Here is a 461,373-nt window from a genome sequence, read left to right as displayed (position 1 = left end):
AGCCCGCCGCGGCGCAGGAAGCGCGCGCCGCCGCCCCCGAGCTGCGCCTGCTGGACCGCAGGGCGTTCGTGGGCTTCCCGGCATTGGAAGTGCTGCCGGGCCTGCGCATCTCCGACTTCGCGCTGCAGATTCCGGACGTCAGCTTCCCGTTCAACGTCAGCGCCGGCGCCACGCGCTACCAGCGCAAGAAGCTGCTCTTCGGCTTCCTGGAGCTGTCCGTCGACGCGGACCTGGTGACGCGCCGGGTGGCGGAGCTGGCCGGACGGCTCGCCGGAATCGAAGAGCTGCGGCTGCACTTCCGCCCCGGCTACCTCGAGGGCCAGGGCCGCCTGCCCGCGCCGGAGCGCACGCCCTTCACCTTCAAGGTGGCGTTCGACGCGGACGGGGAGAAGCTCGGCGTCTACCTCTACGACGTGCGGCTGTATGGCTTCTCGTCCACGCCGTCGGTGCAGGTGCCGGGGATTCTGGCCACCGCCGTGGGCGCGCTGGGGCTGGTGCCGGACGTGGAGGTGCGCGGCGCCACCGGCTTCTCCACGCGCGTGCTGCCCGCGCTGTGCCAGCTGGCGGCGGTGAGCCGTGGCTACAAGATGCCCGCGCTGGACACCGCGCGCCTGTCCGCCGCGGAAGTGTCGAGCACCGGCCTGCGCCTGCGCTTCGCCGCCGGAGGCCTGCCGCCGCCCGCCGCGCCGGACGAGGAGCTGATGCTCTCGCTGGAGGGCGCTCGCGCCTTCTCGGACGCGGAAGGACTCATCGCCCAGGGACGGCTGGCCGAGGCACGCCAGGCGTACCTCCAGGCCGGCGACGCGCAGGACGCGCACCCCTTCGCCGCCGAGCGGCTCCTGTCGCTGATGGTGGCGGACCCGCAGGCGCACGACCTGGCGCTGGATGTCGCCGCCACGCTGCAGCGGCGCAGGGACCGCAGCCCCGCCGCCCTCTGGGGCGAGGCCGTGGTGCGCGAGCGCCGGGGCGAAGGGGCCCGCGCCGCCGAGCGCTACCTGGCCCTCTGCGCGCTGGCCCGCCGCACGTCGGAGGAGGCCGCGGCCTTCTTCGCCGCCGAGGCCGCCGCCCGCTGCTCGCGCGACACCGCGCCGCAGGTGGCGGTGAAGGCGCTGCACGAGCTGCTGGGCCTCAAGCCGGACCACCTGCCTTCGCTCAAGGCGCTGGCGCGTGCCTCCGACCAGGCCCGCGACAGGGCCGGGGCGGTGCGGGCCTACCGCCGGCTGGCGGCGCTCGCCAGGGACCCGGCCGAGGCCGCCGATGCGCACGTCCACCTGGCGCGGCTGTGCGCGCAGACCGAGGACGACGTCGCCGGGGCCCGGCTGCACTGCGAGGCCGCGCTGCGGCTGGCGCCGGACCATCCGGACGCGCTGCTGCTGCTGGGTGAGCTGTGCCACCGGGGCGGTGAGCACCTGCGCGCGCTGAAGGCGCTGGACCGGCTGCGCGAAGTGGCCATGGCCCGGCACGAGCTGGACCGCGTGGGCCATGCGGACCTGCTCGCCGGCCGCGTGTGGGACGAGGGACTGAAGCAGCCGGACAACGCGCTGCTGCGCTTCCGCGAGGCGGTGTCGCTGCTGCCCGGCGAGCCGGAGCCGCTGTTCGCCGCCGCGCGCGTCGCGGAGGGGCTGGGACGTCTGCAGGAGGCGCTCTCCGGTTACCAGCAGGCGCTGGAGCTGGCGGGGCCGGCGCCGCGCTCGGAAGGGGTGCGCCATGCCGCGCACGCCAGCCACCACGCACTGGCGCGGCTGTACCGCACGCGGCTGGGAGACCCGGCGCGCTCGCGCGAGCACCTGGAGTCCGCGCTGTCGCTGGACCCGCGCGACGCGGTGGCGCTCGAGGAGCTGATTCCGTACTTCCGCGCCACCGGCCGCTCGCAGGAGCTGGCAGAGGCGGTGGAGAAGGCCGCCGCGCTCCAGGAGGAGCCCGGCAAGCGCGCCGCGCTGTGGGCCGAGGCCGGTGAGCTGTACCGCGGCAAGCTCCAGCAGCCGGAGAAGGCCGAGCGCCTGTTGTTGCTGGCGCTCGAAGCGGATGGAGACCACCGGGCCGCGCTGGAGTCGCTGCTGGCGCTGGCCGAGGCGCGGCGTGACGGCGCGCTGCTGACGCGGTGCCTGTCCTCGCTGGCGCGGCTGGCCACGGACCTGAAGGACCGCGCGCAGAAGTACCGCCGCCTCGCGGTGGCCGCGCGCGACCTGGCCTTCGACCTGGACCTCGCGGTGCACGCCCTCCAGGAGGTGCTGCGCGCGGAGCCCGATGACCTGCCCGCGCTGGGCGAGCTGTGCGCCCTGCAGCGCAAGCGCGCGGACATGGCGGGGCTGGCCTCGGCGCTGGAGGTGCGCGCGCGCGTGGCGGAGACGCAGGGCGACAAGCGGCTCGCCGCCGCCGCGCTGCGTGAGCTGGCCGGTGTGCTGGAGGCCCGCCTGGGCCGCGTGGGCGACGCGCTGGTGGCGCTGGAGAAGGCCGCGCGCCTGGCGCCGGACGCCGCCGTGCTGCTGGACCTCGCGGACCTGTCGCTGCGCTGCGAGCGGCCCGAGCACGCCCGCCGCGCGCTGGAGACGCTGCTGTCCACGCTGCCCCGCACGGCGGCGCCGGAGAAGCTGGCGGACGTGCGCGCCCGGCTGGGCCGCGCGTGCGAGATGCTGGGCGACCGCGACGGCGCCATCGCCGCCTACGCGCAGGCCTTCCCGCTGCGCCGCCTGGACGACGCGCTGGCCGCGCGCCTGGAGTCCCTCTACACGGAGGCAGGCGAGACGCAGGCCCTGGCCGAGCTGTGGGCCAGCCGCGCCCAGGCGCTGATGGGCGCCGACCGCGCGGAAGAAGCCGCGCCCCTCTTCCTCCAGAGTGCCCGCGCATTGCTGGAGCGCGGAGAGAAGGCCGCCGCGCTGCTGCGCCTCACCGCCGCGCTGGAAGCGAGCCCGCAGGGGCCGCTGGCCGCCGAAGTCCTGGAGTCGCTGGCCGAGCTGGAGCTGGAGCGCGGCGAGAAGCTGGAGGCCGCCCGCCTGTACGCGCGCCGCGCGGCGCTGGTGCCGGACGCGCGCGCCGGGGCGAAGCTGCTCTTCCGCGCCTCGCTGCTCGCCGCGGGCACCAGCCGCGAGGAGGCCTTCCTCGCCGAGGCGCTGGAGCGCGATGCCTCCTTCGCCCCCGCCCGTCAGCGCCGGGGCGAGCTGCGCCTGCCCACGGACGCTCGCGCCGCGCTGGAGGACTTCGAGGCCGTGCTGGCGCTGCCGCCGGTGGACGCCGACGCCCCGCGCGAGGCGGAGCGTGTCGCCCTCACGCGCAGGGCCGCCACCGCGGCGGTGCGCGCGGGCCGCACGGATGCCGCGCGCCGCCTGCTGGCCGAGTACTGCGCCCGCGCGCCCGAAGACCTGGATGCCCGCACGGAGCTGGCCGCGCTGCACCGCAAGGCCGGCGCCCGCGAGGCGCTGGCGGACCTGCTGGTGGAGCTGTGGCCGCGTCTGTCCGGCGAGTCCCGCCGCGCCGCCCGCCGCGAGCTGGCGGAGCTGTCGCTGGGCCTGGGCCGCGCCAATGCTGCGGTGGACTCGCTGCGCAGCCTGCGGCTGGAGGAGCCCCACGACACGTGGGCCGCGCAGGCCCTGCTGGATTTGCTGCCCCCGCCGGGCACGGGCACGACGGAGGAGGAGGCCGAGCGGCTGGAGCTGCTGGGCACCCTCGTGGCCGCCGCGTCGGGCGAGGCCCGGGCGGAGCTGCTCGCCCGCCGCGCCGTGCTCCACCGCGCCGCGGGCCGCATGGCCTTCGCGCGCGACGACTTCTCCGAGGCCGCGAAGCTGTCCCGCCGTCCCGCGCCGCTGCTGCTCGCGCTGGCCGAGCTGGCGCGCGAGTCGGGCGACGAGTCCGCCGAGCTGGAGGTGTGGCGCAGCGCCGTCGCCGCCGACGCGAGCCTCGCCACGCGCGCCCGGGAGCGCCTGCTGGCCCTGGCCGCCGTGCTGGTGGAGAAGGACGCGCGCGTGCCCGCCCGCGACGCCCTTCGCGCCGCGATTGCGCTGGAGCCGTCCTCCGCCGAGCGCTGTGACGCCTTCTTCTCCCTGGCCGAGCTGGCCCACCGCGACGGGCAGCCGGACGACGAGGCCGCCGCGCTCGCCGAGGCCGCGCGCCAGGGGCCGACGCCCCGCCGCGTGGAGGCGCTGCTCGCGCGCGCCGCGCTGCTCGAGGCTCGCGGACATATAAAGGATGCGGGGCAGAGCCTGGAGGCCGCGCTCACCCTGGCGCCGCGCCACGCGCAGGCCACCGCCGCCCTCCAGCGCGTGCTGCGCGCCCGGGAGGACTGGGCCTCCCTGGCCGAGCTGCTCGCCGCCGAGGCGCCGCACACTCCGCCCGCCGAGGCCACCGCGATGTACGCGGAGCTGGCGGACCTCTACCTGGACCGCCTGGGCCAGCCCGTCCCGGCCGAGGCCGCGCTGCGCCAGGCCCTGCGCCTGTCTCCCGCCGACGCCGCCGTGCGCCGCCGGCTGGTGTCACTGGTGGCGGGCCGGGGAGAGCTGCGTGAAGCCGCCGCGCTGCTGGAGACGGCCGCCGAGAGCGCCTCCGCCGCCGAGGCCGCCGTGCTGCTGCGCGAGGGCGCGGGCCATGCCCGGAGCGCTCAGGATTTGGACCGCGCGCTGAAGCTGGCGCGCAAGGCGCACGCGCTGGTGCCCGCGCAGGGCGCGGAGCTGGCCTCGCTGGCGGAGCTGCTCTACCTGCGCGGCGCGGTGCTGGAAGCGCTGCCCTTGCAGGACACGCTCGCCACGGGCGCGGACTTCCGCGCGGCCCCCGAGGCCGCCGAGTCCACGTGGCTGCGGCTGGGCGAGCTGGCCGAGCAGGCCGGAGAGACGAAGCGCGCGGTGGCCGCGTACCGGAAGCTGCTCGTCGAGCGGCCCCTGTGCGAGCCCGCGGTGCAGCGGCTCGCCGCGCTGCTGGAGAAGGAGGACCCGCGCGGCGCCTTCGACGTGCTCGTCACGCATGCTCGCGCCCTGGCGCCCTCCGAGGACACGGTGCGGCGGCTCGTCGCGCTGGCGGAGCGGGCGCGCGCGGCGCTGGCGGACGCGGGGGTCGCCGCGTCGCTGCTGTCTCGCGCGGCGGAGCTGTCGAAGGAGCCGCTGCCGCTGCGGCGCCAGCTCGCCAACCTCTACCGCGAGACGGGACGCTCGCTGGAGCTGCTCACCGAGCTGCGCCAGGTGGCGACGCTCAGCCTCCAGGCCGGAGACACGGCCGAGGCGCTGTCCGCGTACACGGAGGAGGCCCGGCTCGCCGAGGACACCGGCCGCGCGGACGACGCGCTGCGGGCGCTGGCGGATGCGCGCGACGTGCTGGAGTCGGAGGGGCAGGCCGCCGAGGCCGCCGCCTGCGAGCGCCGGCGCGCGGAGCTGCTGCGCGACGTGAAGCTGGACCCGGCCGCCGCCGAGGCCGCGCTGGAGCGCGCCTTCGCGCTGGCGGAGGACCTGGGCACGGCGCGGCTGGGCGCGGCGCTGGCCGAGCGGCGGGACGACTCGGAGGCGGAAGGCCGCTGGCTGGAGCGCGCGCTTCCGCTGCTGAAGGACGCGCGCGAGGCGGCGACGCTGCGGCTGCGCCTGGCGCGGCTGCACCTGGGCGTGCTGTCGGACGTGGAGAAGGCGGAAGGCTTCCTGCGCGAGGCGCTGCGCGCGGACCGCTCGCTGGCCGAGGCCGAGGCGCTGCTCGCGAAGCTCCTGGAGAGCGACGGGCGCCTGGCGGAGCTGGCCGCCTGGTACGAGGAGTGCGCCGAGAGCGAGGCGGATGCGGAGCGCCGCGCGGACCTGCTCCAGCGCGCCGCCGTGCTGTACCGCGACAGGGCAGGGCGCCCGGATGCCGCCGCCGCCGCGTTCATCGCCGCGCGCGCCGCGCGTCCGGACGACCTGGAGCTGACGGCCCAGGCCGCGGAGCTGCTGCACGAGGTGAAGCGCCACGCGGACGCCGCCGAGTTCGACGCGGTGCTGCTGGAGGCGGACCCGTTCCGCGAGCCCATCTTCACCCGTCACCTCGCCTTCCTGGAGGAGGCGGAGGACCACCAGGCGCTCGCCGAGCTGATGCTGCGCCGGGCCCAGCGCCAGCAGGCCGCCGACGCCGCCCAGAGCTACCTCGCCGCCGCCCGCGCCTTCCGCGCGGAAGGGGCCCGGGAGCGGGCGCTGCTGTGCGAGGACCAGGCCTTCGAGCTGAGCCCCGCCAGTGACGAGGCCTTCGCGCACGTGCGCGAGCGCGCGGCCGGAGACGTGCGCCGGCTGGCGGAGTTGCTGGCCCAGCGCGCCGCGGCCCTGCCCGCGCCCCAGGCCCTGCCGCTGCTGCGTGAGCGCGCCAACAACCTGCTGGAGGCGGGCGAGGCGCTGCTGGCCGCCGAGGCCTTCGACGAGTACCTCTCCCGCGCCGGTGATGACGTGGAGGCGCTGTCCGCGCGCGCCGAGCTGGCCGCGAAGGGCGGCGGGCCCATCGCCGCGCGGCCGTATGACCGCCGCCTGCTGTCCGCGGGCGGTGACGCGCTGCCGGTGCCGGTGCGTGCTCGCACGTGGCTGCGGCTGGGGCACGCCTCGCTGGGCGCGGGCGCGTACCACGACGCGGCGGACGCCTTCGAGTCCGTGGTGACGCTGGAGCCGGAGGGCGAGCGCGGCCGCGAGGCGCTGTCGCTGCTGGCCGAGGTCCACTCGCGCACGGGCAACGGGCCGGGCCTCTACCGGGCCTCGCTCCAGCTCGCGCGCCGCGCGGACGACACGGCCACGGCCGAGGTGCTCTACCGCCGCGCGGCGGACCTCTTCGACGACCCGAAGGACGCCATCGACGCGCTGCTGCCCCTGGCGCGGCTGCGGCCCGCCGACGCGGCCGTCATCGACCGGGCGGTGGCGGGCCTGAGCGCCCTGGGCCGCCACGGGGACTTGCTGGAGGTCTACGCGTCCGGCGCCGAGGCCGCGGGCGGCAAGCGCGCCGCCGAGCTGCTGCTGGCCGCCGCCTCCGTCGCCACCGAGTCGCTCGCGGACGAGGACGCGGCCTGGGCCCTCACCCAGCGCGCCGCCGAGGCCGCTCCCGAGGACCTGACGGCGCTGCGCGCGCTGGTGGAAGGGCTGCGCAAGCGCGGGGAGTCCGCGCGCCTGCTGGAGGCGCTGGAGCGGTGGGTGCCGCGCGTGGAGGACGCGGACGAGGCGTCCGTGCTCCGCCTGGAGCTGGCCTCGCTCGCCCGCGCCGCCGCCCGTGAGGACGCGGCCCGCGACGCGCTGGAGGCGGTGGTGTCGCGCGGTGCCTCGGGCGCCGGCTACGCGGACGCGCTGGAGTCGCTGGAGAAGCTGCTGGGCGAGGTGCCCGCGCGCCGGGCCGAGGTGCAGGTGGCTCGCGCGGAGCTGGTGTCCGGCCGTGAGCGCCAGGTGCTGCTGATGGCGGCGGCGCGGGCCTTCGAGTCCGCCGGCCGGCTGCCGGACGCGCTGAAGGCGGCGAAGGCCGCGGCGGCGGTGGAGCCGGACGTGGATGCGGCCCTGCGCGTGGCCCACCTGCACCGTGCGTCCGGAGACGCGCCTGGCGCGGCGCGCGCGCTGATGCAGGCCGCCCGGCTCGCGGCGCCGGAGGAGCGCCCGCCGCTGCTGCTGGAGGCGGTGGGGCTGTGGGAGAAGGCCGACGAGCACGCCGAGGCGCTGGAGGTCATCGAGCGCATCGCCACCGAGGCGCCGGACATGCTGCCGCCGTCGGAGCTGGCGGAGCGCTTCGGGCGCCTGGGCGCCTTCGCGCGCGCCCTGGACGTGGGCTTCGCGCCCGCCATGGCCGCGGGCGACTACACGGACGCGCTGGCCATGGCCGCGCAGGCCGGCGACGCGGCCCGCACGCGCGACGCGCTGTGGGCCCTGGCCGGGCTTCCGGACGCGGACCCCGCGCATGCCGCCGCCCTGGCGGAAGCGCTGCGCGCCGAGGGCGAGACGGAAGGACTGCTGGAGCTGGCGGGGGTGTCCTCCGCCCGTGACGCGGCCTTCGCGGTGGGCTTGCGCGAGGAGGTGCTCCGCTCGGCGGAGGCGCCCGTGCGGGCCCGGCTGCGCGCGCTGGAGGAGCTGTCCTCCGACGCCAGCTTCGCGGCCCGCCTCACGCTGCTGCTGCCCACGCTGGAGAAGCTGCCGGAGGCCCTGGCTGAGGCGGTGCTCGCCCGGGTGCGCGCGCAGCCCGAGCACGCCCGCGTGGAAGCGCTGGCCATGGCGGCGGACGGCTGGCCCTCCCGGCGCAAGGCGCTGCTGCGCGAGCGTCATGGCCTGGAGTTCGAGCTGGGCCGCTTCGACTCCGCGGCGCAGACGCTGGCGCGGCTCATCGACGCCGAGGAGGACGCACACGCCCGCGCCGCCCTGCACCAGGAGCGCGGCGAGCTGCTCTTGAGCCCGCTGGACAGGCCGGCCGAGGCGCGCGAGGCCTTCGAGAAGGCCCTGGCCGACGACGGCTCGCACCGCCCCGCGCTGCGCAACCTGCTGGCCCTGGTGGACGTGGCCGCCGAGCCCTCCGTCTTCGTCTCGCTGGCGGAGCGCCTGTCCGTGGAGGAGGGCCCCGACGCGAGCGCGCCGTACCGCGAGCGGCTGGCGGACGCCTACGAGGCGCTGGGCATGGTGGCGGACGCCGCCGCGCAGCTGGAGGCCCTTCCGGAGACGGAGGAGCGGCTGGCCCGCCGGGCGCGGCTGGCGGAGGAGCGCGGCCTCGTCGGCGAGGCGCTGCGCCTGCGCGAGCGGCTCACCGACGAGCCCGCGGTGCTGGAGTCCATCCTCCGCGGCTACCTGGACGCGCAGCTGGTGTCGCCCGCGGCCCGGCTGGCCGAGCGCCTCTTCGAGTCGGGCGTGCTGTCCCCGGAAGTCACCCGCATGTCGGCGGAGCGGCTCTCCACCGCGCCCGAGGGCGCGACGCTCGCGGCCCGCATCTGGCCGGAGCTCTTGCGCGCGCAGCCGATGGACGTGGACGGGTGGACGCTCTACGCGGAGGCCCTGCGCGGGCTGGGCCGCGTGGAGGCCGCGGAGCGGGCGGACGGCATCGGCGCGGCGCTGGACTCCAGCAGCGCGGCGGCGCGCATGGCGCCCATCACCGTGCTGCCGCCGCCCTCCGGCTTCCAGCACCCGGTGCCGCCCAACGCGGTGCCGGTGACGTCCGAGCGCTTCCCCCGCCTGGCCGCCGCGCTGCGCCCGCTGCTGTCCTCGCTGGGCGCGGGCGGGCTGCGCGTGGTGGTGGACCCGGTGGGCGGCGTGGAGGCGTACCTCGCCAGCGCCGAGGAGCTGGTGCTGGGCGCGGGCGCGCTGTCCTGCTTCGGCGCCACGGAGCTGGGCTACCTGTGCGCGCTGGCGCTGGCGCTGGGAGAGTCCGGCGTGAAGCTGGCGCGGCCCGGCGAGGTGCCCGGCCTGACGGAGGCGGCGGTGGCGGCCTTCCGCGCGATGCCGGCCTCGCTGGCGGCGGGGCGGGTGCTGGCACGGCTCGACTCCGAGGTGCGCGGAACGGATCCATCGAAGGTGGAGGTGGGCCTGGTGCTCGCTCGGGGCACGCTCTTCCGGGCGGTGGCCCTTTCCGTGCTCGAAGGCGCATAGCCGTGTAGCCTTCGCGGCGCATGCACCTGAAGCGCCTCGCCCTCGCCGTCCTCCCCGCCGTGGCCGTCGTCACGGCCATGGCCTGTTATTCGGACCCGGTGTACCCGGGCAACCAGGTGCTCGGCACCTTCCGCTTCGAGGCGAGGTTGGACCCCGCGCGGACCACGTGCGACGCGTCCGTGCGCGACTTCGCGCAGCTCGACGACGCGGGCGTGTTCCGCTTCGAGGGCACCTTCTCGCGCGACACCGACGCGGGCACCGGCTACTTCACCGTGCAGGGCTTCTCGCGCGATGCCGGCTACGCCGACCAGCTGGCCACCTCCACGCTGCGGGCCAACGCGCCGCGGGCCACGTGTGGCACGGGCTGCGAGGACTCGGCGATTGAGGAGACGCTGAAGGTGACGCTCTTCAGCGACAGCCAGGCGCGCACGCTCAACCGCGACTGCAAGCGGCACGACGGCGGCATTCCCGAGGGCACCGCGCCGGGCCCGACGGAGAACGGCTATGACGTGTCGCTGGCGTGCGGCACGCTGACGGACCTGTTCCTGCCGGGCACGCGCAACTGCAACTGCCAGCCGGCCACCTGCACCACGGCGTACACCGTCCAGGGCGAGCGGAGGGACTGATGGCACCGCGCGCGGTGGTGTTGATTTCGGGCGGGCTGGACTCGACGACGTGTGTGGCCATGGCGAAGGCGAAGGGCTTCGAGCCCGTGTGCCTCGCGGTGGCCTACGGCCAGCGGCACTCGGTGGAACTGGAGCAGGCGCGCAAGGTGGCCTCGGCCATGGGCGTGAAGGACTTCCGCATCGTCAGCATCGACCTGCGGCAGGTCGGCGGCTCGGCGCTCACCGCGGACATCGACGTGCCCAAGGACCGGCCCGCGGACGAGATGAGCCATGGGATTCCGGTGACGTACGTGCCGGCGCGCAACGCGCTGTTCCTCTCGCTGGCGCTGGGGCTGGCGGAGGTGGTGGGCTCCACGGACATCTACATCGGCGTCAACGCGGTGGACTACAGCGGCTATCCGGACTGCCGGCCGGAGTTCATCCGCTCGTTCGAGGCGATGGCGAACCTGGCCACCAAGGCCGGCGCGGAGGGCGCGCGCTTCACGGTGCATGCGCCGCTGTCCGGGCTGACGAAGGCGGACATCATCCGCGAGGGCGTGAAGCTGGGTGTGGACTACGGGCTGACGCACTCCTGCTATGACCCGGACCCTCAGGGCCGCGCGTGCGGACGCTGCGACAGCTGCGTGCTGCGCAGGAAGGGCTTCGAGGAAGCCGGCGTACCGGACCCGACTCGCTACGTGGAGGGGGCATGACGATGCGGACCTGGATGGTGGTGGCAGCGGGGCTCACGGTGAGCGGCCCGGGGCTCGCGCAGGATGCCGGCACGCCGACGCCTGCTGCGAAGGCGAAGCCCGTGAAGGCTTCGAGGGACGCGGGCAAGCTGGTGACGGCCACCACGGTGGTGACGGACCTGGTGGAGGACCTGCGCTACGCGACGGCGGACAACTTCCTGAAGAAGAAGGTGTACCCGGACTCGGCGCGGTGCCTGCTGCTGCCGGAGTCGGCGGAGCGGCTGAAGAAGGCGGCGGACGTGCTGCGGCCGAAGGGCTACCGGCTGAAGGTGTACGACTGCTACCGGCCGCGCGCGGTGCAGTACGAGATGTGGAAGATCATGCCCGTGCCCGGCTACGTGGCGGACCCGGTGAAGGGCTCCAACCACAACCGGGGCGGGGCGGTGGACCTGACGCTGGTGACGCTGGACGGGAAGGACGTGGAGATGCCCACGCCCTTCGACTCCTTCACCCCCGCCGCGCACCACGGCTACGCGGGCGGCACCGAGGCGTCGCGCCAGCACCGCGAAATCCTGCGCGAGGCGATGGAGGGCGCGGGCTTCTCTCCCAACCGCATGGAGTGGTGGCACTACGACTTGCCGGACGCGAAGACGCGGCCCGTGCTGGACGTGCCGTTCGAAGCGCCCAAGGCGCAATGATGGAACCATGATGGAGAACGGAGGCTCGCGTGCGACGGGACGCGGGCCGGCCGGGGAACATGGCGGCACCATGAACCCACTCCTTCGCAGTGCCCTGCTCGCCGCGCTCCTGCTGTCCACCGTCGCCACCGCCGAAGAGGCCGCTCCCGCTCCGGCGGGTGAGATACAGACGGAGTACATCAAGCGGATTGTCGTGCACCGGCACCACCCCCCGTCGCGAACCCGCGCCTCGCATGCCGCCGACATCCGGAGCTCTCCCGCCAGGACTCCCTCGTGGATGCTCTCCCGGATGTCCGTGCTCGTTCCGGACGGCACGCCGCAGCTCGTCTACCGGGCGCCCTCCGCGGCGCGAGGCAGCCCGGACTTCGGCGGTTGAGCGACCCGCTTGCCGGGCAGGCGTCCGCCGGAAAACCCCGTGCCATGATGAAACCGTGATGATTGGCCACCCCGCCCGAGGCACGCTGCGGGGCCCTCTTGAGGACCGTCGCACCGCGCTGGCCACCCCATGAAGCCCGCCCTCTTCAAAGCCCTGTGTGGCGCCCTCCTGCTCCTCGCCGCGCCCGCGCTGGCGCAGAGCGGTATGTTCCACGGCACCGTGGTCGCCCGCGTGGACCTGCGGCCCCTCGCGGACGTGCGCGTCACCGCCTCCTCGCCCGCGCTGAAGACGGAGCAGGTGGCGGTGACGGACGCCCAGGGCAACTACCGGCTCCCCCAGCTCCCGCCCGGCGTCTACACGCTCCGCTTCGAGAAGGAGGCCTTCCTCCCTGTCACTCGCAAGGACCTCCGACTGAAGCCCGGTGGCACCGTGCGCCTGAACCTGGAGCTGACCTCCGCCGCGCATCCGGAAGAGCCCCGGGCCCTCAACCCCTTCCCGAGCGTCGCCAGGCCCGAGCCGCCCATCCTCCAGGCGCCGGACCGGGACATCTCCGTCGAGCGCCCCGGCAACCCGCAGGACCCGGCCCGCGCCTTCCAGTCCGTGGCCCCGCTGGCCCCGCCGCTGCGCACGGAAGCCGAGGGCGTGGCCCGCTACCTGCCCCCCTACGTCGGCTCGGGCGCCCGCGAGGAGACCCCCGCCTGGGCGATGCAGCATCTGACCCCGCTGCCGGACGGCGCCACCCAGTACCTCTACCGGGACTCGGACGACTCCGCGCGCAGCCGCTCCAGCCCGGGGAGCAACGGGGTGAACCCCACCATCGACACGGAGGAGGACCGCTTCTCCGTCTTCTTCGTCGGCGTGGACACGAGCCCCTACGCCGTGGCGCGCGACTACCTGCAGCGCGACGTCCTGCCCGACGAGCGCAACGTCTGGGCGGAGGCCTTCATCAACGCCTTCGACTACGGCGGCGCGGGCGACATCAACGGCCCCTTCGTCATCGACGCGGAGGGCTTCCCGTCGCCCGGCCGCAAGGGCTACCACGTGGTGCGTATCACCCTGACGGCGCGCGAGACGCTGCCCGACGTGGACGTGCAGGTGGAGTTCGACCGGCAGGCGGTGGCCCGCTACCGCCTCGTCGGCTACGAGCGCGCCGTTCCCGCCCCCGAGTCGCTCGACGAGGACGACGAGCCGAAGACGTCGCTCGCCGCCGGCCGGGCCGTCACCGCCATCTACGAGGTGAAGCTGCGCGGCCCCGCCATCGCCTTCGGCACGCTGCGCGTCCACTACGACGTCACGGGCGGCGGCTGGCGCCGCGTGCAGAAGCTCCTGCCCTCCAGCCTCCTGCGCGCGTCCTACTCCCGCGCCGCGCCCGCCACGCGCCTGGCCTACGTGGCCTCCGCCTTCGCGGAGAAGCTGCGGGGCTCCTACTGGACGCGCACGCTCGACTGGGCGCGCCTGGCCGCCCTCTGTGACGACGTGGGCGAGCCGCTGCACGGCCGGCCGGACGTGGTGGAGCTGGGCGCGCTCATCCGCAAGGCGCAGGCGCTGGACACGCGCAAGGACCGCTTCGAGCGCGTCGCGCCGCTGAGCACCATGGACTACGACCGCGCCCCGGACACGGGAGACTAGTCCCCGACGATGCTCCGCCGCCTGCTGCCCACCCTCGTCGCCCTCGTGCTCGGCCTTGTCGGGCTCGGCTGGGGTCTGGGCTACCTCCAGCGCATCTTCGCCACCGAGCGCGACGACGCCCAGGCCTCGCTCGACTCGCGGCGCAAGGCGCTGGAGCAGTACGCCCGCGCCTCGCTGGCGCAGTCGCTGCAAGACAGGCTGGAGGCCGCGCGCCCCGCGCTGGAGGCCGCGGCGGTGGACCCGCTGGTGTCCGCCACCGGCCTCTACCTGCGCGAGCGCGGGGACCAGCTCTTGCCGCGCATGGCCCTCCACGACACCGGCGACGACGCGCCCGCGAAGGAGCGCTACGCCCGGCTGCGCGCGGGCACCGAGCGCGCCGACGAGGAAGAAGACCCGTGGGCGGAGCGGCTCGCGCTGGTGCGCGCGGTGGAGGGCGCCCTGGCCCGGGGAGACCGGCGCGCCTCCACCCTGGCGCTGATGGCGCTGCTCCAGCACCGCGCCCAGTACGTGCTCGCCTCCACGCGCGACGTGCCGGGCCTGCTGGTGGTGCTCGAATCGCTGTCGGAGCGCGGAGACCCGGTACCCCAGCTCATGCACGCGCTGGTGCGCGACGGACTGGCGGACGGCCGGGGCGGGCGGCTCGAAGGGCTCCAGCGGCTGCTGCTCCTGCGCCGCTCGCGCTTCACGCCGTCGGACTTCGCCTTCTTGCGCGAGCGCGTGGCCGCCCTCTCCGCGAAGGTGGGCGCCCCGGTGGAGGACTTCGAATCGCGCGCGGGCGAGCTGGCCACCGAGCCGCTCCCGCTGCCCCGCACGCTCCCCGGCCCGGCGCTGGTGCGCGCCGGCTGGTACCTGGAGCCGCGCGGCGGCAGCCAGGTGCGCGGCGTGGCGGTGCACCTGGGCACGCTGCTGGAGTCCCTCACCCGGGAGATGCGCGAGCGCGGGCTGCTCGAGTCGGACGGGCAGGTGCGCCTCTTGGGAGACGCGGAGGTGCTGTCGCTGGACGCGCTGCCCCTGTCGGTGGACACGCCCGAGTGGGCGCGCGCGCAGGGGGCGCTGGAGCGGCGCTACCGGCTGAAGACGGGCATGGTGGCGCTGTGCGGCGTGCTGGCGGTGGCCATCTTCGCGCTGGCCTTCGTGGCGCAGCAGCGCAAGTTCCGCTTCCTGGAGCTGAAGAGCGACTTCGTGGCCACCGTGTCGCACGAGCTGCGCACGCCGCTGGCCTCCATCCGCCTGCTGGCGGAGACGCTGGAGTGGCGGCTCGCGGAGGGCACGGACGCGCGCGACTACCCCGCGCGCATCGTCCGCGAGGCGGACGGGCTGGGCTTCCTCGTGGAGAACCTCCTGTCCTTCAACCGCATCGACAAGGGCCGCTGGGTGCCGAGGCTGGAGCCCGTGCGCCTGGACGAGCTCGTCTCCCTGCTGCGCCGCGATTTGGAGGCCTGGTCGAAGGTGCCGGTGGAGCTGGAGGCGCACGTCGGCGAGATGGCCTTCCGCGCGGACGCGCAGCTCGTCCGCCTGCTGCTGTCCAACCTGGCGCGCAACGCCTGTGCGTACAACACGCGCAGCCCGGTGCGCCTGCGCGTGGAGGCGCTCCCGGGCGGCCGGGTGCGCTTCTCGGACAACGGCATCGGCATCCCCCAGGCCCAGTGGGAAACCGTCTTCGAGGAGTTCGTCCGCCTGCCGGGCCAGGGGCGGGACGTTCCCGGCAGCGGCCTGGGTCTGGCACTCTGCCGCCGCATCATGCGCCTGCATGGGGGGAGCCTGCGCGTCGCGGCCTCCAGCCCCGAGGGCACCACCTTCGAGCTCACGTTTCCCCCCACGGTGACGACATGACCTCTTCCCAACCCGCCATCCTCGTCGTGGAGGACGACACCAACCTGCGGCTCGCGCTGCGAGACAACCTGGAGAACCAGGGCGGCTACGCGGTGGAGGAGGCCACCAACGTGCGCGAGGCGCGCGAGCACCTCGCGAAGCGCTCCTTCCAGCTCGTCCTCCTGGACGTGATGCTGCCGGACGGCGACGGCTACACGCTGTGCCGCGCGCTGCGGGACGAGGGCGTGGCGACGCCGGTGCTGATGCTCACCGCGCGCACGCTGGAGGACGACGTGGTGCGCGGCTTCGAGGCGGGCGCGCAGGACTACCTGGGCAAGCCCTACCGGCTGCGCGAGCTGCTGGCCCGCGTGGGCGCGCTGGTGAAGCGCTCCGGCGGCGCGCCGACGAAGCAGGTGCGCTTCGCGGGCTACAAGATGGACCTGGACCGCCGCAAGCTGGAGTCGCCAGACGGCGCGGCGGTGGAGCTGACGCGCACGGAGTTCGACCTGCTGGCCTTCCTCGTGCGCGAGAAGGAGCGGGTGCTGCGCCGCGACGACATCCTGGACGCGGTGTGGGGCCGCGACGTCGTCGTGGACCCGCACACCGTGGACAACTTCGTCTCCAGCCTGAAGAAGAAGCTCGGCTGGAACAGCGCCTCGCGCTTCGCGATTCAGACGGTGCGCGGCGTGGGCTACCGCATGGAAATCGAGGCGCCCTGAAGGACTTTCAGCGCAGCGGGTTGTGCCGCAGCCGCTCGGCCAGGGCGTCCAGAGCGGCCCGCTCCGGCGCCTGTGCGTGGAGCCGGGCCTCGTCGATGAGCGAGGCCGTCTCCGGCGCGTCCACCCGCAGCACGGCGTTGGACAGGGCCCGCCGCACGTCCCCCGTGTAGTGCGGGTACGCGCGCACCAGCGCCTCCGCCGCCACGCGCCGCACGGCGCCTTCCTCGGAGCGGGCGCTCGGCCCGGACGTCGCCCACGCCCAGGCGGAGCCGACGTCTCCGAGCGAGCGCGCCAGCCGCCGCGCCTGCTCGGGCTCGGGCCGGGCCGCCAGCGCGTCGGCGAGCGCGCGCGCCGCCACCAGCCGGCGGGACTCACCCAGCTTCTCCTGCGCGGCCTCGCCCCGGGGGCCGCCCTGGAGCGAGAGGGTGATGAGCGTCTGGGTCGCCTCCAGCGTCTCCATCCGCGCCAGCGCGCCCGCCGCCGCGCGCAGCACGGGCGCCCGCGTGTCCGCGCCCGTCTCCAGAATCTCCGTCCACAGCGGCACCACGCGCGCGTCGCGCAGCTCGCCCGCCGCCTCCATCAGCCCCACCTTCAGCGCGAGCCGCGCCGAGTCCTGCTCCAGCCCCTGCGCCTGTGCCTGCGCGGACGGGAAGGCGAGTCGCTCCACCATGGGCCACAGCGCCTCCGGGCCCAGCCCCCGGAACAGGTGCGCGGTGGGGGCCAGTGTGCCCCGCTTCCTCGCGTCCAGCAGCCGCACCTGCGACACGGCCGAGTCCATCCGCGTGAAGGCCGCGGGCGTCTGCTTCCGGGCGCGGGCCACCTGCTCCAGCAGCACCGCCCGCCAGTCGCCCACGAGCGCCGCCGTGCCCTGCGCTTCCTCCGCGCCGGCCGTCAGCGCGAGGAGCAGGAGGGCAGCCCCCAGGCCCCGGTACACGTCACGCCTCATCGTCCGCCCTCCCACCACTTCGTCGCCGGGGTTGCGCGCGCGCTGTTGGTGGCGCAGTGCACCTGGCCACCGCCGATGTGGTACGGGCTCCAGACGTCGCTCCAGTGCACGCGGATGCCGTACGCGGCGAGTGACTCCTCCAGGTGCGCCTTGAAGGGGTCCTTCCCGTCGATGAGCGGCCCGTGAGGCTCCGGGGCAATCACCTGCGTGGAGGACACGGCCAGCAGGTTGAGCTGCGCGGGCTGGAGCGCGCCCAGGCCCCCCGTCATCCTCTGGAAGAGGAAGGGCACGCGGATGATTTCCGCGTCGGTGAGGCCCGTCTCCTCCTGGAGGATGGCGCGCTGCGTGTCGATTTCCAGCGAGGCCAGCGCGCTGGCGTCCATGACGCCGGTGTTGTCGAGCACCTGGGAGACGGTCAGCTCCGCGGGCCTGTCGAAGCCCCACGTCAGCCCGGTGAAGAGCTTCGCGTCCCCGTGCCCCCGCGCCCGCAGGTCCAGGAGCATCCGCCGCGCGAGGGCCGGGTCGGCCATCAGCACCACCCACCCGCGCGGCGTGTTCGCGGGCAGGAAGCTGAACGTCTCGTCCACGTGGCTCACGTTGAGCCACGAGGTGTCCACGTACACGGCGGGCTGCACGCCCTGCGCGTCCAGCAGGCGCGTGAAGCTGGGGTCCGGCTGGAAGTCCGGCCGCGTGTCCGGGCCCCGGCCGCGGAAGAGCCGGCCCAGCGGATACGTCACCCCGTCCTTCTCGTAGGGAGGGATGACCTCGGTGTTGCCGAACGAGTTGAGCGTCTGCGACTCCTCCGACATGCCCGGCTGGTACTGCTGCACGGCGGCCTGGTTGTGGCCCCGCATCCCGAAGGCCATGCGGCCCGCGGCGCGCAGCGCGGCGTTCTTCTCCGGGGCGATGACGAAGGGCGCGCGGTAGTTCACCTGGATGACGTGCTGCGTGCCGCCGGGGCGGGGCATCGACATGTAGGCCGGCTCGAGGAAGTCCTGCGCCCAGGGGTCGTCCACCTCGAGCTCGACCAGCGACACGGGCTGCTCTGCGCCCGCCAGGGTGGCGCGCAGGTCCTTGCGGAACCGCGCCGCGTCCAGGTCCCCTTCGAGGCGGGAGACGATGACGCTCTCGGCGGGCGTCAGGTGGTGGAACATCACCACCGGCGCCACGCGCAGGCGGACGGTGTCCTGGAACTGGGTGTCGGTGATGGGGCCGCGGCTGACGGTGAGCCGCACGTCCGCGAAGCCGTCCCACTTGCTGGTGTCCCTGACGATGTCATTGGCCTCGATGGCCAGCTCCATGCCCCGGCGCAGCTGCGCCGCGGTGAGCAGGATGCGGGAGGGGTTGAGCTGCGAGGCGTAGGCGTTGCCGAACTTCTCGAACAGCCGCACCCGGCTCGCCGCCGGCCCCAGGACGGTGACGTAGCCGACGACGTAGTCGGGCGCCTCCGGCCACGGCGCGATGCGCAGGCGCGCGAGGTCCTCCAGGTCCTCCTCGCCATTCACCTCCGCGTCCCAGGAGTCATTGCACCCGGGCAGCTGGTCGTCGCCCAGCGTCCGGGGGGACGGGGAGAAGAGGCATGCGCCCTCGTCGTCGTCGATGTTGGCGAGGAAGATGGCGCCCCGCTCGGCGGTCCAGGTGTCCTCGCCCTCGTCGTCCGCCGGGTCCGTCAGGTCCACCACCCCGTCGCGATTCACGTCCGCGCGCAGGTCCACCACGGGGGTGAAGGGGCCCGTGAGGCGCTCGGGCCGGGGCAGGGGGATGCCCTCGGGCTCATGGACGGGCTCACAGCCGCCGGCCAGCAGCAGGGGAAGCAGCAGGAAGGTGAGGAGGCGTGCGCGTACACGCGGGGTTGCCCACATGAGGAAGGCGCTCTCGGAGTACGGACGACCGGCCCGGCGCCGGAGGGCGCCCGTCCATCTGCTTGGGGCGCATAGGAATGACAGCCCGGGGCCGGGGTCAAGTGACGAAGCGTGGAGCCCGCCTTCACCTCCAGGCGGAAACCACTTTTTGACAAGACAGGTAGGGTTGAGTCGGTGGTGGGGGGCTCGTTATGCAGGCGAGCCATGACGGACACGGTTCGCTACGCCCTGGAAGCCACGGTGCTCTCGCAGAAGTCCCCGGCCGAGGCCGCGCCAGCGCCCGCCGCCACGACGCGCCGTAACACGGTGCTGCCGCGGGTGGAGTGGAAGGGAGACCGGGCGGACCTCGTCCCACCCCAGCGCGAGCGCTTCGAGGAGATGCGCCCGCTGGGGCAGGGCGGCATGGGCGAGGTGGTGCTGCTGAAGGACCACGACATCGAGCGGCTGGTGGCGCTCAAGCGGCTGCCGGAGGGCGCGGACCTGGACCGGGTGCTGCGCTTCGTGGAGGAGATTCGCACCGTCGGGCAGTTGGACCATCCGAACATCGTCCCGGTGCACGACGTGGGCATCGACGAGCGCGGCCGGTACTTCTTCGTGATGAAGCACCTGCACGGCGACACGCTGGAGTCCATCATCGCGAAGCTGCGGCGCGGGGACAAAGCCACGCACGAGCGCTTCGGCTTCCGGGCGCGGGTGCAAATCTGTCTCGGGGTGCTCAACGCCGTCGCGTATGCGCACCGCAAGGGCATCATCCACCGCGACTTGAAGCCCGCGAACATCATGGTGGGGCCCTTCGGCGAGGTGACGGTGATGGACTGGGGCCTGGCCCGGCCGGTGCGGACGCCGGCGCCGACGCCGACGCCGGACAGCCAGGGCGTCGCGATGCGCATCCACCCGGTGCCCGCGGTGAGCGCGCGGGAGGCCGTCTCGCTGCGCACGCAGGTGGGCTCCGTCATCGGCACGCCGCTCTACATGTCCCCGGAGCAGGCGCGCGGCGAGGACTCGCTGGACGCGCGCAGCGACGTGTACAGCCTCGCCGTGCTGTTCCACGAGCTGCTCTTCCTGCGGCACTACCTGGAGGGGCGCGAGTCGCTCGCGGACATCCTGGACGGGGTGCAGCGGGTGAAGCCCGTGGTGGACGCGCTGCAGTCGAACCCGCACCAGTCGCACGTGCCCGCGGAGCTGTCGTGGTTCGTGTCGAAGGGCGCCCAGAAGGACGCGGCGAAGCGCTACCAGTCGGTGGAGGAGATGATTGAAGCGCTCCAGTCCCTGATGGAGGGCCACATCGTGGTGCAGTGCCAGCGCACCATGCTCAAGCGCGGCCTCCACGAGGTGCTGCGCTTCGTGGACCGCAACCCGGTGGCCGTCATCCTCGGGAGCACCCTCGGCACGCTGGCCGTGCTGGGCTCCATGGCCTACACGCTGATGTCCCTGCTGGGCTGAGCGCGCGCGGCGGCCGGGCAGGCGAGCTGCGCGTTCCGCGGGCGACAAAGTGTCCCGGACCTTCCGACGTCGTCCCGACAATCCGGCAGGGCGGCCGTCCCGTGGCCCCACGGAGCACGCCCGCGGGCCTGTCGGCACGTGCATTGCTCCGCACGTGGCGGGTCAGACAAGGAGGCCCGCATGCAGCTCGCAGCCATCATCCGTCGCGCCCGGGAGCAGGGGGCCAGTGACGTCCACCTGGAGGGCGGCATGCCCATGGCGCTGCGCGTGCGAGGCGCGCTGCGACTGGTGGGCGAGCCACTGTCCGCTTCCAACCTCACCGTCCTGGCCCGTGAGGTGGTGGGTGAGGACGGCTGGCCCGAGTTCCTGGAGCGCTGCTCGTACGACGTGTCGCGCACGATGGAGGGGCAGCGCATCCGCATCAACGTGCTGCGCAGCGCGCGGGGGGTGGGCTTCGCCATCCGGCTGTTGTCCACGTCCCAGGCGACGCTGAAGCGCTTGAATCTGCACCCGGACCTGCGCCGGCTCGTGGAGCCCACGCATGGGCTGGTGCTGGTGAGCGGGCCCACGGGCTCGGGCAAGACGTCCACGCTGGCGGCGCTGCTCCAGGAGCTGAACCTGGGCGAGTCGCGCCACATCATCACCGTGGAGAGCCCCATCGAATACGCGCTGGTGCCCCGGCTGTCCTTCATCCGCCAGCGCGAGGTGGGGAGGGACACGCCGTCCTTCGAGCAGGCGCTCATCGACGCGATGCGGGAGGACCCGGACGTGCTGATGGTGGGGGAGATGCGCGAGCCGGAGGTGATGCGTCTGACGCTGAACGCGGCGGAGACGGGGCACCTGGTGCTGGCCACGGTGCACTCGGCGAGCGCGGGCGAGGCGCTCTCTCGGGTGGTGTCGGCGTTCCCCTCGGAGATGCAGGCGGCGGTGTGCGCGCAGCTGGCGGACTGCCTCGTGGGCGTGGTGTGCCAGCGGCTGCGCTACCGGCCCGAGGTGGGCCTGCGCGTGCCCGAGTGCGAGGTGCTCATGGGCAGCACGCCGGTGAAGAGCATCGTGAGACAGGGGCACTTCTACAAGATTCCCTCGGCCATCGAGACTGGCGCCGCAGATGGCTGCTGGTCCTTCCCGCGCTACGCGGAGTGGCTGGCGCGCAAGACGGACTGGAGCCAGCCCTCCACTGTTTCCGAGGAGGCTCCCGTGGCCGCACCCGAGCCCGAGCCCGCGTCCGCGCAAGAGACGCTCCTTCCCTCCGCCCGGCTTCGGCCCGTCGCCGTCACGCGGCTGCCCGCGAGGACGCGGCGGAGTGTGGCCCCATCGAAGGCCACGGAGTCCCGTGCCGCGGAAGAAGGCGTCTTCGTCATCCCGGGAGAGCAGGACGACCTGGTGTCCATCATCCGCGAGCTGGAAGAGGACGGAGGTTGAGGGATGCGGCCGCGTCATCACGGGAGCCAGGACGAGGGGGGGCGCATCATCCGCGAGCTGGAAGAGGACGGAAGTTGAGGGCGGCGACCGCGTCAGTCTGGGAGAGCAGGACGACCTGGTGTCCATCATCCGCGAGCTGGAAGAGGACGGAGGTTGAGGGAGGCGGCTGCGTCATCTCGGGAGCCAGGATGACGGGGTGTGCATCCTCCTCGGGCTGGAAGGAGGCGGGGCTGAGCGGTGGGGGCTTTCGCTCGCGCGGGTGCTGGTCGATTCTTGCGCTCATCTGCCTGGAGTCACCGGATGACAACCCCGAACGCACAGCCTCGAATCGAGTCCCTGAAGGTCCCCACGTCCCGCCTCCGGGAGCAGCACCTGCTGGCGAGCGGCGCACCGGGCGGGGTGCCGGTGGTCTTCATCCACGGCAACGTGTCCTCCTGTCGTTTCTATGAGGACACGCTCGCGGCGATGCCCTCGTCCTTCCGGTGTCTCGCGCCGGACCTGCGGGGCTTCGGTGAGACGGAGCGCGCGCCCATCGACGCGACGCGCGGCATGGGCGACTTCGCCGATGACCTGCACGCACTGCTGGCACTGCCGGACGTGGTGCCCGAGGGCAGGAAGGTGCACCTGGTGGGCTGGTCGGCGGGCGCGGGTGTGGTGATGCGCTTCGCCCTGGACCATCCGGAGCGGGTGGCCTCGCTGGTGCTGCTCGCGCCCATCTCTCCGGCGGGATACGGCGGTATGAAGGGCGACGCGTCGGTAACTCCGTGCTGGCCGGACTTCGCGGGCTCGGGCGGCGGCACGGTGAACCCGGAGTTCATCCGGCGCCTCGTCGCGAAGGACTCGACGGACGAGAACGACGCCTCGCCGCGTACGGTGATGAACCGGTACTACTTCAAGCCGCCCTTCCGGCTGGAGCGCTCGCGCGAGGACGCCCTCGTTGCCGAGATGCTGAAGATGGCCGTGGGCGATGACTTCTACCCGGGCGACCGTGTGCCGTCCCCGAACTGGCCGGGCGTGGCCCCGGGAACGCGAGGCATGAACAACGCCATCTCCGGCAGGCACTTCGACGTGCGCGGCTTCCCGTCCATCCCGACGCGTCCTCCGGTGCTGTGGGTGCGCGGCGCGGATGACCAGATTGTCTCGGACACGTCGCTGTTCGACTTCGGCTTCCTGGGGCAGCTCGGTGTGGTGCCGGGCTGGCCGGGCGCCACGGTGCACCCGCCGCAGCCGATGGTGAAGCAGATGCGGGCCATGCTCGACGAGTACCGGAGCCGGGGCGGCCACGCGCGCGAGGAGGTATTGCCGGGCGTCGGGCACTCGCCGCACCTGGAGGCGCCGGAGGTCTTCCACAAGTTGCTCCTCGGCTTCCTCGCGGAAGGACGCTGATTCGAGACGCGAATGGGGGCTGCAGGATAGGAGCGCGCCTGCGCGAGAGCTCGGAGGAAGGAACCCTCCACTTCCGCTGATGTGTACTTGCGCTCGTCGAGGGGACAGGGCCCGCGAAGGCCATGCAATCGGGGTGAGCAGCATCAGTGCGAGCGCTCAAGCCCACGAAGGTGTCCCCGTCCAGCCAAGGGACACCGCGCCACGGACCGCCCTCGCGAGGCGTGCAGGCGCGGAACGATTCAGTCCTGGGCGCATGGCGAAGCGGGGCGCGCGGGCCCGAGCATCGGCGGCCGAGGTCCCAGCCACAGTTGCGAAGCGTGAGAGGTAGGGCCCAGCCATGGGGGCCTACCCGCAGGGATGGCAGGTGCTCCCTACCCGTCATGTCAGCCCCCTCCGGTAGAAGGGAATGGTGGAAGGAACATTCCTTCCACGGAACAGCCCGCCCGGAAGGGGGCAGGAGGGGGTAGGGGATGGGGTTCGCGGAGCATTACCTGTCGGGGATGATGCAGAGCTCGGCGGAGGTGCTGGGCCGGCATGGCTACGAGCACGTGAAGGCCGAGGAACTGGCCCGGGCCGTGGGGATGTCGGTGGGCAGTTTGTACCGGCGCTACGGCAGCAAGCAGCACTTCGCCCATACGGTGCGGACCTTCCACGAGAACACCTTCTGCCAGGAGGTGGACTGGGCCTTCTTCTGCAAGCACGGGGCGGACGGCGTCACCTTCCGCGAGGCCTTCTTCACCTTCTGGAATTCGCTGACGCACTGGGCGCTGGGGTTGCCCGGCCCTTTCGTCTTCGCCTTCCTGCACCGGCACCCGGACGTCGCCGGGCAGCCTGCGCCCGGCAGTGCGGCGCGGGCCCTGGTGCGCGAAGTGCTCCTCAAGGGAGAGCAGGACGGGGCGCTGGTGCCAGGCTGTGCCAGGGTGGGCGAAGCCCTGGTGTGGGGCACGCTGGCCGAGTGGGTGCGCGCGATGGCGGAGAGGAACGAGGAGGTGTCCCGGGAGGACGTCCTCGAGTCGGCCGAAGCGCTCTGGCGCGCCCTGGCGAAGGCCGAAGACTCCGGCGGTCCCCGCAGGGGTGGCACTCCTCCGGGTGCCGCTCAGCCAGCGTCACCGACGACGGAGGACGAGCCAGGTGATGGCGGCATCTCTTCTGGTGTCGAGCCGCAAGAGCCGCAGGCGCCAGTAGACGACTCCAACGGACTTGGTGGGAGCGGTACTGCGCGTGGCGTCGCACCTCTAGAGCCACGGACGGCGGTGGAGTGTTCCTCCGTCCACCTCGAGGGCAGCACGCCTCTTCCGGGCGCACCCGGTCCGAGCCCTCGGTGCCGCCAACGCGTCCGCAGACCCCAGCTTCGTGCCGTGGGAATCGCCAGCAACCGTCGGACCCGGCATCCGAGTTCACGGAAGCCCGAGCACCAGCGCGCAGCCTGGATGGCGATGGGCCAGCCGAGGCGAACCCTTCCTCCACCAGCGGGCGGGCCACGGCAGGCGCCTCGGCTGCAGGGGCCTGGACGGGGTGCAATGGGCGTGGTCTTTCGGAAGGCGCGACGTAACTTCCGACCGCCTCCCGGGTTGAACCCTCTGCCATGCGTCTTCTGCCCCTCTGGTCCGTGGTGGCCGTCCTGCTCTCGTGTGCGAGCAGTTCCCACCTGCCAGTCACGCCTCCCTCCGCGCCGCCGTTCGACGAGGCGCGTGCGGTACATGTCCTCCGCCGCCTGGCCTTCGGACCTTCCGCCAGGGACCTGGGTGAGGTGCGGCGGTTGGGCGTGGAGGGCTGGGTGGAGGCGCAGCTCACCCGCTCGGACGGGAAGCCACCGCCGGAGCTGGAGGCGAAGCTCCAGGCGCTCCCCACGCTGACGATGTCGATGGCCGACCTCGCGCGAGACTTCCCGGCGAAGAAGCAGCGGGAGCAGGCGCTGCTGGACGGGCGCGAGCTGCAGCGTCCCGCGCTCATCATCCACGACCTGTCCGCGGCCAAGGTGCTGCGCGCGGTGGAGAGCCCAGCCCAGCTCGAAGAGGTGCTGGTGGATTTCTGGTTCAACCACTTCAACGTGTCGGCGGAGAAGGGCGCGACGCGGTGGATGGTGACGTCCTATGAGCGCGACGCCATCCGCCCGCACGTCTTCGGCCGCTTCAGGGAGCTGCTCGGAGCAACGGCCCGCCACCCGGCGATGCTCTTCTACCTGGACAACTGGCGGAGCACCCGCGACGGCATGCCGAGGCTCATGCGCCGGGACGCGCAGCCCGCGATGGAGGACGCGGGCATGTCCGGGGACGATGAGCCGGATGAGGAGGCGCCCCGGCCCGGCCTCAACGAGAACTACGCGCGCGAGCTGCTCGAGCTGCACACGCTGGGCGTGGATGGCGGCTACACGCAGCAGGACGTCCGCGAGGTGGCGCGCTGCTTCACCGGCTGGAGCATCCGCCGGCCGCGCAGTGAGCCCGAGTTCATCTTCCGCCGCAGGGCGCATGACCCGGACGAGAAGCACGTGCTCGGGCAGCGCATCGCGGCGGGAGGAAGGCTGGAGGACGGCGAGCGGGTGTTGGATCTGCTCGCTCGGCACCCCGCCACCGCGCGGCACCTCGCGACGAAGTTGGCGCGACGGTTCGTCTCCGACACGCCGCCGCCCGCGCTGGTGGAGCGGGTAGCGAAGGCGTTCCTCGATTCGGATGGAGACCTGCGCACGGTGTACCGCGCGCTCTTCCAGTCGTCGGAGTTCTGGGCGTCCGAGGCACGAGGGGCCAAGGTGAAGACGCCCTTCGAGTTCGTGGTGTCGGCGCTGCGGGCCACGGGGGCGGAGGTGACGGTGCGGCCGAGGCTCGTGCAGTCCCTGGCACGGATGGGCGAGCCGCTCTACCGCGCGCCCGCGCCCACGGGCTTCCCGGAAGTCTCGGCGCCCTGGGTGAACAGCGGCGCGCTGGTGGCCCGGCTCAACTTCAGCCTGGAGCTGGTCTCCGGACGGCTGCCGGGGACTCGCGTGGCGCTGGGGGCACTGGCCACGCCGGCCACCCGCACGGTGGAAGACACGGTGGACGCGCTTGGCCACGCACTGCTGGGAGCACCGCCCTCGGCGGAGACGCGGGCCACCATCCTCGCCGCGCTGTCGAAGCGGGCCGAGGCTGCCAGTGCCGAGGGCGAGCCGGGCCCCGTGGACGTTCCCCTCATCGCCGGGCTGCTGCTCGGCTCGCCGGAGTTCCAGAAGCAATGAGCGCGCGACTTCTGCTGGTGGCTGCCCCGCTGGCCAGGGCTTCAGAAGCAATGAGGGCGCGACTTCTGCTGGTGGCGGCCCCGCTGGCCAGAGCTTCAGAAACAATGAGGGCGCGACTTCTGCTGGCGGCTGCCCAGCTGGCCAGGGCTTCAGAAGCAATGAAGGCGAGACGCTCCTCCCGGTCCTTCGCCGGGCTGCTGCTCCGCATTCCAGAGGTCACGAACCCATGAGCTCCTCACTCTCCCGCCGCCACCTGCTGCGTGCCCTGGGACTCTCGGGAGCGGGTCTCGTCCTCGCTCCTGGCTTCCTGGGCCGTGCGCTGGCCGCCAGTGCGAACGTGCCCGCGCGCCGCGCGCTGGTGACAGTCTTCCTTCGCGGCGGAGTGGATGGACTGTCCCTGGTGCCACCGGTGGAGGACGCGGCGTACCACCGCGCGCGCCCCACGCTGGCGCTGAAGCAGCCGGGCAGCGGCCCGGACGCCGCGCTGAAGCTGGACGAGCGCTTCGGCCTGCACCCGAAGCTGGCTCCACTGCTCCCGTTGTGGAGCGAGGGCCGGTTGGCGGTGCTGCACGGGGTGGGGCTGCCGGAGCCGGTGCGCTCGCACTTCGATGCGCAGGACTTCGTGGAGTCCGGCACGCCGGGGCGCAAGTCCACGTCGGACGGGTGGCTCAACCGCGCACTGGAGGATGCGGAGGGAAGCGCCGTGCTGCGAGCGGTGGCACTCCAGCCCACGCTGCCCCGGGCGCTGTTCGGAAGCTCGGGCGCGCTGGCGATGGGACGTCTGGAGGAGTTCCGGCTCCGAGGAGGACGGCGCGGCGAGGAGGCCGCCGGTGGCTTCAGCGCGCTCTACGCGGGCGCGGTGGATGAAGCCCTGCGCACCACGGGGCAGGGCGCCTTCGAGGCGCTGTCGCGGCTGGACGAGGAGCGCCTGTCCCGGCTGGCCCCGGCCTCGACGGTGGAGTACCCCAAAGGCCCGCTGGGACAGCGACTGCGGGACATCGCGCGGCTGCTCCGGGGCGACGTGGGGGTGGAGGTCGCCGCCACGGAGATGGGCGGCTGGGACACGCACGCGGCGCAGGGCGCGGCGGCGGGCGTCTTCGCCAACCGGTGCCAGGAGCTGGCGGGCGCGCTGTCGGCCTTCGCGGCGGACCTGGGGCCGAAGCTGGAGCAGGTGACGGTGGTGGTGCTCACGGAGTTCGGCCGCACGGTGCGGGAGAACGGCAGCCGGGGCACGGACCACGGCGTGGGCAGCGCCATGCTGGTGCTCGGCGGAGGCGTGCGGGGCGGAAAGGTGTACGGCCGCTTCGGCTCGCTGGCGCCGGAGCACCTGCAGGACGGGCGCGACGTGCCCTCGTGGACGGACGTGCGCTCGCCGCTCGCGGAGGCGCTGCGCGCGTGCCGTCCTGGCGTGGACCTGGCGAAGGTCTTCCCCGGCTTCACTCCACCCGCGCCGCTGGGGCTGTTTGCGTAGCCCGGTCCTCCTGGCGCGAAGATGAGGCAGACTGGGGCCTTCATGCTCCGGCTCCGCCGCATGCTCACCCTCCTGCTCTCCCTCGTCGCGATTCTCTACCTGGTGCTGTGCGTGGCCGCCTTCGCGCTCCAGCGCTCCATGCTCTTCCCCGCGCCCAGGGCGGCCATCGCGCTCCCGAAGAGCGAGGGGTTCGGCCGCCTGCCACTGAGCGGCGACCTGTACGTGGACACGTACCACCTGCCCGCGCCTCCCGGAGCGCCGACGGTGGTGCACTTCCATGGCAACGGCGAGCAGCTCCTGGACCAGCAGGAGCTCGGCGCCAGGATGCACGCGTGGGGCCTGGGCTTCCTCGCCGTCGAGTACCCCGGCTACGGCGCCTCGCCCGGCAGCCCCACCGAGGACGGCATCTACGCCGCCGCGGACGCGGCGCTCGCCTGGCTGCGGGCCCAGGGCGTGCCGCCGGAGCGCACGGTGCTCAGCGGACGCAGCATCGGCACCGGCGTGGCGGTGGAGATGGCGCGACGCGGACACGGCTCGCGGGTGATGCTCGTGTCGCCCTACACCTCCATCACCGACCTGGCGGGCCTGAGCTTCCCCTTCCTACCCACCCGGCTGTTGGTGAGGGACCGCTTCGACACCGCGTCCAAGGCGTCAGCGGTGAAGCTGCCGGTGCTCATCATCCACGGCGAGGAGGACACGCTCATCCCGGTGACGATGGGGCGCGAGCTCGGGACGCGCTTCCCCCAGGCCACCGTGGAGACGGTGGCGGGGGCCGGGCACAACGATGTCCTGGAGCGCTCCGGCCCGGCGCTCGTGGACCGCATGGCCGCCTTCGCCCTCGGCGGCCCGTGAGCGGCCCGGCCGGCTCGCGGGGGCCAGGCGCCCCTCGCGAGTCCGGGCCCCGGCGTCTTCAGTGCAGCATCGACGGCGTGCTCGTGTGCGAGGAGACCTCACGCACCAGCTCGGCGGTGTCCTCGGCCTGCATGTACCGGGCGAGGTCCGCCTGGGACACCATGCCGCAGACGGTGCCGTCATCGTCGATGACGACCATCCGGCGCACCTGATTCTCCTCCATCAAGTCCCGGCAGTCCTCCAGGCTCGTGTCCCTGTAGACGGTGGCGGTGGAGTGCGTCATCGCGTCGTCCACGTGCAGGGCGTAGGGGTCCCTGCCCTGCGCGATGATGCGGCAGGTGATGTCCCTGTCGGTGATGACGCCCAGCGGCTTGTTGTCGATGTCGACGACGGGCAGGGCGCCACAGTCACCATCGACCATCCAGCGGGCCGCCTGCTGGATGCCCGTGTCCGGCATGCAGGTGACCGGGTTCTCGGTCATGACCTCTTCGACCTTCATGGGCCTTCTCCGGAAGTGAGGGGTTTTCCCATCCAAGGTGGGGCGCCCGCCTGAAGACGGCAGAGGCCGTCCCGGGGGGCCGCCACCCGGGCGCCCCGGCGCTCACGGACGCGGAGGCCCGCTCGGATGCCAGGGGCACCGGAGGCTCGCACGACGGGGGCCCGGCCGGGCGTGAAGGCGCCTTTCGAGCGGAAGGCACCGGTGGCCATGGCGGCTCAGCGCGACAGCCGCCACGAGCCGAGCATCCGGTCGAGCGTCCTGTTGTCCTCCCACGTCGCAGTGCCCACCAGCCCTCCGTCGCCGGACATCACGGCCTCGTAGCGCACCTCGCGCGGGATGTTTCCGCTGAAGGGCGCGGTGAAGCGCAGCGTCCCTTCCGGGGAGCGCTCCGCTCGCACGTCGAAGGGGCCCTCGGCGCGTCCGTCCGCGAAGGTGATGCGCAGCACGCCGTCATACCGCTCGCCGTCGGGTGACAGCTCCAGCCGCATCGTCGCGGGGGACTGGCCCGCCTCCTCGGGGTAGAGGCGCAGCTCGCCCTTCCAGACGCCGGGGAGCGTGTCCCAGCGCATGCTCGCGGCCGGTGGGAGCGACGGACGCGTCCTGGGAGGGAGCGGCTCGATGGCGTCGACCCGGGCCTTCAGCGCTTCGACGCTGCGCCAGGCGGCCTGCTGCAGCAGCCTCGCGGTGGGCTCGGGAAGGGACACGAGGGTGGTCTCTCCTCCGCGCGGCTCCCCGTCGGGCGTGGGGACTCCGCGCACGGTGGCGGTCAGTCCCTCCGGGGTGCGTCCGAACAGCGCCGCATACAGTGTGCACGCCGCCAGGTAGGTGCCGGCGGGAGCGGGGTGGCTGCCGTCGGCGACGTACAGGGCCAGGTCGGGATGCTGCTCGCGCACGTCCAGCCACGCGGGGCCCATGGGGACGACGGTGGCCTTCAACTCGCGGCCCAGCGAGAGGAACGCGTGGTTCAGCAGGGCCTGGGCCGCCGGGGCCCGCCGTCGGGACCACGTGAGCGACAGGACGGTCCGCGCGCCCCGCTTCTCCGCCTCTGCGTGGAACCTGCGCGCGTAGGGGAAGAAGATGCGCTCGGGGTCATTGATGTCGATTCTCCCGTCCACCATCAGCCCGCCCAGCGTGCTCTGCTCCTGGAGGACGACGTAGTCCCAGCCGCCCTCGCGGAGGGCCTCCACCGCGTCCTCGTCGTCCCAGTGGGTCTTCAGCCGCGCGCCCCCCTCCGTCACCGCGCGCGTCTCCAGCGGGATGGGCGGGGACGCGGAGGCGGCCAGCGCCTCCAGCACCCGGGGCAGGTTGTTGTAGTACGTGTAGCTGTTGCCAATGAAGAGCACGCGCGTCGCACGCGGCCCCGCCGGTGCGTCGCCGCGAGGCTTGCACGAGGCGAGCACCGCGAGGCTGGCGGTCAGCGCGAGGAGCACCGCGCGCCGGGTGGGAGGACTGGACATGAGGCTCACGTTCCCTGCGTACTTCAGAGTGGCGATTGACCGCGAGATGGGTACACCCGCGTGCCGCGGTTTTCGTGGGCCCGGCTGACATCCTGGTGGAGGTGGAACGCGAAGTTGAACACGTCCCAGTCGGGAAAGCTCCAGGCCAGCGGGCCATGGGGACTGACGAAGCGCACCTCGTGGAACGGCTCGCCGCGCTCGAGGAAGCGAATCCAGCTCTCCTCCCCGTCGATGCCGCACTCGTACTCCACGGTGATGTGCGCGGTGACTTCGAGGAGGTGCTGAGGCAGGGCGAGGAAGTTCGTCCCTGCGTTGCTGAAGAAGGCGTACAGCGCGCCGTGAAGCACCGCGAACCGGCCGTCGACCGGGTAGCGGTAGGCGTCCCGCGTGTCGAGCTGCTTCTCCTCGAGCGGAACCAGTCGGCCCTCGCTCACGTCGAAGCGGACGTGTCGGCCGGGGACGTCGAAGTCGGAGAGCCAGACGGAGGCCATGGGCGCGGAGGATAGCTCCGAGGGGCGATGTACTGCATGGCGATGAAGACGCGGCCCTCGACGTGGCCGACCTCGTATACGCGGACGCGGCTCACGCGCTCGCGGCTCACCCTGGCCTGGGCGCGCGCCTCGGGGATGAAGCGGCGGGTGAGCTCCGGCTCGTCGCCGCGCACGAACCTGAGGGCCACCTGTCGGCGCAGCCTCGGGTCCTGGGCGAGGAACACCAGGCCCATGCCGCCCTTTCCGAGGAAGCGCACGTACGGGTAGCGCTCCCACCCGGGGATGGGGAAGGCCGGGCCGCTTGCGTCCGGCGCGGGCCCCGTGTCGATGGGAACGGCCACCCCGCGTCCGGGCCCCAGGATGTGGGTCTCGTCCGGGTCGGCCTCGCGCGGAGGGGCGGGCACCTTCTGGAGCGAGGCCAGCGTCTCCTCGGAGATGCGGCCGCGCTCACGGAGCGGCACGAGGGGGCTGCGACCAACCTGCGGCCTCTTCCTGGAGGGCCTTCCGCTTCGCTCCGGGGCAGGAGCCCCACGTCGACGGCGAGCCCGATTTCCGTTTCGTCTTGGCCGTGCATGCCTTCCCCACCCACGGGCAGTGTACCTGCCCGGTAGGATATCCACGCGTCGTGAGTTCCCGGGGCCTCGCCTACTCCGGGCGCCTCGCTTGCGCGGGGTGGGGCCCGGCCCATACGCTCCGGCTCCTCGGAAACCTCCCCCCGCTCCCGTCTCCCGGGGAGCCCCCAAGAGAGTACGGATGAGTGCCCCGGCAGTCGCTTCCACCCCCACCTCCACCACGCTGGCGGATGCCGCGCGGGAAATCGTCGAGGTGGGCCGCTTCCTCAGCGTCCGTAACTTCGTCCCCGCCACCAGCGGCAACTTCTCGCGCCGGCTGGACGCCCGCACCGCCGCCGTCACGCGCTCGGGCGTGGACAAGGGCGAGCTGACCGAGGCCGACATCTGGGCGCTGGACATCCACGCCCCGCCGCCGCCCGGCTCCTCCGCGGAGACGCACCTGCACCTGCACCTCTACCGGGACCGCCCGCACGTGCAGGCCGTGCTGCACACGCACTCCATGGTCTCCGCGCTGCTGTCCAACCTGCGCAAGGCCGAGGGCGAATTGCCGCTGAGCGACTACGAGCTGCTCAAGGCGCTGGGCGACACCCGCACCCACGAGACGACGGTCTCCATCCCCATCTTCCCCAACGACCAGGACGTGCCCCGGCTCGCCGCGCGCGCGTCGGAGACGCTGGCGAAGCGCCCGGAGTGCGTGGCCTACCTCATCGCCGGCCACGGCCTCTACACCTGGGGCCGCTCCATGGCGGAGGCCCGCCGCCACACGGTGGCCCTGGAACACCTGCTGCAGTACGAGCTCGAAACGATGAAGGTGCGACGATGAGCCAGCTGACCATCTACCCCGACGCCCACCCCGAGTCCCCCGTGGGCACGTACACCGAAGCCGCCGACATCCGCCGCGAGCTCAACGCCATCGGCGTGCGCTTCGAGCGCGTGGACGCCTCCATCCCCCTGCCTGATGGCGCCGGGCAGGACGACGTGCTCGCCGCGTACAAGCACGTGGTGGACGCGGAGAAGGCGAAGCACGGCTACAACACCGTGGACGTGGCGCGAATCAAGCCGGACGCCCCCAACGCCGCGCAGGCCCGCCAGAAGTTCCTCTCCGAGCACACCCACACCGAGGACGAGTCCCGCATCATGGTGGAGGGCAGCGGCTGCTTCTACCTGCGCACGCAGGGCCGCGTGTACCAGATTGTCTGCACGCGCGGAGACCTCATCAGCGTGCCCGAGGGCATGCGCCACTGGTTCGACATGGGCCCCCGCCCCGAGTTCGCCGCCATCCGCTTCTTCATCCGTCCGGACGGCTGGGTGGGCAACTTCACCGGTGACGCCATCGCCGACAGCTTCCCCCGCTACGAGACATGAGCAGCGTCCGCGCCATCGTCACCGACATCGAGGGCACCACCAGCTCCATCTCCTTCGTGAAGGACGTGCTGTTCCCCTTCGCGAAGCGCAACCTGGAGGCCTTCGTCACCGCCCACGCGCACGAGCCCCAGGTGCGCGAGTGCCTGGACGGCGCGCGCTCGCTCGCGGGCACGCCAGCCCTGTCCGACGCGGACACCGTGAAGCTGCTGCGCCAGTGGATTGACGAGGACAAGAAGGCCACGCCCCTCAAGTCGCTCCAGGGCCTCATCTGGGAGCGCGGCTACAAGAGCGGCGAGCTGCAGGGCCACGTGTACCCCGACGCGGTGGACGGCCTGCGCGCCTGGCATGCACGGGGCTTTCGCCTGTACGTCTACTCGTCGGGCTCCATCGCGGCGCAGAAGCTCATCTTCGGCCACACGGCCCGGGGTGATTTGACGCCGCTGTTCTCCGGCTACTTCGACACCACCACCGGCCCGAAGATGGAGAGCCCTTCCTACGCGCGCATTGTCGGGGAGGTCGGCCTGCCTCCCGGCGAGGTGCTCTTCCTGTCGGACAGCGTGGCGGAATTGAATGCCGCCCGCTCGGCCGGCCTGCGCACGGCCTGCCTGGACCGGGGGGAAGCCGTCATCCCCGCCGGGCATGGCCACCCCACGTTTCACGGTTTCGCCACGCTGGACCCGTCCGCCCTCTAAACCCCCGAGCCGGGAGTCCCCACCATGTCCACCCCCACCACGCCCGTCATCGGCATCCTCGGCGGCAGCGGCCTGTACCAGATTGACGGTCTGAAGGACGTCACCTGGAAGAAGGTGTCGTCGCCCTTCGGCGAGCCCTCCGACGAGCTGTGCTTCGGCACGCTCGAAGGGGTCCGCGTCGTCTTCCTCCCGCGCCACGGCCGGGGCCACCGCGTGTCGCCCAGCGAAATCAACTACCGGGCGAACATCGACGCGCTCAAGCGCAGCGGCGTCACCGATTTGCTCTCGCTGTCCGCCGTGGGCAGCCTGCGCGAGGATTTACCCCCCGGCACCTTCGTGGTGACGGACCAGTTCATCGACCGCACCTTCGCGCGCGAGAAGTCCTTCTTCACCACCGGCATGGTGGCCCACGTGTCCATGGCGAAGCCCGTCTGCGGGCGCCTGGGTGACGCGCTGGTGGCCGCGTGCGAGGGCCTGGGCGTCAACGTGAAGCGCGGCGGCACGTACCTCGTCATGGAGGGGCCGCAGTTCTCCTCGCTCGCGGAGAGCCGCATGTACCGGAGCTGGGGCTGCGACGTCATCGGCATGACCAACATGCCGGAGGCCAAGCTCGCCCGTGAGGCGGAGATTTGCTACGCGACGGTGGCCATGGTGACGGACTTCGACTGCTGGCACCCGGACCATGACGCCGTCACCGTGGACCAGGTCATCGCGCACCTCCTGGGCAACGCCGGCAAGGCGCGCGGGCTGGTGAAGAACGTGGTGCCGCTGCTCGGCTCGCACACGGGCCCGTGCAACAAGGGCTGCCAGAACGCGCTGGACCATGCGCTCATCACCTCGCCGGAAGCCCGAGACCCGGCGCTGCTGGAGAAGCTGTCCGCCGTGGCCGGCCGGGTGCTGCGCAAATGAAGGTCCACGGCAAGCCGATGCGCTCCATCTGGGTCGAGCCCGACGGCACCGCCGCCGGTGTCATCGACCAGACGCGCCTGCCGCACACCTTCGTCACGGTGCGGCTGTCCACGCTCGACGAGGCGGCGCACGCCATCCGCAGCATGCTGGTGCGCGGCGCTCCGCTCATCGGTGCCACCGCGGCGTACGGCGTGTGGCTGGCCCTGCGCGCGGACGCGTCCGACGGGGCGCTGGAGAAGGCCCTCACGGTGCTGCGCGGCACGCGGCCCACGGCCGTCAACCTGCACTGGGCGCTGGATGAGATGCGCCGCGCCCTGGCCCCGCTGCCTCCGGGCCAGCGCGTGGCCGCCGCCCTGCGCCGCGCGGGCGAAATCTGCGACGAGGACGTGGCCATCAACCGCTCCATCGGCGAGCACGCGCTGAAGCTCTTCGAGGCGGCGTGGGACAAGAAGGGCCGCAAGGGGCGGCTCAACGTCCTCACGCACTGCAACGCGGGCTGGCTGGCCACGGTGGATTGGGGCACGGCGCTGGCGCCCATGTACCTGGCGCACGACGCGGGCCTGCCCATCCACGTCTGGGTGGACGAGACGCGTCCTCGCAACCAGGGCGCGGTGCTGACGGCGTGGGAGTTGGGACAGCACGGCGTCCCGCACACCGTCATCGCCGACAACGTGGGCGGCCACCTCATGCAGCACGGCGAGGTGGACCTGTGCATTGTCGGCACGGACCGCACCACGTCGCACGGGGACGTGGCGAACAAGATTGGCACGTACCTCAAGGCGCTGGCCGCGAAGGACAACGGCGTGCCGTTCTACGTGGCGCTGCCTTCGCCCACCATCGACTGGACGCTGAAGGACGGGGTGAAGGAAATCCCCATTGAACAGCGCGAGGGCACGGAGCTGAGCGACGTCACCGGGCGCCTGCGCTCGGGGGAAATCGCCACGGTGCGGATTACGCCCGACGGCAGCCCCGCGGCCAACTACGCCTTCGACGTGACGCCGGCGCGGCTGGTGACGGCGCTCGTCACGGAGCGCGGCGTGTGCCCGGCCACCGAGGAGGGCCTCCTGTCCCTCTTCCCCGAGCGGCGGGGGAAGGCGGCGTGAGCGTGGAGCACCGGGCGGTGCGCGAGGCGATGATTGCCACCGCCCGGAAGATGAACACGGCGGGGCTCAACCAGGGCACCTCCGGCAACCTGAGCGTCCGGGTGGAGGGCGGCTTCCTGCTGACTCCCACCGGCATGGAGTACGACGCGCTGGTGCCGGAGGACCTGGTCCTCATGCGCTTCGACGGGAGCCATGAGGGACGGCGCCGGCCGTCGTCGGAGTGGCAGCTCCACCGCGACATCCTGGCAGCGCGGCCGGAGGCGGGGGCGGTGCTGCACGCGCACTCCATGTTCTGCACCACGCTGGCGTGCCTGCGCCGGGGCATCCCGGCCTTCCACTACATGATTTCGGCGGCGGGGGGCTCGGACGTGCGCTGCGCGCCCTACGCCACCTTCGGCACGCCGGAGCTGGCGCGCAGTGCGCTGGACGCGCTGGAGGGGCGCAAGGCGTGCCTGCTGGCCAACCACGGCATGCTGGCGCTGGGGAGGGATTTGGCGGGCGCCTTCAAGCTGGCGGTGGAGGTGGAGACGCTCGCGGCCATGTACTGGCGCGCGCTCCAGGTGGGAGAGCCCGTGCTCCTCGACGGCGCGGAGATGGAGCGCGTCATCGAGAAGTTCAAGACGTACGGGCAGCAGCCCGGCCCTGGCGACGAGCGGCGGTAGGGCTCACGGAAGGGGCCTGCCCGCCGCGCCCCGGCGGCTGGCGGACGTAGAAGAAACGTTCATTCCACCTGAGCCGGCCGCCCGGGGGCGCGGAAGGAACGTTCATTCCTCCTGCGCCGGCCGCCCGCCAGGGTGGAGAGTGGAAGGAACGTTCATTCCACCTGAGCCGGCCGCCCGGAAGGGGGCGAGGTGCGGCGTCTTCTCGCGCCGCGAGGTCAGGCTGCTCGCAGGGTGAGAATCGTCACCTCGGTGGGCACGCCCAGGCGGAAGGGCATCCAGTGTCCGGTGCCGCCGGACACGTACAGCTGGTGGTCACCCTGCCGGTAGCGGCCGAGCATGTACTTGAAGGCGAACCAGAAGGCCGGCACCCCGAGGAAGGCCACCTGTCCGCCGTGCGTGTGCCCCGCCAGCGTGAGCCGCGCGCCGCGCTCCGCCGCGTGCGGGAAGAAGTCCGGGTGGTGGGTGAGGCACAGCAGCACCTCGTCCGCCGAGGCGTCGCGGAAGGACTGCTCCGCGGACTGCAACATGCGCTCGGCCTTCACGCGGTGGCTGCGGCCGGACATGGGGTAGTCCACGCCCACCACGCGCACGCGCTGCCCCTCGTGCTCGAAGCCGTGCGACGCGTCCACCAGCAGGCGCACCGGGCCGCCGCGCGCCTCCAGGTCCGCGTAGGCGCGGCGGATGGCGTTGAGCCCCCGCCAGTGCTCGTGGTTGCCGAGCACCGCCAGCATGCCGTGGCGGGCCTTGCACGCGGACAGCGCGGCCATGGTGCCGTCGAGCTGCTCCAGGTCGTCGATGAGGTCGCCCGTCATCACCTGGAGGTCCACCTGCGCGTCGTTCATCGCCTGCACCGCGGCGTGCAGGTATTCGGTGTCGATGAAGGTGCCCACGTGGACGTCGGTAATCTGGCCGATGCGGAAGCCGTCCAGCGCCTTGGGCAGGCCGGGCAGCCGCACCTCCACGGGGCGCACCGTGAAGCCGGACACGCCGCTGGCCATGCCCACCGAGCTCGTCGTCGCCGCCAGCACCGGCACCGCGCGGCCCACGTTGGTCAGGAGGCTGCGGCGGCTCAGGTTCACCCCCTGCACGGGGGCGCTCGGGGCGGCGGCGCGTCTGGCGCTCCGGCGCTCCACCCACGCGCGGACGAGCGCGACGGGAGTGCCGAAGACGACCACCATGACGGCCGTGAGCGACCAGCCCATGGCGAAGACGCGCGAGAGGGCGTGGTCCACGGGCAGCCCGCCATCCCGAAGGCCCGCCAGCGCCGCGAAGGCCAGGATGACGAGCGACAGCACCGCCCCCGCGACGAAGACGCCCAGCCGCCACTTCCGGAGCAGACCGGGCCAGAGCGCGCGCAGCACGGCCCAGGCGGCCACGTTGACCCCGAGGAGAAGCAGCAGCCTGACCATCTACGACGCTCCCTTGCGGTTGGAGGGAGCACTCATAGCGGGCCGGGACGGCCGGTGCCGTACGAATGCAGTGAGTGGGCGCCCCGGAGCGGTGAACGGGCGGAAGCAGCCAGCAGTCGGCGGGCCAGGCCCTCGTCTGGCCGTGGGCCTTCCCTACACGCAGGAGGGGCGCATTTCCCAGCCGTCAGCCGCGGCCGGGGGAGGCCATGCGCAGATGTGCGTGCAGCGTCTCCGTGCGGAGGTAGAGGAACTGCGCGTCGCCGAAGGACAGCGCGTCGCCGTCGTTGAGCATGCGCTCCTGCTCCGGCCCCAGGGCCTGGGCGTTGATCCACGTGCCATTCATGGAGCCCGCGTCACGGACGGAGCAGTCATGGGCCTCCGTGTGCCAGCGCAGCGTCGCGTGGTGCTTGGACACGGACGGGTCCGGCACCACCAGCGTGCAGCCCTCGATGCGGCCCACGGTGAAGGACTGGCCGTCGGCCTCGGGCCGGAGGAAGTGCACCTCCAGGGCGTCGAAGCCGCGCAGCATGACGAGGAGCCGGTCCACCAGCCGGGTGCGGTGGGCCATGCCCACGGTGCGGGCCTCTCCCAGGCGCATGGCCACCTGCTGGAAGACGGGCTCGGGGGGCTGCTGGACGAGGACCACCGGGCCGGAGGCTTCGAGAAAGGCCTCCAGCGTTGCCAGGGCGAACGGGCGAAGTTGCTTCACGGACGGCATGGTGGGGTGAGGCTACCCCGGGGCCCGCGGTTCTTGCCCCTCGAGGTGGCCGGGCCGTAAGGAAGTCGTCATGTCCCTGACTCCCACGCCCCTGCCGACGTATGCGACCCATGAGACGGGCTGGCGCCACGTCCAGGCGCTGCTGCCTCAAGCCCTCCGGCTCGGCGGAGCCCAGGCGCCCATGCCGGAGGAGGAGTGGCTCGACGTGGGCGCCTTCCGCGTCCACCTGGACTGCTGGCGCGGGGCGGATGCGCCTGCCACGGTGGTGCTGGTGCATGGCGGTGGAGGCAACGGACGGTTGCTCTCGCCCTTCGGGGCGATGCTCGCCGGGCTCGGGTACGAAGTCGTGGCTCCGGACCTGCCGGGCTATGGGCTGACGCGGGTGGAGGACAAGCGCGCGCTCGTCTACGAGGACTGGCGGGACACCCTGGCCGCCGTGGTGGAGGCGGAGGCCGGCCGCTCGCGGCGACCGCTCGTCATGTTCGGCGCGAGCATGGGCGGCATGCTCGCGTACGACGTGACGGCGCGCACGCGCCTTCCCGCCGGACTGGTGACGACGTGCTTCCTGGCGCCGAGAGAGCCGGAGGTGCGCCGCCGCATGGTGCGCTGGCCGTGGATGGCGGGGCTCGCGGGGCCGATGCTGACGGCGCTGCCCTTCCTCACGGACCCGCTGCCGGTGCCCATGCGGCTGGCGGGCAACATGATGGCCATCGCCAACTCCGCCGAGCTGTCACGCGCCATCGCCAGGGACCCGCTGGCGGGAGGCACGTGGATGCCCGGGCGGTTCCTGCGCACGTTCCTCGAGTCCGAGCCCGGGGTGCCGCCGGAGTCCTTCGACGTGTGCCCCGTGCTGATGGCCCACCCGGCCGAGGACCGGTGGACGCACGTCTCCGTGTCCCAGCCGTTCTTCGACCGCCTGCGTGTGCCGAAGCGGCGGGTGATGCTGGAGAACGCTGGCCACTTCCCGGTGGAGGAGCCCGGCGTGTCGCAGTTGCGCCAGGCGGTGCACGACTTCCTGCGCGAGCGCGCCGCGCCTCCCCGGTGAGGGCGGCCGCGGCACCTAGCGAGGCGCCGGTGTGCCTCCACCCGAGTGGCTGACGCGGTAGAGGACGCCGCCGGTGTCGTCGCTGAAGAGCAGCGCGCCGTCGGGCATCACGGCGAGGCCCACGGGGCGGCCGAACTGCGCGTGCTTCCCGTCCTGCTGCGTGAGGAACCCGGTGATGAAGGGCTCGATGGCGGTGGGCCTGCCGTCCTGGAAGCGGATGCGGACCAGCTCGTAGCCGCTGGGCGGCTTGCGGTTCCAAGAGCCGCGCATGGTGGCGAAGGCGTCCTGGCGGTACTCCTCGGGGAACTGCTGCCCCTTGTAGAAGGCGAGCTGCATGGGCGCGCTGTGGGCGGTGTACGTCAGCACCGGGGCGCGCTGCTTCGCCGCGAGCTGCTCCATGGTAGTGCCCTCGGGCGGGTCGTCCTGCGGGTTGAACTTGCCGTCCTCGTAGATGTACGGCCACCCGTAGTCCCGGCCCTGCTCCAGGAGGTTGAGCTCCTCCTTCTGCTCGTCATCGCCGAGCCAGTCGATGCCGTGGTCCAGCCCGTACAGCTTGCCGGTGCGAGGCTCCCACGCGAAGCCGATGGTGTTGCGCAGCCCGCGCGCGAACACCTGGACGCCCGAGCCATCCGGCTTCGAGCGCAGCAGCGTGGCGCTCTTCTCCGTGGTCTCCTTGCACGCGTTGCAGGTGCTGCCCACGGAGACGTAGAGCATGCCGTCCGGGCCCACCGCGAGGGTGCGGTTGGCATGCTGCCCGCCCGCGGGCAGGCCGGTCATGATGCGGCGGAGCGTGCCGAAGGTGCCGTCCTTCTTGCGGTCCGCGGTGAAGACGTCCTCCACGGTGACGAACCAGGCCTTGTTCCCCTTGAGGGCGATGCCGTGGAGCTGGGGCTTCTGGACGATGACCTTCTGCGTGTCCGCCACGCCGTCGCCGTTGGTGTCGCGGAGCATCAGCACGTCGCCGGGCTCGCGGCGGGTGACGTAGACGGTGCCGTCATCGGCCACTGCAATCATGCGGGGCTTGCCGAGCCCCTCGGCGAACTTCTGGATGCGGAAGCCGGAGGGAAGCTTGAGGGAGCGGAGGCGCTCCTCGGTGGGCTCGAGCTTCTGGGGCTCGTAGATGTGCGCGTTGAGCGTCACGTCCGCGGCCTTCGGGTCCTTGAGCTGCGGGGACGCGGCGCTTCCGGGGGCCGCGCCCTGGGCTCCCGCGTCGCTGGATTGGGCCAGGGCCAGGGCCGGCAGCAGGGCCAGGCACAGGCCCGGCAGTCTCCACATCGCTCGTCGCATGCGTCGTTCTCCTCACGGGTGCGGGCCCTGCGTAGCGCGGGAGGACGTCGCGTCACGGGGAAGGTGCGGAGTGATGCGTGGCAGTGGACAGCGCGGAGCCGGGAGGCCGCTGGGCCCGTTCAAGGGAGAACGCGTGGCGCCTGTCACTGCGTGGCGCGACGCGTCGCGAGCGAGGCCCCGTGCCGGTGCTTCCCCTCTCCGAGCGCGTCCGGTTACATCCGTGTCACGCGAGTGACTCCGGGGCCCGAGGGAGCCGGACGGAGCGTCGCGAGGCCCCGGGGGGCCGGGTGGGTGTCACGAGGTCCTGCGTCCGGGGGGAGGCATCAGGAGCGCCCGCCGCCGTGCTGACACAGGAGCGAGCGACAACATGAGTGAGCAGAGGCGGAAGTACAGCGCGCTGGCGCTGGTGGCGATGCTGCTGGTGGTGCCCGCGTGCTCGGACGACCCGGAGGTCGAGCCCCGGCAGGACGCGGGTGCCCAGGTGCCGGACGCGGGAGATTCGGGCACCGACGACGGAGGCACTCCGGACGCGGGTGACGACGCGGGCACGTCCGGGGAGGACTCGGGCACGCCGGACGCGGGCGACGACGCGGGCACGCCGGACGCGGGTGGCGACGCGGGCACGCAGCTGCCTCCGCTGGAGGTGACGCAGGGCTGCAACCCGATTGCGGCGGAGCACGACTGCCTCCTGCCGTTCCCCTCGGACTACTTCCTCTCGGACGACGCGACGCTGCCCTCGGGCCACCGCGTGCGGCTCACCGAGGCGGCGAAGCTGAAGATGACGGACGGTGGCTCGTTCGACTTCACGGACCTCCACCCGGCGGATGGCTGGTCTCACGGCACGCAGGTGCTCGCGCTCTTCCCGGGCGGCGTGGAGGCCACGGACCTCCCGCCGCTGGCCAGCCCCACGGCGGCGACCACGGGGAGCACGGTGCTGCTCGACGCGGAGCGGGGCGAGGGCGTGCTCCACTTCGCGGAGCTGGACCCGCGCGCTGCGAGCGACGCCCGCCGCGCGCTGTTCGTGAGGCCGCTGGTCCGGCTGCGCAACGGAGCCCGCTACATCGTCGCGCTGCGCGGGCTGAAGGCGAAGGACGGCACCCCGGTGCCGGTGCCGGAAGGCTTCCGCCGCATCCGCGACGGGCAGACGGCGGGAGACCCGCTCCTGGCCCCGATGGCCGCGCGGTACGAGGACGAAATCTTCCCGGCGCTGGTGGCGGCGGGGGTGCCGCGCGCGGAGCTGCAGCTCGCGTGGGACTTCACCACCGGGTCGGAGGAGAACGTCACCCGCGACATGCTCGACGTGCGGCGCCTGGCCATGGAGGCGCTGGAGGCCACCCCGCCCGCCGTCACGGTGACGGAGGTGAGGGACGACGTGGATGCGAATGTCGCCCGCCGCATCAAGGGCACGCTTCGCGTCCCCCTCTTCATGGAGAGCACCCAGCCGGGAGCGCTGCTGGCCCGGGACACGCAGGGCCGCGTGCGGCGCAACGGCGAGGCGGAGGTGCCCTTCACGCTGCAGATTCCCCGGAGCGTCTGGGGACAGGGCGTGGCGCCGGTGCGCTTCATCCAGTACGGACACGGCTTCTTCGGGAGCCAGTCCGAGGCGGATGGCTCGTTCGTGCGGCCCTTCATCCAGGCGACCCGGTCGGTGGTGATGACGGTGGACTGGTGGGGCATGTCCAACGTGGACGCCCCGGGCGTGCTGCAGGCGATGGGCAGCAACCCCACCCAGACGCTGCGCTTCACCGACCGCGTGCACCAGGGCATGGCGAACCAGCTCGCCGTCACCTACGCGGCGCGCACCACGCTCGAGGAGGTGGCGGAGCTGCAGGACAAGGGCGTGCTCGTCTATGACCCGGAGCAGACGTACTTCTACGGCATCAGCCAGGGGCACATCCTGGGAGGCACCTACGTGGCGCTCTCGCCGCACGTCTCGCGGGCGGTGTTCAGCGTGGGCGGGGCGGACTTCTCGCTGATGATGTTCCGGGCGCGGCCCTTCAGCCCCTTCCTCAACACCATCGCCCAGACGGTGCCGGACGCGCTGGACCAGCAGAAGTTCGCGGCGCTGACGCAGACGGGCTTCGACCGCATCGACCCGATGACGTACGCGCCGCACGTGCTGACGGACCTGTACCCGGGAGCGCCAGCGTCGCGCCGCGTGCTGGCGCAGTACGGCCTGGGAGATGCGTCGGTGCCCAACGTGGCCACGGAGCTGCACGCGCGGGCCATGGGGCTGACGCAGCAGCTCCCGGCGACGTGGCGGGTGCCACAGCTCGCCGCGCAGGAGGGGGCGATTGATGGCTCCGCGCTGGTGCAGTTCGACTTCGGGCTGCCCGCGCCGCTGCCGGGGACGGAGGCGAACCTGCCGGCGGCGGACAACGCCGTGCACGAGGGCGTGCGCCGGGACGACGAGGGCCGCGAGCAGGTGGACCGCTTCCTGAGGCCGGGCGGCCAGGTGGAAGTCACGTGCTCCGGCATCTGCCGGGGCGGCAACTGAGGGCGGGGTAGGGGGATGACGTTGCGTGCTGGAAGTCTCGGGCACGCAACGTCACCCGGGCTCGCGGGTCCTTGCTATACGAGGGACCCGCACAGCCATGATTGATTACAACCCCAAGGACTGGTTCACCTTCATCTTCCGGTTCCATCAGGCGGACACCGTCCGGAAGCTGTTTCCGATGATTGTCGCCATCAGCGTGTATTCGCTGCTGGTGGCGTGGCTGGAGGCCGCGGTCTGGAAGCTGCCGGACGACAGCCGCGTGAAGAACATCTCCATGCTGCACAGCCTGCTGGGGTTCGTCCTCTCCCTGCTCCTCGCCTTCCGCTCCAACAGCGCCTACGACCGGTGGTGGGAGGGACGGAAGCTGTGGGGCTCGCTGGTGAATAACAGCCGGAACCTCGCCCTGAGGATGAATGCCCTCCTGCCCGAGACGGACGAGGAGAGCCGGCGGCTGTTCCGGGTGCTGATTCCCAACTACGCCTTCGCCCTGAAGAATCACCTCCAGGGGAAACACCGCCCGGAGGAGCTCGTGGCCGGGGGCGGCTTCGAGCTCTATCACCTGGACCCGGCGAAGCACGTGCCCAACCAGCTGGCGTCCTTGCTGATGCGGAAGACGTACGCGCTGCAGAAGCAGGGCGTGCTGACGGGGGAGCAGCTGCTGTCGGTGAACGCCGAGCTCCAGTCGTTCACGGACATCTGCGGGGCGTGTGAGCGCATCCTCAACACGCCGGTTCCGTTCTCGTACACGGTGTTCCTGAAGAAGTTCATCTTCTTCTATGTGATGACGCTGCCGTTCGGCCTGGCCTTCAGCCTGGGCTACTTCGTCGTCCCGGCGGTGGCCTTCACGTTCTACGTCCTCGCCTCCATGGAGCTCATCGCGGAGGAAATCGAGAACCCGTTTGGCACGGATGCCAATGACCTGCCCACCGAGCGCATCAGCACGAACATCCGCCGGCACGTCGGGGAAATCCTCTGAGCGTTCACCTGTCCTCCGGTGTCAGGAAGCCGGAGCCGCAGCGCGTCCGCGTCGCCGGGATGGGCCAGCGCTGCTTCGCGCTCGGGCCAGGGCCCATGGAGGGATGACCATGGCGGTGCCGGAGTTCGACAGGGTGGAGAGTCAGAGGCTCGTGCTGCGGCGGCTGCGCGCGGAAGATTTGGACGCGCTGGTGGCCTACAGGAGTGACGCCGAGGTGGCGCGCTACCAGAGCTGGAGCGACTACGACGCGGAGCGGGGCCGCAAGCTCATCGAGTCGATGCAGGGGCGCCAGCCCGGTGATCCCGGCTGGTTCCAGTTCGCGATGGCCCTGAAGGACACGGACGCCCTGATTGGCGACTGCGCGCTGCGGACGGATGAGTACGACACGCGCCTGGGCGAGATTGGCTTCACGCTGTCCCGACAGCACCAGGGGCGGGGACTGGGCACGGAGGCGGTGAGGGCGCTGCTGGGCTACGCGTTCGGCACATTGAGCCTGCACCGGGTCATCGCCGTGACGGACGCGAAGAACACCGCCGCCGCCACCGTGCTGGAGCGCGTGGGCATGCGCCGGGAAGGGCACTTCCTGGAGAACACCTTCTTCAAGGGCGCCTGGGGCGACGAGTTCCTGTTCGCGATGCTCGGGCGTGAGTGGGCGCGACGCTGAACCCGACTGTCGCGTAGTCCACCGTGGCTCATCCGCACATCTCGGAAGGTTTCAGGTCTGGCGGTGCCGGGCCTGTGAGGCCGTATCGCTACTGAGATGCTGTAACAACTGACCACACAACCTCATAGCCACAATCCACGAAGTGGCTCTCCACGATAGCGACGGGGCCGCGAATGGCTGCACATAGGCGGCGGAGTCCGACCGGTGGGCTCCATCACCCAGGAGAACAACATGAAGACGCTATCGTTGGTCGTGGCGGCGGGGCTGGCGCTGGGGCTGCTCGCGGGTTGCGGTCCGGAGGATGCGCAGCCGGTTGAAGCGGAGGCCACGCAGGGGCCCCGCTATGTCGCCACCCGTGCGGACGGCAGCCTCGTGACGATTCGGGACGCCACGGGAGAGAACCTGGCGAGCGCCCAGGACATCGACGGAGAGCGGACCGTCAACGCCCAGGGCTGCTGGGTGACGCTCCAGTGGTGCTCGGAGCCGGGCACCGGAGATGCCGTCTGCACCCAGAACGGCCAGTGTACGCTCCAGCAGTTCGTCGACGCGTGCCTGTCGCTGATTGACGACATCTGCGGGTAGTCGTCGCGAAGCGCGCAATGTGCACCATCGCCAGATAGGTGGCGGCGCGCTCTTCGTGGCGCCGTCACTCCGCGGTTCTGCTTTGGCACGTGGTCCCTGCTAAAGAACCCGCTGATGGATTGGCCCCTTGTCCTCGAGTTCATCCAGCAGCGCGACCCGGCGTTCCTGGCCCGAGTGGAGGGGGCGCCGGCCGCCACTGTCGCGACCCTGGCTGCCAGCCGCGGCGTCACGCTGCCTGCCTCCTATGTGGAGTTCTTGCGGCGCATGGGAGTCAGCAGCAATGGCTATACCCCGTTTGGTCCCACGCAGGACCACGGCATTGCCGCCATCACCGAGTGCCTCGATGACGAAGACGATGCGCCGTCCGGTCGCTTCTTCCCGGTGGCCATCGAAACCGACCCATCGCTGGTGGCGTTGTATGACCACTGCCTCGACCTGAGGCCCGGTGATGACGATGACGCGCCGCTCGTGATGCTGGAACAGGACGTTGCACTCGAATGGCAGACGCCGATCGAAATTCGCGAAACCTTCAGCGAACGCATCACCGCCAGCGTGTTCAACCACTTCGAACTGCGCCGCCGTGCCGGACGCGACGTGGTCTCCGTGGGCGGCGGCACGCTGCAGGCAGGCGAAGGCCGTGCCGCGTTGCAGCGGGCCCTGGCGCTGCTGCAACGCGCCGGGTTCGCGCCTGTCCTGCCGCTATCGGGCCGCGTGGCCTGTCTGCAGGCGGGGCCGCTCAGCGTGTATGCCCGGGTCAACGAGAACTTCGAGTTGCTGACGCTGCGGCTCGGCGGCGACGACCCTCGGGCCGTGAAGGAGTTGGCCGAGCAGTTGCTCGCCGATCTCCCCGGCACGCGGCGACCGGCCGGCCCGCGCAACCAGGACTAAACTCGTCGCGTCGGGCAGGCGGGGAAGCGCGGGGCCGGATTCGGGGTGGAGCATCGTCCGAGAAGGCCGCTCCGCTGCCACTCCAGGCCCTGGGCTCCGCCCATTGCGGCCTGCACTACTCAGGAGGCTTGCGATGTGACCATGGTGCCCGAGAACCTCGCGGGTCGCATCCTCGCAGAGGTGCGTCATGGGCACGTAGCTCTTTCCAGCTACTGCGGTGGGGGCCCCGGGATAGCGCCTGAGGCGTCCTGTTCGGGAATGTCGGGGGTTTTTTGGGAGGGGCGCTCGCAAATGTCCCGACATTTCCGAACAGGACGGTGCGGGGAGTGTCCGGCCCGCTCATGCCGTCAGTGAGTACCGACTGGCAGCCGGTCTTCAGGTCTGTCCCGCTACCAGGACTGCACGCCGGACCAGCCCGCGAAACCACTGTGCCGCTGGGTCGGTATGGGTGCGCTCGTGCCAGCACAGCGAAATCTTCACGGTGTGCGCGGGTGACGGAGCGTTGACCGCGCGCACTCCCATGCGCGTGCCCTGGGCGACGACGAGCGACTCCGGCAGCGTCGCGACGAGGTCGGTCTCGGCCACGACCGCGGCGGCGGTCGTGAACGAGGGCACCGTCATCGCGACCTCGCGGCGGATGCCCGCGCGCGCGTACGCGGCACCGACGAGGTCACGGATGCCCTTGCCCGGCACCATCTCCACGCCGACGTGCCTGAGCTCACCGAGCGCGCGCGCCGACAGTCGCTTTCCGAGAGCAGGGTGGCCTTCGCGAGCCACGAGAACGGTGCGCTCGACCAACAGCGGCTCGATGTGCAGGCCCGCGCCCTTCCCGGCGAGGCCGATGTGCAGATCGATGTGGGACGAGGCCAGGTCTCCGAGCGAGACGAGCGAGGCGATGCCGACCACGGAGAGGCGCGCGTTCGGCATCTCCTCGGCCATCAAGGCGGCAATCCGCGGCACCCAGGTGAGCTGACCCGCATCCGCGACGGCGAGGGTGAAGGCACGCGTGCAGCGCGTCGGGTCGAACGGGGCCTCGTGAATCGCAAGTTCCAGCTCACGCAGGGCGCGCGCGATGGCGGGCGCGAGCGCACTCGCCCGCGGCGTGGGGACGATGCCACGGCCGTTGCGCGTCACCAGCGGGTCTCCGAGCGCGGAGCGGAGGCGTGCGAGGCCGTTGCTGATGGCGGACGGCGTGACGTGGAGCCGCTCCGCCGCGCGCGCCACGCTCCGCTCGGAGAGGACGGTGTGGAGCATCAGGAGGAGGTTGAGGTCGAGGGCCGCAATCGAAATGCTCACGGTTGGTGAGCTTACGCCTCACGAATCATCACTACCAGAGAGGACCCCGCGGACGCATTCTGCCGGGCATGCACAGATTGCTCGGCTGCCTCATCGCGGGCGCGCTCGTCGCGTGCCACGCACCCACTCCTCTTCGCCCCCAGAGCACTCCCATGGCCACGGCTCATCACGTCCAGGTCCTCGACTCGTTCATCTCGTACCGCGAGGCAGGGACGGGCTCGCCCATCGTGTTCCTGCATGGCAACCCCACGTCCTCGCACGTGTGGCGCAACGTCATCCCCCAACTCGCCGACCGCGGCCGATGCCTCGCGCCCGACCTCATCGGGATGGGGAGCTCGGGGAAGCCCGACATTGCCTATCGATTCGCGGACCACGCGCGGTATCTCGATGCGTGGTTCGAAGCGCTCGACCTGCGCGACGTCGTGCTCGTCGGCTACGACTGGGGAGGGGTGCTCGCGCTGGACTGGGCGCGGAGGCATCCGGACCGCGTGCGCGGCGTGGTCGTGTTCGAGACCTTCCTCCGGCCGATGCACTGGAGCGACTGGCCTCCGCAGGGCGAGCAACTGTTCCGAGCCCTGCGCACGCCGGGAGTTGGTGAGAAGCTGGTGCTCGAGCAGAACGAGTTCCTCGCCAGGTCGTTCGCGAACGGCATCAAGCGCGGGCTCTCGGAGAGCGACCGCGCTGACTATTACGCCCCGTACCCCGATGCCGCGTCGCGACGCCCGGTGCTGCAGTGGACTCGTGAAATTCCCATCGACGGCGAGCCAGCGGACGTCGCCGCCGTCATCGAGCGCTACGACGCGTGGCTCGCGCGCCCGCCCGCGAAGCCGGCGCTCCTGCTGACGTTCGGGGACACCGGACTCAGTGCGCCGAAGATTGTCGAGTGGGCGCGAAGCACGCTCACGGCGCTCGAAATCGTCCCGCTCGGCCGCGCGGGACACCATGCGCCCGAGGACGCGCCGGAGGAGATTGCGCAGGCCATCCGGAGCTGGCTCGACCGCCACGCGTTGTGAGCGCCTGGCGCGGCCAGTCCGGATACATGAAGGGCGGTGTCTCCTCCTGCTTCAGGGCCGCCCTCCGACTCCTTCAGCGGCTCTACCCCGCCGAGCTCACACCCGTGTTCTTCAGCAGGTGGTCGCCGAACTCCTCGCGCAGCTTCGTCTTGAGGAACTTGCCCGTCGAGGTGCGCGGAATCTGCTCGATGAACAGGTAGTCATCCGGCATCCAGAACTTCGCGAACTGCTTCTCCAGGTGCGCGGCCAGCTCCTGCTTCGTCGCCGTCTGTCCCGGCTTCAGCACCACCGCCGCCAGCGGCCGCTCGTCCCACTTCGCGTGCCTGCCGGCGAACACCGCCGCCTCCAGCACCGCCGGGTGCGCCATCAGCGCGTTCTCCAGCGACACCGACGAAATCCACTCGCCACCGGACTTGATGACGTCCTTCGCCCGGTCGCAGATGCGCACGTAGCCGTCCTTGTCGAGGGTCACCACGTCCCCCGTCTTGAACCAGCCGTCCGCCGTCCAGCGGTCCTTCCCCTCGTCCCCGAAGTACGAGCTCGCCACCCAGGGCCCCCGCACCTCCAGCTCGCCCATCGTCTCCCCGTCCCACGGGAGCTGCTTCCCGTCGTCGCTCACCACCCGCGTCTCCACGAAGGGCAGCGCGAAGCCCTGCGACGCCCTCGCCGCCAGCTGCGCCTCCTGCGCCGCGTCCCGCAAGTCTCCCTTCAGCTTCGCCATGGTGCCCACGGGGCTCAGCTCCGTCATGCCCCACGCGTGGACGACCTCGAGCCCGTGCCGCTGCTTGAAGCCGTCAATCAGCGACGGCGGCGCCGCCGAGCCGCCAATCAACATGGAACGCACCGTGCTCAAGTCCCACTTCTTCGGCGTCGCATCCAGCAGCGCCAGGATTCCCAGCCAGATGGTGGGAACGCCGCCCGCCATGGTGACTTTGGTCTCCGTCATCAAATCCAGCAGCGACTGCGGGTCCAGGTGCGGCCCGGGGAACACCAGCGTCGCCCCGGTGAAGATGGCGTCGAACGCAAGCCCCCACGCGGCCGCGTGGAACATGGGCACCACCGGCAGCACCCGGTCCGCCTCACGCATGCCCGTGACGTCCGTCATGCAGCACGCCAGGGTGTGCAGGACGATGGAGCGGTGGCTGTAGAGCACGCCCTTCGGGTTGCCCGTCGTGCCCGACGTGTAGCAGAGCATCGCCGCCGTGTTCTCCTCCAGCTTCGGGAAGTCGAACGTGTCGGACTCCGCCGCGAGCAGCTGCTCGTAGTCCAGCTTCCCCTCCGGCGCCGGCCCGGCGTCCGGCACGACGATGACGTGGCGGAAGCTCGGCACCTGCGCGGAGAACTTGTCGAACAGCGGCAGGAGCGAGCGGTCCACCACCAGCACCGAGTCCTCCGCGTGCCGCGCGATGTAGCCCAGGTCGTTCGGGTGCAGTCTCAGGTTGAGCGTGTGCACCACCGCGCCCATGGCCGGCACGGCGTAGTACGCCTCCAGGTGCCGGTAGTGGTTCCAGCTCAGCGTGGCGACCCTGTCACCGGGCTTCACGCCCAGGCGCGTCAGCGCGTTCGCCAGCCTGCACGTGCGCTTGTAGAAGTCCGCGAAGGTGTAGCGGTGCAGCGACTTGTCGGGATTGCGGCTGATGACTTCCGAGCGCGGATAGTACGTGCGCGCGCGCTCCAGGAAGTGGGTCAGCGTGAGCGGGAAGTCCATCATCCGTCCGGCGAGCATCGGCACCATCCCTTGTCCGTGAGGAGTGAAGGTGCCGATGCTACCGGAACCCCGGGCCCTCGTTTCAGGGCCGCCGGGGGATGTTGCGTTGCGTCAGCCGAAGAACACCTGGGCCACCTCGAAGAACTCCTTGGGCACCTTCTTCAGCTCGCGGGTGGCGTCCGCCAGGTCCACGGTGATGATGTCGTTGCCCTTGAGCGCGGCCATCTTCCCGAACTCGCCGCGGGCCACCATGTCGCAGGCGTGGACGCCGTAGCGCGTGGCCAGCACGCGGTCATGCGGGGTGGGCGCGCCGCCGCGCTGGATGTGGCCCAGCACCGACACGCGCGTCTCGAAGCCGGTGCGCCGCTCGATTTCCGCCCCGACGATGTTGCCCACGCCGCCCAGGCGCGGCCGGCCGGCTTCGTCCAGGGCGCCCGTGGTGACCAGGTGCTCGTTCTGGTCCTGGGACGTCTTGATGCGCGTGCCTTCCGCCACCACGACGATGGAGAACGTGCGCCCGCCCGCGTGGCGGCGCTGGATGTGCTCGGCCACCCGGGTCAAATCCGCCGGGACTTCCGGCACCAGGATGACGTCCGCGCCGCCGGCGATGCCCGCGTACGTCGCAATCCACCCCACGTGCCGTCCCATGACCTCGCAGACGATGACGCGCTTGTGGGACTCGGCGGTGGAGTGCAGCCGGTCGATGGCCTCGGTGGCAATCTGCACCGCGGTGTCGAAGCCGAAGGTGAAGTCGGTGGCGTTGATGTCGTTGTCGATGGTTTTCGGGACACCGACGATGCGCAGCCCTTCCTGCGACATGCGCGTGGCGGCGGACAGCGTGCCCTCGCCGCCGATGGCGATGATGGCGTGGATGCCGTTGCGCTCCACGGCGCGCTTCACGCGCTCCAGCCCGTTCTCCACCTTGAACGGGTTGACGCGCGAGGTGCCGAGGATGGTGCCTCCGCGGTGGAGGATGCCCGAGGTGGTTTCACGCGTGAGGCGGAAGTGGTTGTCCTCCAACAACCCCTTCCAGCCATCCCGCAGACCCATCATCTCGAAGCCGTGCTCGGCGGCGCGGCGGACCACTGCGCGGATGACGGCGTTGAGGCCGGGGCAGTCACCCCCGCCAGTGAGGACAGCGACTTTCATATGGGAATGTTCTATCTCGACCGGCGCCGGACGGAACCCCTCAATTGCGCCCGAGCGCTCACCGTGGGACTTTCCGCCCGGCCGAATACCGCCGGAAGGCGGTGCGTGCACGGGTGGGCGGGCTCCAGCGGGGCGGCCAGCCGGAAGAGGGTGGCCTCGCCCCCGAAGCGGCCGATGGCCCGCACGCCCACGAGCCGTCCGGGCTCCAGTGCCGCGGCACGCTCCTGGCCGGGCCGCCCGTCATGTTCGCCAGCGGGCAGTAGGGCGTGAAGGCGGCGGCCCGGAGGCCGGCTGTCCGTCATGGACACCCCCGCCATGTCGCGCCGCATTGAAGTGAACGGGGCGGGCACTTCCACACTCGCGCGGGGGCAGGGGCTCCCTATGGTCCGCATCCGTGAAACTCCGCGTCTTCGACTCCGAGCAGCACGCCGCCTCCGCCTGCGCGGCCCACGTCGCCGAGGCGGTGCGCGCGCGGCCCTCCCTGGTGCTGGGACTGCCCACGGGCCGCACGCCGCTCAACGTCTACCGCGAGCTGGTGGCCCTGTCCGCGCGCGGGGCGCTGGACGTGTCGCACGCCAGCACCTTCAACCTGGACGAGTTCTTCGGCCTCCCACCCGAGGACGCGGGCAGCTTCCGCGCGTACATGGAGCGGCACTTCTTCCAGCACGTCAACCTGCCGCGCGAGCGCATCCACTTCCTCGACGGGAGCGCGCCGGACGCGGAGGCGGAGTGCGCCCGGTACGACGCGGAGCTGGCCGCGGCGGGAGGGCTGGACCTGGTGCTGCTGGGCATTGGCGGCAACGGACACATCGCCTTCAACGAGCCCGGGGACAGCCTGCTGGCGCCGTGTCACCGGGTGAAGCTGGGGCGCGAGACGCGGCTGGCCAACGCCGGGCTCTTCGGGGATGACCCGACGCGCGTGCCCCTGGAGGCGCTCACGCTGGGCATGGGCGCCATCCTCCAGGCGCGGCGCGTGGTGCTGCTCGCGTTCGGCGAGGGCAAGGCGGAGGCGGTGGCGCAGATGGTGGAAGGCCCGGTGACGCCGCGCTGCCCCGCGTCCTTCCTCCAGCTGCACCGCGACGCGGAGGTATGGGTGGACCCCGAGGCCGGCCGGCGCGTGTCCGCGCGGGCCCGGCCGTAGCGTCAGGGGCCTGCGGCGAGAAGGAGGGTGGCGACGCGAAGGCTCCGGAGCATGCGGACTCCTGGAAGGAAGTGACACGGCCAGCTTCGCCGTTCAGTACTTCCTGGCGGCCTCGGCCCAGTTGTACCGGGGCAGTATCGCGCGCACGCGGCGCAGCAGCGAGAGGAACTCCTCGCGGTCCTCCTGGCCGTCCAGCGCAGCCTCCACGAGCGACTCCGCCGTCTCGAGGCTCATGCCCGAGGCCTGGCGCGCTCCACGCAGCAGGTCCGCCGTGCCCGCCACCGCCGCGGCGAAGCGCAGGTCCGACGACGCCTCCTCCAGCGAGGCGTGGACCTGGGGGCGCTCCAGCGTGAAGCGCTGCTCGGCCGCTTCCTCGCCGCCCGGACGCTTCGCCCGGACGCGCACGGTGGCCAGGCGCGTGCCCTCACCCGTGAGCTCCACTTCGTACAGCGCGGTGACGGAGTGGCCCGCGCCAATCTCGCCCCCGTCCACCGTGTCGTCGCGGAAGTCCTTGTCCGCCACGGCGCGATTCTCGTAGCCCACCAGCCGGTAGCCGCGCACCGCGTCCGGATCGAAGTCCACCTGCACCTTCACGTCCTGGGCAATCACCTCCAGCGTGCCGGCCAGCTGCTCCTGGAAGACCTTGCGGGCCTCGCGCTCCGAGTCGATGTAGTAGGAGTTGCCGTTGCCCTTGTTCGCCAGCCGCTCCATCAGGTCGTCGCGGTAGTTGCCCATGCCGAAGCCGATGGTGGACAGCGTCACGCCCTGGCTGACGTAGCGGGCCACGCTCTCCAGCATCGCGTCCGCGGTGAGGTTCTTCCCGAGGTTGGTGTCCCCATCCGTGAGCACCACCACGCGCGACACGGTGTCCGCACCCGCTCCGCGCGCCGCCTGCCGGTAGGCCAGCTCCAGGCCGTCACCCATGGCCGTGCCGCCGCCCGTGCAGAGCGAGTCGATGGCCGCCGCGATGTGGCCACGCTCCGACGCCGGCGTGGGCTCCAGCACGGTGCGCACGTCGCCCGCGTAGGTGGTGATGGCCACCGTGTCCGTCTCGTTGAGCCCGCCCACCGCCAGCTTCATCGCCGTCTTCGCCAGCTCCAGCCGGTCCTCTCCGGACATGGAGCCGCTGGTGTCCACCAGGAACACCAGGTGCGTGGGCTTGCGCTGGCTCTTCGCCACCCGCCGTCCCTGGAGCCCCACCTTCAGCAGGTGGCGGTCCATCGTGAAGGGCGACGGCGCCGCCTCCAGGTCCACCTGGAAGGCCCCTTCGCCGGGCCGCGGCTCCGGCAGGTGGTAGCGGAAGGCGTTCACCCACTCCTCCACCCGCACCGAGTCCGGGTGCGGCAGCCCGTTCTCCTCCCGCACTGTGCGGCGGAATAGCGCATAGGACGCGGTGTCCACGTCCACCGCGAAGGTGGAGAGGCGGTCTTCCCGGGTATGGGTGAAGGCGTTGGGCTCGTGCCGCGTGTGCGTATTGGACGCGGAGGACGCCTCCGGTGCGGGCGCCCGCGGCGCTCCACGTGCCGCCACGGGCAGCGCGTCCGGGGACTGCATGCCGAAGGAGCGCAGCGTCTTTCGCGGGTGGGCGCCGCCCACGTCGGGCGAGCCGGCCAAGGACGAGGCGGAGGCGCCGAACAGCTTGCGGATGTTGTCCCCATACAGTGTCACCCCTCCGACAATCCCAAGGACGGTCAGCAGGGCGATGCAGCCGCGGATGAAGGTTCTGCTCATGGACGCCTCGGGGGAGTGGCAAGAAAGAACGTGGGTGAGGCGCCCTTGTTTCACGGGCCATGGAGGCCGCGCGTCCGTCATCCGCCCGAGGTCGGTCAATGGGAGGAGGTCGGTCAATGGGAGGATGGCGCGGACCGTGTTACGCAGGGGCCGCGGGCGGCGAGGGCGTCCCGTGGCGCGCGATGCTCCAGGGATTCGGGCGGCGGTGCACGCGCCGGGGTGGCCGGATGCGGTGCTTCGGAATCTGATGAGGCGTCACATGGAATGGAACGACACCACGACAGGGCATCAGGGCACGGTGGACCGGGTCCGGGACCTGGAGGAGCGGCTGGCGCTCGCGACGCCGGACAAGACGTGCCGGGGCATGTTCCTCAAGGGCGTGCTCCAGGTGGTGGGCTCGTACGGGGACGAGGCCGTGGTGCAGCGGTGCCTCGAGGCCGGCGGGCAGACGCGCATCAACGACTTCTCCAACTACCCCATGGCCGCGCGGCTGCGGATGACCTGGGTCGCCGCGGAATTCATTGCACCGAAGGTGGGAGGCTTTGACACGGCGCTGCGACTGCTCGGGCGGCAGGCGACGGCGGACTTCATGGCCTCGCTGGCGGGCCGGACGATTCTGGCGCTGACGGCGCGGGACATCGTGAAGATGGTGAACAGCCTGCCCACCGCCTACGGCGCCTCCATCAACTACGGGAAGTACACGGTGGAGTGGACGGGCCCCAGGAGCGGCCGCTTCTTCCTCGACGGCGACCTCATGCCCGAGCCCACCAACACCGGCATCATGGAAGCCGTCCTCGCGGCGGGGAACGTGAAGGGCGGGAGGGTGCTGGGACGCCAGCTCGCGCTGACGCAGTGCGAGCACCTCTTCTCCTGGGAGTGAGGCCCGGACGGCTTCGCGTCGCCGGGGCGCGCGCGCGCCCGGAGGGCGGGTGCGGTGTGTCCCGTGGGTGAGAGGGACGCTCCGGCTCAGCCGCGCCGCGCGCTCACGGTGACGCCCGGCTTCACCCGGTCGTCCGCGGAGGCTGGCGCCTTCGTGGGGGGCTTCGTCCGGGCGGCGGGCTTCGTCCGGGCCGCGGGCGCGGGCTTCGCCGACGGCGCGGGCTTCAGCGCGGCCTGTGCCGCCGGCCTCGTGACGGGCGCGGGCTTCACGGTGGGGCGGGCACTCGCGCGCGCCGTCGTGGGTGCGGGCGCCCTCGGTGTCGTCCGCGCCGCGACGGCGGGCGCGGCCGGCCGCGTGTGCTTCCAGGCCGCGAGCACCTTGGGCACGTAGTACTCCGTCTCCCCGTTGCGAGGCACGCGGCCATGCACCGCGCCGGGGCCCGCGTTGTACGCGGCCACCGCGAGCCGCACGTCCCCGAAGCGCCGCAGCTGCTCGGCCAGGTAGCGCGCGCTCGCGTCGATGGCGGACGCCGGGTCGAACGGGTCCTCCACGCCCAGCATGGACGCCGTCGTCGGCATGAGCTGCCCGGGCCCCATGGCGCCCGCCGGAGAAATCCGGTGCACGCGCGTCTCCGACTCCACCTGCACCAGCGCCCGCAGCAGTCCCGCGGGCAGCCGGTGCCGGCGCTCGGCCGCGTCGATGAGGGGCTCGAGCTCCGGGTGTCCCTCCAGCAGGCACGAGGGCCGGTGCTCCGCGTACGCGCGCAGCGCCCCGGCCTTGGACTGCAGGAAGGAGAACGACAGCGGGGACACCGTCGTTTCGCCCAGCCAGGCGATGCCCACGTTGAGCAGCACCACCGGCACGAGCGCGCACGGCACCAGCCATGCCCACCCGGGGATGTTGAACCCGCCGCCGCCGCTCCTGGCCCGCTTGCCTGCCACACTCCACCCTTAAGGGCGCTTGGGGCCTCCGTCCAGCTTCCGGCGCCCGGGCTTGTTGACTCCGGGAGGCAGCCGCAGCCCGTCCAGCACCAGCGCCGTCAGCGCGTCCGGCAGCTCCAGCAGGTTGCCGATGTCCTCCTCGCTCAGCACCGCCAGCAGCAGCCGCTCCACCGCGCCCACCACCGCGAGCCCGCTCACCGCCGGGCGGATGGGCCTGAGCAGCCCGTGCGTGTGCGCCTTCTGCGTGATGTCCACCGCGTGCCGGGCCACCAGTCGGGACAGCTCGGCCACCTGGGCGCGCGCGCCCACCGCGGGGCCCCGGCTCTCCTGGAGGTACAGCCGCACCACGCCCGGGTACTGGAGGAGCGCGCCGACGATGACGGCCGCCACCGCGCGGTAGGCGTCGAACATGGCCTCCACGTCGCGCGCCTGCGCGAGGGAGCGGCCGCACGCCTCCATCCCCGCGAGCAGCTCGCCGCGCACCGGCGCCAGCAGCGCGTCCACCAGGGCGGCCTTGTCGTCGAAGTACCGGTAGAACGTCCCCTTGGCCACCCCGGCCGCCTGGGTGATGTCGTCGATGGTGACGGCGTCCAGCCCCCGCTCCACGAAGAGCTTCAGCGCCGCGTCCTCCAGCTCCTTCGTCCGCTCGCGCCGGTGGGCCTCCCGCCGCCCGCCCGGCCGCCCGGGCCTGCGTCCCGGCCCCGCGGAGGTGTCCGCTCCCGCGCTCCGGGGACTCTCTTTCGTCGCCATAAGCGTGCACTCCGACTTCTTGCGTTGTAGAAAAAGAGTGACCAAATAGTCATTATTCGCAGCGTGGCGTCGGCCGGGCGCCCGCCGGAGAGAGAGCAACCATGATCGGCATTCCACTCGGCTGGGCGTACTCCAATTTCGGGGAATGGGTGCTGCACCGGTACGTGCTGCACGGCTTGGGGAAGCACCGGGGGAGCCTCTGGAGCTTCCACTGGCACGAGCACCACCAGAAGTCGCGGCGGCACGACATGGTGGATGACCAGTACCTGCGCTCCTTGTGGACCTGGTCGGCGAAGACGAAGGAGCTGCTGGCCCTGGCGGCGCTCGCGGTGGCGCACGCGCCGCTGTTCCCCGTGGCGCCCTTCTTCGTGGGCACGGTGTGGGCCTGCGCGGTGAACTACTACCGGGTGCACCGGCGCGCGCACCTGGACCCGGCGTGGGCCCGCGAGCACGTGCCGTGGCACTACGACCACCACATGGGCCGCAACCAGAACGCCAATTGGTGCGTGACGCACCCGTTCTTCGACATCGTGATGGGCACGCGCAGCGAGCACCTCGGCATCCAGCCGCCCGCGCCGGTGGCGGCCGGCGTGCCCGTGGAGGCCAGGGAGCACGCGGTTGGCGTGTCCCCTGGCCTGTGCTGAGCGAAGCGGGCTGCGGGCCTCAGAAGATGAGGTCGAAGTAGCTCGCCTTGGCGCGGATGCCGGCGCACGCCTTGAGGGAGGCCGTCCACGACTCGGTGGGCAGCGAGCCCCGGGCGACGAAGATGAACTCCAGCTCGTCCTGGCGGGCCAGGTCCAGGAGGTCCACGGCGCCGCTGCCAGACAGGCTCAGCGTCTGCGTGGGGGTGGAGCTGGTGCGGCGGAACTCGCCGATGAGGATGGTGTCCTCGCTGCCCGGCTTGCGCACGGACACGCTGGCGCGCTCGATTCCGCTGATGTCCGTGTCGGCCGTCACCTCGAAGACCTTGAGGCGCAGCTCGGTGTCGATGTCGGCATCCTCGGGCAGCGGGGTGGACAGGTCGCCCAGAGGGAAGGTGAGGCTCTGCTGGACGTTCGCGGTGCCGGGGAAGGCGGCGGGGAAGGAGAGGTCCGGCTCCGTCTTGCAGATCTCCTCGGCCTCCGCCTCGATGAAGAACAGCGAGTCACAGCCGGTGGCGAAGAGCGCCGTGGAGCACAGCAGCAGGGCGCGGAAGGAAGTCTTTCGCATGGTGGATGGGCTCCGGCTCTAGAAGAAGTACAGGAGGAACCCCACCTTGACGGAGGGGATGGTGGCGCGGATGGAGAGGTTGCGGGCGGTGACGCTGGGGTCTTCCGTGGCGTCCTGGATGATGGCGCTCGCGTCGTCCACCTTGAGGGCCACGTAGCTCAGGCCCAGGTGGAGGAAGAAGTTGAAGCGGCTGGCCGAGCCGATTTCCAGGCCGACGCTGCCGCTGACGTAGTCGTAGGTGACGTCCTCGACGCCGGCGACGCGGCGCGGGGTGGCGCCCAGCCAGTCGACGACGTCGTTGTAGTCGGAGCCGAAGTAGTGGCCCGCCTCGGCGTTGAGGGAGGGGGCGATGAAGGTCTGCAGGGGCAGGAGGCTGACGCCGCCGCGCAGGCCGAAGCTGAGCGTGTTGGTGGTGGGGCCCGCCTGGAGCCGCAGCCAGGGCAGCGGCCGCAGCACCGCGGACACGCCGATGCCATGGGGCGCGCCCGCGTCCAGCAGCGCGCCGAAGCGGCGCAGCTGCGGCTCACCGGCGCCGTCCTGCGCCAGGGCCGGGGATGCGGCCAGGAGCGCCAGGAGGCAGGCCCAGGCGGCGGCGTGCTGTCTTGGGGGGAGTGCCGTGCGTCTTCTCGTCGAGGATGTCGCCATCGTCATAGGGATGTTCCAGCGTGGGTCCGGCCCGGCGGCCATCATTCGCGCGACCGGGCGGAAACGGAAGTCACGTCGAGGGAAATGACCCGCGAGTGGGGGAGGGCGGACAGGGTGGGCCTGCCTGGGGGTCTGGGGACCACGTTTTCCGGGGCTGTCGTGTAGCGTGGAGCTTGATGCGCCTGGGGTGGAGCGCCAGTCAGACGCCAGGAGCAGGCCGCAGCATGATTGAAGCGTACTCCGCAGGCGCGTACTGGCCCGGCCGGGTCGAAACGCTCGACGCCTATGCTCGGCGCGCCGAGGTCTTCTTCCGCCTGCTCGCCGCCGCTGACGAGAGCTTTGCCCGGTGGCTCGAGAAGGCGGATTCCCGCTCGGCGGCACTCGAGCTCCAGTTCAGGCCGGATGCCGAAACGTTGCGCGGCCTGTTCGAGAAGAAGAAGTACCGGCGTGACGAGGCCGGCATCGCCTTCTCTGCCTGGAACGGAGCGCCAGATGGAGCCAGCAGTGGGGTCAGGCTCGCCTGTGGCTCCGTCTCTCCGCTCCTGGGAGACCTCTGCACGCTGAGCCTTCCCACGGAGGGGATATCCAGGGCGCGTGTCCTGTCGGCCGACGTGCTCGCGCAGGTCTTGCGCGCCATGGCGCTGGCCTGGGAGCCGGCGTGGGGTACCGCCACGTCCCAGGTTCACAGGGATGTGGTCCTGAAGCGCTCCAAGGCCGGGACGTTCGTCGGCTGGGTCATGTACTTCGCACACAGCCGGGGGACGCTGCCCCGGTTGCCCGACCCTGTTCGCACCGAGCCCGTGGGCGACAAGGGCACTCTCGTCATCCTCACTCCCGAGCGCTTCACGGCCAGCAACCCGGAGCATGTCGCGCTGGCAGCGCGTGTTCAGGAACTGCTGGAGCAAGCGGGAGTGCTGGGGCCGCTCGGTCCATCGCTGGCTTCTATTACGGCTCGCAGTTGAATGAGGTTGGATGCGCAATGAGCCGCGAGTTCTTCAGGCTGGATGATGATGTCTATGTTCAGGGGCGTTGGCACCTGGCGAATCCCGCGGATGGCAAGGGCCACGAGTTGGCAGAGCCTTGGCGATTCACGGATGGAACGGCAGTCCAGCTTTCAGAGCGATTGCAGGTGCCCGTCAAGCTCCAGGGAAAGGCCTTGGACTTCACAATGGCCGGTCTGGGAGTCCCGGTGGCGCACGTCAGGGTGGCCTCCATTTTCACCGAGTTGGCACCTGACGACGTGCAGTTGATTCCAGTGGAGGTGGCTGGCCGTCCGGACCAATACCTGATTCTCGTGGCGACAAAGCTCATTCGCTGCATCGACGAGCAGGCTTCCACGATTCAGCTCTGGAGGCCGGAAGACGGGCTTCCAGACAAGGTGGGGCAGTACTACTCGGTGGACGAAATGCGAATCGACCGGTCCAGGGTGGGGGCCGCAAAGGTGTTCCGCCCATGGGGATGGGAGGTTGCCTTGATTGTTTCGGGAGAGATCAAGTCCGCCATCGAGCGTATTGGCGCGACCGGCGCGAAGTTCACGAAGGTGTGAGCCAGTAGGCAGGAGCGCGCGACGCTCTGTCCTTACCATAAGGGTTGCCACCATTTCAGACAACCCAGTAGGTTGACCGACATGGGTGACTTCTTCCAGAACATCGTGGCCCGGGACGTCTCCGCTGAGGACGCCCCGCGCCTCGCGGCGAAGGTTCGGGACTGGCTCATCGCACGGCGCATCATCGAGCCCGAGCTCTCCGACTGCACGTTGGGTGACCCGGGTCATCGTCCCGGGCCCGAGTACGCGCTCGCCCAGGAGACGCCCAACTCCGATGTCCTGCACCTGGCGACGAATGGCCTGCGAATCGAAGTCGGCCGGACGGTCTTCTACAACCTGCAACCCGAACTGACCTGCCGCGCCTGCGGTGCCCGCTTCGAGCCCGGCGATGACTACCAGGATGCCGTAAGCTTCTGGTTCGAGGGCAACGACGCTGTCACCTTCGCCTGCCCTCAATGCCACACACCCGAGCGCCTCACCCAGTGGGACGGTGACTCCCCATGGGGCCTGAGCCACCTGGGCTTCACGTTCTGGAACTGGTCGCTCCTGTCCGAGCGCTTCATCCGCGAGGTCTCCGAGCAGCTCGGCCACCGCACGCTCGTGGTGCGCGACAAGCTCTAATCAACGCACCCACTCTCCCCATCCCCTGTTGAAGTCCCGACGTCCCTCCACCCCGCGGGTCACTACCTGCACCCAGGTGGCGGGTGACACCTTGCCCTCCCGGAAATCACGGGCGGCGAGGCGCTGCCCGTGAGCTCCGGCCCAGGACCCTGGGGGGGACCGGATGATCGACGAAGTCGATCAACGCATGAAGGCGTGGGTGGGCCGCATCGCCGGTGACGTCCCCGTGTTCCTCGGGGTGCCGGACCGCGAGTCCCTCGAGCGCGGCGTGTGCCTGTACCTGCTCGAGCTCGGCCCCGCCCCGCCCGCGCGCGGCGGCGGCCGGCCGCCCCTGCAAATCTCCGTCTGCTACCTCGTCACCGCCGGCGGCGAGTCCCCCGAGCGCGCCCACCGCCTCCTTGGCGAGCTCGTCTTCGCCGCCATGGAGGAGACCGACTTCGACGTGGAGCTCACCCCCGTCCCCACCACCGTGTGGGCCGGCCTCCGTGCCGCACCGCGACCCGGCTTCCGTCTGCGCGTCCCCGTGCGCCGCGAGCGTCCCCAGCCCGTGGTCCACCGCGTGCGCTTCCCCGTCGTCACCACGGCCATTCCGGCCGAGGCGCTGCTCGGCTGCGTGGTGGGGCCCGGTGACGTGCCCATTCCGGGCGCGCTGGTGGAGCTGCCGTCGCTGCGGCTCACCACGCGCACCGACGCGAAGGGCTGCTTTCGTTTTCCCCGCGTGCCGCCAGTGGCCACGCTGGGGCGGCTGGAGGTGCGGGCGAAGGGGGAGGTGCTCGCGCTGGGACCGGAGGCGCTCGCCGCCGAGCCACAGCCGCTGCTCATCCGCCTGCCGCTGAAGGAGGAGTGACGTGCCGAATTACCTGACACCCGGCGTCTACGTGGAGGAGGTCCCCAGCGGGGCACGCTCCATCCAGGGCGTGGGCACCACCACCGCCGCCTTCATCGGCCGCGCACCCGCCGCGGACGCCCGCGTCCACCAGGCCGTGGCCGTGAATGGCTGGGCCCAGTTCGTGAAGGAGTTCGCCCCACCCGGCACGCCGAGCACCCCGCTCGCGCAGGCCGTGTACGGCTACTTCGCCAACGGCGGCCGGCGCTGCTTCATCGTCAACATCGGCGACAGCGAGAGCCTGGTGGGCGACGCGCGCCGGCGCCAGGGCGTGGCCGTGCTGGAGGAGGTCAGCGAGGTGGCCATGGTCGCCGCCCCCGGCTTCGCCAACGCCGCTGCCTGGGACGCGCTGCTCACCCACTGCGAGAAGATGAGGGACCGCGTCGCCATCCTCGACGCTCCCGAGGACGTGGACGACGTGGGCCGCCTCACCAAGGTGGCCACCGGCGACGCGGGCGGCGGCCTGCGCCCCCGCACGTCCGACCAGGGCTACGGCGCCTTCTACTACCCGTGGTTCTCCACGCCGGACCCGCTGGGGGACGGCAAGACGCTGGTGAATGTGCCGCCGTCCGGCCACATGGCGGGCATCTACGCGCGCACGGACATCACCCGCGGCGTGCACAAGGCCCCGGCCAACGAAGTCGTGCGTGGGGCCCTGCGGCTGGTGCGCGACGTGACGCCGGAGGAGCAGGGCGAGCTCAACCAGGTGGGCGTCAACTGCATCCGGTACTTCCCGCGCGGCGGCATCCGCGTGTGGGGTGCGCGCACCGTGGCGGGTGACGACAGCGAGTGGCGCTACATCAACGTGCGCCGGCTCTTCAACTTCGTGGAGGAGTCCATCGCCCTGGGCACCAACTGGTCGGTGTTCGAGCCGAACGACTCCAAGCTGTGGAAGTCCCTCGCGCGCGACGCGCACGCCTTCCTGCTGCGGCTGTGGCGGGACGGGGCGCTGATGGGGCGCACCCCGGAGGAGGCGTTCTTCGTGCAGTGCGACGAGCAGACGAACACGCAGGAGACCATCGACGCCGGGCAGGTCTTCGCCGTCATCGGCCTGGCGCCGGTGAAGCCCGCGGAGTTCATCGTCTTCCGAATCGGCCAGCACGCGGGCGGCGCGGAAGTGGAGGAGGTGACCAATGGCTGAGGCCAAGGCTCCCGAAGCGCCGCCGCCGGAGCAACCCGCGGGCGCGCAGCCCGGTGGGCAGGTGGAGCTGTTCCGGGGTTACAACTTCAACCTCCTCATCGACGGCGTCAACGCCGGGCACTTCCTGTTCTGCTCCGAGCTGCAGGTGAAGGTGGCCGCGCTACGCTACCGCGAGGCCGGCGCCGGGCCGGTGGTGCGCAGGCTGCCGGGCCCCGTCTCCCATGCGGACGTGACGCTGCGCTGCGGCTTCACCCAGTCGCCGGAGCTGTGGACCTGGTTCCTCGCGTCGATGAGCGGCCTGCCGCAGCGCAAGAACGTCTCCATCCTCATGCTCGACATCGACGGAGTGACCGAGCGGCTGCGGTGGAACCTCAACGAGTGCTGGCCGTCCGAGTGGAAGGTGCACCCGCTGGATGCGCTCGGGCAGGAGATTGCCATCGCCTCGCTCACGATGGTCTACGAGTCGCTCACCCGTGGCTGAGACGTCCCAGACACCCTGGCGCGCCGCCTGGGTGCGCGCCGTGGCCCGGCGGATGAAGGCGTGGGCGGAGGCCGTGCTCGCCGAGGAGCCGGCTCCCGCGTCGACGCCCGGGACGGCTCCGCGCCCGGAGTCCGCCGTCGCGGGCCCACGAGGCCCGGACGGCGCCGCGCCTCCTTCGCCCGCGCCGCCGGCGCCGGAGCCCGCGTTCGAGGACCTGGAGGCGCGCTGGCTCCGGGACCTCGAGGCGCGGCGGAGCGTCCCACTGGGTGACTGGGTGGCGCGCGTGCGCCGGGGCGCGCCCCGGTTCCTGGAGGAGGTGCAGCGCGACGGGCTCGTGCCCGCTCCGCCTCGTGGGGCTGGACGGCCGGGTATCACCGCGCACGGGCCACCGCCGCCCGCGTGGACGGCGCCGGACGCGCCTCCTCCCGCTCCGCCGCCCGCGTCTCCTCCCACCGTCCCGGCGGAGGGCAGGGAGGCGCACACACGCAGGGAGCCCCCTCCGGCCATCCACACCTCCAGCGCTTCGAGACCGTCACCCCCACCGGCAGTCCCGTTCTGGACGGCGCCGCCCCGGCCGGAAGCCGAAGTCTCGCGGAGCGCTCCATCCTCTCCCCCGAGGCCCGAGCCGCGCGCCGCCCCCCGCGCGCCATCGACTCCGGAGCGCCCTCCCGTCGGCGCCGAGCCCTGGCCCGTCCCCGCTCCCGCGCCCCGTGCGCTGCCCTCGCACGAGGCAGGCGCTTCGGTGCGCCGCTCACCCTGGGACGACTTCCCACCCTTCGCGAGCGAGGGGCGCACCACACGGACTCCCACCCGCGTGCCGCCTCCCATGCCCGCACCCGCCGAGGAGGAACTGCCCGCGCCCACGGGACACGTGAAGGCGCTGCCGAGGCCGGCTCCTCCCAGGGCCTACGCTCCCTGGGGGGAAGAGGACTCCGCTCCCCGCTTCGCGCCTCGCGAGCCCCCGCGCAATCAGGTGTCCTCCCCAGCGGACGAAGGCGCCTGGGACGGCGCCCGCTCCCCGTCCACGTGGAGGCCCCGCCTGGTGGAGGCACCTCCGCCCACGGAAGCCGAGTCCTCCACCGCGCGGGATGAGCCGGCGGCGGGCGCCGCGAGTCCCTGGCCCGAGCTTCCGCCCGTGCCGGTTCCGGAGAGCACGGAGACGGTGGTGGAGCTGCGTCAGTGGGAGCGGCGCCGGCGGCTGGACCGTGAACAGCGAGGCGAGTGATGGAGCGCGTGGCCTTCCTCATCGAGCCCGGCGGCGAGCGCATCGGGTGCCTGCTCAACCCGGAGACGCTCGTCATCCGTCGCGTGGCCGGCCTGCAGCCGAGGCGCGCGCTGGGCGGCTCGCTGCCGTGGGGCGGGCCCGGGGACGACCCGCTCCTCTTCACCGGCGGGGGCAGCACGGAGCTGACGCTGGACCTGCTCTTCGACGTCTCGCTGTCCGACTCCACGCTCCAGACGGAGGACGTGCGCGAGCTGACCGACCCGCTGTGGCGGCTGGCGGAGAACGGCCTGCGGGAGGACGGCAGCATGCGGCCGTCGCTGGCGCGGCTCGTGTGGGGCAAGTGGCTCAACTACCTTGGCGTGGTGGCCGCGGTGGCCGAGCGCCTGGAGCAGTTCACCTCCACGGGCGCGCCCCGCCGCTCGTGGCTGCGGATGCGCCTGCTGCGCGTGGAGGACGAGGCGGGCCCGCAGGAGCCCGTGCTCGCCAGCGAGCCGCCCGACGCGGACGCGGTGGCGGCGGCGCTGGGCCCGGAGGACTACGAGGCGCACACGGTGCTCGGCGCGAGCGAGGAGGAGGGCGCTCCCGGCGGGCAGCGGCTGGATGAAATCGCGTACCAGCGCTATGGCGACCCGTCGCTGTGGCGGCTCGTCGCCGCGCTCAACGGCGTGGCGGACCCCAACAACCTCCCGGCGGGACAGGTGCTGCGGCTGCCCACCGCCGAGGCGCTCCGGAGGGTGATGTGAGCCGCATGCGCGGACTGCCCGAGCTGCGCATCGAGGCCGGAGGCTCGCCCCTGTCGGTGGCGGACCTGCGCAGCCTCTCGTCCGTGCGCGTGCAGCAGCGACTGGCGGCCCCCGCGCAGTGCGAGCTGACCTTCACGGACCCGCGCGGCACCCTGGCCTCCTCGGGCCTTCCGCCGGGGACGTCGCTGCGCGTGGCGGCCGGCGCGGGCACGGAAGACCTCTTCACCGGCGAGGTGACGGCCGTCGAGTTCGCCCATGCCACGGGCGGCGCGCGCGAGGTGCGGGTGCGCGGCTATGACGTGCTCCACCGCCTGCGCAAGCGCCAGCCGGTGCGCGCGCACGTGCAGGTGACGCTGGAGGACCTGGCGCGCGAGCTGGCGTCGGGGCTGGGCCTCTCCGTCGACGCGGCGGCGCCCGGGCCGCTGTGGCGCCACCTCATCCAGCATGGCCAGTCCGACCTCGACTTCCTCGTGGAGCGCGCGGACCGCTGCGGCCTCTACCCCGTGCTGCACGGGGACACGCTGAAGCTGGTGACGCTGGAGGGCGAGGGCACCCCGGTGCCGCTGCTGCTGGGCGAGACGTTGCTGGAAGCCACCCTCGAGGTGAACGGCGACGCCTCCTGCCGCGAGGTGTCCGCGGAGGGCTGGGACGCCCTGCGCGCGGAGTCACACGCCGGCCATGCCGAGTCGCCGCGCGTGGGGCGCCGCGTGGACGCGGAGGTTTCCCCGGGCAGCGTGGGCGGCGAGGACCGGCGCGCGCTGGTGGACGAGGCGACGGAGGGCATTCCCCACGCCGACGCCGCGGCCCAGGCGGAGCTGGACCACCGCTCCGCACGCGAGGTGGTGCTCACCGCCGCGGCCGAGGGTGACGCGCGGCTGCGGCCGGGGGCCCGGGTGGAAGTGAGCGGGGTGGCCGCCGCCGTGGCGGGCCGCTACGTGCTCACCGCCGTCACCCACCGCGTGGACGCGCGCCACGGCTTCATCTCCGAGCTGTCCTCCATGCCTCCACCCCGGCGTGCACGGGCCCGGGCCTCGGCGGTGACGCTGGGCGTGGTCAGCCGCGTGGACGACCCGGACGGCAAGGGCCGCGTGCGCGCCACGCTGCCGGCCTACGGCGGCGTGGAGACGGACTGGATGCAGGTGCTCGCGGCGGGCGGCGGCTCCGGCAAGGGGCTGATGCTGCTGCCGGACGTGGGGGACACGGTGCTGCTCGCGCTGGGCGGCGAGGACCCCGCGCGCGGCGTGGTGGTGGGCGGCCTGTACGGCGGCGGCGGGTATCCGGACGCGGGCGTGGAGGGCGGCGCGGTGCGGCGCTACACGCTGCTGACGGCGGGCGGGCACAAGCTGCGGCTGGACGACGAGGGCCGCACGCTGCGGCTGGAGGACACCACGGGCAGCTACCTGGAGCTGACGCCCAGGGGCGTGCGCCTGCACTCGGAGGTGTCGCTCGACATCGAAGCGCCCGGCCAGGACGTGGTCATCCGCGGGCGCTCCATCGACTTCCGGAGAGGGTGATGCGGGTCCTGACGGTGGATGCGCTGGTGGTGTGCGCCCATGAGCTGGGCCGGGTGGGGCTCGTCCACTCGCAGTCCTTCGTGACGGTGGAAGGCCGGCCCGTGCTCGTGCGCGCGGACCCGGAGGGACGTCCCATCGGCGGGTGTCCCAACATCGGCCCCACCATCAAACCCTGTACCGCCACGCTCGCGGTGCAGAAGGGCTACTCCCCGTTCGTGACGATTGACGGCAAGCCCGTGTGTCTCGACTCGCTGACGGGGCTGACCGACGGCACCCCGCCCGGCACGGTGAAGTACAAGGTCAACGCCCCCGGGCAGACGCTGGTGACGGAGGCCGGATGAGCGCACCCCGCTACCGCACCTGGCGCTTCGCGCATCCCGACTTCGAGATGGCGGAGCAGTCCGGCCTGCGCCTCGCCCCCACGGGCCGGGCGGAGATGGTGGAGGAGCACGCCTCCATCCGCCAGGCCGTGCTGCTCCTGCTCACCACCACGCCCGGAGAGCGCGTCATGCGTCCGGACTATGGCTGCGAGCTGCACCGGCTGCTGTTCGCCAGCAACGACGACACCACCGCCGGCCTCGCCATCCACTACGTGCGCCGCGCGCTGGAGCGCTGGGAGCCGCGAATCGTGGTGCTCCACCTGGACGCCACGCGCAGCCCGGACGAGCCGCACCGGCTGGACATCTCCCTGGAGTACCGCGTGCGCGCCACCGGACGCACCGAGCGGCTCGCCTATCCCTTCTCGCTCACGGGAGGCCCGACATGACCTCGCTCCCGTCGCCGCGCCTGGATGACCGGAGCTTCGCCCAGCTCGTGGAGCAGGCGCGCGCCCGCGTCCAGGCGTCGTGCCCGGACTGGACCGACCTCACCCCGCATGACCCGGGCATGGTGCTGCTGGAGGTGTTCTCCCACCTCACGGAGACCATGCTGTACCGGCTCAACCGGCTGCCGGAGAAGGCGTACGTGGAGTTCCTGCGCCTGCTGGGCGTGCGCCTCCAGCCGCCCGCCGCCGCGTCGGTGCGCCTGCGCTTCACGCTGGCGCGCCCGGCCGAGCGGCCCGTGGAGGTGCCGCGCAACACCCCCGTCACCCTGGCCCGCGCAGGCGCCGGCGCGGAGCCCGTCGTCTTCCACACCGCGGACTCGGTGACGATTCCGGTGGGGAGCACGGAGGTGGAGGTGCTCGCCTACCACTGCGAGCAGGTGGACGCGGAAGCCGCGGGGCAGGGCACCGGCCAGCCGGGCCTCACCGTGCAGGCGAAGCGGCCGCCCATCGTGGCGCCCACCGGCGACTCGCTGGACCTGGTGGTGGGCGTGGAGGCGGCGCCCGGCGAGCTGGACGCACGCGCTCCAGCCCGACGCCATGACGGCCGCACCTACCGCATCTGGCGCGAGGTGGAGAACTTCGCCGCGCTGGCGCCGGACGAGCCCGCCTACGTCGTGGACCGGATGACGGGCGCGATTACCTTCGCCCCCTCCGCGCGGCTGGCGAACGAGGCCGGCGAGCTGGGCGCGCCGCGCGCGCTGGCCGGGATTCCCCGTGACGGAAGCAGGATTCTCCTCTGGTACCGGCGCGGCGGAGGCGACCGGGGCAACGTGCCCGCGGGCACGCTGGAGCTGCTCAAGGTGCCGATTCCGGGCGTGAAGGTGACCAACCCCCGCCCCGCCACCGGCGGCCGGCCCGCGGAGACGCTGGACAACGCGCTCCTGCGCGGGCCGCAGGAGCTGCACTCGCTGCGGCGGGCCGTGACGGCGGGCGACTTCGAGCTGCTGGCGCTGCGCAGCTCCGGCGCCGTGGCGCGCGCGAAGGCCGTCACCCTGGCGCAGCTGTGGGCGCACGCGCCCGCGGGCACGGTAGAGGTGCTGCTGGTGCCCCACCTGCCACCGGACGTGCAGGGCCCCGCGGGCGAGGGCATCACCGAGGCCACGCTGCGCACCCACGAGACGGAAGAGGCGCGCGCCCGCATCCTCGCGGAGCTGGACGTGCGCCGGCCGCTGGGCACCGCGTGCCACGTGGAGTGGGCGCGCTACAAGACGGTGCGCGTGCAGGCGCGCGTGGTGGCGCACCGCGAGGAGGACGCCGCCGCGCTGCGCACGCGCCTCATCGAGCGGCTCCACCGCACCCTCACGCCGCTGCCCTCGCCGCTGCAGCCGGAGGGCTGGCGCTTCGGCCAGGCGCTGCGGGCCTCGCACGTGTACGACGCGCTGCTGGCCGAGCCGGGCGTCAGCTACCTCGACAAGGTGCGCCTCATGGTGGACGAGGTGCCGCGCGAGGTGCGCACCCTGGCGGCGGACACCTTCCAGCCGGGCACCTTCTACGCGGGCGGCGGCGAGACGCTGTTCCGCACCGTGAATGACGCGGACGGCTGGGAGAAGGCGGGCCTGTTCCCCGGCGAGGACGTGGACGCGGTGGAGGCGCACCCCCAGCGCGCGGGCTACGTGGCCGTGTCCGCGCGGCTGGCCAGCGACGCGAAGCGCTCGCGCATCCACGTGTCCTTCGACTGCGGCGAGACGTGGGAGTCCTCCACGCACACCCTGGACGCGGTGGAGGACCTGGCATGGGCGGAGCGGGACGGGGTGCCCGTGCTGCTGCTCGCCACCCGCGTGGGCCTCTTCGAGCTGATGGTCCGCCCGGGCGCCACGCCCATCCAGGTGCTGGTGGACCCGGCGAGCCAGGATTTGGGCTTCTTCGCGGTGGCGGCCACCACGGACGCGCGCGGCGCCGTCAACGTGGCGGTGGCGGCCATGGGCACGCGCGGCGTCTTCCTCTCCGCCGGAGGAGGGCGCAGCGGCACCTTCCGGCCCATTGGCCCGCGCGGCGCGGACGTGCGCGTGCTGGAGGTCCAGAAGGACGGGCCGCGCTCCTTCCTCTGGGCGGGGCTGGCCGCCGCCAGCGGCGCCGACCCGGGCCGGGGCTGCCTGTGCTGGGAGCTCATGGGCAGCGCGGACCCGCCGGACGGGTGGCGGCCCTTCGACAAGGGGTGGGACGGCGGCAGCTGTCTCACGCTCGCCTTCAGCGGCTCCACCGTGTACGCGGGCAGCCACCGCGTGGGCGTGCTGTGGCTGGACGCCAGCCGTCCGGGCGCGACGTGGAAGCGGCCCGAGGTGGGCAGCGGCCTCCCGCTGCGCGAGGCCGAGCGCCTCTTCCAGCCCGTGTACGCGCTGGCCACGTCACCCAAGGGCGCGCCGCTGCTGGCCGGCGGCCCGGACGGCGTCTTCCGCAGGCCCTCGGGCAGCGAGCGCTACGAGCCCGTGTCCACGCGCGAGTTCACCGAGAAGGTGACGCTGCCGCCCACCTGGCTCCTCTGCTCCGGCGCCCACGTGCTGGAGGTGGTGACGGACAATGCGGAGCCCTGAGATTGAGCGCCTGCTGCCGGGCGTCTTCCAGCGCACCGTGCAGCCCGAGTCCCCCCTGGCCGCGCTGCTGGAGGTGATGGAGGCGCTGCACGCGCCCAGCGAGGAGGTGCTGTCCCACCTGGAGTCGCACTTCGACCCGCGCCGGGCGCCGGACCGCTTCGTGCCCTTCCTCGCCCGCTGGGTGGGCATGGACCTGCCGGTGACGACGGGCCTGGGGCGCCTGCGCGAGTTGGTGGCCGCGGCGGTGGAGATTTCACGGTGGCGCGGCACGGCGCGCGGCCTGCTCCTGTTCCTGACCACCGCCACCGGGCGCACGGACTTCGCGGTGGACGAGCAGGTGCCCGGGCCGGACGGCCGGCCCCGTCCCTTCCACGTGCGGGTGCGCGCGCCCGCGGAGGTGGCCTCCCACCGGCTGCTGCTGGAGCGAATCATCGAGCGGGAGAAGCCCGCCTACGTCACCTACGAGCTGCACTTCGCGCAGCCGCCCAAAGGAGCAGGTTGATGCCACGCGCCTTCGACATCACCGCCGTGACGGACTCCATCCGTCTGAACGCGGCGGGACAGGGGGAGGTGGCCTTCACGGTCTCCAACGCGCTGCGCGCGCCCGTGCGCGCCCGTGTCTCCGTGGTGCCCGGCCCCGGCGCGAAGGCCGAGTGGTTCAGCATCGACGGGGAGGCGGAGCGGGACTTCCTCCCGGACGGCACGCGGCAGCTCTCCGTGAAGATTCGCGTGCCGCCGGGCACGCCGCCGGGGCGGCTCACCTTCCACGTGCTGGTGGTGGACGTCGTCAACCCGGACGAGAGCTACGCGGAGGGGCCCTCCACCGCCTTCGAGGTGGTGGCGGCGGCGATTCCGAAGAAGCCCTTCCCGTGGATATGGGTGGCCCTGGCGGCGGGCATCGTCCTCATCCTGGGGACGGTGATTGGCATCATCGCCTCGCGCGGGGGCGCGCCGGAGCTGAAGGAGCCGTGTCCGGAGGGCGAGTGCGACAAGGGCCTGGCCTGCACCGGCCAGGACGGCGGCGTGTGCCTGCTGGCGGCGGGGCAGCCGTGTGACGGCGGCGCCATCTGCTACACCGGCTTCTGCAACCGGAGCGGCGCGTGCGAGCTGCCGCTGGGCGAGGCGTGCACGACCGAGACGAGCTGCACGGGCCCGCTGAAGTGCACCCAGGTGCTGGGCAACCGCATCTGCATGCTGAAGCCGGATGCGCCCTGCGAGCGGGACAGCGACTGCTCCAGCTTCTTCTGCCGGCCGGACAACAAGTGCAACCGGGACGACGGGCGCTGTGAGAGCAACGCGGAGTGCCGGTCACCCTCCACGTGCAGCCCCACCCGGCTCTGCCAGCTTCCCAATGGGGAGCAGTGCACGCGCAACGAGACGTGCCTGTCCGGCTTCTGCTCGGGCACCTGCCAGCCCGCGCCCTCCGGCTCCCTGTGCCCCGCCGGGTGCCCGCCCTTCTCGGCGTGCAGCTTCGGAAGGTGCATCCCGGTGGCGGGGCAGACCCTCAACCAGGACCTCCTGATGGGTGCCCCGAGGACGCGCGAGAGCATCCAGCAGCTCCAGATTCAGCAGAACCCCCAGCAGTAGCCACGCGCCATGCCCGAGCTGAAGCCCATCCACGCGGTGCTCATCCTCGCCATCATCGCGATTGTCGCGCTGTACGTGCTCGGCGTGGGGTTGGGCGCGACGAGCGACTCACCGCGCGCGGTGGACCCGGCGGCGTCGGCGGAGCGGCTGAAGGAGCGCTTCCTGAAGCCCCGCCCGGTGACGGCGGAGGAGCTGGCCACGACGTGCCCCTTCGAGGACGGTGCGCTGGCGGTGATTCGCGGGCCGCCGTGCACCGTGGACGTGAAGGCGTCGGACGCACGCTCCCGTTCCTTGAAGCTGATTCCCCGCTCACCGTCCTCGATGAAGGTGGAGTGGGTGCCGCGCGGGAAGCCGTCGGTGCCGGCGACCTTCAACACGCTCGACGAGGCGAAGGAGCTGGACGTGACGAAGGAGGGGGCGGACCTGAGGGTGACGTGCCTCGTGCCCGCGTCATCGATTCCCTTCTGCGAGCTGCGCCTGCTCCCCTCGGCGTCCGCGCGGGCGGATGCGGGCCGCCCGGAGTGAGCCTTGGGGGGCCCGTGACGCTCAGGGCAGCAGCGCCTGGGCGACGTCCATCAGGCGCCGTATCTGCTCGTCGGACATCTTCAGGTGTTGGGCCGCGCCCGCCAGGTCCTCCGGAGGGAGGGCCCGCATGGCCCGCGGGGTGAACCAGTTGAAGAGGGTGACGATGCCGCGCACCATGGTGGAGCGCGTGAGGACGACCGTGGGCGGAATGACCTCGCCCTTCGCGCCCCGGCCCCGGTTGAGCGACTGCTGGCGCTGGGTGGCATCCGGCCCGGGCCCTTCCGCCAGCACGAACTGCGCGCTCATCGTGGGCAGGTACCTGGAGATGAGGTCGCAGTAGCGCACCCACTCCTCCTGGGCTGGAGGCTGCGCGTCGTGCGCAATCACCAGCACGTCACCCACCATGGCCACGCCCAGGGTGCGGCCCTTGAACACGTCCCGCACGTCCGGTGCGTCGAGCTTCCCCTGCGCCGCCGAAAGACCCGCTTGTCCGGAAACTCCGCTCATACCGGGATGCTCCCCGCAAGCCGCGGGCGCTGCAACCTCCCACCTCGAGCAGGCGCCCCCGAGCGAGGTCGGGGACGCCCCACGTCACGGGCAATGACTCAGCTCACCGCTACTGGCAGGTGATGCCGGGCAGGCCCCGGTACGCGCCCTGCGAGGTCCACCGCGTGTACGGCGTGCCGCAGGAGCCCGCATACGGGTCATCCGTGCCGTAGCCCGGCACCCAGTACTCGAAGTGCAGGTGCGGTCCGGTGGAGGCACCGGACGAGCCCACCCGCGCAATCCAATAGGCGCAGGCGAGCGACGTGCCGCGGGCGAACTGCTGCGTGTAGGCCTTCAGGTGCCAGTACTTGGTCTGGGTGTTATCCGGGTGCCGCATGATGATGTAGTTGGCCGTGTAGAGGCCGCAGGCGGCGTACGGGTTGGCCTGGTCCCAGTAGTTGCACCGGTCGAAGTACCCGTCCACGTTGGCTTCGATGTAGCCGCGCGCGGCGTTCATCGCCCAGACGCCGTAGTCCATCTTGCTGAACCCGCCGACCAGCGCGTAGTCCGTGCCCGTGTGGCCGCTGTAGCGCACGCCACCGCAGGCGTAGTCCCGTCCGCCGTAGTCCTTGTACGCGCTCACCACGCAGCCGCCGTTGCCGCACTGGTCCGTGAGCTGCGAGGCGGGGAAGCGGAACATCGTCTGCGCCGAGGAGAGGGCCGGAAGGGCCAGCAGCGCGAAGGCCAGCGCCGCGGTGAGCTGCTTCAGGTGCGTGCGCATCACTTCTCACCTCCCAGGTCCGGAGCCGCGTCACCCGTCCGCACATTCAGCTTCCAGAACTCACCGCCGCCCGCGTTGTAGCGGAGCACGTCGTCGCTCACCCACTCCATGTGGTGGCTGGAGACGGGCGGGGGCACGAAGCCCTTCGGAGGGCCACCGAACAGCAGCGTGCTGTCCATCCCGACGTTGGTGAGCTGCCGGGGCTCCCCGCCGTCCACCGTCGTCACGTAGAACGACGCCACGGTGGTGCGGCCGGACACGAAGACCACCGTCCGGCCATCCGGAGAGATGCTGGGCGTCGCGTCCACGCCGGGGCCGTCCGCCAGCACCTTCACGCGGCCCTTCATGTCGATGAAGCCCACGGACGTCTCGTGCGCATGCTGGCCGTCCATGATGAGCGTGGCCACCAGCGCGTCACCCTTCGCGGTGGGGAACAGGTCTCCGCCCACGCCCCTGGCCAGCAGCCGCTCCCGGCCGTTGGCTTCGCGCAGGCGCAGGTTGCCCTCGCCATCCAGCAGCGCCACGTCGCGTCCCACCGTGCGCGCCTCGCGATACTTGAACTCACGGTCCACCACGCGCACCGCGCCGCTCGCCTCGTCGTACTGGACGATGGCCAGCAGCGGCAGCTCGTCCGTGCCCAGCGGCTCGGCTGGAATCTCCGCGACCACGCCGGCCAGCATTCCCTTGCCCTGGCCGAAGAGGTGGACGAACCGGGCCTTGGGCCCGAACTCCTTCGCGACGGCGGGGACCAGGTGCTCTCGCGCCTTCGACACCCGGCGCAGGTCCGCCGGATTCATGCGGTCCGCCGCCACGGCGCTCGTCGCCGCCAGCGTCACCACGGTGAGTGCCAGGAATTGTTTCTTCATTTCGCTCCAGGGGTTGGGGGGAAAACCCATGCGGGCTTTGTGACGAGAAGGGTTTTCTCACCGGGCTGGAGCGAGTTGCTTGGAAATTGATTATTCCTTGGAAGCGACAAAGTTGAAGGCCGGGTGTGCGCACGGCCTTCGCCGTCCGGCTGTCATCAATAAATCGACTGGCACACGGACTTGCCGGCGTCGCGGGTGTCCCAGTCGCTGACGACGCAGGTGTTGCCGTAGCGGTCTCGCTGGATGGAGCCGCCTCTGGAGAGCCGCGCGAGGTCGTTCGCTCCGAGCAGCGGGCAGATTTCACCCACCCGTTGCCGGGCGTCATCGGGCGACACGAGCGCCTGCCACGGCGCGCAGGGCCAGTCACCGGCTTCGCGCTCGAAGGCGAGCTGCGTGGGTTTGCAGAGCGACCAGCCCATGACGGCCGGGTCCTGGTCCTGGATGGTGCAGTAGGTGCTGTAGCCCTTGCCGGTGATGGAGCCGCCTCCCGAGAGGCGGACGTGGTCCCACCGGCCGATGGAGTTGCAGAGATTCTGTCCGCCGTTGCGCGCCTCCTGGGGGCTCATGAGCTCGGAGCCCTGCGGGCAGGACCCGTCGCCCTTCTGCTCGAACCAGGGCACGGGCGGCGGCATGCACAGACTGCCCAGCCGCTTGCTGTCGGTGGTGTCGTAGATGATGCAGTCGGTGACGGTCCGCTGCATCGCACCGCCTCCCTCCAGCCGGACGATGTCTCCCGGGGCGAGGCGGTAGCAGACGGGCTTCAGGTTGTCGCGGGCCACCGAGACGGGCATCAGGTAGGTGCCCGGCGCGCACGTCGAGTCGCCAGCGACCACCTCGAGCTGCCCGGCGAGGGGCGCCTGGCTCCGGGCTGTTTCCTCCGTGGGCGGCTGGGGGGCTTCGGTGCTTTCTCCGCAGCCGGGCGCGGCCAGCAATGACAGGCAGACGAACAGGTGCTTCCTCATGTGTGGCTCCAGGGCAGTGCCGCGAGCGCGTGGGCGGCTCGCGGCATGACGGGAGGGCACATGAGCAAGGGCGGGACCAGGGCGTCTGGAGCCGGCCCCGCACACGGAAATCGAGGGGTTGGCGCGGGAAGTCCGGCCACCCACGCGGCGGCGCGAGCGCAAACGTGCCAGTCCTGGCACGCGCCCGGCGTCCTCTCGCGGACGGGGATGTCAGGCGCCTCGAAGAGCCGTGAGGCTGAAGGGGGCGCCCCCGCATGAGCGCGGGGGCGCCACACCTGGGGACGGTTACTGCCGGACGACGCGCTTGAGCCTGAAGGGCGAGGGGCTCTCGCTCATCGTGAAGTAGCTCGCGCCGTTGGCCTCGTACTCGATGGCCTCGCCCTGGCCCTCCACGGTGTCCGTCAGCGTCACCGGCGTGGCCGCGAAGGCCGCCTCGATGCCGCTGCCCGCGGGCGCGCGGAACTCATAGACGACGCGGTAGGTGCGCAGCAGGAAGCGGTTGGCGCACGGGTGGATGGCGCCGGACGTCGCGTAGGAGAAGTTCACGTCCGTCGTGGTGGGCAGCTGGAGGTTGGACACGAAGACGAGCGTGGACATGGTGCCCGGCGCCGGCAGCGGCTGCGGGAACTTGTAGACCTTGCTCGCCCCCGTGCCCGACTTGGTGATGACGTAGATGTCGCCCGTGGTGGGGTGCACCATGATGGTCTCGGCGTCCTTCGGCGAGTCCGGGTACTGGAAGGGGAACTTCTCCGCCGTCAGGCTGCCGCTCGTCTGGCCGGCGCCGATGTTGGGCTCCGGAATCCGGTACACGGCGAAGGTGGACGGAGGCGTGGGGAAGTTGGCGCTCGAGCGGCCGATGTCGCCCATGTAGATGCACTGGCCGGCGGGGCAGGGGCCGGTGGCGACGTCCTCCCAGTCGGCCGGCGTCACGCCGGCGACGTTGAAGGTGCCCAGCGTGCTCGCGTTGGCGGTGCTGATGGCGACCACGGCGGTGGTGTCCTCGTTGTGCACGTAGAGCACGCCCGGCGTGAGGCGGCTGGCGGCGAGGCCCGACGGCTCGACGATGGCGGTGGACGCCACGGTGCCCACCGTCGTGTACGTGCTGGCGTACGTGTCACCCACGGTGCACGCGGGCGCGCCCGCCGCCCGCAGCGCGACGACCTGCGCGATGTTCGTCTCCGCGTACGGAGAGCTGCCGTTGAACGCCGGCTGCGCCCCCGCGGCGCCCAGGGCCAGGTACGCCGCGTCGTAGATGAGCCCCGTGGACGAGGACACGAGGCACGTCTCGAACGCCTCGGTGAAGCCCGTGGGCGGGACGATGGGGCTTGCCGGGCAGGCCGCGCCAATCCAGATTTGTGAGCCGAACCACACCGCCAGGCCGTTGGCCGACGTGGTGGTGATGGCCGGGGTGTTGAAGCTGGCGGTGAGCCCGTTCTTCTGGCCGCTCTGCGCGTCGATGGGGTTGGCGGTGTCGACACCGGAGAACGCGGAGAGGCTGCCCGCCATGTAGCTCGCCAGGTCGATGGTGAAGGTGTAGCTCGCGGGCTCGGCGGCGCCGGCGACCTTGTAGAGGACCCAGGCCTTGATTTGAGACGCGCTCTGGTCCGAGCGCAGCACCGTCCAGCCCGCGGGCGGCGTCAGCACGGCGGCGACGTTGTTGCGGTTGATGATGCGCGCGAGCAGCACGTCCCCCTGCGTCGTCCCGGCCGGCTTGTTGATGGCGAGCGAGGTGATGCCCTTCCCGCTGGCGGTGGCGCTGCTCCGGTAGCCGATGGTCGTCAGCGCCTGGGCCTGGGACGGGGAGTCGGACTCGAGGGGGGCCTGCTGCGTGTCCACCGGCCCGCAGCCCAGCAGGGCGAGGAGCGGGAGCGCGCAGGCGAGGCGTGTGGCGTTCAGCCTGAAGACCTTCAATGTCATTACAATCTCCGAGGGGGCTGCCCCGCGGATTCGCTGGGCATTGCGTCTGTGTTACATGAGCAATGCCTTCATGTATATGTATCGCTGACGGCGGCGCTGTGGCTCACGCCGCGGCCATGCGCTTGATGCGCAGCACCTTGACGATGGAGACCAGCGCGCCCACCAGCAGCAGCACGGCCCAGATGAGCCCGAGGATGGCGACGATGATGGCGCCCACCGCGTCGGTGATGCTCACCAGGATGCCGGGCACGAGGCCGTGGAGGAAGGACACCACGGCGTTGGCCAGCAGCGAGGTGAGGTAGAGCAGCACCAGCCCCTTGTTCTGCAGGAAGCGCTGGTGCGCGAGCACGAGGCACACGCCCGCCGCCAGCTTGAAGGTCATCAACAGCCCCAGCGTGCCGGCCGCGCCGCCCCGGTTGAAGAAGCCCCACACGGCCAGGTACGCGAGGGTGCCGAAGGGCGCCGCGCACAGCAGGCTCACCATGGTGATGAGCAGGGCGATGGCCGCGATGAGCAGGCCAATGCCCGCGAGCAGCGCCACCACCGCGCCAATCAGCGTGGCCAGCCCCTGCACGCGCCCGTGGACGCGCTCGGGGATGATGAGGCTGGCCCCCATCAGCGCGAGGGTGAGCAGCAGGAGCCCGTCCACCAGCGCGAGGTAGGGGATGCCCATTCCGGGCGTGGGCGGGTTCTCCTGCTGCGTGCGCAGCACGTCGTCCGGATTCACGCCCTCGCCCTCGCACACGGACTTGTGCAGGGGCAGGCACGCCTCGGGGAGGGTGGCGGGCGGAGGCGCGCACGGCTTCGTGCCCTTGAGCGCCGAGCAGTCCGCCGGCTTCTGCGGCAGCAGCACGGGAGAGCCCACCTCCACGAGCACCGACAGCGCCAGCAGCACCAGCGCGGCGATGAAGAATGGTCTGCGCAAGCCACCCATGCGGCGTCCCCCGGCCGGCGCGCGTTGTGGTCGCGCGCGGGGAGGATAGGCATGGCGCCAGCGGGCTCCCCGGCGGGGTGGCGCGGACTGTCCTGCGGCGCACCGGGCCTCCTCCCGGAGGGCAGCGCCGTGCCGGTATGCTGCGGAAGCAATGTCCGAACGCGCACGCGCCAGCAAAGAGGTCCGGGCGGAGCTCCTCGCCACGGACGGGGACACGCGCCGCAAGCTGGAGGGGCGCGTCGAGCTGCTGGAGGCCGGCCTGCAGCGCTACCGGTGGCTCGACGACGCGCTGAGGGACGACGACTGGGAGGGCAAGCTGCGGGCGGAACCGGCGCTCATTCAAGAGGTGCTGGCGCGGGACGCGGCGTGTGTGGAAGCGGTGGAGCGCGTGGGGAAGCGCGCGGAGGTGGAGGGCTGGCGTGAGGACGCGCCGGTGCTCGGGCTCGCCCGCGAGGTGACGGCGAGCCGGGCGCGGCTGGAGGCGCGGGTGCGCAAGCGGCTGGACTCGGTGAAAACGGTGCGCGGCGCGCTCTCGCTGGAGGAGGCGCTGCGCCGGCTGGAGGCCGTCGTCCGCGTCCCGGTGTCCCTGGTGCGCGAGCCGGGGGAGTCCTTCTCGCTGGCCTGCGGGACGCTGGATGCGTGGAAGCAGAACCTGGCGGCGGTCCTCTACGTCCTGTCGCTGGTGGGCCTCCTGGCCGCGTTCGTGGTGACGCTGGCGGCGGATGTGCAGGCCCTGGCGTGGCTGCTGTGCCCCGCGCCGTTCCTCGTGACGGGAGGCGCCATCCTGGCCTTCCGCGGGCTGCGCCCGGGCGTCCTCTGGCTCACGCCTCGGCGCCTGGTGTGGGCGCCCGCCCGGAGCGAGCCCGTCGAGCTGCGCCTGGACTCCATCCCGGAAGGGGGCGTCGCGCTGACGCGGAGCGGTCTCCGCGTGGAGGGAGGCCGGCTGATGGACCTGCGCGGGCTCGGAGAGACTTCCACGAAGAAGCTGCGGCTGTGGTTGGAGCTGCTGGTCCGGCAGCCGGAGCTGCGGGAGCGGAGCGCGCTCGTGGAGCGACCGGTGGACGTGGTCTGCTTTCCGGCGCTCCTCCGCCGCAACAAGCTGTGGGAGCCGGGGCAGGCGGTGCTGCTGCGGCGCATGCTCTTCTTCCTCCCCGGTGAGGATGCCGGCGCGACCCTGGTGCGTGCCGCGACGGGGCGGACGCTGGACTTCCACGCCGAGCCGTCATGGGTGCTGGGCCTGCTCCGCTGGCAGCCCGAGTCGGACCTCGACGCGTACCTCCTCCGGGCCGTCAGGGCGAGCCGGGGTGTCGCGTGGCCCTCGGACCTGGCCCGCCACTCCCGGGACGTCCCGCTGGAGCAGCAGATCCACTTCACCTACGAGGCCGAGGTGCTCGTGGGGCGGGCTCCGGGGAGGGACCTGTCCGCCATCGCGCGCATCCTCGAATCCTGGACGGAAGGGGCCGGGACGGTTTCTCCGCTCCGGCGCGACGTTTAAGCTCTCCACCCGCACATGGCCGAACGCACCCGCACCGGCGGCGCCACGGGCGCTGGACTCTCCACCGAGGACATCCACCGCCGCCTGGAGGGACGGGCGGAAGTCCTCGAGGCCGCGCGCGCGCGGCAGGCCACGCTGGAGTCGGTGCTGGGCGCTCGGCGGTGGAGGCACCAGCTTCGCGCCCGGCCGGAGCTGATTCCGGAGTGGCTGACGCACGCGCCCGCCGTCACCGAGGCGCTGGAGCGCACGCGCCGCCGCGCGGAGCTGGAGGGCTGGCCCGAGGACACGCCGGTGCTGGTGGCCGTGCGGGAGCTCGGGGACGGCGGGAAGCGGCTGTCGGCGCTGGCGCGAAGCCGGCTGGCTGTGCTCGCGCCCGTGTCCGGAGCTCCGTCGCTCCAGGAGGACCTGCGCCGGCTGGACGCGCTGGTGCGCAAGAAGACGGCGCTCACGCTGGAGTCGGGAGAGGTGCTCGTCTTCGAGAGCCAGCAGAAGTGGCAGGCCTCGCCCCACATCTCGCCGCTGGTGGCGATGCTCCTGCTCGGCACCGGGGCGCTCATCGTCTCCGCCATCCTGGTGGACAAGCTGTTCGACATGGGCGGGGTGGCCCTGCTGCTGATGATGGCCACCGTCGTGCCGTGGATGGTGGTGGCGATGCGCTCCGGGCGGGTGTGGCTGACCAGCGAGCGGCTGCTGTGGCAGCCGGTGCTCGGAGAGCCGGTGTCCGTGCCGCTGGCGTCCATTCCCACGGGCGGCGTCCACGTGGACCCGGGGATGCTCAACGTCCGGGTGGAGGGGGAGCGCCGGGCAGACGTGCGCCATCTCCAGGACGCCCACCAGCTCGGCGTGCTCGTGGAGTTGCACCGCCAGCCTCCGCTGCGCGGCGTGGCACGGGCCGGGGTGAAGCTGGCGGACGTGGCCATCTACCCCGCCGCGCTGCGCGGCGAGGCCACCGGGCCGCGGAAGGGCCACGCCGTGCTGCGCCCGGACGGGGTGTCCTTCATCCCCGAGGGTGCCGGGCTTACGGCCCTGCGCGCGGTGACGGGGAGCGCGGCGGACCTGCCGGTGGAGACGGAGTGGGTGCTGGAGCAGCTGCGCTGGCTGCCGGACACGGAGTTCGATGCGTACGTCGCGCGCGTGGTGAAGGCCACGGGGGGCCAGCGCTGGTCGGCCTGGGACGCGAGCTACCGCCCGGGGGCGCCCGTCTGGCAGGAGGTGCGCATCACCCGGGGCTCCGCGGTGCTGACGGGCGGGGTGGACTGGTCCCGGCAGGGCGCCACCGAGCGCATCCTCCGCTCGTGGCCCCAGCCCACCTCGGGGGAGCCTCGCTGACCCGCTTCAGCGGTGAGGCGGCTTCTTGGCGTGGTCATCGGAGTGGTCATCCGACCTCTCTTCCGAGCGCTCTCCTCCGACCTGCCTGACGTGGGTCAGGGCGACAGGATGAGCTCCACGAGCAGGTCCTCGTCCTCGTCTTCCTGGACGGCCGCGTCCGCGTCGTCCACGTCGTACCCCTTGAACGAGAAGCCCGCCGGCATCCCCTGGCCGAGGCACGGAATGCTTCGTGGCGGCGCGCCCACGCCGTCCCCGTCCTCGTCCCGGTAGACGACGGCCCAGCGGAAGAGGTCCGCCGCCGCGTCATCGCAGTCGTTGCCCGTCGCCTCCGTGAAGTAGGGCGCCGACAGGGCGGCACCCACGCACTGCTGTCCCCGCTCGGGCATGGTGTGGCCGTCCGCGTCCCGGTCCACGTGGAAGTAGGTGCGCGTCTGCCAGCGTGTGCCGTCCTCGGCGGCGCAGTCCGTCCCGGTGATGGACCAGGGCGCGCGCACCACGCCATCCGTGCACAGCATCGTCGCGGTGCCCGCGCCCACGCCGTCCGCGTCCGTGTCCTCCCAGGCCTGCAGGCGCAGGTACACGGTGAGGTCCGCGTCGTCGCAGTCGAAGCCATTGGACGCGGTGTGGTAGCCGGGCGGCAGCGCGGCTCCAGAGCACCACAGGCCCGACTCCGGCACGGTGTAGCTGTCTCCGTCCACGTCCCGGTGCAGGTAGGACAGCACCTGCCACGCGGTGGCGTTCGTGGCCGCGCAGTCGGTGTCCACGAAGGAGTAGCCCTGGGGCTGCTGGGGACCGGCGCACAGCGTCTCCTGGGCCCCCGAGCCCACGCCGTCCCCGTCGGTGTCCGGGTACAGGCTCCAGCTCACCCGGACGTCGCGGTTGCCGTCATCGCAGTCGTCGCCGAGCGGCCATTCGTGATGGCCCTCCGGCAGCGTCCCCGAGGTGCACAGCACGCCGCTCTCCGGCACCGTGGCCCCGTCGCCGTCGTGGTCCCGGTGCGAATAGGAGCGCCACTGCCAGAGGGCGCGGTCCTCGGGGGCGCAGTCCTCTCCCTGCCACGCGTAGCCCGGGTCCGGCGTGGCGCCCATGCACCGCGGCACGGATGCTCCGACGCCGAAGCCGTCCCCGTCCGTGTCCACGTACGTGCCGCGCAGGGCCCACCGCGTGCGGTCCGTGTCGTTGCAGTCGAGGCCGCTCTCCAGGTTGGTGTAGCCGATGGGCAGCCACGCGGCGCACAGGGTGCCCGACTCGGGCACGGTGGCGCCGTCCACATCCCTGTCCCGGTACCGATAGGAGAGCCACTCCGAGCTCGTGGAGTCATCGGGCGCGCAGTCGCCGTCGCCCGCGGCGTAGCCCGGAGGAGGGCGCGCGCCCAGGCAGTAGGACACGCTCTCTCCGCTGCCGACGCCGTCCCCGTCCGAGTCGAGCCAGCCCAGGGTCGACTGCTGGAAGCGGGGCGCGGCGTCATCGCAGTCCGGAGCGCCGGGCGCCTCCTCGTAGCCCGTCAGGGTGTTGCCCACACACGCCGTCACCGGCCCCGCCGCCGTCGCGCCGTCTCCGTCCAGGTCGGGGTAGAGGCCCTCCACCTGTCTCCACCGGGTGGAGTCGGTGTCGTCGCAGTCGCCCGCTTCGGGGACCCAGCCGTCGGGCAGCGTCCCATCCGTGCACCGCGTCGCCTGGGGCCCCGCGCCCAGGCCGTCTCCGTCCAGGTCGCGGTAGCCCGGCAGCGGCCGCCAGACCTGCGCGGAGCGGGCGGCGCAGTCCTCGGCATCTGCCACGCCGTCACCATCCGAGTCCAGCCCGGTGCCCGCGCCGTCGCTGCTGGAGCACGCGGACTGCAACCCCAGCAGGGCCAGCGTCAGGGCCAGCCATGTGCTTCGCCTCGTACCCATGAGAGGACTCCGTCTTCCCGACCCGACGAGGGGCCGGAGAGCGGCTAGCGGCGCGTCAGCTGGCAGGTGGAGGCCATCCAGGTCTCTGGCGCCTGCACCATCGTGAAGAGGTAGAGGCCCGGCTTGCTCATGGAGAGCAGCGCCATCCGGTCGCACCGCGAGAACAGCGCGCCGGCGGACGTGCTGACGGTGCCGCGGAAGACGAAGGTCCGCGGGGCGCCCTCGCCCTGGAGGATGCCGGTGACCTCGACCCGGTTGTCGTCGACGATGAGGTAGCTGTCCACCGTCTCGAAGACGTAGGGCTTGCTCGACTGGGGCTTCTCCGCCGCCAGGGCGGAGGGGGCCAGCCCCGGGAAAACGGCCAGCAGCGCGGCGAGACGCAAGGAGCGGTTCTTCAACATCGTGGAATTCCTCGTGGGGGACGGCGGCGGAGCCGGGGCCTGGAGGCGCCGCCTCGTATACGGAGCGAGCGGGCTTTCCTGACCATTTCCAGCCTTTTTCGGCGTCCTTCCGACGCAAGCCGCGTCCCGGGGCCCTGCTGCGCCTTGTCACGGCGAGGCCCCTGCAATACGCCTGAGGCATGTCCTCCCCCGTGCTGCCCGCCGACTTCCTCCGCGCCATCGCCGAGGGCTTCCCCCCGGACTTCCTCACCCGGGAGCCGGCCGAATTGCAGGAGTTCGGCCGCGACTGGACGCGCGTCTACACGCCGGCCCCCAGCGCGGTGGCCCTGCCCCGGAGCACGGACGAGGTGGCCCGGCTGCTGGCGCTGTGCCACCAGCACCGCGTGGCGGTGGTGCCCTCCGGGGGCCGCACGGGCCTGGCGGGCGGTGCGGTGGCGGCCCGGGGGGAGGTGGTGCTGTCGCTCCAGCGCATGGCCCGCATGGGTCCGGTGGACCTGCTCGGCAACACGGTGCGCGTGCAGGCGGGCGCGGTGACGGAGGCCGTGCACCACCACTGCGCCGGGCACGGCCTCACCTGGCCGGTGGACTTCGCCTCCAAGGGCTCCAGCACCGTGGGCGGCAACATCGCCACCAACGCGGGCGGGGTGAAGGTCATCAAGTACGGCCTCACCCGCCAGTGGGTGCTGGGCCTTCAGGTCGTCACGGCCCAGGGCCAGGTGCTGGAGCTCAACGGCGCGCTGGAGAAGAACAACACCGGCACCGACTTGCGGCAGCTCTTCATCGGCAGCGAGGGCACCCTGGGCGTCATCACCGAGGCCACCCTCAAGCTCACGCAACTGCCCGGCAAGCTGGACGTGTTCCTCTTCGCCGTGCCGGACGTGGCCGCCGTGCTGCGGCTGTTCCGCGACGCGCGCCAGCAGACGGCCTTCGGCATCTCCGCGTACGAGTTCTTCACCGACAGGTGCCTGGCGCGCCTGCAGCGCCACCGCAAGCTGCGCTCACCCTTCGACGCGTCCAGCGGCTGCTACGTGCTCTTGGAGGCGGAGCCCCGAGACGCGGCGGCGGTGGAGGCGTGGCTGGGCTCGCTGTTCGAGCGCGGGCTGGTGACGGACGGCACCCAGGCGCAGGGCGCGTCGCAGGCGGCGGAGCTGTGGGCGCTGCGCGAGGGCATCAGCGAGAGCCTCTCCGCCACCGGCCTGCCGCACAAGAACGACATCTCCCTGCCCGTGGCGGGGCTGGAGGGCTTCTGCGCGGAGCTGGAGTCCGTCTTCGCCGCGCGCTACCCGGGCTGGGAAATCTGCCTCTTCGGCCACATCGGCGACGGCAACCTGCACGTCAACGCCATGAAGCCGGACGACATGGAGAAGGCCGAGTTCCTCACCCGCACGAAGCAGGCGGACCCCACCATGTTCGAGCTGGTGAAGAAGCACGGCGGCAGCATCTCCGCCGAGCACGGCATCGGCCTCTTGAAGAAGGACTACCTCGGCTACTCGCGCTCCCCGGCGGAGCTGGAGCTGCTGCGCGCGCTCAAGCGGGCCATGGACCCCCAGGGCATCCTCAACCCCGGGAAGGTCATCGACGTGTGAGGCGCACCGGACGTCAGGACACGATGCGCGTCTTGATGTCCGTCTGCAGCCCGGCGATGGCGTTGCAGACGGGCTGCGACACGTCCTGGTCCAGGTCCATGACGAGGTAGCCGATGTTGGCGTCCGTGCTGAGCACCTGGGCGTGGATGTTGGCGTTGAGGTCCGAGACGATGCGGTTGATGTCGCGGAGCACGCCGGGCGTGTTGCGGTGCACGTTGAGGATGCGGTGTGTGCCGGGGATGAGCGGCGCCTCCACGTTGGGGAAGTTCACCGCGCCCGTCGTCGCGCCCGCCCTGTAGAACTTGAGCAGGCTGGTGGCCACCTCCTTGCCGATGGCCGCCTGCGCCTCCTCCGTGGAGCCGCCGATGTGCGGCGTGAGCACCACGTTGGGCAGCCCCTGCAGCTCGGTGACGAAGCCGTCCGAGTTGCTCTCCGGCTCCTCCGGGTAGACGTCCACCGCCGCGCCGCCCAGGTGCTTGGAGGTGAGCGCCCGCGCCAGCGCGGGGATGTCCACCACCGTGCCGCGGCTGGCGTTGATGAGGCACGCGCCCTTCTTCATCCGCGCCAGCTGCTCCGCGCCCATCATCATGTGCGTGGACGCCAGCGCCGGCACGTGCAGGGTGACGAAGTCCGACACCGCCAGCAGCTCGTCCAGCGTCGTAGCCGACTGCGCGTTGCCCAACGGCAGCTTCGTCATCACGTCGTGGTACAGCACCCGCATGCCCAGGGACTCGGCCAGCACGCCCAGCTGCGAGCCGATGTGGCCATAGCCGATGATGCCCAGCGTCTTGCCGCGCACCTCGCGGCTGCCGGTGGCCACCTTGCGCCACTGGCCGGCGTGCACCTCGCGGCTGCGGTCGAAGAGCTGGCGCGTCAGCACGATGACCTCCGCCAGCACCATCTCCGCCACGCTGCGCGTGTTGCTGAACGGGGCGTTGAACACGGGGACGCCGTGCGTGTTGGCCGCCGTCAGCTCCACCTGGTTGGTGCCGATGCAGAAGGCGCCAATGGCCAGCAATTCCTCCGCGTGCACCAGCGCGGAGGCCGGCACCGTCGTCTTGCTGCGGATGCCCAGCAGGTGCACGCCCTTCAGGCGCTCCGCCAGCTCGTCCGGCTTGAGGGCGGCAGCGGTCCGCTCCACCTGGAAGCCCTCGGCGGCCAGCATCTCCTCCGCGGACGGGTGGATGTTCTCCAGCAGCAGGGCGCGGAAGGGGCCCGTGTTGCTGATGGGACGCGTGGGCGAGGGGAACCGGGCAGTGTTCATGGCGCTTTGCGTTAGACCTCGGCTCCGGGGCTGTCAAGCGTGGGGTGAGGGAGCCGCCGCCCGGGTGGCAGCGGGAGCGTGAAAGTGAATGTGCTGCCGGCGCCGGGGACGCTCTCCACCCACAGCCGGCCGCCGTGGGCCTCCACCAGCCCCCGGGCGATGTAGAGGCCCAGGCCGCTGCCCCGGTGCGCGGTGTCCCGGGACTGCCAGTGGCGCTCGAAGATGCGCGGTTGCTCGTCCTCGGGGATGCCCGGGCCGGTGTCCCGCACGGCCACGCGCACCTCGCCGGCCTCGGCGCGGACGTCCACCGTCACCGCGCCACCCGCCGGGGTGAACTTCACCGCGTTGCCCAGCAGGTTGGCCAGCACCTGGAGGATGCGCTCGCGGTCGCACAGAACCATCAGCCCCGGGGGCAGGTGCTGCTCCAGCCGCAGCCCCCCGCGCAGGGCCTGGGGCTCCATCAGCGCGAGCGCCTCGCCGACGAGCTCCCCCACCGGCTCCGGCCGGGGCTCCACCGCCAGCGGCTGGCCCGCGTCCAGGCGGGCCGCGTCCAGCAGCGCGGTGATGAGGCCGAGCATGTGCACCGCGGCCCGGTCCATGGCGGCCACCCGGCCCACCAGCCCCTCGCCGCCGGGCAGCCGCAACAGCTTCTGCTGGAGCGCCGCGGCGCTCAGCCGCACCGTGGCCAGCGGGTTCTTCAAGTCGTGCGAGACGATGGCCAGCACGTCCTCCAGCTCGCGCGCCGCGGCCTCGGCGGCCCGGGCCAGCCGGGCATTCTCCATGGCCAGCCGGCGCTGCTGCTCCGCCTCCTCGCCCGCCTGCTTCCACGCGCGGACCTGCTCCTGGTGCAGGCGGTTGCTCTCATTCGCCGCCCGCCAGACCACCACCGTCAGGGCCAGCATCATCGCCATCGCGAAGAGGGGCCACGCCAGCCGCGCCTCCACGAAGCCCCGCCGCGCGCCCAGGTCCACCAGCACGCCCACCACCAGCGGCAGCAGGCCCGCGAAGAGCAGCCGGCGCGCCATGACGCCGCCTGCCGCGACCGACGTCACCGCCGCCACGGGCCCCTGGTCCGGCCGGAGGAAGAGGATGCCCAGCGCCAGCAGCAGCTGCGCCGCCGCGTTGTGGGGGGCGGCGCCAATGCCGCCGCCGAGGTGGTAGATGCGGTGCTCCCCGAAGGCATAGCCCAGCAGCACCGTCAGGGGGATGAGCATGGCGGCCAGCGCGAGCAGCTGGGAGCGGGCCGTGCCCCACCGTCCCCTGCGGTCCACGGTGAGCAGCGACAGCCCGAGCAGCGTCAGCGCCGATGCCGTGTGCGGCGACATGCGCTGCCCGGAGAGCAGGCCGGGCAGCTCCACGCCCACCGGGCGCCAGACGTACGACAGGAGCGTGAGGAGTCCCGCTGCCGTCACCAGCAACGCGGCGATTGCCGCCAGCCAGTGACGGGTGGGGCTGCCCCTCAGCAGCCAGGTCGTGGCCATCGCCGTGAGCATCAGACACGCGGCGGAGGCGGGCACCATGACGGGCATGCCGGGGCGGGAGAGCACGTCCTCACCCTGGAGCACCCAGCCGGCCAGCACCGCGGTGCACACGGGCAGCACCAGGGCCGCGGCGACTCGAGGCAGCATTCCCGACCTGCGCCAGAGCTGCAGTTGTCGTGTCTCGTCCACGCCCCGCCCCCCGGCTTCGGCCCTTCAACCTATGAATCACCCTGGCGGGCCGCCCGAGCGGGGGAGCGGGCCCTGTCCGGGCCGGTGGCCCGGGCCTGGCTGGAAGGTCACCGGACGTGGGAGGGCGTTTTCTTCCAAGCCGCATCGGAGCCACCCCGGCACTATTTTCTGCTAAGCCCGGCCCCAAGCTGGACGCAGGGGCTCGCCCACCCGCTCCCGACCGGGTGCGTCCCATTCCCCCTCTCGTACTCGACCGCTCGCCCGGCTTCTGGGTAGCCTCCTCCCCCTCTCGTGAGCACGCCCGTTCACCGCCCAGGACCCGAGGCCGCCACCTCTGTCGCGGCAGGTCCCCCACGAGTCTGGATGGTGGACGACAGCCCCGCGCAGCTGGAGCGGGCCTGCGAGCTCCTCGCGAAGCGCTACACGGTCGAGACCTTTCGCAACGCGGAGGAGATGCTGGAGCGGCTCGCCGGCTCGCCGCCAGACGCGCTGCTGCTGGACTGGCAGCTGCCGGGCGTCTCCGGTCTGGACGCGTGCCGCTTCGTGCGTGAGCACTACGATGACGTCACGCTCCCCATCCTGATGCTGTCCTCGCGCGGGGCCCACCAGGACTTCACGGAGGGGCTCCAGGCGGGGGCCAATGACTACGTCGCCAAGCCGTACGACGAAGCGGAGCTGCTCGCCCGGGTGGCCAGCCTCCTGCGCATCCGGGCCCAGGGACAGCGGCTGCGCGAGCGCGAGGCGTACCTGTCCACGACGCTCTCCAGCATCGGCGATGCCGTCATCACCACGGACCCGGCCGGGCGCATCACCTTCCTCAACCCCGTGGCCGAGAGAATCACCGGCTGGAGTGACGCCGATGCCCGGCAGCGGCCCCTGACCGAGGTCGTCCGCCTCATCGATGCCGCCTCGCGCGCGCCGGTGGAGAACCCCGTCAGCCGGGCACTCGCGCTCGGCACCGCCCAGGGGCTCACCCACCCGACGCTGCTCATCCGCAAGGACGGCTCGGAGGTCCCCGTCGACGACCGCGCGGCCCCCATCCGCGCTGGAGCGGGCGCGCTCATCGGCGCCGTGCTCGTCTTCCGCGACGTCGCCGAGCAGACCCGGGCCCGCGTGCAGCGCGATGAGCTCACGGCCAGGATTCGCGCCAGCGAGGACGAGCTGCGCGTCCTGCTCGACGCCATCCCCGTCCTCGTGTCGTTCGTCACCGCGGACGAGCGCTACGGCCGGGTCAACAAGGCGTACGAGGACTGGTTCGGGATATCGCAAGAGGACCTCCGGGGCCGCAAGGTCCGGGAGGTCATCGGAGAGGCGGCGTACGCCGTGCTCGGCCCCTACGTCCGGCGGGGGTTGAGTGGAGAGAGCTTCTCGTTCGAGCAGTACGGTGTGCCCTACCGTCTGGGCGGCACCCGCGACGTGAGGGTGACCTTCATCGCGCAACAGGAGCCGGGCGGGCCGGTGATGGGCTACGTCGCGCTCCTCCAGGACATCACGCTCCAGCGGACGCTGGAGCAGGAGCGCGAGCAGCACCTCCAGCAGCAGCGGCAGCAGGCGGAGTTCGAGCAGCAGCTCATCGGCATCGTCAGCCATGACCTGCGCAGCCCCCTGAGCGCCATCCTGCTGGGGGCCGGCCGGCTGAATCAGCGGGAGAAACTGGACCCGAGCGCCCACAGGGTCGTGTCGCGCATCGAGTCGTCCGCCTCACGGGCGGTGCGGCTGGTGAGTGACTTGCTGGACTTCACCCAGGCACGGCTCGGCGGCGGCATCCGCATCGTGCGTGCCCCCGTGGACCTCCACGCGCTCAGCCGGGCCGTGGCGGAGGAGGTGGAGGCGGCCCAGCCTTCCGTCCAGCTGGAGGTCCGGGCGAGCGGCAACGCACAGGGCCTGTGGGACGCGGACCGGCTGTCCCAGGTGATTCAGAACCTGGTGACGAACGCCGTGAAGTACGGCGAGCCGGGAAGGCCCGTGCAGGTCTCCACCGAGGGTGACGGCACCCAGGCGACGCTCCGCGTGCACAACGAGGGCACGCCCATCCCGCCCGAGCAGTTCGCGACGCTCTTCCAGCCCCTCCAGCGGGGCACCGACGTGGTGGACCGGGTGGGCCGCAGCGTGGGGCTCGGCCTCTTCATCGTGAGGTCCATTGTCGAGGCGCACCAGGGCCACGTCCAGGTGGAGTCCGCTCCCGGGAAGGGCACCACCTTCATCGTGACGCTGCCGCAGCAGCCGGTGGAGCCTTCGGCGCCCCACTGACGGAGCCGGGCTTCCACGCCGGCCTGCTCCATTTCGCGGCCCCCCCTTTCCGGCGCTCGCGAGGGGGCCTCACCCGCCCTTCAGGCCATGGGCAGGGTGAACAGGAACGTGGTGCCCCGGCCGAGCTCGCTCACCACCCGGAGCGAGCCGCCGTGTGCCTCGACGATGCCGCGGGTGATGGAGAGCCCCAGCCCCACGCCGCTGCCGGGCGTGCGCGCGGGGGGCCGCTGGACGCGGTCGAACAGGACGGGCAGCACGTCCGGAGCGATGCCCATGCCGGTGTCCGACACGCTCAGCTCCACCTGGTTCTCCCGGAGGGTGGCCGCGAGCTGGATGAGGCCTCCGGCGGGGGTGAAGCGGACCGCGTTGCCCACCAGGTTGGAGAACACCTGGTGGATGCGGTCCGGGTCGCACCGCACGGCGATGTCCCGTTCGAGCGGCCGCAGCTCCAGGTTGATGCCGCGCTCATGGGCCAGCGGCCCCAGCTCCGAGGCCTGCTCCATCAGCGTGGTGACGGTCAGCGGCACGGGCGCCAGCCGGAAGGCCCCGGCTTCGATGGCCGCGAAGTCCAGCAGGTCATGGATGAGCCGGTCCATGCGCAGCGCCGAGCGGTTGATGGTGTCCAGGTGGTTGCGCGCGCGCCCGTTGAGGGAGACCAGCAGCGGGGCCAGCAGGGACGTCGTCATGGTGATGACGCCCAGCGGGTTGCGCAAATCGTGGGACACCATGGCCAGCAATTCCTTGCGCAGCCGCGTCTCGGCCTCCGCCGCCTGGCGCGCGGCGCGCTCCGCCGCGTAGAGCCGTCCGTTCTCCACGGCGACCGCGGCGGAGTCCGCCAGCGCCTGCAGCAGCGCGACCTGGCGCGTGCGGGGCGTGGTGTGCTCCGCCCAGTACGCGCCAATGGCCCCGATGGGGTCCGCGCGGCGGATGGGCACCATGGCCAGGCTCTTCACGAAGGTGGCACGGTACGCCTCGATGGGGATGCGCTCGTCGGCGTAGATGTCCTCGATGATGGCCGGCGTGCGGTTCATCACCACCCAGCCGGAGATGCAGGCTTCGATGGGGAAGCGGCGCCCCTTCCACAGCGGGGCGATGGCCTCCTCGTCCGCGTAGTGGACGTGGTCGCCCTCGCGCAGCACGAAGGTGACGCCGTCCGCGCCACTCAGCTGGCGGGCGGCACGACGCACCAGCGCCATGATGTCGTCGAGCTCCCGTAGGTGGGCGAGCTCACGGACGACCTCCAGCAGCACGAGCGCGTCGTCGTGTGACAATTCCTCGAACGGAAGCGGGTCCTGGAACCGGCGCAAGGAGCTCCTCCTCGGTTGGATGGACTCAACCAACATGCTTGGGAGGCACTACGTTCATTCGCTCGGCGTGGAGGGCCGGAGGCACACCGGGGAGATGAAGGCTTGCTTGCATGCCCGGCCATATAGGAATGGCCGAAAACAGACGCAAGCCCGTGCCCCGGGGCACGGCGTCAGCTACCTGACAGGCGCCCGGAGGGGCCGGAAGCACCCTCCGCTCCGGCTCCCTGCCGCGGCCCACGCCGCCTGACGAGGGCGCCCGGGATGCCCCCAGGGGCCGGACATGAAGACGGCGGAAGTCCGGGCCCGAAGGACCGGCCTCCCGCCGTCAGGTGGGCCCGCGGTGGGCGTCCCCGGCTACTGGATGACCCAGGCCACCGTGCCGCCGCAGCTCGTGCTGCCGTAGCAGCCGGCGCGCAGCTGGTACGTGCCCCCCGCGCCCGGAGGCACGGTGTAGGTGGCGTATGACAGCGTGCCGCAGCTGTCGTCATTGCTCGCCACCTGCTGGCCGGCGGCGTTGAACAGGCGCAGGTACGTGTCCCCGGTGCCGGAGGCGCCCGCGACGGTGCAGGTGCCGAAGGAGATGCCCTGGCCGGCGGTGAGGGGGATGTCGCGGTTGGCGGTGTTCTGCTGGGCGTTGTTGGTGTTGGTGGCGTTGAACACGAGCGAGCCGCTGCCGGCCGGCGGGGGGCCCGCCTCGAGCGTCCACGCCACCGTGCCGCCGCAGCTGCCGGTGGAGTAGCAGCCCGCGCGGATTTCGTAGTCGCCGGCGGTGGCGGCGGTGAACGTCAGGTTGGAGCCCGTCCCGCCGCAGGCGTCGTCGTTGGCGCTCACCTGGGTGCCGGCCGGTCCGTACAGGCGCAGGAACGTGTCCCCGGTGAAGCTGGAGCCCGTCACGCCGCAGGTGCCCAGGGTGATTTTCTGCCCCGCGCTCAGGGCCACCACCTTGTTGGTGGTGCCGACGGAGGCGCCGTTGGTGTTGCTGGCCGTGTACGTGAAGCTGTTGCCCGCCGGAGGCGGCGTGCTGGAGCACAGCCGGGCGCTGGTGGACGCCGCGCAGAAGGCGTCCACGGCGGGCCGCACGTAGGTGATGTCCTCGCCGCGGCAGCCCGTCTCCGTGCACACGTTGACGATGTTGCAGCCCCCGCTGGCCCTGTAGTCCGTCTCGCCGCGCACCAGGATGCCGGCCACCGTGTAGTCGCTGTTCTCGTACACGCCCGAGCCGGAGTTGCCGCCGAAGGTGTCCGTGTTGGCGACGAAGTAGTCCAGCGTGCTGGCGCGCGCGTCGCGCACCGAGCCGCCCGAGTCAATCTTGAAGGGGATGCCGCTGCCCGAGCCAATCACCGTTACGTGGGTGCCCACCGCCAGCGCGCTGTTGCCCGCGCGGATGGGGGCCGGCGTGAAGCGCGGGGTGGCCGCGCGGTCCAGCTTGAGGATGGCGTAGTCCAGGTTGCGCCCGTTCACCGTGGCCTGCTGGCGCACGACGATGGACTGGCAGGAGAAGATGTCCGCCGTCGTCACCGTCTGCATGGCGTTGGCGGCCGTGCGGTAGAAGTTGAAGACCAGCCGCGTGCTGGTGCAGGCCGAGGCGCTGGTGACGCAGTGGCCCGCGGTGAGCACCAGGTCATCGTCGATGAGCGTGCCCGAGCAGAACGCCGGCGTCAGGTCCGTCAGGAAGCGCTCGGTGCCGCACAGGCCGTACGCGCTCTGCAGCGTGGCCGCGTTGAAGGCGACGTTGTCGGGGCTGGACGCGTCGATGGCCGACGGGCGCATCAGCGCCACGGTGGCCTGCTGGGCGCGGGCGCGCAGGGTGGCATTCGCGTGCGCGTACACGTCCGTGCGGTTGTCCGTGCCGTAGACGACGGGCTGCTGCTCCGTGCCCGTGGGCGCGCCAGCCGCCGGCTCGGCCTCCGGGGTCGGCCCGCAGGCCGCCACGGAGAGGGTGCACAACAGCGCGCCGAGCAGCTTCCTGCGGGCGTCGGTCCAGGAGAGGTACATGGAACGGCTACTCCTACGAGCGGGGAAGAGGCAGCCTGCCCGGAGGCAGGTGGGCCCCACTATAGGTGAAAAGTTGGAGTGCCGTCAGAAAGCCGGGCTCAGTCGGCCTCGGGGTTCTTCAGCCACGCCAGCGCCTCGCCGCGCGTCTCGAAGGTGCGCGTGGGGATGGTGAGCATGGCCCGCTTCGTCATGCGCCAGGCCTGGAGGCCGGAGGGCGGGTCGATGACCACGCGCGCCGAGCGATTCATGCCCTTCAACTGGGCGTAGGCGTTGAGGCTGGCCATGGCGCTCACCACGTCGCCGGGCATCACCCGCAGCTGCGACTGGTCCACCAGCGCGGACCACTCCCCGTCGAAGGAGGCCATGGCCTTCTTCACCTCGGCCAGGTACTCGGCTAGGTCCTCCGCCGTGACTTGCGGGGGATAGACGACCTCGAGGATGCGGTCCTGCGCGTGGACGGTGATCTGGAAGGGCATATGCGGTGACGGCTCCGGACGGGCGCGCCATCCTAGCCGCAGCCGGTGACAAACCGATACCCGACGAAACGCCACCCTCCCCGCGGGGTGGGTCGCCTGCCCTGTCCGGGAGTACGGGGAATGTCAGACCCGGGTGGTACCTACGTCCTTCCGGCTGCCCCGGTAACGCCGCGCGAAAGGGGCGCGGCGGCGGAGGCAGGCCGGCAAGGGGGTCTCATGTACACGAAGCTCTACGTCCTGGGTGCGGTGCTGGGTACCGCTCCGGGGCTGCCGCCGGAGGCGCTGTCGGCCCCGGTGGCTCCACCGCAGGAGTCGCGCCCCGACTCGCGCGGGGCTTCGCGCAAGAGCCGCGGAGGCCGCGCGACGGGCGCGACGACGCGCAACGCGAGCGACGCGGAGGTGCCGCGTCACCCGTGCGAGCTCATCACCATCATGCAGGTGCCCTGCGACGCGTCGAAGGCCACCTGCGAGTACACGTACTGGAAGTGCCCGGAGGTCGTCAGCCCGCTCCGGTCCTGAGCCACGGATGAGCGCGCGGGCGGCCGGTTCCGCCCGCGCCACGAAGTGACTGGCGCGGTGGGTGGGCCCCTGAAGTCTCGAGGGGCGCCGCCCACCGCGCCGGTGTTTCGGGCCGGGGCGTCAGTTCGTCGCGCTGGCCTTCTTGAGGTACTGGTCCAGGAAGGCGCGCGTGCGCGAGTAGGCCTCAATCTCGTTCTTCTTCTTGGTGAAGCCGTGGCCCTCGTCGGGGAAGACGACGTACTCGACGGGGACCTTGTTCTTCTTCACGGCCTGGACGATTTCGTCCGACTCCACCTTCAGCACGCGCGGGTCATTGGCGCCCTGGATGACGAGCAGCGGCTTGCGAATCTTGTCCGCGTGGAAGAGCGGCGACGCGGCGCGCAGCATCTCCTCCTGCGTCTCCGGGTTGCCCATCTCCTGGTAGAGCGCCTCGCGGAAGGACTCCCAGTAGGGCGGGACGTTCTTCAGCGTGCGCAGCCAGTTGGACACGCCGAAGATGTCCACGCCCACGTTGAAGCTGTCCGGGTGGAAGGCCAGCGCCGCCAGCGTCATGTAGCCGCCGTAGCTGCCGCCGATGATGCCGATGCGCGAGCCGTCCACGTACGGCAGGCTGGCCAGGTACTTCTTCGCCTCCAGGCAGTCCTGGAGCGGCTCCTTGCCGTGCTTCTGGTCGTCCGCCGTGAAGAACGTCTTGCCGTACCCGGAGCTGCCGCGGTTGTTGATGCCCAGCACCACGTAGCCATGGTTGACGAGGTACTGGAAGAGCGGGTTGTAGCCCTTGCGCGTCTGGCCTCCCGGCCCGCCGTGCACATAGACGAGCGCGGGCAGCTTGTTGTCCGGCGTGGCCTGGTGGGGCTTGTAGAGGACGTTGGGAATCTCCATCCCGTCGAAGGACTTGAAGCGCACCCCCTGCGAGTCCACCAAATCCCTCGGGTCGATTTCGGGGTTGAGCGAGTCCGTCAGCCGCGTGAGCTTCTTCGTGCCGAAGTCGTAGACGTACAGGTCCGTGGGCGCGCGGTCGCCCTTCACGAAGAAGGCCATGCGCTTCTCGCTGCGGGCCACCACCACGCCGTTGAGGTCACCCTCGGGCAGCTGCGGCAGGGCGAGCGGCTTGCCGGCCTTCACGTCGTGGATGCGGATGACGGTGCGGGCATCCTCGTTGATGCCGGTGACGCGCCACGCGCCGTTGCGCGAGAAGGACGTGTACATGATGTCCCAGTCCGCCTTCTCCACCTCCTCCATCTTCCCGGTGGCCAGCACGTAGCGGACGATGCGGGCGAACTCCGAGCCCTCGTCGGTGTGCAGGTACAGCGCGGAGGAGTCCGGGGTGAAGGTGGCCGTCCTCCAGGCCGCGGCGCCCTTGTGCGGCGTCAGGTGCTTCAGCTCCTTCGTGGTGACGTTGTAGAGGTAGACGTCGCTGTCGGACGTGGTGTTGGACTTGTCGAGCGCCACCCACTTCTCGTCCGGGGACACGTCGGCGGGGTCATTGCCGTCGTTGTTCTGGTAGAACAGGGTGCGCGCGTACGTCTTCGCGTCGTAGCGGTACAGGTCCATGAAGCGCGCGTCGCGCTCGTTGCTGAGCACGTAGAAGGCGGAGTCGTCATGGCTCCAGCCGAAGAAGTCGGCGCGGTGCTTGTCGCCCGGCGTCAGGTCCTTCTCCTTGCCGTCCGGCGTGCGGACGTAGACGTGGGACAGCTCGTTGCCGCCCTGGTCCCGCGTGAAGAGGATGCGCTCGTCCTTCGGGAAGTAGCCCACGGCCCAGGTGCTGTCCGTGGAGCGCGTGAGCTGCGTGGGCTTGCCGCCCGCCACCGGCATGGAGAAGACGTTGTAGATGCCCGTCTGGTTGGAGGAGAAGAGCAGCCGCTTCTCGTCCGGGGAGAAGGACGCGCCCCGCACGCTGGTCGTCTTCATGAACTGCTCGACGGTGTACTGCTTCGACGGGCGCGAGGTGACGCGGGCGGCCGGGGCCTTCGTGGGCGGCGGGGCCGGCGGCTGCGGCGTGGCCAGCGCCAGGGTGGGGACGAGCGCCACGGCTGCGAGCGCTCGGGACAGGGTGGACCAGCAGGGTGACATGGGACGCTCCGGGTGGAGGTGGGGGACGGCTCAGTTCGCCGGCCGGGCCGGCGCGGGGGACTGCTTGAGGTAGGTGTCCAGGAAGGTGCGGATGCGGGTGGAGCTCTCCAACTCGCTCTTCTTGCTGCTGAAGCCGTGGCCTTCGTCCGGGAGGACCATGTATTCGACGGGGACGTTGTTCTTCTTCACGGCCTCGACCACCTGGTCCGACTGCGCCTTGAGCACCTTCGGGTCATTGGCGCCCTGGATGACGAGCAGCGGCTTGCGAATGTTGTACGCATGGAAGGCGGGGGAGATTGCACGCAGCGCTTCCGCTTCCGTGTCCGGGTTGCCCAGCTCCTGGTACATCGCCTGGCGGAAGGACTCCCAGTACGGGGGGATGTTCTTCAGCATGCTCACCCAGTCGGACGGGCCGAAGACGTCCACGCCCACGTCGAAGGTGTCCGGGTGGAAGGCCAGCGCGGCCAGCGCCATGTAGCCGCCATAGCTCGCGCCGAGCACGCCCACGCGGGAGCCGTCCACGTACGGCAGGCCGGTGAGGTACTTCTTCGCCTCCACGACGTCCCGGAGCGGCTCCTTGCCGTGCTTTTTGTCATCCGCCGTGACGAACGCCTTGCCGTAGCCGGAGCTGCCGCGGTTGTTGGGCGCGAGCACCACGTAGCCGGCGTTGACGAGGTACTGGATGAAGCCGATGTAGCCCCGGTACGCCTGGTCACCGGGGCCGCCGTGCACCCAGACCACCGCGGGCAGCTTGTTCCGGGGCGAGGCCTGGAGCGGCTTGTAGAGGATGCTCGGAATCTCCAGCCCGTCGAAGGACGCGTAGCGGACCACCTCGGCGACCACGAGGTCCTTCGCGTCGATGGAGGGGCTGAGCGTGTCCGTCAGCCGCATGGTCTTCTTCGTGCCGAAGTCATGGACGTAGAGGTTGTTGGGGGCGCGGTCATCCGTCAGGTGGAAGGCCATGCGCTTGCCGCTCCGGGCCAGCTCCACGTCGGAGATGCTGCCCTCGGGAAGCTTCAGGGCGAGCGGCTTGCCGGCTTTGACGTCGTGGACCCGGAGCAGGGCACGGCCGTGCTCGTTGATGCCGGTGACGCGCCACGCGCCGTTGCGCGAGAAGGCCATGGAGGTGATGTCCCAGTCCGCCCTCTCCACCTCCTCCCGCTTCCCGGTGGCCAGCACGTAGCGGACGACGCGGGTGAACTCCGAGCCCTCGTTGGTGAGCAGGTACAGCGCGGAGGAGTCCGGTGCGAAGCAGGCCGTCTTCCAGCTGGCGTCGCCCGTGTGCGCGGTGAGGTGCTTCACCTCCTTCGTGCCGAAGTCATACAGGTGCACGTCGCTGTCGGAGAGCGAGCGGGACTTCTCCAGGGAGAGCTGCTTGCCGTCCGGGGACACCCTGCCCAGGTCGTAGCCGCCGTCGTTCTGGAAGACGAGGGTGGGCGCGTACGTCTTCGCGTCGTGGCGGTACAGGTCCATGAAGCGCTCGTCGCGCGCGTTGCTGGAGACGTAGAAGGCGTCGCCGTCCCCGCTCCAGCCCTGGAAGACGGCGCGCACCTTGTCGCCGGGGGTGAGGTCCACCTCCCTGCCGTCCAGCGTCCGGACGTAGAGGTGCGTCAGCCCGTTGCCCGCCTGGTCCCGCGTGAAGAGGATGCGCTCGTCCTTCGGGAAGTAGCCCACGGCGAAGGTGGCGTCCGTGGTGGAGCGGGTGAGCTGCGTGGGCTTGCCGCCCGTCACCGGCACGGAGAAGACGTTGAAGACGCCCGTCGGGTTGGACGTGAAGAGCACCCGCTTCTCGTCGGGGGAGAAGGACGCGCCGAACACGTCCGTCGTCTCCATGAACTGCTCGATGGTGTACTGCCTCGACGGGCGCGTGACGGGGGGCGCGGCCAGCACCAGGGTGGGGACGAGCGCCAGGGTGATGAGCGCGCGGGACACGGCCTGCCAGGACGGCATGGGCTCTCCGGAGGTGGGAGGAGGGAGGCCGCGAATCTGGCGCAACGTCTCACGCAAGGCGAGGTTCTCGACACTCCCCGTCACGCCGGGCCGGCCGGGCTGTCATTCCGAAAGCCTCCCGGTGGAAAAGGTTTCACCCGCGCTGTGTACGCCCGGTGCAAGCGCGCGGAAGCACTGGGCCACCTCGTGGCACGGCGTACGCACGTCCCACCGCGTGAAGCATGCCGTGGGGGTGGGTCGTGCGGCGCATGCGTTTGGGCGAGCTGCTGCTTCACCTGGGACTGGTGACGCGGGAGCAATTGGAAGCGGCGCTGGCGTACCACACGCGGTGGCACTGCCGGCTGGGTGAGGCGCTGGTGCACCTGCGACTGCTCACGCCGGAGCAGGTGCAGCAAGCGCTGTCCCGTCAGCTCGCGGTGCCCTTCGTCCGGGGCGAGCAGATGGCGAAGGTGCCGGCCGCGGTGGTGAGGAGCGTCCCGGCGGACGTGCTGACGCGGCTGAGGATGTGCCCGCTGCGCATGGAACGCCAGGGCTCGCGTGGCATCCTGTACGTGGCCACCGACCAGCCGGAGAACCTGCCCGCCCTGGATGCGCTGGCCTTCATCACCGGCTTCACCGTGCGCCCGGTGCTCGCCCTGCCGGACGACATCGAGCGGACGCTGCGCCACCACGGCCTGGGCTGCCCGCGGGGCATCGTCCCCCTGGAGCTGGCGCCCGACGACGGGCCCGCCCTGGAAATCACGCGGGGAGGTGCGCTGTAGCCCCCGCCTGAGCCGGTCATCCTGGAGTGAGCCACCAGGGCCGCGCCCGTCCGGTCGCCTGAAATGCGGGGCGGGCGAGGGCTGTCTCCGGAGGAAGTGAAAGCCATCCCCTTCCGCGTTGTGTTGGCGATGCACGATTCCCAGACGACTCCCACCAACGCCTTCCCGAACCTGCTCACCGGCCAGCGCAACCAGCTGGTCGTCCCGTTGCCCGAGGACTCGTTCCGGAAAGCCTTCGAGGAGGCGAGGGAGTGGCTCGACAGCGTCCACGAGCGGATGCTGGGAGGCCCGGACGAGGTGCTGCGGCAGAACATGCACTCGCTGCACCTGGGCCTCATCACCCTGCGGCGGCGGTGGAGCCCGGAGATGTGGCGGCGCTTCTGCAAGGAGACGGCGAAGAAGCACCCGCTGCGGGCCTTCCTGCACCAGTGCCCCTTCACGCGCCGCGCGTACGAGCGCCCCCGCGGGTACGCCGGGGATGCGGTCCTCATCGACTACCTCTACATGGACCGGGCGGCGGACGAGCTGCACGCGGGGCGTGAAATCTACCGGTACATGCACCAGCAGCCCAGCTCGCTCAGCGTCCGCGAGCGGAAGCTGCTGCTGGCGCGGACCATCGACGAGACGGCCGAGCGCGTCCCCGCCGGCGCGCGCATCCTCTCCGTGGCGTGCGGCCACCTGCGCGAGGCCGAGGCCTCGCGCGCGGTGGCCGAGCACCGCGTGGGCGAGCTCATCGCCTTCGACCAGGACCCGCTGAGCCTGGCGGAGATTTCCCACCACAACCCGCTCGACGTGGTGAAGCCGGTGGCCGGCTCGGTGCGCGCGCTCCTGTCGGGCAAGACGAAGTTCCAGGACATGGACTTCGTCTACTCGGCGGGGCTCTACGACTACCTCTCGGACTCCGTGGCCACGCGCCTCACCGGGCTGTTGTTCGGCATGCTGCGCTCGGGCGGGAGGATGCTGGTGGCCAACTTCGCCATGTACCCGCCGGAGACGGGCTACATGGAGGCCTTCATGGACTGGTGGCTCATCTACCGCGACGAGGACGGCATGCGCGCGCTGCTGGGCGAGGTGCCCCTGGAGCAGCTCGCCTCCGTGCGCCTGTACCGGGACAGCCAGGACAACGTCATCTACCTGGAGCTGACGCGTCACTGACGCGCCGTGCCCGGTGCCTCAGTGCACCGGCCCCGAGCGGGGCAGGGTGACGGTGAAGGTGGAGCCCTGGCCCGGGGTGCTCTCCACGTCGATGCCGCCGCCCAGGGCCTGCACGATTTCGCGCACAATCCACAGGCCCAGGCCGAAGCCGCCGTAGTGGCGCACGGACACCGCGCGCTCGAAGCGCTCGAAGATGCGCTCGCGGTCCTCCTCCGCGATGCCGATGCCCCTGTCCCGCACCTTCAGCCGGACGACTCCGTCGTTCTCCTCCATGTCGACTTCAATGGGCTTGCCCGCGCCGTACTTCATGGCGTTGGCCAGCAGGTTGCCCACCACCTGCTCCAGCCGCATGGCGTCCCAGCGGCCCACCATGGCGGGCGCGGAGGTGTGCAGGCGCGCGGGGCACTCGGCGCGGGTGAGCGCCTCGCGGCTGCGCTCCAGCTGGCCCTTCACCAGGGCCACCAGGTCCACGTCCTCCAGCTTGATGTGGAGCTGGCCCTGGGCGATGCGGGAGATGTCCAGCAAGTCGTTCACCAGCCGCCCCAGCCGCTGCGTCTGCGAGTAGGCGGACTCCAGCTTGGCGCCGAGCTTCTCCGGGGCCAGCGGCTTCTGCGCGCCCGCGCGCACCTGGGACTGGAGCCCCTGGATGTGGAGCTGCAGGGAGGTGAGCGGCGTCTTCAGCTCGTGCGCGGCGATGGAGAGGAAGTCGTCGCGGCGGCGCACCGCCTCCTGCTCGGCGCGGTACAGGCGGCCCTGCTCCTCGGAGAGGGCGGCGATGCGGGCGAAGTTCTCCGCGTTCTCCAGGGCGGCGCCGGCCAGCACGGTGACGAACTCCGCCAGCCGCTCCTCGTCCTCGCCGAACAGCGCGCCCACCTGCCGGTGGCTCGCCACCACGCACGCCACCGTCTTGCCGCGCACCTGGATGGGCGCGCACAGGAGCGAGCGCACCCCGAGCAGCTCCATGCTCTCGCTCACCCCGCCGGGCAGTCCCTGGCCCATGACGGCGATGCGGCCCGTCTCCAGCGTGCGGGCCAGCGCGGTGCGGCTGACGCCGTGGGCCTGCAGCTCCTCGTCGGGGAGCAGGTCCTGGGGGTCCAGCACCACGCAGTGCTCGGCGCGCAGGAGCTCCAGCATGGACTGACGCACGGCCTCGATGACGGCCTCTCGTGACAGGGCGGAGGCCAGGCGGCGGCCGGCCTCCAGCACGCGCGGGAAGCGGTCCACCAGCGACAGCGTGCCCACGCCGCCGTTGTCGCGCTCGGCCTCGGGGGCGATGCCCTCCTCCATGGCCTCCAGCTCGCGGCTGGCCTCCGCCAGGTCCTCCACGGCGCCGGCCCAGTCCAGCGCCCGCCCCAGCTCTCCGCGCGCCTTCATCGTCAGCGCGCGCTCCTCGCGCATCTCCTGCGCCTCGGCCACGCGCAGCGACTGCTCCAGGAAGCGGCGCGCGCGCCGGGGGTGGCCGCGCATGGCGGCCAGCAGGCCCCGCTCGCGCAGCGCGTGGGGGAGGTTGTTGTGGTAGGTGCGCGCCACCTGGTGGGCCCGCTCCGCCACCGCGTCCGCGCGCTCCAGCAGCGCGTTGCGGCGGGCGGGGTGCAGGCCGGAGGTGGCCTCGGCGAGCTGGCGCAGCGCGGTGGCGAGCCAGGGGGCAATCGGGGCCACGTACTCCTGTCGCAGGTGGGCCTCGTCGACGAGCCGCTCGGCGCGCTCCAGCACCTCCACCGCGCCCGCGGCGTCGCCCATGCGCAGCAGGCGGATGGCCTCGGCCTGGAGGACGCCCGCGTAGCTCTGCGGGTCCGGCTGGTCCGGGTTGGCCAGCTCGGCCTCCAGGAGCGAGCCGGGGATGCGGCCTCCGGCGGCCTTGGCCCAGGCCTCCAGGGCCAGCCGCTGCGCGTAGCGGTCCCCCAGCGCCGTCGCGGCCGCGTGCAGCCGCTGGCTGGTCTCCAGCGCCTCCTTGAGGCGGCCCAGCCGGTAGAGGGACATCGCAATCTGGAAGGTGGCGTTGTTCACCTCCCACGGGTCGCCGGTGCGCTCCAGCAGGCGCACCGCCTCGCGGCACTTCTCGATGCACTCGCGGAAGCGCGACGAGGCGTAGAAGGCCAGCCCGTAGAAGTGCAGCGACTGGCCCTGGCCCCACACGTCCCCCTGCTGCCGGCGCAGCGCGAGCGACTTCTCCGCGTACGCGTACGCGCGGCTGAACCAGGGCAGGGTGGTGAGCGCGGGCGAGTGCGCCGAGTACGCCTGCGCCAGCTCCGGCGTGGGCGGGTAGCGCTCGGCGAGGTTCAAGTCTCGCAGGTGGGCCCACAGCACGGCCATGCGCCCGCGCTGGTACCAGTAGCCGTAGGCGAGGCGGCTGTAGAGCTGGATGGCCAGCATGTCCTTCTCGCCCCGCTCCAGCGGGCGGCGCGCGAGGAACAGTCGCGGGGCCACGGTGTGGCCCGCCTGCGAGAGGATTTCCCACAGCGAGCTGGCGCCGGTGAGCAGGCCGCGCGGAGGCACCCAGCGCCCCAGCAGCTTGAGGCTCTGCTCCAGGTACGTGTTGGCCTGGCCGACGTCGCCCCGCTTGAAGGCCAGCTCTCCCAACTGGCCGAGGATGCGGGCCTGCTCCGGCCTGTCATGGGCGAGCCCCTGGGCGCGCTCGAGCTGCTGGCGCGACTCCTCGTAGCGGCCGCGCAGCATGAGGACGTTGCCCAGGCCCGCGGCGATGCGGAAGCGGGTGCCCGCGTCGGCGCCGGGCGCGCCGCGCTCGGCGATGCGGTAGTTCAGCTCCGCCGTCTCCAGGGCGAAGCGCACGCGGGCCTGCTCGGCGGCCGCCAGCGCGTAGGGCAGCGCCTGCTGGTACTCGCCCGCGGCGTCGAAGTGGTACGCCAGCTCGAAGGAGTCCTGCGGCACGCTCTTCGCCGCGGCCCGCGCCGCCAGCCGGTGCAGCTCCCGGCGCTCCTGCGGCGTGAGCATGTCCAGCAGCACCTCGCGCAGCTTGTCGTGGACGAAGGTGTAGCGCGAGCCGTCCGCCCACAGCATGTGCCGGCGGCGCGGCTCGTCCAGCTCGCGCACCACGTCCGCGGGCGTGTTGCCGGCCAGGGCCGCCATGCGCCCCAAATCGAAGGCCTTGCCCAGGATGGCGCCCACGGACATGAGGCGCAGCGCGTCCGGGGGCAGCAGGCGCAGGCGCCGCACGAGGAAGGTGGCCGCCTGGCGCGAGGAGCGCGCGTGCGCCATGGCCTCCGGCTGCACCTGCCAGCCGTCGGGGCCGGGCACCAGCACGCCGTCCTCGACGAGGCCGTGCAGCACGGCACTGGCCATGAAGGGGTTGCCCTCGGACAGGCGCGTGACGAGGTCGGTGGCCTCGTGCGGGAGCGCGCCGGCCATGGACTCCGCCAGCCGCGTCACGTCCGCGAGGCCGAAGGCGGACAGTCGCAGGTGCGCGGTGGGTGCCAGCCGCCGCAGCACGTGCGTGGAGGCGATGTCCTCGCTGCGGAAGGAGACGACGACGAGCACGCGGCCCCGCGCCTGGCGCCGCGCGAGCGACCAGCCCTCCAGCGCGCGCAGCGTCAGCTCGTCCGCCCACTGGCAGTCATCCAGCACCACCACGGCGGGCTCGTCCTCCGTGCCCAGCGCGCCCAGGAGCGCGGTGAGCGCCCAGATGCTGCGGCTCTCGCCCAGCGACTCCGGCCCCAGGCCCTGCGCCGTGCCCTGGGGCACGGGGCACAGCGCGGGCTCCAGCTGCGGCAGCACCGTGCACAGCCCCGCCTCCTGGCCCGCCAGCCGCTCGCGGAGCAGCTGCGCCAGCGCGGGCCGCTCCTTCATGGCGGCGGTGATGCCCGAGGCCACGCCGGCGAAGAGCTGGAAGGGCCGCTGCGCGGCCTGGTCCAGCGCCTGGCCCTGGAGCACCCACGCGCGGTGCTGCAGGGCGCGCGCGGAGAACTCCTCCAGCAGGCGGCTCTTGCCGCCCCCGGACTCACCCTCCACCACGACGAGCCGGCCCGGGTCCGCGCGGGTGCGCTCCAGCTCGCGCTCCAGCGTCGCCACCTCCTCGTGGCGGCCGACGAAGGAGGGCTCGGTGAGGCTGCGGCGCTGGTCGTGCGCGCCGGTGACGAGCTCCGGCTCCGCCTGCCCGTGCGCCAGCGCCTCCTCGATGTCGCGCAGGTCCGCCAGCGCGGACTCGGCGGACTGGTAGCGGTCCGGCGGGTCCGTCTGGAGCAGGCGCGAGATGAGCTCTTCCAGCGCGCGTGGCACCTCCACGCCCACCGCGCGCAGCCGGGGCCGCGTCGCCAGGTGCTGGCGCAGGACTTCCCCCACGGAGGTGCCGTCGAAGGCGGGCCGGCCGGAGAGCGCCTCGAAGAGGACGATGCCCACCGAGTACAGGTCCGACGTGGCCTCCACCGGCCGGTTGAGCAGCCCCGCCTGCTCCGGCGACAGGTAGCGCGCGGTGCCCACGGGCAAGTCCCTCAGGGACGGGTCCAGCCGCTCGCTGCGGGACAGGCCGAAGTCCACCAGGACGGCCCGGGAGAGGGGCTCGCCGGAGACGAGGAGGTTGGAGGGCTTCACGTCGCGGTGGAGCACGCCGTGGCGGTGGGCCTCCGCCAGCGCGGTGAGCACGCTGCGGCCCAGGGTGAGCGCCTCGGGCACGGAGAGGGGCCCCTCGGACAGGCGCTCCTCCAGGGGCTCTCCCTCCAGCCAGGGCGTCACGAGGTAGAGCAGCTCGCCGGAGGTGCCCAGGTGGCGCACGGGGACGATGGCGGGCGAGTCCAGGCGGGACAGGACGGCCGCCTCGTGCTCCAGCCGGTGCCTCGCCGCGGGCGCGAGCGCCGTGGCGGAGGTCAGCTTGATGACGACGCGTTCGCCGGTGCGCAGGTCGTTGCCCACCCACGTGGAGATGCCGCGGCCGGTCTTCAGGCGCTGGAGCAGCTCGAAGCGGTTCCCCAGACGCCTGCCTGGCTGCGGCTCTCCGGGAGCGGCGCCGGCATATTGGAAGCCCTCAGCCATTCAGTGCCCTCGCCCCCAAGCGAATCGCTCCGCGCGATACGGTCGGCCGTGCGTCCCTCCAACAACCTTGGGTGCCGGAATGGACGGTGCCAAGGGGGAGGCAGGCGCATGCCTTCCGTGCACCGCCTGGGACTTCAACAGTCGTATACGCTCCGCTTCCCACCGGCATGGCAGGCCGGGTGGCGGTGGCTCGGAGCCCGGGCGGGGAAGCGGCGGCCCGGCGGGCCCGGCTGCTTCCGGACCGTGGGGTGCCCTGGAGTCGGGGAGGAGTGTCCGGAGGATGACCCCGCGTAGGGGGGACGTCCCCGCGGCATCGCGGCGACGTCGAGCAGGCGAGCGTGCTACGAGGGCGCGGGGCCAGGGCGCGCGGCGATGCCTGCCCGGAGTCGGCCGCGCGCTCCACCCATCCACCGGGCGACACCACGAGGACACATCCCATGAAGCTCTTGAACACGCTCGCCGCGGCGCTTGCGCTCGCGCTGCTCTCGAACTCCCCCCAGGCCGAGGCCTCCGACTATCCGCCGGACTACCCGGTCTGCAACGTGAATGACTCGAAGGTGACGGGGCCGTTCGAGGTCATCCGCCACACGTCGAAGCTGCCGGGCCGCTTCGCGACGCTGACGGTGTCCTACCGCGGCTACCTGCGCACGAAGTACCGGGACGACCAGATCAGCATCTTCGTGAAGCTCAACAACCAGTACGCGACGCTGCGGGCCAGCGCGGGCACGAATGCCGACGCGTACATCTACCTGAACGCGGGCCCGCGCAACTGCGGCAAGTGCATGCGCTACATGAACACGCCGCTGTGCAACGCGCACTTCGCCGCGGGCGGCCAGGAGGGCGTGTGGGTCTGCGAGCAGCCCACCGCCACGGAGAACCACGTCTTCCTGTACGGGTGGGACCAATACGGCAACCAGAACGCCTGGGACATCTACGTGGCCGCGACGGCCAACGGCGAGTGGGACAGCAACTCGGGCGCGAACTTCTACGCGCGCCTGCCGGCGCGCACGTCCTGCTGGTAACCCCTTAGGACCTCCTGCCGGTAATCCCTTAGATGGGGTGTCGGGCGAATCGTCACGCTTGACACCCCCGGCCCCCCGGCGGAAAAGCCGGGCCACAGATGGCGGCCCCGCCGTTCCCCCCATGGGCCGCCGGGGAGCCCGGGATTGAAGCTCGCGACGCTCAAGGACGGAACCCGTGACGGCCGGCTCATCGTCGTCAAGCGGGACAACACGGCCTACGCGCTGGCCACCAACGTGGCCCTGACGCTGCAAGCCGCGCTGGACGACTGGGACACGAAGGAGCCGCAGCTGCGCGCGCTGGCCGCGCAGCTGGAGGCGGGCACGGTGCAGAGCCGCCCGCTGGACGTGCGCGCCCTCCACGCCCCGCTGCCCCGCGCCTACGAGTGGATTGACGGCAGCGCCTACCTCAACCACGTCCTGCTGGTGCGCAAGGCCCGCAACGCCGAGCCGCCGCCCACGCTGAAGACGGACCCGCTCGTCTACCAGGGCGGCTCCGGCGACTTCCTCGCGCCCACGGCCGACATCCCCCTGGCCGACGAGGCGTGGGGCCTGGACTTCGAGGGCGAGGTCTGCGCCATCCTCGGAGACACGCCGCAGGGCACGAAGGCCGCCGACGCGGAGAAGCACGTCAAGCTGCTCTTGCTGGCCAACGACGTCTCCCTGCGCAACCTCATCCCCGACGAGCTGGCCAAGGGCTTCGGCTTCTTCCAGAGCAAGCCCGCCACCGCCTTCAGCCCCTTCGCGGTGACGCCGGACGAGCTGGGCGCCGCGTGGCACGACGGCCGCATCCACCTGCGCCTGCAGTCGGTGCTCAACGGCGTGCAGGTGGGTGACACGGACGCCGGGCCGGAGATGCACTTCTCCTTCTTCGACCTCATCCAGCACCTGTGCAAGACGCGCAGCTACACCGCCGGCACCATCCTCGGCAGCGGCACCGTGTCCAACGCGGACCGCGCGCGCGGCATCTCCTGCCTCGCCGAGCGGCGGATGATTGAGACGATTGAGGAGGGCAAGCCGAAGACGCCCTTCATGAAGCCGGGCGACACCATCGACCTCGAGATGCTCGACGCGGAGGGCCACAGCGTCTTCGGCCGCATCTCCCAGACGGTGAGGAAGATTCCATGATGCGCCTGCGCCTCCACAGCTACTGGCGCTCGTCCGCGTCGTGGCGCGTGCGCCTGGGCCTGGCGCTCAAGGGGCTGAAGTACGAGTACGTGGCGGTGCACATCCTGAAGGACGGCGGGCAGCAGCACTCGGAGGCCTACCGGGCGCTCAACCCCATGCGCACCGTGCCCACGCTGGAGTGGACCGAGGACGACGGCACCGCGCGCCGGCTGTCCCAGTCGCTCCCCATCCTGGAGTACGTGGAGGCGCGCCACCCCGCGCCCTCTTTCTTCCCGAAGGACGCCTACCTCCAGGCCCGCGCCCGCATGCTGGCGGAGATGGTGAACTCCGGCATTCAGCCCCTGCAGAACCTGGGCGTGCTGCAACGCATCAAGAACGAGCTGCACGCGGACGACAAGGCGTGGGCGGCGTACTGGAATGCGCGCGGGCTTGAAGCGTTGGAGGCGGCGGTGCAGCCCACGGCGGGCCGTTATTGTGTGGGGGACGAGGTGTCGCTGGCGGACATCTGCCTCGTGCCCCAACTCTATGGGGCCCGGCGTTTCGCGGTAGACCTGACGCCGTACCCCACGCTGCTCCGCATCGAAGCGGCGTGTAACGAGCTTGCCGCCTTCCAGGCGGCCCACCCGGACCGGCAGCCCGACGCGGCGCCGGCCTGACACCCGCGGCACCGTGAAGGAGTCACGACATGGCCAGACCGGAATCCCTGGGCATCAAGACGCTGGAGAGCGTCCACTGGTACGTGCATGACCTGGAGCGGAGCCGCAACTTCTACACGAAGGGGTTGGACTTCGCGGAGCTGGGCGTGTCGTCGCCGGACCTGGACACGAAGGGCCGGCAGAAGTCGGCGGTGTTCCAGGCGGGCGACGTCGTCCTGATGGTGAGCCAGCCGGTGGGCGAGGGGGGCCGCGCGGCCCGCTGGCTGCGCAAGCACCCGGACGGGGTGGGCACCCTCAACTTCGAGGTGGAGGACGCGGAGAAGGCCTTCCGCCTGCTGGACCAGCGGGGGGCCACCTTCATCACCGACGTGCTGCGCTTCACGGACGCGCGGGGCGGCAAGCTGGCGATGTTCTCCATCACCACGCCCTTCGGTGACACCACCTTCCGCTTCGTCCAGCGCGACGGCTACAGCGACCTGTACCCGGGCTACATCCGCCACGCGACGCCCCTGGGCGGGAGGAACAAGTACGGCTTCGGCCGCATCGACCACGTCACGTCCAACTTCCAGACGATGCGCCCCATGCTCCTGTGGATGGAGCACGTCATGGGCTTCGAGAAGTTCTGGCACATCGAGTTCCACACCGAAGACGTGGCCGCGAAGGAGAAGCGCGCGCACGGCAGCGGCCTGAAGTCCGAGGTGATGTGGGACCCGAAGAGCGGCGTGAAGTTCGCCAACAACGAGCCCTACCGGCCCTTCTTCAAGTCCTCGCAAATCAACATCTTCAACGAGGACCACCGGGGCGACGGCGTGCAGCACCTGGCGCTCACGGTGAAGGACATCCTCACCTCGGTGACGGACATGCGGAAGAGCGCGGGCATCGAGTTCATGCCCACGCCGGGCACGTACTACGACGCGCTGCCCGAGCGCATCCAGAAGCTGGGCATCAAGAAGATTGACGAGGACATCCAGACGCTGCGCGACCTGGAAATCCTCATCGACGGGGACAAGGAGCACAGCTACCTGCTCCAGATTTTCATGAAGGACGCGGCCAGCCTCTACAAGGAGCCGTCGGCGGGCCCGTTCTTCTACGAAATCATCCAGCGCAAGGGCGACCAGGGCTTCGGCGGCGGCAACTTCCGCGCGCTGTTCGAGAGCATCGAGCGCCAGCAGCAGTCCGAGGGGCGCATCTAGCGTCGCCGCGTCGTTGCACGCCATGCGGGCCCGTGCCGGGTAGGGTACGGGCCATGGCGTCTTCGCAGCCCTCCCAGCCCGAGCCCACCGCGTTGAAGGAGCTGGCGCTCCTGTTCCTCCGGCTGGGCACCACCGCCTTCGGCGGCCCGGCGGCCCACATCGCGATGATGGAGGACGAGGTGGTGCGGCGCCGCAAGTGGCTCACGCGCGACGAGTTCGTGGACCTGCTCGGCGCCACCAACCTCATCCCCGGCCCCAACTCCACCGAACTCGCCATCCACATCGGTCACCGGCGCGGAGGCTGGCCCGGGCTGGTGGTGGCGGGTGTCTGCTTCATCCTCCCGGCCTTCCTCATCGTCGGCACCATCGCCTGGGCGTACGCGCGCTTCGGCAGCCTGCCGCGCGTGGACGCGCTGCTGTACGGCGTGAAGGCCGTCATCATCGCGGTGGTGCTCCAGGCGCTGTGGGGCCTGCTGCGCAGCGTGGTGAAGACGCGGCTCGCCGCCGTGGTGGGCGTGGCGGCGGTGGTGGCGGCCTTCCTGGGCGTGCACGAGCTGCTCCTGTTGCTGCTGGCCGGGCTCGCCGTGCTGCTGTGGCGCGCGGGTGAGCGGCGGCGGGGACCGCCGCCCGGGCCGCCTCCGAGGCCAGAGCGGGCGGCGACTCCTGGGGCTCCCGCGGGGCAGGCTGGGGCGGAGACTCCGGAGGCCTCTCCAGCGCGGGGCCCGGCGCAGGCGTTGACTCCCGAGTCCCCTGCGGCACAGGACTGGGGGCAGGCAGGGGCGGCGACTCCTGCGGCCGCCGAGGCTCCACCCCAGGGGAGGGGCTCCATCAGCTCCGCGGTGCTTCCCCTGTGGCCCGTGTCGGTGACGGGCGCCCTCGCCACCGCCGTGCCCTTCTCGCTGTCCGGCCTCTTCCTCTTCTTCCTCAAGGTGGGCTCGGTGCTGTACGGCAGCGGCTACGTGCTGCTGGCCTTCCTGCGCTCGGACCTGGTGGAGCGCTACGGCTGGCTCACGGAGGCGCAATTGCTGGACGCGGTGGCGGTGGGGCAGGTGACGCCGGGCCCCGTCTTCACCACGGCGACCTTCATCGGCTACGTGCTGGGCGGTGCGTCCGGCGCGGTGCTGGCCACGGTGGGCATCTTCCTGCCCGCGTTCGTCTTCGTCGCACTCAGCGGGCCGCTGGTGCCGCGCCTGCGCCAGTCGTGGGTGGCGGGGGCCTTCCTGGACGGCGTCAACGTGGCGTCGCTGGCGCTGATGGCGGTGGTGACGTGGCAGCTCGGACGCGCGGCGCTGGTGGACGCGTGGACGGTGGGGCTCGCCGCCGTGTCCGCGGTGCTGCTCATCCGCTTCCGCGTCAACTCCGCGTGGCTCGTGCTGGGCGGTGGCGCGGCGGGGATGCTGCTGGCGGGGGGCCTCGGCTTGCGCTGAGTCACCGCGCGTACGCGGCGCGCTTCCTCCGGGCGGCGGAGATGGCCAGCCCCAGCACCGCCAGCGGCACGCCGATGACGACGGGCCACAGCCACAGCGGCTCGCCGCCGTGCACCACCGCGCGGAACTCGCGTCCCTCCGCGGGCGCGTCCACCAGCTCCGCCAGGGGCACCTTCCACTCCACGGTGTCCTTCTTCTCGTTCACCGTGCCGTTCGTCTCGCCAATGCCCGGCCCGTGGATGCGCAGGGTGACGTGGTTGTTCGCGAAGAGGGCCTTCGCCATCCCCTTCGCGATTTCCTTCGTCGCCAGCACGGCCACGTCCTCGCTGGCCTTCCCGGCGGTCGCCGCCTTGTCCGGGACGAAGCGCTGGGTGAAGACGTAGTCGCCGCCGTTGCGCTCGATTCGGAAGTCCCAGTTGCCCGTGCCGCCCTGGCGCTCGCGGACCGCGTCGTCCGCGAGCCGCCGGTACAGCTCCGGCAGCTTCGTCGCGTCGTGCACCGTCAGGTCCTGCACGAGGTGGACCTTGTCGCCCTCCTCGTAGCTGCGCTGCTCCAGCTTCGCGATGTTGGGGTCCTCGCCCACCTTCTTCCAGGCGGCCTCCTGCTCCTCGCGGACCTGGTCCAGGAGGCTCTTGCCGCCCCGCGTCTCCCCGAGCGCCATCAGCCCCTTGGGAATGGCGAGGTCAATCACCACGCGCGCGGAGCCGTCCGGGTTGATCCACACCTCCTGGAGGAGGTCGAAGCAGCCGGTCAGCGTGAGCAGCGCCAGCGTGGCGAGCAGCCACGGAGGGCGGGGCGTGGTGCGCGGGGCCATGGAGTCCGTTCCAATCTCGCCGGCACACGGGCCCGGCGACCGCGTCCTACTGTGCCCGAGTGGACGCGCTCCGCGCCACTCCCGCTCAGGCGCCCGTGAAGGGCAGGGCGGCCACCTTCGCGGTGGCGGGGCCCCCCGCCAGCGTCAGCTCCGTGCCCGGCTCCAGCGAGTCGCGGTGCACGTAGCCCAGCGCCACCCGCTGGCCCTTCACCGGCGAGCGCACCACGCTGGTGAGCCAGCCCACCTTCTTCTCCCCGCGCCGCAGCTCCGTGCCCGGTGCCACGTCCGCGTCACCCAGCAGCAGGCCCGTCAGCTTCCGGTTCATGTGCCCGCGGAAGGTGGCGCGGGCGATGACCTCCTGCCCGATGTAGCACCCCTTGTTGTAGGAGATGGCGCCCGCGAGGTTCGCCTCCAGCGGAATGGTGGTGTCCACCATGTCCTGCCCGTACCGGGGCACCCCGGCCTCCACGCGCAGCAGCTCCAGCACCTCGAAGCCCAGGGGCTCGAGCCCCTGCGCGGCGCCGGCCTCCGTCAGGGCCCGCCACACCGGCTCCAGTCCGGCGCGCGGCACCCACACGTCCACGCCATGGGGCTCCATGGCCGTGTTGCCCACGAGCACGACTTCCTGCCCGGCGAGCGAGGCCGTCCGGGTGGCATGGTGGGCGAGCAGCTCGAAGGGGCCGCCCAGGGCGGCGGCCAGCACCCCGGCCGAGCGGGGGCCGAGCAAGCGCAGGAGGCCGTACTCCCCCGTCGCCTCGTGCAGCTCGGCGTCCTCGGAGATGAGGTATTTGTCCAGGAACTCCCGGACCTTGGTGCCGGTGCCGGGCTCCAGCTCCAGCAGCAGGTCCGCCTCCCGCTTGAGGATGCGGGCGTCCGCCACCATGGCCCCCTTGGCGTTCACCATGGCGGCGTAGGCCGCCGAGCCCACGGGCAGGTTCTTCACCTCCTGGGTCACCATGCCGTGGAGGAAGGAGGCGCGGTCCTCCCCCGTTATCCGGAGGATTTCGCGGTAGGAGGCGTCGTGGAGGGCGACGGCCTCGTGTGCCGCCCGGTACTCTCCCTCCCCGTCCCCATACCCGGCCACGGCCTCACGGCCGCCCACGTCCATGAAGCGGGCGCCCGTCGCCTCGTGAAGAAAATGCAGAGACAGCGGTTCCATGTCCGTCGCTATATAGAGGCGAAGGAGCGAATGCCACGATGGATGTGAAGCACCTGTCCACCTTCCAGGGTTTCTCCCCGGAGAAGCTCCAGAAGCACAACCTCTTCCAGTCCGAGCGCTTCTTCCTCGACGTGTACTGCGTCGCGCCCGGGCAGGCCCAGAAGCCGCACCGCCATGCCACGTCCGACAAGGTGTACGTCGTCCTGGAAGGGCGCTGCCGCTTCCGCGTCGGCGCCGAGGAGCAAGTGCATGGCCCTGGCGCCTCCATCTTCGCCCCCGCGGGCTCCGAGCACGGCGTCGTCAACGACGGCCCGGAGCCCGCCCGCCTCCTTGTCCTGATGACCCCGCCCCCGGAGCACGCATGAGCCCGAAGTCCTCCTCCAAGGCCCCCTCTCCCACGGCTCCCGTCCGCGGCGCACTGGCGTTGCTGGTGCTGGGCCTCGCCGAGAGCGGCCTCGCCATCTTCCAGTGGATGCAGCTCGTCACGATGCGTGGCGGCGGCGCCACCGTGTGCGGCATCTCCGAGACGGTGAACTGCGAGACGGTGTGGAACTCGCCCTTCGCCAGCCGCGTCCATGAAGTGCTCGGCATCCCCGTCGCCGGCCTGGGCGTGTTGTGGGGCCTGGTCGCGGTGGGCCTGTCCGCGCTGTACCTCGCGTGGGCCCGCGCGGGCCGCTCCGTGCGCCCCGCCGCCAATGGCCTGCGGCTGGTGGCGCTGGTGGGCGCGGTGTCCGTGCTCGTCTTCGGCATGGCCAGCTTCAGCTCGGGCGCCGTCTGTCCGACGTGCCTGGGCACCTACGCGCTGGTGCTGGCCTTCGCGGGCGTGGCCTGGCGCGGGCTGCCCGGCCCGGTGGCGCCGGCCTCCGGTGAGTGGGGCTCCACGCTGCAGTGGACGGTGGGCATCACCGTCGCGGCCTTCCTCGCGCTGCTGCTCCCCGGGCGCGCCACACCGAAGGCCACGGACAACATCAGCGCGCTGCTGCCGCCGCCCGCCGCCAGCCAGGGCGGTGAGAGCTCGGGGCAGGCCGCGAGCAAGCCGCCCGCGTCGCTGGAGGAGTTCCTCGGCGGCCTGAGCGCGGAGCAGAAGCAGTTCATCGCGGACGGGCTCGCGCAGTACCGCGCCAGCACGCCGCTGCCCGCCGTGGCTCCCGCGCGCAAGCTCTACGGGCCGCCGGACGCGCCGGTGAAGATTGTCGAGTGGACGGACAGCAAGTGCCCCCACTGCAAGTCGCTGGTGGAGGAGCTGGCGGTGCTGAAGAAGCGCGTGCCCGAGGGGAAGATGTCGCTGGAGGCCCGCCAGTTCCCGCTGGACGGCGCGTGCAACCCGGCCATTCCGCGCCGCGGCCCGGATGCGCCCAGCGTGCGCTGCAGCGCGGCCCGGGCTCAGGTCTGCCTGGAGGGCGCGCCGGACTACTGGGAGCTGCGCGAGAAGCTCTTCGCCGCGCAGGCCATCCTCGACACGGAGCGCGTGCTGGAGATTGCCTCCTCCGGCTCGATGTCGCGCATGCAGCTGGACGCGTGCATGTCGAGCGCGGCGACGGCGGCGAAGCTCCAGGAGGACTCCACCTACGCCATGAAGCACCGCATCAGCGGCACACCGCTGGTGGTGGTCAACGGCCGCCAGACGATTCCGTCCGCGCCGCTGCTCTACGCGCTGGTGATGGCGGGCGGCAACCCGAGCGCCCCCGCCTTCAACGTGCTGCCGCCGCCGCGCCCCATGCCGGCCGGGGGCCATGACGACCACGCGGGCCACAACCACTGACGGGCCACGCCATGGGCAAGCGCGACAAGAAGGCCGAGGCGCCCGCCGCCCCGGCCGCCCCGTTCAACAACCCGTTCGCCGCGCTGTCCTCCAAGCGCGAGGAATTGCCCCAGGCGCCCGCGGCACCCGTGAAGCCTCCGCCCGCGAAGCCCGAGCCGAAGGGCCCCGCGCGCGCCGTGGTGCGCATGGAGCGCAAGGGCCGCGGCGGCAAGGAAGTCACGGTGGTGGAGCACCTGGAGCTGCCCGCGCCCCAGCGCGAGGTGTGGCTCAAGGCGCTGAAGAACTCGCTGGGCTGCGGGGGCGTGGTGGAGGACGACGCCCTCGTGCTCCAGGGAGACCAGCGCGAGCGGCTGCCCGCGCTGCTGGAGGCGCGCGGCGTGCGCAAGGTGACGGTGGGCTGAAAACGCAGCGGGCCGGGCCGCTCAGCGCGACGGTGGGCTGAAACGCCGCGGGCCCGGGCCTCTCGAAGCAGGCCGGGCCCATGGGCCGCTCAGCGCGACAGTGGGCTGAAATGCAGCGGGCCCGGGCCGCTCGAAGCGCCCCGGGCCCGTGTGCGCCAACTCACCGTGCCGTCTACAGCGCGGCGATGATGGCGTCGGTGAACTCGCGGGTGGTGGCGCCGCCACCGAGGTCGCCGGTGCGCACCGTGCCGCCGCTGTACACCTTGTGGATGGCGTTCTCCATGCGGCGGGCTTCCTCGCGCATGTCGAGCCAGTCCAGCATCATCACCGCGGACATCATCAGCGCGGTGGGGTTGGCAATGCCCTTGCCCGCGATGTCCGGGGCGGTGCCGTGCACGGCCTCGAAGACGGCGGTGCGCTCGCCGATGTTGGCGCCGGGCACCACGCCCAGGCCGCCCACCAGGCCCGCGCACAGGTCGCTGACGATGTCGCCGTAGAGGTTCTCCGTCACCAGCATGTCGAAGCGCGTCGGGTCCTTGACGAGCTGCATGCAGAGGTTGTCGACGATGACCTCCTCGTAGGTGATGTCGGAGTACTCGCGGCCCACCTTGCGGCAGCAGTCCAGGAAGAGGCCGTCCGACAGCTTCATGATGTTGGCCTTGTGGACGGCCGACACCTTCTTGCGCCCGTGCCGCTTGGCGTACTCGAAGGCGAAGCGGGCAATGCGGGTGGACGCCTTCTCGGTGATGATTTTGAGGGACTCCACCACGCCCGGGACGATGATGTGCTCCAGGCCGGCGTAGAGGTCCTCGGTGTTCTCCCGCACCACGATGAGGTCCACGTTCTCGTAGCGCGTCTTCACGCTGGGCACGCTCTTCACGGGCCGCAGCGAGGAGTACAGGTCCAGCCGCTTGCGCAGGCCGACGTTGGCCGACGGCAGGCCGCCGCCCACCACGGTGCCGGTGGGGCCCTTGAGCGCGACGCCGCTGCGCAGCACCGCCTCCACCGTCTCGTGGGGGAGGTTGGTGCCGTACTTGGCCACCACCTCGGTGCCGGCGTCCTTGTGCTCGAACTCGAGAGGCACCTTGAGCGCCTCGAGGACGCGCACGGTGGCCGCCATCACCTCGGGGCCGATGCCATCGCCATTGATGATCGTGACAGTACGGGTGTTCGCCATGGGTGCGGATTCACAGCACAAAACCCCAGGGCCCGAAAGGACGAAAACCACCGCTTTTCAGCGGGGGGCATGGCGGCCATGAGTCCGAAAAGCCTGGGCGCGGCCCGCCCGGCCCCTCTCCGGGCGGGAGGGCCTGCCTGCCGCTCAGTGCTCGGCGGACGAGGTCGGGCGCGGCGGGGGGCGGCGGGTGGGCCGGCGGCGCTTGTGGATGGCGTAGGGCCGGTAGAACGACTCCCAGAGGGCGGCGCGGCGGCCCCGGGGGCGTGTGCGCAGCTCACCCATGGGGGCGCGGATGAAGAAGGAGGAGATGAACAGGTAGGTGGCGCCCACGGTGAGGAAGACGAGCAGGGCCATCACCACCGGGCCTGGAATCCACGCCACGTGGGCGCGGTACAGGAACTCCGCGAAGTCCTCCGGTGGCTTCGGGTGGCTGTAGACCTTCACGAACCACGTGGCCATCAGGACCATCAGGATGGGCCCGTAGGCGCGGTTGAGCCGCGTGGAGATGGCGGAGAAGAGCGACAGCTGGATTTGCGGGCGGGACATCTCCACCGCCAGCTCGCGCATGGCGTCCGGGTCCAACGGCTCACGCCGGAGCATGGGCGCCCACCAACCGTCTTCCAGCAGACGGACGCGGCGGTTCCACAAGTCGTAGTACCGGTAGCGCCGCGCCTCGATGAGGAGGAACGACACCACCATCCAGATGCCCACGAGGAAGGTGACGTGCGAGCTCTGCGGCGTGGCGAAGCCGAAGGAGATGACGGCCGCTGTCGTGGTGAGCGCCCAGTTGGTGGTGGTGTCCAGGCGCGTGCGCCACGTGTCGGAGCGGCTCAGCTCCCCACGGAAGAGCTGTGCCATGGCCTGCTGCGAGAGCCAGGGCGGCTCCATCAAGTCGTTCTTGTTGCGCTCGGTGCCTGCCATCCGTCCCTGCAAGGTGGGCCGGCGCACCATCAGATGCAATGTGAGGCGACTGCTCACGCGCTGAAGTGCACAGGCGCGGAGCAGCGAGCAGCCAGGCAGGCGCCGGGTGGCCATGGCGGGCGGGCGTGCACACCTTGGCGTCTTGAACGTGTCTGCCGCGAACCCCATCCAGGCCCTCTCGGAGTTGCTCCAGGAGGAGCGCGAGCGTGTGGCGCGCCTCTGGGCGAAGCGCCTGCGCGCCGAGACGTACGAGGTGGACGTCCCGGGACGGGACTTGCGCGCCCCGCTGCGCCGGCTGCTGGACGAGCTCGCCCGGCTGCTCAGGGACCGGGGGGATGATGCGGTGCGCCTGTGGCCCGAGGTGGTGCGCTCACACGGCGCCTTTCGCTACAGCCAGAACTTCGAGCCCGAGGACCTGACGCGCGAGTTCAAGTCCCTGGAAGAGGTGCTGCTGTACGTCTACGGGCGGCGCAACGGGAACTCCATCGAGCCCGAGGTGGCGGAGCTCATCGCCGAGCTGGTGTGGGAGGCGCACGCGGCGGCGCAGGCGTCCTACGCGCGCGTGCTGAAGACGGAGGAGGTGCGCTTCCGCGAGGCGGCGGTGATGGAGTCGGTGCTCAACCAGGTGGACGTGGGCATCCTCCTGGCGGAGGTGGACGGCACCGTGTCGTTCGTCACGCCGCCGGTGAGCCGGCTGATGGGGCTGCCCATGCGCGCGGTGCTGGGGGCGCGCGCGTCGAACACGCTCAGCCCGGTGCTGTCGCAGGTGAACGCGCGCCACCTGACGGGCGAGCCGTTCAAGGTGACGGACATGCCCTTTCTGCGCGCGCTCAAGGAGAAGGGGCCGGTGCGCGGGGTGATGATGGTGGTGGAGCGCCCCAGCGGCGGCGAGGCCACGCTGGAGCTGAGCGCCACCCCCGTGTGGGAGGAGGAGGGCGAGCTGGCCGGCGCCATCCAGACCTTCACCGACCGCACCGAGGCGGTGAACAAGACGAAGGCGCTGCAGAGCGCGCACGGCGAGCTGCGCCGCCTGCAGGGGCGCCTGTTGCAGCGCACCCGCCAGCAGGCGCTGGGGCAGCTGGCCAGCGGCGCGGCGCACGCGCTCAACAACTTCCTCAACGTGCTGCGGCTGCGAATCACGCTGCTCCAGCGCGAGTTCAAGCCCGAGCACCTGGAGGCGCTCGACAAGACGGTGGGGCAGATTGGCGAGCTGGTGGCGCGGCTGCAGGAGTTCAACGTGCAGCGCACCCAGGAGCAGCCCACCGACGTGCCGGTGGACCAGACGGTGCGCGAGGCGCTGGAGCTGGCGCGCGGGGAGCTGGAGCAGCGCGAGCACCCGGTGCACGTGGACCTGGACCTGGGCGGCTCGGGGCAGGTGCGGGCGGACGCGGGCTTCTTCCGCGAGCTCATCGTCAACCTGCTGCTCTCCGCGAGAGACCGCATGGAGAGCGGCGGCCGGCTGCGCGTCACCACCCGCGCGAATGGCGAGCCGTGGCTGACGCTGCGCATCGAGGACGAGGGCCCGCCGTACGCGGTGGAGGAGCTGTCGCAGCTGTTCGACCCGCTGCGCAGGGACACGGGGGCGCCGCAGCTGTCGCTGTACCTGGCGGTGGCGCGCGCGCAGGTGCAGCGCTGGGGCGGCGAGCTGACGGCGGAGAACAGCACCTCGGGGCATGGCGCGGCCTTCGTGGTGCGGCTGCCGCGCGTGCATGAGGGGGCGGTGCAGGCGCCCCGCGGGGAGGCCTCGCGCGCGGAGGTGACGCGGCCTGAGGCGCCCCGGCGCTTCCAGAAGACGCGCCGCGTGCTGGTGGTGGATGACGACCTGGACAACGCGCGGATGATGGCGGAGGTGCTGGGCGAGGAGGGCTACGAGGTGCAGGTGGCCCACAGCCCGGAGGTGGCGCTGGGGATGTGGGACCGGCGCCGCTTCGATGCCGCGCTGCTGGACGCCGTCATGCCGGAGATGAGCGGGTGGGAGCTGGCGCGCGAGCTGCGCCAGCGCTCGCCGCAGACGCTGCTCGCCATCGTCACCGGCATGGACGTGCGCGGGCAGAACCGCGCCAACCTGGCGCTGGTGGACGCGGTGTTCCGCAAGCCCATCGACGTGGGCGCGCTGGACGACTTCCTCGGACAGTCGGAGCACGGCGGGGGCGGGGGCGAGTCCGCCGGGGACGAGGGCCCGGAGGCACCGGACCTGGGTCCCTCGGGGGCTCAGCACTGAGCGCGCCGCTCGGGAAGGCCGCGCCGTCGCACCGGCCGGGCTGCCGTGCCTCATTCCCGCAGGCGTGAGCGGGCCCCGGGCGACAGCCGGAGCACCTCGGGCGCGGACTTGAGGCGGCGCTTCAACTCCGGCTCGACGCGCGCGCTCCACGCCCGCGAGGCCGTGAGCCGTGACAGGCGCTCCTGGAGCGCCTCGGGGGTGGGCGCGCCTGAGAACCAGACGAAGACGTGCTCGCCCTCCCGGACGGGCAGCGCGGTGAAGGTGTTGGGGCTGTCGTCCGTCTGGAAGTACGCGGAGACGGGCAGGCCGGCCGCGGTCAGCGCGGGCTTCAATTCCTGCTCGAAGAAGCGGACGAAGTCCTCGTCCACCGGCGCGTCGAATGCGTACACCGTGGCGAGGACCACGCTCGGAGGAATGGTGGTGGCACCCACGGGGGGACGCACCGCGAGGTGGCGGCCGAAGCCGGAGTCGGGACGGGAGGGCTTGAGGAGGAGGACGTTGGACGCGTCCAGCATGGTGCCGTTCGCCGTCTCGCGGTGCGCCTTCCAGACGGGGCCGCCGTAGAAGGTGGTGAGCCCCTGGTGCCGCGAGGCCATGTCGGAGAAGCCCCGGAGCCAGACGAAGCGCTCGGGCCGGTCGAAATCTCGGAACTCCCCCGGGATGGCCATGCCGACGGCCTCCTGGCTTTCGAGGAACTCGCGCTCGAAGAGGTCCACCAGCGTGTCCCGCTGGCCGGGCTTCAGGGTGTACTGGCGGAGCTCGACAATGGCGCAGCAGGAGTCTGTGGGCATGGAGGGCGCGTCCGTGGCGGGCCGGGAGCCCGCGCAGGCCAGCGAGAGCAGGAGGAGCGCGGGAGCGAGGTGGCGAGGCCGTGGCATGGGGCGCAATGTCCACGCTGGAGTGGCCATCCTCAATGACCGCTTTGGCCGGCTCTCGTATGGCCATTATCCTGAGGCCATGAAGCGAGCCCCGTCGGGCATCGTCCCCATCATCGCGGTGGACCGCCGCTCGTCCGTGCCGCTGTACCGGCAGATATACGAGGGCTATCGCGAGGCCATCGTCGACCGGCGGCTGCGCGCGGGGGAGCGGCTGCCCTCGACGCGGAGCCTGGCCACGGAGCTGGGCATCTCCCGCATCCCCATCCTGGGCGCCTTCGAGCAGCTGCTCGCCGAGGGCTACTTCGAGAGCCGCGTGGGCGCCGGCACGTTCGTCGCCCGCTCGCTTCCCGACGAGGCGCCCCCGGCCGATGCGCACGCCCCGGCGCGAGGCACGCCGGGCCGGCGCGTGCTCTCCCGGGGAAGCGCGGTCCTCGGCGAGGGGCTCACGCCCGAGCCCTGGCACGGGGGCTGGGGCGCGTTTCGAGTGAGCCAGCCCGCGGTGGACCACTTCCCGTTCCAGGTCTGGTCGGCGCTGCTCGCGCGGCACTCGCGCAACCCCACCCGGAGCCTGCTGACCTACGGCGACCCCATGGGGTACCGGCCGTTTCGCGAGGCGCTCGCCGCGTACCTGCGCACGTCGCGCGCGGTGCGGTGCGAGGCGGACCACATCATGGTGGTGAGCGGCTCGCAGCAGGCGCTGGAGCTGTCGGCGCGGGTGCTGTTGGACGCGCACAGCCCTGTCTGGATGGAGGAGCCGGGCTATCCGGGGGCGAAGGACGTGCTCACCATGGCGGGCGCCCGGATGGTGCCGGTGCCCGTGGACGAGGAGGGGCTGGACGTGAGCGCGGGCATCGAGCGCTGTGCGAATGCGCGGGCCGCGTACGTCACGCCCTCTCACCAGTATCCGCTCGGGGTGACGCTGAGCGCGTCGCGCCGGCTGCAGCTGTTGGACTGGGCGCAGCGCAGCGGCGCGTGGATTCTGGAGGACGACTACGACAGCGAGTACCGCTACGAGAGCCTCCCGGTGTCCGCGCTGCAGGGGTTGGACAGGGATTCGCGCGTCATCTACATCGGGACGTTCAGCAAGGTGCTCTTCCCGGCGCTGCGCGTGGGGTACATGGTGCTCCCGCCCGACCTGGTGCCGCGCTTCACGCGCGTGCGCGATGCGATGGACATCTTCCCGCCCACGCTCTTCCAGGCGGCGCTGACGGACTTCCTCACCGAGGGCCACTTCGCGCGCCACCTGCGGAAGATGCGGCAGCTGTATCGCGAGCGGCGCACGGTGCTCGTGGAGTCGCTCACCCGGGAGCTGGGCGACACGGTGGAGGTCCTCGGAGCGCAGGCGGGCATGCACCTGGTGGCGGCGCTGCCGAAGCGCTTCAAGGACCGACAGCTTTCCGAGCGTGCCGCGAAGGAGGGCATCTGGGCCATGCCGCTGTCGTCCTGTCACCTGGAGAAGGTGTCCCGTCCGGGGCTCGTACTGGGCTATGGCGGCACGGACGCCGGGCGGATTCCGGAGGCGGTGCGACGGCTCCGGAAGGCCATTCGCGCCGGCTGATTCGAGGAGCGGAGGCGGCGGTCCGGACTGTCCCGGCACCGTGCTGTTCGGAAATGTCGGGACATTGCGCGCCTCAAAACCCCCGACATTTCCGAACAGTACGGCCTCAGGCCTCGCCCAGGGGCTCACCGCAATCAGCGGGAGCCACGCCGCAGCCTGAGTCCCGACTTGGGGGGATGACCCCTGACAGGACGTGCTCCGGCTGGCTTAGAGTCGCGCGGGTGAGCGCCCCACAAGACCTGGAGCGCGTCCGCCGGAAGGTGGAGGCGGGCGAGCTTCTCAGTGACACGGAGCTGGACCTGCTGCGCGCGGAGGCCCGGCGCACGCCCGGCCCGACGCTGAGGCTCGCGGTGGCCCATGCGCTCATCAACGCCGGCGCCGAGCGCGAGGCCCTGCCGCTCCTGGAGTCCCTGCGGCGCGACTTCCCCCGGGACGTGCCGGTGCGACTGGGGCTCGCCCGGGCGCTGCTGGGCCTGGAGCGCCACGGCGACGCGGAGGCGCTGCTGCGCGACGTCCAGGCGCAGGAGCCGGACGACCCCGAAGTCCTCAAGGTGCTCGCGGTGCTCGGGCTGCGGCGCGGTGAGGCCGACAAGGCCCGCGCGTATATAAAGGATGCGCTCGCAAGAGACCCCTTCGACGCCGAGGCCCGACTGCTGAAGGAGGAGCTGGAGGCCGCCGACCTGCCGCCTTCGCCCGCGCCCCAGGAGCAGGTGCTGCGCCCGGAGTTCACCACGGCCCTGGCCGCCGCGCTGGGCCGGGCCCGGGTGGCCTTCCGGCGTCAGGGCAGGGACCTGCTGGTGAAGCTCGCCTCGGGGGGCGTGGGGCGCGTGGACGTGGGCTCGCTGTACGCGGCCTGGAGTGAGTCTCCGGGCACGGAGGGGCTCACCGCGCACGTGGACGCGCTGGCGGCGCGGCTGGGAGGCCTCTCCTCGGGCCTGAGCGCGGAGGGCGCCGCGCTGGAGTCCCGGCTGCGGCCGGTGTTCCGGTCGGCGGACTTCGCCGCGCGGGCGGTGGGCGCGCTGCACCGGCCGGGCCCCGCGGGCCTGGAGGTCTTCTACGTGCTGGAGGACACCGACTTCGTGCGCTACCTGCCGGAGTCCGCGCTGGCCCCGGTGGGGCTCACGGCCGGGGCGGTGGACGCGGCGGCCTGGCGCAACCTGGAGGCGAGCCCCGCGCCGGTGCGGCCCGTCCTCATCGACCAGGGGGAGGTGCGGCTCGCCGAGGCCTTCTCCGGACTGTGGGCCGTGGCCGCGGGAGACGGGCACGACGGGGCGCGCCTGCTCACCGCGTCGCAGCGGGAGCGGCTGGCCCAGGAGACGGGCGAGGAACCGCTGCGGGTGTCGCTGGGCCGACGGGAGCTGGCCCTCGTCTGCCGCGAGTCGGACGCCGCCGCGCGCGAAGCGCTGGAGCGGCTGGTGCCGTCGCCGGATGGGATTCCCGGCGTCTTCACCCTCACCGCCGCGGGGCTCTCCGCCGAGTGAAGGTCAGCCCGCGGTGGCCGTGGGCAGATTCTGTACGAAGAGCACCTCGCGGTAGCCCAGCGTGAGCAGCAGCGCGCGCAGGGAGCGCTCCGCGGAGTCCCGGGCGCGCTGGCGCAGGCGTGAATCGGCGCGCACCTCCTGCTCGAAGGCCACGCGCGCCTTCTCCAACAACTGCGCCGTCTGCGCGCTGTCCAGGTTGGAGTCGATGACCTCCGTCTCCCCGGGGCGCAGCTCCACCTTCACCTCCAGCGGCGGCAGCACCACGTAGACGCGGGTGCCGGCCACCTGGAGGTGGGACGAGTCGAAGCGCTGGAAGTCGAAGCCCAGCCGCGCATCCGCGAAGACGATGGCGCGGCCATGCTGATTGCGCAGCGTGTAGGCGGCCCAGCTCAGCACGTCCTTCCACAGCGCGTCGGTGGCCTCGGGCTGGGGAGTGAAGGACACCTTCTTGTAGAGGGAGACGTCCAGCGTCTCCAGCCGGGCCACGTCGCGCATCTGCTGCACGACGGACGGCGTGTCCGGCAGGGAGGTGGGCGGCGGGCGGAGGAGCAGCCAGGCGCCCAGCGCGCCGAGCGTGGCACCCAGGAGGACGGTGAGGACTCGCGAGAGGTGCGCCATGGGGGCAGTGTACCTCCTTCCCTGGAGGGGGCGTCTGGGGCACGGTGTGCGCACGGGAGCGACGTGTCGCGTGGAGGAAGCCGGGTGGAGCTGACGGACGAGGAGGTCGAAGCGCTGGGTACGCGCGGATATTTCATCCGGCCCGCGTTCCTGGGCGAGGCGCAAGCGCACGCGGCGCGGGACGAGGCCCTGGGCCGGGTGGACTCCGGCGGCCTGCGGCCCGCGGCCATCCGGCGCGGCGCGGACCGCACGCGCGACACGGCCGTGCGCGGAGACCTCATCGACTGGGTGCTGCCGGAGCCGGGCACACCGCTCGGCGTGTTGTGGGAGTCCTTCCGACAGCTGGGCGAGGCCCTGTCCTCCGGCGCGTACCTGGGGCTCGGGCGCTTCGACTTGCAGCTCGCCTGCTACCCGGGCGGAGGGGCCCACTACGCGCGTCACCGCGACGCGTTCCCCGGCCAGTCCAACCGGCGGGCCACGGCCATCTGGTACGCCAACGCGGGCTGGACGCCGGCACACGGCGGCGTGCTGCGGCTGTACCCGGAGGACTCCGCGCCCGTGGACGTGGAGCCGTCGCTGGACAGGCTGGTGGTGTTCCTGAGCGAGCGCATCGAGCACGAGGTGCTGCCCGCCTTCGCCCCGCGCCTCGCCCTCACTGCCTGGTACTACGGGCGCGACGCGGGCTGAGCCGCCCGGCTCACACCGCCGGCGCCAGCAGGACGACGGAGTAGCCCACGGCCGTCTTCGTCCCCGGGTTCTCGTAGGAGTGCTTCTGGTCGCCCCGGAAGACGACGACGTCGCCGGGCTGGAGGTGGAAGCGCTCGCCGCTGGCGATGAGCAGCAATTCGCCGGCCTCACAGGCGAGGTACTCGCGGGTGCCGGGGGTGTGGGGCACGCCGGTGATGCGCACCTGGGGCGGCAGCTCCATCCGGTCGAACTCCATGCCGGGCAGCGGGTCGGGCAGCAGCTTGCGCAGCATGCCCGCGCCGCGCATGCGGACGGGGAGGCTGGCGCGAGGGTAGTGCCGGGCGCTCGCCCGCGGCTTCGCGATGAGCTCCTCCAGGGACACCTGCAACGCGCCCGCGACCCGGTGCAGCACGGCCAGCGTGGGGTTGGCGGCCCCGGACTCGAGGTTCGCCCAGGTGGCCCGGGGCACGCCCGCCAGCTTCGCGAGCTGCGCCTGCGTGGCCCCCCGCGTCTCGCGGAGGGTCCGGATGTTGCGTGCCAGCCTGTCCGGCAGGTTCTCGTCGTTCATGGATTGGCAATCTGCCAAGGCATTGGCCGCCGCACCAATCCTTTGGCGGAAGCCGTGTATCCCTCCAGGCATGGAGGACACACGCATGAAGCTGGTCGGAAAGGCCGTACTGGTGACGGGGGCGAGCCGGGGGCTGGGCCAAGCGCTGATGGCGACGTTCGCCCGCCGGGGCGCCCGGGTGGTGGGCGTGGCGCGCCACGCCGGAGAGATGGAGGCCGCCGCCGCGGCCCTGCGCGTGGAGGGACTGGAGGTCCACGCGCTCGCATATGACATGGGGGACAAGGAGGCGATTCACCCGTTGGTGGGCGCGGCCACGGCGCTGGTGGGCCCTATCGACGTGTTGGTGCACAACGCGAGCACGCTGGGCCCCACGCCGCTGCCGCTGCTGCTGGACACCGCGTGCGAGGACCTGCAGCGCGTGCTGGAGGTCAACGTGGTGGGCCCCTTCCGCCTCACCAAGGCGGTGGCGGGCAGCATGGTGGTGCGGGGGCAGGGGCTGGTGCTGAACCTCACCTCGGACGCGGCGGTGTCCGCCTACCCGCGGTGGGGCGCGTACAGCGTGTCGAAGGTGGCGCTGGAGCACCTGGGTCGCATCTGGGCCGCGGAGCTGGAGGGCACCGGCGTGGGCTTCCTCAACGTGGACCCGGGGGAGATGGACACGCGGATGTACCGCGACGCGGTGCCGGACGCGGACTACTCGAAGCTCGCCCGGCCGGAGTCGGTGGCGGCGCGCCTCGTCGCGTGGGTGGAGCAGCGGGCGGAGTCGCTGCCCTCGGGCACCCGCCTGGAGGCGGCGAAGCTGGAGGCCGCATGAAGCCCGCGCGCTGGCCCAACGAGCGCCCGGAGACGGGGCGCCTGCTGCACGTGGAGCCCCGCGCGGGCCGCTTCTCCGACGCGCACGTGGCGGACCTGCCGTCGCTGCTGCGCGCCGGGGACTTGCTGGTGCTCAATGACGCCGCCACGCTGCCCGCCTCCCTGGCCGGACGCACCGAGGCGGGAGAGCGCATCGAGCTGCGGCTGATGTCGCGCGAGCCGGACGGCACCTGGACGGCGGTGCTCTTCGGCACGGGGGACTGGCGCAAGCGCACCGAGGACCGGCCGCCGCCGCCGGTGCTGCCGGTGGGCACGCGCTTCGTCGCGGGCGGGCTGCACACGCGGGTGGTGGAGGTGCTGCCGCCCTCGCCGAGGCTCCTGCGCGTGGCCTTCGCGGAAGCGGGCGCGGCGCTGTGGGCGGCGCTGTACCGGGGCGGGCGTCCGGTGCAGTACGCGTACACCGGCGGGCCGCTGGCGCTGTGGCACGTGCAGACGGTGTACGGCGCGCGCCCGTGGGCCGTGGAGGCTCCATCCGCGGGCCTGCCCCTCACCGGGAGCCTGCTCCTGGCGCTGCGACGGCGCGGCGTGCAGCTTGCGACGCTGACACACGCCGCGGGCCTGTCCTCCACGGGGGACGACGTGCTGGACGCGGCGCTGCCCCGGCCCGAGCGCTCGGACCTTCCCGCCGCCACGGTGGAGGCGGTGGAGCGCACCCGGGCTCAGGGCGGACGCGTGGTGGCGGTGGGCACCACCGTGGTGCGGGCCCTGGAGGGCCGCGCGGCGCAGCACGGCGGGAAGCTGGTGGCGGGCGAGGGCACGACGGACCTGCTGCTGGGCCCGGGCTACGTCCCGCGTGTGGTGCACGGGCTGCTCACGGGCGTGCACGAGCCGGGGAGCAGCCACCATGCGCTGCTCCAGTCCTTCGCGCCGCTGCCGCTCTTGAAGGAGGCGGCCGCCCACGCGGAGGCGAGCGGCTACCTGGGGCACGAGTTCGGCGACTCGTGCCTCCTGCTGGATGCGTGAAGGCCCCGAGGCTCGGAGGCTCGGACGCCGTCACTGAATCTGCGACGGCTCCAGCTCCACCTTCACCCAGCCCGGCTTGCGCAAATCGAAGTTGCGGTACGCGTCGATGGCGCTGCCCATGGGCTCCACGTGGGACAGGATGGACGTGGGGTCCACCACGCCGGTGCGCACCAGCTCCAGCAGCTTGGGGATGTACTTGCGGTGGTTGCAGTTGCCCATCTTCAGCGTGAGGTTCTTGTTCATCGCCATGCCGATGGGGAACGTGCGCATCTGCTGCGGGTAGACGCCGATGATGGACAGCGTGCCTGCCTTCGCCAGCGCGTCCACCGCCCACAGCAGCGCCTGCGCGGGGGCATCGCCCGGCACCCAGTTGTCACCATCCGGGTTCGTCTTGGGGGCGGCCTCCTTCACCTCGCGCTTGAATTCGGCCTTCTCCGCCTTGGCGGCCTTCTCCGCCGGGCCGTGGTGGGCATGCATGGAGTCCACGCCCACCGCGTCGATGGCGCGGTCCACGCCGATGCCGTTGGTGAGGCGCTTGAGCGTCTCGACGGGGTCTTCCTGGTCGAAGTTGATGACCTCGGCGCCCTGCGAGCGGGCCAGGTCCAGGCGGTCCTCGTGGCAGTCGATGGCGAAGACGCGGCCGGCGCCCATCAGCTTCGCGCTGGCGATGGCGAACAGGCCCACCGGCCCGCAGCCGAACACCGCCACGGTGTCGCCGGTCTTGATTTCCGCCAGCTCCGCGCCGAAGTAGCCGGTGGGGAAGATGTCGGAGACGAGGATGGCCTGCTCGTCGGTGACGCCCTCGGGCACCTTCACCATGCCCACGTGCGCGAAGGGCACGCGGACCTTCTCCGCCTGCATGCCGTGGAAGGGGCCCGTCATCGCCGGGCCGCCGAAGAAGGCGGTGCCCGCGGCGGGCCCGTTGGGATTCGCGTCGTTGCACTGGGAATGGTAGCCGGTGCGGCAGTAGACGCAGTTGCCGCAGGCGATGGTGGAGCAGATGACGACCCGGTCCCCGACGTTGAAGTTGCGCACGTCGTCACCGAGCGACTCGATGTAGCCCACGCCCTCGTGGCCGAGGATGGTGCCCGGCTTCATGCCAGGCATGGTGCCGCGAATCATGTGGAGGTCCGTGCCGCAGATGGCGCTCGCGCTCAGGCGGACGACGGCGTCCGTCGGCTTCTCGATGTTCGGCTCCTCCACCTCGTCGAGCCGGATGTCCCCAATCCCATGGAAAACGACAGCCTTCATCGCGCGCGCTCCTGCCCCTCGTGGGGCCCTGTTCACAAGGCGGACGGGCCCGTCGTGAGGGCGGACCCGTGCGCCTTGGAGGCTGGGCATCCCCCGGGGTGGGGGCAAAGCGAGCGCCGCCTCCTCTTCCGGACAGCGGCCGGGCGGGCGGGCGCTACCGGGCGCCGGTGTGGTGGACGTGGAACGACAGCCGCTTGCCGAAGACGCGGCGGAAGTTCAGCACCTCGTGCTCCACGTTCCACAGCTCCAGGTCCACGGGCTGGCGCGTGTGCAGGTGCAGCGCGACGCCGTCCTTGCCGTTGGTCACCTTGAAGTCCTTGATGGGCTGGTGGTGGCTCAAGTCCAGCGAGTTGGCCACGCGGAGCAGGGTGGCCAGCTTGCGCACGGTGCGGGCCTCGGTCGGGTTGAGGCCGTCCATGCCGGAGTGCGCCAGCTCCGGCGGGCTGCGCCGGTGGTAGCGGGCGACGCGGGCCACCAGCTCGCGCTCGCGGTCGGCGAGCCCGGGGATGTCCGCGTTCCGGATGAGGTAGTACGTGTGCTTGTGGTGGCGCTCGTAGCTGACGGCGTGGCCGACGTCGTGCAGCAGCGCGGCGACCTCCAGGTAGGGGCGCACGGACAGCGGGAGCTGGTGGAGGGCGGCGAGCCCGTCGAAGAGGGCGAGGGAGAGGCGGGAGACCTGGCGCGCGTGCTTCTCGTCGAAGAAGAAGCGCTGGCCCATGGCGATGGCGGCGTCGGCGAGGCTGTGGTCCTCGCGGTCCTCGTCCTGGCGGTAGAGCAGGTCCACGAGGATGCCGTCGCGCAGGCCGCGGTTGACGACGCTGACGGACTCCACGCCCAGGTGGCGGGCGACGGCCTCGAGGATGACGGCGCCGGAGACGATGATGTCCGCGCGCTTGGGGTCGAAGCGCTTGCGCCGGCGCTCGGGGGGCATGTCCGCGAGCGTGTCCACGGCCTGGGTGAGCTGGCGCACGGTGGCGTTGCCGCTGCTCTCGCTGGAGGCGAAGGCCACCACGGCGTTGATGGTGCCGGACGAGCCGAGCGCCACGCGGGGCAGGTTGGGCAGGTGCTCGGGGAGCGTCTTGCGCAGGGCCTCGTAGACGAAGCTGCGCATGAGGCGCAGCTGCTTGGCCGTCACGGTGCCGGAGGCCTCGAAGACCTCGGTGAGGCGCACGGAGCCGAGCGAGAGGCTCCAGAGGTTGTCGGGCTTCTCGCCCACGGCGGTGGCGACCTCGGTGCTGCCGCCGCCGATGTCGATGAGGAGGGAGCGGGTGCCGGGGGGCTTGCGGTGGAGGACGCCGAGGCAGATGAGGCGGGCCTCCTCCTTGCCGCTGACGACTTCGAGGGTGAGGCCGGCCTCCTCGCGGACGCGGCGGACGATGTCGCTGCTGTTGCGGGCCTCGCGCAGGGCGCTGGTGGCGACGGCGCGCACGTGGGCCTTGTGGCGGCGGCAGAGGGCGGCGTAGCGGCGCAGCGTGGACAGGAGCCGCTCGGCGGTCTCTTCCGGCATGGCGCCGGTGGCGAAGACGCCCTCGCCGGGGCGGATGGGGTCTCGCTCCTGGTGGAGTGTCTCGAGCGAGCCGTCGGCGTCCGGGCGCGCCAGCTCCAGGCGCACGGCATTGGTGCCCACGTCGATGGCGGCGAGGACGGGCTGGAGGGGAGGAGTGGGCATGGCGTGCCGCCAAGTGTAGGGCGCGACGGCACGGGGGCGCAGCGGGAACCGCACGCAACCGTCGTGTGACGGCCGTGTGGCGAGCAGGGCCTCAGTCGAGGAAGCGGCGCTCCCAGCGGCGGGCTTCGTCCGGGTCCAGGCCAAGCTGGTACGCACCCTCGCCCCAGAGGGTCCACGGCTCCAGGATACGGGCCAGTTCGCGGTAGGCGGGCAACTCCTTGCCCTGCCCGGTGTCTCCAGCTTCGGGCCAGAGTCCGAGGGTGATGACGGCCCGGTCGCCCTCCATCTCCTGCACGGTGGTCCCTGGAGTTTGGAGCCGGGAGCGCAGGCCCGAGGGTCCACCGAGCTCACCAAGCACGGGCTGTCCCAGGAAGGTCAGCCAGGATGGGCCTTGGACGCGTGTGCCAATGCGCGTCGAAATCGAGCTCGGATGGAGCACGTCCATCCCGGGATGGCGGAAGCAGTACTTGTGGACCTCGTGTGCGACACCTGCCAGGTCCAGCCGGCAGTTGAATGCGAGCCCCGCGTTTCCAGAGGAAAAGGGCAGGGGGGCGGCCAGCGCCAGTATCAACTCTCGCACCCACGAGGGACCACGTTCCTCGAGTATTTCGGTAGGCAGCCAATACGAGACTGCGCAGACCTCGTCCGGGTCGCTGTGGATGGACGGGTCATTGATTGCTCGCCCGCTATAGGTGAAGCGATAACGCACTTCGCCACTCGCGGAGTCAACCAGGTGGACGTTGGCGTAGCGCGGATTGAGAAGCTCACGACGGGTGCGTTCCCAGCCGGCTTCGTCAAGCTGCTGCCACTCGCCTTCGTCGTCCGCGTAGGAGTCGAGCGCCGAGGAGCCCAGGGTTTGAAGGAATATCTCCAGCGAGCGCACGACTGACAGCGCGACTTCGGAGTGCAGGCGCTTCATGAAGAAGCAAAGGCTCAGACCCTCACGAACAAGCATGTATCCGCTCTGCGCTCGTAGCCGAATCCTTGGAAAATGTTCGCTCATCGGATGGCCCCAAACCTGGGCTGGATGCGTAGAGGAGAGTACGAACCGGACCCTCCCCACCAGAATCAGGGGAACCCGCAACCGCGCGCTGCTACCTCCTCCGCCGCCGCCCGATGAAGCTCGCGAACCGCTCCGCGAATCGCGCCACCACCAGCCCCACCACATCCAGCAGCCACTGCTGCAACGGCGACCGTCCGCACTCCTCCAGGAACACGCGCCGCGACACCGCCATGTGCTTCTCCAGCCACAGCGACGCCTGCGCCGACACGCGCGGCTCCTCCACCTCCACCAGCGTCTCCAGATTCACGAGCGACAGCGGGTCCAGGTTGAAGCTGCCCACCAGCAGCTTCTCCCCATCCACCACCGCCGCCTTCGCGTGCAGCGTGGTCGCCGTCCACTCGTAGATGCCCACGCCCGCGCGCAGGAAGTCGCGGTACAGCCGCATCGTCGCCGCCCGGGCGAACACCACGTCGCTGCGCCCGGCCAGCAGCAGGGACACCTTCACCCCCCGCCGCGCCGCCCGCTTCAGCGCCCGCACGAAGCCCATGTCCGGAAGGAAGTACGCGTGCGCCAGCACCACCTCGCGCTTCGCCCCATCAATCGCGGACAGGTAGCGCTTGCGCAGCCGGTGCCCACCGCCGAGGCCCGACAGGAACAGGCTCACCGGCCCCGACACCAGCGCGGACGCGCCCGCGTGCAGCTTCGCGCCCAGCTGCCGGCAGATGTCCCCGCGCAGCTCCAGCGCCAGGTCCGCCCACCCCGGCTCGTCACCGTGCGCCGCATACGCATCCCCGATGTTGATGCCACCCAGGAACGCCACCGCGTCATCCACCAGGAGAATCTTGCGGTGGTTGCGCCACGAGCGGCCGGTACACAGCGAGGTGAGCGGGTTGTACACGCGCACCTTCGCGCCCGCGGCCCTCAGCGTCTCGGTGAGGTGGCTGCTGGCCTTGATGCTGCCCCAGCCGTCCACCACCACCTTCACCGTCACACCCCGCCGCGCCGCCTCCACCAGCGCGTCGAGGAAGCGCGCGCCCACACCTTCACGCTCGAAGGTGTACACCTCCAGGTGCACCCGGTTCTTCGCGGAGGCGATGGCCTCCAGCATTCGCGGGTACGCCTCCGTCCCGCCATCCAGCAGGGTGATGCGCTCCGCATCCTCCTCCCGGGGGGACGGCAGGGGAGGGACGGGCAGCGGGGACAGGGCGGCTTCGGTGCGCATGGACGCCCGTACCCTACCGCTCCAGGAGCGGAAGCGGGACGGCCTCCGGGTGACACCGGGGCCGTCCCACACGTCACCCGCTCAGTCGTCGTGCTTGCGAGCGCCGTGGCCCTTGCCCTTGTGACGGCACTGGTCGCCGTCCCAGTACTGGCTCGGGTGGCACTGCTTGCTGCTGGACTTGGACTTCTTCGACTTGGACGGAGAGGACTGCGCCTCTTTGAGGCCGCGGTGGTAGATGCAACCCTGAAGGGTGAAGAGGGCGAGGACGGGGACGAGGAAGCGGAGATTCTTCATGGGGGCACGCAGGGTAGCGGACTCCGCCGTGGAGTCATCTCCCCCCGGACCCGCCCGCCCGGTGGGTGGCCACACGGCCCATCGACGGTGCGCGTAGGGTCCGCTACCCTCCGCGCCGTGCCCCCCGCAGAGAAAGCCACCCGTCATCGGAAGATTGGCGCCTACCGCGTACTCGGAGAGCTGGGTCGCGGCGGCATGGCCGTCGTGTATCGCGGCCTGCATGAGATGTTGCAGCGCGAGGTCGCCATCAAGGAGTTGCTCCCGGGGGGACAGCGCGACAAGGAGACGCTGTCGCGCTTCCGCCGCGAGTCGCTCGCGCTGGCCGCCTTCCGCCACCAGAACATCGTCACGCTCTACGACCTGGTGGAGAAGAACGACAGCCTCTTCATGATTCTGGAGCTGGTGGACGGGCCCACCCTCCACACGCTCATCCGCGAGGGGCCGCTGCCGCCCGACGTCACCGGCGTCATCGCCGCGCGCATCGCCAGCGCGCTGGACCACGCGCACTTCCGCCACATCATCCACCGCGACCTCAAGCCCGCCAACGTCATGCTCACCAAGTCCGGTGAGGTGAAGCTGATGGACTTCGGCATCGCCAAGGACGTGGGCATGGAGGCGCTCACCCAGCAGGGCATGGCCGTGGGCACGCCCTCGTACATGTCACCGGAGCAGGTGACGGGCGCGCCGCTCGACGGGCGCACCGACATCTTCTCGCTCGGCGTGCTCCTCTACGAAGCCCTCTCCGGCGCCCGGCCCTTCCACGGCAAGACGGCCGGCGAGGTCTTCGCCAAGATTCGCGACGGCAAGTACACGCCGCTCTCCAAGGTGGCGCCCAACGTGCCCGCGGCGCTGTCCCGCATCATCCAGCGCGCCATGGAGGTGAAGCCGGAGGACCGCTTCCCGGACGCCGCCGCCATGCGGCGCGAGCTGGACGTGTTCCTCGCGCAGGAGGTGCAGATTTCCCACGCGGCGCTGCTCGTCGCCTTCCTGCGCCACCGCAACAAGCTCACGGAGACGGAGGCCCAGCAGCTGCTCCGCCCGCAGGAGCTGGACGCCGCGGTGGAGGTGTTCGACATGCCTCGCGGCGGCTCGGGTGGCGGCCTCAAGTGGGTGCTGGCCGCCGCCGCCGCCGTCATCACCGCCGCGGGCGCGGGGCTCTACCTGAGCCAGTCCCAGTGGGCGCCGTTGATAGAGCAGCTCTTCCGCTGACAAGAGGCAGGAGGCATCCCATGGGACGCATCGTCACCTTCGTGTTGGGCATCAGCATCGTCGCCGGGGCGGTCTGGTACGTCCTGTACCGGCCCGCGCGGACGGACCCCGAGGCGGCTGCCGCGCGCGGGCTGGAGAACGCGCGCAAGGCCGCGGACCGCATCGAGGGGGACATGCAGAAGCGGGCCGACGACCTGCTCCAGCAGCGGCAGGAGCAGGAGTAGGCCCGAGCGGGGCTTTCAGCCCTTCTTCTTCTCGTGCGTGACGGTGACGATGGTGCCGATGCCGCCGCGCACGAAGAAGTCGCCCACCACGGTGAGCTTGCGCGGCTGGATGGCCTTGATGATGTCGTCCGCGATGGTGTTGGTGACCTTCTCGTGGAAGGCCCCCTCGTTGCGGTACGCCCACATGTAGAGCTTGAGGCTCTTGAGCTCCACGCAGAGCTGGTCGGGCACGTACGTGATTTTGAAGCGGGCGAAGTCCGGCTGGCCCGTCAGGGGGCACAGGCAGGTGAACTCCGGACAGTCGAAGGCAATCTCGTAGTCGCGATCGGCTGCGGGGTTGGGGAAGGTCTGGATGTCCTTGGTCGGCTGCGAGGGCATGGCGATGTCGTCTACCACACCGACGCCGAGTGTCATCCGTCGCGTGGATGTCGGCTTGCCGCCTGCCCCTGGGGGCATCTGTCGGCCCCCCAACGTGCCCGGCGTCCACCAGCGGGGAATCCGGGGGGAGGGTCGGTTGCCAGCCCGGAGAGGCGCTCATAATCCCCAGTGGGTCTCTCCCCCCGCCCTGAGCACATGCCGCTTCCTTCCGACGTCGAAGATGCTTTTTCGTGCCTCCCGCTCGCACTGATACGCGTCGGGCCGGACCTGCGCGTCCAGTGGTGCGAGGACGGCTTTGCCCACAAGACGGGCGTGGAATTGCGCGCGGGCGGCGACCTGCTGGATGCGCTCGAGCGCGGTCGCAGCCTGGACGCGGTGGAGCGCGCCATCCGCGAGGGCCGGGCCCACACCGGCCACGTCATCACCCGCGCGCTCCGGCAGGTGCGCGTGCAGGTGCGGCCCGCGAAGGCGGGCGAGAAGCCGGGCGCCTGGCTGGTCGTCGAGCCCTCCGGTGTGGACGACGAGGGGGCCTTCTCCCAGGCGGTGCAGGAGATTGCCCGCGCGGTGGGGGAGACCTTCGAGGTGGACAGCGTCTGCGCGGCGGCCGTGGTGGCGCTGGTGCGCTGCGCCCAGGTGCGGCGCGCCGAGGTCTTCCTCTGCGAGGAGGGCAAGGAGCTGCGCCGGGCCGCGGTGTCGGACCTGGCGGGCTCGGACTCGCCGGAGGACACCTTCGACGTGGAGGAGGACCCGTTCCGGCAGGCGCTGGCCTCGCGCCAGCCGCAGCTCGGCATCCAGCGCGGCTACGGGGATGCCATGGGCTCCATCTTCGCCGCGGTGCCGCTGTGCGCGCCGCGCCGCACGGTGGGCCTGCTCCTGCTCTACAAGGAGCAGGGGACGTCCTTCTCCGTGCGCGAATTGGAGCTGTGGAGCGCGGCGGCCAACCAGCTCGCGGTGGCGGTGGAGAACGCGCGCCTGTTGCGCGAGGCGAAGGCGGCGCTCCAGGTGCGCGAGGAGTTCATGTCCATCGCCAGCCACGAGCTGAAGACGCCGCTCACCCCGCTGAAGCTGGGCCTGTACACCATGGAGCGGCGCATCTCCGCGGGGCAGCCGGTGGAGCTGGCCTCGGTGCTCAAGTCCAAGCGCCAGGTGGACCGGCTGGCGGGGCTGGTGGATGACCTCTTGGACGCGTCGCGGCTGGATGCGGGAAAGCTGGCGCTCAACCTGGCCGCGCTGGAGGTGGGGCAGCTGGTGGCGGAGGTGGTGGACCACTTCCGCGCCGCCTTCGAGCGGCCCTTCACCGTCGAGGTGCCGCGCGAGCGCGTCTGGGTGCAGGGAGACCGGGACAGGCTGGAGCAGGTGCTCGTCAACCTGCTGGAGAACGCGCACAAGTACAGCCCCGCGGGCGAGCCCATCTCCGTCACGGTGGAGAAGCTGCACGGCGAGGCGCGCATCCACGTGAAGGACCACGGCATCGGAATCCCTGGCGCGGACCAGTCGCAGGTGTTCCAGCGCTTCTACCGGGCGCGCAACGTGTCGCACCGCAACTTCGGCGGGCTGGGGCTGGGCCTGTTCATCAGCCACTCCATCGCCAAGCTGCACCGGGGCTCGCTCTCCCTGGCCAGCTCGGAGGGCCACGGCAGCACCTTCACGATGAGCCTGCCGAGCATGGCCTCGCACGAGGTGAAGCGGCTGCCGCGCCGGGTGCTGCTCCTGGACGAGGACCGCGCGCAGGAGTCGGTGGCGGAGCGCGTGCTGCTGGCGGAGGGCTTCGAGGTGCTCACCGCGCGCGACGGCGCGGAGGCCCTGCGCCGGGCCACGCACCTGCCGGTGGACCTCATCGTCCTGTCCACCAGCGCCACGCACGGGCAGGCGGGCGTCTTCCTGGAGACCTTCGCCACGCTGCCCCGCGCACGGCCCGTGCCCATCCTGCTGGCCGGCGACGAGCGGCCCTGGTGGGCGCAGGAGAACACCTCGCTGTGCACCCGGCCGTACCTCCCCGACGAGCTGGTGGCGCGGGTGCGCAACGTGCTGTCGGTGGAGCGGCGCCGGCCCACGGAGCTGGCCGCGCCCGAGGCGCCGCTCGCGGGGCTCAGCCCCCGGGTGTGAGGACGCGGAAGTCCGCCGGGACGACGCCGGCCTTCGCCAGCACCTCGCGGGCCCGCGGGTGGAGGAACGTCTCCAGCTCCACCTCGCGCTGGGCGGCGTAGCCGCTCTTCAGCGTCTCCGGCCGGTAACCCGGGTGGCACATCAGCTCGATGACGCCGTCCGCGGGCAGCGAGGCCAGGTGCTGCTCGAAGCGCTCCAGCGTCCAGTACGCGTCCGTGCCCGCGTCACCGATGAAGTGCGCGTTGGTGGCCACGCCATGGGACTCCAGCGCGCGCCGCATGCCCGCGTCGATGGAGCGCACAGGCACTCCGGCCGCGCGGGCGGCGCGGGCCAGACCCTCCAGCACGTGCGGGTGGCGGTGCAGGTGCTTGTGCACGTCCACGTGGGTGGCGGGCCGGCCGAGCAGCCCCGTGAGCCGGGCGAGCTGCGCGAAGACCTCCGCCTCCACCACGTCCGGGGGCAGGGTGGCGGCGCGGGCCTCCACGAAGCCGCCGTCCTCGCCGAGCAGCGCGCGGGGGAAGCCGCTCCACACGGGCGTGCCCCGGGCGAGGTTGAGGTGCAGGCCGATGGACAGCCCCCGGGCCTCGCGCGCGGCACTCTCGGAGAAGGGGGTGTTCACCATGAAGGTGGCCGAGGAGACGACGCCCTCGCGCATGGAGCGGAGGATGCCTCGGGTGACGGCCGGGTCATAACCCAGGTCGTCGGCGTTGATGATGAGGGCGCGGGCGCTCATGGACGGGCTCTCTCCTTGAAGAAGCGCCACGCCTCACGCGTGGCGTCCAGGTTCAGCGTGCCGTTGTTGAAGTTGGGGTATCCCGGCCACGCGTGCCTGCCTCCCTGCACGGTGCACAGCGAGGCGGTGGCGCTCGAAGGTGTGCACCCGGTGTACGTGGTGCAGGTGCTGTCTCCCTGCTGGTACGTCTGCACGGCGGTATCGCCGCAGCCGTTGCGCTTCGCCCAGCGCCGCACCGTCTCCTCGGCGCCGGGGTAGACCTCCCCGTAGCGGCCGAGGTTGTCGCCGCCCGCGTAGCGGATGAGGTCGTCGGCGGTGCCGTGGAAGTGCAGCACAGGTACTGGGCGCGACGGCGTGCAGGAGCTGACATTCTCCGGACCGGACACGGGGGCGACGGCGGCGAAGCGGCTGGCGCGCTCGCAGGCCAGCCGGTAGGTGAAGTAGCCGCCGTTGGAGAAGCCCATGGCGTAGGTGCGGCGGGTGTCCACGCACAGGCGCGTGTCCAGGTCCGCCAGCAGCGCGTCCACGAAGCCCACGTCGTCCACGACGCCCCGGGCCGGGGCGCAGCACCCGCCGCCGTTCCAGCTCCGGGGCGAGTCCTGGGTGCCGGTGCCGCGGATTTCCGCCGGGCTGAGCGCGCGTGGGTACACGGCGAGGAAGCCCTCCGTGTCGGCCAGCGTGGACAGGCCCGTCAGGGCCTCCATGTTACGCTCGTTGGAGCCGAAGCCGTGGAAGGCGAGCACGGTGGGCGTGGGGCGGGCGGCGTCGTAGCCGGGCGGGACGTGGACGCGGTAGGTGCGCGTGCGGCCCTCGTGCTTCACCGCCCAGTCGTAGGTGCCGGGCCCCACGGTGAAGCCGGTGCAGGCGGTGCGCTCCGGGACGGGTGGCTCCGCGGAGGGGCCCACGCCGGGTGAGCCGTTCCGGAGCGCCTCGGTGGACGAGGAGCACGCGGCGGCGCCGACGAGCAGGGCGGTGAGCGCGGGCGTGAGGCGGAAGGGGTGCATGGCGGGGAAGGTAGCGCGCCTGCCGGACCCTGGCTTCACTTCCCCGTCGAGCACTCCGTCGCGAGGACACTCGCGCGGTCCGGGAAGCGCTTCGCCAGTGCGCGCTTCACCTCGTCCACCGCGGCCGCGTTGCCCGTGTGGGCGTGGAGCTGGCAGCGGGCGGTGAGGGCGCGCGGGTCCTCCGGGGCGAGCTTGTCCGCCTCCTGGTAGGCGCGCTCGGCGCCCGAGGTGTCCCCCTGACGGAAGAGGACGGCGCCCAGGTAGTAGTGCGCCACGGACAGCCGCGCGTCCTTGCGGAGCGCGCGCTTGAGAAGGCTGGCGGCCTCGTCCACGCGCTGCTGGCGGAAGCGCACGAAGCCCAGCTCCGCGAGGCACCGCGCGTCGTCGTCATTCTCGCGCGTCCACGCGGCCAGCACGGTGGCGGCCTCGTCCAGCCGTCCGCTCTGGGAGAGCAGGCGCCCATAGCGCGGCGTCACCTCGGCGGAGCGCGGCTTCAGCGCGTACGCCTTCGCCAGCGCGGCCAGCGCGCCCGGCACGTCGCCCTGTCGCTCGCGCAGCTCCGCCAGCGCCAGCAGGGGCCGGAGGTCCTTGGGCGCCAGCGCGGTGGCATTGTCGAGGGCGCGCTCGGCCCGCTTGCCCAGGAGCAGCTCCGTGGCGGCGCGCGCTTCGAGCAGGTGCGCCTCCACGTCCTTCGGGAAGCGGGAGGTGTAGGCCTCCGCAAGCTCCAGCGCCTTCGCATGGGCGCCCGCCGCCATCAGCAGGGCGCCGGCCCGGGCCAGCTCCGCGGACGTCGCGCGCGCGTCGGCGCCCAGCCCCTCCAGCGCGGACACCTTCGCGTCGGGAGTGGGCGCGGCCTCGGCCTTCGCCAGCCGCTCGGCGGGAGGCACTGTCGGGCGCATGCGGTACCACGCCGCGCCGCCGCCAAGCGCGCCCAGCACCAGCACCGCCGCGAGGATGGCGCCGAGCCGTGAGGGCTTCCGGCCGGTGGAGGCGCCCTCCGTCACCTGGGAGTCGGGCGCCGCACCCGACGCCCCCGCAGTCTGCACGCTGGAGGTCGCGACGGCATTCGTGCCGGGCGTGCCCGCCCGCGAGGGAAGCGATGCGGCGGTGCCCGGCTGCGACAGGGAGCGCGGGCTCGCGGCGGCATTCAGGCCCGGCGTGCCCTGCTGCGGCATCTCACCCGACCACCCCCGTGCACCAGGCGCTCCGGAGGTGCCCGTCCCGCCGTCCTCGTGGCCGCGCGCGGGCTCCGGTGCGGTCTCCGCGCCTCCCTGGCGGACGTGGGCCGGAGGCGTGCCCCCATGCGACGGGTCCGCGAGCCGCGCCCGGCGCAGGGTCTGCCGCTTCGAGTCGCTGTCGGGCGGGAAGAGGGTGTCCACGTACGCGGCGAGCTGCTCGTGCGTGGCCACCTCCGCCGCGCCGCCGATGGCCTCCATCGCGTCGATGAAGGACTCGAGGCTGTCGAAGCGCGCGGCCGGGTCCCTCGCCAGCGCGGTGAGGCACACCAGCTCCAGCGCCGCGGGCACGGACGGGTCGAAGGCGGTGGGCGGCTTCGGGCGCCCTTCCGCGATGCGTCCCAGCACCTCCTCCGCCGTCAGGCCCGTGAAGGGGCGCCGGCCGCAGAGCTGCTCGTAGAGCATGACGCCCGCGGCGAACAGGTCCGCGCGGTGGTCCACCTGCCTGCCGGCAATCATCTCCGGCGACATGTAGAAGAACTTCCCCTTCAGCACGCCGGGCTCGGTGCCGCTGCCGAGCGCGTCCGCCTTGGCGATGCCGAAGTCGATGACCTTCACCGCGCCATTGACGCCCACGTGGATGTTGTCCGGCGTGAAGTCGCGGTGGACGATGCGCAGCGGCCGGCCCGCCTCGTCCACGGCGCGGTGCGCGGCGTCCAGCCCGCGGCACGCATCCACCAGCACGCGCAACGTGATTCCCAGCGGCACGCGCTGGCCGTGCTCCGCGGCCTCCTGGCGCAGCTCCGCGAAGGAGCGCCCCTCCAGCAGCTCCATGGCGATGAAGGGCTCGGTGCCCTCCATCCCCAGCTCCAGAATCGTGACGACGTTGGGGTGGCGCACCTGCGCGGTGATGCGCGCCTCGTTGAGGAACATCTGCACGACGCGCCGGTCCGAGGCCAGGTGCGGCATCAGCCGCTTCACCGCCACCGCCGGCCCGCGCGTCCCGTCCGCGTCGATGCGCCTTCCGAGATACACCTCCGCCATGCCGCCTGTCGCGATGCGCGCGGACAGTCGGTAGCGGCCCACCCAGTAGGGGTTCTGCTCCAGCTCCAAGATGGCGGCAGTCTACGTGTAGGAGCCCACCCGCGTCCTGCTCCTGTCGCCTGCCCTGGTCGCTCGCCCGGCCTTCACGACGCTTCCGCACGGGGGAACTTGCACCGTTCCGTCGCGAAGCCCACGCTGCGAGGCCGGGTGCCGTGGAGAGGAGGCGGGCATGGACAGGCTGCTGTGGCTCGTACACGCGGCGTCCACCCTCTTCATGGTGGGCGTCATCGCCGTCATCCAGGTCGTGCACTATCCGCTCTTCGCCCGGGTGGGAGCCGCCAGCTTCCCTACCTATGCCGTAGAGCACGCCCGGCGAATCACCTGGGTGGTGGGTGGCCCCATGCTCGTCGAGCTGGCGACCGCCGTGTGGCTCGTCTTCGGCCCCCTGCCGCCCGGTGTGCCCGCGTGGATGGCGTGGGCCGGGCTGGGGGCCGTCCTTGCCATCTGGGCGTCCACCTTCCTCCTCCAGGTGCCCCGGCACGACGCGCTCCGGGGCGGCTTCGACCCGGAAGCGCACCGCCGGCTGGTCTCCTCCAACTGGCTGCGCACAGTGTTGTGGTCGTTACGTGGGGTGTGGGTGCTGTACCTGCTGGCTCGCGCAATCTGATTGGAGTGCTAACCTCCGGAGCCGTTTCCTGGGCCCACGGGAGGAGGGCCCCTGACACGCACACGCTGCGAACGGAGGGATGTTGGGCACCGTCCTCAAGGGTGGTTACGTCGTCGAGCTGGAACCCGCGCTCGTGGAGCGCGTGGACTTGCGAATCGAAGGAGAGCGCATCGTCGCTCGCGGGCCGGACCTCACCCCCGCCCCTGACGACGAAGTCGTCGCCCTCTCCGGCAAGCTCGTCTTTCCGGGGCTCGTCAGCGCGCACCACCGCCTGCACGCGGTGCTTGGCCGCGGCATGCCACACCCCCCGCTGGAGACGTACCAGGACAGCCTGGAGAAGGTGCTCTGGCCCTACGAGAGCGCGCTCGATTTGGACGCGGTGCAGGTGGCCGGTACCGCGGGCGGGCTGGAGGCCCTCCAGTGCGGCACCACCACCGTCTGTGACTCGCACTCCTCCCCCAAGGCCGTGTCGGGCTCGCTGGTGCGGCTGGCGCGCGGGCTCCACGAGGTGGGCGTGCGCGGCGTGCTGTCCTACGCGGTGTCGGACCGGCTGGGCGCGGTGGTCCGCGAGGAGGGCCTGGAGGAGACGGTCTCCTTCGCGAAGAAGGCCAAGGGCCGCTTCCGCGGGCAGGTGGGCGCGGGGCCCTGCTTCACGCTGGGGCCGGACGGCCTGCAGGGCATTGTCGAGGCGCTGAAGTCGCTGGGCAATGCCGGGCTGCACCTGCCGCTCGCCGAGGACCCGCTGGACGAGCGCCTCTCCACGGAGCGCTACGGCGCCTCGCCCGTGGCCCGGCTGCTGGAGGCGGGCCTGTTGTCCCCCAAGAGCCAACTGGCGCACGTGGGCCACCTGGAGTGGGCGGACCTGGCCCAGGTGATTGCCACCGGCGCGTGGATTGTCCACACGCCGCGCTCCAACCAGGGGCTGGAGGTGGGCTACGCGCCCGCGCTGAAGTTCGGCCACCGCGCCACGCTCGGCGTGGACGCCGTGTCCGCGGACCTCTTCGCGGAGGCCCAGGCGGCGTACCTGCGCTCGCGCGAGGCGGGGCAGCCCATCGACGTGCTGCGCTACCTCGCCAACGGCCACCGGCTGGTGTCACAGCTCTTCGAGACGCCCGTGGGCCCCATGCGCGAGGGCGCGCTGGCGGACCTGCTCATCCTCGACTACCTGCCGGCCACGCCGCTCACCGCGGAGAACCTGGCGTGGCACGTGGTGTTCGGCCTGGGCAGCCGCCACGTGGAGGCCGTCATGGTGGACGGCGTCTGGCGCATGTGGGCGCGCCGGCCGCTGTCGGTGAATCCCACGGTGGTGGCGGAGCAGGCCCGCGAGGCCGCTGCGGCGGTGTGGGCACGCCTGGCCGAAGCGAAGTAGAGTCTCCGCCATGCTCATTCCAGTGCTCGTCGCGGGCCTCTTCAGTGGGGCCATTCCGCAGGCGGGTGACACGGCGCCGGACTTCACCGTGAAGGACACGGCCGGCAACGTGTACACCCTGTCGGAGATGGTGAAGCAGGGGCCCGTCATCGTGGCCTTCTTCCCCAAAGCCTTCACAGGTGGTTGAACCCGCGAGCTCTCGGCGTACCGGGACAGGTACTCGGACATCGAGAAGCTCCACGGCCAGGTCCTGGCCGTCAGTATGGATGACGCGGAGACGCTCGCGCGCTTCAAGGCCGAGCTGAAAGCACCGTTCCCCTTCATTCCCGACCCGAAAGGAGAGGTCGTCGCGGCGTATGACGTGAAGATGCCGCTGCTCTCCGTGCCCAAGCGGTACACGTTCGTCATCGGTGAGGGACGGAAGATTCTGAAGGTGGAGACCGGCAGCGACGCCATCGACCCGAATGGGGCGATTGTGTCGTGCCCCCTGCGCAAGCCCTCGGCGGCGCCGGACGCCGGGACGAAGTAAGGCCTTCAGGCCTGGCGAGTGGTGGAAGCCCGCCACTCGCGCAGCACCCAGAGCTGCGCGCCCACCATGGCCGCGGTGACGAGGAACATCACCCACGTCATCGCGGACGCGTACCCGATGCGCAGGTACTCGAAGCCGTTCTCGTAGATGTAGAGCGGCAGGAAGGTGGTCGCGTAGCGCGGCCCGCCCTGGGTGATGACGAGCGCCGGGACGAAGGTCGTCTGCAGGCTCACCACCACGTCGCGCGCGGCGAGCAGCGCCAGCGTGGGCGCCAGCAGCGGCAGCGTCACCCTGCGGAAGACGGTGAGCGCGTTGCCGCCCTCCAGCTCGCACAGCTCGTACAGCTCCTCCGGTAGCTCGCGCCGCGCGGCCAGCAGCACCACGAACACTTCGCCGAGCTGGAAGACGGTGAGCGCCACCAACGCGCCGCGCGCGCCCCACGGCGTGAGCAGCCACCCGCCGCTCGTCACGCCGGCCGCCTTCAGCGCCAGCGCGAGCGGGCCGTACAGCGGGTTGAGCAGCCACAGCCACAGCAGCGCATACGCGATGTCCGGCACCACCGTGGGGAGGAACACCGCCGCCCGCGCCAGCCGTCCGCCCCGGTGCAGCAGCAGCGCCAGCCCCAGCGCCACCGCGAGCCGCAGGGGCACCGCCATGCCGGCGAAGAGCAGCGAGTTGCCCAGCGCCGTCCAGAAGAGCGGGTCGCCCCACATCCGGACGAAGTGCGCCACGCCCACGAAGCGCGGGGGGCTCAGCGCGTCGTACTCGGTGAAGGCGAAGCCCAGCGCGAGCAGCGCGGGCACGCCCACCAGCAGCGCCGCCGCCGCGAGGAACGGCGCCGCCAGCCAGAGCATGGCTTCCTTCCCGCGCGGGGCGCGTCCTGTCATGGCGCTCCCTTCAAGGGGCTCCGGCATCCGGCCGCGGCGCCGAGTCGAGGATGCCCTGCACGGCCTCGTTCAGCTCCTGGCCGAGCGTGTTCACCTCGTCGCGCTGGCGCAGCAGCCGCTTCATGGAGCCACCGGCCTCCTGCGCGGGGCGCACCTCGGTGGAGTCCGCCTGCGTCAGCTTCGTGCCCCCGGGGGGCACCGTGTAGAACCACTCCTCGACGATGACGTCCGCGCGCGCCTCCACCTCGTTCCACACCGGAGCGTTGGGCAGCCGGCGCATGATGGGCAGGGAGTCCAGGAAGACGCGGGCCGAGGCGGGACGCTGGCTCGCGTCCAGGAACGCGGGCCCTTCCGCCACGGCGCGCAGCGAAGGCACCGTGCGCCCGCTGCGCGCCAGCAGCTCCGCGCCCGTCGTGCCCAGGGCGAACTCCACGAAGCGGAAGGCAGCGTCCTTCACCTTCGACGCGCGTGACATGCAGAAGCCGTCCGAGTGCAGCACGGTGGCCTTCTGCTTGTGCCGGGGCAGCGGCGCCACGTCCCAGTCCAGGGCCGTCACCTCACGCAGCGTGGGCACCAGCCGGCGGCTGTTGAGGTGCATGCCCAGCCGCCCGGCCGCGAAGCGCGCCTCGGCGTTCTCCGACTTCGCCTCCTCCAGCGTGGGCGTCACCTTGAAGACGCGCTGCAGGCGCAGCACGTAGCGCAGCGCCTCCTGCGCGGGCGGCGTGAGCAGCTCCAGCTGCCGCGGGTCCTTGATGTCATTGACCACCTCGCCGCCGGCCTGCCAGATGAACGGCGCCAGGCGGGACAGGTTCGGGTCGAAGGCGAGCCCGTGGACGTCGGCGCGCCCGTCACCGTCCTCGTCGCGGGTGAGGGCCTGGGCCGTCTTGCGGAAGTCGTCCCAGCTCCAGTCCGGCTTCGGCGGCGGCACGCCCAGCTTCTCGAAGAGGCCGCGGTTCCAGTAGACGACGAGGCTGGAGACATTCTGCGGGATGCACTCCAGCGTGCCCTCGAAACGGAAGGCCTCCATGGCCTGCGGGTAGAAGTCCTGCTCCTTGAGGGTGGCGCTCTTCTGCATGCGAGGGCCCAGCGGCTCCAGCACGTCCTTGGCGGCGAACTGGCCGAAGCGCCGGTAGTTGAGGAGGAAGAGGTCGGGCGGGGTGCCACCGGAGAAGGCGGTGGTGAGCTTAGCCATGTGGTCCTTCTGCTTGCCGATGGGGACCAGGCGCACCTTCACGTCCGGGTTCTTCGCCTCGAAGGCGGTGATGAGCTGGCGGTAGCCCTCCACCTCCGCCGGGTCTCCGAAGAGCTGGAGTGTCACCTCGGTGGCCTGCGTGGCGGGGGCGCCCGCGTCTACGGCCTCCGGGGCCTTCGCCGTCGGTTCCTCGCGCTTGCAGCCGCTCAGCGACGTCATGCCCGCCAGCGCGAGCGCCGCGGTCCACCTCATCGTCCGAGCCATCCGCTTCCCCTCTCCTCGCCGAGGAACATGCGCTGCGCGCCCAGGAAGGCGAGGACGGCGGGCAGCGTGACGACCACGGCACCGGCGAGCAGCACGGGCCACTGCGTGGAGCCGAGCAGCTCCAGCGCGTGCAGGGCGAGGGGCGCGGTGAGCGCGTCCTCTCCACTGAGGTACAGCAGCGGGTCGATGAAGTTGCGCCACGACAGCGCGAAGGCCAGCAGCGCCACCGCGGCGGTGGTGGGCCGCACCAGCGGCAGGGCGATGGAGCGCCACAGCCGCACGGGGCCGGCGCCCTCCAGCCGCGCGGCCTCGAACAGCTCCGGGGGCAGGCGCCGGAAGGCCACCGCGTAGAGGAGCACGAAGAGGGGGCTGCCACCCATGAGCGCCGGGGCCACCAGCGGCACGGGCGTCCCGGTGAGGCCCAGCACCTTGAAGACGGCGAAGCGCGCCAGCCACACGGCGGTGCCGGGCACCATCTCCAGGAGGAGCACCGTGCCGGCCAGCGTCCGCCAGCGCCACCCGGTGGACTGCGCCAGGGCCAGCCCCGCCCAGGACGCGGTGATGACGCTCAGTGGCACCATGAATGCCGCAATCAGCAGGGAGTTGAGGAGCGCGCGGCCGAAGGGCACCAACGTGAAGGTGGCGAAGTACGCGGCCAGCCCGGCGCCTTGTGGAATCAACTCCACCCCGCGTGGGGGCGGCAGGCCCGGAGGGCGCAGTGAGCCGGTGAACATCACCACCAGCGGCGCGAGGAACACCGCCACCAGCACCCCGATGAGGAGCGCTCGGGACGACGAGCGGAGGAGGCGGGCGGGGGGCGGCATCGCGGGGGCCCCATTCGCGCGCACGGGTGCCGCGCCGTCAAGCCGGACATTCGGGGCGTGTCACGGGAACTGTAGGGTGTCCGGAGCGCGCAATCAGGGCTTCGCGCCCTGCGTAGGTACTCCAGGAGGTGTGATGCCGCTGTCGAAGCTGTCCCGGTCGCTGTGTCTCCTGGTGTCGGTGGTGCTCGTGGGTGTCCAGGCCTCGGCGGCCAGCCTGGAGGAGTCCCTCTCCCGCTTCGTCGCGGACACCGACTTCAACGGTGTCATCCTGGTGGCGCGAAACGGCGAGGTCCTCCACCACCGCGCCTACGGCCACGCGGACCTCGAGGCCGGCACGCCCACGGCGCTCACGACGCGCTACCAACTGGGCTCCATCTCCAAGTTCGTCGCGTCGCTGGTGGTGCTGAAGCTCGTGGACGAGAAGAAGCTGTCCCTGACCCGCCCCATCTCCGACTACCTGCCGGCGTACCGCAAGGACGTCGGCGGCCAGGTGACGCTGCACCACCTGCTGTCGCACACCAGCGGCGTTCCGAACGGCCTCATCGCCGCGTTCAAGGCGGACCGGAAGGTGGCGGAGGTGGAGTTGCCCCTCACCACGGCGGTGGAGCGCTACGCGAGCGGCGCGCTCCAGTTCGAGCCCGGCGCCCGGTTCGACTACTCCCACTCCAACTGGATTCTCGTGAAGGCCATCATCGAGAGCGCCTCGGGCCGCTCCTACGCGGAGAACGTCCAGCGCCTCCTCGGGCCGCTGAAGCTGAAGGACACCGGCATCTTCGCGGGGGACTTCACGAAGGTCTCCGGGAGCGCCGTGGGCTACACGGAGGTGCGGCCCGCGCCGAAGCGCTACCTCGTGCCGAATCCCGCCTTCATCGCCTGCACCGGAGGGGCGTTCAGCACCGCCTCGGACCTGCTCACGCTGACGCGCGCCCTCTATGAGGGGCGGCTCATCTCCAAGGGCGCCCTCCAGAAGCTCTCCACCCCGTACGTCGCGGACGAGGGCTATGCCTACGGAGGCCGGGTGAAGACGCTGAAGCTGGGGGGCCGGGACGAGGTCGTCTCGTGGCAGAGCGGCTCGAATGGCCCCTTCAAGTCCCGGGTGAGCCGCGTGCTGTCGAACGGCCTGACGGTCATCCTCCTGAGCAACACCGGCGCCAACCTGGACAAGCTGGCGGCGTTGACCGAAGAGGTCCTCCAGACACTTTCCGCGCCACGAACCGCGCGCTGACGAGGACTCCCGGATGCCGAGCAAGCCGAAGGCGAAGACCGCGAAGAAGGCCCCCGCCGCCCGCAAGCCTCGCGAGGCGTCCCGGAGTGCGCCGAGCAAGCCGAAGGCGAAGACCGCGAAGAAGGCCCCCGCCAGCCGCAAGCCTCGCGAGGTGGCTGGAAGCCGCGCCGCCGCCGTGGAAACGGGCGGCTCCCGGACGGACCCCGCCGTCATCGCCTTCCTGCGCGACCTGGAGCATCCGCTGAAGAAGGAGCTGGAGGCCTTGCGGCGGCTCATCCTCGACGTCAGCCCCGAGATTCGCGAAGGCCTCAAGTGGAACGCGCCGAGCTTCTACACGACGGACCACTTCGCGACCTTCAACCTGCGCACCCCGGACCGCATCCGCCTCATCCTTCACACGGGGGCGAAGACGAAGGAAACGGCGAAGACGGGCGTGAAGGTGGAAGACCCGGCCGGCCTGCTGGAGTGGCTCGCGAAGGACCGCTGCCTCGTGACGTTCAGCGACGGCAAGGACCTGAAGGCCCGGGGCCCCGCGCTGCAATCCATTCTGCGCGAGTGGATGAAGTCGGTCTGACGCCCGAGGCGTGCAGGGGGGCCGCGCTGGCGGTGGACGCCAGCGCGGCCCGGCCTCCGCACCTACAGGATGACGGAGAGGACCGCGGGCGCCGTGCCGTACAGCGTCTGCGCTCCGAAGTAGTCCAGGTCGGACTGCCGGTAGCCCCCCGTGCCGCTCGGCCGGCACTGCGGGTAGTGCATGATGGAGTTCGCGTCATAGGCCGTGACCAGACGCGCATTCGTGGCCTCCTCCGTGGTGCAGGGGTTCGCCAGCCAGATGTGCTCGTGCCGCATGCCGATGGTGTGGCCCAGCTCATGGCTGAGGATGCCGAGCAAGTCACGCCCGCCCGCCGTCGTGGTGAAGGAGACGGGGTCGATGAGCAGCTCGCGCGCCGACCGGCCTTCGTTCGGGAAGAACGCGGAGGCATTGGGGCCGCCGAGCGACGTCTGCCGGATGTTGAAGACCACCCCGCTCGTGGCGTTGTTGCACGTCGCCGTCACCACGCGCCGGAACGACACCCCGACGCGGCGGGACCACGAGTAGGTGGCCTGCTCGAGCGTGTCCAGGAACAGGTTCGCGTTCGCCCCGAAGCTGGCGGTGTCCACGCAGTAGGTGAGCTCCATGCGCTGGGGATGGGTCCACACGGTGTCCACGCCGCCGGACTGGTTCACCGTCAGCGGCTGGCCGACGGAGCCGAGCTCGCCTTGCGAGCGTGCCGCCTGGCTCTGGCGGGACCAGGTCATCTCCTGCTCGTAGAAGGCACGGGCGGAGGCCTCGTTCTCCACGAGGATGTCCTGGTCGATGATGAGCCGGCCGTCCTCGAGCACCTGGGCCTGGGCCAGGAACTGCTCGAACGTCTGCGGCTGCACTTCTTCAGAGGGCGCCGCCTGGGCGGCCGCGCCCTCCATGGGCTCGCAGCCGGGGGCGGCGAGGGTGGCGAGCCCCAGGAGCAACACGCGGGCGGCGCAGGGGGCCGCCCGGGGGAGTCGGGTTCGAGTCATGGCGTCACCCTTCACTAGAAGGTGATGGAGACGGCCTTGACGTAGCAGACGCCCGCGGTGGGCTCGTAGGCCACCCACACCGGCCGGCCCGCGAGCCCCGCCGCGTGGAGCGTCTCCACAATCTCCTGGAAGTTCGTCCGCGCCCGGGCCAGCCGGAGCGTGGCGTTGCCACCGCAGAGGTCCGTGCCCCCCGAGTTCGGCCACACCGTGCGGATGTTGCCGTCCGAGTTCTTGAACCTCACGTACACGTCGTTGTCGCCGCCCTGCTGCAGGTCGGCCACCTTCAGGCCGCCGATGGACCAGGGGAAGCCGCCATCCGTTGGCCCGGCGTGGGCCACGGCGGCTCCCAGCAGACCGGAGACCACGAGCGCGGAGGCAACAGCCGACACCTTGAAGCGGTTCATCGTTTCTTCCTTTTTTGAGTACTGCGTTGAGCCTGCGTTGCTTGCGAGCAGGTGCCAGTTGCCTGTGCAACCGCACGGCCAGCAAAAACCGATGTCGTGTCCGGGGGTTGGCCGGCTGTCCCGGTGGTGTCCCGCCCGCGAGGGCCGCTGTCCCATTCCGGGTGGGACGCTGCCGCTCACTGCCGCGCCGCCTCGACGTCGAGGCCCAGCCGCTCCGCCCAGCGGTAGACCTGGCGCCGGTCCTTCCCGAAGAAGAGCGCGGCGCGGGCGACGTTGCCCTGCTCGCGGACGAGCACCTGCCACAGCTCCTCGCGCGAGGGGACGGTGTCCCTGCCGACGGCAAGCTCCAGCAGCGGTGGGGGCGTCGGTATGTCATCGGGGTCCGGGGGGAACTCGCGGTCCCTCAGGCGCTCCGCGATGGACGCGGGAAGGTGGCGCCGCCGCAGCATGCCGCCGTGGGCCCGGGCCGCGGCGGCGCCCAGGCACTGCTCCACCTCGCGGACGTTGAGGGGCCAGTCGTGGAGCAGCAGCGCCTCCGCTGCATTCGCACTCATCAGCGGCGGGGAGCCGGCCCGCTCGAGCGCGAGGCGCGCGAAGGGAAGCACGTCCTCCCTGCGGCGCCGCAGCGGGGGCAGCTCCATCGTCCACCCGGAGAGCCGGGCCAGGAGGTCCGCGCGGAACAGCCCCCGCTCGACGGCGAGGCTGAGGTGGTGGTTCGTGGCCGCGATGACGCGCACGTCGACGGTGCTGGCCTCGGCGGAGCCCACCGCGCGCACCTCGCCCTTGCTGAGCGCGCGCAGGAGCTTGGGCTGGAGCGCCAGCGGCATGTCGCCCACCTCGTCCAGGAAGAGCGTGCCCCGGTGGGCGGCGCGGAAGACGCCCTCGGAGGAGCGCACCGCGCCGGTGAACGAGCCGGCCACGTGGCCGAACAGCTCGCTCTCCGCGAGCTCGGCGGAGATGGCGCTGCAGTTGACTGGAATGAAGCGTCCCGTGCGCCCGCTCTGCCGGTGCAGCTCCTCCGCCACGCGCTCCTTCCCCGTTCCCGTCTCACCCAGCACCAGCACCGAGAGGGGCCGGGGCGCCACGAGCGCGATGTCGCCCCGGATGCGCTGCATCTGGAGGCTCGGGCCGCGCACCCCGGCGCTCTCCGCGAGCAGCGTCGTGTAGGGCGGCAGCTGCAGTCGCTCGAAGAGCAGGAGCGAGCTTCCGACGCGGAGCACGTCTCCGTCGTGCAGGCTCACCCGGTCGACGCGCGCCCCGTTGACGAACGTGCCGTTCCGGCTGCCCAGGTCCGTGAGGGTGCATCGCCCGTCCCCCGGCTCACATTGGAGCAGGGCGTGGCGCCGGGACGCGTGGTCGTCCTGGAGGGCGATGCCTCCCGCGTCGTTTCCCTCCCGGCCCAGCTCGTACCGCGCGTTGCCCAGGGAGATGACCGCCCCGCGCCTGCGCCCGTGGACGACCACGAGCCTGCAGACGGCGTGCTCCTTCTGGAAGGACTGGCTGCTGCCGTCGAGCGTCTCCCGCATGGCGCCGTGGGGGGACCACCCGGCCTCGAGCTGCATCCCGCCGTCGCTCGCCGCCGTCTGGACATCCGGCGTGGAGGCGGGGGGCTCGCAGGCGGCCAGCACGGTGAGTGCGGGCCAGGACACAGGCACGAGGGGTGTTTTCACGGTGTCCTGCCAACGAGCGACGGGCAGGATCTTCCCGCGGGCCCGGCGCGCTCACTCTCGCCGGGGACGGGCGAGCTGCTCCAGCGCCTGGAGCAGCGCGTCCCCCGACTCGAAGCGCGGGTGGTGCTGCCTGGCCAGGCACTGCTGCACGAGCGCGGCGAAGCGCGGGTCGATGCCCGGCACCCGCTCCGAGAGCACGGGCGCCTCCTCGACCTGGACGTTTCTGGGGAGCGTCTCGAAGGGCAGGTGTGCGAACGGCGCCGCCCCGGTGCACAGCTCGAACACGAGCGCCCCGAAGCCATAGACATCCGTGCGCTGCGTGGCGGGCTCGCCGCGCCAGAGCTCCGGCGCCATGTAGAGCGGCGTGCCCGCGATGGCCGGCGCCGGCGCGGAGCGGTCGCCCCTGGAGTCGTCGCGTCCCGGGCGGGGCGGCAGCAGCCGGTGCGAGTCCGCCAGCGTGGCTGCGCCCCGCGCCTCGCCCTCGGGGAGCGCGGGCAGGACGGGCCAGGGGGGTGGTGGCTCGTCCGCGCGTCCCGTGTCCGTGGGCCCCTCGGCGTCCGCGAGCTGCGCGAGCCCGAAGTCGATGAGCTTGATGGTGCCGTCCTCGGTGAGGAAGACATTGGCGGGCTTGAGGTCCCGGTGGAGGACGCCCTGGCGGTGCGCCGCGGCCAACCCGCGCGCGAGCCCTACCGCCACCTCCAGGGCAGCCTCCCAGCGCAGCGGCAGCGGCAGCCGGTCCAGCGACTGCCCGCGCAGGTACTCCGAGACGAGGAACGGGCGGCCGGAGACCTCACCGGTGCGGAAGACGGAGACGACGTTCGGGTGCTGCACCCGGGCAATCGCCCGGGCCTCCTGCTGGAACCACTCGCGCCGGAGCGGCGAAGGCGGGTGGCGCTCGTGCGAGATGAACTTGATGGCGACCGGGCGCTCCAGGCGCGTGTCATGGGCCAGGTAGACTTCCCCCATGGCCCCGCGTCCCAGCAGTCGGACGAGGCGGTACTCCTCGAAGGCGGCGGGCAGGTCCGCGGGAACGAGCGTCGCATCGGACGCGCCTGGAAGAGCGGACCTGGACGACATCTCTCGGCCTCTCCGTGGGGACAGGAAACGTCCCTGCCCGCGACGAGCCCCGGCTCATGCTCGCGCCACCCTGGAACGTACGGGGCGGCCGAGCGTGCCCGCAAGGGGCCCTGCTCCAAGGAGGCCGCGAGTCCTTCAGCCGCGGCGCTCCCGCTCCTCGTGGCGCGTCGGCTGGCGCGCGGAGTCCGCACGTGGCACCGGTGCCCGGGGCGTCATCACCTTGCGGAACCAGGCGAACGTCTCCACCAGTCCTTCCTCCAGGGACACCCGTGGCTCCCAGCCCAGCAGCGTGCGGGCGCGGCTGATGTCGGGCTTGCGCTGCCGGGGGTCGTCGCGGGGCAGGGGCTTGAAGACGATGCGCCCGTCGCCGCCGTGCACGTTCCTCACGGCCTCGGCGACGCGCAGGATGGACAGCTCGCGCGGGTTGCCCAGGTTCACCGGCTCGGTGACGTCCGAGAGGGCCAGGCGCACCAGCCCATCGATGAGGTCCTTCGCGTAGCAGAGCGAGCGCGTCTGCGTGCCGTCACCGAAGAGGGTGAAGTCCTCGCCGCGCAGCGCCTGGCCCACGAAGGTGGGCACCAGGCGGCCGTCGTCCAGCCGCATCCTCGGGCCGTACGTATTGAAGATGCGGGCAATCCGCGTCTGCATTCCGTGCATGCGCGCATACGCGGTGACGAGCGCCTCGCCGTAGCGCTTGGCCTCGTCGTACGCGGAGCGGGGGCCCACGGGATTCACGTTGCCCCAGTAGTCCTCCCGCTGCGGGTGGACGAGCGGGTCGCCGTAGATTTCGGAGGTGGACGCCTGGAGGAACACGGCTCCCTTCTCGCGGGCCAGCCGCAGTCCGTTCTCCGTGCCGACGGAGCCCACCCGCAGCGTCTCGATGGGGAGCTGCGCGAAGTCGCTGGGCGAGGCGGGCGACGCGAGGTTGAAGACGCAGTCCACCGGGCCGTCCACGCGCAGGGGCTCGGTGATGTCGTGCACCACCACGCGCAGGTTGCCCAGCGGGGCCACGTCCACGAGGTTGCGCTCGTTGCCGGTGATGAGGTTGTCGAGGCTGATGACCTCGCCGGCCCCGTCGCGCAGGAGCCGCTCACAGAGATGGGAGCCGAGGAATCCCGAGCCCCCGAGGACGACCACTCGCCTGCCCTTGAAGTCATTCATGGGCGCCAAGGTTCCGCACGTGCGAAAGCAGGGATACCCGTTCCGCGGGGCAGGGTGGGGGGCACGGTCGGCTCCCGGACGCATGCGCCACGGTCGCATCCGTTGCCCGGCACTCTCCGCGTTCAGCACCACACGGCGGGCCGCGCTGGAGCGTGTCTACCGGCCCTGGGCGCGGGCGGGCGGGCGACGGTTGTCGAAGACCTGGGCCGGCGAGCCGTCCACCCGCGTGTCCTCGAAGGCGCCGTCGGTGTACTCGGCGATGACGCTCCGCCAGAAGGCGATGGCGGAGCGGTTGCCGGGGAGCTGCGAGACTTCCCACACGCCGCGGAAGCGGTCGAAGATGGCGCGGGCGGCGAGCCGGCCGAGTCCCCGCCGTCGCTCGCCCCGGAGGATGAAGAACTCGCTCATCCGGAAGTCGCGCCCCGGTGTCATGTACGGGAAGGGCGTCTCCCCCACGAAGGCGAAGCCCACCGTGCGCTCCTCGTGGCGCAGCAGCAGCGGGTGGACGTCGGGCGAGCGGCTCAGCCAGGTGGGCAGGCAGTCCGGCTGCCAGCGTCCCTGCTCGTCCAGCCGGTACTCCACGCCGAACTCGCTCAAGTCGTGCAGGTAGAGCGGGTACAGGTTGTGGAGCAGCGGGTGCTCGGCGGGGCCTGCTCGGAGAATGTCCATGGAGCACCTCCCGGGCCCGCAGCATGACCGGGCGGCCTGCTCCCGGCCAGGACGCTCTGGTGTGGGTGTTGGGGGCGGGCACACACACGGGCTCGACGCGGACCGCCACTCCCCGTCCCCCGAGTCGGGGGCGCGTGTCGAGTCACGCCCGCGTCCCCGGTACGGGAAGGGTGTCACGTGGTGGTAGCGCGAGCGTGCCTCGCGGGGCGCGACGTGGCTTCACCGTGATGCGCGGGCAGGACGGTGACGCGGCACGACACTCCCCGCCCGATTTGCCGCGACCTACGTTGCCCGCGCGAGCCGGGGGCTCGGGTCGCCCGGCCGAGCTACGACCCGGGTACGAGGCATCTGGGGGGCGGCCTCCGAAGGTTCTGACGGTGTCGGCGGGGGCGGGGCAATGAAGAGCAGGCAGGTTCTCATCACCTGCATCCAGGGCGCGGCGCGGGCGGAGGCGGGGGGGGCTCACCGGATGACACGGAACAGGATTCGGAGCGGCGCGGGGCTTCGCACCTCGCGGGTGGGGCTGGTGCGGGACTTCACCCCAGGCGACCACGCCTCGGTGGAGACGGCGCTGGCGGACCTCGAGGTGCTGGGCGTGCGTGAGCTGCGCACGCGGGTGTCCGGGGCCCATGCGGCGACGCCGGAGGGGGCCCGCTGGTACCGCTGGCTGATGCGGCGGCTGTCCCATGACGTGTGCGTGCTGCCCTGCCTGGTGGGCACGCCCGAGGGCCTGGTGGGCGGAGGCCGGGAGAGCGCACCGCCCGGTGAGCCGCGGGCCTACGGTGACTTCGTGGAGCGGTTCCTCTCCGAGCACGGGCGCTTCGTGGAGTGGGTGGAGCTGTGGGACGAGCCGCGCAGCCTGTCCTCCTATGACTGGCGGCTGGACCCGGCGTGGGAGACCTTCACCGCCATGGTGGCCGAGGGCGCGAAGCGTGCGCACGCGGCCGGCAAGCGCGTGGTGCTGGGCGGCATGAGCCCCGTGGACCCGCCGTGGCTGGACGGGCTGCTGGAGCGGCTGGGCCCGGACGCGCTCGACGCCGTGGGCGTGCACGGCTGGCCGGACACGCATGACACGCCGTGGACGGGCTGGCGCGCGTGGCTGGAGCCGGTGGAGGACGTGCTCGCGCGGCGCGGCTCGCGCGCGGAGGTGTGGATTACGTCCGCCGGCTACTCCACGTGGCGTCACGGAGAGCGGCGGCAGGTGGCGGAGTTCCTCGACGCGGCCGCGGCGCCGGTGCCGCGCATGTACTGGGACGGCCTGTGCGACGCGGCCTCGGTGGAGGACACGCCCCGGGAGGGCACCGACGAGCGGGATGGGTACCTGGGCCTGAAGCGCGCGGACGGGAGCCCGAAGCTCCTCTACCGGCTGTGGGCGGAGTGTGGCCTCGCGGGACTGGCGGAGGGCTTCCGGCGGCTCGGCCCCTCGCGCGGCGCGCGCGCGGAGCGGCAGGTGGTCATCTTCGGCGGCGCGGGCTTCATCGGCTGCAACGTCGCCGACGCGTACCTGGAGGAGGGCCGCCGCGTCCTCGTCTACGACAACCTCGGTCGGCCGGGCGTGGAGCGGAACCTGCGCTGGCTGAAGGAGCGTCACGGCGCGCGGCTGGACGTGGAGGTGGCCGACGTCCGCGACGCCGCCTCGGTGCGCGGCGCCGTGCGCCACGCGAGCGAGGTCTTCCACCTCGGCGCACAGGTGGCCGTCACCACCAGCCTGGAGGCGCCCGCGCACGACTTCGAGGTCAACGCGCGCGGCACCTTCAACGTGCTGGAGGCGCTGCGCGCCATGGACACGCCGGCGCCGCTGCTCTTCACGTCCACGAACAAGGTGTATGGCGGCCTTCCCGGCCTGCGCTTCGTGGCCGGGGCGCGGCGCTACGAGCCGCTGGACCCGGACATCCGCGCCAATGGCATCAGCGAGTGCCGCACGCTGGACTTCGAGAGTCCCTACGGCTGCTCCAAGGGCACCGCGGACCAGTACGTGCTGGACTGGGCACGCGGCTACGGCCTGCGCGCCACGGTGTTCCGCATGAGCTGCGTCTACGGCCCGCGCCAGTTCGGCACCGAGGACCAGGGGTGGGTGGCCCACTTCCTCATCCGCGCGCTGAAGGGCCAGCCGCTGACCCTCTACGGCGACGGCATGCAGGTGAGAGACCTCCTCTTCGTCGACGACCTCGTGCGCGCCTTCCGGCTCGCCCTGGCGAACCTGGACACCGTCTCCGGCCAGGCCTTCAACCTCGGCGGCGGCCCCACGCGGACGGCGAGCCTGCTGGAGCTGTTGGACCTCCTCGAGGAGCTGGTGGGCCACCGGCCCGACGTGCGCCACGAGGACTGGCGCGCGGGAGACCAGCGCTACTACGTGTCCGACACGCGGAAGTTCCAGGCCGCCACCGGCTGGGCGCCGCGGGTGGGCGTGCGCGAGGGCCTCACCCGCCTGCGGGACTGGCTGGAGGAGCTGGTGGGGGGCCGCCCCTTCCCGCCGGCGAAGGGGGCCGGCGGCGCTCGGCAGCCTTCTCCGGAGAGGCCATCGCCATGAGAGTCGTCCTCTTCTGTCACTCCCTGCTGTCCGACTGGAACCATGGCAACGCGCACTTCCTGCGCGGCATCGTCACCGAGCTGGCCGAGCGCGGCCACGAGGTGCGCGTCTGGGAGCCGAAGGACGCCTGGAGCCTCCAGCACCTCCTGGCCGAGCCCCGGGGACAGGAGGCGCTCGAGGCGGTGCGCGCCATCTACCCGCGCGTGCGGCCGCACCCGTACGAGCCGGGCACGCTGGACCTGGACCTCGCGCTGGACGGCGCGGACGTGGTGCTGGTCCACGAGTGGAGCCCCCCGGAGCTGGTGCGGCGCGTGGGCGAGCAGCGCGCCCGGGGCGGACGCTTCCGGCTGCTCTTCCACGACACGGACCACCACAGCGTCACCGCGCCCCTGGAGCTGGCCCGTCGAGACCTGTCGCACTACGACGGCGTGCTGGCCTTCGGCGACGTCATCCGCCGTCTCTACCTGGCCCGGGGCTGGTGCCGCCGGGCCTGGACGTGGCACGAGGCCGCCGACACGCGCGTCTTCCGCCCGCTGCCCACGGTGGCGCAGGAGGAGGACCTCTGCTGGGTGGGCAACTGGGGCGACGACGAGCGCACCGCGGAGCTGCACGCGTTTCTGCTCGGCCCGGTGAAGTCGCTCGGGCTGAAGGCCCGCGTCCACGGCGTGCGCTACCCCGACGCGGCGAAGCGCGCGCTGGCCGACGCGGGCATCCAGTACGGCGGCTGGCTGCCCAACCCCGAGGCCCCGCGGGCCTTCGCCCGCGCACGCCTGACGGTGCACGTGCCGCGCGGGCCGTATGCCTCCGCGCTGCCGGGCATCCCCACCATCCGCGTCTTCGAGGCGCTCGCCTGCGGCATCCCCCTGGTGAGCGCGCCGTGGGAGGACGCCGAGGGCCTCTTCACCCCGGGCCGGGACTTCCTCTTCGCGCGCGACGGGGCGGAGATGGAGCGCCACCTGCGCATGCTGCTGGCGGACGAGGACGCGCGCCACGCGCTGGCCGCCCATGGCCGGCGCACCGTGCTGGCCCGCCACACCTGCGCGCACCGCGTGGACGAGCTGTTGAGCATCTGCCGCGAGCTGGGCGTCGACACCCACGCGGCGCCGCCGCGGGCGCTGGAGGGAGTGGCGTGATGGAGCCCCGGTGCATGCGCATCGTCATCCTCGGCCTGTCCATCACCTCGTCCCGGGGCAACGGGCACGCGGCCACGTTCCGCGGCCTGGTGCGCGAGCTGGTGCGCCGAGGGCACGACGTCCTCTTCCTGGAGCGGGACGTGTCCTGGTACGCGGCCCACCGGGACCTGCCCCGCCCGCCCTGGGGACGCACGGAGCTGTACGCCGACCTGGCGGAGCTGCGTGAGTGCTTCGCCGCGGACGTGCGCGACGCGGACCTCGTGGTGGTGGGCTCCTCCGTCCCACAGGGCGTGGAGGTGGGGCGCTGGGTGCAGGCCACCGCGCGGGGCATCCCGGCCTTCTATGACTTCGACACGCCGGTGACGCTCGCGAAGCTGGCGCGCGGGGACTTCGAGTACCTCTCGCCGGACCTCGTCCCCGGCTACCGGCTGTATCTGTCCTTCACCGGCGGCCCAATGCTGCGGCGCCTCGAGCGCGAGCTGGGCTCGCCCGCGGCGCGCCCGCTCTACCGCGGCGTGGACCCGGAGCTGTTCCTGCCCCGGCCCCGCGCGCCCGACTGGGATTTGGGCTACCTGGGCACCTACAGCACGCACCGGCAGCCCACGCTGGCGCGGCTGCTGCTGGACGCCGCGTTCCAGTGGCGGGCGGGGCGCTTCGTCGTCGCCGGCCCGCAGTACCCGGCGGTGGTGCGGTGGCCCTCCAACGTGGAGCGGGTGGCGCACCTGCCGCCGTCCGCGCACGCGGACTTCTACTGCGCCCAGCGCTTCACGCTGCACGTCACGCGCGCGGACATGGTGCTGGCGGGGTACTCGCCCGGCGTGCGCCTCTTCGAGGCCGCCGCCTGCGGGGTGCCCCTCATCAGCGACGTGTGGAACGGGCTGGAGAGCGTCTTCGTGCCCGGGGAGGAAATCCTCCTGGCACGCACGGCGAAGGACGTGCTCGGCCACCTCCGGGAGCTGTCGGAGGCGGACCGGCGTGCGTTGGGGGAGAAGGCCCGGGCGCGGGTGCTGGCCGAGCACACGGTGGCCCACCGCGCCCTGGCCCTGGAGGAGTACGCCCGGGAGGTCAGCCGTGCCTCCGCCGCGGGGACACCCGCGGAAGGGCTCATCGTGCAGCGCTGAGCTGGAAATGAAGGACGGGGGGAGTCATGAAGATTGCGGTGGTGGGTACGGGGTACGTGGGGCTCGTGGCGGGGACGTGCTTCGCCGAGTCGGGGAACGAGGTCACCTGCGTGGACGTGGACGCGCGCAAGGTCCAGGCCCTGCAGGAGGGACGGGTCCCCATCTACGAGCCGGGGCTGGAGGAGTTGCTGCGCCGCAACGCCGCCGCGCAGCGGCTCCACTTCACCACCGACCTGGCCAGGGCGGTGACGCCCGCGCAGGTGGTCTTCATCGCCGTGGGGACGCCGGAAGGGGAGAGCGGTGACGCCGACCTCCGGTACGTCCTCGCCGCCGCCGAGGGCATCGGCAAGGCGATGAAGCAGTACACGGTGGTGGTGGACAAGAGCACCGTGCCGGTGGGCACCGCGGACAGGGTGCGGGAGACCATCCGTGCGGTGACGGACGTGGAGTTCGACGTCGTCTCCAATCCCGAGTTCCTCAAGGAGGGCGCCGCGCTGGAGGACTTCCTGAAGCCGGACCGCGTCGTCATCGGCACCACGTCCGAGCGGGCGCGCAAGGTGATGGGCCAGCTCTACGGGCCCTTCGTCCGCACGGAGAACCCCATCCTCTACATGGACACGCGCTCGGCGGAGCTGACGAAGTACGCCGCCAACGCGATGCTGGCCACGCGCATCTCCTTCATGAACGACGTCGCCGCGCTCTGCGAGAAGGTGGGCGCGGACGTGGAATACGTGCGCAAGGGCCTGGGCTCGGATCGGCGCATCGGCTACCCCTTCCTCCACCCGGGCTGCGGCTACGGCGGCTCCTGCTTCCCCAAGGACGTGAAGGCGCTGGTGGCCACCGCGCGTGAGTTCGGCCTGGAGCTGGATTTGCTGCGCGCCGTGGAGCGCACCAATGCGCGGCAGAAGCGCACGCTGATGGCCAAGGCCCTGAGGCACTACGGGGAGCTGGCGGACCGGACCTTCGGGGTGTGGGGCCTGGCCTTCAAGCCGAAGACGGACGACATGCGCGAGGCCCCCGCCGTGGAGCTCATCGAGGGACTGCTGGGCAAGGGCGCCCGGGTGCAGGTGCATGACCCGGTGGCGGCGAAGGTGGCGGAGCGCTACTTCGGCAACCGGGTGCTGTACGCGCCGTCAGGCTACGCGGCGGCGGAAGGGGCGGAGGGCCTCTTCCTCGTCACCGAGTGGAACGAGTTCCGCCGGCCGGATTTGCGCAAGCTCAAGAGCCTGATGAAGGGCCCCGTCATCTTCGACGGCCGCAACATCTTCGACCCGGTGCAGGTGCGCGAGGAGGGCTTCACGTACTACGGCATCGGCCGCGCGTGACGGCTCCACCGCGCGGGCAGGTTCGCGGAAGGAACGTTCCTTCCCCCGTACTCCGTCCGCCCTGACGGGCGGCGGGCTGGCGGAAGGAACGTTCCTTCCGATGCTGCCGGCGGTGGGGCGGTACGGGCACGTCATTCCGTGCGGCCCGCCCCGCGTCCTGAATCAGGCGGGCTTCGCCACCATCTCCCGGGGCGGAAACACCACCTGCGCGGCGCCGGAGACCAGCGGAGCGTCATCCGCCTGGAGTCGGGCCAGCCGCGCCAGCCGCTCCGGCGTCCACCCGCGTCCGGGCGCCGCGTCCTGCACCAGGCACCACACGGCCACCCGCCGCGCCTCCGCGCTCGGGCTCGCGGTGAGCCGCGCCTCCACGGCCTCCAGCTCACCCACGGGCAGCGCGCCCACCACGCCCCGGCACGCCTCCAGCGCATCCGCGTGCAGGTGACCCGCCTCACCCATGTGCGCCACCCGCGCGGCCCACTCCACCGGAGCCAGGGCCGCGCCCGCGCACCGCACCCGCAGCGGCGCCAGGCGCGCGTCCTTCGACAGGACGCGCTCCGCCGCCAGCGCCGCCTGCATGTAGCTGGCGCGGGACTTCACCGGCAGGGCCAATAGCTGGTTCAGCGCCACGCTCAGCGCGCGCCGGTCCGCCGCCACCGCGTCCAGCATCCCCTCCAGGCGCTCCAGGTCGCGCTCGTCGGAGCGGTGGAGGATGGCGCGCATGGCCGCGACGCCCTCGTCGTCATACGGCGAGCCCAGCCGCGCGCCGCAGGCAGACAGGAAGGTGCGCTCGGTGTCCCTCACGGCGAGGTACGCCGCGCGGTTGAGCAGGTCGATGCGGGCCTCCGGCTCCGGCCGGCGCAGCACGCGCCCGAGCAGCTCGGACAGCTTCCGGTCCGACTCCACGGTGAGCCGGTCCGCGGGGATGTCGCCCAGGCGCGAGGCCATCACCCAGTCGGTGCCGTCCACCGCGCGGGCGAAGACGCCCCACGTCGGCTCGCGGTCCAGGTGGTCCCACAGGGCGCGCAGCATGGCGATGCGCACGTCCCGGTGCAGCGTCAGGCCGTCCAGCTCCAGCAGCCGCGCGTAGGCGGCGTCCGAGCGCAGCTCGCCCAGCAGGCGCACCACCTCCTTGGCCACGGTGACCTTCGTCAGGGGCACGGAGGACAGCAGCGACACCACGCGCGAGGGCGGCATGCCCTTGAGGGCCCGGCGCAGGCCGTAGATGGCGATGCGGGCGCGCGCGTCCTCCAGGCACCGCAGCAGCGTGGGCACGCCCTGGCCCTGGTCGCACCGCCCCATGACGCGCAGGGCCTTCTCCTGCACGGCCGGCCGCGTGTCGTCCGCCAGCGCGCACAGCCTGTCCATGGGCGCCCAGTCGATGGCCGCCAGCAGCGCGGTGGCCCACAGCAGCGTGGGCGTGTCGCGCTCGCGGTCCTCGAGCATCCGCCCCACGGAGTGCGAGTAGGCGGCGCTCTGCTCCGGCGTCCACCGGAAGAAGCCGTCGCCGAAGGACAGCAGCCAGCCCGTCTTCCCCGTCGCGAAGCGGCCGTGGATGACGGGGGCGCCCAGGTAGGGGGTGAGCAGGTCCTGCCGGCGGCGGTGCAGGTAGGTGTGGACCACCGGGAAGCAGATGACGCTGGCGTCGGCCTTCAGCAGCGCGGGCAGCAGCCGGTCGAAGGCGCGCCAGTCCTGCTGCAAGAGCACGTTGAGCGCGGAGGACGCCTCCTTGCCCAGCCGCAGCGCCACGCGCTCCAGACCGGAGACGAGCTCGACGTGCAGGGGCTCTCCCTCCTTCCTCGGCTCCTGCGTCGAGGCCAGGGCGATGATTTCCGACAGCCAGCCCCGGTCGTACCAGCGCCGCACGGTGGTGCCCAGCGTCGCCTCGAAGCGCGCGCGGCCGTGCTCGGACAGCCACTGGCTGATGCCCAGCGCCATCCAGGCCCAGCCCGTCTCGTCGCGGATGCCCACGAGCAGGTCCTCCAGGCCCGGCACCAGGCCCACGCGCTCGCCCAGGCTCTGCACCAGCAGCAGCAGCGGGCCCCCGCGCTCGCGCTGCGCCCAGGCCTTCGCGATGTCGAAGAGCTGGGGCGCGGCGGCGCGCACCTCGTCGTCGCTGAGCTGCTCGCCCAGCCGGGGGTTGTGGAGGACGCCACGCTCCTTGATGAGCGTGGCCAGCCACGTCGCGCCCCAGGCGGCGTCCCGTGCGAAGACGCGCAGCACCAGCGTCTCCGCCAGCTGCGCCGTCCCGTGGGACAGGTCCGCCGCGTCGAGCGCGTCGCGCACCATGCGGCCCACCGCCTCGGTGTGCTCGCGGCGCCACACGCGGCGGGGCCACCACACGAGCGCGCCCAGCATCGCCGCGCGCACCGGGTCCTGCTCGTTCTTTCGCGCCAGCACCAGGGGCAGGGCCCGGTCCACCAGGGTGGTGTCGTCGGGACGCAGGCCGGGGATGGCCAGCAGCGTCGTCAGCGCCGCGCCGCGCGTGTCCCCCTCGGGGTGGCCCAGGTAGGACTGGAGGGCGGACTGCGCCTCGTCCCAGGGCAGCAGGCGCGCGTACTCCATGCGCTGCCGCGGGCGGGTGCCCAGGGCCACCACCTCGTTCAGGTGGCGGCGGGCCTCGCGCTCGCGCAGGTCGAGGGGAAGGAGGCTCAGCACGTCCAGGGAGATGACGCCGTCCTTGTCGCGCGAGGCGACGCTCCAGCGCGAGTACACGTGCTCGCGCACCTGCGCGTCGGAGATGGAGCGCAAGAGCTCCGTGCCCCAGGCCGGCGCCACGTCCACGGCGGCGCACCACGCGTCGACGACGGCGCGGCGCGCGGGCTCGGAGAGCAGGGGCAGCAGCGTCTTCACGTTCCCCAGCGAGCCCGGCGCCTCGCGCACGAGCCACGCCAGGGACTCCGTGCTCAGCCGGGGGGCCGCGTGCGCGAACGTCTGCCAGAAGACGGTGGCGTGCGCGTGGCGCTGCAGCAGCGCCAGCGCGGCCTCGGGCCGGTGCCGCGCGAGCCAGCTCCAGGCCGAGCCATCCGGAAGGATGTGCCGGGCGAGCAGCAGCTCGAACAGCTCCAGCGCCGCGTCGGGCACCTGGTCCGCGATGCGGGGCAGGTAGGCGAGGATTTGCCACCGCGTCACCGGGTCGGGCTCACCGGGCACGGCCCGAAGGCGCGCGGCGAGCACCTCCGCGAGGATGTCCGGGGCGAAGCGCGACAGCCGGTTCCAGAAGCGCAGGCTCGGCTTCTCCAGCGCGCGGGCGAGGTGCCGGCGGATGGCGCCGGGCGTGCCCAGGGGCACCGCGTCCGCGAAGTCCGGCACGCCCGTGCGGGCGGCGAGCCAGTCGAGGTACGCGTCGATGACGCCCTGGCGCTCCTTGCGCACGAGGCCCCTCAGGATGGCGCCCTCGCGGCGCATGGCGTAGGCCATCTTCAGGGCCTCCAGCGCCTGGGCGTCGTCACAGGCCAGGGGCACCAGCCGGAAGGCGAGGGCGCGGATGCGGCTGGACGCGTCGGACGTGGCGTGGAGCACGTGGGCGCCGTCGCGCCGGGTGAACTGGGCGGCGAGGGCCAGCCGCCGCTCGTACGCGTCTCCCCGGGCCAGCCCCTCCAGCGCGGTGCTGGCGTCCGGGTCCGTCGGCGCGCGGCGGCCCAGCTCCACCATGCGGCGGATGCGGGCGTCGTGGTGGGTGGCGGACAGCTCGGCGCGCAGCTCGGGCAGGCGGGTCTCGGACATGGCGCGAAGGATGCCCGGGCCCCCCTGTTCCTGACAAACCCCCGTCAGGAGAGGCGCCAGGAGCGGAGCCTCAGCGCGACACCTCGGTGGGGCTGACCGGGTAGCTCCCGTGCGAGTGGGCGTAGGCGTGCTGGGCGGAGAGGAACCGCCGCACGGCGCCGCGGGTGAGCAGCCCGCAGGTGGGGCTGCCCGGCGGGGTGGTGACGGGCAGTGCGTCCACGTCCTCCTGGTCCATGACGCGCAGCGCGTGGGCCAGGTCCTGGTCGGGCGACAGCAGGGGCAGCTTGCGCGCCAGGTCGCTGGCCACCAGCAGCGGGTACATGGCCTCGTCGCGCCACACCTCGCGCAGTTGCTCCACCTGCACGGTGCCGTAGACCTGTCCGTCGGAGTCGAGCACCGGCAGGGCGCCCGCCTCGGAGGTGAGCAGCAAGTCGGTCAGCGGGCGCAGCGGCGTCCCCGCGGGCACGGGGGCCAGGTGCGCCATCACCGTGCGCACGGGCGTGCCCTCCAGCAGGTCCGTGTCGCTCTGCACCTTCGGCGCCTTGCGCTCGATGAGGTAGTGGCAGAGCGCGGAGGCGATGGTGCACGTCACCATCAGCGGGAGGATGATGTCGTGGTTCCCGCTCAGCTCGTACAGCATCATCATGCCGGTGAGCGGGCCGCGGTTGAGCGCCGCCACCGCGCCGCCCATGCCCACCAGGGCGTACGCGCCGCTGGGCCCGGTGCTGGCGGGGAAGACGTAGTGCACCAGCGTGCCGAAGGCGCCGCCCGCCATGGCGCCGATGACGGCCGCGGGGAAGAAGGTGCCGCCCGAGCCGCCCGAGCCGATGGTGAGCGCGGTGGCCACCAGCTTCAGCACGCACGCGGTGACGAGGAAGAGGAGGGGCAGCCGGCCGATGGCGGCCAGGTTGATGAAGTCGTGCCCGCTGCCCCACACCGGGGGGCTGATGAAGGCCAGCAGGCCCACGCACAGCCCGCCCAGGCCCGCGCGGTAGTGCAGCGGCCTGCGGGCGAGCCAGGGCGACAGCCGGCCCCCGCCGCGCCCCTGGAAGAAGTGCTCCACCCCGTGCAGCAGCCGCACGAAGGCGAAGGCCAAGAGCCCGCAGCCGATGCCCAGCCCCGCGTACGCCACCACCTCGCCGCCGCTGACCAGCTCGTAGGGGACGCGGCGGAGCATGGGCGCCTCGCCCAGGACGCCCTGGCTCACCAGGGTGCCCGCCACGCTGGCGAGGATGATGGGCGAGAAGACGCGCAGCTCGAACTCGCGCAGGATGATTTCCATCGCGAACACCGCGCCGGCGATGGGGGCGTTGAAGGACGCGGAGATGCCCGCCCCCGCGCCGCACGCCAGGAGGATGGACAGCTCCCTGCGGCTGAAGCCCAGTACGCGGCCCACGGTGGATGCGAACGCCGCGCCGCCGTAGACGATGGGGCCCTCGCGTCCGGCGGAGCCGCCGCTGCCAATCGTTATCGCGGAGGCCACCAGCTTCAGCAGCCCGCGGTCCGCCGGCACCACGTTGGCGCCGCTCTTCACCGCCCGCACCACCTCCGGCACGCCGTGGCCGTGGGTCTCCGGCCTGTCGCGCAGGAGCCGGCCCACCACGATGCCGCCCAGCGTGGGCGCCAGCAGCATGAGCCACCAGGGCAGGTCCGCCAGCGTCTCGGGCAGGTTGTGCGAGTGGCCGAACACGCTGTTGAGCGCGGCCAGCGCCACCAGCGGGTAGTAGAGCGACAGCGCGCCCAGCGTCAGCAGCGCCAGCAGCTTCAGCCGGCGCTTCACCTCGTCGCGCGGGCCGCCGGGCTGGATGAAGCGGCCCACCAGCAGCGCGCCCAGCGCCAGCGGTGCGCCGATGATGGCGTACTCGAAGTGCCAGTGCGCGGTGGAGAACGCCTCCATCAGCGTCTTGAGCTGGCCCCGGCGCAGCGTGTGCGTCAGCTCGGCGGCGCCGAAGGTGAGCCCGGTCATCAGGCCGATGAGGTTGGCGAAGATGCCCGCGGCCAGCCCGCTGTAGAGCCCCACCACCGCGCCCGCCACCGGCAGCACCGAGGGCCCCGGAAGCCGCAGCCGGTTGGAGGCCTGGAGGAGCTCGTGAATCAGGCGGCTCAACGCCGCGCGAAGACGGCCCATGAGCGCGCGCCGTTGCGCCGCGTCGGGGATGGGTCCTGCGCCTTTCATTTGGGGTCCCACTAAGCAGGTGTAGACGGGCGCTTCAAGTGCCGCGAGTGGGTTGTCGGGCTGCTGGCACTCCGCCCCGGCCGTGGGTCGCGCGCCCGTCAGGGGGGCAGTCGGCCATGCTACGTACACGGGGCCGGAGGTTGGACGAGGACACCGGCGTGGCGGGACTTCCGGCACCGCCGCGCGAGGGGCTTTCGCATGCTCGAGCCAGGAGACGTGGCACCGGACTTCACCGTCAGGGACCACACCGGCCGGACGCACCGGCTGGCGGACTACCAGGGGAAGAACGTGGTGCTGTGGTTCTACCCGAAGGCGGACACCCCGGGTTGAACGGCCCAGGGTTGCGGGTTCCGCGACCAGAAGACGCAATATGAAGAGAAGAACGCGGTGATTCTGGGAGTCAGCTTCGACACGTTGGAGGAGAACAAGGCGTTCGCCGAGAAGTTCGGGTTCAACTTCCCGCTGCTGAGTGACACGGACCGCAAGCTGGGGCTCGCCTATGGCGCCTGCGACGACGTGAAGTCGCCGAACGCGCGCCGGGTGGGCGTCATCATCGGCCCGGACGGGAAGGTGAAGGCGTGGTACCCGAAGGTGGATGCCCGCGCCTTCCCGCAGGAGGCGCTGAAGCAGCTGTGACGCCGTACACGCCGCCCCCGTGACACGGGGGCGCGTCCGGCTTCACCTCCGGGCGCGCCCTCCTTGCAACGGTGTCTACGACTTCGGAGCGAGCGCCACCGCCGCCGCGCCGCGCACCGGGCCGCGTGACTCCTGGGCCACCGCCACCGCGCGCAGGGACGCGCGCTTCCAGCCCGAGGCCAGCGGCACGCGCACCTCGGACACGAAGCCGCCCGCCGGGTCCGCCCTGGGCGCGGGCAGCGTCACCTGGGCGCGCACCACCGCCGCGTGCTCCAGCGTGCGGCCGGCATTCTCGCCCCGAGTCACCCGGCTGGACAGGCCGTCCTCGGTGAGCGCGGCCCACAACTCGGTACCCGCCGGGGGCGCCGCGTCGAGCCGCACGGTGAGCACCGCCGCGTCCCCCTCCACCCGCGCGCCGACGCGCAGGGCCACCTTGGCCCGCTTCGCCGCGGAGGCCGCCTGCTCGCGCGCCTTCGCCTCGTCGCCCACGAAGCTGCGCTCCCCGTCCACCACCATCTGCGGCGTGTAGACGCGGTTGTCGTCCCCGTTGAGGGCGTAGCGCCGCTGGCGCGCGCTGAATGCGGGCGAGGCGTAGGGGTCCTTCCACCCGAGGTCGTCCCAGTAGTCCACGTGGAAGCCCAGGGGGATGAGCTCCACGCCCTCCACCGGCTGGGCCCGGGCGAGCCGCGCCAGGGCGGCGTCGGCGGACGGGCAGCTCGAGCAGCCCTCGGAGGTGTACAGCTCCACCACGACGGGCGTGCGGGAGACGGGCGCGGCGGTGAGCAGCACCAGCGGCAGGGCGAGGAGCGCGGAAGTCATGTCCCCACTACGCCCCCGTGAGGGCCCGGGTTACACCGCGCGCCCGCCTGCCCGCCCTCGAAGGCGACAGCGGCCCCCCTCTCGCAGGGAACCCTCGGGTGCGAGCGCCCGGGTCCCGCCGCGCCCCTTCCGCGGCGCTCAGGGGGCGTAGGCGCGGGTGGGCAGGCGCGAGCGCACGAGCACCGCCACGCCCGCCAGCACCAGCCACGGCAGGACGTGCGCGGACATCAGGTGGCTCACCGTCCCGTCCGGGCAGTGCAGGTGGAGGACGAGGAGGCTCACCCCGGCGGCGGACAGGCCCGCGGCCAGCGCGCGCACGGGCTGGAAGGCGGAGCGGCACAGCAGCACGAGCGCGACGGCCAGCGGCAGCACGGACAGCACCACCTCTGAACCCATGCACCCCAGCATGCCCCGCATGGGCGGCCGTATCTGGAGCCCGGAGCCGCCCAGCACCTGCACCGCCGCCACGCCCACCGCGGCCAGGGCCACCAGCCCCCACGGCAGCCGCCGCCGCGAAGGTGCCAGCGCCAGGAAGGCACCGCCGCCCACCAGCACCAGCGTGAGCAGCGCCACCGCGGCCACCACCATCGGCGGGGCCCGGTTGCCCACCAGCCCGTCCCGGCTGAACCAGGCCAGTCCCCCGCCCAGCACGGCCGCGTAGACGGCGAGCAGCACCAGCAGCTCGCGCCACCAGGGCGTGGGCCTGGGGTGCGCGGCCAGCTCCTTCAGGGCGAGCTGGTGCGCGGCGTCCAGCTTCGGGACGGGGGCCGCGGCGGGCGGGGCCCCCGGCATGCCGCCCAGCGCGTCGAAGCCGCCCACCAGGGCCCGGCAGTCCCCACACGTGGCCACGTGCGACGTCAGCTCCGCGGGCAGCGGTCCTCCCAGCGAGTCCATCACCCGCGAGCACTCCGGCTTCATTCCGTGGTCTCCTGGTGCAGGGCGGCGAGCAGCTCGCGCAGGCGCTCATAGCCGCGGTGGGCGCGGACCTTCACCGCGCTCTCGGTGAGGCCCATCGCATCGGCGACCTCCGCGAAGCTCATCCCCTCGAAGCGGTGCAGGAGGATGGGGACGCGCTGCCCCTCCGGCAGCTGGGCCAGGGCCCGCTGCACCGCCTGCTCGAGCCCGCTGTCGCGGGGGCCCGGGGTGTCGGCGGGGACGCTCGCGGGCAGCTCGCCCTCGGGGGTCAGCTCCTCCGGGCGCCGGCCCCGGCGCTGCGAGTCGCGCGCCGCGTTGGTGGCGATGGCGTAGAGCCACGGCTTGAAGCGCGAGCCGGGCTGGAAGCGCCCGCGGGCGCGCACCAGCGACAGGAAGGTGAGCTGGACCAGGTCATCGGCCGTGGACGGGCTGCCCGTCAGCCGCGAGAGGTAGCCGTGCACGGGCCGGGCGTAGCGCTGGAAGAGCGCGTCGAACGCCGTGGAGTCCCCCTCGCAGAACCGCGCCATCAACACCTCGTCGGACCGGTCGGCGACGGGCTCGCGTGCCGGCATTTCTCCGGTACGCGCGGGCGTGGCTTCGGGTTTCAGCGAGGAGGGCGGCAGGGGCACGCGCGCGGGACTCTACCCCGGGACGGCGTCGCCCGGGGTATTCCGGTATGGCCCGCTCAGCGGCGCTTGAGCAGGGCCTGCGGGGACGGCGCGGAGGTGGGCAGGTGGTCCGCGGCGGCGGCAATCGCCTCTCGCACCTTGTCGCCTGCCACCTTGGCCGCGTCTCCGGCCGCCTTGGCCGCGTCCCCGGCCGCCGCGCGCGCCGCGACGAGCTGGGCCCGGGCGCCGGTGGCGCCCCAGAAGCGGGTGGGGGCGGCCAGCTCCGCGCGCTCCGCGTCCGTGTACTTGCGGAAGGCGTACTTCGTGGCCTCGGACGGGGTGCGAAGTCCCTCCACCACACCCACCCAGGACAGCGCCTTGAGCGAGTAGTAGCTCAGGTCCACCTCCCACCAGAACCAGCCCTGGTTGGCGGTGTTCTGGTGGTAGTGGTGGTTGTTGTGCCAGCCCTCGCCCAGGGTGATGAGCGCCAGCAGCCAGTTGTTCCGGCTGGTGTCCGTCGTCTTGTAGCGGCGCTTGCCGAAGATGTGGCTGAGCGAGTTGATGGTGAAGGTGCCGTGCCACAGCAGGGTGGTGCTGACGAAGAAGCCCCACACCAGCATGGAGAAGCCGCCGATGAAGTAGAGCGCCACGGCCAGCATCACCGGCGGCACCAGGTGGAAGCGGTTGAGCAGCACCAGCTCCGGGAAGCGTGCGAAGTCCTTGATGGCCTCCATGCGCGTCTCCCCGTACTTGTCACACAGAATCCAGTTCATGTGGCTCCACCAGAAGCCACGCTGAATGGGCGAGTGGATGTCCTCCGCCTGGTCGGAGTAGCGGTGGTGGTGCCGGTGGTTCGCCGCCCACCACAGCACGCCCTTCTGCGTGGAGGTGCTGCCCACGAAGGCGAGGATGAACTGGAAGACGCGGCCCGTCTTGAAGGCCCGGTGTGAGAAGTACCGGTGGTACCCCACGGTGATGCCCCACATCCGGATGATGTACAGCCCCACACACACCGCCACGTCCACCGGCTTCGCGCCCACCCAGATGATGGCGAAGCACATCAGGTGCACGGCGAAGTAGGGGATGGAGGACAGCCAGTTGAGACGCTCGTTGTCCGCGGACAGGGCAGGAGAGGGTGTCTGCAAGGGAGCCTCGTGAGAGCAGGACTGGGACGGAGCGCAACCTGCTCAGTCCCACCCTGCATCAACACCCCCTCCTGTCATGGCTCTGTCAGGAGGCGGCGGATTGCCGCAGCTCCGTCAGCCAGGCCTCGAAGGCCGGGTTGCCATGCAGGGGCGCCAGGTCCGCGTCCGAGGCGGCGTAGGCCCCGTCGGTGAACCCCAGCTCCGTGGCGCGGCGCAGCATCCGCAGGGCCTCCGGCGCATTGCGCGCGCGGGCATGGGCGCACGCCGCGTCATAGGCGATGGTGGCGCTCGGCGTATGACGGAGCGCGGCCTCGCCCACGGCGGCCGCCTCGGAGAAGGCGCCCCGGATGAAGAGCACGCGCTCCGCGCAGGTGTAGGCCGCCGCCGGGTCCAACCCCGGCAGCCGCAGCGCGTCCTGCTCGCGGCCCAGGCGGATGAGCGTGCCGGCGTACTCGTGCATCACCGTGCGGTCCGACGACGTCTGCCACGCCTGCTTCCACCACTCCACCGCGCGCGCGTCGTCGCCCACCAGCGAGAAGGCCGCCGCCACCGCGTGCGGCTCCACCGCGACGCCGCCCTGCACCTGGGAGAAGTGGTCCAGCGCGGGCCGGCCGTGGCCCTCCTTCAGCGCCACCCACCCCAGCAGGTGGTGCGCGTGGCTGGCCAGCTGCGGCGTGAGCCCCTCTTCCGTCTCCAGCACCCCGGCGCCCAGCCGCCGCGCCTCGTCCAACTGGCCCGCCTTGAGCGCCGCCTGCGCCTCGCGCAGCTTCTCCGCCAGCGGCCCCCGCAGCTTCGCGGCGTCCACGCCCTTGTCGGTGCTGCGCAGCACGTCCGTCACCAGGCGGAAGGCCTGCACGCCGTACATGGCGAAGATGAGGGTGAAGATCATCAACCCCGTCTTCAGCCCGAACACCACCGCGCCCACGCACACCAGCAGGGCCAGCCCCTGCGCCAGGAGGATTCCGCGCCGGGCGCCGAACACCCGGGTCGCCAGCGTGGTGGTGATGTGGCCACCGTCCAGCGGCAGCACCGGCATCATGTTGAGCACCGCCCAGAAGAGGTTGGCCAGCGCGAAGGTGCCCAGGAAGAAGTCGAGCGCGGGCGTGCGGCCCTTGAGCAGCGCATAACCCGCCCAGCACCCCAGCCCCAGCATCAACCCGAAGAAGGGCCCGGCCGCGGTGATGAGCAGGTTGCGCTTCCAGGGCAGGGGGCCGGGCTGGTCATTGGGCAGCGTGTGGCCCCCCATCCAGGCGAGCGCGATGCTCGGCCGGTAGCCGAACAGCCGGCTGGCCAGGGCATGCCCCAGCTCGTGGACGAGCACGGACACGAAGACGATGAACATCCAGGACAGGACGTAGAGGACCATCGCGCTGGCGTGGCCGAGCGCGGGCGCCCCCGCCACCTGGCGGAAGGGCCAGCCACCCTGGGCCCCTTCAATGGAGGTCCAGGCAATCATGCCGGACACGAGCAGGTGGCTCGGTTGGACTTCGACGGGAATGCTCCCGAGACGAAAGCGGAACATGGGGACGGACCTTAACCGTTAGGTGCGGGCCGCGCAGGCTCATGAGCAGGGCCTGCAAGCTCCTGGATGTTCCGCTAGGTTCCCCGCCCTTCATGCCGCAGCTCGGTCCCTACTCCCTGCCGAACCCCTACATCCTCGCCCCCATGGCCGGGGTGAGCGAGATGCCCTTCCGGGTCATCGCCTTCCGCCTGGGCGCCGCCCTCTGCCCCACCGAGCTCGTCAGCTCCCAGGGGTTGATGCGGGCCAACCAGCGAACCCTCAAGTACCTGCGCTACGACGCCGAGGTGGAGCGGCCGTACTCGCTGCAAATCTACGGCGGCGAGCCGGAGGCCATGGCCCGCGCCGCGGTGGTGGGCCGCGAGTCCGGCGCGCAAATCATCGACATCAACATGGGCTGCCCGGTGAAGAAGGTGACGAAGAACGGCGCCGGCAGCGCCCTGCTGTGCGACGTGCCCCGGGCCGCGGACATCGTCCGCGAGATTCGCGCCGCCACCGGGCTGCCCGTCACCTGCAAGATTCGCTCGGGCTGGGACGCGAAGAATCGCAACTACCTCCAGATGGCCGCCGCGCTGCAGGAGGCCGGCTGCGCGGCGCTGGCCATCCACCCCCGCACCCGCGAGCAGGGCTACTCGGGCCAGGCGGACTGGAGCGTCATCGCCGACCTGAAGCGCCACTTCCCCGAGCTGCCCCTCATGGGCAACGGGGACGTGAAGACGCCCCAGGACGCGCGGCGCATGCTGGAGACCACCGGCTGCGACTTCGTGATGATTGGCCGCGCGGCGCTGGGCAACCCGTGGATATTCCGCGAGCTTTCGGGCGGCCCGCCCGCCACGCCGGCGGAGCGCTGCGCCCTGGTGCTGGAGCACCTGCGCGCGCACCTGGACTTCATGGGCGACCCGCTGGGCGCCGTGCGCTCCTTCCGCAAGCAGCTGGCGTGGTACGCCCACGGCCTGCACGGCGCCGCCGCCTTCCGCGCGGAGGTGAACACGCTGGACATGCCCCAGGCCGTGGAGGCCTGCGTGCGCCGCTTCTTCGCCGCCGCCGACGCGGACCTCGACGGCCCCGGCGAGGAGCAGGACGTGGACTACCGCGCCGCCCTGGGCTGAAGGAAGCGGCGGGAAAAGAGAAGGCGCGGCCCCTCGGGTGGAGGGTGCCGCGCCTTCGCGCTTCAGACGGCTTGCGGCCGTGTCCGGCCTAGAGGCTCGGGCGGTACGTGGAGGCGGCCCACGCCATGCGCGTCACCTGGCCCGCGGTGAACGTGTTCATGCAGGAGTCGTCGGTGTAGTCCATGAAGTTGTAGATGGGGTCCGCGCCGGACGAGGAGCAGGTGTCGCGGCCCGCCGGGCAGCCGTAGGCCGCGGAGGCCTCGGCCGGCGTGTCATCCACGGAGTCGCCCGGGGCGTTACAACCGCCCTGGAACGTGTGGTACAGGCCCAGGTAGTGGCCGACCTCGTGCGTGGCCGTGTCACCCAGGTTGTACGGCGCCGCGCTGCCACCGGGCAGCGAGCTGTGCAGGAGCACCACACCGGCCTGGGGGCTGGTCTGCGCGTAGGACCACGGGAAGGTGGCCCAGCCCAGCAGGCCCTGGCCCGGGGCCGCCGTGTAGATGTTCAGCGTGGTGGCGGGGCTCTTCGCCAGCGCCGTCTTCGCGTTCGTCTCGTTCCGCGAGCCCGGCGCCATCGTGTACCACTTGGAGTTGCTGGTCCGGTCGATGGAGACCGTCTGGAACTGGAAGCCCTTGCCGAGGTAGGCCGCGTTCAGCACCGCCATCTGCTGGGCAATCTGCGCGTCCGTCACGTTGCCGGCCGTGCCGTTGGTGATGACGTGCCACGCGACGTTGACCATGTTGTCGGCGAAGGCGCGCTTCTCGAACGCGGCGGCCTCCTCCGGCGTCGGGGCGCGGCGGGCCTCGGTGGGACCGAAGTCCACCGTGGCGCAGGCACCATGCTTGTTCTCGGCGAAGAACGCCTCGTCGATGACCTGACCGCCGATGAGCTGGAAGTCGGACGCCTCGGCGGCGGGCTTCGGCTCCTCGCTCTGGCAGGCGGTGAAGCTCAGGGCGGTAGCGACGGCAACGACACTCGACCACATCTTCTTCATGAAGGGGCTGCTCCTGGTGTGTGAGTGGCCGACCCCGGGCTTCCTCATGGCAACGAGAAGCCCGTCCGGTTGGTCCCGCATCAGGCAGCGTATCGGTTGGTCAAGTCAAGGTGGTGAGAGTGGAATTCTTGTGGTGTGGCTGATTTTTGCTGCGGGAGCGGTAGAAATCCGTCCTCGTTCAAGTCACTTGCGACCTTGTTTCAGTCGGTGACCCGGGTCGCTGTCCCAGCTTCGGACAGCGTCAGCCGCCCGTCGGGGCCACGAGCCGGCGGCTGGTGGCCACGCTCCGGAAGTAGTCGCAGGCGGGGGTGGGGCGGCGCTGCAGCGTGTCGAAGTCCACGTGGTAGAGGCCGAAGCGCGGGCCCCAGCCCTCCAGCCACTCGAAGTTGTCGAGCAGGCTCCAATAGAGGTAGCCGCGCACGTCCACGCCGAGCCGCCGCGCGGCGAGCACCTGGGCCAGGTGCGTATGGAGGTAGTGGGGCCGGCGCGCGCCGCCGCGGTCATCGATGCCGTTCTCGGTAATCCACACCGGCCGCCCGTAGCGCTTCACCTCGCGCAGGCTCTGCAGGAAGCCCTCGGGCCAGTCCTCCCAGCCGATGTCGGTGAGGCCCCGGCCGCGCGTGTCGCGGTACTTGAACTCGATGAAGGGTGGGCGCGGCACGAAGCGCAGGTGCGCGCGCGTGTAGTAGTTGACGCCGATGAACTCCACCGAGTCGCGCGCCGCGGGGATGTCCACGCGCGTGGAGGCCACGCCCGGCATGGTGACGCGCAGCTTCCCGGTGGCCAGCGCCTCGTGGAAGGCATGGTTGTAGGCCTGCGCCCCCAGCCGCACCAGGGCGCGGTCCATCGGGTGCCACCACCGGTCCGGCGCGAAGGCGAGCGTGTTCTGGGAGATGCCCAGCTCCACGCGGCCCAGGCGCGCCAGCAGCTCCTCGCGCGCGGCCGCGTGGGCGCGCACCAGGTTCTCCATGGCCCGCATGGTGCTCGCGCCGTCGGCGACGCCCGGCGGAATGGCGCCCTGCAGGTAGCCGCCCAGCAGCAGCACCATGGGCTCATTGAAGGAGATGACCAGCGCGTCCAGTCCCTCCAGCAGCGCCGCGCACTGGCGCGCGTACTGGCGGAAGGCGTCCACGCTGGCCGGCTGGTGCCACGGCGTCTCGCGGTGGAACCACGTCGGGTGGGTGAAGTGGTGGAGCGTCACCACCGGCCTCAAGCCCGCCGCCTTCATCTTGAGCAGCCGCTCCCGGTACGCCTCCAGCGCTACACCGTCGTAGCGCCCGCGCTCCGGCTCGATTCGCGCCCACTCCAGGGAGATGCGGAACGCGGTGGCGCCCACCGCGCGCGCCAGGGCGTAGTCCTCCTCGTAGCGGTGCCAGTGGTCCACCGCGAGGCCGCAGCGCGCGTGGGGCTCCTTCAGCTTTCCGGCGCGCTCCCACTCGGCCCAGTCGTTCTCGATGCCGCCCTCCACCTGGTACGCCGAGGTGGCGACGCCGAAGGTGAAGTCCGCGGGGAAGGTCAGCGCGTCGGTGCTCATGGTGGGGGCGCAACGTAGACCCCGCCTCCCAACGCGGAAAGCGCCGCGTGCCTGGTCGCTCAGGTGCCGCGAAGCCCCGCTCGGCGGCGGCGCGAAAGTCGCTCCGACGCGTCCGGAGCCGGAAATTCGGCCTCGCGCGCGACGCCCGCATGCGCCTCGGAGTGTCCGCGAGGCACCGTTTCGGGCCTCCAAACCCGCCCGATGCCGAAAAATCGGCCTTGAAGCGCGTTGCAATACATCACCATGCGTTGACACACGCGCATGGCGCCCGTACTCTTCACTTCAAGCACTCACTCCCATCAAGAAGAGTGCAGGGTCCTGGTTGACGGGGCCAAATTCACCGAACCTGGAGGTTCTGATGGCTGCCAAGAAGAAGACTGCCAAGAAGGCCGCGGCGAAGAAGACCACCACCCGCAAGACCGCGGGCAAGACCGCCACCAAGAAGGCGGCGGCCAAGAAGGGTGGCGCTCGCAAGGCCGCTCGCAAGGCGCCTGCCCGCAAGCGCGCGAGCAAGACGACTGCGGCCCCGGCGACCCCGGAGTCCTGAGCAGTACGCAGTCATGAGCGGACGTGAGTTGACGTCCGGTGAACGGCTCGGCGAAACCCGCCGGGCCGTTTTCATTTTCTGCGCTGGAGGGCCTCGTGTCGCTGCGTCCCGTGGAGCTGGAGCAGGTGGTGGCGGAGGTGGGAGCACGCCTCACCGGAGCCGTGGCGCAGAAGTCCTGGTGCCCGCTCCCCCGGCTGGCCTACGTCGAGCTGCGAGTGCCCGGCCGCTCGGTGGTGCTGTGCCTGTGCGCGGAGGGCGACCTGGCCCGCGTGTCGGTGGCCGAGGAGCGCTTCCCCACCCCGGGTGAGCCCGCCCCCTTCCAGCGGTGGCTGCGCCACGAGCTGACCGGCTTCAAGCTGCACGGCGCCCGCTGGCGCGAGGCCGAGCGCGTGGTGGAGCTGGACTTCGAGCGCGAGGACGTGCGCCGCCGCCTCGTCATGGAGCTGGGCGCTCCCGGGGGCCTGCTGCTGCTCAGCGACAACGGCCGCGTGCTGATGCACTCCGGAGAGGGCTTCGCACAGCGCCGCAACCTCTACCCGGGCGCGGCGTGGACGCCCCCGGAGCCGCTGCCGCCCGACGCGCTGGCGAAGGGCCGCAGCGCGCCCTCGCGCCTCGTCCCCGTGGAGGGCGATGACCTCCCGTACGCCCGGGCCGCGGAGCGCCTGCTGGGCGCGCGGGACAAGACGAGCCGCGCGGAGAGCATCCGCCGCCGGCTGGCGCAGCCGTACCGCGCGCGCCTCAAGCGCTCGTCCCGCACGCTGGAGAAGGTCCGCGCCGAGGCCTCGCGCGGGCCGGACGCGGAGAAGCACCGCGGGCTGGGCGAGCTGCTGGCGCAGAACCTCTACCGCCTCAAGCGCGGCGCCACCGAGGTGACGCTCACCGCGTACACGGAGGAGGGGGCGCGGGAGGTCAAGGTGACGCTGGACCCGAAGCGCACGCCGAAGGAGGAGGCGGACTGGCACTTCCACCAGTACCGTCGGCTCTTGCGCGGCGTGGAGCAGGCGCGCCACCGCGAGGCGGAGCTGGCCCGCGAGGTGTCGCTGGCGGAGGGCGCGCTCGCCCAGATTGAGAAGCTGGACGAGGCCGCGCTGCTGGCGCAGGTCGAGGTGCTCCACCTCGCCACGGGCGGCGAGGGCACGCAGGAGGGGCGCCCCTTCAAGGAGTACCTGGGCCATGCCGGGGCGCGCATCTGGGTGGGCCGGGGCTCGGAGGACAACGACACGCTCACCTTCAAGGTGGCGCGGCCGTGGCACCTGTGGCTGCACGCGCGCGGCGTGCCGGGCAGCCACGTGGTGCTGCCGCTCGAGAAGGGCCAGGAGGTGGCGCAGGAAGTCCTCCTGGACGCGGCGCACCTGGCGCTGCACCACTCCTCCGCGAAGGGCGAGCCGCGCGGCGAGGTGAGCTACGTGCCGGTGAAGTTCGTGCGCAAGGTGAAGGGCGGGGCGCACGGACAGGTGACCTTCACCCGCGAGAAGACCTTCGTCGTGCGCATGGAGCCGGAGCGGCTGGAGCGGCTGCTCAAGTCGCGCCACGCGGAGGCGCCCCCGTCCACGTCCTGAAGTCACTCCGCGAGTGCCCTGGCGGGCGGGCTTGCCACGCGCACAGGCCGCACGCCGGGATGTGAGTCCATCGGAATCCCGGGACGTTGACTTCTGACGCGGTTGACGGGCTGACGGAGGGGAGGCAGGCGGCTGCCGCCGGCCTTGAGTCCCCAGGGTTGGCGGGTACGATGGGCGGCCGAGTGACCCCCGAGCACCTCCGCCAGCAGATGTCCTTCTTCCCGCGCGGCATGTCCGCGGCCAACCGCGCCGCGACGGCCGCCGAGCCGGAGCCTCGGGACGCGCCGCCCGCTCCCGCGCCGCCGCAGCCCCGCCCCCCTCCGCCGCGCAACCGCGTGGCGGAGGAAGCCCCGCGGATGCTCGACCTCACGCCCACGCGCGAGGAGCTGTGGTCTCGCGCCGAGTCGCTCGCCTGGCGGCTGAGCGCGGAGCTGGGCATGCCCGTGCGGCTGTCGGTGACGGACAACCGCTCCACCATGGTGTCCTTCCGCCGGGGCGCCAACGTGCTGCAGCTGCGCCTGCACCACATGTTCCTGGACGCGCCGGAGCCGGTGGTGCGCGCGGTGGCGGACTACGCCGGCCGGGGCCACCGCAGCGCGGGCGGCGTGCTCGACGAGTACATCCGCGGCCAGCAGCCGCGCATCCGCCAGGTGCGCCGCGAAACCGACGCCGACCTCAACCCGCGCGGCCGCTGTTTCGACCTGAAGGCGCTTTACGACGGCGTCAACGACGCCCATTTTCAAGGCCTCATCCAGGCCCGCATCGGCTGGGGCCGCATGCCGCCCCGCCGCCGCCGCAAGTCCATCCGCCTGGGCGTCTATGACCACCAGACGCGCGAGATTCGCATCCATCCGGCCCTGGACAGGCCGGAGGTGCCGGCCTTCTTCGTGGAGTTCATCGTCTTCCACGAGATGCTCCACCAGCTCTTCCCGAGCAACGCGCGAGGCGGCCGCCGCGTCCACCACCCGCGTGCCTTCCGGGAGCGCGAGCGGACGTACCCCCACTACGCCGCCGCGCTGCGTTGGGAGCGGGAGAACCTCGGCGTCCTGTTGCGTGGCTGACGCGTCCAACGCTCCGCTGCTCGCTGGCTCATTTACCGTTTTACCGAGCGAAACCACCCGTGGAGCGTGCTTGACGCGTCCATGAGGTCCACCCATTCTCGCGAGCCCTATGCGAAGAGCGAAGATTGTCTGCACCCTCGGTCCCGCCAGTCAGAGCCAGGAGATGCTCGAAGCGCTCCTGGAGAACGGCATGGACGTGGCCCGCCTCAACTTCTCCCACGGCAGCCATGAGAACCACGCGGAGAACATCGCCAAGCTGCGCGCCGCCTCGCTGAAGGTGCGCAAGGCGGTGGGCATCCTCGGGGACTTGCAGGGCCCCAAGATTCGCACCGGCCGCTTCGTGAAGGGCAGCACCGAATTGAAGGAGGGCGGCACCTTCCACATCACCACCGATGAAACGGTGCCGGGCACGGACGACATCGTGTCCACCACGTACCCCTTCCTCGCGGCGGACGTGAATCCGGGAGACCGCATCCTGCTGGATGACGGCCTGCTGGAGCTGAAGGTGCTGGAGACGGACAAGCAGAAGCTCATCAAGACGCAGGTCATCCACGGCGGCACGCTGAAGAACAACAAGGGCATCAACCTGCCCGGCGTCGCCGTTCGCGCGGAGGCCCTGACGCCCAAGGACCGCGAGGACCTGGTCTTCGGCCTCAAGGCCGGCGTGGACTTCATCGCCCTGTCCTTCGTGCGCCAGCCGTCGGACCTGGACACCGCGCGCCAGGCCATGGCCGAGGTGGGCCGCACGGTGCCCATCATCTCCAAGCTGGAGAAGCCGGAGGCGATTGCGCGCCTGGACGCCATCCTCGACAAGACGGACGGCGTCATGGTGGCGCGCGGCGATTTGGGCGTGGAGATTCCCCCCGAGGAGGTGCCGGCCGTCCAGAAGGACATCATCCGGCGCTCCAACCTGCGCGGCCTGCCCGTCATCGTGGCCACGCAGATGCTCAACTCGATGATTGACAACCCGCGCCCCACGCGCGCCGAGGCGAGCGACGTGGCCAACGCCGTGTACGACGGCGCGGACGCGGTGATGCTCTCGGGCGAGACGGCGAGCGGCAAGTTCCCCATCGAGTCCGTGCAGATGATGGAGCGCATCATCCTCGCGGCGGAGTCGTCCGCGCGGGTGCAGAGCCCGCCGCGCTTCATCGAGGCGCCACTGGGGCTGCCCCAGCACTTCCCGGACGTGATTGCCCGCGTGGCGTGCGAGGCGGCCAAGGCGAGCGGCGCGACGCTGATTGCGGCCTTCACCCTGTCGGGCGTGACGGCGCGGCTGCTGGCGCACTACCGGCCGCCGGTGCCCATTGTGGCCTTCAGCCCCAACCAGGAGGTGCGCCGTCGGCTGGCGCTCCTGTGGGGCGTGGTGCCGCGCGTGCTGGAGCCCATCCAGGAGACGGAGGCCATGGTGCGGCGCGTGGAGGAGGAGCTCATCGCGCGCGGCCTGGGCCGCAAGGGCGACCGCATCGTCATCGTCTTCGGCGCGCCCGTGGGCCAGCCGGGGAAGATCAACAGCCTCCGCCTGCACACCATCGGCTGAGGCGCGGAAGCGCTGGGTAGAGAAAAGGGGCCGGCGGGATGTCTTCCGCGGGCCCCTTCTTCATGGCGTCAGGCGTGTGTCAGGCCTGCTTCTTGTCGTGGAGGGCGCGGCGGGGAATCTCCGCCTCGACGAAGACGGTGAACAGCGCCTTGTCGAGCTGGCCGGAGTCCGCCTCGCGCTTGAGGATGTCGAGCGCGAGCGTGTGGGGCACGGCCTTCTTGTAGGGCCTGTCGCTGGCGGTGAGCGCGTCGTAGATGTCGGAGATGGACATCATCCGGGACTGGAGGGGGATGGCCTTCTCGGCGCGCGGGTAGCCGGTGCCGTCCAGCTTCTCGTGGTGGGCGTAGGCGATTTCCGGCACGCGGCGCAGGGTGCGCGTCCACGGAATCTGGGAGAGGAAGCGGTAGGTGTGCTCGACGTGGCTCTCGATTTCGCGGCGCTCCTCGGGAGAGAGCGTGCCGCGGGTGATGGAGAGCGACTGGATTTCACGGGGCAGCAGCAGGGGCTGGGCCTGCCCGTTGGCGTCGTCGAAGCGCAGCTGGCCCAGCTCGTGGAGGCGCTCGAAGCCGCCCTGGGCGAGCACGGTGGGGCGGTTGCAGGTGAGGATGAACTCGAACACCTCGTCGAGCTTCTTCAGCTCGGTGGTGAGCCGCTCCTGCTCCTCGCCCTCGATTTCGGGCAGGTGCTTGTCGCCGCGGACCTTCACGGCCTCCAGCCGGCGGCGGTAGCTCTGCAGCTGCAAGTCCTTGCGGGCGAGCTGGAAGCGGGCGCGCAGCCCCTCCAGCTCGTGCGGGTAGAGCTTCTCCGCCTTGACGAGGACGGGCTCGCGCACGCCCACCTTGCCGAAGTCGTGCAGGAGCGACGCGTAGCGCAGCTCCTGCAGCTCCACGGGGGAGAAGCGCACGTGGGCGTGGGGGCCGGTGGACAGGTGCTCGAGCGCCTGGGCCAGCGACACCGTGAGGTCGGCCACGCGGCCGGAGTGGCCGGCGGTGGTCGGGTCTCTGGCTTCGATGGCGACGACGGAGGCGGAGACGAAGCCCTCGAAGAGGCGGTTGATTTCCTCGTGGAGGAGGGCGTTCTCGATTGCGCCGGCGGCCTGGGCGCCCAGGGCGAGCAGGAGCTCCTCGTCCTCGGCGTTGAAGCTGCCGCCGTCGAGCTTGTTGAGGGCCTGGATGACGCCCGTCACCTCGCCGTTGGCGTCGCGCATGGGGACGCAGAGGATGGTCTTCGTCTGGTAGCCGCTGGAGACGTCGAACGAGCGGTTGAAGCGCGGGTCCGAGTAGGCGTCGGGGATGTTGATGACGGCGCCCGTCTGGGCGACCTGGCCGGAGATGCCGCTGCCCAGCGGGAGGCGGATTTCGTTCTTGGAGCCCTGGGCCACCTTGCTCCACAGCTCGTTGCGCTCGCGGTCCAGGATGAAGAGCGAGCAGCGGTCCGCCTCCACCACCTTGGTGGCCTCGAAGAGGATGAGGGGCAGGAGCAGGTCGAGGTCGCGCTCGGCGCTCATCGCCTTGGCGACATCCAGGATGGAGGTGAGCTTCGCCAGGCGGCGGCTCAGGTCAGGGGTTTGAGGCTGGGCGGGCTGGGAAAGCACCGGGGCGGCTCCGGGTGAAGAGCGGCCAGCGGCCGCGAGGGCTTCAGGGTTGTAGCACGGGCGACAGGTCGGCCGCCCGGGGGCCCCACCTGCTCGGTCACCTGCTCTCCGGTGGACGCTGGCGGCCACGTTCCCCACACCCGGCGCGCCCGAAGCGGGTATGAAGCGCCGCATGCGCCGCCCCGTCCGCATCTCCCCCTCTGTGTTGTCCGCTGACTTCGGCCGCCTCGCCGAAGAGGTCCGTGCCGTGGAGGCCGCCGGTGCCGACCTCATTCACGTGGATGTCATGGATGGCAGGTTCGTCCCGAACATCACGCTTGGCCCGGTCGTGGTGGAGGCCATCAAGCGGGCGACGACGAAGCCGCTGGACGTGCACCTGATGATTGCGGAGCCGGAGCGCTACGTGGAGGCGTTCGCGAAGGCGGGGGCGGACGTGCTGACGGTGCACGTGGAGGCGAGCGTGCACCTGCACCGGACGCTTCAGCAGATTCGCGCCGCGGGGGCGAAGCCGTCGGTGGTGCTCAACCCGAGCACGCCGCTGTCGGCGGTGGAAGAGGTGCTGGGCGACGTGGACATGGTGCTCTTGATGAGCGTGAACCCGGGCTTTGGGGGGCAGGGCTTCATCGAGTCGACGGTGGACAAGGTGCGCCGGCTGCGGGCGATGTTCGACGCGCGCGGGCTGGACACGGACATCGAGGTGGACGGCGGCATCAACGCCGACACGGCGAAGCGGGTGGTGGCGGCGGGCGCCACGGTGCTGGTGGCGGGCAGCTACGTCTTCGGCTCGAAGGACTACGCGCAGGCCATCCGCTCGCTGCGGCCCTGAGGCGCGCGAGGGCGCGCGCGCCGTTTGGGGCATTCCGTCAGGCGCGGGTGCGGGCGACGGAGGTGGCGAGGCGGGCGACGCGGGTCATGAAGGTGGGGTCGAAGGGCTTCACCTCGTAGTCGTCGGCGCCGAGTTCGAAGCAGACGTGGCGGGTGAACTGGTCCTCGACGCCGCTGAGGATGATGACCTTGCACTCGCGGGTGGCGGGGTCCTGCTTGAGCCTGGCGAGCAGGTCGCGTCCGTCGTGGTGCTGGTTGATGTCCAGGATGATGACGGCGGGCCGGTGCTGCCGGGCCAGCTCCAGGACGCGCTCCGAGGTGGTGTCCGAGATACACGTCAGCCCGGACCGCTTCGCCTCACGGGCGAGGGCCGAAACGATGAGGGCATCGTCATCGGAGATGAGGACGACGGGGGGCGTCATGGAGTCGTGCTGCTGCAATGCAGTGTAACCTTTTCAGCGGGGCAGGAGGGGCTGCATTCCGGGAGTACCGGAATGTCAGGGAGTTGGGAAGGGGGAGATGGGGTCAGGGGGGACTGCGGGGGAGGGTGGGACGGGGTGCAGGGAGGCGGGGAGGGGGAGGAAGAAAAGGTGATCCGAGGCCGTTGACTCAGCCGGGCGGCTCGGGTACTACCGGCCGCACTTCGCCGGTCCCGAGAGGCAACCACCGGCGGACGGACATATCGGGGAGTGGCTCAGCCTGGTAGAGCACTTGGTTCGGGACCAAGGGGTCGCAGGTTCAAATCCTGTCTCCCCGACCACGTCATGAAGCGGGCTGGAGATCGCAAGGTCTCCAGCCCGTTTTCATTTTGGGCCTCCTGCTTCGGCCCACCAGCGTCCGGCTGACCGCCGACCTGGCTGCCGGGCGCAGGCGCATGGACCGCTGGGGAGAGGTTCTGGTGCCCGGCCAGCTCCTGGATGGCCTTCGCCGGGGCTCCGACCATCGCCAACCGGGAGCAGAAGGTGTGGCGAAGGATGTTGATGCCCCCGTCACCTTCAGCCCGGCCAGCCGCTGGATGCGGCGCATCCACTTGTTCAGCAGCACCTGGGTCACCTTCGGATGGCCATCGGCCCGCCAGAGGACGCGCTCGCCCCGGAGGTGCTGCTGCTTGCGGAGGGCGTCCGCCTGAGCGCGCCCCCGCCTCGGTGGACAGGTTGACTACGCTACCTGCCGCTGCACCTCAGCCGCACGCTCGTACTCGGCTGGGCTGACGTAGCCGAGTGAGGAGTGACGGCGCTTCCGGTTGTAGAACACCTCGATGTACTCGAACAGCGCCAGCCTCGCCTCCTCGCGCGTCCGGAAGCTGCGCGTGTGGACCAGCTCCATCTTCAGGCTGCTGAAGAAACTCTCGACCACCGCGTTGTCCCAACAATTGCCCTTGCGGCTCATCGGGCAGGTGATGCCGTGCTCGGCCAGCCGCTCCCGGTAGTCCTCGCTGGCGTACTGCCTACATTCAAGGGGTCGTCGCAACGCCACCTCGTTGGAGTGCGCATAGATGAGCGTCGAGAGCCTCGGCGGGCGTTTTTCCATCCAAGAGTCTTGCGAGGCCGGTTGTTGAGGGCAGCTGCAACAGTGGCGAGCTCCTCGCGGGAGTGGCTGGACAGGTCTGTCCCTTTCGGGAAGTACTGGCGAAGCAGACCGTTGGTGTTCTCGATCGTGCCTCGTTGCCATGGGCTGTGAGGGTCACAGAGGCGGGCCCTGCACGCGGTGACGCTCCAGAAGCTCAAGCGCGAAGAACCCGCCGGCGATGCAGCGGCCACTTTCGCTATCAGCGCCTGCTCACGGAGTGCCGCCGCCAGCCCGGCACTGCTTCTTGCCCTTCGCATTGGCGTCGCATTGCTGATGGCATGCTCCAAGGCACATTCCGAAGGCCAGGCCGCAGTCCGTTCCCATGCGGCGCTTGTTGCAGTACCTGGCGCACGCTTCGCGCTCTTTCTTGCACTCGGCATTGCAAGCCGGGCTCGCTGGAGCCGCTGGGCTCCTGGCAAGCGCGCTTCCACCCCACAACGCCGAGATTCCCAGCAAGACCGTGCAGCCGATACGACGCGTGCGTTTCATGCGCTTCTCCCGAGCTCTGACCTGCCTGCTCTGTCTTCTTCAGAGCCCCGGAGCCGCGGAACGATGCAGCTTTTGGGAGAGGCGGCGAGGAGGTGGTGATGGCCCGGCGCGGCCTCCCCTGAGACGCGGGCATACGCGCACCAGGGACAGTCCGCTACCGTGGAGAGAACGAAGCACAGACGCGCAGGCCGGTCCTGGCGTCACGCGCCGTCGGGTCACCAGGGGAGAAGCCCGCGATGTTCGCTCCGGTCGCGTCGAAGTACCAGGAGCCTCCCCGGAGAACGACACTCCCCAGCTCAGGCGTCTCGGACCGCGTGAGCTCGTAGGCGTTGCCGGCCATGTCGTCCAACCCGAAGGGGCTCACCGAGGCGGGGTGGGCACCCACCATGTCGGGCCCGAAGGCCGTGGGGAGCCGGTCGTAGGTCTCGTCGATGTTGGCGTCGTCGGGCTTTAGCTCGTCACCATGGGGGTAGTTGCGGCCGTCCGCGCCTCGGGCGGCGTACTCCCACTCGTGCTGGCTGCACAGGCGCGCTCCCGGCAGACGCTTCGTCTGGTGGAGCCAGGAGAAGTAGCCCTCCAGATCCTGGGCCGAGACGCCAGACAGCGGAAACCGCCTCCAGTCGGCGGTGTTCCTCCGCGTCCTTCCCGCGTACACGAAAGCCTCGCCCACCTTCACCGTACTGAACTCCTCGGGCGAATGCTGGAAGGAGAAGAGCCACCCATCGCTCGGGTGCCGCCGCAACGAGACCGCCCCACCGTCGATGAAGCGCGGCTGCTCGAGAATCCTCCTCGCGGGCGCATCCGGGGGCAGGTCGTCGAGGTAGGTCAGCCAGTCGCCGAACGTCACCTCCTGCTTGCCGATGAGGAAGCCCTCGGTGAGGCAGAACCGGTGAAGCGGCGAGCTGTACATGAACTTCCGCACCTCCTCCGAGCCGGAGCGTCCCATGAGGAAACAGCCTCGGGGGACATAGGCATAGCCGTCGGGCACCGCCGTGGGGAGTTCGAGGTGGACCGTCTCGCGAGCACCGTGCGTGAGGAGCAGCGGCAGCTCCACCGGCGCATGCCCCGGCTGCGTGACGCGGACGAGATAGGAGCCCTCGGGAAGCAGGAGGCGGGTGATGGGGGTAGGGCCCAGGTCGCCGGCCTCCGGAACGGGCTCACGGCGGAACGTGCCCTTCCCCCGGGTGTAGCGCTCGAACTCGACGTGTGCGCCAGGAGGGGTGGTCACCAGCTCGAGCTCGGCCGGAGCTTGAAGCCGTCGCAGCCACTCCGCGCCTTCCTTCGCGGCGCCCACCTCCTCCTCCAGGAGCCGCACCCACTCGTTACGCTCGCGGCGCTGGTGAAAGAGCTCGGCGAGGAGGACGCGTTCATAGGTGACCTCCGCGATGAGCCGGCGCGTGTCCACGTGGCGGCGATCTCGATCGAGGACTCTCTCGAGGCTCCGGCGGACGCCGGTGTAGGCCACCTCGGACTGTTCGCGCAGGTCCAGCGCCTCGGCCCATCTCCGCTCGGCGGCGGTCCTGAGGCCCGAGGGGCCCGGCGGGATCTCGAGGCCCGCATCCGGAGGCACGCGTCCATCGAACAGCGCCAGCGCCGTCTCGCGGCTCTCACGGGCCCTCTGGGCAAGGGCGCGGCCCCTGGCGAGCACCTCCCGCGCCGCGCCGAGCTCCGCGGCGATGAAGCGCGAGTCCTCGAGGTGCTCCTGCAGGCGAAGACCGCCATAGGCGGCCAGGACGGCGAGCGCGAGGAAGAGCACCGCGAGCCGGCGCCCCCAGCGCTCCCGTGTCACGGCGCGGCGGGAGGCGAGGAGAAAGGCACGCTCGCGCGAGCCCAGGGTGGAGGGCTCGAGCGGCCGGGCCTCGTCGAGCTGCCGCTGCCCCCAGAGGGCCTCGCGGGCGCGCAGGAGGCGCTCCCACTCGGCGCTGGCCACCTCGACCCGCTTGCGCAGGACGCGATGGCCGATGTCGCCATCGAGCCAGTCACGGAGCGTGCCCCAGCTCTCGATGAGCGACTCGTGGGCAATCTCACAGCGCGGCTGGCCGCCCACGGTGCGCGTGTGCACGAGGCGGCCTTCGACGAGCGCGCGAAGTGCGGCGCGCGAATCCCCCTCCGAGTCCTCGACGAGCGCGTCCTCGGCGCGCTCGATGCGGGTGCCCTCGGCCGTCACGAGCTGGAGCAACAGGCGCCGTGCCGCCGCGTACTCCGTGGGGCTCAGTCGCGCGAGCACCGCGTCCGCATGCCGGGACAGCGCTCCGGCCACACCGCCCATCTGCTCGAGCGCCTCCCGGGTGATGCGGCCCTGCGCCGGGGAGCGCCGCTCCCATAGCTCGGCGAGCGCGAACTGGAGGAGCGGCAGGCTGCCCACGCCGTGCGCCGTGGAGGCGATGAGCGTCTGGAGGAGCTCACCGGATTCGAAGGACACACCCCGGCTGCGCGCGGGACCGACGATGGCCTCGCGCACCCCCTCGGGCGACAGGGGGCGCAGGATGTAGAGCGCGCGCTCCGCTGCGTCGCCCAGGCCGGGAAGCGCGCACAGGCGCGTCAGGAAATCGCCGCGCGCCGCCATCAGCACGTGCACCCCCGCCGACGGCAGGGTGAGCTCCCCCAGGAGGCGGGCGAAGTGCGCTGCCTGGACCGGCTCGGAGAGGGTGAGGAGCTCCTCGAGCTGATCGACGAAGAGCAGCAGGCCCCGCCCCCGCGAGTGCGCCTCGCGCAGCTTCTTCCCGAGCCAGTCCGGCCTGTCCGCGAGCGCGGTGACGAGCTCCGCCTCCTTCCAGCCGAGCAGGGGCGCGAGCGCGGCGGCCAGCGCCTCCAGCGGGCGGTGACCGGGCCACAGCGTGAGGATGACCTGCTCACGGCCCTCGTCCAGGGCGCCCGTGGCCACCTGGGGCAACACGCCGGCGCGGCACAGTGAGGACTTGCCCGTCCCCGAGTCCCCGGCGACGAGGACCATGGGCTGGGCGCGGAGGCGCTCGAGCACGGCGCGAATGTCGGCCTCGCGCCCGAAGAAGAGCGACCGGTGCTCGGCCTCGAAGGGAGCCAGGCCGCGGTAGGGATTGCCGGCGGCCAGTGGCTCGGGTGCGCAGATGCGCGCGAGCCGCTCCAGGGCCGCGCAGAGGAGCTCGGCCGAGTCGAAGCGCTCGTCGGGATTGGTCGCGAGGCACCGGGTGATGAGCGCGGCGAAGTCCGGGTCGACGTCCGGCCCCAGCGCGGCGCGAGGGGGGACCTCGCCGCCCCTTCGGGGCGCGCGACGCGGCACCTCGCCCGTGCACAGCTCATGGAGGATGAGGCCCAAGGCATAGATATCGCTCTGGAACGTCGCGGGAGCACCGGCAAGCAGCTCGGGCGCCATGTAGGGCAGCGTGCCGCCAATGACAGGCGAGTTGGACGCAGGGGCCGCCCCCGCCTCGACGCGTTCGGCCAGGCCGAAGTCGAGCAGCTTCACCTCGCCTTCCCGGGTGACCAGGGCGTTGGCGGGCTTGAGGTCGCGGTGGAGCACGCCCTGGCGATGCGCTGCCGCGAGCCCCCGGGCGAGGCCTACGCCCAGGGTGAGCACCCGGCGCCACGGCACCGGCCGGGAAAGCTCCGCGAGGCTCTCGCCGACGACGTACTCGGAGACGATGTACGGGCGTCCGCCCACCTCACCAACGCTGAAGACATTGACGATGTTGGCGTGCTGCACGCTCGCGAGCGCCTGGGCCTCGGTCTCGAAGTTCTCACGGACCCAGGCGTCGGGCTGATTCGCGGCGATGAACTTCACCGCCACGCGCCGTTTCAGCACGCGGTCATGCGCCAGGAAGACGACGCCCATGCCACCACGGCCAATCGGGCCTTCGAGGCGGAACTGATCGAACGCCTTGGGGGGCACCCAGGAGAGGCCCGGCTCCGTCGAGATGTCATCCGGCGCGGGGGCCCCGGGGGCCTCTTTCCCGGAGTGCTGGATGCCAGGAGTCAAGGTGGCCAGCAGGGCCCGGCACGCGCCGCACCCGGCGGCGTGCTCATGGACACGGGCCAGTTCATCGTCCGGCAGCTTTCCCTCCAGGAGGGCCACCAGGACCTCGTCCGTCAGGCAACTAGAATTGGGAGGACGCATGGGGTCGGGGGGACTCATGGTTGACCATCCAGTCGTTGCCATTCAATGGCATGCCTTGGAGTTCCAGGTAAAAATAGTTATGTTTGACTACGCATGGAAAAGGGGCCCGAGCTGGTCGAGACGTTTCTCGCACACACCCAGGTGCGCTTCATCCCTCCCACGGCCGCGGAGGCGGAGGCACTCGACGCGCTGCTGCTTCGCGCCTGGGAGGAGGCCCGCGTGCAATGGCCGAAGGTGACGCTCTCCGCGGAGCTGTTCGTGATTCACGTCGCCGAGCGGCTGCCCACGGTGGGCCCCGACAGCCCCGTTACGCCACTCCTCACCGGCCTGTCCCTGACAGAGCTCTATCTCACGTGTGCGTGTCTTCAGGGCATCACCCCCGCCTACGAGGCCTTCGAGCGAAGCTATCTTTCCCTGCTGCCGGGAAAGCTCCGCCATCTCAAGCTGCCCGATGCCATGATTGACGACGTCTGCCAGATAACGGCAGCGAAGCTCCTGGTCGCCACGCCCGAGAGCGCCCCGAAGATTGGAGAGTACACGGGGCGCGGCGCGCTGATGAGCTGGGTCGTCGTCACCGCCGGGCGCGTTGCCAACAAGCTGCGGGACGCCGAGAAGCCCGCGCCCGAGGATGACGCAGAGGAGATCTTCAAGGCGCTGCCGGGGCAGGGAATCGACCCCGCGCTCAATGTCATGCGGCGCCACCACCAGGCCGACTTCCGCAAGGCCGTGTACGAAGCCGCCGCCACGCTTTCCGCTGACGAGCGCCACCTGCTCCGCCTCCACTTCGCCGATCGGCTCTCGACGTACGAGATGGGCCTGCTCTTCCGTGTCAATCAATCGACCATCTCTCGCTGGTTGAAGAGCATCCGAACCCGGCTCTACGAGGAGACCCGGCGTCTCCTGAACGAGCGACTGAACTTGTCCAGTTCAGGCTTCAAGAGCTTCCTGGCCCTGGTCCGCAGCCAGTTCGACCTGAGCATCAGCCAGCTCCTGGTGGACAATCCCGTGCCGCCTCCCCAGAAAGGCCCACCCAAGAAGCATTAAGGGCTCTTGTTCGCGGAGGCGTGGCCTTTCGGGGCGCCATACGAGCGGTTCCGTAGCAGCGCGGCCCCGGGGTTCACGTCCGCCCGGCGCACCGTGCAGCGCTCTCCCTCGTCCAGCTCGACCGCCGCACCTGTCTGGAACCGGTTGGGACACTCCTTGAGGACGAGCTCCAGCGCACGGTCGTCACGGGTGCGTGCCAGGCAGGTCGCACCGTCGGGCGCCCACGCCGCCTCGAAGGAGGCCCTCTCGGGGTCCCACTCCCTCGTGGCCACTGTCGTCCGCTTGCTCATGCCAAGCCAATCGTAGACGTCGATGATGGTGTCCTGGCTCGTGTGGCTTCGGCCGTCGCCGCAATAGTCCGCGCGCACCAGTCGGGTGCAGGCCTGATGGACGTCGGCCAGTGGCTGCCCATCATGGCTGGCCCAGGGCTTGTACCCCCAGAGGACGCACTTGGTGATGGCACCATTCTCACAGGCGAAGGTGAGCTTGCCCGGGGTGTCGTGGTGGGCCCCGCTGGCATCCCAGACGCCGCCCACCGCGAGGGCGCGGGGAGCGGGCGCACGGTCCACGGCGACGCAGGGGTTCTCCCACTCCTGGGCCAGCGGGTTCCAGGCCTCGATGCGGTAGAAGACCATGCCGGGGTCCTCGCGAGAGGGCTCGGCGCCGCAGATGGCCACCTCCACGGGTGTGCCGTCGCTGGCGGTGCCCTGGAGCACGGTGCCGACGACGCCGTGGGTGGCCGCCCCTGCCTCCGGGGCAGCAGAGGCCACCAGGTGCCCGCCCTCGAGCCGCAGGGGCGCGAGGTCGGCCGAGACGAGCACGCTGCTTCGCGCCTCCGTCTGCTTCTCGGTGTTCCAGTCCCGCTTGGTGCCCCACAGCATCGTCCCCTGGGGCCAGACCTTGCGGTAGTCGGACTGGGACTGGCACCGGCGCGCATGGCGCTCGGCGTCGGACACCGGCCCCTTGGGAGTGGAGGGCGCGAGCTTCGCGGGGGCCGGAGCGCTGGCGAGGGCCGGAGCGAGGGCGGGGGCCGGAGCGCTGGCGCAGGCCAGCGCGAAGACATGAAGGAGCAGGCAGGCAAACAGCTGGTTCTTCATCGCGTTCTCTCCGTTGAGCCAGTGGGCTGAAGTGGTGGCCCGTAACCGTAGAGAGCCCGTGACCTGGAGAATCATGCACAAAAATCACCGGGAGCCTCCAGGGCCAATTCCTGGCGGCCTCCGCGTGACATTGTCGCGGAACCGAGGAGCAATCGCTCACGCTGAGGGAGGTCGTGTTCGCGCTGTGGCAATCCAGGGCTGGGTGGGCCTCACCCTCCCTCCGTGGCTGGCCGGCCGCTTTGATTCCGCTATGCTTCTCCCGGCAGGATGCGCACCTGGGGAACCCGTGCTGAACATGCTACGCAGGTCTCAACGAGCAACGATGACGTACGGGGTGGCCCTGGCTGCCGCACTGCTCTTGACCGGTTGTGTGAGCGCCCCCCGGTTCACCGTCGGCGTCCCCAGGCAACGAGCGCTCAAGCTCAACGACGTCTATGTGTATTCCTTTCTGGATGTCCGGGACGATGTCTTCAGCAAGGCGTCCCTACAGCGCTTCAGGTCGCAGCTGGCGGTGGCCCTGACTCTCCACGGCGTGAGAAACACGCAGATGGTGTTCCACGATGTCCGCTCCGGCCAGGGAACTCCGGTTCTTTCCATGGATGAATCGTCACTCAATGTATCGGTGGGCGTCATCATCGCGCGGAACCAGCTGAGGGAGGAGGCGTTTGGCGCGAAGTACCGGCTGCTGATCTTCCCCACCGAGGCGAGCATCCTTGTGCCTGGATACACGTTTCTCTGGCGCCTGATGGATGCAACCACGGATGAAGTCATCTGGTCCGCTACGTCGTGGATCGGCGCTCTCGGAGACGGGGCACAGCAAGCACGTCTCGTTGATGGTTTCATCGATCAGTTGTGGAGTCAGGGACTCATCAAGGCGATGCACTACCCAGCCCGCGCAGCGGAGCGTCCTGGCCCAGGACAATGAAGGGAGCCCAGTAGTGGGGATGGGGCCGGGTGGCCCGCAGCCAGAGCATGGCCTCGCGCAGCGCGCTGGCGCGGCCCTGACCGGCGAGCAGCTTCTGGTAGTAGGCCTCCATCAACTGGCGGGTGGTGTCGTCATTCACCTGCCAGAGGCTCGTCACCACTGTCTCGGCACCAGCCACCACGAGGGCTCGGCGAAGGCCGTGGACACCCTGGCCCAGCTTGACGTCGCCTCGGCCGGTGTCGCAGGCGGACAGGACCACCAATTGGGTGCCCCAGAGATTGAGGGAGGACAGCTCCAGGGCGGTCGCCAGCGCGTTGTCGGGCGGGGGCTGGGGGGCACGAGAGCCTGAGGGGGCCAGGGGGCGCGCGCCCGCGAAGACGAGACCGGAGCGCAGCAGAGGGTCCGGCACCTGTGCCGCGAGAGGGGCCTCTCCCAGCGCACAGCAGTTGCCAACGGCGCGGGACTGCATGGGCGCTGGGGCGTTCCCCAGAAAGAAGCCATGGGTGGCCAGGTGGAGGATGCCGGGAGCAGGCAGGTGCCACAGCCGCTCCTTGGTGGCCTCAAGTCCGAGGAAGAGCTGGGCGTGGGGCAGCAGCCTCCGGATGGTCTGGGCCTCCCGGCGGCTGCCGGGAAGTGGGACGAGGTTCCAGTCGCGGCGCGCCAGCTCCTCGCGTCGGGTGGAGCTGAAGCGCTCGAGGGAGGTGGAGCGCTCGGCTGACACCAGCGCCTCTGTCAGGGAGGGGGCGGGTGGTGGAAGCGGAGCGCTGAAGTCCGGGTCTGCCAGGACGACGACGGTGGAAGCGGGGGCTGGCTGCTGGGGGCGAGGCAGCAGGTCCTTGCCGGAGGTGAGATAGGTGAAGTCGAAGGTGTCGACGAGGAAGTGGTGGCCGTCGTGAAGGGCGGCGAAGGGCACCAGGGACAGCTCTCCATCCGGCGAGAGGAAGAGGCGGCGGGCCTTCCCCAGCAGCGGGAGCAGAGGTTGAAAGGCAAGCTGGTAGAGGGCCTGGGCATTCGCCTGGAAAGAAGCATCGCGGTTGGCCAGGGCATCTCGCAGGCGGGAGGCGGCGGAGTCGATGGGGGCCGCGGGGCCCAGGTCGAGGGTGAGAATGCGGGTGTCCGGCAGGAGCACCAGCGCCAGGTAGCGGAGATGGGGCTCGGGGCGGCCTGGCTCGGGCAGGAGCGGGCGGTTCTCGTAGGCGATGAGCTCGATGAGGGCTCCGTCCCCCGGCAGCGCCTTGGCGACCCGGTCGACGATGTCGGCGGGAGCCGGAGGGACGGCCAGCATCGCGCGCAGGGGCGCGGAGTGCCTGGCGAGGGTGGCTTCGAGGGCATCGCCCTGGCTGGCGAGCTCTTTGAGCTGCTGCTGGTAGGCCGGCGGAGGAAGGGAACCCGGGCCCTGGAGCGAGAGGTGGGCCTGCTGGGTGCGGAGGCCTCGCAAGCGCTCGAAGGTTTCGCGAATGCCCGCGCCCAGCAGGCTCCGGTAGACAGTCCCGGAGTTGCTGGTGAAGGTCACGCGCCCGTCGGAACCCACGCTCCGGTAGACCGCCTGGGAGATACTGGCTGTCTCCTCGGCAGAGCGGCCCTTGAGGAGCAGAGCAGCGCTCAGGGCCAGGCGCCTGACGCTGGCGAGGTCGGGATGCTCACGCAGCAAGGCATAGAGGCGTTCTTCGTCGGAGCGCAGGAGCTGGAGAAAGCTGGCCAGGCGCGCCTCGGAGAAGTCGAGCGCCTCCTGGCGCAGGCGTTGTTCGGAGATGGCGAAGGCGCGCGAGAAAAGCGGCACGGCTGCGTCGGGGCGATGCTGGGCCAGCCTGAGCAAGGCGAGGCTGTTGAGCGACGAGGCGAGGTCGGGATGGTTCTTGCCGAGGGTCGCTTCCCGAATGGCGAAGGCGCGCTGGTGGAGTGGCTCGGCCCGGTCGTACAACCCCTGCGCCTGGTAGAGGAGGGCGAGGTTGTAGAGCGACGAGGCGACTTCGGGATGGTTCTTGCCGAGGGTGGCTTCCCGAATCGTGAGGGCCCGTTGAAGCAGTGGCTCGACCTGACCGTACAGCCCCTGCGCCTGGTAGAGGAGGGCGAGGTTGTGGAGCGAATCGGCGACGATGGGATGGCTCTTGCCGAGGGTGGCTTCCCGAATCGTGAGGGCCCGTTGAAGCAGTGGCTCGACCCGACCGTACGACCCCTGCGCCTGATAGAGGAGGGCGAGGTCGTGGACCGACGAGGCGGTGTCGGGATGACTCTCGCCGAGGGTGGCTTCCCGAATGTCGAGGGCGCGCCGGTGGAGCGGCTCGGCCCGGTCGTACAACCCCTGCGTCTGGTAGAGGCTGGCGAGGTTGCTGAGCGATGAGGCGACTTCGGGATGGTTCTTGCCGAGGGCGGCTTCCCGAATGGCGAGGGCACGCTGGTGGAGCGGCTCGACCCGGCCGTACAGCCCCTGCGCCTGGTAGACGCTGGCGAGGCTGTTGAGCGAATCGGCGACGGTGGGATGGCTCTTGCCGAAGGCCGCTTCCCGAATGGCGAGGGCGCGCTGGTGAAGCGGCTCGGCCCGGTTGTACAGCCCCTGCGCCTGGTAGACGCTGGCGAGGTCGTGGAGCGATGAGGCCAGGTCGGGATGATTCCTGCCGATGGCCGCTTCCCGAATGGCATGGACGCGCTCGTCAAGCGGCGCGGCCTGGCCGTACAACTTCCGCTGCCGGGAGAGGCGGGCGAAGGCGTTGAGCGAATCGGCGACTTCGGGATGGTTCCTGGCGATGTCCGCTCGCCGATCGGCGAGGTAACGCTGATAGGTATGGTCGGAGAAGTCCGCTTGCAAAAAACCGAGGGGGATACCGAGGGGAATACCGGGGGGGATACTGAGGGGGACATTGACGTAGCTATAGTTGGGTAGGGAGGCCCTTCCTCGCGACTGATAGACGCTGGCGAGGTTGCGAAGCGATGAGGCGGCTTCGGGAGGGTTGCTACCGATGGTCATTTGCCGAATGGCGAGGGCGTCCTGGTAGAGCGGCTCGGCCCGGTCGTACAACCCCTGAGCCTGATAGAGGCTGGCGAGGTTGCTGAGCGACGAGGCGATGTCGAGAGGGTTCCAACCGAAGGCCCTTCGCCGAATGGCGAGGGCGCGCTGGTGGAGCGGCTCGGCCCGGTCGTACAACCCCTGAGCCTGATAGTGGAGGGCGAGGCGGTGGAGTGAATCGGCGACTTGGGGATGGTCCTTGCCGAAGGCCTCCTCCCGAATGGCGAGGGCGCGTTCGTCGAGCGGCCCGGCCCGGTCATACAATCCCTGCTGTCGGTGGAGGAAGGCGAGGTCGTGGAGCGCTTTGGCGACCTGGGGATGGTTCCTACCGAAGGCCGCTTCCCGAATCGTGAGGGCCCGCTGAAGCAGTGGCTCGGCCTGGTCAAAGCCTCTTTGAAGCCGGTGGATATCACCGAGCAGCGTCAGGCAGGTGGCGACTCCGGGATGCCGGGCCCCGAGCACGGCCTCCGCTCGCATCAGCGCATATTCTCCTTGCGCCACGGCCTCGCCGTACTTGCCCGCGTCGTAGAGCGCAAGCGCCTGGGAATGCGCCGTCTGCGCCTCCTGCAGCCACGCAGCCGGTGGCTCCTCTCCGGCCAGTGCCGTGGCTGCGCCGCCCAGGATCCCCATGGCCAGCAACATGAGCACCTGCCGCATGTCTCCCCCCTGGCCTCAGCGCGGCCATTGAACGTTCAACGTCCCTCTCTTGAGAGACAGCGACCCGGAAAATGATGCAGGCGCGTCCGCCTGCCTTTTCGGCGATTTCTGTCAGAACTGGTCGGGCCTCGCGACGCTGCCCTCCACCTGGTCTGACACCTGCGGCTACCCGGGTAGCGATATGTCTGCCTACGCCGGCAACTGATCCCCCGCTCAGCCCAGCGGTGCCTGTCCCGCCGGGTGCGTACGCTGGAGGTCCTGCAGGTCCTTGATCTCGAAGATCTGGAACACGGTCATGAGAGGGACGATGGCCGCCAGGCCCGCGAACAGGATGGAGAAGAAATTCACGTCACTCGCGAAGAAGGAGACCACCACCAGCGACTCGATCACGACGCCGATCCAGGCCATGGTGATCGACCGGGTCAATCCGCTGAGGAGCGCCACCACGAGGATCGGCGTGCCGAAGGTGCAGCCGGCCGCAGGGATCGCGCTCGTCACCTCTGGAGGTGCGTGCCCTATCTCCACCAGGCCTACCAGGATGAACACCAGGCAGATCCCCAGGCCCATGATCAGGGGCAGGACCCAGAGCTCCCGATACGCTTGCCGGAGCTTATCGGGGGCCTCGCACACGGCCAGGACGGTATTGCAGCTCGGACACAGCACGCGCCTGGCGTTTCCTGGGAGGCAGCGAGCGCAGTAGCTCGCACTGCACTGACGGCAGCTGCTGGCAGGGACGAAGGGGTGCTGCGGACACGTCGGAGCAGCCTCGGGTCCTACAGGAGGGCTGGCCACCGCTGCGGGGGGAGGACTCATGGCCTCGGGGGCCATGGGCCTGGGGGCCGCTGGCACAACGGTCTGCTCAGGGACCGGCGTGCGTGGCGCCACCTGCCCGAGGCACTGGGGGCAGCCCTTCGCTCTGGGGGGCATGCTCTTGCTACATGCGGGACAGTTCATGGTGAAGCCTCGAATCCAGACACGAGGCGTCCGCCTCGCTCCCATGAGCGAGCCGCTCCCCCCGTATGTGAATGAGCCCGCGAGGCGGAAAATGATGCGGAAAAGCGGGTGGCCTACCGGGAGGAGCGGACGTGGGGAGGCCGGAGTCCCTGGTGGCACTGTTCCTGCCCAGGCCTGAGGCCCCTGCACACCGGGTGCTGCGCGAGGAGGGGCCGCTGGCCTATCGCGGCCCCGTGAGGCCTCTCCCCTCTGGCCTCATGGTCCCCGCGTCACTGCCCGGCGCGCGGTTTCAACCCCTGGCACGCGAACTCGGCTTCGCGCGCTACCCTCTGCTCAAGGTCAGCGCCGATTCGGTCAACTACGAGGACCTGTTCGGCGGCCTTGAGGTCGACTTCGTGGTCCACGAGGGCATGCTCACGCTGAGCGGACCTACCTACGTACACAATGAGGGCCTGCGGGTGTGCGTAATCAATGGGTCACGCTGTGAATCAGGGCCGACCCTCGGTGGTGTCGGGCCCCAGCTCGCGCAGCGGGGCGTCTCGGCCCAGCGCGATGAAGGGCGCCCAGTAGTGCGGCGTATAGGCGGGAGAGAGACCATGTTGAGGGGGAGGGCTGGCGCGGAGGTGCCGAGGAGGGCCGCTGACGGTTGCCGCCGAGCTGTGCGCCAGGCTGAGGAAGAGGCCGTGCAGCCTCCTTGGGGCACACCCCGGCCCAGGCGGTCCCTCCAGCATGGGGGCAGCAGGGGCATGAGCTTCTGGAGCAGCGCGACTGCTTGAGCCTCCACACCACGCCAACTGCGCTGGCCCCCGTGCTGGGGCCAGCTTCGCAGGCCCAGCGGGCAGTCCCAGGTGCTCCAGAATGGCGCTCACACCACAGGGAGCTGTCAGGTACGCCAGCGAGGACTACCGGGAGCGGCTGGCCGAGCACGGCATCACCTGCCCGATGAGCCGCAAGGGCAATTGTTGGGACAACGCGGTGGTCGAGAGCTTCTTCAGCAGCCTGAAGATGGAGCTGGTCCACACGCGCAGCTTCCGGACGCGCGAGGAGGCGAGGCTGGCGCTGTTCGAGTACATCGAGGTGTTCTACAACCGGAAGCGCCGTCACTCCTCACTCGGCTACATCAGCCCAGCCGAGTACGAGCGTGCGGCTGAGGTGCAGCGACAGGCAGCGTAGTCAACCTGTCCACCGAAGCGGGTGACGCTCACTCCTCCTCCAGTCCCGGCTCCGACCCCGCTCGTAGGCGCAGGTCCACGCCTATACCTGTGTCGGGCGTGAGGCGTTCCCGACGCTGGCGCGTACCTCGAGCAGCCCCTCGCGCATCTCGGCGGCGCGAACTGGCGAGGCGGTTTGTCGACGAATGACCCGCTCGGCCACGGCGACGTTGATGACCCAGCCGGCGCCCAACAGCAGCGCTCTGGCGAGCTCGCCCGGCGTGCCGACGATGAGGAACCAGGGCACGGAGACGAGCACCTGCGTGCCCGCGCCCAGACCGATTGCGTAGCCTCGAATCATCCAGGCCCGGTGGCCGCCGACGTCCCGCCGCAGGATCGCGGCCAGCCCCAGGACGAGGGACAGGACCATCGCCGAGCCGAACAGGAGCCGCAGGCCGTCGAGGAGCTCACCGTCGCCTTCGGCGCGGGGATAGAACAGCGTCATCCACAAGCCCGAGAGCCCGGCCACGAGGCCGCACGCGACCAGGAGCTGCCCGGCGACGCGGTGCCAGCCGGGCCGCCGGCGGCGAAAGTCCGGGGCGAATTGGAAGGCACCCAGGACGCAATACACGCTGGCGCTGAGGACGTGCAGCACCACCGGTAGGGGCGATGCGAAGAACCGCGCGTTGTGCGGCGTGAGCTCGGCGCCGCCTGCCAGCTCGGCCAGACGGGCGGCGCCGGCAAGGATGGGCACGAGCGCGAGCGCGACCAGCGCAGCGGACACGCGCCGCTCGGCCTTGGTGGTGGAGGTCATGGAGGCTCTTCTCCTGTCGGTGTCGGAACGATGGGCAACGCGCGTGACGACGGCGACGCCTCGTCCCGTGTGAACAGATAGCCCTCCGCGACCACCAACGGAATTGACTGAGTTCCTTCACCTGATATGCGAAAATGCATGGACTGGCGGGCGGTCAAATTCGATTGGAATCGGGCGCGGGCCTTTCTGGTCACCGCGGAAGAGGGCTCGCTCACGGCGGCGGCGCGTGCGCTCGGCATGGCGCAGCCGACACTCGGGCGTCAGGTGAGCGCGCTCGAGGAGGAGCTGGGCGTGGTGCTGTTCGAGCGCGTGGGGCGGGGCCTCACGCTGACGCCGAGCGGGCGCGAGCTGCTCGACCACGTTCGAGCCATGGGCGACGCCGCGGGGCGTGTCTCGCTTGCGGCCGGCGGACAGTCGCAGAGCGTCACCGGGCTGGTCCGCATCACGGCCAACGAAATCTACTCGGCCTTCCTGCTGCCGCCCCTCGTGGAGAAGCTTCGGCGCGAGGCGCCGGGCATCGACATCGAGCTCATCGCAACCAACACCGCGGTCGATCTGCGCCGGCGGGAGGCGGATATCGCGATTCGCAACTTCCGCCCCACCCAGCCCGACCTCATCGCCACCAAGGTCAGGGACGACCCGATGCGGCTGTATGCGGCGACCCGCTACCTTGCGCGCATCGGCAACCCCCGTACGCCGAAGGCACTGAGCCGCGCCGACTTCATCGGGATTGGTGGGACGGATGCCATGCTCAGCGGGCTGAAGGGGCTGGGCTTGAGCCTGACGCGACGGAACTTCCCGGTGCTGACGGGGAACCACCTCGTGCTCTGGGAGATGGTCAAGCAGGGCATCGGCGTGGGCGTTGCTCCCGAGCGCGTGGGAGACGCCGAGCCGCTGGTCCGGCGTGCCCTCCCCAGCCTCGCCCCGTTGTTCCTTCCCATCTGGCTGACGACCCACCGCGAGCTGAACACCAGCAAGCGAATCCGACTGGTGTTCGACCTGCTCGCGACCGAGCTCGGGCGGTGAGTGACGGCGCGCTCCTCAGGCCACCGCCGCATGCCCCCTCATCCTCACCGTCTCACCGAGTGTAAAATTCAAGTGACTCGCGGTCTGTCCCACGGGCACTGGGGCCGGTGGCGGATCAAATTCTAAGAAACTCCGAGCCCGCACCGCCGACAATCAGGTCAGACACCTTCGGTTTCAGGAGTACCCCGAATGATGACGTCCAAGGTCCGGTCCGGAGACACGCTGAGTGGAGTCGCTGCCAGGCACAGCGCCGGGGAGAAGCCGGCCACCAGGAAGTACGTGGACTACACCGTGAAGAGCGGTGACACGTTTTCGGGCATCGCGGCGAAACACGAGCTCTCGCTGGCCGCATTGAAGAAGCTGAACCCACAGGTCGACAACATCAACGTCATCCACCCGGGCCAGAAGCTGCACGTGAAGGTCGTGAACACGCCTGCGGCTGAGCCGAAGCCAGCGCCGAAGCCAGCGCCGAAGCCGCAGCCTGGCAAGAGCACCAGCGTGCTCCCCAAGGGCATCCCGAACACCGAGGGCATGTCTCAGGCGAAGGAGTACGCGCTCTACTCGAAGTACGTGGACAAGTACGGCGACGCCAAGGCGAAGCAGGACCTCGCGGCCGGCAAGCGCGTCATCGTCGGCCTGAGGGTGAACACGCCATTCACCAAGGACCGCCCCTCTGGCGGCACCTACGACGATCGGCTCGTCGTCATGTGGAAGGACAGCAGCGGCAAGCCGCACGTCCAGGAGTTCAAGGCCAACACCGAGCCCAACCGCCGCTGGGCCGATGACCCGAGCCAGAGCACCAAGCCGGTCGGCCGCCTCGTCGGCAACAAGACCTACCACTACCGGAAGAGCTTCAACGGCAACTTCGGTGGCAACATCCTCGCGCCGGACCTGCGCTACGGGAACCCGACCGTGCGGCGCGACACCAACCGCGATCACCGGATCAACTCGAAGGACGATGTGTTCAGCGGCGACTGGGGCGGACAGGGCTACTACTTCCATCGCGGCGGAACGTCCGACACGTACTCCGCCGGCTGCCAGACGATGGACCAGGGCCGCTTCAACAACTTCTGGGCCGCGCTCGGCTCTCAGGGCGAGTTCAGCTACGTCCTGGCCCAGGTCGGCTGACGTGGCGTAGCGCATGGGGCGGTCGGCCAGTTTGCTGCGGTGGCCGCCCTGCATGAGGCATGAGGTCCTTGCTCGCGGGCACCTACAGCGGGCCGAAGTCCGGCCCCTGGTCCTCCTCGGGGGCGGGCGGATGGGGTGCCGGGCAGCGCCTCGCGTCGCCGGTCAAGTCCCGAGTCGTGTGTAGGAGGGGGAGCGGGGGAGTGCCTCGGCGTACATCACGCAGTCTGCTGAATGGGCTGCGCTTGGGTGGGACTCCCTGGGCCGCGTGGAGCGGTGGAACGGCTGGGACGTGCTCGCCGAGCCGGGGCGTCTGCTCTCCGCCAAGGCCTCGCACCTGCGCGAGCCCGGCGCCTTCCCGCACCTGACGCTCACTTGATTGCAGCTGCGCCGTGATTTCCGGCGTGCCCGATATGCGCGTGCGCGACGCGCATTGAAGCGGCGCCCCCGAGGTCCCCCGGTGCATCGCATGATGAAGACCCCAAGCTCGGCCTGGCTGCTGTTGCTGTCCCTGCTGATGCAGGCGTGCGGTGACGCCTCCCTTCCAGAGCCCGCCGTCCCGGAGATACCGCGGCAGTCCACGGCCCCGCTGGAGACCCCGGCGGAGCTGGACGACCTCCTCGCCCGGTTGCAGTCCATTCCCGGGCTCACCGTCATCTCCGAGCGGTCCTCTCCCATTCCAGGCACGCGCTGGTTCCTGTTGAGCCTGTACCTGCCCGTGGACCATGCGCGCCCGCAGGGAGAGCACTTCCCGCTCCGGCTGCTGCTGATGCACCGCTCGGTGGACGCGCCCATGGTGCTCGCCAGCGAGGGCTACATGCTGACCGGCCTCTTCGAGGCCGAGCCCTCCGCGCTGCTCGGCGCCAACCAGCTCCTCTTGGAGCACCGCTTCATGGGCGCCTCGCGGCCGGCGTCCAATGACCTTGGGCTGCTCACCCTCCAGCAGGCCGCGGGCGACTACCACCGCGTCATCGAGGCCTTCAGGCCGCTGTACTCCGGGCACTGGCTGACGACGGGAGGCAGCAAGGGCGGCCTGGCCGCCGTGTTCCATCGCTACTTCTACCCGGACGACGTGGACGCCACCGTGGCCTACGTCGCGCCTGCCAGCCACGGGCTGCGCGACGTGCGCTACGTGCACTTCGTCGAGCAGGTGGGAGACGCGGACTGCCGCGCGAAGCTGGATGCCTTCCAGCAGGACGTGCTGCGGCGCCGCGAGGAATTGCGGCCCCTCGTGGAGGCGCTGGGCGCGACGCTGGGCACCGGCTTCACCGTGGTGGGCGGTGCGGACCGGGCACTGGAGTTCTCCGCCGTCGAGGCGTCCTTCTACTTCTGGCAGTACGGCCCGCCGTCCGGCTGCGCGGGCATTCCCGCGCCCGGCGCGCCGGCGGAAGAGACCTTCGCCTTCCTGGACGCTGTCGTGGGCGTGGCCTTCACGTATGGAGACCGCTTCGTCGCCCCCTTCGCCCCCGCCTACTACCAGGCGGCGACGCAGCTGGGCTGGCCTCGCTTCCCCACGCGGCACCTGCGCGGGCTCTTGCGCTACCCGGGGGAGAACACGCCGGACGTGTACCTGGACTTTCCGGTGACGGAGCCGTTCGACCAGGACGCCATGCTCCGCGTGGAGCATTGGGTGCGCACCCGCGGCGAGCGGATGCTCTTCATCTACGGAGGGAACGACCCGTGGTCCGCCGCGGCCTTCTCCATTCGCGAGCGCAATGACGCGTTCCGCTTCTTCGTCCCGGGCGGCAACCACGGGGCCAACATCCTCGGCCTGCCCGAGCCCGAGCGGAGCCGCGCCCTCGAGCGCCTCTTCACGTGGATGGGACGGAGCGCCCCGTCCGCGGCCGCCAGCGCGCGGGCCCTGGAGCGCGCCGCCGAGGCGGAGGCCGCGAAGCCCCCGCCGCCGCGCTTCCGGCGGTAGTGATTGAAAGACACGAGGACACCGCCTCCACCCGGTGGAGACGGTGTCGCCGCGTGTCCTTCGAGCTTGTCGACGACCTCGTTGCCCCGTTGCGCCATCATGAGCTCGTCGCCGAAGCGCCCGGTGCGTGGATGCCCTGGACCTACCGCCACGCGCTGGAGAAGCTCGGCGCCACGTCGGCCGGCTGAACGAGCCGCGCCTCCCGTGCGCTCCAGTCCCGCGAGCACGCATCCAACGGGGCTCGCCTGTCGAGACCGCCCACCGCTCCGTATCGGTTTTCTTCCGTCACCTCGCGCCGTGTACTCACTTCGTCCGCGTTCACGGCCCGCTGAGCGGGTGGTGTGGTTCAGCTCAACTCGTCCCCCCAATTGCCCAAGAAGTCGCCCATGGTGAGTCGCACGCCTTGGTTGCGCAAGATGCCGTAGGCGGTGGTCACGTGATAGAAGAAGTGGGGGATCGCGAATGCGATAAGAAACTGGCGGCCACTGGAGCGCATCGAGCCACGGCGGTGCTCGATCACGATGGCTCGATCGAGTCCGGCTTCGAGGTCGCCTGGCGCGATCCCTCGGAGATACGCGATTGTCGCATCGAGCCGCTGGTGCAGGTCCGCAAAGCTCTTTGCATCGTTCGCGGCCGGCACCCGTGGCGCACCCAGCAACTGCGCGATTGCCAACCTGGCTCCCTCCGCGGCCCAGTGGACTTGAGCGGCGAGCGTGTACATGTGCAGGTCCGCTGGCGCGTCACTCGCAACGCCGCGCATGCGCCCTTCCGCGGCGAGTTGCGCGTCCAGCAACGCCGCTTCACCGCTGCCACTGGCAGCGGCGTGGTCCTCGGCCTTCGTCAACTGTGTTTTCAAGTTGGTCAGTCCGCGGACGAACACGCCAGCAGATAGAGCGTAGGCATTCAAAGACATGGCGCATCCTTCATCGCGTCATGCGCCAGTGCCAACCGCTCCCGACCGGCGCGTATGGATGAAACGCGATGATTACTGCACCTTGTCCCTCGCAGCCAGCGGGGCGTACGTCCAAACTGGTGTCTCAACAATCCGGTGCGGTACATGAGCGAGCGCACCGAAAGCAGACCTCAGGCTCGAGCAGCGCCCCGCCCGGCGAAATGCCGTATGTGTTCGCCGTGCTCCGTCCCGACGCCACGCTGACGCGGCGGGGTTACTCGGCCTCTGGGGCGTAGAACTCCGCCGGGCCGGCAAGCCACACGGTAGTGCCCGCCGTGCGCTCCAGCAGTTCCTCAGCCAGCCTGGCCCAGTCATCGTAAAGGCCCACGACTTTCAGGCTGGAGGGGATGTAGCCCAGGAACTGCCGGGGGCCCACGGCAACGACTGTCGCGGCCGGTGCGCTGTACTTGCCCTCCGCATGGGCGCCATAGATGGCCCAGGTCCTCCAGGAGCGGCTCAGCGCGTTGTAGCGCAGCGGCGCACAGCTCGTCTGGGCGATTTCCCTGGCGTCCTGCTCGCTCTCACCCGAGCAGACCTGGAGGCTGTCACCGAGCTTCACGTCCTGGAGCGGACAGGAGACCTGAAGGGAGTGGTGGCAGTGGCCGATGGGGTGGGGCACGCCGCGCTCGCTCCAGTAGACCTGCACGAACGCCGCCGACCCCTGCGGGTCCTCCCACTGGATGGACTCGCCCATGCCCACCAGGAAGACCCAGGGCACGGTGGTGGCCTCCACGAGCGCCGCGGCCAGCCCCTCCTTCTCCGTGGCGTACCCGATGGGCTCCTCGCTGAACGGGACGAACCCCACGTAGCCCCCCGACTCCAGGGCCGCCAGGGTGCCGGCGCCCTCGAGCGAGACGCGGCCCTTCGTCGAGCCCCCCGGACGCCCCACGGTACCGCCGTTGCCCTTGTCAGTCCCCGGAACGTCCCTGGCCGCGTCCGCACAGAGCTGGGTGCAGGAGTTCTTCGCGTCCAGGTCGGCCCAATCCTGGCTCGTGTTGGAGCAGCCCATGGTTGCGTTGAAGGCGGGTACGGCGGGTGGCAGGCAGGTGCAAGGCTTGTAGACCGCCGTGAACTGGCACGCCGCCTCGACCCACGGCGGCGGGCCTTGATGGTCGTAATACCCGACGCCGATGATGCCCCCGGGCGTACGCGCCTGGGCCGGCGTGCTCCAGGTGACGGCGCTCAGGGCGGCCAGGAACGCGAGCAGGGAAATCCTCGACATGAAACGAATCAGGCGCGATTGCGGGAACATGTGACCTCCATCAAGAATCCGGACGAAATCCCAGACAGTCCACCGGCCGCGGCTGGGCAAACATCGCGCGCCCCTCTGGACGGGCGCATGCTGATTCCCAGACTGGAAATGACTCCCGCGGCGACCCGGAAATATCGGGCATGCAGCTCCCAGTCCCGTGGGGCCAGGAAGTAGCTCGCGGAACGTACGGGAGCCTGTTGGGAGATGGCATCACCCATAGGGGTGATGCCATCCGGGAGTCCGGGGTGAGGGGAGCTGTCGTTGCCGTGCATGGTACAAACACCTCGGACGTGTGCCGACGCTTGAATCCATCCGTGGAGGAAAGTCATGCGCGTGAAGGGTCAGCAGAGCTCCATGCAGCGCGAGCAGGTGCTCCTGGAGGTGATGACAGCGCTGACCAGCTCGCTCGACCTGAAGGAAGTCTTCTCGGAGTCCCACAGGATCCTGTCACGCGTGCTGACCGCGGACTTTGGAGGGCTTTGCGTGTCCAGGCCAGGGGAGCCCGGTCAATATGACTGGCCCATGGTCCAGGGCATGCCCCAGGTCTTCTTTGACCGCTATCCGGAGATTTCACACGAGTGCTTCGTGAGCTCCGCGGTGATTCAGCGGCCCAACATCGTGCTGCGGGACACCGAAATGCTGTCTCACCAGCAGCTGCGGAACAGCGCCATGTATGCGCACTGCCGGGAGATGCACATGGTGGTGGAGCGCGTGCTGTCCGTGTCGCTGGACATGGGACTTGGCTGGCACAGCGGCTTCACCCTGTACCGGTCTGGCCGGAAGGCCTTCTCGGAGCAGCAGCGGGCCTTTCTTCAGCGCCTGACGCCCATCCTGGCAAGAACGGTTCGCAACTGCCTCATGCTAGGAGACATGGCCCGCCAGGGGGACCTCCTGGAGCAGCTCTTCCGCCATACAGGGCTCGAGAGCATCGTGCTGAGCCCTCCCAACACCGAGCTGATGCGCACCCCCCTCTCCACGGCGCTGCTCCATCGCTGGTTCCCCGATGCGCCCTGTGGCCGTTTCGGTCTGCCACAGGTACTCCTGCATGCGCTGGAGGGGCTCAGTCGCTCCGGACAGCGAATGCTCTCCGGGCAGGATGTCCTGACGTTCCGGCGACCAGGGCAAAGCTTGAAGGTGACCTTCCTTCGGTTGCCAGGCCATCCCGGGAGAACGCCATGGGCACTGTTGTTCCAGGAGGTGTCTCACGGGACGCATGCCCCCACCGAGTGGCGCAAGCGCCTCACGCCTCGCGAGATGGACGTGGTGGAGCGTGTCTTGAATGGGTGGGACAACCAAACCATCGCGGAAGATATGGGGAGCTCGCTGAACACGTTGAAGACGCACCTGAAGCGGGTCTTCGTCAAGCTGGCCGTGCCCAGCCGGGCCAAGCTGATCCTCCTCGCGCAAGAGCGAAGCGCCGAGGCGGAGAGGTGAGCTGCTCAGAATGCGTTCGTGGCCGACTTCCACTCCCGGAGGCGCTGCGCGATGAGCTGCGCGCGCTCCTCCTCGCTCCCGCTCTCCAGCACCTGGAGGTCCGCGGGGTTGGCTCGAAGGTAGACGCCGGCGGTTCGGGCATTCAGCCCGGGGTCGCGATCCGACCGTGTCGTCCAGTACCCGGTGGCGCGGTCGGCGGTTTGCAATGTGATTTCGCCGGCACCCTCGAGCTGCGGAGCATTCGCGTGCCGAGGCCGCTCGCCCTTCCAGAAGTAGAGGATGCCGGCCGGCTCCCTGCGCTCCTTCGTGGCCTCGCTCCAGTAGCGGGTCGACAGGGTGCCGTCCTCCTGCCATGCCCGGCCGGTCACGGTCAGGTCGCCGTCGCGGTCCCGCGAGATGCGCAGGAGGCTCACCGCCGACGGTTCCTCCACGCTCCGTACCGTTAGCGAGAGCTGCCACCACAGCCCCTCGACCGGGCCGCGGCGGCCCTCGGTCTCGATTGCCTTGCGGAGCTTCTGGTTCATCGCGCGAACCTCCGCCGGGCTCGTGGCCGGGTCGTAGCGGACGGAGGTCAGCCCGAGCAGGTCGCTCGGGAGCTTCGAACCATTCGCGTGGAGGATGAACGTGCGCCGGATGCCGAGCGCGCCGCCGAACAGCCCGGCCTCGAACACCACGTTGTCGCGCGGCGATGCCTGACCGGAGTGGGACGCATCCGTCGCCGTCCAGTCGTCCTGGGCGAACACGAACGCGGCGAAATCGACCTCCTGGGAGAGCTCGACGAGACGGTCGAGGGTGGACCGCCCCGGGTTGAAGGTGGTCGTCCAGGGCTCGACGTCGGCGACGTCCTCGAGCCCGCGCGTGATGGCCTGGAGCAGCTTGGCCTGCTTGCCCGACGACCCGAGGAAGATGCGCGGCTTGTTCATGCGCGAGTCACCGTTTTCGGTTGAGAGGCGGGGCAGCGTACTCGAACCGCTCCCGTAGACCACGCCGATGGCAGTCGCATGCGCCAGTGTGCGGGAATGTCCGCCGACCCGTCGCCACCGTCTCGTCGATGCCAGGGGGGGAATGCCAATCACCACCGGCCACAGCCACAGCGGCTCGCCCACCGTGCACCACGGCGCGGAGCCCGCGGCCCTCCCTGGGCACGTCCGGCAGCTCCGCCAGGCGGAGCTGCCACTCCACGGTGTCCTTCTTCTCCTTCACCGTGCCGTTCGGCTCTCGCCGATGCCGGGCCCGTGCACGCGCAGGACGGCGTGGTGGTTCGCGAAGAGGGGCTTCGTCAGCCCCTTGGCGATGTCCCGCGCCGCCTGCTCCGTCAGGTCCTCACGGCCTCCCGTGGAGGTACCGGCCGCCGCGGCACTCAGTCCTCGTCGTGCTCGCCGTCGCTGTCGCTATCGCCGCCGTTGCGCTTCCACGGCTTCAGTCCGATGACCATGCCCTCGCGACGCAGATCGGCCCCGCCGTAGCTTCGCCCGGTCCGCAGGTCGGTCACGACGCCCTGCACCGAGCCGATCGTCAACGTGCATGCATTCGTACCGGCGGGCCCGAAGACGAGATGCCCGCGCGCGCGCAATTCATCCTGCGTCGCGACGCTGAACTTCGGCTGGATGAAGGCGTCGGCACCGTCGCAGGACATCGAACCGAGCGGGGTCACCACCGACAGGCGCGGCGCGTTGATTGCCTGCTGGATGGACATGCCGTGGTCGATGAGGTTCAGCGTCACGTTGAACACGGAGTTGATGATGGTCGAGCCGCCCGGCGCGCCGTAGGCTGCGACCGGCTCCCGGCCCTTGAAGACGAGCGTCGGCGCCATCGAGCTGCGCGGGCGCTTGCCCGCCGCGACGTCGTTCGCACCCGGGTTGCCCGTCGCCGGGTCCCGGGTCGGGTCCAGATTGAAGTCGGTCAGCTCGTTGTTGAGCAGGAAGCCGTACCCGGGCACGGTGATGCCGGTGCCCCAGGTCGCCTCGATGGTCGTCGTGTAGCTGACCACGTTGCCCCAGCGGTCGACGACCGTGAAATGCGTCGTGTGCGACGGCTTCTCCTCTTCCTCCGGAATCACCGGCAGGTGCACCTGCGTGTCTCCGGTCATGTTCGGGTCGTACGGCAGCGGGTTGCCCGCCGCGGGGGTGGCCATTCGAACGGTGGGATGAATCATCGCGGAGCGCGTCGCGACGTAATCCGGATTGAGCAGCCCCACCTTCGGGACCTGCACGAAGTCCTCGTCGCCCATCCACACGGCGCGGTCGGCGAAACCGAGCCGCATCGCCTCGGTCATTACGTGCAGCGTGTTCGTGCTGCCGAAGCCATACCCGCGCGTCGCATCGCCGAGCGGGAAGCGCTCGACCAGCTTGAGCATCTGCGCGACGGTCAGCCCCCCGGACGAGGGCGGCCCCATCGACGTGACCGTCCATCCGCGGTAGTCGACCTGGACCGGCTGGCGGATTGCGACCCGATAGTTGGCGAGGTCCTGCAGCGTCATGCGGCCCGAACCTTCAGCGGCGACCGGCGTACGGCTGCGGGTCTGCGCCGCGACGAGCGCCTGCGCAATCTCCCCGCGGTAGAAGACTTCCGGGCCATGGCGGGCGATGAGGCGGAACGTCTTCCCCAGGTCACGCTGGACGAGCAGCTCGCCCTCCTTGAGCGGCACCCCGTTGGGCCGGAACACCGCGGCCGTTTCCGGCTGCATCGACGTCCGGCCGCCGTCTTGCGCGATGTTCGCCGCGAGGAACCGGTTGACCGGAACGCCCTGCTCGGCGGCCCGGATCGCCGGCGCAAGCGCCTCGGCGAGAGAGAGGGTGCCGAAGTGGCGCAACGCGGTGTCGACGGCCGCGACGGTTCCGGGCACGCCGACAGACAGGCCGCTGGTCGACGCGAGCGTGAAGCGCTGCGCGGGCGTGACGCCGGTGAACACGAACTGGTTGGGCGTCGCCGCCGCCGGCGCCGTCTCACGCGCGTCGATGGCGAACGTGCGATTGCCGCGCGCCAGGTGAACCATCATGAAGCCGCCGCCGCCGATTCCCGAGTACTGCGGCTCGACCACGTTGAGCATGAACTGGATGGCCGCGGCCGCGTCGATGGCGTTGCCGCCGCGCGCGAGCACGTCGGCGCCGGCACGGGCAGCGAGCGGATGCGACACCGAAACGACTCCGCGCTTGAAGGCGACCCCGTCCCACGAAGGCGGCGGCGGCACGGTCTCGGTGGTCGGCGGCAGCGTGATGCCGGGCGGCGTGCCAATCGTGTGTGGCCGAGGGTCGGTGCTCGCGGGCAAGGCGAACAGGACGGCGAACACCGCGGCGGCGATGTTCAGGCCGGTGCGGCGACAGGCAGGGGATGAGAATGGATTCATCGCGGCAGGCTCCAGGACGTTAGACGAGCGCGGTGCGTGGCTTGCGGCGGACTCGGCATGCTGCGGCGACGAGGACGTCGGCAGAAGAGCCCGAGTCGAACGCCGCTCACGACCGCGATGAGGTTAGGCGGGGCCCGATATCAAACGCAACGCATGATGGGATGGCGTATGCGTATAGGCGGGACGGAAGCCCTGTTGAGAATGAGGCTGGAGCCGGGGAGCCCGGAGCGCCTTCGGCCAGGCCCGCGGCATCGACACGCTGCTGCCGCGCGCGGCGGTCCTGCTCTTCATGGACGCGGTGCTCGGCCCCGGGACTCCCACGGTGGCCGTCGTCCGCTGGGACCTGATGGAAGGCGGCGCCTCAGGAGTTCCAGGCGCGGAAGCCGCGGCCATTGGTTCCGAGGACGGGGCCGCCACCCTCCACGATGGGAGTGAAGGTCGGGTAGGCCCGCGCGCTCGTGTCGACGCTCACGCAACACGTGCGTGAGAACAGGCCCGTGGAGTTGGGGGTCTCGTGCGACACGGGGGCGGCGGGGTTTCAGGCTGTCAGGCTGCTTCCATCAACCCCGGGGGACTTCCATGAGCACGACCCTGATGGGTTGCGTGGCACTGGGGTGCCCGGCGGACCGCCCGCTCGGGCTCGCTTCCCCGCCTCGTGGACTGCCTGTGAGCCGCGGAGGGCTCCTCCTCCGTCAATGCGGGGCGTGCCGCTCGACGTCGATGCCCTGCTCCGGCCTCGACGGGTCCACGAACCCGGGACGCAGGCGGTAGCGGGCCTGGAAGCCGTCCATCAGGTCCAGGTACTGCTCCAGGTAGCGGGTCATCAGGAAGTTCTGCCGCACCTTCTCTCGCGCGGCCTCGCCCATGCGGCGGCGCAGCCCCTCATCGGAGAGCAGGCGCACCAGGCGGTCCGCGGCCTCGTCCACCGAGGACACCAGGAAGCCATTCTCCCCGTCGTCAATCTGGTAGCGGATGCCGCCCACGTTGCCGCCGATGACGGGCGTCCGCTTCCACATGGCCTCGCTGACCGTCAGGCCGAAGCCCTCGCGCAGGGACTTCTGCATCACCACGGCGGCGCGGCGCTGGAGGGCATTCACGAACGACGTGTCCTCGCCGCTCATGATGAGGATGCGGTCCTCCTTCGCTCCCAGGAGCGACTCATAGACCTGCGGCCCCTCGGGGTCATCCGTGGCCACGTTGCCCACGAGCACCAGCGTGCAGTCCACCTTGCGCCGCGCCATCTGGAAGGCTTCGATGACGCCATGCGGGTCCTTCCAGCGGTCGAACCGGGAGACCTGGACTATCAGCGGCAGGTCCGTGGGGACGCCGTAGTGGCGCAGGCGCCGCTCCACCTCTCCTTCCGGCAGCTCGCGGTTGAGGATGCTGAACGGGTCGATGGCCGGCTGGAAGACGAACTGCGGCACGCTCCAGGGCTGGTGGTACTCCGTCGCGCTGCTGATGACCGCGTCGTACTTCTCGATGTACCCGGTGAGGTACTCGAAGATTTCCTGGCTGGGATTGGCCATGTCGACATGGCAGCGCCAGACCCACGGTCCGCGCTTGCGCGAGAACTCCACCAGCGGGAGCGGCTGCGGGTCGTGCACCACGACGTAGTCATGGTCGAACCGGTTGCGAAGCGCGTTCTGGAACGCGACGTCCTCGTAGATTTCCTTCTTGATGTCGGTGAGGCGGATGGGGGCGCCCTGGAGCGCGTTGTGCATCTTCTTGGTGATTCCGAAGAAGTCCGGCGGGCCCTGGATGGCCCGCCACTCGGCGTCGAGCCCCAGTGCGCGCATCAGCAGCGTCATCGAGGCGAGGATTTCCGCCACGCCGCCGCCGAAGTACGTCGAGTTCACATGGCAGACGCTGCGTCCGGCGAGCTGCCGGCCCTTGACGAGAATCCGCTCCACCGCCTGCGGGCCGATGAAGGGCTCGTAGTCTTCCACGGTGGAAATCACATGTCGGCTCTGCATGCCGTCCTCCCTCGGGTTCAAATGGGCCCAGGCGCCTTGGGTCTCGCGGGCAGGCTGGCCATGCCCCAAAGCTGGGGACCTCTGTTCGCGGCTTCAAGCTCACCCTTCGCCGCCCGCCCGCGCGCGGCCGGTCGGCCAGCCGGTCGGCTCGGTGCTGACTGCGGAATGCGGTGGGATGACGCGTGCCGTGCGATGCGGATTCGGGGGGCTTGAGTTCCCGGAACGCGCGCTCCAAGGTGGGCGCTTCCACCGAAGGGAGCCCTCATGAAGAAGCATCTCCGAAGCCTGTCCGCCGCCCTGTTCCTGCTCCTGCCCGCCGTGGCCGTCGCGGAGACGACGTGGGTCATCAACGCGAGCGTGCCCGTGGTGGGCGCGGGAGGGGGCTACGTCTTCCATCAATTCGAGCTCAACACCGGGGTGTGGCCGGTGGCGCCCGGGCACACCGTGGGTGTCGTCTACACCTGGGACCACTGGCAGACCGTCCAGTGGGGCACGCTCTCCTGGCAGACCAACCAGTCCAACGCCTATGGCAGCCAGGACGAGGTGTGGCGGGGCGCCTTCAACATCCCTCCCAACCTCACCTTCACCACCCTCGAGTACGCCATCTACGTGGATGACGCCGCCGGCCACCGCACCTGGAACAACAACAACGGGCAGAACTTCACCGTCGCCAAGGCGAACTAGGGGCGAGGCGCCCGCTGGTGCGGGCGCTGTCCGCCACGTCCATGGGGGCATGAGGGCCACGCAGGGGCGTGGCCTGGACGGGCACGGCACACGCGGACTCCCTCGCGGCGGCATAGGCGAGCACGGCGACGTCCCAGTCGCCGGTGGCGCCTTCCCATCGCGGGGAGGTGCCGCTGCTTGCGGAGGACGTCTGTCAGCCGGGCGGTCATGTTCGCCTGCCAGACACGTCCACCCGCGGGCAAAGGTCCCAATCTCGCGCAATCGCTACTACAGATGCAATCGAGATTCAGTTCCGGCTCCTGGCCGGAAAGCATCTTTTGGACCGACGTCTCCCGCTCTCAGATGATGCCGGCCTTCACCCACCGGCCGTGAGCGCGGCCGGTCTTCACGCGAGGTGGCCATGGCCTGGAGCGCGAGAGCGGTATCGAGGACAGCGGGAGTCTGTCTGGTGATGGGGCTGGGCGCCCCTGCGCTGGCCCAGGAGGACCTCGCGGAGCGACGCGGGAGCGAGCCCGTCGTCTGGGGCCCGTGCCCGGAGTCCTACGAGGGCGCGGAGTGCGCGACGGTAGCGATGCCACTGGACCACCAGCGCCCCCGCGGAGAGGTCCTCCCCATCTTCGTCGCACGCAAGCTGTCCGGCGTTCCCAACGCGCCCCAGCTGTGGATTCTCGACGGAGGCCCGGGCGGCTCCGGGGAGGGGCTGTACCTCGGACAGGCGGAGCGGCTCGCGGCGGTCCTGCCCGGAGTGGACCTCTATTTCCCCGCCCACCGTGGCACCGGGAACTCGGTCGGGCTCACCTGCGCGGGCGAGGAGCTGGAGAGCCCGAATGGCAGCGAGCTGTCGCCGGAGGAGTGGCCGGACTGCCTCGCCGAGGTGCGAGCGCGCTGGGGCCACAAGCTCGCCCACTTCAACGTGAGCCAGGCGGCTATGGACCTCGGCACGCTCATCGAGCGCGTTCGGGGGTGCAACCAGCGCGTCTTCCTCTACGGCCTGTCCTATGGAACCTACTGGGCGTGGCGCTATCTGGAGTTCTTTCCCCGGCAGGCGGACGGCGTCATCCAGGACTCCGTGGTGTCTCCGGGAGAGATTTTCGTGTCACGGACGGACCTCGGGTTCGACCCCGCCGCCCGGGGCTACGCGGCGCTGTGCGCCCAGGACTCAGGCTGCCGTGCGCGGCTGGGACCGGACCCGTGGGCGCGCATCCAGGCCATCTCCGACAGGGTGGCGCAGGGCCATTGCGCCGAGTCGGGCTTCACGCGCCCGCTGCTGCGCAAGTCGCTCGCGGGGATGTTCATGACCTGGCGTCTGCGCGTCCTGTCGCTGGCCATCCCCTACCGGCTGGAGCGCTGCGCGCCCGCCGACGTCCAGGCGCTGCGATACTTCCTCAACCTCTACTTCGAGCCCTTCGAGCTCCATGGCTTCTCCCAGGTGCTGGAGGCCAACATCAGCTTCTCCGAGCTCTGGGAGTCACCCGCCCCGAGCCCCGCCACCCTGCGCCAGCGCGCCGAGTCCGCCACCTTCAGCCTGGACTGGGGCGTGGACCGGGCCGACATCTCGGTGCGGTGGCCGAAGTACTCCAGCCACTACGCGACGCGGTGGCCCCGGGTGAAGGTGCCACTGCTGATGATGAACGGCACCCTGGACCCGATGACGAGCCACGAGTCGGCGCTCGTCGCGGCGCGGCGCTACCGGGCGCCGAACCAGACCTTCGTCACCTTCACCCACGTGGGGCACAGCGTCGGCTTCAACTCGCCCACCACGCTGCCGGGTAACCCCAGCTGCGGACACCTGGTCACGGCGAGCTTCATCCAGAACCCGCATGCGCCGCCGGACACCTCCTGCCTCGTGGCGATGTCGCCGGTGCCCTTCGATGACCGCGGCGCGGCGCGCATCTACTTCGGCGCCGCCTTCACCAGTATCTGGGACAACCCCGCGACGCCCTGAGGACTCCGGACTCCGCCACGCCGAGCCGCTCGGCTGCTTCCGCGAGGCCTGGAATCAGCAGTCATTCGACAGCGGCGAGGTGATTCGCGACTGCGGCGGCGGAAGGTGACGCAGGCGCGGGGCACGCCCGACGAGTGCGTGAAGTGGCCTCCAGCTTCCCCGGTAAGTGGCCCTTCCCGCCTCACCGCGCCGCGCGCAATCTGGCCCCACGAGCAACGCCAATCCCTCGCAGCACGGAGCAAGCCGATGCTACAAGACCCCCATCGCCGCCGGATTCTGCAGCTGTCGCTGCTCGCCACCGCTTCCAGCCTGATGCCGTTCGACACCGTGAGCGCCGCCGGTCCGAGCGTCGGCGACGGCAGGGCCGAGGGCGCGAGCGGCCCCGGTGACTTCGATTTCTTCCTGGGCACCTGGACGGTCAGGCATCGACGCCTGAAGCAGCGACTGGCCAATAACAACGAGTGGCAGGAGTTCGACGGCACCTGCCGCGTCTGGCCGTTGCTCGGAGGCGTCGCCAACATCAACGAGCGTGTGGTGAACCGGCCGGACGGCGTCCATCGCGGGCTGGGGCTGCGCGCCTTCGATGCGAAGACGAAGACCTGGGCCGACTGGAACCTGGATGCGCGCCATCCGCACAAGCTCGACGTGCCCATCATCGGCACCTTCGCGAACGGTGTGGGGACCTTCCTGTCCGACGATACGTTCGAAGGCAGGCCCATCAAGGTGCGCGGCATCTTCTCGAAAATCACTCCCACGTCCGCGCAATGGGAACAGGCGTTTTCACCTGACGGCGGCAGGACCTGGGAGACGAACTGGGTGATGCGCTACGCGCGTACGGCGTGAGCCGTGACGCACCAGGCCCTCCGCTCAGTGCTGGAGGCTTGCACCGGAGCCCCCTTCACATGGGCTCGCGCCCATCCCTCGCCATGATATGCACGCTGGGAGGGCCACGAGCGTGCCACACGCGGAACTCCACAACGAAACGCCCCTTGCCTTCGAGCAGGTGTACGTCGCGGACGAGGACGGCCAGCCGCTGCTCGTACTCGTGGTGAAGGCCACCTACGACCTCCGCGAGGACGGGCTCCACCTGTCGGAGAAGCAGGTCCCGGTCGACCTCGGTGGCAAGCACTGGGGCGCGCCCGGCGAGTCCAGCTACAAGCTCGAGCCGGAGGGGGCCTTCTTCAAGCCGGCCACGGACGTGGCGCTCGTCGGCCACGCGTACCCTCCCGAGAAGGGCGCCAGGGAAGCCCTGGTGGCGCTGCAGGTGGGCCCCCTGAAGAAGGCCATCCGGGTGCTGGGGGAGCGCACCTGGTTCCGGAGCATGGGCCACATCGCCGCGACGAAGCCGCTGCCCTTCGACAAGCTGCCCCTCACCTGGGAGCGCGCCTTCGGAGGGTGGGACAGGACGGACGCGGCCCGGCCCGCCTTCGAGCCGCGCAACCCCGTGGGGGTCGGCTTCCGCGCCAGCCCGCGCCACTTCGAGGAGGGACTGAAGCTGCCCAACCTGGAGGACCCGGCGGAGCCGCTGCGCGAATTCGGACAGCGGGTCACCCCCGTGGGCGTCGGCTTCACCGCGCCCCACTGGCAGCCGCGCGCGAAGTTCGCGGGGACGTATGACGAAGCGTGGAACAAGGCGCGCAAGCCGCTGCTGCCCGGCGACTTCGACCGGCGCTTCTTCAACGCCGCCGCGCCGGGCCTCGTCGCTCCGGGCTACCTCAAGGGAGACGAGGCCGTCGTCCTGGTGAACGCCTCGCCCCGGGGACGGCTCGCCTTCACGCTCCCCGGCCAGGCGCCTCCGGCCGTCACCGTCCGCCTGGGCGGGGCCATCTCCCCGGAGATGCACCTGGACACGGTCATCCTGGACATGGAGACCCACCAGGTGAGGCTCCTCTGGCGGGGGCACGTCCCGCTGGACAGGGGGCCCCATGACGTCCGGAGCATCGACATCCGGATGGTGTAGACTGGGCGTTCCACGCCCACCCGAGGCCGACCATGGCGAACACCGTCGGTGTCAACAAGCTCTCCGTGGTGACGAAGGACAGCAACGGCGTCACCATGGCCTTCCCGGACGTCTGCAAGACGCCCAGTCCGGCTGGCCCCATTCCCATCCCCTATCCCAACGTCGCGAAGTCCTCGGACTCCGACAAGACGGCCGACTCCGTCACGGTGGCGGGCAAGCCCCTGTGCGTGAAGGACTCGAACTTCAGCACCAGCACGGGGGACGAGGCCGGCACCGCGGGCGGCGGGGTGGCATCCAGCAAGACCAAGGGCAAGGCCGAGTTCGTCAACTTCTCCTTCGACGTGAAGGCGGAGGGCAAGAACGTCGCGCGCGCGCTGGACCTGATGCTGCACAACGACAAGAACACTCCGCCCTTTCCCGTGGTGCAGCCCCCCGTGGTGGCGCTCCCCGGCAGCGAGGAGAAACCCAAGTGCCCCTGCTGCGGGAAGCCTCGTAAATGAGCGCCAACTGCTTGTTCCTCGCGCTGCCCCAGAATGACTGGGAGCAGCTCCGGAGCGAGCCGGAGACCGGGCTCGACGTCCCCACCTCCCCGGTCCTCTACGAGGAGGACGCGGAAGGGGGCCAGGCCTTCCGCGGGCTGACGCTCCAGGAGGACGTCGTGGACGCGCTCCGCTTCCTCCTGGGCGCCATGGAGGAGGCGGCGGAGCCCGGCGTGCCCTTCGTGGCCATCCAGGCCTCGGCCCGTCCCATCGACGAGGCGGTGGGCCAGCCGACGCCGCTCGACGGCCAGGCCTGGTATCTGTCCCCCGACGACGTCCGCCGGGCCGCGGCGGAGCTGGCGAAGGTGACGGCCCTGGAGCTCGCCTCCCGGTTCGACGCCGAGCAGATGGAGGACTCCGGCTTCGCGAAGCTCGCCGAGGAGCTCGACCACCTGGAGCCGTGGACGGAGCAGGACCTTCCGTCGCTCCAGGAGTCCTACGCGGCGCTGGTGGAGTACTTCCAGCAGGCCGCCGAGCGGCGCGAGGGCATGCTGGTGCTGCTGGAAGACGGCCCGGTCTCCGCGCTCGACCTGGCCATGGAGTGAGGCGGCCATGGCGTACCCGGAGGTCACTCCCCACTGGGAGCTGTACGAGGTCCATCTCGACGAGGCGGAGTACGTCGCCGCCCAATGGGAGGGCGCGCTCACGGCACCGGACCGGTATCTCTCCCACGTGGCGCAGCGCGAGGCGCGGCTGCTGGCGCACGTGGACGCGCTGGCGCTCGGCGGAGGCGAGGTGTCCCGGCGCTACCTGCTGCCCGCCCTCGCGGGCTCCGCGCCCCTGCGCGTCAGCGCCGCCGCGCTCGCCCTGCTCCAGCAGGAGGGCACCGCCGGGCGTGACGCCGTCCTGGCCGCGCTGACGGAAGGGCCGCCGGAGTCGCTGCCCGGCCTCCAGCGGGCGCTGGAGCTCTGCGGGCGCGAGGACGTGCTCCCGGGGCTGGTGGCGCTGCTCACGCCAGACACCGCCCCGGCCGTGGCCGCCGTGGCGTTGGAGGTGCTCGCGGCGCACGGACGCGTGCCTTCCGTGGCGCTCGAGCCCTGGCTGGAGCACCCGGAGCCCGCCGTGGTGGCCGCGGCGTGCCGCGTGCTGCCCTTCACGGGGGCCGCGCTCGCCGCCCCCGTGCTGCGCCGTTGGGCCCAGGCGCTGGAGTCGTCCGAGCCGCTCGTCCGTGACGCGGCCCTGGCGTCCGGGGCGGTGCTCGGGCTGCGCGCCGCGTGGATTGGCTGCCGGCAGCGGGTGGAGGCCGGGGGCGAGCCGGGCCGCCTGCCGCTGCTGCTGCTGGCGCAGGGGGGGAACATGCAGGAGCAGGCGCTGCTCATGGAGCTGCTGGGCGAGCCCCTCGCGCGCGCGGACGCCGTCTGGGCGCTGGGCCATGGTGGCCGGTCCGAGGCCGCGGAGGCCTGTCTGCCGCTGCTGGAGGGCGACGACGCCGGCGTGGCGCGGCTGGCCACCGAGGCCTTCAACGCCATCACCGGGTTCCCCCTGGTGGACGCCCACCTGCTCTCGGAGGAGGAGCCTCCGCCGGACGAGTCCCCCGACGCGCCCCTCCTGCCGGAGGTGGAGCAGACGCTGCCGCGAGCGGTCCCCGAGGTCGCGCGTGCCTGGTGGGCCCGGCAGCGCGAGCAGCGGCGCTTCGCACCCGGAACGCGCCACCTGGCGGGCGTCCCCTTCTCCGCGACGGCGCTGCTCCAGTCCTTCGCCACGGCGCCCGCGCGGCGCTGGTCCGCCCTGGCGCTGGAGCTGGCCATCCGGAGCCGTGGCCGCCACATCGTCTCCGCGCGCGACTTCAGCTTCCGGCGCCACCGGCGGCTGGCGGTGGTCCAGGGCTTCGCTCCGCGTGGGGAGCAGCCCTACTCGTCCCTGCTGGACTCGTGAGCGAGCGCACCGCCATGCCCCCCACCCCGAATGCCGCCGAGCCCGCCGTCACCCAGCGCGTCCACGCCTTCGTCGAGGCCGTGGGCATGGGCTCGCCCCTGGGGCCCTTCGTCCAGGCCTGCGCGGCGTTCCGCACGGGGCTGGACCGCTTCGAGGGCGCGCGGGACTTCCACTACTTCGCGGGCGAGGAGAACACGCGGCTGGAGCTGAAGACCTCCGCCCTGCCGTCGGCCACGTTCGGCTTCGCCGCGGCCGGAAGGCTGGTGGCCATCGCCTGCGAGACGTTCCAGGACCTGCGCGCCCGGCTGCCGGAAGGGGCCCTCACGCGCGACACCCCCCTGTTCCTGGCCCTGCCGGACCCATTGGAGCTGGGGATGGCGGTGTCCCCGGAGCTGGAGCGCAACGCCGCCAGGCGGCTGGAGTCCCTGGGGCGGCGGGTGCTGTCCATCACCTTCGAGAACCTGGGCTGGCCCTGGCCCGGAGGCCCCTGGCACTTCTTCGGCGGCGGACACGTGGGGTTTGCCCGGGCGCTCCAGGCCGCCGGCGCCTGGATGGCCGGCAGCGCCAGCCGGGGCTGCGTGGTGGCGTCCGTGGACAGCCTGCTGGACGCGGGGCTGCTGGAGACGCTCCTGCTCCAGGCGCGGTTGAAGACCGAGGAGCAGCCGGTGGGCTTCACTCCGGGCGAGGCGGGCGTGGCACTGCTGTTGCGCGTCCCCGGCCGCACCCCGGCCGACCTGCCCCGGGGCCGTCCCCTGGTGGAGGCGGTGAGCCTGGGGCAGGGGCCCGCGGAAGCCCCGGGTGACGCCCGGGCGCTGGCCTCGTGCGTGCGCGCGCTGAGGCCGTTCCTGCCCGGCGAGGCCGGCGAGCCCTTCTGGGTGAGCGACCACAACGGCGAGGAGCTCCGGGCCATGGAGTGGGGCACGCTCCAGACGCTGCTCCGGGCGGATCCGCCCCATTGGGAGTCCTTCGACGTCTGGTACACCGCCGCGGGCTTCGGGGAGACCGGGGTGGCCTCCGGGGCGCTGGGAGTCGCGCTGGGAGTCCGGGCCCTGGAGCGCGGGTACGCGCCAACCCGAGCGGGTATCATCCTGTCCACCGACGAGAGCGGCGAGCGCGCCGCCGTGCTGCTGGCGTCCACGGTCACCTGAGCGGGTGGCGGGGTACACGAGTCATGAGCAAGGCGAAGAAGAGCGACAACTTCACCAAGCAGCCACTGGGCACGGGTGAGAGCGCCATCTTCAACCAGGACCTGTCCGTCAAGCCGGGGCTGTTTCCCGAGCTGGACGACGTGGACTACCCGGCGAAGCTCATGGAGGAGCTGAAGAAGGACAAGCAGGAGGGGGAGAAGCAGGCCGAAGACTGCCCTCCCGACATCGCCCACCGGCGGCGGCTGCGCGGCTTCCACAAGTACCGGACGGCGGCCTACACCCATGACCAGGGCAAGCTGAGCAAGAACGGGCGAGACCACTACGCGAAGCGGCCGGACTACGGGAAGGAAGTGCTGGACGGCGCGCTGGCCTCGGGCCTCATCAGCCAGAAGTCGTACGACACGCTGAGCGACGAGAAGAAGTGGAAGGATGCGATGGCGTTTCCCCGTGAGGGCTCGCCGTCGAAGTACAACAAGGACGCCAAACGCTTCGTGCTCAGCAACGTCAACCAGCACAAGACGGAGAAGGACAACTTCTACCTGACGGGCTCCTGGTATCCCTACCAGTGGACGGCCCACCACCTCATCCCGCACGAGCTGCTCTCGGAGAAGAGTCTCGGGGACATGGAGTACCAGCTGCTCCAGAAGTCGGGCTACGACGTCAACAACGGCCACAATGGCATCGTCGCGCCGGCCTGCTCCTGGGCCGTGCCCATGCACCAGTTGGTCCAGCATAAAGGCAACCACGGCGCGTATACCGAGTTCGTGGAACGGCAGATCGAGTCGGTGATGAGTTCCCTCAAAGACCTGGCCGACCAGGTCAAGCAGCAGACGCCCCCCAAGGACCACAAGACGGTGCTCGCGGACGTCCTGAACGAGCTGACCAAGAAGGAGCAGCTGCTCTTCGAACGTATCTTGGAGATCAGCGCAGCGGTCGTCTCGGTAGCCCTTCGGGGGAATCAGACCGCGAGGCCCTTCGTCTCCTTCGCGCGGGGCAAGTCCCTCTTTCCGTTTGGAGTGCTGAGCTGATGGCAGACAATGACTACTGGGTCCTGAAGACCGACTACACCAGCGCCGTCATCAAGAAGCTGCCGCCAGAGGGGCCGGAGGCCTACGTCCTGGACCGCGGCGAGCCCGCGGCGGCGCTGTTCCCGCCCGGGGCTACCGTGCGCTTCTCGGAGGACTACCCCAAGCGGCGCAAGGTCTGCGACTTCATGTCCACCATCTTCAGCTCCCTCATCGTGTCCGCCAAGGTGAAGCACATCCTGGAGGCGCAGGGCGCGAAGAACTGCGAGTTCATCCCGCTGACCCTCCTCGACCACAAGGGCAAGGTGGCCAGCAAGGAGCACTTCCTGCTCCAGGTGCTGGGCCATGTGGAGGCCGTGGACATGGAGCGCTCCCAGGTGGTGATGAACTCCATCCTGAAGGACCGCGTCGGCAACTTCAAACTCATGGTACTCGACCGGAAGGCCATCCCGCCCGACGCGGTCATCTTCCGGCTGTCGCGCAAGCGCGACGAGTTCCTCGTCAACCAGGCCACGTACGAGGCCCTGACGAAGGAGGGCGTCACGGGCCTCAAGTGCTTCAAGGCGGACGGCTGGAACGGGATGGATATCTACTAGCGCATGGAGCTGGACTTTCGCGGCCTCCGGGGCGCTGGGAGTCCGGGCCCTGGAGCGCGGGTACGCGCCAGCCCGAGCGGGTATCATCCTGTCCACCGACGAGAGCGGCGAGCGCGCGGCGGTGCTGCTGGCGTCCACGGCCACCTGAGCGGGTGGCGGGGTACACGAGTCATGAGCAAGGCGAAGAAGAGCGACAACTTCACCAAGCAGCCGCTGGGCACGGGTGAGAGCGCCATCTTCAACCAGGACTTGTCCGTCAAGCCGGGGCTGTTTCCCGAGCTGGACGACGTGGACTACCCGGCGAAGCTCATGGAGGAGCTGAAGAAGGACAAGCAGGAGGGGGAGAAGCAGGCCGAGGACTGCCCTCCCGACATCGCCCACCGGCGGCGGCTGCGCGGCTTCCACAAGTACCGGACGGCGGCCTACACCCATGACCAGGGCAAGCTGAGCAAGAACGGGCGAGACCACTACGCGAAGCGGCCGGACTACGGGAAGGAAGTGCTGGACGGCGCGCTGGCCTCGGGCCTCATCAGCCAGAAGTCGTACGACACGCTGAGCGACGAGAAGAAGTGGAAGGATGCGATGGCGTTTCCCCGTGAGGGCTCGCCGTCGAAGTACAACAAGGACGCCAGGCGCTTCGTGCTCAGCAACGTCAACCAGCACAAGACGGAGAAGGACAACTTCTACCTGACGGGTTCCTGGTATCCCTACCAGTGGACGGCCCACCACCTCATCCCGCACGAGCTGCTCTCGGAGAAGAGTCTCGGGGACATGGAGTACCAGCTGCTCCAGAAGTCGGGTTACGACGTCAACAACGGGCACAATGGCATCGTCGCCCCAGCCTGCTCCTGGGCCGTGCCCATGCACCAGCTGGTCCAGCATAAAGGCAACCACGCCGCGTATACCCAGGTCGTGAAGAAGGAGCTCGCCTCGGTGATGAAAGCCCTCAAAAGGCTGGCGGACCAGGTCAAGAAGGCTCAGCCCCCCAAGGACCACAAGACGGTGCTCGCGGACGTCCTCGGGCAGTTGACGGACACGGAGCAGCTGCTCTTCGAGCGCATCCTGGAGATCAGCGCGGCGGTCGTCCCGGAAGCCCTGAAGGGGACCCAGACCGCGAGGCCCTTCGTCTCCTTCGCGCGGGGCAAGTCCCTCTTTCCCTTTGGAGTGCTGAGCTGATGGCAGACACCGACTACTGGGTGCTGAAGACCGACTACACCAGCGCCGTCATCGAGAAGCTGCCGCCGGATGGGCCGGAGGCCCACATCCTGGACGAGGCAGAGCCCGTGGCGGCGCTGTTCCCGCCCGAGTCCACCGTGCGCTTCTCGGAGGACTTCCCCAAGCTGCGCAAGGTCCTCGACTTCATGGCCAATACCTTTGGCTCCAACATCGTGTCCGCCAAGGTGAAGCGCATCCTGGAGGCGCAGGGCGCGAAGAACTGCGAGTTCATCCCGCTGACCCTCCTCGACCACAAGGGCAAGGTGGCCAGCAAGGAGCACTTCCTGCTCCAGGTGCTGGGCCACGTGGAGGCCGTGGACATGGAGCGCTCCAAGGTCGTGATGAACCGCATCCTCAAGGACGAGATCAGCAACATCAAGCACCTGGTGCTCGACCGGAAGGCCATCCCGCCCGACGCGGTCATCTTCCGGCTGTCGCGCAAGCGCGACGAGTTCCTCGTCAACCAGGCCACGTACGAGGCCCTGACGAAGGAGGGCGTCACGGGCCTCAAGTGCTTCAAGGCAGACGGCTGGAACGGGATGGATATCTACTAGCGCATGGAGTTGGACTTTCGCGGCCTCCGGGGCGCTGGGAGTCCGGGCCCTGGAGCGCGGGTACGCGCCAGCCCGAGCGGGTATCATCCTGTCCACCGACGAGAGCGGCGAGCGCGCGGCGGTGCTGCTGGCGTCCACGGCCACCTGAGCGGGTGGCGGGGTACACGAGTCATGAGCAAGGCGAAGAAGAGCGACAACTTCACCAAGCAGCCGCTGGGCACGGGTGAGAGCGCCATCTTCAACCAGGACTTGTCCGTCAAGCCGGGGCTGTTTCCCGAGCTGGACGACGTGGACTACCCGGCGAAGCTCATGGAGGAGCTGAAGAAGGACAAGCAGGAGGGGGAGAAGCAGGCCGAGGACTGCCCTCCCGACATCGCCCACCGGCGGCGGCTGCGCGGCTTCCACAAGTACCGGACGGCGGCCTACACCCATGACCAGGGCAAGCTGAGCAAGAACGGGCGAGACCACTACGCGAAGCGGCCGGACTACGGGAAGGAAGTGCTGGACGGCGCGCTGGCCTCGGGCCTCATCAGCCAGAAGTCGTACGACACGCTGAGCGACGAGAAGAAGTGGAAGGATGCGATGGCGTTTCCCCGTGAGGGCTCGCCGTCGAAGTACAACAAGGACGCCAGGCGCTTCGTGCTCAGCAACGTCAACCAGCACAAGACGGAGAAGGACAACTTCTACCTGACGGGCTCCTGGTATCCCTACCAGTGGACGGCCCACCACCTCATCCCGCACGAGCTGCTCACGGAGAAGAGTCTGGGGGACATGGAGTACCAGCTGCTCCAGAAGTCGGGCTACGACGTCAACAACGGGCACAATGGCATCGTCGCCCCGGCCTGCTCCTGGGCCGTGCCCATGCACCAACTCGTCCAGCACAAGGGCAACCACGCTGCGTACACCGAGGTCGTGAAGATGGAGATCGCCTCGGTGGTGAGTTCCCTCAAGGCGCTGGCCAAACAGGTCAAGAAGGCGCAGCCCCCCAAGGACCACAAGACGGTGCTCGCGGACGTCCTGAACGAACTGACCAAGAAGGAGCAGCTGCTCTTCAACCGCATTCTGAAGATCAGCGCAGCGGTCGTCCCGGAAGCCCTGAAGGGGACCCAGACCGCGAGGCCGTTCGTCTCCTTCGCGAGGGGCAAGTCCCTCTTTCCCTTTGGAGTGCTGAGCTGATGGCAGACACCGACTACTGGGTCTTGAAGACCGACTACACCAGCGCCGTCATCGAGAAGCTGCCGCCGGACGGGCCCGAGGCTTTCGAGCTGGACGAGGCAGAGCCCGCGGCAGCGCTGTTCCCGTCCGAGTCCACCGTGCGCTTCTCGGAGGACTTCCCCAAGCGGCGCAAGGTCCTCGACTTCATGTCCAACACCTTCGGCTGCCACATCGTGTCCGCCAAGGTGAAGCGCATCCTGGAGGCGCAGGGCGCGAAGAACTGCGAGTTCATCCCGCTGACCATCCTCGACCACAAGGGCAAGGTGGCCAGCAAGGAGCACTTCCTGCTCCAGGTGCTGGGCCACGTGGAGGCCGTGGACCTGGAGCGCTCCAAGGTGGTGATGAACTCCATCCTCAAGGACCGCATCGGCAACTTCGAGCACCTAGTGCTGGACAGGAAGGCCATCCCGCCCGACGCGGTCATCTTCCGGTTGTCGCGCAAGCGTGACGTGTTCCTCGTCAACCAGGCCACGTACGAGGTCCTGACGAAGGAGGGCGTCACGGGCCTCAAGTGCTTCAAGGCGGACGGCTGGGACGGAATGGATATCTACTAGCGCATGGAGCTGGACTTCCGCGGCCTGCGCCAGGACTCGGCCCTGGCACTCGAGCTCCTGCTGGGGCGCATCCATCCGGATGCCTCCCGCGAGGAGCTCGTGCGCGACGTGATGTCCGCCTGCGTGGGCTTCCACACGCTGGGCGTGGCCAGCCTGCTGGTGGACGGCTATTCGAAGGACTTCTTCCTCAACCTGGGACGCGCGGGAGAGAGCTGGCGCCGGTTGCTCGCGCTGCTGCGCTCGCGCGGTGAGTGCCCCCCGCCCGCCACCTGGCAGGAGCCGCTGCTGGGCGCGGTGGCCGCCGGGCACTGGGAGCTCGCCCGGCGCATCGCCCGGGACTCGGCCACGGAGCGGCAGCCGGAGGCCGACGAGTACGAGGACGACTTCGACTGGGCGGTGCTGCTGCGCGAGCTCATCGCCCCACGTGAGGAAGGGCCGGAGCGGACGGACGCGTTGGTGGCGGCGCTGAAGCGCTCCGGGGAGAAGACCTACGCGGAGAGACTGGAGTTGGTGGATGCCCTGCGGCAGCGGGACGCCCATGCCTTTTTCAAGGCCTTCGAGGCCACCCGGCTGGCGCACGGGCAGCAGACGGAGAAGCTCGCCAACAGCTTCACCACGGACGTGGAGCGCTTCGCGCCCTACCGCTACATCTGGTTCGAGGGCCTGGCGCTGCTGCGCCTCGGGGAGCGCGCCGGGCTCCAGAGCCACGACCGCTACCTCTACTGCCCACCGCTGGCTCGCGTGCGCATGGCCGTCCCCATCGACGAGGATTGGCTCGTCCGCCTGCCAGCTTGAGCGGCTCCCATCGCGAGGGGGCCCCGGAGGCGGTAGACTCCAGGGTCTGGACGGGTCCACGCGGGCCCGTCGCGGGAGCACGCTCATGAGCACACCGTCAGACGCCCCGGAGCCCGGTCAGGGTCCCCGCCCGCTGGAGCCCCTGCTGGGCAGCCGAGAGGGCTGGGTCGCCGGTCTCGACGCGCAGGGCCGGTTGCTCGTGGACTTCGAGGACAACCCCCTCGGACAGCCCGTGCCCGCGAAGCTCGCGGTGGCGCTCGACGCAAAGGCCCGGCAGGACGCCGTCGCGTCCCGCCAGCGGGTGGTGCTGCTCTTCGAGAAGGGCGACCCGCGCCGGCCCTTCCTCATGGCCCTGCTGCATGAGCCCAGCGAGACGCCGCTGCTGGATGCACTGCTGGAGCCGGAGCCCGTCCCCCCACGTCTTCCAGCCGAGGCCCGCGTCGATGGACGGCGGGTCGTCCTGGAGGGGCAGGACGAGGTCGTCCTCCAGTGCGGCGAAGCCAGCATCACCCTGCGGCGCAACGGGAAGGTCGTCATCCAGGGCGTCACCGTCGAGACGCGGGCTCGGGGCGCCCACCGCATCAAGGCCGGCACGGTTGACATCAACTGAGCTGTACCCGCCGGGCTCACGCCCTGCTCTCTGTGATAGCCTTCCGCCTCCATCCCGGGCACTGGCGGTAGCACGACGCGGGTGAAGGGAAAGTCATGTCTCGACAGAATTCACCTGCGTTCTCCGTCCAGGTCGGCTCGTTCGGCCCCGATGACCTGAGTGTCTCCGGCATCTCGGGCACGGAGGGCGTCAGCCGGCTGTACGATTTCCGTGTCGACTTCTTCACCCGGGACGGCGAGCCGCTGGTGGTCTCGGACCTGGTGGGCAAGGACGCGCTGGTGACGCTGGCGGTGCGCGACGGTGACTCGCGCTACGTGCACGGCGTGGTGCGCGAGGTGGAGTCGCTGGGGATGAAGACGGGCCGTCGGCGCTACCGGGCCCACGTGGTACCCAGGCTGTGGCGCCTGTCCCAGGTGCACAAGAGCCGCATCTTCCAGAACAAGAGCGTGCCGGACATCCTCAAGGCGGTGCTGGGCGAGGGCGGGGTGGAGGTGAAGCTGGCGCTCAGTGGCAGCTACGCGCCGCGCGAGTACTGCGTGCAGTACCGCGAGAGTGACTTCGCCTTCGTCAGCCGGCTGATGGAGTGGGAGGGCATCTTCTACTTCTTCGAGCACACGGACGCCGGGCACACGCTGGTGCTGGGGGACAAGCCGTCCGCGCACGCGCCGCTGCCGCAGGGAGGGACGCTGCCGCTGCGCCCGCGCATGGGCAAGGAGGCGGTGGACGGGGAGTTCGTCTACGCGCTGGAGGTGGTGCACCGGCTGCGGCCCGGCGCGGTGCACCTGAAGGACTTCGACTTCGAGAAGCCGGCGATGGACATCTCCGGCAAGGGCAAGGCCACCGACGGCGTGGCGGCGCTCGAAATCTACGACTACCCGGCCGGCTACGTGGCGCCGGGGGTGGGCAAGGCGGCGGCGAGCGTGCGCGCGGAGGCCGTGGGCGTCGGTGGCCGCACGTTGACGGGCGAGGCGATTGCGCCGCGGCTGACGCCCGGCTACCTGCTGGAGTTGGAGGCGCCGGAGGACGGCACCTTCGCGGGCGAGTACCTCATCACCGAGGTGGTGCACTCAGGGGTGCAGCCGGACGTGTCGGGCGGCAGCGAGTCGTTGCAGGGGCTCTACCGCAACCAGTTCCACCTGTTGCCCAAGGCGGTGCCCTTTCGGCCGAGGCGGCTGACGGCGCAGCCGCAGATTGCCGGCCCGCAGACGGCGACGGTGACGGGCCCCGCGGGCGAGGAAATCCACACCGACGCGCACGGGCGCATCAAGGTGCAGTTCCACTGGGACCGGGAGGGGAAGAGGGACGACAAGTCGTCGTGCTGGGTGCGGGTGGGCCAGCCGTGGGGAGGCCCTGCGTGGGGTGACGTGTGGCTGCCGCGAATCGGCCAGGAAGTGATTGTGCGTTTCCTGGAGGGAGACCCGGACCGGCCGCTGGTGGCGGGGGCTGTCTACAACGGCGCCAACGCGGTGCCGTACGCGCTGCCGGACGAGAAGACGAAGTCGACGCGCAAGAGCGCCTCCAGCCTGGGCAGCAATGGCTTCAACGAGGTGCGCATCGAGGACGTCGCCGGGGAGGAGGAGGTCTTCACCCACGCCCAGAAGGACGAGGACCTGCTCACCGAGAACGACAAGGACCAGGCGGTGCACGGCTTCGAGGACCTCCTGGTGAAGAAGGACCGCAAGCGCACCGTGGAGGGCAACCAGGAGCTGCTCGTCAAGCAGAGCGATGTGAGCGTCATCGAGGGCAACCAGTCCCTGCTGGTGCAGCAGAACCGCGACACCCTCAGCCGCAGCAAGCATGAGGAAGCCGTCAAGGGCGACCAGTCGATGACGGTGGGCAAGACGCTCACCGTGATGGCGGACCAGGCCGTCATGGAGACCGTGATGGCGGCGAAGGCCACCACCATTGGCGGCGGCTACAGCGTCAACGTGGGGCTGGCCTACAACGAGGCGACGGGCGCGTTGCGCTCGATGGAAATCGGCGCCGCGCACACGGAGTACATCGTCGGCAGCCGCGAGGAGACCATTGGCAAGGACAAGCAGTCCAAGGTCTCCGGCGACTACCAGGTGGAGGTGACCGGGCAGGTCTCCCTCATCGTGGGCACGGACTCCACGGAGAAGGTCGGCGCGAAGTTCCACCTGGAAGCGAAGGAGCCGGTGGACTGGGTGGCCAAGAGCTTCGAGCTGAAGGCCGACAAGCTCCTGCTCATCGTCAATGGCAAGCAGGTCCTCGCCGTCGAGAAGTCGGGCAACGTCACGCTCTCCGCCAAGACGCTGACCCTGGACGGCTCGGACATCAAGCTCAAGGGCTCCAAGGTCAAGCTGGACGCGGCGAAGTCCCCTGCCTCCACGCAGATTCAGGCGCTGAAGCTGGCGGCCGTCGCGGGCGTCCCGTTCTGCCAGCATTGCGAGAAGGACCTGTAGGAGACCTGGAAATGTCCTCGCAGGAGAAGGTGCTCGCGGCCATTCGCGCGGAGAGCGAGCCGCTCTTCGCGGTGCTCGATGCGGCCCGGGAGAAGCGGGTCCTGAAGCTCCTCCAGGAGTCGGGCCAGTCGTACGCGTCCCTCTACGAGGGCCCCGAGGGCCTGGAGTTGGCGGAGGTGGCACCGTACCTCGTGCACCTGCCCGGGGACTCGGAGCTGCTCGGGACGCTGGTGCGCGAGGGGTGGGGGAAGAGCTGGGGCGTCTTCCTCACGTCCCGGCTGCCGTTCAAGGAGACGCGGCGCCACCTGCGCAAGTTCCTCACGGTCCTCGATGAGAGCTCGGGCGAGCAGCTCTACTTCCGGTTCTATGACCCGCGCGTGCTGCGGGCCTTCCTGCCGACGTGCACGCCCGCGGAGCGGGCTGAGTTCACCGGCCCGCTGGGCGGCTTCCTGCTGGAGGGCCGGAAGGGAGAGCTGCTGCGGTTCAAGGCGGCTGCGCCTACCGGGTGATGATCCACCTGCCGCCCGACTTGCGGTAGATGATGTCGAAGGCCTCCGAGCCGCTGTCGTCCGCGAAGTTGAAGCCAATCATCGGCATCCCGTCCCAGCGGGTCAGCTTCGCGAGGCGGCCGTTGCCGAACACCACCAGCTCCGAGTCCTCGGGCTCGAGCGGGAAGAGCGACATGTCGGGGTCCACCGCGGTCTTCTCCAGCCGGGAGAGCTTCCGCGCCATCTCCGCCTCGGTGGTGTTGAAGGCGATGGCCAGCTCCTGATTCCTCTCGGCGAACAGGGGCAGGACCTGGGACACCTTCTTCCCGTTCACCGCATTCCAGATGCGCTGGTACTCGGCGATGAGCTCCTGGCGCGTTTCGCTGTTGGCGGGGATGAGGTCGCTCTGCAACCAGTTCCACCGCGGCAGCGCCACGGGCAGGGTGATGCCCCGGCGCAGCACCGCGCCGCGCCCCTTCTGGGGCGGCGTCGCGAGCACCTCTCCGACGAACACCGTGCCCTCCTCCTTGTCGGCGGGGAACCCCGCCCGGTCGGCGAAGCGGCCGGCGGGTGAGCTCTCCTGGATGCCCTCGGCGGGCTCCTGGAGCTTGCCGGAGAAGCGCAGGCTGGCAATGGGCTGGGCCGTCTTGGCGGGGGCGCCGCTCCGGTGCACCTTCAGCGTGGCGCCGCACCGCGGGGCCACGCCTTCCGCTGCGCCCTGGGGCAGCGGCTTGAGCTCCATCGACAGGATGTTCTCTCCCGCCCGGGCCCAGTGGTTGACCGGGATGTCCGCCACGACGGGCAGCCCCCGCTCGTCGCTCACCAGCGGGACGTCGTTCAACCGGACGTCATAGGCGCATCCCGACATGTTCACTTCGACCACCAGGTAGGGCTTGTCCTTGAGCATGCTCGGGGTTCCTGTGTCCTTGGCTCGCGAGGGAGGCTTGCCGGCATGGGCCTGCGGCGCCAGGAGGCACAGCAGCAGTAGCAGCCCGGCCGCCCTCACGCGCTGCCATCCTTCAGGGGGACGGGCTTGTTCTCGCTCGGCCACTTCGCCGGCTCCACCACGACGTATTCCTTCGTCGTCGAGTCCTTGAAGTTGCTCTTGGGCTTGGAGCGGAACTTCGAGTTCGATGTCGAGGAGACCCCGGCCTGGTAATAGTAGGCGTAGTAGCAGGTGATGCCGGAGAAGAAGAGCTGTCCCTTCATGCTCGGGCCCTTGTCGGACGATTCGGCGGAGAGCTTGCCCCCGACTTCCGTCTTGGCGCCGATGTTGGCGCCGGCCCCGGCGCTGAATATCCAGATGGTCCCTTCGGCCGAGGCCTCTCCCTTGATTTCGAAGGCGAGCTTGGCCACGACCTCGCCCGACGGACTCCAGTTCCCCTTCCCGTCGCTCTTCCACTCCAGCGCGCCTTCGACCTTCCCCGCGACGGTGAGCAGGATGGAGACGTCGGCCTTCGCGCTGACGAGGTCCCCTTCGTACCCCTCGGCGGCGCGCCTCTTTATCTTGACCAGGAGCGTGCCGAAGCCGCCGGCCGCGTCGCCGGCAATGCGGATCAGCCAGTTCAGGATGTCGGTCTCTCCCGACGCGCCGATGAGCGGGGCGAAGGCGACCTTGACGTTGCCTTCGGTGAGGACCCTGAAGTCCTTCTCCTTGTTGGTGACGCCGCCGCTCAACTCCAGCTTCGGCCAGAGAATCTTGATCTTGCCGTAGTCGGAGTTGATGTCTCCCAGCATGGGAGCCACCTTGTTCAGGAAGGCCTGCGCCTTGCCGAACAGCTGCCGGGTCAGCGCATTGTTCTTCTGGTGCCCGCCCTGGGGCGTGGCCGAAGCGCCCAGGGTCCACGTGCGCTTGTCGTACTTGACCTCGATTTCACCGTCCAAGCCCCACTCACCGTCCACCTTCAGCTTCTTCCACTCCTGGTTCTGGACGAAGTTGCTGCGCTTGTACGTGTTGTAGGAATAGCCGACGGAAACCTTCCCGCTCCAGGAGCTCTCCGGAAACGCCTGGACGATGACCTGGGTGCCCGCCTTGTGCGAACAGGTGCGCGTGCTGACGGCGTACACCTCGGGGTACGAGTTGGGCACCAGCACCCGCTTGAAGAAGTCGATGAAGTCCTCGTCGCAGGGGTCCGTGCGCGACGAGTAGATGTTCACCTTGGCGGGGCTCGGCTGGTCCACCTGGACACTCGAGCCGGTGACGAACACGGTGGGGCAGGCGCCCTGCGAGTTCGGACGGACGTCCACCTCGCACTTCGCGGACTGGCCAGACTTCGAGGGCTTGCCGTTCTTGCACTTGCCCTTCACGTCGAAGATCAGCGTGTCGGCCTTGTAGCTGCTGGCAATCACCTGCAGGACGTGGGGCCCGTGGCCAATCTGGGCGTGCTTCACCAGGTCCACGGTGATTTTCTTGTTGGTGTTCTCGGTGTCGGAGCTCTGGATGCTCAGCTCCTCGGCCTTGCAGTACGGGCAGGGCTGCGTGGTGGCGCCGACCGCCGTCTTGCCGAGCTTCTTCGGAGGCAGGGCGAGCTTGTCCCCCGGGTTGATGCGGTAGGGGGGCTTGCGGGCCTTGAGGTACGTGTTCTTCGCCTTCAGCTCGTTGAAGGAGACCTCCTTCTTCTTGGCGATGTTGTAGAGGTTGTCGCCCTTCTGGACGGTGTATTGCTCAGGCATGGCGTTCCTCGTTCTCCGCGGCCGGGCCGCCGAGCTGCGCGGCCTGGTACTCCTCAAGGGCATCCATCTTCGCCACGCCGTCCAGACTGTCGTCCTCGAGAATGGCGCGGGCCCAGGCGCACTCGGGCGCGCGGTCGAAGTTCCAACCGTAGAGGACGGCGCACTCGAGGTAGCGCTGGACGTCGCCTTCGAGCACCACTCCGTACTTCGAGGCGCGCTCCGCCGCCTCGGTGACGTGCTTCAGCAGGCTCTCTTCGCTCCAGGGCTGGGTCTCCTCGGGGAAGACCTCGCGCAGGTGCGTGGCCATCTGCTCCATGAACTGCTCGGCCATGAGTTGGCGCATCGCCTGCAACTGCTCTGCTCGAACCTTGAACATGCGCTTCGTTCCCTGCGGCCAGGTCGCGTCCTGGGGCAGCCAGGGTAGCACACTCCCCTCTGTGCCAGAGCCAGCCCCGGAGCGAGGGAGCGGCCGGGCCGGACGCCCTCGCCGCTGCCGCCACGCCCTCTTTCCCGTGCCCGGAAAGAGCACCGGAAATCCGCGTAAATAATCGATTTACGGAAATTCACCTTTGGACATTAGCATCCGCGCGCGGGCGATGGGCGTGCCGGCAAACCCTTGCGTGAGAAACCATGGCTTCCACACATCTGCAGCGCTGTCGTTGTCTGTCGAGAGTCCTCATCGCCGCCGTGTTGCTGACCGGCGCCGCAGCCACGGCCACCCCGGCGGCAGCGCCGTTCACCCTCTTCGAGAGCGGGCAGGTCCGGCCGCTCGCGCTGTCTCCGGATGGCAAGCTCCTGTTCGCCGTCAACACGCCGGACAACCGCCTGGAGCTCTTCCAGGTCAACAACAGCGTCCTCATCCACCGGGCCTCGGTGCCGGTGGGCCTGGAGCCGGTGTCGGTCGCCGTGCGGAGTCAGGAGGAGGTCTGGGTGGTCAACCACCTCTCCGACAGCGTGAGCGTCGTGCGCATCGACCCGAACCGGAAGGGGGGCACCGTGGTGCGCACGCTGCTCGTCGGTGATGAGCCCCGCGACATCGTCTTCGCCGGGCCGGGCCGCACGCGCGCCTTCATCACCGCCGCCCACCGCGGCCAGAACGCCCCGTTCGACCCGCAGCTCACCACGCCGGGCATCGGCCGGGCCGACGTCTGGGTCTTCGACGCCGACAACCTGGGCGCCTCGCTCGGCGGCACCCCGCTCACCATCATCTCGCTGTTCGCCGACACGCCGCGCGCGCTCGCGGTGTCGCCGGATGGCTCGCACGTGTACGCGGCGGCGTTCCACTCCGGCAACCGCACCACCGTCCTCCACGAGGCCCTGGTGCGTGACGGCGGCGAGGCGGCCGGCGGCGGCCCCGGGCCCAACATCAACTTCGAGGGCATTCCGGCCCCCGAGGTCTCCCTCATCGTCAAGCACAACGGCCAGAACTGGGTGGACGTGCTCAACCGCTCCTGGACCTCCCGGATTCGGTTCTCCCTGCCGGACAAGGACGTCTTCACCATCTCCGCCAACGCCAACCCGCCGGCGCAGCTGCCGGGCGCCGAGGGCTTCCACTCCGGCGTCGGCACCATCCTCTTCAACATGGCCGTCAACCCGGTGAGCGGGAAGGTGTACGTCAGCAACACCGAGGCCCGGAACGACCTGCGCTTCGAAGGGCCGGGCATCTTCGCCGGGAAGACGCTGCGGGGACACCTGCACGAGAGCCGCATCACCGTGCTGGGCCCGGAGGGCGTCACCCCGCGCCACCTCAACAAGCACATCAACTACGACGTCTGCTGCGCGCCCACGCCCAACGTGGAGAGCGAGCGCAGCCTCGCCCAGCCGATGGGCATGGCGGTGACGTCGGACGGCGCCACGCTCTATGTCGCCGCGTTCGGCTCCTCGAAGCTGGGCGTCTATTCCACGGCCGCGCTGGAGACCGACACCTTCCTGCCGAGCACGGAGGACCAGATTCAGCTCAGCGGCGGCGGCCCCACCGGCGTGGTGCTGGACGAGGCCCGCCAGCGCCTGTTCGTGCTGACGCGCTTCGACAACTCCATCTCCGTGGTCAATACCGCCACGCGCCAGGAGGTGGCCCACGTGCCCATGTACAACCCCGAGCCGGCCAGCGTGGTGGAGGGACGCCCCTTCCTCTACGACGCCCGGAACACCTCCAGCCATGGCGACTCGTCCTGCGCGAGCTGCCACATCTTCGGCGACTTCGACAGCCTCGCCTGGGACTTGGGCAACCCGGATGGCCAGGTGAAGGCCAACCCCAGCCCCGTCGTCCCCATCCTGCCCGAGTTCGGTGACGACCCCACCTTCGGCCAGAACACCTCGTTCCACCCGATGAAGGGCCCCATGGTGACACAGAGCCTGCGCGGCATGGCGAACCACGGCCCCATGCACTGGCGCGGCGACCGCAACGGCGGTTTTGACGGCCCCAGCAGCCAGCCCGACGACGGAGCATTCAACGAGGCCGCGGCCTTCAAGCAGTTCAACCCGGCGTTCATGGACCTCATCGGGCGCAGCGCGCAGCTCACCACCGCCGAGATGCAGAAGTTCACCGACTTCGCCCTGCAGATCTCCTATCCGCCCAACCCCATCCGCAACCTCGACAACTCGCTGACGCCGGCGCAGCAGGCGGGGCGGGACTTCTTCTTCGACGTCCCGAGCGCCGTCAACGGCTCGTGCGAGACCTGCCACGTCACCAACCCCAACGGCAATCCCAGCGCGGGGCAGTTCAAGGGCTTCTTCGGCACGGACGGCCGCTCGTCATTCGACGCGGCGCGGCAGTTCCCCAGGGTTCCGCACCTGCGGAACGTGTACCAGAAGGTCGGCATGTTCGGCGTGGCCATTCCCACCGGCGCGACGCCCCCCACCCCCTTCATGGGCGAGCAGATTCGCGGCTTTGGTTACAACAGCGATGGAACGATTCCCACGCTGTTCCAGTTCAGCGGCGCGTTCGACCTCAACATCTTCAACCCCCTGGGCATCCCACGCACGCCCGAGGGCGCGCAGATCAAACGGAACCTGGAGCAGTACATGCTGGCCTTCGACACCAACCTGGCGCCCATCGTGGGCCAGCAGGTGACGCTCACGGCGGACAACCAGGACGTGGTGGCCCCCCGCATCAACATGCTGCTGGCGCGTGCGAACGCGGGGGAGTGCGACCTGGTGGCGAAGGGCCGCGCCCTGAACCAGGACCTGGGCTTCCTCTACCTGGGAGATGGCCAGTTCGTGGGAGACCGGCGGGTGCTGCCCCGGTTGCCGGACGCGCTGCTCCGCTCGGCCATCGTCGCCAGCAACGGCGTGCTGACCTACACGTGCACGCCCCTGGGCTCGGGCCCGCGCATCGGCATCGACCGCGACCTCGACGGCATCCTCGACGGTGACGAGGGTGGCAGGGGTGGCAGGCCGGTGTTCCTGTCCCCGGCGCACTGAGGCCCTCCCTTCCGCCGCGTCCGGGCGCACGCGCGCCCGGGCGCGGTTCCTGTCAAGCGTCCCGCCTTCCAGCGCCCCCTCCTGGGGGCCCACCCCTCCGCGACGCTCCCAGGGGGGGCGGGGGGGTGGCATTGCCGGAATTGTTGCGAATCAGATAGCTTTCCGACTCATTTCGCTGAGTGCCCGGCTTCCGCCAGCGCACTTTTTCCACGAGTCTGGATCCGCAACCATGAGCGCTGAACCGCAGCCCGTCGCCGAGCCTCGTCCCGAGGCACCGGCCAACGAGTACCGCCCCGACCTGGATTGCATCCGCGTGTTGGCGTTGTTGGGCGTGCACTTCCACCACGTGGCCCTCGTCTTCGGCCCCGTCTGGTGGCTCCTCAAGGCCCCCGTCACCATCGACTCCCTGAAGTTCTCCATCTTCTATCCGCAGTTCATCCGACTGCCGCTGCTGATGGTCGTCTCGGGCGTGGCCACGGCGTATGCGCTGCGCACCCGCACGGCGAAGGGGCTCATCGGGGACCGGGCGAAGCGGCTCCTGATTCCGCTGCTGTTCGGCGTGTTCTTCATCTCCCCGCCGCAGATCTACATCGAGCGGCTGGCCAAGGGCACCTTCCAGGGCAGCTACCTGGACTTCTACCCGTCCGTGTTCGAGTTCGTTCCGTGGCCCGCGGGCAGCCTGAGCTGGCACCACCTGTGGCTGCTCTGCTACCTGTTCCTCTTCAACGTGCTGCTGCTGCCGTTGTTCAGGTGGATGCGCGGTCCCAAGGCGGAGTCCTTCCGCGTCCGGCTGGAGGCGTTCCTGCTGCGCGGGCACAACGTCTGGCTGCTCTTCATCCCCGTGGCGCTGGTCAACCTGGTGCTGTACCGCTTCCCGGCCACCATGGCCCTGGTCAATGACCCGCGGCTGTTCCTCCACATGTTCTCGTTCTTCTTCATCGGCTACCTGCTCGGGAACAGCCCGCGCATCTGGGACCACCTGGCGGCCCGGCGCAAGCTGTACACGGTGGCCGCCCTCGTGGTGTTGGCCATCATGTCGGCGCCCTGGCTGGTGGGGCCCAAGGTGAACTACCCCATGGTGCTGCAGACGACGGGCAGGTACCTGGCGGCCTGGGGCCTCATGCTCGCGGCCCTCGGCTGGGCTCGCGCGCTCGTCACCCGGACGACCCCCCTGCTCAAGTTCATGCGCGACAGGGCCTACCCCATCTACATCCTCCACGAGGTGGTGCTGGTGGTGATGGCGTACCCGATGCTGCGCCTGCCGCTGAGCCCGTGGGTGAACTTCTTCCTGGTGCTCTTCGGCACGCTGGCGGCGACGATGCTGGCCACCGAGGTCTTCTACCGGGTGCCCTTCCTGCGCCCGCTCGTCGGGCTGCGGTTCCGCCGCTCCAGCAAGCAGGCTACGGAGCCGGCTTCCGTCGCTCCGGCGATGCCCGGCGCCTGAGCGTCCGGACCCGGCAGGGCCGCGGCGCCGTGCCCCGCCGCGGCGCCGTACCCCGCTGCGGTGCCGTACCCCGCCGCGGCGCCGTACCCCGCCGCGGCGCCGTACTTCGCTGCGGCGCCGTACCCCGCCGCGGTGCCGTACCCCGCCGCGGCGCCGTATCCCGCCGCGGCGCCCTGTCCTGCTACCCCCGGCCGCCGCCTCCGCCGTCTTCCTGATCCAGACCGCCGCCCCGCGGGAGTGCCCACTCCGCCAGGAGTGCGCTCAAGCGCTGCGGGGCGGGGCACGGGGTCATGAGGCCTGGCGTTCCGAGAGCCGGAGATGGTGGGCGAGCAGCCGCGCGAGGGCGGTGGCATGGGAGGCGCTCAGCAGCGTGTAGTGGTCGCCTGAGACCTCATGCACGGTGAGCGCCTCGCCCAGCCACTGGCGCCATCCCAGGTCCTCCATCACCGGGGCGCCGACGACGGGTGTGGCGGCGCGGAAGAGGAGGACAGGGCCGCTGTATGGCTTGGGCACGTAGGCGCGCTGCGCCGCGGAGAGCCGGCGGTAGACGGCGAACAGCCGCTCGGCTTGTTCGAGGTCCAGGTTCTGCAGCTCGTTCCCGGGCACACGCCGCGCGTGCTCGAGCACGTACGCGAGCTGCTCCCGGCCCTCCAGCCGTCGCAGGTGCTCCACGTCCAGTGACTGCACCAGCTCCCGCCAGGGCATCCGCAACAGCTGGCCGAAGGTCGCCAGCTGGGAGAGGGCATCCGGCTCGGGAGCCGCCTGGCCCCTGGGCGCGTGGGTGTCGAACATGGCGAGCAGGTCCACGCGCTCCCCGGCCTCCTGGAGCTGGCGTGCCATCTCATACGCCACCAGTCCACCAAAGGACCAACCGCCCAGGGAGTAGGGCCCGTGAGGCTGCACCGCGCGCACCTGGGCCAGGTAGTGGCGCGCGAGGAGCTCGACGGACGCGGGGGGCAGCGCGCCGCCATCCAGGCCGTGCGCGTGCAGGCCGTACACGGGCCTCTCGGAACCGAGCTGGCGGGCCAGGTCCGCGTAGCCCAGCGCGCTGCCACCACCGCCATGGACGAGGAAGAGCGGCTGCTGGGTGGACTCGCCCCTGTCGAGCCGCATCAGGTTGGGCAGGTCGCGGGCCGTGTCCTGTCCCTCCACCCACCGGGCCAGCCGCTCCACGGTGGAGCCCTGGAAGAGCGCCGACACCGGCACCGTGAGGCCGGCGTTCTTCTGGAGGTGCGTCACCAGCCGCACGGCCAGCAGGGAGTGGCCGCCCAGGACGAAGAAGTCGTCGGTGATGCCCACGCGCGGCAGCCGCAGCACAGTGGCGAAGGCCTCCGCGAGCTGCTCCTCCAGGGGCGTGCGCGGGGCGACGTAGGCCGCGCTGGTGGCGGAAACGTCCGGAGCGGGCAGGGCCTTGCGGTCGACCTTGCCGTGGGTGTTGAGGGGCAGTGCCGGCAGGAAGACGAAGGCGGAGGGCACCATGTACTCGGGCAGCGAGCGCAGCAGCGCAGTGCGAAGCTCCGCCGAGTCGAGAGTGCGGCCTTCAGGCGTGACGAGGTAGGCGACGAGGCGCGGGTTGCCGGGGATGTCCTCACGCGCGAGCACCACGGCGCGGCTGATGGTGGGCTCCTTCTCCAGGGCGGCTTCGATTTCACCCAGCTCAATACGGAAGCCCCGCAGCTTCACCTGGAAGTCGATGCGGCCCAGGTAGTCCAGCTCGCCGGTGGCAAGCCAGCGCACCTTGTCGCCGGTGCGGTAGAGACGGCCGCCGGCAGTGGTGCCGAACGGGTCTGGGATGAACTTCTCGGCGGAGAGCTCGGGCCTGCCGAGGTAGCCGCGAGCGACGCCGGCGCCGCCGATGAAGAGCTCACCAGGGACGCCGGTGGGCACCGGTTGCAGGTGCTCGTCGAGGACGTAGACCTGCACGTTGGCGAGCGGCCCGCCCAGCGTGGGCCGTGAGGCGCCACGGATGGAGCGAGCGGTGGTGTCGACGGTGCACTCAGTGGGGCCGTAGACGTTGAAGCAGTGGATGAAGGGGTGGGCCGCCAGCTTCGCCCAGAGGGCTTCGTCCACGGCCTCGCCGCCTACCAGCACGCGCAAGGGGCGTGAGGAGGCCAGTCCCTCTTCCAGCAGCAGGCGCAGGTGCGAGGGTGAGCAGTCGAGCACGTCGAGCTGGTGCTTCTCCACCCACGCCTTGAGCAGCGCCACGTCCTCGCGCGCCGACTGGGGCACGACGCAGAGGGCATGGCCATCTGCCACCTGGATGAGCTGCTTCACCGAGGCGTCGAAGGCGAGCGGGGCGTTGAGGCTGACGCGCAGCGGATTGCCTGCCCCCGCGTAGACGGCGGAAGCCAGGGCCGCGCGCAGGTTCATCACGGAGGCGTGCTGAACCATGACGCCCTTGGGGCGGCCGGTGGAGCCGGAGGTGTAGATGACGTAGGCGAGGTGCGCGGGTGAGGTGACGCGAGGCGGGTTGGCTTCGGACTCGCGAGCGAGCTGCTCACTCACCGCCACCGCGTCCAGGTAGAGGGGCTCCACGCCGGAGCCTTCCATCCGCTCGGACAGGTGGCGCTGGGTGAGGGCCAGAGAGGCGCCGCAGTCCTGGAGCATGAAGGCCAGCCGCTCACGCGGGTAGGCGGGGTCCATGGGGACGTAGGCGCCGCCAGCCTTGAGGATGGCGAGGACGGCGACCACCATGTCCACGCCGCGCTCCATGCAGAGCGCGACGCGCACTTCGGGCCCGACGCCGCGCTGGCGCAGCGCATGGGAAAGTCGGTTGGCCTGGCGGTTGAGCTGAGCGAAGGACAGCGAGGCGGAGTCAACGAGGACGGCCAGCGCATCCGGCGTACGAGCAGCCTGCACCTCGAAGCGCTCGTGCAGCGCGCCGTCCCAGCCCAGCTCCTGGCGGGTGTCATTCCACTGCACCAGCACCTGCTGGCGCTCCGGCGCATCCATCAGCGGCAGCATGCCCAGGGGCGAGTCCGGGGAGGCCACGGCGGCTTCCAGCAGGGTGCGCAGGTGGTGCGCCATGCGGGCCACGGTGGACGGCTCGAAGAGGTCGGTGCGGTAGGTGAGCGCGCCGGCCAGGCCCTGAGACGTCTGCGCGAGAGCCAACGTCAGGTCGAACTTCGCCGCCGACAAGTCGGCTTGCACGGGGGAGAGCTTCAGCGGCGGCAGTCCGCCGCGGCTGCTGCCCAGCTCCACTGCCTGCTCGGGGGTGTTCTGCAGGGTGAGCATGACCTGGAAGAGAGGCGAGTGGCCCAGGCTGCGCTGGGGGTGCAGCTCCTCGACGAGCTTCTCGAAGGGCACGTCCTGGTGCTCGTAGGCGGCCAGGGTGGTGGTGCGCACCTGGGCCAGCAGCTGGCGGAAGCTGGCGTCGGGCCGCACGCGAGAGCGCAGCACGAGGGTATTGACGAAGAAGCCGATGAGGCCCTCGGTTTCGGCGCGGGTGCGGCCGGCGATGGGAGAGCCGACGACGACGTCGTCCTGGCCGGAGTAGCGGGCCAGCAGCGTCTGGAAGACGGCCAGCAGCGCCATGAAGGGAGTGGCGCCCTCCTGGTGGCAGAGGGCCAGCAGGGCCTCGGTGAGAGGTGCGGGCAGCAGCACGGGCTGGCCGGCACCGCGGTGGGACTGGACGGCGGGGCGGGGCTTGTCGGTGGGCAGCTCCAGCAGGGCGGGAGCGCCGGTCAGCTGCTGCTTCCAGAAGTCGAGCTGGCGCTGGAGCACCTCACCCTGAAGCCAGGCGCGCTGCCACACCGCGTAGTCGGCGTACTGGAGGGGCAATGGCGCGAGGCGGGGCACCTCACCCGCGGCGATGGCCGCGTAGAGCGCCACCAACTCACGCACCAGCACGCCCATGGACCAACCGTCGGAGACGATGTGGTGCATCGTCACCAGCAGCACGTGGTCGTCGGGGCTGAGGCGCAGCAGGGATGCGCGCAGCAGCGGGCCGTCGCTCAAGGAGAAGGGCCTGCGGGCCTCTTCGGCGGCAAGCCGCAGGGCCTGGGCCTCGCGCTCATCCTGCGCGCCGTACCCGCTCAGGTCCACGACCGGCAGCGAGAAGTCGAATGCCGGGTGGATGAGCTGCACGGGCTCGCCGTTGCTGGAGGCGAAGGTGGTGCGAAGCGACTCGTGACGCTGGACGAGGGCGAGGAAGGCCTGCTCGAGGGAGGCCACGTCCAGCACGCCCTGCACGCGCAGGGCGGTGGGGATGTTGTAGGCGGAGCTGCCCGGCTCAATCTGGTCGATGAGCCACAGGCGCTGCTGGGCGAAGGAGAGGGGAGGCGCGCCCGTCGGGGCCATGTGTACCAGCGGGGGCGCCTGGGGAGCCTTCTCGCGCTGGGCGGCGTCGATGCGCTGGGCGAGAGCGGCCAGGATGGGCGCCTCGAAGATGGCACGCAGGGGCAATTCGATGCCGAAGGCGGCGCGGATGCGGGAGACGAGCTGGGTGGCCAGCAGCGAGTGACCGCCGAGGGCGAAGAAGTTGTCCTCCACGCCCACACGCTCCAGTCGCAGCACCTGGGCCCATGCAGCGACCAACCGCTCCTCGGTGGGCGTGCGCGGGGCGACGTATGCGGTGGCGGAGGCCGGGGCGTCCGGCGCGGGCAGGGCCCTCCTGTCCAACTTGGCGTTGGAGGTGAGGGGCAGGGAGTCCAGGCGCACGAGAGCGGAGGGCACCATGAACTCGGGCAGCCGCTGCTGGAGGAAGGCGCGCAGGGCGGCGGTGTCGAGGGGCTCGGGGGCCACGACGTAGCCCACCAGGCGCTTGTCGCCGGGCACGTCCTCGCGCACGACGGCAACGGCCTCGCGCACCGCGGAGTGCGCCAGCAGGGCCGTTTCGACTTCGGCCAGTTCAATGCGGAAGCCGCGCAGCTTCACCTGCGCATCCATGCGGCCGAGGAACTCGAGGGTGCCATCGGCGCGCCAGCGCACCTTGTCACCGGAGCGGTAGAGGCGGGCTCCCGGCACGCTGGAGAAGGCGTCGGGGATGAAGCGCTCGGCGGTGAGGCTCGGCTGCTCCACGTACCCACGAGCCAGGCCGTCGCCGCCAATGAAGAGCTCTCCGGGGATGCCCACGGGCACCGGCAGGCCGTACGCGTCCAGCACGTAGAGGTGCGTATTGCCAACAGGGCCGCCAATGGGAAGCGAGGCCGCTGCCTGCGCCGGGTCCGTCATGCGGAAGTAGGACGCGAGGACGGTGGACTCGGTGGGGCCGTAGGCGTTGGTGACGGGCAGGCCCAGCTCCTCCAGCACACGGCGGGCGTGGGGAGCGGAGACGACGTCGCCGCCGGTCAGCACCTGCTTGAGAGAGCGCAGGGATTGAAGGTGGCCCTCCACCATCTGGGTGAAGAGGCCGGAGGTGAGAAAGAGGGTGGTGACGCGCGACTGGAGAAGGGTGCGTCCCAGCTCCTCGAGGGAAGGAGGCTGGGGAGGCATGACAACGAGGCGGGAGCCATGCAGCAGCGCGCCCCACAGCTCCAGCGTGGAGGCGTCGAAGGAGATGGGCGCCAGCTGCAGGAAGGTTTCGTCCGGACCGAAGTGCGCGTAGTCGACACCGAAGACAGTGCGCAGCACGGCGGCCTGCGGAATGCCCACGCCCTTGGGCCGGCCAGTGCTGCCCGAGGTGAAGTCGATGTACGCGAGGCTCTGGGGCAGCGCGGCCATTGGCGGCGAGTGCGTGGGCTGGCCCTCCAGAGACACTTCCTCCAGCACCACCGTGGACAGGCTGTCGGAGGGGATCTTGGGCAGCAGCGCGCGGGAGGTGACAAGCACGCGCGGGCGCGAGTCCTCCACCATGGCGTGCAGACGCTCACGCGGGTAGCTGGAGTCGAGCGGGACGTAGGCGCCGCCGGCCTTGAGGATGGCCACCAGCGCCACCACCAGCTCCAGCGAGCGCTCCAGGGCAATGGCCACGCGTGAATCGGTGGACACACCCAGGTCCCGCAGGTGCCAGGCCAGTTGGTTGGCGCGCGCGTCGAGCTGCCGGTAGGTGAGCTTGGAGTCGCCGAACTCGACGGCCACCTTGTCGGGATGGCGCGCCACCACCTGCGAGAGGACCTCGGGCAGGGTGGAGCCGCGCGGGTACTCAGTGGTGGTGGCGTTCCACTCCACCAGCACCTGCTGGCGTTCCGCCTCGGTCATCATGGACACGGAGGCCAGGGGCGCCTCGGGCTGGGCCACCAGCGCTTCCACCAGCGTGCGGAAGTGCTCCGCCATGCGCGCGGTCGTGCCAGCCTCGAACAGGTCGGTCCTGTAGTGCAGCGCGCCGAAGTAACCGTCCGGCGTCCGTACCAGGCTCAGCTCCAGCTCGAACTTGACGACGGTGCCGCCAATGCCTTCCACCGCCCCCAGGGTCAGGCCGGGCAGCGCCAGCTGGGGCCTGGGCGTGTTCTGAAGGGTGAAGAGGACCTGCACCAGCGCGGGTCGGCTCAGGTCTCGCTCGGGCTTGAGCTCTTCCACCAGCCGCTCGAAGGGCAGCGCCTGGTGCTCGAAGGCGCCCAGGGTGGTGTCGCGCACCTGGGCCAGCAGCTCGCGGAAGGAGTCCGTGCCGGAGAGGCGGGCGCGCAGAGGCAGCGTGTTGACGAAGAAGCCGATGAGACCTTCCAGCTCCGCCTGGTCACGTCCCGCCACCGGAGAGGCGACGAGGACGTCCTGCTGGCCGGAGTAGCGGCTCAGCAGCAACTGGAAGCTGGCGAGCAGGGCCATGAAGGGAGTGACGCCTTCGCGCTGGCAGGCCTCATCCAGGGCGCGGGCCAGAGGCTCGGGCAGGTGCACCGCGGAGGCGGCGCCGCGCGAGGATTGGACGGCGGGACGGGGCTTGTCGGTGGGCAGCTCCAGGACGTGGGGAGCCCCTGCCAGTCGCTGGCGCCACCAGGCCAATTGCTCGTCCAGCACCGCGCCCTGCAGCCACTGGCGCTGCCAGACCGCGAAGCTGGAGTAGTGCAGCGGCAGCTCAGGAAGCGGAGAGGGCTGGCCCTGGTGGAAGGCGGCGTAGAGGGCAGCCATCTCGCGCACGAGCACGCCCATGGACCAGCCGTCGGAGACGATGTGGTGCATCGTCACCAGCAGCACGTGCTCGGAGGGAGACAGGCGCAGGATGAGAGCGCGCAGCAGCGGGCCGTCGCTCAAGGAGAAGGGCCGCAGGGTCTCCTCGGTGGCCAGGCGGCGGGCCTCGGCCTGCCGCTCCTCGGCGGGCAGGCTGCTCAGGTCCACCACGGGCAGCGGGACGGTGGCGGGCGGGTGGATGAGCTGGATGGGCTGGCCATCGCGCACGGCGAAGGTGGTGCGAAGCGTCTCATGACGGCGCACCACCTCGGTGAGACCGCGCTGGAGGGCCTCCAGGTCCAGCGTGCCCTCCAGCCGCAGTCCGGTGGGCATGTTGTAGAGGGGAGTGCCGGGTTCGAGTTGGTCGATGAACCACAGCCGCTGCTGGGCGAAGGACAGCGGCGGCGCGCCCGTCAGCGTCATGGGGACGAGGGGCGGAATGGCGTGGCCGGGCTTCGTCTGGCGCGCGGTCTCCACGCGGGTGGCGAAGGAGGAGAGGGTGGGGGCCTCGAACAGGGCCCGCACGGGCAGCTCCACCTCGAAGGCCTGGCGCACGCGGGAGATGACCTGGGTGGCCAACAGCGAGTGGCCGCCGAGGGAGAAGAAGTTGTCCTCCACGCTCACCCGCTCCAGCCGCAGCACCTCGGCCCAGATGGAAGCCAGCCGCTGCTCGGTGGGGGTGCGCGGGGCGACGTAGTCGGAGGCGGAAGAGGAGGCGTCCGGGGTGGGCAGGGCCTTGCGGTCCACCTTGCCGTGGGTGTTGAGGGGCAGGGCCTCCAGGAAGACGAAGGCGGAGGGCACCATGTACTCGGGCAGCTTCCGCTGGAGGGAGTCGCGCAGCGCGGCCGTGTCCAGCGAGAGAGCCTCGGAGGGCACCACGTAGGCCACCAGGCGTTGATTGCCGGGCACGTCCTCGCGCGCCAGCACGACGGCGCGGCGCACGCCGTGCGTCCCCTCGAGGGCGGCTTCGATTTCGCCCAGTTCAATTCGGAAGCCGCGCAGCTTCACCTGGAAGTCGATGCGGCCCAGGTAGTCCAGCTCGCCATTGGCCAGCCAGCGCACCTTGTCACCGGTGCGGTAGAGGCGGCCGCCGGGCGTGGTGCCGAACGGGTCCGGGATGAACTTTTCGGCGGAGAGCTCGGGGCGGCCGAGGTAGCCGCGGGCGAGGCCCTCACCGCCGATGAAGAGCTCACCGGGCACGCCGATGGGGACGGGCTGCAGGCGCTCGTCCAGCACGTACATGCGCACGTTGGCGAGCGGCCCGCCCAGGGTGGGGCGGGAGGCGCCACGCACCGCACGCGCGGTGGAGTCCACGGTGCACTCGGTGGGGCCGTAGACGTTGAAGGCGTCGATGCGCGGGTGGTTGGACAGTCGGGTCCACAGCGCTTCGTCCACGGCCTCGCCGCCCACGAGGATGCGTAGGGGCCGCGTGGAGGCCAGCCCTTCATCCAGCAGCACTCGCAGGTGAGAGGGCGAGCAGTCCAGCACGTCAACGCCGTGCCGCTCCACCCAGGAGGTGAGCAGGGCGGCGTCCTGGCGAACGGCCTGGGGCACCACGCACAGCGCGTGCCCGTCGCACAGCTGTACCAACTGCTGGACGGAGGCATCGAACGCCAACGGCGCGTTGAGGCTGACGCGCAGTGCACCCTCGGCCCCCGCGTAGGCGGTGCGGGCAAGAGCGGCGCGCAGGTTCATCACGGAGGCGTGCTGAACCATGACGCCCTTGGGACGCCCGGTGGAGCCGGAGGTGTAGATGACGTAGGCGAGGTGCTCGGGCGAGGTGACGCGGGGTGGGTTGGCTTCGGACTCGCGAGAGAGCTGCTCGCGCACGCCGACGTCATCCAGGCAGAGGGCCTGGACGCCAGAGTCTTCGAAGTGCGCTGCAAGGTGCAGCTGGGTGAGGGCCAGCCGCGCATCGCAGTCCTGGAGCATGAAGGCCAGGCGCTCACGAGGGTAGGCGGGGTCCATGGGAACGTAGGCACCACCGGCCTTGAGGATGGCCAGCAGGGCGACCACCATGTCCACGCCGCGTTCCATGCAGAGGGCGACGCGCACCTCGGGCCCCACGTCGCGCGCGCGCAGCGCATGCGCCAGCTGGTTGGCGTGGAGGTTGAGCTGGGCGAAGGACAGCGACGCGGAGTCATCGAGGACGGCCAGCGCATCTGGCGTGCGTGCTGCCTGCACCTCGAAGCGCTCGTGCAGAGCGCCGTCCCAGCCCAGCTCCTGGCGGGTGTCATTCCACTGCACCAGCACCTGCTGGCGCTCCGGCGCATCCATCAGCGGCAGCAGGCCCAGGGGCGAGTCTGGGGAAGCCACGACGGCCTCCAGCAGGGTGCTCAGGTGGCGCACCATGCGGGCCATGGTGGACGGCTCGAAGAGGTCGGTGCGGTAGTTGAGCGTGCCGGCCAGGCCTTGCGGCGTCTGCGCGAGAGTCAACGTCAGGTCGAACTTCGCGGCCGACAAGTCGGCTTGCATGGGGGAGAGCTTCAGCGGCGGCAGTCCGCCGCGGCTGCTGCCCAGCTCCATGGCCCGCTCGGGCGTGTTCTGCAGGGCGAGCATGACCTGGAAGAGAGGCGAGTGGCCCAGGTTGCGCCGAGGGTGCAGCTCCTCGACGAGCTTCTCGAAGGGCACGTCCTGGTACTCGTAGGCGGCCAGGGTGGTAGCGCGCACCTGGGCCAGCAACTGGCGGAAGCTGGCGTCGGGCCGGACGCGAGAGCGCAGCACGAGGGTGTTGACGAAGAAGCCGATGAGGCCCTCGGTTTCGGCGCGGGTGCGGCCGGCGATGGGAGAGCCCACGACGACGTCGTCCTGGCCGGAGTAGCGCGCCAACAGCGTCTGGAAGACAGCCAGCAGCGCCATGAAGGGAGTGGCACCCTCCCGGTGGCAGAGGGCCAGCAAGGCTTCCGTCACAGGCGCTGGCAGCAGCACGGGCTGGCTTGCACCGCGCGAGGATTGGACGGCGGGGCGGGGCTTGTCGGTGGGCAGCTCCAGCAGGGCGGGGGCGCCGGTCAGTTGCTGCTTCCAGAAGTCGAGCTGGCGCTGGAGCACGTCACCCTGCAGCCAGGCGCGCTGCCAGGCGGCGAAGCTGGCGTATTGCACCGGCAGGGCGGGCAGGTGGGCCGGGGTGCCGGTGGCATGTGCCGCGTAGAGTGTCACCAACTCACGCACCAGCACGCCCATGGACCAGCCGTCGGAGACGATGTGGTGCATCGTCACCAGCAGCACGTGGTCGTCGGGGCTGAGGCGCAGCAGGGATGCGCGCAGCAGCGGGCCGTCGCTCAAGGAGAAGGGCCTGCGGGCCTCTTCGGTGACAAGCCGCAGGGCCCGGGCTTCGCGCTCTTCCTGCGTGCCGTGCCCGCTCAGGTCCACGACTGACAGCGAGAAGTGCAGTGCCGGGTGGATGAGCTGCACGGGCTCGTTGCCATGCACCGCGAAGGTGGTGCGAAGCGACTCGTGACGCTGGATGAGGGAGCGGAAGGCCTGCTCGAGGGAGGCGACGTCCAGCACGCCCTGCATGCGCCGGGCGGTGGGGATGTTGTAGGCGGGGCTGCCCGGTTCAATCTGGTCGATGAGCCACAGGCGCTGCTGAGCGAAGGAGAGAGGAGGTGCACCCGTCAGGGCCATGGGCACCAGCGAGGAAGCCTGGGGAGCCTTCTTCCGCTGGACGGTGTCGATGCGCCGGGCGAGCGCGGCCAGGGTGGGCGCCTCGAAGATGGCGCGCAGGGAGAGCTCGATGCCGAAGGTGGCGCGGATGCGGGAGACGAGCTGGGTGGCCAGCAGCGAGTGGCCACCCAGGTCGAAGAAGTTGTCCTCCACGCCCACGCGCTCGACGCGCAGCAGTTGCTGCCAGAGCGCGGCCAGCTGCTGCTCCACGGGAGTGGAGGGAGCGACGAAGGTTTCACTGCCTTGCGTGTCGGGCGCGGGTAGGGCCTTCCTGTCCAGCTTGGCGTTGGAGGTAAGGGGCAGGGAGTCCAGGCGCACCAGTGCGGAGGGCACCATGTACTCGGGCAGCCGCTGCTGGAGGAAGGCGCGCAGGGCGGCGGCGTCGAGAGGCTCGGGGGCTACGACGTAGCCCACCAGGCGCTTGTCGCCGGGCACGTCCTCGCGCACGACGGCAACGGCCTCGCGCACCGCGGAGTGCGCCAGCAGGGCCGCTTCGACTTCGGCCAATTCAATGCGGAAGCCGCGCAGCTTCACCTGCGCATCCATGCGGCCGAGGAACTCGAGGGTGCCATCGGCGCGCCAGCGCACCTTGTCACCGGAGCGGTAGAGGCGAGCGCCCGGCACGCTGGAGAAGGCGTCGGGGATGAAGCGCTCGGCGGTGAGGCCCGGCTGCTCCACGTAGCCACGGGCCAGGCCGTCGCCGCCGATGAGCAGCTCGCCCGGAACGCCCACGGGCGCCGGCTGGCCGTACGCGTCCAGCACATAGAGGCGCGTATTGCCAAGAGGGCGGCCAATGGGGAGCGAGGCCGCTGCCTGCGCCGGGTCCGTCATGCGGAAGTAGGAAGCGAAGACGGTGGACTCGGTGGGGCCGTAGCCGTTGGTGACGGGCAGGCCCAGCTCCTCCAGTACACGGCGGGCGTGGGGAGCGGAGACGACGTCGCCGCCGGTCAGCACCTGCTTGAGAGAGCGCAGGGATTGAAGGTGGCCCTCCACCATCTGGGTGAAGAGACCGGAGGTGAGCCAGAGGGTGGTGACGCGCGACTGGAGAAGGGTGCGTCCCAGTTCCTCTAGGGAGGGAGGCTGGGGAGGCATGACGACGAGGCGGGAGCCATGCAACAGCGCGCCCCACAGCTCCAGGGTGGAGGCGTCGAAGGAGATGGGCGCCAGCATCAGGAAGGTTTCGTCCGGACCGAAGTGGGCGAAGTCGACGCCGAAGACGGTGCGCAACACGGCGGCCTGCGGAGTGCCGACGCCCTTGGGCCGGCCGGTGGAGCCGGAGGTGAAGTCGATGTACGCGAGGCTCTGGGGCAGCGCGGCCACCGGCGGCGAGTGCGTGGGCTGCGTGGAGAGCGGTGCATCCTCCAGCACCACCGTGGGCAGGCCGTCGGAGGGGAGCTTGGGCAGCAGTGCGCGGGAGGTGACGAGCACGCGCGGGCGCGAGTCCTCCACCATGGCGGCCAGACGCTCACGCGGGTAGCTGGAGTCGAGCGGGACGTAGGCGCCGCCGGCCTTGAGGATGGCCACCAGGGCCACCACCAGCTCCAGCGAGCGCTCCAGGGCAATGGCCACACGCGAGTCGGTGGACACGCCCAGGCCGCGCAGGTGGTGCGCGAGCTGGTTGGCGCGCGCGTCGAGCTGCCGGTAGGTGAGCTTGGAGTCGCCGAACTCGACGGCCACCTTGTCGGGATGGCGCGCCACCACCTGCGAGAAGACCTCGGGCAGGGTGGAGCCGCGCGGGTACTCAGTGGTGGTGGCGTTCCACTCCACGAGCACCTGCTGGCGCTCGGCCTCGGTCATCATGGCCACGGAGGCCAGGGGCGCCTCGGGCTGGGCCACCAGTGCTTCCACCAGCGTGCGGAAGTGCTCCGCCATGCGCGCGGTCGTGCCTGCCTCGAACAGGTCGGTCCTGTAGTGCAGCGCGCCGAAGTAGCCGTCCGGCGTCCGTACCAGGCTCAGCTCCAGCTCGAACTTGACGACGGTGCCGCCAATGCCTTCCACCGCCCCCAGGGTCAGGCCGGGCAGCGCCAGCTGGGGCCTGGGGGTGTTCTGCAGGGTGAAGAGGACCTGCACCAGCGCAGGTCTGCTCAGGTCGCGCTCGGGCTTGAGCTCTTCCACCAGCCGTTCGAAGGGCAGCGCCTGGTGCTCGAAGGCGCCCAGGGTGGTGTCGCGCACTTGGGCCAGCAGCTCGCGGAAGGAGTCCGTACCGGAGAGGCGGGCGCGAAGAGGCAGCGTGTTGACGAAGAAGCCGATGAGGTCTTCCAGCTCCGCCTGGTCACGTCCTGCCACCGGAGAGGCGACGAGGACGTCCTGCTGGCCAGAGTAGCGGCCCAGCAGCAACTGGAAGCTGGCGAGCAGGGCCATGAAGGGGGTGATGCCTTCACGCTGGCAGGCCTCATCCAGAGCGCGGGCCAGAGGCCCGGGCAGGTGCACCGCGGAGGCGGCGCCGCGCGAGGATTGGACGGCGGGACGGGGCTTGTCGGTGGGCAGGTCCAGGAAGTGGGGAGCCCCCGCCAGTCGCTGGCGCCACCAGGCCAGTTGCTCGTCCAGCACCGCGCCCTGCAGCCACTGGCGCTGCCAGACCGCGAAGCTGGAGTAGTGCAGCGGCAGCTCAGGAAGCGGAGAGGGCTGGCCCTGGTGGAAGGCGGCGTAGAGGGCGGCCATCTCGCGCACGAGCACGCCCATGGACCAGCCGTCGGAGACGATGTGGTGCATCGTCACCAGCAGCACGTGCTCGGAGGGAGACAGGCGCAGGATGAGGGCGCGCAGCAGCGGGCCGTCGCTCAAGGAGAAGGGCCGCAGGGTCTCCTCGGTGGCCAGGCGGCGGGCCTCGGCCTGTCGCTCCGTGGCGGGCAGGCTGCTCAGGTCCACCACAGGAAGAGGGAACTCCCGCGCCGGGTGGATGAGCTGGACGGGCTGGCCGTCGCGCACGGCGAAGGTGGTGCGCAGCGTCTCATGGCGGCGCACCACCTCGGTGAGGCCGCGCTGGAGGGCCTCCTGGTCCAGCGTGCCCTCCAGCCGCAGTCCGGTGGGCATGTTGTAGAGGGGAGTGCCGGGCTCGAGCTGGTCGATGAACCACAGCCGCTGCTGGGCGAAGGACAGCGGCGGTGCGCCCGTGGGCGTCATGGGCACCAGGGGTGGAATGCCGTGGCCGGGCTTCGTCTGGCGCGCGGCCTCCACGCGGGTGGCGAAGGAGGAGAGGGTGGGGGCCTCGAACAGGGCCCGCACGGGCAGCTCCACCTCGAAGGCCTGGCGCACGCGGGAGATGACCTGGGTGGCCAACAGCGAGTGGCCGCCGAGGGAGAAGAAGTTGTCCTCCACGCTCACCCGCTCCAGCCGCAGCACCTCGGCCCAGATGGAAGCCAGCCGCTGCTCGGTGGGGGTGCGCGGGGCGACGTAGTCGGAGGCGGAAGAGGAGGCGTCCGGAGCGGGCAGGGCCTTGCGGTCCACCTTGCCGTGGGTGTTGAGGGGCAGTGCCGGCAGGAAGACGAAGGCGGAGGGCACCATGTACTCGGGCAGCGAGCGCAGCAGCGCAGTGCGAAGCTCCGCCGAGTCGAGGGTGCGGCCTTCAGGCGTGACGAGCCAGGCGACGAGGCGCGGGTTGCCGGGGACGTCCTCACGCGCGAGCACCACGGCGCGGTTGACGCCGGACTCCTTTTCCAATGCGGCTTCGATTTCGCCCAACTCGATGCGGAAGCCGCGCAGCTTCACCTGGAAGTCGATGCGGCCCAGGTAGTCCAGCTCACCGTTGGCCAGCCAGCGCACCTTGTCACCGGTGCGGTAGAGGCGGCCGCCGGGCGTGGTGCCGAACGGGTCCGGCACGAAGCGCTCCGCGGTGAGCTCGGGGCGGCCGAGGTAGCCGCGGGCGAGGCCCTCACCGCCGATGAAGAGCTCACCGGGCACGCCGATGGGGACAGGCTGCAGGCGCTCGTCCAGCACGTACATGCGCACGTTGGCGAGCGGCCCGCCCAGGGTGGGGCGGGAGGCGCCACGCACCGCGCGCGCGGTGGAGTCCACGGTGCACTCGGTGGGGCCGTAGACGTTGAAGGCGTCGATGAGCGGGTGGTTGGACAGCCGGGTCCACAGCGCCTCGTCCACGGCCTCGCCGCCCACGAGGATGCGCAGGGGCCGCGTGGAGGCCAGCCCTTCATCCAGCAGCACTCGCAGGTGAGAGGGCGAGCAGTCCAGCACGTCAACGCCGTGCCGCTCCACCCAGGAGGTGAGCAGGGCGGCGTCCTGGCGAACGGCCTGGGGCACCACGCACAGCGCGTGCCCGTCGCACAGCTGTACCAACTGCTGGACGGAGGCATCGAACGCCAGCGGCGCGTTGAGGCTCACCCGGAGGGCCGTCTCCACGCCCGAGTAGGCGGTGCGGGCAAGGGCGGCACGCAGGTTCATCACGGAGGCGTGCTGAACCATGACGCCCTTGGGACGCCCGGTGGAGCCGGAGGTGTAGATGACGTAGGCGAGGTGCTCGGGCGAGGTGACGCGAGGCGGGTTGGCTTCGGACTCGCGAGAGAGCTGCTCACGCACCGCCACCTCGTCCAGGTAGAGGGGCTCCACGCCGGAGCCTTCCATCCGCTCGGACAGGTGGCGCTGGGTGAGGGCCAGCCGCGCATCGCAATCCTGGAGCATGAAGGCCAGGCGCTCACGAGGGTAGGCGGGGTCCATGGGGACGTAGGCACCACCGGCCTTGAGGATGGCGAGGACGGCCACCACCATGTCCACGCCGCGCTCCATGCAGAGGGCGACGCGCACCTCGGGCCCCACGCCGCGCTGGCGCAGCGCATGGGAAAGTCGGTTGGCCTGGCGGTTGAGCTGAGCGAAGGACAGCGAGGCGGAGTCATCGAGCACCGCGACGGCGTCGGGGGTGCGCGAAGCCTGCACCTCGAAGCGCTCGTGCAGCGCGCCGTCCCAGCCCAGCTCCTGGCGGGTGTCGTTCCACTGCACCAGCACCTGCTGGCGCTCTGGCGCATCCATCAGCGGCAGCAGGCCCAGGGGCGAGTCGGGCGAGGCGACGGCGGCTTCCAGCAGGGTGCGCAGGTGGTGCGCCATGCGGGCCATGGTGGACGGCTCGAAGAGGTCGGTGCGGTAGGTGAGCCCACCGATCAGGCCTTGAGGCGTCTGCGCCAGTGACAAGGTCAGGTCGAACTTCGCGGCCGACAAGTCGGCTTCCACGGGGGAGAGCTTCAGCGGAGGCAGTCCGCCGCGGTTGCTGCCCAGCTCCATGGCCCGCTCGGGCGTGTTCTGCAGGGCGAGCATGACCTGGAAGAGGGGCGAGTGGCCCAGGCTGCGCTGGGGGTGCAACTCCTCGACGAGCTTCTCGAAGGGCACGTCCTGGTGCTCATAGGCGGCCAGGGTGGTGGCTCGCACCTGGGCCAGCAGCTGGCGGAAGCTGGCGTCGGGCTGCACGCGAGAGCGCAGCACGAGGGTGTTGACGAAGAAGCCGATGAGGCCCTCGGTTTCGGCGCGGGTGCGGCCGGCGATGGGAGAGCCGACGACGACGTCGTCCTGGCCGGAGTAGCGGGCCAGCAGCGTCTGGAAGACGGCCAGCAGGGCCATGAAGGGAGTGGCACCCTCCTGGTGGCAGAGGGCCAGCAGGGCCTCGGTGAGAGGCGCCGGCAGCAGCACGGGCTGGCTGGCACCGCGCGAGGATTGGACGGCGGGGCGGGGCTTGTCGGTGGGCAGCTCCAGCAAGGCGGGAGCGCCGGTCAGCTGCTGCTTCCAGAAGTCGAGCTGGCGCTGGAGTACCTCACCCTGAAGCCAGGCACGCTGCCAGGCGGCGAAGCTGGCGTATTGCACCGGCAGCGCGGGCAGGAGGGCCGGGGTGCCGTTGGCATGCGCCGCATAGAGCGCAACCAACTCACGCACCAGCACGCCCATGGACCAACCGTCGGAGACGATGTGGTGCATCGTCACCAGCAGCACGTGGTCGTCGGAGCTGAGGCGCAGCAGGGATGCGCGCAGCAGCGGGCCGTCGCTCAAGGAGAAGGGCCGGCGGGCCTCTTCGGTGGCAAGCCGCAGGGCCTGGGCTTCGCGCTCCTCCTGCGCGCTCAGGTCCACGACTGGCAGAGAGAAGTCCGATGCTGGATGGATGAGCTGAATGGGCTCGCCGTCATGCACCGCGAAGGTGGTGCGAAGCGACTCGTGGCGCTGGATGAGGGAACGGAAGGCCTGCTCGAGGGAGGCAACGTCCAGCGAGCCCTGCACGCGCAGGGCGGAGGGGATGTTGTAGGCGGGGCTGCCGGGCTCAATCTGGTCGATGAGCCACAGGCGCTGCTGAGCGAAGGAGAGGGGAGGTGCACCCGTCAGCGCCATGGGCACCAGCGGGGGCGCCTGGGGAGACTTCTCCCGCTGGGCGGCGTCGATGCGCCGGGCGAGCGCGGCCAGGATGGGCGCCTCGAAGATGGCGCGCACGGGCAGCTCGATGCCGAAGGCGGCACGGATGCGGGAAACGAGCTGGGTGGCCAGCAGCGAGTGACCGCCGAGGGCGAAGAAGTCTTCCTCCACGCTCACCCGCTCCAACCGCAGCACCTCGGCCCAGATGGAAGCCAGCTGCTGCTCGGTGGGGGTGCGCGGGGCAACGTACTCGGAGGCGGAAGAGGAGGCGTCCGGGGCGGGCAGCGCCTTGCGGTCGACCTTGCCGTGGGTGTTGAGGGGCAGGGCCGGCAGGAAGACGAAGGCGGAGGGCACCATGTACTCGGGCAGCGAGCGCAGCAGCGAGGAGCGCAGCGCGGCCGAGTCGAGGGGGTGGCCCTCGGGCGTGACGAGGTAGGCGACGAGGCGCGGGTTGCCGGGGACGTCCTCGCGAGCGAGCACCACGGCGCGGCTGACGCTGGCCTCCTGCTCCAGGGCGGCTTCGATTTCGCCCAGCTCGATGCGGAAGCCGCGCAGCTTCACCTGGAAGTCGATGCGGCCCAGGTAGTCCAGCTCACCGTTGGCAAGCCAGCGCACCTTGTCGCCGGTGCGGTAGAGGCGGCCGCCGGGCGTGGTGCCGAACGGGTCCGGGATGAACTTCTCGGCGGAGAGCTCGGGCCTGCCGAGGTAGCCGCGAGCGACGCCTGCGCCGCCGATGAAGAGCTCACCGGGGACGCCGGTGGGCACCGGCTGCATGCGCTCGTCGAGGACGTAGACCTGCACGTTGGCGAGTGGCCCGCCGAGGGTGGGCCGTGAGGCGCCGCGAATGGCACGGGCAGTGGTGTCGACGGTGCACTCGGTGGGGCCGTAGACGTTGAAGCAGTGGATGAAGGGGTGGGCCGCCAGCTTCGCCCAGAGCGCTTCGTCCACGGCCTCACCGCCCACCAGCACGCGCAAGGGGCGTGAGGAGGCCAGTCCCTCTTCCAGCAGCAGGCGCAGGTGAGAAGGAGAGCAGTCGAGGACGTCGAGCTGGTGCTTCTCCACCCACGCCTTGAGCAGGGCGACGTCTTCGCGAGCGGCCTGGGGCACGACGCACAGGGCGTGGCCGTCGGCGACCTGGATGAGTTGCTTCACCGAGGCGTCGAAGGCGAGAGGCGCGTTGAGGCTGACGCGCAGCGCGCCCTCGGCTCCCGCGTAGACGGCGGAAGCGAGCGCGGCACGCAGGTTCATCACGGAGGCGTGCTGAACCATGACGCCCTTGGGACGTCCGGTGGAGCCGGAGGTGTAGATGACGTAGGCGAGGTGCTCGGGCGAGGTGACGTGGGCCGGGTTGGCTTCGGACTCGCGAGCGAGCTGCTCGCGAACGCTCGCGTCATCCAGGCAGACGACGTGCGCGCCGGAGTCCTCGAAGTGCGCGGCGAGGTGCAGTTGGGTGAGTGCCAGCCGCGCACCGCAGTCCTGGAGCATGAAAGCCAGCCGCTCGCGCGGGTAGGCCGGGTCCATGGGGACGTAGGCGCCGCCGGCCTTGAGGATGGCGAGGACGGCCACCACCATGTCCACGCCGCGCTCCATGCAGAGCGCAACGCGCACCTCGGGACCCACGCCGCGCTGGCGCAGCGCATGCGCCAGCTGGTTGGCCTGACGGTTGAGCTGAGCGAAGGACAGCGAGGCGGAGTCATCGAGGACGGCCAGCGCATCTGGCGTGCGTGCTGCCTGCACCTCGAAGCGCTCGTGCAGCGCGCCGTCCCAGCCCAGCTCCTGGCGGGTGTCATTCCACTGCATCAGCACCTGCTGGCGCTCTGGTGCATCCATCAACGGCAGCAGGCCCAGAGGCGAGTCGGGCGAGGCGACGGCGGCTTCCAGCAGGGTGCGCAGGTGGTGCGCCATGCGGGCCATGGTGGACGGCTCGAAGAGGTCGGTGCGGTAGGTGAGCCCACCGACCAGGCCTTGCGGCGTCTGGGCCAGAGCCAACTTCAGGTCGAACTTCGCGGCCGACAAGTCGGCCTGCATGGGGGAGAGCTTCAGCGGCGGCAAGCCGTCGCGTCCGCTGCCCAGCTCCACGGCCTGCTCGGGCGTGTTCTGCAGGGTGAGCATGACCTGGAAGAGAGGCGAGTGGCCCAGGCTGCGCTGGGGGTGCAGCTCCTCCACCAGCTTCTCGAAGGGCACGTCCTGGTGCTCGTAGGCGGCCAGGGTGGTGGTGCGCACCTGGGCCAGCAACTGGCGGAAGCTGGCGTCGGGCCGCACGCGAGAGCGCAGCACGAGGGTGTTGACGAAGAAGCCGATGAGGCCCTCGGTTTCGGCGCGGGTGCGGCCGGCGATGGGAGAGCCGACGACGACGTCGTCCTGGCCGGAGTAGCGGGCCAGCAGCGTCTGGAAGACGGCCAGCAGGGCCATGAAGGGGGTAGCGCCCTCCTGGTGGCAGAGGGCCAGCAAGGCTTCCGTCACAGGCGCTGGCAGCAGCACGGGCTGGCTGGCGCCGCGCGAGGATTGGACGGCGGGGCGGGGCTTGTCGGTAGGCAGCTCCAGCAGGGCGGGAGCGCCGGTCAGCTGCTGCTTCCAGAAGTCGAGCTGGCGCTGGAGCACCTCACCCTGAAGCCAGGCGCGCTGCCACACCGCGTAGTCGGCGTACTGAAGGGGCAATGGCGCGAGGCGGGGCACTTCACCCGAGGCGATGGCCGCGTAGAGCGCCACCAACTCGCGCACCAGCACGCCCATGGACCAGCCGTCGGAGACGATGTGGTGCATCGTCACCAGGAGCACGTGGTCGTCGGAGCCCAGTCGCAGCAGGCGGGCGCGCAGCAGCGGGCCGTCGCTCAAGGAGAAGGGCCTGCGGGCCTCTTCGGTGGCAAGTCGCAGGGCCTGGGCTTCGCGCTCCTCCTGCGCGCTCAGGTCCACGACTGGCAGCGAGAAGTCCGATGCCGGGTGGATGAGCTGCACGGGCTCGCCGTTGCTGGAGGCGAAGGTGGTGCGAAGCGACTCGTGGCGCTCGGTGAGCGCACGGAAGGCACGCTGCAGGGAGGCCACGTCCAGCGCGCCCTGCACGCGCAGGGTGGTGGGGATGTTGTAGGCGGAGCTGCCCGGTTCAATCTGGTCGATGAGCCACAGGCGCTGCTGAGCGAAGGAGAGAGGAGGCGCGCCCGTCGGGGCCATGTGCTCCAGCGGGGGCGCTTGGGGAGCCTTCTCCCGCTGGACGGCGTCGATGCGCCGGGCAAGGGCGGCCAGGGTGGGCGCCTCGAAGATGGCTCGCAGGGGCAGCTCGATACCGAAGGCGGCACGGATGCGGGAGACGAGCTGGGTGGCCAGCAGCGAGTGGCCGCCGAGGGCGAAGAAGCTGTCTTCCACGCCCACGCGCTCGACGCGCAGCAGTTGCTGCCAGAGCGTGGCGAGCTGCTGCTCCACGGGAGTGGAGGGCGCGACGAAGGTGTCGCTGCCCTGCGTGTCGGGCGCGGGCAGGGCCTTTCTGTCCACCTTGCCGTTGGGCGTCAGCGGCAGGGCCTCCAGCACCAGGATGGCGGAGGGCACCATGTACTCGGGCAGGTGCTGCTGGATGGCGGAGCGCAGTGTCCCGGCCTCCAGCGAGTGGCCTTCGGCGGCCACGACGTACGCCACCAGGCGCGGGCTGCCGGGCACGTCCTCGCGCACGAGGACGACGGCATCACGCATTCCGGGCTGTTGCTGGAGGGCGGCCTCGATTTCGCCTGGCTCGATGCGCTGGCCGCGCAGCTTCACCTGGAAGTCGATGCGGCCCAGGTACTCCAGCGTACCGTCGGTCCGCCAGCGCACCTTGTCACCCGTGCGGTACAGGCGCGCCCCGGCCTGGGTGCCGGAGGGGGCGGGCACGAAGCGCTCGGCGGTGAGATGAGGCCGGCCCAGGTAGCCATGTGCCAGCTGCACGCCACCGAGGAAGAGCTCTCCCGGTACGCCAACGGGCACCGGCCGCAGGTGCGCGTCCAGCACGTAGGCCTGGGTATTGGCCACCGGGCGGCCGATGGGAACGGTGAGTCCGGACTGCGCGTCCGCGGCCTCGGAGAAGGTCGCGTCGATGGTGACTTCGGTGGGGCCGTAGAGGTTGACCAGGCGGACCGCGGGCAGCGCGGCGCGCAGGCGCGGGACCAGCTCGGCGCCCAGGGCCTCACCGCCGCAGAAGAGCCAGCGCAGGTGCGAGGCCTGGGCCAGGGCGGGCTCCTCGAGCATGAAGCGAAGCATTGAGGGCACCACCTGGAGGACGGTGATGCGCTGGCGCACCACGCACTCCAGCAGGGCGGCCGGGTCGCGGTGGGCCTCGGGCGGGGCGAGGACGAGCGGCGCCCCCACCAGCAGCGGGGCCCAGCACTCCCAGACGGAGGCGTCGAAGCTCAGCGGCGTCTTCTGAAGCACCCTGTCTTCGGCGGTGAGGCCGAAGGTGGAGAGCAGCCAGGCCATGTGGTTGGCCAGGGCGCGGTGGGGGATGACGGTGCCCTTGGGCTGGCCCGTGCTGCCGGACGTGTAGATGACGTAGGCGGAGTGCTCGGAGGTGACGGCGGAGACAGCGGCCAGGGGGGCCGTACCAGAGAAGGAGTCTCCTCCTGCGCCGAGGCACACGACGGCGGGGCCTTCTGGCAGCAGGCCGCGCAGGTGCTGCTGGGTGAGCAGCACGGAGGCGGCGGAGTCCTGGAGCATGAAGGCCAGGCGCTCGCGCGGGTAGCTCGGGTCCAGCGGCACGTAGGCGCCACCGGCCTTGAGCACACCCAGCAGGGCCACTGGCAGCTCCAGCGAACGCTCCAGGCAGAGGGCCACGAGGGTGCCGGGGCGCACGCCGAGCGCGGTCAGGTGCGAGGCCAGCAGGGTGGAGCGCGCCTCCAGCTCGGCATAGGTGAGCGAGCCGGAGTCGGAGATGGCGGCAACGGCGTCCGGCGTGCGCGCGGCCTGGGCGCTGAACAGGTGGTGGACGCAGTCGTCGGACGGGTCGCCCGCAGCGGTGTCATTCCACTCCACCAGGACGCGGCGCTGCTCGGCCTCGTCCATCAGCGGCAGCGAGGAGATGGGCTGCTCCGGGTGGGCAATGGCCGCGCCCAGCAGGGTGCGCAGGTGCTCCACCATCCGGGTGGCGGTGGACGCGTCGAACAGGCCGGAATTGTATTCGAGCCCGCCCACGAAGCCCGTGGGCGACTCGGCCAGGGCGAGGCTCAGGTCGAACTTGGCCACCGGGTTGGTGCCTTCAACGGCGCGGAGGGTCAGTCCGGGCAGCGACAGCGCCGTGGAGGGCGTGTTCTGCACGCTGAGCATGACCTGGAAGATGGGTGACTGGTTGAGGCTGCGCTGGGGCTGCAGCTCTTCCACCAGCTTCTCGAAGGGCACGTCCTGGTGCTCGTAGGCGCCCAGGGTGGACTGCTTCACCTGCTCCAGCAGCGCGGTGAAGGGCGCGTTCGGGTCGATGTGCGCACGCAGTGCCAGCGTATTGACGAAGAAGCCGATGAGGCCCTCGAGCTCCGCGTGGGTGCGGCCGGCGTTGGGGGAGCCGACGACGACGTCGTCCTGCCCGGAGTAGCGGGAGAGCAGCACCTGCCAGGCCGCCAGCAGGGCCATGAAGGGCGTGACGCCATGGCGCTGGCAGAGAGCCAGCAGGCCGTCGGAGAGCGTGCGGGAGAGGGAAATGGGGACGGCGCCGCCATGGTGGGACATGACGGCGGGGCGGGGCCTGTCGGTGGGTAGCGTCAGCAGCGCGGGGGCGCCGGAGAGATGCTGCTTCCACCAGTCGAGCTGTCGGGCAAGCGCCTCGCCCTGGAGCCAGCCACGCTGCCACACCGAGAAGTCGGCGTACTGCAGCGGCAGCGGCGGAAGCGTGGGCGAGCCGCCCGTGCGGAAGGCCTCGTAGCAGGTGGCCAGCTCGCGAGTGAGCACGCCCGTGGACCAGCCGTCGGAGACGATGTGGTGCATCGCTACGACCAGCAGGTGCTGCTCCTCCGTGAGTCGGAGCAGCAGGGCGCGCAGCAGCGGGCCGTCGCTCAAGGAGAAGGGCCGCAGGGCCTCTTCGGTGGCCAGGCGCCGGGCCTCGGCCTCTCGCTCCGAGGCGGGCAGGTTGCTCAGGTCCACCACGGGCAGGGAGAACTCCCGTGCCGGATGGATGAGCTGAACGGGCTGGCCGTCGCGCATGGCGAAGGTGGTGCGCAGCGTCTCATGGCGGCGCACCACGGCGTCGAAGCCACGCTCCAGCGAGGCCACGTCGAGTGCGCCCTCCAGGCGCAGCGCGAAGGGCATGTTGTAGAGGGGGCTGCCGGGCTGGAGCTGGTCGATGAACCACAGCCGCTGCTGGGCGAAGGACAGCGGCGGTGCGCCCGTCCGCGCCATGGGCGCCAGGGGCGGAATGCCGTGGCCGCGCTTCGTCTGGCGCGCGGTCTCCACGCGGGTGGCGAAGGAGGAAAGGGTGGGGGCCTCGAACAGGGCCCGCACGGGCAGCTCCACCTCGAAGGCCTGGCGCGCGCGGGAGAGGACCTGGATGGCCAGCAGCGAGTGGCCGCCCAGAGCGAAGAAGTTGTCCTCCACGCTCACCCGCTCCAGCCGCAGCACCTCGGCCCAGATGGAAGCCAGCCGCTGCTCGGTGGAGGTGCGAGGGGCGATGTATTCGGAGGCGGAGGAGGAGGTGTCCGGGGTGGGCAGGGCCTTGCGGTCGACCTTGCCGTGGGTGTTGAGGGGCAGGGCCTCCAGGAAGACGAAAGCGGAGGGCACCATGTACTCGGGCAGCGAGCGCAGCAGCGAGGAGCGCAGCGCGGCCGAGTCGAGGGGGTGGCCCTCGGGCGTGACGAGGTAGGCGACGAGGCGCGGGTTGCCGGGGACGTCCTCGCGAGCGAGCACCACGGCGCGGCTGACGCTGGCCTCCTGCTCCAGGGCGGCTTCGATTTCGCCCAGTTCAATCCGGAAGCCGCGCAGCTTCACCTGGAAGTCGATGCGGCCCAGGTAGGCCAGCTCACCGTTGGCAAGCCAGCGCACCTTGTCACCGGTGCGGTAGAGGCGGCCGCCGGGCGTGGTGCCGAACGGGTCCGGAACGAACTTCTCCGCGGAGAGCTCGGGCCTGCCGAGGTAGCCGCGAGCGACGCCGGCGCCGCCGATGAAGAGCTCACCGGGGACGCCGGTGGGCACCGGCTGCATGTGCTCGTCGAGGACGTACACCTGCACGTTGGCGAGGGGGCCGCCGAGGGTGGGGCGTGAGGCGCCGCGAATGGCACGGGCGGTGGTGTCGACGGTGCACTCGGTGGGGCCGTAGACGTTGAAGCAGTGGATGAAGGGGTGGGCCGCCAGCTTCGCCCAGAGGGCTTCGTCCACGGCTTCGCCGCCTACCAGCACGCGCAAGGGGCGTGAGGAGGCCAGTCCCTCTTCCAGCAGCAGGCGCAGGTGAGAAGGAGAGCAGTCGAGGACGTCGAGCTGGTGCTTCTCCACCCACGCCTTGAGCAGGGCGACGTCTTCGCGAGCGGCCTGGGGCACGACGCACAGGGCGTGGCCGTCGGCGACCTGGATGAGTTGCTTCACCGAGGCGTCGAAGGCGAGAGGCGCGTTGAGGCTGACGCGCAGCGCGCCCTCGGCTCCCGCGTAGACGGCGGAAGCGAGCGCGGCACGCAGGTTCATCACGGAGGCGTGCTGAACCATGACGCCCTTGGGACGTCCGGTGGAGCCGGAGGTGTAGATGACGTAGGCGAGGTGCTCGGGCGAGGTGACGTGGGCCGGGTTGGCTTCGGACTCGCGAGCGAGCTGCTCGCGAACGCTCGCGTCATCCAGGCAGACGACGTGCGCGCCGGAGTCCTCGAAGTGCGCGGCGAGGTGCAGCTGGGTGAGTGCCAGCCGCGCACCGCAGTCCTGGAGCATGAAAGCCAGCCGCTCGCGCGGGTAGGCCGGGTCCATGGGGACGTAGGCGCCGCCGGCCTTGAGGATGGCGAGGACGGCGACCACCATGTCCACGCCGCGCTCCATGCAGAGCGCAACGCGCACCTCGGGACCCACGCCGCGCTGGCGCAGCGCATGCGCCAGCTGGTTGGCGTGGAGGTTGAGCTGGGCGAAGGAGAGCTGGTTGGCGTCATCGAGCACGGCCAGCGCCCGCGGGGTGAGGGCGGCCTGGGCCTCGAAGGCCTCATGCAGCGCGCCCTGCCAGGACAACTGGCGACGGGTGTCGTTCCACTGCACCAGCACCTGCTGGCGCTCTGGCGCATCCATCAGCGGCAGCAGGCCCAGGGGCGAGTCCGGGGATGCCACGGCGGCTTCCAGCAGGGTGCGCAGGTGGCGCACCAGGCGGGCCACGGTGGACGGCTCGAAGAGGTCGGTGCGGTAGGTGAGCCCACCGGCCAGGCCTTGAGGCGTCTGCGCCAGTGACAACGTCAGGTCGAACTTCGCGGCCGACAAGTCGGCTTCCACGGGGGAGAGCTTCAGCGGCGGCAGGCCGTCCCTGCCGTTGCCCAGCTCGATGGACTGCTCGGGGGTGTTCTGCAGGGCGAGCATGACCTGGAAGAGGGGCGAGTGGCCCAGGCTGCGCTGAGGGTGCAGCTCCTCGACGAGCTTCTCGAAGGGCACGTCCTGGTGCTCATAGGCGGCCAGGGTGGTGGCTCGCACCTGGGCCAGCAGCTGGCGGAAGCTGGCGTCGGGCCGCACGCGCGAGCGCAGCACGAGGGTGTTGACGAAGAAGCCGATGAGGCCTTCGGTTTCGGCGCGGGTGCGGCCGGCGATGGGAGAGCCGACCACGACGTCGTCCTGGCCGGAGTAGCGGGCCAGCAGCGTCTGGAAGACGGCCAGCAGGGCCATGAAGGGAGTGGCACTCTCCTGGTGGCAGAGGGCCAGCAGAGCCTCGGTGAGAGGCGCTGGCAGCAGCACGGGTTGGCTGGCACCGCGCGAGGATTGGACGGCGGGGCGGGGCCTGTCGGTAGGCAGCTCCAGCAGGGCGGGAGCGCCGGTCAGCTGCTGCTTCCAGAAGTCGAGTTGGCGCTGGAGTACGTCGCCCTGCAGCCAGGCGCGCTGCCAGGCGGCGAAGCTGGCGTATTGCACCGGCAGCGCAGGCAGGAGGGCCGGGGTGCCGGTGGCATGCGCCGCATAGAGCGCAACCAACTCACGCACCAGCACGCCCATGGACCAGCCGTCGGAGACGATGTGGTGCATCGTCACCAGCAGCACGTGGTCGTCGGAGCCCAGTCGCAGCAGGCGGGCGCGCAGCAGCGGGCCGTCGCTCAAGGAGAAGGGCCTGCGGGCCTCTTCGGTGGCAAGCCGCAGGGCCTGGGCTTCGCGAGACTCATGCGCGCTCAGGTCCACGACTGGCAGCGAGAAGTCCGATGCCGGGTGGATGAGCTGAATGGGCTCGCCGTCATGCACCGCGAAGGTGGTGCGAAGCGACTCGTGGCGCTGGATGAGGGAGAGGAAGGCCTGCTCGAGAGAGGCGACGTCCAGCACGCCCTGCACTCGCAGGGCGGAGGGGATGTTGTAGGCGGGGCTGCCGGGCTCAATCTGGTCGATGAGCCACAGGCGCTGCTGAGCGAAGGAGAGGGGAGGTGCACCCGTCAGTGCCATGGGCACCAGCGGGGGCGCCTGGGGAGCCTTCTCCCGCTGGGCCGCGTCGATGCGCCGGGCGAGCGTGGCCAGGGTGGGCGCCTCGAAGATGGCGCGCAGGGGCAGCTCGATGCCGAAGGCGGCACGGATGCGGGAGGCAAGCTGGGTGGCCAGCAGCGAGTGGCCACCCAGGGCGAAGAAGTTGTCCTCCACGCCCACGCGCTGCAGTCGCAGCACCTGGGCCCATGCAGCGACCAACTGCTCCTCGGTAGGCGTGCGCGGGGCGACGTACTCAGAGGAGGAAGTGGAGGCGTCCGGCGCGGGCAGGGCCTTTCTGTCCAGCTTGGCGTTGGAAGTAAGGGGCAGGGAGTCCAGGCGCACCAGTGCGGAGGGCACCATGTACTCGGGCAGCCGCTGCTGGAGGAAGGAGCGCAGAGCGGCGGCGTCGAGAGGCTCGGGGGCCACGACGTAGCCCACCAGGCGCTTGTCACCGGGCACATCCTCCCGCACGACGGCAACGGCCTCGCGCACCGCGGAGTGCGCCAGCAGGGCGGCTTCGACTTCGGCCAATTCAATGCGGAAGCCGCGCAGCTTCACCTGCGCATCCATGCGGCCGAGGAACTCGAGGGTGCCATCGGCGCGCCAGCGCACCTTGTCACCGGAGCGGTAGAGGCGGGCTCCCGGCACGCCGGAGAAGGTGTCGGGGATGAAGCGCTCGGCGGTGATGGCCGGCTGCTCCACGTAGCCACGGGCCAGGCCGTCGCCGCCGATGAGCAGCTCGCCCGGAACGCCCACGGGCGCCGGCTGTCCGTACGCGTCCAGCACGTAGAGGCGCGTATTGCCAATGGGGCCGCCAATGGGAAGTGGGGCAGAGGCCTGGGCCGCGTCCGTCATGCGGATGCAGGTCGTGAAGACGGTGGACTCGGTGGGGCCGTAGGCGTGGGTGACGGGCAGGCCCAGCTCCTCCAGCACGCGGCGGAAATGAGGAGCGGAGCCGACGTCGCCGCCCGTCATCACCTGCTTGAGAGAGCGCAGTCCTTCCAGGTTGCCATCCACCATCTGGGTGAAGAGGCCGGAGGTGGCCCAGAGGGTGGTGACGCGAGACTGGAGAAGGGTGCGTCCCAATTCCTCGAGGGAGGGTGGGTGGGGAGGCATGACGACGAGGCGGGAGCCATGCAGCAGCGCCCCCCACAGCTCCAGGGTGGAGGCGTCGAAGGAGATGGGCGCCAGGAGCAGGAACGTTTCGTCCGGACCGAGGTGCGCGTAGTCGACACCAAAGATGGTGCGCAGCACGGCGGCCTGCGGGGTGCCGACGCCCTTGGGACGGCCGGTGGAGCCGGAGGTGAAGTCGATGTACGCGAGGCTCTGGGGCAGCGCGGCGGGAGGCGGCGAGTGCATGGGCTCGCCCTCCAGGGACACTTCCTCCAGCACCACCGTGGACAGGCCGTCGGAGGGGAGCTTGGGCAACAGCGTGCGCGAGGTGACGAGCACGCGCGGGCGCGAGTCCTCCACCATGGCGGCGAGGCGCTCACGGGGATACGACGAATCCAACGGGACGTAGGCGCCGCCGGCCTTGAGGATGGCCACCAGCGCCACCACCAGCTCCAGCGAGCGCTCCAGGGCAATGGCCACGCGTGAATCGGTGGACACGCCCAGGCCGCGCAGGTGCCAGGCGAGCTGGTTGGCACGCGCGTCGAGCTGCCGGTAGGTGAGCTTGGAGTCGCCGAACTCGACGGCCACCTTGTCGCCATACCGAGCCACCACCTGCGAGAAGACCTCGGGCAGGGTGGAGTCGCGCGGGTACTCAGTGGCGGTGGCATTCCACTCCACCATCACCTGACGGCGCTCCGCCTCGGTCATCATGGCCACGGAGGCCAGGGACGCCTCGGGCCGGGCCACCAGCGCTTGCACCAGCGTGCGGAAGTGCTCCGCCATGCGCGCGGCCGTGCCAGCCTCGAAGAGGTCCGTGTTGTAGAGCAGCGTGCCGGAGTAGCCCTCCGGCGTCCGCACCAGGCTCAGCTCCAGCTCGAACTTGACGACGGTGCCGCCAATGCCTTCCATCGCCCGCAGGGCCAGGCCGGGCAGCGCCAGCTGGGGCCTGGGGGTGTTCTGAAGGGTGAAGAGGACCTGCACCAGCGCGGGTCTACTCAGGTCGCGCTCGGGCTTGAGCTCCTCCACCAGCCGCTCGAAGGGCAGCGCCTGGTGCTCGAAGGCGCCCAGGGTGGTGTCGCGCACCTGGGCCAGCAGCTCGCGGAAGGAGTCGGTGCCGGACAGGCGGGCGCGCAGGGGCAGGGTGTTGACGAAGAAGCCGATGAGGCCTTCCAGCTCCGCCTGGTCACGTCCCGCCACCGGAGAGGCGACGAGGACGTCCTGCTGGCCGGAGTAGCGGCTCAGCAGCAGCTGGAAGCTGGCGAGCAGGGCCATGAAGGGGGTGACGCCTTCACGCTGGCAGGTCTCCTCCAGGGCTCGGGCCAGCGAGTCGGGCAGGTGCACCGCGTGGGCGGCGCCGCGCGAGGACTGCACGGCGGGGCGGGGCTTGTCGGTAGGCAGGTCCAGGAAGTGAGGAGCCCCCGCCAGTCGCTGGCGCCACCAGGTCAGCTGCTCATCCAGCGCGGCGCCCTGCAGCCACTGGCGCTGCCAGACCGCGAAGCTGGAGTAGTGCAGCGGCAGCTCAGGAAGCGGAGAGGGCTGGCCCTGGTGGAAGGCGGCGTAGAGGGCGGCCATCTCGCGCACGAGCACGCCCATGGACCAGCCGTCGGAGACGATGTGGTGCATCGTCACCAGCAGCACGTGCTCGGAGGGAGACAGGCGCAGGATGAGGGCGCGCAGCAGCGGGCCATCGCTCAAGGAGAAGGGACGCAGGGTCTCCTCGGTGGCCAGGCGCCGGGCCTCGGCCTGCCGCTCCGTGGCGGGCAGGTTGCTCAGGTCCACCACGGGCAGGGAGAGCTCCCGCGCCGGGTGGATGAGCTGGATGGGCTCGCCGTCGCGCACGGCGAAGGTAGTGCGCAGCGTTTCGTGGCGACGCACCACCTCGGTGAGACCGCGCTGGAGGGCCTCCAGGTCCAGCGTGCCCTCCAGGCGCAGCACGGTGGGCATGTTGTAGAGAGGAGTGCCGGGCTCGAGCTGGTCGATGAACCACAGCCGCTGCTGGGCGAAGGACAGCGGCGGTGCGCCCGTGGGCGTTACCGGGACGAGCGCCGGAACGCCCGAGCCTGGACGGCGCGGGCGCGCGGCGTCCACCTGCTGGGCCAGGCCAGCGAGGGTGGGCGCCTCGAACAGCATGCGCAGGGGGAGCTGGATGCCGAAGGTGGTCCGGATGCGGACGACCACCTGCGTGGCCAGCAGCGAGTGGCCGCCCAGCTCGAAGAAGTTGTCATGGATGCCGACGCGCTCGACGCGCAGCACCTCCGACCAGATGGAGGCGAGCTGCGCCTCCAGGGCGTTGCGCGGAGGCACGTGCAGCGCCTCGGAGCGCGCCGGAGCCTCCGGGGCGGGCAGGGCCTTGCGGTCCACCTTGCCATGGGCGGACAGTGGCAGGGTTGCCAGCGCCACGAAGGCCGAGGGCACCATGTACTCGGGCACGCGCTGGCGCAGGTGCTCGCGCAGGGCCGCGGTGTCCACCTCCGCTGGCACGACATAGGCCACCAGGCGCTTGTCGCCGGGCACGTCCTCGCGCACCAGCACGGCCACCTCCTTCACCGAGGTGTGCGCGCGCAGCGCTGCTTCCACTTCACCCAGCTCGATGCGGAAGCCGCGCACCTTCACCTGGAAGTCCATGCGGCCGAGGAACTCCAGCGTCCCATCCTCCCGCCAGGACACCCGGTCTCCGGAGCGGTACAGCCGGGCACCCGGAGTGGACGAGAAGGGGTGGGGCATGAAGCGCTCGGCGGTGAGCGCGGGGCGCCCCAGGTAGCCACGCGCCAGGCCGTCGCCGCCGATGAACAGCTCCCCCGGTACGCCGACGGAGACGGGCTGCAGGTCCTCGTCGAGCACGTACACCTGGGTGTTGCCGATGGGGGCGCCGATGGAGACGGAGTCATCCACCGCGTCACCGGGCGACAGCCGGTGGGTGGTGGTGATGGTGGTGCTCTCCGTGGGGCCGTACGCGTTGATGATGGTGCCACCCTGGGCCAGCCGCTCGCGGACGCGAGGCGCGGGCATCACATCCCCGCCGGCCAGCAGCTGCGACACCCGGGCCAGGACCTCGGGCTGATGCTGCTGCATCAGGTCGAAGATGGCCGTGGCCGTGAACATCGACGTCACCCCGTGCTCGGTGATGACGCGTGCCAGCTCCGCCACGTCGGGCGTGCGGGGCGGGTAGAGGACCAGCCGGGCGCCGTGCAGCAGCGCTCCCCAGATTTCCATGGTGGAGGGGTCGAAGGTCAGGGGGGAGGCCTGCAGGACGACCTCGTCAGGCCCCAGCCGCGCGAAGCGGCTGCCAATCACCAGGCGCAAGACACCGCGGTGGGGAATGGCCACGCCCTTGGGAATCCCCGTCGAGCCGGAGGTGTAGGTCACATAGGCGAGCTGCTCGGGCTCCGCGGGTGCGGACACCGCCTGGGTGGACAGGTGCGACAGCTGCTCCCAGTCGGAGTCGACGTGGAAGACAGGCCGTGAGCCCTCCGGCAGCGCGGCGCGGGTGGCGGACGAGGCCAGCACCGCCGCGACCTCCGCGTCCCCGAGCATGAAGGCCAGCCGCTGCGCCGGCTGCGTCGGGTCGAGCGGGACGTAGGCGCCACCGGCCTTGAGGATGCCCAGCAGCGCGACGATGAGGTCCAGGCTCCGGAGGATGCACACGCCGATGCGCGGCTCGGCCCCCAGGCCCAGGGTCAGCAGGTGGCGGGCGAGCTGGTTGGAGCGCTCGTCGAGCTGACGGTAGGTGAGCGTTCCTCCCTCCGCCACGACCGCGATGGCGTCCGGGGTGCGGGCGGCCTGGGCGGCGAAGAGGGTGTGGACGCTGGCGTCGCGTGGGAAGTCGGAGGCGGTGGCGTTCCACTCCACCAGCACCTGACGGCGCTCCTCCTCCTCCAGCATGGACACGGAGGACAGGCGCACCTCGGGCCCGGCCAGCAGGGACTCCAGCACCGCCCTCCAGTGCCGCAGCAGCCGGTCCACGGTGGACGGCTCGAAGCGGGCCACGTCGTACACCAGGCGCAGCTGGAGCTGCTCGCCGGGGAGCACGATGGCCACCAGCGGCATGTCCGACTGCTCGGCCGTGGTGAGGTCGCGAATCTCCAGGTCCTTGCCGCCGGAGCGGACGGCCTCGTCCACGGGGTAGTTCTCGAAGACGTACAGGCTCTCGAAGAGGATGGAGCCGCGCGGCACGTCGCTCCAGGCCTGGGCGCGTGCCAGCGGGGTGTGCTCGTACTGGCGCAGCTCCAGCATGCGCGTGTGGAGCTCCGTCAGCCACGCGCGCACGGGAGCCCGGGGCTCGAGCTGGATGCGCACCGGCACGGTGTTGATGAACAGGCCCACCATGTGCTCGATGCCGGGCAGCTCGGCGGAGCGCCCGGAGACGGTGGTGCCGAAGAGGACCTCGGGCTCGCCGGCGTAGCGCGAGAGCACCAGCGCCCAGGCGCCTTGCAGCACCGTGTTGGGCGTCAGCTGGTGCTGGCGGGCGAAGGCCTGGAGCTCGCGCGTGCGGTCCCCGGTCAGGTGGACCCACCGCTCATCCTTGCGGAGCGTGGCTCCGTCCTGGCGCGAGGGCCGCGCGCCCGGCAGCGGCGTGGACGAGGAGAAGCCGCCCAGGGCCTTTCGCCAGTACGCCTCGGTGCGCTCCGCCGGCTGCTGCCGCTGCCAGGCGATGAAGTCACGGAAGGCAGGCGCCTGCGGCAGCGCGGGCATGCGGCCACCGACGGCGGCGGCGTAGGCGGCGAACAGCTCCTTGAAGAGCAGGCCGAGGCTCCAGCCGTCCAGCAGCAGGTGGTGCGAGGTCCAGAGGACACGCCAGTCCCCGCCCTCCAGCCGCACCACGGTCAGCCGCATCAGCGGCGCCTGGTCCAGGCGGAAGCCGAGGGCGCGGTCCGTGGCCATCAGCGCGGTGAAGCGGGCCTGGAGCTCGGACGTGGGCAGGCCGCTCCAGTCGAGCTCCTCCCACGGCAGCTCGGCGCGTGGGCTCACCACCTGCAGGGGCTCCTCGAGCCCCTCCCAGGCGAAGGAGGTCCGCAGCGGGGCATGGCGCTCCACCACCACCTCCCAGGCGCGGCGGAAGGCGGCCACGTCCACGCGGGCGCCGAACGTCCACGCGTGCTGCGTGACGAACACGCCCGAGCCGGGAGCCATCAGCGACTGGAAGAGCATGCCCTGCTGCAGGGGCGACAGCGGATACACGTCCTCGACGGGCAGGCCCGCGGGGAGCACCCGGTCCAGCGCCGCCTGGGAGCAGCCCGCCAGCGGGAAGTCCGCCGGCGTGTACCGGAGGGCATCCGGCGAGGTGCGGCCCGCGATGAGCACGCGCAGCGCGTCCACGAAGGCGCTCGCCAGTGCGCGGGCGGTGGCCTCGGTGTGGACGTTCTCGCTGTAGTGGAGGCTCACGTGGAGCTGGCCGCCGCGGATGACGGCCGTCACGTCGAGCAGATGGGGGCGGAGCGCCCGGGGGCTGAGCGTTGGCCCGGAGGCCTCGGAGGCGAGGCTGAACAGCGAGGTCTCGCCCGAGGCGGCGTCGAGCTGGCCCAGGTAGTTGAAGGACACCTCGGCGGAGGGGAGCGCGCGCAGCCGGGCACCGGTCTCGTCCTGGCGCAGGTAGCGCAGCAGGCCGTGGCCCAGGCCACCGGCGGGCAGGTTCCGCAGCCCGTCACGGGTGCCGCGCAGGGTGTCGCCGGGGCTGGCATCCGCGGGCACCTGCAGGAGCACCGGGTAGACGGCGGTGAACCAGCCCACCGTGCGGGACAGGTCCACGTCCGCGAAGAGGTCCTCGCGGCCATGGCCCTCGGAGTCGACGAGGAAGCGCGAGTGGCCCGACCAGGAGGCCAGGGCACGGCCCAGGGCCGCCAGCAGCACGTCCGGGAGGCGGGCGCGGTACGCCGCGGGCACCTCGCGCAGCAGCGCGTGCGTCTCCGCGGACTCCAGGCTGGTGGAGATGGAGCGCGAGGAGGCGACGGTGTTCTCCCCGTGCGCCCTGTCGCGGGGCAGGGGCTGCGCGTGCGCGCGGGCCTCGTCCAGCCAGTAGGGCTGCTCGGCGACGAGGGCCTCGGAGCCCGCATGCTGGTGCAGGCGCTCGGCCCAGGCCTTGAAGGAGGTGGTCTTCGGCGGCAGGGCGGGGGCCGCGCCGCGCTGGAGCTGGCGGCAGAGCGACTCCAGGTCCTCCACCAGGACTCGCCAGGAGACGGCGTCGACGACGAGGTGGTGTGCCACCAGCAGCAGGCGCGCGGGCTCTCCCGGGCCGAAGTCGAAGAGGGCCGCGCGCAGCAGCGGCGGCTCCCCCAGACGGAAGGAGGTGTGCAGCTCGGTGGCGAGCGCCTCCACCGCGCGGGCGCGCGCGTCGGGGGACAGCGAGGACACGTCGGCCCGGTGCAGCGTGGGCGCGGACTCCAGGCCCGTGGCGTGCTGCCGCCAGTGGCCCGCCTCCTGGAAGAACCGCAGGCGCAGGGCGTCGTGGTGCTCCACCAGCCTGCGCAGGGCCGCCTCCAGCACGGCGGGCTCCAGCGGCTCCCGCACCCGCAGCATCAGCGCCTGGTTGAAGTGGTGCTGCTCGGGCCCGCCCTCCTCCAGGAAGGCGAGCTGGATGGGCGTGAGCGGCACCGGGCCCACGACAGGGGCCTGCTCGGCGGTGGCGCCATGGCGCGTGGAGACCTCCTTCGCGAGGGCGGAGATGGTCTGGTGCTGGAAGAGCTGCCGGGGCGTGAAGTGGAGGCCGGCCTGGCGGGCGCGGGCGATGAGCTGGAGGCTGATGATGGAGTCGCCGCCGAGCTGGAAGAAGTTGTCATGGATGCCGACGCGGGGCACGCGCAGCACCTGGGCCCACACGGAGGCCAGGGCCTCCTCGGTGGCATCGCGCGGGGCGGCGTACGTCTCGGCGGAGGCCTTCGCCAGCTCCGGGACGGGCAGGGCCTTCCTGTCCACCTTGGCGTTGGCGGTGAGCGGCAGCGCGTCCAGGCGCACCAGTGCGGAGGGCACCATGTACTCGGGCAGCCGCTCCTGAAGGAGTGCGCGCAGCGCGACGGTGTCGAACGGCTCGGGCGCCACCACGTAGCCGACGAGGCGCTTGGTGCCGGGCACGTCCTCGCGCGCGAGCACCACGGCCTCGCGCACCCCCGGCAGGGCCAGCAGGGCCGCTTCCACCTCGGCCAGCTCGATGCGGTAGCCACGCACCTTCACCTGCGCGTCCGCGCGGCCGAGGAATTCCAGCACGCCGTCATGGCGCCAGCGGGCCAGGTCGCCCGTGCGGTAGATGCGGGCACCGGGCACCCTGGAGAAGGCGTCCGGCAGGAAGCGCTCGGCGGTGAGGGCCGGCTGCTCCACGTAGCCGCGGGCCACGCCGTCGCCGCCGATGAACAGCTCTCCGGTGATGCCCGCGGGCACGGGCTGGCCGCCCGTGTCGAGCACGTACACCTGCGTGTTGCCGATGGGGCGGCCGATGGGCACGGAGGTGCCGGGCTGCTCCGGAGACGTCATCCGGAAGCATGAGGCGAAGAGCGTGGACTCGGTGGGCCCGTAGCAGGCCGTCACCGGGATGCGCAGCTCCTCCAGCACCCGGCGCACGTGCGGGGCGGACACCACGTCACCACCGGTGAGCAGCTGTCTCACCGTGCGCAGGCCCTGGAGGTGGGTGTCCACCACCTGGGTGAACAGGCCCGCGGTGAGGTGCAGCGTTGTTACCCCGTGCTTCACGAGCAAGGCCTCCAGCTCATGCACGTCGGAGGGTGCATGGGGCGGGAAGATGGCGAGGCGCGCGCCATGGAGCAGCGGGCCCCACAGCTCCAGGGTGGAGGCGTCGAAGGAGACGGGAGCGATGAGCAGGAACGTCTCGTCCGGACCGAGGTGCGCGTAGTCGACACCGAAGACGGTGCGCAGCACGGCGGCCTGCGGAGTGCCGACGCCCTTGGGACGGCCCGTGGAGCCGGAGGTGAAGTCGATGTACGCGAGGCTCTGGGGCTGAGCGGCCATCGGCGGCGAGTGCGTGGGCTCGCCCTCCAGGGACACTTCCTCCAGCACCACCGTGGGCAGGCCGTCGGAGGGGAGCTTTGGCAGCAGCGCGCGGGAGGTGACGAGCACGCGCGGGCGCGAGTCCTCCACCATGGCGTGCAGACGCTCACGCGGGTAGCTCGAATCCAGCGGGACGTAGGCGCCGCCGGCCTTGAGGATGGCGACCAGGGCCACTACCAGCTCCAGCGAGCGCTCCAGGGCAATGGCCACGCGCGAGTCGGTGCTCACGCCCAGGCCGCGCAGGTGCCAGGCGAGCTGGTTGGCACGCGCGTCGAGCTGCCGGTAGGTGAGCTTGGAGTCGCCGAACTCGACGGCCACCTTGTCGCCATACCGAGCCACCACCTGCGAGAAGACCTCGGGCAGGGTGGAGCCGCGCGGGTAGTCGGAGGCGGTGGCGTTCCACTCCACGAGCACCTGCTGGCGCTCCGCCTCGGTCATCATGGCCACGGAGGCCAGGGGTGCCTCGGGCCGGGAGACCAGGGCCTCCACCAGCGTGCGGAAGTGGGCCGCCATGCGCGCGGCCGTGCCTGCCTCGAACAGGTCGGTGTTGTAGTCGAGCTGGCCGGAGTAGCCCTCCGGCGTGTGCGACAGGTTCAGCTCGAGCTCGAACTTGACGGGCTTGTGCTGCGTGCCCAGCCCGCGCAGGGCCAGGCCGGGCAGCACCAGCTCGGGCATGGGCGCGTTCTGGAGGGCGAACATCACCTGCACCAGCGGTGGCCGGCTCAGGTCGCGCTCCAGCTTCAGCTCCTCGATGATGCGCTCGAAGGGCAGCGCCTGGTGGGCGAACGCGCCAAGGGCGGTGTCGCGCACCTGGGCCAGCAGCTCCCGGAAGGACTCCGTGCCGGACAGGCGGGCCCGCAGGGGCAGCGTGTTGACGAAGAAGCCGACGAGGGGCTCCAGCGCGGCATTGTCACGTCCGGCCACGGGAGCGCCGATGACCACCTCCTGCTGGCCGGAGTAGCGGCTGAGCAGGAGCTGGAAGGTGGCCAGCAGCGCCATGAAGGGCGTGGCGCCTTCACGGCGGCACAGCGCGTCGAGCGCCTCGGTCAGCGGCACGGGGAGGTGAACGGGACACGAGGCGCCGTGCGAGGTCTGCACGGACGGGCGGGGCTTGTCGGTGGGCAGCTCCAGCGCATGGGGAGCCCCCGCCAGCCGCTCGCGCCACCAGGCGAGCTGTGCCTCCAGCGCCGCGCCCTGCAGCCAGCCGCGCTGCCACACGGCGTAGTCCGCGTACTGCACGGCCAGCTCCGGCAGCGGCGAGGGCTGGCCCTCGCGGAAGGCCGCATACAGGGCGCCCAGCTCGCGCACGAGCACGCCGACGGACCAGCCGTCGGAGATGCTGTGATGCATCGTCACCAGCAGCACGTGCTCGGTGGCGCCCAGGCGGAGCAGCGTGGCGCGCAGCAGCGGGCCCCGCGTGAGGTCGAAGGGGCGTCGCGCCTCTGCCGTCACGAGACGGCGTGTCTCGGCCTGCCGCTCCTCGGGGGCGCGCGCGCCGAGCTCCACCACGGGCAGCGAGAACGGAGTGGCCGGCTGGATGCGCTGGACGGGACGGCCATCCAGGGAGGTGAAGGTGGTGCGCAGGGACTCGTGGCGGCGCTGAATCTCCGTGAACACGCGCTCCAGCGCGGGCACGTCCAGGTCCCCGTCGAGCGCCAGGGCGGTGGGGATGTTGTAAAGGGGGCTGCCCGGCTCCAGCTGGTCGATGAACCACAGACGCTGCTGGGCGAAGGACAGTGGCAGCTCGCCGGTGCGAGGCGCCGGAGTCAGCGGCGGAGCCTGAAGTGCCTTGCCGCCCGACTCGGCCAGGGCCTCCAGCCGCGTGGCCAGCTGGGCCACGGTGGGAGCCTCGAACAGCTCGCGCAGGGGCAGCTCCACGCCGAAGGAGGCCTGAAGGCGCGAGAGGGACTGGGTGGCCAGCAGCGAGTGGCCGCCCAGCTCGAAGAAGTCGTCATGCACGCCCACGCGCTCGACGTGCAGCAGCTCCGCCCAGAGGGTGGCCAGCTGCTGCTCGACGCGGGTGCGCGGCGCGACGTACTCGCGCGCCTGGGCCTCGGAAGTGCCCTCGGGAGGAGGCAGGGCCTTGCGGTCCACCTTGCCGTTGGGCGTCAGTGGCAGCGCGGGTAGCACGGCCATGGCGGCGGGCACCATGTACTCGGGCAGCCGCTGCTTGAGGGAGGCACGCAGGATGGCGGTATCGAGGGTTTCGTCCTCCTGGGCGACGACGTAGGCCACCAGCCGGGAAGCGCCAGGGGAGTCCTCGCGCACCACGGCCACCGCTTCGCGCACGGACGGGTGCTGCAGCAGGGCGGACTCGACTTCGCCCAGCTCGATGCGGAAGCCGCGCAGCTTCACCTGCGAGTCGATGCGGCCCAGGTACTCGAGGGTGCCGTCGGCCAGCCAGCGCGCCTTGTCGCCGGTGCGGTAGAGGCGGGCACCGGGGACACCGGAGAAGGCATCCGGCACGAAGCGCTCGGCGGTGAGCTCGGAGCGGCCGAGGTAGCCGCGAGCCAGGCCCACGCCTCCCACGCACAGCTCGCCGGGCACGCCCACCGGCAACGCGCGCAGGGCCGCGTCCACCACGTACAGCCCCAGGTTGGCCCAGGGCCGCCCAATGGTGAGGCGCTGCCCAGGCACCAGCGGCTCGGTGATGGAAGCGCAGACGGTGACTTCCGTGGGGCCGTAGGCATTCAGGAACCGCACGTGCGGCCCCCAGCGCTGCACCAGCTCCGGCGTGCACGCTTCGCCAGCGGAGACGAGGGTATGCAGGAAGGGGAAGTCCTCGGGCGTCAGCTGCGCCAGCACCGAGGGCGTCAGCGTCACGGCGGTGATGGACTCCTCGCGCGCCAGCGTGCGCAGCGGCGCACCGGGCATCAGCTTCTCGCGAGGGGCCAGCACCAGCGTGGCACCCGACAGCAGGGCGCTGAAGATTTCCCACACCGAGGCATCGAAGCCGGAGGAGAAGAACTGGAGCACCCGGCTGCCAGGGGCCAGGCCCATGGAGCGGCCCGTCTGCAGGGCCGTGTTGCACAGGCCCCGGTGCTGCAGCAGCGTGCCTTTGGGCCGGCCCGTGCTGCCCGAGGTGTAGATGACGTAGGCGAGGTTGTCGGCTCCCGCGCCGGTGGTGGGCGCGGTGGTGGGCTGGGAGGAGATGAGAGAGGCGTCCGAATCCAGCAGGACGAGTTGCTCGCCGCCGGAGGGCAGCTCATCGGCGATGGCCTCGGTGGTGACGAGCACCGGAGCGGCGCAGTCGCGCAGCGTGTACGTCAGCCGCTCCACCGGGTAGCTGGGGTCCAGCGGCACGTAGGCGCCGCCGGCCTTGAGGATGCCGAGGATGGAGATGATGGTTTCCAGCGAGCGCTCGACGCAGAGGGCAACGGGCACGTCGGCGCGCACGCCCAGCGAGCGCAGGTGCCAGGCCAGCTGGTTGGCGCGGGAGTCGAGCTGGGAGTAGGTGAGCTGCTGGCCCTCGAAGCGCAGGGCGATGGCGTCGGGAGTGCGGGCGGCCTGGGCCTCGAAGAGCTGGTGGGCGCAGGCTTCCGACGGGAAGTCACGTGCGGTGGCATTCCACTCCACCAGCATTTGGCGCTGCTCGGCGTCGGTGCTCAGCGTCAGCGCGGAAACGCGCGCTTCGGGCCGAGCAGCTGCGGCCTGAAGCACCGTGCCGAGGTGCTGCACCATGCGGTCGATGGTGGAGGCCTCGAAGAGGTCGGTGCGGTACTCGCAGGTGCACTGCAGTCCCTGCGCGGTTTCGAGAATGGAGAGGGTGAGGTCCAGGCGCGAGGTGCTGACGTCGACGCCCTGGGGGCGCAGGGTGAGGCCGGGGACCTGCAGCTCGGTGGTGGGCTGGTTCTGCAGCACCAGCTTCACCTGGAAGAGAGGGGCATGGCCCAGGCTGCGCTCGGGGTTGAGCGCCTTGACCAGCTCCTCGAAGGGCAGGTCCTGGTGGGCGTAGGCGCCCAGCGTGGCATCCCGCACGCGACCGAGTAGCTCGCGGAAGGTGGGGTTGCCGTCCAGCCGCATGCGCAGCGCGAGCTGGTTGATGAAGAAGCCGATGAGGCCCTCGGTCTCCGCACGGTTGCGATTGGCGATATCGGTGCCGAGGACGAAGTCTTCCTGGCCGGAGTAGCGGGAGAGGACGACCTCGAAGCCGGCCAGCAGGGCCATGAAGAGGGTGATGCCCTCCTGCTGGCACAAGGACTGGAGTCCGTCAGACAGCTCACGCGGCAGCACGCGCGTGAGGGTGGCGCCGCGGAAGCCCTGGACGGCCGGGCGCGGGAAGTCGGTGGGCAGCTCCAGCAACTGGGGGGCGCCAGTCAGGTGCTCGCGCCACCAGGCCAGTCGCGCCTCCAGGGCCTCCCCCTGGAGCCAGGAGCGCTGCCAGGCCGCGTAGTCCGCATACTGCACGGGCAGCTCTGGCAACGACGGAGGCTGCCCGGTGGCGAAGGCCACGTAGAGCGCGGCGGACTCGCGCACCAGCACGTTCATGGACCAGCCATCCGTGACGATGTGGTGCAGCGTCAGCAGCAGCAGGTGCTGGGACTCGGACAGCCGAAGCAGCGTGGTGCGCATCAGCGGACCACGGGCGAGGTCGAAGGGACGCTGCGCCTCTTCGCGTGCCAGACGCCGGGCCTCTTCCTCGCGCTGGTGCTCGGGCAGCGAAGACAGGTCCACCACGGACATGCGCACGGGCATGGACGGGTGGATGTGCTGCACCGGTCCATCCCGGAAGAGGGTGCGAAGCACCTCGTGACGGCGCACCAGCTCGGTGAAGCTGCGCTCCAGCGCGGCCACGTCGAGCGTGCCCTCCAGCCGCAAGCCGAGGGGGACGTTGTAGAAGGGGCTGCCCGGCTCCAACTGGTCGAGGAACCACAGGCGCTGCTGCGCGAAGGACAGCGGCAGCTCGCCGGTGCGAGGCACCGGAGTCAGCGGCGGAGCCTGCGTTGCCTTGCCGCCCGACTCGACCAGGGCTTCCAACCGCGTGGCGAGGCCCGCGACGGTGGGGGCCTCGAAGAGCTCGCGCAGGGGCAGCTCCACGCCGAAGGAGGCCTGAAGGCGCGAGAGGGACTGGGTGGCCAGCAGCGAGTGGCCGCCCAGCTCGAAGAAGTCGTCATGCACGCCCACGCGCTCGACGTGCAGCAGCTCCGCCCAGAGGGTGGCCAGCTGCTGCTCGACGCGGGTGCGCGGCGCGACGTACTCGCGCGCCTGGGCCTCGGAAGTGCCCTCGGGAGGAGGCAGGGCCTTGCGGTCCACCTTGCCGTTGGGCGTCAGTGGCAGCGCGGGCAGCACGGCCATGGCGGCGGGCACCATGTACTCGGGCAGCCGCTGCTTGAGGGAGGCGCGCAGGACGGCGGTATCGAGGGCCTCGTCCTCCTGGGCGACGACGTAGGCCACCAGCCGGGAAGCGCCGGGGGAGTCCTCGCGCACCACGGCCACCGCCTCGCGCACGGACGGGTGCTGCAGCAGGGCGGACTCGACTTCGCCCAGCTCGATGCGGAAGCCACGCAGCTTCACCTGCGAGTCGATGCGGCCCAGGTACTCGAGGGTGCCATCGGCCAGCCAGCGCGCCTTGTCGCCGGTGCGGTAGAGGCGGGCACCGGGCTGGGTGCTGAAGGGATTGGGGACGAACTTGTCGGCCGTCAGCTCCGGACGGCCGAGGTAGCCGCGAGCCAGGCCCACGCCTCCCACGCACAGCTCGCCGGGCACACCCACCGGCAACGCGCGCAGGGCCGCGTCCACCACGTACAGCCCCAGGTTGGCCCAGGGCCGCCCAATGGTGAGGCGCTGGCCGGGCACCAGCGGCTCGGTGATGGAGGCGCAGACGGTGACTTCCGTGGGGCCGTAGGCATTCAGGAACCGCACGTGAGGGCCCCAGCGCTGCACCAGCTCCGGCGTGCACGCTTCGCCAGCGGAGACGAGGGTATGCAGGGAGGGGAAGTCCTCGGGCGTCAGCTGCGCCAGCACCGAAGGTGTCAGCGTCACCGCGGTAATGGACTCCTCGCGCGCCAGCGTGCGCAGTGGCGCGCCGGGCATCAGCTTCTCGCGAGGGGCCAGCACCAGCGTGGCACCCGGCAGCAGGGCGCTGAAGATTTCCCACACCGAGGCATCGAAGCCGGAGGAGAAGAACTGGAGCACCCGGCTGCCGGGGGCCAGGCCCATGGAGCGGCCCGTCTGCAGGGCGGTGTTGCACAGGCCCCGGTGCTGCAACAGCGTGCCCTTGGGCCGGCCCGTGCTGCCCGAGGTGTAGATGACGTAGGCGAGGTTGTCCGCGCCCGCACCACTCTCAGGAGTCGTCGTGGGCTGGGAGGAGATGAGAGAGGCGTCCGAATCCAGCAGGACGAGTTGCTCGCCGCCGGAGGGCAGCTCATCGGCGATGGCCTCGGTGGTGACGAGCACCGGAGCGGCGCAGTCGCGCAGCGTGTACGTCAGCCGCTCCACCGGGTAGCTGGGGTCCAGCGGCACGTAGGCGCCGCCGGCCTTGAGGATGCCGAGGATGGAGATGATGGTTTCCAGCGAGCGCTCGACGCAGAGGGCAACGGGCACGTCGGCGCGCACGCCCAGCGAGCGCAGGTGCCAGGCCAGCTGGTTGGCGCGGGAGTCGAGCTGGGAGTAGGTGAGCTGCTGGCCCTCGAAGCGCAGGGCGATGGCGTCGGGAGTGCGGGCGGCCTGGGCCTCGAAGAGCTGGTGGGCGCAGGCTTCCGACGGGAAGTCACGTGCGGTGGCATTCCACTCCACCAGCATTTGGCGCTGCTCGGCGTCGGTGCTCAGCGTCAGCGCGGAAACGCGCGCTTCGGGCCGAGCAGCTGCGGCCTGAAGCACCGTGCCGAGGTGCTGCACCATGCGGTCGATGGTGGAGGCCTCGAAGAGGTCGGTGCGGTACTCGCAGGTGCACTGCAGTCCCTGCGCGGTTTCGAGAATGGAGAGGGTGAGGTCCAGGCGCGAGGTGCTGACGTCGACGCCCTGGGGGCGCAGGGTGAGGCCGGGGACCTGCAGCTCGGTGGTGGGCTGGTTCTGCAGCACCAGCTTCACCTGGAAGAGAGGGGCATGGCCCAGGCTGCGCTCGGGGTTGAGCGCCTTGACCAGCTCCTCGAAGGGCAGGTCCTGGTGGGCGTAGGCGCCCAGCGTGGCATCCCGCACGCGACCGAGTAGCTCGCGGAAGGTGGGGTTGCCGTCCAGCCGCATGCGCAGCGCGAGCTGGTTGATGAAGAAGCCGATGAGGCCCTCGGTCTCCGCACGGTTGCGATTGGCGATATCGGTGCCGAGGACGAAGTCTTCCTGGCCGGAGTAGCGGGAGAGGACGACCTCGAAGCCGGCCAGCAGGGCCATGAAGAGGGTGATGCTCTCTTGACGGCACAGGGCCTGGAGCGAATCCGCCAGCTCGCGCGGCAGCACGCGTGTGAGGGTGGCACCGCGGAAGCCCTGGACGGCCGGGCGAGGGAAGTCGGTGGGCAGCTCCAGCAGCTGCGGGGCGCCAGTCAGGTGCTCACGCCACCAGGCCAGTCGCGCCTCCAGGGCTTCCCCCTGGAGCCAGGAGCGCTGCCAGGCCGCGTAGTCCGCATACTGCACGGGCAGCTCCGGCAACGACGGAGGCTGCCCGGTGGCGAAGGCCACGTAGAGCGCGGCGGACTCGCGCACCAGCACGTTCATGGACCAGCCATCCGTGACGATGTGGTGCAGCGTCAGCAGCAGCAGGTGCTGGGACTCGGACAGCCGAAGCAGCGTGGTGCGCATCAGCGGACCACGGGCAAGGTCGAACGGGCGCTGCGCCTCTTCGCGCGCCAGACGCCGGGCCTCTTCCTCGCGCTGGTGCTCGGGCAGCGCGGACAGGTCCACCAGGGCGAGGGGGACGGGGGCGGGCGGGTGGATGACCTGGACCGGGCCCTCCTGGAAGGTGGTGCGCAGGGACTCGTGGCGGCGCATCAGCTCCGTGAAGCTGCGCTCCAGCGCGGCCACGTCCAGCGTGCCCTCCAGCCGCAAGCCGAGGGGGACATTGTAGAAGGGGCTGCCCGGCTCCAGCTGGTCGAGGAACCACAGGCGCTGCTGGGCGAAGGACAGCGGCAGGCCACCGGTGCGAGGCATGGGGACCAGGGGCGGAGTCTGCGGGCCCTGCAGCCCGCTCCTCGCGGCGGCGTCCACGCGCATGGCGAGGCCCGCGACGGTGGGCGCCTCGAACAGCTCGCGCAGCAGCAGCTCCACGCCCGTGGCGGCGCGCAGCCGCGCGGCCAGCCGGGTGCCCATCAGGGAGTGGCCGCCCAGCTCGAAGAAGCTGTCGGTGGCGCCCACGCGCTCCACGCCCAGCACCTGGGCGAAGATGCCGGCCAGCAGCTCCTCGGTGGGTGTGCGCGGGGCCACGTACTCAGGGCTGCTTCCCGTCAGCTCCGGAGCGGGCAGGGCCTTGCGGTCCACCTTGCCGTTGGGCGTGAGGGGAAAGGCGTCGAGCGCCACGAACAGCGAGGGCACCATGTGCTCGGGCAGGTGCTGGCGGGCGTAGTCTCGCAGCGCGCCCGTCTCCACGGTGTGGCCCGGTTGGGGCACGAGCCACGCCACGAGGCGTCCGTCCCCCGAGGCGTCCTGGTGCACGCCCGCCACGGCCTGCCGGACGGACGGGTGGCGTGACAGCGCGGCCTCCACCTCGCCCAGCTCGATGCGGAAGCCGCGCACCTTCACCTGGAAGTCGGTGCGGCCCAGGAAGTCCAGGGTGCCGTCCCTGCGCCAGCGCGCCAGGTCACCGGTGCGGTACATGCGGCCGCCGGGGACACCGGAGAAGGCATCCGGCACGAAGCGCTCGGCGGTGAGCTCGGCGCGGCCCAGGTAGCCACGCACGACGCCGTCACCGGCGATGAACAGCTCGCCCGGGGCGCCCACCGGCGCGGGCTGGCCGTGCGCGTCCAGCACGTACAGGCGGGTGTTGGCGATGGGGGCGCCGATGGAGATGGTGGCAGCGCCCGCGTCACCGTCCCCCACGCGGTGGGTGGAGGACCAGACGGTGGTCTCCGTGGGCCCATACATGTTGGTGAGGGCGGCGGAGGGCAGGGCCGCGCGGAGCTGGGCGGCCAGCGGCCCGGGCAGGGCCTCGCCACCGATGAGCAGGTGGCGCAGGGCGCCGAGCGCCGGGACGGACTCGGAGGCCAGCACCCTGCCGCGAGCGAAGGCGGGCGTGCACTGCAGGTGCGTCACCGCGTGGCGGCGCAGCACCTCGGGCAGCGCGAGCGCGGCGCCCTGGCGCGTGGCGGCCCGCTCGTCATGCAGCACGACGTGGTAGCCACGGGTGAGCGTCCACAGCAGCTCCAGGACGGAGATGTCGAAGGAGATGCTGGTGACGGCCAACCACGTGCCGGGCGAGGACGTGCCCAGCAGTGAGTCCATGGCGCCGAAGAAGTTGGCGGCGGTGCCGTGTGGCACCATGACGCCCTTGGGCCGGCCCGTGCTGCCCGAGGTGTAGATGACGTAGGCCAGGTTCTCCGCTCGCGACGTACCCGGGCTGCTGGCGGCGGGCTCGCCGTCCAGGACCTCGTCGAGCAGCAGCACCTGGGCGTCCCCGGCGGGGACGGTGCCGAGCAGGTGGCGCGAGGTGAGCAGGACGGACGCCCCGGAGTCCTGGAGCATCCAGCTCAGGCGCTCGGCGGGGTAGTCCGGGTCGAGCGGGAGGTAGGCGCCGCCGGCGTGGAGCACGGCGAGCATCGCGGCGACCATGTCGGGCGAGCGCTGGAGGCACAGCCCCACGGGTGCATCCGGCCGGACGCCCAGCGCCTGGAGCCGGTGCGACAGGCCGAGCACGCGCTGGTGGAGCTGGCGGTAGGTGAGCTGCGTCTCACCGAAGCTGAGCGCGGGCGCGTCGGGCGTCCGGGCCACCTGGGCCTCGAACTGGTGGTGGATGCAGGACGCGTCGTAGGGGCGGGCCGTGTCGTTCCACGCCGCCAGCACCTGCCGGCGCTCGTCCGAGTCCAGCAGCGGCAGCTCGGACAGGCGCCGCTCCGGGTTCGCGGCGATGCCCTCCAGCAGCTGCTGGTAGTGCTTCAGCAGCCGCGCCACCGTGGCCCCGTCGAACAGGTCCGTGCGGTAGACGGCGGCGACGCGCAGCCCCTGGGGCACCTCGGCCGCCAGCAGGGACAGGTCCACCTGGCTGGCGCCGCTGTCCACCGGCTGCGCCTCCATCACCATCCCGGGGACCTGCAGCGCGGGCAGCGGCGCGTTCTGCAGGGTGAAGAGCACCTGGAACAGGGGGTTGATGCCCAGTCGCCGCTCCGGCTGGAGCGCCTCCACCAGCTTCTCGAAGGGCACGTCCTGGTGGGCGAAGGCCCCCAGGGCGGTGTCATGGACGCGGCCCATCAGCTCCAGGAAGGAGGGGTCGCCGGACAGGTCCACACGCAGGGCGAGGGTGTTGACGAACAGGCCGATGAGCCCCTCCAGCTCGGCGCGGTTGCGGCCGGCCACGGGCGTGCCGACGACCAGGTCCTCCTGGCCGCTGTGGCGCGCCAGCAGCACCTGGTAGGCGGCCAGCAGGAGCGTGAAGAGGGTGCGACCCTCGCGCCGGGCCAGCGCCTCGAGGGACTGGAGCAGCTCCAGGGGAAGCACCACCGTGTGGCGGGCGCCGCGAGAGGTGGCCACGGCGGGCCGGGGCTTGTCGCCGGGCAGCTCCAGCAGGGCGCGCGGGTCCAGCCGCTGGCGCCAGTACGCCAGCTGCGTGTCCAGTGTCTCCCCCTTCAGGTAGTCGCGCTGCCAGGCGGCGAAGTCCGCGTACTGCATGGGCAGCGGCGGCAGGGGCGACGCCCGGCCCGCGGCCAGGGCCGGGTAGAGCGCGCCCAGCTCTCGCACGAGCACGCCCAGCGTCCACCCGTCGGAGATGATGTGGTGCAGGTTGAGCAGCAGCAGGTGCTCGCGCGCGCTCCACCGGTACAGCGCGGCGCGCAGCAGCGGGCCCTTCTCCAGCTCGAAGGGGCGCTGCGCGTCGGCATGGAGCCTGCGCCAGGCCTCCGTCTCGGACCCGTCCGCGACGTCCACCACGTCCAGGGGCAGCTCCAGCGACGGGGAGATGTGCTGGAGCAGCCGCCCGTCCTGCTCGACGAAGGTGGTGCGAAGCGGCTCATGGCGCTGCACCAGCTCCTGCAGGGCGCGGCGCAGGGCGTCCACGTCCAGCTGGCCCGTCAGGCGCACGGAGATGGGGACGTTGAGCGCGGAGCTGCCGGGCTCCAGCTGCTCCTGGAGCCACATGCGCTCCTGGGCGAAGGACACCGGGACACGACGGGACTGACGGGTCTTGTCGCGCAGCAGCTCTGCGAGCCGCGCGCGCTTCTGGTCTGGAGTAAGCGACATGACTAGGAACGTTCCCTGGAGCCGCGCCGTCCGGGCCCTGGCCGATGCGCGTCCTGTACCGCCAGCTTCGCGTCAGCCATGGCGGAAGGACATGCATCACTCGCTTGCATGGAAGCGAAGCCGGGTAGCCACCGGACACGTGGGCTCACTGAAAAGGTCTCCATGAGGGGGATGTGGGGAGGAGCGTCGTCCTCGCTCCCCATGAAGCGCATGGAGACAATATCGCTTTCTGGAATTGTCCAAAATTGGAGCCAAGACATGTTTCGCGGCTCTAGGGCGGGAGCGGACCTCGGGCCCGCCGCGGCGGCATGCCGGCAGCGCTCGGTGCACCCGCCTGCTCGGCTGGTCGCAGGTGCACGGCCGAGCAGGCGCCGTCTGTCCCCGTGGGTCACTTTGTCGCCACGGACCTTCCATCGGAGTGCGGCGGGAAGCGTCCCGCCGACTCACAGAGAGCAGGTCAAGATGGTGCATCACGGCGGCATGGAAATCCGTGGCAGCAATCCCCCCAGGTCCCGGTTCTACAACCGGGGTCAGTTCGGCAGGCTCTTCCCGGGGCTGGCCCCTTTCGCGCAGGACACGCACCCGACGCGGGAGGCGCTCCTGGAGCTGGGCAGGAAGGGAGGCGTAATGGACCCGGGGGACCCACCGGGCCCGCTGGACCCGATCAGGAACCCGGAGAACCCCGCGCGGCTGTCCGCGGGCTTCACCTTCCTGGGACAGTTCGTGGACCACGACATCACGTTCGACCCGACGTCCAGCCTGGAGCGGCAGAACGACCCCGAGGCCGTCGCCAACTTCCGCACGCCCCTGCTGGAGCTGGACAACGTGTATGGCGCGGGCCCCTCGGCGTCGCCGCACCTCTACGACGCGAGCAAACCCGGGAAGTTCCTCATCGACACGGCGGCCCCGAAGGACCTGCCGCGCAACAGCCAGCTCCGGGCGCTCATCGGGGACCCTCGCAACGACGAGAACCTCATCGTGTCGCAGCTGCACCTGGCCTTCCTGAAGTTCCACAACGCCGTCGTCGACCATGTCATCGCGAAGGGCGGGGTGTCGCCCGGCGAGGTCTTCGGGGAGGCCCAGCGCATCGTCCGGTGGCACTACCAGTGGATCGTCCTCAACGAGTTCCTCCCGCACATCGTGGGCGAGTCGCTGGTGAAGGACCTGATGAAGGAACACTGCGACACCCGGTGCTACCGGTGGAAGCATGAGCCCTTCATCCCCGTGGAGTTCGCGGTGGCCGCCTACCGCTTCGGTCACAGCATGGTGAAGCCGGGCTATCTGGTGAACGCGGGCTTCGCGGCGCCCGTCTTCAACGTCAACCTCGACCCGTCGGACCCGGACCCGCAGGACCTGCGCGGAGGCAAGCGCGCGGCTCGGCGGTTCGTGGACTGGAAGTTCTTCTTCCGCATGGGGGTCGACCCCGCGCCCAACCTGCCGCAAATCGCCCAGCGCATCGACACGAAGCTGTCGACCCTCCTGTTCGAGCTGCCCTTCGGTCCTCCGGGATTGCCCGGCGCGAGCCCGGCGTCCCTGGCGCAGCGCAACCTGCTGCGGGGGCTGACCTTCGGGCTGCCCTCGGGTCAGGACATGGCCCGCGCGCTGCGCATCCGGCCCCTGACGTCCGATGACCTGGGGGACGTGAAGCACCTGAAGCTCGACCGCTCGACCCCGCCGTGGTTCTACATCCTGCGCGAGGCGGAGCGGCGCGAGGAGGGCAAGCGGCTGGGCTCGGTGGGAGGCCGCATCGTCGCGGAGGTGTTCCTCGGGCTGCTCGAGGGGGACCGGCTCTCGTTCCTGCGGGCAGACCCCTTCTGGAAACCCTTCCTGGGGAAGAAGGAAGGCGAGTTCAGCATCGGCGAGCTGCTGAGGTTCGCCGGGGTGGCGTAGCGCGCCCCCCTTCCTGCCTGCGTGAACATGCACGAGCGAGAGGACAGACGATGACCGTGAGAACTCCCCGTGGCGCTCCGCCGCCACGTCATGGAAGCGTCCTTCCCTCCCGTGGCAGGGGCCCGCTCCGCCTCACCCCCTGCTGGAGTTTCCGCTCGACGCGGCCGGGGCGGGCCCGGGGCGCTCCCGTGCCGTGTCCCCGGCCCGTCGAGTCGGATGCCGTGGCGCTGGTGTGCGTGGGCCTGTCCCACCAGACGGCGCCGCTGGCGGTGCGCGAGCGGCTGGCGATGAGCGAGGCCCGGCGGCTGGAGTTGCTGCGCCGGTGGGGGCGGGCTCCCGACGAGGCGATGCTGGTGGCCACGTGCAACCGGGTGGAGGTGTACGTGGCCACGGCGGCACCGGCGGGTGCGCGGGCGCGGGTGCTTGAGGAACTGGAGCGGATGGGCGGCCCCGAGCTGCGGGACTACCTCTACGAGTACCAGGGCACCGAGGCGCTGGAGCACCTGTTCCGCGTGGCCTGCAGCCTGGACTCGCTGGTGCTGGGCGAGTCGCAGATTCTGGGCCAGGTGAAGGCGTCGTTCGAGGCGGCAAGGCGCGCGGGGGCGGCGCGCGGGAAGCTGGCGCGCGCGTGCGCGGCGGCGTTTTCGTGCGCGAAGCGCGTGCGCACGCGGACGGCCATCGGCCGGGCGCCCACGTCCATGGCCTCCGCCTCCGCGGCCCTGGTGTCCCGCGAGGTGCGCGGGCTGTCGGACAAGACGGTGCTGCTGGTGGGCGCGGGGGAGATGGGACGGCTGGCGGCCCGGCACCTGGGACAGGCGCGGGTGGGACGGCTCCTCGTCATCAACCGCACCCGCGCGCGCGCCGAGCTGCTGGCCTCCGAGGTGGGCGGCGAGGCGCGTCCCTTCGAGGCGCTGCCTGCGCTGCTGAAGGAAGCCGACGTGGTGGTGTGCTCGACGAGCTCACCCGTGCCACTGCTCACGCGGCAGGGCGTGGGCGCGGTGGGCCCGGCGCGCCGGTTCCGCCCGCTGCTGCTGGTGGACCTGGCCGTGCCCAGGGACATCGCCCGGGACGTGTCCGAGCTGGAGTGGGTGTCGGCCTACGACGTGGACGACCTGCAGCGGTTCGTCGCCCGGAGCGTGGCAACGCGCGCGGAGGCGGCCCGCGAGGCGGGCGTGCTCGCACGACGGGACGTGGAGCGCTTCGTGCGGGACGAGGCCGAGCGGGAGGGCACGAGGACGCTGGTGGAGCTGCGGCGCCGCGCGGGGCGTATCGCCAGGGTGGAGGTGGAACGGACCCTGGCGACCCTGGGGCCGGGGCTCACGGGCGGGCAGCGTCAGAGCGTGGAGGCCCTGGCGCGTGCCATCGTCAACAAGCTGCTGCACGCCCCCACCGCCTGCCTGCGGGCAGAAGCCCATGGAGCGGAGGGCCAGGCACTCTCCGAGGCCGCGGCCCGGCTGTTTGGCCTCACGGAGGCGTGACGTCGCCAGCCGCACCTGCCGCGCCGTGACGAACTTCTCGTCATGGGCGCCTGGTGCCGAAGTTCAGCGTGTCTCGTGGTAATCGCGGTAGAGGCCGGCTTGCTCTGTGCGTCGCCATCCCCAACACTTCCACAGGCATCGTCTCCCCACCCATCTTCCCAGACAGGCTCAACGAATGACTTCCAGACCGTGGCGATGGCTCCTGGCCCTCACCCTCACCGCGTGTTCCGGCACGGACCTTGGAGACGAGGGGACGGACTCGCCGACTGGCATGGAGTGCACCACGGAGCTGCGGCCCAACTTCGACGGCGAGGGCTGCTGCGGCGAGCCCGTCGCGGAGCCGCTCTGCTCCACTGGAACCATCGTGTTCTGCGAGGTTCGTGACGCCCGCTCCGAGCCCGTCAGCTGCTACTACAAACACAACAACACGAAGCTGCGCTGCACCAGCTGCCGGGACACCAACGGCTGCGCGAACGAGGCGAACCGGGTCTGCGGTAAGTGAACGCCCGAAGGTGCGCGGCCCGCTCTCGTCCGCATCCGGACGGGGGCAGGCGCACCTTCATGGCTCGCGAAGCCGTACGAGCCTCCAGGCGAGGGGCATCCCCAGGCCGGCGAGGGCCGCCTTGAGCAGCCCACCGGGGAGGAAGGGCAGGAAGCCCTTGTGGAGGGCCGTGGAGAAATCGAGAGAGGCCGCCACGCAGAGCCAGAGCACGCCAATGGCCAGGATGACGAGCTGTCCCGCGAGGAAGAGCGGGACGGCCTTCCATGGCGACCTGTCGAAGCCGCGCCGTGCCGCGAGCCCCAGGAGGAAGGCCACGGGGAGGAAGCCCACCAGGTAGCCGCCCGTCGGCCCGAACAGCTGGGCCCAGCCGCTGGCCCCCTTGGCGTAGAACGGCAGTCCCACCGCCCCGAGCAGGACGTAGGCGAGCTGTCCGGCCATGCCCCGCGCGGGCCCGAGCGCGGCGGCCGTGAGGACGACCGCGAGCGTCTGTCCCGTGATGGGCACCGGCGAGCCCGGCACCGTGATGGCCACCTGCGCGAGCAACGCGGTGAACAGCGCGGCGCCGAGCACGAGCGCCCCATCATGGATGCGCGTGCGTGCGAAGACGTCGGCCAGGACGCGAGGCGGTGGAGAGCCGGTGCCCGCGCTCAATGCCGTCCCAACCGGAAGGTGCACGAGCAGCGGGACGACGTGGAGGGGCGCGGAGACACGGAAGCGATGCTCAGCGAGGACGCGCTCCGTTGCAAGACGTCGTCGAGCCCCGGGGGCGCGTGACTTCGGGGCGCGGCCTTTCCCACCGCGTCCGGTACACTCCGGGCATGACGATGGATCCTCACGGGGCATGGGCGTACCGCCCGGATGCTCCCCTCCGGGGCGCGGCGGGTGGACCGCTTGCGGGCCTGACGTTCAGCGCGAAGGACCTGTACGGAGTGCCGGGCTGGCCGCTCCGGGGCAGCTCACGGGCCGTGCTTCCCGAAGTGGGCGACAGTCCGCTCGTGGCGCGCCTCCTGGGGCTCGGGGCGACGCTGCTCGGCAAGACGCACCTGCACGAGGTGGCGCTCGGCATCACCGGCGCCAATGCCTTCGGCGGGACGCGCAACCCGCTGGACCTCACGCGGGTGGCGGGGGGCTCCAGCGGCGGCGCGGCCGTGAGCGTCGCGACGGGGGAGGTGGACTTCGCGCTCGGCACGGACACGGGTGGCAGCATCCGCGTGCCGGCGGCGTGGTGCGGCGTGGTGGGCTTCAAGCCCACGAAGGGCAGCGCCGCCTGGCCCACCGAGGGCGTGCTGCCGCTGAGCGACACCTGCGACCACACGGGCCCGCTCGCGCGGGACGTGCCCGGGGTGGTTCGCGTCCACAGCGCCTTGTCGGGCGAGGCCGTGGCTCCGCGGGCATGGGCCGGCGTGCGCGTGGGTGTGTGGGACGTCTCCGCCTGGGTCACCCCGGAGGTCTGGGCCGTGGTGGAGGCGGAAGCGGCGAGCCTGGCGGCGCTGGGGGCACGCGTCACCCGCGTGTCCTTCCCCGACGCCATGGATGCGTACACCCCCATCGTGCTGAGCGAGGCGGCGGCCGTGCATGCGCGGGCCCTGGCGAGCGAAGCGCCGGGCTTCATCGCCGCCACGGAAGCGAACCTGCGCGTGGGCGCGGCGCTGAGCGAAGCGGACGTGGCCGCCGCGCGCGCCAGGCGGGAGGCGCACCGCGCGCGCCTGGAGGCGCTGTTCCGTGAGGTGGACGTCCTGCTCGGCCCCGCGGTGCCGGACGTGGCGCCGCGGTTCGACCAGGAAGAGGTCCGCGTCGTGGAAGGCGTGCTTCCGGTGCGGCGCGCGGTGCTGCGCATCACCGCGCCGTGGAGCCTGCTGGGCGCGCCGACGCTGTGCCTCCCGCGTCCGCTCGGCGCGCTGTCGGTGGGCGTCCAGCTGGTTGCGCCCTGGGGCCAGGATGCGGCCCTGCTCGGCTGGGGACTGGGAGCGGATATCCGTGCCCCCTCCGGCCCCGCGGCCCCCTGAGCCCGGGCCCTCCCCGGGGAGGGCCCTCGGGCGGGTGCTGACGTTCTCCGCTGTCCCGGAGTGTTCCCCTATAGTCCAGCCTCCCCCTGGTGGGGACCTCTGGAGGCGCGCCGATGGGACAGGAAGCGGACGTCATCGTCGTGGGTGGTGGGCTGGCGGGGCTCGTCGCCGCGACGGAGCTCGTGGACGCGGGCAAGCGCGTCACGGTGCTGGACCAGGAGGGTGAGCAGAGCCTGGGGGGACAGGCCTTCTGGTCCTTCGGCGGGCTGTTCCTGGTGGACTCGCCCGAGCAGCGGCGCATGGGCATCCATGACTCGCATGCGCTCGCGCTGGAGGACTGGATGGGCACCGCGGGCTTCGACCGCGAGGAGGACCACTGGCCGCGGAAGTGGGCGGAGGCCTTCGTCGGGTTCGCCGCGGGCGAGATGCGGCCCTGGCTCCGCCAGCTGGGGATGCGCTGGTTCCCCGTGGTGGGCTGGGCCGAGCGGGGCGGCTACGGTGCGGTGGGCCACGGCAACTCGGTGCCCCGCTTCCACGTGACGTGGGGCACCGGGCCGGGAGTGCTCGCGCCCTTCGTGCGGCGGGCACAGGCGGCGCGCGAGAAGGGGACGCTCACGTTCATGTTCCGGCACCGGGTGGATGAGCTGCTCGTCCAGGCGGGCGCGGTGGTGGGCGTGCGGGGAATGCGGCTCGTCCCCTCGGACGTGCCGCGCGGCGTGAGCAGCCCGCGGGAGACGGTGGGCGAGTTCGAGCTGCGCGCCTCGGCGGTCGTCGTCACGTCGGGAGGCATCGGCGGCAATCCGGAGCTGGTGCGCAAGAGCTGGCCCGCGAGATTGGGCCCGGCGCCGAAGTTCATGGTCCAGGGGGTTCCCGACCACGTGGACGGGCGGATGATTGCCATCACCGAGGCGGCGGGAGCCCGGCTCATCAACCGGGACAGGATGTGGCACTACACGGAGGGGCTGCGGAACTGGAGTCCCATCTGGCCGCGGCACGGCATCCGCATCCTCCCCGGGCCCAGCTCGCTGTGGCTGGATGCGACGGGCAAGCGGCTGCCGCCTCCGCTGTTCCCGGGCTTCGACACGCTGGGGACGCTCGAGCACATCCTGAAGACGGGACACGAGCACTCGTGGTTCGTGCTGAACCAGCGAATCATCAAGAAGGAGTTCGCGCTCTCGGGCTCCGAGCAGAACCCGGACCTGACGAACAAGGACTGGCGCGGGGTGCTCAACCGCGCGGTGGGCAAGAAGGCGATGGGGCCGGTGGAGGCGTTCAAGTCTCACGGGGTGGACTTCGTCGTGGCGAAGGACCTCCGGGCGCTGGTGGACGGGATGAACACGAAGACGGAGACGCCGCTGCTGGACTACGCGACGGTGGAGCGCGAGGTGCTGGCGCGCGACAGGCAGCTGGACAATCCCTTCGGGAAGGACCTCCAGCTCGCGGCCATCCGCCAGGCGCGCTCGTACCGGGGGGACCAGCTGGTGCGCACCGCGAAGCTCCATCGCATTCTCGACCCGGAGGCGGGGCCGCTCATCGGCGTGAAGCTGAACCTCCTGACGCGCAAGACGCTGGGCGGGTTCGAGACGGACCTGTCGGGCCGGGTGTTCGGGACGAACGGGCAGCTCATCCCCGGCCTCTACGCCGCCGGCGAGGTGGCGGGGTTCGGCGGCGGCGGAGTGCATGGCTACCGGGCGCTGGAGGGCACCTTCCTGGGCGGGTGCATCTTCTCCGGCCGCGCGGCGGGCAGGGCGGCGGCGGGGGCGGTGTAGCGCTGGAGGCTCGACGCCGCTCCCGGCGTCTTGACTCCGTGCGCCAACGCGAAGCGAGCGGCTCGGGGAGGGCCTGCCTCCCGGTTCGCCGCACGCATCAAGTCATTGCTCCGGAGCGCGGGGGCGACCACTCTGCGCCGCATGACACCCAAGCGGCTGATGCGGATTGGCGTCGTCGGTGGTGGAGCGATGGGGTGCGGCATCGCACTCGAGCTCGCCACCGCCGGCCGGCAGGTGGTGCTGTACAACACGCGCTCCGAAAGCAGTGAGCGGGCGCGGGTGAAGCTGGAGCGGGACGCGGCCCTGCTGGTGGAGACGGGGCTGCTCTCCCCGGAGCGCGCCTCCGCGGCGCTCGCGCGCATCCGGCGCACCACGGTGCTCGCCGAGGCCGTCGCGGACCAGGACCTGGTCATCGAGTCCGTCCCCGAGGACCTCGCGCTCAAGCAGGAGGTCTTCCGGGAGCTGGACCGGCTCGCGGCACCGGACACCCTCCTGGCCTCCAACACCACGGCGCTCAGCGTGACGGCCATTGCCCGCGACTGCACGCGCCCCGAGCGCGTCCTCTCCGCGCACTACTACCTGCCGGCGCACCTCATCCCGCTCGTGGACGTCATCCCCGGCGAGAAGACCTCGCCCGAGGCCGTGGAGACCACGCGGCGCTTCCTCGAGGAGCTGGGCAAGGCGCCCGTGGTGTTCGCCAGGGACGTGCCGGGCTCGGTGGGCCCGCGCCTGCAACAGGCGCTCATCGGCGAGGCCATCCGGCTGGTGCAGGAGGGCGTGGCCACGCCGGAGATGGTGGACCGCGTGCTCACCCAGGGGCTCGGGCGGCGCCTGGGGGTCTCCGGCGTCTTCGACCGGCTGGACCTCGCGGGGCTGGACCTCGTCACCGCCATCCTCAAGGGCTCCGGCCGCCCGGTGCCTCCGGTGCTCTCCCAGAAGGTGGAGCGCGGCGAGCTGGGCCTGAAGACGGGACAGGGCTTCTACACCTGGACGCCGGACTCCACCGCGGCCTTCGAGGAGCGCGTGGCCCGCCACCTCATCACCCAGCTCCACCAGGACCGCGCCGCGGGGCGCCTGCGCACGCCCACGGCGGAGGGGGAGTCATGAGCCCGGACGCCGTGCTGCTGGACCCGGCCGTGCTGTCGGGCTTCCTCGCGGACTGCCTCCGCGAGTACACGACGTGCACCCCGGAGCTGCCGCCCCGGAGCTGGGCCGTCCTGCTGGGGCGCTTCGTCGGTGACGCGATGCGGGTGGAGCGCGTCCGCTTCGCCGCCAACATCCGCGAGACGGACGACACCGTGCTCCAGGAGTTCGACGCCACCATCATCCCCCGCTTTGGCGCCTGCTACGCCAACGGGCGGCGGGGCTTCTGGTGCGAGCCCCGGGAGATGCTGCGCATCACCACCGAGGCGGAGGCGGAGGGGCTGGAGGTGCTCGGCTCCATCCACCTGCACCCGGACTGGCACCACATCGGCCCGCCCCACGAGCGCGGCATGCGGGTGAGCCAGGAGCCCACGCCCATGGACCGGCACCTGTTCCATGGCTCGGGCTGGCCGCTCAACCTGATTCTCTACCTGGAGCGGCGCGAGGGCCGGCTCTACCACGCGCTCGGCGCCTGGGCCCCGCCCACCGTGCCCGACGGGGGCTGCCGGCCCCTGGCCATCCGCCTCGGCCTCCCGGAGCAGGTGGTGGCCACGCCGTGGGAGGGGGCTCCACTCGCCGCGCTTCTCCCTCAGCCCGGACGTGTCGCCACGACGACCGAGTAGTGGCCCCACAGCGGCTGCACCCGCGCCTGGGTGAAGCCCTCGGCACCCAGCAGGGCCGTCAGGTCGCTGCCCCGGAACTGGCGGCCCTGCATCTCCATCGCCATGTTCAGCGAGACCAGGGCCGTCCAGAGCGGCCCTGGCCGGTCCTCGTGGAGCAGGGCCTCCTGGAGGATGAGCTGGCCGCCGGGGCGCAGGGACTGGAACGCCTTGCGCGCCAGCAGCCGGCATTGCTCATCCGACCAGTCGTGGAAGATGTTGGTGAACACGATGGCGTCGAAGCCGCCCGGCCACTCCGAGGCGAACATGTCCATCCCGATGCAGCGGATGCGCTCGCTCACGCCATAGCGGGCCGTCATCTCCTGGGCGGTCGGCACCGTTCCGGGAAGGTCCAGCAGCGTCAGCTGCATGGACGGATTCTTGAGCGCCAGCCCGATGCACACCGAGCCCGCGCCGCCCGCCACGTCCATCACCGTGCTGGCGCCGCGCAGAAGCCCCGTCGAGTGCAGGGCGAAGCCCAGCGGAAACGAGGCCTTGTGCATGTGGATGCTGAACTCGCGCGCGTCCTGGGCCCGGCCGCTCGCCCACTTCGCCACGAGCCCGCGGACCACACCGCTGCGAAGCACCTTCAGCCGTCTCTGGCTCAGCATCGGGCGGGGAAGCCCCACGGTGAAGGGCGTGCCCGGCAGCAGGTACAGCCGGGCCGCTGGCGTCAGGGCATAGCCGGCCCCGTGCGGCGCGATGACCTCCGCCGCGAGCAGGACCTCCACGGTGGCTCTCACCTGTCGCGGGGAGAAGCCCATCCGCTCCGCGACGTCGTCGGCCGTCGCCCCGGGATTCTTGTCGAGCAGCTCCAGGGCCCCATGCTCCCGCGCAAGGGCAATCACCTGGAGCGCCCGGTCCATCCGCCCACGCTCCTCATAGACTCGCAGGGGAGGGGGAATCCCGTCGCTCGCGAGCAGTCCCGAGGCCGTCAGCCCTTGCAGTCCCTGCTTGTTCCAGAACTCCGCATGCCATTGGCGATGCGCGCGACGCTTCTGGACCTTCTTCCAGAAGGACAATGCAACGAAGGGCAGTGCCGCCGCGACCAGGTGTGTGACGAGTGGCAGGAGCATGCGCGTTGCCTAGAACGGCGGGAGCGGCCTGCTGGCGCACCCGGTGGCGGGGTTCGAAGGGAAGGCCATGTCTGTCTTCAGCGCAGCAGCGGCTCGAAGGTCGCTGGCGTGCCTTCGTTCGGCAGCGGCGTCACGCCGATGAGCCGCGCCAGGAGCGGGTAGACGTCACGGTTGCTCAGCTCGTCGATGACGGCTCCGGCCTTGAAGGCGGGGCCTTTCGCGATGAACAGCGCCGCCATCTCGGGCGACATGTTGTCATAGCCATGCGCCCCGCTCGGAAGGCCGCGCCTGCGGCCCGAAATCACGAACCAGCTCGTCTCGGCCAGGCACACGAAGGGGGTGATTCGCCGGTGCTTCCCGTAGCCGAACCGCTCCGGGATTTCCTCCTTGCGCCAGCAGGTCATGTGCGGGTGGGGCTGGAGGAGCGCCTGGGCCAGCTCCGCCTCGCGCCCCTTCCGCGGCCGGAGGTAGACGAGCGGCCCCGCACTGAGGAGCTCGAAGGTGGACGGGTCCACGAGGGTGTCGAGCTTCACCAGGCGCTTCGTGTTGACCTCCGCCATGCCGTGGTCCGAGACGATGACGAGGTTGACGCGATGCTCGATGCCCGCCGCCTTGAGCCCCGCGACCAGCCGGCCGATGGCCGCATCGGCGAGGCCCACCGCCTCGGTCGTGCGCGGATGGTCCGGCCCGAACTCATGGCCGGCATGGTCGACGTCGGCGAAATAGAGCGTCAGGAAGCGCGGGCGAAGGCTCGCGGGCCTGGCCAGCCAGGCCAGCACCTTGTCGACGCGGGCCTCGTTCGTCACCGAGACATCGAAGGGCTCCCAGTCGCTCGGCTGCACGCCGCGGATTTGCGCCTCGGAGCCCGGCCAGAACATGGTGGCGGTGCGGACGCCAGCGCGCTCGGCGGTCACCCAGAGCGGCTCGGCATCGTCCCACCAGCGCCTGTCGGCGACGGCCTCATCATTCGACGGGCGGAATGTCACGCCGGGTATCAGCGGGTCCTCCATCGTGTTCTCGACCATGCCGTGCTGGTCGGGGCGCAGGCCCGTCACCAGCGTGTAGTGGTTCGGGAAGGTGAGCGAGGGAAAGCTGGGGCGCATCACCTTCGCGTGCGCACCCGCGGCGACGAGCGCCGCCAGGTGGGGGGTGACACCGCGGTCGAGGTAGTCGGCGCGAAAGCCGTCGATGGAGACCAGGAGGGTGGAGACCATCTCCTCGTCGACAGGCTCGCGCCGGGGTGCCACCGACTTCGAGGTCGCGCTCGTGCAGGCGCCCAGCAGCAAGAGGCCGCAGGCAAGGCCCGCCAGGACACGTGTTCCGCTCATCGACCAGACCTCGCTCATCCAGATGGGAAGACGCTCCGCGCTGCCCTCGCGAATGGCAGGCGGCTCGTGACGTGAAGAGGAGCGCCGCGGAAGTTAACACGGCCGCCTTCGAGGGGACCGCGTGCCACCCCTGGGCGCCATAAGGCCCGAGCCGGGGTAGGAGAAGCTGGTTTTACACCTAATTCTTTTTCTGGCTAGACTCATGTCTGGCCTGGCCTGAGACATCCATCGCGAGTCGTGTGGCCCGTTGCCGCACCGAGAACGCACCAACCACCCGCCGCCAGCCCGTGTCCCTCCAGTGAACCAGCCACCCAGTCCGTCGCCCTCGGTCTCCCTTCCCGTCGGCAGTGCCCGGCCGGAGCCCCTGCAGTCCTGGCCCACCCGGCTCGTGCTGCCCTGCCTTGCCGCGGCGTCCCTGGCCGTGCTGGCGGACTGCGCCAGTCATGGGTGGGGCGTCTGGGTGCTCGCGGCCGTGGCGGTGATGCTCGGCATCTCCTCCCGCTGGGGCATCAAGGCCGCCTTCTTCGGCGTGGCCTTCATCCTGCCCCTGGGGCAGGTGTATCTGATCGGCATGTCGCGCAGCCTGCACACCGCGGCGCCCATGCTCGAGGTTCCGCTGCTCGCGTTCTTCGTGTCCTGGTTCGTGAGTGACGCCCGGCAGCGGACGGCGTTCCGGAGCATCTCCAGGGAGGACTTGCCGTGGCTGCCCTTCCTGGCCTTCGCCCTGGGGGCGACCCTCCTGACGTGTGCCGTGGGGCTCAGCCAGACGGAGGTCCTCCCGAAGGTCAGCCTCCTGCGCATCCTCTTCAAGGAAGGGCCCCTCACGCCGTTGTATCCCCTCCGGGTGTTCTTCACCTTCGTCGAATCCTTCATGCTGTATATGTTCGTCCGCACCCGGCTCGAGCGCAGGGATGTGGACACGCTCTGCCGCGTGTTGCTGGGCTCCTTCGCCATCGTCGTGGCGGCGGGCTACTTCGTGTACTTCCGGTACAACACCGCGCCCCGGTTCCTCGGGGTCAACCGCGCCATCTCCCTGTTCCTGGGGCCGAACGAGCTCGGGACGTACCTGCTGCTGACCCTGCCCATCGCCGCCTGGACGGCGCTGCGCTCGCAGAACGGGAAGCTCCGGGTGCTGGCCATCGTGGCGGGAGCGGCCGGGGTGCTCCTGCTCTTCCTCACCCGCTCCCAGGGGGCGGGGCTCGCGGTGGCGGTGGCGCTTCCCGCCATCGGGCTGCTGGCCGTGAAGTCCGCCCCCCTGCGCCGGCGCCTGGCCCTGGGCGCGCTGGCGCTGTTGGTGGTGGGGGCCGGGTGGGTCTGCTGGATGTGGGCCACCCTGCCGGCCTCGCGGCTCAACGAGCTGTCGGATGGGCGGTACTACCTGTTCCTGTCCGCGAGCAACATGGTGCGCACCAGCCCCTTCCTGGGGGTCGGGCTGGGCCGGTTCCATGCCTTCCTCGGCAGCTTCTATCCCGAGGGGATTGCCTGGCGGACCCAGCACGAGCATGCACACAACATGTATCTGCAGGTCGTCGCCGAGCTGGGACTGATTGGCTTCGCCCTGCTGTTCTGGCCGCTCGGCAAGCAGCTGGTGGGGGCTGTCCGCGGCCAGGGCGCGCTGACGCCCCTCAACGCCGCGCTGCTGCTGGCCATTGCCTGCGCGCTCCTGCACTCTTTGACCGACTACACGCTGCTCATCGTCCCCATCTCGCTCCTGTTCTGGACGCAGGTGGGCATGCTCGAAGTCTCCGTTCGCTCCGCGCGCGAGCCCGCACCTCACGCGACCCACTGACGGCCATGCTCAATCCTCCCTGGAACGAACTCGTTTCATCCCTGGTCCACGTGCGTGAATACAGCTCGTTGTTCCCGGGGCGCTGGCGCTACCTGCGGGACTTCACCGCCTGGCGTTCCCAGGCGGCCTCCGGGCCTTCCGTTCCCGCCGAAGGCCCGCAGCGGCTCACCGTCGTCCTGTTGAGCTATCGGCGCGTGCGCAACATGGAGCCGCTCGTGCGCAGCCTGCTCCGCGCGGACTTCGTCGGCCGCATCATCGTCTCCAACAACAACCCCGACTATCGCATCGCGGAGTGGGTCCGGGTGAAGGATGAGCGGCTGCAGCTGGTGGACCAGCCCGGCCGCCGTCCCGCGGGCATCCGGTTCGAGCTCGTCCGGGACCTGAAGGACGAGTATCTCGCCAGCATCGACGACGACATCTTCCTCACGCCCGAGCAGCTCCGCCGGCTCTTCTCGCAGCTGCTCGCCGACCCGAGCATTCCCCATGGCTTCAAGGGGGAGACGCATGACGGAGGACAGGGGCGCGCCAGCTGGCGCCTGGGCCTGCGGGGCGAGCGGCGGGTCGACGGGCTCAGCGGCATCTATCTCTTCACCCGCGAGCACCTGGAGGAGCTGTACCGGCTCGCGAGCCTGTTGGGCATCGACGTGGCGAACACGGCCAACGGCGAGGACCTGCTGCTCAGCTTCAGCGGGCGCGGCAGGCCCGCGATTCATGACATCGGCCATGTCACCGAGTGCCTCTCGGCCCACCGCAATGGCGTTGCCACCTGGCGCACCCACCAGCACTTCTTCCGCGAGCGGGGCGCCCTCTTGAAGCGCCTGCGCGAGCTCAAGGCCCTGCCGCAGGTCTGACCTCGCTGGGGGATTTGCTCCCCCTGAACGGTGCTGGCCTGATGATGTTGCCCCCTTGTGGTAGCGTCTCACCCTCATTCCTGGTGTGGGTGTCTACGCACCGCCGGCGAAGGGGGCCGTCATGTCTCGAAGCACTTCGCCTGCGTTCTCCGTGCAGCTCGGGGCCCATGGCCCCGACGACCTGAGTGTCTCCGGCATCTCGGGCACGGAGGGCGTCAGCCGGCTGTACGACTTCCGGGTCGACTTCTTCACCCGGGACGGCGAGCCGCTGGCGGTCTCGGACCTGGTGGGCAAGGACGCGCTGGTGACGCTGTCGGTGCGCGACGGTGACTCGCGCTACGTGCACGGCGTGGTGCGCGAGGTGGAATCGCTGGGGATGAAGACGGGCCGGCGGCGCTACCGGGCCCACGTGGTGCCCAGGCTGTGGCGCCTGTCCCAGGCGCACAAGAGCCGCATCTTCCAGAACCAGAGCGTTCCGGACATCCTCGAGGCGGTGCTGCGGCAGGGCGGGGTGGAGGTGAAGCTGGCGCTCAGTGGCAGCTACGCGCCGCGCGAGTACTGCGTGCAGTACCGCGAGAGCGACTTCGCCTTCGTCAGCCGGCTGATGGAGTGGGAGGGCATCTTCTACTTCTTCGAGCACACGGACGCCGGGCACACGCTGGTGCTGGGGGACAAGCCGTCCGCGCACGCGCCGCTGCCGCAGGGAGGGACGCTGCCGCTGCGCCCGCGCATGGGCAAGGAGGCGGTGGACGGGGAGTTCGTCTACGCGCTGGAGGTGGTGCACCGGCTGCGGCCCGGCGCGGTGCACCTGAAGGACTTCGACTTCGAGAAGCCGGCGATGGACATCTCCGGCAAGGGCAAGGCCACCGACGGCGTGGCGGCGCTCGAAATCTACGACTACCCGGCCGGCTACGTGGCGCCGGGGGTGGGCAAGGCGGCGGCGAGCGTGCGCGCGGAGGCCGCGGGCGTGGGTGGCCGCACGCTGACGGGCGAGGCGATGGCCCCGCGGCTGACGCCGGGTTTCCTCTTGGAGCTGGACGCACCGGAGGACGGCACCTTCGCGGGCGAGTACCTCATCACCGAGGTGGTGCACTCGGGGATGCAGCCGGACGTGTCGGGCGGCAGCGAGTCGTTGCAGGGGCTCTACCGCAACCAGTTCCACCTGTTGCCCAAGGCGGTGCCCTTCCGGCCGCGACGGCTGACGGCGCAGCCGCGAATCGTCGGCCCGCAGACGGCGACGGTGACGGGCCCCGCGGGCGAGGAAATCCACACCGACGCGCACGGGCGCATCAAGGTGCAGTTCCACTGGGACCGGGAGGGGAAGAGGGACGACAAGTCGTCGTGCTGGGTGCGCGTAGGTCAGCCGTGGGGAGGCCCTGCGTGGGGTGACGTGTGGCTGCCGCGAATCGGCCAGGAGGTGATTGTGCGCTTCCTGGAGGGAGACCCGGACCGGCCGCTGGTGGCGGGGGCCGTCTACAACGGCGCCAACGCGGTGCCGTACGCGCTGCCGGACGAGAAGACGAAGTCGACGCGCAAGAGCGCCTCCAGCCTGGGCAGCAATGGCTTCAACGAGGTGCGCATCGAGGACTCGAAGGGCGAGGAGGAGGTCTTCACCCACGCCCAGAAGGACGAGGACCTGCTCACCGAGAATGACAAGGAGCAGGAGGTGCGCGGGTATGAGGACCTCCTGGTGAAGAAGGACCGCAAGCGCACCGTGGAGGGGGACCAGTCCCTCGCCGTCACCCTGGACGATGCCAGCGTCATCGAGGGCAACCAGTCCCTGCTGGTGCTGCAGAACCGCGACACCGCCACCAGCCTCGACCACGACGAGTCGGTGGAGGGGAACCAGTCCATGCAGGTGGCTGGCAACGAGACAGCCCTGGTGAGCAAGGGCGCGGTGATGAACGTGGGGGCCGCGCGGGCGCAGACCATCGGCGCCGGCTACGTGGTCAACGTGCTGCTGGCGTACAACGAGGCCACCGGGGGCCTGCGCACCGTGCAGGTGGGGGGCGCCTCCACCGAGTATGTGGTCGGCTCGCGGCAGGAGTCCGTGGGCGCGGACAGCGCGCGCAAGGTGGGCGGGGACTTCATCGCCGAGCTGCTGTCCGGGGCGTCGGTGACGGTGGGCAAGGACCTGAAGGAAGACGTCGGCGCCGACTCACAGCTCAAGGTCGAGGAGGAGACGTCCTGGCTGGCGAAGACCTTCTCGCTCCAGGCGGACAAGTTCTCGCTGATGGTGAACGACAAGCTCATCCTCAGCCTGGAGAAGTCCGGCAACGTGCAGCTGTTCGCCAACAAGCTCACCCTGGACGGCTCGGAGCTGAAGTTCAAGGGTTCGAAGATTCAGCTCCTGGACGCGGGCTCCCTGAAGGACAAGAAGGCGGCGCTGAAGGACATCGAGAAGCTGGAGGAGGCGAAGCCCGCGCCCCTGGAGTTCCAGCTCAAGGGTCCGGACGGCAAGGCGCTCTCCAACGTGGCATACGAGGTCGAGCTGCCGGACGGCACCGTGCGCAAGGGCACGCTCGACGGCAGTGGGAAGGCGAAGCTGGAGGGCGTCCCCCCCGGCAAGTGCCGCGTTTCCTTCCCTGACCTGGACGCGGGCATCTCCCGAGCCTGAGGACACCATGAAGAACTACAAGGTCCAGGAGGGCGATACGCCCGATGGGCTCGCAGAGTCGTTCCAGTTCAAGGCCTGGAAGAACATCTACGAGCACAAGTCCAACGAGGCTTTGCGCGGCAAGCGCGGGCCCAACGAAATCCAGCCGGGCGACATCGTCTCCATCCCGGATGCCTTCAGCGAGCTGGCCAGCGGCGGCCCCAGTACGCTGCTCGCCTCGGAGAAGCTGAACCTGGTCCCCGTCATCTTCGACGCGCACATGCACATCATGAGCGCCAACTGCACGCCGTTTCCCGTGGCGTACTTCACGCAGCTGGAGCCGGTGATCAACGGCGTCTTCGGGGGCAAGCTCAACTTCCTGCTGTCTCCCGCCAGCTCGCGCAAGCGCCTCAACAAGATTGGCAGCACCTGGCTGGTCAGCCTGGTTCAGCCCTTCCTGAGCTGGTCTCCCCGCTCCACGCTGCGCATCGGCCAGGACACCATCGAGCAGAACGACAGCGTCTTCGACGTCTTCCGGGCCCGCTCGAAGGATTACAACCTGCAGCACCTGCGCGACGCCGGCCGCTCCTTCCTGGGCATCTCCATCGTGCTGCCCATGGACATGGACCTGTGCCATCTCGATGGCTACAAGGGTGAATCCGTCTACACGGAGTCCAAGCCGCCCGGCGCGAAGAAGGCCGTCTACACCTACAACGTCCGGCTGACGGGAGAGGTGAACGAGCGGCGGGACACCGGCACCGCGCACCCCACCGAGTGGGGCCTGTTCGAGACCTGGGACGAGCAGGTCCTGAACACCAAGATCGCCTGCGCCCAGCACCCCTTCCGGCTCATCCCCCTGTATCACTACGAGCCGCGCCGCTACTCCGTGTGGACGGGCCAGGAGACGTCCTTCGAGCAGGCCTCGCTCTCGCCCAAGTGGGAGAACCCCTTCAAGCAGCTGGCCACGAAGTCGCAGGCGGGCATGTTCGCCGGCTTCAAGATGTATACGCCCCAGGGCTACCAGCCCGTGGACTCCCGGGTCCCCAGCCTGGCGAAGTTCTTCGCGCGGTGCGCCGGCGAGGACCTGCCCATCATGACCCACTGCACTCCCAGCGGGCACTTCACGCACGAGCGCAGAATCTTCATCGACATGGACCCCGCGGAGGCCGCGAAGCTGAGCCAGCGGGACCGGGACGACTACAAGGACGCCAGCGCGAAGCGGGACAAGTACCTGGACGCGAAGGAGCGCTTCACCCGGGCGGAGAAGGCGTTCGAGGACCATTGCCGCGAGCACCATGTGCCCATGGACCCGTACATCTACCAGTCCTCCGGAATGCTGGTCCCGGAGATGGCGGGCCCTCCGATGCCGACGGACCCCGAGTACTGGAAGGCCTATTCGGAGTACCACGACGCCCGCTCGGCGCTCGAGGAGACCGGGGAGACCTACGAGCGCGCCGCGAGGGCCATCCGCCTGCACGAGGACATGCCCGCCCGGCTGGCGCGCGCCGGAGGTGACAGCCAGAAGATGGCGCAGGACCCGCCGCTGCGCCTCAAGTACTTCAAGGAGAAGTACCTGCACCCCGAGGCCTGGAGGCCGCTGCTGGAGAAGCACAACAAGCTGCGCCTCTGCCTGGCCCACTTCGCGTCGGACGCGTGCATCTGGTGGCACTATCTCGACAACGAGAAGGGCCCCTGCATGGACCTGGACGACGTGCCGTATGAGAAGAACTGGGTCCAGTCCATCGTGGAGCTCTGCACGAACCCGGCCTACGAGAACTTCTACACGGACCTCTCCTACCTGCCGCTGATGGAGCCCCTGATTCCCTATCCCGGGCGCTCGAAGAAGGAGGCGCAGGCGCTCAAGAAGATGGAGAAGAACGAGGAGCTGCCCCTGCACTGGGAGGGCCTGGCCAAGGTCTGCAAGCAGAAGGGCATGCTGAAGAAGATCATGTTCGGCACCGACTGGTACATGATCCTCGCGTCCAAGATTGGCTATGCGAAGTGGCACAAGCAGGCGCTGGAGGGCCTGGCGCTCGTCGAGAAGGAGCTGAACCTTCCTCGCAAGGTGAACCTCTTCTACCAGTTCGCCGTGGTCAACCCGATGCGCTTCTACCGGATGCCGCTCATCGCGGACAAACTCCTGGAGGGCATCGAGAAGTTCGTGGCGACAGCGCCTGTCTCCGAGGAGGAGAAGGAGCTCTACTTCGGCAAGACGAAGGAGCGCATGGCTCGCAACCACCAGCTCGTGAAGACTCTCGCGGCCGTGCTCGAGCAGGTGGAGAAGGCCCCGGGTGATGACCAGGGCATCCTCTACGAGGACCAGGTCCGCTTCACCGACGTGTTCGCCGACTCGTGACCTTCGCCCCGGAGCCTCCATGTCTACCGCCCCGCTCGCACTGAGCAAGAGCCTGCCCTTCCCGGGCGAAGCCCGGAGCTACGCCCTGCCGGTGGTGCCGGAGGAGCTGGCGCTGGTGCTGCCCACGCTGCGGCCGGGCGCCGCGGCCGTGATTCTCTTCGACGAGACGCTGCGCCTGCTGGAGCTGGGGGTGTCGTCCGCCCAGACTTCCAAGGTGGCGAAGCGGTACGAGGAGCAGGTGTCCGGAGGGAATCTGCAGGCCCTGGCACCCGCGGTGCTGCCCGACCTGGCGGCGTACCTCCAGTCGCGGCTGCTCGTGCTCTACGACCTGGCGCGGCGCGAGCACCAGGTGCACCTCGCCGCGGACCACGTGAAGGAGAACCCCGTCGCCGCGCGCTGGCTGTCGGTGGAGCCCCGGCGGGTGGCCGTGCTGGTCCGAGACCTGACGAACTACCTGGACACGGACACGGTGGACTTCCGCCTGCGCGTGCTCGACCTGGGCGGGCGGGAGGCGGAGACCGTCGGCCAGCTGGAGATGGGCACCGACGGTGGTTTCGTCTGGGACGCGGGCAATGGCCTGCTGATGCTGCGCAAGGACAATCAGGTGCAGGTGTTCGGCCCGGCGCTGGATGGGCCCCGGGAGCATCCCTTCACGAGGGCGCTCGGGGCCATGCTGTCCGCGGGCCTCCGGCTGGACAGGCTGCGGCTGCATCCCACCCGCCCGCTGGCCGTCTTCACCGTGGCGGCGCTCACGCCCACGTCCAAGGCAGTCGGGGGTATCTGGCGCGCGACCTGGGATGACAAGGAGGCGAAGCTGGCACCCCTGGCGACGCTGTCTGCGCTGGAGCGGGTGCACCTCGGAGAGTTCTCTCCGGAAGGCGGGTGGCTCTTCTACACGCAGGTGGAGCCGGGGCCCACGCGGCTCTTCGTCCAGCAGGTGGTGGAGGAGCCGGGCCCCCCCTTCGAGCTGGGCAGGCTCGAGGACGTGAAGGCCCTGCTCTGGACGAGGGCGCCCCTGGCGCTGGCGGCGGTGGCCCCGGCGAAGCAGCGCATCACCCGCTGGGCGTTCGACACCCCGCCGAAGCGCTGACCCTCGCGCCCCGGGTTGCGCCGGCCCCGCCCGGGTAGCCCCGGGCTCAGTTTCCCTTGTCAGGGGACTGGCATATGACGCGTCCTGTCGTGGAATTTTTCACCCGGGGCGGCATGGTTCGCGTATCGCTGATGGCAGTTCTCGTTGCATCCTGTGTCCTGGCCTCCTGCCAGGACGTGACTCCCGAGCACGGCGGCGGTGAGGCCGCGCGGCCCGACGTGGCGGGCTGGGTCCAGGTGGGGCGCTCGTTCGACTTCGAGCGTCCACCGTCCGAGAGCCGCGCCGCTCCCATGGCGATGAAGGCCGCGGCGTCCGGAGCGGATGGCGCCCTGGCGCGCGTCCAGGCGCACTTCCCCGAGTTCTTCGAAGCCGAAGCCGGGCTCGCGGACGCGACGCCCGTCAACGCGGAGGCGGCGCTGCACGTGACGCCCCCCGCGACGGAGGCGGATGCGCTGGAGCTCACCACCCGGGGGTACGTCTTCCAGGTGCGGGCACCGCGGGACGGGGGCAGGGCGGCCGCGAAGCGAGCCACGGCGGAGGGCGCCTGGTACGGGCCGGACCACCTGTGGGCGCCCGTGGGCGGCGGGGCCGGGCCGCGCGAGGGCAGCTGGGTGGCCCACCGCGTGGAGGAGTACTTCGTCCTGCCCGAGGGCGCGCGGCGGCACCACGCGCGCTACGAGGTCACCGTGCCGGACGGCATCGTGTCGGTCCGCGACGCGGGGGACTACCTCGAGTTCCTCGACGCCGGGGAAGAGCCCGTGCTGCGGATGCACCATGTCGTGGCGCGCGACGGCCAGGGGCGCACGCGCCAGGGGCCCGCGCTGCTGCGCGGCGTGGTGGCGGTGGCGGGTGGCGGCGGGCAGCTCGCGCGGTATGCGCTCACGGGCCGCACCCTCACCGTGCGGATGGAGCTGGACCTGGACGGCCTGACGGGGCCGGTGGTGGTGGACCCGGGTTGGTCCTCCACCGGCTCCCTGTCGGTCATCCGGCACAGCGGCACGGTGACACTGCTCCCCAACGGCCGGGTCCTCGCCGCCGGTGGGTACGCCGCGAGCGGCAACCTGGCGTCCGCGGAGGTCTACAACCCCGCCTCGGGGACCTGGGCCTCGGCGGGGGCCATGCACATCGCGCGCTCCAACCACACGGCGACGCTGCTGCCCTCGGGGAAGGTGCTCCTGGCCGGGAACTTCACCGGTGCCGCCGCGTACGCCGCGGAGGACCTCTATGACTCCGCCACGGGGGCCTGGTCCGTCACCGCCGCCATGAGCAGCCCTCGTGGGTTCCATACGGCGACGCTGCTGCCCTCGGGCAGGGTGCTGGCCGTCGGAGGCAGTGCCTCCAGTGCCGAGCTCACCGCGGAGCTGTACGACCCCACCACGGGCACGTGGAGCCCCACGGGCAGCCTGCCGACGCGGCATCGCCAGCATGCGGCGGTGCTGCTGGCGGACGGCAGGGTCCTGGTGGCGGGCGGCTATGGCTTCTCCACCGCCGTGACTTCCGCGGCCGAGCTGTACGACCCGGCCACGGGCACCTGGACGACCACGGGGAGCACCCGCTCGCCCCGCCGGAATGGCACGGCAACCCTGCTGCCCAACGGCAAGGTGTTGCTGGCGGGGGGCTCCGGCCTTCAGGGCAACGGGGGCATCAGCCCCGTACACTCCAGCGCGGAGCTGTATGACCCGGCCACGGGCACGTGGACGGCGACGGGGTCGATGACGTCGCCTCGAACCCAGGCGGTCGCCATGCTGCTCTCCAACGGCAAGGTGCTGATGGTGTCCGGCTATGGCGCCGACAACTATCCGACCGACACCTCCGAGCTGTACGACTTCAACTCCGGCACGTGGACCGCCTCCAGCCGGCTGCTCAGCACCCGGCAGACCACCCTGGGGACGCTGTTGTCGGACGGCCGGGCGCTGGTCTTCGGCAACTCTCCCAGCGTGAGTGAGGCGGTGGAGGTGTACGAGCCGTCCACCGCCGTCCGGGACTTCGCGGGCGGGCTGAGCACCGCCCGCACCGGCGCCACGGCGACGCTGCTGCCCGGCGGCGAGGTGCTGAGCATGGGCGGTCGCACCGCCACGGGGGCGCACGCCTTCGCGGAGCACTTCATCCCGTCCAGCGGCTCCTCGGCCAGCACCAGCCAGGTGTCCACGCTGCGGAGCGGACACACGGCGACGCTGCTGCTGGATGGCCGGGTGCTGATGGCCGGAGGCTCGCTCTCCAATGGGACGGTGCTGGCCACGGCGGAGCGCTTCTGGTCCGCCCTCACCTTCTTCCCCACGGGGACGATGAACGTGGCGCGCACGCGGCACGCGGCGACGCGCCTGCCCGACGGGCGGGTGCTGGTGTCGGGCGGCGTGGACGGCACGGGCGCCTCGCTCTCCTCGTCGGAGCTGTATGACCCGGCGACCGGGACCTGGCGTGCCACGGGCACCCTGCGCACGGCCCGGGACGGCCACCTGTCGGTGCCGCTGCCCGACGGCAGGGTGCTCGTCGTCGGAGGCAACAGCGGCACGTCCGTGCTCGCCTCGGCGGAGCTGTACGACCCAATCACGGAGCAGTGGACCTTCACCGGGAGCCTCGTGACGGCCCGCGTGAGCCATGCGGGGACGCTGCTGCCCGACGGCCGGGTGCTGGTGCTCGCCGGGCGCAACGGGGCCGGGACGCTCCTCGCCTCGGCGGAGCGGTACGACCTGGGCTCGGGCACCTGGAGCGCCGCGGCGAACCTGCCCGTCGCGAGGGACCAGACCACCGCGACGCTGCTGCTGTCGGGCCACGTGCTGGTGAGCGGAGGCCGCCAGGATGCGGCGGGCACCGCGCGCACGTCCCTGGACATCTACGCCCCCGCGACGAACACCTGGACGACGAGCTTCGCGGTGCTGGCGACGGCCCGGTATGGCCACACCGCCACGCTGCTGCCCTCGGGCAAGGTGCTCATCCTCGGCGGGACGGGGAGCGGCGGCGCGCCCACGTCCACGGCCGAGTACTTCAACCCGGATGGCGCCCTCGACGCGTGGCGTCCCTCGGTGAGCCTGCCCAACTTCATCGACAGGGGCGCGGCCCTCACCCTCCGCGGCGCCGGCTTCCGCGGCATCTCCGAGGGGAGCACCGGCCGCTGGACCTCCGCGCCCACCAACTTCCCGGTGGCCTGGCTCATGCCCGTGGGCGGCGGGGCCATCACCCGGCTGCCGAACACCTGGTTCTCGGGCACGTCGCTGAGCACCGTCGCGCCCCTGCTCCCCGAGGGGCACTACCTCCTGTCCATCTCCGTGGGCGGAGTCTCGGGCGGCCGCGTGGTGCGGCTCGGAAAGGGCACGGTGCAGGCCCAGGGCGCGTCGGTGACGACGGCCGAGGACTCGCCGGTGCCGGTGACGCTGTCGGCCACCAGCACCGAGGGCCGGCCCATCGTCTACTCCATCGCGGTGCCGCCCGTGCGCGGCACGCTCTCCGGCACCGAGCCCCAGCTGACGTACACGCCGGCGGCCCACTTCTTCGGCACCGACTCGTTCATCTACGAGGCCTCGGATGGGCTGACCTCCACCCTGGCCACCGTCACCCTCACCGTGACGCCGGTGAGTGACGCGCCGGCGGCCGGTGACGTGTTCGTCACGACGACGGAGGGGACTCCGGTGGCGGTGACGCTGTCGGCCCCGGACGCGGATGGTGACGCAGTCACCTACACCGTGACGTCCGCTCCGGCCCACGGCACGCTCTCCGGCACCGCACCCCACCTGACCTATACCCCGCAGGCGGGTTACGTCGGTCAGGACGCGTTCACGTACACGGCGAGCGACGGCGTGTTCCAGTCCAACGTGGCCACGGTGACGCTGACCATGAACAGCGGTCCCATCCATGCCACCGCCATCTACGACAGCACGCTCAAGGTGCCCCGGTGCCCGGGCGCGGCGGCCTCGTGTGACTCGCTCGCGCTCCTGAACGGCCGCGCGCTGCTCGGCCCCGAGCCCAACCAGCCCAACACGCTGGGCGGCTCCTGCGCGGACGGCACCTCCGGCGGCTATCACTCCGACGAGTCGCTGGACCGGTTGAAGGTGTCTTCGGTGGATGGCCAGCCCTTCACGGTGGGGAAGGGTGTGAAGATCGAGGCCACGGTCTGGGCCTACATCGCTGGCGGGTCGGACCATCTCGACCTGTACTACAGCGCCAGCGTCACCAATCCCTCCTGGGTCTTCATCGGCACCCTGACGCCCGCCGGGACGGGCGCCCAGGTGCTCTCGACCACCTACACACTGCCCTCGCAGACGGGCTCCCAGGCCATCCGGGGCCGCTTCCGCTACAGCGGCAGCGCCTCCTCGGCGTGCGTGGCTGGCAGCTACAACGACCACGATGACCTGGTCTTCACCGTCAGTGCCGCCCCGGACCTCTCGCCGCCCACCGCGACCCTGACAGCGCCGCTTCCGGGCGCGGTGCTCCGCGACTTCGCCTCCATCACCGCCACGGCCACCGACAACGTCGGGGTGACGAAGGTGGAGCTCTACGATGGCGCGGAGCTGCTGGGCACCGACACCTTCGCGCCGTATGCCTTCAGCTGGAACACGCGCACCACGACGAACGGGCCGCACACGCTGTCCATCCGCGCCTACGACGCGGCGGGCAACGTGGGCACCGCGTACGTCACCGTCACCCTCGACAACGACCTGACGGCGCCGCAGGTGGACCTCCAGGCGCCCGCGGCGGGCAGCCTCGTCCGGGGCGTCGTCACGCTCGTGGCCAGCGCCTCCGACAACGTGGGCGTGACGCGCGTGGACTTCTACGACGGGAGCACGCTGCTGGGCAGTGACACCACCGCGCCGTATGCCTGGGACTGGGACACGCGGACGGGGCTCGGCGGCGTGCACACGCTGCGGGCCGAGGCGTACGACGCCGCCTCCAACCACGGCACTTCTACCGCGCGCTCGGTGACGGTGGACAACACGCCGCCCACCGCCACCCTCACCGCTCCGGTGGACGGCGCCACGGTGCGCAACCTCGTCACGCTCACCGCCACCGCCGTGGATGACGTGGAGGTGGCTCGCGTCGAGTTCTTCGTGGACGGCATCCTGCTGGGCAGTGACACCACGGCGCCGTTCTCGTGGACCTGGGACTCGGGCGCGGTGGCCAATGGCAGCCATGCCCTGAGTGTCAGGGCCCATGACTCGGTGGGCAACGAGGGCGCGGTGACGTCCATCTCCGTCCTCACCGACAACGACGAGACGCCGCCCCAGGTGCGGCTCGCCGCGCCGCTCGCGGGCGCCACCGTGCGGGGCAACGTCGCCATCACCGCCTCCGCCTCGGACAACGTCGGCGTGACGAAGCTCGAGTTCTACAGCGGGACTCAGAAGGTGGGGACGGCCCTCAACACGACCTCGGCCACCGTCTGGTGGTCCACGGCCATCGAGGCGAATGGGACGTACACCCTGCGGGTGCTCGCCCATGACGCTCGCGGCAACGTGGGGGAGACTTCCGTCACGGTGACCGTGGACAACGAGTCGGAGCCGCCCGCGCTCACCTTCACGTCCCTGGTGGAGGGCGCCACGGTGAGCGGGACGGTCCGCTTGAGCGTCAGCGCCTCGGACAACATCGCCGTGGCCTCCGTGTTCTACGAAGTCGACGGCCATGGCATCGGGACCAGCACCCGGCCGCCCTTCCTCCTGGGCTGGTCCACGATGCTGGTGGCCGACGGGCTCCACACCGTGACGGCCACGGCGTTCGACACGTCCGGGAACCGGAGCCAGCCAGCGACGCTCACCGTCTTCGTCGTCAACGGGGTCCCCGTCTCCCAGGCCCCCGGGGGCGAGAGCCTGGCCCGGTAGCGCTTGGGCGGCTCCAGCCCGGCTCCACTACCGGCCGCGCGCCTCCACGGCCTTCACCCAGCCGGGCTTCACGGGTGTGGGCCGGTGGTCCGCGTCCGCCTCCACGTCGTGGAACTGCACCAGCGGGGTGTCCCCGGGGCCGCGCAGCACGCGCCAGGGCCCGTGCTCCAGCCACCGGCGCGACACCGGCTGCGCGTGTCCCTCTCCCCGGAAGGCACAGGCCCACCCGTGCGCGTAGTGCTGGAAGGCGAAGCCGGGCGCCGCATGGGCGTCCGGGCCCTGTTCCCACTCTGGATGCGCGGTGTCGAAGGAGGCCACGGTGAAGGGCAGCGCCGCCAGCCACTCCATCACCGCCTGGGCCCCCAGTTCCCGCGGCTGCCCGCCTTCACGAGGACTCCGGGCGTGTAGATGAGGAAGTGCGCGGCCGGAAACCCGGACCACCTTTATTGGCCAGGGGTGGCCTTCACGGGGGAGTGTCAGCCAGGTCCTCAGTCGGATGTGGGCGTCACGGCCTGGATGTCGGCCTGCTGGACTGTCTCCTGGTCAGCACCGGGCGGAGGCTCTGTCCTTTTCGCGACGCGCACCGGCCCCAAGGTCTGAACCGCCCGTGAAATTCGTGACTTCGCCAGCGAGAGTCCGCCGGAGACCCACGGATGAATCCCACGACAGACAGAGGCGCGCGGCCGGAAGTCTCATTGAGCCCCACGGAGGCCTCCGGGGCGGCTCCCGCCGGGGACCCGCTCCGGCCCCAGCCCCCGGAAGACGCGGAGCGCGCTCGCGCGCACCTGCACAGCCTCTTCATGCAGGCGCCCGCCCCCATCATCGTGATGCGGGGGCCCGAGCACCACGTCGAGCTCGTCAACGCGCCCTATCTGCGGCTCGTGGGCTGCGAGGTGCACGTCGGCCGGCCCCTGCGCGAGACGTTTCCGGACCTCGAGTCCCAGGGCATCTTCGCCATCCTCGACGGCGTGTACACGACCGGCACTCCCTTCGAAGGCAAGGAGTTGCCGGTGCGCCTGCACGCCAGCGGGGAGGAGCGCTTCTACAACTTCGTCTACCAGCCGATGCGCGGCACGAGCGGCAACGTCGAAGGCATCATGACGTTCGCCTACGACGTGACGGAGCAGGTCCGCGCGCGGCAGCAGCAGGCCCGGGCGGAGGAGCAGGCGCGCGAGGAGCGCGAGACGCTCGACCTCCTGAACAAGGTCGGGCAGTTCATCGCGGCCGAGCTCGACACCGACAAGCTCGTGCAGGCCATCACCGACTCGGCGACGCGGCTGACGGGCGCGCAGTTCGGCGCGTTCTTCTACAACGTCGTCGACGACCGGGGTGAGTCGTACACGCTGTACACCATCTCCGGCGTGCCCCGAGAGGCCTTCTCGAAGTTCCCGATGCCCCGGAACACGAAGGTCTTCGCCCCCACCTTCTCGGGCGAGGGCGTCGTCCGGGTCGCCAACATCCGGAAGGACCCGCGCTACGGCCAGAATCCGCCGTACCACGGCATGCCCGCCGGCCACCTGCCGGTCGTCAGCTACCTCGCGGTGCCGGTCGTCTCCCGCGACGGCCGTGTGATTGGCGGCCTCTTCTTCGGCCACGGCAAGGAGGACGTCTTCACCGAGCGCGCCGAGCGGCTCGCGGTGGGCGTCGCCACGCAGGCCGCCATCGCCATGGACAACGCGCGCCTGTTCCGCGAGGCGCAGCGGCTCATCCGGGCGCTGGAGCGCAGCAACCAGGACCTGGACCAGTTCGCCTACGTCACCTCGCATGACTTGAAGGCCCCGCTGCGCGGCATCGCCAACCTGTCGCAGTGGCTCGAGGAGGATGTCGGCGCGGGGCTGAGCGCGGACTCGCGCAAGCACCTCGACCTGATGCGCAGGCGCGTCCACCGGATGGAGGCGCTCATCGACGGCATCCTCGAGTACTCGCGCGCGGGCCGTGTGCGCGGGAAGCCGGAGACGCTCGAGGTCGGCAGGCTGCTGAACGAGCTCGTCGAGCTCGTCGCTCCCAGGCCGCCAGCGGTGGTGGAGTTTCCGGGCGGCTTCCCGGTGCTCTTCACGGAGCGCGTGCCGCTCCAGCAGGTGTTGATGAACCTCATCACCAACGCGCTCAAGCATGCGCGCCGCGAAGATGCCCACGTGGTGGTGAGCGCGGTGGAGGAGGGCGACTTGTGCCACTTCGCCGTCGCGGACAACGGGCCGGGAATCGCCCCCGAGTTCCACGAGCGCATCTGGGGCATCTTCCAGACGCTGGAGGCGCGCGACAAGGTCGAGGGCACCGGCATTGGCCTGGCGGTGGTGAAGAAGGTCGTGGAGTCGCGGGGCGGGAGGGTGTGGGTGGAGTCCGCCGCTGGAGCCGGCGCGAAGTTCCACTTCACCTGGCCCATGAAAGAGAGGGCGGCGTGAGTGAAGACAGGGCGATGAACATCCTCCTCGTGGACGACGACGAAGTGGACGTGATGAACGTCCGCCGGGCCTTCGACCGGAACAAGATTTCCAATCCCATCTACGTCGCGGAGAACGGCCTCGAAGGGCTGCGGATGCTGCGCGATGGCACCGTCCCGCGTGGCCGCCGGCTCGTCCTGCTCGACCTCAACATGCCGAAGATGAACGGCATCGAGTTCCTGCGCGCGGTGCGGCAGGACCCCGAGCTCGTCGGGCTCTCGGTGGTGGTGCTCACCACGTCGAACGAGGAGCGCGACAAGGTGGACGCGTACAAGCTGAACGTCGCCGGCTACCTGCTCAAGCCCGTCACCTTCACCAACTTCGTCGAGCTCACCTCCGCGCTCAACAAGTACTGGACGCTCGTGGAGATGCCTTGAGGCAGGACGTGTTCGCGGCAGCCGAGCCCGTGGCGGCCCCCGGGGAACGGCGCGCCCTCGAGCCGCTGCGTGTGCTCATCGTCGACGACGACGAGTTCGACCGGATGACGGTGAAGCGGATGATGCGCTCCGCCGGCTTCGCCGTGGACGCCGAGGAGTGTGAGGACGCGGCCTCCGCGCTGCGGCTGCTGGAGACGGAGTCCTTCGACCTCGTGCTGCTGGACTTCAACCTCGGCCTGCCCCCCTATGACGGGCTGTACGTGGTGCGCGAGCTGCGGGCCCGGGCCGTCCGCGTGCCCGTGGTGGTCCTCACCGGGCAGGACAATGCCGAGGTCGCCGTCGCGCTGATGAAGGCGGGGGCCTCGGACTACCTGGCCAAGTCCTCGCTCTCGGCGGACCGGCTGGGCCATGCGCTGCGGTCGGCGCTGCGCATCCACCGGCTCGAGCAGGAGGCCCGCGCCGCGCAGGAGGCGCTTCGGGCGAGCGAGGCGCTCAACCACGGCGTCCTCGCCGCGAGCGGCGACTGCATCAAGCTCCTCGACCTCTCGGGCCGCCTGCTCTCGCTGAGCAACGCGGGCCAGTGCATGCTGGAGATAGACGACCTGTCCACGGTGGTCGGCACCAGCTGGCTGGACTTCTGGAAGGACGCGGACCGCGCCGCCGCCGAGGCCGCCCTCGAGCGGGCCCGGGCCGGGGAGTCGGGCCGCTTCGTCGGCCACTGCCCGTCGACGCGGGGGAAGTCGCTCTGGTGGGACGTGCTGCTCACGCCGATTCGAGGGGCGGACGGCAGGCCGGAGAGACTCCTCTGTGTCTCGCGCGACGTGACGGAGCTCAAGCGGCGCGAGAGCTTCGAGCAGCAGCTCGTCGGCATCGTCAGCCATGACCTGCGCAATCCGCTGAACGCCATCCTCGTCAGCGCCGACCTGCTGCTTCGCAAGGAGGGGCTCGACGAGCGCACGGTGAAGTCGATGAGCCGCATCCGCTCCGCCGGTCAGCGGGCGGTGAGGATGATTCGCGACCTCCTCGACTTCACCCATGCGCGGCTCGGGGGCGGCATCCCCATCATGCGAGCGCCGGCCGACCTCGCCGGCGTCTGCGGGCATGTCATCGAGGAGGTGGCGCTCGCCTGGCCGGAGCGGAGAATCGTTCCCTCACTGCCCGCGCGTCTCGAGGCCTCCGTGGACGTGGACCGCATCGCGCAGGTGCTGACCAACCTGCTCTCCAATGCGCTCCAGTACAGCCCGGTGGGGACGGACGTCACGGCGGCGCTGCGCGAAGCGGACGGCTCGGCGGTGCTGGACATCCACAACCACGGCACGCCGATTCCCGCGGCCTTCCTGCCGAAGCTCTTCGAGCCGCTCCAGCGCGCCACCGCCACGCATGACCGCTCGAGCCGGAGCATCGGGCTGGGCCTCTACATCGTGAAGCAGCTCGTGCGAGCGCACTCGGGGACGATTGAGGTCGTGTCCACCGAGGAGGCGGGGACGACGTTCACGGTCCGGCTCCCGCTCACCGCGTAGGGCGGCTCAGGCCCTGTTCGGGAAGTGCGGGTTCTGGATGATGCCGAGCAGGTTGCCGAAGGGGTCCTTCACGATGGCCACCCGGATGCCGCTGCCCACGTCGCGGACGGGGCTGAAGGGCGTCGCGCCCAGCGCCAGCAGGCGGTCCCAGGTCCGCGCCGCATCCTCCACGCCCCAGTAAGTCGTCACGCCCGCGGCGCCCGCGGGGACGCCCGAGGTGTCGGGGTCCAACCCCAGCTCGAAGCCGCCGACGTTGAAGCCGACGTAGTAGGGCTCGTCGAAGTACGGGCGGGTCTCCAGGACCGCGCTGTACCAGTCCCGGCCCTTCTGCAGGTCGGTGACGGGGTAGATGGCCGTGCGCAGGCCGAGGAGGGGCTTGGGGCTCATGGCGGGCAACCTCCGGGAAAGCCTCGTGGGTGGGAGTGGCGGCACTGTGCCACAGGCTTCCCGTCATGGTGCGGGTTGCCGCGCACCCGCGCTCATGTTCGAAGACGTGGGTTCGGCGCTCATGGCATCCTCGAAGGTCGGCAACCCAGACGGAAGAGGTCCCGTGAGCGTCGCAACCATCGAAGAAGGCCCGCTGCGGGGGCCGAGCTTCTTCCTCAATCGTACGGCGCTCCGCGCGCTGGCGGTGGCCCATCGTGACGCCTACGCCGCCGCACGGCCCCACCCCCACGTCGTCATCGATGGCTTCCTGGGAGAGCCGCTGGCGTCCGGGCTGGCCGGGGTCTTCCCGGGCGCGGCCGAAGCCGACTGGAAGCGACGGGACCACCAGGAACAGGCGGCGCGCCTGGGCCAGCTCCAGCGCAAGGCCTTCGAAGGGGTGCACGGGTCTCTCCGGCACCTGCTCTCGGAGCTGTCGGGCATGTCGTTCCTCGACTTCCTGGAGACACTCACCGGCGTGCAGGGGCTCATCGCGGACCCTCACTTCCGGGGCGCCGGGCTGCACCTCACGCTGCGGGGAGGGCATCTGGCGCTTCATGCGGACTTCAACCGGGACCGCTTCCGCGCGCTCTCGCGGCGGCTCACCGTCCTCTACTACCTGAACCCCGGCTGGGAGGCCGCCTGGGGCGGCGACCTGGAGTTGTGGAGCGCCGACCTCTCCCGGTGCGAGACCCGAATCGCCCCGCTCCTCGACCGGCTGGTCGTGATGGCGCATGGCGACGACCACTGGCATGGCCACCCGGCCCCGCTGGAGTGTCCCGAGGGACGGGGGCGCGCCGCTGTCGCGGCCTACTTCTATACGGCGCAAGAGTCCCCGGATGCGCCGGAGGCGCACAGCGCCATCTGGGCGCCGGTGCGTTAGCCGTACCGCTCGGGCCGGAGCGCGCCGCGCCCACCCGGGCGGAGAGGCCTGCCCGAGGCCGCGGGCGTGGGAGCCCCTGCCCCCGGTCGCGAAGCAGGCGCGCGGAACGAACGTTCCTTCCGCGCGCCCGCGTCCTTCCTCAGGGCTGGAGGTCGATGAGGCCACCCGTCCAGGCGTTGTTGTCCTCGAGGAGCTCGTCGCTGGTGTCGTCGGGGTCCACGAAGGCGCCCACGTAGCGCGAGCCGTACAGGCTCGCTCCCGCGTGCGCGAAGACCGTCACCAGCTCGCACTGGCCGGGAGCGAGGTGGCTGCTGAAGTCCCCGCCCGAGCGGGAGTCCGGGGTGGGGCCATACGGCGAGGTCGGGGTGATGACGGTGTCTTCGGACAGGTACAGCTCCACGGAGGTGCTGCCCGCCCGGGTTCCCTGGTTGCACACGCGCACCGACGCGTCGAAGAAGTCGCCGGGCTGCACGCTCGAAGGCGCGGTGATGGACGTCACCACGAAGTCCGGCTTCTCACCCACGCCGAAGCGGCTTCCCACGTGCGTGTTGTCGTCCTCGATGAACTCCGGGGTTTGTCCGTCCGGGTCCACCACGACGGCCGGGTGCCACGTGCCCGTCGGGAAGCGCGAGTACGCGGAGACCGTCACCGTCTGGCACTGGCCCGGGGCGAGCGGGTCCACTGCGGCGGTGTCCAGGAAGACGTCCGGCCCGCCGTGCCGGTTCGCGACGAGCGTCAGGTCCTCCGACACGTAGAGCTCCAGGATGGAGCCGTACGTCGCCTGGCTGCCCTGGTTGCACACCGTCGCCGAGACGTCGAACCACTCGCGCGGCAGCACGCTCATGGGGCCGCTGATGGAGGTGACGACGAGGTTCGGAAGGACTCCCACGCCGATGCGATGGCCCAAGCGGGTGTTGTTGTCGTCGAACAGCTCGAGGACCATGGCCATCGGGTCCACGGCGGCACCCAGGTGGTACGTGCGGTTGTTCCCCGGTACCAGGGCCTGGGCGGGGATGCTCAGCGCCTGGCACATGCCCGGCGCGAGCATGTCCGAGCGTGCCGAGCCGATGGGGAAGTCGGTGACCGGGCGGGGGGGCGTGCTCGGAGTGATGTCCGCGTCCTGCGACAGGAGGACTTCCACGTTGGCGCTCTCCGCGCGCGTGCCCTGGTTGCACACCGTCGCGGTGACGGTGATGGGCTGACCGGACGTCGCGCTCGCCGGGCCGCTGACGGACGTGACGATGAAGTCCGGCCGGTGGCCCACGCCGATGCGGTTGCCCGCGAGGGTGTTGTTGTCCTCGAACAGCTCGCTGACGAAGCCGCGCGGGTCCACGATGGCGCCCAGGTGGTACGTGCCATCGGGGCCGCTCGCGTAGCCCGTCATCGTCTCCGTCCGGCACTCGCCCGCCGCGAGGTCCACGTAGCGGATGTCCAGGGGCCAGTCTGAATCCATGCCCGGGGCCGGCGCCGGCATCGGGGTGATGACGGAGTCCTGCGAGAGGTACAGCTCCACTGCGGCGTGGCCGGATGCCGTGCCCTGGTTGCACACGCGCACCGCCGCGCTGAAGGAGTCCCCTGGCCGGGCGCCGGTGGCGCCGGAGACGGACGACACCACGAAGTCAGGCCCCTCCGCGAACGCGATGCGGTGGCCCGTGTGGGTGTTGTTGTCCTCGATGAGCTCCAGGGCGACATTGTCCGCGTCCACCGCGGCGCCCAGGTAGTACGTGCCCTGGCTGCCACCCGTGGAGCCCACGAGGGTGCGCGTCACGCACTGCCCCGGGAAGAGCGGCGCGACGGAGCCGGAGCCCAGGAGGAAGTCCGCGGACGGGCCCCGGGGGGTGATGACGTCGTCCTCCGACAGGTACCACTCCACCGGTGCGCCGGTAATCTGGCTGCCCTGGTTGCACACCGTCGCGGTGACGGTGATGGGGCTGCCCGGCAGCGCGCTCGCGGGGCCGGTGATGGCCGTCACGGCGAGGTCCGGCTTGTCGCCCACGCCGATGCGGTTGCCTGCGAAGGTGTTGTTGGTCTCATCAGACTCCGGGAGCCCGTTCATGGGGTCCGCGACGGCGCCCAGGTAGTAGCCCCCCTCGGTGCTCACGGACGCGGTGACCTGCAGCGATTCCGTCCGGCACTCGTCCGGCCAGAGGTACATGAGGACGCTGCCCAGGGACACGTCGGACCAGGGGCTGTTGGGAGTGATGATGCCGTCCGGCGACAGGTACAACTCCACGGGGGCGCCGCCAGGCTCCGTGCCCTGATTGCAGACCCGCACCGAGACGGACATCTGCTGCGACGGCAGCGTGCTCGTGGGGCCTGTCACCGACGTCACGACGAAATCCGGCCCCATCTGCAGGGACCGCGCGGTGACGCCGGGTGACGCCTCCGCGGGAGCCCGGGACGCCTGCGTGGCCTCACCACATGCCGCCAGCGTCAGCCATGCCGCGAGCCCCGTGACACATCTGCTTCCTGCACTTCGGTAACGCATCGCTTCACCTCGCCAAGGGTACGGGGAGGCCCATGAGCAAGGGCGGGGCCACGACGCGCGAACGGGCAGACCCGCTCGGGAATCAAGAGGTTGGCGTCGTCGCGCCGCTGGCGGACGTGGCGCCGGAGGGTGGAACGTGCCAGTCCTGGCACGCGCGCGGGGCTCCCCAGCGGACACACCTGTCAGGCCTTCATCCGGAGCCCGCGTTGCTCCTCCATCCGCAGATGTGCTGAGGTTGCGGCCGTTTCGAATGACAGTCATTCGCGCGCGGGGGGAACGAAGGTCGCCTGGCGCCAGGCCCCTCTGCCTCCGGAGGGAGTCCGGACGAAGGAGGCCCCAACCGGCGCCCACTCCGTCCGGGTTGCCAGCCTCCTCGCTTTTTTCGCCGACAGGGATGGAGATGGATACGGTGTTCTCTGCCGAGGAGGAACAGCGCTACGCGGAGCGGGGCTTGAGCGAGCTCCACGCGAAGCTGCGCTGGACGTTCCTGGTGGCCGCGACGCTCTTCTTCGCCTTCATGGGGTTGGACTATCAGCTCGACCCCGGGAAGCTGGGCCGCAACCTGGTGGTGCGGCTTCTGGCGGTGGGGGCATACCTCGTGCTGCACCTGCTCGCGCGCTGGGAGCCGGCGAGGGCGCGGGTGGAGCTGTTGCTGCTGGCGGGAGTGGGGGTGGGGGCCGCGTCGGTGACCCGGCTCTCGGTGGGCCTGCTCTTCGGAGAGATGCTCGCGGTGGGCTCGTTGCTCCTGATGGTGGTGATGCTCTCGGGGCTGACGACCTCGCTGCGCCAGGCGCTCATCTGCCATGGGCTCCTGCTCGCGGTGGTGAACGTGCTTGGGTTCGTCTTCGGGGCAAGCCGCCTCTTCTTCTTCGCGGTGAACGTGTTCCTCGGCTCGGGGGCCACGGCGGGGGTCATCCTGGCGGCGCTCTCGGAGCGGCTCTCCCGGCGTGCCTTCCGGCTGGAGCTGGACCTGGAGGTGCTGGCCACGCGCGACTCGCTCACCGGCGTGCACAACCGGCGCAGCTTCCTGCAACAGGCGGAGCACGAGCTGGACCGCGCGAGCCGCGCCATACGCCCGGTCTCGCTGCTGATGGTGGACATCGACCGCTTCAAGAGCATCAACGACACCCATGGCCACCCGGTGGGGGACGCGGTCATCCGCACGCTGGCGAGCACCAGCCAGGGCGCGCTGCGCAGCGTGGACGTGCTCGGGCGGCTGGGCGGCGAGGAGTTCGCCATCCTCCTGCCGGAGACCGGCGCGCAAGGGGCGCTGCGGGTGGCCGAGCGGCTGAGACAGTCCCTCGCGGAGGCCGTGGTGCCAGGCGTCGGGAAGGCCCTCTCGTTCACGGTCAGCGTGGGGGTGGCGGAGTGGCGCCCGGGGGAGGGGCTCGAGCAGCTGCTGTCCCGTGGAGACCAGGCGCTCTACGCCGCGAAGAACACCGGCCGGAACAGGGTCTGCGAGGCGGTGCGGTAGGCGTTCTCCGGACCAGGGAAGTCCAAGGCCCTTCACGCGCCCGTTTCCCAGACGCGCACCGCGGCTCGGTCCGGCTCACGAGGTGGCGGCGCCCCAGAACAACACCGCGAAGCCGCCGAGCTCACCGGCAATCAGGGCGACCATGGAGCCGACCATCACCGCGGGTGGAAGCTCGGCGCGTCCGAGCTTGTGGGGCCGCTCGAACTGGTTGTCCGTGTCTCGCAAGACGCCGTGGACGACATAGCTCGAGAGGCCCAGCGCGAAGAAGCCAATCACCGAGAGGACCGCGACCAGCTCGACGGTGGCGTCCAGCGTGCTGAGGATGACGAAGCGTTCGACGACCAGACACGCGAACGCGTACAGCAGCGCGGCCCGGTGGGCGATGTCGACATAGACGGAGGCCTGGGCCTTGGGGCTCCGGGCAATCTGGACGTACTTCCAGACGCCGAAGGACAGGCCGGCCAGCAGGAAGCCGCCGGCCGAGAAGACCGCGATACTCTGGGCGAGGTTCATGCCGCGAGTGTGGAGCCCCGCGCCCTCCGGCGCTTGTACGAACCAGCTACAGTGGGCGGATGTTTCAAGCACGCATCGACCTGTGGGAGGACCGGGTCCTGTCCATCGCGCGGCTGGGGCGCGTGGCCCTCCATGCGCACACGGGCTCGGCGTTGCTCGTGGGCATCGACGGCCGGTTCGGTTTCCGCCTCGGGCAGCCCGGCGCGGTGTGGCAGGTCGTCGAGCACCTCGTCGTCGCGCCCGGGTGCCTCCATGAGCTGGACTGCGGCGAGACGCTGATGGGAGTCCTCCACCTGACCCCAGGCCAGGTCGACCACCGACAGCTCTGCGAGCATGCCGAGCTGCCCGCCTTCGAGAGCGTGCACGTGCTCGGGCAGCCCCGGCGGCGGCGGCAGGATCTTCGGGCCATCTTCGCGGGAGAGCTGCCGCTCGCGGAGCTGGAGGCGTGGGTGGAGCGGCAGGTCGGGCCTCCTCCGGGACGGTATGCGAGCGACGCCCGGGTGGAGGAGGTCGCGGCGTTGATCTCCCGGCAGCCGGATGCCCTCTGGCGGCTCCCCACGCTCGCTGCGCGCGCGGGCGTCTCGCCTTCGCGGCTGCAGCACCTCTTCCGTTCCGACCTTGGCGTCACGCCGCGTCAGCTGCGGACGTGGCAGCGCCTGCGCGAGGTCAGCCGGCGGTTCGCCGCGGGCGAGAACCTCACGCTGGCGGCGCACGAGGCCGGGTTCGTCGACTCGGCGCACATGAGCAAGGCCTTCCGGCACTTCTTCGGAATCGCTCCCTCTCGAGTGCTCTCGGGAGGGACTCACGTGCGTGTGCATGAGCCGCGAGCGCCGGCCGGGCTCACCACGAGCCGGTGAAGGACCTTCCAGCCCTGGCTCGACTCGTGATGTCCACCTGACGCCGCGTCAATCCTGCGTCAGGGTCTGGAACACCGCTGGCAATTCATGGCTGCCCAATCCCGCGCTGACGGCTCGCTTGTAGTTGTCGAGCAGCTCCTTGGGAAAACGCGCGCAGATGCGGGCGTCGTTGCTCAGCCGGACGATGTGCTCGATTGCCGCCACGTGGGTGTTGAGACTGCACTGGTTGCCGGAGAAATCGTTGCTTTCAATCATCGCCTGGGCAGCGTCGGCGGTGACGGAAATCAGGCCGATGAACGAGTTCTTGTGGGAGAAGAAGGTCTTCGGGTCGAGACCTTCCGCCTTGCACATGGCCGCGGCGTGGAGGAACGCCAGAGAGCTTCCGTAGTAGGCCTCGAGAATCGCGCAGTCGAGCGTCGCGGCGGAACCAATCTGCTCGTCGACGTAGACCGAGCTCCTGGCAATCGCCTGGAGGGTTTCGAGGTGGCGGTCGAAGACCGAGCGCTTCCCGGCGTAGAAGACGGTCGCGTAATCGGTGGCGACAAAAGCGGGGTAGGCGAGTATCGCGGCGTCCAGGTAGTCCACGCCGTGGGCCTGCGCCCACTCGAGCCCCCGGCGCGCGTCCGCGGGTGAGCCGCTGGTGAGCTGGACGAGCGTCGTTCCAGCAAGCGCCGACGCGACGCCCTCTGAAGAGAACAGCTCGGCGCAGGCGGCGTAGTTGGACAGGGAGACGACCACGAGCTGCCGTCCGGAAACGGCCTCAATCAGATTCTCGAACGCGACAGTGCCACAGCCTACGGCTCTGGCCTTGCTTGGGGTCCTGTTCCAGACCGCGACCTCGTGCCCCGCCGCCGCGAAGGCTCGCGCCAGCGCGCATCCCATGAGGCCACTGCCAATCACCGCCATCTTCGTCGGACTGCTGGAAGCCATGTTCCATCTCCTGTTGTTTCGGGCCAATACGTACGTGCTGGAACGGCGACATCGAACGCTGCTGCTACTTCTTCTCGTACCTGGGTTTGTAGTCGCGGCGGAGGTCGAGCGGGACTCTCATCGTCCGAGCACTCTAGCCGCGATGACGGACCCACCCACGCGCACCGGTATGCCGTGCGAGCAGTCCCCCCCCGACGCCTCTCATCACCTCGACGCGAAAAGGTCATCTCGATGAAGCACCCTGTTGCCCGTTCCTCCTGGCGCATCTCCACCGGCATGCGCGCCCTGTCCCTGTTCACGGGGGACGACTCGGACGAGCAGGGGGATGACGAAGACACGCCGCTGTATGCCATCACCACGCGGATGCTCGTCTCGGACCCGGCCGAGATGACGAGCCAGACGGAGCAGGCCGCAGCGCTCTCGCTGGAGAACGCCATCAAGGTGCCTGGCCGCGCGCTCGGCGTGGGAATTCCCAGGCCTGGCTCGCTCTACAGTGAGGGCACCCGCGCGACAAATCAGCGCGGGACGGGCCGGAGACCGCTCACGAGTTGCGCCGTGCCGCTGCATGGGGCAGGGAAGGAGCCATGAACAGCCCCATTCTCGCTCCCGTCGTCGCGCTCGTGTCCTGGTCCATGGTCATGTGGGCATGGATGTATGCCACGCGCTTGCCGGCCATGTTCAAGGTCCGCATGAAGCCCGACCCGTATGCTCCGCGCGGCGAGCAGATGAGCCAGCTGCCGGCCGAGGTGCGCTGGAAGGCCGACAACTACAACCACCTGATGGAGCAGCCCACCGTCTTCTACGCAGTCACCCTGGCGCTGGCGCTGCTGGGCGAAGGAACAGGTCTCAACCTGATGCTGGCCTGGGGCTATGTGGGCCTGCGCGTGATTCACAGCCTGGTGCAGGCCCTCATCAACAAGATAGAGCTGCGCTTCGCGCTCTTCGTGCTGTCGTCACTGGCGCTGTTGGGGCTGACGTTCAGGGCGGTCATGGCAGTGCTCTGACCGGGTTCTCTCTACGCGAGCTGGCGGCTGCGACCTGAGCCCCTCTCCGGTCGGAGTCAGCGCTCCACGCGAGCGGGGGAGGGCGCGACCTGAGGGTCGTGCGGCGTGACACGGTGGGCCTCCGGGGTGTTCCACCACGCCGACTCCGGTACCGCGCGCGTCGCGTTGGTGCCGCAGTGCACGTTGCCGGTGAGTCGGTGGAAGAGGTTCCAGTCGTCCACCCAGTGCACGCGCAGGCCGTGGGGCGCGAGCTGCGCCTCGAGGTGCGCCTTGAACACGTCCACGCCATCCACCACGGGCCCGTGCGGGTCGGCCACTGCGACGTCCGTGCGCGAGAGCACCACGAGGTTGGCGCTCGCGGGCTGGAACGCCGCCACCTTGCCGGCGCGCGGCTGGAAGAGGAAGGGCGCGCGCACGAGCTCCGCGTCCGTCAGCGCGAGCTCACGGCGCAGCACGGCGAGCTGCCCCTCCACCCCGGTAGCCGCCCGTGCGGAGGCGTCGAGTACGTCCGTGCGCGCGAGCACCTGCGCCACCGTCGTCTCCGCTGGCACGTCCTGGCGGCTCACGCGCCACGCCTTGCCCACGAAGAGGCGTGCCTCGCCATGGCCGCGCGCCTCCAGCTCCTCGAACATGGCGCGCGCGCCCGCGGGGTCTGCTGCCAGGAGCACCCATCCCCGCGGCGCCGTGGCACTCGGCAGCAGGGCGAGCGTCTCGTCCACGTGGCCCACCTGCAGCCAGGACGTGTCCACATACACGGGTGGCTGCATGCCCTGCGCCTCCAGCATCCGCGTGAAGGACGCGTCCGGGGCCCCTCCCGAGGCGCTGCCGCGCAGGTGCCTGCCGAGCGGGTAGCCCGCGTACGGGGGCACCGTCTCCGTGTTGCCCATCGCGTTGTAGGTGCGCGAGCTCAGCGCGCCCTCGAGCTGGAACTGTTGCAGCGCCGCGACGTCGGGTCCACGCAGCGCGTACACCACGCGGCCCGCGGGGCGCAGCGGCGCGAGCGGGTCGGTGGGCGCGTACACCTCGGCGGAGCGCACGTTCACGCGCATCACGTGCTGACGGCCGCCCGCGGCGGGGACCGCCATGTATGCATCCTCGAAGAAGTCCTGCATCCAGCGGTCCCGGCTCGGGTGGCGCAGGAGCGGAGCGGTGATGCCCGCCGCCTCGCGCAATTGCTCGAGGCGCGCGATGAAGGCGGCCTCGTCTTCACCACCGGCCGCGCCTGGGTCCGACACGTGGAGTGCCTCCACCGGCTGCAGGGCGCTGAGCGTCAGCACGGGCGCCACCTTCAGGCGGACCCGGTCGCTCGCGAGCACGTCGCCCGGTGCCTCGTCACGCCCGAGCGAGAGGACGACGTCCGCGCTGCCGTCCCACGCCGAGAGGTCGCGCGCCACGTCCCGTCCCTCGAGCGCGAGCTCGAGGCCCGCGCGCAGCAGCCCTGCCTCCACCCGGGCGCCCGGTGCGAGCGCGCGCCAGGTGCCGGACGTGCGCAGGAACAGCCGCGTGTAGGCGGCGCCCGCGCCCACCACCTGCACGGTGGCGAAGGCGTCCTCCGGCGCATCGGGGAGCGCCACCGTCCGCAGGGGCGCGAGGTCCAGTGCATCCTGGCTCCCGTTGACGACGTCGTCCGACGCGTCGTGGCAGGCCGCGAGCTGCACGTCGCTCACGTCCGCCGGCAGCGTCGCGGGTGCGCAGCGCCTTCCGTCGTCGTCCAGGTTCGCGAGGAACAGCGCGCCGCGCGTCGCCGTCCACGCCTCCTCGTCGGCATCGTCTCCGGCGCCTTCGAGCTCCACCGTGCCGTCCCGGTCCACGTCGGCGCGCAGGTCCGCCACGGGCCGCCAGGCCGCGGGCGCCGGTGGAGGCTCCCCTGCATCCACGGGCTCGGGCGTGGGCTCGCCGGTGCAGGCGACAAGAAGGACGGCGGCGAGGGCGGGAAGGCGCAGGGCGGCGGGCATGGGGCGGCTCGGAGTGCGGTGGGATGCGACAGGCAGGCCAAGGGGGCCTGACCCATGAGAGACCGGCCGACGGCCTGGAAATGGGAATTGGATTCGGCAGTGCCGTGGACCGGGCCGGGCCGCCCGTCCTGGAGCACGGTGAGGTGCTTCGGCACGCCAGGGGGACGCCCGCGCGGAGTTCCGCCAGATGGCGCGTAGCGTCAGCGTCGTGGCTGACCCCGAGGAGGCGTCTCTGCCCGGCCAGCTCGCACGATGCGTTGGAGAATTCGGGCCTCGGCAGAAACACGAATCCAGCGGGTTTGCCCCTTAATGAGCGGGTCCGTTACCGTGCTCATCAGTACCAGCCTGAGTACTCCGGAGGCCGCATGCGAAGACGCGTTCTCCTTGTCGGTTCGATGCTTGTCGCGGGAGTGTTGACCGGTTGTGGCGGTGTGGAACCGAACGGGGAGAGTCCAGACTCCCCTGTCGCCGAACAGACTCAGGCGCTGGCACCCTCGTGTCCCGAGGGATACACGGGAACCTACACCTGGACTTGCTCGCGGCTGGGACGAGGACAGCCGCCCTGCTACTACGGGGGCCCCGGGCACTACAACGTGGAGCACCTCTATTGCCAATCCGGCTCGAGCTTCATCGATGCCGGGCCGACAGGTGCCTACGCCTGTGGTGATTGTTTCTAGCCCGGCGGCGGCTGCGCCTACGTTTCATCAGGGTAACGCTTTCCGTTGCATTGAATAGCGCCCCATCTCCAAGCCCGCGCCTCGGTTCAAGCGAGGCGCGAAGCCTCCCTGGATTGTCTGATGGTGCGGTGCCAGCCACAGGGATGGTGAAACACGATTCGTGCACGTGTTCGTGTCGGTGGAGCTGCGCAACGTGCAGCGGCTCGAGCAGCTCGGACCGGCCGCGCCCGCTGGAACGTCCAAAGGGTAGGATGGTCGAGCGGCCTACCCGCTCTCGCCCTGGAGTTCCCGATGCCTCCTCCCGTGAAGGATCGCTTCTGCTCGTTCTGTGGTACCGCCTACGCCGAGCCGCTTGCCTATCCGCGCACCTGCCCCAATGCCGCATGCAAGGTGACGGTATGGGCCAACCCCATTCCCGTCTCCGTGGTGCTCGTCCCGGTGCGCTCGGAGCAGGGCACGGGGCTGCTGGTGGTGCGGCGGGGCATCGAGCCTCGCAAGGGCATGCTGGCCCTGGTGGGCGGCTTCCTGGAGGAGCACGAGACGTGGCAGGTGGGCGGCGCGCGCGAGGTGTCCGAGGAGGTCGGCGTGACGGTGGACGCGACGAAGCTCACGCCCCTGTGGTTCACCAGCACCGAGCCCCGGCCCAACCGGGTGCTGCTGTTCTCGGTGGCGCCTACCCTTGAGCGCGCCTCGCTCGCGGCCTTCACGCCGAGCACCGAGTCGCAGGAGCGTGGCGTCATCCATGGGCCGCAGGGACTGGAGGACATCTTCGCCTTCCCCCTGCACATCCAGGCGGCCCGGAAGTGGTTCGAGTCCCAGGGCCTCACCGGTCCCCACCGCTTCACCCCGGCCTAGACCCTGGAATCACCCGACGAGAAGACGCTGGCCCCGGGGTGCTGCGCGTGGAGCGGCGGTCGTACCGGGGCAAGCGCGCCAGGACGGCTCAGTACACACAGCGGCAGTAGCCGCTCGTCCCGCTGGGAGTCACAACGCGTTGGCAGACAGGGACCTGCTCGGGGTTGCTGCAGGAGAAGTTGGCACAGTCCGCATTGGTCGTGCAGGACGGTGCGAGCGCTTCCGCCCTCGGTGCGGAGATGACACCCGCGGCGAAGGCAACGGCGAAGCCTGCGATTGCGGCCAGAATTGTCTTCTTCATGTGAGCCTCCAGGTTGTGGTCATACTTGCAAGTAAGAAAAGCGGGTGCTCTCGGAAAGCTACTTCGGCCCTGTATGGGGTTCCAATGAAGGCCGGACGTCTACGTTCGTCCAACGCATCCACTACAGCGCGGGCACCGTCCAGCCTCGTGGGTAGATGAGGTACGCCGTGCCTCCGGAGCGCGAGAGCCACAGCGGCTCCAGCTCCGAGCGGAGGTAGGTGCGCCGCACGACGGTGTCGCTGGCGCCCGCCGGGTCGTTCACCACGGCATTCCCAACCGCGTCGAAGCCCGCGAGCACGATGAGGTGCCCCGCGGTGGAGGGGATGGACGCGCCCGTCAGCTCTCCCTTGCCCCACGCGACGCTGAGGATGGCCGGCACTCCGGCGGACAGCCACGGCTCCAGTTGGGCGAAGCTCGTGAAGCGCGCCACATGGGCCTGGAAGCCCTGCCGGGCCGCGTACGCGGTATTGAAGGGCCAGTTGCCATGCCCGCCGTAGAACCAGTCATGGACGCCGCTGACGGCCGCGCGCACGGCCGGCTCGCAGCCGCTGGTGTCTGCCGTCCAGTACTTCAACACCATGGCCGTGGACGTGGGGCTGCACCAGACCTCGCCGCCGTCCGGGTAGACCATCTGCGAGCACTGCGGCACCGCGAGCACCTGGTTCCACCGGGCGGGGTTGCCGGGCGGAACGGTGGGCCGGCTCTCCGGCGAGGTGGAGGTGGTGAGCGCGCTGGCGTGCAGGGTAGGCGTGGACAGGCCATCCACGCTGAACAGGCGCGTCTTCACCTGCCAGGCGCTCGCGCCCGACTTCTTGGCGGTGACGAGCAGCGTGTCGATGGCAACCCTCGCGACGCTGTCCGACTGGGAGTCCACCGAGTGGCGCCGCACCGGGGCGGCGTCCGAGGCCCACACGCCGAGGCTGAACCACTTCGTCCAGGTGCCGCTCACCTGCACGCGGATGAGGGTCTCCACCCAGGTGCCCGTGGGCGTCGTGGCCTCCCACGAGGCGATGGCCTCGCGGAAGCTGAACGCGCTGCTGATGATGGGACTGGTGGCCTCGCCCTGAACGAACGCGCCGCCGTTGTAATACGTGCCTCCGTAGTAGCCGCCCGGCCCGTAGGGGTCCGTGCCGGACCAGGCCTGTCCCGGGAACAGCTGAAGGGTGCCATCCGCCGCCCGGCTCACTCCGCTGAGCTGCCAGGTGAGGAAGTCGCCCCGGCTCGCCGCCCAGCGGGTGGAGGCGCTCTGGCCCGCCGTGGCCAGTGCCGGGACGAGCGCGAATGACGTGAGGAGCAGCGAGAGTACGGCGGACCTGGACTTCCTCATGGTGCCTCCGGGGTATTCAGGTCAGGCAGTTATTGCGTGTTTTCTCCCCGGAAGCAGCTCCTGCTTCCTCGTGGGCTCGCCGCCGAGGCTCCTGTGTAGCCTTTCGTAAATGAGCTCCGTCTCAACCGCTGGGTGCTGTGGAGCTCGCTGTCGACGCTGAGGAGGGAGCGGCGGACTCGCTGACTCCACGGTCTTCATTCAGTCCGCGGGGCCCGAAGTGGAAGGGCGCGCGGGCTTGAAGACGGCCACGTAGCACGCGTCCTTGTACACGTAGCCACTCTCGTCACAGTCCTCCGGGGCCAGGGTCAACTTCAGCCAGCAGCCGCCATGGATGGCAACCTGCCCCTTGCGTGGGCAGCGGCCGCTGGCATCCGGCCGCATCTGTCCCGGGAACGGCTTGGGTGGCAGGTCCAGGGCGATGGTTGACCACACGAATGGTGGTGCAGTGGCGGGTAGGGGTTCCGTCAGGGCCGATTCCCCTACGGCCACCGCACCGGCGTCCTTCGAACCAAGCTGTGCCGAGACGTCCTCGTTCGTGGACACGTCTCGGGGCCGCGTACTCAGCAGCCACACGATGCCCAGCACCAGCGGCACGCCCACGCCGGCCGGGATGCTCCTGTGCCTCCTGCCCGCACCCCGGCCACGGAGCGTCACGCGCCGAGAGGATGCGGCCACATCCACGGGCGGAGCTTCTTCTGGCCCGAAGAGGGGTACATCCGCCTCCGGCTCCGCTTCGTGTGCGGCCTCGTCCAGCGCCACGGCCAGCTCGCGTGCGCTGCCACGCGCCTCCGGATGCACGGACATCATTCGGGACACGAGGTCACTCAGCTCCACACAGCAACGGCCGTTGAGGTCTCGTGGAGCGCGAGGACCCGGGCCCTCCAGGCTCCAGACGCGAGCTCCCTCGGCCGACAGCCCCAGCGAGGGCGGGTAGTCGCCTGTCACCAGCCGCCAGGCGGTGACACCCAGTGCGAAGACGTCATCCGCGGGCCTGGGTGCGTAGGGGACGGCCGGAGCAGGGGCGGGGGGCAGCACGGTTCGCCACGCTTCCGGTGAGCGATAGGCGGGCGTTCCGGGAGGGAAGGGCGGCCAGGTCAACGTGGCGGCGCCCACGTAGTGGCAGGAGCCGAAGTCGGTGAGGAAGGCCTGGCCATCCCCGTTCCTCACGAGAATGTTGTCGCCCTTCACGTCTCTGTGCACGCCCCCCGCGGCATGTGTGGCCTCCAACGCCCGCGCGAGACTGGCGAGAAGCAAGAGCAGCTGTCGGGAGGAGGGCCGGTGCACCCTCGCCCAGTCATAGAGAGACAGGCCTTCCACCCACTGCATGGCGAGGAAGGGGAAGGCCGTGCCAGCCGGGTCCCGCCACTCCCCGTGCCCCACGAGGCGAGGGACGTTCGGATGATGGATGCGGGAGAGCAGCTCCGCCTCCCGTGCGAAGCGTTCATCGCGAGGATGCAGGGCCAGCTTGAGGGCCACGGGCCCCGCGGCGCCCTCCGCTCCAAGGGCGCGATAGACGGCGCCGTAGACTCCGCGTCCACGCTGTTCCAGCACGCGCCACGGTCCCACTCGCGTGCCCAGGGGAAGCCGTGCCGGGTTCAGGTAGCCAGCCGCCATGAGTGTCTCGCGAGGAGGGCCGCGGTCAATCCGCTCGCTGCGAGCGTACTCCCAGCCGCGGTACCTGTCAGGGAGACCCGCGACGACAGAACCCTGAACCTGGTGCTGGAAGACGGCGGATGCGCGCTGACGGCGCTCTCACGGGAACGGGATGCAGGACAGCAGCTCGAGGGGGATACGCCCGGGCGCCCCGCGTTGACGGCGCCCGTGGCGTCAGGTGCTTCGCGGACCCGTCAGCGCGCCGCGCCCTCCACGCAGACGAAGCACTCCGCCGGCCCCGCGAGCCACACGTCCGCCCTGGCGCAGATGGAGGTGCACGTCGCCCGGGCATTGGCCTCTGCCTCTTCCGGGCTGGTCTCGGAGCATCCCTTCGCCATGTTCCCCCACGGGGTCCATGTGCCCTGGCCACAGTAGAAACACGGGATGGACGCCCTGTAGGTGCAGAGTCAGTATTGGCTGTCTTCTCAGGGAGTGACGGCGCGTGGCGCGTTCCACCCGGTTGGCGTGCCACGTCCCGGACCGGATACCGTCTCTGCCACCATGAATGATTCCAGGGATTCCCGGCAGGATGGCGGGTTCGGCTTGGGCATGCTTTCCGGTGGCGTGATTGGCTTTCTCGTCAGCGCACTCATGTTCGGCGTGGGCGGCTACGCCTGGGTGAAGAAGAAGGAGCGCGACGTCCGGAAGGGCTGGAACCTGGTCCCCACGGTCGTCGCGGCCGTGGACCTGTCCGAGGGCACCCTCGTCGGTTTCGAGCACATCTCGCAGCGCTCGGTGCCCGAGCAGTTCGTCACCAGCTCGGTGGTCAGGCCGGACAGCGCCAGCTACATCGTGAACCAGCGCATCCTCGTGCCCGTGCAGGCGGGCGACCTGATGCTGTGGTCCCACTTCGAAACGACGAAGCGGGAGTACTACCTCGTGGCGGCGCGGGACATCCCGCCCGGCGCGAAGCTGACGGAGGACGACGTGGAGTCCAAGGGGATGGACCCGGACACCCTGACGCCGTCCTACGTGAAGGCAGTCGATGGCCCGCGGTTGGTGGGCCAGCCCGTCATTGCCGCCTTCCACAAGGGCGACCCCATTTTCTGGACCCACTTCCGGGCCGAGCCTCCGCCCGTCGCTGGCACCCCGACTCCCTGACACCCCGCTCAGCCTCCGCTGGCGCTTCGCGCCCACCGCATTTTTCCTCCCAGCTCCTTCGCATATTTCCGTAACTCGGGAATTATGCGGTGCGTTGGAAAAAAGTGACTGAGTCGCCTTTCCGCCTACATCGGATGGGACCCTAATCTCTCCGGTAGGTGACAGTTCGTCACTTTGGGGGCGACGTTCGCGACCTGGTGTTCCGGCGATGGTGCTGGGACACCTCCCGGGTCTCACGGTGGCTCCCACCCCGCGGTTGAACAGGGAGTTCCCCCACGTGAGAAGGTTGGTTGCCACGCTGTCTGGCCTGTCGCTGGTGTTGTCCGGTACCAGCGCTGTTGCCCGGACGTTGCCGAACTACGATGCATTGCAGGACGCGAAGCCCGCGGCTGGAGTCGCTGGCTTCAAGTCCGTGACCCCCATCAAGGGTGCGCGCGTCGCGCACCGTGACGAGCGCATGGGCGCGCCCACGTTCATCTGGGCGACCAAGGACGCGGATGGGGCGAAGCTGAGCGCCTCGTTCGCGAGCATGGCTCCGGAGCAGGCCGCTCTGGCGCAAATCGCGAACCATGCGCCCCTCTATGGCCTGAGCTCCCTCGAGTCCGCGGGTGCCAAGGTCGTCTCCGTCAGCCAGAACCGCCAGGGCGTCAAGGTGGTGACGCTGGCGCAGGAGACGGGCGGCATCGAGGTCTTCCGCCAGGGCCTCAACCTCCTTCTCAATCGCGACAACGAGCTGGTGGCCATCTCCGGCTCGCTGTCCAAGCACGTGTCCAACGACATCCCGGAGGCGCGCATGCGCTTCCTGGTGCCGGCCACCCAGGCCATCGCGGTGGCGTACCAGGACCTGACGGGCAACGCGCTGGACCCGAGCCTGCTGGCGAAGACGAACGCCAGGCAGGAGACGGGCAGGTACTCGCACTACACGCTGGCCCCCTTCGCCCGCCCGCTGGAGCAGGGCCTGGTCATCCCGGCCCGCGTCAAGCAGGTGCTGTTCCCGCTGCCCACCGCGCTGGTGCCCGCGTACTACGTGGAAATCAACACCGGGGCCGCGGACAGCCAGGACTCGGACTACTACGCCTACGTCGTGTCCGCGGCTGACGGCAGCCTGCTGCTGCGCAACAACCTGACGGCGCACGCGGAGTTCAGCTACCGCGTCTTCGCGGACAGCACCCCGCCGTACACCCCGCATGACGGCCCCGCGGGCACCAACGCCACCCCGCATCCCACGGGCAACCCGGACGGCTTCCGCGCGGCGTACGTGCCTCCCGCGCTGGTCACCCTCGAGAGCGCCCCCTACAGCCAGAACGACCCCTGGCTCCCGAATGGCGCCACGGTGACCACCGGCAACAACGTGGACGCGTACGCGGACATCGTTGCTCCGGACTTCTACAACTCGGGCGACCTGCGCCCCACCGTCACCGCGCCGGGCGTGTTCGACCGGACCCTGCTGTTCGACATCCAGCCGAACGCCAATGCGGAGCAGATTGCCGCGGCCACCACGAGCCTGTTCTACATGAACAACTGGCTCCACGACTGGTTCTACGACGCGGGCTTCGACGAGGCCTCCGGTAACGCGCAGACCAACAACTTCGGTCGCGGCGGCCTGGGCAACGACGCCATCCACGCGCAGGCGCAGGACTACAGCGGCACCAACAACGCCAACATGTCCACGCCGGCGGACGGTGCGTCCCCGCGCATGCAGATGTACCTCTTCACCGGCGCGCGCAACGCGCGGGTGACGGCGAACACGCCCGCCCCGGTGGCGGGCAACTACCAGGCCGGTGTCGCCGCGGCCTTCGGTCCGCAGACGTTCGACATCACCGGTGACGTGGTGGTCGCCCTGGACGAGTCCAATGCCGCCGGCGTCCTGACCACGGACGGCTGCACCACGCTGACCAATGCGGCGGCGGTGACCGGGAAGATTGCCCTCGTCGACCGCGGCACCTGCACGTTCAACGTGAAGATCGAGAACGCGCAGGCGGCGGGCGCCATCGGCGTGCTCATCGCCGACAACGCGCCGGGCTACGTCACCGACATCGGTGGCACGTCCACCCTCGTCACCATTCCCTCGCTGCGCCTCACCCTGGCGGACGCCAACCGGCTGCGCGCCGCCATCCCGGGGCTCAACACGCGGATGTTCCGCGGGCCGACGGTGGGCCTCGACGGCACGGTGGACAACGCCATCGTGGCGCACGAGTGGGGCCACTACATCAGCAACCGCCTCATCGCGAACTCCGCCGGTCTGGTCAACAACCAGGGCCGCGCGATGGGCGAGGGCTGGGGGGACTTCACCGCCCTGCTGATGATGGTGCGCGCCGAGGACATCAACGTTCCGTCCAACGCGAACTGGAATGGCGTCTACGCCATGGCCGAGTACGCGACGCGCGGCACCTCCCCCGACGCCGCCTTCTTCGGCATCCGCCGTGGCGCCTACTCGGTGGACCCGACGAAGAACGCGCTGCGCTACCGCCACATCATGGACGGCGTGGAGCTGCCGACCACCACCCCGTTCGCTCCGGGTGGCGTCAACTCGCAGGTGCACAACTCCGGTGAAATCTGGGCCTCCACGCTGTGGGAGTGCTACGTGGCGCTCCTCCGTGCGCATCCGTTCCAGGAGGCGCAGGACCGGATGAAGAGCTACGTCGTCAACGGGTACAAGCTGACGCCTCCGTCGCCCACCTACCTGGAGGCGCGTGACGCAGTCCTCGCGGCGGCCCTCGCCAACGACCCCGCCGACTTCCAGCGCCTCTGGGCGGCCTTCGCCCGGCGCGGCATGGGCGTGGGCGCGGTGGCTCCGGACCGCAACTCCACCAACCACGCGGGCGTGGTGGAGAGCTACCAGACCGGCGCGGTCGTGGAGCTCGTCGAGGCCTACTACGCGGACTCCGCCGCCACTCCGGGTGACGCGGACGGCATCCTGGACAACGGTGAGACGGGCTCCATCATCGTCACCGTCTACAACAAGGGCTCCGACGCCGCGGCGGCGACCAGCGCCACCGTCGTTTCCACCACCCCGGGCGTGACGGTGGGCAACCGTGGCTCCGTCAACTTCCCGGCCATCCCGGCGGGCGGTGCGGCGTCGGTTGCCGTGCCGGTGACGCTCAGCGGCGCGAGCCTGGCGCAGCGGGTCGACTTCGCCATCGCCATCCGCGATGACGGCCAGGTGGTTCCGGGCGACAAGTCGACGGCGCTGGCCTTCAAGGTCAACTACGACGAAGTGCCGGAGGCCACCTCCACGGAGACCGTCGAGGCATCGGGCGCGAACCTGCCCTGGTCGACCGAGTACGACCCGACGCTGGCGGGTGACTTCTTCTCCCTCGTGGAGTTCACCGACCTCAACCGGGCCTTCTTCGGCCCGAACGTGGGCGCGGGCAGCGACATCCGCCTCATCAGCCCCGAGCTCCAGGTGAGCAGCACCCAGCCGTTCTCGCTGACCTTCCGTCACTCCCACGCCTTCGAGGCCGACACCGGTGGCAACTACGACGGTGCCGTCATCGAAATCACCCAGGACGGGGGCCAGACGTGGGTCGACATCGGCGAGTCCCTCTACAACGGCGTGCTCATCAACTACGCCGGCAACGAGAACCCGCTGGCCGGACGCCGCGCCTTCGTGGGCAGCACCACGGGCTTCCCCACGCTCAACACCGTCACGCTGAACCTGGGGAACACCTACGCGGGGAAGACCGTGCAGGTCCGCTTCCGCATCGGTAACGACAACTCCGTCGCCGTCTCCGGCTGGGTGCTGGACGACATGGCCTTCAGCGGAATCACCAACACCCCGTTCACGAAGATCTGCGCTGACAACGGCGTCTGCGGCAACGCCGCTCCGGTGGTCAACGCCGGCCCGGACGTGACTGTCGATGAGCGTGCGCAGGTGACGCTGACCGGTAACGCCTATGACCTGGACGGCAACGCGCTCACCTACGCGTGGACGCGCGTGTCCGGCCCGGTGGTGACCCTCACCAACGCCAACACGCTCACGCCGTCCTTCACGGCGCCCGAGGTGACGGCCAATACCAACCTGGTGCTCCGGCTGACGGTCAGCGACGGGGTGACCACCGCCAACGACACGGTCACCGTGACCCTGCGGCAGGTCAACCGCGCGCCCACCGTGAATGCGGGCCTCGACGCCATCGTGGACGAGCGCGGCACCGCCACGCTGACCGGCTCCGCGAGCGACCCGGACGGCACGGCGCTCACCTACCTCTGGACGCAGGTGTCCGGTACGTCGGTTGCGCTGCGCAACTACAACCAGGCCACCGCCACCTTCGCCGCTCCGGAGGTCGCGTTCGATGAGACGCTCTCCTTCCGGCTGACGGTGAGCGACGGCCAGACGAGCACCAGCGACACGGTGGACGTGGTGGTTCGCCACGTGAACCGCGCTCCGGCCGTGACGGCTTCCTCCGTGACGGTGGACGAGCGCAGCACCGCGACCCTGGAGGCCACGGCCTCCGACGCGGACGGCGACGCGCTCACCTACGCCTGGACGCAGCTATCCGGCCCGTCGGTGGTGCTCTCGGGTGCCAACACCTCGCGCGTCACCTTCTCCGCCAGCGAGGTTTCCGCTGACTCGGTGCTCACCTTCCGCGTGACGGTGAGCGACGGGACGGCCACGGCCAGCCAGGACGTGGTGGTGAACGTGCGCCAGGTCAACCGCGCGCCCACGGCGAACGCGGGCCTGGACGCTTCCGTGAACGAGCGGGCCACCGCGACGCTGAGCGGCTCCGCGACGGATGCGGATGGCGACAGCCTGACCTACCAGTGGGTGCAGGTGTCGGGTACGCCGGTGGCGCTGTCTGGCGCCACCTCGGCCACGGCGACCTTCACCGCGCCGGAGACGGTCTCCGGTGAGACGCTCACCTTCCGTCTGACGGTGAGCGACGGCAAGGCGACCACCAGCGACACGGTCAACGTGACGGTCAACGCGGTCAACCGCGCTCCGGCCGTTGCGGCCGCCCCGGTGACGGCGAACGAGCGCAGCACCGCGACCCTCGAGGCCACCGGCTCCGATGCGGACGGCGACGCGCTGACGTACGCCTGGACGCAGCTGTCCGGTGCGCCGGTGGTGCTCTCGGGTGCCAACACCTCGCGCGCCACCTTCGCCACCGGCGAGGTTTCCGCTGACTCGGTGCTCACCTTCCGCGTGACGGTGAGCGACGGGACGGCCTCGGCCAGCCAGGACGTGGCGGTGAGCGTGCGCAACGTCAACCGCGCGCCCACGGCGAACGCGGGTGTGGATGCTTCCGTGAACGAGCGGGCCACCGCGACGCTGAGCGGCTCCGCGACGGATGCGGACGGCGACAGCCTGACCTACCAGTGGGTGCAGGTGTCGGGTACGCCGGTGGCGCTGTCCAGCTCCACCTCGGCCACGGCGACCTTCACCGCGCCGGAGACGGCCTCCGGTGAGACGCTCACCTTCCGCCTGACGGTGAGCGATGGCCAGACCAGCGCCAGCGACACGGTCAACGTGGCGGTCAACGCGGTCAACCGTGCTCCGGCCGTGACGGCTTCCTCCGTGACGGTGGACGAGCGCAGCACCGCGACGCTGGAGGCCACGGCCTCCGACGCGGACGGTGACACGCTCACCTACGCCTGGACGCAGCTGTCCGGTGCGCCGGTGGTGCTCTCGGGTGCCAACACCTCGCGCGCCACCTTCTCCACCAGCGAGGTTTCCGCTGACTCGGTGCTCACCTTCCGCGTGACGGTGAGCGACGGGACGGCCTCGGCCAGCCAGGACGTGACGGTGAACGTGCTGCAGGTCAACCGCGCGCCCACGGCGAACGCGGGTGCGGATGCTTCCGTGAATGAGCGGGCCACCGCGACGCTGAGCGGCTCCGCGACGGACGCGGATGGTGACGACATCACCTACAGCTGGGTGCAGGTGTCCGGTAGCCCGGTGGCGCTGTCCGGCGCTACCTCGGCCACGGCGACCTTCACCGCGCCGGAGACGGCCTCCGGTGAGACGCTCACCTTCCGCCTGACGGTGAGCGACGGCCAGGCCAGCGCCAGTGACACGGTGGACGTGACGGTCAACGCGGTCAACCGCGCTCCGACCGTGGCGGCTTCCTCCGTGACGGTGGACGAGCGCAGCACCGCGACGCTGGAGGCCACCGCCTCCGACGTGGACGGTGACACGCTGACGTACGCCTGGACGCAGCTGACGGGCGAGACGGTGGTGCTCTCGGGTGCCAGCACCTCGCACGCCACCTTCTCCACCGGCGAGGTTTCCGCTGACTCGGTGCTCACCTTCCGCGTGACGGTGAGCGACGGGACGGCCTCGGCCAGCCAGGACGTGACGGTGAACGTGCGCGACGTCAACCGTGCGCCCACGGCGAACGCGGGTGCGGATGCTTCCGTGAATGAGCGGGCCACCGCGACGCTGAGCGGCTCCGCGACGGACGCGGATGGTGACGACGTCACCTACAGCTGGGTGCAGGTGTCCGGTAGCCCGGTGGCGCTGTCTGGTGCCACCTCGGCCACGGCGACCTTCACCGCGCCGGAGACGGTCTCCGGTGAGACGCTCACCTTCCGCCTGACGGTGAGCGACGGCCAGGCCAGCGCCAGTGACACGGTGGACGTGACGGTCAACGCGGTCAACCGCGCTCCGGCCGTCGCAGCCGCCCCGGTGATGGTGAACGAGCGCAGCACCGCGACGCTGGAGGCCACCGCCTCCGACGTGGACGGTGACACGCTGACGTACGCCTGGACGCAGCTGACGGGCGAGACGGTGGTGCTCTCGGGTGCCAACACCTCGCACGCCACCTTCACCACCGGCGAGGTTTCCGCTGACTCGGTGCTCACCTTCCGCGTGACGGTGAGCGACGGGACGGCCTCGGCCAGCCAGGACGTGGCGGTGACGGTGCTGCAGGTCAACCGCGCGCCCACGGCGAACGCGGGTGTGGACGCTTCCGTGAACGAGCGGGCCACCGCGACGCTGAGCGGCTCCGCGAGCGATGCGGACGGCGACAGCCTGACCTACCAGTGGGTGCAGGTGTCGGGTACGCCGGTGGCGCTGTCCGGCGCCACCTCGGCCACGGCCACCTTCATCGCGCCGGAGACGGTGTCTGGCGAGACGCTCTCCTTCATGCTGACGGTGAGCGACGGCAGGGTGAGCACCCGTGACACGGTGGACGTGTCGGTCAGCGCGCAGAACCGCGCGCCGGTCGTCGCGGCCGCCCCTGTGACGGTGGACGAGCGGAGCACCGCCTCCCTCGTGGCCACCGGCTCCGACCCGGACGGTGACACCCTGCTCTACGCCTGGACGCAGCTGACCGGCCCGGAGGTCACCCTCTCGGGTGCCAACACCGCGACGGCCACCTTCGCCACGGGCGAGGTTGCCGCCGACACCGAGCTCTCCTTCAGCGTGACGGTGAGCGACGGGACGGCCACGGCCACGCAGAACGTGGCCGTGACGGTGCGCCAGGTCAACCGGGCGCCCGTGGCCGACGCGGGTGAGGACCTCTCCGCCAAGGCGAAGTCCGTTGTCTCGCTCAATGGCAGCGCGAGCGCCGACGCGGATGGCGGCACCCTGACGTACCAGTGGACGCAGGTGGGTGGTCCGCAGGTGACGCTGACGGGGGCCGACACGGCCGCGCCGTCCTTCACCGCTCCGAACGTGAAGGCGGACACGCAGCTGACCTTCCACCTGGTGGTGAGCGATGGCTCGCTCACCAGCGCTCCTTCCGCCGTGACGGTCACCCTCACGCGGTCCGACAACACCGCCCCGGTGGCGAAGGCCCGCCTCATCCTCAGCGGCGACCAGACGTCGATTACCCTCGACGGCTCGGCCTCCAGCGACCCGGATGAAGATGCGCTCACCTACAAGTGGGAGCAGACCGGCGGACCGTCCGTCACCCTGGGCAGCCCCAACCAGGCCGTCCTCAGCGTGGACGTGCCGGAGCTCGACGACGACAGCGCCACGTTCAGCTTCAAGCTGACCGTGACGGACGCTCGCGGTGGCACGCACACCGCCACCGTGGAGACCACGGCCACGCCGGACCGCGGTGGTGGCTGCTCCGCGACGGGCGCGGGTGCCCCGGCCGGCATGCTCGGCCTGGCGCTCCTCAGCCTGCTGCGCCGTCGTCGCAAGCTGGTCTGAGCCGGTAACGGGACTCCTCCTCCCACTCGGGAGGAGGCAGGCGCCGCCCGCCCCGGACGGCTGAACGGTCCGGGGCAGGCGGTTCGAAACTGAGTGGGATTCTCCCGGCGGCCGGCTCCCTGATTCGAGGGGGCCGGCCGCCTGTCTTTGACAGGCTGAAAGCCCGGTACAGGGCTCACCGGCGGCGGCGAGGCGCGCGGCCCGTCACCCGGTCAACTAGATACAGTTGATGTAGCACGCGTCGTAGCAGGCGGGGTTGGTGGTGCCGCACTGCTGACGACAGAATCTGTTGCAGATGCAGGCGTCGGTGTCACACGCCTGGGCGCTCACGGTTGCTTCGTCCGTCGGCTGCTCACTCACGGGCGCTTGTGACTCCTCGGACATGGGGCCTCCGCAGCCAACCATCAGCCCGAGGACCGCCACGGCCGCCAGCCAGGTTCCTGCTCTCTTCATGTTGCTCGCCCCTTGTTGAGTCGCGCGGAAGTGCGCGGCCAGGATTTTAGACGTCACCGGGCCATCCGGGGATGGACACACATCCGGCAATACAGGCTCGTCCAGTGGGACTGATATTTTGAGAGCCCTGACGGCAGGCCAACTGCTAGAGCGCGCAGGTATGCGAATCGCCGTATCCGGTACTCATCGTTCGGGGAAATCCACCCTCATTGGCGAGTTGTCCGACCTGCTCCCCACCCATGTGACGGTGGATGAGCCGTACCACCAGCTGGAAGAAGAGGGGTACACGTTCGCGGAGTCGCCGTCGGTCGAGGACTTCGAAGAGCAGCTCGCACGCTCCATCACCAACCTGGACGAGAGTCCTCGCGACGTGTTGTTCGACCGGTGCCCGGTGGACTTCATCGGATACGTGTTGGCCCACGAGGACCGCGACGCATTCGACCTCGACGCATGGCTGCCGCGCGTACGCAGCGCCCTCCGGAAGCTCGACCTGATCGTCCTGGTCGGGCTGGAGCGGCCGGACCGGATCGCGCGCTCCGCCTCGGACGACGAGGAGCTGCGCCTGGCGGTCGACGAGCAGTTGAAGGAGCTCCTCCTCGATGATTCCTACGCCTTTGAAGTGGAGGTGCTCGAAGTCGAAGGTTCGCCGAGCGCGCGTGCGAAGCAGGTTCTCCAGCACCTTTCCAGCGCATCCCGGTAACGAGAGGCCCACGGTAGCCCTCGTCCATGTCCACTGGCTGCGAACAGGCGCACCGCCTGCGTGAGCGTCGTCAGTGCGGGGAGGACACGTCCGGCTGCGAGCTGGAGGCGGGCAGCGGCCGCATCGGTTCGCGCTGCCCTTGTGTGAGGAGGTGCAGCTTCAGCTGGTGCCGGACCCTGCGCTCCCGCTTGAGGAAGAGCTTGTAGAGGTACTCGGAGCCCACGGCGAGCCGCTCCGTCAGCGGAAGCTCCCGCACTTCGTGCATCAGGTTCGCCGACAGCTCGGCACGTCGCCGGAGGATGGCGTTGCCACAGGCGGCGGCCGCCGCGCGCCAGGGGCCCTCCGGCCGGTCCACCAGGGCGCGCACGTGCGCCAACAGCGGGCCCGCGGCGGCTTCGTCTCCGGCGCGCAACACCATCACCGGCGTGCGGTGGGGCTCGGTCGTCTGGGCGCAGAGCTGGACCAGCGCGGTGTCGAGCGTGTCATCGACGAGCAGCATGGCACCTCCGGTGGCCGGACGCGCTTCGGGAGTGTCCACCACCCAGCCGCCGGTGTTGTACACGCGCACGCGGGAGCGGAGCTCCGGCAGCGCCACCTCTTGCGCCAGCGGGTGGTGCGTGTGTCCGTAGGTGAAGATGTGCTCGGTGGGGAAGGGCTGATTGCGGGCGCCCAGCTCCCGGGCCACCTCCGCCGCGAGCGGCCCCTTCAGGTAGTTGATGACGCCCTCGTCCACCTGCTCCCGGGACTCGAGCGACTGGCGCACGTCGTTCTCCTCGATGAGGTCCAGGGCTCGCAGGAGGAAGGGCAACAGCAGGCGCTGGCGCAGGCGGCGTCCGAACTTCCGGCCTTTCAGCGAGACCAGCGCTCCAGCCAGTCGGCTGGCGAGCAGGACCTTTCCCGGGTCCGTCTTGAGCATGTCATAGCTGCGCCGCACCCCCGCGCCGACCTGTCCCTCGCGGCCGAGGCTGGACCAGAGGAAGTCGATCCACGCGGCGTTGTCCGTCTCCAGCTGGGCAATCGTCGGTGCCCCATCCGCCTCGCCGTAGATGGCCCGGGCCAGGGGCGTCATCAGCAGGTAGACGTCATCGGCGAAGTGGCCGTGGTGGGCGAGCAGCATCCGCTCCTGCCGGATGACACCCATGTTCGGGTAGCTCATCACCACCCGCAAGTCAGGGTGGGTGGGATGGCGATGACGCAACATGCGCGTGAGCAGCGAGTTCTGGGCGGGCTGCTCTTCGGGGAGTGCGCCGGGCGCGGGGTGGAGCTCCGCGAAGATGGGCGTGGTCGGGGAAGAGGCTTCGAGCGGCTCCTCCCGCGAGATGCGCATCATCCGCTCGGCGACGAGCTCGTCACGCGTCCCCGTCCACAGCTCGTGGTCGTGGTTGCCGGGGATGAAGACGATGGTCGGGGAGAAGAGCGCCTCGCCGCCGGGTGGAAAGAGCCGGTCGATGAACTGGTCGAACCCGTCGAGCGCGACGTGGGTGGGCGCGAGCGCGAGCTCGAAGATGTCTCCGACCAGGACGAGGTGGGGCTTGATGCCGGGAGGGTTGGCCCGGGCGACATCCTTCAAGCACGCCACCAGGCCGTCCAGCGCGTCGTTGGCCATGAGCGGCCGGCTGGCGCCATTGCTGGTCGGGTCGCTCAGTAGACTGTTGCGCTCCCCGAAGTGCAGGTCCGACAGGAAGACGTAGTGGATGGCGGCCATGTGTTCCCCCGAGGGCGACGAGATAGCCATCCGCTCCTGCTCCGAACAACCCGACCGGACGGACGATGGCGCGTCTGTCCCGCTCCAGCGCCAGCCCCGGGAGTGTCCTCCAGCAGCCCCTGGAGACCTCGCCACGGCTACTTCGTCGGAGGCTCCCGTGGTTCAGGCGTCAGCGCACGCAATGGAGCGTCCCGACCCAGGACGATGAAGGGAGCCCAATAGTGCGGATGGGGCCTCGAGGCCCGCAGCGAGAGCATGGCCTCGCGCAGGGCGGAGGCTCGGCCTTGTCCCGCCAGCAGGTTGCGGTAGTACGCCTCCATCAACCGCGAAGTGGTGTCGTCCTTCACCTGCCACAGGCTCATCACCACCGTCTCGGCTCCCGCCACGATGAAGGCGCGTCGGAGCCCATAGACGCCCTGGCCGAGCTTGACGTCTCCGCGCCCGGTGTCACAGGCGGAGAGGACGACCAGCTGCGTGCCCCACAGGTCGAGGCCGGCCAGCTCCAGCGCCGTCACCAGCGCCGTGTCGGGCGGGGACGGGGCGGGGCTGGCGGTGGAGGACGTCGGCGTGCTCGCCCCCGCGAAGAGCAGCCCGGAGCGCAGCAGGGGATCCGGGGGGCGCGACTCGCGAGGGTCCTCACCCAGGGCGCCGAACTGTGCGATGGCGCGGGAGTGGGGGGACACGGGAGTGTCATCCAGGAAGAAGCCGTGGGTGGCCAGATGGAGGATGCCTGGGGTCGGCAGGTCCAGCAGTCGCTCCTTGGTGGCCTTGGGGCCGAGGAAGAGCCGGGCATCGGGAATCAGGCGCTGGATGGCCTCGGCCTCCTCGCGTGTGCCGGGCAGTGGAATGGCGGCCCAGGTTCGGTACGTCTGGCTCTTGTTGAGCGAGGCGAAGAAGCGCTCGACGGAGAAGGAGCGGTCGGCTGCCGGTGAAGCTTCCGTGTTGGCGGAAGCAGGAGGTTGAAGCGCGGCGCTGAAGTCCGGGTCCGCGAGGACGACGACGGAGGCCACGGGTGCCGTCTGCTCGGGACGCGGCAGCAGGTCCCTTCCGGAGGTGACGTAGGTGAAGTCGAAGGTATCGACAAGGAATTGGTGGCCGTCGTGGAGTGCCGCGAAGGGCACCAGGGCCAGCTGACCATCCGGGGAGAGGAAGAGGCGGCGACTCTTCCCCAGCAGTGGAAGCAGGGGCTGGAAGACAAGCGCGTAGAGCGCCTGGGCCTGGGATTGGAAGGAGGCGTCTCGGCTGGCCAGGGCGTCGCGCAGCTGTGAGGCGGCGGAGTCGATGGGCTCGGCGGGGCCGAGGTCGAGGACGCGGGTGGTGGCGTCCGGGAAGAGCACCAGCGCCAGGTAGCGCAGCTGTGCCTTGGGGGTGCCGGGGCCGGGCAGCAGGGGGCGGTCCTCATAGGTGATGAGCTCGACGAGGGCGCCATCCTGGGGAAGGGCCTGGGCGACACGCGCGACAATGTCCGCGAGAGATGGCAGTGCGGTCAGCGCGCGAAGGGGGGCGGAGCGCCTGGCGAGGTCTGCCTCGAGGGCATCACCCTGCACGACGAGTGCTTGGAGCTGTTGCTGGTAGGTTGCCGGGGGGCGGGTGCCCGGGCCTTCGAGCGAGAGCCGGGCCAGTTGGGTGCGCAGCCAGCGCAAGCGCTCGAAGGTGTCGTGCTCCTCTTTGCCCAGGCTTCGGTAGACAGCGCGGGAGATGTCGGCGGTCTCTTCGACGGAGCGGCCCTTGAGGAGCAGGGCCGTCCCCAGGACCAGTCGTCTGACGCTGGCGTTGTCGGGGTGGGCGCGCAGCAGCGCGTAGAGGCGCTCCTCGTCGGTGCGGAGAAACTGGAGGAAGCTGGCCAGGCGCGACTCGGAGAAGTCGAGTGCCTCCTGGCGCAGGCGTCGCTCGGACATGGAGACGGCGCGCGTGAACAGCGGAATGGCCGCACCGAGGCGACGCTGGCCCAGCCTGAGTAATGCGAGTCCGTTGAGCGCCCGTGCAACCCGGGGATGGTCCTTGCCGAGAGCCGCTTCCAGGATGGGCAGCGCGCGTTGGTAGAGCGGCTCGGCCCGGCTGTATCGCCCCTGCTTGACGTAGAGCTCGGCGAGGCCGTCGAGAGATTGGCCGACTTCGGGATGGTTCCTGCCGACAGCATCCTTCGAAATGGAGAGAGCGCGTTGGTAGAGCGGCTCGGCCCGGCCGTATTGGCCTTGCTTGACGTAGAGCTCGGCGAGGCCGTTGAGCGAATGGGCGACGATGGGGTGATTCTTGCCGTGGGTCGCTTCCCGAATGGCAATCGCACGCTGGTAGAGCGACTCCGCGCGGTCGTACAACCCCTGCTCCGAGTAGAGGATGGCGAGGTTGTGGAGTGAGATGGCGACGATGGGATGGTTCTTGCCGAGGGTTGCTTCCTTGAGGGCGAGGGCGCGCTGGTAGAGTGGCTCGGCCTGACCGTACAACCCCTGCCCATGGTAGATGTTGGCGAGGTTGGTGAGCGTGCTGGCGATGTCGGGATGATGGGGGCCGAGGGCCTCTTCCCGAATGGCGAGCGCGCGCCGGTGGAGCGGCTCGGCCCGGCCGTACAGCCCCTGCTCCCCGTAGAGGATGGCGAGATTGCTGAGCGAGGTGGCGACGGAGGGATGGTTCTTGCCGAGGGCCTCTTCCCGAATGGCGAGCGCGCGCCGGTAGAGCGGCTCGGCCCGGCCGTAGAACCCCTGTTGGTCGTAGAGGACGGCGAGGTTGCTGAGCGAGGTGGCGACGCTGGGATGTTTCCCGCCGAGGGCCGCTTCCCGAATGGCGAGCGCGCGCTGGTGGAGCGGCTCGGCCTGAGCGAACAACCCCTGCTCCAGGTAGAGGTTGGCGAGGTTGTTGAGAGAGTCGGCGACGGAGGGATGGTTCTTGTCGAGGGCCTCTTCCCGAATGGCAAGCCCGCGCTGGATGAATGGCCCGGCCCGGTCCAGCTCCCCCTGACGCCGGTGTAACGTACCCAGCAGGTCCAGGCAGTTGGCGACCTCTGGATGCGAGCCCCCGAGCACCGCCTCGTGCAGCGCGAGGGCCTTCCCGCCCTCCGCCGCGGCCTCGGCATACCTGCCCGCCTTTTCGAGCTTCAGCGCCTCTGCATATGCGGTCTGTGCCTCCTGCAGCCGCACATCCGGCTTCTCCTCCCCGGCCGCTGCTCCCGCTGCGCAGAACAAAGCCACCAGCGCGAGCCACCCAGAAGTCCGCCGCATGTCTCTCCCCCTTTGAGCCCAAAGAGTGTGATGCCCACGCGCTCATTAGCACTCCCGTGTCAGGGGGGAGGCGGAGGAGCGGGCAACTGAGGGCTGTGCCCTCTGGCCGCTATTGCGTGGTCTGCCGGAGGGGAGGCCTGTTGAAGGCGAAGGCGAGAGCGGAGGGGGTGTCCGACTTCAAGCCCGAGGCAGGCCCGTCCAGACGGACCGGAGTCTCTGGCCCGGCGCTCGTCCTTTTTCCTGCATCATTCACCGCCTCACCGGCTCATTCGGTCCGAGGGGAGCCGCGCGGCTCCGCGAAAGAAGAACGGGGACGGGCCAGCCCCTCATGCTGTTCCCTGGAACACGCACTGAAAGGGCACTCGGGATGATGACAAAGTCAGGTTCGTGGCTCGTGGTCTGCACCCTCGTCGTGTCGTCGCTGTTGACCGCGCCAGTGGAGGCGGAGGCCGAGCAGGAGAGCTGCTTCGAGGACTGGAGTTCCTGCATGGGGTGGGCGAACTCAGAGCCCGTGGACTATATCCAGGACGCCAAGAGGGATTATTGCAATGGCGCCTATGGCGCCTGCGCCGGGTATACCGGCTGTGGCGACACCTTTTGTGACACGTATCACGACTGGGAGAACCATCAGTACTGTCCGAGCGACTGCCCATAGTCTGATGTAGGGCAGTCAAAGGAGGGGCGATTCACCCACTCCCGTCAGGGTTGCTCATGCTGATTCCTGACGGGCTCGTGGGCAGCAGCGCCCTTCCTTCCTTCGCGCTCCTCCTGGAGTGGCGTTGGGCCGCTCAGCCGATGCGCAGCTCCGGATGCAGGGCCTCTTCCAGGCGGGCGCGCTGCAGCTTCCCGTTCGTGTTCCGGGGGAGATGCTCCACCCGGAAGAAGTCGGTGGGGACCTTGTGCGTGGACAGGCGCTCTCGAAGCGCCTGCCGCAGGTCTCGCTTGGGAGGGCAGGGCGCTCCGGGTCGGAGCTGGAGGAAGGCTGTGAGCGTGGTGCCGTAGAGCGGGTCCTCCCGTCCCCACACCGCGGCGTCCTCCACCCCGGGCAGCTCGCGCAGGGCCGCTTCAATCTCGAACGGGCTCAATCGCTCACCGCCGACCTTGAGCAGGTCGTCATTGCGGCCCAGGAGCGTCACCAGCCCGTCCGGCCCCAGCTCCGCCAGGTCCCCGGTGCGCAGCCAGCCGTCCTCCACCTTCTCGCGCGTGGCCTCGGGGGCGCCGAGGTAGCCCAGCATCAACTGGTCCCCGCGCACGCACAGCTCGCCCTCGGCGGTGAGCTTCACGGCGAGGTTCCCCACGGGGTAGCCGGTGGCCTGGCTCAGGAACGCGGGGTGGTCGCTGCGCAGGCACAGCACGCGCGGTGACAGCTCCGTCTGACCATAGTTGGTGTAGACGCGGCTGGCGGGAAAGGCCCGCAGCAGCCGCTGGCGCAGCCGCGGGCTCAGCGCCGCGCCCGCGGAGACGACGTGGGTGACCTCCTCCGTGCGCAGCGGCCCATCTCCCAGCAGGCGCAGCAGCGTCTCATGGTGGGAGGGCACGCCGCTGATCATCCCCACCAGCCGACCCTCGTCGAGCAGCGCCTTGAGCTCCACCAGGTTGCCCAGCAGCGCGGTGGGAAGGCCCGCCGCCAGCGCGGGCAGCAGCTGTCCCAGCAGTCCGAACGAGTAGGAGAGGGGAAGGAACAGCGTCTGTCCCGGCGCGGAGTCGAAGTCCAGCGAGGCCCGCACGGCGGCCACGTTCGCCTCCACGTTTCGTCGTGAGAGCTGGACGGCGCGTGGTGCCCCCGTGCTGCCGGAGGTGAACAGCACCACCGCCGTGTCCGGGTGGTGAAGTGGCGTCACCGACTCGCTCCGCCAGATGACGGAAAGGGACTCGTCCAGCTCGAAGCAGCAGCCCAGGCCCTGTCGCCGCGCTTCCACCTCCGCGGCGGTCCACTCAGGCGAGAACACGGCCTGGGGCACTCCTGCCTCGTAGAGGGCGAGGAAGCCGGTGATGAACTCACGGCTCCGGTGGGCCCGCAGGATGGCGATGCCGGACGGCAGGCCCCCAAGGCGGCGCTTGCGTGCCTCGACCTCGTCCCTCAGCACACCGAAGGAGACGGACTCTCCGCCGAGCGAGAGGGCCACCGTGGCGTCGTTTCGGGTGAAGGCGTGCTCGGTGCTCATGCGCTGGTCCCTGGAGAGGGCCTCACCGCCGGGCGTGAGGGCTGCCTCGGCGTCGGCCCGGGTGAAGTCGTGTGGGGTGCTCCTGGGCGTGTCGCCTACAGGCTGTGCAGCAGCGCGCAGGCCGAAGCACCGCCCGCACCCGCGGAGACGAGGAGGACGCGCTGCCCCGGCTTCAGCGGCAGTTGCTCCTTCAGGTGCGCGAGCGCGATGCCCACGCTGGCCCCTGACGTGTTGCCGGTGAAGCGCACCGTTTCCACCACCCTGGCCGGGTCCGCACCCAGCTTCTCCGTCACCGCCCGCATCAGGTGCAGGTTGGCCTGGTGGGGCACCACCCAGTCCACGTCCGCCACGGTCAGCTCCAGCCGGTGCAGGAGCGAGGCCGCGCCCGCGGTCATGTTGTCCACGCCCTTCATGAACAACGTGGCCCCGTGCTCCATCTTCAGGAAGCCCTTGGAGGGGTCGTCGTTCCGGTGGTGCGGCAGCCGCGAGCCTCCCGCCCGGATGGCGATGATGTCCGCCATGGTCGCGTCCGCCGCCAGCTCGCTCGCCATGAGCTGGAAGTCCGCGCCCTCGGGGTTGCGGGTGACGAGGCAGCTCGCGCCTCCGTCGCCGAACAGGGCCGTCGTCGCCAGGTCCTCGCGGTTGAGGAACTTGGAGCGGATGTCCGCGGCGATGACCAGCTGGTCGCTGCCCGTGGACGCCGCGAGCGCCGCCCCCACGTGCACGGCGCTGGTGAAGCCGGCGCACGCGGCGCTCAAGTCGAGCACGCCGACCCTGTCGAGCCCCAGGCGCGGCAGAATCAGGGGCGAGGTGGGCGGCGTGGGGAAGTCGCCGGACACGGTGGCCAGCAACACCTGGGCGATGCGCTTCCGGTCGATGTGGCAGTCCTCCAGCAGCCGCAGGGCCGCCGCGGAAGCGACGTCGCTGCACGCCTGCCCGTCCTCCACCCAGTGCCGCTGCTCCACGCCCGTGCGGTGCGTAATCCAGCTCGGACGCGCGCGGGTGCCCATCCAGTCGAGCACGTCCTGGTTCGTCACCACGCGCTCGGGCAGCCATGCCCTGGGCCCGAGCAGGTACACCGGCTCCGTGGGTCTCAGAAAGCTCATGTCCGCAACACTCCTTCCAGCCGGAACATCGGCAGACCGCCGGTGACGTCCAGCACCGCGCCGTTGATGTACTGGTGCGCGGAGAGCAGCGAGTCGAGCGCCTCGCCCACGTGCTCGGGCTCGCCCAGCGCTCCCTGCGGAATCACGCCGCCCATCCGCTCCACGTAGCGGGGCTTCGACCAGTACTTCTTCGTCCGCTCCGTCTTGAAGATGCCCAGCCGCACCGTGTTGGCCAGGACGTTGAACTCGCCGTAGTCCACCGCCAGGTTGCGCATCAGCCCCTCCAGCGCGGACTTGCACAGGACATAGGCGCCGTACCGCCCCGTGCCGTTGACGGTGGAGACGCTGGAGATGAAGACGATGCGCCCCCACCGCGCCTCCACCATCGACGGCAGCACCCGGCGCAGCAGCCAGAGGTTGCCCATCAGGTTCGCGGTGACGTCCGCCTCCAGCGCCTCCTGGGGCAACTCGTGGAAGCGGTAGAGCGGAGGCCGCCGCGTCCAGGCATTCAGCACCAGCCCCTGGAGCCCCTGCGCCAGCACCTCCGCGAGCGCCGCTTCGCCGCCCGCCGGAGCCGACAGGTCCAGCACCAGGCCGCGCGCTTCCATCCCCTCCGCGCGGTAGCGGGCCAGCGTCTCCTCCAGGGACTCCGCGGACGAGGCCGTCACGATGACCTCGTCCCCCAGCGCCAGCCGGCGGCGGGCGATGGAGCGCCCGATGTCCGAGCTGCCCCCGGTGATGAGCACCTTCATGACGCGCCCAGCTTCCGCAGCCAGAAGGCCAGGGAGGCGAGGCTCTGGAAGGCCGCCTCGGAGAAGTCGCGGCCGGAGATGCGCAGCGAGAACTCCTTCTCCAGGGCCGCCACGGAGAGCACCATCAGCAGGCTGTCCATTCCATAGGCGGACAGCGCCTCGGACGTGCTGGCGGGCACTTCCTCCATGCCCGCGGCGCGCAGTGCATTGCGAATGCGTTCGACCAGTTCCATGGCTCACCCCGCCTTTCAGCGCTTCACCCAGTGCTGCATCGCGAAGGACAGGCCGCCGCCCACGCTCATCAGCAGCACCCCGTCCCCTGGCGCGAACAGGCCCTGCTCCAGCGCCTCGGACAGCGAGAACAGGACGGAGGCGCCGCCGACGTTGCCCACGCGCTCCGCGCTCCAGACGAGGCGCGCCTCCAGCCCGCCCACGTCACAGACCTGCTCGACGAGCTTCCGGTTGATCTGGTGGGCCACCACCCACCGGATGTCCTTCAGGCCCCGGCCGCCGGGAAACATGGCGCCGAGCATCTCCAGGTAGCGCCGCAGGGCCTCCTCCCGCAGTCGCGTGCCATCCCCGACCATGCAGTAGCCGCCCGACTCCAGGGTGGTCCGGTCCGGGGGCAGCCGCCCCGGCGTCGTGTACAGGTCCACCAGCGTGCCGTCCGTGGCGTAGAGGCACCGGCGGACCTCGAAGTCGGGGGAGACGGGCTCGCGCTTCAGCCACACGGCCGCGCCACCGTCCGCGAGGATGTACCAGGTCTCCTTCATGGCCGGGTTCATCACCTTGGAGAGCGTCTCCGCGCAGCTCACCAGTACGTTGCCGCAGCCGCTCCCCAGCAGCGCCACCGCCAGGTGAAGGCTGGCCAGCGAGGTGGAGCAGCCCGCCTTCACCTCCCACGCGGAGGCGTGGCTCTCCAGCCGTCCCAGGATGGCCGCCGCCTGCGAGCCCGTGTAGCGGCTCGTCGTCGTCGTTCCGTGGATGAGGGCCTCCACCTCCGTGCCGCTGTGCCTGCCCAGGGCCTGCCTCGCGGCCGCCAGGGCCAGCGACTCGCTCGTCTCCTCATCGTCGTGCGCGGGCGCTCCAGGCAGCCGCGCGAGGTAGCGCTGGCTGAAGCCCAGCCGCGCGGCCACCTTCCGGCCCAGTGCCTCCAGGGCCTCGGGCGAGCGGCCCCGCTGCTCGGAGTCCAGCGCGAGCAGCCCCGCGTTGGACACGGGGCGTTGCCCGGGCAGGGCGCGGCCATGTCCCAGCACCTGGATGCCCAGGCGCGGCTCCAGGACATTCATGACGGGCGGTCCTCGGAGCGGCGCGCGGGGTTGAAGTGCTCCCACTCGAAGTTCTCCACCCGCGAGTCCTCGGGCAGCGAGTCCTTCAGGAGCTTGTTCTGCATGCCAATCCAGCTGCGCGAGCCGATGGTGGTGCGTGGCCCCACCATGGCGCCGGCCGCGAGGAAGACGTTGTCGCCGATGTTCACCGGCCCCAACATCACCTTGTCCCCCAGGAACATGTGCCCGATGACGAGGACGTTGGCGCCCATCGTGCAGCCCTTGCCGATGGTCAGCAGCGGGTAGTCCGCCAGCACCGCGAAGATGGAGGAGTTCACCCCGTACGCGATGCGCGCGCCCATCGCCCGCCAGTAGAGGTACTTGGTGACGTAGAAGGAGAAGAAGAACGGCTGGAGCCCGGAGATGCGCACCGAGTGGCCCAGGCACAGCGTCATGAACCACGCCAGGTAGTCCCGGGACATCTCCATCTTGTACGTGCCCGGCCGCATCCTCGGGATGCACAGGCGCACGAGCCAGCACGCCGCCAGGAACGCTCCCGCCAGGACACCGGGCGCCAGCAGGGCCCGGAGCGGGAAGGCCGGCTGCTCCCAGCTCCAGCGCAGGTAGAGCGCGAAGGCCCACCACGCCGCCAGCGCGGGCGTCAGCGAGAAGGTCATGGTGATGAGGTCCACCAGGAGCACCCGCGTGAAGCCGAACCCCTGGGACTGGTGCTTGAACTTCCGCCGCGCGGTGCCGAGCGCGTCCGCCGTGCTGTCCGTCATGTGGCCTCCTGAGCGGCTCGGGCTCAGTGCTCGGGGTTGACCTGGTACAGGGGGAAGTAGGACGCGACGCGCCCCTCCTCGACGTCGCGCGCCAGGAGGGGCACCTCATCCCAGGTGTAGACGCGCTCCCCGTCCACCGGGGGCAGCCAGCCGGCCTCCTCCGCGAAGCCCACCGCCGCCACGGCCTCGGAGAAGCGCGCGTAGTGGGTGTTGATGTGCTGGTGGCGCTTCGTGCACTCGGTGGAGCGCGAGAGGTCCATCAGGTCCGCACCCAGCTTCCACCCGGCGGAGGTGATGACGCCCTCGCGGCCCAGCGCCTTGAGGCTGGCCTGGAGCAGGGGGCCGCCGATGTGGTCCAGGAAGATGGAGACGTCCTGGCCCCGGCCCGCCTCCTTCACCCGCGTGAGGAACTGCTTCTCCGACTGCGCGTAGCGCTGCCGGTACGCCGCGTCCGAGGCGAAGCGGGCCGGGTCCAGGTTCAGGTCCGGGAACTCGCGCCGGTCCAACGGGATGATGCCCACGGACTCCAGGTGCCGCAGCCGCTCCTCCTGCGAGGCGACCATGGCCACCCGGCACCCGGCGTAGCGGGCCAGCCGCAGTTGCGCGTAGGACACGCCGCCGCCCCAGCCCACCACGAAGGGCACCGGGCAGTCGGACTCGCTGACCTGCAGGCGGAAGCACCCCCAGGCGAGCCGCCAGTTGGACCACGCGGTGACGTACCGGAGCGAGAAGGCCGCCCACTGCCGCAGCGAGTGGCGGCTGTTGGCGGGAATGGGGATGAGCACGTGCTGGGGCAGCCGGGTCCGCCGGGCCAGCAGGCCCATGGTGCGGCTGGCGTCGTAGGCCAGCACCTTGACGGGATAGCCGTGCTCGTCCGGCTCGGCGTTGCAGAACACCAGGCAGGAGTCCCCGGCGCGCACGCGGGTGACGGCGCTGCCCGTCTCCACCACGCGCACCACGCCCGCGTTGCCCAGGACGACCTTGTCCTCGCGGCGCAGCCGGCAGACATCCACCGGCACGCGCTGGAGGGCATGGCCCATGTTGCCCTCCCAGCAGCCGTAGATGGGCTCCGCCACCACGTCCTCCGGCCCCGGGTCCGGGAAGGCGAAGTCCTCGTCCACCAGCGCTCCCGGGACGGCCTGCCCCTCCCGCTGCCGCTCCCCGCGATGAAGGACCCAGGCCCGTGTCTCCCGCATGACGCCTCCGATGTGCTCACGCGCTGCCCGCGCGACGCGCTGAAGTGCACCGGATGATGTTGAAAGGTGATTCAGGTCTCAAGAATGCCCCGGGTGCGTCCGGTCCGGTCCACGGCGACGCGCGGCGGGTCACCGCGTCGCGAAGTGGCGAGGACACGCGGGAGGTCTCGCGCCACGCCGGATGCGCGCGCGCGGCTGGCCCTGGAGGAGGGCGACCCATCAGGGCCTGCGCGGACCTGAAAAGGACTTCCATTAGGTGCTGGTTTTCCGGGGTCGTCCGCCTTGTCGGGTGAAGCCAGACAGGCTTTTCACTCCACGTCCGTCAGGTGCCAGTCAATGGCGCGTCTGACGGCCGGACGTGCGTCCATGATAGAAGCCCGCACGTCAAACCCTTGCATCCCCATATGCCCATGCTCCGAGCCTACCCGCGCGCAGCCGTCCTCGTGGCGCTGCTCGCCCTCGTCTCCGCCTGTCGCTCCGAAACTCCCGGCGACCCTCTCGAAGAGGCCTGTCGCGACGTCGCCTGCGGTCCCGGCCGGTGCGTGCTCACCACCGGCGGCGCGGCGTGCCTGTGTGACGTGGGCCACCACGCGGATGGGCTCTCCTGTGTGGCGGACCCGCCGCCGCCGGACCCCGACGCCTGCGAGCCCAACCCGTGCACCGAGCCGCACCGCACCGTCTGCACCGCGGAGGGCAGCGGCTACCAGTGCGCCTGTGACGCCGGCTACCTGTGGAAGGACGGCCAGTGCGTGGAGTTGACGCGCCCCTCGTGCGCCGAGGAGCCCTGGCCGGGCGGCGATGCCTTCGAGCCGGATGACTGCCCGGAGCGCGCCATCATCGACTTCCCCATGGGCAGCCCCCAGGAGGGCCGCACCCTGGCCCCCGCCGGAGACGTGGACTGGTACCGCATCCCGGTTCGGGAGGGCTTCACCTACCGCGTCCAGGCGCAGGGCGCCCCGGGTGTCCCGCTCTACCTGGACGTCCTCACCTCGGAGGGGCTCCAGCCCGTGTCGGCGGACCACCTGCGCGGAGCCGTGGTGCAGACGTACTTCAAGGCCACGGGTTCCTCGCCGGTGCTGGTGCGGCTGAGCACGTACGACGTCGGCGCCATCTCTCCCTATACGCTCACCATGGTGGAGGAGCGGCCGGACGACTACGCGGACACGGCGGACGGCGCGCGGGTGCTGCCCGCGGGGGGCGTGGTGGTTTCCGGCCGCACGCAGTTCCACGGTGACGTGGACGTGCACGTGCTTCCGCTGGAGGCTGGCCACTCCGCCTTCCTGGACGCGGTGAGCTCCCCGGACCCCGACGCGGAGCTGCGGCTGGAGCTGGTCTCCCCCGACGGCGCCACGGTGGTGCAGGAGGCGCGGGGCTTCGAGGTGCGGATGCCCCTGCGCGTCGCCACCTCCGGCGCGTACCTGCTGCGGGTGCGCAACGTCGACCCGTCGGCCCGGGGCGCGTACCGGCTGTCGTTCCAGAAGCTGGGCCTGGATGACCACGGCGATGACGCGCCGGCCACCACCCCGCTGTCGCCGCCCACGCCGCTGGAGGGCACCTTCGAGCGGGAGCTGGACGTGGATGCCTTCACCTTCACGACCGTCGCCGGCCACCAGTACAGCACCCGCTGCTTCATGCACGTGGGCGGTTGGTGCGAGCACCTCCTGTCCCGCCAGGGCGAGCTGCCCTCCGGCTCCTGGAACAGCTTCAACTTCGGTCTCAAGGCGCTGGACGCCACGCCCATCGTGATGAAGGTCCGCCACTCGTCGGGCGCGGTGGGCGCGTACTCCGTCGTGGTTCAGGACCTCGGTCCGGACGACCACGCGGACACCGCGGCGGGCGCCACGCCCGTGACGGTGGGCGGCCCGCCCGTGCCGGTGCGGCTCGCGCTGGCGGACGACGTGGACGTCTTCTCCTTCACCGCCCAGGCCCGCCACGTCTATCGCTTCCAGTGCGCCGCCAATGACTGGCTCAGCCTCTCGGCGAAGGATCCGGCCGGACAGCAAGTGGGGCAGCCCGCCCTCGCCGACGCGCCCCTGGTCTTCCAGGCGGCCGTGGACGGCGTCCACTCCCTCGTGGCGCGCGCGTACGTGAACTCCGTCCCCGGCGCCTTCTCGTGCCAGCTCACGGAGGGCGCGGCGGATGACCACGGCAACACCCCCGCCGAGGCGAGCCCGCTGTCAGGGGGCGAGGCTTCCGGAGAGGTCCAGTTCGACGGAGACGTGGATGTGTTCTCCGCCCCGACGGTGGTCGGGAGCCTCTACCGGGTGACGCTGAGCCCTGGCACCAGCCGGAGCCTGGGCCTCAACGTCATCCCCGGGAGCAGCGGCTCACTGGGCAACGTCTGGGTCGGCACCTCGCCCGCGGTGCTCGCCTTCAAGGCCACCACCGCGACGACGGCGTTCGCGGTGAGCAGCTCCGGCTCCTCCGGCCTGGGCACCTACGGACTGCGGCTGGAGGTGGTGGGCACGGACGACCATGGGGATACGTCCGCGACGGCCACCCCGCTCACGCTGCCCGGCTCGCTCGTCGGGGCGCTCCAGTTCAACCAGGACGTGGACGTCTTCTCCTTCGCCGTCACGGCGGGCCGCATCTATCGCATCTCCTGCTCGGGCACCGGCTCGGACTGGCTGGCGCTCTCCGCGCGCCAGGGCTCGGACACGGTGGTGGCTTCCGGCTACAAGACGCTGCATCACCGGGCGGCCGCCAGCGGCACGCTGGCGGTGGGGGTGAGCAACGGCAGCGGCCCCTATGACTGCGCGGCGCAGGACGTGGGTGTGGACGACCATCCGGACACGGCGGAAGGGGCCACCCTGCTGTCCGTCCCCGCGACCGGCAGTGGAGTGCTGGAGACGTACAACGACGTGGACGTCTTCACCTTCCGCCCCACCGCGGGCCGCATCTACCGCGCGTCGTGCACGCGGATTGCCTGCGGCTTGCGCGTGCGAGCGCTGGACGGGCAGGTGCTCTCCGAGAAGACGCCGGACTGGCAGGGGGCTGTCCTGGGCTGGGAGGCGGGCGACCAGGAGCTGGTGTCCCTGGAGGTGTTCGTCGGCTCCACGATGAGCACCTACGACTTCACGCTGGAAGAGGTGGGCACGGACGACCATGGAGACATCTCCGCCGTGGCCACCGCGCTCGGGGCCGGGACGGTGCAGGTGGGCGCCATGCTCGAGAGCCTCGGTGACGTGGATTCCTTCTCCTTCCCCGCCACCCAGGGGCGCATCTACCGGGTGCGCTGCGTGGCCCAGAGCGCGTCCTCGTGCACCGTGCGGGTGAAGGACCCGACGGCCCATGAGGTGCCCGCGTCCCACGAGGCGGTGGTGAGCGGACGCTACCTCGTCGACGTCTACGCCGACGTCTCCGGCGTCACCGGCACGTACACCCTGCACGTGGACGACCTCGGTCCGGACGACCATGCGGACACGGCCGCGGGTGCAACGTCCGTCTCCGCCGGCCCCACGCCGGTGGCGGGCCACCTGGAGACGTTCGACGACGTGGACGTCTTCGCCCTCTCCGTCACCGCTCCCCGGGCGTACCGCGTCGCCTGCCGGGCGGACCAGGAGCTGGCGGGCTGCAAGCTGCGCGTCGTCACCGCCAGCGGCACGACGGTCGCTTCGTCGAGCAGCTTCCCCGACACGGTGTCCTTCGAGTCGTCCGCCACGGGCCTGCTGTTCGTCGAGGTCTCCGCCTCCTTCTCGCAGCGCGCGGGCACGTACACGCTGACGCTCACGGACCTCGGGCCGGACGATGCCGGAGACACCCAGGCCACCGCCACCGCGCTCGCCCTCTCCGTGCTCGTGAACGGCCGCTTCGAGTCGACCTCGGATGTGGACGTCTATGCGGTGCAGCTCACCGGAGGAGCGCGCTACTGGGTGGAGATGAGCTCGAACGCCCTCTTCCAGCTCAGCGTGCGCGATGCCAGCGGCAACCTGCTGCCGCTCGACTTCACCCGGGTCGTCACGCCCTCCACCACGGGGACGTACTACTTCCACCTCGCCACGAGCGAGGCGGGCGTGTACCAGCTCCGCGTGCAGTCCACCTTCTGAGTCGAAGGGGCCTTCCGCCCGGAGCGCTTCGCCACGTCGGGAGCGCTCCGGGAGGGCCTGTCACGCAGGGTCGTGCCGCTCATGGGGTGGGCCACCGCCAGCGCGACGGGCCGTCGTTGTCGCACCTCCAGGCCCGGTCGCGCCTGCCCGTCTCTCAGGGCGAGGGCGTCGCCGCGGCGAACCGCGCGCGGCCCGCGCTCAGCAGGTACACGGCCACCGCGATGCCCACGCCGCACAGGGCCGCCACGTAGTGCGCGGCCGCCAGGGGGTTGTTCTTCATCATCAGGGTGACGACCAGCGGCGTCAGGCCCCCGAAGATGGCGTAGGCCACGTTGTAGGAGAACGACAGCCCCGAGAAGCGCACCTCGGCGGGGAACGCGCGCACCATCACCGTGGGGACCACGCCCACCACGCCGACGCAGAAGCCGACCAGCGCGTACAGGGGCACCAGCCGCTCCGGCGCCGCGCCCACGCCGCGATAGAACAGGTACGTCGCGCCGAGCAGCAGCCCGCAGCCCAGCACCAGCGCGCGGCCCACGCCCACGCGGTCCGCGAGCAGCCCGTAGGCGATGCAGCCCACCGTGAGGCTCAGCGTGGCGACGCTCGCGGCCTCCAGCGCCGGGGCCGGGGCGATTCCGTAGAGCTTCTGCACCAGCGTGGGCGTCATCAGGATGACCACCACGATGCCGGCGGTGAGCACCCAGGTGAGCAGCATCGACACCACCACCGCGACGCCATGGCCGCGCAGCACGGCCTTGAGCGGCAATTCCTGCACCAGGGCGCGGCGCTGGCGCATCTCCTCGAAGACGGGCGTCTCCGCGAGCCAGCGGCGCAGGAAGACGGCCAGGAAGCCGAACACGCCGCCCACGAGGAAGGGCAGGCGCCACGCGAAGGCCTGCACCTCTTCCGGCGTGAAGACGGTGTTCACCAGCGTCGCCACCAGCGAGCCGAGCAGGATTCCCAGCGTGAGCCCCGACGTCAGGGTGCCGCACGCGAAGCCCACGCGGTGGGCCGGGACGTGCTCGGAGACGAACACCCACGCGCCCGGCACCTCGCCGCCCACCGCCGCGCCCTGGCACATGCGCAACAGGAGCAGGGCCAGCGGCGCCGCGTAGCCCGCCGTCGCGTACGTCGGCAGCGCGCCGATGAGCAGCGTGGGCACGGACATCATGAACACGCTGAGGGTGAACATGCGCTTGCGACCGGTGCGGTCGCCGAAGTGCGCCATGATGATGCCGCCCAGCGGGCGCGCGAGGTAGCCCGCCGCGAACAGGCCGAAGGCCTGCAGCTGGCGCAGCCACTCCGCCGTGTCGGGCGGGAAGAAGAGCTGGCCAATCACCGTCGTGAAGAACACGAAGATGATGAAGTCGTAGAACTCCAGCGCGCCACCGAGTGCCGCCAGCCCGAGCGTCCGGGCGTCCTGGCCGGTGAGCGGGCGTTGCGCGGAGTGCTGCCCGGGGTCGAGGGAAGAGGTCGGCATGCGTGCGCCGAGCATAGGCCGAACCGGGCGCCGCTGGCGCCGGGACGTGGCGCGGGTGTCCTGAAAGACGGGTTACGCCAGGAAGGGTGGGTATTCGCGCTCTGTATACACTTTGTGTCAGAGTGTCCCCGCGTCACCCAACACAGACAAAGGAGACACCGATGTTCTCGAAGCTCACGCGTCAGCTGTCCACGCTGCTTCTGGTCGGCGCTGCCTCGCTGGCCCTGGGTGGTTGCTCCGCCGCTCCCTCCGGGAGTGACGACACGGCCCGTTCCATGGCGGCGGCGCCCCGGTCGCTGGAGCTGACGGAGGCAGGGAGCGAGGAGTCCGTGGCGGCCTGTAGTGCCACGTGCTACGGCCCGTGCAAGACGTGCATCCTCGGCGTGTGCGAGGACACCTGTCACTAGGGTCCTCTGAAGGCCGCAGGGGCGCCTGGCGAAGGCTCACTGAAACGGCAGGGAGAGGTAGTGCGCGCCCAGCTCCGTCACGGCACCGGGCGCGCCCAGCAGGCTCGCGAAGCACGGGTCGTTCGTCCACCGGCCGGTGAACCAGGCGTAGCGGAACACGTCCTCCCGGCTCTCGCAGACGGAGACCATCTCCGCCATCTGGGCCTTCTGCTTCGCGAGGGAGTCAATCTGCGCGCCGTCCTGCTGGCTGTGGCAGTTGGCGAACTCCGTCACCCAGAAGGGCTTGCCGTACTTCTTCAGCCGGTCCAGCTGGCCCGCGAGCCCGTAGTCGTACCAGTGGAACGCGAGGTAGTCGATGCGCGGCTCGCGGTTGCCATTCGCCGCGCGGTAGGCCGCGTAGAACGCGTCGAGCCAGACGACCGGGTCCGAATATCCCTGCACCGTGCCCCAGCTCATCGCCGGGCCCACGAGCTTGACGCCCGTGTTGGCGGCGACGCTCTCGTAGCGGGGCCACAGCGCCGCCGCGTCCTTCGGTGACAGGTTGGACTGGTCCGTGAGGTTGGGCTCGTTGAGGAGCAGCAGGTAGCGGACGTGTGGATTGGCCTCGAGCCAGGTCTCGACGCCTGCGGCGTCGAAGTTCCCGTTCCACAGCATGGGGATGAAGTCCATGCCGTAGCGCGCGCGGTAGTCGGCGGGCACGTCGCGGTGGGGCCGGGGGCTCCAGTTGTACCACCAGCTCACGCCCGGAGAGACGGCGGCGAGGTCCGCGGGCGTCGCCAGGTCGAAGGCAATTCCGCGCTTCGCGCTCTTCGCCAGGGGCTGGGTGCCCGCGTCCGTCGAGGGCCGGGTGCCCGCGTCCTCAGCTCCCCTCGGCTCAGAGGCGGCCGGGTCACACGCCAGCAGCAGGAGGGCCACGATGCAGACCGGTGCGAGGACGCTTCTCATGGGGCTCTACCTCGGGCTCGAGGCTGCGGGATGGCTTGGGGCGGACGGCAAGGAAGGTCAGCGGGCAAGGTGGATGGGGCGCGGCGGCTCGCGCCGCGGCAGGCGCATGTCGACGAGGATGTCGTAGGCGCGCGGCTCGGGGAGGACGGGGCCGGCGGCGAAGCGGTAGAGGTGGCTGACGTCGCGCTCCTCGGGGAAGCGCTCCTCCACCAGCGCGTGGAACATCTCCTTCGCCACCCACTCGGTGTCCGCGGACACGGAGCCGAACTCGTCCAGGTAGCGCAGGGGCGCGGACGAGTCGCTCTGCCGGGCGGTGAGGACGAAGACGCGGGACTGCCGTGCGGGCACCACCTGACGCGCACCCGCTTCCAGCAGCGCCAGCTCACGGCCCTGTGGAAGCGCGAACAGCTCCAGCGCGTGCCGGTGGGCGAGCAGGGCGCTCACCGCCACGAACACGCCCAGCAGCGCCGTCGCGACGCGCGGGCCGTGCGTGGGCCAGCCGCTCCCCAGCTTCATGAGCGACGCGACGAAGTAGACGCTCCACACGCCGGTGAGGGCGTAGAGGGTGCGGTACGTGGGCCAGCGCTCGCTGGCGAGGAAGCTGACGGAGTACGCGGCGGCGGACAGCACGAGCAGCCCCACCAGCCACGTCGCCGCGCCGACACGGCCCGCGCGGCGGCCCTGGAGGCAGAGGCCCAGTGTCAGCACGGTGAGCGTCAGGCCCACCATGGGCCAGTAGCCCGCCGTCGGCGCGGAGCCCGTCGTGTCGAGGGCGCTCAGGGCCAGCGCGTTGGGGAGCACCTGGGTGAGGAACCAGCCCGCCTTGTCCAGGAAGTGCTTCTCGAAGGCGATGCGCGGCGAGGGCGCGAAGAGGCCCAGAATGAAGGACAGCTTGGTGAGGACGAAGGCGACGCCCAGGCCGCAGCCCATGACGAGGAGGTGCCGCGCGAGCCACCGCGCGGGGGCGCGCAGGTCCGTGTCCCGCCGCACCACCAGCGCCGCCGCGAGCAGCACCGCGTAGAACAGGCCGCTCACCTGGTAGATGAGTGTCGCGGTGGCCATGGCCACCCCGCCGCCCAGGCACCACGCCCACCGCCGCCCCGCGGCCCCGGAAGGCGCTTCGAAGCCCCGCCGCGCTAGGGCGAACGCACCCACCGTCAGCAGGAGCGCCACCACCTGCGGCCAGCAGATGCCCCAGCTCGCGATGACCTGCGCGGACGGCATGAGGGTGAGGAACGCCGCGAGCAGCGCCGAGGGGGCTGCGCGCCAGCCCTCCTTGCGCAGGAGCAGGAAGAGGGCGGCGCCCAGCAGTCCCAGGCCCGTGACGGACAGCGCCCGCAGCAGGGCGAGCCCGTCGATGTGGCCCGCCTCGGGCATGGATGCCTCCAGCAGCCAGCCGTACAGCGGGCGGCCCATGGCGGCGCAGACGCGGAGAATCTTCCCCGGCTCCTCGCGCGCCTCTCGGAGGATGGCGTAGTCGTCCCGCAGGCCATACCGCTGGAAGACGGCGCTCCCATAGATGAGCCAGGGCAGCAGGAAGAGCAGGACGGCAGGCGCCGTCACTCCGAAGGCGTGTGTCGTGGAGCGTGTCCGCAGGGGGGAGGACCTCTGGCGGTGACCCTACCAGAGTCCCATGACGCAGGACGGCAGGCGTGTGGGGCTCAGGCCGCCGCGGCGAGCCCGCCCAGCGCGTGCTGGGAGCAGGCAAGGCAGTCCGCGAGGAAGCGCAGGTAGCAGTCCAGCCCGCGCGCGCCGTATGCGGCCAGCTGGGAGCCCACCTCCGGCCGGACGCGCAGCAGCTCCTCCATCATCCGCTCGTTGAGCGCCGTGTGGCCCACGTCCACCTCGGCGTGCTCCTTGAGAAAGGACAGCTGGTCCAGCGTGTCCTGGCCGAGCACCTTCTTCACGTGGGCGAGGATGCGGGGCACCAGCACCACCGCGAGGTAGCCCACCTCGTACTCGATGGCCGCCTGGCCCAGGGGCAGCTCGCCGGTAATCGCCTCGTCGTGCACCTGCCGGTACTGGCGCATCGCCTCCGTGGGCGCCTGGGCCACCAGGGCGTCCGCGTCCAGCTTCGGCGCGTGGCGCGCATTCCAGCGGCCCGCCAGCACCCGCGCGTCCGCGATGGTCATCAGGTGGTGCCCGGCTTCGTGCCTCGCGTGGGTGATGAGCGCCCGGCCGAGCTTCTCGTGTCCCAGCTCGAGGCAGCGCTCGCCCGCGCCGCGAATCCAGCCGTCCACCGGCTCGGTCATGTACGCACCCCGCGCCGACCACTCGATGAGGAAGCGCTCCAGCAGTACCGGGGAGATGTCCGGGGACAGCAGCGTGCGCACCACGGCATCGGTGTCCAGGCGTGCGCGGGTCTCCTGAACGTGCGGCAGGTACTGCGTCTTCATCAGGCTCATGACGGTTCCTTCTCGGTGTTGTGGTGGGAGGGCAGACGGCTCAGCGTCTGCTCGTGGATGTGCTGCAGGAACTCGGGGGCGAGGTTGGCGGGGATGAGCCACAGGAAGGGCTTCGTCTCCGGGGCCTCGTCGCGCAGGCCGGACGCCTCGACGTCGCCGTCCTCCTCGCCCAGGAAGACGAAGCTGTCGCGGCCCCGGCTGGCGTACCAGCGGCGCGCGGCGGCCAGCAGCGCCGGGAAGGCTTCCCGCCCACGCGGGGACAGCGCGAACAGGCGTGTGGCGTCCAGCAGGTGGAAGGGGTTCGTCCCGGGCGGGCCCACCTCCAGCACCGCCGCCGCCAGCGGTGTCCCCGCGTGGCGCGCGATGAGGACGTGCCGGGCGCGCTCCAGCCCGGCGGTGAGCCACGGCCGCGCCGCGTCCGCGAAGTCCAGCGCGTCGGGGCCAAGGTCCAGCGCGTCGACGTAGCTGGCGGGCCGGGTGCGGGCGATTTGCTCCGTGAGCAGGACGCGCTCACCCGGCGTCGCGGGGCCGACGGCGAAGGCGTCCTGGCCGCCCGTCTCGTGGCAGTCGACGTCGAGCATCCTCACGGGGCGCAGCAGCCCCCGGCCCGTGCCGGCCATCCGCTCGACGAAGCCGGCGTGTGCGCGGTGGATGAAGGGCACCGTCGACTCGATGTAGGCCGCCAGCCACCGGATGCCCGGGTCCGCCAGCGCGTGCTCCACCGTGCGCACATAGAGGTCCCGGAGCATCTGTCCCGGCACGCGCTCGAAGCGGGAGCCGCCCTGACGCTTCGCCAATTGGTGCACCAGCCACGTGGCGCGGTACGGCTTCATCGCGGAGAGCGTCGCCTCCACGCCTCGCTCCGAGGTCCAGACCGACTCACAGAGCACTTCCGGCAGCGCTCCGGCTCGCCGCCCCAGCTCGATGAAGCTCGCACGTCGGGCCTCGAACCAGGCAGCCGACCTGCCCGCCAGATTGAAGTAACCCGAGTCGACGAAAAGCTGCCATATCTGCTCCGCGCGGGAGCCGTCGGGCTGCGTCGTCGGGTGGCGCAACCTCGCGCCAGGCACTTCCCGGCTGCGCGGCGGTGATACCGCGGGCTCCGAAGACCATGGCTGGTGGGTTGTCTCGGGCAACGGGCGGACCCGTGCCTGTGCGTCGTGCGCCCTCAAGCTTCCTCCAGGGTGTGGGGTGCGCGCGGAGCCACCTCAGGCCGTGGGCGGACGCGCCCCATCTACCGGGGCGGGTCCGTTCCCGGGCCGCGCACGAAATCTCATACGGAGAATGGCGTGCGGGCTGGTCGTCGAAGAATGACGTGCCCTCTCGTAACCATCGCCACCCATCTGCGATGATGCCGGCGGGCTTGGGGACCGTGCGGCACAGACGGGAGCCTTTCGCATTGGGGAGCGGAGACGATGCTGCGGGTGCGCCGTGAACAGATGCGCGTGTTGTCCGACGCCGTGACGCAGGCGCGGGTGGCGGCGCTCATCGAGCAGCTCGTCCCCCGGTTGCTCGTGGAAGTCCCCGCGGCGCCGGCCGAGTGGCCGATGACGCCCGGGACGGCGGAGACGCTGGCGCCGGACACCCTCGCCCGGTGCATCGAAGCGGGCTCACGTCATGGCCTCACGATGGAGGCCGGGGCGCGTCTCTATGTGGCGCTCGCGCTCGCGCATGGCTGGGACTTCGAGGCACGGCCCGACACGGCCTGGCTGCGCCAGTTGGTGGAAGACGAAGACGTGTTCGACCCACTCGAGCGGGTGCGGCGTGCCCACGCGGAGTGGGGCAGGCGTCGCGCGCTGGCCGAAGAGAACCAGCGCCGCGAAGCGGAGTTTCTCGCGCGGTACGGAATGACGGAGTGACGGGATGCCAGCGGACACGTCGGACAACGCGGTGGCACCCTGTCCCCTGGAGCGCGGGGGGCTCGAAGTGCTCGTGGTGGGGGATGACGGACGGGAGCTCGTCGGGGTGAGCCTCGAGCTGGCGGAGAAGGACGGGAAGAGGGTCCTGCGCTCACGCACGGACGAGAAGGGACACTGTGTCTTCCAGGGGCTGCTGCTGAAGCCCTTCGACTTGCGGCTGCCCAGGGTCGACGGTGGCCTCTGGAGCGTCGTGGGCGAGCAGGTGCTGGAGAAGAAGAAGGAGGACGCGCCCCCGGCGCCGTTCGGCGCCCCGCCCGAGGACAAGGACGTCGACGGCGTGGTGTACAAGGCGAAGGGCGGTGAGAGCGCCAGCGTCGTGGCCCACCGCTACGGCGTGGCCCCCGCCTCGCTGACCGGGCAGGACGGCCGGCCACTGGACCTCGAGCGTCCGCTCCGCGCGGGCGAGGCCGTGCGGGTGCCGGCGCTCCGCCGACAGCGGGTGGAGGTGCAGACGGGACGGCGCTACATCGTGCACCGGGCCCGGGTCCCCTTCTCACTCGTGCTGCGCCTGCGGGACGCGTACCACGGGCCTCGCCTGCGCGTGCCCTATCTGCTCAAGCTGAAGCTCTCCGACGGGCAGGAACTGCCGCACCGCGAGGGGCGCACGGACGAGGAGGGCCGGGTGGTGGAGTCGATTCCCCCGGAGGCGGCCGAGGGCGAGCTCGTCCTCGCGGGCGGAGGCCAGGCCGAGCGGGTGCGCCTGAAGCTGGGCCTGCCCGAGCCCGTCGACGAGGCGGACGGCCTGAGGGAGCGGCTCGACAACCTCGGCTTCAGCTGCGGCGGTGAGCGCGGCGCCCTGGGGGAGAAGACCCGCGCCGCCCTTCGCTGGTTCCAGTACGCGCTCGGGCTCGAGACGACGGGCGAGGCCGACGACACCACCCGAGACGCCCTGCGCGCGCTGCACGGCTCCTGAGGACCTGCCATGGGATGCCCACACCTCGCTGATGGCTCCGCGCGGGACTTCGACACCTGCGACGAGTGCGGCCAGTTGTTCTGTGAAGACTGTTTCCGCTTCCACTCCCACGAGGAGGAGGAGGCCCCCGTCTCCGCCTTCGCCGACCTGACCGCCGCGGAGCGAGGCGACGAGGAGTTCGACCCCTCGGAGTGGGATGACGATGCTCCCTTCGGCTCCGCCTTCGGGGAGCTCTCCGCGGCCCAGCGAGGGGATGACGAAGTCGTCTGGACGGAGCAGGAGCGCGCGGAGCTCCAGGAGTACATGCGGCAGCTCCAGCAGGACGCCGCGAGAGACGAAGCCCCGGTCAGCATCCATGTGATGGCCGAGTCGACCCTCCAGTCCGAGCAACTGATGGAGGACGCGCTGCTGCCGTCCCTGCCCGTCATCGAGCTCTCCCAGCCGCAGGGCGGGGGCGTCCAGACGGTGGCCCTGAATTCGGTGACGACGTTGGCGAAGCTCGCACCGGCGCCTCGGGAGTACCCCTTCCGGTGCCTGCTGTGGAACGTCGCCAACCTCGGCGGCAAGTTCGGCTACCCGAAGGTGCGCGACGACTCGGTGATTGAGGCGACCGCGCGCATCATCCACCAGGCGGACGCGGACGTGGTCTCCATCCTGGAGCTACTCGGGAGTGGCTCCGGAGAGAAGGAGCCGAAGCCGCCGGTGAAGCCGTCCGCGCGCGGCGCACGGGAGGCGAGCAACCCTCTGCTCGACAGGCTGCTCAAGGCGTTCGGCTACGAATCGGAAGGGGAGGACGTGGAGGCGCTGAAGGGGCTCCTCGGGCGGTATTTCTCAGAGCGGGTGCAGGGCGCCCTCTGGCCGGGGGCCAAACCCGACGTCTCCGCGCTCGTCGAGCAGGCGAAGGCGATAGAGGATGCCGAAACGGGAGAGGCGCTCGCCGCCCTGATGGAGGAGGCCTGGGGCACCGTCTGCGCTCCGATTCTCGACGCCCTCGCCCCGGTGGTGGATGGGGACGCCTCGGACCCGGTCGACCCGGACGCGCTCGCCGAAGCGATCTCCCGGGCGCCGAAGAAGGGGGGCGTCGCGGGGGAGGAACCGAGCGCGAAGAAGCGCAAGCGGAAGGCCGAGAAGCCTGGCCGGCAGGAGCATCTCCTGCTGGCGCCGCAGGCGGCGATGCTCCGCGACGGAATCCAGCTGCTCTCCGCGGAGGGCTACACGCACTGGCTGGAGGGCTACACCGCGAACTACGCGAAGAACGATGGGACGGGCGGCGTCTCCAAGGAGGCGGGCGACGCCCGCGACAGCGCCTGCGAGAAGGTCCTGAAGCTGCTGGCCTCCGGGTGCATGAGCCTGTGGGTCCAGTTCCTGCGGGGCATCGTCGGGAACGAGGTCTCCGACAAGGAGCGCGAGAAGTGGAAGAGCGCTGAAGGGCCCCGGGGGCAATACGAGTCCCGGCTGTGGACCGCGTGCTGGAACCTGCTGCTGAGCGTCAACGAGAAGGCGATGACCGCCGACTACGAGCGGCGGGTCGCGCGCTGGAAGAAGCGCCACGGCGCGGGGGACGGCAAGGCGACGAAGCACGACGGCATCCGGGAGTTCCTGCGCATCCGCGACGCGCTCAATGCGCTCGCGGCGGACGCCTATGACTCCTGGCCCGCGAAGCTCCCGGAGGACACGGACAAGAGCGGCTACACGCAGGGCGAGACGTACGGTGTCCTCTGGAAGAAGGCCACGGTGGTGCCGGACCTCGACCACGTCGGGTTCATCTCCGCCTTCGACGACGACTTCTCGTTCTCGAAGCGCCAGCCGCTGCGCTTCCCCTTCCAGCTCAAGAAGGCGGCGTCGGGTCCGCCCATCGTCCTGGTTCCCTGGCACGCGCCCGCGCCGAGCGCGGCGAATGCGACCGCCCGCTCGAAGGACTTCCCCACCTTCGTGCGCTACTGCGAGGCCGAGCGCAAGGCGAAGCGGCTGGGGATGCTCCTGTCCGACCTCAACGTCAACACCGTGTCGGGCAGCACATCCGTCGAGCACTGTGACGGCACGCTGGAGGTCGGCGCGCTGTTCCGCGGCATCAGCGGCAGGACGGATGCCTACACCCAGTTCCCGGCCCAGGTGGGCGTTCAGTCCACCCTGGCCGTCTCGAAGTTCCGGCCCTGGCTCATCCCCGACCTGCTCGAGCAGGATGACCCCTCCGCGAAGACGGCGAAGGCCCTCGTCAGCAAGCTGCAGTCGGACTTCACCGCGGGCCACTTCAAGACCTCGCACGGCCTGCTCGACTTCATCCAGGGCTTCAACAAGACCTTCACGCCCCAGCACCGGATGGGCGCGAGCGCGTACGACAAGATTCTTCCCATCTGCGGCCGGGCGGACCGGTGGAAGCTCGGCTTCAAGTCCACCTGGGCGATTCCCTTCCCGCACGCCCTGGCGCTCGAGGAGGAGGCCGAGTTCTTCCGCGCCCGGGAGCAGCTCTCCAATGCGCTGAAGCCGTTCGCGTTCCTCCTGGCGAAGAACGCCAACAAGAACCTCACGGACCTGCGCGCCTATGCCGAGCGGCCGGAGAAGGCGAAGAAGCTCGAGGAGCTGATGCTGCTCGCTCGCGAGCTGAGCGACCACCTGCCCATCGTGGCGGAGGTGCGGCTCATCGACACGGAGGCCGAGGAGGAGGAGGCGGTCGTCGAGGCGCCCGTCGAGCTGTTCAGCGTGAAGCCCACCGCGCTCGACGAGCTGGAGGCGTGGGCCTCGGCGTACGAGAACGCGGAGGTGCTCCTGGTTCGGGAGGTGGCGCTGAACGAGCTGCTGGACTGGTGGAACAAGACCTACGAGACGGCCGCTCCGTCGGAGGCGGCGCAGCGGCGGTTCCAGCGCGCCCTCCAGAAGTGGGACTCCGCCGAGGCCCGGAAGCCGCAGCACGACGACGACTCCCGCCAGGCGTCGCGGCCGGCCCTCACCAAGGCCGAGCCGCCGCGGAAGAAGGAGGTGAAGACGCTCGCCCTCCACCTCCATGAGTCGCACCAGCGGACGCGTGGGAACCAGGGAGGGGGCGACTGCCTCTTCCGCAGCATCGCCCAGCTCGTCTTCGGCGATGAGGGCCGCCACGGCGAGGTGCGCCAGGCCAGTGTGAACCACCTGGAGGACCTGCTCGCGGGGCATGCCCTCGACGCGGACGGCCGCGTGGGCCCTGTCACCCAGGTGGAGTTCGCCACGCGCCTGGGGCAGCTCCATGACTGGCACCGGGTGCAGTGGCCCAACGTGCTGGCCTACCGGCGCGTCCTCGGGGTGGACCGCTGGCGGCAGTTCTGCCTGGGCATGAGCCGGGCTGGGGAGTGGGGTGACCTCCTCATCCTGTGCGCCGCGTCGCACCTCTTCGGCGTCCGCTTTCGCGTCAACGTGCAGGTCGTCGGGGGCGGCTACTACAGCGACGAGGTGGACTTCGTGGACCGCGCGCTCCCGGCGCGCCCGGAGCTCGTGCTCGTCAACTACGGCAACTACCACTTCGTCGCGGTGACACCGACCGCGCGCGAGGCGCTCATCGACGTCGCGGTCGGCACGCCCGCGGGCTGGGAGGCGCTGTGCGTGTGGAGGGACCGGGCACCCCCGGTGCCCCCGCCAGAAGCCGGGCCGAAACCAAAGCCGGAGGTGGGCAAGGCCTCGTCCTCCGGCAGCACCTCCTCGGGCAGCGGGCCGAAGCCCTCCGGCAAGGTCTTCAAGTGGCCCGCCTCGACGAACTGGTCGCTCTCCGACGCGAATGGCGCCCCCGGCTGTCTCTTCCTCTTCGGAGAGAATGGCGTGAACAAGGGGAGCCGGGTGTTCCAGAGCAGCACCCAGGCCTGCATCCGTCCCGCCCTCAACGCCGTCGGCATCCGCACCTGCTGGAAGCCCGGCGCGGACGAGAGCGACCAGGGCGCCATGCTCGACACCGAGCTGGCGAGGAACCAGAAGGCGCTGGACGAGGACTTCGAGGAGGCCCTCACCTGGCTGCGCACCGGCCGCTACTCGACGCTCGTCGTCCCCTGGGACACCGTGAGCGACCTCCCGGCGCTCGGCATCGGCGTCGCGCAGCTCCCGAAGCGGGCGAAGAACACCTATGCCCATCTCTGCAAGGGCACCGCCGCGTTGATGGAGTGGGCCGGGAAATACCTCGGGACGGTGGTCGTCTCCCCCAGGGAGACGGGACTGACCGAGCAGATCTGCAAGGCCGAGCCGCAGACGCTGTTCATCCATGAGGTCAACTGCGGCCTCGAAACGCCGGACGCCCTGAAGTGGTTCATGGGGGTCGACCCGCTGTTGACGCTTCCGAACGTCAGGACGGTCCGCACCGGGACGCACATGTTCTTCACCATCCAGGACGCGAAGCTGGCGGAGAACACCCGGTTGCTCGGGCTCGACTTCGACGCGCTGGAGGCAGCGGTCAAATCGGGCATGTTCCGCCGCATCGTCATCCCCGATAGGAGCTGGGCGCTCGGTGAGAAGTCCCAGCTCGCGAGCACCGCTCCGAATACCCACGCCTACGTGCAGAAGCGGCTGCAGCAGCTCGTCGACCTGTGCGCCGCGACGCCGGCGCCCTTCTGGGCACCGTCCATGCCGGTGGCGACACCCTCGACGGTCTCCGCCCAGGAGTCCGAGGACGTCGACGACCATTGGGGCGAGGACCCGGACGAGCGCGCGACCAAGGTGCGACGGAAGAAAGAGGAGGGTGGCATCTCCCACTCGCTCCCCAAGGCGGCAGAGGAGGAGGTGGTGGTGGAGGCCGAGGTGCATCCGCCCCCGCTGGGGCCGGGGCCGCTGGTGCCACCCCAGCAGGAGGATGAACAGCCGAACCCGCTCAAGCGGCGGAAGACGATGCCCGATGGGGAGTAGCGGCTCGCCACCGGTCATCTCCGGCGACTCGCAGTAGCCCTTCGCGGACGAGGCGCCGGCACAGCGTCACGCGCGCCTCCTCTGTCAGTGTGTCCGGCAGGTCCCGAATCCGGAACCGGGACTGCTCGAGGACATACCGGAGCGCGGGCTCGCAGAACGCGGGCGCCACCAGGGCGCCCCCGTTGAAGGCCACGCTCACCTCCTCTCCGCGCCGGGACAGCGCGCTCGCGTGCCCCGGCCGGCACTCCAGCTCGCTGTCCGGGCGGAGCGCGCCCAGTCCCTCCAGCGAGCGCAGGTAGCCCCCAGGCCCGGGGCCCACCACCTCGTCCGGCTGCACGAGCTGCGCCTCCAGCGTCTCCAGCAGCGGGTCGAGCGGGCCCAGCCCACGGATGTCCTCCGCCAGTTGTTCCGCGAGCTCGTGGATGCAGGGCACCTGCCGGATGCAGCGCGTTCCGACGGCGGAGACCGAGCGGCGCCAGTGGGGATGCCTGCTCACCACGGCCCTGACGAGCTCCGCGAGCACCGCGTCCATGAGCACGGGCCGGACGCCAATCGACAGGTGGACGGAGCAGCAGTCGCCGGTGACGGCCGAGTGCGGGGTACCCCTGGGCAGGTACAGCAAGTCACCGGCAGTCAGCTCGACTTCGCGGATGGGGGCTCCCCAGTCCTCTTCGTCCATCTTCCGGCCTTCGAGCGGGAAGTCCTCCTGCGGCGTGTACAGCCGCCAGCGCTTGCGGCCGGAGGTCTGGAGGACGAAGACGTCGTGGCCGTCGTGGTGGGTGCCGAAGCCCTGGGACGCCGGGCCGGTGATGTACGCGTTGCCGTTGGCGTAGCACCGGAGCCGGCGCTGCACGGCGTCCACGAGCGCATGCACCGCAGGCCAGCGCCGGTGCACGCCGTTGAGGTTGAGGGTGTAGCCCTCGCGGAAGGCCTGGAACACCACGCGCGGCGGGGCCTCCTCCTGCTCGTGGAAGACGATGTCCGGCTTCCCCATGGCCACCATTCGCAGCTCGTTGCCGCGCGGCTTGACGGTGAAGAGGTACTGCTCCACCTCGTCCAGCCCGAACAGGCCCGCGTAGTGGTCGGGAGCCTGGCGCTGGACATGGAGGGGCTCCTTCTCCCAGTACGCCTCCAGGAACGCCGGCAGGGAGAGCGGGTCGAGCAGCTTCGAGATGGCACGGTCGACGTCTGACATGGTGTGGCTCCTCGGGGATGGACGATGGCCCTCCGCGGCTCAGGCAAAGGCAGTCTGCGGATTGGACTTCGCGCGGCCGACCTCCTCCAGCGTCAGCTCGTTGAGCTGGACGATGCGGGTGGGAGCGATGTCGAGGATGAAGTCGGCGTCCTCCGTCGCCAGGGCCTGGTCGATGAGCCGCGCCGTGTAGCCCACGTGCCGCGACTCGTCCCACATGAGCCGGTCGAGCATGCGCGTGAGGCGCTCTCGCGACTCCTCCGGGCAGTACGTCATGAGCACCGGGCGGGCCAGCAGCTGGTTCACCAGGGTGCGAATCTCCGCGACATTCATCTGGAGCAGGTTGTCCAGGACGGCCTGGCCGCTGTACGGCGACAGCCGCTCCGGCCTGTCGCCGAACCGGTAGATGGGCGCGAGCGTCTTGAACTCGGCCCGGAGCGCCTCGGTCACCGTGCCGGGGAAGATGCGCTCCACCATGCTTTGATACATCCGCGAGTGCCGCGCCTCATCCATGGCGTGTTGCTGGATGAGCACCGAGACGTCTTCGTCGGGCGTCTTCCCGGCCAGGTGCCAGAGCTTTCCGGAGCCCCAGCCCTCCGTGGACGCATTGCCCACGATGATGTTCGCGAACCACTCGGGATTGCGCGCCATCTCCCGGAACTGGTCGCCGTACCAGGCGGCGCTGAAGGGGGGAGGATGCGCCTCGAAGGTGCTCCTGAGGCATTCGCTATAACGCTCGAGCGGTCCGACTCCGTGTTGCCCGAGCGATTCGAGGGTGATTTCAGCAACGACATTCATGGACGCATCCTCCCTGTCTTCTCTTCACGGGTCCGGGCTACAGGTGCTCAGGCGCGAACGGGGCGTTGCGCGCGAAGTAGAGGCAGTCGAACCCCACGGCGCGGCCGGCGCGGACGGCGGTCTGGATGTTCATCCTGCCGCTCGACGACTGGCGCGACGCCTCGATGGACTTCAGCTCGGTCTCCTTCAGGTCGAAGGAGATCTGGGACGACTCGTGTCGGGTCTGCATGAAAGGCACTCCTGATGTATGGGTATGGGTTGGGTTGGGTTCACGACTCGAAGGGGTTTCGCGTGTGTCAATCCATGGGAGACCTCCTGGTGGGGGAGGGGGGTGGAGTCCGGGTTTCTTGGAGTCAGGCGCGGTGGCGGTGAATGGCCTTCCGCGTCCTTCACCTGAGTTGAGTCCGCGAATGCGGGCGTGTGACGCGGCGACGTGACAGCGTTCGCGGGGGCCACGGGAGCGCCGCACCTCGCCTGGTCGCGGTGGGAGGGTGGAGCGCGCCCCATGCCCGGCTGCTTCCACCCCGGGAGCCAACCGCGCTCTCTCTTCAAGGAGAAGTCCAGCTATCCTCGCGCCTGGCAGGTGGCCGCGGGGACATGGCGAAGATGTCGGAATCGGTCGAGGTGAGGTGCCTCCGGTGCGGTGCGCCGGATGCGGGGGAGCGCGCGCGCTGCGTCTGTGGGGCCAGCCTCCTGATGGACGTGGTGCTGAAGGACGCCGTGGGGGACGAGCGCCAACGCTTCGGGCTCGCGCGAGCGCTGGCCCTGCTCGGCCCTCCGGCGCCCTCGTTCTCCGAGGCGCGGGTGGCGCTGGCGCTGCCGGGCAACCGCGTGGTCCGCGGCGTCTCCAGCGCCTTCGCGCAGAGGCTCCTGGGCGTCCTCTCCGAGCATGGCGCCGACGCGTACCTCCAGCCCTCGGAGGCGCTCGGGGCCACGCCCCGGCGCTCATCGCGAGTGGCCCTCGTCACGGCGCTCGGCGTCCTCGTGCTGGGGGGCGTCGCGTTCGGCGCGTGGGCGACCCGCTCGCCCATGCTCCGGCAGGCGACGCGGCAGCTCTCCGGCTGGGACCCGGGCGCGACTGGCCAGGAGGCCGGGAAGGCTTCAGGGGAGGAGGGCGCCCTGCCCACGCAGGACATCGCGAAGCTCGCCTCGCCGAGCACGGTGAGCCTGCGGTGCGAGGGCAAGACGGGCTCCGGCTTCTTCGTGGACACGGAGCTGGTGCTGACCAACGAGCACGTGGTCTGCCCGGCCGGGAAGCTGATGACGGTGATGCTGCCGGACGGGCGCCAGCTCCTCGGGGAGACGCTGAAGACCGACGTGGACCTGGACCTCGCCACCGTGCGCGTGGTGGGGGCCAAGGCGACGCCGCTGAAGCTGGGGGACGTCACGCGCCTGGAGCCGGGAGACAGGCTCGTCTTCATCGGCAGCCCCAAGGGGCTGGACTTCACCGTGCACGAGGGGAAGGTGGGCTTCGTGGGCCGGGAGTACCTGGGCACCGGCTACGTGCAGTTCAACGCGTCGGTGAACCCGGGCAACAGCGGCGGGCCGCTGCTCGACGGGCGCGGCGAGGTGGTGGGTGTCGTCTCCATGAAGGTCAACGACGCGGACGGCATGGGGCTGGCGCTGCCCATCCCCTATGCCAGCAAGCTCGTCACCGTCCCCACCACGCCCGAGTCGACGGCGCGCTGGGAGGCGCTGCTGGCGCGGGTGGCCCGCGACGAGCAGCGGGAAATCCAGCGCTACCAGCAGGAGACGGCGGAGCCGGTGCTCCTGTCGGTCCGCCGTGTCGAGCAGCTGGGCCTGGTGGCGCTGCTCATCGAGCGCTTCGACGCGCCCCCGCGCCGCGTGTTGCGCCGGATGGAGCTTGAGGCCGAGGGAAAGAAGTGCTCGCTGACGGTGGACTTCGAGTACTGGCGGCCGGTGCGCGACACGATGTCCGCGGCGGAGGACTCGCGGCGCCTGCGCTGGTTCGCGGCGCGAGGGCTGTCGGAGGGCATCCACGTGGGGGCGGCGCGGCTGCCGGTGGAGGACTGCTCGCTCCTCGCCGGGGCGGGGAATGCCTCGCTGAAGCTGGAGGGCGCGGGCGAGGATGCCGAGCGCTTCGACGTCCCGATGAAGGACTTCCACGCCTCGCGCGAGGAGTGGAAGCGCAACAAGGGCGGCATCCAGATGTGGCAGCAGAGCCTCTGGCAGCGGCGCGAGGAGGCGGACCGCTCCCGGCAGGAGGCTGACGGGTGGCGCAACAACTTCAGCCGGGCGCGGGCCCGCATCGCCACGCTGGAGGAGGAGAAGCGCAAGCTGCTGGCGGACGAGGCCGCCGGAGGCGCCGCCACGAAGCGCCGCTGGGAGGTGGAGGTGGAGCTGAAGCTCGCCCAGGGACAGCTCGCGGACCTGGAGCGGTACGCCACCGAGAAGAGCGTGCCCGCCTCCTGGCGGCAGTAGGGCTCGCCGAAGACGCACGCGCGCACCTGGGGTGGATGACCCCGAGCCATGTCGGCTTCGTCCTGGGAGGCAACCGGGGCTCCCTCCACTTCGACATGGACGCGGAAGGCGGCGTCCACGCGGTGGAGCCCTGACTCAGGGGCGGGGGCCGGCGGGCACGTGCTGCTGGAGGAACCGCCCCACCACGGCCTGCGCGAGCTGGCGGCCGAAGCCGCCGTCCCAGACGTCGAAGGCGTGCTCCGCGTACGGCAGCGTGAAGAGCTGGTGCCGCACGCCGGCCTGGGTGAGCCGCGCGGCCAGCACCTGTGAGGCGTGGAGCGGCACCACGGTGTCCGCGCCTCCGTGGACGAGGAGCGTGGGCGGGGCTTTCGGGCCGGCGTGCGTGAGCGGGGAGAGCAGCGCGTACAGGTCGCGGTGTCCCTCCAGCGGCACGCCCGTGAAGCCCTCCAGCACCCGCCGCGAGCCCGCACGGTGCCCGGCGTGGGCGGCCAGGTCGCTGGGGGCGTAGAAGCTGATGACCGCCTTCACTGACGTGTCGGGTGCGTCGCAGGACGCGGGAAGCCGCGCGTCGCCCGAGGCGTAGGCCACGAGGGTGGCGAGGTGCCCGCCCGCGGACTCGCCGAAGAGGACGAGCTGGTCCGGGTCGATGCCGTAGTCGGCGGCGTGGGCCTTCACCCAGGCGATGCCGCACCGGAGGTCTCCCGGGGCCTTCAGGCCGGAGGCGGGTGGGAAGAGCCGGTAGTCGAGGCTGATGACCGGGTAGCCCAGCGAGGTGAGGAAGCCGGCCCACGCGCGGGCGTAGGCGCGCTCGCCCCCGCTCCAGCCTCCTCCGTGGAGGTAGAGCACCGCGGGCCGTGCGGCGGAGGACGGGGCCGCGGGGAGGAACACGTCTGCATGCAGCTCGATGCCGTCGACGGTGGCGAAGCGCACCGTCTGGCTCGGGAGGGGCCGCCGTGCCACGAGGGGACGGAAGTACTCACGGAGGCTGAGTGGAATGCCGTGCGTCCGCGCCAGCCACCACGTGGACACGGCGGGCATCAGCGCGGTGTAGAGCAGCAGCAGCACGGCGGCCGCCGAGCCCCAGCGCAGCCAGCCCCACTTCCCGGACTGAATCACGCAGGCGGTGAGCAGCGCGGACACGAGTACCGGCAGCAGCAGGAGGAGGCTGTACTCCCGCAGGATGCCCTTGAGCAGATTCACCAGCGAGGGCGCCCAGGGCGGCGCGAAGAACACCGCCACCAGCAGCAGACAGCCCACGGGGTTCAGGACCGCCAGGAACGTGAGCAGTGCAAGAAGGCGGGAGGCGCGGAACAGGCGTTTCATCCGGAAGGTGTCGGGTCGTTCGCGGTGGAGCGCTCATGCTGACCGGTGTGGAGGTCCACGCCAATTCGTATGAGCGCGTCTTCGGCCGAAAAGCAACCGGGGCCCTCTGCATTTCGGGTGTACGCCCCGTGAAGCCAGGGGGTGGTTGCAGTTTGATTGCCTCATGAGCTTGCATTGCGCCGTTTCTCCTAGAGTTGGAGGGGGCCGGACTCAGGAAAACGGGAGTGTGCAAGGTGATGCGCAGTCTGTTGGTAGCTACGACAATCTTTGTGGCGGTAGGGGGACAACCTGCTCATGCAGCCCGGGAGCTTCCCACGGTGGATGCCTTTGCGCGCATCCCTCCGTCCGGGAGCGAGCCGAGCGCCCGTGAGCGGGCGAAGGGCGTGGACGTCGCGCACGAGGAGCCCCGGCTGGGCGTCCCCACCTTTGTCTGGGGTGTGCGCGCCGCGCAGCCCGGCGCGAAGAGCCTCCGGCCGGTGCCGCCCGAGCAGGTGGCGCGGACGTACCTGGGCGAGCAGGCCGAGCTGTACCGGCTGGGCCGCACCGACGCGCCGCACATCCCCCTGCGGGGCGTCCACCGCGCGCGCAACGGCGCGAGCATCGTCACCTTCGGGCAGGAGGTGGAAGGCATCGAGGTCTTCCGCCAGTCGCTGAAGGTGCTGCTGGGCCCGGACAACCAGCTCGTCGCCATGTCCGGCCATCTGAGCCCGCAGGCCTCCAGGCCCGGGCTGGAGAAGGGCGCCGCGGCCTTCGCGTTGGAGCCGCGTGAGGCCATTGCCCGAGCCTGGAGGGATTTGCACGGCGACCCGCTCCCCGCGATGAGCCTGTCGCTCACGGGGCGCGCCCAGGGCCCCTACAGCCACTATGCGCTCACCCCCGGGCCGCGCCTGGTGACGTTCTCGTCCCCCGCGCGCGTGAAGCAGGTCTTCTTCCCGCTGCCCGACGCGCTGGTGCCCGCGTACTACGTGGAGCTGGACACCACCCCCGTCACCGCGACGGACGGCGACCAGTACGCCTACGTCATCTCCGCGGAGGATGGGCAGGTGCTCTACCGGCACGACCTCGCCTCCCACCAGAGCTACACCTACCGCGTGTGGGCGGACCCCCAGAGCCCCCACATCCCCTATGACGGTCCGCAGGGCAACGCGGCGACGCCGCACCCCACGGGCCTGCCGGACGGCTACCAGGCGCCCTTCGTGGCGCCCAACCTCGTGACGCTGCAGAACTCGCCCTTCAGCCGCAATGACCCGTGGCTGCCCACGGGCGCCACGCAGACGACGGGCAACAACGTGGACGCGTATGTCGACCTCGTCCCGCCCAGCGGCTTCGGCGTGGGGGACCTGCGCGGCAGCCTCAACGGGTCCGGCATCTTCGGCGACGGGTATGATTTGCTGCTCTCGCCGAGCGTCACGGACGCGCAGCAGATGAGCTCGGTGGCGCAGATCTTCTTCGTCACCAACTTCCTGCACGACTGGTACTACGACTCCGGCTTCGACGAGGCGTCGGGCAACGCGCAGACCGACAACTACGGACGAGGGGGGCTCGACGCGGACTACCTCCGTGCCGAGGGACAGGACTACGTCGGCCGCAACAACGCGAACATGTCCACGCCCGCGGACGGCGCGCGGCCCCGGATGCAGATGTTCGTGTACGACACGAAAGGGCTCCGGGCCGTGGACGTCTCGTGGGAGCACCCGCTGGGAGGCCGCTGGCCGACGGGCGTCGCCGCCTTCGGGCCCCAGCAGTTCAACGTCACCGCTCCCGTGGCCGTCGCCGAGGACGGCGTGGCGAGCCCCGTTGGCACCGTGGCGGACGCGTGCGAGCCGCTGACCAACGCCGCCGCCGTGGCAGGAAGGATTGCCCTCGTGGACCAGGTGGGCTGCCCCTTCACCGTCAAGGCCGTGCACGCCCAGGCCGCCGGCGCCGTGGGCCTCGTCATCATCCCCGAGGGGGAGTTCGCGTCGGCGTTCACCGTGCCCGGCCGGGACTCTTCCGTCACCATCCCCGTCGTCTCGGTGGAGCAGTACCTGGGGGCCTGGCTGCGCTCCCAGCCTCCGGAGCGCTTGACGCTCCTGCGGCAGGGGGCGGACCGCGACGGCACGCTCGACAACACCATCATCGCCCACGAGTGGATGCACTACATGTCCAACCGCCTCATCGGCAACGCCAGCGGCCTGACGAACAACCAGGGCCGCAGCATGGGCGAGGGCTGGGGCGACTTCGCGGGCCTGCTGATGGTGGTCCGCGAGGGCGATGACCTGCTGCCCTCCAACGCGAACTTCAACGGCGTCTACGCGCGTGGCTCCTACGTCAACAGCGGCGGTGCGAACCAGGGCTATTACTGGGGCAGCCGGCGCTACCCGTACACGACGGACCTGACGAAGAACCCGCTCACCCTGCGCTACATCCAGAATGGTGTCCCGCTGCCCGAGGGCATCCCGGTGAACTTCGGCAGCTCCGGTGTGAACAACGCGGAGGTCCACTCCTCGGGCGAGGTGTGGGCGGTGACGCTGTGGGAGTGCTACGCGGCGCTGCTGCGGGACAAGCAGCGCCTCACCTTCGCCCAGGCCCAGCAGCGGATGAAGGACTACCTCGTCGCGTCGATGAAGCTCACCCCCAACGCGCCCACCTTCCTGGAGGCGCGCGACGCGCTGCTGGCGGTGGCCTATGCGGAGGACCGGGCGGACTACCTCCTCTTCGCCCAGGCCTTCGCGAAGCGCGGCGCCGGGACGCGGGCCGTCGCGCCCCTGCGGGACTCGACGGACCATTCCGGCGTGGTGGAGAGCTTCACCACCGGCAAGGACGTGGTCCTGGCCAGCGTGGAGGTGCTCGAGCAGCCGGGGACGCCCGCGTCGTGTGATGACGATGGGGTGCTCGACACGGGCGAGACGGTGCGCCTGCGGATGTCGCTGCGCAACAGCGGCACCGACCGGCTGACGCAGACGAGCGTGACGCTCTCCAGCGACACGCCGGACCTGTCCTTCCCGGAAGGGACGACGGTGTCCGTGCCTCCCACCGACCCGCTCCAGCTCGTCACCGTGGAGGTGCCGGTCCGGCTCTCCGGCCCGGCCACCCCGCGCGTCATCTCCCTGACGCTGACGTACCGGGACGCGGACCAGACGGTCCCCGGGGAGCAGTCGCGGACCCTGACGCTGCGGGTGAACACCGACGAGCTGCCGGGCACGGGCATCGTGGAGACCGTGGACCCGGTCCACCACCCGTGGATTCTGGAGGAGACGCCGTATCCGGGCGCCTTCCCGTGGACGCGGGAGCACGACGCGGGGGACCAGGACTGGTACTTCCACGGTCCGGACAACCAGACCAACTCGGACGTCCTCCTCGTCTCGCCGCCCCTCGAAGTCTCGGCGACGGGCGCGTTCCGCTTCACCTTCCAGTACCGCCACTCCCTGGAGGACTTCTACGACGGGGCCGTCATCGAGCTGAGCGAGGACGGCGGGTGGACCTGGACGGACATCGGCTCGTTCCTGAGCCCGTCCTACACCACGTTCATCGAGCCGGATGGCGGCAACCCCCTCGAGAACCGGATGGCCTACAGCGGTAGGAGCGAGGGCTATCCCGCGTTCGTCCAGGGCGTGGCCGACCTCGGAACCGCCTACGCCGGCAAGACGGTGCTCATCCGTTTCCGCATCGGCACGGACGTGAGCGTCGGCGCGGCGGGCTGGGACGTGGATGACATCCAGTTCGAGGGACTGGTGAACACCCCGTTCACGACGTTCGTCCCCCACCGCGGCCTGTGCAGGAGCATCAACCATCCGCCGGTGGCGAACGCGGGGCCCGCTCAGGAGCGCTATGAGGGCCTCATCGTCCAGCTCGCTGGCAGCGGCACGGACCCCGAGGGCGCCGCGCTGACCTACGCGTGGACGCAGACGGCGGGGCCGGCGGTGGTGCTCGCCAACTCGAGCTCGCCACGGCCCCTCTTCCGCGCGCCGGCGGTGACGAGGGACACGGACTTCACCTTCCAGCTGCGCGTCCACGACGGTGTGAATGTGAGCGCCCCGTCGTCGGTGACGGTGCGGGTGCGAAACGTCCCCGGGGGCTTCCCCGTGTCGTTGGACAAGCCCACCCCCACGCTCGGCGTGGAGGATGCGGCGAGCGTCACCGGGGCCAGCGGGCCCGTGACGGTATTGGCTCCGGGCTGGGGCTGCTCGTCGGGTCCGGAGGGCTCCGTGCCGGGAGCCGCGGTCATGCTGCTCGCGGCGCTCGGTCTCGCGATGCGGCGTCCCCGCGCGCGGGCCGTGACGCTGCCGAAGCGCTGAGCTGAAGCGGTGGGGACTCGCCGGGCGCTGAGCTGGCCCGGCAAGTCCCGTCCGTAGGGCCAGGGCCCTGGAGGCCGGCGGGGAACCTTCAGCCCGGCCGGCTCACTCCAGAATCCGGCCGTCCTCGGAGTCCTGCCTGGGCTCCCGGAAGCAGGCCCGGGCCCCGCCACAGGAGTGCGGGTGCACGAGGTCGTCATCCGGGCCCACGCTTTCGCCCGTGTCGACACACCAGAACGTCGCCGTCGACACGTAGCCCGCGTCCCAGTCCACCACCGCCTCGTACCGGTAGCCCGGCGTTCCCTTGGAGCGCAGGCGCCGGCAGACGGCCGGCGGCTTCTGCTCGCCACCCGAGTCCATGCGCGCGCGCCCTCAGGCCTTCGCCGCGGCGAGGACCGTCCTGCGGACCACCGCTTCGAGGACGGGCACCTTGTAGGCGTTCTTCGACAGCGGCGTCGCCCCGCTCACCGCCGCCTTCGCGGCCTGGCGCGCGAGCGCCTCATCCAGCGGCTTGCCCACCAGGAGCTTCTCCGCCTCCGTCGCACGACGAGGCGTCGGCGCCACCCAGCCCATGGCAATCGCCGCCTCGCGCACCACCTTGCCGTCCATGCGCAGCACCACCGCGACGTCGCAGATGGGCCAGTCGTAGCTCTCGCGCTCCCCCTGCTTGTGGTACGCGGCCTTGGTTCCCGACGCGAGCGCGGGGAGGCGCACGCGCGTCAGCACCTCGTTGGGGGCAATGACGGTGTCGCGCGGGCGCTTCATGTCCGGCGGCAGCAGCAGCTCGGACACGGGCACCGTGCGCGTCCTGCCCCCGGGGCCGGTGAGCTCCACCGATGCCCCGTAGGCCACGAGCGCCGTGGCCGGCGTGGAGGCGTGCACCATCACCGTGCGCTGGTTGTCGAAGATGGCGTGGTACTGGTTCTCGCCTTCACGCACCCGCTCGACGTCGTTGCCGCCGGTCTGATGGAAGTGCTCACTCCGGAAGTACCAGCAGCGGGGCCGCTGGAGCAGGTTGCCTCCCATGGTGGCGGCGTTGCGCACCTGGGGCGTGGCCGCGTGCTCGGCCGCGTCCGCGAGCGCCACGTAGCGCCCGCGCACCTCGGGCTCGCGGGCCACGCGCGCCAGTGTCACCAGGGCGCCCAGCTCCAGGCCCTGCTTCGCGTCGAAGCGCACGCCGTCCAGGCCCTTGATGGACCTGAGGTTCACCACCCGGTGCGGCGAGACGACGCCGTTCTTCATCAGGTCGAGCAGGTCCATGCCGCCGGCCTTCGCCATGACGGGCTGGCGCTCGCTCGACTCTCCCAGCAGGGAGACGGCCTGCTCCACGGATTCCGCGTCGACCCACTCGAAGCTCTGCATGCTTCCTCCGAATCCGTCTCAGGTGGTGCGCAGCGCCGCGAGCACGTTCGCCGGCGTCATCGGGAGCGTGCGGATGCGCTTGCCCGTCGCGTTGTAGAAGGCGTTGGCCACCGCCGCCGCCGTCGCCACGTTGGCGGGCTCGGCCACGCCGCGCGCGTCCGTGGAGGACTGCGCGCCGAGCTGCTCCAGGAGGATGACCTCGATTTTCGGCACCTCGCGCGAGCCGACAATCTTGTACTGGTCCACGTTGGCGTTGAGCTGGTGGCCGCTGCCCGGGTCCAGGTGGCGCTCCTCGTAGAGCGCGTAGCTGACGCCCTGAATCACGCCGCCGAAAATCTGGCTCTCGGTGAGCTTGGGGTTGATGGGGCGCCCGCAGTCGTGCACGGCGACCACGCGCTCCACCTTGACGATGCCCGTCTCCGTGTCGACCTCGACCTCGGCGAACTGCACGCCGCCGATGCCGTGCTTGCTGATGCTCATGTCCGGGGTGGAGAACGCGTAGCCCTCGTAGTCGTCACGGCGGTCGGCGCGGTGGGACAACTCGCGCACGCCGGCCTTCTTCACCGCGTCGCGGAAGGGCATCGCGGAGGACGCCTTGCCCTTCACCATCACCTTGCCGTCGGCGAAGACGATGTCGTCCGCGCTCGCCTTGAACAGGGGCGCGATTCGCGCGGCCAGGTCGCGGGCGGCGCGGTGGGCGGCGTTGCGGGCGGCGGGCGTCAGCGAGCTGGTGACGCGGCTGCCGCCCGAGGCCGGCCCCTGCGGATAGCGCGAGTCACCGACATACGCGCCGATGTCCTCGGGCCGCAGGCCGAACTCCTCCGCCACCACCTGCGCGAGGATGGTGCGCGTCCCCGTGCCGATGTCCTGCGTGGCGCTGAAGGCCTCCACGGAGCCGTCTCCGGACACGCGCACCTCGCACGAGGTGTTGCGGTGGACGAGGTAGAGCCACTGGGACTGGGCGACGCCCAGGCCCCGCTTGATGGGCCCCTTGTCCGAGCCCGCGGGCCGCCGCTTGCTCCAGCCGACCTTGTCGGCGCCCACCTTGCGCTCCTGGGCGCGGGCCCGGGCGTCGTCGGTGTCGGAGACGTCAATCTTCGCCCGGAGCGCGAGCGCGTCCATGCCGATGCGCTCGGCCAGCTCGTCGATGGTCTGCTCGAGGGCGAAGATGCCCTGCACCTGGCCGGGCGCGCGGAAGGCGGCGCAAGGGCCGGCGTTGGTGAAGACGTCGTACTGCTCCACGCTCACGTTGGGGCACTCGTAGAGCGTGGAGTGGCAGAAGCCGACGCCCGCGCCTCCGGCCACGCCGCCGCTGCCGTACGCCTGGAGCTGGAGCGCGACGAGCGAGCCGTCCCGCTTCGCGCCCACCTTGAGCCGCTGGATGCTGTTGGGACGGTTGCCGCCCGACACGTGCTCCTCGCGGCGGTCCAGCACCATCCGCACCGGCGCCCGGGCCTTGCGCGACAGGTGGATGGCGAGCAGGCCGAAGTTGCCGATGCCGTACTTCGCGCCGAAGCCGCCTCCGGTGAAGTCGCTGATGACGCGCACCTTGTTCTTCGGAAGGTCGAAGAGCTCGGCCGCCTCGTCCCGCACGCTGCCCACCCACTGGGTGGACGCGTAGAGGGTGAGCATGTCGTCCTTCCAGTCCGCGACGAGCCCGTGCGGCTCCATGGGCACGTGCGTCTGCACCTGGGTGCGGTACTCCGCCTCGACGACCACCTCGGACTCACGGAAGCCCTTGGCCACGTCTCCGCGCGGGCCCATGCCTCGCGGCTTCGTGTCGGGGCCGCGCACGTTGCCCTTCTGCGGCAGGCCCGGCGGCGCGCCGCCGCCTCCCGCGGTGGCGGGCTGCTCGGTGGGGCCGGGGAAGACGCGAGGCGCGTTCTCCTTCATCGCCGCCTCCAGGTCGGTGACGTGGGGAAGCGGCTCGTACTCCACCTTGATGAGGCGGGCCGCGGCCTCGGCGGCGCGGGGCGAGTCCGCCGCCACCGCGGCGATGGGCTGGCCCGCGTAGCGGATGGTGGGGTAGCGGCCCTGCTCCGCCTTCGGGTCCCTCAGCTTCGCCGAGGCGAGCAGGCGCTCCATGATGTGGACGGCGCGCACGCCCGGGTAGCGCTCGGCCGCCGAGGTGTCGATGGACTTGATGCGCGCGTGCGGCAGCGGTGAGAGGACGCGCTGGCCCCAGAGCATCCCCGGGAGCTGGATGTCGAAGGTGTAGCGGGCGCGGCCGGTGACCTTCTCCACGCCGTCCAGGCGGGAGACGGGCTTGCCGATGGACTTCAGCTTCGCGTTCTCCGGCAGGGGCGGCGGCTCGTCGAGCGGCACCCGCCGCGTGACTTCCTTCATGCCGGCGCCGACGATGCCGTACTGCATCGTCTGCTCCCGCGAGGGGCCGGGGTTGGGAGGGGGAGGCTTCTGGGGGCTGCCCGTCTGGGCCTTCTGGCCGTCGGTGGGCTTCGCGGTGCCCTGCGTACCGGTGGTGTCCTTGACGTCCTGCATCAGCTCTTCCCCTTGCCCTTGCCGCTCGCCTGGGCTGCCGCGAGGGTGGCCTTGAAGACGTTGGGATAGGTGCCGCACCGGCACAGGTGGCCACTGACCGCCTGCTTCACGTCATCGAGCGAGCACTTCGGGTTGCGCTCCACCAGCGCGGCGCAGCTCATCACCATGCCGGGCGTGCAGAAGCCGCACTGGAGCGCGTCGTTCTCCACGAAGGCGCGCTGCACCGGGTGCAGCTCTTCCCCGCGCGCCAGGCCTTCGATGGTGGTGACCTTCCTGCCGCGCGCGTCGAGGGCCAGCGTCATGCAGCTCGCGGCCACCTCGCCGTCGAGCCACACCGTGCACGCCGAGCACGCGCCGCGGTCACAGCCCACCTTCGTCCCCGTCATCCCGAGCTGGTTGCGCAGCAGCTCGGCCAGCGTGGTGCCGGGGTCGGCCTGGACGGAAACAGCGCGGCCGTTGATGTTGAGCTGGAGGGTGGAGGGCTCGGGCCCCAGGACGGCGGGCCCGGCCTGGGTCGCCGCCTGCGCGGCCGTCTGTACCAGGGTGGCGGTTAGCGCGGAGGCACCCGCGCCGGTGAAGAAGGCGCGGCGGCTGAGCCTGGGCAGCAGGGGCTTGGGGTCGGAGTCATCATCGGATGGGGCCAATGTCGAATGCTCCTCTCGACCCCATCGTTACAGAAGCCCTCCGTCGTTCATCAAACCTGTCTGTAACATTCGTGGCGACAATTTCGGCTTCTCAACGAAACGCGAGGGGTAGGGAACAGGCTCTGGGGAGATCTCGTCAGACGCGGGTGACGCACCGCTCACCACGAGGCGCCCAGCTCGAACAGCAGCACGTGCTTCTCGTAGTTGCCATTCGTGTAGTCGTAGGCATGGCAGCGGTAGTCCGGCGCGGTGCAGGCACCGGCCTCGTCTTCGAGCCGCGTGTCCACGTTGGAGCGATTCACCAGCAGCTCGTAGCGTGTGGAGAGCTGCAGCCACCGGGACAGCCGCGCGCTCAAGCTGACGCCCAACGTGAAGCGCCAGTCCTGGCGTCGCCGTGGGTTCCAGGCCTCCGCGCTTCCATTCAACGGGGTGACGCGCAGGTAGCTGTCGCGCAGATAGCCGCGCCGCTCCAGCTCGGCGTCGAGGCTCGCGTCGAGCGTCGGGTCGAGCACGCGGCGGGTGGAGAGGCCCACGGCGTGTCCGGTCCAGCCGAAGGGGATGACGTACTCGCGCGAGGCGCCGGTGGTGTCGGCGGTGGTCTCCTGCACCAGCGTGCCGATGCGGTCCTCGCGGTAGCGGTACCACGCCGTCAGGCTCTGCGCCGGGAGGCGGAACTCCTGGGACAGCATCGCATCCAGGCGGGGGCCGGTGAGGTAGTCGAACTCGCTGGCCAGCCCCGTCTTCCGGGCGAAGGTCAGGTCCAGCCGGGTGCTGGTCAGCTCGCTCTCGTCCACCGCGAGCCAGCCCCAGCCATTCACCGAGCCCTGCAGCCCACGGAAGTCCGAGAGGCCGGTGAAGAACAGGTCGCCTCCGGCGGAGAGGCCCACGCGCACCCGACGGGCCGCTTCCCACTCCACGGTGGCCGCCGCGCGGTGCAGTTGCAGCGAGTAGTCGCGCACGGACTCGAGCGTGTAGATGCGCTGGCTTCCGCCGTAGGAGAGGTGGGCGAACAGCGTATCGGAGAGGCGGCGGCGGGCCGCGAGCCCCACCCCTGCCTCCAGGAAGGCGCTGGCGGTCTCCACGTTGGTGCTCGCCCCGGACACGTCGCGCGCCGCCACGCCGACCTGCAGCACGTTGCTGTCGAAGCCTCCGCCTGCGCCGGCGGATAGCTGCAAACCCGGGCCGCTCGCGCGCAGGCCGAAGGAGAGGCGGTCGAGGTACTGGTAGGCGGTGCCCCGGTCCGCCGGGGTCAATGAGAGCGCGAGGGCCGCGGTGAGGTCCTCGCGTGCCACCGCGCGGGCTCCCGTCCTCCAGGCGGAGGCTCCGGCCATGAGGCGCGCGCGGCCCGAGGTCGGGTCTGCCGCCGCCGCCCGGAGGAAGTGTGCTCGCGCTTCGTCGAAGCGTCCCGCGTCGAAGGACACCAGGCCCAGGCTGTAGGCCGCGTCGCTCTCGCTCACGGCGCGTCCCTGGGCCTGGGCGACGAGGGCACGCAGTTCCTCCACCTGGAGGGCTTCGCGCTCGGAGGCGCCGGGCGCGGCGCGGTCCGCCCACGTGGCGGCGCGCTCGGGTGAGCCGGCATCGAGCGCGGCGAAGCCCGCGTTCAGCCAGGCGACCCGCGCGAGCGTCGCGTCGGTGCCGGCGTCGACGAAGGCCTGCTCGGCTTCCTCGAAGCGGCCCAGCGCGTAGAGACAGGCGCCCCGGTTGAAGTTCCAGAAGGCGGGCTCCGGCGCGTCCTCCGCGCGCCCCGCTGCGTCGAGCGCCTCCAGGGCCTCGGAGGGGCGCCCCGAGCGAAAGCGGGCGAGCCCCACGAGGTAGAGCGCGGCACCGAGCCGCGGAGGCTGGGCGCCTTCCAGGGCAAGTCGTTCCGCCTCCGCGTAGTCGCCCCGGGAGAACGCCTCCTGCGCGGAGGCGAGCGGGTCGGCCGTGGTGGCCTGGGCCACGAGCTTCGTCTGCGCAGATGTGCCATGCGCGAACGGCACCTGGGCGGAGGCAATCAGGTCGGCCGTGGCTGACAGGGCCGCGAGCTCCGCCTGCGCGGATGTGCCATGGGCGAACGCCGCCTGCGCCGGAGCAAGCGGGCCCGTCGTGGCCCCTCGGGCCATGAGCACCGCCTGTCCATGGGCGAACGCTGCCTGTGCCGGGGCAAGCGGAGCTGTCGTGGCCACCAGGGCCACGAGCGCGAGCGCTGGGGCGACCGTCATCGTCGCGGCTGTTCGGGCGACGGTGGCGGTGGTGGCGCCGAGGGAGGCGGCTGTGCGCCGTCGGTCCGGGGAGACGACGGAGGTCGCGCGCGCCCGTCACCTCCCGGAGGAGGAGGCCCGCCGCCGGTCCGCCCCGGTCCCGGAGACCGCTTGTTGTCGCGGGACTCCGAGCCGGGCGGCGGTCGCACGGCATCCCCGCGCGGAGGTGGCGCCGGTCGCTCCAGCCGCATGCGACCGAAGATGGTGTCGACCTTCTCTCCAGGCGCGATGACGTCCACCGTATGGGAGCTGCGCACGCGCGCTCCCGGCTCGGAGGCGGGCGGCGCCGGGGCCGGCGCCGGCACATTCTTCATCGGAGCCTCCGGAGCCCGCACCGCCCCCGTCTCCGTGGAAGGAGGCGGAGTCGCGGGTGCGGCCTGCTCCTGTGCCCGAGCGTCACCGGCGACGAACAGGACGAGCGCCGCGAAGGCCGCGGCAATCCCTGGCGAAGACCTGTTCATCCGTCCGTCACCTCCAGCACCACGTCGTGCTCGATGCGCTGGCCGCCGGCGCGAGCCTCGGCCGTCACGAGGTAGCGGCCCGGCCGCTGCCCGCGCACCGCGATGGGGATGACGTTGCTACCCGCGCTGAGCGCCTGGGTCCACTGGAAGGAGCGCAGCGGCAGTTCCTCTCCATCCGCCCAGAAGGAGAGCCCCTCCGGAAGGCTCACCTGGAAGTCCGCCTGGGCCACCGCCACGTCCGCCGTGAAGTCCAGCTTGATGACCGCCACCTTGCTCACGGGCACCTGGGTCCCCGGCACCGCGAGCGGCCGAGCCGCCACGGCGGGCGGCGGGGCAGGGGGCTCCCACACCGCGCCCAGCACCAGGAACGCGGCGACGCCGGCCGCGACACCCACCGAGGGCCAGACCACGGGAGCCCGGTGCCGGAAGAGCCAGCGCACCCAATCCCACCCGGGGGCGGGGTCCGGCGGCCCGGCGTCCACCAGGCGCCGATGCAGCGCGGACTGGAAGTCGAAGGAGGGCGGCTCGTCCCGCAGTGCTCCCAGGCGCTCGCGCAGCGCGCGGTCCTCGGTCTCTTCGGGCTCACTCATCTACCGCTCCTCGAACCATCTGACGAAACATCCCCATTGAATGTTCCCACCGACCCACCCCCATCCTGGCTCCCGGGGGCCTGTCCGCCCGCCAGCAGGGTGCGAAGCTGCGTCCGGCCCCGTGACAGGCGCGACTTCACCGTGCCCACCGGCACCCCTTCGATGGCGGCCACCTCTTCATAGCTGTACCCCTCGACATCGAAGAGCACCACCGCCGTGCGGAACTCCGCCGGCAGCGCCCGCAGCGCGCGCCACAGCCGCTCCTTCTCCTCCGCCCGGGCGATGCCCTCGTCGGCGGGCTCGGCGCCCGACGGGGCCCGGACGTGCTCCACCTCCAGCGGCTCCTCCAGGGCGCGCTCCCGGCCGGCGCGGCTGCGCGTAGCGTCGAAGAAGACGTTGCGCACCACCGAGTAGAGCCACGTCTTGAAGGCGGACTGGAAGCGGAACGAGCGCAGGCTCTTGTAGACCTTCACCAGCGCTTCCTGCGCCAGGTCGTCCACGTCCGCGTCCGAGGCGGCGAAGGCCCGCGCGAAGCGGCGCACCTGCGGCATGTGCGAAGCGATGAGGAGCTCGAAGGCGCGCACGCTGCCGTCCTGGGCCTCGGTGATGAGTGCGCGCAGCTCGTCGTTCACGTTCAAGCCGCCAGTGTAGCGGTGCGCGCGGCGCACTTCGCAAGCACGGAAGCGACGAGTGCCGGGAACACGAAATTAATTCCTCTCGTCCCATGGGCGCAGTGGGAAGCGGGCCGGGCACTGAAACACCAAGGAGCACGAACGATGCGCAGGAACAGGGGCAGTCAGTGGCTTGGAGCACTCGCACTCGCAGCGGGCGCGATGACGGCGGGTTGCAGCTCGGACAAGACGGCCGACGAGGCCACCTCGGAGGTCTCCCAGGCCGTGGAGGCCGTCTCGGATTCGAGCGACGCGGTGGAGGTCTCCAGCCTGCTGCACGGCCTGGACAAGCTGCGCCCGCAGGCGGTGGAGGGCTTCCACTGTGATGACAGCCCGGACATCACCACCGTGGAGGTCTGCGGCCAGAGCCTGCCGGCCACAGTCCACCTCGAGTGGACCGACTGCGCCGCGCCCACGCGTCCCGGCGGTGGCCGTGGGCCCGGCGGTGGCGGCGGCCGTGGCCCCGGCGGCGGTGGTGGCATGCCTCCTCCAGAGGGCACGGACGGCACCGTGCGAGCCCACTCCGCCGGAGGTCCCGGCGATGGCGGCCCGCGCGGAGGCCGCGGCCCGCACGGCGGACCTTCCACGGGCACGGTGGACATCGCGACCACGTACACGGCGCCGGAGAACTGCGAGGGCGCGGTGACGCAGGAGCAGACGGTCACCTTCCAGATTTCCCGCACGAACTCCGATGGTGAGGTCTCCACCGTGCAGGGCACCACCACCTCCTCGGCGGAGCTGACGCTGGGCGCCCCGCCGCGCCAGAAGGCGACGCAGGCGGATGTGACGCGCACGCGGACGGACGCGTCGGGCGCGGTGGTGAGCTCCGTGCACCTGACGGGCTCCCTGTCCGTCGCGTTCTCCAGTGACACGCCGCCGGTGCGCACCATCGACGGCTCGTACTCCGAGGCGTTCCTCGACGGCTCACAGGGCACCGTCACGCTCGCGGCCATCGTCCGGCCGTCGCGCGACGTCTGCCCGTGGCCCACGTCCGGGACGCTGACGCGCGCCACCGCTGACGGTGAGACGCACGTGCTGGCCTTCGGCCCCGAGTGCGGCGACGCGACGCTCGACGGCACCGCGGTGGACCTGCCCGAGCGCGGCGAGCGAGGTGGGGGACGCCGCTAGGTCTTCCCCGAGGTACCGCGGCCCGGGGGCGCTTCACCTTCCCCCTCGCCAGCCCCCGGGCCGCGGCCTCTCTTTCCGAGCTCCTCCGGAGCAACTCGTGGGTCGCAATCGCCCCTGTCTCGCTGAGCGGGGTGATTCTCATTTTCTGGGGTTTCGGTTTGACCGCTGCTCCTCTGCCTTCCTAGTTTCTCGCTGTTCGTGCGTGAAGCCGACGCGCGGAATCGAGAACGCGATGAAGGCGCAGTGGTTGTGCGGAATGACGGTGGTCCTGGCGATGTCGCTGGCGGGCTGTTCGGACGAGCCCCAGGCGCAGGGGGAAGAGGCGCAGGGCTTCGCGCTCCTCCAGCGTGACGAGACGACGCTCGAGGCCACCTACAGCGCGGGTGGCGCGTCGGTGCGGATGCTGGTGGTGGAGACGGAGTCCAAGGTCGTCGAGGTGACGTACGACTTCGGTGAGCCGGTCATCGGGTTCCACATCGACTTCAACCAGGGCACGGGCAGCTTCCTCCCCAGCGGTGGGGCGCTGGACGCGGCGCAGTCCGAGCTGATGGGGCCGCTGCTGGACGGCGTCACGAAGCTCGTGGCCGAGACGGACGAGGCCCGGCGCACGCGCGTCGAGGACGTGGCGATGCGCCAGACGAGCTTCATGCAAATCGTCCCGGTGGGCGAGCTGCTCACGGGCTACGAGTTCGTCTCCGAGCGCGGCTGGACGCACCTGTCCTGCACCTGCGGCAACCAGTACATCGGCTCCGGCTACTACCGTCAGGCGGGCCGGGGCTGCGGCTGCACCGGCGGCTCGGGCGGTGGTTGCAAGGGCCGCTGCGGCCAGGGCTGCGGCATCACCAGCACGCCCCCGTGCGTGGGCACCACGGCGTACACGCAGGACTGCGCCAAGCACGACTACGGCCTGGGCAGCTTCGCGGCGGCGTCCGATGACTACTCGTTCGCCAGCAACAACTGCAGCTGCAGCGGCGTGGGCACCTGCGGCTGATGGCCTCCGTCAAGACATGGGTGGCGCTGGCCGCCATCCTGGGTGTGGCGTCAGGCTGTAGCCGGTCCTCCTCCGGTCCCTGTCCCGATGGCGCGCGGCTGCACGGCCGCGCGCCGCCGGACGGCACCGTGCAGTGGTGCGCGAAGCCCGACGGCGTGAAGCATGGTCGCTGGGCGGAGTGGCACCCCAGCGGCAAGCTCAAGACGGAGGGCCAGTACGTCGACGGGAAGATGGAAGGCCGCTGGGTGAGCTACTTCGAGGGCGGCGTGAAGCAGCTCGAGGGCGAGTACCGCGGTGGTCTCAAGCAGGGCCTGTGGACCCTCTATTACGAAGAGGGGCAGAAGAACCGCGAGGAGGTCCACACCGCCGGCTCGAAGGAGCTGAAGTGGACGGCGTGGCGCTCCGACGGGCAGAAGTGGGCCGAGGGCACGCTCGTCGGGCACCAGGCGCAGGGCCCGTATTCCGAGTGGCACCCGAACGGAAAGCTCGCCGTGACGGGGGACTACGCGAACGGCGCGAAGGCGGGGGAGTGGAAGTACTTCAACGCCGACGGCCAGCCCTCGGAGTCACCGCAGGGTGACTTCGCGAGGGATTGAGCCGGTGGCGCGAGTGAGGCCCGTCCACCCGGGCGGGCTCCTCCTCGCGCTGCTCCTCGCGGCGTCGGGCGCGTGCGACGGGCCGCATGCGCCCGTCCCCGTCCCCGCGGCGACGCGGCAGCCTGTGGTAGGCGGAGCACCGGAGTCCGGCTTCCCGGCGGTGGGCGCCATCGTCCCGGTGTCGCCCACGTGCGGCGAGCCGGACGCGGCGTCGCCCGTCACCTGCACGGGAACGCTCGTCGCCCCCCGCGTCGTCCTGACGGCGGCGCACTGCGTGGAGAACACCGACGCGCCGCAGGTCCTCTCGGTGGTGTTCGCGTCGGAGACCGCGCGGGCGCTCGGCAGGGAGCGTGTGCGCGCCGTCGCGGGCCGGCTCCACCCCGACTGGCGCGCTGGTGCGCACGACATCGGGGTGCTCATCCTGGCCGAGGACGCGCCCGTCCCGCCGGTGCCCCTGCGCACGGCCCCGCTGCCGGCGGACATGGTGGGGCGGACGACGCGGGTGGTGGGCTTTGGCCTGGACGATGAGGGAAGGACGGGCCAGCGGCGCAGCGGCACCGCGCGCGTGACGGCGGTGGACCCGGGCGCCTTCTCCATCGAGATGGCCCCCTCCATGTCGTGCGGCGGCGACAGCGGCGGCCCCTCCTTCCTGGCGCTCGACGGCGCCGAGCACCTCATCGGCGTCACCTCGTTCGGAGACCTCGCCTGCACGACGGGCACGAACACGCGCGTGGACGCGCATGCGGACTTCCTCCAGGCGGTCATCGAAGACGTCGCCCACGCGCCGCCCACGCGGCCCGCGCTCGACGCGGCGGTGGACGCATGCACGGTGCGCTGTGAGTCCCATGCCGACTGCCCTTCGGGCATGGCCTGTGTCGACCAGCCCGGGGGAGGGCGGAGCTGCGCGGTGGCGGGCCTGGAGGCCGGTCGCTTCGGCGCGCCCTGCTCCGAGTCGGACGGAGCCAGTCCGTGCGTGAAGGCGGGCGACACGTGCCGGCTGTGGCTGCCCTGCGCAGAGGAGACAATAGAAGGAGGGGGCTGCTCGCTGGCGGGGGGCACCGCCGGGGCGGGGACCTGCGCTACGCTGTTCGCATTGGCTCTTGGCCTGGTGCGTCGTCGCTCCAGACGCACTCCTGGTGGCTCTCGCGTTCCCAGGAAGTGAAAAGTGCGTAGAGGTAGGCAAAGGTCAGCAACCTTTCTTCGCCGTCCGCGATAACTCGTCTGTAGGCTTTCTCGCCGCCCCCGCGAAGGCACTCCCCATGAAGCTCAACCGGAAGACGCCCCCTCCTTCCCCCCGAATCGAGTCGGCCTCCCCGCCGAAGTCGCCCACCTCGTCCGTCAAGGGTGGCTCCTCGCCCGGCCCGTCGCGGACGAACTCGGTCTCCTCCCCGTCGACGTCCGCCCCCGCGAAGAAGCAGGACGACTTCGACACCGGCTCGCCGCGTCCGCGCCCGTCGCGCCGCCCGTCCAACGCCAGCACCGAGCAGGTGCACGGCCCGGACGCGAGCGGAGCGAAGAAGCCCACCACCAACGCGGACATCCGCAAGTGGTACCTGGACAAGGTGGCGACCATCCCCGAGCTCGACAGGCAGTGGGCCGCCCAGGGCGTCTCCATGGAGGAGCGTGCGAAGCGCGCGGTGGCCATCCGGCACGACGCCCGGCTCGAGGCGCGGAAGATGATGAGCAGCCCGCTGGAAGTCGCGATGCTGCGCGCCCGGGACTTCTTCACCTATGGAAGCATCAACGGTCCGAGCTTCGACCAGCTGGTGAAGAAGGCCGAGGGCAAGGGGCTCCGCGGAGATGACGTCTTCAAGGAGCTCATCGGCAGCTCGAACCGGACCAACCAGACCGTGAACCAGCACATCCTCGGAGAAACGAGGCCCAATTCATGACCGCCGAAGAGCTGATGACCCGGAAGCTGAGCTGGGCGAAGGCCAGTGATCCGCTCCACCCCTTCCGCACGCAGGTGGACGGGCACACGCTGACCATCCGCCTGAATGACTTCCCCGAGGAGTCCATGTACTCGCTCCTCATCGACGGCAATGCGGTCAGCGACTTCGACGACTGGCCGAAAATCTGGAGCCGTCCGAGCTAGCTCCCCGGGCGCGGGCCGAACAGCTCGCGCACCAGGCCCCAGCTGTGGCGCGGCCCGTAGCGCAGGGTGATGAAGACGAGCCCCAGCAGGAAGAAGACGAGGGGGCCCGCCACGCCCCCGACGACGATGCCAGTGAGCAGCCCGCCGAGGCCCCACAGCACGCCCGCGGAGAAGCCCAGCGTCGCGCCCACCACGCCGCCCAGCACCGCTCCACCCAGGATGATGGGCTCGATGAGGTTCATCGTTCTGTCACTCCCTCGCGATTGAGGTTCCCTGCGCGCGCGCCGCCGTCAATCATCCGGCACATGGACGTGCCCTCGCCAGCCCAGCCCGTACCCCTCGCCGTCCAGCGCCGTGTGCGGGCGCTCGTCTTCATCACCGTGTTCCTGGACCTGGTGGGCTTCGGGCTCATCATCCCGCTGCTGCCCTTCTACGTGGAGTCCATGGGCGGCTCGGCGACGACGGCGGGCGTGCTGCTCGCGCTGTTCTCCTCCGCGCAGCTGGTGGCCACGCCCGTGCTCGGGCGGCTGTCGGACCGCGTGGGCCGGCGGCCCGTCATCCTGCTGAGCCTTCTGGGCAACGCGGTGTCCATGGCCCTCTTCGCGTACGCCACCCACGTGCACCTGCTGCCCGTGCTCTTCACCTCGCGGCTGCTGGCGGGAGCCACCGCGGGCAACCTGGCCGCGTGTCAGGCCGCCGTGGCGGACGTGACGCCCCCGGAGGCGCGGGCCGCGGGGCTGGGCCGCGTGGGCGCCGGCATCGGCCTGGGCATGGTGCTGGGGCCCGTCATCGGCAGCCAGCTCCACGTCCTGGGCGAGTGGGCGCCACCGCTGGCGGCGGCGGTGCTCGCGGCGGCGGCGATGCTGGGCGTCTTCTTCCTCTTCCCCGAGACGCACCCCGACCATGGCCCCAGTGGCGCGAGCGCCACACCGGGCCGCAAGAAGGTGCGGCTGGCCCAGGCGCTGGCCCAGCCGGGCATCGCCCCGATGCTCGTGCTCTTCTTCCTCACCTTCATCGGCATGACCAACCTCCAGGTGTCCTTCGGCCTGCTGGCCCAGGCGCGGTTCGGCTGGGGCGAGCGCGAGGTGGGGCGCCTGTTCGCGCTGATGGGGTTGATGACCTTCCTGCTCCAGGCCTTCGCCATCGGTTGGCTGACGCGCCGGCTGCGCGCAATCACGCTCGTGCTGCTGGGCGCCACGCTGATGGGCGCGGGCCTGGCCTGCATCGCCGTGGCGTCGCACCCGGCCATGCTGGTCGTCGCCATGCTGCTGGTGGGCACGGGCATGGGCATGCTCCAGCCGGTGCTCGCCAGCCTGGCATCCGCGCTGGCCGGCCCCGAATTGCAGGGCGGTGTGCTCGGCATCGCCCAGTCCGCGGGCGGGCTCGCGCGCGTGGTGGGCCCGGTGTGGAGCGGCTTCCTCTATTCGGCGGTCGCCCCCGGTGCGCCCTTCGTGAGCGGCGTCGTCTCCGCCGCGCTGTCACTGGTGGTGGCGGCCACGCTGCGCAACCGCTTCCCGGCGCAACAGCCCGTCCCCGCTACCGTGAAGCGCTGAGTCATTTCAGTGCACGCGCAAACCTTCACGCGCGGCCATGAAAACATCCAGTGCTCCGGCATCAATGACAGTCAATGTCTGCTTTTCGGCCAGGAAGTGCACAGGTTCCAGAGTCTCGGCGTTAATAGAGCCATCACCCCTGAGTAGGAGCATGCATGAGCGACTCACGAGGCAGGGTGGTTCTCATCACCGGCGCATCCTCCGGAATCGGGCAGGCCTGCGCGGAGCTGCTGGGCGCGAGTGGCCACGCGGTGTACGGCACCAGCCGCCGGCCCTCGCCGGATGGCGCGCACCACAAGATGCTGGAGATGGACGTCACCCAGGATGACTCCGTCCAGCGCGCGGTGGAGGCGGTGCTGGCGGCGGAGGGGCGCATCGACGTGGTGGTGAACAACGCCGGCTTCGTCATGGCGGGCGCGGTGGAGGACGTCTCCATCGACGAGGCCCGGCGGCAACTGGACACCAACTTCTTCGGGGTGATGCGCGTGTGCAAGGCGGTGCTGCCGTCGATGCGGGCGCAGCAGTCCGGGCTCATCGTCAACATCAGCTCGCTGGGCGGCGCGGCGGGCCTGCCCTTCCAGGGACTCTATAGCGCCAGCAAGTTCGCGCTGGAGGGGCTCACGGAGAGCCTCCGCCAGGAGGTGGCGCCCTTCGGCATCGAGGCCACGCTGGTGCAGCCCGGCGACGTGCGCACGCGCGTGCGGGAGAACCGCGTGAAGGCGAGCCAGTCCGGCCCCGGCTCCGCGTACCGCGAGGCCTTCATGAAGGTGCTCCAGACGGTGGAGGTGGAGGAAGGGGAGGGCATCGCGCCGGAGGCCGTCGCGCGCAAGGTGCTGGCGCTGACGGAGAAGCGGGGCGTGCGCGTGCGCTACACCGTGGGCCACCTGTCCCAGCGCGCCGCGCTGATGGCCAAGACGCTGCTGCCCTCGCGCACCTTCGAGCAGATGGTGATGTCCCTCTACGGCCTGTCCCGCCGCTGAGCGGACACTTCAACCCCGAGTTCCTCCAACAAAAGAACAAAGTCCACCAATTCAGGCTTTCCCCGTGGTAACGGAGTTCCGCGTAAGCGGACGAACGGGGAGGACTGAATGGCCTGGGAGCTCGGAAGTGGTGCGGCGAGGCGCTGGATGCTGGCGCTCGCCGTCGGGAGTCTGATGCTGGGTGCCGAGGCGGTGGCGGCGCCCGTCGGGCAGACCATCTGGCTGAAGGCGTGCGCCACGCAGCAGTTCGTGTCGGCGGACCAGAACCTGGGCGCCACGGCGCCGCTGGTGGCCAACCGCGCGACGGTGCAGGGCTGGGAGCAGTTCCAGGTCGTCGACGCGGGAGGCGGCACGGTGGCGCTGCGCGCGGCGGGCTCGGGCCTGTACGTGTCGGCCGACACCAACCTGGGCGGGCAGCTCGTCGCCAACCGTCCCACCCTCCAGGACTGGGAGCGGTTCGAGTGGGTGGAGTTGGGCAACGGCTCCATCGGCCTCAAGGCACGGAGCAACGGCCTGTATGTGTCCGCGGACCTGGGCCGCAACGCGTCCGCGCCGCTGTACGCCAGCCGCGCGGCCATTGGCGGGTGCTGGGAGTCCTTCACCTGGGGCGCGGTGGGCGGGAGCGGCAACTGGGTTCAGGTCTGGAGCGACGAGTTCGACGGCACCAGCGTCAACGGCTCCAACTGGTCCCACAACACGGGCGTGCACGTGAATAGCGAGCAGCAGCAGTACACCAGCTCGCCTGGCAACGTGCAGGTCGGCAACGGCACGCTGAAGCTCATCGCGCGCAACGAGTGGAACAACGGCTACCCCTTCACCTCCGGGCGGCTGGAGAGCGCGGGCAAGCGGGAGTTCGGCCACGGCCGCGTCGAGGCGCGCATCAAGATGCCGGTGGGCCCGGGCCTGTGGCCGGCGTTCTGGATGCTCGGCAACGACATCAGCCAGCCCGGGGTCGGCTGGCCCGCGTGCGGCGAGCTGGACATCATGGAGAACGTCGGCTTCGGCAACTGGACGTCCGGCGCGCTGCACGGCCCGGGGTACTCCGGCAACACGCCCATCACCGGCCAGTTCTACCCGAGCTCCCCCGTCAGCGACTGGCACGTGTACCGCACGGAGTTCTCCACCGCGGACATCAAGTGGTTCATCGACGGCGCGCTGGTGAAGACGGTGACGCGCGGCGAGGTGGAGCGGTACGGCCCGTGGGTCTACGACAAGCCCTTCTTCATCATCCTCAACCTGGCGGTCGGCGGCACCTATCCCTTCGGGATGAACGGCGCGAGCACGCCCTACTACGGCGTGCCGCAGTCCACGCTGGACCTCATCCGCCAGACGCCCCAGCAGATGGAAGTCGACTGGGTGCGCGTCTACCAGTGGCAGCAGTAGCCCTCACGTCGAGAACCCTCAAGGAACCCACCATGTCCCTCGAAGTCTCTCATTGGAAACACGTGATGCTCGGGGCCGCGTGCCTCGCCACCCTGCTGGCCTGCGCCGGCGAGCCCGAGTCCGGCTCCCCGTCGCCCGTGGAAACGCTGGAGTCGCCCGCGCTCGCGACGCGAGTCGTCGGCTACTTCCCCACGTGGGCCGGTGACGTCAACGCCATCCCCTACGACAAGCTGACGCACATCAACTACGCCTTCGCGCTCCCCACCGCGCAGGGCGGCCTCACCGGCGTGAGCAGCGGGGACGCGCGGCTGCGCTCGCTGGTGACGGCCGCGCACGCCCGGGGCGTGAAGGTGCTCATCGCGGTGGGCGGCTGGAACGACGGCAACGACAGCGCCTTCGAGCAGATGGCCGCCAACGCCGGCGCGCGCACCACCTTCGTCAACACGCTGGTGTCCTTCGTCAACGCGGCCGGGCTGGACGGCGTGGACCTCGACTGGGAGTACCCGGAGCCCGGCGCGTCCGCGCAGAACTTCGGTGCGCTGGCGCGCGAGCTGGGCGCGGCGATGCGCAGCCGGGGCAAGCTGCTCACCGCGGCCGTCGTGGCCAACGGCTACTACGGCGACGGCATCCCCGCGTCGGCGTTCGCCGACCTGGATTTCATCAACATCATGGCCTACGACGGCGGCCAGCCCCACTCGACGTATGACTACGCCGTCCAGTCGCTCAACTACTGGGTGGGCCGCGGGCTGCCCCGGTCGAAGGCGGTGCTGGGCGTGCCGTTCTACGGACGCTCGCCGTCGTCCTACGTCGCGTACTCGCAGCTCGTCGCCATGGACTCGCAGGCGCCGTACAAGGACAACGTCGGCGACGTCTATTACAACGGCATCGCCACCATCCAGGCGAAGGCGCGGCTCGCGCTCGGGCAGGGTGGGGGCGTGATGATCTGGGAAATCAGCCAGGACACCCAGGGCGCCACGTCGCTCCTGAGCGCCATCGCCCAGGTGCTGCAGTCCTCCGGGGGCGCCGCGTACCGGCTGGTGAACAAGCTGACGGGGAAGTGCGTGGACATCGCCGGCCCCAGCGGCGCGGACGGCACCGCCCTCCACCAGTGGGCCTGCCACACCGGCTCCAGCCAGCAGTGGGTGATGGAGCCGACGGACAGCGGCTATGCGCGCTTCGTCTCGCGCTACAGCGGCAAGGTGCTGGACGTCGCCGAGGTGAGCACCGCCGACGGCGCGCGGCTCCACCAGTGGGGCTGGGTCGGCGGCGCCAACCAGCAGTTCAAGCCCGTGTCGCTGGGCAACGGCTACTACCGGCTGGAGGCGCGGCACAGCGGCAAGGTGCTGGACGTGGCCAACTGCTGGAGCAGCGGTGACGGCACCATCCTCCAGCAGTGGACCTGGTCCAACAACGACTGCCAGCAGTTCCGCATGGAGCCGCTGTAGCCGGAAGGCGGCTCCGGGTGCTGCCCTCCTACCGCCAGCGGACGACGGAGGGCAGCACCATGCCCAGCGCGAGCAGGGTGATGGCCAGCCACAGCGAAGAGCGACCGTTGATGGCATGGATGATGGCGAGCAGGAGCGCGCCGAGGCCGCAGATGAGTGGGATGGACATGGGCGTGTCGCTTTCAGGGACTGCGCGGTGGAGGGAGTCAGGTGGGCTCAGGAGCCGCCGCCCTTGCACGTCTGGGTGCCGGAGGGCGGACCCCAGCAGTCCTGCTTGGAGGCGCACTGGTAGGTGAAGGCGGGGTTGGGCAGCACCGCGGACTGGGCCTTGATGATGAAGTTCACGTAGACGTTCAGGGCCCGCGTCTCGTTGTCGGACACCTGGTAGGTGGGCGCCGAGTTGTTCGGCCCGACGAGCACGTTCGTCGTGGGGCTCGTCTGGGATTTAAGCCAGGCCATCGGATCCGCGGTGCTCACGACGGTCTCCGTCGAGGGCCCGATGACCTGCTGGTAGTCATGCTGGTGCGTGAGGAAGGCGTCGAGTTGCACCGAGCCGACGCTGTTGCCGCTGTTGCCCTGGCCGTCGCTGCCCGTGGCCGAATAGCGCGCGTTCAGCCGGCTGTCGGTGTCCGGGTCCCTCTTCACGCTGGTGTCGCTGACGCCGGGGAAGTTGCGCGTGGCGTCCCGGTTGACGCCGCGCAGGAACGAGCCCCGGTAGTCCGGCAGGTAGAACTGGATGGGGGCCGTGTCGTTTCCTGACTTGGGCGGCGCCCCATACAGCGTGCCGATGATGTTGTAGAGCTCGGGGTACGTCCCGTTGTCCACGACGGAGCCGTCGCAGAAGAGCCAGCCCTGCGCCATGAGGTTGGCCTGGGTGCACGCGTTGATGGGGCCCGCGTAGGGCAGCACCGAGCCCACGGGGGACACGACGGCCATGGGGACCATCGTGGGGGTGCTGCCGGAAGGGGGCGGAAAGGGAATCATCGGTATATCTCCGGAAGGGTGGAGCCCTCCCGTAGATAGAGGAGGGACGTGGGGACCTCGACGCGCCATGAATGTGTGTCATTGGCGGGCTTGCGGTCCAGGGCCTCCAGCAGCGCGGTGAGCAGGTCGACCAGCACCTCGGGGACGGGCACCTCTCCGGGCCCCCAGGGCGGGAGCTGGCCGTAGGCGAAGTAGTACGCCACCGGCAGCCAGTAGCTCGGCGCCACCGGGACGAGCATCCGCGCCGAGCCGGCCCGCAGGAATTGCAGGAAGCGCGCGTCGGAGTCCTGGGCGTGCGTGGCCAGCCCCATCCAGTCGAAGGTCGGCTCCGCCGGCTTGCTCCCCGTGCCCCACGGGTAGAAGCGGTAGGCCATGTCCTTCCACTCGAAGGCCGCGTCGAAGAAGCGCAGGTAGGGCGGCTGCTGGTCCTCCGGGCGCGGGTGGAGCGCCTGCAGCGCGGCGAGGCCCTTGCTCTTGAGCGACTCGTGCTCCAGCTCGCGCAGCGTCCACGGAGACTCCCGCAGCCGCTGCCAGCAGCCCTCGTACCAGAGGCGGCAGCAGCGGCGGTAGCCGGCGAGGATGGCCTCGTACACGCGCAGCTGCCACACCTCCCACAGCATGGACGTCCACGGGGGCGAGGGCGGAGACAGCGACGTATCCCCGTCGGGAGGATGCATCACGCCCTCGGCGCGGTAGTAGGCCTCGAGCAGCTGGTAGTTCGTGTCGTCGATGTCGCGATGCGAGGTGATGGGTATCCAGAAGCGCTCCGGCGGGAGCGGCGGCGTGGGCAGGCGGCCCGAGGGCTCCAGCAATTCCTGCAGCGCGCTGGCGGGCTGCGGGACGAGGATTTCCACGATGAGACGCGCGCCCCGCTCGTCGAGGCTCATCCGGTAGACCTTCTTCAGCCACTGGTAGATGCCCACCTGGCGCAGGTCCTTGCCGCGGTTGTCGTGCACGGCGCGCGAGACGCGCTCGGACTCCTCCACGAGGCGCCGCTCGCGCTGCGTGCCGAGCCGCGCTTCCAGGCGGTTCGCCGCGAGCTGGAGGGTCTTCTGGATGGTGCGGGTGTCATTGGTGGTGAGCGTGTCGTTGTCGCTCAGCGTGTCGGTGGCGGTGCCGCCCAGCGTGAGCGTCAGGCCGTTGCTGCCGTAGCTGTAGGTGACGTTGCTGAAGTCGCGGGTGAGGGTGTCCGAGGCGGCCAGCGACTCCACCTCCTGCCGCAGGTCCTGGTCCGTCTGCGTCTGATTGGACTTCGACTTCTCGTCCTTCGACTCGCGCTCGCGGCGGGAGTGCTGCTCGGCGTGGGAATGGTGGCGCTCGGAGAGGACGCGCTTCTCACCCGGCATCACGTTGAGGGTGTAGGCAATCTCTCCCGGCTCGTAACCCTTGAGCTGCTGGCGCACGAGCTTCAGCAGCCCGAAGCCGAGCAGCTGCGTCCAGCCCGTGTCGTCTCCTGGAGGTGACAGCGGCGAGCCCAGGGCACTGTCCGCCAGCGGCACGCTGTCGGGGAGCTGCGCGCGGGGCAGCACGACGAGCGCCGAGAGGGCCTGCTTGCGCGGCTGTTCCTCCTTCAGCGTCGCGTCGCCGTTCTGGAGCCGCTGGAGGAAGGAGAAGACGCGCAGCGCGTTGATGAGGGCGTCTCCCTCCCGCGTGCGTCCGGGGCTGTTCGCGGCGTGGTCGATGATTTGATTCCACAGCGTCGTCCGCAGGTCCTTCGCGTCCTGCGAGCCCAGCCAGTCCCCCGGCGGCTGCTTCAGCGCGTCCTGCGCCGCCTTCACCAGCCGTGACAGCTCGCAGACGCCCTTGATGGCGGAGAGCACGGGATGCAGCCCGGCGAGCTGGCTCGTGGAGACGGGCAGCGGTGGTGGCGGTGGCGGAGGAGGCTCGCAAGGCTGCGCGGCGGGGGCCGCGGCGGCTGGCGGCGCGCTCGTGGCACTGCTCGCGTCCGGAGCCGGGGCGGGCTCGGCGGGCGGGGGAGGTGTCGCTGGCGCGGCGGCCGCGGTGTCGTCGGGGTGGAAGATGAAGCGGCCGTCCGTCCCGGGCGAGCCCCCCTTCTTCGCGTACTGCATCACCAGGTAGGAGAGGATTTCGACCGACTCCGCCGGGTTGTCGATGACGACGCCGACGGGCTCGTCATGGTGGGTGTGGAAGGGCGGGGCGGGCTGGTCGGTCCACCACTCGGAGATGGAGAGCTCCTGCACCGTCGACGCGCTGAGCTGCACCTCCGCGCGGAAGTCCATGCGCGGCAGTTGCTGGTAGTGCAGCTCCAGCTCCAACGTGGCGGGAGGCTGACCGAGCTGCATCCACTTGCGGCGATTCACGGCGTCCAGGTGGAAGGCCTCCTCCTGGCCGTTGGTCGCGGAGCGCACCGTCCCGCTGACGGCGAGCCCGTCCGTGCTGGCGTGCCAGGCCACGGTGAAGCGGCCCATGCCCGGCAGCTCCACCCGTCCCACCCGCCCCCGCTCAAGCGGAGGGGGAAGGTGGCCCGGCGACTGCGCGACGGGCGCGGACGCCGGGGCGGAAGCCGGAGCGGGGGCGGGTGGGACGGCGGGCGGCGGGGCGCCCCGGGACACGGGGGGCGCCGAAGCAGATGGCGCCGCGGGCCACGCGGGCGTACCGGGGAGCGGAACCGGGGGACGTCCAGGATTGCGCGGAGCCATCTGTCTTCATCCTTTCAGGGAAGGTCGAAACCGCCGCCGCTGGCGCCGCCGCTGCTGGCGTCGCGAACAACGGGGGCACTCGGCAGGCCGCCGCTGCCACTGCCGCTGCCACTGTCGCAGTCGCTCGAGGCCTGCATGAGCCACCAGGGGCTGATGCTGTCGGCATGTTCGGGCGACTTGTTGACCGTCCAGCCGCCGATGTTCGTCCGCAGGACGATGTCCGACGAGAGCTTGATGCTCAGGATGATGGAGACGGGCCCCGACGAACCCATCTGGACCTGGGAGGCCAGGTCCAGGCGGGCCTCGGTCTGCAGCGGCGCCTCGTTGATGGGGCACGGAGCGCTGGAGGCGGTGGCGGTGGCTTGCAGCTTGTAGGTGCCGGAGCTGCTCCCGCACTGGGTGGTGAGGGTGACGGAGTACGGGTCCGAGGTCTCCCAGCTCACGGAGAAGCCGTTGTAGCTCCAGCTTCCGGAGGCCGTGGGGGTGTCCGCGCCCTTGAGGGGCTGGATGGAGGAGGAAGAGGACTTCGAGGATGGACTGGTCATGGGCTCTTTCTTCGGGATGGGGTCAGGTGGCGCGCAGACCGGTCTTCCCGGTCTCCTTGTCGTGGTAGGCGGTCACCGTGCAGTTCAGGGTCTTCAGGCTCAGGCGGTTGGACATGCAGCCGCCGATGACGGCTTCCAGCTCGTACTCGTCCGCCAGCCCGAGCGAGCCGGAGTGCTGGGGCGGGAGCTGGAGCAGGCCCTCCAGGTGGGGGTTGAGCCGCTCCACCTGGAAGCACAGCGGCAGCAGGGTGCTGTTCTCGCACCGCAGTTGATGGGGCTGGAGCGGGGGTTCCTGCACCACCTCGAAGAGGGGACTCTGGTCGTCGTTCCGGCGGAAGGCGAAGAGGCGGATGGACGGCCCGTTGAGCACGTCGAGCAGCAGGTCGTACCGCGTATCCGGCGAGCTGTTGAAGACGCGGATGCGGTACTGCTCGTCCACCTTCTGCCGGTACCTGCCCCCCTTGTCGAGCGTGAAGCTGCCCGACAGTCCCGCCTGCTGGCGGAGCCGGAACTGGACACGCAGGGATGTGTCGTTGATGAGGAGCAGGGTCATCGTCGTCTCGAGCGCCTTCGGATGGGAAGCAGGACAGGCAGCCGTGATGCGGGGACAGGCGGACGGCGGTCGCTGGAAACCTTCCGCCCGTCCCCGCGCGCACCGGCCTTCAGCTCACCGTGAGGGTGTAGCTCTCGTCGTTGTTGTCCGGGGTGACGGTGATGGTCGCGTTCGGGTCCGTGATGGTCACCGTCCCCGTGGTGATGCCGTCGGCGATGACGTAGCACTGCCACTGCTGCGCGGTGCTCACGGTGGTGTTGTTGTGCTCGTTCACCACGGTGACGATCTGCATCGGCGAGCCCGGCTGGCTGATGGTGAACTGCACCGGGTTGCGCCAGGTGTTCTCGCACACCAGGGCGGAGGGCTTGGTGCCGGCGGACTGCACGAGCTGGAAGTCGTAGAAGCCGTCCTCCGTCAGCACCTGCGCCAGCAGCGTGGCGGACGTGGTGTTGAAGGAGAGCGTGTTGGACGTGAGCGAGAAGTCGCCCATCGTCGTGAAGGCCTGCACCGAGTAGTTGGTCGTGGTGGGGACGGAGGCCTGCCCACCGGACGCGACGCCGATGCGGGCAATCTGGTTGCTGCCCTGGGACAGGCGGAACTCCACGGACGGGGTGCTGGCGGCGGGGACGGCGTTGACGAGCTTGATGGCGGACATGACGACTCCTGCGTTGTGGGGGTGAAGGCCGGGGACTGCAACCGCGTGAGAGGCCGGCCTTTGAAAGCGCCCCCACACGTGAGACATGAGGTTGGGTGTGTCTGACTTTCAGCGTGTGCCGCGTGCTGCGTGTTGCGGCGGCAACGTTTTCAGGACGCCTCAGCCTGCCCGTTGTGAACGGCGCGCTTTTCCCGCCGCGAATCCGGCTTCAGATCCGCCAGCACGGTGCGCAGGGCGCGGTACGCGAGCTGGACGCGCTTGCGCACGTTGCAGTTCGTCAGCCCGAGCTGATGGGCGATGTCTCCATAGGACATGTCGTGCATGAAGCGCATGACGAAGGGCTCGCGCAGCGTCGGTGGCAACGCCAGGACGCGCTCCCAGACGCAGCTCTCCACCTCATCGCGCAGCACCAGCGTCTCGGGAGAGGGCGCGGTCGACTCCAGAGTGCCGACGCGGTCTACCGGCTCGTCATCGTCGCTGGAGTCGTCATGAAAGCGCTGACGCCGGCGGTGCGCGTCCACGCAGACGTTGCGCAGCACCGCGCCCAGCCAGGCCTTCTCGTTGGTGACCCGGAGCTCCTGCGCGTGGACGGCCTCACACGCGCGGAGCCTGGCCGCGCTGAACGCCTCCTCGGCGTCAGCGCGGTTTCCGTTCATCATGCAGAGGCTTTGCCGATAGAGGTACTCGCTATGGCATTGCCAGATGCTCCAGAAGTTATCCCTTGAAATGGACATCGCGGCCCGCGGGGCCCAACGCGAATCCGATCAGCAGGTCCGGTGCTGATGGGAATGCGAGGAACCTGAATGTGTGAGTTGCCGTACGGAAGGCACTTCAACTCTTGACCCGAAGCGAAAGGGTCGTGGGGCCGCACGTTCAATATTGATCCAGGGGCTGACATGCGGGGCCGCGGCGTTTCGCATCACAGTTGCGGCGCGCCACGCGTCACCCCATGACGTGAACACCGCCAACCTCGCCATCCTCTTCACGCGCGTCGTGCATGACACGACGCGAGAACACCCTCGCACGTTCGACGAGGAGCGACGGCTGCGCGACGCGCACGCGTGGCGCGTGGTTCCGGCGTGTCGCGCCCGCGGAGGTCGGGTGTTCAGCACGCGTGGTGGTGCGTTCCTGGTTGCCTTTGCGTCGCCTACCGTCGCGGTCCTGTGTGCCCTGGAGATGCAGACGCGGCGTGCGCGTGATGACACGCACGCGCGGAGACCCGAGCGGTTCGAGCTGCGGCAGGTGGTGAGCACGGGGGAGGTGTGGCTGGAGTCGGACGACGTCGGCGGTGAGCCGGCGGACCTGGCGGAGCGGCTTCAGGAGGCACTCACCGGCGACGGCGTGTACCTCACCGAGTCCACCTGGCTGGTGATGGACAAGGCGCGCATCCCCACGGAGCAGGTGGGCATCTTCCTGCGCGACGTCGTCCCCGGCGGGGTGCGCGTATTCCGCGCGCGCGCGCCGGCGAGCGGGCTGGGGCGGGGCCCCGGCTGGAGCGGTGAGGCACGGCGCGGGGTGGCGCGGTTGACCCTGGTGTTCCGCCGACTCGTGCGCCGGGGGCGCGACGTGACGTGGAAGCAGGCCCGGCGGGTGGTGATGGCGCTGGGGCTGATGGCGGTGCCGGTGGTGGCCGGGTACTGGCCTTCACGGTGGGAGTCCGCGCTCGAGGCCGTGGCGCGCGCACCGGAGGCGGAGCGGGCCGCGAAGGCGCGCGAAGCGCAGGCCTTGCTGGACGCGGAGGCGGACGCGGGCGTGCGCGCCTTCCAGCAGGGACAGCTGCGCGAGCTGCTGGGCGAGCCTCGCCTGGCGGTGGAGGACTACCGGGCGGGCGCGGAGGCGGGACATGGCGCCGCGGCGGAGCGCCTGGTGGAGCTGCTGGGCCACGCGGAGTGTCCGGTGCGCGCCGCCGCCGCGCGTGCGCTCGGCGGGCTCTCGGTGGACGGGGCCATGGAGCCGCTGCGGGAGCTGGCCGGGCGCGGGCCGGGTGATGGAGGGAGTGACAGGTGCGGCTCGCGCCGGGCCGCGGCGCAGGCGTTGCGCAGGCTGGAGGCGGCGTCGCGGTAGTTGCGGAGGTGTGCGGCGCCATGCCGGCGTCGTGACTCGCGTGAATGCGAAGGGCCGCCCCGGCGTCCTGCCGGGGCGGCCCTGTGCTTGCGCTGCGATGCCCGTCACTGCTGCCGGGGCTCGGGCTTCCGGACCACGTACACCGGGAGGCCTTCCAGCCGGTCCGGAAGGCCCCGGGTGTCCGCGTCCTCGGTGACGAAGAGCACGAGGCAGGGCGCGTCTGCCCCTCCGTGCTCGCGGGCGTTGCCCTGGGCGAGCCCGGTGACACCGGGCCTTCGCAGCAGCACGGAGGCGTTTCGCTGGATGACGTCCCGCAGGTCCTGGTCTGCCATCGTGGCTCCTCTTCTTGCCGCCGCGCGCGTGCGCTCGCGCGCGGGCAGGCGGACGCTCCGAGTCTAGAGCTTGACCGCGACCGAGCCGCTATCGCCGCCCTGGGACATGAGCGAGGTAATGAACTGGTCGGAGAAGATGGCGGTGCCGATGCCATCGATGCCGATCTTGAGCGTGGCATGCACGTGGGTGACCTTGCCCGTGGTCCTGTTGGTCGTGCGCCCCGTCTTCTGCAACTCCATCCCGATGACGGGGTAGGCCGTGGCCTCGTCGCTCGAGAAGCGCACGTCGAGCAGTGCCAGCACGGTGTCGATGGGCGAGTAGAAGCTCTGGCTGCTGCCGTCACCCCCCCACAGCAGGCCGACCGCGGGGTTGGCCTTGCTGGGCGCGGGCACGCCGTCCAGCGGCGTGTTGTCGATGAGGGAGAAGTCCGTGGGCGTGGCCAGGGCCGCGTCGACGAAGTTCTCACCCTGGCTGTCGGGGATGATGGTGATGAACTGGGAGAGCTTCGCGATGGTGTTGGCGGGCGCCCGGCCCCCGTCGTACGGCCCCGGATAGACGATGGGCGAGCCCAGCGCCGCCTTGTTGTTGTTGGCCAGCACGTGGTTGTTGGACAGGATTCGCGGCGAGCCATCCTTGTTGGTGAGGACCAGCGCGCCGAACGTGCCCGCGGTGATGCTCACCTCGCCGATGCTCGTCCCGGGGCGGGCCGGGGGAACATTGGAATTGTTGATGTGCTGGTAGAACGGGCCGTCCGCCTCGACGATGTCCGTGGGCACCTCGGCGCCGGGAATCAAGATCTTGTCGGGCAGCACGGCACTGGAGGGCAGCCCCGAGCGGGACCGCTTGCGCGCGACAATCACGGTCACCGCGAGGTCGCCGGTATTCCTGCCGCCCGTGAGCTTGTAGCCGACCGCGACGCCCAGCACGTTGGGGTCCTTGAGCAGTGACTTCGCGTGGACGCTGCGGGCGGCACGGGCCGCATGGTGCATGGGAACGCTGGGCTTCGACATGGGACATCTCTCCTTCCTCGCGCTCGCGCGAGGGCTGTGGGGTGCAGCCGGAGAGACGGCGAAGCATCAACGCTTGTGAAGTGGGAGCCTGGAAACACCGCGAGCCAGGACGCCCACTCGCATGGGCACACTGGCTCGGGGAGGACTGCCGGGAAATGTCGCCCGCTGCTCAGGCGGCGAGGGTGGCCTCGTCCACGCCGGCCTCGGCCATCAGCGTGGCGAGCGCGGCCTTGAGCTTGTCCTTGGCGCGGATCTCCAGCTGACGGGCGCGCTCGCGGGAGAAGCCGAAGTGCTCGCCCAGCTCGCTCAGGGTCATCTCCGCGTCGCCCATGACGCGCTGCTCGATGATGAAGCGCTCGCGCGGGTCCAGGCGGCGCAGGGCGCGCTGCACCAGCTCGCGGGTGAGGTCCGCCTGCTGCTTGTCGGCGACCTCGTCCACCGCGGAGGCGGACTCGGACTCGACGAAGTCCAGGTGGGTGGCGTCGCCGTCCTCGCCCATGGGCGCGTCGAGCGAGAGGTCCCGGCCGCCCATGCGCTGCTCCATCTCGCGCACCTCGGAGGCCTTCACGTTCAGCTTCCGGGCAATCTCCTCGGCGTTGACGATGTGGCCGTCACCGGCGCCCATCTTCTCCAGCTCGCGGCGCGTGCGGGCCAGGCTGAAGAACAGCCGGCGCTGCGCCTGCGTGGTGCCGAGCTTCACCAGGCTCCAGTTCTTGAGGATGCAGTTCTGGATGTACGCGCGGATCCACCACACCGCGTAGGAGATGAGGCGGATGCCCTTGTCCGGGTCGAACTTCTGCACGGCCTTCATCAGGCCGATGTTCGCCTCCTGGATGAGGTCCGACATCTTCAGGCCGTAGGAGCGGTACTCGTACGCCACCTTCACCACGAAGCGCAGGTTGGCCGTGACGAGCTGGTGGCCCGCCGCCAGGTCGCCCGCGCGAAAGCGGCGCGACAGCTCCTGCTCCTGCGGCTGCGTGAGCAGCGGGTAGCGGTTGATCTCCGAGAGGTACGTGGAGAGAGAGTCGGGAGAAGCGGAGAAGGAGTTGGAGGTCTGCATGGTGTCTCTCGGGGTAAAGAGATCGAAACCTGGGGGTTCGCTCGACTGCGGACGGGGGTGGCCTATCGCAATGCGTGTGCCACGGCTGATCCACAGCGTTCCCGAGTGGATACGCGGGTTTGCACAAACGCCCCGGGGTGCTTAGGGGCGGTAGTCGGTCGTTTTTACAGGGGGCCTTTGGGAAGTCTCTTCCGACTGTTCACCGACAAACGTGGGGGGGCGTGGGAGGCGCCGCCAGGGGCAGGCAGGCGGACGAGCCCTCGGAGGGTGGGTGTGCTCCTTCTTACCTGCCGCGTCATCTCCACCTTGGTGAGATGGCGGACGTCTTCCAGCTCTTCGCTGTCTCCGCGGTGGTGATGGGGGTGTCGCAGACCATCGCCCGGGAGCGCATCTTCGCCCCGCTGCGGGAGCGGCTGGGAGGGAAGGACACCTGGGTGGGGTACCTGGTGTCCTGTCCCTACTGTGTGTCGCACTACGCCGCGTTCGCGCTGGTGCCGCTGACGGGGACGTACGCCATCGACGTCACCGTCGGCGGCTGGCCGGGCACGGTGTTGAGCTGGTTCCTCTCGTCGCTGCTCATCACCGTCATCGCCGCCTTCTTCCGGGTGGTGTTCTGGTTCGTGGACGAGACGCAGGGCTTGGTGAAGCGGCGCCAGCGCACGGAGGAGGAGGAGACCGCGACCCGGCGCCTCATGCGCAAGCACGTGGAGCAGAAGGTCGCTCCGGAGGAGCGGAGCGAGCCTCCACCGCCGGACCCGCACTGACCCGGACGGCGCGAAGGGAGCGTCGCTACTGCTTCCCCTGGGCTCGCACGTGGTCGAGCACGGACTGCAAGGCGCGTCGGTGCCGCGAGGCCCCGGCGGTGTCCCCGAGCTGCTGGAGGGACTCCGTCAGCAGTTGCTCGGCCTTCGAGGGCTCGCCGCGTGCGAGCAGGATGCGGGCCTGGGTCGTGAGGACGAGGATGCGCCCGCCTCCACGTGCGAGCGTCAGCGCGCGGTGGCTCGCCTCCAACGCGCGGTCGAGCTGGCCGGACATGAGGTACAGCTGGGCGAGCCGCGCCGGGGCGGAGTAGTCCTCCGGATGGCCGCGCTCGCTCTGCTCCAGGGCGGGAATGACACGTCCGGGCTCCTCCAGCGTCAGCGCCGCCATCACCCGGTGGCTGTCGAGCGCGGAGCGCTCATCGGCACTGCGCGCGGCCTTCGCGTTGGCTTCGAGAAAGCCGAGCCACTCCTCGGCGAGCTCGCGCGCCCCGGCCTCGTCCCCCGCCATCTGCCGGACCTCACAGACGGACTCGTAGAGGGAGGAGCGCAGCATGGGCGCCAGGGCGTCCGCGGGAGACCGGATGCCGCGGACGGCCTCCTCCGTCATCCGGGTGCGCAGGGCGGTGGCCTCTTCCGTCTCCAGGTCCAGCGCGCAGCCGATGCCGACGTACAGCAGCCGCGCGCGGTCCTCCAGGCTCGACAGGGACGGAAGCTCCCGGTCCGTCAGCCGCACGCATTCGTCGGAGGCACCCGAGGCGGCGAGTGACTTGAGCAGGGACACCACCGTGCCCGCACGCAGCGGGCTCTCCCGGGGGAGCCGTGCGAGCTCCTGCTGATAGGCGGTGGCGGCCTGTGCGTGGGCGCCCGAGAGTGCGAGCCCATCCGCGCGGGCAGGGCCTTGCTCCAGGGCGCGCTGGGACTGCTCGAGGAAGGCGAGGAGCTGCGGCACGGACACGGCGCCCAGCGAGCGCGCCACCACCGACTCCTGCTCCGGGTCCAGCACGAGCACGGTGGGCCAGGTGTCGATGGGGAAGCGCCGGAGGAAGGCCTCGTTGCCGGGCTGGTCCGTGTCGATGGCGAGCCAGACGAAGCGGCCGGCGTAGGGGAGGAGGGCTGAATCGGTCAGCACCGTCGCGCGCATGGAGCGGCAGGACTGGCACCAGAGCGCCCACGCCTCGACGAACAGGGGCAGGTGCTGCTCGCGCGCCTTCTGGAGCGCGGCCGCGTAGTCGTCCTCGATGAAGGCGAGCCCGTGTCCCCGCTCGGGCGGAGGCTTCGAAGGAGTGCTGCTCGTCGCACAACCCCAGACGGCCAGCAGGAGCCAGGCCGTGTGTCGCAATCGCATGTCAGCTCCAGTGTGGTTGCAGGAGGCGGCGCACCGGACACCGCGGGGGGAAGAGAAGTTCCATCCGCTGTTTCTTCCGAGCCGTGCTGAGACAGACGCGTCCTGCACTTTTAGGACAACCCTGTAAACTTTGACTTCTCGGTTCCGTGCGGGGCTACTGCGCATGCGGGCCGGGACGCCCCCTTCACGTGCGTCCGCTCGCGGAGAGCACTCACATGAAAGCGGGTTCATTCCTCAAGCAGGCGCTCGCGGGCGCGGCGCTGGTGGCGACGAGCGCGTGCGGTTCATCGTCTCCGGCCGAAGACGTTCCGGCTCCGGCGGACGTGGCGGTTTCGTCCGCGGCCATCGGCGCGACGCGCAGCAGCTACCCGGCGCCGCGCTCGCCGGTGATGCTGGGCGTCCACTCGCCCGACATCGCGCACCAGCTGGGCGCGCTGACGGCGCTGTTCCCCGGGCGCAAGGGCTGGATTGTGAAGGAGACGTACAGCACCGATGTGAACTGGATTGGGGGCCTGCTGGGCGACATGGCCACCGCGGCGGGGCAGGGCTTCACGCCGGTGGTGCGCGTGGACTACGCGCGGGGCGCCGGCAACATCAACCCGCAGGGCGCGTCGGTGGCGGGCGCCACCATTCCCTGGGAGGGCGGGACGAACAACGGCTCGTGGGGCCGCTGCTACCTCTCCCCGGACCTGAGCGCGCGGATGGGCGACATCACCACGCCGGGCGGTACCCACAAGGAGTGCTACCTCGACTACCTGCGCCGCGTGCTCACCGCGCCGAACAACGGGGCGGTGCACACGTGGATCATCGGCAACGAGATGAACATGAAGGGCGAGGCGCTGGGCTTCCCCAACGGCCGGATTCCCTACAACGTCTACGGCGACGTCTACCGGTCCGCGCGGGCGCTCATCCGGAGCATGCCGGGGCACGGGAATGACGCCGTCTATGTCGGTGGTGTCTCGCCCAACGCGACGGACTTCACCGCCGACGTCTACACCTCCGGCAAGGACTACCTCACCGGGATTCTCTACAACCTGCACCCGGTGGACGTGGACGGCATCGCCATCCACGCCTACGCGGGCGGGGTGAGCAATGCGGCCGCGGGCCTGGCGACGTTCCGCACGGGCACCACGGGCGCGGGGCTGGGGTACCAGAACACGCTCCAGTGGATTGACGCGCTGGGCTTCTCGCAGGTGCCGGTGCTGCTGTCCGAGTGGGCGGCCAACGTCGAGGGCTCCTCCACCGAGAGCCACGTGGCGAGCTTCATCAGCACGGCGCTCAACGACATCAACGCGTGGAACGGGGGCAGCTCCAATCACGACCTCATCGGCGCCGTCTGGTACACGTGGCACGACGATGCGTGGCCGCAGCAGTCGTTGTCGCGCTATCCGGCGTTGCGGCAGGCGTTCGCGAACAACTCCAACACGTTCAACGCGGGAGACCCGAACACGGGCTGGGGCGCGTGCTGGCGGCAGAGCCTCTCCCCCACGCGCCTGTTCCCGGAGACGGGGAAGACGGTGCGCGGGCTGTTCCTGAGCACGTACGACTCGAAGGGCGGGCTGGGCGTGTTCGGCTTCCCCGTCGCCGAGGAGGACTGCGGCGTGGACACGCGCACCGGGCGCATCCTCTGGCAGCAGTGGTTCCAGCGGCACCGGCTGGAGTACCACCCGGAGCTGCCCGCGGGCTCGCAGGTGGCGCTGGGGGCCATCGGCAGCCAGCTCGCGCGCGAGCGGTATGGCATCAACCCGGATGACTGGACGCCGGGACAGGGCTCGCCCGGGTCGAACTGCTCGCTCATCGGCCCGTTCGCGGGCGGCGGCAAGTACGTGTGCGGCGCCTTCCGGGACTACTTCAACGCGAAGGGCGTGGCGGTGCTGGGCTATCCCATCTCCAGGGAGCTGGACTTCCTCACGAAGGACAACCGGTGGATTCGCGCGCAGTGGTTCGAGCGCGCGCGGCTCGAATACAACGGAGCCGTGACGCCCATCCCCATCCAGGGCGGACTGCTCGGGTGCGAGGCGTCTGGAATCGTCGGGCCGGGGTGCTGAGGACCCGCTCTGGGAGCGCGCCCGGAGCTTCACCCCCGGGCGCGCAACTTCCTTCCCACATTTGTAGACAATGGTGGGCAAGCCCATCGCCCCCGTGGGTTTGGAGGTCCTCCATGAGCCCCATCGACCGCAGCCGCAGCGTCTCCGTCCCCACGAGCCCCACGCAGGCCCGCACCACCGCGACGGCGCTGAAGAACCCGATTGGCTCGCTGGTGGATGCCGCGAAGCAGGGCCTGGCCGACCTCCCCCGCTTCGTGAAGATGGGCGCGGACGTCTTCGAAGCCTCGCACCTGAGCGAGCTGCGCCGCGTCTTCGGAGGCGACGCGAAGCCGGACCGGATGAGCGACGGGAAGTTCGTCGGCGCCAAGGGGCAGTCCTTCCCGCCCGGCACGCCGCTCAAGGACATCCCCGCCGTCACGCCGCTCGACAATCCGAACCCGTCGAAGACCATCCTCTACGTCAACGGCATCATGACCCCCATGGAGGGGCAGCTGAAGGAGATGCAGTCCATCGCGGAGACCGCCGACGCGCGCGTCATCGGCATCCACAACGCCACCCAGGGACTGGTGACGGACCTGGCCCAGTGCGTGACGGACAAGCTCGACAAGGGCACCAACCCCGCCGTGGACACGCTCGCGGACACCGTCTACGGCGAGCTCAAGGCGGGCCGCGAGGTCCACCTCATGGGCTACAGCCAGGGCGGCCTCATCACAGCGCGCGCCCTGTTCGACGTGGAGCGCCGGCTGCGCATGGAGGACGGCATGTCCAGGCCCCAGGTCGAGCAGCTGATGAGCAAGCTCAGCGTGGAGACCTTCGGCGCCGCGTCCACGCGCTACCCGGACGGCCCCCAGTACGTCCACTACGTCAACAACGCGGACCCGGTGCCCACCCTCACCGGCCTGGGCGGCAGCATCGACCCGGCGTCCTTCCTCAAGGACGCGGGCAAGGGCGCCGTGGTGCACCGCTTCACCGACGGCAACCTCAACCCCATCAGCAACCACATGCTGGACACCCTCTACATGAAGCACCGGGTGGACTTCGACGAGGCGCGCGCGGGCCGCTTCTAGCTCACCAGAAGCCCTGCTCCCGCAGGAGCGCCGCCAGCGGCCGCGCTCCCTGCCGGTACGCGTCGAAGAGCTGCCCGGCCGCCGCCCACGTGGGGTTGGCCCAGGTGCCCGCGCCGCACAGGAGCAGCGAGGACCTCAGCTCCTCCGCGGAAGAGAACCGCGCGTGCTCGAAGGGCAGCGGGTTCTGGCTCGCGAGGAACACCTGCCGCGTCCCCAGCTCCCGCATGCAGGCCTCCACCCACTTCGGATGCAGGCCGTTGGCCAGCTCGTCCGTGATGGCGAAGTCCTCATTCACGTCCAGGTAGTAGAGGAAGGACAAGAGCCGCTTCTGACCGAAGCCCAGCTCGGCGTGTGACAGCCCGCCGCCGTCGCCGCACGCGAAGTGGAAGCCGAACCCGCCGAAGCCCACGCGCCCGCCATTCTCGAACGAGCGCTTCTCCAGCACCTCCACGCGGAACGTCCCCGCCTTGAAGCCCGCCAGGGACACGAAGCGCGCCAGGAAGCTCCGCTCCATGGTGTCGTGCCGGAACACCAGCACGTCCGGCGGCGCCTCGCGCTCCACCTGCTCGCGCAGCCACCCCGGCATCCACGTGGGCAGCGCCATCAGCCCCAGGGGGAAGACCTCGCCGTCCCGCACCTCCATGGCGTAGCGGATGCCGCCGAGGCGCTCGAACATCCCGAGCCCCTCGTCGAAGCGCTGCGGCGCCAGCAGGAAGGTGCGGCGCAGCAGCTCCTTGAGCCGCTCCTTCATGTCCCGGTCGATGTACTGCGCCGTCATGAACAGCAGCGTCCACACCGAGCGGTCCAGCAGCGACCAGTGCATGGTGCGCGACCACGCGGACTCGCCGTCCACCTTGCAGTCGATGCCCGCCTCGTCGGCGCGCATCACCAGCCGGGAGGCGGGGGACGTGAGCTTCAGGTCCACCTCGATGCGGGGGTGCAGCCCCGCCGTGCCCGTCTGCGGCGTGCGCAGCGGCAGCAACTCGGAGCCCTTGCGCGGCGGCTCGTCCGGGTCCGGCGGGGCGGCGGTCTGCTCGTTGCGGACGTAGACGTGGAGCTTCATCCCCGGGAAGGTCAAATCGTATTCGAGCGAGAAGCGCTCATGGACGAGGCTGGAGAAGTCCGAGCCGACGACGGTGGAGATGAGCTCCAGCAGCGTGGTCCTCCCGGTGCCGTTCTCCCCCAGCACCAGGTTGAGCGATGGGCTGAACACCAGCTCGGTGCCGGGGGTGACGCTTCGGTAGTGATGGACCACGAGCCTCGTCAGCTTCATCGTGCCGACAGCATGGCCACCCCGGGCGGCAGGGGGAACACTTCCGTGACGTCGAGTGTCCAGTCCGCGCTTCGCCCGCGGGGGCAGGCGCCGCGAGCCCCGCCGCCGGGGTAGGGTGGTGTCTCCTCCAAGCGGCGCGCGGTGCCATCCGCCGCCGGAAAGGTTCGGTTGGACATGGACTACCGGAAGCTGTTCCAGGTGCTGGTGATGGGCGGCGCGCTGGTCGGAGGCGCCACGGGCTGCAACCAGGGCACCAAGGGGAATGAGCAACCCTCCGGCAGCACCGAGGGCACGGGCGGCTCCGGCGCCCCGGATGCGGGAACCCACGACGCGGGCACCGCGAAGGCGGGCGGCGGCGGCGTGAAGGGCTGGTGACGCACCCGCCCGAGCCATGACGCGGTGCGAGTCCGCGTCGAAAGTGTGGAAGGTCCGCGTCGCGTCGCTACACTCCGCCCGCTCTTCAACCCAATGGGTTGAGAAAGGACGAAGTGAGGACGATGAAGAACCTGGCCCTCGGATGTCTGCTGTCCGCGCTCGTGGCCCTCGTGGCCACGCCCGCGGCCGCCCAGCTCGAGCTCCCCGCCGCAAGCCCCGCGGCGAAGGTGATGCAGCGGGTGGGCGTCACCGACATCACCATCGACTATTCCAGCCCCGGCGTGAAGGGCCGGAAGATCTGGGGCGACGTGGTGCCCTTCGACAAGCCGTGGCGCACCGGCGCCAACGCGGCCACGAAAATCACCTTCAGCCGCGACGTCACCTTCGGTGGCAAGCCCGTGCCCGCGGGCACGTACTCCATCGTCTCCATGCCCTCGCAGAAGGGCTGGAAGGTGATGCTGAACAAGGAGCTGGGCCTGTGGGCGACGCCCGCCCCCTACGTGGCCTCCAACGACGTGGCCACCGTGGACGCCACCACCGCCGAGATTCCGAACCGCGAGCGGCTGGCCTTCATCTTCTCCAACACCACGGATGACACGACGTCGCTCGACCTGGAGTGGGAGAAGCTGCGCGTCTCGGTGCCCATCAAGGTGGACTCGGCCGCGCACGCGAAGGCCAGCATCCAGTCGGCGGTGGACGGCTCGGCGCGGATGCTCGCCAACGCGGCCCGCTACCTGGCCGACACGCAGAAGGACCTCCCGGGCGCGCTGAAGCAGGCGGACGCGTCCGTCGCCATCCAGTCCAACTGGTTCAACCAGTGGGTTCGCGCCGACATCCTCGCGCGCATGGGCAACTACGCCGAGGCCCGCAAGGCCGCGCAGGCGTCGTGGGACCTGGGCCAGAAGGACAAGAACTTCTTCTTCCGCGACCAGGTCTCCAAGGCCCTCGCGGAGTGGAAGAACAAGAAGTAGTCCCAGGCTCGCAGGCCGGGAGCCCCTTCAGCGCTGGGGGGCTCCCCTCGCGAGCCGGCGGTAGAGCGCCTCGTAGCGGTCGATGGCGGGGCCGAGCTGGAAGCGCTCGAGCACCACCTCCCGCGCGCGGCGTGAGTAGTTCCGCCACCGGGCCGCGTCCTGGACCAGGGTGAGCACGTGCCCGGCCATGGCCGTGAGGTCCCCCACCGGTGCGAGGAAGCCCGTCTCCCCGTGGGTGACGAGCTCGGGGATGCCGCCGATGTTGCTGGCCACCACGGGGATGCCGCAGCTCAGCGCCTCCAGCGCGGCGAGCCCGAAGCTCTCCTGCTCGCTGGGGAGGAGGAAGACGTCCGCCGCGGCGAGCAGTTCCTCGAAGCGGTCCTGCTTGCCCAGGAAGGCGACGCGGCTCTCCAGGCCCAGCCCGCGCAGGTGGCGCTCGGCGGAGGTGCGCTCGGGGCCGTCGCCAATCATCACCAGCCGGCAGGGACGCTGGCGGTGCACCTCCGTGAAGATGCCCACCACGTCGCTGATGCGCTTCACGGCGCGGAAGTTGGAGACGTGGATGAGCACGGGCTCCGGCTCGCGCAGGTCCGGGAAGAGGGGCAGGAGGCAGGCGCGGTCTCTCCTGGGCGCATAGCGCTGCGTGTCCACGAAGTTGAAGATGACGTCGATGGGGACGCTCTCGGGGATGCCGAAGCCCTTCCACGTGGCGCGCCGGAGGAAGTCCGAGGGCGTCGTCACCGCGTCGCTGCGCAGGATGGAGAAGCGCGTAATCGGCAGGTAGCTGGGGTCGATGCCCACCAGCGTGGTGTCCGTCCCGTGCAGCGTGGTGACGATGCGCGGCGCCTTGTCGCCCAGCACTTCGCGCGCCATCCACGCGGCCGTGGCATGCGGGACGGCGTAGTGGACGTGCAGCACGTCGAGCCGCTCGTAGCTGGCCACCTCAATCATCTTGGAGGCGAGCGCGATGGGGTACGTGCTGGAGTGCTGGAGCGCCGGGTAGTCGCTCTCCGTCACCTCGTGGAAGAAGACCTTGCGGCTGGTGCCGTGCAGGCGCACCGGCAGGTCCTTCGCGATGAAGTGGACGCGGTGGCCCCGGTCCGCCATGGCGAGGCCAATCTCGGTTGCCACCATGCCGCTGCCGCCGAAGGTCGGAAAGCAGGTGATGGCCACGTTGAGCGAGTCAGTCATCGGCGTTGGGGGAAGAACAGGGGGCGCGCGAAGCTATTCCGGCGGAAGTGGTCCACCGGGTCGGTCAGTCCCAACGTCTCACGGACGACATACGGCTCGCCGTGGGCCACCCCCACCTGCGCGCCATAGAAGGCGTCCCGGGCCTCCAGCGAGGAGAGGGACAGCGGCGAGCCCACCAGCGTGGGCGGCGCGTCCGGGCGGGGCTGCACCTGGCTCGCGTAGCAGCGCACCGCTGCCCGCTTCTGCTCGTACACGGAGGACACGTCCAGCACGAAGCTCGGCTCGGCCAGGTGGCGCAGCGGGTAGTAGAGCACCTGTCTCGGCGTGAAGGGGGCGCCGGGGGGCTCCGCCTCGAACTTGCGCACTCCGGCGAAGAACAGCGCGCGCGTCACCAGCGCGCTGGTGGCCTCGTGGTCCGGGTGGCGCTCCTCCTCCCAGGGGACGACGACCAGCTCCGGCCGCAGGCGGCGCAGGACTTCCACCACGCGGGCCACGGCGGCGGTGCGTGAGCGCTCGGGCTCGGGCGTCTCGAAGCCGGCCCAGGGACTCACCCAGCCATCCGGCAGGCCGAGGTTCTCCCGGAGGGACAGGCCCAGCGCGCGCGAGGCGGCGTCCGTCTCCTGGGCGCGTGTCTCGGGCGTGCCGCGCGAGCTCTTCTCGCCGCGCGTCAGGTCGATGATGCCCGTGCGGTAGCCCTGACCCGCCATGCGCGCGAGGAGGCCGCCGCAGAACAATTCCACGTCGTCCGGGTGCGGGCCGAAGGCGAGGACGTCGAGGCCGTAGGACTCGCTCATGGCGTCAAGTCCCTGAGGTCGCCGGAGAAGGGCACGCAGGCGTCGAGCACCTGCTTCGTGAAGGCGCGCGTACCGAGGCGACAGGCGAAGGAGGGCATGGCGAGGACGCGCTCCTGCGGCTCGCCGTTCGGGGTGAGGTACGTGCGCAGGCGGTCCACCCGCTCGGCGGCGACGCCGTCGCGCCGGGCGAGCGCACGGGCATACCGGCCCGTGAGGCGCGACACGGCGACGCGCACGGTGCCCCGGGTGCGCTGGAGCGCGTCCTGGAGGGTGGAGTCCAGCGCGAGCATCGAGTCGTTCAACCGGTCCAGCTCCGCGGCGAAGGCGCCGAAGAGGCGGGCCTCCAGGGCCTCGGGGGACTCGAGCGGCTGGGTGGCGTCACGGGCGGCCAGTCGCGTCAGCAGGTCCTCGCGCGGCGTGCCCACCTCGTCGGGCTGGAGGCCCAGTTTGCCGAGCCACCGCCGGGTGCGGTCATCGAGCACGCGGAAGCGGGCGCGCGGCACGATGAGCGGCATGGGCAGGCCCGCGTGTGCGTAGAGCGGGGCGAGCTGCGCGAAGTAGGCCACCTCGCCAGGGCCTCCGACATAGGCCGCCGTGGGGAGCCACGTGTCCTGCAGGAGGGGCCGCAGCAGCGCGGACGTGGTGAAGCGCAGGGGCTCCCGCTCCAGCCAGCCGAGCAGCTCGGCCGTCGTGACGGTGCGTCCCTCCGGGTGGCCGACGAGGCTCCAGGTGTCGGGGCCCGCGGGGTCCAGGCGGTAGCGCGGGCCGTCGACGCCGTCCGGTGAGAAGAAGCCGAGCGGTGAGCCGGGGCGGATGTGGACCTGCTCGGAGAAGCCGGCGTCGGTGAGCGCCCGCACCCGGGCGGCGAGCGCGGTGGAGATGGCCTCCGCCTCCAGGATGGCGCGGCGGTGCACGGGCGCCGCGAGCGGCGCGAGGCGGGCATCCCTCGGGTCGAGGAACACCAGCCCCTCCTCGGCGAACACGTGCGAGAGCACCTCGGTGAAGGCCTCCGCCAGCGTGGCCTCGGGGCGGTAGGCGCGCTCCAGCAGGGCCAGGTGCTCGGACGCGTGGGGCTCCTCGCCCAGCTCGGCGCGCAGCGTGGCCAGGGCGGCGGTGACGCTTTCGCCCAGGTGGCGGTGGGCGATGGGCACTCGCGAGGCCGCCGCGTCGGGATGTTCCAGCGCCAGGCGCAGGGGGCCGCCGGTGGGGCGGGGGATGAAGCAGTGGTCGACCTCCGGCAGGTCGTGGTCCTCCGTCTGGAGCCAGAAGACGGGGACGCAGGGCCGGCCGGTCTCCTGCGAGAGTGCGCGGGCCGCGGTGATGGCGGCGGCGGCCTTGTAGAGGGTGAAGAGCGGGCCGAGGAACAGGCCCATCTGCTGTCCCGTCACGACGGCCACGGTACCGGGGCGTGACAAAAGCTCGAGGTTGCGCTCGCGGGCGGGACTGGGGGCGAGACGCGCGTTGCGGGCCACGAGCACGTCGAGCAGCGCCGGTGAGACGGCGCGCGACGCGGCGGCGGCCACCGCCTCGGCGCGCGCGGCCGGGTGGCGGAAGCGGTCGGGGAGGAAGGAGAGCGCACGCGCATCTCCACGAAGCCACACGGCAGAGAACGAGGACGTCACGGGGCGGGCTAGATAACAGGTCCGGTGCGGACGGGCACGGCAACGGACACGCACGCGGCGCACTTATTCCCTGGCCAATCGCGTCAATGACGATTGGGGACGATTGAAGGTCACGCGCGCGGGTGCGAGTGCCTTGTTATAGGGTCCGCCCGAATGCGGAATCTGCTCGGCTTGGGAATGGCGCTGGTCATGAGTCTTGGAGTCGGGTCGACGGCCCTCGCACAGGCGCCGCGACAGCCCCATGCGGGGGAAATCGCCGCGGGGCTGCGGCGGCTGGGGACGACGGGGAGCGTGCTCTACGTGGCCGCCCACCCGGACGACGAGAACACGCGCTTCCTGGCGTGGCTCGTGGGTGAGCGCGGCCTGCGGGCGGGCTACCTCTCCATCACGCGCGGCGACGGTGGGCAGAACCTCATCGGCACCGAGCAGGACGCGATGCTCGGGCTCATCCGCACGTATGAGCTGCTCGCGGCGCGGCGCGTGGACGGCGCCGAGCAGCTCTTCACCCGGGCGCGCGACTTCGGCTACACGAAGAGCGCGGACGAGGCGCTGAAAATCTGGGGCCATGACGAGGTGCTGGCGGACGTGGTGCTCGCCATCCGCCGCTTCCGGCCGGACGTCATCGTCACGCGCTTCTCCACGAAGCCGCCGAACCACGGGCACCACACCGCGTCCGCGCTCCTCGCGGCAGAGGCCTTCACCGCCGCCGCCGACCCCAAGCGCTTTCCCGAGCAGCTCACGGAGGTGAGTCCCTGGAAGGCGGACCGGCTGCTGCACAACACCTCCACCTGGAGCCTGCCGGCCAACGCGGACATGTCCGGCTACCTGAAGGTGGACGTGGGCGGGTACGACGCGCTGCTCGGGCGCTCGTGGGGGGAGGTTTCCGCGGAGAGTCGCAGCCAGCACAAGAGCCAGGGCTTCGGCGTGCCCGCCGAGCGCGGCCCGCTGCTGGAGTACTTCTCGCCGCTGGCCGGGACGCGCCCGAAGGCGGACATTTTCGAGGGGCTGGACTTCACCTGGAAGCGCTGGAGCGGCGCGGAGGCCGTGGCCCGCGCGGTGGACGAGGCGCAGAAGGGCTTCGACGTGCGCGCGCCGCATCGCAGCGTGCCCGCGCTCGTCCGCGTCCACGAGGCGCTGACGTCCCTGCCGCAGGACAACCCTTGGAGGGCCCTCAAGCTGCGCGAGACGGAGGCGCTCCTCGCCGCGTGCGCGGGGCTGTTCCTGGAGGCGCGCGCCACGGAGCCCTCGGCCGTGCCGGGCTCGCAGGTGGAGCTGAGCCTGACGGCGCTGAACCGCTCGCCCGCCGCGCTCCGGCTGGTGAGCGTGACGCTCCCCGGAGGCGAGTCCCTGGCCGCCGGCGCCGCGCTGGCCGAGAATGCACCGGTCAAGCTGACGCGGAAGGTGGCCCTCTCCCAGTACGCGCCCATCACCACGCCCTACTGGCTGCGCCGGCCCGTCACGGGCGGCCTCTACACGCTGGAGGACGCGGACCGCGCGCTCACCGGCAGGCCCGAGGCAGACCCCGCGCTGACGGTGACGTTCGTCTATGAGGCCAACGGCCGGCGCTTCGACGTGACGCGGCCGGTGGTCTTCGTGTGGACGGACCCCGTGCGCGGAGAGCTCTATCGCGCCTTCGAAATCGTCCCCGCCGTCACCGCGACGCTGGAGCGGGACGTGCTGATGTTCCCCAACGGCGCGGCCCAGTCCGTCTCCGTGGTCCTGGCCGCGGGCCGCGCGGACGTCAGCGGCAAGGCCCGGCTGGACGTGCCCGAGGGCTGGAAGGTGGCGCCGTCGGAGGTGCCATTCCAGTTCGCCGCGCGGGGTGAGGAGCGCACCGTGGTCTTCACGGTGCGCCCGCCAGGGGGCGCCACGGAGAAGGGCCGGCTGCGCGCCGTCGTGGAGACGGGAGGGCGCTTCGACTCGTGGCGCGTGCGCACGGTGGCGCACGAGCACATCCCGCCGCTGGCGGTGCGCCAGCCGTCGGAGGCGACGCTGGTGCCCTTCACGCTGGCCACGAAGGTGAAGCGCATCGGCTACATCCCCGGGCCGGGAGACCGCGTGGCGGAGAGCCTGGCGGCGGTGGGCTACGAGGTGACGGTGCTTCCCGAGGAGCGCCTCGCCGGGGAGAAGCTGGAGCGCTACGAGGCCATCCTCGTGGGCGTGCGCGCCTTCAACGCCAACCCGCGCCTCGCCGTCCACCGCGAGCGGCTGCTCGAGTACGTGGAGGGGGGAGGGCGGTTGGTGGTGCAGTACAACACCAACAGCCGCGTCGGCCCGCTCACCACCTTCGTCGGCCCGTACCCGCTGGAGATTGGCCGCGAGCGCGTGACAGACGAGACGGCGGCGATGACGCCCGTCACCCAGAAAGAGCCGCTGCTGCGTGCGCCCAACGCGCTGTCCGCCGCGGACTTCGAGGGCTGGGTGCAGGAGCGCGGCCTCTACTTCGCGTCCACGTGGGATGAACACTACCGGCCCGTGTTCGCGATGAGCGACGCGGGTGAAGCTCCGCTCAAGGGCTCGCTGCTCGTCGCCCGTCATGGCAAGGGCGTCTTCGTGTACACGGGGCTCGCCTTCTTCCGTCAGCTCCCCGCCGGCGTCCCCGGCGCCTACCGCCTCCTGGCGAACATCCTCGCGCAATGAGCAACGCACCTGACCCGTCCCCGGCGCCCCGGCCCGAGATGGATGACGCGCCGCCGCTGCTCGGCTCCTGGCGCAACATCTACCTCGTGGTGCTCGGCACCTTCGTCCTGTTCGTCGCCCTGTTCTGGGCGCTCACCGAGGCGTATTCGTGACACTGCTCGACTGGTTGGTCCTCGTCGGGACGATTGCGTTCATCGTGGTGTGGGGGCTGTGGAAGGCCCGCAGCGCGCAGACCTCGGAGGACTACCTGCGCGGGGCTCGCGAGCTGAAGTGGCCCACCATTGGCCTGTCGGTGATGGCCACGCAGGCCAGCGCGATTACGTTCCTCTCCGTCCCCGGGCAGGCCTACGAGGACGGGATGCGCTTCGTGCAGTTCTACTTCGGGCTGCCGCTTGCGATGGTGCTCATCAGCGCCGTCTTCGTGCCCATCTACTACCGGCTGAACGTCATCACCGCGTACCAGTACCTGGAGTCGCGCTTCGACCTGAAGACGCGGCTGTTGGGCGCGTTCCTCTTCCTCATCCAGCGCGGGCTGGCGGCGGGCATCACCATCTACGCGCCGTCCATCATCCTCTCCTCCATCCTGGGCTGGCCGCTGGAGCCCACGGTGGTGGCCATGGGGGCGCTCGTCATCCTCTACACGGTGACGGGCGGCTCCAACGCCGTCAGCCAGACGCAGAAGCAGCAGATGGTGGTGATGATGGGCGGCATGGTGGTGGCCGCGCTCGTCATCATCTGGCGGCTGCCGGAGCACGTCTCGTTCGGGAAGGCCGTGGACGTGGCGGGCGCCTTCGGGCGGATGAACGTGGTGAGCTTCGACTTCAACGTGGAGGACCGCTACAACTTCTGGTCCGGCATCACCGGCGGCTTCTTCCTGTCGCTGTCGTACTTCGGCACGGACCAGTCGCAGGTGGGGCGCTACCTCACCGGACGCTCCATCTCCGAGAGCCGGCTGGGGCTGCTCTTCAACGGCGTGCTGAAGATTCCGATGCAGTTCCTCATCCTCTTCGTCGGAGTCCTCGTCTTCGTCTTCTACCAGTTCAGCACGCCGCCCCTGCTGTTCAACGAGCCGCTCCGCGAGCGCGTGCAGGGCACCGCGCAGGCGGGCGAGTTCGCCGCCGTCGAGGCCCGGTGGGAGCAGGTGCAGTCGGCCAAGAAGGCCGAGGTGGAGCGCTTCCTCGCGGCCCGTGAGGCCGGGGATGCCGCCGCCGAGTCCACCTCGCGGGAGGCGCTGCGGGGCGCGGCGAAGCAGGCCAGCGACATCCGCAAGGAAGCCAAGGCCGTGGTGACCCGCGCGCTGCCGGGCGTGGAGACGAAGGACTCGGACTACATCTTCATCGGGTTCGTGAAGCGCTGGCTGCCCAGCGGCCTGTTCGGGCTGCTCATCGCCGTGATTCTCTCGGCGGCAATGAGCTCCATCGCCAGTGAGCTGAACGCGCTGGGCGCGACGACGACGGTGGACTTCTACCGCCGCGTCTTCCGCCCGAATGCGTCGGACCGGCACGTGCTGGTGGCGTCCAAGCTGTTCACCGTGTTCTGGGGCCTGGTGGCCGTGAGCTTCGCGACGTTCGCGTCGCTGCTCGACAACCTCATCCAGGCGGTGAACATCCTCGGGTCCATCTTCTACGGGACGGTGCTGGGCATCTTCCTGGTGGCGTTCTTCCTCAAGCACGTGCGCGGGCATGCCGTCTTCGGGGCGGCCGTCATCTCCCAGTCCACGGTGATTGCGCTCTTCATGCTCAGCGACATCGGCTACCTGTGGTTCAACGTCATCGGCTGCGCGCTGGTGGTCGTGCTGGCGCTGGTGCTCCAGGCCGTGCTGCCCAAGCAGCCGGAGCCGGTCCCCGCCGCGGGGGCGTGAGGGCGCTTCGCCCCTGAGTCTCGCCATCGACCGCGGGCTGGCTCCTTCACGGGAAGTGGGAGCTGGCCCGCCGTTCGCATCTGCCGGGCCGGGTCCGTAGACTGGGAGCCCGCCTGGGAGGTGTACCGTGGAGCGCATCCAGCCTGTGCTGGGCCACCGTGAGGAGGGCGCGGCCGCGTGCGTGGTGTGCGAGGCCGCCCTGGAGGGCTCGCGCTGCGGTCACTGTGGTGCCGCCGCGGCTCCGGGCGGCTACCGCGTCCAGCGGGTCATCTCCCAGTCGGTCCACGGCCGCGTGTACCTCGCGGTGGACCCGCATGGGCGCCGGGTGGCGCTCAAGGAGTTGCTCTTCGCGCTGGTGCCGGGCACGGAGCAGCTCGACGCCTTCGAGCGCGAGGCCGCCGTGCTGCGCGCCTTGAGCCACCCGGACATCCCCCGCTTCGTGGCGAGCTTCAAGGAAGGCAGCGGCGTGGGCACGCGGCTGTACCTCGCTCAGGAGTTCCTCGAAGGGGAGTCGCTGCTCCAGCGCATCGAGCGCAAGCGCCTGGACGAGGACGAGGCGTGGACGCTGGCCGCACAGGTGCTGGAGACGCTCCAGTCCCTGCACCAGCGCACGCCCGCGCTCATCCACCGGGACGTGAAGCCGGCCAACCTCATCCTCCGCCCGGACGGGCGCGCGGCGCTGGTGGACTTCGGCGCGGCCCGGCACCTCGCGCGGGAGGTGACGCACGGGGCGACCCTGGTCGGCACCTTCGGGTACATGCCCCCGGAGCAGCTCGGCGGGACGGTGGAGCCGTCGAGTGACCTGTACGCCCTGGGCGCCACGCTGGTCCACGCGCTCAGCGGCCGCATGCCGGCGGACCTGCTCGACGACGGGCTGGCGCTGTCCTTCGAGCAGCACGTCCAGGGCTCCGAGCCGCTCCGGGCGTTCCTCCGGCGGTTGCTCGCGCAGAAGCGCTCGGAGCGATTCGCCTCCGCGGCCGAGGCGCTCACCGCCCTGCGCGCCGCCCGGGCCCCGCCTCCTCCGGAGGCCGCTGGTGACCGGCAGGGCACGGTGACAACCGCTGCGTCAGGCGGAGCCACCGCGCAGCCGGGGCCGGAGGGGAGCACCTCCTCACCTTCTGCCCAGGTCGAGGCTCATGCGGTGGGGGAGGGCGTCACCGAGCCCGCCCCGGCGCTCTCGAAGCGGCGCCTCGTCCGTCGGGTCCTCCTGGGGCTGTCCCTGGGCGCGCTGCTCGCCGGAGCGCTCCTCGCGGGCGGGCTCATCGACCAGGACCCCGTTGTGGTGGTGGAGGACCCACCTGACACCATGGCCCCCGTCCGTCCGGGGGCGCCGCTCCCGCCGTCGAAGCCCACGCCTCCGGGAGGCGGCTCGCACCGGAACTTCCGCACGCCCTGGCCGGGCTCTTCCTCTTCGTCCACGTCGTCCGACTCCCGCTAGCCGGCAAGCGGGCAGGCAGCCGCGCACGGGCGCGGAGGCGTGGCTGGGGGCGCACAGGCACCGTGGCTGGCCGCCCGCGTCCCATGGCTTCGTTCCACGGCCCGACTCGTGCTTTCATCGCCGGTAGCTGGCCCCCTGCTTGCTCCTTCCCGGGCAGGCAACTCGCGCCGCACCCCACCCCATGTCCTCAAACGAATCGGAACCCACTCCGCCCCGACCGCGGTTCCTCACGCGCGTATTCGGAGAGCTGCGCTGGACCCCGCCCCCCTGGGCCGCCTCGCTGGGCCGCGCCTCCGCGCGCATCGCGCGCAGCGGGGTCGACAAGGTCCGCCAGCGCCCCGGGCGCTTCGCGCTCTCGCTCCTCGCCCTGGTGCTGCTCGTCGTGGGCGCGGATGCCGGCTACCGCTGGTACCAGAACCGCCCCAAGCCGGTGAGCTACGCGCTCTCCGCCACCAACCCTCCGCTGACGAAGCTGGAGGACGTGGCCCAGCCGATGCCGGTGTACCTGCACTTCACCGGCTCGGTGGCGCGCCTGGAGGCCATCGGCAAGCCCGTCACGGCCGGAATCACCATGACGCCCGGGGTGAAGGGCGAGTGGCGGTGGGCCAGTGACCAGATGCTCACCTTCACCCCGGCCGAGGACTGGGCGGTGGGGCAGGAGTACAAGGTCTCGCTGGACCGCACGCAGTTGTTCCCGGACCACGTCCTGCTGGACGCGTACGAGACGAGCTTCAAGTCCGCGCCCTTCTCCGCGTCCATCTCCAACCTCGAGTTCTACGAGGACCCGCGCAACCCGAAGGAGAAGCGCGTGGTGGCGACGCTGACGTTCTCCCACGCGGTGGACCCGGCGACGCTCGTGCGCAACCTGTCGCTGCGGCTGGGTGAGGAGAAGCGCGGGCTGCTGGGAGCGAGCTCCGACGGCTTCCCGTTCAACGTCACCTACGACAAGCTCAAGGGGCAGGCGTACCTCCAGTCGGACCTCATCTCCATCCCGCAGAACGACACGCCGATGACGCTGACGGTGGCGCCCGGCATCCGCGCGGCGCGGGGCGGGGAGGGCACCCTGGACAGGCAGTCGCGCGTGGTCACCATCCCCGGCATGTTCACGTACTTCCACGTGAGCGGCTCCGAAGCGTCGCTCGTGCGCAATGACCGCTACGAGCCGGAGCAGGTGCTGGTGCTCAAGCTCTCCACCGGCGTCTCCGAGGCGGAGCTGCGCAAGAACCTCCAGGTCTGGGTGCTCCCCAAGGACCGGCCCGCGAAGGACGGTCAGCCCGCGGTGCCCAACGCCGTGTGGAGCAACTACGGCGTGGCGGACATCGGCGAGGAGCTGCTGCCGGCCTCCGCGAAGCTGAAGCTGGACGCGGTGCCCACGGACACGGAGTTCGCCAAGCTGCACAGCTTCCGCATCCAGGCGGACGTGGGGCGCTCGGTCTACGTGCGGCTCAACAAGGGCATGCAGTCCGCGGGCGGCTACGTGCTGGCCGAGCGCTACGACACCATCTTCCAGATGCCGGCCTACCCGGAGGAGGTGAGCATCCTCCACGAGGGCGCGCTGCTCAGCCTCGCGGGCGAGAAGAAGGTCACGGTGATGTCGCGCGACGTGAAGGCGCTGCGCTTCGCGCTCGGCCGCGTGCTGCCGGACCAGCTCAACCACCTGATTACGCAGACCGAGGGGCGCTTCGCGCACCCCGAGTTCAACTCCTACAACTTCAACGAGGAGAACATCTCCGAGTCCTTCACCGAGGTGCGCCCGCTGGAGGGGGCCGGCCGCGGCAAGGCGCAGTACGCCGCGTTCGACCTCGCGCCCTACCTCACGCCGGAGAACGCTCCGTCCTCGCGGCGTGGCCTGTTCTTCTTCAAGGTCCAGAGCTGGGACCCGGAGCACAAGCAGTCCACCGGCAAGGAGGACACGCGGCTGTTGCTGGTGACCGATTTGGGGCTGGTGGTGAAGGACAACGCGGACGGCTCGCACGACGTCTTCGTGCAGAGCCTGGGCTCCGGCCAGCCCGCGGAGGGCGTGACGGTGAGCGTGCTGGGCAAGAACGGCCTGCCGGTGGTGAGCGCCACCACGGACGTGGACGGTCATGCCGCCTTCCCGAAGCTGACGGACTTCGTCCGCGAGCGCTCGCCCATCGTGTACCTGGCGCGCAAGGGCGACGACTTCGCCTTCATCCCCGTCAACCGGTATGACCGGCAGCTCAACTTCAGCCGCTTCGACGTGGGCGGCGTGGAGAGCGGGTCCACGCCAGACCGGCTCTCCGCCTTCCTCTTCTCCGACCGCGGCCTCTACCGCCCCGGGGACACCTTCCACGTGGCCCTGGTGGTGAAGGCGTCCGACTGGAGCCGCCCGCCCACCGGTGTCCCGCTGGAGGCGGCCGTCATCGACCCGCGCGGCCTGGAGGTGCACAAGAAGAAGCTGTCGCTCTCCGCCGTGGGCCTGGAGGGGCTCCAGTACACGACGGAGGAGACGTCCCCCACGGGCAACTACCAGGTGAACCTGTACGTGGTGAAGGACGGCCAGCGCGGCAGCCTGCTCGGCTCCACCACCGTGCGCGTGGAGGAGTTCCTCCCGGACCGCATGCGCATCACCACGCGCTTCAGCGCCGAGCGCACCGAGGGCTGGGTGCCTCCGAAGGACCTCAAGGGCATGGTGACGCTGAAGAACCTCTTCGGCATCCCCGCCGCCGACCGGCGCGTGTCCGCCGAGGTGTCGCTGTCCCCGGCGTACCCCAGCTTCCGCAAGTACCCCGGCTACCTCTTCCATGACCCGCTGCGCGCCCCGCGCAGCTTCACCGAACGCCTGGAGGACACCACCACCGACGAGAATGGCGAGGTGGAGCTGGAGCTGGGCCTGGAGAAGTTCGAAAAGGCCACCTGGCGCGTGTCCTTCCTCGCGGAGGGCTACGAGGCGGAGGGCGGGCGCGGCGTGTCGTCCGAGGCGTCGCTGCTGGTGTCGCCGCTGCCATACCTCGTGGGCTTCAAGCCGGACGGTGGGCTGTACTACCTGAGCCAGGGCTCCGCGCGCTCGGTGGACTTCATCGCCGTGGACCCCACGCTGAAGAAGCTGGCGGTGCAGGGGCTGAAGGCGGAGCTCATCGAGCAGCGCTGGGTGTCCGTGCTCACGCAGCAGTCCAATGGCACGTACCGCTACCAGTCCGTGCGCCGCGACATGACGGTGCGCACGCGGGACCTGCCCATCGCCGAGGCGGGCTTCAAGTACGCGCTGTCCACCGAGCAGCCCGGCGACTTCGTGGTGGTGGTGAAGGACGCGGAGGGCACGGAGTTGGGCCGCGTGGAGTACTCGGTGGCGGGCCAGGCCAACCTCACGCGCGCGCTGGAGAAGAACGCGGAGCTGGAGGTGAAGCTCGCGAAGCAGGACTACGCGCCGGGCGACGACATCGAGCTGAGCGTCAAGGCGCCGTACACCGGCGCGGGCCTCATCACGATTGAGCGAGACCGCGTCTACGCGTGGAAGTGGTTCAAGGCGGACGCCACCAGCACGGTGCAGACCATCCGCCTGCCGCCGGGCCTGGAGGGCAACGGCTACGTCAACGTGACGTTCGTCCGCGCCATGGACTCGCAGGAAATCTTCATGAGCCCGCTGAGCTATGGCGTGGTGCCGTTCTCCGTGAGCCGCGACAGCCGCGCGCTGCAGGTGACGCTCACCAGCGCGGACAAGGCCCGCCCCGGCGAGCCGTACCGCATCCGCTACCGCGGCAACCGCGCCGGCAAGGTGGTGGTGTTCGCGGTGGACGAGGGCATCCTCCAGGTGGCCGGCTACCAGACGCCGGACCCGCTGGCGCACTTCTTCAAGAAGCGCGCGCTGGAGGTGCGCACCGGGCAGATTCTGGACCTGCTGCTGCCGGAGTTCTCCGTGTCCCGGGCGGTGTCCGCCATGGGCGGTGACGACGAGGGCGCGGCCGCGATTGGCAAGAATCTCAACCCCTTCAAGCGCAAGCGGGACAAGCCGGTGGCGTACTGGTCCGGCGTCGTGGACATCGACGAGACGGAGCGGGACGTCGTCTACAACGTGCCGGACTCCTTCAACGGCGAGCTGCGTGTCATGGCCGTCGCCGTGGGCACGGAGTCGGTGGGCGCCGCCAGCAAGCGCGCCATCATCCGCGGGCCGTTCGTGATTACGCCCAGCGTGCCCACCTTCGTCGCGCCCGGGGACGAGTTCAGCGTGGGCGTGGCGGTGGCCAACAGCCTGGATGGCTCCGGCAAGGGCGCGAAGGTGACGCTGGAGCTGAAGACGTCCGAGCACCTGGAGGTGCTGGACGAGGCGAAGCGGCCGCTCGACATCGACGAGGGGCGCGAGGCGAGCACGACGTTCCGCGTGAAGGCGAAGTCGGTGCTCGGCTCGGGGACGCTGGCCTTCACCGCGTCCATGGGCAAGGAGCGCGTGAAGCAGTCGGTGGACCTGAGCGTGCGGCCCGCGGTGCCCTACCTCACGTCCGTGGCGGGCGGGCACCTCAAGGACGGCAAGGCGGACGTGGCGGTGTCCCGGAAGATGCACGGGGCCTACCGCACGCTGGAGGTCAGCGCGTCGCCGCTGCCCCTGGGCCTGGCGCGCGGCCTGTCCACGTACCTGGAGAAGTACCCCTACGGGTGCACCGAGCAGCTCGTCAGCCGCGCCTTCCCGGCGGTGGTGCTCAAGGGCCGGCGCGAGCTGCTGGGCCAGGGGCCGCAGGTGGCGGAGGCCTCCTTCGCCTCCGCGCTCCAGACGCTGCGCTCGCGGCAGAACGAGGAGGGCGCCTTCGGCCTGTGGGCGGCCAACTCGTACGCACCCACGCTGCCCAGCATCTACGCGCTGCACTTCCTCACCGAGGCGAAGGAGCGCGGCTTCGCGGTGCCGCCGGAGGTGCTCAACCGGGGCCTCACGTGGCTGACCGTGCTGGTGGGCCGCACGCCCTCCGACCTGACCCAGGCGCGCAACATCGCGTATGCGCAGTACGTGCTCACCCGAAACGGCAAGGTGTCCCGCCCGGTGGTGGTGTCCCTGCGCGAGTGGCTGGACACGAACGCCGCGGAGGCCTGGCCTACGGACCTGACGGCCGCGTACCTCGCCGCGACGCACAAGCTGCTCAAGCAGGACAAGGAGGCCGAGGCCGCGCTGAAGAAGGTGCGCGTGGGGACGCCGCAGGAGGCGGACTACGCGTCGCTCTATGACGGGCTCGTCTACGACTCGCAGGTGCTCTACCTGCTGTCGCGTCACTTCCCGGAGCGGCTCAAGGCCGTCACCGGCGACATGCTCGTCGGCATGACGCAGCCCATCACCCAGGAGCGCTTCAACACGCTGTCTTCCGCGTACGCCATCCTCGGCCTGGAGGCGTATGCCCAGGCGCTGGGCGCGCAGGGAATGCCGTCGCGCAGCGGGGCGGCCATCCTGGAGAAGGTGGCGGACGCGCTCCGCCCGCTCACGATGCCCGAGGGACTCTTCCCCCAGGTGGCCTTCTCCGAGCAGGCCACCGGCGTGCGCGTGCAGGGGCCCACGGACGCGCCGCTCTTCTTCCAGGTGACGCAGGCGGGCTACGACCTGGAGCTGCCCACGCAGCCCATCGTCCAGCGGCTGGAGGTGCAGCGCGAGCTGCAGGACCTGGACGGCAAGGTGGTGACGGAGGTGCCGCTGGGCGGCGAGGTGGAGGTGCACCTCAGGCTGCGCGCGGTGGGCGACAACGTCTCCCACGTGGCCATCACCGACCTCTTGCCCGGTGGCTTCGAGGTGGTGATGGAGAAGCCGGCCGCGCCGTCCTCCGACGAGGGGTCCGAGTCCGAGGAGTCCCCTGACGAGGGCTCCGAGGACAGCTCCGACGAGGGCGAGGGCGAGGAGTCGTATTACACGGAGCCCGAGCCCGTCGCGGGCGGCTGGGTGCCGCCGGTGGGCAGCGACCGCTCCTCGTTCTCGCCCGAGTACGTGGACGTGCGCGAGGACCGGGTGGTGCTCTACGGCACGGTGGGCGACACCGTCACCGAGTACATCTACCGCATCAAGGCGACCAACACGGGTGCGTTCGTGATGCCGCCGGCCTTCGCCGAGGGCATGTATGACCGTGGCGTGCGAGCGCGCTCGGTGGGCACGAAGGTGACGGTGCGCACGCCGTGAAGCGTCGCGGGTTGCGCCGGTGGTTGCTGGCGGTGCTGGGGCTCGCGGTGCTGTACGCCGCGGTGCCCCGGCCGCCGCTGCGCGAGGAGCTGGGCTTCTCGCAGGCGGTGTTCGACCGCGAGGGGCGGCTCCTGCGGCTCACCCTGTCGCCGGACGAGAAGTACCGGCTCTGGGTGCCGCTGGAGCGGATTCCCCCGGTGCTGGTGGAGGCCACGCTGCTCCACGAGGACCAGCACTTCCGCGAGCACATCGGCGTCAACCCCGTGGCGCTGGGCCGCGCCGTGTGGAGCACATACCTGGCGCGTGGACGCCGCATGGGCGGCTCCACGCTCACCATGCAGCTGGCGCGCATCCGCTACGGCATCGAGTCGCGCACGCCGGGCGGCAAGGTGTGGCAGATGCTGCGGGCGCTGCAGCTGGAGTGCACGTACTCCAAGGACGAAATCCTGGAGGCGTACCTCAACCTCGCGCCGTATGGCCGCAACGTGGAGGGCGTGGGGGCGGCCAGCCTCGTCTACTTCGCGAAGGACGTGGAGCGACTGTCGCTGGCGGAGGCGCTCACCCTGTCCGTCGTCCCGCAGAGCCCGGCACGCAGAGACCCGGGCCGTGACGCCGGCGCGCTGACGGCGGCGCGGCTGCGCCTGTTCGAGCGGTGGCTGGTGCTCCACCCGGAAGACGCCGAGCGCCGGGCGCACCTGTCCCAGCCGCTCCCGGTGCGCACGCCGGAGGAGTTGCCCTTCCTCGCGCCGCACTTCGTGGGCCGGGCGCTGCGCGCCAGCCCCGCGGGCTCCAGCGTGAAAAGCACGTTGGACCTGTCCCTGCAGAAGCTGCTGGAGCGCCACGTGCGGCAGTACGTGGAGCGGCGGCGCGAGGTGGGCATCCGCAACGCGTCCGCGATGCTGGTGGACTGGCGCACGCTGGAGGTGCGCGCGGCGGTGGGCTCGGCGGACTTCTTCGACGTGGGCATCGACGGGCAGGTGGACGGCACGCAGGCGAAGCGCTCGCCGGGCTCGGCGCTCAAGCCCTTCATCTACGGGCTGGGCTTCGACCAGGGGCTGCTCCACCCGCGCACCATGCTGAAGGACGCGTCCACCGGCTTCCGGGGGTATGACCCGGAGAACTTCGACGGCGAATACGTGGGGCCGCTGGCGGCGGAGGAGGCGCTGGTGCGCAGCCGCAACATCCCCGCGGTGGCGCTGGCGAAGCAGCTCCGCGCGCCCGGGCTGTATGGCTTCCTGCGGCAGGCGGGAGTCACGGGCCTGCGCGAGGAGTCGTACTACGGCCTGTCGCTCGCGCTGGGCTCGGCGGGCGTGTCCATGGTGGAGCTGGTGGAGCTGTACGCGATGCTCGCCAACGGGGGCGTGCTCCGTCCGCTGCGCCTGTCCGTGGAGGCGCCCCGCGACGAGGGCACGCGGATGCTGAGCGCCGAGGCCAGCTTCATGGTGCTGGATGGGCTGGCGAAGGGCCCGAGGCCCGCGCAGTCCTTCCGCGCCGAGTGGGCGCGGGACACGGTGCCGGTGTCGTGGAAGACGGGCACGTCCACCGGCTTCCGGGACGCGTGGAGCGTGGGCGTGGTGGGGCCGTACGTGGTGGCGGTGTGGGTGGGCAACTTCGACGGGCAGTCCAATCCCGCCTTCGTGGGGCAGACGGCCGCCGCGCCGCTGATGTTCGAGGTGGTGGACTCGCTGCGCTCGAAGGACTCCGACGTGCGGCGCGTGCACCCGTCGCCGCCGCCCGGCGTCAGCCGCGTGCAGGTGTGCGCGCTGTCCGGCGGCATCCCCGGCCCGCACTGTCACCGCAAGGCGAGCACCTGGTTCATCCCGGGCACCTCCCCCATCCGCGCCTGTGACGTGCACCGCGAGGTGCTGGTGGACACGCGCACGGGCTTGAGGACATGCGCGCCCGGGCCCTCCACGCGCGCGGAGGTGTTCGAGTTCTGGCCATCGGACTTGCTGCGCCTGTTCCAGAAGGCGGGCCTGCCCCGGCGCGTGCCTCCCGCGGAGGACGCGACGTGCGGGCTGGAGCAGCGCGCGAGCGAGGGCACCGCGCCGCAAATCACCACGCCGGAGGAGGGCGTGGACTACAACCTGCGCGTGTCCGCGGCGGCGCCGCAGACGGTGCCGCTGGCGGTGGTGACGGACGCGGACGTGCGGCGGGTGTTCTGGTTCGTGGACGAGCAGCTCGTGGGCACCGCGCCGCGCGGCGAGCCCCTGCACTGGGCGGCGAGGCCAGGCACCTGGGTGGTGCGCGCCGTGGATGACCAGGGCCGCTCCGACGCGCGCACGCTGACGGTGCGGCTGGTGCCGTGAAGACGGTGGCCCGGGGCCTCTGTTGACGGGCGCAAGCCCGGGTCTCCATTGACGGGCGCGGGGCCGGCCTTGAAGTATGCTCCGCTGGGAGAGGGCCGCACATGTCCAACGGGAAGAGGAGGGCCCCCAGTCCGGGGCGCTCCGACGAGACACGCATCGCGCCGGAGGAGGACGCGGACGCGACGCGGGACATTCCCATCCTCACCCGTCCCGAGGAGACGCGCATGGCGCCCCTGGAGACGGGCCCCCAGGAGACGCGCATGGCGCCCCTGGGCGTGGGCGACCCGAATGCGACGCGCATGGGGCCCGTGGAGGACAAGCCCGCGCGGGCGGGCAAGGCGGGCGGCAAGGGACGGGAGCCGGCGGACGTCGCCACGGACGTCCAGAGCCAGAAGCCCGCGGGCAAGGCCAGCACGAAGCCGGCAGCGAGCTGGCTGACGAAGGGCGGGGAGAAGCGGACGAGCCCGGCGCCCGAGAAGGTGGGCGTGGTGCGGCTCAATCCGCTGGAGCCCGCGAAGGGGAAGGGCGCGGCGGAGGAGGAGTCCCCGGCGCTGCGGACGATGTTCGCGAACCACTCGGCGCTGCTCGCGGAGGAGCTGCGGCGCGCGCTGGCCTCGAAGATGTATGGCCGGGGCCCGCACCGGGTGCTGCGCATCGACGAGCCGGAAGGGCCGAGCACGGCGGGCGGGAAGCTGGCGCGGCAGGCGATTTCCCTCGTGCCCCGGAAGGGCAATGCGCCCTCGCTGATGTGCGGCTGGGTGGACGTGTCCAAGCGCGAGGCGCAGCTGCGCAACTTCGAGGCCGTGGCGAAGCGGTACGAGACGCACCACGGCGAGCCCCTGGAGATGCGCGCGGACGAGTACGAGCGCTTCCTGGGGGACGTGGAGGACGTGCTCACCAAGGCCGTCATCAAGGTGCGCATCATCGTCCCGGAGGAGCAGGCGGCGGTGCGCGTCGCCCCTCCAGTCCAGGCACGGGCGAAGGGGGTCCCGATGCTCTGGGTGGCCACCCTCGCCGTGCTGGCCTTCGTGCTGGGCCTGTTCGTGGGGCGGATGCCCCACTGAGGCTATGCCGGAGGAGGCGCCTCGCGCGCCCAGTGCCGGTGCGCGGCGATGGCGGACGCGAAGAGCTGACTGAAGCCCTTCGTCTCCGGCTTCACGCTCCGCACCACGCCCAGCGCCCCATCCACGCCCTTCGCCGGAGGCGGCGGCGCGAGCTGGCTGACGCCCGCCGCGTCCAGCAGCATCCCCGCCTCACCCGAGAGCGCCAGCGGCTTGCAGTGGGTGAAGGCCTCGCGCACGAAGTCCACCGCGAGCGGCACCCGCTTCAGCGCCGCCACGCTCTTCTCCCCACCCGGCACGTAGACGGCGTCGTACATCACCGAGGACGCCGTCAGGTACGTCTTGAGCGGCGTCACCTGCTCGCCCTCCATGCTGGTGACGGGGCTCAGCGTGGGGCCCACCACCTCCACCGTCGCGCCCATTCCCTCCAGCTGCTTGCGCACGTGGGCCAGCTCCTTCCCCGCGAAGCCGTCCGCCACCAGCGCGGCAATCTTCCGCGTCTTGATGGAGTCCTTCGGCGTGTTCTCCAGGCTCAGCGCCGGTGACGACTCCAGGGGGGGCTTCGCCTTCTTGCCCGCCGCCTTCGAGGGCTTCCCCGGCTTCGGTGGGGCCACGCCCACCGCGCGCGCCACCCGGACGGCGATGTCCGGGTCGATGTTGACGAGGATTTGATTCACCACGCGCTCGCGAATCTCCTTCCGCTCCACCTTGCCCACCTCGAACTCCAGCGCGGCGACCAGGTGCTCCTGCTCCGGCTTCGTCAGGCTCTTGAAGAAGAGCGTGGCCTGGCTGAAGTGGTCGTTGAAGCTCCCGCTCCGCTGGCGAATCTTGCGCCCGTCCACGCGCTCCTGCAGGTGCGTGAAGGCCTGCTTGGGGTTGGCCAGGAACGGGCAGCCTCCGCCCAGCGAGTTGGGGTGGTAGTTGGCCCGGCTGGTGGGAATCGTCTGTCGCCCGAAGCCGTCCTGCTGGTGGTTGTGCACCGGCGCCACCGGCTTGTTGATGGGCAGCTCCGCGAAGTTGGGTCCGCCCAGCCGGGTCAGCTGCGTGTCCAGGTAGGAGAACAGCCGCGCCTGCATCAGCGGGTCATTGGTGAAGTCGATGCCCGGCACCACGTTGGCCACGCAGAAGGCCACCTGCTCCGTCTCCGCGAAGAAGTTGTCCGGGTTGCGGTCCAGCGTCAGCTTGCCCACCCGCTGCACCGGCACCAGTTCCTCCGGCAGCAGCTTCGTCGCGTCGAGCAGGTCGAAGCCGTACTTGAGCACGTCCTCCTCGGGAATCAGCTGCAGGCCCAGCTCGTACTCGGGGAAGTCGCCGGCCTCGATCGCCTCCCACAAGTCGCGGCGGTGGAAGTCCGGGTCCTTGCCGGACAGCTTCTGCGCCTCGTCCCAGACCATGGAGTGCGTGCCGAGCAGCGGCTTCCAGTGGAACTTCACCAGCGTCGCCTTGCCCTCCGCGTTGACGAGCCGGAAGGTGTGGACGCCGAAGCCCTCCATCATCCGGAAGCTGCGCGGAATGGCGCGGTCCGACATCAGCCACATCACCATGTGCGACGTCTCCGGGACGAGCGAGACGAAGTCCCAGAGCGAGTCGTGCGCGGAGGAGGCCTGGGGGATTTCGTTGTGCGGCTCGGGCTTCACCGAGTGGACGAAGTCCGGGAACTTGATGCCGTCCTGGATGAAGAAGACGGGCATGTTGTTGCCCACGAGGTCGAAGTTCCCTTCGGGCGTGTAGAACTTGGTGGCGAAGCCGCGCACGTCGCGCACGGTGTCCGCCGAGCCGCGCGAGCCGCCCACGGTGGAGAAGCGCACGAAGACTGGAGTGCGCAGCGACGGGTCCGTGAGGAAGCGCGCCTGCGTGTACTTCTCCAGCGACTTGTAGACCTGGAAGTAGCCGTGGGCCCCGGCGCCGCGCGCGTGCACCACGCGCTCGGGGATGCGCTCGTGGTCGAAGCGCATCATCTTCTCGCGGAAGTGGAAGTCCTCCAGGAGCGTGGGGCCACGGACGCCCGCCTTCAGCGAGTTGTCCGTCTCGGAGATGGGAATCCCCTGGTCCGTGGTGAGGAACTGCCCTTCCGAGTGCATCCGGTAGGGCTCGAGGCTTTCGCTCTTCAGCGACGTGGGGGGATTCTTCGCGGCGGTTTTGCGCAGACGCATAGAGACCTGTCACCAGCGGGGGAAGGTGGACGTGCCGGAAAAGACGGCACAGACGGTCTGTATGCCGGCCCTGTACCCAGGTGCAGGACGGCGCCCGCGAGGCGTCAGCGAGTGGGCACTGCGGCGCGCTTCGCGCCGGGGCAATGTCCACGAGCGCGCGAAACGCGACCGCCCCCGTCGCGGAAACCCGCATCCGGGGGCGGCGAGCCTGCGCTCAGGGGTGCATCAGGGCGTGGGCTGGGCGACGACGGGAGCGCCCTCGGCGGGCTGGGCCGCGGCGGCGGCAGCAGCCTCGGCGGCGGCCTTCTCCGCGGCGGCCTTCTCGGCGGCCACGCGCGCGGCCTCGGCCTCGGCGCGCTTCTTCGCCTCGCCCTCGGCGGCCGTCTTCAGGCTGGCCAGGCCCCGCTCGAAGTCCGCGCCAATCATCTTGTCCATGTCGATGACCAGGCAGAAGGCCTTGCCGATGAAGTCGTTCTGGCCCTTCATCGTCCACGTCACCTCGGTGCCGCCCTCGGCGGGCTTGAACGCGAAGGTGGTGGTGCTGGTGGACGGGAAGGGCTTGATGAACTCCAGGTTGATGCGGACGAGCTCGTTGGCCTTGCTCTCCTCGATGGTCATCCGGCCCTCGCCGGCCTTGTCGTTGCCCACCCACGAGTAGACCGCGCCCGTGCCGGACTCCGCGCCGGTGAAGGTGGTCTTCATGTTCGGGTCCAGCTTGTCCCACGGGGACCACTCGGGCCAGTGGTGGAAGTCATTGACGAGCACGAAGGCCGCGTCGGCCGGCACGGGCAGGGTGGCGCTGCGCTGGACGCTGTACTCCGCGGGGCGGGTGGCGATGACGCCGACGAGCACGAGAATGGCGGCGGCGAGGCCGCCGAGAATCTTCTTGAGCATGGGGTGTGTGTCCTTTGGACGGGCCCGATGGGGGACGGGCCGGGGGCGTCTTAGAGCCCTCGGGCAACCCGACGCAAGCCGCACCCCGCCGCGGAGGCCACCCTCCACGTCGGGTCCGAAATGGCCACGCACCTCGCGCGAAAAACAGCGCGGCCCGGCGCGAGGACTCCACGCCGGGCCGCCGGTGTCTCACCCCGTGGGACGGGGGTGGGACGCGACTCAGTTGTAGGTGGCCGTGTAGGTGCCGGCCTGCGCGCCGTTGATGAACGCGAAGCCCACGCCCTTGATGGTCTGCGACACCGTCGTCACCGCCGAGCCGTTGCGGCTCACCGAGACGAGCGTGCGGCCCGTCGCAGTGCGCGTGGGCACCATGAGCGACAGGTTGCGCGCCGGAGAGGCCACGGAGAAGGTGAGCACCGTGCCGGTGAAGGCGACGGAGGACACGCTCGTGGCCTCGCGCGCGTCCAGCCACGCGAGCAGCTGCTTCGCGGTGATGACGGACACGCCCTCGCGCTGGGCCGAGGCGATGATGGCCGCCGAGCCCGAGGCGCCCGCCGACGGGTCCGAGTCCACGTGCATGTTGGCGTTGAAGGCGCCGTAGTAGCCCTTCGTCCCGAGCGCGTTGGCCAGCAGCGTGTCGATGTGCAGCGGGTAGGACTGGCCCGACTCGTCCGTCATCTGCGTGGCGAGCTGGTAGACGTCGATGGGCGTGCCGTCCACGTCCGCGAAGCGCATGGCCAGGCCCGAGCCGGTGAACAGGCCCGGACGGTCCTGCACCCAGTAGTCCGGCCAGTAGTAGTAGTTGGTGTCCATCCGGATGCCGTGGCTCAGCGACACCTTCGGCTGCGTGGCCCAGTCACTGAACGCGATGCAGTGCGTGCGGTTGGTGGTGGGCGCGGGGATGCCCGGGTACGACGCCGCGAAGCTCGCGAGCTGCGGGGTGAAGAAGCTCGGGTCCAGCGAGGTGGACGTGTAGTCGCCGCAGTTGGTGTTGATGTGCAGGGCGTACTCGAAGCCCTGCGCCGTGTAGCTCGCGGCCTGCGTCGCGGTGAGCCCGCCGACGAAGTCGTAGACGGTGCCGCGCACGCACTGCCAGTCATCCACGCTGCAGCCGGAGGGGCTGGCCGCCAGGTAGTTCTGCCAGCGCTGGTTGATGGCGCCGCCCGGGTGCCCGTCGCCCGTCATCACCACCACCGCCTTCTTCGCGCTGGGGAAGTACCAGAGGCGCGGCAGCGGGACGGCGCTGGTGAGGTGGAGCATGTTGGCCAGCAGCCGCTGCTGCTCGTCCGCCTGGGGAATCTGGACCTTGGTCAGGTTCACCCAGTCCGGCTTCGGGTCGAAGGATGCGTTGCCGTAGAACATGTCGCTGGCGCGCGCGCCCGGACCGATGGTGGAGCCGTCGCGGTTCTGCCCCTGCCACGACGGGTTGCCCTGGCGCGTGAGGATGACGGACTTCGCCAGGTCGAAGGCGAAGGAGATGGCCGTGCCGCTGCCCACCGTGCGCTGCGTGACGGCCGCGTACGTCGTGGGCGTCGTGGCATCCGAGTACAGCGTGGCCACCACGCGCGTGCCGCTCACCACCGTGTGCCGGTCCGCGGTGCCGTGGTACTGCATCGTCTCCGCGGTGAGGCCCGCGCCCGGCGCCTGCGTGGTGTCGATGAGCAGGTAGCCGTTGTCCTGCGTGCCCGCGGTGGCATTGAGGCCGAGCAGCGCGTCGAGGTTGGCCGCCGGGCGCATGGCGATGAGGCTGCCGCCCGCGTTCACCCAGTTGGTGACGAGCGTCACCTGGGCCGCGCTCAGCGTCTCCTCGCCGAGGATGAGCACCTTGTAGTCATTGAGCGACACCGTGGCGCCGATGTTGCCCGCGTCGGTGGTGGCGAAGGTGGTGAGCCCTTCCGCCTTGAGCACTTCCTTCAGGTAGTCGGTGAAGTGGTTGGTCGGGTCGGTGGCCACCAGCACCGGACCGGAGCCGAAGACGCCCGGGCGGGGCAGGGCGCCGTTCGGCTCGAAGACCACGTCCACCCAGTAGTTGGTGTTCTGGTAGCTGCTGTTGGGGAAGGTGGACAGCGCGCCATAGGCGAACACGCCGTTGCCGCCGCTGGACGTGCCGGGCAGCGCGTGCAGGGGCGGCGCGTCCACGCCGCTGGCCAGGCCGTTGGAGTCGAAGGCGTAGCCGCCGAACGGCGCGTGGTACGAGGCCACGTAGGTGGTGCCCGCGGTGATGGGCACCGGCGTGGCGAAGCTCACCTGCTGCCAGCCGGAGGCCGTCTCGCTGATGAAGGTGGCGCTGGCCAGGTTCGCGCCGGTGCTGCTCCACAGGTTGCCCACGTGCGTGCCGGAGTTGCCCAGGCCCTTGTAGAAGCGCACGCCCTTCACGCTGCCATCCACGTCCGCGCGGAACTTCACGCCCACCTCGATGGAGGACGTGTCGTTCGAGGTGGCGGTGGCCGGCGTCGCGGTGGAGGGGAAGATGTTGAGGGTGTTGCCGGGCGGGGGAGGAGGAGGCGGCGGCGCGCCCGTGGCCTGGAAGACCACGTCCACCCAGTAGTTGGCGTTCTGGAAGCTGTCGGTGGGCAGGGTGCCCGCGGGGCCGTACTTGAAGACGCCGTTGCCGCCGCTGGACGTGCCGGGCAGCGCGTACAGCGGCGGGGCATTCACGCCCGCCGCCAGTCCGCCGTTGTCGAAGGCGTAGGCGCCGTTGGGCGCGTGGTACGAGGCGATGTACGTGGTGTTGGCGGCGATGGCCACCGGCGTCGCGAAGAGGACCTGCTGCCAGCCGGAGGCCGTCTCGCTGGTGAAGGTGGCGCTGGCCAGGTTCGCGCCGGTGCTGCTCCACAGGTTGCCCACGTGGGTGCCCGTGTTGGCCGTGCCCTTGTAGAAGCGGATGCCCAGCACGTTGCCGCTCACGTCGGTCTGGAACTTCACGCCCAGCTCCACCGCGCTGGAGTCATTGGTCACCGAGGCGACGGTGGGCGTGGCGGTGGCCGGCCAGAGGGTGACGGGCGCGGCCGGGCGGAAGACCACGTCCACCCAGTAGTTGGAGTCGTGGAAGCTGCTGGTGGGGAAGGTGCCCGAGGGGCCGTAGGCGAAGACGCCGTTGCCGCCGTTGGTGGGCCCGGCCAGCGCGTGCAGGGGGGGCGCATCCGCGCCCGCGGAGAGCCCGTAGTCGGTGAAGGCATAGGCGCCACCCGGCGCGTGGTACGAGGCGACGTAGGTCGTGCCGGCGGTGACGGGCACCGGCGTGGTGAGCGTCACCTGCTGCCAGCCGGAGGCCGTCTCGTTGGTGAAGGGGGCGGTGGCCAGCAGCGCTCCGGTGGCGCTCCAGACATGGCCCACGTGCGTGCCGGTGTTGCCCGCGCCCTTGTAGAAGCGCAGGCCGACGATGTCGCCCGCCACGTCGGCCTTGAACTTCACGCCCAACTCCACCGCGGCGAAGTCGTTGGTCACCGAGGCGACGGCGGGCGTGCTGCTCGTGGGGAAGATGGAATACGTCGACTGTGCCCATGCGCTGCCCGCGGGCAGCGCCGTCAGGACGAAGGCGAGCGCGAGAGTCAGGCGTGTGAGCAGGTGTTGGATGACCCGGGTGGGTCCTGGCTGGATGTGTGTCATCAGATGGGTTCCTCTAGCGCCGCGGGGCGTGCGCTGGTGCGGTGGGGGTTATCCGCGACTTCCCATCCTTCCGCCTGTTTGCGTCATTCACAATGCAACGAAGAGCTGTTTCGCCCGACGCCGATCCAATCCGGGTGCCCCCATGCAACTTTCCCAGCCAGGTGGGAAAATAGAGAAGTTCACAATTTGCGGCCGTAGGCCGTGTCTTCAGGAGTTCCATGCCGGGTCCAACGGGGGGAGTAGGTGGAGGAAATGGCGCTGCCGCTGCTGCTGCCGCGCTCGAGGCGCAGCGCAGGGCAGAGGCCGCACGCAGGGCGGCGGAGGCGGCGCGCAGGGCGGCGGAGGCCGCTGCGAAGGCGGCGGCGGATGCCCAGGCGAAGGCCGCGCGTGAGCGGGGCCAGTCGGACCGGCTGGCGGACCGGATGGACCGGGCGCCGGGTGGCAGCCGCGCGGAGCTGGGGAAGAAGCTGACGCAGGAGTCCGGCGAGGCGGCGAAGGCGGAGAAGGAAGCGAAGAAGCTCACGGACGAGGCGGCGAAGGCCGAGCAGAAGGCGCTCGACACCGCGAACGCGGCCATCGTCAAGCGCCACAACGCCAACGCCCAGGCGCGCCTGGCCGGGAAGCAGACGCCGTACGGCGGCCTGGACAACGTCCACGACGCGGTGGACGCGTCGCGCCTGTCCAGGTCGGACCAGCAGAAGCTGCTCGGCTTCACGTCGGTGGCAGACCCGAAGCAGGCGGTGGCCCGCGACCTCCAGTCGCTCCAGCGCGAGACGGACCGCGGTGGCCGCGAGGGCGCCGCCGAGCTGCGCCGGCTGATGGAGACCAACCAGGACCCGGGCTACCGGCGCCTGCTGGCCCAGAGCGCCGCGCCGCAGGTGGAGCGCATCAGCGAGGCCGTCAACCGCGACGACGACCGCATGGACTCGGGCGACCTGCAGGGCACGCTGCGTGATTTGTCCCGCGCCACCGTGCTGGGCGGGCCGGGGCCGGACGGCGGCGCCGCCATCGCCCGCGCCTTCTCGCACAAGATGAAGGACGACCACCTCGACCTCGATGACGGCGACCAGTTCGCAGGCGCGGCGCGCGCGGTCATCGAGGAGGGCAAGACGCCCGAGGCGGCGCAGGCCAACGCCCTGTTCTTCGGCGTGCTGTCCAACGAGCTGAAGGCGCAGGACCGCAACCCGGAGGCGCAGAAGGAAATCAACAAGGCCATCAACGAGGGCCTCAACGGCCGCCCCGGCATCGTCGAGCAGGTGGCCAACAAGGCCAACCCGGTGGCGGACGCGCTGGGCGGCGCGCTCAACTTCGCGGGCGACCGGCTGGACGACGTGAACAGCGTCATCCCGGACGTGCCGGGCACGGGCGACATCGCCAACGCCATCATCCCGGGCAAGGACCTGCCCATCCCCAACTTCAAGCCCATCCCCGACCCGAGCGCCGCGCTGGACATGGCGTCCGCGGCGCTGCACGGCACCGGCGACGTGGTGGCCAACTCGCCGGAGATGGCGAAGGCGATTGCCACGGCGTCCAACTACCGCTCCGCCATCGACACGCTGGGGCCCAACGACAAGTTCACCATGGGCGCCGGCGGCAAGGTGGCGTTCGACTTCCTCGAGGGCGGCCTCAAGGGCAAGGTGGAGGTGACGCGCGAGCGCGACTGGACGCCGCTGGCGCAGAACGAGGGGCCGGACGGCAAGCCCTTCCCGCCGGACATGGTGCGCCAGGGCCCCAACGGCACGCTGGAGCTGAAGAACAAGAAGCCCTACGTCATCACCGTGGACGGTGAAATCAGCGGCGGCGTCATGGCCGAGCTGGGGGCGAAGGCGGACGCCAAGACGGAGAAAACGGGGGGGACGCCGGACGCGACGCCGAGCGCGACGCCGGCCAAGCCGGGTGCCAGTGGGGCGGCGCGTGGTGGCCTGTCGGCCGGCGGCAAGGTGGAGCTGCGCTTCGAGTCGGCCGAAGAGGCCAAGCGCGCGATGGACATCATCGCCGCCTCGGCCGTCAGCGGCGCGCTGGCCTCCAACGTCTCCTCGGGCGGCCCCATCACCGCGGCGGCGGCCCAGCCCATCATCGACAAGGTCTTCGGCGCTTCCGTGAAGGACCTGCCGTCGCTGGGCAAGAACGTCAGCGCCGTGGAGCTCCGCCTGGGGCAGTACGGTGAGCTGTCCGGCAACCTGCAGGGCGCCCTGAAGGGGGTGTCTGTCAGCGCCAAGGAGGACCTGAAGGGCACCGTGCGCGTGGAGATGTCCGACGGCAAGCCCACCTGGCTGGCCACGCGCATCGACGCGAGCGGCGAGCTGGGCGGCTCCGTGTCGCTCGGCAAGAAGCCGGCGAAGAACCCGGAGACGGACAAGCCCGAGGGGACGGGCGCCACCACGTCGTTCGCGGGCAAGACGCGCTTCGAGGGCTCGCTGGAGTTCCGCCGGCCGCTGAAGGACGGCTTCGACTGGAAGGACCTGCAGGGCGTCAGCGTGGCGGCCTCGGCCTTCACGCCGGACACGCGAGCGAAGCTGACGCTGGCCAACGAGACGGAGCTGAATGGCGCCGGCAACGCGGGCGGCGTGCGCAGCGAGGTGGAGCTGAACGGCGAGCCCGACACCCTGCTGAACAGCGGGTTTCTGGGCAAGGCGTTCGACGGGGACATGGACGGCGCGTTCGACGCCATCGAGCGCGTGCAGAAGGACGCGGGCTTCCTGGTGGCGGGCCGCGTGCTGCCCTACTCGACGAAGGGTGTGAAGGGCACCATCGAGGCCAAGAGCGGCGGCGCGGGCGTCGGCGTGGACTTCGAGGCCGGGACGCGCGACTACCGGGACCCGGTGGCCAGCTACGCGGGCAACGCCACCGCGCTGCGCGAGGACCTGGGCCGCCTCAAGAACCAGGCGCTGCGCGGGATTGCCCCCACGGGCAACCCCATCGAGATGGGCTTCCCCATCATGGTCCGCGGCTAGCGGTCCGTTGACTCAGCGGTAGCGGCGCGGCGGCTCCTGGAAACGGGGGCCGCCGTGCGCGTTTCAGCGGTGTGTCAGCACTCCGGGAGGCCGACGCTCAGGTTGGCCACTTCCAGCACGTTGACGGCGAGGCCGCCGCGCGCCGTCTCCTTGTACTTGTCCTTCATGTCGCGGCCGGTGTCGCGCATCGTCTTGATGACCTTGTCCAGGCTGACGAAGTGCTTCCCGTCGCCGGACATGGACATGCGCGTGGCGTTGATGGCCTTCACGGACGCCATCGCGTTGCGCTCGATGCACGGCACCTGCACGAGCCCGCCGATGGGGTCACACGTGAGCCCCAGGTTGTGCTCCATGGCGATTTCCGCCGCGTTCTCCACGTGCAGCGGGGAGCCGCCCAGCACCTCGGTGAGCCCTCCGGCGGCCATGGAGCACGCGCTGCCCACCTCGCCCTGGCAGCCCACCTCCGCGCCGCTGATGGAGGCGTTCTCCTTGTAGAGCACGCCGATGGCGCCGGCCGTGAGGAGGTAGCGCACCACGCCGTCCTCGTTCGCTCCCGGCACGAAGCGCCAGTAGTAGTGCAGCACCGCGGGGATGATGCCCGCCGCGCCGTTGGTGGGCGCGGTGACGACGCGGCCGCCCGCGGCGTTCTCCTCGTTGACGGCGAGCGCGTAGAGGTTCACCCAGTCCAGCACGGTGAGCGGGTTGGTGAGCCCGGCCTCGGGGCGGCTGAGCAGCCGCTGGTACATGGCCGCGGCGCGCCGCTCCACCTTGAGGCCGCCGGGGAGGATGCCGCCGCTGGAGCAGCCCCGGCGCACGCACGCCTGCATGACCTCCCAGATGCGCAACAGCCCGGAGCGAATCTCCTCCTCGCTGCGCCACGTCTTCTCGTTGGCCAGCATGATGGAGCTGATGGGCAGCCGCTCGCGCTCGCAGTGCGCCAGCAGCTCGGCGGCGGAGTGGAACGGGAAGGGCTGCGGCGTGGCGTCCGGGCGAATCGGGTTCTGGCCGTCGGCCGCCGTCTCGTCCACCACGAAGCCTCCACCCACGGAGTAGTAGACGCGCGAGTCCAGCTCCGTGCCGTCCGCGGCGAAGGCGGAGAAGCGCATGCCGTTCGGGTGGTAGGGCAGCGTGCGGCGGCGGTGCATCACCAGGTGCTCGCCGTCCTTGAAGGTGACTTCGCGCTGGCCCAGCACGGCCACGCGTCCTTCGGTACGCCAGCGCGAGACGATGGCGGGAATGGACTCCACGTCCACGCCCTCGGGCGTTTCACCGCGCAGGCCCAGCAGCACCGCCTTGTCGCTGCCGTGCCCCTTGCCGGTGGCGCCGAGCGAGCCGAAGAGCTCCACCTTGAGCTTGGAGAGCCGCTCCAGCTTGCCGCCCTCCGCGAGCCGCTGCGCGAACGTCCGCGCGGCGCGCATCGGCCCGACGGTGTGGGAGCTGGAGGGACCGATGCCAATCTTGAAGAGGTCGAAGACGCTGACGGCCATGGGGGGCGGAACATGCCACGTTTCGCATTCCCTCCCAGCGCCTGCCGGCGAAGTCGATGTCCGCGTCAGGACGGACAGCGCTCATTGGGATGCCAACGAGCGGTTGGCCGCAGGTACGCTGGTCGAGCGCTGTGACGCATGGGTGTCGACGCAGCGCGTTGGCGGGTGCCAGGTGCGGCCGGGTGGGACGCCACGGACCTCACCGCGTTGGAGGGACTCCGGCTGTGACTCCCGGTTCGACACACGTCAGCGCGGTTGCCTATGCTTTTTCCATGCGCGTGCTCAGGGGACTGAAGCCACGGCAGGGAGGGCGGCCGCGGCCGGGCTCGCGCGTGTCCCCACCCACTCCCGGAGAGGGCTGACGCATGCCGGCCTCCGCGCGCGCTCCGGCCTTGGGCACCACCGCGGCTGCCGCGCGCGCCCCGGCCCCCGCGCGGACGGGCACGGTGGCCACCACCGCCAACGCGCCGGGCGGGGCGGCCGTCCGCCTGGGCGGTGCGGCCCGGCGAAGCCCGCGCCTCCTCCGGGCCATGGCCCACCTGCGGCAGGAGCCGGAGTCCTCCACGCAGGCGGTGGGTGCGTCGCCGGAGGCCCGGCCCCTGATTGCGGCGCCACCCCTGCCCGGAGCTCCCGGCGGCGGCGCGCCCCTGACGCCCCCGGTGCGCAGCGCCGCCGAGCGCAGCTTCGGCGTCGACTTCGGCGCCGTGCGCGTGCACTCGGATGCGCACGCGGGCACCGCCGCGGAGCAGCTCTCCGCGCGGGCCTTCACGTACGGCAACCACGTCTTCCTCGGCCGCGGCGAGCAGTCCACGGACGTCCGGCTGCTGTCCCACGAGCTCGCGCACGTCGTGCAGCAGCAGGGCGCTCCGGCGGTGCAGAAGTCGGCACCGGGGCAGGACGGGCCTCACGAGCGCGAGGCAGACCGCGCCTCGCAAGCGGCGTCCCGGGGCGAGTCGTTCAACGTCAGCGGGCGGACCTCGGGGCCCGGGGTGCAGCGGCTGGGCATCAGCGACGCGCTCGACTACTTCGCGGGCCGGGCCAACAACATCCCCGGCTTCCGGATGTTCACCCTCATCCTCGGGGTGAACCCCATCAACATGAGCCGCGTGGACCGCAGCGCGGCCAACATCCTCCGCGCGGTGGTGGAGTTCATGCCCGGCGGCGGGCTCATCACCCAGGCGCTCGACAACCACGGCGTCTTCGAGCGCGCGGGCGCGTGGGTGGAGCAGCAGATTTCGTCGCTCGGCGTGACGGGCGGTGCCATCCGGGACGCCATCAACCGCTTCCTCGACTCGCTGAGCTGGCGCGACATCTTCAACCTGGGCGGCGTGTGGGAGCGCGCCCGGCGCATCTTCACGGAGCCCATCGACCGCATCATCAGCACCGCCCGCGCCATGGTGAGCGGCATCGTCCGGATGGTGAAGGACGCCATCCTGCGCCCGCTGGCGCGGCTGGCCGAGGGCACGCGCGGCTACGACCTGCTCAAGGCCGTGCTGGGGCAGGACCCGATTACCGGCGAGGCCGTGCCGCGCAATGCCGAGACGCTGATTGGCGGCTTCATGAAGCTGATCGGCCAGGAGGAAATCTGGAACAACCTCCGGCGCGCCAACGCGGTGAGCCGCGCGTGGGCGTGGTTCCAGGGCGCGCTGGGCGGGCTGATGGGCTTCGTCCGGCAGGTTCCCGGGCTGTTCCTCTCGGCGCTGCGCTCGCTGGAGATCGCGGACATCGTGCTGCTGCCGCGCGCCTTCGCGCGGGTGGCGAGCGCCTTCGGCGGCTTCATCGGCAGCTTCCTGGGCTGGGCGGGCAACACCGTCTGGAACCTGCTCGAAATCATCTTCTCCGTCGTCGCGCCGGGGGTGATGCCGTACCTGCGGCGCGCGGCGGCGACGTTCCGGACGATTCTGCGCAACCCGATGGGCTTCATCGGCAACCTGGTGCGCGCGGGCCTCCAGGGGTTGCGGCAGTTCGCGGGCCGGTTCCTCACGCACCTGCGCGCGTCGCTGATTGGCTGGCTCACCGGGGCGATGAGCGGGGCGGGCATCTACATTCCCCAGGGCTTCACCCTGATGGAGGTCCTCAAGTTCGTCCTCAGCGTGCTGGGCCTGACGTGGCAGAACATCCGCCAGAAGCTGGTGCGCGCCGTGGGCGAGACGGCCGTGAGGGCGATGGAGACGGCGTTCGACCTCGTCCGCACGCTCGTCACCCAGGGACCCGCCGCCGCGTGGGAGCAGATTCAGCAGAGCCTGTCGAACCTGCGAGAGATGGTCATGGAGCAGGTCATGACCTTCGTGCGCGACAGGGTGGTGCAGGCGGCGATTACGCGCCTGGTGACGAGCCTCAACCCGGCGGGCGCGTTCATCCAGGCCATCATCGCCATCTACAACACGGTGATGTTCTTCGTGGAGCGGCTGCGGCAGATTTCCCAGGTCGCCGCGTCCGTCATCGACTCGCTCGCCGCGATTGCCAGTGGCGCGATTGGCCCCGCGGCGAACCGCGTGGAGCAGACGATGGCCGGGCTGCTCACGCTGGTCATCAGCTTCCTGGCGCGCATCGCCGGACTGGGGCGGGTGAGCGACGCGGTGACGAACGTGGTCAACCGCGTGCGCCAGCCCATCGACCGCGCGCTGGACAGGGTGGTGGACTGGATTGTCGCGCAGGCGCGGCGGCTGGGGCGGTTCATCGCCAGCTCCGTCCGTGGGGCGGACACGCGCACGCCCGAGGAGAAGCAGCGGGACCTGGACCGCGCGGCGCGGGAGCTGCGCCCACTGATGGAGCCGATGTTGAGGCGAGGGACGCCCCGGCTCGCCCTCCGTGCGCGGATGTTGGTGTGGAAGCGCCAGTACCGGCTCACCGAGCTCGGGCTGGTCGGCGGGCGGATCCGCGCGACCATCAATCCGCAGGTGGACATGTTCAGCGCCGAGGAGCAGCAGCTCGGCCGGGAGCTCGAGCGGATTCTCCAGGCGGCGGAGGCCGCATACCTGGCCGCTCGGAACAGGAGAGGGGGCCGCACCGAGATACTCGAACGTGCGAGGAATGCCATCCGGCAGGGACGGCAACTGTCCGGGGCGCTGACCCAGGAGGACATGGTCGGCCTCATCCGTGAGCTCCCCAGGCTGCGGCAGGGCGCCTTCGTGGTGAGAGCGCCGGGCTACCGTCTCGCCGTCGCCGCCGACGGGCGGCTCCGAGTGGAAGGCCCTGGCTACTACATCTACCGAAACCTCCCCGGCCATGCTGCCAGCACGCAGGCCGCTGCGGTTGGACCGGGCGGGTTCTTCCAGCGTGGTGGCAGCTCCTTCCTCTGGGCTGGCTCCGTCAACAATCAGGTGACCAATGACCCTCGAATCGTCGGACTCAGGGACCAGGTGGAGGTCGCGCGGGCGCGGGGGGCTTTGCCTGCGAACCAGGTCTCGCGCGCGCTCGTGGCCCTCTCGGCGGAGGCGGGTTCCATCCGTGTCGTCGCCGAGGTCAACATTCCCGGCGCGGCGGGTGTGGTGAGCGAGGCGGAAATCACCTATGGGCGGATGGCTCCGATGGCGGCGCCCGCCTCCGCACGGGCGGGGACGGGGGCCGAAGCAGTGGCGAGGCCGGGCGTCGGCGAGGCACGCGCGGAGGCCATCCGTCAGGGCAGCTACGCCGTCATCTTCAACACCCTCTCGCAGGCCGTGCGCACGTCCTCCGATGCGCTGGTGAGATTGCCGGGCCGCCAGGGAGAGGCGCTCCAGGCGGTTGCACAAGCGTATGACCAGTGGCGCGCCGTGGCGGTCGTCAACGGACAGCTCCAGGAAGACAGCCCCGCCATCACCCGCGCCGCGGACGCGCTCCGCACCGCCCTGGTCAGGCTGATGGGCGCGACCCAGGCGAGGTAGCCATGACGCTGCTCTCCAAGAGCGTGGTTCTGAAGGCCCCCCCGACGGACGACCTCCTGCGTGAAGAGGCCGATGCGCTCTTTCGTGCGTGGCACGAGGAGCTGGACCTCTTCTATCTGTACGACGGCTGTACCGAGCAGGGCGAGGGGATGCGCGTCCATACCTGGTGGGACCCCGCGCGGCCCGACCTGGAAATCCGTCTCGTCTGCGATGACGTTGCTCGGCTCCGGTACTTCAGTGTCAGTGCCGGAGAACCGGAAGAGGTACGCATCCGCGACGCGCTACTCCAGCGGATGGCCGCCCGCTTCCCGGTGTTCTCCGTGAGCGAGCTGCGTGACGGCGTGCGCACCCAGCCGGACGACACGGTTGCCTGGATGCGCCTGGGGCTGGGCCTCGACGGTGACTTCGATGCCGAGTCCTTCGAGCTGCTCTCGAAGGCACTGAGGGCCAGCGACCCCAGAACGCGCCGGGGCGCCGCGGAGGCTGCCTCCCTCTTGCAGTGGCCGCAGCTGGCGATGCCGCTTTCCGAAGCCGTTCAGAATGAGTCGGATGACTCCATCAAGCAGCTCCTCGAATTGGCGGTGCGGGTCTGTGGCGACGCACAGGTGGAGCGCCAGTGAGCACGGGGTCCTGTCTCCCTTCGAGATAGCGACAGGCGACGCTGCCCGTGTTGCGACGGACGTCACAATCCTGGGCGGGTTTGTGACTTCACACGTCACATCGGGAGAGGGCGCTGACGTAACTCCAGACGGAGCATGCGTGGCTTGCTTCATGCTTCAGGGGCGGGCTCCCCCCTCACCTGAAGGAGACGCAGATGAAGAAGACTCTCGGAATCTTCGTTGCAGCCATTGCCGTCGCGGGCTTCGGTGCCTCCGTGCATGCCGCCGTCATCGGAGGTGGCTTCACCAAGACCTACGGAGGTGGTGGCACTCCCGTCAATCCGAACCCGACGTTCTACGGCAACTGCACGGCTGCGCTGCAGCAGTTCGCCGTGGGCTCCAACGGTGGGCCTGACTACAACGTGGTGATCAACTGGGTGACGGTGTCGGCGTCTACTCCTGGCGAGTGCAATTCCATCGTCAATTCGTACCTCAACAGCAGCAGCGGCGGATTCTGGTTGCTCAGCCCGTACCTCCCCCGGTGTGCATGCGCCTCGCCCGGCATGGGGCGAGCCATTGCCCTCGGCGACACCTTGAGCTGGACGCAGGCCCAGGACGACGCGATGAGCGCGGAGCTTGCCGATCTGAAGGCGGAGTACCGCGTCGATGAGTACTACGAGCGCGTGCAGCAGCTCGTGGAAGAGCGGATGCAGTAGTCCCGCCTCACTCCGCTCCATGGCGCCCGGCGGGAGTCCCGCCGGCGCGCAGCGCGTCATGCCACTGCGCGCTCCGAGGCGGACATGGCGGCCTTCCGCCCCGGAGACGCCGCGCGTTCCTCCTCGCCGATAGCGAGCGTCTTCCGGTACCCGGTGGCCTCGGCCAGCCGTGTCAGCTCGAACTCCCCGGGGGCTCGCGCACGGCCCGCGCAATCTCATCCAGCGTGACGCGGAGGGACCCGGGCTCGGAGTCTCGGAAAGGCTGAGAACTTTTTCCCACCCGGCACGTTGAAGCCTCTCACCACGCCGCGCACCCGCCCGGAGAGGCTGTTCCATGTCATTCGTCCGTACCCTGCGCGCCGCGCTCGTTGGCGTGCTGTGCCTTGCTTTGCCCGCGCTCGCTGGTGGCCCGCCGCTGGGCGAGGCGAAGATGTCCACCGCCAACAAGGCGGCGGCGAAGGTGCTCAAGGCCCGCATGCAGGAGGAGCGCCCGGAGGACTACGCCGTCCTCCAGAAGGTGGAGGCCGCCGAGGTGGTGGTGGTCTCCGGCGAGTATGACCGCGTGGAGGACGTGCTGCGAGAGGTGGGCGTTCCCTTCGTCGTGGTGACGCCGATGCAGCTGGCGCGCACGCCGCTGAATGCGAAGCAGCTCCTCATCATCAACTGCTCGGGCAGCCTGGGGCCCCAGGGGTTGGAGAAGGTGCGCAAGTTCGTCAACGCGGGAGGCTTCCTCTACACGACGGACTGGGCGCTGACGAACGTGGTGGAGAAGGCCTTCCCCGGCTTCATCGCCTCCAACGGCCGCGAGACGGCGGATGACGTGGTGGAGGTGCAGGTGAAGGAGTCCAGCGGCAGCAACCTGCTCAAGCACCTGCACCTGGCGAATGCGAACCCCAAGTGGTGGCTGGAGGGCGCGTCCTACCCCATCCGCGTGATTGCTCCGGACAAGGTGGAGGTGCTGGTGGAGAGCCGGGAGATGAAGAAGAAGTACGGCGCGGCGCCGGTGGCGGTGCTGTTCCGCTACGGAGACGGCAAGGTGCTGCACATCGCCAGTCACTTCTACCTGCAGCGCAACCAGGTGCGCTCGGTGGCCGAGGCGAAGAAGGGCGGTGCGTACCTGAAGGAGGACGCGAAGCTGTCCAAGAAGGCCGCGGAAGCGCTCGCGAACGACGAGGACGTGAAGAACGCCCAGGCCGGGGACCTCCAGAGCGCCTACGCCGCGCAGCAGATGACGAGCAACCTGGTCATCGAGCGGAAGAAGGACCAGGCGCGCATCGACCAGCTCTACAGCAAGACGCTGGCGCAGCCGGCTCCGGCGAGCCGGGCGAGTGCGGGACTGGGCTCGGGCACGCGCGTGAAGGTGTTGGAGCAGAAGGGTGGGAAGGTGAAGGTGCGCTCCATGGAGGGCGACGAGGCGTGGGTCGACTCGGCGGCGGTGAAGTAGCCGCCGCGTCGAGCCCTCGCGCTCAGCCCACCACGGGCTGCACGGCCACGGCAGCATCGGGCGCGGACTTCATGGCCTGGGGCCGGATGGCGAGCAGGCGCAGGCCGTTGGCGACCACCAGGAGCGTGCTGCCCTCGTGCAGCACCACCGCGTGGCTGATCTGCGTGAGGCCGAACACGGCGGCGATGATGAGGATGCCGCTGATGCCCAGCGAGATGACCAGGTTCTGCTGCATCACCGCCGTGGCCTGACGCGCCAGCCCAAGCGCGAACGGCAGCCGCGACAGGTCGTCGCTCATCAGCACCACGTCCGCCGTCTCTAGCGCCGCGTCCGAGCCCGCGCCGCCCATCGCCACGCCCACCGCCGCCGCGGCCAGGGCGGGCGCGTCATTCACGCCGTCACCCACCATGGCCACCGAGCCCTTGCGCCCCATCTCCCGCACCGCCGTCACCTTGTCGGCCGGCATCAGCGGCGCCTTCGCCTCGTCCAGCCCCACCTGCTCGGCGATGGACTTCGCCACCCGCGCGTTGTCGCCGGACAGCATCACCGTCCGCTCGATGCCGTAATCCTTCAGCGTGTGCACCACGTGCCGCGCACCCGCGCGCAGCGTGTCCGCTACACCCAGCACGCCCAGGTAGCGCCCCGCCTTGCGCACCACCATCGTCGTCTGGCCCGCCTCCTCCAGCTTGGAGACTTCCGCCGCGATTTCCGCCGGCACGGCCTCGCCCTCGAACAGCGCGAGGTTGCCCACGTCCACCAGCGCATCCCCTACCTTCGCGCGGATGCCCTTGCCGTGGATGGCCTCGCAGTCGCTCCCGGCCGGCGCCTGGATGCCAGCCTCCGCCGCCGCATCCACCACCGCCTTCGCCAGCGGGTGCGCGGAGAGCGACTCCACCGCCGCCGCCGTGCCCAGCAGCTCCTCGCGCGACACGCCCTGCGCCGGCACCGTGCTCAAGAGCTTCGGCCGGCCCACCGTCAGCGTGCCCGTCTTGTCGAAGGCGATGGCGTTCACCTTCGCCAGCAGCTCCAGGTAGATGCCGCCCTTCACCAGCACGCCGCCCCGCGCCGCCGCCGCCACCGCGGAGAGCACCGCCGACGGCGTGGAGATGGCCAGCGCGCACGGCGAGGCCGCCACCAGCAGCGATACCGCCCGGAGGATGGCCTCCTTCACCGGCGTGCCCATCAGCACCAGCACCACCGGGAACACCACCGCGCCAATCATCACCAGCGGCGCCACCGTGCGCTCCAGCCGCTGCGCGAAGCGCTGGTTGGGGCCCTTCTGCGCCTCCGCCTCCGCCACCATGTCCACCACGCGCGCGAGCACCGACTCCGAGGACAGCCGCGTGACTTCCACCTCCAGCAGGCCCTCGCAGTTGATGGTGCCGGAGAACACCTCGTCCCCCGCCTTCTTCGCGACGGGGAGCGACTCGCCCGTAATCGCCGCCTGCTCCAGCGAGCTCTTGCCCTCGCGGATGACGCCATCCAGCGGGACGCGGTCGCCGGGGCGCACGACGACGCGCTCGCCGCGCTGCACATCAGCCACCGGCACCTCCACCACGTCGCCGCCCCGGCGCACGCGCGCCACCTCGGGACGGAGCGCGCCGAGCGACTCGATGGAGCGCCGCGCGCGGTCCATGGCCCGGTGCTCCAGCGCGTGGCCCGCGGCGAAGAGGAACAGGAGGAACGCGCCCTCGAACCAGGCGCCCAGCACCGCCGCGCCCAGGGCCGCCACCACCATCATCGTCTCGATGTCGATGCGCAGCTGGAGCAGCGACTTCAGCGAGCCCCGGATGGCGAAGAAGCCACCGCTGGCCATGGACAGCGCCCAGACAATCGTGGGCACCAGCGCGGGGAGCCCCGCGAACTTCTCAATCGCCCAGCCGGCCACCAGCAGCACGCCGGAGACCACCACCAGCGGCATCTCCAGGAGCGGCGCCAGGCCACCGCCGTGCGCGTGGTGCGAGCAGGCATGGCCACTGGTGGGCACCTCCAGCGCGTAGCCGAGCGCCTTCGCCTTCGCCTCCACGTCCTTCAGCGTGACTTCCGCGCTGTCGTACTCCACGACGAGGCGCTCGCTGGCATACGCCACGCTCGCGGAGAGCACGCCCTTGAGCTTCCCCAGCCCGTGCTCGATGGCGGTGGCCGCGTCGGCCGAGGTCATCCCGCGCACGAACCACGTCTGGTGCTTGTAGCGCTCCGCCACCTCGGCGCCGGTGCGCTGCGCGGCGGTGAGGAGCTGCGACGCGCTCACCACCTCCGGCTTGTAGTGGATGCACACCTCGGCATGGCCCGCGTCCCTTCGCAGGTGCACGTCGGTGACGCCGCGGTGTGCCTCGAGCGCGGCCTCCAGCTTCTGGAAGCGGCCGGCGTCGTCCGTCTCGCCCGGCAGCGCACCCTCCAGGTCGAGCTGGAGCGCCGTGCCGCCGCCTTCCGCGGGGCGGTGCCCGGGAGGACGGATGCGCTTGGGCTTCGAATGGTGGTGGTGGCCATGGTCATGACCGTGGTCGTGGTCATGGTTGCAGCCGGGGCCGTGCTCATGCTTCTCGCCATGGGCGTGTGCATGGTCATGACCGTGGTCGTGGTCATGCTTGCAGTCGGGCCCGTGCACGTGCTTCTCCGCCTTCGGGCCGATGACCTTCAGCCCCTTGAAGGACAGCTTCCCGGCGGGCTTCACCGCCGCCAGGGACGGGCCGTGGTTGCAGCCCGGTCCGTGGACGTGAGGCTCGCCATGTCCGTGCTCGTGCGCGTGGTCGTGGTCATGCTCGCAGCCTGGGCCGTGGACGTGGCCGGACGACGCGTTGCTCTTCTTCTGCTCGGACATGGCGTGGGTCTTCCTGCGGCTAGTGGCGGTGGCCGCCGTGCTTGCGGGACGGGGCGGGGGAGGGGGCTTTCACGGGCTCGGGCTGCTTCGCCTCCTCTTCCTCGTCGTGGTGGTCCTCGTCCTCGTGCTCCTCGGGGATGGGCTGGGTGAACTTCTGCCCCGCCACCTCCAGGGTGAAGGCCTTGCACGTGGCCGGGACGTCGAACTCGAGCACCGCCGGCAGCCGGCCCTCGTACGACTTCAGGACCTTGCCCTGCTCGTCGTAGATGGTGCCGCCGGCGGCGACGGTCATCGTCTCATCCACCAGCACCGCCACCAGCTCCGCCATCTCCTCCATGCGGTCGGCGATGCGGTGGCACCAGAGGTGTCCCACGCCCGGGTACGTCTCGTGGGAAATCTCCTCCATCTGCTCCTCGTCCACCTGGTCACCCACGCCGACGAACACGAAGTTCATCCGGGGCAGGCGGCCCGCCGCGATTTCCTTCGCCACCTGCGTGGCGTAGGCGCGCACGTCGGGGCCGTCGGACAGCTGCGAGTCGGTGATGATGACCGCGAGCCCCTGGCGCGCGCCCTTCGTCACCTGCTGCTTCATGTGCGCCACGAAGTCGCGCAGCACCGGCAGCATCACCGTGGCCTTGCCGTAGAAGCGCGGGCCCGGGAAGCGGTAGTCCTTCGCCTGCACCGCCGTGAGGTCGCCCAGCGCCTCCAGCTGGCTGCCGTCCCCCGTGGCCCAGTAGGCGACGCGCACGCCGCCGTCGCGGTCCTTGCTCGCGAGGTACTCGAGCATCCACCGCATCTGCGGCTCGACCAGGTTCTTCACCGGCGCCAGCTTGGCCAGCACGCCGCGCGGCCCGTACTCGTCCTCCATGCTCGCCGAGCCGTCCATGTAGAGGGCCACGTCCAGCCCCTCCACCGTCGGGTCATGCAGCAGCGTGGCGACGACCTTGTTTCCCATCCGGTGCACGTCCGAGAACGGACGGACGATGGCTTCGTGGCCGGCCATCAGTGGTGGTCCTCGTCCTCGTCGTGGTGGTCCTCGTCCGGCAGCGGCTGGGTGAAGCGCTGGCCGTTCACCTCGAGGGTGAAGCTCTCCGCGCCCTCGGGCACGTCGAACTCGAGCACCGCCGGGAGGCGGCCCTCGTACGTCTTCAGCACCTTGCCCTTGTCGTCGTAGATGGTGCCGCCGGCCGCGACGGTCATGTTCTCGTCGACCAGCACGGCGACGAGCTCCGCCACCTGGGTGATTTCCTTGGCGATGCGGTGGCACCACAGGTGGCCGACGCCCGGGAACTCGGTGTGGGCGATGCGCTCCAGCTGCTCCTCGTCGATGCCGTCACCCACGCCCACGAGGACGAAGTTGAGGCGCGGCAGCTTGCCGGAGGCAATCTCCTTGGCCACCTGCGCGGAGAACTTCTCCACCTCTTCGGCGTCGTGGAGCTGGCCGTCGGTGACGATGACCGCGCACCCGCGGCGGGCGCCCTGGGGCACCTGGTCCTTGAGGTAGCGCACGTAGTCCTTCAGCGCGGGCGTGAGGAACGTGTGGCTCCCGAGCTTCTTCGCGCCGGGGAACTTGTACTGCTTCACGTCCACGCCCTTCAGCTCGCCCACCACCTCCACCTCGCGGCCGGACGCGCCCGAGGCCCAGTAGGCCACGCGCAGCATGCCGTTGCGGTCCTTCGTGGCCAGGTACTCGAGCATCCACTGCACCTGCGGCTCGACCTGGTTGGCGGGGTCCTTCATCGGCGCGCCGCGAATCCACTCCAGGAAGCTGCGAGGAGGCGTGTTGTACTTGTACTCCTCCTGCATGCTGCCCGACGCGTCCATGTAGATGGCCACGTCCAGGCCCTCGACGGTGGGGTCGTGCAGCAGTACCGCGCGAACCTTCCCCTCCTCGACATGGAGGTCGGAAAACGGCTCTACCGGCTTCTCGTGTCCCATGTGTTCCCCCTGCGGATGAGGGGCGACGGTATCCCCCCCCAGGCAGGCGTCGCAATGGCGGCCCGTCAGTCGTCGAAGTCGGACATCCAGTCCGGCTTCTTCCCCGCTGGCGAGGAGGGGGCCGAGGGAGCCTTGGGCTTCGCGGGCGCTGGGGGAGCGGGCGGGGCCCCACCGAAGTCCTTCATCCACGTGGGCGTGCCGGGCTTCGCGGGCGGGGGCGGGGCGGTGAAGGCCGGCTTCGCGCGCGTCAGCTTCGGCTGGGCGCCGCCGGGGTGCGACGCGGCGTGCGCGTCCAGGAAGTCCCGCATCCAGTCATCCGGGCGCGGCGGCTTTGGCGGCTCGCGAGGGGGCAGGGGGCGCCTGGGCACCGGCGCCGCAGCCAGGGGCGTGCCGCGCGAGACGGGCGCGCTGCCACCGGCCCGGCTCAGCGCGCGGAGCACCCGCTCCGTCTCGTTCGGCCAGCCGGGGAGGGCTTCGAGCGCCTTGCGCGCCACGTCGAGGAAGCCGGGCGCCCCCGCCTCGGAAGGCACCTTCACCTTCTCCGCGCGCAGCCACTCCGCCATGCGCGTGAGCAGGCCCGGGTGGTTGCGGCGGAGGATGGCCACGTCGCCCTTCACCTCGTAGCCGCGCATCTCCAAGTCGGCGATGGCCATGGCGCGGCTGGGCACGGGCAGCTCCATCCGCGCGAGAGGCTCCGGGCCTCCGTGGGCGTGCGCGTCCTCCTGCAGCTGCGTGAGGACGTCATGGAGGATGCGCGCCACCATGGGGCCGTTGGAGGCATTGCCCACCTGCAGCTCGGGCGGCACCGCGGGCCAGGCGAGCACCAGCCCGCGCCCTTCCGCGAGGCGCTCGGGGCGGTCTCCGGGCAGCAGCGCGTGGTAGCCGCGCGGCGCGGCCGGGCTCTCCGGGGTCTGCACGTAGTGGAAGGCGTCCGCCGCGCTGTGTACCAGCCCGGCCAGCACGTCCCCGCGCGTCACCGTGAGCTGCCCGGGCACGCGCATGGGGGCGTCTCCCGGCCACGGGCCGGACAGGTGGCCGTAGAGGTACACGGGGTCGTTGAAGCCCTCCGCGTTGGCGGGGTGCTCCACCAGCTCCACGGCGAAGAAGTACAGCTCCAGGGCGGCGATGCGGCGGGGCGTGCGGCCGGACGCCACTTCGTGGTGCGCGAGCTGGGCGCGCGTGGCGGGGGGGAGCAAGTCCCGCTCGCTCGCGGGCACGACGTGCACGTTGCCCACGGCGTCGACGCCGACCACCCACTCCTGCTCCAGCAGGTGGGGCGCGTCCAGGCGGAAGGCATCCACCACGTGCGTCATCTCGGAGGCGTCCGAGCGGACGGGCTCGGCCGCGCTGGCGGCATGGGGGACGAAGTAGCGGGGATGGCTCACGGCGAGGGGAACGCTGTCCCAACCGGGCGGTTCTCGCAAGGGCGGGGCCCCGCTGAAATGCAGCGGGCCGGACGGAGCGTCTGGCGAAACGTTCCATCCGGCCCGTGAAGGCCCGAAGGCCGTGAGGCGCGAGCGCTACTGGTCGTCGCAGGGCGTGCCCAGGCGCATGCCCTCGTAGACGCCCAGGTCGTTGTAGATGAGCGGCAGGTTCTCGTGCACGGGCACCTGGCGCAGCTCGAACGACTTCTTGGTGTTCTCAATCCACATCGAGGTCTTGTCGCGGTCCAGCACCAGCCGCAGCTCGCCCTTCTTGGTGGAGAAGATTTCGCCCTCGGAGTCCGAGACGACGTTGGTCATCTTCTGCTGCTTGAGGGTGCCGCGCTGGCCGATGAAGACGCGGTAGCTCTTCTGCTGGGCCGGCTGGTAGCCGCGGTCCACGAAGTAGTAGTTGCCCTTCGTGTCACGCAGCAGGGCATGGGGCGCGTACTGCTGCGGGTTGGGCTGGAACGTGGCCTTGCGCAGCATCTCCGCGGCCTGCGCGCTGTCCACCAGCGTGAGGGGAATCTGCTTGGTGCCGCACCGCAGGGAGCAGGACTTCTCCTTCGTGTCCAGGTCCACCGCGGAGATGACCCGGTAGTCCATGCCGCGGAAGTTGGGGTTGGAGTCCTTGTTGAAGAAGCGCGGGTCCAGGAAGGAGTTGGACGACGCGTACCGGCCGGGAGGCTCCACCACGACGAAGGTCTTCCCGTCGCCGTAGTACATGGCGTTCTGGTTCGCGTCCTCCTGGGGCGCCATCACCACGTAGTGCCCCTTGCCGTCGGTGCACACGGAGGTGGCCTCCATCAGTATCTTCTGGCCGAGGTTCTCCTCCTTGCCCCAGGGGGGCGTGATGGGGTCGGCGGCCAGGGCGGCGCCACACGCGAGGGACATCGCAACCGCTGCGAATCGCTTGAAGTTCATCGGGGAGGCTCCGGCTACAGGTTCTGCTTGAAGAACTTCGTGGCGTACGCGTCCTGGTTGCTGGCGTCCTTGTTCGTCTGCCAGATGACGCGGTCGGCCTCGACCTTCGTCTCCAGGGCGGGCCCGAAGCGGCAGCTGACCTGCTTCACCTTCTCGCGCACGGTCTGCTTCGCGACGTTGGAGACCTCGCACAGGCCCTTGAGCGACGTGAGCGGGGACTCGCAGTAGCTGGAGATGCTCAGCTCCTTGAGGAGGTCGTCGTTGACGCTGCTCCAGTCGATGGCGGCCGACACCGAGGTGCCGCACGCGTTGTTCATCTCCAGGAGCGTGTCGGCGTAGGCCTTGTCGTGACGGGCCTGCTCACCCTTGCGGTCGAACGCCATCAGCTTCGCCAGCGTGCCGTCCGCCTGGAGCTTCTGGTACGTCGCGTAGACCTCTTCCGGCTTCAGGGCCGCCGTGCGCTTCTCGTCGAAGGTGACGCGGATGGCTTGCTGGCGGCCGGGCACGTACAGCTCGTAGCGCTGGTCGCGCACGTACAGGGTCGTGTAGCCGCGGCCGTGCCACTGGGTCTTGAAGTTGTACTGCTCGGTGCTGCTGGTGCTCCAGTCGTTCAGCTCGTAGGGGAAGACCTTCCCGTCGAACTCGGAGCCCGTGCCGCGCACGCGGAGGATGTACTTCTTGGCGGACCGCGGCGCGAGCGGGACGACGGCGACCTCCTCGCCCTCGGAGCCGGAGTACACCTTGCCTGCTTCCACGGGAGACGCGGCCAGGCCGGTGGAGGCCCCCAGCGCGACCGCCGCGACAATCACTGCGACCATGTTTCTCAAGCGAATCACCTCGGGATGCGGGGAGGGCCTCCCTTGGAAAAGGCCCTTCGGGTCAGAGAGCGGGATCGGTGTCGTGCTGCTGGCAGAACTGACGGAGCTTCGGCTTCTCCGCGGCGGGGACCTTCGACCATTCCTGCTTCGCAACGGTCAGGTCCCCCTGTAGGCAGGCGGAGCGGACGATGATGGCGTACGAGGCTGACGGTTTGAAACCGGGCTTCGTGCGCTGGCTGAGCCTGGCCAGGCGGATGGCCTCCTCGGGGTTGCCGGCCTCCAGCGCCTCCCTCGCTTCGTCCAGCACCCGCTGTACCTCGGGCGGCAGCTCCTCCTTCTTCGGGTCCGGACGCGTGGTGGGACGGCTGGTGCCCGGCGTGTCCGTCGTGGTGGTGGCCACTGTCTGCACCGTCGTGGGCGGGAGCTGCACGACGGCCTGCGTGTTGTTATCGGTGCCGGCGGCAGCGGGTTGCGTGCCATTGGACGCGCCGGTGGCGACCTGCGTTCCATTGGGCGTGCCGGTCGCGGGCTGCTGCACCGCCGCCTGGGGGCCCGGAGTCTGCGTGCTGGTGGCCGGCGCCGTGGGCGGCGTCACGGGACGGCCCATCCACCAGACGAGGCCGCCTCCCGCCACGAAGAGCGCCACGGCGGCGGCAATCATCGGTGCACGGCTCTTCGCCGCCGGCTGCGCCACGGAGACGGGCTGCGGCGTGGGCGCCACGGAGACGGGCTGCGGCGTGGGCGCCACGGAGACGGGCGGGGCGACGGGCTGCGGCGTGGGCTCCGATGGCGGCGTCACCGCGGTGATGGGCTGGGCCGGCCTCGGAGGTACGGCGGGGATCTGCTTGGAGATGAGCGTGGGGTCCAGGCCCGGCGGGTCCAGGAGCGGCGCGCCCATGCGGCCGGTGCCGCTTCCCACGGGAGGCTCGGGCTGCACCATTCCCATGCGGCCGGTGCCTCCGCTCAACGGCGCCTCGGGCTGCACCAGGCCCATGCGGCCGGTGCCGGAGCCCCCATTCCCCAGCTCCACGACGCCCATGCGGCCGGTGCCGTCGGGGACCACCTTCACGCTGCCCGGGGCCACGGTGGCGTCGAAGCCCTCGTCCGCGGCCTGCGAGGGCAGGGCGATGCCCGAGGGCGCCTTCGGCACGGCGCGCGGCAGGGGCTGCGCGCCCGACGGCGGGGAGAGCGTGTGCAGCGGGCTGCCCGTCAGCGCCTCCACGAAGGAGGTGACGTCCGGGAAGCGGTCCTCGGCCTTCTTCGAGAGCGCGCGGTCCACCGCGGCGATGGCGTGCGCGGGCGCCTCCGGGCAGAGCGGGGCGAGGGGGTCTGCCGGCTCGTACACCACGCGGAAGATCATCTGCGCGAGGCTGCCCGCGCCGAACACGGGCTTGCCGGTCATCATCTCGTAGACGATGCAGCCGAGCGCGAAGATGTCCGTGCGCGCGTCGATTTCGCGATTCTTCCCCATCGCCTGCTC

322 protein-coding genes, 1 tRNA gene and 4 pseudogenes (2 of these 327 running past the window's edge) are annotated in these 461,373 nt (G+C 70.9%); 175 read left to right on the top strand and 152 right to left on the bottom strand.

What is annotated here, in order from left to right; all coding sequences use genetic code 11:
• From ACX9TP_RS41010 to ACX9TP_RS40975, 8 genes are all read left to right on the top strand, one after another.
• Nucleotides 1–9,524 carry the 3' portion of a flagellar hook-length control protein FliK gene (locus ACX9TP_RS41010; protein ID WP_482976124.1) on the top strand. 25 nt of this gene lie to the left of the window's left edge, so the window shows 9,524 of its 9,549 coding nt (coding positions 26–9,549); its start codon lies off the left edge, out of view; the stop codon is at nucleotides 9,522–9,524.
• 20 nt (nucleotides 9,525–9,544) lie between these two features.
• Nucleotides 9,545–10,150 carry a hypothetical protein gene (locus tag ACX9TP_RS41005; RefSeq protein WP_482976123.1) on the top strand — a complete coding sequence of 202 codons (606 nt, stop codon included), beginning with the start codon at nucleotides 9,545–9,547 and terminating at the stop codon, nucleotides 10,148–10,150.
• Nucleotides 10,150–10,842, top strand: coding sequence for a 7-cyano-7-deazaguanine synthase QueC (gene queC / locus ACX9TP_RS41000; protein WP_482976122.1), 693 nt, complete (start codon nucleotides 10,150–10,152; stop codon nucleotides 10,840–10,842). Before ACX9TP_RS41005 ends, queC begins: the two co-directional genes overlap by 1 nt.
• Nucleotides 10,839–11,519: a M15 family metallopeptidase gene (locus ACX9TP_RS40995; RefSeq protein ID WP_482976121.1), complete on the top strand. Its 681-nt coding sequence runs from the start codon at nucleotides 10,839–10,841 to the stop codon at nucleotides 11,517–11,519. The genes queC and ACX9TP_RS40995 overlap by 4 nt, the downstream gene beginning before the upstream one ends.
• 70 nt (nucleotides 11,520–11,589) lie before the next feature.
• Nucleotides 11,590–11,895, top strand: a complete 306-nt coding sequence (locus ACX9TP_RS40990; RefSeq protein WP_482976120.1) for a hypothetical protein — start codon at nucleotides 11,590–11,592, stop codon at nucleotides 11,893–11,895.
• A gap of 129 nt (nucleotides 11,896–12,024) precedes the next feature.
• Entirely contained in the window at nucleotides 12,025–13,524 is a 1,500-nt protein-coding gene (locus ACX9TP_RS40985; protein WP_482976119.1) for a YfbK domain-containing protein, read from the top strand.
• A gap of 9 nt (nucleotides 13,525–13,533) precedes the next feature.
• Complete coding sequence (locus tag ACX9TP_RS40980; RefSeq protein WP_482976118.1) at nucleotides 13,534–15,357, top strand: sensor histidine kinase; 1,824 nt, start codon at nucleotides 13,534–13,536, stop codon at nucleotides 15,355–15,357.
• Nucleotides 15,354–16,055 (top strand): response regulator transcription factor, encoded by a 702-nt coding sequence (locus tag ACX9TP_RS40975; RefSeq protein WP_482976117.1) that lies wholly within the window; start codon nucleotides 15,354–15,356, stop codon nucleotides 16,053–16,055. Before ACX9TP_RS40980 ends, ACX9TP_RS40975 begins: the two co-directional genes overlap by 4 nt.
• 7 nt (nucleotides 16,056–16,062) lie before the next feature.
• On the opposite strand, the gene ACX9TP_RS40970 is transcribed toward ACX9TP_RS40975, so the two are convergent.
• Nucleotides 16,063–17,001: a hypothetical protein gene (locus ACX9TP_RS40970; protein WP_482976116.1), complete on the bottom strand. Its 939-nt coding sequence runs from the start codon at nucleotides 16,999–17,001 to the stop codon at nucleotides 16,063–16,065.
• Nucleotides 16,998–18,863: a protein-arginine deiminase family protein gene (locus tag ACX9TP_RS40965; protein WP_482976115.1), complete on the bottom strand. Its 1,866-nt coding sequence runs from the start codon at nucleotides 18,861–18,863 to the stop codon at nucleotides 16,998–17,000. The genes ACX9TP_RS40970 and ACX9TP_RS40965 overlap by 4 nt, the downstream gene beginning before the upstream one ends.
• Before the next feature lie 204 nt (nucleotides 18,864–19,067).
• Here ACX9TP_RS40965 and ACX9TP_RS40960 point away from each other — a divergent pair, with 204 nt between their 5' ends.
• Both ACX9TP_RS40960 and ACX9TP_RS40955 read left to right on the top strand, forming a co-directional pair.
• Nucleotides 19,068–20,306, top strand: a complete 1,239-nt coding sequence (locus ACX9TP_RS40960) for a serine/threonine-protein kinase (RefSeq protein WP_482976114.1) — start codon at nucleotides 19,068–19,070, stop codon at nucleotides 20,304–20,306.
• A 180-nt stretch (nucleotides 20,307–20,486) separates the two neighbouring features.
• The gene (locus tag ACX9TP_RS40955; RefSeq protein ID WP_482976113.1) at nucleotides 20,487–21,728 is read left to right on the top strand and encodes a type IV pilus twitching motility protein PilT; all 1,242 of its coding nucleotides are present in this window, start codon (nucleotides 20,487–20,489) and stop codon (nucleotides 21,726–21,728) included.
• A gap of 46 nt (nucleotides 21,729–21,774) precedes the next feature.
• Here the strand turns inward: ACX9TP_RS40955 and ACX9TP_RS40950 are convergent, their stop codons facing one another.
• Nucleotides 21,775–22,011 carry a hypothetical protein gene (locus ACX9TP_RS40950; protein WP_482976112.1) on the bottom strand — a complete coding sequence of 79 codons (237 nt, stop codon included), beginning with the start codon at nucleotides 22,009–22,011 and terminating at the stop codon, nucleotides 21,775–21,777.
• A 17-nt stretch (nucleotides 22,012–22,028) separates the two neighbouring features.
• On the opposite strand from ACX9TP_RS40950, the gene ACX9TP_RS40945 reads away from it, so the two are divergent.
• The 5 genes and pseudogenes from ACX9TP_RS40945 (at nucleotide 22,029) to ACX9TP_RS40925 (ending at nucleotide 28,645) form a co-directional block, all read left to right on the top strand.
• Nucleotides 22,029–23,114 carry an alpha/beta fold hydrolase gene (locus tag ACX9TP_RS40945; RefSeq protein ID WP_482976111.1) on the top strand — a complete coding sequence of 362 codons (1,086 nt, stop codon included), beginning with the start codon at nucleotides 22,029–22,031 and terminating at the stop codon, nucleotides 23,112–23,114.
• A 470-nt stretch (nucleotides 23,115–23,584) separates the two neighbouring features.
• A pseudogene (locus ACX9TP_RS40940) lies at nucleotides 23,585–23,689 on the top strand (hypothetical protein); the annotation flags it as partial.
• A 1,010-nt stretch (nucleotides 23,690–24,699) separates the two neighbouring features.
• Entirely contained in the window at nucleotides 24,700–26,322 is a 1,623-nt protein-coding gene (locus tag ACX9TP_RS40935) for a DUF1800 domain-containing protein (RefSeq protein WP_482976110.1), read from the top strand.
• A gap of 226 nt (nucleotides 26,323–26,548) precedes the next feature.
• Entirely contained in the window at nucleotides 26,549–27,793 is a 1,245-nt protein-coding gene (locus ACX9TP_RS40930; protein WP_482976109.1) for a DUF1501 domain-containing protein, read from the top strand.
• A 42-nt stretch (nucleotides 27,794–27,835) separates the two neighbouring features.
• Nucleotides 27,836–28,645: an alpha/beta hydrolase gene (locus ACX9TP_RS40925; protein WP_482976108.1), complete on the top strand. Its 810-nt coding sequence runs from the start codon at nucleotides 27,836–27,838 to the stop codon at nucleotides 28,643–28,645.
• A gap of 58 nt (nucleotides 28,646–28,703) precedes the next feature.
• Here ACX9TP_RS40925 and ACX9TP_RS40920 read toward each other — a convergent pair whose 3' ends face one another.
• From ACX9TP_RS40920 to ACX9TP_RS40905, 4 genes are all read right to left on the bottom strand, one after another.
• Nucleotides 28,704–29,144 carry a CBS domain-containing protein gene (locus ACX9TP_RS40920; protein ID WP_482976107.1) on the bottom strand — a complete coding sequence of 147 codons (441 nt, stop codon included), beginning with the start codon at nucleotides 29,142–29,144 and terminating at the stop codon, nucleotides 28,704–28,706.
• Between the two features lie 215 nt (nucleotides 29,145–29,359).
• Nucleotides 29,360–30,601, bottom strand: a complete 1,242-nt coding sequence (locus ACX9TP_RS40915) for an SGNH/GDSL hydrolase family protein (protein WP_482976106.1) — start codon at nucleotides 30,599–30,601, stop codon at nucleotides 29,360–29,362.
• Nucleotides 30,602–30,624: 23 nt separating this feature from the next.
• Nucleotides 30,625–31,092 carry a hypothetical protein gene (locus tag ACX9TP_RS40910; protein WP_482976105.1) on the bottom strand — a complete coding sequence of 156 codons (468 nt, stop codon included), beginning with the start codon at nucleotides 31,090–31,092 and terminating at the stop codon, nucleotides 30,625–30,627.
• Nucleotides 31,032–31,553, bottom strand: coding sequence for a hypothetical protein (locus tag ACX9TP_RS40905; RefSeq protein ID WP_482976104.1), 522 nt, complete (start codon nucleotides 31,551–31,553; stop codon nucleotides 31,032–31,034). The genes ACX9TP_RS40910 and ACX9TP_RS40905 overlap by 61 nt, the downstream gene beginning before the upstream one ends.
• Before the next feature lie 292 nt (nucleotides 31,554–31,845).
• Here ACX9TP_RS40905 and ACX9TP_RS40900 point away from each other — a divergent pair, with 292 nt between their 5' ends.
• The 6 genes from ACX9TP_RS40900 to ACX9TP_RS40875 are packed head-to-tail and all read left to right on the top strand — an operon-like array spanning nucleotide 31,846 to nucleotide 36,395.
• Nucleotides 31,846–32,487, top strand: a complete 642-nt coding sequence (locus ACX9TP_RS40900; RefSeq protein WP_482976103.1) for a methylthioribulose 1-phosphate dehydratase — start codon at nucleotides 31,846–31,848, stop codon at nucleotides 32,485–32,487.
• Nucleotides 32,484–33,029 carry a 1,2-dihydroxy-3-keto-5-methylthiopentene dioxygenase gene (locus tag ACX9TP_RS40895; RefSeq protein WP_482976102.1) on the top strand — a complete coding sequence of 182 codons (546 nt, stop codon included), beginning with the start codon at nucleotides 32,484–32,486 and terminating at the stop codon, nucleotides 33,027–33,029. Before ACX9TP_RS40900 ends, ACX9TP_RS40895 begins: the two co-directional genes overlap by 4 nt.
• The gene (gene mtnC, locus ACX9TP_RS40890; RefSeq protein ID WP_482976101.1) at nucleotides 33,026–33,721 is read left to right on the top strand and encodes an acireductone synthase; all 696 of its coding nucleotides are present in this window, start codon (nucleotides 33,026–33,028) and stop codon (nucleotides 33,719–33,721) included. Before ACX9TP_RS40895 ends, mtnC begins: the two co-directional genes overlap by 4 nt.
• 24 nt (nucleotides 33,722–33,745) lie before the next feature.
• Entirely contained in the window at nucleotides 33,746–34,630 is an 885-nt protein-coding gene (locus tag ACX9TP_RS40885; RefSeq protein WP_482976100.1) for an S-methyl-5'-thioadenosine phosphorylase, read from the top strand.
• Complete coding sequence (mtnA, locus tag ACX9TP_RS40880; RefSeq protein WP_482976099.1) at nucleotides 34,627–35,733, top strand: S-methyl-5-thioribose-1-phosphate isomerase; 1,107 nt, start codon at nucleotides 34,627–34,629, stop codon at nucleotides 35,731–35,733. The genes ACX9TP_RS40885 and mtnA overlap by 4 nt, the downstream gene beginning before the upstream one ends.
• A 29-nt stretch (nucleotides 35,734–35,762) precedes the next feature.
• Nucleotides 35,763–36,395: a class II aldolase/adducin family protein gene (locus ACX9TP_RS40875; protein ID WP_482982299.1), complete on the top strand. Its 633-nt coding sequence runs from the start codon at nucleotides 35,763–35,765 to the stop codon at nucleotides 36,393–36,395.
• Between the two features lie 215 nt (nucleotides 36,396–36,610).
• On the opposite strand, the gene ACX9TP_RS40870 is transcribed toward ACX9TP_RS40875, so the two are convergent.
• Nucleotides 36,611–37,804 carry a metallophosphoesterase gene (locus tag ACX9TP_RS40870; RefSeq protein WP_482976098.1) on the bottom strand — a complete coding sequence of 398 codons (1,194 nt, stop codon included), beginning with the start codon at nucleotides 37,802–37,804 and terminating at the stop codon, nucleotides 36,611–36,613.
• A 184-nt stretch (nucleotides 37,805–37,988) separates the two neighbouring features.
• Nucleotides 37,989–38,522, bottom strand: coding sequence for an FHA domain-containing protein (locus ACX9TP_RS40865; RefSeq protein ID WP_482976097.1), 534 nt, complete (start codon nucleotides 38,520–38,522; stop codon nucleotides 37,989–37,991).
• A gap of 70 nt (nucleotides 38,523–38,592) precedes the next feature.
• On the opposite strand from ACX9TP_RS40865, the gene ACX9TP_RS40860 reads away from it, so the two are divergent.
• Nucleotides 38,593–39,567, top strand: coding sequence for an alpha/beta hydrolase (locus ACX9TP_RS40860; protein ID WP_482976096.1), 975 nt, complete (start codon nucleotides 38,593–38,595; stop codon nucleotides 39,565–39,567).
• 15 nt (nucleotides 39,568–39,582) lie between these two features.
• On the opposite strand, the gene ACX9TP_RS40855 is transcribed toward ACX9TP_RS40860, so the two are convergent.
• Nucleotides 39,583–40,854: a PQQ-dependent sugar dehydrogenase gene (locus ACX9TP_RS40855; RefSeq protein ID WP_482976095.1), complete on the bottom strand. Its 1,272-nt coding sequence runs from the start codon at nucleotides 40,852–40,854 to the stop codon at nucleotides 39,583–39,585.
• A 367-nt stretch (nucleotides 40,855–41,221) separates the two neighbouring features.
• On the opposite strand from ACX9TP_RS40855, the gene ACX9TP_RS40850 reads away from it, so the two are divergent.
• The 5 genes from ACX9TP_RS40850 to ACX9TP_RS40830 all read left to right on the top strand — a co-directional run bounded on the left by ACX9TP_RS40850 (nucleotide 41,222) and on the right by ACX9TP_RS40830 (nucleotide 46,461).
• On the top strand, nucleotides 41,222–43,351 hold the full coding sequence (locus tag ACX9TP_RS40850) for a hypothetical protein (protein WP_482976094.1): 2,130 nt from the start codon (nucleotides 41,222–41,224) through the stop codon (nucleotides 43,349–43,351).
• Nucleotides 43,352–43,448: 97 nt separating this feature from the next.
• Nucleotides 43,449–44,327, top strand: a complete 879-nt coding sequence (locus ACX9TP_RS40845) for a bestrophin family protein (RefSeq protein ID WP_482976093.1) — start codon at nucleotides 43,449–43,451, stop codon at nucleotides 44,325–44,327.
• 109 nt (nucleotides 44,328–44,436) lie between these two features.
• Nucleotides 44,437–44,991, top strand: coding sequence for a GNAT family N-acetyltransferase (locus tag ACX9TP_RS40840; protein WP_482976092.1), 555 nt, complete (start codon nucleotides 44,437–44,439; stop codon nucleotides 44,989–44,991).
• A 231-nt stretch (nucleotides 44,992–45,222) separates the two neighbouring features.
• Entirely contained in the window at nucleotides 45,223–45,573 is a 351-nt protein-coding gene (locus ACX9TP_RS40835; RefSeq protein WP_482976091.1) for a hypothetical protein, read from the top strand.
• Between the two features lie 114 nt (nucleotides 45,574–45,687).
• The gene (locus ACX9TP_RS40830; protein ID WP_482976090.1) at nucleotides 45,688–46,461 is read left to right on the top strand and encodes an SMI1/KNR4 family protein; all 774 of its coding nucleotides are present in this window, start codon (nucleotides 45,688–45,690) and stop codon (nucleotides 46,459–46,461) included.
• A 375-nt stretch (nucleotides 46,462–46,836) separates the two neighbouring features.
• On the opposite strand, the gene ACX9TP_RS40825 is transcribed toward ACX9TP_RS40830, so the two are convergent.
• A complete protein-coding gene (locus tag ACX9TP_RS40825; protein WP_482976089.1) occupies nucleotides 46,837–47,757 on the bottom strand; it encodes a LysR family transcriptional regulator in 921 nt (306 codons plus the stop codon).
• A gap of 152 nt (nucleotides 47,758–47,909) precedes the next feature.
• Between ACX9TP_RS40825 and ACX9TP_RS40820 the strand changes: the two genes are divergently transcribed.
• Nucleotides 47,910–48,770 carry a haloalkane dehalogenase gene (locus ACX9TP_RS40820; RefSeq protein ID WP_482976088.1) on the top strand — a complete coding sequence of 287 codons (861 nt, stop codon included), beginning with the start codon at nucleotides 47,910–47,912 and terminating at the stop codon, nucleotides 48,768–48,770.
• An 82-nt stretch (nucleotides 48,771–48,852) separates the two neighbouring features.
• On the opposite strand, the gene ACX9TP_RS40815 is transcribed toward ACX9TP_RS40820, so the two are convergent.
• Complete coding sequence (locus tag ACX9TP_RS40815) at nucleotides 48,853–50,496, bottom strand: long-chain fatty acid--CoA ligase (protein WP_482982298.1); 1,644 nt, start codon at nucleotides 50,494–50,496, stop codon at nucleotides 48,853–48,855.
• Nucleotides 50,497–50,589: 93 nt separating this feature from the next.
• Entirely contained in the window at nucleotides 50,590–51,627 is a 1,038-nt protein-coding gene (locus tag ACX9TP_RS40810) for a 6-phosphofructokinase (protein ID WP_482976087.1), read from the bottom strand.
• Nucleotides 51,628–52,021: 394 nt separating this feature from the next.
• On the opposite strand from ACX9TP_RS40810, the gene nagB reads away from it, so the two are divergent.
• Nucleotides 52,022–52,768 (top strand): glucosamine-6-phosphate deaminase, encoded by a 747-nt coding sequence (nagB, locus tag ACX9TP_RS40805; RefSeq protein WP_482976086.1) that lies wholly within the window; start codon nucleotides 52,022–52,024, stop codon nucleotides 52,766–52,768.
• A 93-nt stretch (nucleotides 52,769–52,861) separates the two neighbouring features.
• On the opposite strand, the gene ACX9TP_RS40800 is transcribed toward nagB, so the two are convergent.
• Nucleotides 52,862–54,499: a vWA domain-containing protein gene (locus tag ACX9TP_RS40800; RefSeq protein ID WP_482976085.1), complete on the bottom strand. Its 1,638-nt coding sequence runs from the start codon at nucleotides 54,497–54,499 to the stop codon at nucleotides 52,862–52,864.
• A 259-nt stretch (nucleotides 54,500–54,758) separates the two neighbouring features.
• Here ACX9TP_RS40800 and ACX9TP_RS40795 point away from each other — a divergent pair, with 259 nt between their 5' ends.
• Nucleotides 54,759–55,379 carry a TIGR02265 family protein gene (locus ACX9TP_RS40795; RefSeq protein ID WP_482976084.1) on the top strand — a complete coding sequence of 207 codons (621 nt, stop codon included), beginning with the start codon at nucleotides 54,759–54,761 and terminating at the stop codon, nucleotides 55,377–55,379.
• A gap of 86 nt (nucleotides 55,380–55,465) precedes the next feature.
• Here the strand turns inward: ACX9TP_RS40795 and ACX9TP_RS40790 are convergent, their stop codons facing one another.
• Nucleotides 55,466–56,320 (bottom strand): lytic transglycosylase domain-containing protein, encoded by an 855-nt coding sequence (locus ACX9TP_RS40790; protein WP_482976083.1) that lies wholly within the window; start codon nucleotides 56,318–56,320, stop codon nucleotides 55,466–55,468.
• A 9-nt stretch (nucleotides 56,321–56,329) separates the two neighbouring features.
• Nucleotides 56,330–57,070 (bottom strand): TetR/AcrR family transcriptional regulator, encoded by a 741-nt coding sequence (locus ACX9TP_RS40785; RefSeq protein ID WP_482976082.1) that lies wholly within the window; start codon nucleotides 57,068–57,070, stop codon nucleotides 56,330–56,332.
• Between the two features lie 101 nt (nucleotides 57,071–57,171).
• Here ACX9TP_RS40785 and ACX9TP_RS40780 point away from each other — a divergent pair, with 101 nt between their 5' ends.
• Nucleotides 57,172–57,714, top strand: coding sequence for a hypothetical protein (locus tag ACX9TP_RS40780; RefSeq protein WP_482976081.1), 543 nt, complete (start codon nucleotides 57,172–57,174; stop codon nucleotides 57,712–57,714).
• Between the two features lie 19 nt (nucleotides 57,715–57,733).
• Here ACX9TP_RS40780 and ACX9TP_RS40775 read toward each other — a convergent pair whose 3' ends face one another.
• Both ACX9TP_RS40775 and ACX9TP_RS40770 read right to left on the bottom strand, forming a co-directional pair.
• On the bottom strand, nucleotides 57,734–58,279 hold the full coding sequence (locus ACX9TP_RS40775; protein WP_482976080.1) for a hypothetical protein: 546 nt from the start codon (nucleotides 58,277–58,279) through the stop codon (nucleotides 57,734–57,736).
• Nucleotides 58,280–58,297: 18 nt separating this feature from the next.
• Complete coding sequence (locus tag ACX9TP_RS40770) at nucleotides 58,298–58,924, bottom strand: hypothetical protein (protein ID WP_482976079.1); 627 nt, start codon at nucleotides 58,922–58,924, stop codon at nucleotides 58,298–58,300.
• 224 nt (nucleotides 58,925–59,148) lie between these two features.
• On the opposite strand from ACX9TP_RS40770, the gene ACX9TP_RS40765 reads away from it, so the two are divergent.
• The 15 genes from ACX9TP_RS40765 to ACX9TP_RS40695 all read left to right on the top strand — a co-directional run bounded on the left by ACX9TP_RS40765 (nucleotide 59,149) and on the right by ACX9TP_RS40695 (nucleotide 72,547).
• Nucleotides 59,149–59,886 (top strand): immunity 52 family protein, encoded by a 738-nt coding sequence (locus tag ACX9TP_RS40765; protein WP_482976078.1) that lies wholly within the window; start codon nucleotides 59,149–59,151, stop codon nucleotides 59,884–59,886.
• A gap of 17 nt (nucleotides 59,887–59,903) precedes the next feature.
• Nucleotides 59,904–60,470 carry an imm11 family protein gene (locus ACX9TP_RS40760; protein WP_482976077.1) on the top strand — a complete coding sequence of 189 codons (567 nt, stop codon included), beginning with the start codon at nucleotides 59,904–59,906 and terminating at the stop codon, nucleotides 60,468–60,470.
• Between the two features lie 81 nt (nucleotides 60,471–60,551).
• Nucleotides 60,552–61,091, top strand: coding sequence for a hypothetical protein (locus ACX9TP_RS40755; protein ID WP_482976076.1), 540 nt, complete (start codon nucleotides 60,552–60,554; stop codon nucleotides 61,089–61,091).
• A 163-nt stretch (nucleotides 61,092–61,254) separates the two neighbouring features.
• Nucleotides 61,255–61,938, top strand: a complete 684-nt coding sequence (locus ACX9TP_RS40750) for a carboxypeptidase-like regulatory domain-containing protein (RefSeq protein ID WP_482976075.1) — start codon at nucleotides 61,255–61,257, stop codon at nucleotides 61,936–61,938.
• 1 nt (nucleotide 61,939) lies between these two features.
• Complete coding sequence (locus ACX9TP_RS40745; RefSeq protein ID WP_482976074.1) at nucleotides 61,940–63,118, top strand: phage tail sheath family protein; 1,179 nt, start codon at nucleotides 61,940–61,942, stop codon at nucleotides 63,116–63,118.
• Nucleotides 63,111–63,599 carry a phage tail protein gene (locus ACX9TP_RS40740; protein ID WP_482976073.1) on the top strand — a complete coding sequence of 163 codons (489 nt, stop codon included), beginning with the start codon at nucleotides 63,111–63,113 and terminating at the stop codon, nucleotides 63,597–63,599. Before ACX9TP_RS40745 ends, ACX9TP_RS40740 begins: the two co-directional genes overlap by 8 nt.
• Complete coding sequence (locus ACX9TP_RS40735) at nucleotides 63,592–64,824, top strand: hypothetical protein (RefSeq protein WP_482976072.1); 1,233 nt, start codon at nucleotides 63,592–63,594, stop codon at nucleotides 64,822–64,824. Before ACX9TP_RS40740 ends, ACX9TP_RS40735 begins: the two co-directional genes overlap by 8 nt.
• Nucleotides 64,824–65,567 (top strand): CIS tube protein, encoded by a 744-nt coding sequence (locus ACX9TP_RS40730; protein ID WP_482976071.1) that lies wholly within the window; start codon nucleotides 64,824–64,826, stop codon nucleotides 65,565–65,567. Before ACX9TP_RS40735 ends, ACX9TP_RS40730 begins: the two co-directional genes overlap by 1 nt.
• Before the next feature lie 5 nt (nucleotides 65,568–65,572).
• Nucleotides 65,573–67,081, top strand: a complete 1,509-nt coding sequence (locus tag ACX9TP_RS40725) for a phage baseplate assembly protein V (protein WP_482982297.1) — start codon at nucleotides 65,573–65,575, stop codon at nucleotides 67,079–67,081.
• Nucleotides 67,081–67,422, top strand: coding sequence for a hypothetical protein (locus tag ACX9TP_RS40720; protein ID WP_482976070.1), 342 nt, complete (start codon nucleotides 67,081–67,083; stop codon nucleotides 67,420–67,422). Before ACX9TP_RS40725 ends, ACX9TP_RS40720 begins: the two co-directional genes overlap by 1 nt.
• The gene (locus tag ACX9TP_RS40715) at nucleotides 67,419–67,847 is read left to right on the top strand and encodes a GPW/gp25 family protein (protein ID WP_482976069.1); all 429 of its coding nucleotides are present in this window, start codon (nucleotides 67,419–67,421) and stop codon (nucleotides 67,845–67,847) included. The genes ACX9TP_RS40720 and ACX9TP_RS40715 overlap by 4 nt, the downstream gene beginning before the upstream one ends.
• Nucleotides 67,844–70,435 (top strand): putative baseplate assembly protein, encoded by a 2,592-nt coding sequence (locus ACX9TP_RS40710; RefSeq protein ID WP_482976068.1) that lies wholly within the window; start codon nucleotides 67,844–67,846, stop codon nucleotides 70,433–70,435. The genes ACX9TP_RS40715 and ACX9TP_RS40710 overlap by 4 nt, the downstream gene beginning before the upstream one ends.
• Nucleotides 70,422–70,937 carry a phage tail protein gene (locus tag ACX9TP_RS40705; protein ID WP_482976067.1) on the top strand — a complete coding sequence of 172 codons (516 nt, stop codon included), beginning with the start codon at nucleotides 70,422–70,424 and terminating at the stop codon, nucleotides 70,935–70,937. The genes ACX9TP_RS40710 and ACX9TP_RS40705 overlap by 14 nt, the downstream gene beginning before the upstream one ends.
• Nucleotides 70,937–72,022 carry a COG1470 family protein gene (locus ACX9TP_RS40700; RefSeq protein WP_482976066.1) on the top strand — a complete coding sequence of 362 codons (1,086 nt, stop codon included), beginning with the start codon at nucleotides 70,937–70,939 and terminating at the stop codon, nucleotides 72,020–72,022. The genes ACX9TP_RS40705 and ACX9TP_RS40700 overlap by 1 nt, the downstream gene beginning before the upstream one ends.
• Before the next feature lie 9 nt (nucleotides 72,023–72,031).
• Nucleotides 72,032–72,547 carry a hypothetical protein gene (locus ACX9TP_RS40695; RefSeq protein ID WP_482976065.1) on the top strand — a complete coding sequence of 172 codons (516 nt, stop codon included), beginning with the start codon at nucleotides 72,032–72,034 and terminating at the stop codon, nucleotides 72,545–72,547.
• 21 nt (nucleotides 72,548–72,568) lie between these two features.
• Here the strand turns inward: ACX9TP_RS40695 and ACX9TP_RS40690 are convergent, their stop codons facing one another.
• The 6 genes from ACX9TP_RS40690 to ACX9TP_RS40665 all read right to left on the bottom strand — a co-directional run bounded on the left by ACX9TP_RS40690 (nucleotide 72,569) and on the right by ACX9TP_RS40665 (nucleotide 78,484).
• The gene (locus ACX9TP_RS40690; RefSeq protein WP_482976064.1) at nucleotides 72,569–73,054 is read right to left on the bottom strand and encodes an STAS/SEC14 domain-containing protein; all 486 of its coding nucleotides are present in this window, start codon (nucleotides 73,052–73,054) and stop codon (nucleotides 72,569–72,571) included.
• A gap of 109 nt (nucleotides 73,055–73,163) precedes the next feature.
• Entirely contained in the window at nucleotides 73,164–73,814 is a 651-nt protein-coding gene (locus ACX9TP_RS40685; RefSeq protein WP_482976063.1) for a M23 family metallopeptidase, read from the bottom strand.
• Nucleotides 73,814–74,680: a TolB family protein gene (locus ACX9TP_RS40680; protein ID WP_482976062.1), complete on the bottom strand. Its 867-nt coding sequence runs from the start codon at nucleotides 74,678–74,680 to the stop codon at nucleotides 73,814–73,816. Before ACX9TP_RS40680 ends, ACX9TP_RS40685 begins: the two co-directional genes overlap by 1 nt.
• Nucleotides 74,681–74,835: 155 nt before the next feature.
• Nucleotides 74,836–75,642, bottom strand: a complete 807-nt coding sequence (locus ACX9TP_RS40675; protein WP_482976061.1) for a hypothetical protein — start codon at nucleotides 75,640–75,642, stop codon at nucleotides 74,836–74,838.
• A 285-nt stretch (nucleotides 75,643–75,927) separates the two neighbouring features.
• On the bottom strand, nucleotides 75,928–77,559 hold the full coding sequence (locus ACX9TP_RS40670; RefSeq protein WP_482976060.1) for a cell wall anchor protein: 1,632 nt from the start codon (nucleotides 77,557–77,559) through the stop codon (nucleotides 75,928–75,930).
• Nucleotides 77,560–77,662: 103 nt separating this feature from the next.
• Nucleotides 77,663–78,484: a hypothetical protein gene (locus tag ACX9TP_RS40665; protein ID WP_482976059.1), complete on the bottom strand. Its 822-nt coding sequence runs from the start codon at nucleotides 78,482–78,484 to the stop codon at nucleotides 77,663–77,665.
• 160 nt (nucleotides 78,485–78,644) lie between these two features.
• Here ACX9TP_RS40665 and ACX9TP_RS40660 point away from each other — a divergent pair, with 160 nt between their 5' ends.
• The gene (locus tag ACX9TP_RS40660) at nucleotides 78,645–79,988 is read left to right on the top strand and encodes a hypothetical protein (RefSeq protein WP_482976058.1); all 1,344 of its coding nucleotides are present in this window, start codon (nucleotides 78,645–78,647) and stop codon (nucleotides 79,986–79,988) included.
• Between the two features lie 15 nt (nucleotides 79,989–80,003).
• Complete coding sequence (locus tag ACX9TP_RS40655; protein ID WP_482976057.1) at nucleotides 80,004–81,317, top strand: hypothetical protein; 1,314 nt, start codon at nucleotides 80,004–80,006, stop codon at nucleotides 81,315–81,317.
• 95 nt (nucleotides 81,318–81,412) lie between these two features.
• Here ACX9TP_RS40655 and ACX9TP_RS40650 read toward each other — a convergent pair whose 3' ends face one another.
• Nucleotides 81,413–83,209 (bottom strand): hypothetical protein, encoded by a 1,797-nt coding sequence (locus ACX9TP_RS40650; RefSeq protein WP_482976056.1) that lies wholly within the window; start codon nucleotides 83,207–83,209, stop codon nucleotides 81,413–81,415.
• A gap of 44 nt (nucleotides 83,210–83,253) precedes the next feature.
• Nucleotides 83,254–83,610 carry a hypothetical protein gene (locus tag ACX9TP_RS40645; protein ID WP_482976055.1) on the bottom strand — a complete coding sequence of 119 codons (357 nt, stop codon included), beginning with the start codon at nucleotides 83,608–83,610 and terminating at the stop codon, nucleotides 83,254–83,256.
• A 179-nt stretch (nucleotides 83,611–83,789) separates the two neighbouring features.
• Here ACX9TP_RS40645 and ACX9TP_RS40640 point away from each other — a divergent pair, with 179 nt between their 5' ends.
• The gene (locus ACX9TP_RS40640) at nucleotides 83,790–85,196 is read left to right on the top strand and encodes an FAD-binding oxidoreductase (RefSeq protein WP_482976054.1); all 1,407 of its coding nucleotides are present in this window, start codon (nucleotides 83,790–83,792) and stop codon (nucleotides 85,194–85,196) included.
• A 13-nt stretch (nucleotides 85,197–85,209) separates the two neighbouring features.
• On the opposite strand, the gene serA is transcribed toward ACX9TP_RS40640, so the two are convergent.
• Complete coding sequence (gene serA, locus ACX9TP_RS40635; protein WP_482976053.1) at nucleotides 85,210–86,460, bottom strand: phosphoglycerate dehydrogenase; 1,251 nt, start codon at nucleotides 86,458–86,460, stop codon at nucleotides 85,210–85,212.
• 11 nt (nucleotides 86,461–86,471) lie between these two features.
• Entirely contained in the window at nucleotides 86,472–88,088 is a 1,617-nt protein-coding gene (locus ACX9TP_RS40630) for a sensor histidine kinase (RefSeq protein ID WP_482976052.1), read from the bottom strand.
• A 405-nt stretch (nucleotides 88,089–88,493) separates the two neighbouring features.
• Between ACX9TP_RS40630 and ACX9TP_RS40625 the strand changes: the two genes are divergently transcribed.
• Nucleotides 88,494–90,380, top strand: coding sequence for a hybrid sensor histidine kinase/response regulator (locus ACX9TP_RS40625; RefSeq protein WP_482976051.1), 1,887 nt, complete (start codon nucleotides 88,494–88,496; stop codon nucleotides 90,378–90,380).
• Nucleotides 90,381–90,460: 80 nt separating this feature from the next.
• On the opposite strand, the gene ACX9TP_RS40620 is transcribed toward ACX9TP_RS40625, so the two are convergent.
• From ACX9TP_RS40620 to ACX9TP_RS40610, 3 genes are all read right to left on the bottom strand, one after another.
• On the bottom strand, nucleotides 90,461–91,687 hold the full coding sequence (locus tag ACX9TP_RS40620) for a sensor histidine kinase (protein WP_482976050.1): 1,227 nt from the start codon (nucleotides 91,685–91,687) through the stop codon (nucleotides 90,461–90,463).
• 354 nt (nucleotides 91,688–92,041) lie between these two features.
• Nucleotides 92,042–93,682: a trypsin-like serine peptidase gene (locus ACX9TP_RS40615; RefSeq protein WP_482976049.1), complete on the bottom strand. Its 1,641-nt coding sequence runs from the start codon at nucleotides 93,680–93,682 to the stop codon at nucleotides 92,042–92,044.
• 98 nt (nucleotides 93,683–93,780) lie between these two features.
• A complete protein-coding gene (locus tag ACX9TP_RS40610; RefSeq protein WP_482976048.1) occupies nucleotides 93,781–94,158 on the bottom strand; it encodes a SpoIIAA family protein in 378 nt (125 codons plus the stop codon).
• A 216-nt stretch (nucleotides 94,159–94,374) separates the two neighbouring features.
• Between ACX9TP_RS40610 and ACX9TP_RS40605 the strand changes: the two genes are divergently transcribed.
• A complete protein-coding gene (locus ACX9TP_RS40605) occupies nucleotides 94,375–94,677 on the top strand; it encodes a hypothetical protein (protein WP_482976047.1) in 303 nt (100 codons plus the stop codon).
• 120 nt (nucleotides 94,678–94,797) lie between these two features.
• Here ACX9TP_RS40605 and ACX9TP_RS40600 read toward each other — a convergent pair whose 3' ends face one another.
• Together ACX9TP_RS40600 and ACX9TP_RS40595 are read right to left on the bottom strand one after the other, a co-directional pair.
• Nucleotides 94,798–96,750 (bottom strand): alpha/beta hydrolase family protein, encoded by a 1,953-nt coding sequence (locus ACX9TP_RS40600; protein WP_482976046.1) that lies wholly within the window; start codon nucleotides 96,748–96,750, stop codon nucleotides 94,798–94,800.
• A gap of 30 nt (nucleotides 96,751–96,780) precedes the next feature.
• A complete protein-coding gene (locus ACX9TP_RS40595; RefSeq protein WP_482976045.1) occupies nucleotides 96,781–98,700 on the bottom strand; it encodes a S9 family peptidase in 1,920 nt (639 codons plus the stop codon).
• A 248-nt stretch (nucleotides 98,701–98,948) separates the two neighbouring features.
• On the opposite strand from ACX9TP_RS40595, the gene ACX9TP_RS40590 reads away from it, so the two are divergent.
• The gene (locus ACX9TP_RS40590; RefSeq protein WP_482982296.1) at nucleotides 98,949–99,461 is read left to right on the top strand and encodes a GspE/PulE/PilB domain-containing protein; all 513 of its coding nucleotides are present in this window, start codon (nucleotides 98,949–98,951) and stop codon (nucleotides 99,459–99,461) included.
• Between the two features lie 129 nt (nucleotides 99,462–99,590).
• Nucleotides 99,591–100,616 (top strand): class I SAM-dependent methyltransferase, encoded by a 1,026-nt coding sequence (locus ACX9TP_RS40585; protein ID WP_482976044.1) that lies wholly within the window; start codon nucleotides 99,591–99,593, stop codon nucleotides 100,614–100,616.
• 18 nt (nucleotides 100,617–100,634) lie between these two features.
• Here ACX9TP_RS40585 and ACX9TP_RS40580 read toward each other — a convergent pair whose 3' ends face one another.
• Nucleotides 100,635–105,599, bottom strand: coding sequence for an ATP-binding protein (locus tag ACX9TP_RS40580; protein ID WP_482976043.1), 4,965 nt, complete (start codon nucleotides 105,597–105,599; stop codon nucleotides 100,635–100,637).
• A 437-nt stretch (nucleotides 105,600–106,036) separates the two neighbouring features.
• Here ACX9TP_RS40580 and ACX9TP_RS40575 point away from each other — a divergent pair, with 437 nt between their 5' ends.
• The 5 genes from ACX9TP_RS40575 (at nucleotide 106,037) to ACX9TP_RS40555 (ending at nucleotide 111,022) form a co-directional block, all read left to right on the top strand.
• Nucleotides 106,037–106,621, top strand: a complete 585-nt coding sequence (locus ACX9TP_RS40575) for a hypothetical protein (RefSeq protein ID WP_482976042.1) — start codon at nucleotides 106,037–106,039, stop codon at nucleotides 106,619–106,621.
• Nucleotides 106,622–106,765: 144 nt separating this feature from the next.
• Nucleotides 106,766–107,746 carry a fumarylacetoacetate hydrolase family protein gene (locus ACX9TP_RS40570; RefSeq protein WP_482976041.1) on the top strand — a complete coding sequence of 327 codons (981 nt, stop codon included), beginning with the start codon at nucleotides 106,766–106,768 and terminating at the stop codon, nucleotides 107,744–107,746.
• A complete protein-coding gene (gene maiA, locus ACX9TP_RS40565; RefSeq protein WP_482976040.1) occupies nucleotides 107,743–108,402 on the top strand; it encodes a maleylacetoacetate isomerase in 660 nt (219 codons plus the stop codon). Before ACX9TP_RS40570 ends, maiA begins: the two co-directional genes overlap by 4 nt.
• 29 nt (nucleotides 108,403–108,431) lie before the next feature.
• Complete coding sequence (gene hppD, locus ACX9TP_RS40560; protein WP_482976039.1) at nucleotides 108,432–109,595, top strand: 4-hydroxyphenylpyruvate dioxygenase; 1,164 nt, start codon at nucleotides 108,432–108,434, stop codon at nucleotides 109,593–109,595.
• A gap of 53 nt (nucleotides 109,596–109,648) precedes the next feature.
• On the top strand, nucleotides 109,649–111,022 hold the full coding sequence (locus ACX9TP_RS40555) for a chromate transporter (RefSeq protein ID WP_482976038.1): 1,374 nt from the start codon (nucleotides 109,649–109,651) through the stop codon (nucleotides 111,020–111,022).
• 1 nt (nucleotide 111,023) lies between these two features.
• On the opposite strand, the gene ACX9TP_RS40550 is transcribed toward ACX9TP_RS40555, so the two are convergent.
• Nucleotides 111,024–111,836, bottom strand: coding sequence for a hypothetical protein (locus tag ACX9TP_RS40550; RefSeq protein ID WP_482976037.1), 813 nt, complete (start codon nucleotides 111,834–111,836; stop codon nucleotides 111,024–111,026).
• 85 nt (nucleotides 111,837–111,921) lie between these two features.
• Nucleotides 111,922–112,995 carry a CAF17-like 4Fe-4S cluster assembly/insertion protein YgfZ gene (gene ygfZ / locus ACX9TP_RS40545; protein WP_482976036.1) on the bottom strand — a complete coding sequence of 358 codons (1,074 nt, stop codon included), beginning with the start codon at nucleotides 112,993–112,995 and terminating at the stop codon, nucleotides 111,922–111,924.
• A 38-nt stretch (nucleotides 112,996–113,033) separates the two neighbouring features.
• Between ygfZ and ACX9TP_RS40540 the strand changes: the two genes are divergently transcribed.
• The 3 genes from ACX9TP_RS40540 to ACX9TP_RS40530 are packed head-to-tail and all read left to right on the top strand — an operon-like array spanning nucleotide 113,034 to nucleotide 115,158.
• Entirely contained in the window at nucleotides 113,034–113,360 is a 327-nt protein-coding gene (locus ACX9TP_RS40540) for a cupin domain-containing protein (RefSeq protein ID WP_482976035.1), read from the top strand.
• Nucleotides 113,357–114,757, top strand: a complete 1,401-nt coding sequence (locus tag ACX9TP_RS40535; RefSeq protein ID WP_482976034.1) for a vitamin K epoxide reductase/DsbA family protein — start codon at nucleotides 113,357–113,359, stop codon at nucleotides 114,755–114,757. Before ACX9TP_RS40540 ends, ACX9TP_RS40535 begins: the two co-directional genes overlap by 4 nt.
• Nucleotides 114,758–114,768: 11 nt before the next feature.
• Nucleotides 114,769–115,158 carry a translation initiation factor gene (locus tag ACX9TP_RS40530; protein WP_267859567.1) on the top strand — a complete coding sequence of 130 codons (390 nt, stop codon included), beginning with the start codon at nucleotides 114,769–114,771 and terminating at the stop codon, nucleotides 115,156–115,158.
• Nucleotides 115,159–115,330: 172 nt separating this feature from the next.
• On the opposite strand, the gene ACX9TP_RS40525 is transcribed toward ACX9TP_RS40530, so the two are convergent.
• Both ACX9TP_RS40525 and ACX9TP_RS40520 read right to left on the bottom strand, forming a co-directional pair.
• On the bottom strand, nucleotides 115,331–116,335 hold the full coding sequence (locus tag ACX9TP_RS40525) for an isocitrate dehydrogenase (NAD(+)) (RefSeq protein ID WP_482976033.1): 1,005 nt from the start codon (nucleotides 116,333–116,335) through the stop codon (nucleotides 115,331–115,333).
• 144 nt (nucleotides 116,336–116,479) lie between these two features.
• Nucleotides 116,480–117,256, bottom strand: a complete 777-nt coding sequence (locus ACX9TP_RS40520; protein ID WP_482976032.1) for a DUF2270 domain-containing protein — start codon at nucleotides 117,254–117,256, stop codon at nucleotides 116,480–116,482.
• A gap of 148 nt (nucleotides 117,257–117,404) precedes the next feature.
• Between ACX9TP_RS40520 and ACX9TP_RS40515 the strand changes: the two genes are divergently transcribed.
• Nucleotides 117,405–119,477: a response regulator gene (locus tag ACX9TP_RS40515; protein ID WP_482976031.1), complete on the top strand. Its 2,073-nt coding sequence runs from the start codon at nucleotides 117,405–117,407 to the stop codon at nucleotides 119,475–119,477.
• 50 nt (nucleotides 119,478–119,527) lie between these two features.
• Here ACX9TP_RS40515 and ACX9TP_RS40510 read toward each other — a convergent pair whose 3' ends face one another.
• Entirely contained in the window at nucleotides 119,528–120,355 is an 828-nt protein-coding gene (locus ACX9TP_RS40510; RefSeq protein WP_482976030.1) for an NIPSNAP family protein, read from the bottom strand.
• 79 nt (nucleotides 120,356–120,434) lie between these two features.
• Here ACX9TP_RS40510 and pdxR point away from each other — a divergent pair, with 79 nt between their 5' ends.
• Together pdxR and ACX9TP_RS40500 are read left to right on the top strand one after the other, a co-directional pair.
• Nucleotides 120,435–121,913: a MocR-like pyridoxine biosynthesis transcription factor PdxR gene (gene pdxR / locus ACX9TP_RS40505; RefSeq protein ID WP_482976029.1), complete on the top strand. Its 1,479-nt coding sequence runs from the start codon at nucleotides 120,435–120,437 to the stop codon at nucleotides 121,911–121,913.
• Nucleotides 121,914–122,089: 176 nt separating this feature from the next.
• The gene (locus ACX9TP_RS40500; protein ID WP_482976028.1) at nucleotides 122,090–123,394 is read left to right on the top strand and encodes a tetratricopeptide repeat protein; all 1,305 of its coding nucleotides are present in this window, start codon (nucleotides 122,090–122,092) and stop codon (nucleotides 123,392–123,394) included.
• 3 nt (nucleotides 123,395–123,397) lie between these two features.
• On the opposite strand, the gene ACX9TP_RS40495 is transcribed toward ACX9TP_RS40500, so the two are convergent.
• Nucleotides 123,398–124,012 (bottom strand): DUF4230 domain-containing protein, encoded by a 615-nt coding sequence (locus ACX9TP_RS40495; protein WP_482976027.1) that lies wholly within the window; start codon nucleotides 124,010–124,012, stop codon nucleotides 123,398–123,400.
• Between the two features lie 63 nt (nucleotides 124,013–124,075).
• On the opposite strand from ACX9TP_RS40495, the gene ACX9TP_RS40490 reads away from it, so the two are divergent.
• Nucleotides 124,076–124,699: a 2OG-Fe(II) oxygenase gene (locus ACX9TP_RS40490; protein ID WP_482976026.1), complete on the top strand. Its 624-nt coding sequence runs from the start codon at nucleotides 124,076–124,078 to the stop codon at nucleotides 124,697–124,699.
• Nucleotides 124,700–124,709: 10 nt separating this feature from the next.
• Here ACX9TP_RS40490 and ACX9TP_RS40485 read toward each other — a convergent pair whose 3' ends face one another.
• On the bottom strand, nucleotides 124,710–125,267 hold the full coding sequence (locus ACX9TP_RS40485) for a helix-turn-helix domain-containing protein (protein WP_482976025.1): 558 nt from the start codon (nucleotides 125,265–125,267) through the stop codon (nucleotides 124,710–124,712).
• Between the two features lie 85 nt (nucleotides 125,268–125,352).
• On the opposite strand from ACX9TP_RS40485, the gene ACX9TP_RS40480 reads away from it, so the two are divergent.
• Both ACX9TP_RS40480 and ACX9TP_RS40475 read left to right on the top strand, forming a co-directional pair.
• Nucleotides 125,353–126,081, top strand: coding sequence for an SDR family NAD(P)-dependent oxidoreductase (locus ACX9TP_RS40480; RefSeq protein WP_482976024.1), 729 nt, complete (start codon nucleotides 125,353–125,355; stop codon nucleotides 126,079–126,081).
• Nucleotides 126,078–127,103 carry an S-adenosylmethionine:tRNA ribosyltransferase-isomerase gene (locus ACX9TP_RS40475; protein ID WP_482976023.1) on the top strand — a complete coding sequence of 342 codons (1,026 nt, stop codon included), beginning with the start codon at nucleotides 126,078–126,080 and terminating at the stop codon, nucleotides 127,101–127,103. The genes ACX9TP_RS40480 and ACX9TP_RS40475 overlap by 4 nt, the downstream gene beginning before the upstream one ends.
• Nucleotides 127,104–127,133: 30 nt before the next feature.
• Here ACX9TP_RS40475 and ACX9TP_RS40470 read toward each other — a convergent pair whose 3' ends face one another.
• The 5 genes from ACX9TP_RS40470 to ACX9TP_RS40450 all read right to left on the bottom strand — a co-directional run bounded on the left by ACX9TP_RS40470 (nucleotide 127,134) and on the right by ACX9TP_RS40450 (nucleotide 132,542).
• Complete coding sequence (locus ACX9TP_RS40470; protein WP_482976022.1) at nucleotides 127,134–128,354, bottom strand: zinc-dependent alcohol dehydrogenase; 1,221 nt, start codon at nucleotides 128,352–128,354, stop codon at nucleotides 127,134–127,136.
• A gap of 154 nt (nucleotides 128,355–128,508) precedes the next feature.
• Complete coding sequence (locus ACX9TP_RS40465; RefSeq protein WP_482976021.1) at nucleotides 128,509–130,023, bottom strand: Ppx/GppA phosphatase family protein; 1,515 nt, start codon at nucleotides 130,021–130,023, stop codon at nucleotides 128,509–128,511.
• A gap of 91 nt (nucleotides 130,024–130,114) precedes the next feature.
• Nucleotides 130,115–130,978 (bottom strand): DUF3396 domain-containing protein, encoded by an 864-nt coding sequence (locus ACX9TP_RS40460; RefSeq protein ID WP_482976020.1) that lies wholly within the window; start codon nucleotides 130,976–130,978, stop codon nucleotides 130,115–130,117.
• Between the two features lie 139 nt (nucleotides 130,979–131,117).
• Entirely contained in the window at nucleotides 131,118–132,248 is a 1,131-nt protein-coding gene (locus ACX9TP_RS40455; protein ID WP_482976019.1) for a phospholipase D-like domain-containing protein, read from the bottom strand.
• Between the two features lie 81 nt (nucleotides 132,249–132,329).
• On the bottom strand, nucleotides 132,330–132,542 hold the full coding sequence (locus ACX9TP_RS40450) for a hypothetical protein (protein WP_482976018.1): 213 nt from the start codon (nucleotides 132,540–132,542) through the stop codon (nucleotides 132,330–132,332).
• A 195-nt stretch (nucleotides 132,543–132,737) separates the two neighbouring features.
• Between ACX9TP_RS40450 and ACX9TP_RS40445 the strand changes: the two genes are divergently transcribed.
• Both ACX9TP_RS40445 and ACX9TP_RS40440 read left to right on the top strand, forming a co-directional pair.
• Entirely contained in the window at nucleotides 132,738–133,751 is a 1,014-nt protein-coding gene (locus ACX9TP_RS40445) for a serine/threonine-protein kinase (RefSeq protein ID WP_482976017.1), read from the top strand.
• Nucleotides 133,752–133,771: 20 nt separating this feature from the next.
• Complete coding sequence (locus tag ACX9TP_RS40440; protein ID WP_482976016.1) at nucleotides 133,772–133,975, top strand: hypothetical protein; 204 nt, start codon at nucleotides 133,772–133,774, stop codon at nucleotides 133,973–133,975.
• 15 nt (nucleotides 133,976–133,990) lie between these two features.
• Here ACX9TP_RS40440 and queF read toward each other — a convergent pair whose 3' ends face one another.
• Nucleotides 133,991–134,353, bottom strand: coding sequence for a preQ(1) synthase (gene queF / locus ACX9TP_RS40435; RefSeq protein WP_163999736.1), 363 nt, complete (start codon nucleotides 134,351–134,353; stop codon nucleotides 133,991–133,993).
• 195 nt (nucleotides 134,354–134,548) lie between these two features.
• On the opposite strand from queF, the gene ACX9TP_RS40430 reads away from it, so the two are divergent.
• Complete coding sequence (locus ACX9TP_RS40430) at nucleotides 134,549–136,459, top strand: ATP-binding response regulator (protein ID WP_482976015.1); 1,911 nt, start codon at nucleotides 134,549–134,551, stop codon at nucleotides 136,457–136,459.
• On the opposite strand, the gene ACX9TP_RS40425 is transcribed toward ACX9TP_RS40430, so the two are convergent.
• Genes ACX9TP_RS40425 through ACX9TP_RS40415 form a run of 3 tightly spaced genes read right to left on the bottom strand, consistent with a single transcriptional unit; the run spans nucleotide 136,443 to nucleotide 140,415 of the window.
• Complete coding sequence (locus ACX9TP_RS40425; RefSeq protein WP_482976014.1) at nucleotides 136,443–137,192, bottom strand: carbohydrate deacetylase; 750 nt, start codon at nucleotides 137,190–137,192, stop codon at nucleotides 136,443–136,445. The two genes, ACX9TP_RS40430 and ACX9TP_RS40425, sit on opposite strands and share 17 nt — an antisense overlap.
• On the bottom strand, nucleotides 137,189–138,196 hold the full coding sequence (locus ACX9TP_RS40420; RefSeq protein WP_482976013.1) for an extracellular catalytic domain type 1 short-chain-length polyhydroxyalkanoate depolymerase: 1,008 nt from the start codon (nucleotides 138,194–138,196) through the stop codon (nucleotides 137,189–137,191). The genes ACX9TP_RS40425 and ACX9TP_RS40420 overlap by 4 nt, the downstream gene beginning before the upstream one ends.
• Nucleotides 138,197–138,231: 35 nt before the next feature.
• A complete protein-coding gene (locus tag ACX9TP_RS40415) occupies nucleotides 138,232–140,415 on the bottom strand; it encodes a protein kinase domain-containing protein (RefSeq protein WP_482982295.1) in 2,184 nt (727 codons plus the stop codon).
• A 229-nt stretch (nucleotides 140,416–140,644) separates the two neighbouring features.
• On the opposite strand from ACX9TP_RS40415, the gene ACX9TP_RS40410 reads away from it, so the two are divergent.
• From ACX9TP_RS40410 to ACX9TP_RS40400, 3 genes are all read left to right on the top strand, one after another.
• Nucleotides 140,645–141,082, top strand: a complete 438-nt coding sequence (locus tag ACX9TP_RS40410) for a hypothetical protein (protein WP_482976012.1) — start codon at nucleotides 140,645–140,647, stop codon at nucleotides 141,080–141,082.
• Between the two features lie 82 nt (nucleotides 141,083–141,164).
• Complete coding sequence (locus ACX9TP_RS40405; RefSeq protein WP_482982294.1) at nucleotides 141,165–142,451, top strand: amidohydrolase family protein; 1,287 nt, start codon at nucleotides 141,165–141,167, stop codon at nucleotides 142,449–142,451.
• Between the two features lie 10 nt (nucleotides 142,452–142,461).
• Nucleotides 142,462–142,980 carry a peroxiredoxin family protein gene (locus ACX9TP_RS40400; protein WP_482976011.1) on the top strand — a complete coding sequence of 173 codons (519 nt, stop codon included), beginning with the start codon at nucleotides 142,462–142,464 and terminating at the stop codon, nucleotides 142,978–142,980.
• A gap of 5 nt (nucleotides 142,981–142,985) precedes the next feature.
• Here ACX9TP_RS40400 and ACX9TP_RS40395 read toward each other — a convergent pair whose 3' ends face one another.
• Genes ACX9TP_RS40395 through ACX9TP_RS40385 form a run of 3 tightly spaced genes read right to left on the bottom strand, consistent with a single transcriptional unit; the run spans nucleotide 142,986 to nucleotide 146,147 of the window.
• Entirely contained in the window at nucleotides 142,986–143,867 is an 882-nt protein-coding gene (locus ACX9TP_RS40395; protein WP_482976010.1) for a carbohydrate ABC transporter permease, read from the bottom strand.
• Nucleotides 143,868–143,877: 10 nt separating this feature from the next.
• Nucleotides 143,878–145,323, bottom strand: coding sequence for an ABC transporter substrate-binding protein (locus ACX9TP_RS40390; protein ID WP_482976009.1), 1,446 nt, complete (start codon nucleotides 145,321–145,323; stop codon nucleotides 143,878–143,880).
• Entirely contained in the window at nucleotides 145,308–146,147 is an 840-nt protein-coding gene (locus tag ACX9TP_RS40385) for a carbohydrate ABC transporter permease (protein ID WP_482976008.1), read from the bottom strand. Before ACX9TP_RS40385 ends, ACX9TP_RS40390 begins: the two co-directional genes overlap by 16 nt.
• Before the next feature lie 133 nt (nucleotides 146,148–146,280).
• On the opposite strand from ACX9TP_RS40385, the gene ACX9TP_RS40380 reads away from it, so the two are divergent.
• Together ACX9TP_RS40380 and ACX9TP_RS40375 are read left to right on the top strand one after the other, a co-directional pair.
• On the top strand, nucleotides 146,281–147,372 hold the full coding sequence (locus ACX9TP_RS40380; RefSeq protein WP_482976007.1) for a serine hydrolase domain-containing protein: 1,092 nt from the start codon (nucleotides 146,281–146,283) through the stop codon (nucleotides 147,370–147,372).
• A 13-nt stretch (nucleotides 147,373–147,385) separates the two neighbouring features.
• Nucleotides 147,386–147,946: a DUF1801 domain-containing protein gene (locus ACX9TP_RS40375; protein ID WP_482976006.1), complete on the top strand. Its 561-nt coding sequence runs from the start codon at nucleotides 147,386–147,388 to the stop codon at nucleotides 147,944–147,946.
• A 62-nt stretch (nucleotides 147,947–148,008) separates the two neighbouring features.
• Here ACX9TP_RS40375 and ACX9TP_RS40370 read toward each other — a convergent pair whose 3' ends face one another.
• The 6 genes from ACX9TP_RS40370 to ACX9TP_RS40345 form a co-directional block, all read right to left on the bottom strand.
• Nucleotides 148,009–148,929 (bottom strand): M57 family metalloprotease, encoded by a 921-nt coding sequence (locus ACX9TP_RS40370; RefSeq protein WP_482976005.1) that lies wholly within the window; start codon nucleotides 148,927–148,929, stop codon nucleotides 148,009–148,011.
• A 14-nt stretch (nucleotides 148,930–148,943) separates the two neighbouring features.
• A complete protein-coding gene (locus ACX9TP_RS40365; RefSeq protein ID WP_482976004.1) occupies nucleotides 148,944–149,333 on the bottom strand; it encodes a hypothetical protein in 390 nt (129 codons plus the stop codon).
• A 176-nt stretch (nucleotides 149,334–149,509) separates the two neighbouring features.
• Complete coding sequence (locus ACX9TP_RS40360) at nucleotides 149,510–151,003, bottom strand: sigma 54-interacting transcriptional regulator (RefSeq protein ID WP_482976003.1); 1,494 nt, start codon at nucleotides 151,001–151,003, stop codon at nucleotides 149,510–149,512.
• Nucleotides 151,004–151,054: 51 nt separating this feature from the next.
• Nucleotides 151,055–152,080: a serine/threonine-protein kinase gene (locus ACX9TP_RS40355; protein WP_482976002.1), complete on the bottom strand. Its 1,026-nt coding sequence runs from the start codon at nucleotides 152,078–152,080 to the stop codon at nucleotides 151,055–151,057.
• 135 nt (nucleotides 152,081–152,215) lie between these two features.
• Entirely contained in the window at nucleotides 152,216–153,241 is a 1,026-nt protein-coding gene (locus ACX9TP_RS40350; RefSeq protein WP_482976001.1) for a UDP-glucuronic acid decarboxylase family protein, read from the bottom strand.
• A 156-nt stretch (nucleotides 153,242–153,397) separates the two neighbouring features.
• The gene (locus tag ACX9TP_RS40345) at nucleotides 153,398–153,910 is read right to left on the bottom strand and encodes a GNAT family N-acetyltransferase (RefSeq protein WP_482976000.1); all 513 of its coding nucleotides are present in this window, start codon (nucleotides 153,908–153,910) and stop codon (nucleotides 153,398–153,400) included.
• A gap of 469 nt (nucleotides 153,911–154,379) precedes the next feature.
• Here ACX9TP_RS40345 and ACX9TP_RS40340 point away from each other — a divergent pair, with 469 nt between their 5' ends.
• Genes ACX9TP_RS40340 through ACX9TP_RS40325 form a run of 4 tightly spaced genes read left to right on the top strand, consistent with a single transcriptional unit; the run spans nucleotide 154,380 to nucleotide 160,019 of the window.
• The gene (locus ACX9TP_RS40340; protein WP_482975999.1) at nucleotides 154,380–156,440 is read left to right on the top strand and encodes an NAD-dependent epimerase/dehydratase family protein; all 2,061 of its coding nucleotides are present in this window, start codon (nucleotides 154,380–154,382) and stop codon (nucleotides 156,438–156,440) included.
• Nucleotides 156,437–157,573, top strand: a complete 1,137-nt coding sequence (locus tag ACX9TP_RS40335) for a CgeB family protein (protein ID WP_482975998.1) — start codon at nucleotides 156,437–156,439, stop codon at nucleotides 157,571–157,573. Before ACX9TP_RS40340 ends, ACX9TP_RS40335 begins: the two co-directional genes overlap by 4 nt.
• A 14-nt stretch (nucleotides 157,574–157,587) precedes the next feature.
• Nucleotides 157,588–158,694: a CgeB family protein gene (locus tag ACX9TP_RS40330; RefSeq protein ID WP_482975997.1), complete on the top strand. Its 1,107-nt coding sequence runs from the start codon at nucleotides 157,588–157,590 to the stop codon at nucleotides 158,692–158,694.
• Between the two features lie 26 nt (nucleotides 158,695–158,720).
• Nucleotides 158,721–160,019 (top strand): UDP-glucose dehydrogenase family protein, encoded by a 1,299-nt coding sequence (locus ACX9TP_RS40325; RefSeq protein ID WP_482975996.1) that lies wholly within the window; start codon nucleotides 158,721–158,723, stop codon nucleotides 160,017–160,019.
• Nucleotides 160,020–160,181: 162 nt separating this feature from the next.
• Here ACX9TP_RS40325 and ACX9TP_RS40320 read toward each other — a convergent pair whose 3' ends face one another.
• Nucleotides 160,182–163,742 carry a hypothetical protein gene (locus tag ACX9TP_RS40320; protein WP_482975995.1) on the bottom strand — a complete coding sequence of 1,187 codons (3,561 nt, stop codon included), beginning with the start codon at nucleotides 163,740–163,742 and terminating at the stop codon, nucleotides 160,182–160,184.
• 70 nt (nucleotides 163,743–163,812) lie between these two features.
• Nucleotides 163,813–165,870, bottom strand: a complete 2,058-nt coding sequence (locus ACX9TP_RS40315) for a chloride channel protein (RefSeq protein ID WP_482982293.1) — start codon at nucleotides 165,868–165,870, stop codon at nucleotides 163,813–163,815.
• Nucleotides 165,871–166,116: 246 nt separating this feature from the next.
• Here ACX9TP_RS40315 and ACX9TP_RS40310 point away from each other — a divergent pair, with 246 nt between their 5' ends.
• The gene (locus ACX9TP_RS40310) at nucleotides 166,117–166,554 is read left to right on the top strand and encodes a peroxiredoxin (RefSeq protein ID WP_482975994.1); all 438 of its coding nucleotides are present in this window, start codon (nucleotides 166,117–166,119) and stop codon (nucleotides 166,552–166,554) included.
• A 75-nt stretch (nucleotides 166,555–166,629) separates the two neighbouring features.
• On the opposite strand, the gene ACX9TP_RS40305 is transcribed toward ACX9TP_RS40310, so the two are convergent.
• The 5 genes from ACX9TP_RS40305 to ACX9TP_RS40285 form a co-directional block, all read right to left on the bottom strand.
• The gene (locus tag ACX9TP_RS40305) at nucleotides 166,630–167,373 is read right to left on the bottom strand and encodes a DUF1223 domain-containing protein (RefSeq protein WP_482975993.1); all 744 of its coding nucleotides are present in this window, start codon (nucleotides 167,371–167,373) and stop codon (nucleotides 166,630–166,632) included.
• 138 nt (nucleotides 167,374–167,511) lie between these two features.
• Nucleotides 167,512–168,291, bottom strand: a complete 780-nt coding sequence (locus tag ACX9TP_RS40300; protein WP_482975992.1) for a DUF1109 domain-containing protein — start codon at nucleotides 168,289–168,291, stop codon at nucleotides 167,512–167,514.
• A complete protein-coding gene (locus tag ACX9TP_RS40295) occupies nucleotides 168,288–168,860 on the bottom strand; it encodes an RNA polymerase sigma factor (RefSeq protein WP_482975991.1) in 573 nt (190 codons plus the stop codon). Before ACX9TP_RS40295 ends, ACX9TP_RS40300 begins: the two co-directional genes overlap by 4 nt.
• A gap of 113 nt (nucleotides 168,861–168,973) precedes the next feature.
• Nucleotides 168,974–170,041 carry an acyl-CoA desaturase gene (locus ACX9TP_RS40290; RefSeq protein WP_482975990.1) on the bottom strand — a complete coding sequence of 356 codons (1,068 nt, stop codon included), beginning with the start codon at nucleotides 170,039–170,041 and terminating at the stop codon, nucleotides 168,974–168,976.
• Nucleotides 170,042–170,126: 85 nt separating this feature from the next.
• The gene (locus ACX9TP_RS40285) at nucleotides 170,127–171,563 is read right to left on the bottom strand and encodes a TPR end-of-group domain-containing protein (protein ID WP_482975989.1); all 1,437 of its coding nucleotides are present in this window, start codon (nucleotides 171,561–171,563) and stop codon (nucleotides 170,127–170,129) included.
• 92 nt (nucleotides 171,564–171,655) lie between these two features.
• Between ACX9TP_RS40285 and dusB the strand changes: the two genes are divergently transcribed.
• Nucleotides 171,656–172,669, top strand: a complete 1,014-nt coding sequence (gene dusB, locus ACX9TP_RS40280) for a tRNA dihydrouridine synthase DusB (RefSeq protein ID WP_482975988.1) — start codon at nucleotides 171,656–171,658, stop codon at nucleotides 172,667–172,669.
• Nucleotides 172,670–172,757: 88 nt separating this feature from the next.
• Here the strand turns inward: dusB and ACX9TP_RS40275 are convergent, their stop codons facing one another.
• Nucleotides 172,758–173,663, bottom strand: a complete 906-nt coding sequence (locus ACX9TP_RS40275; protein ID WP_482975987.1) for a zinc metalloprotease — start codon at nucleotides 173,661–173,663, stop codon at nucleotides 172,758–172,760.
• 241 nt (nucleotides 173,664–173,904) lie between these two features.
• The gene (locus ACX9TP_RS40270; protein ID WP_482975986.1) at nucleotides 173,905–175,197 is read right to left on the bottom strand and encodes a glycoside hydrolase family 1 protein; all 1,293 of its coding nucleotides are present in this window, start codon (nucleotides 175,195–175,197) and stop codon (nucleotides 173,905–173,907) included.
• Between the two features lie 358 nt (nucleotides 175,198–175,555).
• Here ACX9TP_RS40270 and ACX9TP_RS40265 point away from each other — a divergent pair, with 358 nt between their 5' ends.
• The 4 genes from ACX9TP_RS40265 (at nucleotide 175,556) to pyk (ending at nucleotide 179,901) form a co-directional block, all read left to right on the top strand.
• Nucleotides 175,556–175,744: an excinuclease ABC subunit A gene (locus ACX9TP_RS40265; RefSeq protein WP_163999595.1), complete on the top strand. Its 189-nt coding sequence runs from the start codon at nucleotides 175,556–175,558 to the stop codon at nucleotides 175,742–175,744.
• Between the two features lie 95 nt (nucleotides 175,745–175,839).
• Entirely contained in the window at nucleotides 175,840–177,303 is a 1,464-nt protein-coding gene (locus ACX9TP_RS40260; RefSeq protein WP_482975985.1) for an NFACT RNA binding domain-containing protein, read from the top strand.
• A gap of 170 nt (nucleotides 177,304–177,473) precedes the next feature.
• On the top strand, nucleotides 177,474–178,364 hold the full coding sequence (locus ACX9TP_RS40255; protein WP_482975984.1) for a hypothetical protein: 891 nt from the start codon (nucleotides 177,474–177,476) through the stop codon (nucleotides 178,362–178,364).
• A gap of 109 nt (nucleotides 178,365–178,473) precedes the next feature.
• Nucleotides 178,474–179,901 (top strand): pyruvate kinase, encoded by a 1,428-nt coding sequence (gene pyk, locus ACX9TP_RS40250; RefSeq protein WP_482975983.1) that lies wholly within the window; start codon nucleotides 178,474–178,476, stop codon nucleotides 179,899–179,901.
• Between the two features lie 79 nt (nucleotides 179,902–179,980).
• Here pyk and ACX9TP_RS40245 read toward each other — a convergent pair whose 3' ends face one another.
• Nucleotides 179,981–181,495: an HD domain-containing phosphohydrolase gene (locus tag ACX9TP_RS40245; protein WP_482975982.1), complete on the bottom strand. Its 1,515-nt coding sequence runs from the start codon at nucleotides 181,493–181,495 to the stop codon at nucleotides 179,981–179,983.
• A 172-nt stretch (nucleotides 181,496–181,667) separates the two neighbouring features.
• On the opposite strand from ACX9TP_RS40245, the gene rpe reads away from it, so the two are divergent.
• Entirely contained in the window at nucleotides 181,668–182,321 is a 654-nt protein-coding gene (rpe, locus tag ACX9TP_RS40240; RefSeq protein WP_482975981.1) for a ribulose-phosphate 3-epimerase, read from the top strand.
• Between the two features lie 37 nt (nucleotides 182,322–182,358).
• On the opposite strand, the gene ACX9TP_RS40235 is transcribed toward rpe, so the two are convergent.
• A complete protein-coding gene (locus ACX9TP_RS40235; RefSeq protein WP_482975980.1) occupies nucleotides 182,359–182,742 on the bottom strand; it encodes a response regulator in 384 nt (127 codons plus the stop codon).
• 261 nt (nucleotides 182,743–183,003) lie between these two features.
• Between ACX9TP_RS40235 and ACX9TP_RS40230 the strand changes: the two genes are divergently transcribed.
• A tRNA-Pro gene (locus ACX9TP_RS40230) sits at nucleotides 183,004–183,080 on the top strand.
• A gap of 398 nt (nucleotides 183,081–183,478) precedes the next feature.
• Here the strand turns inward: ACX9TP_RS40230 and ACX9TP_RS40225 are convergent.
• The 3 genes and pseudogenes from ACX9TP_RS40225 to ACX9TP_RS40215 form a co-directional block, all read right to left on the bottom strand.
• Nucleotides 183,479–183,766, bottom strand: a pseudogene (locus ACX9TP_RS40225) (IS3 family transposase); the annotation flags it as partial.
• A gap of 77 nt (nucleotides 183,767–183,843) precedes the next feature.
• A pseudogene (locus ACX9TP_RS40220) lies at nucleotides 183,844–184,011 on the bottom strand (IS30 family transposase); the annotation flags it as partial.
• Between the two features lie 521 nt (nucleotides 184,012–184,532).
• Nucleotides 184,533–188,429, bottom strand: coding sequence for an nSTAND1 domain-containing NTPase (locus ACX9TP_RS40215; protein WP_482975979.1), 3,897 nt, complete (start codon nucleotides 188,427–188,429; stop codon nucleotides 184,533–184,535).
• A gap of 135 nt (nucleotides 188,430–188,564) precedes the next feature.
• Between ACX9TP_RS40215 and ACX9TP_RS40210 the strand changes: the two genes are divergently transcribed.
• A complete protein-coding gene (locus tag ACX9TP_RS40210; protein ID WP_482975978.1) occupies nucleotides 188,565–189,515 on the top strand; it encodes a sigma-70 family RNA polymerase sigma factor in 951 nt (316 codons plus the stop codon).
• On the opposite strand, the gene ACX9TP_RS40205 is transcribed toward ACX9TP_RS40210, so the two are convergent.
• Entirely contained in the window at nucleotides 189,512–190,612 is a 1,101-nt protein-coding gene (locus ACX9TP_RS40205; RefSeq protein WP_482975977.1) for an ADYC domain-containing protein, read from the bottom strand. The genes ACX9TP_RS40210 and ACX9TP_RS40205 overlap by 4 nt on opposite strands.
• A 322-nt stretch (nucleotides 190,613–190,934) precedes the next feature.
• On the opposite strand from ACX9TP_RS40205, the gene ACX9TP_RS40200 reads away from it, so the two are divergent.
• Nucleotides 190,935–191,537 (top strand): hypothetical protein, encoded by a 603-nt coding sequence (locus ACX9TP_RS40200; RefSeq protein ID WP_482975976.1) that lies wholly within the window; start codon nucleotides 190,935–190,937, stop codon nucleotides 191,535–191,537.
• On the opposite strand, the gene ACX9TP_RS40195 is transcribed toward ACX9TP_RS40200, so the two are convergent.
• Together ACX9TP_RS40195 and ACX9TP_RS40190 are read right to left on the bottom strand one after the other, a co-directional pair.
• Entirely contained in the window at nucleotides 191,482–195,198 is a 3,717-nt protein-coding gene (locus tag ACX9TP_RS40195; protein WP_482975975.1) for a CHAT domain-containing tetratricopeptide repeat protein, read from the bottom strand. The two genes, ACX9TP_RS40200 and ACX9TP_RS40195, sit on opposite strands and share 56 nt — an antisense overlap.
• Nucleotides 195,199–195,411: 213 nt before the next feature.
• The gene (locus ACX9TP_RS40190) at nucleotides 195,412–195,861 is read right to left on the bottom strand and encodes a hypothetical protein (RefSeq protein WP_482975974.1); all 450 of its coding nucleotides are present in this window, start codon (nucleotides 195,859–195,861) and stop codon (nucleotides 195,412–195,414) included.
• Between the two features lie 1,176 nt (nucleotides 195,862–197,037).
• Here ACX9TP_RS40190 and ACX9TP_RS40185 point away from each other — a divergent pair.
• Nucleotides 197,038–197,325 (top strand): annotated as a pseudogene (locus tag ACX9TP_RS40185) (IS3 family transposase); the annotation flags it as partial.
• 81 nt (nucleotides 197,326–197,406) lie between these two features.
• Here the strand turns inward: ACX9TP_RS40185 and ACX9TP_RS40180 are convergent.
• Entirely contained in the window at nucleotides 197,407–198,117 is a 711-nt protein-coding gene (locus ACX9TP_RS40180; protein WP_482975973.1) for a DUF2306 domain-containing protein, read from the bottom strand.
• A gap of 138 nt (nucleotides 198,118–198,255) precedes the next feature.
• Here ACX9TP_RS40180 and ACX9TP_RS40175 point away from each other — a divergent pair, with 138 nt between their 5' ends.
• From ACX9TP_RS40175 to ACX9TP_RS40160, 4 genes are all read left to right on the top strand, one after another.
• Nucleotides 198,256–199,143, top strand: coding sequence for a LysR family transcriptional regulator (locus ACX9TP_RS40175; RefSeq protein ID WP_482975972.1), 888 nt, complete (start codon nucleotides 198,256–198,258; stop codon nucleotides 199,141–199,143).
• Between the two features lie 189 nt (nucleotides 199,144–199,332).
• Complete coding sequence (locus ACX9TP_RS40170) at nucleotides 199,333–200,271, top strand: LysM peptidoglycan-binding domain-containing protein (RefSeq protein ID WP_482975971.1); 939 nt, start codon at nucleotides 199,333–199,335, stop codon at nucleotides 200,269–200,271.
• A gap of 466 nt (nucleotides 200,272–200,737) precedes the next feature.
• A complete protein-coding gene (locus tag ACX9TP_RS40165) occupies nucleotides 200,738–202,189 on the top strand; it encodes a S28 family serine protease (RefSeq protein WP_482975970.1) in 1,452 nt (483 codons plus the stop codon).
• Between the two features lie 53 nt (nucleotides 202,190–202,242).
• The gene (locus ACX9TP_RS40160) at nucleotides 202,243–202,377 is read left to right on the top strand and encodes a hypothetical protein (protein WP_482975969.1); all 135 of its coding nucleotides are present in this window, start codon (nucleotides 202,243–202,245) and stop codon (nucleotides 202,375–202,377) included.
• Nucleotides 202,378–202,535: 158 nt separating this feature from the next.
• Here the strand turns inward: ACX9TP_RS40160 and ACX9TP_RS40155 are convergent, their stop codons facing one another.
• Complete coding sequence (locus ACX9TP_RS40155; RefSeq protein ID WP_482975968.1) at nucleotides 202,536–203,102, bottom strand: DUF1993 family protein; 567 nt, start codon at nucleotides 203,100–203,102, stop codon at nucleotides 202,536–202,538.
• Between the two features lie 253 nt (nucleotides 203,103–203,355).
• Complete coding sequence (locus ACX9TP_RS40150; RefSeq protein ID WP_482975967.1) at nucleotides 203,356–204,363, bottom strand: hypothetical protein; 1,008 nt, start codon at nucleotides 204,361–204,363, stop codon at nucleotides 203,356–203,358.
• Between the two features lie 357 nt (nucleotides 204,364–204,720).
• Here ACX9TP_RS40150 and ACX9TP_RS40145 point away from each other — a divergent pair, with 357 nt between their 5' ends.
• Nucleotides 204,721–205,827, top strand: coding sequence for a helix-turn-helix transcriptional regulator (locus ACX9TP_RS40145; RefSeq protein ID WP_482975966.1), 1,107 nt, complete (start codon nucleotides 204,721–204,723; stop codon nucleotides 205,825–205,827).
• Nucleotides 205,828–205,832: 5 nt separating this feature from the next.
• Here ACX9TP_RS40145 and ACX9TP_RS40140 read toward each other — a convergent pair whose 3' ends face one another.
• From ACX9TP_RS40140 to ACX9TP_RS40130, 3 genes are all read right to left on the bottom strand, one after another.
• The gene (locus ACX9TP_RS40140; RefSeq protein ID WP_482975965.1) at nucleotides 205,833–206,750 is read right to left on the bottom strand and encodes a TIR domain-containing protein; all 918 of its coding nucleotides are present in this window, start codon (nucleotides 206,748–206,750) and stop codon (nucleotides 205,833–205,835) included.
• 437 nt (nucleotides 206,751–207,187) lie between these two features.
• Entirely contained in the window at nucleotides 207,188–209,173 is a 1,986-nt protein-coding gene (gene ggt / locus ACX9TP_RS40135; RefSeq protein ID WP_482975964.1) for a gamma-glutamyltransferase, read from the bottom strand.
• A 692-nt stretch (nucleotides 209,174–209,865) separates the two neighbouring features.
• Nucleotides 209,866–211,146, bottom strand: a complete 1,281-nt coding sequence (locus tag ACX9TP_RS40130) for a glycosyltransferase (protein ID WP_482975963.1) — start codon at nucleotides 211,144–211,146, stop codon at nucleotides 209,866–209,868.
• Nucleotides 211,147–211,410: 264 nt separating this feature from the next.
• On the opposite strand from ACX9TP_RS40130, the gene ACX9TP_RS40125 reads away from it, so the two are divergent.
• The 18 genes from ACX9TP_RS40125 to ACX9TP_RS40040 all read left to right on the top strand — a co-directional run bounded on the left by ACX9TP_RS40125 (nucleotide 211,411) and on the right by ACX9TP_RS40040 (nucleotide 228,793).
• Nucleotides 211,411–211,830 (top strand): hypothetical protein, encoded by a 420-nt coding sequence (locus tag ACX9TP_RS40125; protein WP_482975962.1) that lies wholly within the window; start codon nucleotides 211,411–211,413, stop codon nucleotides 211,828–211,830.
• 448 nt (nucleotides 211,831–212,278) lie between these two features.
• Nucleotides 212,279–213,775: an alpha/beta hydrolase family protein gene (locus ACX9TP_RS40120; protein ID WP_482975961.1), complete on the top strand. Its 1,497-nt coding sequence runs from the start codon at nucleotides 212,279–212,281 to the stop codon at nucleotides 213,773–213,775.
• 246 nt (nucleotides 213,776–214,021) lie between these two features.
• On the top strand, nucleotides 214,022–214,618 hold the full coding sequence (locus ACX9TP_RS40115; RefSeq protein ID WP_482975960.1) for a hypothetical protein: 597 nt from the start codon (nucleotides 214,022–214,024) through the stop codon (nucleotides 214,616–214,618).
• A 112-nt stretch (nucleotides 214,619–214,730) separates the two neighbouring features.
• On the top strand, nucleotides 214,731–215,735 hold the full coding sequence (locus ACX9TP_RS40110) for a DUF2169 family type VI secretion system accessory protein (protein WP_482975959.1): 1,005 nt from the start codon (nucleotides 214,731–214,733) through the stop codon (nucleotides 215,733–215,735).
• 32 nt (nucleotides 215,736–215,767) lie between these two features.
• Entirely contained in the window at nucleotides 215,768–216,235 is a 468-nt protein-coding gene (locus ACX9TP_RS40105) for a DUF4150 domain-containing protein (RefSeq protein WP_465829714.1), read from the top strand.
• On the top strand, nucleotides 216,232–216,819 hold the full coding sequence (locus ACX9TP_RS40100; RefSeq protein ID WP_482975958.1) for a DUF1877 family protein: 588 nt from the start codon (nucleotides 216,232–216,234) through the stop codon (nucleotides 216,817–216,819). The genes ACX9TP_RS40105 and ACX9TP_RS40100 overlap by 4 nt, the downstream gene beginning before the upstream one ends.
• Before the next feature lie 7 nt (nucleotides 216,820–216,826).
• Nucleotides 216,827–218,149 (top strand): TIGR02270 family protein, encoded by a 1,323-nt coding sequence (locus ACX9TP_RS40095; RefSeq protein WP_482975957.1) that lies wholly within the window; start codon nucleotides 216,827–216,829, stop codon nucleotides 218,147–218,149.
• Between the two features lie 14 nt (nucleotides 218,150–218,163).
• Entirely contained in the window at nucleotides 218,164–219,297 is a 1,134-nt protein-coding gene (locus ACX9TP_RS40090; RefSeq protein WP_482975956.1) for a hypothetical protein, read from the top strand.
• 23 nt (nucleotides 219,298–219,320) lie between these two features.
• Nucleotides 219,321–220,325, top strand: a complete 1,005-nt coding sequence (locus tag ACX9TP_RS40085; protein ID WP_482975955.1) for an AHH domain-containing protein — start codon at nucleotides 219,321–219,323, stop codon at nucleotides 220,323–220,325.
• Nucleotides 220,325–220,918 carry an imm11 family protein gene (locus tag ACX9TP_RS40080; RefSeq protein ID WP_482975954.1) on the top strand — a complete coding sequence of 198 codons (594 nt, stop codon included), beginning with the start codon at nucleotides 220,325–220,327 and terminating at the stop codon, nucleotides 220,916–220,918. The genes ACX9TP_RS40085 and ACX9TP_RS40080 overlap by 1 nt, the downstream gene beginning before the upstream one ends.
• A gap of 171 nt (nucleotides 220,919–221,089) precedes the next feature.
• Nucleotides 221,090–222,094, top strand: a complete 1,005-nt coding sequence (locus ACX9TP_RS40075; protein WP_482975953.1) for an AHH domain-containing protein — start codon at nucleotides 221,090–221,092, stop codon at nucleotides 222,092–222,094.
• A complete protein-coding gene (locus ACX9TP_RS40070) occupies nucleotides 222,094–222,687 on the top strand; it encodes an imm11 family protein (RefSeq protein WP_482975952.1) in 594 nt (197 codons plus the stop codon). Before ACX9TP_RS40075 ends, ACX9TP_RS40070 begins: the two co-directional genes overlap by 1 nt.
• A 171-nt stretch (nucleotides 222,688–222,858) precedes the next feature.
• Nucleotides 222,859–223,863, top strand: coding sequence for an AHH domain-containing protein (locus tag ACX9TP_RS40065; protein WP_482975951.1), 1,005 nt, complete (start codon nucleotides 222,859–222,861; stop codon nucleotides 223,861–223,863).
• Complete coding sequence (locus ACX9TP_RS40060; RefSeq protein ID WP_482975950.1) at nucleotides 223,863–224,456, top strand: imm11 family protein; 594 nt, start codon at nucleotides 223,863–223,865, stop codon at nucleotides 224,454–224,456. Before ACX9TP_RS40065 ends, ACX9TP_RS40060 begins: the two co-directional genes overlap by 1 nt.
• Nucleotides 224,457–224,459: 3 nt before the next feature.
• Complete coding sequence (locus ACX9TP_RS40055; RefSeq protein WP_482975949.1) at nucleotides 224,460–225,251, top strand: hypothetical protein; 792 nt, start codon at nucleotides 224,460–224,462, stop codon at nucleotides 225,249–225,251.
• Between the two features lie 85 nt (nucleotides 225,252–225,336).
• Nucleotides 225,337–225,861 (top strand): DUF6484 domain-containing protein, encoded by a 525-nt coding sequence (locus ACX9TP_RS40050; protein ID WP_482975948.1) that lies wholly within the window; start codon nucleotides 225,337–225,339, stop codon nucleotides 225,859–225,861.
• 95 nt (nucleotides 225,862–225,956) lie between these two features.
• On the top strand, nucleotides 225,957–228,284 hold the full coding sequence (locus tag ACX9TP_RS40045) for a type VI secretion system Vgr family protein (protein WP_482975947.1): 2,328 nt from the start codon (nucleotides 225,957–225,959) through the stop codon (nucleotides 228,282–228,284).
• Nucleotides 228,285–228,295: 11 nt separating this feature from the next.
• Complete coding sequence (locus ACX9TP_RS40040; RefSeq protein ID WP_482975946.1) at nucleotides 228,296–228,793, top strand: DUF4123 domain-containing protein; 498 nt, start codon at nucleotides 228,296–228,298, stop codon at nucleotides 228,791–228,793.
• Here the strand turns inward: ACX9TP_RS40040 and ACX9TP_RS40035 are convergent.
• From ACX9TP_RS40035 to ACX9TP_RS40025, 3 genes are all read right to left on the bottom strand, one after another.
• Nucleotides 228,783–229,679 (bottom strand): hypothetical protein, encoded by an 897-nt coding sequence (locus ACX9TP_RS40035; protein WP_482975945.1) that lies wholly within the window; start codon nucleotides 229,677–229,679, stop codon nucleotides 228,783–228,785. The two genes, ACX9TP_RS40040 and ACX9TP_RS40035, sit on opposite strands and share 11 nt — an antisense overlap.
• Nucleotides 229,680–229,774: 95 nt before the next feature.
• Nucleotides 229,775–231,445, bottom strand: coding sequence for a LysM peptidoglycan-binding domain-containing protein (locus ACX9TP_RS40030; RefSeq protein WP_482975944.1), 1,671 nt, complete (start codon nucleotides 231,443–231,445; stop codon nucleotides 229,775–229,777).
• Nucleotides 231,438–231,821: a hypothetical protein gene (locus tag ACX9TP_RS40025; RefSeq protein ID WP_482975943.1), complete on the bottom strand. Its 384-nt coding sequence runs from the start codon at nucleotides 231,819–231,821 to the stop codon at nucleotides 231,438–231,440. The genes ACX9TP_RS40030 and ACX9TP_RS40025 overlap by 8 nt, the downstream gene beginning before the upstream one ends.
• A gap of 254 nt (nucleotides 231,822–232,075) precedes the next feature.
• Here ACX9TP_RS40025 and ACX9TP_RS40020 point away from each other — a divergent pair, with 254 nt between their 5' ends.
• Entirely contained in the window at nucleotides 232,076–234,868 is a 2,793-nt protein-coding gene (locus tag ACX9TP_RS40020; RefSeq protein ID WP_482975942.1) for a YncE family protein, read from the top strand.
• Nucleotides 234,869–235,097: 229 nt separating this feature from the next.
• Complete coding sequence (locus tag ACX9TP_RS40015) at nucleotides 235,098–236,312, top strand: acyltransferase family protein (protein ID WP_482975941.1); 1,215 nt, start codon at nucleotides 235,098–235,100, stop codon at nucleotides 236,310–236,312.
• Nucleotides 236,313–236,600: 288 nt separating this feature from the next.
• On the opposite strand, the gene ACX9TP_RS40010 is transcribed toward ACX9TP_RS40015, so the two are convergent.
• Nucleotides 236,601–283,325: a non-ribosomal peptide synthase/polyketide synthase gene (locus tag ACX9TP_RS40010; RefSeq protein WP_482975940.1), complete on the bottom strand. Its 46,725-nt coding sequence runs from the start codon at nucleotides 283,323–283,325 to the stop codon at nucleotides 236,601–236,603.
• Between the two features lie 480 nt (nucleotides 283,326–283,805).
• Here ACX9TP_RS40010 and ACX9TP_RS40005 point away from each other — a divergent pair, with 480 nt between their 5' ends.
• From ACX9TP_RS40005 to ACX9TP_RS39995, 3 genes are all read left to right on the top strand, one after another.
• Nucleotides 283,806–285,215, top strand: a complete 1,410-nt coding sequence (locus tag ACX9TP_RS40005; RefSeq protein WP_482975939.1) for a peroxidase family protein — start codon at nucleotides 283,806–283,808, stop codon at nucleotides 285,213–285,215.
• Between the two features lie 221 nt (nucleotides 285,216–285,436).
• A complete protein-coding gene (gene hemA, locus ACX9TP_RS40000; protein WP_482982292.1) occupies nucleotides 285,437–286,693 on the top strand; it encodes a glutamyl-tRNA reductase in 1,257 nt (418 codons plus the stop codon).
• A 175-nt stretch (nucleotides 286,694–286,868) separates the two neighbouring features.
• Nucleotides 286,869–287,195 carry a hypothetical protein gene (locus ACX9TP_RS39995; RefSeq protein WP_482975938.1) on the top strand — a complete coding sequence of 109 codons (327 nt, stop codon included), beginning with the start codon at nucleotides 286,869–286,871 and terminating at the stop codon, nucleotides 287,193–287,195.
• A 57-nt stretch (nucleotides 287,196–287,252) separates the two neighbouring features.
• On the opposite strand, the gene ACX9TP_RS39990 is transcribed toward ACX9TP_RS39995, so the two are convergent.
• Nucleotides 287,253–287,846 carry a biotin transporter BioY gene (locus ACX9TP_RS39990; protein WP_482975937.1) on the bottom strand — a complete coding sequence of 198 codons (594 nt, stop codon included), beginning with the start codon at nucleotides 287,844–287,846 and terminating at the stop codon, nucleotides 287,253–287,255.
• 167 nt (nucleotides 287,847–288,013) lie between these two features.
• On the opposite strand from ACX9TP_RS39990, the gene ACX9TP_RS39985 reads away from it, so the two are divergent.
• The 4 genes from ACX9TP_RS39985 (at nucleotide 288,014) to ACX9TP_RS39970 (ending at nucleotide 292,736) form a co-directional block, all read left to right on the top strand.
• Nucleotides 288,014–289,201, top strand: coding sequence for an amidase (locus tag ACX9TP_RS39985; protein WP_482975936.1), 1,188 nt, complete (start codon nucleotides 288,014–288,016; stop codon nucleotides 289,199–289,201).
• A 113-nt stretch (nucleotides 289,202–289,314) separates the two neighbouring features.
• Nucleotides 289,315–290,970, top strand: coding sequence for an FAD-binding dehydrogenase (locus ACX9TP_RS39980; RefSeq protein ID WP_482975935.1), 1,656 nt, complete (start codon nucleotides 289,315–289,317; stop codon nucleotides 290,968–290,970).
• A gap of 141 nt (nucleotides 290,971–291,111) precedes the next feature.
• On the top strand, nucleotides 291,112–292,077 hold the full coding sequence (locus ACX9TP_RS39975) for a 3-hydroxyacyl-CoA dehydrogenase family protein (RefSeq protein ID WP_482975934.1): 966 nt from the start codon (nucleotides 291,112–291,114) through the stop codon (nucleotides 292,075–292,077).
• Nucleotides 292,074–292,736 carry an MPN domain-containing protein gene (locus tag ACX9TP_RS39970; protein WP_482975933.1) on the top strand — a complete coding sequence of 221 codons (663 nt, stop codon included), beginning with the start codon at nucleotides 292,074–292,076 and terminating at the stop codon, nucleotides 292,734–292,736. The genes ACX9TP_RS39975 and ACX9TP_RS39970 overlap by 4 nt, the downstream gene beginning before the upstream one ends.
• Here ACX9TP_RS39970 and ACX9TP_RS39965 read toward each other — a convergent pair.
• Both ACX9TP_RS39965 and ACX9TP_RS39960 read right to left on the bottom strand, forming a co-directional pair.
• The gene (locus ACX9TP_RS39965; RefSeq protein ID WP_482975932.1) at nucleotides 292,703–293,848 is read right to left on the bottom strand and encodes a methyltransferase; all 1,146 of its coding nucleotides are present in this window, start codon (nucleotides 293,846–293,848) and stop codon (nucleotides 292,703–292,705) included. The genes ACX9TP_RS39970 and ACX9TP_RS39965 overlap by 34 nt on opposite strands.
• Before the next feature lie 77 nt (nucleotides 293,849–293,925).
• The gene (locus ACX9TP_RS39960) at nucleotides 293,926–295,176 is read right to left on the bottom strand and encodes an alkaline phosphatase family protein (protein WP_482975931.1); all 1,251 of its coding nucleotides are present in this window, start codon (nucleotides 295,174–295,176) and stop codon (nucleotides 293,926–293,928) included.
• A 388-nt stretch (nucleotides 295,177–295,564) separates the two neighbouring features.
• On the opposite strand from ACX9TP_RS39960, the gene ACX9TP_RS39955 reads away from it, so the two are divergent.
• The 6 genes from ACX9TP_RS39955 to ACX9TP_RS39930 all read left to right on the top strand — a co-directional run bounded on the left by ACX9TP_RS39955 (nucleotide 295,565) and on the right by ACX9TP_RS39930 (nucleotide 309,665).
• Nucleotides 295,565–296,965 (top strand): O-antigen ligase family protein, encoded by a 1,401-nt coding sequence (locus ACX9TP_RS39955; protein WP_482975930.1) that lies wholly within the window; start codon nucleotides 295,565–295,567, stop codon nucleotides 296,963–296,965.
• Between the two features lie 5 nt (nucleotides 296,966–296,970).
• Nucleotides 296,971–297,816, top strand: coding sequence for a glycosyltransferase family 2 protein (locus ACX9TP_RS39950; RefSeq protein ID WP_482975929.1), 846 nt, complete (start codon nucleotides 296,971–296,973; stop codon nucleotides 297,814–297,816).
• Nucleotides 297,817–297,937: 121 nt separating this feature from the next.
• On the top strand, nucleotides 297,938–300,433 hold the full coding sequence (locus tag ACX9TP_RS39945) for a type VI secretion system Vgr family protein (RefSeq protein WP_482975928.1): 2,496 nt from the start codon (nucleotides 297,938–297,940) through the stop codon (nucleotides 300,431–300,433).
• A gap of 7 nt (nucleotides 300,434–300,440) precedes the next feature.
• Nucleotides 300,441–302,768 carry a hypothetical protein gene (locus ACX9TP_RS39940; protein WP_482975927.1) on the top strand — a complete coding sequence of 776 codons (2,328 nt, stop codon included), beginning with the start codon at nucleotides 300,441–300,443 and terminating at the stop codon, nucleotides 302,766–302,768.
• A gap of 19 nt (nucleotides 302,769–302,787) precedes the next feature.
• Entirely contained in the window at nucleotides 302,788–303,858 is a 1,071-nt protein-coding gene (locus ACX9TP_RS39935) for a hypothetical protein (protein ID WP_482975926.1), read from the top strand.
• Nucleotides 303,859–303,989: 131 nt separating this feature from the next.
• Complete coding sequence (locus tag ACX9TP_RS39930; protein ID WP_482975925.1) at nucleotides 303,990–309,665, top strand: Ig-like domain-containing protein; 5,676 nt, start codon at nucleotides 303,990–303,992, stop codon at nucleotides 309,663–309,665.
• A gap of 27 nt (nucleotides 309,666–309,692) precedes the next feature.
• On the opposite strand, the gene ACX9TP_RS39925 is transcribed toward ACX9TP_RS39930, so the two are convergent.
• Entirely contained in the window at nucleotides 309,693–310,016 is a 324-nt protein-coding gene (locus tag ACX9TP_RS39925; protein ID WP_482975924.1) for a hypothetical protein, read from the bottom strand.
• Nucleotides 310,017–310,318: 302 nt separating this feature from the next.
• On the opposite strand from ACX9TP_RS39925, the gene ACX9TP_RS39920 reads away from it, so the two are divergent.
• The 3 genes from ACX9TP_RS39920 to ACX9TP_RS39910 are packed head-to-tail and all read left to right on the top strand — an operon-like array spanning nucleotide 310,319 to nucleotide 314,003.
• On the top strand, nucleotides 310,319–312,067 hold the full coding sequence (locus ACX9TP_RS39920) for an ATP-binding protein (protein ID WP_482975923.1): 1,749 nt from the start codon (nucleotides 310,319–310,321) through the stop codon (nucleotides 312,065–312,067).
• On the top strand, nucleotides 312,064–312,483 hold the full coding sequence (locus ACX9TP_RS39915) for a response regulator (RefSeq protein ID WP_482975922.1): 420 nt from the start codon (nucleotides 312,064–312,066) through the stop codon (nucleotides 312,481–312,483). The genes ACX9TP_RS39920 and ACX9TP_RS39915 overlap by 4 nt, the downstream gene beginning before the upstream one ends.
• Nucleotides 312,480–314,003: a sensor histidine kinase gene (locus ACX9TP_RS39910; protein ID WP_482975921.1), complete on the top strand. Its 1,524-nt coding sequence runs from the start codon at nucleotides 312,480–312,482 to the stop codon at nucleotides 314,001–314,003. The genes ACX9TP_RS39915 and ACX9TP_RS39910 overlap by 4 nt, the downstream gene beginning before the upstream one ends.
• A gap of 6 nt (nucleotides 314,004–314,009) precedes the next feature.
• Here ACX9TP_RS39910 and ACX9TP_RS39905 read toward each other — a convergent pair whose 3' ends face one another.
• A complete protein-coding gene (locus tag ACX9TP_RS39905; protein ID WP_482975920.1) occupies nucleotides 314,010–314,390 on the bottom strand; it encodes a VOC family protein in 381 nt (126 codons plus the stop codon).
• Nucleotides 314,391–314,553: 163 nt separating this feature from the next.
• On the opposite strand from ACX9TP_RS39905, the gene ACX9TP_RS39900 reads away from it, so the two are divergent.
• The gene (locus ACX9TP_RS39900; protein ID WP_482975919.1) at nucleotides 314,554–315,309 is read left to right on the top strand and encodes a 2OG-Fe(II) oxygenase; all 756 of its coding nucleotides are present in this window, start codon (nucleotides 314,554–314,556) and stop codon (nucleotides 315,307–315,309) included.
• Between the two features lie 139 nt (nucleotides 315,310–315,448).
• On the opposite strand, the gene ACX9TP_RS39895 is transcribed toward ACX9TP_RS39900, so the two are convergent.
• Complete coding sequence (locus ACX9TP_RS39895) at nucleotides 315,449–317,797, bottom strand: CARDB domain-containing protein (RefSeq protein ID WP_482975918.1); 2,349 nt, start codon at nucleotides 317,795–317,797, stop codon at nucleotides 315,449–315,451.
• 409 nt (nucleotides 317,798–318,206) lie between these two features.
• Here ACX9TP_RS39895 and ACX9TP_RS39890 point away from each other — a divergent pair, with 409 nt between their 5' ends.
• Nucleotides 318,207–319,271 carry a GGDEF domain-containing protein gene (locus tag ACX9TP_RS39890; RefSeq protein ID WP_482975917.1) on the top strand — a complete coding sequence of 355 codons (1,065 nt, stop codon included), beginning with the start codon at nucleotides 318,207–318,209 and terminating at the stop codon, nucleotides 319,269–319,271.
• 75 nt (nucleotides 319,272–319,346) lie between these two features.
• Here the strand turns inward: ACX9TP_RS39890 and ACX9TP_RS39885 are convergent, their stop codons facing one another.
• A complete protein-coding gene (locus tag ACX9TP_RS39885; RefSeq protein WP_482975916.1) occupies nucleotides 319,347–319,784 on the bottom strand; it encodes a hypothetical protein in 438 nt (145 codons plus the stop codon).
• A gap of 59 nt (nucleotides 319,785–319,843) precedes the next feature.
• Here ACX9TP_RS39885 and ACX9TP_RS39880 point away from each other — a divergent pair, with 59 nt between their 5' ends.
• Complete coding sequence (locus tag ACX9TP_RS39880; protein ID WP_482975915.1) at nucleotides 319,844–320,641, top strand: AraC family transcriptional regulator; 798 nt, start codon at nucleotides 319,844–319,846, stop codon at nucleotides 320,639–320,641.
• Between the two features lie 48 nt (nucleotides 320,642–320,689).
• Here the strand turns inward: ACX9TP_RS39880 and ACX9TP_RS39875 are convergent, their stop codons facing one another.
• Nucleotides 320,690–321,571 carry an NAD(P)-dependent oxidoreductase gene (locus tag ACX9TP_RS39875; RefSeq protein WP_482975914.1) on the bottom strand — a complete coding sequence of 294 codons (882 nt, stop codon included), beginning with the start codon at nucleotides 321,569–321,571 and terminating at the stop codon, nucleotides 320,690–320,692.
• Between the two features lie 231 nt (nucleotides 321,572–321,802).
• Between ACX9TP_RS39875 and ACX9TP_RS39870 the strand changes: the two genes are divergently transcribed.
• Together ACX9TP_RS39870 and ACX9TP_RS39865 are read left to right on the top strand one after the other, a co-directional pair.
• On the top strand, nucleotides 321,803–322,159 hold the full coding sequence (locus tag ACX9TP_RS39870) for a hypothetical protein (RefSeq protein ID WP_482975913.1): 357 nt from the start codon (nucleotides 321,803–321,805) through the stop codon (nucleotides 322,157–322,159).
• Nucleotides 322,156–322,575: an MAPEG family protein gene (locus ACX9TP_RS39865; RefSeq protein WP_482975912.1), complete on the top strand. Its 420-nt coding sequence runs from the start codon at nucleotides 322,156–322,158 to the stop codon at nucleotides 322,573–322,575. Before ACX9TP_RS39870 ends, ACX9TP_RS39865 begins: the two co-directional genes overlap by 4 nt.
• Before the next feature lie 56 nt (nucleotides 322,576–322,631).
• Here the strand turns inward: ACX9TP_RS39865 and ACX9TP_RS39860 are convergent, their stop codons facing one another.
• Nucleotides 322,632–324,530, bottom strand: coding sequence for a protein-arginine deiminase family protein (locus ACX9TP_RS39860; protein ID WP_482975911.1), 1,899 nt, complete (start codon nucleotides 324,528–324,530; stop codon nucleotides 322,632–322,634).
• A gap of 968 nt (nucleotides 324,531–325,498) precedes the next feature.
• On the opposite strand from ACX9TP_RS39860, the gene ACX9TP_RS39855 reads away from it, so the two are divergent.
• On the top strand, nucleotides 325,499–326,062 hold the full coding sequence (locus ACX9TP_RS39855; RefSeq protein ID WP_482975910.1) for an NUDIX domain-containing protein: 564 nt from the start codon (nucleotides 325,499–325,501) through the stop codon (nucleotides 326,060–326,062).
• Between the two features lie 88 nt (nucleotides 326,063–326,150).
• On the opposite strand, the gene ACX9TP_RS39850 is transcribed toward ACX9TP_RS39855, so the two are convergent.
• From ACX9TP_RS39850 to ACX9TP_RS39835, 4 genes are all read right to left on the bottom strand, one after another.
• Nucleotides 326,151–326,363, bottom strand: coding sequence for a hypothetical protein (locus tag ACX9TP_RS39850; protein WP_482975909.1), 213 nt, complete (start codon nucleotides 326,361–326,363; stop codon nucleotides 326,151–326,153).
• A 121-nt stretch (nucleotides 326,364–326,484) separates the two neighbouring features.
• On the bottom strand, nucleotides 326,485–327,690 hold the full coding sequence (locus ACX9TP_RS39845; RefSeq protein ID WP_482975908.1) for a peptidase C39 family protein: 1,206 nt from the start codon (nucleotides 327,688–327,690) through the stop codon (nucleotides 326,485–326,487).
• A 198-nt stretch (nucleotides 327,691–327,888) separates the two neighbouring features.
• Entirely contained in the window at nucleotides 327,889–329,304 is a 1,416-nt protein-coding gene (locus ACX9TP_RS39840; RefSeq protein WP_482975907.1) for a serine/threonine protein kinase, read from the bottom strand.
• 233 nt (nucleotides 329,305–329,537) lie between these two features.
• Nucleotides 329,538–329,681, bottom strand: coding sequence for a hypothetical protein (locus ACX9TP_RS39835; protein ID WP_482975906.1), 144 nt, complete (start codon nucleotides 329,679–329,681; stop codon nucleotides 329,538–329,540).
• A gap of 211 nt (nucleotides 329,682–329,892) precedes the next feature.
• Between ACX9TP_RS39835 and ACX9TP_RS39830 the strand changes: the two genes are divergently transcribed.
• On the top strand, nucleotides 329,893–330,444 hold the full coding sequence (locus ACX9TP_RS39830) for an SAF domain-containing protein (protein WP_482982291.1): 552 nt from the start codon (nucleotides 329,893–329,895) through the stop codon (nucleotides 330,442–330,444).
• A gap of 277 nt (nucleotides 330,445–330,721) precedes the next feature.
• Nucleotides 330,722–338,542: a myxosortase-dependent M36 family metallopeptidase gene (locus ACX9TP_RS39825; RefSeq protein ID WP_482975905.1), complete on the top strand. Its 7,821-nt coding sequence runs from the start codon at nucleotides 330,722–330,724 to the stop codon at nucleotides 338,540–338,542.
• 216 nt (nucleotides 338,543–338,758) lie between these two features.
• Here the strand turns inward: ACX9TP_RS39825 and ACX9TP_RS39820 are convergent, their stop codons facing one another.
• Nucleotides 338,759–338,995: a hypothetical protein gene (locus tag ACX9TP_RS39820; RefSeq protein ID WP_482975904.1), complete on the bottom strand. Its 237-nt coding sequence runs from the start codon at nucleotides 338,993–338,995 to the stop codon at nucleotides 338,759–338,761.
• 160 nt (nucleotides 338,996–339,155) lie between these two features.
• Between ACX9TP_RS39820 and ACX9TP_RS39815 the strand changes: the two genes are divergently transcribed.
• Nucleotides 339,156–339,695, top strand: a complete 540-nt coding sequence (locus tag ACX9TP_RS39815; protein ID WP_482975903.1) for an AAA family ATPase — start codon at nucleotides 339,156–339,158, stop codon at nucleotides 339,693–339,695.
• 70 nt (nucleotides 339,696–339,765) lie between these two features.
• Here the strand turns inward: ACX9TP_RS39815 and ACX9TP_RS39810 are convergent, their stop codons facing one another.
• The 9 genes from ACX9TP_RS39810 to ACX9TP_RS39770 form a co-directional block, all read right to left on the bottom strand.
• The gene (locus ACX9TP_RS39810) at nucleotides 339,766–341,430 is read right to left on the bottom strand and encodes a metallophosphoesterase (RefSeq protein WP_482975902.1); all 1,665 of its coding nucleotides are present in this window, start codon (nucleotides 341,428–341,430) and stop codon (nucleotides 339,766–339,768) included.
• A 107-nt stretch (nucleotides 341,431–341,537) separates the two neighbouring features.
• Nucleotides 341,538–344,615, bottom strand: coding sequence for a CHAT domain-containing tetratricopeptide repeat protein (locus ACX9TP_RS39805; protein WP_482975901.1), 3,078 nt, complete (start codon nucleotides 344,613–344,615; stop codon nucleotides 341,538–341,540).
• Between the two features lie 788 nt (nucleotides 344,616–345,403).
• On the bottom strand, nucleotides 345,404–346,780 hold the full coding sequence (locus ACX9TP_RS39800; RefSeq protein WP_482975900.1) for a class I adenylate-forming enzyme family protein: 1,377 nt from the start codon (nucleotides 346,778–346,780) through the stop codon (nucleotides 345,404–345,406).
• Between the two features lie 95 nt (nucleotides 346,781–346,875).
• A complete protein-coding gene (locus ACX9TP_RS39795; RefSeq protein ID WP_482975899.1) occupies nucleotides 346,876–347,886 on the bottom strand; it encodes a 3-oxoacyl-ACP synthase III family protein in 1,011 nt (336 codons plus the stop codon).
• Nucleotides 347,883–348,638 (bottom strand): SDR family NAD(P)-dependent oxidoreductase, encoded by a 756-nt coding sequence (locus ACX9TP_RS39790; protein ID WP_482975898.1) that lies wholly within the window; start codon nucleotides 348,636–348,638, stop codon nucleotides 347,883–347,885. The genes ACX9TP_RS39795 and ACX9TP_RS39790 overlap by 4 nt, the downstream gene beginning before the upstream one ends.
• Complete coding sequence (locus ACX9TP_RS39785; protein ID WP_482975897.1) at nucleotides 348,635–348,871, bottom strand: acyl carrier protein; 237 nt, start codon at nucleotides 348,869–348,871, stop codon at nucleotides 348,635–348,637. The genes ACX9TP_RS39790 and ACX9TP_RS39785 overlap by 4 nt, the downstream gene beginning before the upstream one ends.
• 15 nt (nucleotides 348,872–348,886) lie before the next feature.
• A complete protein-coding gene (locus tag ACX9TP_RS39780; RefSeq protein ID WP_482975896.1) occupies nucleotides 348,887–349,927 on the bottom strand; it encodes a 3-oxoacyl-ACP synthase III family protein in 1,041 nt (346 codons plus the stop codon).
• Entirely contained in the window at nucleotides 349,924–350,688 is a 765-nt protein-coding gene (locus ACX9TP_RS39775) for a hypothetical protein (protein ID WP_482975895.1), read from the bottom strand. Before ACX9TP_RS39775 ends, ACX9TP_RS39780 begins: the two co-directional genes overlap by 4 nt.
• 23 nt (nucleotides 350,689–350,711) lie before the next feature.
• Nucleotides 350,712–351,884, bottom strand: a complete 1,173-nt coding sequence (locus ACX9TP_RS39770; protein WP_482975894.1) for a hypothetical protein — start codon at nucleotides 351,882–351,884, stop codon at nucleotides 350,712–350,714.
• A 404-nt stretch (nucleotides 351,885–352,288) separates the two neighbouring features.
• Between ACX9TP_RS39770 and ACX9TP_RS39765 the strand changes: the two genes are divergently transcribed.
• On the top strand, nucleotides 352,289–355,930 hold the full coding sequence (locus tag ACX9TP_RS39765; protein ID WP_482975893.1) for a hypothetical protein: 3,642 nt from the start codon (nucleotides 352,289–352,291) through the stop codon (nucleotides 355,928–355,930).
• A 154-nt stretch (nucleotides 355,931–356,084) separates the two neighbouring features.
• Here ACX9TP_RS39765 and ACX9TP_RS39760 read toward each other — a convergent pair whose 3' ends face one another.
• The gene (locus tag ACX9TP_RS39760) at nucleotides 356,085–357,410 is read right to left on the bottom strand and encodes an MFS transporter (RefSeq protein WP_482975892.1); all 1,326 of its coding nucleotides are present in this window, start codon (nucleotides 357,408–357,410) and stop codon (nucleotides 356,085–356,087) included.
• Between the two features lie 161 nt (nucleotides 357,411–357,571).
• Here ACX9TP_RS39760 and ACX9TP_RS39755 point away from each other — a divergent pair, with 161 nt between their 5' ends.
• Nucleotides 357,572–357,817 (top strand): hypothetical protein, encoded by a 246-nt coding sequence (locus ACX9TP_RS39755; RefSeq protein ID WP_482975891.1) that lies wholly within the window; start codon nucleotides 357,572–357,574, stop codon nucleotides 357,815–357,817.
• Nucleotides 357,818–357,853: 36 nt separating this feature from the next.
• On the opposite strand, the gene ACX9TP_RS39750 is transcribed toward ACX9TP_RS39755, so the two are convergent.
• From ACX9TP_RS39750 to ACX9TP_RS39735, 4 genes are all read right to left on the bottom strand, one after another.
• Entirely contained in the window at nucleotides 357,854–358,762 is a 909-nt protein-coding gene (locus tag ACX9TP_RS39750; RefSeq protein WP_482975890.1) for a glycosyl hydrolase, read from the bottom strand.
• Between the two features lie 57 nt (nucleotides 358,763–358,819).
• Nucleotides 358,820–360,325, bottom strand: coding sequence for a hypothetical protein (locus ACX9TP_RS39745; RefSeq protein ID WP_482975889.1), 1,506 nt, complete (start codon nucleotides 360,323–360,325; stop codon nucleotides 358,820–358,822).
• 98 nt (nucleotides 360,326–360,423) lie between these two features.
• Nucleotides 360,424–361,167 (bottom strand): hypothetical protein, encoded by a 744-nt coding sequence (locus ACX9TP_RS39740; RefSeq protein ID WP_482975888.1) that lies wholly within the window; start codon nucleotides 361,165–361,167, stop codon nucleotides 360,424–360,426.
• Nucleotides 361,164–362,222, bottom strand: a complete 1,059-nt coding sequence (locus ACX9TP_RS39735) for a hypothetical protein (protein WP_482975887.1) — start codon at nucleotides 362,220–362,222, stop codon at nucleotides 361,164–361,166. Before ACX9TP_RS39735 ends, ACX9TP_RS39740 begins: the two co-directional genes overlap by 4 nt.
• 360 nt (nucleotides 362,223–362,582) lie before the next feature.
• Between ACX9TP_RS39735 and ACX9TP_RS39730 the strand changes: the two genes are divergently transcribed.
• Genes ACX9TP_RS39730 through ACX9TP_RS39720 form a run of 3 tightly spaced genes read left to right on the top strand, consistent with a single transcriptional unit; the run spans nucleotide 362,583 to nucleotide 368,856 of the window.
• Complete coding sequence (locus tag ACX9TP_RS39730) at nucleotides 362,583–363,026, top strand: hypothetical protein (protein ID WP_482975886.1); 444 nt, start codon at nucleotides 362,583–362,585, stop codon at nucleotides 363,024–363,026.
• A 4-nt stretch (nucleotides 363,027–363,030) separates the two neighbouring features.
• Nucleotides 363,031–363,999 carry a peptidoglycan-binding protein gene (locus ACX9TP_RS39725; protein WP_482975885.1) on the top strand — a complete coding sequence of 323 codons (969 nt, stop codon included), beginning with the start codon at nucleotides 363,031–363,033 and terminating at the stop codon, nucleotides 363,997–363,999.
• Nucleotides 364,000–364,008: 9 nt separating this feature from the next.
• Entirely contained in the window at nucleotides 364,009–368,856 is a 4,848-nt protein-coding gene (locus tag ACX9TP_RS39720; protein WP_482975884.1) for an OTU domain-containing protein, read from the top strand.
• Here ACX9TP_RS39720 and ACX9TP_RS39715 read toward each other — a convergent pair.
• From ACX9TP_RS39715 to ACX9TP_RS39705, 3 genes are all read right to left on the bottom strand, one after another.
• On the bottom strand, nucleotides 368,822–370,051 hold the full coding sequence (locus ACX9TP_RS39715; RefSeq protein ID WP_482975883.1) for a cupin domain-containing protein: 1,230 nt from the start codon (nucleotides 370,049–370,051) through the stop codon (nucleotides 368,822–368,824). The two genes, ACX9TP_RS39720 and ACX9TP_RS39715, sit on opposite strands and share 35 nt — an antisense overlap.
• A gap of 39 nt (nucleotides 370,052–370,090) precedes the next feature.
• Complete coding sequence (locus ACX9TP_RS39710; protein WP_482975882.1) at nucleotides 370,091–370,699, bottom strand: hypothetical protein; 609 nt, start codon at nucleotides 370,697–370,699, stop codon at nucleotides 370,091–370,093.
• A 184-nt stretch (nucleotides 370,700–370,883) separates the two neighbouring features.
• Nucleotides 370,884–371,075 (bottom strand): hypothetical protein, encoded by a 192-nt coding sequence (locus tag ACX9TP_RS39705; RefSeq protein WP_482975881.1) that lies wholly within the window; start codon nucleotides 371,073–371,075, stop codon nucleotides 370,884–370,886.
• 377 nt (nucleotides 371,076–371,452) lie between these two features.
• Here ACX9TP_RS39705 and ACX9TP_RS39700 point away from each other — a divergent pair, with 377 nt between their 5' ends.
• Nucleotides 371,453–373,288: a S1C family serine protease gene (locus ACX9TP_RS39700; RefSeq protein WP_482975880.1), complete on the top strand. Its 1,836-nt coding sequence runs from the start codon at nucleotides 371,453–371,455 to the stop codon at nucleotides 373,286–373,288.
• A gap of 135 nt (nucleotides 373,289–373,423) precedes the next feature.
• On the opposite strand, the gene ACX9TP_RS39695 is transcribed toward ACX9TP_RS39700, so the two are convergent.
• On the bottom strand, nucleotides 373,424–374,611 hold the full coding sequence (locus ACX9TP_RS39695) for an alpha/beta hydrolase fold domain-containing protein (RefSeq protein WP_482975879.1): 1,188 nt from the start codon (nucleotides 374,609–374,611) through the stop codon (nucleotides 373,424–373,426).
• A gap of 317 nt (nucleotides 374,612–374,928) precedes the next feature.
• On the opposite strand from ACX9TP_RS39695, the gene ACX9TP_RS39690 reads away from it, so the two are divergent.
• Nucleotides 374,929–378,888, top strand: coding sequence for a myxosortase-dependent M36 family metallopeptidase (locus tag ACX9TP_RS39690; RefSeq protein WP_482975878.1), 3,960 nt, complete (start codon nucleotides 374,929–374,931; stop codon nucleotides 378,886–378,888).
• Between the two features lie 102 nt (nucleotides 378,889–378,990).
• Here ACX9TP_RS39690 and ACX9TP_RS39685 read toward each other — a convergent pair whose 3' ends face one another.
• The 7 genes from ACX9TP_RS39685 to ACX9TP_RS39655 form a co-directional block, all read right to left on the bottom strand.
• Nucleotides 378,991–379,245 carry a hypothetical protein gene (locus ACX9TP_RS39685; RefSeq protein WP_482975877.1) on the bottom strand — a complete coding sequence of 85 codons (255 nt, stop codon included), beginning with the start codon at nucleotides 379,243–379,245 and terminating at the stop codon, nucleotides 378,991–378,993.
• 12 nt (nucleotides 379,246–379,257) lie between these two features.
• Complete coding sequence (locus ACX9TP_RS39680) at nucleotides 379,258–380,247, bottom strand: FAD binding domain-containing protein (RefSeq protein WP_482975876.1); 990 nt, start codon at nucleotides 380,245–380,247, stop codon at nucleotides 379,258–379,260.
• A gap of 18 nt (nucleotides 380,248–380,265) precedes the next feature.
• The gene (locus tag ACX9TP_RS39675; protein ID WP_482975875.1) at nucleotides 380,266–382,746 is read right to left on the bottom strand and encodes a xanthine dehydrogenase family protein molybdopterin-binding subunit; all 2,481 of its coding nucleotides are present in this window, start codon (nucleotides 382,744–382,746) and stop codon (nucleotides 380,266–380,268) included.
• The gene (locus ACX9TP_RS39670) at nucleotides 382,746–383,390 is read right to left on the bottom strand and encodes a (2Fe-2S)-binding protein (protein ID WP_482975874.1); all 645 of its coding nucleotides are present in this window, start codon (nucleotides 383,388–383,390) and stop codon (nucleotides 382,746–382,748) included. Before ACX9TP_RS39670 ends, ACX9TP_RS39675 begins: the two co-directional genes overlap by 1 nt.
• A 158-nt stretch (nucleotides 383,391–383,548) precedes the next feature.
• Nucleotides 383,549–385,591, bottom strand: coding sequence for a tetratricopeptide repeat protein (locus ACX9TP_RS39665; RefSeq protein ID WP_482975873.1), 2,043 nt, complete (start codon nucleotides 385,589–385,591; stop codon nucleotides 383,549–383,551).
• 496 nt (nucleotides 385,592–386,087) lie between these two features.
• Nucleotides 386,088–386,681 carry a PH domain-containing protein gene (locus ACX9TP_RS39660; protein WP_482975872.1) on the bottom strand — a complete coding sequence of 198 codons (594 nt, stop codon included), beginning with the start codon at nucleotides 386,679–386,681 and terminating at the stop codon, nucleotides 386,088–386,090.
• Nucleotides 386,678–387,313: an RNA polymerase sigma factor gene (locus tag ACX9TP_RS39655; RefSeq protein WP_482975871.1), complete on the bottom strand. Its 636-nt coding sequence runs from the start codon at nucleotides 387,311–387,313 to the stop codon at nucleotides 386,678–386,680. Before ACX9TP_RS39655 ends, ACX9TP_RS39660 begins: the two co-directional genes overlap by 4 nt.
• Before the next feature lie 144 nt (nucleotides 387,314–387,457).
• On the opposite strand from ACX9TP_RS39655, the gene ACX9TP_RS39650 reads away from it, so the two are divergent.
• From ACX9TP_RS39650 to ACX9TP_RS39625, 6 genes are all read left to right on the top strand, one after another.
• Nucleotides 387,458–388,480: a hypothetical protein gene (locus ACX9TP_RS39650; RefSeq protein WP_482975870.1), complete on the top strand. Its 1,023-nt coding sequence runs from the start codon at nucleotides 387,458–387,460 to the stop codon at nucleotides 388,478–388,480.
• A 232-nt stretch (nucleotides 388,481–388,712) separates the two neighbouring features.
• Complete coding sequence (locus ACX9TP_RS39645) at nucleotides 388,713–389,471, top strand: hypothetical protein (protein ID WP_482982290.1); 759 nt, start codon at nucleotides 388,713–388,715, stop codon at nucleotides 389,469–389,471.
• Nucleotides 389,471–390,067, top strand: a complete 597-nt coding sequence (locus ACX9TP_RS39640; RefSeq protein WP_482975869.1) for a toxin-antitoxin system YwqK family antitoxin — start codon at nucleotides 389,471–389,473, stop codon at nucleotides 390,065–390,067. The genes ACX9TP_RS39645 and ACX9TP_RS39640 overlap by 1 nt, the downstream gene beginning before the upstream one ends.
• A 160-nt stretch (nucleotides 390,068–390,227) precedes the next feature.
• On the top strand, nucleotides 390,228–391,229 hold the full coding sequence (locus ACX9TP_RS39635) for a S1 family peptidase (RefSeq protein ID WP_482975868.1): 1,002 nt from the start codon (nucleotides 390,228–390,230) through the stop codon (nucleotides 391,227–391,229).
• Nucleotides 391,230–391,326: 97 nt separating this feature from the next.
• Nucleotides 391,327–391,959 (top strand): hypothetical protein, encoded by a 633-nt coding sequence (locus ACX9TP_RS39630; RefSeq protein ID WP_482975867.1) that lies wholly within the window; start codon nucleotides 391,327–391,329, stop codon nucleotides 391,957–391,959.
• Nucleotides 391,956–392,162, top strand: a complete 207-nt coding sequence (locus ACX9TP_RS39625) for a hypothetical protein (protein WP_482975866.1) — start codon at nucleotides 391,956–391,958, stop codon at nucleotides 392,160–392,162. Before ACX9TP_RS39630 ends, ACX9TP_RS39625 begins: the two co-directional genes overlap by 4 nt.
• Here the strand turns inward: ACX9TP_RS39625 and ACX9TP_RS39620 are convergent.
• Entirely contained in the window at nucleotides 392,159–392,404 is a 246-nt protein-coding gene (locus ACX9TP_RS39620; protein WP_482975865.1) for a hypothetical protein, read from the bottom strand. The two genes, ACX9TP_RS39625 and ACX9TP_RS39620, sit on opposite strands and share 4 nt — an antisense overlap.
• Nucleotides 392,405–392,467: 63 nt before the next feature.
• On the opposite strand from ACX9TP_RS39620, the gene ACX9TP_RS39615 reads away from it, so the two are divergent.
• The 4 genes from ACX9TP_RS39615 (at nucleotide 392,468) to ACX9TP_RS39600 (ending at nucleotide 397,523) form a co-directional block, all read left to right on the top strand.
• Nucleotides 392,468–393,715 (top strand): MFS transporter, encoded by a 1,248-nt coding sequence (locus tag ACX9TP_RS39615; RefSeq protein WP_482975864.1) that lies wholly within the window; start codon nucleotides 392,468–392,470, stop codon nucleotides 393,713–393,715.
• 155 nt (nucleotides 393,716–393,870) lie between these two features.
• Nucleotides 393,871–394,695 carry an SDR family oxidoreductase gene (locus tag ACX9TP_RS39610; RefSeq protein WP_482975863.1) on the top strand — a complete coding sequence of 275 codons (825 nt, stop codon included), beginning with the start codon at nucleotides 393,871–393,873 and terminating at the stop codon, nucleotides 394,693–394,695.
• A 108-nt stretch (nucleotides 394,696–394,803) separates the two neighbouring features.
• Nucleotides 394,804–396,078: a family 16 glycosylhydrolase gene (locus tag ACX9TP_RS39605; protein WP_482975862.1), complete on the top strand. Its 1,275-nt coding sequence runs from the start codon at nucleotides 394,804–394,806 to the stop codon at nucleotides 396,076–396,078.
• Between the two features lie 32 nt (nucleotides 396,079–396,110).
• A complete protein-coding gene (locus tag ACX9TP_RS39600; protein ID WP_482975861.1) occupies nucleotides 396,111–397,523 on the top strand; it encodes an RICIN domain-containing protein in 1,413 nt (470 codons plus the stop codon).
• Nucleotides 397,524–397,551: 28 nt separating this feature from the next.
• Here ACX9TP_RS39600 and ACX9TP_RS39595 read toward each other — a convergent pair whose 3' ends face one another.
• The 7 genes from ACX9TP_RS39595 to ACX9TP_RS39565 form a co-directional block, all read right to left on the bottom strand.
• A complete protein-coding gene (locus ACX9TP_RS39595) occupies nucleotides 397,552–397,692 on the bottom strand; it encodes a hypothetical protein (protein ID WP_164000587.1) in 141 nt (46 codons plus the stop codon).
• 47 nt (nucleotides 397,693–397,739) lie between these two features.
• Nucleotides 397,740–398,459, bottom strand: a complete 720-nt coding sequence (locus ACX9TP_RS39590; RefSeq protein ID WP_482975860.1) for a tail fiber protein — start codon at nucleotides 398,457–398,459, stop codon at nucleotides 397,740–397,742.
• A 44-nt stretch (nucleotides 398,460–398,503) separates the two neighbouring features.
• On the bottom strand, nucleotides 398,504–400,936 hold the full coding sequence (locus ACX9TP_RS39585; protein WP_482975859.1) for a hypothetical protein: 2,433 nt from the start codon (nucleotides 400,934–400,936) through the stop codon (nucleotides 398,504–398,506).
• Nucleotides 400,937–401,181: 245 nt separating this feature from the next.
• A complete protein-coding gene (locus ACX9TP_RS39580) occupies nucleotides 401,182–401,712 on the bottom strand; it encodes a hypothetical protein (RefSeq protein WP_482975858.1) in 531 nt (176 codons plus the stop codon).
• A gap of 22 nt (nucleotides 401,713–401,734) precedes the next feature.
• Nucleotides 401,735–402,265 carry a hypothetical protein gene (locus ACX9TP_RS39575; protein ID WP_482975857.1) on the bottom strand — a complete coding sequence of 177 codons (531 nt, stop codon included), beginning with the start codon at nucleotides 402,263–402,265 and terminating at the stop codon, nucleotides 401,735–401,737.
• 109 nt (nucleotides 402,266–402,374) lie between these two features.
• A complete protein-coding gene (locus tag ACX9TP_RS39570; RefSeq protein WP_482975856.1) occupies nucleotides 402,375–402,920 on the bottom strand; it encodes a hypothetical protein in 546 nt (181 codons plus the stop codon).
• 149 nt (nucleotides 402,921–403,069) lie between these two features.
• A complete protein-coding gene (locus ACX9TP_RS39565; protein ID WP_482975855.1) occupies nucleotides 403,070–403,579 on the bottom strand; it encodes an RNA polymerase sigma factor in 510 nt (169 codons plus the stop codon).
• Between the two features lie 295 nt (nucleotides 403,580–403,874).
• Between ACX9TP_RS39565 and ACX9TP_RS39560 the strand changes: the two genes are divergently transcribed.
• Complete coding sequence (locus tag ACX9TP_RS39560; protein ID WP_482975854.1) at nucleotides 403,875–404,984, top strand: nucleotidyl cyclase domain-containing protein; 1,110 nt, start codon at nucleotides 403,875–403,877, stop codon at nucleotides 404,982–404,984.
• A 104-nt stretch (nucleotides 404,985–405,088) separates the two neighbouring features.
• Here the strand turns inward: ACX9TP_RS39560 and ACX9TP_RS39555 are convergent, their stop codons facing one another.
• The 3 genes from ACX9TP_RS39555 to ACX9TP_RS39545 all read right to left on the bottom strand — a co-directional run bounded on the left by ACX9TP_RS39555 (nucleotide 405,089) and on the right by ACX9TP_RS39545 (nucleotide 407,387).
• Complete coding sequence (locus tag ACX9TP_RS39555; protein WP_482975853.1) at nucleotides 405,089–405,316, bottom strand: hypothetical protein; 228 nt, start codon at nucleotides 405,314–405,316, stop codon at nucleotides 405,089–405,091.
• A 63-nt stretch (nucleotides 405,317–405,379) separates the two neighbouring features.
• Nucleotides 405,380–406,327 (bottom strand): hypothetical protein, encoded by a 948-nt coding sequence (locus tag ACX9TP_RS39550; protein WP_482975852.1) that lies wholly within the window; start codon nucleotides 406,325–406,327, stop codon nucleotides 405,380–405,382.
• A 169-nt stretch (nucleotides 406,328–406,496) separates the two neighbouring features.
• Nucleotides 406,497–407,387: an RNA polymerase factor sigma-32 gene (locus tag ACX9TP_RS39545; protein WP_482975851.1), complete on the bottom strand. Its 891-nt coding sequence runs from the start codon at nucleotides 407,385–407,387 to the stop codon at nucleotides 406,497–406,499.
• 314 nt (nucleotides 407,388–407,701) lie between these two features.
• Here ACX9TP_RS39545 and ACX9TP_RS39540 point away from each other — a divergent pair, with 314 nt between their 5' ends.
• On the top strand, nucleotides 407,702–408,151 hold the full coding sequence (locus ACX9TP_RS39540; protein ID WP_482975850.1) for a hypothetical protein: 450 nt from the start codon (nucleotides 407,702–407,704) through the stop codon (nucleotides 408,149–408,151).
• A 25-nt stretch (nucleotides 408,152–408,176) separates the two neighbouring features.
• Here the strand turns inward: ACX9TP_RS39540 and ACX9TP_RS39535 are convergent, their stop codons facing one another.
• Nucleotides 408,177–409,493, bottom strand: a complete 1,317-nt coding sequence (locus ACX9TP_RS39535; protein WP_482975849.1) for a thioredoxin family protein — start codon at nucleotides 409,491–409,493, stop codon at nucleotides 408,177–408,179.
• A gap of 215 nt (nucleotides 409,494–409,708) precedes the next feature.
• Here ACX9TP_RS39535 and ACX9TP_RS39530 point away from each other — a divergent pair, with 215 nt between their 5' ends.
• Nucleotides 409,709–411,541, top strand: a complete 1,833-nt coding sequence (locus ACX9TP_RS39530) for a hypothetical protein (protein WP_482975848.1) — start codon at nucleotides 409,709–409,711, stop codon at nucleotides 411,539–411,541.
• Nucleotides 411,542–411,654: 113 nt separating this feature from the next.
• Nucleotides 411,655–412,608 (top strand): hypothetical protein, encoded by a 954-nt coding sequence (locus tag ACX9TP_RS39525; protein WP_482975847.1) that lies wholly within the window; start codon nucleotides 411,655–411,657, stop codon nucleotides 412,606–412,608.
• Between the two features lies 1 nt (nucleotide 412,609).
• Here ACX9TP_RS39525 and ACX9TP_RS39520 read toward each other — a convergent pair whose 3' ends face one another.
• Complete coding sequence (locus ACX9TP_RS39520; protein WP_482975846.1) at nucleotides 412,610–413,881, bottom strand: AAA family ATPase; 1,272 nt, start codon at nucleotides 413,879–413,881, stop codon at nucleotides 412,610–412,612.
• A 174-nt stretch (nucleotides 413,882–414,055) separates the two neighbouring features.
• Between ACX9TP_RS39520 and ACX9TP_RS39515 the strand changes: the two genes are divergently transcribed.
• Together ACX9TP_RS39515 and ACX9TP_RS39510 are read left to right on the top strand one after the other, a co-directional pair.
• Nucleotides 414,056–414,256, top strand: coding sequence for a hypothetical protein (locus ACX9TP_RS39515; protein WP_482975845.1), 201 nt, complete (start codon nucleotides 414,056–414,058; stop codon nucleotides 414,254–414,256).
• A 122-nt stretch (nucleotides 414,257–414,378) separates the two neighbouring features.
• On the top strand, nucleotides 414,379–415,227 hold the full coding sequence (locus ACX9TP_RS39510; RefSeq protein ID WP_482975844.1) for a DUF2911 domain-containing protein: 849 nt from the start codon (nucleotides 414,379–414,381) through the stop codon (nucleotides 415,225–415,227).
• A gap of 27 nt (nucleotides 415,228–415,254) precedes the next feature.
• Here the strand turns inward: ACX9TP_RS39510 and bshA are convergent, their stop codons facing one another.
• The 3 genes from bshA to bshC are packed head-to-tail and all read right to left on the bottom strand — an operon-like array spanning nucleotide 415,255 to nucleotide 418,834.
• Nucleotides 415,255–416,418, bottom strand: coding sequence for an N-acetyl-alpha-D-glucosaminyl L-malate synthase BshA (gene bshA, locus ACX9TP_RS39505; RefSeq protein ID WP_482975843.1), 1,164 nt, complete (start codon nucleotides 416,416–416,418; stop codon nucleotides 415,255–415,257).
• Nucleotides 416,415–417,212 carry a bacillithiol biosynthesis deacetylase BshB1 gene (gene bshB1, locus ACX9TP_RS39500; protein ID WP_482975842.1) on the bottom strand — a complete coding sequence of 266 codons (798 nt, stop codon included), beginning with the start codon at nucleotides 417,210–417,212 and terminating at the stop codon, nucleotides 416,415–416,417. Before bshB1 ends, bshA begins: the two co-directional genes overlap by 4 nt.
• Nucleotides 417,209–418,834, bottom strand: a complete 1,626-nt coding sequence (gene bshC, locus ACX9TP_RS39495) for a bacillithiol biosynthesis cysteine-adding enzyme BshC (RefSeq protein ID WP_482975841.1) — start codon at nucleotides 418,832–418,834, stop codon at nucleotides 417,209–417,211. Before bshC ends, bshB1 begins: the two co-directional genes overlap by 4 nt.
• A 153-nt stretch (nucleotides 418,835–418,987) precedes the next feature.
• Between bshC and ACX9TP_RS39490 the strand changes: the two genes are divergently transcribed.
• The 7 genes from ACX9TP_RS39490 to ACX9TP_RS39460 all read left to right on the top strand — a co-directional run bounded on the left by ACX9TP_RS39490 (nucleotide 418,988) and on the right by ACX9TP_RS39460 (nucleotide 434,252).
• Nucleotides 418,988–421,474: a PIG-L family deacetylase gene (locus ACX9TP_RS39490; protein WP_482975840.1), complete on the top strand. Its 2,487-nt coding sequence runs from the start codon at nucleotides 418,988–418,990 to the stop codon at nucleotides 421,472–421,474.
• Nucleotides 421,471–421,626, top strand: coding sequence for a hypothetical protein (locus ACX9TP_RS39485; RefSeq protein ID WP_482975839.1), 156 nt, complete (start codon nucleotides 421,471–421,473; stop codon nucleotides 421,624–421,626). Before ACX9TP_RS39490 ends, ACX9TP_RS39485 begins: the two co-directional genes overlap by 4 nt.
• Nucleotides 421,623–423,335 carry a sodium:solute symporter family protein gene (locus ACX9TP_RS39480; RefSeq protein ID WP_482975838.1) on the top strand — a complete coding sequence of 571 codons (1,713 nt, stop codon included), beginning with the start codon at nucleotides 421,623–421,625 and terminating at the stop codon, nucleotides 423,333–423,335. Before ACX9TP_RS39485 ends, ACX9TP_RS39480 begins: the two co-directional genes overlap by 4 nt.
• A gap of 127 nt (nucleotides 423,336–423,462) precedes the next feature.
• Nucleotides 423,463–424,773: a serine/threonine-protein kinase gene (locus ACX9TP_RS39475; RefSeq protein ID WP_482975837.1), complete on the top strand. Its 1,311-nt coding sequence runs from the start codon at nucleotides 423,463–423,465 to the stop codon at nucleotides 424,771–424,773.
• A 181-nt stretch (nucleotides 424,774–424,954) separates the two neighbouring features.
• Nucleotides 424,955–430,879: an alpha-2-macroglobulin gene (locus ACX9TP_RS39470; protein WP_482975836.1), complete on the top strand. Its 5,925-nt coding sequence runs from the start codon at nucleotides 424,955–424,957 to the stop codon at nucleotides 430,877–430,879.
• Complete coding sequence (pbpC, locus tag ACX9TP_RS39465) at nucleotides 430,876–433,188, top strand: penicillin-binding protein 1C (protein ID WP_482975835.1); 2,313 nt, start codon at nucleotides 430,876–430,878, stop codon at nucleotides 433,186–433,188. Before ACX9TP_RS39470 ends, pbpC begins: the two co-directional genes overlap by 4 nt.
• A 101-nt stretch (nucleotides 433,189–433,289) precedes the next feature.
• Nucleotides 433,290–434,252: a hypothetical protein gene (locus ACX9TP_RS39460; RefSeq protein WP_482975834.1), complete on the top strand. Its 963-nt coding sequence runs from the start codon at nucleotides 433,290–433,292 to the stop codon at nucleotides 434,250–434,252.
• Nucleotides 434,253–434,254: 2 nt separating this feature from the next.
• Here ACX9TP_RS39460 and ACX9TP_RS39455 read toward each other — a convergent pair whose 3' ends face one another.
• From ACX9TP_RS39455 to ACX9TP_RS39445, 3 genes are all read right to left on the bottom strand, one after another.
• Nucleotides 434,255–436,402, bottom strand: coding sequence for a catalase (locus ACX9TP_RS39455; protein ID WP_482975833.1), 2,148 nt, complete (start codon nucleotides 436,400–436,402; stop codon nucleotides 434,255–434,257).
• 225 nt (nucleotides 436,403–436,627) lie between these two features.
• Entirely contained in the window at nucleotides 436,628–437,296 is a 669-nt protein-coding gene (locus ACX9TP_RS39450; RefSeq protein ID WP_482975832.1) for an SRPBCC family protein, read from the bottom strand.
• Nucleotides 437,297–437,515: 219 nt separating this feature from the next.
• Nucleotides 437,516–440,905: a DUF4082 domain-containing protein gene (locus ACX9TP_RS39445; protein ID WP_482975831.1), complete on the bottom strand. Its 3,390-nt coding sequence runs from the start codon at nucleotides 440,903–440,905 to the stop codon at nucleotides 437,516–437,518.
• Between the two features lie 218 nt (nucleotides 440,906–441,123).
• On the opposite strand from ACX9TP_RS39445, the gene ACX9TP_RS39440 reads away from it, so the two are divergent.
• Nucleotides 441,124–443,859, top strand: coding sequence for a hypothetical protein (locus tag ACX9TP_RS39440; protein WP_482975830.1), 2,736 nt, complete (start codon nucleotides 441,124–441,126; stop codon nucleotides 443,857–443,859).
• Between the two features lie 74 nt (nucleotides 443,860–443,933).
• Here the strand turns inward: ACX9TP_RS39440 and ACX9TP_RS39435 are convergent, their stop codons facing one another.
• Entirely contained in the window at nucleotides 443,934–445,346 is a 1,413-nt protein-coding gene (locus tag ACX9TP_RS39435) for an L-serine ammonia-lyase (protein WP_482975829.1), read from the bottom strand.
• 365 nt (nucleotides 445,347–445,711) lie between these two features.
• Between ACX9TP_RS39435 and ACX9TP_RS39430 the strand changes: the two genes are divergently transcribed.
• The 4 genes from ACX9TP_RS39430 (at nucleotide 445,712) to ACX9TP_RS39415 (ending at nucleotide 451,971) form a co-directional block, all read left to right on the top strand.
• Nucleotides 445,712–449,212: an eCIS core domain-containing protein gene (locus ACX9TP_RS39430; RefSeq protein ID WP_482975828.1), complete on the top strand. Its 3,501-nt coding sequence runs from the start codon at nucleotides 445,712–445,714 to the stop codon at nucleotides 449,210–449,212.
• 2 nt (nucleotides 449,213–449,214) lie between these two features.
• The gene (locus ACX9TP_RS39425; RefSeq protein ID WP_482975827.1) at nucleotides 449,215–449,832 is read left to right on the top strand and encodes a HEAT repeat domain-containing protein; all 618 of its coding nucleotides are present in this window, start codon (nucleotides 449,215–449,217) and stop codon (nucleotides 449,830–449,832) included.
• 194 nt (nucleotides 449,833–450,026) lie between these two features.
• Nucleotides 450,027–450,527 (top strand): hypothetical protein, encoded by a 501-nt coding sequence (locus ACX9TP_RS39420; protein ID WP_482975826.1) that lies wholly within the window; start codon nucleotides 450,027–450,029, stop codon nucleotides 450,525–450,527.
• A gap of 334 nt (nucleotides 450,528–450,861) precedes the next feature.
• The gene (locus ACX9TP_RS39415) at nucleotides 450,862–451,971 is read left to right on the top strand and encodes an SH3 domain-containing protein (RefSeq protein ID WP_482975825.1); all 1,110 of its coding nucleotides are present in this window, start codon (nucleotides 450,862–450,864) and stop codon (nucleotides 451,969–451,971) included.
• A gap of 22 nt (nucleotides 451,972–451,993) precedes the next feature.
• Here the strand turns inward: ACX9TP_RS39415 and ACX9TP_RS39410 are convergent, their stop codons facing one another.
• From ACX9TP_RS39410 to ACX9TP_RS39380, 7 genes are all read right to left on the bottom strand, one after another.
• The gene (locus ACX9TP_RS39410) at nucleotides 451,994–454,792 is read right to left on the bottom strand and encodes a heavy metal translocating P-type ATPase (RefSeq protein WP_482975824.1); all 2,799 of its coding nucleotides are present in this window, start codon (nucleotides 454,790–454,792) and stop codon (nucleotides 451,994–451,996) included.
• Between the two features lie 19 nt (nucleotides 454,793–454,811).
• Nucleotides 454,812–455,795, bottom strand: a complete 984-nt coding sequence (locus ACX9TP_RS39405) for a vWA domain-containing protein (RefSeq protein ID WP_482975823.1) — start codon at nucleotides 455,793–455,795, stop codon at nucleotides 454,812–454,814.
• A complete protein-coding gene (locus ACX9TP_RS39400; RefSeq protein WP_482975822.1) occupies nucleotides 455,795–456,730 on the bottom strand; it encodes a vWA domain-containing protein in 936 nt (311 codons plus the stop codon). Before ACX9TP_RS39400 ends, ACX9TP_RS39405 begins: the two co-directional genes overlap by 1 nt.
• A gap of 65 nt (nucleotides 456,731–456,795) precedes the next feature.
• Nucleotides 456,796–458,115 (bottom strand): hypothetical protein, encoded by a 1,320-nt coding sequence (locus ACX9TP_RS39395; RefSeq protein WP_482975821.1) that lies wholly within the window; start codon nucleotides 458,113–458,115, stop codon nucleotides 456,796–456,798.
• A gap of 135 nt (nucleotides 458,116–458,250) precedes the next feature.
• Nucleotides 458,251–459,075 (bottom strand): hypothetical protein, encoded by an 825-nt coding sequence (locus tag ACX9TP_RS39390; RefSeq protein WP_482975820.1) that lies wholly within the window; start codon nucleotides 459,073–459,075, stop codon nucleotides 458,251–458,253.
• A gap of 14 nt (nucleotides 459,076–459,089) precedes the next feature.
• Complete coding sequence (locus ACX9TP_RS39385) at nucleotides 459,090–459,893, bottom strand: hypothetical protein (protein WP_482975819.1); 804 nt, start codon at nucleotides 459,891–459,893, stop codon at nucleotides 459,090–459,092.
• Nucleotides 459,894–459,954: 61 nt separating this feature from the next.
• On the bottom strand, nucleotides 459,955–461,373 hold the 3' portion of the coding sequence (locus tag ACX9TP_RS39380) for a serine/threonine-protein kinase (protein WP_482975818.1). The gene runs 588 nt beyond the window's last position; 1,419 of the gene's 2,007 nt are visible here — the last part of the coding sequence; its start codon lies beyond the right edge, outside the window; the stop codon is at nucleotides 459,955–459,957.

The sequence above is a fragment of the Pyxidicoccus sp. M15 genome (genome assembly GCF_056858435.1).
Note: the sequence above shows the minus strand (reverse complement) of the source record. Positions and strands in the feature narration are given on the sequence as shown.

Bases quoted from the DNA above. Each gene is read 5' to 3' on its own strand.
- ACX9TP_RS39445 (WP_482975831.1), bottom strand. From the start codon at position 440,905: ATGACACACATCCAGCCAGGACCCACCCGGGTCATCCAACACCTGCTC.
- ACX9TP_RS40130 (WP_482975963.1), bottom strand. From the start codon at position 211,146: ATGCAGAGCCGACATGTGATTTCCACCGTGGAAGACTACGAGCCCTTC.
- ACX9TP_RS39460 (WP_482975834.1), top strand. From the start codon at position 433,290: ATGTCCAACGGGAAGAGGAGGGCCCCCAGTCCGGGGCGCTCCGACGAG.
- ACX9TP_RS40325 (WP_482975996.1), top strand. From the start codon at position 158,721: ATGAAGATTGCGGTGGTGGGTACGGGGTACGTGGGGCTCGTGGCGGGG.
- ACX9TP_RS39455 (WP_482975833.1), bottom strand. From the start codon at position 436,402: ATGCGTCTGCGCAAAACCGCCGCGAAGAATCCCCCCACGTCGCTGAAG.
- ACX9TP_RS40205 (WP_482975977.1), bottom strand. From the start codon at position 190,612: ATGAAGAACCAGCTGTTTGCCTGCCTGCTCCTTCATGTCTTCGCGCTG.
- ACX9TP_RS39425 (WP_482975827.1), top strand. From the start codon at position 449,215: ATGACGCTGCTCTCCAAGAGCGTGGTTCTGAAGGCCCCCCCGACGGAC.
- ACX9TP_RS40930 (WP_482976109.1), top strand. From the start codon at position 26,549: ATGAGCTCCTCACTCTCCCGCCGCCACCTGCTGCGTGCCCTGGGACTC.
- ACX9TP_RS40765 (WP_482976078.1), top strand. From the start codon at position 59,149: ATGATTGAAGCGTACTCCGCAGGCGCGTACTGGCCCGGCCGGGTCGAA.
- ACX9TP_RS40785 (WP_482976082.1), bottom strand. From the start codon at position 57,070: ATGGCGACGAAAGAGAGTCCCCGGAGCGCGGGAGCGGACACCTCCGCG.
- ACX9TP_RS40525 (WP_482976033.1), bottom strand. From the start codon at position 116,335: ATGGCGAACACCCGTACTGTCACGATCATCAATGGCGATGGCATCGGC.
- ACX9TP_RS40650 (WP_482976056.1), bottom strand. From the start codon at position 83,209: ATGGGTACGAGGCGAAGCACATGGCTGGCCCTGACGCTGGCCCTGCTG.
- ACX9TP_RS40270 (WP_482975986.1), bottom strand. From the start codon at position 175,197: ATGAGCACCGACGCGCTGACCTTCCCCGCGGACTTCACCTTCGGCGTC.
- ACX9TP_RS40555 (WP_482976038.1), top strand. From the start codon at position 109,649: ATGGCGTCTTCGCAGCCCTCCCAGCCCGAGCCCACCGCGTTGAAGGAG.
- ACX9TP_RS39385 (WP_482975819.1), bottom strand. From the start codon at position 459,893: ATGGTCGCAGTGATTGTCGCGGCGGTCGCGCTGGGGGCCTCCACCGGC.
- ACX9TP_RS39835 (WP_482975906.1), bottom strand. From the start codon at position 329,681: ATGGCGAAGGGATGCTCCGAGACCAGCCCGGAAGAGGCAGAGGCCAAT.
- ACX9TP_RS39940 (WP_482975927.1), top strand. From the start codon at position 300,441: ATGAAGAACTACAAGGTCCAGGAGGGCGATACGCCCGATGGGCTCGCA.
- ACX9TP_RS39590 (WP_482975860.1), bottom strand. From the start codon at position 398,459: ATGGCCGTCGTGTCCCCCGTGGGCTCGGTGCTGCCCTACGCGGGCCCC.
- ACX9TP_RS40675 (WP_482976061.1), bottom strand. From the start codon at position 75,642: ATGAGGAAGCACCTGTTCGTCTGCCTGTCATTGCTGGCCGCGCCCGGC.
- ACX9TP_RS40840 (WP_482976092.1), top strand. From the start codon at position 44,437: ATGGCGGTGCCGGAGTTCGACAGGGTGGAGAGTCAGAGGCTCGTGCTG.
- ACX9TP_RS39760 (WP_482975892.1), bottom strand. From the start codon at position 357,410: ATGCCGACCTCTTCCCTCGACCCCGGGCAGCACTCCGCGCAACGCCCG.
- ACX9TP_RS40415 (WP_482982295.1), bottom strand. From the start codon at position 140,415: ATGGCGGAGGTGTATCTCGGAAGGCGCATCGACGCGGACGGGACGCGC.
- ACX9TP_RS40305 (WP_482975993.1), bottom strand. From the start codon at position 167,373: ATGACTTCCGCGCTCCTCGCCCTGCCGCTGGTGCTGCTCACCGCCGCG.
- ACX9TP_RS39585 (WP_482975859.1), bottom strand. From the start codon at position 400,936: ATGGGCCGCTTCACCGTGGCCTGGCACGCCAGCACGGACGGGCTCGCC.
- ACX9TP_RS40700 (WP_482976066.1), top strand. From the start codon at position 70,937: ATGCCACGCGCCTTCGACATCACCGCCGTGACGGACTCCATCCGTCTG.
- ACX9TP_RS39755 (WP_482975891.1), top strand. From the start codon at position 357,572: ATGTTCTCGAAGCTCACGCGTCAGCTGTCCACGCTGCTTCTGGTCGGC.
- ACX9TP_RS40985 (WP_482976119.1), top strand. From the start codon at position 12,025: ATGAAGCCCGCCCTCTTCAAAGCCCTGTGTGGCGCCCTCCTGCTCCTC.
- ACX9TP_RS40580 (WP_482976043.1), bottom strand. From the start codon at position 105,599: ATGGCTGAGGGCTTCCAATATGCCGGCGCCGCTCCCGGAGAGCCGCAG.
- ACX9TP_RS40150 (WP_482975967.1), bottom strand. From the start codon at position 204,363: ATGTCGAGGATTTCCCTGCTCGCGTTCCTGGCCGCCCTGAGCGCCGTC.
- ACX9TP_RS40640 (WP_482976054.1), top strand. From the start codon at position 83,790: ATGTCCTCCCCCGTGCTGCCCGCCGACTTCCTCCGCGCCATCGCCGAG.
- ACX9TP_RS40350 (WP_482976001.1), bottom strand. From the start codon at position 153,241: ATGAATGACTTCAAGGGCAGGCGAGTGGTCGTCCTCGGGGGCTCGGGA.
- ACX9TP_RS39960 (WP_482975931.1), bottom strand. From the start codon at position 295,176: ATGAGCGGAACACGTGTCCTGGCGGGCCTTGCCTGCGGCCTCTTGCTG.
- ACX9TP_RS40885 (WP_482976100.1), top strand. From the start codon at position 33,746: ATGTCCACCCCCACCACGCCCGTCATCGGCATCCTCGGCGGCAGCGGC.
- ACX9TP_RS40255 (WP_482975984.1), top strand. From the start codon at position 177,474: ATGGGCGGCCGAGTGACCCCCGAGCACCTCCGCCAGCAGATGTCCTTC.
- ACX9TP_RS39640 (WP_482975869.1), top strand. From the start codon at position 389,471: ATGGCCTCCGTCAAGACATGGGTGGCGCTGGCCGCCATCCTGGGTGTG.
- ACX9TP_RS40165 (WP_482975970.1), top strand. From the start codon at position 200,738: ATGATGAAGACCCCAAGCTCGGCCTGGCTGCTGTTGCTGTCCCTGCTG.
- ACX9TP_RS40355 (WP_482976002.1), bottom strand. From the start codon at position 152,080: ATGTCGTCCAGGTCCGCTCTTCCAGGCGCGTCCGATGCGACGCTCGTT.
- ACX9TP_RS39540 (WP_482975850.1), top strand. From the start codon at position 407,702: ATGGCGGACGTCTTCCAGCTCTTCGCTGTCTCCGCGGTGGTGATGGGG.
- ACX9TP_RS41005 (WP_482976123.1), top strand. From the start codon at position 9,545: ATGCACCTGAAGCGCCTCGCCCTCGCCGTCCTCCCCGCCGTGGCCGTC.
- ACX9TP_RS40045 (WP_482975947.1), top strand. From the start codon at position 225,957: ATGTCTCGACAGAATTCACCTGCGTTCTCCGTCCAGGTCGGCTCGTTC.
- ACX9TP_RS40715 (WP_482976069.1), top strand. From the start codon at position 67,419: ATGAGCGCACCCCGCTACCGCACCTGGCGCTTCGCGCATCCCGACTTC.
- ACX9TP_RS40020 (WP_482975942.1), top strand. From the start codon at position 232,076: ATGGCTTCCACACATCTGCAGCGCTGTCGTTGTCTGTCGAGAGTCCTC.
- ACX9TP_RS39630 (WP_482975867.1), top strand. From the start codon at position 391,327: ATGAAGCTCAACCGGAAGACGCCCCCTCCTTCCCCCCGAATCGAGTCG.
- ACX9TP_RS40845 (WP_482976093.1), top strand. From the start codon at position 43,449: ATGATTGATTACAACCCCAAGGACTGGTTCACCTTCATCTTCCGGTTC.
- ACX9TP_RS40115 (WP_482975960.1), top strand. From the start codon at position 214,022: ATGCTACAAGACCCCCATCGCCGCCGGATTCTGCAGCTGTCGCTGCTC.
- ACX9TP_RS40335 (WP_482975998.1), top strand. From the start codon at position 156,437: ATGAGAGTCGTCCTCTTCTGTCACTCCCTGCTGTCCGACTGGAACCAT.
- ACX9TP_RS40830 (WP_482976090.1), top strand. From the start codon at position 45,688: ATGGATTGGCCCCTTGTCCTCGAGTTCATCCAGCAGCGCGACCCGGCG.
- ACX9TP_RS40895 (WP_482976102.1), top strand. From the start codon at position 32,484: ATGAGCCAGCTGACCATCTACCCCGACGCCCACCCCGAGTCCCCCGTG.
- ACX9TP_RS39740 (WP_482975888.1), bottom strand. From the start codon at position 361,167: ATGAGCCTGATGAAGACGCAGTACCTGCCGCACGTTCAGGAGACCCGC.
- ACX9TP_RS39555 (WP_482975853.1), bottom strand. From the start codon at position 405,316: ATGGCAGACCAGGACCTGCGGGACGTCATCCAGCGAAACGCCTCCGTG.
- ACX9TP_RS40015 (WP_482975941.1), top strand. From the start codon at position 235,098: ATGAGCGCTGAACCGCAGCCCGTCGCCGAGCCTCGTCCCGAGGCACCG.
- ACX9TP_RS39700 (WP_482975880.1), top strand. From the start codon at position 371,453: ATGTCGGAATCGGTCGAGGTGAGGTGCCTCCGGTGCGGTGCGCCGGAT.
- ACX9TP_RS40615 (WP_482976049.1), bottom strand. From the start codon at position 93,682: ATGTACCTCTCCTGGACCGACGCCCGCAGGAAGCTGCTCGGCGCGCTG.
- ACX9TP_RS40155 (WP_482975968.1), bottom strand. From the start codon at position 203,102: ATGTCTTTGAATGCCTACGCTCTATCTGCTGGCGTGTTCGTCCGCGGA.
- ACX9TP_RS39615 (WP_482975864.1), top strand. From the start codon at position 392,468: ATGGACGTGCCCTCGCCAGCCCAGCCCGTACCCCTCGCCGTCCAGCGC.
- ACX9TP_RS40660 (WP_482976058.1), top strand. From the start codon at position 78,645: ATGTCCGAACGCGCACGCGCCAGCAAAGAGGTCCGGGCGGAGCTCCTC.
- ACX9TP_RS39650 (WP_482975870.1), top strand. From the start codon at position 387,458: ATGCGCAGGAACAGGGGCAGTCAGTGGCTTGGAGCACTCGCACTCGCA.
- ACX9TP_RS40855 (WP_482976095.1), bottom strand. From the start codon at position 40,854: ATGCGACGAGCGATGTGGAGACTGCCGGGCCTGTGCCTGGCCCTGCTG.
- ACX9TP_RS40440 (WP_482976016.1), top strand. From the start codon at position 133,772: ATGGGACGCATCGTCACCTTCGTGTTGGGCATCAGCATCGTCGCCGGG.
- ACX9TP_RS39840 (WP_482975907.1), bottom strand. From the start codon at position 329,304: ATGGCGGCTGGCTACCTGAACCCGGCACGGCTTCCCCTGGGCACGCGA.
- ACX9TP_RS40835 (WP_482976091.1), top strand. From the start codon at position 45,223: ATGAAGACGCTATCGTTGGTCGTGGCGGCGGGGCTGGCGCTGGGGCTG.
- ACX9TP_RS40990 (WP_482976120.1), top strand. From the start codon at position 11,590: ATGAACCCACTCCTTCGCAGTGCCCTGCTCGCCGCGCTCCTGCTGTCC.
- bshB1 (WP_482975842.1), bottom strand. From the start codon at position 417,212: ATGAGCGAGTCCTACGGCCTCGACGTCCTCGCCTTCGGCCCGCACCCG.
- ACX9TP_RS39565 (WP_482975855.1), bottom strand. From the start codon at position 403,579: ATGATGAACGGAAACCGCGCTGACGCCGAGGAGGCGTTCAGCGCGGCC.
- ACX9TP_RS40235 (WP_482975980.1), bottom strand. From the start codon at position 182,742: ATGACGCCCCCCGTCGTCCTCATCTCCGATGACGATGCCCTCATCGTT.
- ACX9TP_RS39515 (WP_482975845.1), top strand. From the start codon at position 414,056: ATGGACTACCGGAAGCTGTTCCAGGTGCTGGTGATGGGCGGCGCGCTG.
- ACX9TP_RS39785 (WP_482975897.1), bottom strand. From the start codon at position 348,871: ATGGAACTGGTCGAACGCATTCGCAATGCACTGCGCGCCGCGGGCATG.
- ACX9TP_RS40070 (WP_482975952.1), top strand. From the start codon at position 222,094: ATGGCAGACACCGACTACTGGGTGCTGAAGACCGACTACACCAGCGCC.
- ACX9TP_RS40610 (WP_482976048.1), bottom strand. From the start codon at position 94,158: ATGCCCTTCCAGATCACCGTCCACGCGCAGGACCGCATCCTCGAGGTC.
- bshA (WP_482975843.1), bottom strand. From the start codon at position 416,418: ATGACTGACTCGCTCAACGTGGCCATCACCTGCTTTCCGACCTTCGGC.
- ACX9TP_RS40960 (WP_482976114.1), top strand. From the start codon at position 19,068: ATGACGGACACGGTTCGCTACGCCCTGGAAGCCACGGTGCTCTCGCAG.
- ACX9TP_RS40595 (WP_482976045.1), bottom strand. From the start codon at position 98,700: ATGCCGTCCTGGCAGGCCGTGTCCCGCGCGCTCATCACCCTGGCGCTC.
- ACX9TP_RS40300 (WP_482975992.1), bottom strand. From the start codon at position 168,291: ATGAAGCCGGAGTGCTCGCGGGTGATGGACTCGCTGGGAGGACCGCTG.
- ACX9TP_RS39575 (WP_482975857.1), bottom strand. From the start codon at position 402,265: ATGACCCTGCTCCTCATCAACGACACATCCCTGCGTGTCCAGTTCCGG.
- ACX9TP_RS39930 (WP_482975925.1), top strand. From the start codon at position 303,990: ATGGCAGTTCTCGTTGCATCCTGTGTCCTGGCCTCCTGCCAGGACGTG.
- ACX9TP_RS40720 (WP_482976070.1), top strand. From the start codon at position 67,081: ATGCGGGTCCTGACGGTGGATGCGCTGGTGGTGTGCGCCCATGAGCTG.
- ACX9TP_RS40850 (WP_482976094.1), top strand. From the start codon at position 41,222: ATGAGTGAGCAGAGGCGGAAGTACAGCGCGCTGGCGCTGGTGGCGATG.
- ACX9TP_RS40605 (WP_482976047.1), top strand. From the start codon at position 94,375: ATGTACACGAAGCTCTACGTCCTGGGTGCGGTGCTGGGTACCGCTCCG.
- ACX9TP_RS40530 (WP_267859567.1), top strand. From the start codon at position 114,769: ATGGGCAAGCGCGACAAGAAGGCCGAGGCGCCCGCCGCCCCGGCCGCC.
- ACX9TP_RS40025 (WP_482975943.1), bottom strand. From the start codon at position 231,821: ATGTTCAAGGTTCGAGCAGAGCAGTTGCAGGCGATGCGCCAACTCATG.
- ACX9TP_RS40055 (WP_482975949.1), top strand. From the start codon at position 224,460: ATGGAGCTGGACTTCCGCGGCCTGCGCCAGGACTCGGCCCTGGCACTC.
- ACX9TP_RS39610 (WP_482975863.1), top strand. From the start codon at position 393,871: ATGAGCGACTCACGAGGCAGGGTGGTTCTCATCACCGGCGCATCCTCC.
- ACX9TP_RS40760 (WP_482976077.1), top strand. From the start codon at position 59,904: ATGAGCCGCGAGTTCTTCAGGCTGGATGATGATGTCTATGTTCAGGGG.
- ACX9TP_RS40925 (WP_482976108.1), top strand. From the start codon at position 27,836: ATGCTCCGGCTCCGCCGCATGCTCACCCTCCTGCTCTCCCTCGTCGCG.
- mtnA (WP_482976099.1), top strand. From the start codon at position 34,627: ATGAAGGTCCACGGCAAGCCGATGCGCTCCATCTGGGTCGAGCCCGAC.
- ACX9TP_RS40755 (WP_482976076.1), top strand. From the start codon at position 60,552: ATGGGTGACTTCTTCCAGAACATCGTGGCCCGGGACGTCTCCGCTGAG.
- ACX9TP_RS39520 (WP_482975846.1), bottom strand. From the start codon at position 413,881: ATGAAGCTGACGAGGCTCGTGGTCCATCACTACCGAAGCGTCACCCCC.
- ACX9TP_RS40175 (WP_482975972.1), top strand. From the start codon at position 198,256: ATGGACTGGCGGGCGGTCAAATTCGATTGGAATCGGGCGCGGGCCTTT.
- ACX9TP_RS40520 (WP_482976032.1), bottom strand. From the start codon at position 117,256: ATGGCAGGCACCGAGCGCAACAAGAACGACTTGATGGAGCCGCCCTGG.
- ACX9TP_RS39880 (WP_482975915.1), top strand. From the start codon at position 319,844: ATGTTTCAAGCACGCATCGACCTGTGGGAGGACCGGGTCCTGTCCATC.
- ACX9TP_RS40050 (WP_482975948.1), top strand. From the start codon at position 225,337: ATGAGCACACCGTCAGACGCCCCGGAGCCCGGTCAGGGTCCCCGCCCG.
- ACX9TP_RS40275 (WP_482975987.1), bottom strand. From the start codon at position 173,663: ATGAAGAAGATGTGGTCGAGTGTCGTTGCCGTCGCTACCGCCCTGAGC.
- ACX9TP_RS40390 (WP_482976009.1), bottom strand. From the start codon at position 145,323: ATGGCTCGGACGATGAGGTGGACCGCGGCGCTCGCGCTGGCGGGCATG.
- ACX9TP_RS40730 (WP_482976071.1), top strand. From the start codon at position 64,824: ATGGAGCGCGTGGCCTTCCTCATCGAGCCCGGCGGCGAGCGCATCGGG.
- ACX9TP_RS40875 (WP_482982299.1), top strand. From the start codon at position 35,763: ATGATTGCCACCGCCCGGAAGATGAACACGGCGGGGCTCAACCAGGGC.
- ACX9TP_RS40065 (WP_482975951.1), top strand. From the start codon at position 222,859: ATGAGCAAGGCGAAGAAGAGCGACAACTTCACCAAGCAGCCGCTGGGC.
- ACX9TP_RS39875 (WP_482975914.1), bottom strand. From the start codon at position 321,571: ATGGCTTCCAGCAGTCCGACGAAGATGGCGGTGATTGGCAGTGGCCTC.
- ACX9TP_RS40920 (WP_482976107.1), bottom strand. From the start codon at position 29,144: ATGAAGGTCGAAGAGGTCATGACCGAGAACCCGGTCACCTGCATGCCG.
- ACX9TP_RS39770 (WP_482975894.1), bottom strand. From the start codon at position 351,884: ATGCGGGAGACACGGGCCTGGGTCCTTCATCGCGGGGAGCGGCAGCGG.
- ACX9TP_RS39970 (WP_482975933.1), top strand. From the start codon at position 292,074: ATGAGCCCGGACGCCGTGCTGCTGGACCCGGCCGTGCTGTCGGGCTTC.
- ACX9TP_RS40670 (WP_482976060.1), bottom strand. From the start codon at position 77,559: ATGACATTGAAGGTCTTCAGGCTGAACGCCACACGCCTCGCCTGCGCG.
- ACX9TP_RS40095 (WP_482975957.1), top strand. From the start codon at position 216,827: ATGGCGTACCCGGAGGTCACTCCCCACTGGGAGCTGTACGAGGTCCAT.
- ACX9TP_RS40900 (WP_482976103.1), top strand. From the start codon at position 31,846: ATGAGTGCCCCGGCAGTCGCTTCCACCCCCACCTCCACCACGCTGGCG.
- ACX9TP_RS40380 (WP_482976007.1), top strand. From the start codon at position 146,281: ATGCCGCTGTCGAAGCTGTCCCGGTCGCTGTGTCTCCTGGTGTCGGTG.
- ygfZ (WP_482976036.1), bottom strand. From the start codon at position 112,995: ATGGAACCGCTGTCTCTGCATTTTCTTCACGAGGCGACGGGCGCCCGC.
- ACX9TP_RS40625 (WP_482976051.1), top strand. From the start codon at position 88,494: ATGGTGGACGACAGCCCCGCGCAGCTGGAGCGGGCCTGCGAGCTCCTC.
- ACX9TP_RS40705 (WP_482976067.1), top strand. From the start codon at position 70,422: ATGCGGAGCCCTGAGATTGAGCGCCTGCTGCCGGGCGTCTTCCAGCGC.
- ACX9TP_RS40725 (WP_482982297.1), top strand. From the start codon at position 65,573: ATGCGCGGACTGCCCGAGCTGCGCATCGAGGCCGGAGGCTCGCCCCTG.
- ACX9TP_RS40145 (WP_482975966.1), top strand. From the start codon at position 204,721: ATGCGCGTGAAGGGTCAGCAGAGCTCCATGCAGCGCGAGCAGGTGCTC.
- ACX9TP_RS40060 (WP_482975950.1), top strand. From the start codon at position 223,863: ATGGCAGACACCGACTACTGGGTCTTGAAGACCGACTACACCAGCGCC.
- ACX9TP_RS39860 (WP_482975911.1), bottom strand. From the start codon at position 324,530: ATGCCCGCCGCCCTGCGCCTTCCCGCCCTCGCCGCCGTCCTTCTTGTC.
- ACX9TP_RS40600 (WP_482976046.1), bottom strand. From the start codon at position 96,750: ATGTCACCCTGCTGGTCCACCCTGTCCCGAGCGCTCGCAGCCGTGGCG.
- ACX9TP_RS40425 (WP_482976014.1), bottom strand. From the start codon at position 137,192: ATGAGCGCCCGCGCCCTCATCATCAACGCCGACGACCTGGGTTATGAC.
- ACX9TP_RS40945 (WP_482976111.1), top strand. From the start codon at position 22,029: ATGACAACCCCGAACGCACAGCCTCGAATCGAGTCCCTGAAGGTCCCC.
- ACX9TP_RS39810 (WP_482975902.1), bottom strand. From the start codon at position 341,430: ATGGCTATCTCGTCGCCCTCGGGGGAACACATGGCCGCCATCCACTAC.
- ACX9TP_RS40265 (WP_163999595.1), top strand. From the start codon at position 175,556: ATGGCTGCCAAGAAGAAGACTGCCAAGAAGGCCGCGGCGAAGAAGACC.
- ACX9TP_RS39780 (WP_482975896.1), bottom strand. From the start codon at position 349,927: ATGAATGTCCTGGAGCCGCGCCTGGGCATCCAGGTGCTGGGACATGGC.
- ACX9TP_RS40315 (WP_482982293.1), bottom strand. From the start codon at position 165,870: ATGGGCCGTCTTCGCGCGGCGTTGAGCCGCCTGATTCACGAGCTCCTC.
- ACX9TP_RS39935 (WP_482975926.1), top strand. From the start codon at position 302,788: ATGTCTACCGCCCCGCTCGCACTGAGCAAGAGCCTGCCCTTCCCGGGC.
- ACX9TP_RS40685 (WP_482976063.1), bottom strand. From the start codon at position 73,814: ATGCGCACGCACCTGAAGCAGCTCACCGCGGCGCTGGCCTTCGCGCTG.
- ACX9TP_RS39400 (WP_482975822.1), bottom strand. From the start codon at position 456,730: ATGGGACACGAGAAGCCGGTAGAGCCGTTTTCCGACCTCCATGTCGAG.
- ACX9TP_RS40170 (WP_482975971.1), top strand. From the start codon at position 199,333: ATGATGACGTCCAAGGTCCGGTCCGGAGACACGCTGAGTGGAGTCGCT.
- ACX9TP_RS39420 (WP_482975826.1), top strand. From the start codon at position 450,027: ATGAAGAAGACTCTCGGAATCTTCGTTGCAGCCATTGCCGTCGCGGGC.
- ACX9TP_RS39920 (WP_482975923.1), top strand. From the start codon at position 310,319: ATGAATCCCACGACAGACAGAGGCGCGCGGCCGGAAGTCTCATTGAGC.
- ACX9TP_RS40365 (WP_482976004.1), bottom strand. From the start codon at position 149,333: ATGAACCGCTTCAAGGTGTCGGCTGTTGCCTCCGCGCTCGTGGTCTCC.
- hppD (WP_482976039.1), top strand. From the start codon at position 108,432: ATGGCCAGACCGGAATCCCTGGGCATCAAGACGCTGGAGAGCGTCCAC.
- ACX9TP_RS39865 (WP_482975912.1), top strand. From the start codon at position 322,156: ATGAACAGCCCCATTCTCGCTCCCGTCGTCGCGCTCGTGTCCTGGTCC.
- ACX9TP_RS40575 (WP_482976042.1), top strand. From the start codon at position 106,037: ATGAAGCTCTTGAACACGCTCGCCGCGGCGCTTGCGCTCGCGCTGCTC.
- ACX9TP_RS40500 (WP_482976028.1), top strand. From the start codon at position 122,090: ATGACCCCTGACAGGACGTGCTCCGGCTGGCTTAGAGTCGCGCGGGTG.
- mtnC (WP_482976101.1), top strand. From the start codon at position 33,026: ATGAGCAGCGTCCGCGCCATCGTCACCGACATCGAGGGCACCACCAGC.
- ACX9TP_RS40125 (WP_482975962.1), top strand. From the start codon at position 211,411: ATGAAGAAGCATCTCCGAAGCCTGTCCGCCGCCCTGTTCCTGCTCCTG.
- ACX9TP_RS39805 (WP_482975901.1), bottom strand. From the start codon at position 344,615: ATGCGGCGGACTTCTGGGTGGCTCGCGCTGGTGGCTTTGTTCTGCGCA.
- ACX9TP_RS40455 (WP_482976019.1), bottom strand. From the start codon at position 132,248: ATGCGCACCGAAGCCGCCCTGTCCCCGCTGCCCGTCCCTCCCCTGCCG.
- ACX9TP_RS39705 (WP_482975881.1), bottom strand. From the start codon at position 371,075: ATGCAGACCCGACACGAGTCGTCCCAGATCTCCTTCGACCTGAAGGAG.
- ACX9TP_RS39720 (WP_482975884.1), top strand. From the start codon at position 364,009: ATGGGATGCCCACACCTCGCTGATGGCTCCGCGCGGGACTTCGACACC.
- ACX9TP_RS39725 (WP_482975885.1), top strand. From the start codon at position 363,031: ATGCCAGCGGACACGTCGGACAACGCGGTGGCACCCTGTCCCCTGGAG.
- ACX9TP_RS40470 (WP_482976022.1), bottom strand. From the start codon at position 128,354: ATGAAGGCTGTCGTTTTCCATGGGATTGGGGACATCCGGCTCGACGAG.
- ACX9TP_RS40340 (WP_482975999.1), top strand. From the start codon at position 154,380: ATGACACGGAACAGGATTCGGAGCGGCGCGGGGCTTCGCACCTCGCGG.
- ACX9TP_RS39985 (WP_482975936.1), top strand. From the start codon at position 288,014: ATGACGATGGATCCTCACGGGGCATGGGCGTACCGCCCGGATGCTCCC.
- ACX9TP_RS39820 (WP_482975904.1), bottom strand. From the start codon at position 338,995: ATGAAGAGAGCAGGAACCTGGCTGGCGGCCGTGGCGGTCCTCGGGCTG.
- ACX9TP_RS40535 (WP_482976034.1), top strand. From the start codon at position 113,357: ATGAGCCCGAAGTCCTCCTCCAAGGCCCCCTCTCCCACGGCTCCCGTC.
- ACX9TP_RS39775 (WP_482975895.1), bottom strand. From the start codon at position 350,688: ATGACGGACAGCACGGCGGACGCGCTCGGCACCGCGCGGCGGAAGTTC.
- ACX9TP_RS39945 (WP_482975928.1), top strand. From the start codon at position 297,938: ATGTCTCGAAGCACTTCGCCTGCGTTCTCCGTGCAGCTCGGGGCCCAT.
- ACX9TP_RS39715 (WP_482975883.1), bottom strand. From the start codon at position 370,051: ATGTCAGACGTCGACCGTGCCATCTCGAAGCTGCTCGACCCGCTCTCC.
- ACX9TP_RS40140 (WP_482975965.1), bottom strand. From the start codon at position 206,750: ATGAACAAGCCGCGCATCTTCCTCGGGTCGTCGGGCAAGCAGGCCAAG.
- ACX9TP_RS40775 (WP_482976080.1), bottom strand. From the start codon at position 58,279: ATGCGAAAGACTTCCTTCCGCGCCCTGCTGCTGTGCTCCACGGCGCTC.
- ACX9TP_RS39600 (WP_482975861.1), top strand. From the start codon at position 396,111: ATGTCCCTCGAAGTCTCTCATTGGAAACACGTGATGCTCGGGGCCGCG.
- ACX9TP_RS40590 (WP_482982296.1), top strand. From the start codon at position 98,949: ATGCGTTTGGGCGAGCTGCTGCTTCACCTGGGACTGGTGACGCGGGAG.
- ACX9TP_RS40950 (WP_482976112.1), bottom strand. From the start codon at position 22,011: ATGAGCGCAAGAATCGACCAGCACCCGCGCGAGCGAAAGCCCCCACCG.
- ACX9TP_RS40040 (WP_482975946.1), top strand. From the start codon at position 228,296: ATGTCCTCGCAGGAGAAGGTGCTCGCGGCCATTCGCGCGGAGAGCGAG.
- ACX9TP_RS39895 (WP_482975918.1), bottom strand. From the start codon at position 317,797: ATGCGTTACCGAAGTGCAGGAAGCAGATGTGTCACGGGGCTCGCGGCA.
- ACX9TP_RS40970 (WP_482976116.1), bottom strand. From the start codon at position 17,001: ATGAGGCGTGACGTGTACCGGGGCCTGGGGGCTGCCCTCCTGCTCCTC.
- ACX9TP_RS39750 (WP_482975890.1), bottom strand. From the start codon at position 358,762: ATGAGAAGCGTCCTCGCACCGGTCTGCATCGTGGCCCTCCTGCTGCTG.
- ACX9TP_RS40510 (WP_482976030.1), bottom strand. From the start codon at position 120,355: ATGCCACGGCCTCGCCACCTCGCTCCCGCGCTCCTCCTGCTCTCGCTG.
- ACX9TP_RS40085 (WP_482975955.1), top strand. From the start codon at position 219,321: ATGAGCAAGGCGAAGAAGAGCGACAACTTCACCAAGCAGCCACTGGGC.
- ACX9TP_RS40645 (WP_482976055.1), bottom strand. From the start codon at position 83,610: ATGTTGAAGAACCGCTCCTTGCGTCTCGCCGCGCTGCTGGCCGTTTTC.
- queC (WP_482976122.1), top strand. From the start codon at position 10,150: ATGGCACCGCGCGCGGTGGTGTTGATTTCGGGCGGGCTGGACTCGACG.
- ACX9TP_RS40035 (WP_482975945.1), bottom strand. From the start codon at position 229,679: ATGCTCAAGGACAAGCCCTACCTGGTGGTCGAAGTGAACATGTCGGGA.
- ACX9TP_RS40200 (WP_482975976.1), top strand. From the start codon at position 190,935: ATGACGTACGGGGTGGCCCTGGCTGCCGCACTGCTCTTGACCGGTTGT.
- ACX9TP_RS40740 (WP_482976073.1), top strand. From the start codon at position 63,111: ATGGCTGAGGCCAAGGCTCCCGAAGCGCCGCCGCCGGAGCAACCCGCG.
- ACX9TP_RS40770 (WP_482976079.1), bottom strand. From the start codon at position 58,924: ATGGCGACATCCTCGACGAGAAGACGCACGGCACTCCCCCCAAGACAG.
- ACX9TP_RS39790 (WP_482975898.1), bottom strand. From the start codon at position 348,638: ATGAAGGTGCTCATCACCGGGGGCAGCTCGGACATCGGGCGCTCCATC.
- ACX9TP_RS39450 (WP_482975832.1), bottom strand. From the start codon at position 437,296: ATGCTCAAGAAGATTCTCGGCGGCCTCGCCGCCGCCATTCTCGTGCTC.
- ACX9TP_RS39415 (WP_482975825.1), top strand. From the start codon at position 450,862: ATGTCATTCGTCCGTACCCTGCGCGCCGCGCTCGTTGGCGTGCTGTGC.
- ACX9TP_RS40005 (WP_482975939.1), top strand. From the start codon at position 283,806: ATGGAAATCCGTGGCAGCAATCCCCCCAGGTCCCGGTTCTACAACCGG.
- ACX9TP_RS40010 (WP_482975940.1), bottom strand. From the start codon at position 283,325: ATGTCGCTTACTCCAGACCAGAAGCGCGCGCGGCTCGCAGAGCTGCTG.
- ACX9TP_RS40810 (WP_482976087.1), bottom strand. From the start codon at position 51,627: ATGAAAGTCGCTGTCCTCACTGGCGGGGGTGACTGCCCCGGCCTCAAC.
- ACX9TP_RS40995 (WP_482976121.1), top strand. From the start codon at position 10,839: ATGACGATGCGGACCTGGATGGTGGTGGCAGCGGGGCTCACGGTGAGC.
- ACX9TP_RS40865 (WP_482976097.1), bottom strand. From the start codon at position 38,522: ATGCCGTCCGTGAAGCAACTTCGCCCGTTCGCCCTGGCAACGCTGGAG.
- ACX9TP_RS39405 (WP_482975823.1), bottom strand. From the start codon at position 455,795: ATGGCCGGCCACGAAGCCATCGTCCGTCCGTTCTCGGACGTGCACCGG.
- ACX9TP_RS39870 (WP_482975913.1), top strand. From the start codon at position 321,803: ATGAAGCACCCTGTTGCCCGTTCCTCCTGGCGCATCTCCACCGGCATG.
- ACX9TP_RS39850 (WP_482975909.1), bottom strand. From the start codon at position 326,363: ATGAAGAAGACAATTCTGGCCGCAATCGCAGGCTTCGCCGTTGCCTTC.
- ACX9TP_RS40195 (WP_482975975.1), bottom strand. From the start codon at position 195,198: ATGCGGCAGGTGCTCATGTTGCTGGCCATGGGGATCCTGGGCGGCGCA.
- ACX9TP_RS40975 (WP_482976117.1), top strand. From the start codon at position 15,354: ATGACCTCTTCCCAACCCGCCATCCTCGTCGTGGAGGACGACACCAAC.
- ACX9TP_RS39695 (WP_482975879.1), bottom strand. From the start codon at position 374,611: ATGAAACGCCTGTTCCGCGCCTCCCGCCTTCTTGCACTGCTCACGTTC.
- ACX9TP_RS40345 (WP_482976000.1), bottom strand. From the start codon at position 153,910: ATGGACATTCTCCGAGCAGGCCCCGCCGAGCACCCGCTGCTCCACAAC.
- ACX9TP_RS39485 (WP_482975839.1), top strand. From the start codon at position 421,471: ATGAGCAACGCACCTGACCCGTCCCCGGCGCCCCGGCCCGAGATGGAT.
- ACX9TP_RS40330 (WP_482975997.1), top strand. From the start codon at position 157,588: ATGCGCATCGTCATCCTCGGCCTGTCCATCACCTCGTCCCGGGGCAAC.
- ACX9TP_RS39680 (WP_482975876.1), bottom strand. From the start codon at position 380,247: ATGCAGAGCTTCGAGTGGGTCGACGCGGAATCCGTGGAGCAGGCCGTC.
- pdxR (WP_482976029.1), top strand. From the start codon at position 120,435: ATGAAGCGAGCCCCGTCGGGCATCGTCCCCATCATCGCGGTGGACCGC.
- ACX9TP_RS40090 (WP_482975956.1), top strand. From the start codon at position 218,164: ATGCCCCCCACCCCGAATGCCGCCGAGCCCGCCGTCACCCAGCGCGTC.
- ACX9TP_RS39510 (WP_482975844.1), top strand. From the start codon at position 414,379: ATGAAGAACCTGGCCCTCGGATGTCTGCTGTCCGCGCTCGTGGCCCTC.
- ACX9TP_RS40465 (WP_482976021.1), bottom strand. From the start codon at position 130,023: ATGCCCACTCCTCCCCTCCAGCCCGTCCTCGCCGCCATCGACGTGGGC.
- ACX9TP_RS40210 (WP_482975978.1), top strand. From the start codon at position 188,565: ATGGAAAAGGGGCCCGAGCTGGTCGAGACGTTTCTCGCACACACCCAG.
- ACX9TP_RS40375 (WP_482976006.1), top strand. From the start codon at position 147,386: ATGCCGAGCAAGCCGAAGGCGAAGACCGCGAAGAAGGCCCCCGCCGCC.
- ACX9TP_RS40475 (WP_482976023.1), top strand. From the start codon at position 126,078: ATGAAGCCCGCGCGCTGGCCCAACGAGCGCCCGGAGACGGGGCGCCTG.
- ACX9TP_RS39675 (WP_482975875.1), bottom strand. From the start codon at position 382,746: ATGCAGGACGTCAAGGACACCACCGGTACGCAGGGCACCGCGAAGCCC.
- ACX9TP_RS40080 (WP_482975954.1), top strand. From the start codon at position 220,325: ATGGCAGACAATGACTACTGGGTCCTGAAGACCGACTACACCAGCGCC.
- ACX9TP_RS40695 (WP_482976065.1), top strand. From the start codon at position 72,032: ATGCCCGAGCTGAAGCCCATCCACGCGGTGCTCATCCTCGCCATCATC.
- ACX9TP_RS40965 (WP_482976115.1), bottom strand. From the start codon at position 18,863: ATGTGGGCAACCCCGCGTGTACGCGCACGCCTCCTCACCTTCCTGCTG.
- ACX9TP_RS39535 (WP_482975849.1), bottom strand. From the start codon at position 409,493: ATGCGATTGCGACACACGGCCTGGCTCCTGCTGGCCGTCTGGGGTTGT.
- dusB (WP_482975988.1), top strand. From the start codon at position 171,656: ATGCCGCAGCTCGGTCCCTACTCCCTGCCGAACCCCTACATCCTCGCC.
- ACX9TP_RS39855 (WP_482975910.1), top strand. From the start codon at position 325,499: ATGCCTCCTCCCGTGAAGGATCGCTTCTGCTCGTTCTGTGGTACCGCC.
- ACX9TP_RS39625 (WP_482975866.1), top strand. From the start codon at position 391,956: ATGACCGCCGAAGAGCTGATGACCCGGAAGCTGAGCTGGGCGAAGGCC.
- ACX9TP_RS39845 (WP_482975908.1), bottom strand. From the start codon at position 327,690: ATGAGGAAGTCCAGGTCCGCCGTACTCTCGCTGCTCCTCACGTCATTC.
- ACX9TP_RS39470 (WP_482975836.1), top strand. From the start codon at position 424,955: ATGTCCTCAAACGAATCGGAACCCACTCCGCCCCGACCGCGGTTCCTC.
- ACX9TP_RS39525 (WP_482975847.1), top strand. From the start codon at position 411,655: ATGAGCCCCATCGACCGCAGCCGCAGCGTCTCCGTCCCCACGAGCCCC.
- ACX9TP_RS40935 (WP_482976110.1), top strand. From the start codon at position 24,700: ATGCGTCTTCTGCCCCTCTGGTCCGTGGTGGCCGTCCTGCTCTCGTGT.
- ACX9TP_RS40180 (WP_482975973.1), bottom strand. From the start codon at position 198,117: ATGACCTCCACCACCAAGGCCGAGCGGCGCGTGTCCGCTGCGCTGGTC.
- ACX9TP_RS40655 (WP_482976057.1), top strand. From the start codon at position 80,004: ATGGCCGAACGCACCCGCACCGGCGGCGCCACGGGCGCTGGACTCTCC.
- ACX9TP_RS40485 (WP_482976025.1), bottom strand. From the start codon at position 125,267: ATGAACGACGAGAACCTGCCGGACAGGCTGGCACGCAACATCCGGACC.
- ACX9TP_RS39795 (WP_482975899.1), bottom strand. From the start codon at position 347,886: ATGAGCTTTCTGAGACCCACGGAGCCGGTGTACCTGCTCGGGCCCAGG.
- maiA (WP_482976040.1), top strand. From the start codon at position 107,743: ATGATGCGCCTGCGCCTCCACAGCTACTGGCGCTCGTCCGCGTCGTGG.
- ACX9TP_RS40690 (WP_482976064.1), bottom strand. From the start codon at position 73,054: ATGAGCGGAGTTTCCGGACAAGCGGGTCTTTCGGCGGCGCAGGGGAAG.
- ACX9TP_RS39545 (WP_482975851.1), bottom strand. From the start codon at position 407,387: ATGCAGACCTCCAACTCCTTCTCCGCTTCTCCCGACTCTCTCTCCACG.
- ACX9TP_RS40550 (WP_482976037.1), bottom strand. From the start codon at position 111,836: ATGGCCCCGCGCACCACGCCCCGCCCTCCGTGGCTGCTCGCCACGCTG.
- ACX9TP_RS40430 (WP_482976015.1), top strand. From the start codon at position 134,549: ATGCCGCTTCCTTCCGACGTCGAAGATGCTTTTTCGTGCCTCCCGCTC.
- ACX9TP_RS40295 (WP_482975991.1), bottom strand. From the start codon at position 168,860: ATGCCGGCACGCGAGCCCGTCGCCGACCGGTCCGACGAGGTGTTGATG.
- ACX9TP_RS40915 (WP_482976106.1), bottom strand. From the start codon at position 30,601: ATGTCCAGTCCTCCCACCCGGCGCGCGGTGCTCCTCGCGCTGACCGCC.
- ACX9TP_RS39975 (WP_482975934.1), top strand. From the start codon at position 291,112: ATGACACCCAAGCGGCTGATGCGGATTGGCGTCGTCGGTGGTGGAGCG.
- ACX9TP_RS39665 (WP_482975873.1), bottom strand. From the start codon at position 385,591: ATGACGGTCGCCCCAGCGCTCGCGCTCGTGGCCCTGGTGGCCACGACA.
- ACX9TP_RS40420 (WP_482976013.1), bottom strand. From the start codon at position 138,196: ATGCACCCCTTCCGCCTCACGCCCGCGCTCACCGCCCTGCTCGTCGGC.
- ACX9TP_RS39800 (WP_482975900.1), bottom strand. From the start codon at position 346,780: ATGAGCACCGAGCACGCCTTCACCCGAAACGACGCCACGGTGGCCCTC.
- ACX9TP_RS39435 (WP_482975829.1), bottom strand. From the start codon at position 445,346: ATGGCCGTCAGCGTCTTCGACCTCTTCAAGATTGGCATCGGTCCCTCC.
- ACX9TP_RS39595 (WP_164000587.1), bottom strand. From the start codon at position 397,692: ATGTCCATCCCACTCATCTGCGGCCTCGGCGCGCTCCTGCTCGCCATC.
- ACX9TP_RS40495 (WP_482976027.1), bottom strand. From the start codon at position 124,012: ATGGCGCACCTCTCGCGAGTCCTCACCGTCCTCCTGGGTGCCACGCTC.
- ACX9TP_RS39410 (WP_482975824.1), bottom strand. From the start codon at position 454,792: ATGTCCGAGCAGAAGAAGAGCAACGCGTCGTCCGGCCACGTCCACGGC.
- ggt (WP_482975964.1), bottom strand. From the start codon at position 209,173: ATGAATCCATTCTCATCCCCTGCCTGTCGCCGCACCGGCCTGAACATC.
- ACX9TP_RS39430 (WP_482975828.1), top strand. From the start codon at position 445,712: ATGCCGGCCTCCGCGCGCGCTCCGGCCTTGGGCACCACCGCGGCTGCC.
- ACX9TP_RS39965 (WP_482975932.1), bottom strand. From the start codon at position 293,848: ATGCTCCTGCCACTCGTCACACACCTGGTCGCGGCGGCACTGCCCTTC.
- ACX9TP_RS40780 (WP_482976081.1), top strand. From the start codon at position 57,172: ATGATCGGCATTCCACTCGGCTGGGCGTACTCCAATTTCGGGGAATGG.
- ACX9TP_RS40100 (WP_482975958.1), top strand. From the start codon at position 216,232: ATGAGCGCCAACTGCTTGTTCCTCGCGCTGCCCCAGAATGACTGGGAG.
- ACX9TP_RS40815 (WP_482982298.1), bottom strand. From the start codon at position 50,496: ATGCTCGCCGGACGGATGATGGACTTCCCGCTCACGCTGACCCACTTC.
- ACX9TP_RS40445 (WP_482976017.1), top strand. From the start codon at position 132,738: ATGGCCGTCGTGTATCGCGGCCTGCATGAGATGTTGCAGCGCGAGGTC.
- ACX9TP_RS40710 (WP_482976068.1), top strand. From the start codon at position 67,844: ATGACCTCGCTCCCGTCGCCGCGCCTGGATGACCGGAGCTTCGCCCAG.
- ACX9TP_RS39730 (WP_482975886.1), top strand. From the start codon at position 362,583: ATGCTGCGGGTGCGCCGTGAACAGATGCGCGTGTTGTCCGACGCCGTG.
- ACX9TP_RS40800 (WP_482976085.1), bottom strand. From the start codon at position 54,499: ATGAGCAGAACCTTCATCCGCGGCTGCATCGCCCTGCTGACCGTCCTT.
- ACX9TP_RS39765 (WP_482975893.1), top strand. From the start codon at position 352,289: ATGCCCATGCTCCGAGCCTACCCGCGCGCAGCCGTCCTCGTGGCGCTG.
- ACX9TP_RS40460 (WP_482976020.1), bottom strand. From the start codon at position 130,978: ATGCTTGTTCGTGAGGGTCTGAGCCTTTGCTTCTTCATGAAGCGCCTG.
- ACX9TP_RS40860 (WP_482976096.1), top strand. From the start codon at position 38,593: ATGTCCCTGACTCCCACGCCCCTGCCGACGTATGCGACCCATGAGACG.
- ACX9TP_RS39660 (WP_482975872.1), bottom strand. From the start codon at position 386,681: ATGAGTGAGCCCGAAGAGACCGAGGACCGCGCGCTGCGCGAGCGCCTG.
- ACX9TP_RS39550 (WP_482975852.1), bottom strand. From the start codon at position 406,327: ATGTCGAAGCCCAGCGTTCCCATGCACCATGCGGCCCGTGCCGCCCGC.
- ACX9TP_RS40870 (WP_482976098.1), bottom strand. From the start codon at position 37,804: ATGGTCAGGCTGCTGCTTCTCCTCGGGGTCAACGTGGCCGCCTGGGCC.
- ACX9TP_RS40075 (WP_482975953.1), top strand. From the start codon at position 221,090: ATGAGCAAGGCGAAGAAGAGCGACAACTTCACCAAGCAGCCGCTGGGC.
- ACX9TP_RS39995 (WP_482975938.1), top strand. From the start codon at position 286,869: ATGACTTCCAGACCGTGGCGATGGCTCCTGGCCCTCACCCTCACCGCG.
- ACX9TP_RS40750 (WP_482976075.1), top strand. From the start codon at position 61,255: ATGATCGACGAAGTCGATCAACGCATGAAGGCGTGGGTGGGCCGCATC.
- ACX9TP_RS40480 (WP_482976024.1), top strand. From the start codon at position 125,353: ATGAAGCTGGTCGGAAAGGCCGTACTGGTGACGGGGGCGAGCCGGGGG.
- ACX9TP_RS39830 (WP_482982291.1), top strand. From the start codon at position 329,893: ATGCTTTCCGGTGGCGTGATTGGCTTTCTCGTCAGCGCACTCATGTTC.
- ACX9TP_RS40105 (WP_465829714.1), top strand. From the start codon at position 215,768: ATGGCGAACACCGTCGGTGTCAACAAGCTCTCCGTGGTGACGAAGGAC.
- ACX9TP_RS40285 (WP_482975989.1), bottom strand. From the start codon at position 171,563: ATGTTCCGCTTTCGTCTCGGGAGCATTCCCGTCGAAGTCCAACCGAGC.
- ACX9TP_RS40030 (WP_482975944.1), bottom strand. From the start codon at position 231,445: ATGCCTGAGCAATACACCGTCCAGAAGGGCGACAACCTCTACAACATC.
- ACX9TP_RS39390 (WP_482975820.1), bottom strand. From the start codon at position 459,075: ATGAACTTCAAGCGATTCGCAGCGGTTGCGATGTCCCTCGCGTGTGGC.
- ACX9TP_RS40385 (WP_482976008.1), bottom strand. From the start codon at position 146,147: ATGCCGCCCCCCGCCCGCCTCCTCCGCTCGTCGTCCCGAGCGCTCCTC.
- queF (WP_163999736.1), bottom strand. From the start codon at position 134,353: ATGCCCTCGCAGCCGACCAAGGACATCCAGACCTTCCCCAACCCCGCA.
- ACX9TP_RS40585 (WP_482976044.1), top strand. From the start codon at position 99,591: ATGCACGATTCCCAGACGACTCCCACCAACGCCTTCCCGAACCTGCTC.
- ACX9TP_RS39620 (WP_482975865.1), bottom strand. From the start codon at position 392,404: ATGAACCTCATCGAGCCCATCATCCTGGGTGGAGCGGTGCTGGGCGGC.
- ACX9TP_RS40955 (WP_482976113.1), top strand. From the start codon at position 20,487: ATGCAGCTCGCAGCCATCATCCGTCGCGCCCGGGAGCAGGGGGCCAGT.
- ACX9TP_RS39570 (WP_482975856.1), bottom strand. From the start codon at position 402,920: ATGTCCGCCATCAAGCTCGTCAACGCCGTCCCCGCCGCCAGCACCCCG.
- ACX9TP_RS39885 (WP_482975916.1), bottom strand. From the start codon at position 319,784: ATGAACCTCGCCCAGAGTATCGCGGTCTTCTCGGCCGGCGGCTTCCTG.
- ACX9TP_RS39605 (WP_482975862.1), top strand. From the start codon at position 394,804: ATGGCCTGGGAGCTCGGAAGTGGTGCGGCGAGGCGCTGGATGCTGGCG.
- ACX9TP_RS40320 (WP_482975995.1), bottom strand. From the start codon at position 163,742: ATGTCCGAGACCCGCCTGCCCGAGCTGCGCGCCGAGCTGTCCGCCACC.
- rpe (WP_482975981.1), top strand. From the start codon at position 181,668: ATGCGCCGCCCCGTCCGCATCTCCCCCTCTGTGTTGTCCGCTGACTTC.
- ACX9TP_RS40680 (WP_482976062.1), bottom strand. From the start codon at position 74,680: ATGAAGAAACAATTCCTGGCACTCACCGTGGTGACGCTGGCGGCGACG.
- ACX9TP_RS40910 (WP_482976105.1), bottom strand. From the start codon at position 31,092: ATGGCCTCCGTCTGGCTCTCCGACTTCGACGTCCCCGGCCGACACGTC.
- ACX9TP_RS39950 (WP_482975929.1), top strand. From the start codon at position 296,971: ATGCTCAATCCTCCCTGGAACGAACTCGTTTCATCCCTGGTCCACGTG.
- ACX9TP_RS40630 (WP_482976052.1), bottom strand. From the start codon at position 88,088: ATGCTGCCTCGAGTCGCCGCGGCCCTGGTGCTGCCCGTGTGCACCGCG.
- pyk (WP_482975983.1), top strand. From the start codon at position 178,474: ATGCGAAGAGCGAAGATTGTCTGCACCCTCGGTCCCGCCAGTCAGAGC.
- ACX9TP_RS39905 (WP_482975920.1), bottom strand. From the start codon at position 314,390: ATGAGCCCCAAGCCCCTCCTCGGCCTGCGCACGGCCATCTACCCCGTC.
- ACX9TP_RS40820 (WP_482976088.1), top strand. From the start codon at position 47,910: ATGGCCACGGCTCATCACGTCCAGGTCCTCGACTCGTTCATCTCGTAC.
- ACX9TP_RS40795 (WP_482976084.1), top strand. From the start codon at position 54,759: ATGGAATGGAACGACACCACGACAGGGCATCAGGGCACGGTGGACCGG.
- ACX9TP_RS39580 (WP_482975858.1), bottom strand. From the start codon at position 401,712: ATGACCAGTCCATCCTCGAAGTCCTCTTCCTCCTCCATCCAGCCCCTC.
- ACX9TP_RS40410 (WP_482976012.1), top strand. From the start codon at position 140,645: ATGGACAGGCTGCTGTGGCTCGTACACGCGGCGTCCACCCTCTTCATG.
- serA (WP_482976053.1), bottom strand. From the start codon at position 86,460: ATGAACACTGCCCGGTTCCCCTCGCCCACGCGTCCCATCAGCAACACG.
- ACX9TP_RS39815 (WP_482975903.1), top strand. From the start codon at position 339,156: ATGCGAATCGCCGTATCCGGTACTCATCGTTCGGGGAAATCCACCCTC.
- ACX9TP_RS39710 (WP_482975882.1), bottom strand. From the start codon at position 370,699: ATGGCGCGCAATCCCGAGTGGTTCGCGAACATCATCGTGGGCAATGCG.
- ACX9TP_RS40540 (WP_482976035.1), top strand. From the start codon at position 113,034: ATGGATGTGAAGCACCTGTCCACCTTCCAGGGTTTCTCCCCGGAGAAG.
- ACX9TP_RS39530 (WP_482975848.1), top strand. From the start codon at position 409,709: ATGAAAGCGGGTTCATTCCTCAAGCAGGCGCTCGCGGGCGCGGCGCTG.
- ACX9TP_RS40370 (WP_482976005.1), bottom strand. From the start codon at position 148,929: ATGACTCGAACCCGACTCCCCCGGGCGGCCCCCTGCGCCGCCCGCGTG.
- ACX9TP_RS39685 (WP_482975877.1), bottom strand. From the start codon at position 379,245: ATGGACTCGGGTGGCGAGCAGAAGCCGCCGGCCGTCTGCCGGCGCCTG.
- ACX9TP_RS40980 (WP_482976118.1), top strand. From the start codon at position 13,534: ATGCTCCGCCGCCTGCTGCCCACCCTCGTCGCCCTCGTGCTCGGCCTT.
- ACX9TP_RS39645 (WP_482982290.1), top strand. From the start codon at position 388,713: ATGAAGGCGCAGTGGTTGTGCGGAATGACGGTGGTCCTGGCGATGTCG.
- ACX9TP_RS39440 (WP_482975830.1), top strand. From the start codon at position 441,124: ATGCCGGGTCCAACGGGGGGAGTAGGTGGAGGAAATGGCGCTGCCGCT.
- ACX9TP_RS40395 (WP_482976010.1), bottom strand. From the start codon at position 143,867: ATGACAGGACGCGCCCCGCGCGGGAAGGAAGCCATGCTCTGGCTGGCG.
- ACX9TP_RS39490 (WP_482975840.1), top strand. From the start codon at position 418,988: ATGCGGAATCTGCTCGGCTTGGGAATGGCGCTGGTCATGAGTCTTGGA.
- ACX9TP_RS40450 (WP_482976018.1), bottom strand. From the start codon at position 132,542: ATGAAGAATCTCCGCTTCCTCGTCCCCGTCCTCGCCCTCTTCACCCTT.
- ACX9TP_RS39980 (WP_482975935.1), top strand. From the start codon at position 289,315: ATGGGACAGGAAGCGGACGTCATCGTCGTGGGTGGTGGGCTGGCGGGG.